339 protein-coding genes, 1 tRNA gene and 3 pseudogenes (1 of these 343 running past the window's edge) are annotated in these 430279 nt (G+C 42.6%); 172 read left to right on the forward strand and 171 right to left on the reverse strand.

Annotation, left to right across the window (positions count from 1 at the left end):
* Positions 1-453 precede the first annotated feature (453 nt).
* Complete coding sequence (locus PNC201_RS21465) at positions 454-1521, forward strand: ChuX/HutX family heme-like substrate-binding protein (protein ID WP_102058371.1); 1068 nt, start codon at positions 454-456, stop codon at positions 1519-1521.
* Positions 1522-1597: 76 nt separating this feature from the next.
* Here the strand turns inward: PNC201_RS21465 and PNC201_RS21470 are convergent, their stop codons facing one another.
* Positions 1598-2374 carry a 2OG-Fe dioxygenase family protein gene (locus PNC201_RS21470; protein ID WP_010603771.1) on the reverse strand — a complete coding sequence of 259 codons (777 nt, stop codon included), beginning with the start codon at positions 2372-2374 and terminating at the stop codon, positions 1598-1600.
* A 663-nt stretch (positions 2375-3037) separates the two neighbouring features.
* On the opposite strand from PNC201_RS21470, the gene PNC201_RS21475 reads away from it, so the two are divergent.
* The 9 genes from PNC201_RS21475 to PNC201_RS21515 all read left to right on the forward strand — a co-directional run bounded on the left by PNC201_RS21475 (position 3038) and on the right by PNC201_RS21515 (position 15959).
* A complete protein-coding gene (locus tag PNC201_RS21475; protein WP_102058372.1) occupies positions 3038-3466 on the forward strand; it encodes a hypothetical protein in 429 nt (142 codons plus the stop codon).
* 143 nt (positions 3467-3609) lie between these two features.
* Positions 3610-5811, forward strand: coding sequence for a hypothetical protein (locus PNC201_RS21480; protein WP_102058373.1), 2202 nt, complete (start codon positions 3610-3612; stop codon positions 5809-5811).
* On the forward strand, positions 5804-7939 hold the full coding sequence (locus PNC201_RS21485; RefSeq protein ID WP_102058374.1) for a hypothetical protein: 2136 nt from the start codon (positions 5804-5806) through the stop codon (positions 7937-7939). Before PNC201_RS21480 ends, PNC201_RS21485 begins: the two co-directional genes overlap by 8 nt.
* Positions 7929-8567, forward strand: coding sequence for a glycine zipper domain-containing protein (locus PNC201_RS21490; RefSeq protein ID WP_158299154.1), 639 nt, complete (start codon positions 7929-7931; stop codon positions 8565-8567). Before PNC201_RS21485 ends, PNC201_RS21490 begins: the two co-directional genes overlap by 11 nt.
* Complete coding sequence (locus PNC201_RS21495) at positions 8567-9055, forward strand: hypothetical protein (protein WP_010603766.1); 489 nt, start codon at positions 8567-8569, stop codon at positions 9053-9055. Before PNC201_RS21490 ends, PNC201_RS21495 begins: the two co-directional genes overlap by 1 nt.
* 9 nt (positions 9056-9064) lie before the next feature.
* Positions 9065-10051 carry a Calx-beta domain-containing protein gene (locus tag PNC201_RS21500; protein WP_102058375.1) on the forward strand — a complete coding sequence of 329 codons (987 nt, stop codon included), beginning with the start codon at positions 9065-9067 and terminating at the stop codon, positions 10049-10051.
* Between the two features lie 567 nt (positions 10052-10618).
* Positions 10619-11857: a class I SAM-dependent methyltransferase gene (locus PNC201_RS21505; protein WP_102058376.1), complete on the forward strand. Its 1239-nt coding sequence runs from the start codon at positions 10619-10621 to the stop codon at positions 11855-11857.
* A gap of 10 nt (positions 11858-11867) precedes the next feature.
* The gene (locus tag PNC201_RS21510; RefSeq protein ID WP_010603763.1) at positions 11868-12614 is read left to right on the forward strand and encodes an autoinducer binding domain-containing protein; all 747 of its coding nucleotides are present in this window, start codon (positions 11868-11870) and stop codon (positions 12612-12614) included.
* 399 nt (positions 12615-13013) lie between these two features.
* The gene (locus tag PNC201_RS21515) at positions 13014-15959 is read left to right on the forward strand and encodes an AAA family ATPase (RefSeq protein ID WP_102058377.1); all 2946 of its coding nucleotides are present in this window, start codon (positions 13014-13016) and stop codon (positions 15957-15959) included.
* 342 nt (positions 15960-16301) lie between these two features.
* Here the strand turns inward: PNC201_RS21515 and PNC201_RS21520 are convergent, their stop codons facing one another.
* Positions 16302-20402, reverse strand: coding sequence for a PKD domain-containing protein (locus tag PNC201_RS21520; RefSeq protein WP_158299155.1), 4101 nt, complete (start codon positions 20400-20402; stop codon positions 16302-16304).
* Between the two features lie 157 nt (positions 20403-20559).
* Here PNC201_RS21520 and PNC201_RS21525 point away from each other — a divergent pair, with 157 nt between their 5' ends.
* On the forward strand, positions 20560-21336 hold the full coding sequence (locus tag PNC201_RS21525; protein WP_099031941.1) for a complement resistance protein TraT: 777 nt from the start codon (positions 20560-20562) through the stop codon (positions 21334-21336).
* A 158-nt stretch (positions 21337-21494) separates the two neighbouring features.
* Here the strand turns inward: PNC201_RS21525 and PNC201_RS21530 are convergent, their stop codons facing one another.
* From PNC201_RS21530 to PNC201_RS21540, 3 genes are all read right to left on the reverse strand, one after another.
* Entirely contained in the window at positions 21495-21986 is a 492-nt protein-coding gene (locus PNC201_RS21530) for a hypothetical protein (protein ID WP_102058379.1), read from the reverse strand.
* 445 nt (positions 21987-22431) lie between these two features.
* Positions 22432-23352, reverse strand: a complete 921-nt coding sequence (locus tag PNC201_RS21535; protein WP_102058380.1) for a hypothetical protein — start codon at positions 23350-23352, stop codon at positions 22432-22434.
* A gap of 294 nt (positions 23353-23646) precedes the next feature.
* Positions 23647-24363 carry a type 1 glutamine amidotransferase gene (locus tag PNC201_RS21540; RefSeq protein WP_102058381.1) on the reverse strand — a complete coding sequence of 239 codons (717 nt, stop codon included), beginning with the start codon at positions 24361-24363 and terminating at the stop codon, positions 23647-23649.
* A 98-nt stretch (positions 24364-24461) separates the two neighbouring features.
* Here PNC201_RS21540 and PNC201_RS21545 point away from each other — a divergent pair, with 98 nt between their 5' ends.
* From PNC201_RS21545 to PNC201_RS21560, 4 genes are all read left to right on the forward strand, one after another.
* A complete protein-coding gene (locus PNC201_RS21545) occupies positions 24462-25253 on the forward strand; it encodes an AraC family transcriptional regulator (RefSeq protein WP_102058382.1) in 792 nt (263 codons plus the stop codon).
* A gap of 121 nt (positions 25254-25374) precedes the next feature.
* The gene (locus PNC201_RS21550) at positions 25375-27279 is read left to right on the forward strand and encodes a S9 family peptidase (RefSeq protein WP_102058383.1); all 1905 of its coding nucleotides are present in this window, start codon (positions 25375-25377) and stop codon (positions 27277-27279) included.
* Between the two features lie 144 nt (positions 27280-27423).
* Positions 27424-27825, forward strand: a complete 402-nt coding sequence (locus PNC201_RS21555) for a hypothetical protein (protein WP_102058384.1) — start codon at positions 27424-27426, stop codon at positions 27823-27825.
* Positions 27826-28028: 203 nt separating this feature from the next.
* Entirely contained in the window at positions 28029-29138 is a 1110-nt protein-coding gene (locus tag PNC201_RS21560; RefSeq protein ID WP_102058385.1) for an alpha/beta hydrolase-fold protein, read from the forward strand.
* 51 nt (positions 29139-29189) lie between these two features.
* Here the strand turns inward: PNC201_RS21560 and PNC201_RS21565 are convergent, their stop codons facing one another.
* From PNC201_RS21565 to PNC201_RS21585, 5 genes are all read right to left on the reverse strand, one after another.
* On the reverse strand, positions 29190-31136 hold the full coding sequence (locus tag PNC201_RS21565) for a winged helix-turn-helix domain-containing protein (RefSeq protein WP_102058386.1): 1947 nt from the start codon (positions 31134-31136) through the stop codon (positions 29190-29192).
* A 95-nt stretch (positions 31137-31231) separates the two neighbouring features.
* Positions 31232-32116, reverse strand: coding sequence for an HvfC/BufC N-terminal domain-containing protein (locus tag PNC201_RS21570; protein ID WP_102058387.1), 885 nt, complete (start codon positions 32114-32116; stop codon positions 31232-31234).
* Positions 32116-33066: an MNIO family bufferin maturase gene (bufB, locus tag PNC201_RS21575; RefSeq protein WP_102058388.1), complete on the reverse strand. Its 951-nt coding sequence runs from the start codon at positions 33064-33066 to the stop codon at positions 32116-32118. Before bufB (PNC201_RS21575) ends, PNC201_RS21570 begins: the two co-directional genes overlap by 1 nt.
* Before the next feature lie 13 nt (positions 33067-33079).
* Positions 33080-35407: a ferritin-like domain-containing protein gene (locus PNC201_RS21580; RefSeq protein ID WP_102058389.1), complete on the reverse strand. Its 2328-nt coding sequence runs from the start codon at positions 35405-35407 to the stop codon at positions 33080-33082.
* A gap of 269 nt (positions 35408-35676) precedes the next feature.
* A complete protein-coding gene (locus tag PNC201_RS21585; RefSeq protein ID WP_233525265.1) occupies positions 35677-36204 on the reverse strand; it encodes a hypothetical protein in 528 nt (175 codons plus the stop codon).
* A gap of 198 nt (positions 36205-36402) precedes the next feature.
* Here PNC201_RS21585 and PNC201_RS21590 point away from each other — a divergent pair, with 198 nt between their 5' ends.
* Positions 36403-37284 (forward strand): alpha/beta hydrolase, encoded by an 882-nt coding sequence (locus tag PNC201_RS21590; protein WP_158299156.1) that lies wholly within the window; start codon positions 36403-36405, stop codon positions 37282-37284.
* A 37-nt stretch (positions 37285-37321) separates the two neighbouring features.
* On the opposite strand, the gene PNC201_RS21595 is transcribed toward PNC201_RS21590, so the two are convergent.
* Positions 37322-40573: a S41 family peptidase gene (locus tag PNC201_RS21595; protein WP_199539710.1), complete on the reverse strand. Its 3252-nt coding sequence runs from the start codon at positions 40571-40573 to the stop codon at positions 37322-37324.
* 144 nt (positions 40574-40717) lie between these two features.
* A complete protein-coding gene (locus tag PNC201_RS21600; protein ID WP_102058392.1) occupies positions 40718-41515 on the reverse strand; it encodes a putative porin in 798 nt (265 codons plus the stop codon).
* Positions 41516-41685: 170 nt separating this feature from the next.
* Here PNC201_RS21600 and PNC201_RS21605 point away from each other — a divergent pair, with 170 nt between their 5' ends.
* From PNC201_RS21605 to PNC201_RS21645, 8 genes are all read left to right on the forward strand, one after another.
* A complete protein-coding gene (locus PNC201_RS21605; protein WP_102058393.1) occupies positions 41686-42072 on the forward strand; it encodes an STAS/SEC14 domain-containing protein in 387 nt (128 codons plus the stop codon).
* A gap of 142 nt (positions 42073-42214) precedes the next feature.
* Complete coding sequence (locus PNC201_RS21610; RefSeq protein ID WP_102058394.1) at positions 42215-42907, forward strand: SDR family oxidoreductase; 693 nt, start codon at positions 42215-42217, stop codon at positions 42905-42907.
* A gap of 108 nt (positions 42908-43015) precedes the next feature.
* Positions 43016-43672 (forward strand): ABC transporter ATP-binding protein, encoded by a 657-nt coding sequence (locus PNC201_RS21615; protein WP_102058395.1) that lies wholly within the window; start codon positions 43016-43018, stop codon positions 43670-43672.
* A gap of 4 nt (positions 43673-43676) precedes the next feature.
* Positions 43677-46130 carry an ABC transporter permease gene (locus PNC201_RS21620; RefSeq protein WP_233525266.1) on the forward strand — a complete coding sequence of 818 codons (2454 nt, stop codon included), beginning with the start codon at positions 43677-43679 and terminating at the stop codon, positions 46128-46130.
* Complete coding sequence (locus tag PNC201_RS21625; protein WP_102058397.1) at positions 46120-47187, forward strand: lipocalin-like domain-containing protein; 1068 nt, start codon at positions 46120-46122, stop codon at positions 47185-47187. Before PNC201_RS21620 ends, PNC201_RS21625 begins: the two co-directional genes overlap by 11 nt.
* A 179-nt stretch (positions 47188-47366) precedes the next feature.
* Positions 47367-47591, forward strand: a complete 225-nt coding sequence (locus tag PNC201_RS23700; protein WP_102058398.1) for a hypothetical protein — start codon at positions 47367-47369, stop codon at positions 47589-47591.
* Between the two features lie 39 nt (positions 47592-47630).
* Entirely contained in the window at positions 47631-50909 is a 3279-nt protein-coding gene (locus PNC201_RS21640; protein ID WP_102058399.1) for an MHYT domain-containing protein, read from the forward strand.
* A complete protein-coding gene (locus PNC201_RS21645) occupies positions 50909-51892 on the forward strand; it encodes an HD domain-containing phosphohydrolase (protein ID WP_017217673.1) in 984 nt (327 codons plus the stop codon). Before PNC201_RS21640 ends, PNC201_RS21645 begins: the two co-directional genes overlap by 1 nt.
* Here the strand turns inward: PNC201_RS21645 and PNC201_RS21650 are convergent.
* The 3 genes from PNC201_RS21650 to PNC201_RS21660 are packed head-to-tail and all read right to left on the reverse strand — an operon-like array spanning position 51873 to position 54284.
* The gene (locus PNC201_RS21650; protein ID WP_010603732.1) at positions 51873-52388 is read right to left on the reverse strand and encodes a GNAT family N-acetyltransferase; all 516 of its coding nucleotides are present in this window, start codon (positions 52386-52388) and stop codon (positions 51873-51875) included. The genes PNC201_RS21645 and PNC201_RS21650 overlap by 20 nt on opposite strands.
* Entirely contained in the window at positions 52388-53725 is a 1338-nt protein-coding gene (locus PNC201_RS21655; protein WP_102058400.1) for an NAD(P)/FAD-dependent oxidoreductase, read from the reverse strand. Before PNC201_RS21655 ends, PNC201_RS21650 begins: the two co-directional genes overlap by 1 nt.
* A 1-nt stretch (position 53726) precedes the next feature.
* Complete coding sequence (locus PNC201_RS21660) at positions 53727-54284, reverse strand: GNAT family N-acetyltransferase (protein WP_102058401.1); 558 nt, start codon at positions 54282-54284, stop codon at positions 53727-53729.
* A 272-nt stretch (positions 54285-54556) separates the two neighbouring features.
* Between PNC201_RS21660 and PNC201_RS21665 the strand changes: the two genes are divergently transcribed.
* Positions 54557-55939, forward strand: a complete 1383-nt coding sequence (locus PNC201_RS21665) for a chitinase (RefSeq protein ID WP_442793318.1) — start codon at positions 54557-54559, stop codon at positions 55937-55939.
* A gap of 508 nt (positions 55940-56447) precedes the next feature.
* On the opposite strand, the gene PNC201_RS23760 is transcribed toward PNC201_RS21665, so the two are convergent.
* Complete coding sequence (locus PNC201_RS23760; protein ID WP_158299157.1) at positions 56448-56720, reverse strand: ISAs1 family transposase; 273 nt, start codon at positions 56718-56720, stop codon at positions 56448-56450.
* A gap of 337 nt (positions 56721-57057) precedes the next feature.
* Here PNC201_RS23760 and PNC201_RS21675 point away from each other — a divergent pair, with 337 nt between their 5' ends.
* The 3 genes from PNC201_RS21675 to PNC201_RS21685 all read left to right on the forward strand — a co-directional run bounded on the left by PNC201_RS21675 (position 57058) and on the right by PNC201_RS21685 (position 60225).
* A complete protein-coding gene (locus PNC201_RS21675; RefSeq protein ID WP_102058404.1) occupies positions 57058-58611 on the forward strand; it encodes a hypothetical protein in 1554 nt (517 codons plus the stop codon).
* A 154-nt stretch (positions 58612-58765) separates the two neighbouring features.
* Complete coding sequence (locus PNC201_RS21680) at positions 58766-59965, forward strand: RsmB/NOP family class I SAM-dependent RNA methyltransferase (protein ID WP_102058405.1); 1200 nt, start codon at positions 58766-58768, stop codon at positions 59963-59965.
* Between the two features lie 8 nt (positions 59966-59973).
* Positions 59974-60225, forward strand: a complete 252-nt coding sequence (locus tag PNC201_RS21685; protein ID WP_010369956.1) for a DUF2999 family protein — start codon at positions 59974-59976, stop codon at positions 60223-60225.
* Between the two features lie 65 nt (positions 60226-60290).
* On the opposite strand, the gene PNC201_RS21690 is transcribed toward PNC201_RS21685, so the two are convergent.
* Complete coding sequence (locus PNC201_RS21690) at positions 60291-61049, reverse strand: DUF3667 domain-containing protein (RefSeq protein WP_233525267.1); 759 nt, start codon at positions 61047-61049, stop codon at positions 60291-60293.
* Between the two features lie 50 nt (positions 61050-61099).
* Entirely contained in the window at positions 61100-62089 is a 990-nt protein-coding gene (locus tag PNC201_RS21695) for a WD40 repeat domain-containing protein (protein ID WP_102058406.1), read from the reverse strand.
* Positions 62090-62229: 140 nt separating this feature from the next.
* Here PNC201_RS21695 and PNC201_RS21700 point away from each other — a divergent pair, with 140 nt between their 5' ends.
* Complete coding sequence (locus PNC201_RS21700; RefSeq protein ID WP_010603724.1) at positions 62230-63114, forward strand: DMT family transporter; 885 nt, start codon at positions 62230-62232, stop codon at positions 63112-63114.
* A gap of 171 nt (positions 63115-63285) precedes the next feature.
* Here PNC201_RS21700 and PNC201_RS21705 read toward each other — a convergent pair whose 3' ends face one another.
* Both PNC201_RS21705 and udk read right to left on the reverse strand, forming a co-directional pair.
* Positions 63286-64509: a NupC/NupG family nucleoside CNT transporter gene (locus PNC201_RS21705; RefSeq protein ID WP_010369948.1), complete on the reverse strand. Its 1224-nt coding sequence runs from the start codon at positions 64507-64509 to the stop codon at positions 63286-63288.
* 12 nt (positions 64510-64521) lie between these two features.
* On the reverse strand, positions 64522-65151 hold the full coding sequence (gene udk, locus PNC201_RS21710; RefSeq protein ID WP_010603723.1) for a uridine kinase: 630 nt from the start codon (positions 65149-65151) through the stop codon (positions 64522-64524).
* A 308-nt stretch (positions 65152-65459) separates the two neighbouring features.
* Here udk and PNC201_RS21715 point away from each other — a divergent pair, with 308 nt between their 5' ends.
* The 5 genes from PNC201_RS21715 (at position 65460) to PNC201_RS21735 (ending at position 70263) form a co-directional block, all read left to right on the forward strand.
* On the forward strand, positions 65460-66671 hold the full coding sequence (locus PNC201_RS21715; protein ID WP_010603722.1) for a phosphopentomutase: 1212 nt from the start codon (positions 65460-65462) through the stop codon (positions 66669-66671).
* Positions 66672-66685: 14 nt separating this feature from the next.
* Positions 66686-67387 (forward strand): purine-nucleoside phosphorylase, encoded by a 702-nt coding sequence (gene deoD, locus PNC201_RS21720; protein WP_102058407.1) that lies wholly within the window; start codon positions 66686-66688, stop codon positions 67385-67387.
* Positions 67388-67580: 193 nt separating this feature from the next.
* A complete protein-coding gene (locus PNC201_RS21725; protein WP_010603720.1) occupies positions 67581-68546 on the forward strand; it encodes a hypothetical protein in 966 nt (321 codons plus the stop codon).
* Between the two features lie 69 nt (positions 68547-68615).
* Positions 68616-69356 (forward strand): ferredoxin--NADP reductase, encoded by a 741-nt coding sequence (locus PNC201_RS21730; RefSeq protein WP_102058408.1) that lies wholly within the window; start codon positions 68616-68618, stop codon positions 69354-69356.
* A 4-nt stretch (positions 69357-69360) separates the two neighbouring features.
* A complete protein-coding gene (locus PNC201_RS21735) occupies positions 69361-70263 on the forward strand; it encodes a hypothetical protein (RefSeq protein WP_199539711.1) in 903 nt (300 codons plus the stop codon).
* Here the strand turns inward: PNC201_RS21735 and PNC201_RS21740 are convergent.
* A complete protein-coding gene (locus PNC201_RS21740) occupies positions 70241-71119 on the reverse strand; it encodes a TPR end-of-group domain-containing protein (RefSeq protein WP_102058410.1) in 879 nt (292 codons plus the stop codon). The genes PNC201_RS21735 and PNC201_RS21740 overlap by 23 nt on opposite strands.
* Positions 71120-71208: 89 nt before the next feature.
* Between PNC201_RS21740 and PNC201_RS21745 the strand changes: the two genes are divergently transcribed.
* Entirely contained in the window at positions 71209-71934 is a 726-nt protein-coding gene (locus tag PNC201_RS21745; RefSeq protein WP_102058411.1) for a substrate-binding periplasmic protein, read from the forward strand.
* Positions 71935-71985: 51 nt separating this feature from the next.
* On the opposite strand, the gene PNC201_RS21750 is transcribed toward PNC201_RS21745, so the two are convergent.
* The 4 genes from PNC201_RS21750 to PNC201_RS21765 form a co-directional block, all read right to left on the reverse strand.
* Positions 71986-72567, reverse strand: a complete 582-nt coding sequence (locus PNC201_RS21750; protein WP_102058412.1) for a hypothetical protein — start codon at positions 72565-72567, stop codon at positions 71986-71988.
* A 235-nt stretch (positions 72568-72802) separates the two neighbouring features.
* Complete coding sequence (locus PNC201_RS21755) at positions 72803-73708, reverse strand: histone deacetylase family protein (RefSeq protein WP_102058413.1); 906 nt, start codon at positions 73706-73708, stop codon at positions 72803-72805.
* A gap of 39 nt (positions 73709-73747) precedes the next feature.
* Entirely contained in the window at positions 73748-74374 is a 627-nt protein-coding gene (locus PNC201_RS21760; protein WP_102058414.1) for a response regulator, read from the reverse strand.
* Entirely contained in the window at positions 74367-75479 is a 1113-nt protein-coding gene (locus PNC201_RS21765; RefSeq protein WP_039496529.1) for a sensor histidine kinase, read from the reverse strand. The genes PNC201_RS21760 and PNC201_RS21765 overlap by 8 nt, the downstream gene beginning before the upstream one ends.
* A 229-nt stretch (positions 75480-75708) precedes the next feature.
* Between PNC201_RS21765 and PNC201_RS21770 the strand changes: the two genes are divergently transcribed.
* Both PNC201_RS21770 and PNC201_RS21775 read left to right on the forward strand, forming a co-directional pair.
* Positions 75709-78474, forward strand: coding sequence for a methyl-accepting chemotaxis protein (locus PNC201_RS21770; RefSeq protein ID WP_102058415.1), 2766 nt, complete (start codon positions 75709-75711; stop codon positions 78472-78474).
* 119 nt (positions 78475-78593) lie between these two features.
* Positions 78594-79076 (forward strand): DoxX family protein, encoded by a 483-nt coding sequence (locus PNC201_RS21775; RefSeq protein WP_102058416.1) that lies wholly within the window; start codon positions 78594-78596, stop codon positions 79074-79076.
* A 78-nt stretch (positions 79077-79154) separates the two neighbouring features.
* Here the strand turns inward: PNC201_RS21775 and PNC201_RS21780 are convergent, their stop codons facing one another.
* A complete protein-coding gene (locus PNC201_RS21780) occupies positions 79155-79898 on the reverse strand; it encodes an alpha/beta hydrolase (protein ID WP_102058417.1) in 744 nt (247 codons plus the stop codon).
* Positions 79899-79961: 63 nt separating this feature from the next.
* Entirely contained in the window at positions 79962-82550 is a 2589-nt protein-coding gene (locus PNC201_RS21785) for a M1 family metallopeptidase (RefSeq protein WP_102058418.1), read from the reverse strand.
* A gap of 521 nt (positions 82551-83071) precedes the next feature.
* Between PNC201_RS21785 and PNC201_RS21790 the strand changes: the two genes are divergently transcribed.
* The 3 genes from PNC201_RS21790 (at position 83072) to PNC201_RS21800 (ending at position 86245) form a co-directional block, all read left to right on the forward strand.
* Positions 83072-83974 carry a LysR substrate-binding domain-containing protein gene (locus PNC201_RS21790; RefSeq protein WP_102058419.1) on the forward strand — a complete coding sequence of 301 codons (903 nt, stop codon included), beginning with the start codon at positions 83072-83074 and terminating at the stop codon, positions 83972-83974.
* 168 nt (positions 83975-84142) lie between these two features.
* A complete protein-coding gene (locus tag PNC201_RS21795) occupies positions 84143-85849 on the forward strand; it encodes an alkaline phosphatase D family protein (protein WP_102058420.1) in 1707 nt (568 codons plus the stop codon).
* Between the two features lie 159 nt (positions 85850-86008).
* On the forward strand, positions 86009-86245 hold the full coding sequence (locus tag PNC201_RS21800) for a hypothetical protein (protein WP_010603705.1): 237 nt from the start codon (positions 86009-86011) through the stop codon (positions 86243-86245).
* Between the two features lie 2 nt (positions 86246-86247).
* Here the strand turns inward: PNC201_RS21800 and PNC201_RS21805 are convergent, their stop codons facing one another.
* On the reverse strand, positions 86248-86688 hold the full coding sequence (locus PNC201_RS21805; protein ID WP_010603704.1) for an MgtC/SapB family protein: 441 nt from the start codon (positions 86686-86688) through the stop codon (positions 86248-86250).
* A 102-nt stretch (positions 86689-86790) separates the two neighbouring features.
* On the opposite strand from PNC201_RS21805, the gene PNC201_RS21810 reads away from it, so the two are divergent.
* On the forward strand, positions 86791-86949 hold the full coding sequence (locus tag PNC201_RS21810) for a YqaE/Pmp3 family membrane protein (protein ID WP_010369885.1): 159 nt from the start codon (positions 86791-86793) through the stop codon (positions 86947-86949).
* A 45-nt stretch (positions 86950-86994) separates the two neighbouring features.
* Here PNC201_RS21810 and PNC201_RS21815 read toward each other — a convergent pair whose 3' ends face one another.
* Positions 86995-87600, reverse strand: a complete 606-nt coding sequence (locus PNC201_RS21815) for a LysE family translocator (RefSeq protein ID WP_102058421.1) — start codon at positions 87598-87600, stop codon at positions 86995-86997.
* A gap of 418 nt (positions 87601-88018) precedes the next feature.
* Here PNC201_RS21815 and PNC201_RS21820 point away from each other — a divergent pair, with 418 nt between their 5' ends.
* Together PNC201_RS21820 and PNC201_RS21825 are read left to right on the forward strand one after the other, a co-directional pair.
* Positions 88019-89332, forward strand: coding sequence for a YncE family protein (locus PNC201_RS21820; RefSeq protein WP_102058422.1), 1314 nt, complete (start codon positions 88019-88021; stop codon positions 89330-89332).
* Positions 89333-89735: 403 nt separating this feature from the next.
* Complete coding sequence (locus PNC201_RS21825) at positions 89736-90128, forward strand: GNAT family N-acetyltransferase (protein ID WP_233525268.1); 393 nt, start codon at positions 89736-89738, stop codon at positions 90126-90128.
* 12 nt (positions 90129-90140) lie between these two features.
* Here the strand turns inward: PNC201_RS21825 and corA are convergent, their stop codons facing one another.
* The 4 genes from corA to PNC201_RS21845 all read right to left on the reverse strand — a co-directional run bounded on the left by corA (position 90141) and on the right by PNC201_RS21845 (position 93158).
* A complete protein-coding gene (gene corA, locus PNC201_RS21830; protein WP_010603700.1) occupies positions 90141-91097 on the reverse strand; it encodes a magnesium/cobalt transporter CorA in 957 nt (318 codons plus the stop codon).
* A gap of 85 nt (positions 91098-91182) precedes the next feature.
* On the reverse strand, positions 91183-91674 hold the full coding sequence (locus tag PNC201_RS21835; protein ID WP_102058424.1) for a GNAT family N-acetyltransferase: 492 nt from the start codon (positions 91672-91674) through the stop codon (positions 91183-91185).
* Entirely contained in the window at positions 91671-92294 is a 624-nt protein-coding gene (locus PNC201_RS21840; protein WP_102058425.1) for a TetR/AcrR family transcriptional regulator, read from the reverse strand. Before PNC201_RS21840 ends, PNC201_RS21835 begins: the two co-directional genes overlap by 4 nt.
* A gap of 3 nt (positions 92295-92297) precedes the next feature.
* The gene (locus PNC201_RS21845) at positions 92298-93158 is read right to left on the reverse strand and encodes an alpha/beta fold hydrolase (RefSeq protein WP_102058426.1); all 861 of its coding nucleotides are present in this window, start codon (positions 93156-93158) and stop codon (positions 92298-92300) included.
* 625 nt (positions 93159-93783) lie between these two features.
* Here PNC201_RS21845 and PNC201_RS21850 point away from each other — a divergent pair.
* The 8 genes and pseudogenes from PNC201_RS21850 to PNC201_RS23585 all read left to right on the forward strand — a co-directional run bounded on the left by PNC201_RS21850 (position 93784) and on the right by PNC201_RS23585 (position 100692).
* A complete protein-coding gene (locus PNC201_RS21850) occupies positions 93784-94659 on the forward strand; it encodes a helix-turn-helix domain-containing protein (protein ID WP_102058427.1) in 876 nt (291 codons plus the stop codon).
* Between the two features lie 271 nt (positions 94660-94930).
* Positions 94931-95203, forward strand: a pseudogene (locus tag PNC201_RS21855) (helix-turn-helix domain-containing protein); the annotation flags it as partial.
* A 149-nt stretch (positions 95204-95352) separates the two neighbouring features.
* Positions 95353-95973 (forward strand): hypothetical protein, encoded by a 621-nt coding sequence (locus PNC201_RS21860; RefSeq protein WP_045988336.1) that lies wholly within the window; start codon positions 95353-95355, stop codon positions 95971-95973.
* 225 nt (positions 95974-96198) lie between these two features.
* Positions 96199-97062 (forward strand): helix-turn-helix domain-containing protein, encoded by an 864-nt coding sequence (locus PNC201_RS21865; RefSeq protein WP_102058429.1) that lies wholly within the window; start codon positions 96199-96201, stop codon positions 97060-97062.
* A 45-nt stretch (positions 97063-97107) separates the two neighbouring features.
* Complete coding sequence (locus PNC201_RS21870) at positions 97108-97971, forward strand: helix-turn-helix domain-containing protein (RefSeq protein ID WP_102058430.1); 864 nt, start codon at positions 97108-97110, stop codon at positions 97969-97971.
* A 44-nt stretch (positions 97972-98015) separates the two neighbouring features.
* Entirely contained in the window at positions 98016-98879 is an 864-nt protein-coding gene (locus tag PNC201_RS21875; RefSeq protein WP_102058431.1) for a helix-turn-helix domain-containing protein, read from the forward strand.
* Positions 98880-98920: 41 nt separating this feature from the next.
* Positions 98921-99787: a helix-turn-helix domain-containing protein gene (locus tag PNC201_RS21880; protein ID WP_102058432.1), complete on the forward strand. Its 867-nt coding sequence runs from the start codon at positions 98921-98923 to the stop codon at positions 99785-99787.
* A 527-nt stretch (positions 99788-100314) separates the two neighbouring features.
* On the forward strand, positions 100315-100692 hold the full coding sequence (locus PNC201_RS23585; RefSeq protein WP_095727780.1) for a hypothetical protein: 378 nt from the start codon (positions 100315-100317) through the stop codon (positions 100690-100692).
* Positions 100693-101173: 481 nt separating this feature from the next.
* Here PNC201_RS23585 and PNC201_RS21890 read toward each other — a convergent pair whose 3' ends face one another.
* Positions 101174-102205 (reverse strand): IS110 family transposase, encoded by a 1032-nt coding sequence (locus tag PNC201_RS21890; protein WP_102058433.1) that lies wholly within the window; start codon positions 102203-102205, stop codon positions 101174-101176.
* Positions 102206-102605: 400 nt separating this feature from the next.
* Between PNC201_RS21890 and PNC201_RS21895 the strand changes: the two genes are divergently transcribed.
* From PNC201_RS21895 to PNC201_RS21920, 6 genes and pseudogenes are all read left to right on the forward strand, one after another.
* The gene (locus PNC201_RS21895) at positions 102606-103847 is read left to right on the forward strand and encodes an AAA family ATPase (RefSeq protein ID WP_158299158.1); all 1242 of its coding nucleotides are present in this window, start codon (positions 102606-102608) and stop codon (positions 103845-103847) included.
* A 155-nt stretch (positions 103848-104002) separates the two neighbouring features.
* On the forward strand, positions 104003-104257 hold the full coding sequence (locus PNC201_RS21900) for a type II toxin-antitoxin system Phd/YefM family antitoxin (protein ID WP_005526636.1): 255 nt from the start codon (positions 104003-104005) through the stop codon (positions 104255-104257).
* The gene (locus PNC201_RS21905; RefSeq protein WP_102058435.1) at positions 104250-104519 is read left to right on the forward strand and encodes a Txe/YoeB family addiction module toxin; all 270 of its coding nucleotides are present in this window, start codon (positions 104250-104252) and stop codon (positions 104517-104519) included. The genes PNC201_RS21900 and PNC201_RS21905 overlap by 8 nt, the downstream gene beginning before the upstream one ends.
* 17 nt (positions 104520-104536) lie before the next feature.
* Positions 104537-104707: pseudogene (locus PNC201_RS23590) on the forward strand (transposase); the annotation flags it as partial.
* 185 nt (positions 104708-104892) lie between these two features.
* On the forward strand, positions 104893-105303 hold the full coding sequence (locus tag PNC201_RS21915; protein ID WP_095727777.1) for a WapI family immunity protein: 411 nt from the start codon (positions 104893-104895) through the stop codon (positions 105301-105303).
* A 250-nt stretch (positions 105304-105553) separates the two neighbouring features.
* Entirely contained in the window at positions 105554-106045 is a 492-nt protein-coding gene (locus PNC201_RS21920) for a DUF7000 family protein (RefSeq protein WP_010603675.1), read from the forward strand.
* 164 nt (positions 106046-106209) lie between these two features.
* On the opposite strand, the gene PNC201_RS21925 is transcribed toward PNC201_RS21920, so the two are convergent.
* Positions 106210-106443 carry a hypothetical protein gene (locus tag PNC201_RS21925; RefSeq protein ID WP_010369844.1) on the reverse strand — a complete coding sequence of 78 codons (234 nt, stop codon included), beginning with the start codon at positions 106441-106443 and terminating at the stop codon, positions 106210-106212.
* An 88-nt stretch (positions 106444-106531) separates the two neighbouring features.
* Entirely contained in the window at positions 106532-107431 is a 900-nt protein-coding gene (locus tag PNC201_RS21930) for a LysR family transcriptional regulator (protein WP_010603674.1), read from the reverse strand.
* Positions 107432-107541: 110 nt separating this feature from the next.
* Here PNC201_RS21930 and PNC201_RS21935 point away from each other — a divergent pair, with 110 nt between their 5' ends.
* The gene (locus PNC201_RS21935; protein WP_102058436.1) at positions 107542-108405 is read left to right on the forward strand and encodes a type 1 glutamine amidotransferase domain-containing protein; all 864 of its coding nucleotides are present in this window, start codon (positions 107542-107544) and stop codon (positions 108403-108405) included.
* A gap of 10 nt (positions 108406-108415) precedes the next feature.
* On the forward strand, positions 108416-109570 hold the full coding sequence (locus tag PNC201_RS21940; RefSeq protein WP_102058437.1) for an iron-containing alcohol dehydrogenase: 1155 nt from the start codon (positions 108416-108418) through the stop codon (positions 109568-109570).
* Between the two features lie 88 nt (positions 109571-109658).
* On the opposite strand, the gene PNC201_RS21945 is transcribed toward PNC201_RS21940, so the two are convergent.
* Positions 109659-110483: a hypothetical protein gene (locus tag PNC201_RS21945; RefSeq protein WP_010603671.1), complete on the reverse strand. Its 825-nt coding sequence runs from the start codon at positions 110481-110483 to the stop codon at positions 109659-109661.
* Positions 110484-111032: 549 nt separating this feature from the next.
* On the opposite strand from PNC201_RS21945, the gene rsgA reads away from it, so the two are divergent.
* Positions 111033-112076 (forward strand): ribosome small subunit-dependent GTPase A, encoded by a 1044-nt coding sequence (gene rsgA / locus PNC201_RS21950; protein WP_102058438.1) that lies wholly within the window; start codon positions 111033-111035, stop codon positions 112074-112076.
* Between the two features lie 174 nt (positions 112077-112250).
* On the opposite strand, the gene PNC201_RS21955 is transcribed toward rsgA, so the two are convergent.
* Positions 112251-113006 carry a hypothetical protein gene (locus PNC201_RS21955; protein WP_102058439.1) on the reverse strand — a complete coding sequence of 252 codons (756 nt, stop codon included), beginning with the start codon at positions 113004-113006 and terminating at the stop codon, positions 112251-112253.
* Between the two features lie 434 nt (positions 113007-113440).
* On the opposite strand from PNC201_RS21955, the gene PNC201_RS21965 reads away from it, so the two are divergent.
* Entirely contained in the window at positions 113441-114625 is a 1185-nt protein-coding gene (locus PNC201_RS21965) for a serine hydrolase domain-containing protein (protein ID WP_233525270.1), read from the forward strand.
* 67 nt (positions 114626-114692) lie between these two features.
* On the opposite strand, the gene PNC201_RS21970 is transcribed toward PNC201_RS21965, so the two are convergent.
* The 14 genes from PNC201_RS21970 to bufA2 form a co-directional block, all read right to left on the reverse strand.
* Entirely contained in the window at positions 114693-115664 is a 972-nt protein-coding gene (locus PNC201_RS21970; RefSeq protein WP_102058441.1) for a transposase, read from the reverse strand.
* A gap of 1103 nt (positions 115665-116767) precedes the next feature.
* Positions 116768-117799, reverse strand: coding sequence for an IS110 family transposase (locus PNC201_RS21975; RefSeq protein ID WP_102056325.1), 1032 nt, complete (start codon positions 117797-117799; stop codon positions 116768-116770).
* A 98-nt stretch (positions 117800-117897) separates the two neighbouring features.
* Positions 117898-118671, reverse strand: coding sequence for a M48 family metallopeptidase (locus PNC201_RS21980; protein ID WP_102058442.1), 774 nt, complete (start codon positions 118669-118671; stop codon positions 117898-117900).
* Complete coding sequence (locus PNC201_RS21985; RefSeq protein WP_010603666.1) at positions 118634-119020, reverse strand: membrane protein; 387 nt, start codon at positions 119018-119020, stop codon at positions 118634-118636. The genes PNC201_RS21980 and PNC201_RS21985 overlap by 38 nt, the downstream gene beginning before the upstream one ends.
* A gap of 18 nt (positions 119021-119038) precedes the next feature.
* Positions 119039-119263, reverse strand: coding sequence for a membrane protein insertion efficiency factor YidD (gene yidD / locus PNC201_RS21990; RefSeq protein WP_102058443.1), 225 nt, complete (start codon positions 119261-119263; stop codon positions 119039-119041).
* Positions 119256-119480: a DUF4177 domain-containing protein gene (locus PNC201_RS21995; protein WP_010603664.1), complete on the reverse strand. Its 225-nt coding sequence runs from the start codon at positions 119478-119480 to the stop codon at positions 119256-119258. Before PNC201_RS21995 ends, yidD begins: the two co-directional genes overlap by 8 nt.
* A gap of 110 nt (positions 119481-119590) precedes the next feature.
* On the reverse strand, positions 119591-120307 hold the full coding sequence (locus PNC201_RS22000; RefSeq protein ID WP_102058444.1) for an aspartate/glutamate racemase family protein: 717 nt from the start codon (positions 120305-120307) through the stop codon (positions 119591-119593).
* Between the two features lie 63 nt (positions 120308-120370).
* Positions 120371-121504: a PepSY-associated TM helix domain-containing protein gene (locus PNC201_RS22005; RefSeq protein ID WP_102058445.1), complete on the reverse strand. Its 1134-nt coding sequence runs from the start codon at positions 121502-121504 to the stop codon at positions 120371-120373.
* A 161-nt stretch (positions 121505-121665) separates the two neighbouring features.
* A complete protein-coding gene (locus tag PNC201_RS22010) occupies positions 121666-123771 on the reverse strand; it encodes a TonB-dependent siderophore receptor (RefSeq protein WP_102058446.1) in 2106 nt (701 codons plus the stop codon).
* Positions 123772-123836: 65 nt separating this feature from the next.
* Complete coding sequence (locus PNC201_RS22015) at positions 123837-124679, reverse strand: helix-turn-helix transcriptional regulator (RefSeq protein ID WP_102058447.1); 843 nt, start codon at positions 124677-124679, stop codon at positions 123837-123839.
* Positions 124680-124772: 93 nt separating this feature from the next.
* The gene (locus tag PNC201_RS22020; RefSeq protein ID WP_010603659.1) at positions 124773-126638 is read right to left on the reverse strand and encodes a S8 family serine peptidase; all 1866 of its coding nucleotides are present in this window, start codon (positions 126636-126638) and stop codon (positions 124773-124775) included.
* A 543-nt stretch (positions 126639-127181) separates the two neighbouring features.
* Positions 127182-127982: an HvfC/BufC N-terminal domain-containing protein gene (locus PNC201_RS22025; RefSeq protein WP_102058448.1), complete on the reverse strand. Its 801-nt coding sequence runs from the start codon at positions 127980-127982 to the stop codon at positions 127182-127184.
* Positions 127975-128805: an MNIO family bufferin maturase gene (gene bufB, locus PNC201_RS22030; protein ID WP_102058449.1), complete on the reverse strand. Its 831-nt coding sequence runs from the start codon at positions 128803-128805 to the stop codon at positions 127975-127977. Before bufB (PNC201_RS22030) ends, PNC201_RS22025 begins: the two co-directional genes overlap by 8 nt.
* 85 nt (positions 128806-128890) lie before the next feature.
* Positions 128891-129340 carry a BufA2 family periplasmic bufferin-type metallophore gene (gene bufA2 / locus PNC201_RS22035; protein WP_010603656.1) on the reverse strand — a complete coding sequence of 150 codons (450 nt, stop codon included), beginning with the start codon at positions 129338-129340 and terminating at the stop codon, positions 128891-128893.
* A 159-nt stretch (positions 129341-129499) separates the two neighbouring features.
* Here bufA2 and PNC201_RS23595 point away from each other — a divergent pair.
* Positions 129500-129715, forward strand: a pseudogene (locus tag PNC201_RS23595) (hypothetical protein).
* A gap of 21 nt (positions 129716-129736) precedes the next feature.
* Here the strand turns inward: PNC201_RS23595 and PNC201_RS22045 are convergent.
* Together PNC201_RS22045 and PNC201_RS22050 are read right to left on the reverse strand one after the other, a co-directional pair.
* Positions 129737-130729 carry a helix-turn-helix domain-containing protein gene (locus PNC201_RS22045; protein ID WP_102058450.1) on the reverse strand — a complete coding sequence of 331 codons (993 nt, stop codon included), beginning with the start codon at positions 130727-130729 and terminating at the stop codon, positions 129737-129739.
* On the reverse strand, positions 130729-131637 hold the full coding sequence (locus tag PNC201_RS22050; protein ID WP_010603654.1) for a GGDEF domain-containing protein: 909 nt from the start codon (positions 131635-131637) through the stop codon (positions 130729-130731). The genes PNC201_RS22045 and PNC201_RS22050 overlap by 1 nt, the downstream gene beginning before the upstream one ends.
* 352 nt (positions 131638-131989) lie before the next feature.
* Between PNC201_RS22050 and PNC201_RS22055 the strand changes: the two genes are divergently transcribed.
* From PNC201_RS22055 to PNC201_RS22065, 3 genes are all read left to right on the forward strand, one after another.
* The gene (locus PNC201_RS22055) at positions 131990-134779 is read left to right on the forward strand and encodes a TonB-dependent receptor (RefSeq protein WP_102058451.1); all 2790 of its coding nucleotides are present in this window, start codon (positions 131990-131992) and stop codon (positions 134777-134779) included.
* Positions 134780-134966: 187 nt separating this feature from the next.
* Positions 134967-136226, forward strand: a complete 1260-nt coding sequence (locus PNC201_RS22060; RefSeq protein WP_102058452.1) for a metallophosphoesterase — start codon at positions 134967-134969, stop codon at positions 136224-136226.
* A 139-nt stretch (positions 136227-136365) separates the two neighbouring features.
* Positions 136366-137772 (forward strand): hypothetical protein, encoded by a 1407-nt coding sequence (locus PNC201_RS22065; protein WP_102058453.1) that lies wholly within the window; start codon positions 136366-136368, stop codon positions 137770-137772.
* A 76-nt stretch (positions 137773-137848) separates the two neighbouring features.
* On the opposite strand, the gene PNC201_RS22070 is transcribed toward PNC201_RS22065, so the two are convergent.
* From PNC201_RS22070 to PNC201_RS22090, 5 genes are all read right to left on the reverse strand, one after another.
* Entirely contained in the window at positions 137849-138451 is a 603-nt protein-coding gene (locus tag PNC201_RS22070) for a hypothetical protein (protein WP_102058454.1), read from the reverse strand.
* Positions 138452-138484: 33 nt separating this feature from the next.
* Complete coding sequence (locus PNC201_RS22075; protein WP_010603649.1) at positions 138485-139426, reverse strand: hypothetical protein; 942 nt, start codon at positions 139424-139426, stop codon at positions 138485-138487.
* A 13-nt stretch (positions 139427-139439) separates the two neighbouring features.
* Positions 139440-143348, reverse strand: coding sequence for a hypothetical protein (locus tag PNC201_RS22080; protein WP_102058455.1), 3909 nt, complete (start codon positions 143346-143348; stop codon positions 139440-139442).
* Positions 143345-144370: a DUF4150 domain-containing protein gene (locus PNC201_RS22085; protein ID WP_102058456.1), complete on the reverse strand. Its 1026-nt coding sequence runs from the start codon at positions 144368-144370 to the stop codon at positions 143345-143347. The genes PNC201_RS22080 and PNC201_RS22085 overlap by 4 nt, the downstream gene beginning before the upstream one ends.
* Before the next feature lie 233 nt (positions 144371-144603).
* The gene (locus PNC201_RS22090; RefSeq protein WP_233525271.1) at positions 144604-144819 is read right to left on the reverse strand and encodes a heavy-metal-associated domain-containing protein; all 216 of its coding nucleotides are present in this window, start codon (positions 144817-144819) and stop codon (positions 144604-144606) included.
* Positions 144820-144991: 172 nt separating this feature from the next.
* Here PNC201_RS22090 and PNC201_RS22095 point away from each other — a divergent pair, with 172 nt between their 5' ends.
* Both PNC201_RS22095 and cueR read left to right on the forward strand, forming a co-directional pair.
* Positions 144992-147370: a heavy metal translocating P-type ATPase gene (locus PNC201_RS22095; protein ID WP_102058458.1), complete on the forward strand. Its 2379-nt coding sequence runs from the start codon at positions 144992-144994 to the stop codon at positions 147368-147370.
* A 5-nt stretch (positions 147371-147375) separates the two neighbouring features.
* The gene (cueR, locus tag PNC201_RS22100; protein ID WP_010369762.1) at positions 147376-147786 is read left to right on the forward strand and encodes a Cu(I)-responsive transcriptional regulator; all 411 of its coding nucleotides are present in this window, start codon (positions 147376-147378) and stop codon (positions 147784-147786) included.
* A gap of 78 nt (positions 147787-147864) precedes the next feature.
* On the opposite strand, the gene PNC201_RS22105 is transcribed toward cueR, so the two are convergent.
* The 3 genes from PNC201_RS22105 to PNC201_RS22115 are packed head-to-tail and all read right to left on the reverse strand — an operon-like array spanning position 147865 to position 151337.
* On the reverse strand, positions 147865-149160 hold the full coding sequence (locus PNC201_RS22105) for a pyridoxal phosphate-dependent aminotransferase (RefSeq protein WP_102058459.1): 1296 nt from the start codon (positions 149158-149160) through the stop codon (positions 147865-147867).
* 49 nt (positions 149161-149209) lie between these two features.
* Positions 149210-150418 (reverse strand): cysteine desulfurase family protein, encoded by a 1209-nt coding sequence (locus PNC201_RS22110; RefSeq protein ID WP_102058460.1) that lies wholly within the window; start codon positions 150416-150418, stop codon positions 149210-149212.
* Positions 150419-150476: 58 nt separating this feature from the next.
* A complete protein-coding gene (locus PNC201_RS22115; RefSeq protein WP_010369754.1) occupies positions 150477-151337 on the reverse strand; it encodes a hypothetical protein in 861 nt (286 codons plus the stop codon).
* 625 nt (positions 151338-151962) lie between these two features.
* Here PNC201_RS22115 and PNC201_RS22120 point away from each other — a divergent pair.
* Genes PNC201_RS22120 through PNC201_RS22130 form a run of 3 tightly spaced genes read left to right on the forward strand, consistent with a single transcriptional unit; the run spans position 151963 to position 157355 of the window.
* On the forward strand, positions 151963-153837 hold the full coding sequence (locus PNC201_RS22120) for a flavin monoamine oxidase family protein (protein ID WP_102058461.1): 1875 nt from the start codon (positions 151963-151965) through the stop codon (positions 153835-153837).
* Entirely contained in the window at positions 153824-155587 is a 1764-nt protein-coding gene (locus tag PNC201_RS22125) for an alpha-keto acid decarboxylase family protein (RefSeq protein WP_102058462.1), read from the forward strand. The genes PNC201_RS22120 and PNC201_RS22125 overlap by 14 nt, the downstream gene beginning before the upstream one ends.
* The gene (locus PNC201_RS22130; RefSeq protein ID WP_102058463.1) at positions 155580-157355 is read left to right on the forward strand and encodes an FAD-dependent oxidoreductase; all 1776 of its coding nucleotides are present in this window, start codon (positions 155580-155582) and stop codon (positions 157353-157355) included. Before PNC201_RS22125 ends, PNC201_RS22130 begins: the two co-directional genes overlap by 8 nt.
* 278 nt (positions 157356-157633) lie before the next feature.
* On the opposite strand, the gene PNC201_RS22135 is transcribed toward PNC201_RS22130, so the two are convergent.
* From PNC201_RS22135 to PNC201_RS22155, 5 genes are all read right to left on the reverse strand, one after another.
* Positions 157634-158191 carry a hypothetical protein gene (locus PNC201_RS22135; RefSeq protein WP_102058464.1) on the reverse strand — a complete coding sequence of 186 codons (558 nt, stop codon included), beginning with the start codon at positions 158189-158191 and terminating at the stop codon, positions 157634-157636.
* Positions 158192-158244: 53 nt separating this feature from the next.
* Entirely contained in the window at positions 158245-158688 is a 444-nt protein-coding gene (locus PNC201_RS22140; protein WP_102058465.1) for a DUF2000 domain-containing protein, read from the reverse strand.
* 99 nt (positions 158689-158787) lie between these two features.
* On the reverse strand, positions 158788-159801 hold the full coding sequence (locus tag PNC201_RS22145; RefSeq protein WP_010603640.1) for a DUF5924 family protein: 1014 nt from the start codon (positions 159799-159801) through the stop codon (positions 158788-158790).
* A 71-nt stretch (positions 159802-159872) separates the two neighbouring features.
* Positions 159873-160454, reverse strand: coding sequence for an FMN-binding negative transcriptional regulator (locus PNC201_RS22150; RefSeq protein WP_102058466.1), 582 nt, complete (start codon positions 160452-160454; stop codon positions 159873-159875).
* Positions 160451-161026: a GNAT family N-acetyltransferase gene (locus PNC201_RS22155; protein WP_010603638.1), complete on the reverse strand. Its 576-nt coding sequence runs from the start codon at positions 161024-161026 to the stop codon at positions 160451-160453. The genes PNC201_RS22150 and PNC201_RS22155 overlap by 4 nt, the downstream gene beginning before the upstream one ends.
* A gap of 96 nt (positions 161027-161122) precedes the next feature.
* On the opposite strand from PNC201_RS22155, the gene pdxR reads away from it, so the two are divergent.
* From pdxR to PNC201_RS22170, 3 genes are read left to right on the forward strand one after another with little or no spacing between them, the layout of a single operon-like run.
* Positions 161123-162580: a MocR-like pyridoxine biosynthesis transcription factor PdxR gene (pdxR, locus tag PNC201_RS22160; RefSeq protein ID WP_102058467.1), complete on the forward strand. Its 1458-nt coding sequence runs from the start codon at positions 161123-161125 to the stop codon at positions 162578-162580.
* Positions 162573-162890: a hypothetical protein gene (locus tag PNC201_RS22165; RefSeq protein WP_102058468.1), complete on the forward strand. Its 318-nt coding sequence runs from the start codon at positions 162573-162575 to the stop codon at positions 162888-162890. The genes pdxR and PNC201_RS22165 overlap by 8 nt, the downstream gene beginning before the upstream one ends.
* A 17-nt stretch (positions 162891-162907) precedes the next feature.
* Entirely contained in the window at positions 162908-163312 is a 405-nt protein-coding gene (locus tag PNC201_RS22170; RefSeq protein ID WP_102058469.1) for a lysozyme inhibitor LprI family protein, read from the forward strand.
* 66 nt (positions 163313-163378) lie between these two features.
* On the opposite strand, the gene PNC201_RS22175 is transcribed toward PNC201_RS22170, so the two are convergent.
* From PNC201_RS22175 to PNC201_RS22185, 3 genes are all read right to left on the reverse strand, one after another.
* Complete coding sequence (locus PNC201_RS22175) at positions 163379-164053, reverse strand: DUF4386 family protein (protein WP_102058470.1); 675 nt, start codon at positions 164051-164053, stop codon at positions 163379-163381.
* Between the two features lie 285 nt (positions 164054-164338).
* Entirely contained in the window at positions 164339-166624 is a 2286-nt protein-coding gene (locus tag PNC201_RS22180) for an InlB B-repeat-containing protein (protein ID WP_102058471.1), read from the reverse strand.
* Between the two features lie 168 nt (positions 166625-166792).
* A complete protein-coding gene (locus tag PNC201_RS22185) occupies positions 166793-167680 on the reverse strand; it encodes a LysR family transcriptional regulator (protein WP_010603632.1) in 888 nt (295 codons plus the stop codon).
* A gap of 134 nt (positions 167681-167814) precedes the next feature.
* Here PNC201_RS22185 and PNC201_RS22190 point away from each other — a divergent pair, with 134 nt between their 5' ends.
* The 3 genes from PNC201_RS22190 to PNC201_RS22200 all read left to right on the forward strand — a co-directional run bounded on the left by PNC201_RS22190 (position 167815) and on the right by PNC201_RS22200 (position 170109).
* Positions 167815-168948: an MFS transporter gene (locus PNC201_RS22190; RefSeq protein ID WP_233525272.1), complete on the forward strand. Its 1134-nt coding sequence runs from the start codon at positions 167815-167817 to the stop codon at positions 168946-168948.
* Positions 168949-169033: 85 nt separating this feature from the next.
* Complete coding sequence (locus PNC201_RS22195; protein ID WP_199539712.1) at positions 169034-169570, forward strand: GNAT family N-acetyltransferase; 537 nt, start codon at positions 169034-169036, stop codon at positions 169568-169570.
* 74 nt (positions 169571-169644) lie between these two features.
* Positions 169645-170109: a GNAT family N-acetyltransferase gene (locus PNC201_RS22200; RefSeq protein WP_102058472.1), complete on the forward strand. Its 465-nt coding sequence runs from the start codon at positions 169645-169647 to the stop codon at positions 170107-170109.
* A gap of 240 nt (positions 170110-170349) precedes the next feature.
* On the opposite strand, the gene PNC201_RS22205 is transcribed toward PNC201_RS22200, so the two are convergent.
* Genes PNC201_RS22205 through PNC201_RS22215 form a run of 3 tightly spaced genes read right to left on the reverse strand, consistent with a single transcriptional unit; the run spans position 170350 to position 171665 of the window.
* Positions 170350-170979, reverse strand: a complete 630-nt coding sequence (locus tag PNC201_RS22205) for a LysE family translocator (RefSeq protein ID WP_102058473.1) — start codon at positions 170977-170979, stop codon at positions 170350-170352.
* A 15-nt stretch (positions 170980-170994) separates the two neighbouring features.
* The gene (locus PNC201_RS22210; protein WP_102058474.1) at positions 170995-171312 is read right to left on the reverse strand and encodes an antibiotic biosynthesis monooxygenase family protein; all 318 of its coding nucleotides are present in this window, start codon (positions 171310-171312) and stop codon (positions 170995-170997) included.
* Positions 171300-171665 (reverse strand): NIPSNAP family protein, encoded by a 366-nt coding sequence (locus tag PNC201_RS22215; RefSeq protein WP_102058475.1) that lies wholly within the window; start codon positions 171663-171665, stop codon positions 171300-171302. The genes PNC201_RS22210 and PNC201_RS22215 overlap by 13 nt, the downstream gene beginning before the upstream one ends.
* Positions 171666-171738: 73 nt before the next feature.
* Here PNC201_RS22215 and PNC201_RS22220 point away from each other — a divergent pair, with 73 nt between their 5' ends.
* A complete protein-coding gene (locus PNC201_RS22220; RefSeq protein WP_102058476.1) occupies positions 171739-172413 on the forward strand; it encodes an ArsR/SmtB family transcription factor in 675 nt (224 codons plus the stop codon).
* Positions 172414-172728: 315 nt separating this feature from the next.
* Positions 172729-173760 carry an IS110 family transposase gene (locus PNC201_RS22225; RefSeq protein ID WP_102056325.1) on the forward strand — a complete coding sequence of 344 codons (1032 nt, stop codon included), beginning with the start codon at positions 172729-172731 and terminating at the stop codon, positions 173758-173760.
* A 412-nt stretch (positions 173761-174172) separates the two neighbouring features.
* Here the strand turns inward: PNC201_RS22225 and PNC201_RS22230 are convergent, their stop codons facing one another.
* A complete protein-coding gene (locus PNC201_RS22230) occupies positions 174173-174712 on the reverse strand; it encodes a hypothetical protein (protein ID WP_102058477.1) in 540 nt (179 codons plus the stop codon).
* 301 nt (positions 174713-175013) lie between these two features.
* Between PNC201_RS22230 and PNC201_RS22235 the strand changes: the two genes are divergently transcribed.
* Both PNC201_RS22235 and PNC201_RS22240 read left to right on the forward strand, forming a co-directional pair.
* Complete coding sequence (locus tag PNC201_RS22235) at positions 175014-175514, forward strand: GrpB family protein (protein WP_102058478.1); 501 nt, start codon at positions 175014-175016, stop codon at positions 175512-175514.
* A gap of 115 nt (positions 175515-175629) precedes the next feature.
* Positions 175630-176301: an SDR family oxidoreductase gene (locus tag PNC201_RS22240; protein WP_102058479.1), complete on the forward strand. Its 672-nt coding sequence runs from the start codon at positions 175630-175632 to the stop codon at positions 176299-176301.
* Between the two features lie 66 nt (positions 176302-176367).
* Here PNC201_RS22240 and PNC201_RS22245 read toward each other — a convergent pair whose 3' ends face one another.
* Positions 176368-178974, reverse strand: a complete 2607-nt coding sequence (locus tag PNC201_RS22245) for an ExeM/NucH family extracellular endonuclease (protein ID WP_102058480.1) — start codon at positions 178972-178974, stop codon at positions 176368-176370.
* Between the two features lie 297 nt (positions 178975-179271).
* Between PNC201_RS22245 and PNC201_RS22250 the strand changes: the two genes are divergently transcribed.
* Positions 179272-180006, forward strand: a complete 735-nt coding sequence (locus PNC201_RS22250; protein WP_199539713.1) for a substrate-binding periplasmic protein — start codon at positions 179272-179274, stop codon at positions 180004-180006.
* Positions 180007-180119: 113 nt separating this feature from the next.
* Here the strand turns inward: PNC201_RS22250 and PNC201_RS22255 are convergent, their stop codons facing one another.
* Positions 180120-187262, reverse strand: a complete 7143-nt coding sequence (locus tag PNC201_RS22255; protein ID WP_102058481.1) for an Ig-like domain-containing protein — start codon at positions 187260-187262, stop codon at positions 180120-180122.
* A 507-nt stretch (positions 187263-187769) separates the two neighbouring features.
* Between PNC201_RS22255 and PNC201_RS22260 the strand changes: the two genes are divergently transcribed.
* The 6 genes from PNC201_RS22260 (at position 187770) to PNC201_RS22285 (ending at position 194277) form a co-directional block, all read left to right on the forward strand.
* Entirely contained in the window at positions 187770-189773 is a 2004-nt protein-coding gene (locus tag PNC201_RS22260) for an alpha-amylase (RefSeq protein WP_102058482.1), read from the forward strand.
* Between the two features lie 179 nt (positions 189774-189952).
* Positions 189953-190507 (forward strand): type 1 glutamine amidotransferase domain-containing protein, encoded by a 555-nt coding sequence (locus PNC201_RS22265; RefSeq protein ID WP_102058483.1) that lies wholly within the window; start codon positions 189953-189955, stop codon positions 190505-190507.
* A 62-nt stretch (positions 190508-190569) separates the two neighbouring features.
* A complete protein-coding gene (locus PNC201_RS22270) occupies positions 190570-191034 on the forward strand; it encodes a pyridoxamine 5'-phosphate oxidase family protein (protein ID WP_010369644.1) in 465 nt (154 codons plus the stop codon).
* Between the two features lie 216 nt (positions 191035-191250).
* Entirely contained in the window at positions 191251-192108 is an 858-nt protein-coding gene (locus PNC201_RS22275; RefSeq protein ID WP_102058484.1) for a mechanosensitive ion channel family protein, read from the forward strand.
* A 9-nt stretch (positions 192109-192117) separates the two neighbouring features.
* On the forward strand, positions 192118-192939 hold the full coding sequence (locus PNC201_RS22280) for a magnesium transporter MgtE N-terminal domain-containing protein (RefSeq protein ID WP_102058485.1): 822 nt from the start codon (positions 192118-192120) through the stop codon (positions 192937-192939).
* 3 nt (positions 192940-192942) lie between these two features.
* Positions 192943-194277, forward strand: coding sequence for a magnesium transporter (locus tag PNC201_RS22285; RefSeq protein WP_102058486.1), 1335 nt, complete (start codon positions 192943-192945; stop codon positions 194275-194277).
* Between the two features lie 57 nt (positions 194278-194334).
* On the opposite strand, the gene cspE is transcribed toward PNC201_RS22285, so the two are convergent.
* The 6 genes from cspE to PNC201_RS22315 all read right to left on the reverse strand — a co-directional run bounded on the left by cspE (position 194335) and on the right by PNC201_RS22315 (position 197703).
* Positions 194335-194547 (reverse strand): transcription antiterminator/RNA stability regulator CspE, encoded by a 213-nt coding sequence (cspE, locus tag PNC201_RS22290; RefSeq protein ID WP_010369631.1) that lies wholly within the window; start codon positions 194545-194547, stop codon positions 194335-194337.
* A 415-nt stretch (positions 194548-194962) separates the two neighbouring features.
* Positions 194963-195544: a hypothetical protein gene (locus PNC201_RS22295; RefSeq protein ID WP_102058487.1), complete on the reverse strand. Its 582-nt coding sequence runs from the start codon at positions 195542-195544 to the stop codon at positions 194963-194965.
* A gap of 59 nt (positions 195545-195603) precedes the next feature.
* Positions 195604-195990, reverse strand: coding sequence for a hypothetical protein (locus PNC201_RS22300; protein ID WP_102058488.1), 387 nt, complete (start codon positions 195988-195990; stop codon positions 195604-195606).
* A gap of 34 nt (positions 195991-196024) precedes the next feature.
* Entirely contained in the window at positions 196025-196600 is a 576-nt protein-coding gene (locus PNC201_RS22305) for a hypothetical protein (protein WP_158299159.1), read from the reverse strand.
* 119 nt (positions 196601-196719) lie between these two features.
* Entirely contained in the window at positions 196720-197253 is a 534-nt protein-coding gene (locus PNC201_RS22310) for a hypothetical protein (protein ID WP_102058490.1), read from the reverse strand.
* Between the two features lie 141 nt (positions 197254-197394).
* Positions 197395-197703, reverse strand: a complete 309-nt coding sequence (locus PNC201_RS22315; RefSeq protein ID WP_010604283.1) for a helix-turn-helix domain-containing protein — start codon at positions 197701-197703, stop codon at positions 197395-197397.
* A 283-nt stretch (positions 197704-197986) separates the two neighbouring features.
* On the opposite strand from PNC201_RS22315, the gene PNC201_RS22320 reads away from it, so the two are divergent.
* Positions 197987-198220: a hypothetical protein gene (locus PNC201_RS22320; RefSeq protein ID WP_010604282.1), complete on the forward strand. Its 234-nt coding sequence runs from the start codon at positions 197987-197989 to the stop codon at positions 198218-198220.
* A 102-nt stretch (positions 198221-198322) separates the two neighbouring features.
* Here PNC201_RS22320 and PNC201_RS22325 read toward each other — a convergent pair whose 3' ends face one another.
* From PNC201_RS22325 to PNC201_RS22355, 7 genes are all read right to left on the reverse strand, one after another.
* Positions 198323-199198 (reverse strand): MBL fold metallo-hydrolase, encoded by an 876-nt coding sequence (locus PNC201_RS22325; protein ID WP_102058491.1) that lies wholly within the window; start codon positions 199196-199198, stop codon positions 198323-198325.
* Between the two features lie 76 nt (positions 199199-199274).
* The gene (locus tag PNC201_RS22330) at positions 199275-200072 is read right to left on the reverse strand and encodes a substrate-binding periplasmic protein (RefSeq protein ID WP_102058492.1); all 798 of its coding nucleotides are present in this window, start codon (positions 200070-200072) and stop codon (positions 199275-199277) included.
* Positions 200073-200349: 277 nt separating this feature from the next.
* Positions 200350-202518, reverse strand: a complete 2169-nt coding sequence (locus PNC201_RS22335; RefSeq protein WP_102058493.1) for a S9 family peptidase — start codon at positions 202516-202518, stop codon at positions 200350-200352.
* 129 nt (positions 202519-202647) lie between these two features.
* Positions 202648-204600, reverse strand: a complete 1953-nt coding sequence (locus tag PNC201_RS22340; protein WP_102058494.1) for a methyl-accepting chemotaxis protein — start codon at positions 204598-204600, stop codon at positions 202648-202650.
* Positions 204601-204783: 183 nt separating this feature from the next.
* The gene (locus tag PNC201_RS22345) at positions 204784-206112 is read right to left on the reverse strand and encodes a sigma-54-dependent transcriptional regulator (protein ID WP_102058495.1); all 1329 of its coding nucleotides are present in this window, start codon (positions 206110-206112) and stop codon (positions 204784-204786) included.
* The gene (locus PNC201_RS22350) at positions 206109-206645 is read right to left on the reverse strand and encodes a hypothetical protein (RefSeq protein WP_010604276.1); all 537 of its coding nucleotides are present in this window, start codon (positions 206643-206645) and stop codon (positions 206109-206111) included. Before PNC201_RS22350 ends, PNC201_RS22345 begins: the two co-directional genes overlap by 4 nt.
* Complete coding sequence (locus PNC201_RS22355) at positions 206642-208012, reverse strand: sensor histidine kinase (RefSeq protein ID WP_010604275.1); 1371 nt, start codon at positions 208010-208012, stop codon at positions 206642-206644. The genes PNC201_RS22350 and PNC201_RS22355 overlap by 4 nt, the downstream gene beginning before the upstream one ends.
* Positions 208013-208385: 373 nt before the next feature.
* Between PNC201_RS22355 and PNC201_RS22360 the strand changes: the two genes are divergently transcribed.
* From PNC201_RS22360 to PNC201_RS22385, 6 genes are all read left to right on the forward strand, one after another.
* A complete protein-coding gene (locus PNC201_RS22360; protein ID WP_010369619.1) occupies positions 208386-208607 on the forward strand; it encodes an EF-hand domain-containing protein in 222 nt (73 codons plus the stop codon).
* A 43-nt stretch (positions 208608-208650) separates the two neighbouring features.
* Complete coding sequence (locus tag PNC201_RS22365) at positions 208651-208872, forward strand: calmodulin (protein WP_010604274.1); 222 nt, start codon at positions 208651-208653, stop codon at positions 208870-208872.
* Between the two features lie 65 nt (positions 208873-208937).
* Positions 208938-209159 (forward strand): calmodulin, encoded by a 222-nt coding sequence (locus PNC201_RS22370; protein WP_102058496.1) that lies wholly within the window; start codon positions 208938-208940, stop codon positions 209157-209159.
* A 57-nt stretch (positions 209160-209216) separates the two neighbouring features.
* Positions 209217-209438 carry an EF-hand domain-containing protein gene (locus PNC201_RS22375; protein ID WP_102058497.1) on the forward strand — a complete coding sequence of 74 codons (222 nt, stop codon included), beginning with the start codon at positions 209217-209219 and terminating at the stop codon, positions 209436-209438.
* 57 nt (positions 209439-209495) lie between these two features.
* On the forward strand, positions 209496-209717 hold the full coding sequence (locus PNC201_RS22380) for an EF-hand domain-containing protein (protein WP_010604271.1): 222 nt from the start codon (positions 209496-209498) through the stop codon (positions 209715-209717).
* Positions 209718-209774: 57 nt separating this feature from the next.
* Complete coding sequence (locus PNC201_RS22385; RefSeq protein ID WP_017217565.1) at positions 209775-209996, forward strand: EF-hand domain-containing protein; 222 nt, start codon at positions 209775-209777, stop codon at positions 209994-209996.
* 1077 nt (positions 209997-211073) lie between these two features.
* On the opposite strand, the gene PNC201_RS22390 is transcribed toward PNC201_RS22385, so the two are convergent.
* From PNC201_RS22390 to PNC201_RS22405, 4 genes are all read right to left on the reverse strand, one after another.
* Positions 211074-211520, reverse strand: coding sequence for an Hsp20 family protein (locus PNC201_RS22390; RefSeq protein ID WP_010379331.1), 447 nt, complete (start codon positions 211518-211520; stop codon positions 211074-211076).
* Between the two features lie 256 nt (positions 211521-211776).
* On the reverse strand, positions 211777-211989 hold the full coding sequence (locus PNC201_RS22395) for a tautomerase family protein (RefSeq protein ID WP_095728319.1): 213 nt from the start codon (positions 211987-211989) through the stop codon (positions 211777-211779).
* 10 nt (positions 211990-211999) lie between these two features.
* Positions 212000-212368 (reverse strand): nuclear transport factor 2 family protein, encoded by a 369-nt coding sequence (locus PNC201_RS22400; RefSeq protein WP_010604269.1) that lies wholly within the window; start codon positions 212366-212368, stop codon positions 212000-212002.
* 7 nt (positions 212369-212375) lie between these two features.
* On the reverse strand, positions 212376-212990 hold the full coding sequence (locus PNC201_RS22405; protein WP_102058498.1) for a glutathione S-transferase family protein: 615 nt from the start codon (positions 212988-212990) through the stop codon (positions 212376-212378).
* A 124-nt stretch (positions 212991-213114) separates the two neighbouring features.
* On the opposite strand from PNC201_RS22405, the gene PNC201_RS22410 reads away from it, so the two are divergent.
* From PNC201_RS22410 to PNC201_RS22415, 3 genes are all read left to right on the forward strand, one after another.
* Entirely contained in the window at positions 213115-213996 is an 882-nt protein-coding gene (locus PNC201_RS22410; RefSeq protein ID WP_102058499.1) for a LysR family transcriptional regulator, read from the forward strand.
* A gap of 78 nt (positions 213997-214074) precedes the next feature.
* Positions 214075-214233 (forward strand): hypothetical protein, encoded by a 159-nt coding sequence (locus PNC201_RS23430; RefSeq protein WP_019647622.1) that lies wholly within the window; start codon positions 214075-214077, stop codon positions 214231-214233.
* 55 nt (positions 214234-214288) lie between these two features.
* Entirely contained in the window at positions 214289-214540 is a 252-nt protein-coding gene (locus tag PNC201_RS22415) for a TIGR03643 family protein (RefSeq protein ID WP_010604266.1), read from the forward strand.
* 35 nt (positions 214541-214575) lie between these two features.
* On the opposite strand, the gene PNC201_RS22420 is transcribed toward PNC201_RS22415, so the two are convergent.
* The 3 genes from PNC201_RS22420 to PNC201_RS22430 all read right to left on the reverse strand — a co-directional run bounded on the left by PNC201_RS22420 (position 214576) and on the right by PNC201_RS22430 (position 217677).
* Positions 214576-215121 carry a GNAT family N-acetyltransferase gene (locus tag PNC201_RS22420; protein ID WP_102058628.1) on the reverse strand — a complete coding sequence of 182 codons (546 nt, stop codon included), beginning with the start codon at positions 215119-215121 and terminating at the stop codon, positions 214576-214578.
* A 61-nt stretch (positions 215122-215182) separates the two neighbouring features.
* Positions 215183-217237, reverse strand: coding sequence for a S9 family peptidase (locus PNC201_RS22425; RefSeq protein WP_102058500.1), 2055 nt, complete (start codon positions 217235-217237; stop codon positions 215183-215185).
* 134 nt (positions 217238-217371) lie between these two features.
* Entirely contained in the window at positions 217372-217677 is a 306-nt protein-coding gene (locus tag PNC201_RS22430) for a hypothetical protein (RefSeq protein WP_010604263.1), read from the reverse strand.
* Positions 217678-217773: 96 nt separating this feature from the next.
* On the opposite strand from PNC201_RS22430, the gene PNC201_RS22435 reads away from it, so the two are divergent.
* Positions 217774-218679 (forward strand): LysR family transcriptional regulator, encoded by a 906-nt coding sequence (locus PNC201_RS22435; protein ID WP_102058501.1) that lies wholly within the window; start codon positions 217774-217776, stop codon positions 218677-218679.
* Here the strand turns inward: PNC201_RS22435 and PNC201_RS22440 are convergent.
* Entirely contained in the window at positions 218662-221262 is a 2601-nt protein-coding gene (locus PNC201_RS22440; RefSeq protein ID WP_102058502.1) for a TonB-dependent receptor, read from the reverse strand. The two genes, PNC201_RS22435 and PNC201_RS22440, sit on opposite strands and share 18 nt — an antisense overlap.
* Before the next feature lie 99 nt (positions 221263-221361).
* On the opposite strand from PNC201_RS22440, the gene PNC201_RS22445 reads away from it, so the two are divergent.
* Complete coding sequence (locus tag PNC201_RS22445) at positions 221362-223467, forward strand: winged helix-turn-helix domain-containing protein (protein WP_102058503.1); 2106 nt, start codon at positions 221362-221364, stop codon at positions 223465-223467.
* Between the two features lie 35 nt (positions 223468-223502).
* On the opposite strand, the gene PNC201_RS22450 is transcribed toward PNC201_RS22445, so the two are convergent.
* The 4 genes from PNC201_RS22450 to PNC201_RS22465 form a co-directional block, all read right to left on the reverse strand.
* Positions 223503-224831: a TonB family protein gene (locus PNC201_RS22450; RefSeq protein ID WP_102058504.1), complete on the reverse strand. Its 1329-nt coding sequence runs from the start codon at positions 224829-224831 to the stop codon at positions 223503-223505.
* Between the two features lie 258 nt (positions 224832-225089).
* The gene (locus PNC201_RS22455; protein WP_102058505.1) at positions 225090-227666 is read right to left on the reverse strand and encodes a TonB-dependent receptor; all 2577 of its coding nucleotides are present in this window, start codon (positions 227664-227666) and stop codon (positions 225090-225092) included.
* 435 nt (positions 227667-228101) lie between these two features.
* Complete coding sequence (locus tag PNC201_RS22460) at positions 228102-229328, reverse strand: threonine/serine ThrE exporter family protein (RefSeq protein WP_017217546.1); 1227 nt, start codon at positions 229326-229328, stop codon at positions 228102-228104.
* A 339-nt stretch (positions 229329-229667) separates the two neighbouring features.
* Positions 229668-230678 carry a LacI family DNA-binding transcriptional regulator gene (locus tag PNC201_RS22465; RefSeq protein WP_010379361.1) on the reverse strand — a complete coding sequence of 337 codons (1011 nt, stop codon included), beginning with the start codon at positions 230676-230678 and terminating at the stop codon, positions 229668-229670.
* A gap of 137 nt (positions 230679-230815) precedes the next feature.
* Between PNC201_RS22465 and PNC201_RS22470 the strand changes: the two genes are divergently transcribed.
* On the forward strand, positions 230816-233299 hold the full coding sequence (locus PNC201_RS22470; protein WP_102058506.1) for a S9 family peptidase: 2484 nt from the start codon (positions 230816-230818) through the stop codon (positions 233297-233299).
* 79 nt (positions 233300-233378) lie between these two features.
* Here PNC201_RS22470 and PNC201_RS22475 read toward each other — a convergent pair whose 3' ends face one another.
* From PNC201_RS22475 to PNC201_RS22505, 7 genes are all read right to left on the reverse strand, one after another.
* Positions 233379-234227 carry an EamA family transporter gene (locus tag PNC201_RS22475; RefSeq protein ID WP_102058507.1) on the reverse strand — a complete coding sequence of 283 codons (849 nt, stop codon included), beginning with the start codon at positions 234225-234227 and terminating at the stop codon, positions 233379-233381.
* Positions 234228-234413: 186 nt separating this feature from the next.
* The gene (locus PNC201_RS22480) at positions 234414-235196 is read right to left on the reverse strand and encodes a Rossmann-like fold-containing protein (protein WP_102058508.1); all 783 of its coding nucleotides are present in this window, start codon (positions 235194-235196) and stop codon (positions 234414-234416) included.
* Positions 235197-235242: 46 nt separating this feature from the next.
* Positions 235243-235698, reverse strand: a complete 456-nt coding sequence (locus tag PNC201_RS22485) for a hypothetical protein (protein ID WP_102058509.1) — start codon at positions 235696-235698, stop codon at positions 235243-235245.
* A 58-nt stretch (positions 235699-235756) separates the two neighbouring features.
* Entirely contained in the window at positions 235757-236335 is a 579-nt protein-coding gene (locus PNC201_RS22490; RefSeq protein ID WP_102058510.1) for a DUF7010 family protein, read from the reverse strand.
* A gap of 69 nt (positions 236336-236404) precedes the next feature.
* The gene (locus tag PNC201_RS22495; protein ID WP_102058511.1) at positions 236405-237487 is read right to left on the reverse strand and encodes a methyl-accepting chemotaxis protein; all 1083 of its coding nucleotides are present in this window, start codon (positions 237485-237487) and stop codon (positions 236405-236407) included.
* Positions 237488-237660: 173 nt separating this feature from the next.
* Positions 237661-238440: a GGDEF domain-containing protein gene (locus tag PNC201_RS22500; protein ID WP_102058512.1), complete on the reverse strand. Its 780-nt coding sequence runs from the start codon at positions 238438-238440 to the stop codon at positions 237661-237663.
* 130 nt (positions 238441-238570) lie between these two features.
* The gene (locus PNC201_RS22505) at positions 238571-238993 is read right to left on the reverse strand and encodes a DUF3429 domain-containing protein (RefSeq protein ID WP_102058513.1); all 423 of its coding nucleotides are present in this window, start codon (positions 238991-238993) and stop codon (positions 238571-238573) included.
* Between the two features lie 228 nt (positions 238994-239221).
* On the opposite strand from PNC201_RS22505, the gene ahpC reads away from it, so the two are divergent.
* Entirely contained in the window at positions 239222-239791 is a 570-nt protein-coding gene (gene ahpC / locus PNC201_RS22510) for an alkyl hydroperoxide reductase subunit C (RefSeq protein ID WP_010377859.1), read from the forward strand.
* A 105-nt stretch (positions 239792-239896) separates the two neighbouring features.
* Complete coding sequence (gene ahpF, locus PNC201_RS22515) at positions 239897-241465, forward strand: alkyl hydroperoxide reductase subunit F (RefSeq protein ID WP_102058514.1); 1569 nt, start codon at positions 239897-239899, stop codon at positions 241463-241465.
* Positions 241466-241829: 364 nt separating this feature from the next.
* On the opposite strand, the gene PNC201_RS22520 is transcribed toward ahpF, so the two are convergent.
* Positions 241830-242318 (reverse strand): DM13 domain-containing protein, encoded by a 489-nt coding sequence (locus PNC201_RS22520; RefSeq protein ID WP_102058515.1) that lies wholly within the window; start codon positions 242316-242318, stop codon positions 241830-241832.
* A gap of 640 nt (positions 242319-242958) precedes the next feature.
* Between PNC201_RS22520 and PNC201_RS22525 the strand changes: the two genes are divergently transcribed.
* On the forward strand, positions 242959-244533 hold the full coding sequence (locus tag PNC201_RS22525) for a lytic polysaccharide monooxygenase (RefSeq protein ID WP_102058516.1): 1575 nt from the start codon (positions 242959-242961) through the stop codon (positions 244531-244533).
* Positions 244534-244554: 21 nt separating this feature from the next.
* Positions 244555-247200: a glycosyl hydrolase family 18 protein gene (locus PNC201_RS22530; RefSeq protein ID WP_102058517.1), complete on the forward strand. Its 2646-nt coding sequence runs from the start codon at positions 244555-244557 to the stop codon at positions 247198-247200.
* A gap of 91 nt (positions 247201-247291) precedes the next feature.
* Here the strand turns inward: PNC201_RS22530 and PNC201_RS22535 are convergent, their stop codons facing one another.
* From PNC201_RS22535 to PNC201_RS22620, 17 genes are all read right to left on the reverse strand, one after another.
* The gene (locus PNC201_RS22535; RefSeq protein WP_010607423.1) at positions 247292-247828 is read right to left on the reverse strand and encodes a YaeQ family protein; all 537 of its coding nucleotides are present in this window, start codon (positions 247826-247828) and stop codon (positions 247292-247294) included.
* Between the two features lie 122 nt (positions 247829-247950).
* Entirely contained in the window at positions 247951-250641 is a 2691-nt protein-coding gene (locus PNC201_RS22540) for a leucine-rich repeat domain-containing protein (RefSeq protein WP_233525273.1), read from the reverse strand.
* A 278-nt stretch (positions 250642-250919) separates the two neighbouring features.
* A complete protein-coding gene (locus PNC201_RS22545; RefSeq protein WP_102058518.1) occupies positions 250920-252056 on the reverse strand; it encodes a hypothetical protein in 1137 nt (378 codons plus the stop codon).
* Positions 252057-252178: 122 nt separating this feature from the next.
* Positions 252179-253687: a hypothetical protein gene (locus PNC201_RS22550; protein ID WP_102058519.1), complete on the reverse strand. Its 1509-nt coding sequence runs from the start codon at positions 253685-253687 to the stop codon at positions 252179-252181.
* An 11-nt stretch (positions 253688-253698) separates the two neighbouring features.
* A complete protein-coding gene (locus tag PNC201_RS22555; RefSeq protein ID WP_102058520.1) occupies positions 253699-254538 on the reverse strand; it encodes a GEVED domain-containing protein in 840 nt (279 codons plus the stop codon).
* Between the two features lie 11 nt (positions 254539-254549).
* Positions 254550-255797 (reverse strand): internalin, encoded by a 1248-nt coding sequence (locus PNC201_RS22560; RefSeq protein WP_102058521.1) that lies wholly within the window; start codon positions 255795-255797, stop codon positions 254550-254552.
* A gap of 56 nt (positions 255798-255853) precedes the next feature.
* Positions 255854-257797, reverse strand: a complete 1944-nt coding sequence (locus PNC201_RS22565; RefSeq protein WP_102058522.1) for a Hint domain-containing protein — start codon at positions 257795-257797, stop codon at positions 255854-255856.
* A 10-nt stretch (positions 257798-257807) separates the two neighbouring features.
* A complete protein-coding gene (locus tag PNC201_RS22570) occupies positions 257808-261485 on the reverse strand; it encodes a PKD domain-containing protein (protein WP_102058523.1) in 3678 nt (1225 codons plus the stop codon).
* A gap of 508 nt (positions 261486-261993) precedes the next feature.
* A complete protein-coding gene (locus PNC201_RS22580; RefSeq protein WP_102058524.1) occupies positions 261994-262530 on the reverse strand; it encodes a hypothetical protein in 537 nt (178 codons plus the stop codon).
* A gap of 696 nt (positions 262531-263226) precedes the next feature.
* The gene (locus PNC201_RS22585; protein ID WP_102058525.1) at positions 263227-264462 is read right to left on the reverse strand and encodes an ABC transporter permease; all 1236 of its coding nucleotides are present in this window, start codon (positions 264460-264462) and stop codon (positions 263227-263229) included.
* Positions 264462-265652 carry an efflux RND transporter periplasmic adaptor subunit gene (locus PNC201_RS22590; RefSeq protein WP_102058526.1) on the reverse strand — a complete coding sequence of 397 codons (1191 nt, stop codon included), beginning with the start codon at positions 265650-265652 and terminating at the stop codon, positions 264462-264464. The genes PNC201_RS22585 and PNC201_RS22590 overlap by 1 nt, the downstream gene beginning before the upstream one ends.
* Complete coding sequence (locus tag PNC201_RS22595) at positions 265649-266803, reverse strand: efflux RND transporter periplasmic adaptor subunit (RefSeq protein ID WP_102058527.1); 1155 nt, start codon at positions 266801-266803, stop codon at positions 265649-265651. Before PNC201_RS22595 ends, PNC201_RS22590 begins: the two co-directional genes overlap by 4 nt.
* Positions 266793-267743 (reverse strand): HlyD family secretion protein, encoded by a 951-nt coding sequence (locus tag PNC201_RS22600; RefSeq protein WP_102058528.1) that lies wholly within the window; start codon positions 267741-267743, stop codon positions 266793-266795. The genes PNC201_RS22595 and PNC201_RS22600 overlap by 11 nt, the downstream gene beginning before the upstream one ends.
* Entirely contained in the window at positions 267725-268411 is a 687-nt protein-coding gene (locus PNC201_RS22605; RefSeq protein ID WP_102058529.1) for an ABC transporter ATP-binding protein, read from the reverse strand. The genes PNC201_RS22600 and PNC201_RS22605 overlap by 19 nt, the downstream gene beginning before the upstream one ends.
* A 227-nt stretch (positions 268412-268638) precedes the next feature.
* Positions 268639-269091: an NfeD family protein gene (locus PNC201_RS22610; protein WP_102058530.1), complete on the reverse strand. Its 453-nt coding sequence runs from the start codon at positions 269089-269091 to the stop codon at positions 268639-268641.
* A 5-nt stretch (positions 269092-269096) separates the two neighbouring features.
* Complete coding sequence (locus PNC201_RS22615) at positions 269097-270047, reverse strand: SPFH domain-containing protein (protein ID WP_095726733.1); 951 nt, start codon at positions 270045-270047, stop codon at positions 269097-269099.
* A 147-nt stretch (positions 270048-270194) separates the two neighbouring features.
* The gene (locus tag PNC201_RS22620) at positions 270195-271646 is read right to left on the reverse strand and encodes a collagenase (RefSeq protein ID WP_102058531.1); all 1452 of its coding nucleotides are present in this window, start codon (positions 271644-271646) and stop codon (positions 270195-270197) included.
* 189 nt (positions 271647-271835) lie between these two features.
* On the opposite strand from PNC201_RS22620, the gene PNC201_RS22625 reads away from it, so the two are divergent.
* On the forward strand, positions 271836-272714 hold the full coding sequence (locus tag PNC201_RS22625) for a hypothetical protein (RefSeq protein WP_102058532.1): 879 nt from the start codon (positions 271836-271838) through the stop codon (positions 272712-272714).
* A gap of 43 nt (positions 272715-272757) precedes the next feature.
* On the opposite strand, the gene PNC201_RS22630 is transcribed toward PNC201_RS22625, so the two are convergent.
* Positions 272758-273879 (reverse strand): alanine racemase, encoded by a 1122-nt coding sequence (locus PNC201_RS22630; protein ID WP_102058533.1) that lies wholly within the window; start codon positions 273877-273879, stop codon positions 272758-272760.
* Positions 273880-273886: 7 nt separating this feature from the next.
* The gene (nudB, locus tag PNC201_RS22635; RefSeq protein ID WP_010607440.1) at positions 273887-274327 is read right to left on the reverse strand and encodes a dihydroneopterin triphosphate diphosphatase; all 441 of its coding nucleotides are present in this window, start codon (positions 274325-274327) and stop codon (positions 273887-273889) included.
* Between the two features lie 501 nt (positions 274328-274828).
* On the opposite strand from nudB, the gene PNC201_RS22645 reads away from it, so the two are divergent.
* Together PNC201_RS22645 and PNC201_RS22650 are read left to right on the forward strand one after the other, a co-directional pair.
* Positions 274829-276736, forward strand: coding sequence for a M6 family metalloprotease domain-containing protein (locus tag PNC201_RS22645; protein WP_102058534.1), 1908 nt, complete (start codon positions 274829-274831; stop codon positions 276734-276736).
* A 202-nt stretch (positions 276737-276938) separates the two neighbouring features.
* A complete protein-coding gene (locus tag PNC201_RS22650) occupies positions 276939-278237 on the forward strand; it encodes a methyl-accepting chemotaxis protein (RefSeq protein WP_102058535.1) in 1299 nt (432 codons plus the stop codon).
* A 445-nt stretch (positions 278238-278682) separates the two neighbouring features.
* Here the strand turns inward: PNC201_RS22650 and PNC201_RS22655 are convergent, their stop codons facing one another.
* Positions 278683-280530, reverse strand: coding sequence for a choice-of-anchor I family protein (locus PNC201_RS22655; protein WP_102058536.1), 1848 nt, complete (start codon positions 280528-280530; stop codon positions 278683-278685).
* A gap of 318 nt (positions 280531-280848) precedes the next feature.
* On the opposite strand from PNC201_RS22655, the gene PNC201_RS22660 reads away from it, so the two are divergent.
* Positions 280849-283128 (forward strand): CHRD domain-containing protein, encoded by a 2280-nt coding sequence (locus PNC201_RS22660; protein WP_102058537.1) that lies wholly within the window; start codon positions 280849-280851, stop codon positions 283126-283128.
* Between the two features lie 399 nt (positions 283129-283527).
* A complete protein-coding gene (locus PNC201_RS22665; RefSeq protein WP_102058538.1) occupies positions 283528-284904 on the forward strand; it encodes a glycerophosphodiester phosphodiesterase family protein in 1377 nt (458 codons plus the stop codon).
* 54 nt (positions 284905-284958) lie between these two features.
* On the opposite strand, the gene PNC201_RS22670 is transcribed toward PNC201_RS22665, so the two are convergent.
* Positions 284959-286269 (reverse strand): hypothetical protein, encoded by a 1311-nt coding sequence (locus tag PNC201_RS22670; protein WP_102058539.1) that lies wholly within the window; start codon positions 286267-286269, stop codon positions 284959-284961.
* A 345-nt stretch (positions 286270-286614) separates the two neighbouring features.
* Between PNC201_RS22670 and PNC201_RS22675 the strand changes: the two genes are divergently transcribed.
* Complete coding sequence (locus PNC201_RS22675) at positions 286615-288360, forward strand: methyl-accepting chemotaxis protein (protein WP_102058540.1); 1746 nt, start codon at positions 286615-286617, stop codon at positions 288358-288360.
* Positions 288361-288795: 435 nt separating this feature from the next.
* Positions 288796-291177 carry a TonB-dependent receptor domain-containing protein gene (locus tag PNC201_RS22680; protein ID WP_102058541.1) on the forward strand — a complete coding sequence of 794 codons (2382 nt, stop codon included), beginning with the start codon at positions 288796-288798 and terminating at the stop codon, positions 291175-291177.
* A gap of 51 nt (positions 291178-291228) precedes the next feature.
* On the opposite strand, the gene PNC201_RS22685 is transcribed toward PNC201_RS22680, so the two are convergent.
* On the reverse strand, positions 291229-291927 hold the full coding sequence (locus tag PNC201_RS22685; protein ID WP_102058542.1) for a hypothetical protein: 699 nt from the start codon (positions 291925-291927) through the stop codon (positions 291229-291231).
* A 114-nt stretch (positions 291928-292041) separates the two neighbouring features.
* Positions 292042-293583: a dGTPase gene (dgt, locus tag PNC201_RS22690; RefSeq protein WP_102058543.1), complete on the reverse strand. Its 1542-nt coding sequence runs from the start codon at positions 293581-293583 to the stop codon at positions 292042-292044.
* Positions 293584-293894: 311 nt separating this feature from the next.
* Here dgt and PNC201_RS22695 point away from each other — a divergent pair, with 311 nt between their 5' ends.
* The 4 genes from PNC201_RS22695 (at position 293895) to PNC201_RS22710 (ending at position 297095) form a co-directional block, all read left to right on the forward strand.
* A complete protein-coding gene (locus PNC201_RS22695) occupies positions 293895-294191 on the forward strand; it encodes a hypothetical protein (protein ID WP_199539714.1) in 297 nt (98 codons plus the stop codon).
* Positions 294192-294446: 255 nt separating this feature from the next.
* On the forward strand, positions 294447-295217 hold the full coding sequence (locus PNC201_RS22700) for a hypothetical protein (protein WP_102058544.1): 771 nt from the start codon (positions 294447-294449) through the stop codon (positions 295215-295217).
* A 24-nt stretch (positions 295218-295241) separates the two neighbouring features.
* The gene (locus tag PNC201_RS22705; protein ID WP_102058545.1) at positions 295242-295595 is read left to right on the forward strand and encodes a hypothetical protein; all 354 of its coding nucleotides are present in this window, start codon (positions 295242-295244) and stop codon (positions 295593-295595) included.
* 258 nt (positions 295596-295853) lie between these two features.
* Complete coding sequence (locus PNC201_RS22710; protein ID WP_102058546.1) at positions 295854-297095, forward strand: hypothetical protein; 1242 nt, start codon at positions 295854-295856, stop codon at positions 297093-297095.
* Between the two features lie 131 nt (positions 297096-297226).
* Here PNC201_RS22710 and PNC201_RS22715 read toward each other — a convergent pair whose 3' ends face one another.
* A complete protein-coding gene (locus tag PNC201_RS22715) occupies positions 297227-299410 on the reverse strand; it encodes a TonB-dependent hemoglobin/transferrin/lactoferrin family receptor (RefSeq protein ID WP_010607455.1) in 2184 nt (727 codons plus the stop codon).
* 169 nt (positions 299411-299579) lie between these two features.
* Here PNC201_RS22715 and PNC201_RS22720 point away from each other — a divergent pair, with 169 nt between their 5' ends.
* The 7 genes from PNC201_RS22720 (at position 299580) to PNC201_RS22750 (ending at position 311299) form a co-directional block, all read left to right on the forward strand.
* Positions 299580-300107, forward strand: coding sequence for a MotA/TolQ/ExbB proton channel family protein (locus PNC201_RS22720; RefSeq protein WP_010607456.1), 528 nt, complete (start codon positions 299580-299582; stop codon positions 300105-300107).
* A 5-nt stretch (positions 300108-300112) separates the two neighbouring features.
* Positions 300113-300460: a DUF2149 domain-containing protein gene (locus PNC201_RS22725; protein ID WP_010607457.1), complete on the forward strand. Its 348-nt coding sequence runs from the start codon at positions 300113-300115 to the stop codon at positions 300458-300460.
* Complete coding sequence (gene cobN, locus PNC201_RS22730) at positions 300457-304380, forward strand: cobaltochelatase subunit CobN (protein ID WP_102058547.1); 3924 nt, start codon at positions 300457-300459, stop codon at positions 304378-304380. The genes PNC201_RS22725 and cobN overlap by 4 nt, the downstream gene beginning before the upstream one ends.
* A 346-nt stretch (positions 304381-304726) precedes the next feature.
* Positions 304727-306826 carry a TonB-dependent receptor domain-containing protein gene (locus PNC201_RS22735; RefSeq protein ID WP_102058548.1) on the forward strand — a complete coding sequence of 700 codons (2100 nt, stop codon included), beginning with the start codon at positions 304727-304729 and terminating at the stop codon, positions 306824-306826.
* 12 nt (positions 306827-306838) lie between these two features.
* The gene (locus tag PNC201_RS22740; protein WP_102058549.1) at positions 306839-309304 is read left to right on the forward strand and encodes a proprotein convertase P-domain-containing protein; all 2466 of its coding nucleotides are present in this window, start codon (positions 306839-306841) and stop codon (positions 309302-309304) included.
* Entirely contained in the window at positions 309294-310727 is a 1434-nt protein-coding gene (locus PNC201_RS22745; RefSeq protein WP_102058550.1) for an Lcl C-terminal domain-containing protein, read from the forward strand. Before PNC201_RS22740 ends, PNC201_RS22745 begins: the two co-directional genes overlap by 11 nt.
* Positions 310724-311299, forward strand: coding sequence for an Lcl C-terminal domain-containing protein (locus PNC201_RS22750; protein WP_010607462.1), 576 nt, complete (start codon positions 310724-310726; stop codon positions 311297-311299). The genes PNC201_RS22745 and PNC201_RS22750 overlap by 4 nt, the downstream gene beginning before the upstream one ends.
* 477 nt (positions 311300-311776) lie before the next feature.
* Here PNC201_RS22750 and PNC201_RS22755 read toward each other — a convergent pair whose 3' ends face one another.
* The gene (locus tag PNC201_RS22755) at positions 311777-313468 is read right to left on the reverse strand and encodes a hemolysin D (protein WP_102058551.1); all 1692 of its coding nucleotides are present in this window, start codon (positions 313466-313468) and stop codon (positions 311777-311779) included.
* A 385-nt stretch (positions 313469-313853) separates the two neighbouring features.
* Between PNC201_RS22755 and lodA the strand changes: the two genes are divergently transcribed.
* Positions 313854-315938 carry a CTQ-dependent lysine 6-oxidase LodA gene (gene lodA / locus PNC201_RS22760; protein WP_102058552.1) on the forward strand — a complete coding sequence of 695 codons (2085 nt, stop codon included), beginning with the start codon at positions 313854-313856 and terminating at the stop codon, positions 315936-315938.
* Positions 315939-315943: 5 nt separating this feature from the next.
* Positions 315944-317074 (forward strand): lysine-epsilon-oxidase maturase LodB, encoded by a 1131-nt coding sequence (lodB, locus tag PNC201_RS22765; protein WP_227387810.1) that lies wholly within the window; start codon positions 315944-315946, stop codon positions 317072-317074.
* Positions 317075-317142: 68 nt separating this feature from the next.
* On the opposite strand, the gene PNC201_RS22770 is transcribed toward lodB, so the two are convergent.
* Positions 317143-317448 carry a hypothetical protein gene (locus tag PNC201_RS22770; RefSeq protein ID WP_010607466.1) on the reverse strand — a complete coding sequence of 102 codons (306 nt, stop codon included), beginning with the start codon at positions 317446-317448 and terminating at the stop codon, positions 317143-317145.
* 112 nt (positions 317449-317560) lie between these two features.
* Here PNC201_RS22770 and PNC201_RS22775 point away from each other — a divergent pair, with 112 nt between their 5' ends.
* Complete coding sequence (locus tag PNC201_RS22775) at positions 317561-318442, forward strand: LysR substrate-binding domain-containing protein (RefSeq protein WP_010607467.1); 882 nt, start codon at positions 317561-317563, stop codon at positions 318440-318442.
* 143 nt (positions 318443-318585) lie between these two features.
* Here PNC201_RS22775 and katG read toward each other — a convergent pair whose 3' ends face one another.
* Complete coding sequence (katG, locus tag PNC201_RS22780) at positions 318586-320772, reverse strand: catalase/peroxidase HPI (RefSeq protein ID WP_102058553.1); 2187 nt, start codon at positions 320770-320772, stop codon at positions 318586-318588.
* 327 nt (positions 320773-321099) lie between these two features.
* Here katG and PNC201_RS22785 point away from each other — a divergent pair, with 327 nt between their 5' ends.
* Positions 321100-321315, forward strand: coding sequence for a hypothetical protein (locus PNC201_RS22785; RefSeq protein WP_102058554.1), 216 nt, complete (start codon positions 321100-321102; stop codon positions 321313-321315).
* 271 nt (positions 321316-321586) lie between these two features.
* A complete protein-coding gene (locus tag PNC201_RS22790; protein ID WP_102058555.1) occupies positions 321587-324412 on the forward strand; it encodes a TonB-dependent receptor plug domain-containing protein in 2826 nt (941 codons plus the stop codon).
* Positions 324413-324468: 56 nt separating this feature from the next.
* Here the strand turns inward: PNC201_RS22790 and PNC201_RS22795 are convergent, their stop codons facing one another.
* The 5 genes from PNC201_RS22795 to aroQ form a co-directional block, all read right to left on the reverse strand.
* Positions 324469-326064 (reverse strand): PepSY-associated TM helix domain-containing protein, encoded by a 1596-nt coding sequence (locus PNC201_RS22795; protein ID WP_102058556.1) that lies wholly within the window; start codon positions 326062-326064, stop codon positions 324469-324471.
* Between the two features lie 3 nt (positions 326065-326067).
* Positions 326068-326322 (reverse strand): hypothetical protein, encoded by a 255-nt coding sequence (locus PNC201_RS22800; protein ID WP_010607471.1) that lies wholly within the window; start codon positions 326320-326322, stop codon positions 326068-326070.
* Complete coding sequence (locus PNC201_RS23600) at positions 326312-326647, reverse strand: hypothetical protein (RefSeq protein WP_157782821.1); 336 nt, start codon at positions 326645-326647, stop codon at positions 326312-326314. The genes PNC201_RS22800 and PNC201_RS23600 overlap by 11 nt, the downstream gene beginning before the upstream one ends.
* A 153-nt stretch (positions 326648-326800) precedes the next feature.
* Positions 326801-327256 carry an azurin gene (azu, locus tag PNC201_RS22805; protein ID WP_102058557.1) on the reverse strand — a complete coding sequence of 152 codons (456 nt, stop codon included), beginning with the start codon at positions 327254-327256 and terminating at the stop codon, positions 326801-326803.
* 289 nt (positions 327257-327545) lie between these two features.
* Complete coding sequence (aroQ, locus tag PNC201_RS22810) at positions 327546-328751, reverse strand: gamma subclass chorismate mutase AroQ (protein WP_233525274.1); 1206 nt, start codon at positions 328749-328751, stop codon at positions 327546-327548.
* A 284-nt stretch (positions 328752-329035) separates the two neighbouring features.
* On the opposite strand from aroQ, the gene PNC201_RS22815 reads away from it, so the two are divergent.
* Together PNC201_RS22815 and PNC201_RS22820 are read left to right on the forward strand one after the other, a co-directional pair.
* Positions 329036-329710 carry a TorF family putative porin gene (locus PNC201_RS22815; protein ID WP_102058559.1) on the forward strand — a complete coding sequence of 225 codons (675 nt, stop codon included), beginning with the start codon at positions 329036-329038 and terminating at the stop codon, positions 329708-329710.
* Between the two features lie 137 nt (positions 329711-329847).
* On the forward strand, positions 329848-330297 hold the full coding sequence (locus tag PNC201_RS22820) for a DUF4920 domain-containing protein (RefSeq protein WP_102058560.1): 450 nt from the start codon (positions 329848-329850) through the stop codon (positions 330295-330297).
* Here the strand turns inward: PNC201_RS22820 and PNC201_RS22825 are convergent.
* From PNC201_RS22825 to PNC201_RS22840, 4 genes are all read right to left on the reverse strand, one after another.
* Positions 330271-330570, reverse strand: coding sequence for an AzlD domain-containing protein (locus PNC201_RS22825; RefSeq protein WP_010607476.1), 300 nt, complete (start codon positions 330568-330570; stop codon positions 330271-330273). The two genes, PNC201_RS22820 and PNC201_RS22825, sit on opposite strands and share 27 nt — an antisense overlap.
* Positions 330567-331250 carry an AzlC family ABC transporter permease gene (locus PNC201_RS22830; RefSeq protein WP_102058561.1) on the reverse strand — a complete coding sequence of 228 codons (684 nt, stop codon included), beginning with the start codon at positions 331248-331250 and terminating at the stop codon, positions 330567-330569. Before PNC201_RS22830 ends, PNC201_RS22825 begins: the two co-directional genes overlap by 4 nt.
* Before the next feature lies 1 nt (position 331251).
* Positions 331252-332052 carry an AraC family transcriptional regulator gene (locus tag PNC201_RS22835; RefSeq protein WP_102058562.1) on the reverse strand — a complete coding sequence of 267 codons (801 nt, stop codon included), beginning with the start codon at positions 332050-332052 and terminating at the stop codon, positions 331252-331254.
* Between the two features lie 98 nt (positions 332053-332150).
* Positions 332151-332624 (reverse strand): nuclear transport factor 2 family protein, encoded by a 474-nt coding sequence (locus tag PNC201_RS22840; RefSeq protein WP_102058563.1) that lies wholly within the window; start codon positions 332622-332624, stop codon positions 332151-332153.
* Between the two features lie 453 nt (positions 332625-333077).
* Between PNC201_RS22840 and PNC201_RS22845 the strand changes: the two genes are divergently transcribed.
* The 3 genes from PNC201_RS22845 (at position 333078) to PNC201_RS22855 (ending at position 339930) form a co-directional block, all read left to right on the forward strand.
* Positions 333078-335732, forward strand: coding sequence for a glycoside hydrolase family 16 protein (locus tag PNC201_RS22845; protein ID WP_102058564.1), 2655 nt, complete (start codon positions 333078-333080; stop codon positions 335730-335732).
* 70 nt (positions 335733-335802) lie between these two features.
* Positions 335803-338754 carry a TonB-dependent receptor gene (locus PNC201_RS22850; RefSeq protein ID WP_102058565.1) on the forward strand — a complete coding sequence of 984 codons (2952 nt, stop codon included), beginning with the start codon at positions 335803-335805 and terminating at the stop codon, positions 338752-338754.
* A 564-nt stretch (positions 338755-339318) separates the two neighbouring features.
* Positions 339319-339930 carry a LysE family translocator gene (locus tag PNC201_RS22855; RefSeq protein WP_199539715.1) on the forward strand — a complete coding sequence of 204 codons (612 nt, stop codon included), beginning with the start codon at positions 339319-339321 and terminating at the stop codon, positions 339928-339930.
* A 272-nt stretch (positions 339931-340202) separates the two neighbouring features.
* On the opposite strand, the gene PNC201_RS22860 is transcribed toward PNC201_RS22855, so the two are convergent.
* The 4 genes from PNC201_RS22860 to PNC201_RS22875 form a co-directional block, all read right to left on the reverse strand.
* The gene (locus PNC201_RS22860; protein ID WP_102058567.1) at positions 340203-340742 is read right to left on the reverse strand and encodes a YqcI/YcgG family protein; all 540 of its coding nucleotides are present in this window, start codon (positions 340740-340742) and stop codon (positions 340203-340205) included.
* Positions 340743-341015: 273 nt separating this feature from the next.
* Positions 341016-341420 carry a DUF1801 domain-containing protein gene (locus tag PNC201_RS22865; protein ID WP_102058568.1) on the reverse strand — a complete coding sequence of 135 codons (405 nt, stop codon included), beginning with the start codon at positions 341418-341420 and terminating at the stop codon, positions 341016-341018.
* A gap of 249 nt (positions 341421-341669) precedes the next feature.
* On the reverse strand, positions 341670-344210 hold the full coding sequence (locus tag PNC201_RS22870) for a glycoside hydrolase family 3 protein (protein ID WP_102058569.1): 2541 nt from the start codon (positions 344208-344210) through the stop codon (positions 341670-341672).
* 3 nt (positions 344211-344213) lie between these two features.
* Entirely contained in the window at positions 344214-345464 is a 1251-nt protein-coding gene (locus PNC201_RS22875) for a sugar MFS transporter (protein WP_102058570.1), read from the reverse strand.
* Between the two features lie 185 nt (positions 345465-345649).
* Here PNC201_RS22875 and PNC201_RS22880 point away from each other — a divergent pair, with 185 nt between their 5' ends.
* From PNC201_RS22880 to PNC201_RS22905, 6 genes are all read left to right on the forward strand, one after another.
* On the forward strand, positions 345650-346993 hold the full coding sequence (locus PNC201_RS22880) for a GH1 family beta-glucosidase (protein ID WP_102058571.1): 1344 nt from the start codon (positions 345650-345652) through the stop codon (positions 346991-346993).
* A gap of 69 nt (positions 346994-347062) precedes the next feature.
* Positions 347063-348070, forward strand: coding sequence for a LacI family DNA-binding transcriptional regulator (locus PNC201_RS22885; protein ID WP_010607488.1), 1008 nt, complete (start codon positions 347063-347065; stop codon positions 348068-348070).
* Positions 348071-348076: 6 nt separating this feature from the next.
* Positions 348077-349672 carry a sugar porter family MFS transporter gene (locus PNC201_RS22890; RefSeq protein WP_102058572.1) on the forward strand — a complete coding sequence of 532 codons (1596 nt, stop codon included), beginning with the start codon at positions 348077-348079 and terminating at the stop codon, positions 349670-349672.
* A gap of 268 nt (positions 349673-349940) precedes the next feature.
* Positions 349941-351689: a hemopexin repeat-containing protein gene (locus PNC201_RS22895; RefSeq protein ID WP_102058573.1), complete on the forward strand. Its 1749-nt coding sequence runs from the start codon at positions 349941-349943 to the stop codon at positions 351687-351689.
* 283 nt (positions 351690-351972) lie between these two features.
* Positions 351973-352983, forward strand: coding sequence for a low-specificity L-threonine aldolase (ltaE, locus tag PNC201_RS22900; RefSeq protein ID WP_102058574.1), 1011 nt, complete (start codon positions 351973-351975; stop codon positions 352981-352983).
* Positions 352984-353070: 87 nt separating this feature from the next.
* Positions 353071-353574 (forward strand): hypothetical protein, encoded by a 504-nt coding sequence (locus PNC201_RS22905; RefSeq protein WP_010607492.1) that lies wholly within the window; start codon positions 353071-353073, stop codon positions 353572-353574.
* A 61-nt stretch (positions 353575-353635) separates the two neighbouring features.
* Here the strand turns inward: PNC201_RS22905 and PNC201_RS22910 are convergent, their stop codons facing one another.
* From PNC201_RS22910 to PNC201_RS22925, 3 genes are all read right to left on the reverse strand, one after another.
* Positions 353636-355798, reverse strand: coding sequence for a TonB-dependent siderophore receptor (locus PNC201_RS22910; RefSeq protein ID WP_102058575.1), 2163 nt, complete (start codon positions 355796-355798; stop codon positions 353636-353638).
* 126 nt (positions 355799-355924) lie between these two features.
* Positions 355925-356083 carry a DUF2256 domain-containing protein gene (locus PNC201_RS22915; RefSeq protein ID WP_102058576.1) on the reverse strand — a complete coding sequence of 53 codons (159 nt, stop codon included), beginning with the start codon at positions 356081-356083 and terminating at the stop codon, positions 355925-355927.
* A gap of 563 nt (positions 356084-356646) precedes the next feature.
* A complete protein-coding gene (locus tag PNC201_RS22925; RefSeq protein ID WP_102058577.1) occupies positions 356647-358914 on the reverse strand; it encodes an aminotransferase class V-fold PLP-dependent enzyme in 2268 nt (755 codons plus the stop codon).
* 255 nt (positions 358915-359169) lie between these two features.
* Here PNC201_RS22925 and PNC201_RS22930 point away from each other — a divergent pair, with 255 nt between their 5' ends.
* Together PNC201_RS22930 and PNC201_RS22935 are read left to right on the forward strand one after the other, a co-directional pair.
* A complete protein-coding gene (locus PNC201_RS22930) occupies positions 359170-360072 on the forward strand; it encodes a sulfite exporter TauE/SafE family protein (RefSeq protein WP_102058578.1) in 903 nt (300 codons plus the stop codon).
* Between the two features lie 267 nt (positions 360073-360339).
* Positions 360340-362751: a TonB-dependent receptor gene (locus tag PNC201_RS22935; protein ID WP_102058579.1), complete on the forward strand. Its 2412-nt coding sequence runs from the start codon at positions 360340-360342 to the stop codon at positions 362749-362751.
* A 105-nt stretch (positions 362752-362856) separates the two neighbouring features.
* Here PNC201_RS22935 and PNC201_RS22940 read toward each other — a convergent pair whose 3' ends face one another.
* The 4 genes from PNC201_RS22940 to PNC201_RS22955 all read right to left on the reverse strand — a co-directional run bounded on the left by PNC201_RS22940 (position 362857) and on the right by PNC201_RS22955 (position 371080).
* Positions 362857-363735 (reverse strand): AraC family transcriptional regulator, encoded by an 879-nt coding sequence (locus PNC201_RS22940; protein ID WP_233525275.1) that lies wholly within the window; start codon positions 363733-363735, stop codon positions 362857-362859.
* 166 nt (positions 363736-363901) lie between these two features.
* The gene (locus PNC201_RS22945; RefSeq protein ID WP_010607500.1) at positions 363902-365104 is read right to left on the reverse strand and encodes a response regulator; all 1203 of its coding nucleotides are present in this window, start codon (positions 365102-365104) and stop codon (positions 363902-363904) included.
* Positions 365105-365150: 46 nt separating this feature from the next.
* Complete coding sequence (locus PNC201_RS22950) at positions 365151-366356, reverse strand: EAL domain-containing response regulator (protein ID WP_010607501.1); 1206 nt, start codon at positions 366354-366356, stop codon at positions 365151-365153.
* 29 nt (positions 366357-366385) lie between these two features.
* Positions 366386-371080, reverse strand: coding sequence for an ATP-binding protein (locus PNC201_RS22955; RefSeq protein ID WP_102058580.1), 4695 nt, complete (start codon positions 371078-371080; stop codon positions 366386-366388).
* A gap of 74 nt (positions 371081-371154) precedes the next feature.
* On the opposite strand from PNC201_RS22955, the gene PNC201_RS22960 reads away from it, so the two are divergent.
* From PNC201_RS22960 to PNC201_RS22970, 3 genes are all read left to right on the forward strand, one after another.
* Positions 371155-371640 (forward strand): GAF domain-containing protein, encoded by a 486-nt coding sequence (locus tag PNC201_RS22960; RefSeq protein WP_102058581.1) that lies wholly within the window; start codon positions 371155-371157, stop codon positions 371638-371640.
* A gap of 505 nt (positions 371641-372145) precedes the next feature.
* Entirely contained in the window at positions 372146-373036 is an 891-nt protein-coding gene (locus PNC201_RS22965) for a cation diffusion facilitator family transporter (protein ID WP_010375246.1), read from the forward strand.
* Between the two features lie 117 nt (positions 373037-373153).
* Positions 373154-375937 carry an ATP-binding protein gene (locus PNC201_RS22970; RefSeq protein WP_102058582.1) on the forward strand — a complete coding sequence of 928 codons (2784 nt, stop codon included), beginning with the start codon at positions 373154-373156 and terminating at the stop codon, positions 375935-375937.
* 28 nt (positions 375938-375965) lie between these two features.
* Here PNC201_RS22970 and PNC201_RS22975 read toward each other — a convergent pair whose 3' ends face one another.
* Entirely contained in the window at positions 375966-380453 is a 4488-nt protein-coding gene (locus PNC201_RS22975) for an EAL domain-containing protein (protein WP_102058583.1), read from the reverse strand.
* 481 nt (positions 380454-380934) lie between these two features.
* On the opposite strand from PNC201_RS22975, the gene PNC201_RS22980 reads away from it, so the two are divergent.
* Positions 380935-381129, forward strand: a complete 195-nt coding sequence (locus PNC201_RS22980; RefSeq protein ID WP_010607506.1) for a (2Fe-2S)-binding protein — start codon at positions 380935-380937, stop codon at positions 381127-381129.
* A 32-nt stretch (positions 381130-381161) separates the two neighbouring features.
* On the opposite strand, the gene bfr (PNC201_RS22985) is transcribed toward PNC201_RS22980, so the two are convergent.
* Together bfr (PNC201_RS22985) and bfr (PNC201_RS22990) are read right to left on the reverse strand one after the other, a co-directional pair.
* Positions 381162-381626, reverse strand: coding sequence for a bacterioferritin (gene bfr, locus PNC201_RS22985; RefSeq protein ID WP_102058584.1), 465 nt, complete (start codon positions 381624-381626; stop codon positions 381162-381164).
* A 17-nt stretch (positions 381627-381643) separates the two neighbouring features.
* A complete protein-coding gene (gene bfr, locus PNC201_RS22990; protein ID WP_010607507.1) occupies positions 381644-382111 on the reverse strand; it encodes a bacterioferritin in 468 nt (155 codons plus the stop codon).
* A gap of 272 nt (positions 382112-382383) precedes the next feature.
* Here bfr (PNC201_RS22990) and PNC201_RS22995 point away from each other — a divergent pair, with 272 nt between their 5' ends.
* The 11 genes from PNC201_RS22995 to PNC201_RS23045 all read left to right on the forward strand — a co-directional run bounded on the left by PNC201_RS22995 (position 382384) and on the right by PNC201_RS23045 (position 394781).
* Positions 382384-382710 carry a DUF2946 family protein gene (locus PNC201_RS22995; protein WP_010607508.1) on the forward strand — a complete coding sequence of 109 codons (327 nt, stop codon included), beginning with the start codon at positions 382384-382386 and terminating at the stop codon, positions 382708-382710.
* A gap of 383 nt (positions 382711-383093) precedes the next feature.
* Positions 383094-384203, forward strand: coding sequence for an efflux RND transporter periplasmic adaptor subunit (locus PNC201_RS23000; RefSeq protein WP_102058585.1), 1110 nt, complete (start codon positions 383094-383096; stop codon positions 384201-384203).
* 13 nt (positions 384204-384216) lie between these two features.
* On the forward strand, positions 384217-387345 hold the full coding sequence (locus PNC201_RS23005) for an efflux RND transporter permease subunit (protein ID WP_102058586.1): 3129 nt from the start codon (positions 384217-384219) through the stop codon (positions 387343-387345).
* A 57-nt stretch (positions 387346-387402) separates the two neighbouring features.
* Complete coding sequence (locus PNC201_RS23010; protein ID WP_010607511.1) at positions 387403-388287, forward strand: cation diffusion facilitator family transporter; 885 nt, start codon at positions 387403-387405, stop codon at positions 388285-388287.
* Positions 388288-388394: 107 nt separating this feature from the next.
* Positions 388395-388913 (forward strand): hypothetical protein, encoded by a 519-nt coding sequence (locus PNC201_RS23015; RefSeq protein WP_010607512.1) that lies wholly within the window; start codon positions 388395-388397, stop codon positions 388911-388913.
* 14 nt (positions 388914-388927) lie between these two features.
* Complete coding sequence (locus PNC201_RS23020) at positions 388928-389539, forward strand: superoxide dismutase (RefSeq protein ID WP_102058587.1); 612 nt, start codon at positions 388928-388930, stop codon at positions 389537-389539.
* Between the two features lie 381 nt (positions 389540-389920).
* Entirely contained in the window at positions 389921-391279 is a 1359-nt protein-coding gene (locus tag PNC201_RS23025; protein ID WP_102058588.1) for an AlkA N-terminal domain-containing protein, read from the forward strand.
* Entirely contained in the window at positions 391276-391737 is a 462-nt protein-coding gene (locus PNC201_RS23030; protein WP_102058589.1) for a methylated-DNA--[protein]-cysteine S-methyltransferase, read from the forward strand. Before PNC201_RS23025 ends, PNC201_RS23030 begins: the two co-directional genes overlap by 4 nt.
* 104 nt (positions 391738-391841) lie before the next feature.
* Complete coding sequence (locus PNC201_RS23035) at positions 391842-392567, forward strand: transporter substrate-binding domain-containing protein (protein WP_227387831.1); 726 nt, start codon at positions 391842-391844, stop codon at positions 392565-392567.
* Between the two features lie 56 nt (positions 392568-392623).
* A complete protein-coding gene (locus PNC201_RS23040) occupies positions 392624-393202 on the forward strand; it encodes a thymidine kinase (protein WP_010607517.1) in 579 nt (192 codons plus the stop codon).
* A 181-nt stretch (positions 393203-393383) separates the two neighbouring features.
* Complete coding sequence (locus PNC201_RS23045) at positions 393384-394781, forward strand: ATP-binding protein (RefSeq protein WP_010607518.1); 1398 nt, start codon at positions 393384-393386, stop codon at positions 394779-394781.
* Positions 394782-394896: 115 nt separating this feature from the next.
* On the opposite strand, the gene PNC201_RS23050 is transcribed toward PNC201_RS23045, so the two are convergent.
* On the reverse strand, positions 394897-397761 hold the full coding sequence (locus PNC201_RS23050; protein WP_102058590.1) for a M16 family metallopeptidase: 2865 nt from the start codon (positions 397759-397761) through the stop codon (positions 394897-394899).
* 343 nt (positions 397762-398104) lie between these two features.
* On the opposite strand from PNC201_RS23050, the gene PNC201_RS23055 reads away from it, so the two are divergent.
* From PNC201_RS23055 to PNC201_RS23080, 6 genes are all read left to right on the forward strand, one after another.
* A complete protein-coding gene (locus tag PNC201_RS23055; RefSeq protein WP_102058591.1) occupies positions 398105-399361 on the forward strand; it encodes an efflux RND transporter periplasmic adaptor subunit in 1257 nt (418 codons plus the stop codon).
* 14 nt (positions 399362-399375) lie between these two features.
* Positions 399376-400098, forward strand: a complete 723-nt coding sequence (locus PNC201_RS23060) for an ABC transporter ATP-binding protein (protein ID WP_010607521.1) — start codon at positions 399376-399378, stop codon at positions 400096-400098.
* Between the two features lie 3 nt (positions 400099-400101).
* Positions 400102-401415, forward strand: a complete 1314-nt coding sequence (locus tag PNC201_RS23065; protein ID WP_102058592.1) for an ABC transporter permease — start codon at positions 400102-400104, stop codon at positions 401413-401415.
* Positions 401416-401425: 10 nt separating this feature from the next.
* Positions 401426-402628 (forward strand): ABC transporter permease, encoded by a 1203-nt coding sequence (locus PNC201_RS23070; RefSeq protein ID WP_102058593.1) that lies wholly within the window; start codon positions 401426-401428, stop codon positions 402626-402628.
* 114 nt (positions 402629-402742) lie between these two features.
* Positions 402743-404083 (forward strand): sigma-54-dependent transcriptional regulator, encoded by a 1341-nt coding sequence (locus tag PNC201_RS23075; protein ID WP_102058594.1) that lies wholly within the window; start codon positions 402743-402745, stop codon positions 404081-404083.
* A gap of 8 nt (positions 404084-404091) precedes the next feature.
* A complete protein-coding gene (locus tag PNC201_RS23080) occupies positions 404092-405381 on the forward strand; it encodes a sensor histidine kinase (protein WP_102058595.1) in 1290 nt (429 codons plus the stop codon).
* A 49-nt stretch (positions 405382-405430) separates the two neighbouring features.
* Here the strand turns inward: PNC201_RS23080 and PNC201_RS23085 are convergent, their stop codons facing one another.
* From PNC201_RS23085 to PNC201_RS23100, 4 genes are all read right to left on the reverse strand, one after another.
* The gene (locus PNC201_RS23085) at positions 405431-406075 is read right to left on the reverse strand and encodes a 2OG-Fe(II) oxygenase (protein WP_102058629.1); all 645 of its coding nucleotides are present in this window, start codon (positions 406073-406075) and stop codon (positions 405431-405433) included.
* A gap of 63 nt (positions 406076-406138) precedes the next feature.
* The gene (locus PNC201_RS23090) at positions 406139-406612 is read right to left on the reverse strand and encodes a low molecular weight protein-tyrosine-phosphatase (RefSeq protein ID WP_102058596.1); all 474 of its coding nucleotides are present in this window, start codon (positions 406610-406612) and stop codon (positions 406139-406141) included.
* A 193-nt stretch (positions 406613-406805) separates the two neighbouring features.
* Positions 406806-407975: an NO-inducible flavohemoprotein gene (hmpA, locus tag PNC201_RS23095; RefSeq protein WP_102058597.1), complete on the reverse strand. Its 1170-nt coding sequence runs from the start codon at positions 407973-407975 to the stop codon at positions 406806-406808.
* Positions 407976-408000: 25 nt separating this feature from the next.
* The gene (locus tag PNC201_RS23100) at positions 408001-409218 is read right to left on the reverse strand and encodes an NnrS family protein (protein ID WP_102058598.1); all 1218 of its coding nucleotides are present in this window, start codon (positions 409216-409218) and stop codon (positions 408001-408003) included.
* Positions 409219-409604: 386 nt separating this feature from the next.
* Here PNC201_RS23100 and norR point away from each other — a divergent pair, with 386 nt between their 5' ends.
* The 8 genes from norR (at position 409605) to PNC201_RS23145 (ending at position 420260) form a co-directional block, all read left to right on the forward strand.
* On the forward strand, positions 409605-411167 hold the full coding sequence (gene norR, locus PNC201_RS23110; protein WP_102058599.1) for a nitric oxide reductase transcriptional regulator NorR: 1563 nt from the start codon (positions 409605-409607) through the stop codon (positions 411165-411167).
* Positions 411168-411408: 241 nt separating this feature from the next.
* On the forward strand, positions 411409-411879 hold the full coding sequence (gene bfr / locus PNC201_RS23115) for a bacterioferritin (RefSeq protein WP_010374801.1): 471 nt from the start codon (positions 411409-411411) through the stop codon (positions 411877-411879).
* 3 nt (positions 411880-411882) lie between these two features.
* Positions 411883-412365: a bacterioferritin gene (gene bfr, locus PNC201_RS23120; RefSeq protein WP_102058600.1), complete on the forward strand. Its 483-nt coding sequence runs from the start codon at positions 411883-411885 to the stop codon at positions 412363-412365.
* A gap of 152 nt (positions 412366-412517) precedes the next feature.
* Positions 412518-413747: an ABC transporter substrate-binding protein gene (locus tag PNC201_RS23125; RefSeq protein ID WP_102058601.1), complete on the forward strand. Its 1230-nt coding sequence runs from the start codon at positions 412518-412520 to the stop codon at positions 413745-413747.
* Positions 413744-417055 (forward strand): response regulator, encoded by a 3312-nt coding sequence (locus tag PNC201_RS23130; protein ID WP_102058602.1) that lies wholly within the window; start codon positions 413744-413746, stop codon positions 417053-417055. Before PNC201_RS23125 ends, PNC201_RS23130 begins: the two co-directional genes overlap by 4 nt.
* Before the next feature lie 78 nt (positions 417056-417133).
* Entirely contained in the window at positions 417134-419287 is a 2154-nt protein-coding gene (locus tag PNC201_RS23135; protein WP_102058603.1) for an exonuclease domain-containing protein, read from the forward strand.
* A 1-nt stretch (position 419288) separates the two neighbouring features.
* The gene (locus tag PNC201_RS23140) at positions 419289-419657 is read left to right on the forward strand and encodes a DUF1294 domain-containing protein (RefSeq protein WP_010607536.1); all 369 of its coding nucleotides are present in this window, start codon (positions 419289-419291) and stop codon (positions 419655-419657) included.
* Between the two features lie 90 nt (positions 419658-419747).
* On the forward strand, positions 419748-420260 hold the full coding sequence (locus PNC201_RS23145) for an Mpo1 family 2-hydroxy fatty acid dioxygenase (protein ID WP_102058604.1): 513 nt from the start codon (positions 419748-419750) through the stop codon (positions 420258-420260).
* Between the two features lie 48 nt (positions 420261-420308).
* On the opposite strand, the gene PNC201_RS23150 is transcribed toward PNC201_RS23145, so the two are convergent.
* Positions 420309-421265, reverse strand: a complete 957-nt coding sequence (locus PNC201_RS23150) for an FHA domain-containing protein (RefSeq protein ID WP_010374789.1) — start codon at positions 421263-421265, stop codon at positions 420309-420311.
* Between the two features lie 591 nt (positions 421266-421856).
* On the opposite strand from PNC201_RS23150, the gene PNC201_RS23155 reads away from it, so the two are divergent.
* Positions 421857-422444: a CBS domain-containing protein gene (locus PNC201_RS23155; protein WP_102058605.1), complete on the forward strand. Its 588-nt coding sequence runs from the start codon at positions 421857-421859 to the stop codon at positions 422442-422444.
* Between the two features lie 130 nt (positions 422445-422574).
* Here the strand turns inward: PNC201_RS23155 and PNC201_RS23160 are convergent, their stop codons facing one another.
* Both PNC201_RS23160 and PNC201_RS23165 read right to left on the reverse strand, forming a co-directional pair.
* Positions 422575-423492: a M14 family metallopeptidase gene (locus PNC201_RS23160; protein WP_102058606.1), complete on the reverse strand. Its 918-nt coding sequence runs from the start codon at positions 423490-423492 to the stop codon at positions 422575-422577.
* Positions 423493-423583: 91 nt separating this feature from the next.
* Positions 423584-423991, reverse strand: a complete 408-nt coding sequence (locus tag PNC201_RS23165) for a hypothetical protein (RefSeq protein WP_010607541.1) — start codon at positions 423989-423991, stop codon at positions 423584-423586.
* A gap of 425 nt (positions 423992-424416) precedes the next feature.
* Here PNC201_RS23165 and PNC201_RS23170 point away from each other — a divergent pair, with 425 nt between their 5' ends.
* Entirely contained in the window at positions 424417-424809 is a 393-nt protein-coding gene (locus tag PNC201_RS23170) for a hypothetical protein (protein WP_010607543.1), read from the forward strand.
* A gap of 130 nt (positions 424810-424939) precedes the next feature.
* Here the strand turns inward: PNC201_RS23170 and PNC201_RS23175 are convergent, their stop codons facing one another.
* Positions 424940-426472: a PAS domain-containing methyl-accepting chemotaxis protein gene (locus PNC201_RS23175; protein WP_102058607.1), complete on the reverse strand. Its 1533-nt coding sequence runs from the start codon at positions 426470-426472 to the stop codon at positions 424940-424942.
* A gap of 370 nt (positions 426473-426842) precedes the next feature.
* Between PNC201_RS23175 and PNC201_RS23180 the strand changes: the two genes are divergently transcribed.
* Positions 426843-427553: a MauE/DoxX family redox-associated membrane protein gene (locus PNC201_RS23180; protein ID WP_102058608.1), complete on the forward strand. Its 711-nt coding sequence runs from the start codon at positions 426843-426845 to the stop codon at positions 427551-427553.
* Between the two features lie 55 nt (positions 427554-427608).
* Here PNC201_RS23180 and PNC201_RS23185 read toward each other — a convergent pair whose 3' ends face one another.
* The 3 genes from PNC201_RS23185 to PNC201_RS23195 all read right to left on the reverse strand — a co-directional run.
* Positions 427609-428376, reverse strand: a complete 768-nt coding sequence (locus PNC201_RS23185) for a DNA/RNA non-specific endonuclease (RefSeq protein ID WP_010607546.1) — start codon at positions 428374-428376, stop codon at positions 427609-427611.
* A 684-nt stretch (positions 428377-429060) separates the two neighbouring features.
* Positions 429061-429137 (reverse strand) — tRNA-Pro (locus tag PNC201_RS23190).
* A 163-nt stretch (positions 429138-429300) separates the two neighbouring features.
* Positions 429301-430279, reverse strand: partial view of an alanine/glycine:cation symporter family protein gene (locus tag PNC201_RS23195; RefSeq protein ID WP_010607547.1) — the 3' portion only. 440 nt of this gene lie beyond the right edge of the window; only the last 979 of its 1419 coding nucleotides appear in the window; its start codon lies off the right edge, out of view; its stop codon occupies positions 429301-429303.

The following is a 430279-nucleotide window of genomic DNA, read 5'->3' on the forward strand; positions in this document are numbered from 1 at the left end:
AATACTTGCTCAATTTTAAGGAGCAAATCTGACGCTAACGGCGTTAAAAATTTCTCATTTAGAACAACTGAATAGCAAAATTTTCGCCCTGCCTACATGGATGTAGGTACCTTGGCGGTAGCGGTGTTATCGACAAGATTCTCTCGCCTCAAAATTGGAAGCTGAATTAAGCGAGTTGGTATGCCAGCCTGCATATTCAATTGAACACGAGTGCTTTTGATTGAGTAGAAATGTTTTAATCTGTGTGGACTTTCATTAGACGAAATAAATTGCTAGTATCATTTTTGATATTAATTCTCATTTTCATTTGCTTTGGGTTTCATGGTATTTGCAAAGTTGGTACATGGTTTGATCGGATGATGTTGCGTCTATATATGTGAGCACTGTAAATCAACAACTTGTTTTCTTTCTTTGCCAAATGGGTGGTTAAGCTAGGTTCCTTGTGGAGGAAATATGGAACAACTTATTCAAGATTATAAAATGCTACTAATCGGAGAGCCTAACATTAGGCCCATTGTTGCGGCTATGCAGCTAGGTGTGAGTGAAGCTGAGTTGCTAAACGCACAGCTGGATGAGCCTGTTACGTCTCGAGTTACCAGATTAGATGAGCATAAAATCGCGGATTTATTAAAAGGATTTAAAAAGCTTGGAAAAGTGATGGCTTTGACTAGAAATGGCTCTGTGGTGAGCGAGATAACTGGTTTGTATGAAAAGCTCTATGTTACAGGGCACAGTAACAAACTTAGTGCCGTGGCCATCAATCCAGGAGGGATTGATCTGCGGCTTTTCTTGCACAAATGGAAAAGTGTATTTCTTGTTGAAACGGATAAGCATACTAGTTTTCAATTTTTCGATGAAAATGGTCGCGCTGTACATAAGGTATATATGACTGCAGACGCCGACTTTAACGAGTTTGTGAACCTTAAAGCACGCTACCAGCTAACACATAGTCACAAGTTGGATGTAACGCCTTTTGAAGTCCTAGATACTAATATTAGGGACTTGAGTACTGCGCAACTAGATGATTTTAGGTCGCAGTGGGGCGAGTTAAATGATGTCCATCATTTTCCAAAGCTTTTAGAGACATATAACCTTGAACGCTTGCAGGCCCTTGAAATCGTTGGCTCACCATGGAGCTTTGAGCTACAAAGCTTTGACCTTGCAGATATATTTCAGCAAGCAAACATGTTTAAGCAAGAGATTATGGTATTCGTTGGCAATCCAGGTGCGGTACAGATCTTCTCTGGAAAGGTTGAAAACCTCAAACAAGTTGGCCCTTGGTTTAACGTATTAGATCCTGAGTTTAGCCTGCATATAAAAGCAGACGACCTAACCCGCGCGTTCGTGGTCAGAAAACCCACGGATAACGGCAATACTGTGGTTACCTCTATTGAGTTTTTTGATGCCAATCGCGAGACTGTATTAACGCTGTTTGGTCGCCGAATTGAAGGCAAAAAACAAACCGATGAGTGGCAGGCGCTATGTGAGCGATTGATCCATAAAGGACGGGTTGCGGCGTAATACTTGAGCTATAGAAAAGCTATCCTCTACAATCAGCTAAATTGAAAAGGGCTCTATAAAAGAGCCCTTTGGTTTTCTAGTGCCAAATAGGCGTGACTTCTGAGACCAAAATTATTCGTTTAGAGACGGTATTTTGCTGCACATTCTCCATTCTTGTCGCCATTGCACTATGGCAAAGTGGGCGGGAAGTACCACGTTGACACTCGTCCATAATCACGCCTGACCCCACTGGTAATTCAGCAAAGAGCCGAAGATCTTGGGTACTGACATTATCTATAGGGGTGTTTACCGCGACACCGTCAGCTATCACAAACTCCCCGCCTGATACATTCTCTCTGGCCAGCGTAAGGATTGAGGTAATCGTTTGATGACTTAACCCGTCGAAATGAAGCGTATTTGGGGTTACTAAGCAATCCGCATGAGGTGTCGGATAATAGCCAATAAACTGATGCTCAACATGGTACGACGGTGCTGGAATTGAATGTTGGATCAAAAATTCAGTCAGCGCTGCTATTACTGGGTGGTTGCAAATCAATGTACCGTCAGTGCAATGTGTTATTGCTTTGAACCATCTTTGTTTACCCCCTGCGTCCGGGTTTAGTTGTTGAGACAAGCCGTAAACATAGTATTGGCCTCCTTGTCTATTTTCGGGGCTGATAAGGTGAGTGTTAGCGTCCTTGACGGTATAGCGCACGATACCTCTTGCATTTTGGCCGGATGGAATATAGGTGTCTAAGCCTAATTCAGGTTCTACCTGCTTCAGTAACGACTCAATATCTTGTCGTGAACCAACGTTTAAATTTGGCAAAGAATATTGGCAGAAACCATTTCTTAACAATGTAGTTTTAGTCATCTTTGATTCTCCTATCTGTCTTTGTTGATTTGTTTTCTTAAAAATTTCAATAAGCTTTTTCATATTCACCCCATCTGATGTGTTTTGGTATTTATAGGTTTTCATTTAACTGTATGATTGTGAAGGAAAAATAAGGAATAAAAACGGAATGGGAACGGAAATTTATAGTGGTTTTATAAGTGAGTTATTTATTACGTTGCTAAGCTTTGATGTCTAGATAGGGGCAGTGAGCTTTGTGAACAGCCTTCAGTAAATTGCAAATTATAGAAGGTTGCCAATTCAAACCCGCATTGCATCCAGGAATGATATTTCTGCAATTTTGTGCCAAGCGATAGGGGTGGTTATTTCTACCTTGACAGACTTGTCCGGCAATGAATTTGCGTCTGGTTTCGCTGACAAAGTCCGATTGATAAATGTGCAGAACAGTTAGTTAGCTAGTATCGGTATGATTTTAAATAATTTTATTTCAGTGCCAAGTAATGGTCGTTGATATTCACAATGATGCAAGTTACCGAATGGTAGTTACCTTCATAATTTATATTTAAGTAACAAAGTGAAAATAGATTTGAAAATTGTGTTCTAATTGTATAGAAATGTAATCTAAATGTGGTTTTTAGATCTGTAAGTGAGATTTTTGATATGCCTAAGGGTAAGGAGCGCGAAATGGAACAAGTTTATAACTTTGCGGATGAGGTGCAATTAGAGTCCTTAAGGCAGCTGATTGTTGAGAAGATTAATCAAAACGGACTGTCCGAGCAGCAAGTTACAGACAGTGCTTACATGAGTGATAGAAGTCTTCGCAATTATAAGACGGAAGGCTACTTAGCCAGTTTAGCGCCACTCTCGTCATCGACGGTAAGTAAGCTAAAGAATCTATTGACTGCGCTTAATATTGAGCCTGAAGAAGCGCTGGAATACCACCAAAAGCGAATAGAAAATCAACAAAACAACCACCACTCAGACCCTACAAATCAAAATGGCCAGCAAAGCAATGCTCAGTTTCAAGGGTGTACCTTTAACGGCGGGGCGAATGCACCAAATGTTATCACTGGTAATAGGGATATTACGCTTAATTTTGGTGCTAAAGATTAAAGGTAATCTTAAATTCTGATAAGGGGTGGCTTAACCCTGAAAATGTAAGCTAGTTAGAAGCTTGTATCTCTATAACGAAGTGCTCGTTTTTAGAAGCTATTAAGGTTTAATTACTTCTTTTTTATATTTAAAAGTGATTTTATATGAGTGCGGATCCAAAGGAAGCGGAAGCTGGTTCAAGCATTGGCATCGAAACCAATGCATATGAGAATGATGTTCCTCAGCAACTGAGCCAGTTTGATAGTAGTACGTTTGAAGAGGCCGTGATCCAAGGGAACAGAGATGTTCAGGTCAATAACTATTTTTCAAACGCTGATAAGAAACCACTGAAGTATGAAGCACTTCAGTTAAGAACGTTTCCAAAAATTGCGAGTAATGAGGTCATTTTAGATGACATCAAGTTAGCCGAACTTAACAACTTCCTCGTTTGTCACAATTGGCTGATTATTGGAAAAAATAACGAGAATGCCTTTTATCTCTCAGAGGCTATCGCTGCTGCTTTACAGCACACCGACATATCATCTTACTACATACGTCACAATTCATGTCGAATGACTGAGTATTTAGAAGCAAGATTTCCTTACGTAGAAAGTCAACACGCTTATGTTATTAGGCAACCAATAGAAGACCTAGAAAGTTTCGAGCGCTTTATCGAAACCCGTGAAAATCTAAATGCACTGACGTCTAAACTAAAAGCACGTAAGGCAACGCTGCTTATGGTATTGGATAGTAAAGGCGATAGTGACTGTCCTAGAAGGATCCAGGAATACCTGCGTTTCAACTCTGTAAGTTCTATGCTTGGTTATTGGCAGCCTGCAGTTCACTTTACACATGACCCATTACCTGTGGCAGCACTAGATAACGACGACTGGTTGGACTGTTTAGTTATTACACTAACTTGTTGGTTTAACAATATGCCACTGGTGTTGTTTCAAAATGCAATTGCTAAGGCATTTGACCATAAATTAAAACAAGCTAAAGAAATAGGAGAAGGAGTCGAAGCGTTAACTCATGCTTATGCTCGTTGGCAGCAAGATCCTGATGCGTTTTTAAAATTAGCTGGGCTTGAGCTCACATCACCGTCGGGCTTAGGTATTTGTTGTATCAGGCTAAGTTCGATTAAGCAGGCAAGCGTATATCGAGAAAAGTTGCTTACAAACAATCCATTCCAACTAGCTGTACTCTCGCCAATTATTGAGGAAGTCATTTTTGATCAGGATATAACAAATGAACTCATTGACATAGATGCACTTTTTTCAGACCTCGCCTACTTCTACTTAAAGCTTTCTGAAGTCGGGGTAATTACTATTGACAGTGACTACCTATTAAAATTATTTGAACGTTATCGTCAGTGTCCAAATTCAAAAATAATTCATTTTATCTCATTTGTTAGGGCGCTCTCTTATCAAGATAGATTCAAAATAGCCATCGATGAATTTATTTATCAACTACTAGGGCAAGTGGAAAAGAAAGAGAAAGATTTAATATCTATTTCAGACTTAGAAATTCATATTGACAACTGGGTGCCAGTATTTAAATCAACCTATGAAAATAAGCTTAAAGAGATGGTGTGTGATTTCAAAAATCACCTCTATTTTTTGTTTAATACTCTAGCCTATTCAATTGAATTTGAAAGTGAGTCTGAAGTTTTGTCATTAGAGTATATATTTTCTAAAAGCTATGAGCTTGGGTTGGATAAGAGTAAGAAATGTCCTAGCTTTGCGCTGCTTCGCTACTATTTTTCAGGGTATTTATATAGCGACTCCTTTCACTTATTAAAAATACTAAAAAGTATACCTTCCGATAGTGAGAAGTGTGTTTTAACTTTAATGATTGTGAGACTTTTTGTTTTTAGTCTTATGCATCGTGTGTTAGAGGGAAATAACCAAGTTGATGATAAGGCTACCTCCTACTTGATTACGTTAATGTTTGAAGAGGGGGCGGAAGAGTTAATTTACCAATTGCTCGCGATGCCAAGTTTGAGCGAAAGTCTAAAGAAGAGAAACATCACAGCATTTTTAACCACATCAATTTATATAAAGCAAACGCTGCTCCAAGCGCAATATATCACCGATGAAAGCGAATATGAGCATTACGACATGATGCTTACGGAGTTAAATGAAAAATTCAAACGATTGAATCAATTGTTTGCCATTGCTTGCACCAGAAAACAGTACGAGCAAATTAAAGCAGATTTAAGAATTCAGCGAGATAAGGCGGTAGAGCAGTACAGAAATTGTAGATCAGATAAAGAGTTGAGGATGCTACTAAAGCTAAAAAAAGGCGTGTTAAGCGAAGCTATTAAACAATTTAAAAAACCTAGAAGAGAATCCTACCATGCATGAAAGCATCTCTAATTTGAGCAACTTAATCAGAAAAGTCGATACTAACTTTCACAATCCGAGAGTTCATGGAGAAGGATTTGTTGTCACTTGGAATAAGAAAACCAACCAAATCGTAACCAAGCAAGGTTTGCTATCTGATTTATTTAATAAGAAACATTATGAATATTTCTTTGTTAAATCTCATACAAAACCAATCGTCATTAGCAAAATTCCATTTGAATGGCATGAAGGTGCAAGTGAGATTGCACTAGAGTTTTACGCTACCTTTCAGCTTAAAATTACAGATCAAACTGAAGCACATAAGTTAGTCGAAATCTTGAGTATGTCAGGCACGCCGGAAAAAGGATTATTTAATTTAATAGATAAGCACCTGCATCACTGCATGTCGAAAATGTATAAGAAATGCTTGGACTCACAAAATAGCAACTTATTGGATGAGTTTTATCAGCAAGAGCTACAGCGTGGAGAAAGCAGTGAATTAAACACTTCGGTGTGCGAGCAAATGCAGCAAGAATTAAAAGGAATGGATTTTAATATTGGCTTTACGTTGCGTAATGCACCAGAGCGATATGCCGAATTTAAATATAGTACCAAGATAAAAGAAACGGGCTTAGAAGTAACGTCCGAATGTCAAATGACATTGAATAACTATCAAGCCTATCGCAAGTCTGAAATTAGCGATATCGAGGGGGTGGTAGCACACATGAAGGCGGGTATTGAGAGAGCAATCCGTCAGCATATTTTGGGCAAATCTGAAATGGATCTGCTGAGCAACTTCAAAACGGCAACGAGTCAAGACGTCTCTATCTCCGATCAGGTTAAAAATAGTGTTAAGCAACAAGCTACTGCGATTGGTTATGAACTTAATTCATTTCATACATTACCAAACATTGCTCCGCTGAGGTTATTAAATGGGTTGATGCTCACGTTTGATAAAGAAGATGGCGCATTTAAAACGGGGATGTTTGGTAGCCGTGTACGGTTAAATATTCGCATGGAAGTTAAGGCGAAAGAAGGAGAGTTTGAGAAATACCGTCACTTATTTGCAAGTAGTGAAAACGACAATCAGATTGATTTGTTAGCAATAACGCAAGCGCAAATTCTCGACAGAATAAAAGTATTAGTACACGACATTTGCAAAGAAGTGATGTTGAATGACAAGTTTAATCATTACAAAGCATTAAGTCAGTTTGAAGAATTAATCCGGCCTCAACTTGAAGATGAAATTGGCAAACGATTAAGTGAACAACATGGCTTGGTGGTAAGTATTAAGTCACTTATGGCAGTTGAATCTGAAGATGCCATGAGGCTTGAAGAGCTAAGAGGTAAAAAAATACCAATCCAATTTAAGCATTTTTTTGGTGGACAAGACGGGATTGGTGCCGAGTATTCATTCAGTGGTGCATTTGAAGTGCTCGGTCTAGTCGTCAGTGACGCCGGTGGTGAACATAGTTGGGAAACGTTTGAAAAATGGGATTTTGGTTACCGAATTGATTCTCCTGAGCGTCATACCAACACCGCCCTTAAAGGGAATGACGATAGAGTCTGTAAAAAATTGGCGATTGAGAATGAACTAGATGATATAAAACAGGAAGTTATTAGGCTTTTCAAGGCATCAACATTACTTATCCCTTCCATTACGCTTTGGGTGAATAAACGCGAGTATAACGCAAAGTTACAAGATGAATTGCTCAGTGAGGTATCGGCTCTGTTGAGGCGCAGCCGAGGAATGGATCTACTGATTGAAAGACTAGAAATTAAAGACGAAAGCCTGATCCAAGCGCAGCTTGATAGTCGAGATCGTAAGCTCAAATCAATTGCCGATGTCGATAGTATGCGTTTAGAGCAGCGTTTAGTTGATTTAAAACAAAGCAAAGACGAAAAGCAAAAGCTTGCGGACGAAGTTACAGAAAGAAGATTGAGTTTCCTGCGCGACAGCGATGATTTTGAGGACTTACTAGACGAAAAAGAGCGTATCGAAAATGATTACCGTCATTTAAATACTAAAGAGTCGACCATAGAAGAGCTACTGCCAGCCCCTAACAGCCATGCCTCGAGCGATATCGAAGAATTAGCTGATGTACTTACTAAATCCAATAACCAGTGGGAAACGAACGATGAAAAGTAGAAAAAACCTTGTTGCTGCTTCAATCATGACAGCTTTGCTATCCGGGTGTGCAATGACTGACGACACTAAAACTCGAGCTGAGGGAGCATCGACAGGTGCACTCATTGGTGGTGCGCTTGGTTTGGTATTAGGTGACAATAAGCAAGCCGCTATGATTGGTGCATTGATTGGTGCTGTTGCCGGTGATCTTTATGCCAAGAGTGTGGTTAAGAAGAAGCAGGATTACGCTAATACTGAGTTATATATGCAAGATGTGATTAAAGGGGCACAAGAGAAACTTATCGCAGCAAAAAATGAAAGAGAAAAAATTCATTTGGAAATAGAAGGTTATACCGCGCAGTTAGAAAGCATTGAGGCAGAGTCTCAAAAACGCAGTGCTGAGTATAGTAGCTTAGAAACGCAAAAAGATAGTCTGTCTAAAGCGGTTTCCAAGTCAGCTAAGTTAGTCGAGATATTGACTGAAGAAATTCAGTACCAAAAGGACGTGCTGGCACAAGAAAGAGAAACCGTTTCTGTGCAATTAGCCTCACATAGTGAAACGGTTATTCAACAACTTCTTGCTGAAAAGAACGAGCTAGAAGTCATGCAAGCCCAGCTAGCTTCATTAGATAGACGGAAATTATATTAATGCTGAAGCGGGTTATATATTGCTTGTTTTTGTCTTTGCTAGCAGGTTGTAAGACGACAGGTGATCCGACAACTGGTGGGTTGTATGGATGGAGCGAAGAAAAAGCAAAGCAACGACAGGCACAGCTAAACCGAAGAGTAGTGGATATCGAAGCTCAAATGAATGCGATTGAGGAAGAAAATCAAGAGCTTGAAAGTGACAAGGTACAACTAACACAGTTGATAGTAATACAAAGTGAGAAGTTAAACGCTTTAATTGCAAGCCATGATGCGTTGCTGGATAAGATAGAAACATACAAAGGTCTTGAACATATTAATCAGACAAAAATTAGCCAGCTGAAAACACGTTACCCATGGCTCGGCCTGAGTCGAGAGGAGGTATTGAGACAATTTCAGGAAGCGGCAAGCGAATCACGACAACAGCAAATGCTAAACCAGCTAGAGAGTGAGCTTGAATCACTAGCACAAGAAATAGATATGATACTTTGAGTAATGTAGATGTCGATTAAACCAATAAAAGCACAATATTATTGCAACAATATAGAACACTGCAGCAATGCTCGGGCGCATAAGTTATTTACTAAATCATATGCCAACAAGTGTGGTGTTTGTGCTCAGCCATTACTGTTTGCGCGTTGGCATTTTTCGTTTGTCACTTCCTTTAGTTGGGTACTTTGTTTATCAACATTGGCAGCGCTATCTTATCCATATTTTTTTCCTAAAGAATATGAAAATATTACTTTTTCTGGTGTGAAGACTGAAGTTCAAGAGTCTAATGCCGTTGTGGAAGTTACTATTCATCGAACAACAGGCATTGATTTAGTACAACAGATAGAGTTGATAACAGAAGATGGTACTGCAAAAGCAGCTGAGGACTATCGAGCCCTTGATATTGCTTTACAGTTCCAGCCTGGTGAAGTGCAAAAATCAATAAATATTCCTATTATTCCTGACTCCGATGTCTATGAAAACAATGAAATGTTTTACATTAAGCTGAAAAATGTGAAAGGGCAGCCGTCACATATCGTGATGATTGTCGAAGCTGGAGTAAACAAAGACTTAGTGGAAAAAAGCAGCCTTTTGGTAAGTAACCTTTCAGCTCTTGCAGCGGACCTTTCGAATGATTTGAAACAGCTTGAGATCCTTGGTAACTATCTGTCAACCAAAGAAAATCCAAAGGCGAACTTGGTCAAGAATTACCGTAATACTCAAGATAATATTCAAAGAGCGAGAGAAAAATACATCGTTCTTTTTAATGAAGCTTTAGATTTGGACCCTAATGTTTTGAGAAATGCATTGGATTCCCACCTTGAAGCGCTGAAAAAACAACAGTTTCATACTCAATATGAAGCAACAACTGTGATGAAAGCTCAGTTACTTGACTACTTGAGTTCCAGAGTTTCTAACTCGCCTAAGTGGCTCGAGGAGTTAGGTGAGGTAGTAAAGCTTGAAGTGAAAGCAAATAACAATGGTAGTGTTATCTAATCTGAGTTGCTTATTTATTGGGCTAACTTTCAACTAAGCCAATGGGCAGCGCACTCAGCGCTGCTGCATACTCCCCATCAACAGAAGTGAAAATCGAGAGAACTTTTGTTCATTATTCGATGAGTTAGCAATAGCTCATTGAAGCACCCTCAAATACTGCGAGCCTTTGGTTTACGGTGTTTAAGTTCAACCATTACATCGAACTACAATATTTACCTGTAAAACTTTCAAACAAAACGATTGCTGACTAAAGAGCTGGCAGAGGGTTGTCTGTAGCTGACGTTTGTAAAAATACAGAGCTAATTTGAGATCCTTTTATATCAAGTGCTACAAGTAGCACCTTGCTTTACTTCCAATCTATTTCCTATTTCTTTCCTAATCCATTAACTAATTGATATTAAATAGCTTATTGGTTTGTGAATTTTCCAAATATCGGCCTCTGGCATCTGCCATTATCGCCTTAACCTTATGTCTATCGGGCAAACAAGCAAACGCCTGATGTAAGGTGAACTCTGGCTGCAGACAGATTTTACCTCTCCTTTAAAAACAGAATGAGAGGAATTTACTATGTCTTTTAAAATAGAAGCATGTAATTTAAATAATATTGATGTCGCAGTTAAAACGTTGAAAGAAAACTATGTGGAAAACTTTCCAGCTATCAGAGTTACTAAAGATAAAATCTTAGGTAAAGGTATTTCTCTATACCTACTTAGTGATATAAGCCAAGTTCCACATAATCCAATAGCGACTTTTGGACTGAGCAGTGCGTATGACGATGAAGATGTTTGGAAAGAAGTAAGGGCATCATTAAGCGATGACTTTGACCCTAAAAAGGATGCAGTTGTAGGCCAGCTTAGTATATCGAGTAAAGATGTCGCAATTACCAGAGTCGTTTATGGTCTGTTATTAGATAAAGCACAACAGATGGGTTATGAGCGGTTGTTTTTTATCCTGAGAGGAAATGTTGATTTTTATAAAAAGTTATTTAACGCTATACTGATTAAAAGTGATTGCAACTATGATATTGGGGTTGATAGAAAAATATCTGCTCTAGTTGTTGAAACGAAAGAGATAAAGCAAAGGGGCCTTCGCTTCCTAAATCGAAACTTATCATCTTGCTTTAATAAGAGTGATAGTCTAATTAAAAGGGAAATTATGAATAAATCTCATTGGGATGAATATAGTAGTGCATTTGACTCTATTATTACTCCACCACAGGTTGAACTTTATAATACAATTGCTCCGCTGTTGTCAGGAGTTGTACTGGATGCTGGATGTGGAAATGGAAACTTAGCCGCTTTTGTTAATGGTGAGGTTTCTACTTATCACGGCGTCGATACATCTCTTGATATGGTGCAAAAAGCCAACGCCAATCTGCAGAGACTTAAAGAACCACAGCGATTTCAAGCATTTCATGTTCAACTCGAAGAATTTGTAAATACACATCAATACGACGTGATTACATTAATAAACAGTGTTTATGCGATGGATAATCCTTCTTTAGTTTTTAAACACTGCTATAACTTACTTGCTCCGGGTGGCCTGTTAATTATCGCAAACCCCAATGAAAACATGACAAAATCTCACATGGAAATGATGATTGAGCTGTATGAATCGCAATTTAGTGGCAATCCTGCTGTTGCAGACTTTAAGAGATTGAATTTACAATTTGTCACACAATACCAACATTCGTTTTATACTTTAGATAAAATTGAAGGTTGGCTAGAACAAGCTGGACTGTCTGTAACAAACCGAGACTGCACTCACTTTCATGGTGCAATGAATTTAATCGTAGCTAAAAAGTAGGAAAATAAAAATGCGCTATCAAGATCTAGTCGATTTGTTGAATGCTTCGAATCAAGCAGAATACACTGCAAGTTTTTATCGTGCCATATCACATATCGGATTTGATAGCGCAATTTATGGTTTTTTGCCAAGCCATGAATTTGTTAAACACTTGAACCAAATGCCTATCATACTAGCCACCGAAAACGCCCCTCTCGATTATTTAAAGTACTATCAGGAAAATGAAATTTTTAAGCCTGAGAAGGATATCTTCGTGGCTCAAATACTGTCAGGGCATCGAAAGCCAATCAATTGGTGGCGGGACTTACAGAGTTTTAACCCCACTGAGTTACAAGTTGCTACCTTAGCCCATGCAAAAAACGAATTTGGTCTCAATAACGGTTTTGTCGTCCCGCTCATGTGCGACCACAGAGGCTACGCTTGTGTTACTTTGTATAGCAATTTAAGTGATAAAGACTTTAATCATCTGGTACAGGAAAATGAAGAACAAATCGGGTTATTTTGCTCGGCGTTGAACAGCAAAATCTTCTCAGATCCAAACTTAGTTGCCGAGTTATACGACAATTATATAAAAATGAGCGATACAGAGCGTCAAGTGATGCGATACTTGGTTTCGGGGAAACCGATGAAGCAAATTGAAGATCATATTGGAATAACCTATCGCTACGCTGCAAAAGTAATTGATAAATTTAGAAAAAAGCACGGAAATGTGCCAAAAGACAAATTGCTCTATTCGTTAGGGCACTACTTTAGTTGATTTAACGCTAGTATTTCATATCTGATTTATCGTACTAACGGACGAGTTTGTCTTTAATGTGGCAGGTTACTCTGAGCGAGGAGTGGATATTAATGCTAACTTATTTTTGGACAAAAACGTGTTTAGGAGTTGGATGATTACTATTACTTTGACTAATGGCTTTGCATAATAATTTTTTGCGACGGAACAAATTATTGCAACGGCTTGTTGCAAAATTAGGTCGGTAGACTGTTAGACGAATCACCTCTGTCCTCCCCAATTTACACCAATAGAGCTTTTGGAAGAAGCTAAAGCTGGCTCTATTAATTATAAACTTATATTTTCAATAAAATAGCATTTCTATGTTACGATGTGCTTGTCAGTTAGGGACAATTACTAGGTTAGCGTGGAAGGTAATAAATGCTCAGTATCGATGAAGCAGAAACAAAGTTTAAAACAATCTATTCTGAAGTTATCAATAATCTTGGCTCTATCGCTAGCGAGGAAGACTCAAAAATTCAAATATTAAATAGAATTTTTACAGAGTGCTTAGGCTGGGGGTTTAGTGATATCAAAGCTGAGACTAAACATGAAAATGGGTTCTCCGACTACATCTTTCGTGCAAGTGATACCCCTCAGTTTGTTGTTGAAGCGAAGAGAGTAGGAAGGCTAGATGTAGAAGTTGCTAAAAGAGATGCCATAAAGTACCTCAAACTTAGCGGATCCGCCCTCAAAAAATGTAATGATGGGATTGATCAAGCATTTAGTTATGCTTCTCCGAATGGCCTACCTCTTGCCATTCTAACTGATGGTTTAATATGGGTTGTTTTTAAAACACATATTCCTGGAGAGAATTATAAGAATAAACAAGGTATTGTTTTCCCGTCGCTTGAAGCAATAAAAAATGATTTCAGCTCATTTTTTGAATTATTATCAAAATCTAATGTCGAGAATAGGGTATTTAACTCAATATTTGATGATGTTCATCATAACAGGATATTGATAAGCCATAACCTAAAAGCTCCTATAGATGATACAGAAATAAAACTAACAAAAAGGTCAGATATTGCTTATGATCTAGAAAAGGTTTTCGCGAATTTCTTTGAGAGATTATCAGGAGATGATGACGATGACATGATGGTAGAATGTTTTGTGGAGTCTCATGAAAGCCGTATCGCTGATTACTCTCTAGAAAAAATAACTACCAGTGTATTAGGAAACCTCTCTCGTGAAAAAAACAATGTGGATGGAGAACTGTCTAGAATAATATCCAATACCATTGAATCAGAAAATATAGGTGAGTCAGAACAATCTATTTTCATTGTTGGGCCTACAGGTTCTGGTAAAACGGCATTTTTAGAGCGGTTTTTTAGTAAAACTCTTTCGAAAACGATTAGAGATAAGTGTATTGTTCTAAATGTTAACTGCTTAGATGCATCAGGTGATGAGCAGACAATCGTAAATTGGATGATAGAAAGACTGATTGCTCAATTAGAATCTCAATTATATGCTGATGGAATACCAACTTGGGATGACTTACGAGGCTTATATCATGGTCAATATCTCAGGAGAGTTAGAGGAGTAGACAAAGAACTGTATGAAACAGATAAGTCAGCATTTAAAATTAAGTTTGGTGATTTTTTAGAGAATGAAGTAGAAAAAGACAGGGAAGGTTATTTAAATAGAATTTTAAAAGATGTCTTGAACAATAGACATATGCTGCCAATTATCGTCATAGATAATACAGATGAATTTTCTTTAGAATTTAAAACTAGAATATTCCAATTATCTAATTCGATAAAGAGAGAAATTAACCACTGTATGTTATTTTTCCCTGTTACGGATAAATCAGCCTGGATTTTTTCTAAAACTGATATATTTAGCATTCATCAATCTCGGTCTTTTTTCCTTCCAACTCCGTCGCCAAAAGAAGTTTTTAGAAAGAGAATCAACTATATAAATGGAAAGCTGTCTTCACCATCTTCAGAGGACGACAAGAAGCTCTACTTTTCTAAAAAAGGTATTGGTATATCGATTACAGATATTAATAGCTTTGCGAAAGTAATTGAAGATGTATTTGTCAATCATGATTATACATCTAAAACACTGGGTGAACTTACCAACTTTAATATACGAAGAACTCTCTTGCTATCTCAGAGGGTTATTACCTCCCCGATCATAAGGATCGAAGATTTAATAAAATCTTATATTTCTGGAAATATGGTTACCACCAATTTCACTAAGTTTATAGAAGCATTGATTTTGGGGGATTACACCGTATATAAGCAAGGTGATGCTCCTGAAATATGTCCTATATTCTGTGTTTCTGGTGGTTATATTCAATCGCCATTATTGAAATTAAGAGTTCTATCATTGCTAAAAGCTACACAGCAAGGGAATAGATCTATTGAAGACAAGCACTTAACAGTTCCTTCAATAATCAGCTATTTCGATACCATGGGTGTTCATGAAGCAACTATAGAGCATACGTTAATAGAGCTTTTCGAATTGGGTTTAATTGAGCCATATGATTTATCGATGAGTAGCTTGTCTAATAATCAAAGATTTACAATATCTTATAAAGGTAGTTCCCATCTGCAATTAGCATCTAGAAACAGTGTATATTTCTACCAGATGGCGCTAACAACACCGATCGATTGCTCTGATACTTCTGAAAAAATCAGGTCTACTTATAAGGCCAATATTAGGTTTATTGAAAAAGTAAATAGAATCAAAAATATATTTTCAGACTACTTAATAAAAGAGGATGTAAAATATATATCTGAACCTAATCATTCAGAAAAGTATGAGCATCAAGTGTTGATGATAAAAAATATAGCTGGTTTTGGCAGTCGAAAAGCTCCTGAAGATGAATTGGTATCGACTTTCGGTGATTACTATAAAAAAGGGACTATTTTACGAGGCGTAGATGCAGTAGTTGACGCATTTGATGTAAATGACAAGAGTGGTTTTGCGAATGTGGAAAGTTATGAGGAAAGCGTCTATTTTAATCTAATGCAGTTAAGAAGCTTAGGTGTTGAATTTGTACATGATGGTGATATTTTAAGATGTGACATTGCCAGAGGAGATAATGGAATATATATAGAGAGAGTTCATTATGTTCTTGATAACAAAGAAGATATAATTGTAGACGATTGCATTATAACCAAAGTGTTTTCTCATAGAGGGTATGGGTTTTGTAAGTTTGGTTCTTCTGAGCAGGACGCTTTCTTTCACAAAACAATATTTGATAAAACAACAAGGAAAATACTGTCTGAGGGATTTAAATTTAAAGCAGAAATTATACCTGGGCAGAAAGGAGACTATCAGGTAAGAATGGTGATACCTGATGCAGGTGCTAACTGAAAACATAATTAACAGCTTAGATAAGTAGCTAAAATTAAGGACCTTTTAGTTTGTATTTGCGTTACTTTTCCTGAACTATAGTACCTGAGCTAGACTGTTTTCTCTCGCTCACTTTTGTCCAAATACGAGTTAGGCGAACGTCCGCTATCGTAATTAGATTTAAGATATTAAGTTGCTGTTGAACCGCCGAGTTTGACACACATACAACAGCCAAGTTTAATTTAGCCCTGTTGTTCTGGTTTATTAACGTCTGGTGGTTTAGCTGTGGTCTCTAATTAAGTCAACTATGGCTAGGTTTTATGGCCCACTCATCAAATTGTGCATGAGTGGGCCTGCTTTATTTTAGTTTGTTGAGCGATCACTTACGATAGGTGATGGTGGGTTTTTGGGCTTATTACTCTGGTGTAGCATAAAGTAATATTGTTGGCGTTCATTGGATTGATTATTGATATCAATACGTGCAACTCCTGCTATTACGTCTAAACCATCGGCACTCTTCACCAAGGGGTAGTCGTTTGGACCGAGAGAGAGTAGGGATACTCTGTTGAATACCAAAGTTTCTACATTCTGAACTGTTTGATGTTGGTTATCTTCACCGACATCAAAATAATGGTTGCCGCCGTATACATCTTTTCCAATGTTACGCATAAATGCCCCCATACTGATAAGGAAGTTGTTTTCAACTTCAATGCCTTTTAGCCCATAGAACAGCTCGTGCTCACCGACAAATACAATTCTTCCCCCCTGTGCAGCAAATTGTTTTAAGCGACTGACTTCATCCGGAGAATATGAGTTAAGTGGAGTCCAGAGTACGATAAGTTTTATTTGTGGGTCATCAAGATCCCAATCTTCTAGAGACTGATATGTAATAACTTCAAAGCCTAAATCTTCCCAAGTACTGTACAGGTAATTAATAGATTGGCATGACCAACTGCAGCGAGAATCATGAGATCGATCTAGGACTATTTTAGAACCTTGGGCACGGAGGCTGTTTCCTGAAAAACTGGCTAGGTTTTTCGCAAATTGCGTGTTATCAGCTTTGTAAATCCGCTCATCATCTAGAATATTGACATCATTGAATACGATTAAATCTCCACCAGCTGCAGGTGCGACGTTACTGTCAAACGTAAAACCAATAATTGAATTTGCTCGGCTCCCCTGACTATCTGTCGCATAGAGTATAATGTTGTTTTCACCTTGAACAAAAGACTCCGCTGGTTGAGTGAGTGCGAAACTGCCACTATTAAGCGCAAAGCTAATGTCTCTTTTAGCCTCTCCATTTATAGAAATAAATAATTTGGCGATACTTGATTGAACTGTTTCAATCTTGCCTTCTATTAAGATGTTACTACTCAAAATTGCGCCAGGTGTTGGAGACAATATTGTGATTTGTGGTGGAACTTTTAATGTTAACTCAGATGTTGGCTCCGAAATTGCGCGATAAGCGCTTAAATCGCTTTCGTTTCCTGTTAAAGCAACATCTATGATACATGCTTCAAGCCTGCTTTTTATGCTTACATACTTTTGGCACAATTCTTTAACCCGTTGATATTCCGCACTACCAATTTGTGCCTCTAACCTCGCTTGAGTTAACAATGTTCGTGGAAAGTTAAGGTCAACGAAGCTTTCAGGGGTCTCATCATTGAAGTAGTCGAACAAAGAGGATTCGGATGTTACACGCCAACTATTGCCGTAAATATCATAAAGTTGATTGAAGTTACCTTGGTCTTCAATTTGATTGCCGTTAGCATCCGTTAAGTCATTGTCGACGTTGCCATCAAAGTATCCTAGTAACCCATTAACGCTGCCTGCACGAGAGTTTGGTAAAAGCACTTCTGTCTCGACAAACTCACCCCGCCGATACACTTTTAGTAATGAGGTGTCTGGCCAAGTTATTTCGTAATGACGATTATTTTGTTTAAAGATACTTGCTTGATTAGAAAGCTCACTAGCACCGTTATTCAATGTTTGTAATTGACCATCAATAAGCACGGCAAGGCCTTCATCATTGGGGTAAAAGGTGACTCTTGTTCCTGCGACATTTGCGGCGACAGCGGCATTGAAAGACACGTGTTGATTGCCAGGGACTGCGACATAACGGCCCTGAATCTCAAAAGTGTCGATATTGGACTTGGCTAAGATATACTCACCAACGCCATTAAATCCATAGTTTAAGCCGTCAAACGTACGTAAGTTTGGGTCTCCTGTGACACGAGCCTGCTTGCGCGGGTTGCCTAGGTTGTCGTCAATTGGGTTGCTACCATCTACGGGCTCACCACTGAGCAGAATTAATTGAACTGGTTGGTTGGTGTCCTCGGTAACAGTGATTGTAATGCGCTCTGGTTGAAAACCCGATTTAGAAGCGATCACATGATAATCACCAACTGCGAGTGGTGGAGAACTAAAGGCGCCACTGGTATCGGATGATAATTGTTGAGAAAACCCAGTGCTTACGCTTGTTAGTGACACATCAGCGTCTGATATGGGGCTACCGTCAACGTCGGAGATAGCACCTGTAAGCGTATTGAATTGAGTCTCAAATGGGCATACTTCAGAGCCCCAAATTGGTTGCTCCAAATCATAAAGAGGAATCTTTTTCTTCTTAGCTTTACTTGTCAGCCCAAGAATATCGCCTACAAAGCCGTAATCTAGGTTGGCATTAACTCCTAATCCTACTGAGAGTTCAAGTTTACAATTTGGCTCATGATCTGCGCTTTTGTAGTTTGCTTTAGCAGCATATTTTGCATATGGGCCCATTGCTAACCCTGCTCCAGGGCCATCTAACTCTATCTTATTCCCAAATGGTAATGGTACAGACAACTCGTAAGCAGAAAGCATAAACTGTAGCTCTGCTTTTACTTTTGCTGATGTTTCACCTGATAGTTCGTATTCAGGTCCAATTTGAGATATGACAGGCACAAAGCTGTGAACTGGGCTCAGTTTTTCGTTTTGATATTTGAATCCGGTTCTATAGTTTCCTGATGCACTAATACCCATCTTTAAATTTGCTTTATCAGCAACAATAACATTAGCGCCAAGTTGTGGGTGTAATTTGACGTTTAAAAATAAAGGAATAGGCCCCACGAATAGCTTAACATTTTTGTTAATAATGGGATTGAATACCTTGCTTTTGTTCAGGCCTCCTTTGTAACTGTAGTTCGCTTTTAGATAAGTATTAGTGAGGTAATCTGCTTGAGCAATTGTAGAAAAGTGAGTTACCTCACCACGAATAATTGAAAACTCTATTCCTATCTGGGCGCTTGAGTTCATCTTTAGTTCTACAACAGACGTGACTTCAGGGCTTAGTTTTTGTTGCAGTGTTCTTGAGAACGTTAAGATAGGAACATCTACACTCGACTGTACCGTATTATTAGCAGTTGAAATCGACTGATTAAGTGTCGCTGCTTGGTTCGTGATAACAAGGTCTAGTTTAACGTCTGCATCTGGAAAAGCTTTGTGTAATGGTGCTTGCGAGGTAGTTAAAATATTACCATTAATATCAAGAACCTCACGCATAAACCCGGTGTCGCCATCAGTGGTGACACCGACTATAATATCACCGACTTGTATGTCGCTTAACGCACCTGCGGTGAGTGTGAGCCTACCCATCTCTGGGGTAATTTCTACTCCCGATTGGCCATCAACGATAAAGGTTGTGTAACCGTCAACGGCTCTTGTTGCCGGTTTCAATTCGCTGCTCGGGTCTAATGTAGCGATGACTTCAGCATTTTCAAGCGGTTGCTCATCATGGTCACCTGTGTAGTCAACAAAATCTATTGCTTCAGCAACTTCTACATTGGCGCTTGCAGAGATAGAGTAGCCTGATTTATCTGAGACTGTGACCGTAAACTCAAGGTTATCTCCAGTGTAGTCTTCAGGGATTTTTAGTGAAGCAAAATCGGGTTTATCGTTATCAATGTTAAGCTCTATATCTGTTGATTCTTCCCATACAATGCTGTCAATTTCAACGGCACTCGATATATCTGCTTTTAATTGTGCCCACGACCCTTTCGCGATGCTCTGAGGTACTTGCAATTGAATCGTTATGTTGTTCAGGTTGTTTACGGTAACAACTACCTGATCAGTAGCACTTCCTCCTTCATCATCAATAACTGTTAATTCGAAGCTTAACTCCTCGTTTTCTGTGACATCTGGAGCCACAAATGAGGAAATTGCGTTGCTTTGGTCCGATAGCAAAACTGGTGGGCCTGAAAGTTGCTGCCACTGGTAGCTTTTAATCACCCCATCGTTATCTGTGCCACTACCGTGTAATGTGACGGTTGCCTTTTCATCGACCGTTTGATTTTCTCCTGCTTGAGCAATCGGTAGGCTGTTCGTTGGTTTATTTATATCGTTATCTGAGTCCCCACCACATGCGACTAAAACGCCTGTTAACAACGTAATTAGGGTTGTGCGTAGAGGAATGTATTTATGCAGATCCATAACCATCCTTATGTATTTGAGCGAGAGCAAGTTGCTTTGAAAAAATAAGAATGCGTGAAAAAAACAGCATGAGACAGGGTCGAAATTTCCACCTTGTTCAGTATCGGTTCATTGAATAAATTAACTAGGTGTTAATAAAATCAAAAGGGTTATGGACATGGAACACGGCACTATATCACAACAATCTACAGGAAAATCTATATCAGGCGTTTGGAATTTGCCTTTACTGCTTTGTTTGCTCTTTCTGTTAGTGCAGCTGGCTGGGTGTAATGCGATGCACACTGCGGTGAAAAAGCGAGATTTAAGAGTTGAAACTAAAATGAGCGACTCTATATTTCTAGATCCAGTCAGTCAGGACAAGCGCACAGTGTTTTTGCAACTCAGAAACACATCGGATAAGCAGGATTTAGTCATCGCTAACGAGATACAAACTGCATTATTGTCAAAAGGCTACAAGGTTGTTAATGACCCAGATGCAGCGCACTTTTGGATCCAAGCGAATATTCTCAAAGCTGGCAGAACAACCGCTGATGAAAATCGAGGAATTTTAGCCCAAGGCTATGGTGGGGCTGTAGCGGGTGCTATTGTTGGTGTTCAGTTTGGTAGTGGTCGAGGACAAGCTGCTGCAGGCTTGCTTGGCGCAGCTGCGGGCTTTGTTGCTGATGCAATGGTGGAAGACGTTTATTTTAATATTGTTACTGACTTACAGGTTTCTGAGCGCGCGAAATCGGGTGTCGAAGTACAAGAAGGTAATAGAGCTAAACTAAAGCAAGGTAACTCAGGCTATAAATCGGTGACTTCAAACGAGGTGACCGACCGTAAAAAGTATCAAACACGGATCGTTTCTACAGCGAATAAAGTAAATCTGGAATTCGTTGAGGCTCGACCCAAGCTAGTCCAAGGTTTAGTAAATTCTATTTCGGGCCTGTTGTAGCTAGGTGTGCGGTAATATTGGAAATATAGTATTAGCATGGAAGTAACGTGCCAATACTATATTTCCATTTATTTTTAACTGCTATAGCGAATAGCAGACACCCATCATAATATAGATGCGAATTGTGGTGGGGTCTGTGTTAGTGCTTTATTGGCTTGTTATACAACTTTTAACTCATGAGTCCAATCTTTCCATGAAATTGATTTGCCCGGCAGTACTATTTTTGAGAAAGGCCACACCGATTGAAGCCAGTTTAAGATAGTCTGATAAAGTATTTTTTCTAACGCAATACTATCATCTCGAATCCACAAGTAGACTTCGCAGTCATAATTTAGTGAACGGCTTGGATCTATATAAACAGAGCCTAGACATTTTTCTTTTGAATTGTTAAATACGGAATATGCAAAAGCATCCCTTGATTCAAATTCTTGTTTATGAACCCTTAAGCTTTCTATATTTTCTTCGAGGGTCATATTAACTTTAGGCCACTCAGTTTCAGGGCCAAATATTCCTTGTAGTCTTTTTTGACTGGACATTACAGCTTCAAAGTCTAACTCAGCAACTTCCTCTTCAAGCACTCTGAAATGAAAATTTTCACTATCAAAAAACGTCGGAGGCTGGAACGATTCAGGAATAAAAGGATTGGGCATACTCAGGGCTATCCGTAGTCGTATAACATTTAAGTATTTATGCGACACACAGTTTGTGTTGCATAATCGCTTGTTGGACTGAGCCGCTACCTGCTCGGTGTGACAGAGTTGGCGTTGCTTATGCTGTGGGCTTACTTAGAAAAAATAGACTTTTTAGAGGCTTTATCGCCCCTAGCTAGTTTGAGCAGCTAATCTATTATTAATTAAGCTTTCCCTGCATTGCTCAGCGTTTATTATGCATTCATTACACCTAAATTTGGCTGGATAAGCAATTATATTTTTATAAGTACAGATAGATAGCGGACACCCGCCATAACATAGGTGCAAATTGTGGTGGGTGTCCGCATTAGTCCTTATTATTTCTTCTGGCTCAGGGACTTACTGGAGTGGTAGTTTTTCCGTGCTATGCAAAGCATACAAAAATTACCAATGTGGCCAATTATTGCTAGTTCGCTTTTTTAACGAGCCCATTATTGTCGAATTCATATGCCCTAAGCCCATCGTCAGTTATTCCTGCGATTATACAACCTTTTGAATCAATAACTGTTAGCCTCAACTCTCTATCATCGGTAATTTTTGCTTCAAACCTGTCTGTTATGTATGGAACCTCAAATTCAATACCATGAACCGCTACTAACAAACCATGTACCTTAATGTATGCCCCTTCTAGAATGTAACAGCCGTGGGACATGCCTGTCACCTCATGTATATCACCATAGCCATTAGAAGTAAGTTCGAATAGGTTTAATAGCTCATTTCCTTGGCTATCATAAAAATACTGAAGCTGAGTACGATAACTAAAAGTGTTCTCACCTGCTTTTAGCAGTGAGCGCAGCTCTTTCTTTCCTTGCTCCGTAAAATGAGGGGTTATTTTGATATTAGCTCTATCAGGCCCGTAAATCATTCCTTCTATGATTAGGCTAGAAATAAAGTTATTTTCATCCAACTCAATACTTGGCCTTAGCTCATATAGCTCTATTGGTTTACCAACTATACCTTCCGAGTTATCGGCATATTTACGTGCTGGTAACGTATAACCAGTTGCAGAGAAGAACTTTCCAGAGTTAATTTCTTTAATATCTGGCAGTGCTCCGCCTAGCTTTTGAAGGTCTCCACGCCCCACTTTTTTACCTTGTACGGTATAGTCTTTCGCCTCTCCCATTGAAGCTTCTGCACCGCTACCGGAATAAACATCCATTTGATACAACGTATCTGACAAGGCACCTCTTAATCTCTCATCATGTTTTACATCTCCACCTTCAAGAATATGAAGTACAATAGCTGCTAGCCTTTCATATGCTTCGCCTTTCTTTACTGGGGAGTAACCAAATACCTCGTAAAAAAGCTTGTCTATAGAAGATGCCATGATTTCTCCAAGAGCTAACTGTAATTAGTGAAACCTTTCAAGGAAGGCTAACTCGTAAGGTAGGAGCTGACCTTTGTATAGACAAACTAATTAAGTTTTAAAAGATTATCGTAAACATACACTAGTCGAAATAAAGTTAATTCACAACAGCAGCATTAGGAAGGCACGTCAAAGATTAGGTGAAGGGCGGCTGTCTGCTCATAGTAGCCTGTCAACGCAGATTTACGCCACTACATTATAGATATACCAGCGCATGTCTTATCCAAGCCTCAGGTTAAATAATATAATTAACGCTCAGGACTGTGATTTATAAAAGCTTTCTAACTTATCTAAAAAACCATACAGTTTTTGGTTCATTTCGTCATAGTTATGGTTCAGTAAAACCTCTGGCTCATCTACAAATGGATGCTGCAACGCGTCACTGAGGTCGTCATTTTCAATCAGTAATGCGACGATATCTTTGGTAAATTCCATATGGCATTGAAAACCGTATACTAGGTCTCTATAGGCGACAATTTGCCTTGGGCACCCCGCGCTATATGCAATCACTTGTGCTCCATTGGTGAGCCCTGGCATATCATTATGCCAATGGCCAACATCCAACACTTTTCCAAAATGGCTAAATAGTGGGTGTGTCATCCCGGCTTCCGTCAAAGTTATCGGGTATTTTCCTATTTCACGCTCAGGGCTAGGTTCAAATGTTGCACCTAACGCTTCACCAATGAGTTGCGACCCTAAGCATATACCAAGCACAACCTTTCCGGCGGTAATCGAGTTCAAGATGACTTCTTGCTCACCTTTTGCATCGAAGTGTGGGCATTGCTCAATAGTTGTTGACGGATCTTGAGGTCCTCCCATGACAATCAAAAAATCTAAGTCTTCGATATTTTTTGGGAGCGCTTCTCCTTGATAAACTCGCGAGTAAGTAATGGTATGGCCGCGTTTATTTGCCCAAGATTCATAGGCGCCGGGCGCTTCAAAATGTTCATGAACGATAAAGTGAATATGCATCTTTGTGCCTTTTAATTTACGATAGGCTATAGATGGTATATTAAATTCGGATGGCGTAACTTATACTAACAGACGTTTAATGTTGATAAGTCGCCAAGATGCAAGCTAATGACCTTATTAAAGGTTCTCCTAATAAACAAATCATAACTAAAACGACGAATATGGCTTCTGGCTATGTTGATGACTTCCACTCGCATTCGTGGCATCAAATTGTGTTTCCTTTGCAGGGGCTGCTGCAATCAAGTATCGGCGATAAAAGCGGGATTGTTCCTCACAATGGCATGCTCTACATACCCGCAAATACAGTGCATAAATCCATAGCGATCACAAATACACAGTTTTTGGCGATTTACCTTAATCCCGACAAATATGTTCAGTATGGAGACAAACCAAAATCCTGTCTGGTAACGCCATTTATTAAAGCATTAATACTGCTTCTATTTGAAAACGAGACGCTCACTCAAGCAGAGTCCAATATCACACATTTGCTAACGGTATTGCGGGATCAAATCACGATCGCAAACCATTATGAAATACCCCTACTCATACCTACCGATAAACGCCTTTTATCCATTTTCTTACAGCTTAAAGAGCAACCGGATCTACCATTTACTTTAAAGGAATGGGCAACAAAAGTAGGCGCTTCTGAGCGCACTTTGTCGCGATTGTGCTCAAGAGAGTTTTCTCAATCATTTTCACGGTGGAGACAAAATGTGAGGTTAGTTTTATCTTTGCAATTGTTAGGGTCGCAAAAGAGCATACAGGAAATTGCTATTGAGTTGGGGTACGCTTCTGACTCTGCGTTTGTTCAAGCGTTTAAGAAATTGTTCAACCAAACACCGAGAAAGTACCGAATTGCCAACTTACAGCACAACGTAAATTTATTTTGATCAACTTCTGCTGCTTTCAGGTTACCTGTACTAGAGACGAAAGTATCTTATCGCGAATGCTTTTAAGTTCTTCTCGCTTTATGTAGTCTAGGCGGGATTTGATTATTGGAGGCATTTCGCGATGTTGCGAATTCTTTTATGTGCTAGCTTAGGATTAGCACCAAGTTTTGGGTTAGTTGCCAAAGAGGTAATGACCCCTGACAAGCTTTGGCAAGTAAAGCGCGTAAGTGCGCTTGGGTTATCTAAAGACAACACCCATGTAATTTATCGAGTTACAACGCCAAGCGTTGAAAACAATGACTTTGATAGCAAAGTTTATCAAGTGCCGTTAAAGGGTGGGGCGTCTCAGCTTTTAAGCGCGTATCAAGGAATATTGTCAGACGACAACATTTCACCAGATGGCAGCAAAAAACTATTTCATGACACCGTCAATGTTGAAGCTGTGTTAGCCACGGATAGACACAAAGCGCTTACGCAAGCAGATGCGTATGTATTTGATGATTTAAACTACCGCCATTGGGATACCTGGAAAGACGGCAGTGTTAAACATGTGCTCTATCAGGATCTAATCACAGAAGAAAAAGTCGACATCATGAAAGGGATGCCTTTTGATAGTCCGACCTCACCATTTGGTGGTTCAAGCGATTATGTTTGGGGTCCAAAAGGTGAAAATATTTACTATGTCAGTAAAAAGCTGACTGGCGCAGAATATGCGAGCAGCACCAACACAGATATTTATCGTTATAACTTAGCGAGCAAGAAAACCACCAATCTAACCGAGCAAAACTTGGGTTATGATAAAAGCCCTGAGTTCTCATCGACAGGGTTGCTGGCTTTCTTACGTATGGATGAAGCCGGTAACGAGGCGGATAAAAATGACATTATCGTTAAGTTGGGTGACAGAGAAGTCAACTTAACTGCGCACTGGGACGGCACGGTAAGCAGTTTTGAGTGGAGTCACGATGGTAAGCATATTTATTTTATTGCACCAGTTGACGGGACAATCCAGCTATTTCAAGTAGCGGTGAGCAGCAAAACCAAAGCCAATCCAAAAATTAAGCAGCTAACTAAGGGCATGTTTGATGTAAATAGCATTGTCGCTGCCCTAGACGATCAGTTAGTTGTTACTCGCAATAGCATGAATCGAGCAAAAGAGATCTTCCGCTTTGATCTGAATAGTAAAAAGCTTGTTGCGCTGACAAATGTGAATGAGGCGTTTTATGCTGATTTGGATTTACCGAACGTTGAAAAGCGAATGGTGAAGACAAAAGACGGCGAAGACATGCTAACTTGGGTTATCTACCCACCTAATTTTGATAAGCGTAAGCAATATCCAACGCTGTTATACCTTCAAGGTGGTCCACAGTCGCCGTTATCACAGTTTTATTCCTTCCGCTGGAACTTCCAAGTGATGGCATCACAAGGCTACATTGTGGTTGCGCCAAACCGTCGTGGTATGCCTGGACACGGCGTGAAATGGAATAAAGATATCAGCCAAGATTGGGGGGGTAAGGTAATGCAAGATTACCTTGACGCTATCGACGATGTTGCGAAAGAGTCATATGTTGACAACAAACGTATCGCGGCAGTTGGTGCAAGTTTTGGTGGTTACTCTGCGTTTTACTTAGCTGGCAATCATGATGGTCGTTTCAAAACCTTTATCGCGCACTGTGGCATTTTTGATTTGCGCAGTATGTACGGCACAACCGAAGAAATGTTCTTCGTGAACAACGAATTGGGTGGCGCGTACTGGGAGCAAAACAATGCAGCAATCAGCAAGGCATACAATCAGTTTAACCCAATCAGCTATGTGGATAAGTGGGATGCGCCGATGTTCGTGATCCATGGTGGTAAAGACTACCGTGTACCGCTGAGCCAAGGAATGCAAGCCTTTCAAGCTGCTAAACTACGTGGCTTGAAAAGCCGTTTTCTTTATTTCCCTGAAGAAAACCACTGGGTACTGACACCGCAAAACGGAATAGTCTGGCAGCGTGAATTCTTCAAGTGGTTAGAAGAAACTTTATAATTGATGTCACTACTAGTTAAGAAAATGCCAGATCGCACAGTGTGTAGTCTGGCATTTTTGTTTTGCAGTTTAACCTTGGTGCTGTGCTAGTATTGGTGTGCCCAAAAATTGAATTAGTCAACGGAAAATAGAAGGAAAAGTTAAATGATTAAAAGGATAATAAGTGGTTTTTGGTTACTTATGTTGGCTGTGAATACACAGGCAGCTGAAGAAGCGTTAACGATTGATAGTGTAGTGCCTAACAATATGGAACTGGCTTTTCCGAATGATGCCAATATTTACCCAGATATCAGTGACTTCAAGGTACTTAACGCGGTACTGATGAGTAACGAAAACGGTGAGCGCTGGGCAATGATCACGATTAAAAATCAATCGAGCGGGCGTCGGACATTAACACAAAAACACCTGCTGGCACTAACAGCTAACGGGCAAAGGATCGCGCCGATGAAGCTTTCTGAAAGCTTTGATGGCGGAGAAACGCTTTCACTCACACTGGCTTTCGGTGAGAACAAGTTTCCGTTGCTTAACGTGTATACGCGAAATTAATAAGCCTTAGTAGCATCACTTTTTACAACCATAGTCACTGTGCTAAACGTTGCGACTTAGGTAACCATGTTTGTTAGCACCTGATATTTAGCCTCTGACAAACTCCGATAGATCCACATCAGCAATTCATCAATTAAAAATAAGCAATGTATCAAGTTTTAAAAGTTTTTATTTCATAAGCTTACCCAAAAATGGAGAAAAGCATGAAAATACTTTTAAAAAGTTTGATGTGGTTAAATTGCGTGTTGTTTGCGTTAGTTACTCACGCTCAGATAGCCTCAAAATTACAGCATATCACTGTGAGTTCAAAGTTAGTGGGAGGGCCTGTTGATGTACAAATATATTTGCCTTTTGATTTTGATGTTAACCGAAAAGAGCCATACTCAACGCTTTATACAACTGCGGGAGAGAGCCGTTTTGATGTACTGAAAGCTGAAGTGGACTGGCTGAGTCACACTAGTTTTTCACCTATCCCGCAACTTGTGATCGTGCGAGTGCCCAAATTGAGTTTTGCTGGGGCTGACAAGTTATCTGACCAAGCGTATTTTGCCTTGCTAGCTCGCGTGTTAGCAAGTGAAGTTGAACCAACACTAATACGGCAATTTAATCTTTCGCCGTTTAAAGTCATTGAAGGGTACTCAAGCAGGGCGGCGATTGCCTTGAATTTATTAGGAGAAATGCCCGGGTATTTCCAAGGTGCAATATTGTCTGCGCCAGTTTGGAGTCACCTCCCCAAACTACTAAAAGAGGATATTAGTGACAGCATCACCAAGGGCAAGCTCACCAATAACCTATATATCAGCCTTGGCAGCTTTGATGAAAATAGACCGTTTTTTGCTGCGCTCGCCGTTTCAAAACGACACCAACACCTGATGCTAGAAGACTTAAGTCAATATCATTATCATGTAGGCGCACAGCTAGCGCTAAGACATGGATTACAACATATTCTTGGCGCAATAAAGCTTCAAGATTATGCTCAATTTGACAAGTCAGGCCTGAATGGGTTGCGAGAATATCACCAAAAACTAGAACAGCGCTATGGGTACTCGATTGATATTAATGCCAACCAGCTTGCTCTAGGGCAATATTTATTCGCGCAAGGCAATACAATACTTGGAAAAAACGCGTTCGATGAGCTACTTACAACTATGCCTAACTCTGTTATTTACAATTTACGTTATGGGCAGACTCTTTTGAATGCGGGCGATACAACACAAGCAACACTTCAGCTAAAGCGTGCCTTGCTGCTAGCAACAGAGCAAAAAAATGAAGAAGCCAAGCAGTATATTGAACAAGTATTGTCTCGGCTTTAGCGTTATTAAGAGTAATATAAAGGTGGCGCACATGTGTGAGCCACCTTTATATTAGCGGTTTTCTGGTTCTGTTATTTTTACTTTAACTTGGTTTGCGCTAAGTGTTTTTGGTGAGTCAGCTAAAACCTTAAAAGGATGTAGTTGAACATCTGTGATCAAGCGAGTCTGCTCGTCGGATTTGCCCAATGTATCCAAAACTTGCGTGTTGATGTTATAGCGCCAGATAGTCGCCTGTTTGTCGGGAATAATCAGCTCATTCCCACGTAGATAAAAACGCCAATGCAATGTGATTTTGTTTGTTATTGGCTGTGGTTTGAGCGAATTGTTGACGAGTACTTTTAAGTTTGGCTCATCTGGTGTGGCTATATAGACAGTACCGTTTTGCTGTATTTGTGCCCAGTGAACCTGCCCCTGATAAAGTGGCTGTTTATGGTTGGTTACAGGGTCGAAAAGTACTAGCTGTTCATCGCCAAGATCATTGATGAGAAGGTAGTTACTTCCTTTTATTTCAATTGATTGCATTATAATTTGCTTTTCAAATAAAGCCGGAAAAACTTCAACGCCAGTGACTAAATTGATTTTCAGTAAACTTTGTTTTGATGCTGCCCACAATTGTTTACCATCGGCTGTCCAAACAAAAGACGAAATATGTTTGTTATGGGTGAGCGGGATCTCTTGCTGTTCTTGCTTTAACCAAACTTCATTGGTGCCTGTACGATTAGAGAGAAATGCAATGGCATTTCCACTTGGTTGGAATTGCCCTGATAGCTCGTCGTAGTGGCTGATTGTAAGTCGGCTTGTAGAGAGGTTGTCTTGAATATTAATCTGCTTTTGTTCTCGAACTAGTGTCGCTAAATAGCTATTACCTTTAATGTATTCAGTGATGTAAAACGATTCTGAGCCGATTGCCGGAATGGCTTGTACAAGCTTGAGGTTTTGAAAAATATAGAGCGCAGATGCGGTTGAAAGTATGTGTGTTGTATCTGGCCCTTCTACTAACATCAACGAACGGTCTAATTCTACATCAGACAATTTTTCTTGTTGAAGAAGAAAAAGCTCGTTTTCTTTGCTAATCATATAACTAGAGAGATAAGCCTCTTCATCTGGATCTTGGGTGAGTAAAGTAAGTTGATCCTCATTAAATGAGGACGCTAAAATTGTTGCTGCTATAGGTAAAGAAGTAAATGTGACTGAGTCTGATTGCGGAGTAAAAAGGGCATACTCGTTATTGGCGATAAGTAACACTTGATGACCAACCCAGTAGGCTTGTCGCACTTCGTTATTTAAGCAAGGAGAGATCACTTTTCTGGCAGCAAATCTTGGTAACACGACGATAGCTTGATGACACTTAGCTTGTGATTTTGTTTTGCGTGTTTCAATGAGTACTGCTTTTTTACCCTCTTTGTTAAGCTGAGGTTTGCCAACAAAATCCAATGCACGGGTAACTAACTTGGTTGTTTGGAAATCCAAATCCTTTACTTTTAGTTCCGCTGCTTGCGGTGTTCTGGCCACATATAATAACCTTCTACCTGAGGTGAGTGTCGCAGTGCTTTCCAACTCCAATCCGTAACTTACAGGTGTAACCTCTGAAAGTTGGAAATTAGCTTTTGGCATAGTTGAATAGCTAAACAATATACCGAAGAGGATGATGAAACCTGCGAAATAGAGAGCACTGGTTCTCAGCTTTTGGCTTAAATTAGTATGCTGCTCCCCAACCTGTAAACGATAGCCCTTTTTATGAAAAGTCTGGATAATACGTTTATCACTATCTCCAAGTAGTTTTCTAAGCTGAGCGATGCATCGTTGAAGGGCATTTGGGGCGACGACGGTATTTTGCCATACAGAATTAAGTAGGTGCTCTTGCGTAACAAGCGTGCCGCGATGCTGATAAAGTATTTCAAGTACTGCCAGCACCTTAGCCTCTAATTTGATTGTCTCATCAAGGTAGGTAAGTTCACCCGTGGCTAAGTCTAGCTTACGGTTATTGATTGTTATCATTATTATTTGGGAGCAGCAGTCGATACAGCTAGTCTATCTTGTATTGGATATAAAAATAACCCATCAAGGTTTATTTCACTTTATTAACTGAGCCATTATTTAGAAAATTGGATCACTGGTTCATTTTGTAACGTAAACAGCCCCATATTACTAGCGCTTGGCAGCCAAACTGCTAACTGCGATTGCAGCGCTTGTTGATCCAAGTTTAGGTGGTTAGCGCTGTAGGTTACCGCTTCTTGATAGCGTAGCGGTTTGTTTCTCAGATGTAGTAATAAGTCTGCTTGCCAGTCATTCAATACACTCATTTTGATGCGATATTGTTGGCGCGATATTGCAATATGCGTTTGCTCAGGCGTTGGCAAGGTGTACGGCTTTGCTTGCTCAAGCTGGGTTATAAGCGGCAGCAAAGGGTAATCGGTTTGAATAAGCTGTACTGATTCAGGCACCGACATGACAAAATTTTCTGCGATACCGCAAAGGAGCTCAATCTCGTTTATTACTGCAGTTGATTGCTCGGTTTCCGGTCCTGGTTTTAACAGTGCAAGCGCTTTGGCTCTTTCAAACTTAGCCAGCTCTGAAGGCAAGCTAAACATAGCTTGCTGGTGGGCATTAAAATCACCGGTGGGTTTTGTGTGTGCTAAAAAATCAGCGAAGCGCGAGCCTAGTTGATGTAGTGTCCAAGATTCTGAGGGTAAGGTGACGATAAAGGCTTTGGCGAAGGTGTCGAATACTTCGTCGCCCATAAACTGGCGAAGTAGTGCAAACTCTCCCCGAAGACATTCGACTAAACGCATCACATAGCCTGCAGCATAGATGTCTACTCTTCTCATGGCTCCCAGTGTTTTACTACTTTTTACACAGTCATGCAGCGTTAAACCATGCGGATTTGCAGCGGTATTGAGTTTTTGTGGTAGGTCGCCTCGCACCATTAAAACGGTGCTAAGCCACTGCTGAGTTTGCGTTAAGTCTGGCGTTTTCATTATGTTAATTCTGCTCGCTCTTTGACGATTGGAGTTGACAGCGCGTTGGTGTTAGTAACTGTATCTTGCTTTGGAATATGCCCTGCCAGTACCAGTTTTGCTTTGCTTAACTCATCAACGAGTTCAGGAAAGCTGGGGATATTGGCATCCCATTCAAGTAAGGTAGACACGCCACCCGTTAACTGCTGCGCCAGTTGGTAAAGCTGCCAAACCTTGGCGGGCACTGGTTGGTCATGGGTGTCTATCAAACAATCACCGCAGTCGCTAGGACCGGCTAGATGGATTTGAACGATGTGCTCATGGGGGAGTTGACGAATAAACGCTTCAGCGTCAAAACCATGGTTAAAGCTACTAACAAAGACGTTGTTTACATCCAATAGCATGCCGCAGCCTGTTGCGGTGACTAACTCACTAAAGAACTCGCTTTCAGTGAGGGTTGAATGTTGAAATTCAAGGTATGTTGATGGGTTCTCAAGCACCAAAGGTCGCTCTAAAAAATCCTGTACTTGATCAACACGGTTGATAACGTGTTGTAGGCTTTCGTCAGTTAATGGCATAGGTAGGAGATCGTGACTATTCAAACCAGCAACGCCTGTCCAACACAAATGATCGGAAATAAGCTGTGGCTGAACGAATTCACTTAACTCCTTGAGCTTGCCTAAGTATTCAAAGTTAAGAGGGTCGCTGCTACCAATATTCATTGACACACCATGCATCACTAGCGGGTATTGTTCCTTTAACTGAGCGAGCACATGCCGACCATAGCCGTGATTATCTATATAGTTTTCACTGATGATTTCAAACCAGTCAACATCAAGCGATGCTCCGCGTTCCAATTGAGACATGATAAAGGGATAGTGCTGGCTTCTCAGGCCAACACCAAGCCCTAAGTCGGTTAGTTTTTCGATAGCGGACGCAGCAAGCTGCTGCGTCCGAATTGGATTTGTCATGCTATCTTTCCTATCAAGTTGATGGAGGAAGTGCTAGACGAATATCTGAAGGTTTTGGCTTCTCTTTAGGTTCGCCATCTTCGTTCAATAAACCATTGGCATTGCAGTATGCTTGCCAAGCAATATCGTATACGGCATCCCCTTGTTTATAAGGCATTAGCACATGATCTGCAGATTGACCGGTTGGAGCTTGTTGGTCTTTCGGGTAAGTGTAATCCATTGGAGAGAAAGTATTATCTTTTAAGTTAAACTTAAATAGTTGCATATCGTATTCTTGGTCTTCACCAGAAAGTTCAGGGAAGAGTTGAGAGGCTGAGATAGGCACTGCACACCCACCCAAGTTATTACACTTATTATCTGCAGGTGCACTTTTTGGCCCTGTTGATACGCTACCACCACAGCTACCGCCGGGCGTTGTGCTATGAACAAAGCCGCAACCACCTTGTGCTTTACAATCATTACTGCCTTTACAACTGTGATATACCTCAGGAGGTGGTAAGTCATTCGAACCTATATTGGTATAGCTCATTCCTTGGCAGGCATGATAAAGGGCGTTCGGATTTTGTGGGGCGATACCCGTTACTAAATCCGGCGCAATTCCCGTGGTTGCCCAGCAAATCGAGATCCTATCGCCAGAGCCACCCATCGCAGGGCCCGGAAATTCACTGGTTTTACCAGACCAATAACGATCAAGTGCAGTAGTTAGACCTTTAATTGTGCCTACCGCAGATTGACTGAATAATTGATGCGTATTGCCAATATTTGACGAGAGTTTAAGGTTGTTAAGCGCTTTTACTACACTGCTGACGCAAGGTAGATTTGGGTTTTGCTTAGCTGCTTCATCATCGCCGTTGGGGTCCAATAACGCCTCATTCCAGCTATTACCCTCAGCAAACCAAGTTGACCAAGTCATGTAACGTTCGTCTGGTTGACTTGAAGACTTCTCAAAGTCGACAATGAGCCTCATAGTATCGGTAAATATTTGAAAGTGATCTTTGTATTTATTAGTGATCCGGGCACACGCCGAACCGGAAATTGGACCCTCACCGCAGCTTGCGGGATAATCCGCCTTCAATGCTTCTGCACTAGGTTGAAACTTCTCTTCTACGGTGCTGAGGTGGGGATCATCCGCTTCATCCGCTTTCGCTGCTAGGAGGTTTTGTGCCCATTTCTCATCAGCCCAGCGTTTACAAATCATTTCTGCCACACCATCACCTTCTCCTTGATCAGTAATGGCATTTACATTATTCATTAACGCTTCTTTTAAAACAGTATGATCTTCTTTTACGTTGAGAGAGCCCTTAATACCTGGGAATTGTGGCTGATAATCTTTATTACCAGGGCGCTCATTAAAATAGTCGCGCTGAATGGTTGCATAGTCGAGCAAGCTTGTGCCATCGTCATACTGGATCTGGATATAATCCCAATAGCTGAGGTACATGTGTCCAATCGAGCCAAACAGCGGCAGGTTTTTCTCAGTGTAATCTGGTTTCCACCAGTCATAAGGTGCCTGCTCAAAATATTTTGGCCGTTTTGTGTCTTTGTTTGGTTCTAAATATTGCTCTTGGATAATTTTCTTTGCGTTTTCTTCCGTTTCTTCAATCAACATAAAGAGTAGTGTCTGCTCTTTGTTGAGTTCAGTGGCATTAACGCGTAGATCTTGTAACGTTTTACCTGGGAAAATTTGTTTGAAGTAAGCTTGAATCTCAGGGCTCAGTTGCGACAAGTCTTTGGTACAGTCTGCAAAGTCCAAAATATGTGGAATACCACTTTGGTTGTTGTAGCATTTCCAACCATAGTTTTCATCAATCAATGCCGGACTTGTAAAGCTTGGTGTGAGTCCCAACTTACTTGCCATATTGGAAGCAAGCTGTAAATGGAGCATTTCTTCAATGAAAACACTATATACGCCATTAAAAACTTGCTGATTGATAGTTAACCTAAACTTATCCGACAAATCGCTGGGTTTACTATCACTAACTAACGTATTTATATCGAATAACGGCGCGAGATCAACGTCATATTGACTACGGCGCTCTTCCGGGATATATCCAGCTGTTGGACCAAGTCCTGGCCAATAACGTCCTGGATAAAGGTTTGATGAATCAGCGATCGCATGGGTGCCTTGAATGGAATAAAGGCCTGTCATGTATAAAGGGATAGTGAATAATTCTACATTTATTGCGGCTTGTGCTATTGCCCTAAGGCAAGATAAATCAGCGTTCTTGTATTTGCTTGCGCGTGCTTTTATTTGCTTCTTTTGTGTACTGCTGAGGATGATGTTGGTGTTGAGCTCTTTGTTTATTTTTAAAGGCTGACTCTCTTTATTCTGCACATTCATAGCTTGCTCCTTGATGACGGTGGACTTGCTGCATTTTTTCGCCTAATAGCCTGTAGTATTGGATATATATGTCGAACTATTGCAATTAAGTTAATAAAGTTAAGTGATTGGTTCAGGTGAAAACACCACTCTCTTTAGAAAGTAGCTGTAAAAGTAAAAAAAGGCGATTACACAAGATTACGGGGTGGGGATTATATGTTGTGTCTAAACGTAGATCGTTATTAGAAGTGAGTAATCAATAATTACTCACTGAATTTAGCTAGCAAGTCTTACCGTTCGCAATAGTAACTAGGATCCGGTACTGGGAATTCAGGCAAACGTTCACAACCTTCAAACTGTACCTGTGGCGATTCGAAAAGAGGTGCGCTTCGATACTTACCTTTGACTGAAAAGCTACTCGGTGCCGTAATTATCCGAGGTTTTGGATCAAAGTTTATGTTGAAACCATCCGCCACCGCTTCATAGGTCATAGCCCAGTTTGAAAATAATTGAGGGCTATTCAACCTATACATCGAGTCAGCTTTATATACATCAAACCATTTACGAGCCAAAATACTTTGACCTGACTTCAAAATGATAAGAATACGGTTATCTTTAATGTGATTTATATTATATAAATTATTTATTTCAAACTCTAACTTGGATGCATCCATATTTAAAAGGTTAATTCGACCATATTGATCGAAAATTTCTGGTGCAAAAGTTTGAATAATTGAGTTGGATGAAGAGGAACCACCAATAATAACTTGGCATTGAATAGACACTCTGCCTTGAGCGTGCTCTGCATTCGCTGTCATTTTACATCCGGATTAGTGCAACTAATAAATTTGCAGCGATAATTGAGTTTCTAAATTTACAATTCATAAAATATCCTTTTTAATATGAAATTAGTACTGCAAGGAGGAGATTAGTTAATGTGTACAAAAAGATCAATTTTAATTGTTGTTTTATTTTTTCTTATTAGTTCTGGGTGCACTTCAATAGGTCGAAGTGTTATGAGTAAATCATTGAAATATGAGTTAAAACTAGTTATCGACACAGAGTTGATAAATGTCAAAAAAATTGAAAGGAAATTAAAAAAAGGTGAGTACACGTTGACTTATGACTTTTATCCAAGTGATATTTCAATCAAGGATGACATTGATATGAATGTTGAAATTAATGGTATCAGTGCCGGTTACAAAATAGTGAGAGAAGAGCAGGCTCGGGCTCTCGATTTGAGCGGGCAGCTAACTCTCTTGATCCCCGGTTTTGCCGTGGATAAATCACTACTGACTTCCTACGCGATTTGGTTTTCCTCATTGGGATCAGATGTCATTGTAATGGACTTGAAAAGCGTTGATGAAACTACATTTTCGTTTGGTAGTAAATTGGTCGCCTATTATCCTGAATTATCGTCTAATTATAAGTCAGTCAATGTTGTCGGATTTTCTATGGGCTTTCTACCGGCATTGCATATAGCTCAAAAGTATAACCCTAGTAATTTGATTGGTGTGGCACCATTTTTAATTAGGGAAGACTTAAATGTTGCTGCCTCAAAAACGGTTTCATATATTGAGTACTTGCCGCAAGGATTAATCGATAAGGTGATAGATTCATATTTAATTGAAAATGATTTGCAAAAGTACTTCTCAGATGGACTTGAAGTTGTTAATTATTATGAAAATCTATTAGTAATTAATTCAGGTAAAGATGATGTACTTCCTGAGTCAAGCAAGTTGGTATTAAAAAATCACTGTGCACAACAGTTTTTTATACCTAATTATCAGCATCATTTACTTGCATCAACGCCGACAAATGAAACAACAAAGCTACTCGTACAATTTTTGGGAGATTTATCGCGTAGAGATAGAAATAAAGATTGTTCGAAAATATAAAAGGCTGATTGCTCAGCCTTTTATATTTTTATAGTAATTAGAACTTAGACGGCGCAGGAGGCACTGTCAGTGTTTTCTTCGGGCTATCTTTTAACTCTTTCAACAGCTCCTTCACTGCACGCTCGACAGAAGGGTCTTTACCGGCATGAACAAGCTCTGGTCTATCGATCACTTCGATATCAGGGCTCACACCCTCGTTTTCGATGATCCAATTGCCTTCGTTATCTAGAATTCGGAAGGTTGCAGCGATAACCTGACCTCCGTCAACAAGACTTGGATTACCCGAGATACCGATAAGGCCACCCCAAGTGCGAGTACCAATCAGTTTGCCAAGACCTGCCTGACGGAAGTAGTAAGGTAGGGCATCACCACCCGAACTTGAATAACCATTGATAAGCATGGCTTTTGGACCATCGTGGGCAAATTGTGGAGTTTTTGTTGGCTCAACACCACGGCGTTTCCAATAGTTAAGTGGCTTACGAGCAAGCCAAGTGATCATGTGCTCAGGGATAAAGCCGCCGCCGTTATAACGGTCGTCGATGATCAGCGCATCTTTGCTCGTTTGTGGCATAAAGTTCTTAAATAATGAACGGTTACCATCATAATGAGTATTTGGTAGGTGAACGTAGCCAATCTTACCGTTTGATAATTTATCCACGTAGTCAGCACGTGATTGAACCCATGCCATGTAACGCAAGCCTTGTTCGCTGGCAACAGGTTTTACCGTGGTTTTCCAGCTATCATCAGCGCTTGGTGATTTACTCAATACCAACTCAACTTGCTCGCCTTGGGTGTTTTCAAGTAGTTCGTAAAAGTTAACCACGTCTTTTACCGAGCGACCATTGACCGAGATGATGTAATCACCCTCATCGGCATTCACGCCGGTTTCATTGAGTGGTGAACGGTAGTCTTCATGCCAGTTCTCACCTTTGTAGATACGCTCAATTTTAACGTAGCCAGACTGATGAGCACTTATTTCTGCACCAAGTAAACCATGCTTTTTGCGCTCGGCTGTTGGGGCATCACCAGATTGTACGTAGATGTGACCTGCGTTGATTTCACCCGCAATTTCACTAAGTACATAGTCTAAGTCGCTACGGTGTGCGACAGCGCTGGCAAGTGGTTGATACTTCTCCAAGATAGCATCCCAATCTTGACCATGGTGATGTTCGTCGTAGAACCAGTCGCGTAATGTGCGCCAGCCTTCTACATACATTTGTTGCCACTCAACTTTCGGGTCTATTTTCAGTGTCATCTTAGATAAATCAAGCTGACTGGCTTTTAAATCTTGCTTTGGCTTTGGTGCAATTACACTGAAGTTGTTACCAGCGCGAGCGATCAGGTGCTTACCACCAGCGGCAACTTTATAGCTGCTTACGCCTTCGGCGACGGTTTCTAGTTTGCTATCTGGTTCTGTGCCGAGGAGCTTTAACGCACCGCCTGTTAAAGTCAGTACGCCTCCTTCAACACCTGTAAGCGAACCGTAATTACCTGCTGGGGCTGAGAGTGATACAACCCGTGACATAAAGCCGTTGGCCTCAATGCGATTTGGTTGTTTGTCGCTGTCCTTTTTCGTTTCATCGTCTGATTGAATGCTTAACTCATCACTTTCAAAGGCATTAAGCGGCTTGATCTGACTATTCACCGCAACGCTATAAATGCGCGTGGCATTATTAAACATATAATCAAATTCATAGCTGCTAAAGGTGAGGTTATAGTCGCGCTCAGAAGTGAAATAAATGTAGTTACCGTCAGGAGAGAAAGTAGGGTTACGCTCACTGGTCATGTTGTCAGTCAGTCGAGTGACCTTTTTATCCTCAGTGTTATAGTGCCAAAGCGAGGCGTAGCGGTTTTCATTGTTTTTAACAAAAACAATATCTTCACTGTTTGGCGACCAAGTATATTCAGTTAGACCATCTTCGTCGTATTTGGCGGTGTCAATTTTATGCATATCGCCAGATTTCGCATCAACCCACCATAGCGTGTGGTTTTTATCTGCGAAGAGTAGTTTGCTGTTATCAGCGGACCAAATTGGTGTAAAGCGCCAGATGGTACCATTGTCAGTTAACTGGATGGTTTTGTTGTTATTTGCTCTATCTTTGAGATAGATCTCATATTCACCTGTTTTATCGCTCATGTAGGCAATATAACGGCCATTCGGTGACCAGCTTGCTTCAATTTCACGACCTTCTGGTGTGTAAGAGAGGTTACGAGTTGGACCCTGTTTTACTGGGACTGAGAATAACTCACCACGGGCAGTAAACAATGCACGCTTACCATCGTGTGATATATCCATAGAATCGATAAAGTCGCTAACGTTTTTACTATATGGCATGGCATATTGACGCACACCAGCAACATCGATTTTTAGCTTTTTAGTTGTCTTTGTCGCTTCGTCAAAGCGATATAAGTAACCGCCATTTTCGTAGACAATGGCATCTGGTCCGGCTGATGGCCACAGCACGTCAAAGTCTTTGTGGTCAGTCATTTTAACCGGTGACTTGCCATCGCGATATTTATAAAGGTTGAGCGTGTAGTCACGATCAGACACAAAGTAAATACTGTCATTCACCCAAGTTGGTTGTTGATCGGTGGCTTTGTCAGTGGTGAGTTGTTTAGACGTATTGTTTTCAAGGTCGTAAATCCATACATCCTGAGCTCGACCACCACGAGAGCGCTTCCAAGTTCTAAACTCTCTGTCGATTGGTGTGTAAACATACTTATTACCATCAGGGGAGAGCATACCACCACCCGTTTCTGGAATGGCCATCGGCTGCTCAAGTCCACCTTCTACTGGTACCATATACGGGCGACCCATACGTTTGCCCCATGGTGTGCGATTTGCTCTAAAAACGATATGTTTACCATCGGGTGTCCAGTCCATCACGCGATAGTCGAACCCACCGCGAGGAGGCATTTGACCAACATCGTTGTAGTAAGTGAGTTGCTTTAATCCTGAACCATCAGCATTGATCACATAGATTTGGCGGCTGCCATTATACTCGGCGGCAAAAGCGATTTTGCTGCCATCTGGAGAGAACTTAGGGAAGGTCTCAAAACCAATATGGTCTGTTAGACGCTGACTTTTACCTGTGTTGGTATCTGCAATATATATGTCGCCAGCATATACAAAAGTGACTTTATCTTTGTGGATATCTGGAAAGCGGAGTAGGCGAGTATCTTCGGTCTGATACGCCGAAACAAAAGGCGCGGCTGCCGCAGCAATGGCGAGCACGAGTGTTTTTATCTTCATCATAATATAGGCATTTCCGTTATTATTTTGATACATAATAACGATTGATAAGTGAAATGCACCCAATTTAGATGAGTAGCTTGTTTCAAAATGTGAAAAAACACCCCACCGCGGAGTGTGGTCGCGATGAGATGTTGAGTAGTTGGGGGAGGTACAGATGTACCTCAATCATGTGTTGATTTAGAACTGAGCAACAAAAGTTAGGTTGCTTGTTTCACCGCCGTCAGTGTCAACTACACTACCTTTAAGGTAGTAAGTGTCGTTGAAGAAGTATTTAGCTTCTACTGCTAAGTCTGAATCATATGAACCTAGGCCAAGCGCAAAGTTGCGAGTGAAGTAGTAGTTTGCAAGCACGTTTGTTACGTTGTCGTCAAAACCATCAGTATCAATACGGTTGTGCTCTAAGTCGATTGTGAAGTAGCTGTCACCACCAACGTGCATGAAGTAACGTGCACTTAGGTTTAGGTAATCAAATTCGTCTTCAGTTTCAACTGTGAAACCGATGTAATCTGTAGAATTTAGTTCGTGGTTGTACTCAGCTTTGAACCAAGTGGTATCACCGTTTTCAAACTCTTCTTGGCGAATGCTTAGCTTTAGGTTGTCGTTGTAAAGGTAACCAAAACCGAAAGAGTAATGGTCGTCAGCTTCGCCAAGATCTGCGATGCCAGCAGTTACAAACCATTCTTTAGTGATAAAGCCTTCACCACCAACAGAGAAAGCATTTGAATAATCATCGTTAAAGTAACTTACGCCTACATTGCTGTCCGTATCAAGGTAGCCAAAGTCATCCCATACGCCTACTGATTCTTGAGGTGCGAAGAAATAGCGAGAAGAAAGCATCAGTGCGCTGTTGTCAGAGCCATCATAATCTGTATAACTAGCGGTGTTGAACCACTCTTTTTGTACGTTACCAGTGTTAGCCTGAGCTGCTGCTGAAACAAGTAGTGAAACAGCTGCGATAGATAGTAGTTTTTTCATAGTCATCCCTTTAATTTCCATATATTGAGCTACATCGACTCAACGGCGCGCATGGTAGTATTAGAAATCTGAACGGAAGCTGACAATAATGAAAAAAGTTTGGATATTGGCAAAAAAGCTGAGACTTAATTATGCTTTTTGTTTATAAGATAAACATAAAGGAAGTGAAAATGAAAAATTCATTTCACGGTATATCAATAGGCACTGAGCGCTTTGGAGATGATATTTATCTCACACTTAAGCCTACAGGTAAACTCACTCATGAAGATTATGTTGTTATTACACCAATAATCGAGAGTGCACTGAAAGCAGTAACAACGCCTAAAATCTATGCATTTCTTGATGCGACTGATTTTGAAGGCTGGGAGCCAAGAGCCATGTGGGATGACTTCCGACTCGTCTTTGAGCATAGCACTGAATTTGCTAAAGTAGCAATATATGGCGGCAAAAACTGGCATCGACTTGCTGCAACAATAGGTAACTGGTTTGTTACTGGTAAAGTGAAGTATTTTGATGATAAAGGGGATGCATTGAATTGGCTTAATGAACGAGATTGATTAAAGTTGAATTAAATTCATGATTTATGCGTTGTGACTCGAGAAGCTTGTCACATCTGCAAAAAGTGGATTATTCAACCTATCATCAGTATAGTGAATTAACACCATTGGCTTTTGTCATAACGGCTTAGGAGCTTCGACTGTGAAAAAAATACTGATCACTGGTGCAAACCGCGGTATTGGACTTGCGTTAACTAAAACCTATCTGCAGGCTGGTTGGCACGTGTTAGCAACTTGTCGAGACCCGCTTATTGCTTCAGAACTAAATTCTCTTGCGCCAACTTTTCCTGAGCTCCAAGTGTTTGCCCTAGATGTGACCAATTACGACCAGATGGAAGAATTAAGCGAGAAGCTAGCCCCTGTTGCCATCGATATTGTTATTAACAATGCGGGTATTTATGGGCCGAAAGACTATGCATTTGGTGAAACAGATATAGAAGCGTGGCGAGAAGTGATGGAGGTTAATGTATTTTCCACCATGCGACTCGCAGAGCTATTTTACACCCATCTTTGCAACGGCAATGAAAAGATTTTTGCGGCCATTTCTTCTAAGGTAGGTAGTCACACCATGAATACTAAAGGCGGTGGCTATATCTATCGCAGTTCGAAGGCTGCGCTAAACTCAGTGGTAAAAAGCTTGTCTAATGATTTACTGAGTGAGGGGATCCGAACTGTTGCGCTTCATCCTGGTTGGGTTCAAACGGAAATGGGGGGCCCCAACGCGTTAATTACCCCGGACGAGTCTGCAAATGGGATCTACTCCGTGTTATCACATTTTGTGGATGCACAAAGCGGTGGCTTTTACGACTATAGCGGTGAAGCTATTCCTTGGTAATAAACTGACAACTAATCTGTGCTTACACGAGAAATAAAAAATTTTGGTTACTTAATGAGGAAGGTACGTTGCGTAGCGTCCACATAGTAGTAAAGGAATGTGCATACAGTGGTAGAAGTTCAAAGTTTAGTCTTCACGCGTCGTGATGGTGAAGTGAATCGAGCTGTATTAGATAAGCTTAGTCTCAGTATTGCTGCTAAAGAACAGGTCGCTATTGTTGGTGATAGCGGGTCGGGTAAAACGACACTTATCCATCTGATTGGTGGTTTGTTAAAGCCCGATAGCGGCAGTATTATTATTGATGGCCGGGATATTACTCAGTTTAATGATATTGAACAGGCGCTCTACCGTCGCAAGTTAGGGATGATATTTCAACACTATCAATTGCTTGCACCTTTATCCGTCTACGACAATATTGTTTTTCAAGCACAGCTCAATCAATTGAACCCAAAGCAAAGCGATGTTGGTGCGCTGGCAGAGCGTTTGGGGATTTTACATAAATTAACGGCCTTGCCTCAGCAATTGTCAGGTGGTGAGCAGCAGCGAGTTGGTATCGCACGTGCCATGATCAACAAGCCTAAGTTATTGCTGGCCGATGAGCCGACGGGAAACTTAGATGCTGCGAAAAGCGAAGAAGTGGTATTACTTCTGCGTGAGCTGTGTGAAGAGCAAGGCGTTAACTTGCTTATGGTTACACACAGCCAACACCTTGCTGACAGCCTAGATAGAAAAATCACCATTCAAAATAACCGTGCTTATGGCTAAAACGATGGAACGGCTGAGCGCGTTATCAGAAATTAGGCTGGTACTCACGGTGTTTATGCAGTTCTATAAAAGGCATCTTTGGTTGTTTTTGTTATTCGTTTTTGGCTTATCTTTGGGTAGTGCTTTACTTGGCTCAATTCAAGGACTAAATCAAGAAGCAACGGATCGTTACCAGCAAACCAGCGCACTTATAAATAATCCAATTAGTCACTTTGTTCGGCCAAGCGTAGGCCGCGAGATGTTGACTGGAGATGTATGGACGGCGCTGCGAAACGCAGGAGTCGTATCCGCTGAGCCAGTTTTGGAAGGTGTGCTGGTCGTGCCCAGTGAGAACAGGCTTCGCATTAAAGGGGTTAATACTTTGAAATGGCTTTCTCTACCTAAAGTGCAATCACAGGGAGATAAGTCAGGCAATCAAACTGCACCATTACAATTCGGATTTAATACAATTTACGTATCTGAGGAGATGGCCCAACATTTGTCGCTCAGAAGGCATGAAGTGCTCAAGCTTCTTGATACGGATGTGCATTTCGCTGTTTTATCGGAACTTACTGGCGATGTTGCAATAGCCGATATTGCATTAGTTGACCATTTACTGAATTCAGCAGGTCGAATTAGTTATATAGAGATCTCAAATGCAGTATTGGATGAGGCAAAAGTTAGGCAGATTTTAGGTGATAAAGCACAGCTGCAAAGTGCACAAGCGCAGTCTTTCGACTCGTTGTCGAAGGCGTTTTTCTTCAACCTGCAAGCGCTTGCATTCCTAGGCTACGTGGTTGGCGCTTTTTTAAGTTTTAACGCTATAAAGCTTTGTCTGCACGCAAGAAAGAAACTACATCAGCAACTCACACTACTTGGATGTATTCAAGCAAATGTAGTCGCAGCGGTAGTCATTGAGGTGCTCGTCTTAAGCTTGATTGCTGCATTGGTGGGCGCAGGTGTGGCTTTCCTAGGGGCGAACTTATTGGTGAGCGAGATCTCTATGGCGTTAGAGAGCCTATTTGCATTAGATAGGCGTTTACCGGTTAATTTCAGTTGGTTAGTCGTGCTGCAAGCATTTGTGTTAAACCTTTTGGTACTTGCAAGTGTGGCATATTGTCAAGTAAAGCCTCTTACTTTTTATAAATCTTGGCAGAGTAAAATAGTGAGTGGAAGTCTATTGGTTACGGCCGCTGGGTATTTTTATCTTGGTAGCGAAGCGCCATTTCATGCGCTTGGGTTGTGCGTTTGCTTACTGTTGCTCTTTTTTATGATAACACCAGTGGCACTGTGGGCTGCGTTTAAAGGTATTCCAACTCAGCATCCATTAGTCAAATGGATGAAAGCAGACAGTGTCGAGCAGATCAGAGTACTTGCAATCAGTGTTTATGCCGTGTTGCTTGCGGTTGGCACTTCCGTAGGGTTGCAAATTATGGTGAGTAGTTTTAGCTCAGCTTTGCAGATCCATTTAGATGGTCGCCTTAGCGCAGATCTATATGTGCGGCCTAGTGAAGTTACCGATGTGCAATATCAATGGCTCTTAAGCCAAAAGGATATTGAAAAGGCCGGTGTATTTTGGCGTGCAGAGATAAGTTATGGCCTGGGCTCACATCAACAAGGCACTCAATCAGCAAGTTTGATTAGCTTTGGTCGCTCTGGCGAACATCACTACAATCTTACGCTGCTTGCGGGAGCTGTACCTAATAACGAAGTGCTTTACTATGATGCGAATAAAAATGTGAGTGGGTGCCTTGCCAACGAGCCAAGCAAATTATTGTATGGCGTAAAGTTGGGTCAGCGTATTCGTTTGCAACAAGGCAAAAAGCATATTAACTGTGAGATAACGGGTTTTCATTACGATTATGGCGAACAGCGCGCGGTGTTCGTCGCTGTTAGTGACGCAATTGAAAACGCCGGGCTTAACTATGAAGCATATGGTTTTTCAATTGTTCTAAAGCCAGATATTGATACCGCTTTATTTAAGCAAAAGGTCATGCAGCAATTCCATTTAAACGACTCACAAGTGGTTCAAAATCAGCGCTTTAAACAATACGCTACGCGTTTGTTTGAACATACGTTTTACGCAACGCACGCGTTAAATTTAATGATAGTTGCTATCGCGCTATTTGGGTTGTGGGTATCATTACTGACTCTCGGCGCTAAGCAAATTCAACCTTTGGCCATCTTAAAAACATTAGGCGTTACCACTTGGCAAGCATTTGCTATTAAATTAGGGCAGAGCGCTGTTATTCTGCTTGTGAGTTTAGTGTTGGCGACGATACTCGGGGGAATGCTCGGGTGGATATTACTTAAATTTGTGATGCCAATTGGCTTCGGTTGGACGATCCCTTTTCTATTACCTTATCTTGAGATCGCGGTCTTTATCACCCTCATTTTTAGTTTAGCTTTGCTGGTTAGTGTACTACCTCTACTCAAACTGAGTCGTCACGATACTGCGGATCTGTTGTATGAAGACTAATTATCTTATCGTTTTATTACTGTTAATGGTGGGAGTCGGCTGCACTCCGGAGCTGTCAGAAGCACCTGCTTCAAAACGTGATTTTTTCAATCTTCAGTTGGGCGATCCGGTCTCTCCCGTATATCAGTTAAGTTTTCCGCGTGATCACGGTAGCCATCCTGATCAAGGCATTGAATGGTGGTATGTTACTGCAAACTTAAAAAGTGATTCAGGGCAAGAATTTGGTGTTCAATGGACGTTATTTAGAACCTCAGTTGTCAGCGTTCAATATGTCAGTCCATGGTGGGATGGTGAGTTATACTTTGCGCATTTTGCAATTCAAGACAATACCAGGCACCAAGCTTTTGAACGTTATGGCAGAAAAGGACAAGTAAAAATTCAAGCTGATCCATTTATCACGCAATTAGATAATTGGTATTTGCGCAGCGCGACGGAAACATTTTTTCCGTTAACGCTCCATGCTGAGGAAGAAAAAAACCGTGTTAATTTAACACTGAGAAAAAGCCCGATAGTGCTTCATGGGAACAATGGTTACAGTGAAAAAACGTCCGACGGCCACGCTTCCATGTACTACAGCTATCCTTTTTTAAGCGTCTCGGGTGAGCTTACTTTTCAAGGTGACACACATCAAGTCAGCGGTGACGCGTGGCTCGATAGGGAATGGTCTTCCTCGTTTATGAGTAAGGCACAAAGCGGCTGGGATTGGTTTAGTATTCGCGGTCAAGACAGATCGAACGGCGCACTAATGGTATTTTGCATTCGTGATAGCCAACAAGTCTACAGAGATTGCCGAGGCACTGAAATTACAGCTGAGGGTAGCACGACAGAAATAGCGCATAAGGATATTCAATTAAGTGTTTTGGAGCAGGTTTCGTTAGATGGAGTAAGCTATCCATTTAAATGGCAACTACGGCTAAAGCACAGTCCTGTTATTCTGATCGAAAGTATCAATCGTGATGCGAGAAACCAGCTGACTATCCCGTATTGGGAAGGAAGAGTAAAAGTGTCCGGTGGCTATATAGGTGAAGGGTACGCTGAGCTAGTCGGATACGAATAGCCCGCATTGGCTATACCGATTAACTTGTACCTATATTGTCTTTAAACTTCCTAGTGAGATAGTACTAGGGCCTGTTGATCTTTCAAGTTTGTTTTTGCAGCAGTTTGACTGGTATTTATACAAGGCAGAGCCTGCGTAGCATAGTTATTCTATGTAAGTCAGGTGATAACACAGTAGAAATGCCAGTCAAGCGCTGCCCTTTGGGTTCACCTGAGTGCGCTTTGTTCATTGTTGCTCAACTTTTGCCTAGATTACTAGGCGGCAAGTCGAGCGTCGCGACCAAAACACACTCAGAAGAACAAAAATCAAACAGCAAAGGTCAACAGGCCCTAGCCCACAATAAATATGAATTTATCCTGAAATCTTGTTTTAACAGCGATTTTTTCTGTCAAACTCAGTCCTAGAAAGCTAGACTCTAGGAATATCTTACTATCCGTGTTGCTATGTTAAATACGTTTTTTGTAACCGATCCCGCACCAGAGTTGCTACTCAACGGAACTTATGATGCTACGCTTGTAGCGTTATCTGTGCTTGTGGCTGTTATCGCCTCATTTTTTACGCTTATCCAGATTGACTTTGCTGAGCAAAATCAAAATAGTCGTATAAATCGGCTTGCAAAATTTGGCGGTGCTGTAGCCATGTCTGGTGGTATTTGGAGTATGCACTTCATTGGCATGTTAGCGTTCTCACTTTGTGTTGAAGTGGATTACGATCCTTGGCTTACTGCGGCGTCCATCTTCCCCGCTTTCTTAGGTTGTTGGGTTTCGTTTGATTTGATAACTCGACCAAATGTCACACTTGCAGTAAAGGGGCTCGCCGCGGTCATTTTAGGGGCGGGCATTGGCACCATGCACTATAGCGGTATGGAAGCCATGCAGCTTGGCCCTATGCTGGGTTACGACCCCGCACTTTTTGGTTTATCAATTGTCGTCGCTGTGTCACTTGCCTTCATCGCAATTCAAGCAAGAAGTAAACTGCGTGATTATGTCAGTGATAACAATATCAGTGTTGTAAGATGGCTAGGCGCTTTGGCACTTGGGGCATCGGTGTCAGGAATGCATTACACGGGCATGCAGGCGGCAAAATTTGTATCTGACTCACCAATTATCAGCCAAGAAATGCAAGAGCAGCATACTCAATCGCTTGCATTGTTTATTGCTGCTGTCAGTATGATCATTAGCGCTTTATCTGCGCTTATTCATACCGCGAGCAAGTACCGCTCAGTGGCTGCAGACAAAGCCGCTAATGAATCTAGGCTTGCGGCTATCCTAGAAACAGCCGTTGATGGGATCATCACTATCAATGGTGATGGTATCATTAAAAGCTGTAACCCGTTAGTTGAACGAATTTTAGGATGGTCTGAGCGAGAAACGCTTGGTCGCAATGTTGCTGTGTTTTTACCTAAAGAAGCGCAAACGAAAGTATCATTCGACAGCACTTACCTTGAACAATTTAAGGGGGTTGGCCGTGAAATCAAGGCGCTACACAAGCAAGGGCATCTGGTACCTATTCGGCTGGGAATAGGAGAGGTTGAGTTAAAAGACCAAAGCGCGTTTTATGTGGGTTTTATCACTGACTTAACAGCGCAAAAGCAAATGGAAGAAGCACTGATTGAGCAGGAAGCGCGTCATCGGACGCTGCTAAATAACATGCCTGGCGTGGCATTTCGTTGCCGGATTGATAGCAAATGGACGATATCGTTCGTAAGTCCCATTGTCGAGCAGCTTACAGGCTACCGAGCAGAAGAATTTATTTCTGGGCAAGTTCATTTTGCCAGCTTGATTATTGAAGATGACAAAAGCTTAACGCACGATGTGGTTGAACAAGCACTGCAATGCGGCAAAGCGAGTTACTCGCAGGAATATCGAATATTACACAAATCAGGCCATACCAAGTGGGTGCTGGATAAAGGTTCATTTGAATACGATCAAGCGGGTAAAGTTGAGGGCATTGCGGGCGTATTACTTGATATTAGCGAGCGCAAGAACATGGAAGACGAACTACGTGGCGCAAAAAGCATTGCTGAAAGCGCAGCAGCGTCCAAGCAAGCGTTTTTAGCGAACATGAGTCATGAAATTCGCACACCGATGAATGCCATTTTAGGATTTAGTGAAGTACTGAGAGAGTCTGAGCTGAAACCTGATCAAAGTAAGCATGTAAATACGATACTTACGAGTGCAAAGGCACTACTGCACTTGCTTAACGATATTTTAGACTCCGCTAAGCTGGACCAAGGCAAGCTCGACCTGATTGAGAATGATTTCTGTATTTCTGAGCTACTCGACAACGTGGTATCGACGTTTTGGTATCAAGCAAAGAAAAAGGGCTTAAAACTAGAGCTCACGATGAGTCACAGTTTGCATCAAACTTATCATGGTGCTTCCGACCGCTTACGGCAGGTATTGGTAAATTTATTGGGTAATGCCATTAAATTTACTGCACAGGGCCGTGTAGAGCTTAGCGTTGAGTCCTCTCATGACAATTATGTACTGTTTAAAATTGCGGACACAGGTATAGGGATTGCCAACGATAGACTAGATTCAATTTTCAATCCCTTTGAACAGGCCGATGAGAGCATGAGTCGCCGCTTTGGTGGTACAGGCCTTGGAACGACCATTAGTCGCCAGCTAGTCGAGTTAATGGGTGGAAAAATATGGGCTCACAGTGAGCTTGGAAAAGGGTCTACTTTCTACTTTACTGTGCCTCTTAAGAAAATCGCGGCATTCACAATAGCGCAAGATGTTCATGTCGAACTTCCCCCATTAAATATCTTGGTTGCCGATGATATTCAACAAAATACCGAATTGTTGAGCTTATTACTTGAAAAGCAAGGTCATAGTATAGAGGTCGCAGGGGATGGGCTTGAGGCCATCGAAAAAGCAAAAGCGCAACAATACGATCTTATTCTAATGGATATTCATATGCCGGGTTGTGATGGACTTGAGGCGACGCGCACTATCAAAGCATATGAACGAGAAAATAGGCAACAAGAGACACCGGTAATCGCCCTCACCGCGAGTGTGTTAGGCGAGGATAGAGCGGCTGCAAAAGCTGCAGGGATGGCTGCATTTGCCTCAAAACCAGTGGTGATAGAAGATTTAACTCGCACTATTGCTGAAACGCTCAATATCAATATTGCTCATACGGCGATTGGAGTAAGGCAAACCAGCAACAAGCAGCTTATAAATAGAGCTAGAGCGATAAATTTGTGGGGCAGTGAAGCTCGATTTTTAAAAGAATTGGCGCGTTTTTGGGATGGTAAAAGAGAAGAAGTGGTAGCGCTTTTTGCCCACGAAGGTCAGTTTACGAATGATGTACTACAGAATATTCACACCATCAAAGGCGTTGCTGGAAACTTGGCGTTGGAGACACTTTTTGCTCTGCTTGAGCAAATAGAGGGTAAGAAGGAAATTGACGAGCGCTTGAGAGCTAAAATGGCGCTCATTATTGAAAAACTAGACGACGTGGTTGGACTGAGTGATGAAGAAGTTGTAACCAACGCGTTGAGTGAGGGCGACGTTTTTTTGTTTAAGCAAAACTTGCCACAAGTAAAAGAGATGATAGATGAGGCGCAAGTCGAGGATGATGTGCTTGACGCATTGTTAGAGAGTGCGCCCCTTACGTACCGAAGCCAGGTAGAGGCGTTGAAACATGCATTGGATGATTTTGAATTTGAACGTGCGGAGGAAATTCTCGCACAATTAATGAGTACTGATGTGTAATGATAAATGACCACAAGCCTCTGATCCTAGCCGTTGACGATGAAGCAACGAATCTCCAAATTTTAAAGCAAACGCTGGGTAATCAGTATCGTATGAAGTTTGCAAAGTCTGGAAAATTGGCGCTGGAGCTAGTAGATAAGGAACTACCTAACTTAATTTTACTCGATGTTATGATGCCAGAAATGACAGGCTTTGAGGTTTGCTCCAAATTAAAAGAAGACCCTACCACAGCGAGGATCCCGGTGATTTTTGTGACTGCCTTGAGTGAAGAGTTTGACGAAGCTCGAGGCTTTGAGTTAGGTGGTGTTGATTACATTACAAAGCCTATCAGCCCTGCGATAACTAGAGCGCGAGTGAAGACGCACTTGTCTTTAGTCAGTGCTACTGAGCTTAAAAGTGCATACGTTGAACTGATGCAGCGGCTCGGTCAGGCGGCGGAATACAAAGACAATGAAACAGGCCAGCATATTGCGAGAATGAGCCGCTACTGCTTTGTGCTTGCTAAAGCTTGTGGTTTACCGGAAGCGTATGCAGAAGATTTGATGCTCGCCGCCCCGATGCACGATATTGGCAAGGTCGGTATTGCCGACAGCATTTTGCTGAAACCTGGACGTTTAGATGCCGAAGAATATGAGGTGATGAAACAACATGCTGAGCTGGGTGCAAACATACTTGCGGACTCTGATTCAAAACTCGTCAAGCTTGCATATTTAATGGCGATGGAGCACCACGAGAAATTTGATGGAAGCGGTTATCCAAAAGGATTAAAAGGGGAAGAAATCTCACTTGAAGGACGGATCTGTGCGCTTGCGGACGTGTTTGATGCGCTTACTTCAAAGCGCCCATATAAAGAGGCTTGGCCTATCGAAAAGGCATTGGCCTTCATTCATTCTGAAAGTGGTAAGCACTTTGACCCAAAATTAGTTGAATTGCTCGATGAAAACCTACCAGAAATCCTAAAGATTAAAGCGCAGTATGACTAATCCCCTGTGCGTGGTAGACATTATTCTCAATTTCCCATTGATGAAATTGAAAACGGTGTTTACCAATCAGCGCCAGTCCCAGTTTTTCGTAAAATCGATTTGATTCGTTCTCGACCCAAGTATAGAGCCAGTACCGCTCGCCAAGTTTGTCTACCATATGAGAAAGTAACCGCCGACCTATCCCACATCCTTGAAACCGGCCTAGCACATAGAGTCTCTCTACTTCAAAGCCAAGATCTTGCTGGTGGTATCTCGAGTGACGGTTAGCTTGAATATAACCTTGTATCGCACCTTGATGCGTTGCGATGTAAATGCTGATCTCTTCTTGCTGTAGCAAAGATATAAAGTAGGTTTCTGTAAAGGTAGAAAGCGCATATTCTGCGTATTCTTGTCGGAGTCCTTGGACTGCATAGGTATCGAGCCAAACCTGAATCGATAGCGCGGCAAGCTTTAATGCATCAGAGGGTACAGCTGGGCGAATTGTGGCGTTGGGCATTACGTTACCTTATCCATTATTTGCGCATATTGGTAATACGCTAGTTGGCCCAATCTTCTTAATTGTGGCATTGGAAATTTAGGCAGCGGCTTTGTATAGATGGGTAAATCAGGCACTTTATGACCCATTAATTTTTCAGCAAGACGAATGCTTGCCTGAGCACTAAATGCCACACCTGAGCCACAATATCCGAGCACATATCCAGTGTTATTTTCACTGTAGATATGGGGAAGATCATCAAGCGCAGCGGCAATATAACCACTCCAAAAATAATCAACTTTAACATCGAGTTTAGGAAAGCAATCGTTAAGCGCTGAACGCAAGTTGTGTTGGTATTTAGCGTTATCCTGATCGTGGCCAAACACCGCACCTCGTCCACCAAATAAAATGCGATTGTCGGGAAGGCGACGATAGTAGTATTTAAGCCGTCTGGTATCCATAACGACTTGCTCTGTCATTAAGCCATTGACAGCAAGTTGCTCATCGCTGAGTGGTTCAGTCACGATAATACTACTTAAAATAGGCAGGTAACGTCCTTGAGTTAATGGCGAAAAATGTCGTTGAGCGTATGCATTTGCTGCGATCACGACTTTGTTCGCCGAGACTCTGTGGCCATTCACTTCTAGCTGGTGGTTGCCATTTGGGTTCTGGTGGTGGGTGGTGACCAAACTATTTTCATAAAGTTGCACACCAGCTTGCTGTGCTAAAGCCTTGTAACCTAGTAACAGCTTCAAAGGGTGAACACCAAACGCGTTGTCAAATCGCAATGCGCCAAACCCTTGCTGGTTGTGCATATAGGTTTCGGTCAGTTGTTGCTGAGACAGTAACTGATGGCTCTTGCTACCCATGGTTGCAGTGAGAAATTCGGACTGCGCTTTTAGTAGCGAAAATGCTTGCTGATTGTGTGCAACTTTCAAATAGCCAGATGCTTGCACGTTGCAATCAATGTGATTGGCGTCGATATGTTCACGGACCAAAGCAACGGCGTTGTTGTACTCTTGATATATGGCTTTACTGACATCCAGACCATACTTTTTGGCCAGTTGCGCATAACCAAGCCGTCCCGTACTTGGTAGCACAAATCCCGCATTTCTCGCGCTCGCGCCAAAGCCAACTTGATTGGCTTCAAATAGGGCAACGCTTTGGTGATGAGTGGTTGCCAAATGGTAGGCGGTAAGTAAGCCCGTAAAACCACCACCGATCACAGCGATATCTACTTGTAATGATTTATCTAGCGAAGGGGTGGGGGTACCTATAGGGCAGGTTGCAGCCCAGTAGCTATTGGCAAAAGCTTGGCCTTGGCAATGTGGCTGAGTGAGTGGATCAAACCCTGACATCTTAAAACTCCAATACCATTTCTGCTGCTTGGCAATGGCATTCAGTACCACAAATAGTACAGACATAGCCGTGATAGATACAGTCGTCTAACCACTTATCATCATGGACTTTAATCAGTTTGCCACCGGCCTTAGTGAAGTATTTAACTGCACCGTTACCTGGGCTTTGTTTCCAAAGATGTGCAACGCCAGCTCTCGCGCCTTGTTGTGTTAATGCTGTTATTGCGTGTTTTAGTAATTGGGGTCCAATACCTTGGCCCTGTGCGTTCGGTGATACCGCGATACATTTAAAATATGCCATATCATTTTGATCAACAGGCCACAAAGACGGTGAACTCCACCTATCTATAGGCCATTGTCCGGCGCTATATGATGTTCTAAAACCGAGTAATTCGCCTTCATCGTTTAGGGCAACAAAGGAAGCATTAATACCGTTTTTACAGCCTTTTTGGTGCATTTGTTCAATGCTTGCGTCATCAAGATAATTATCACCATGAACGAGATTACCAAGTGCGATAACACGCTCGAAATGTTCTGGTTGTAAAGGAATAATTTTCATAGGCTGCTCTATTGTTGTTATTTACTGTGAGGCGTTTTGATTAGCATATCACGTTAGATTATGTACCAAAAACGCTAAGGTTCATCGATTTGAGTAAATGTTATTACATATGTTGTAAGAATAAAAAGTGAACAAAATTTGACAGCGATGTCATTTTGTTAATAATTGTTGAATTGATGAGTCTCATTATTAACAACAACATGTAAAGGAAAAGTATGAATACTCTAAAACTAGCGACTGCAGTTTCGCTTGCCATAACGGCAAGTCAAGTAATGGCCATGAGTCCGCTGCCCGATCCACAAAACCCGAATGGTTATATTGTTTCTCGAATAGAATTGAAGAATGCCGAGAGCGCGAAAACCAACAACCCTATGTATGCTATTTGGTCTAAAGCACTGGAAACAAGAGATAATACAGTTGTAGAGGCAATTTCGCCGGGCCTTGCCAGTAACCCTGATAATGTAAAAAGAGCTGAACGGGTATTTGGTCAAACCCAGTGGCAATTTCTTACGCAAATGGCGGCACCTGAATACACCTACACGCGTTTTTTACGTGCCATTGGTAAGTTTCCCGCATTTTGCGGCGACTATACTGATGGCCGAGATGCCGATGCAATTTGTAAACGCTCTATTGTGACTGCTTTTGCGCATTTTGCCCAAGAAACAGGGGGGCATATTGCCAAAGGCAACATTTCTGATAACCCTCTCGGGTTAGAAGAATGGCAACAAGCTTTGGTGCATGTGCGTGAAATGGGTTGGTCAGAAGGACAAGTTGGTTATACCACAGGGTGTGGACAAAATGACTGGCAAAACCGCCGTTGGCCATGTGGGGCGGGACAAGGATATTTTGGCCGAGGCGCTAAGCAGCTTTCATATCACTTCAACTACGGCGCGTTCAGTGAAGTCATGTTTAACGGTGATGCCACGGTGTTATTAAACAATCCGGGCTTAGTGGCTGACTCTTGGCTAAATTTAGCGTCTGCAATTTGGTTTTTCTTAACGCCGCAAGCGCCAAAACCTGCAATGTTACACGTTATTGATAGAACTTGGACGCCATCCTTGCGTGAAAGTGAGGCTGGGATTGGTTATGGCTTTGGTACCACGATTAATATTATCAATGGTGGTATTGAATGCGGCGCGCAAAATAAAGACAAAGGCCAGCCCGTTAACCGTATTCGTTATTGGGAAGGGCTTTCGCATTATTACAACATCACCATTGAAGCCGATGAAGAAAATACCTGTTGGCAGCAAACACCATACGGAAGCTTAAATCTTGACGGCGCAACTGATGTCCTCTACACCAACTGGGAAGGTGATTGGGCTTATTATGCAGATCGCCCCGGAGGATATTCATTTGAGTGTAAACTCGTAGGGTATCAGACGGCTTATTCAGCGCTTGTGCCAGGAGACTACGAAAAATGCGTGACAAATTTTTATCAATCACACGCAAGCTGGCCTGAAGTGCGAGTTGTCGATGATTTACCAACCAACCCGACTGAACCGCCTGTTGACGGTGTACCCGCTTGGGATGCCGACAAGGTTTACTTAAAAGGTGATAGAGCGAGCTACAATGGTGTGATCTACGAAGCCAAGTGGTGGACTAAAGGCAATATACCTGCTGCCGATGGCTCTGGCCCTTGGTTGGCTGTTAACTAGATAGTGTTGGCGGGTTTCCCGCCTCTATTCTTAATAGATTTATTTTTTCTAAAACTCACCTTGTATTACTTTTAGTTCTATTGATTTTTTCAAAATACCCCACCTTACTACAATTGTAATCTTATTTTATTGTTATTTATTTAATTTTTTGTTTTTATTAATTGTTTTTTGATCGTTTTTGGTTTTTTATATTTTTTAATATTTAAAAAACTGTATGTTGTGTTTTTCAAGTTTTTGAAAAAAATTCCCAAATTTGTTCTTTGTTTCGCTTAATTGAGTTTTTATTGATGTACATTTTGTTGTTTTTTATATGTAACTTCGTTGTGGCTAAGGTGCTAGGATGGGATTCCCTTTTGCTCACAGATTAACCAAAGAGTACTCCGTCCTAAAATCACCTTTCCAATCTGTTCTTCTTCGTTTCGCAGCTAAACGGTCTTTTTACCTTGATGTTGCGCAACTTGTTGAAATAAGGCTAGCCCATTATCAACATCAAATGCACTAACCACATTTAGCGCATTGTACACATTGTCTTTCCAGCATCCTCGAAGCATCTATCAATTGCTATGTGTGGCTTTTGAGGTGCTTCTCGACGAGAATTAATCCATTTTAACAGTGCCTCGAGTAAAGTATCTGCATCTAATGCTCTGATTATATTAGCAACACAATGACGTTTTGGAATGTCATTTTCAAAGGAACAATGATGCCTTAGCCAATCCAGTTGCAGCTCACCAAACTTTTGAATTGATTTCCATCCGTCAGCGCCACTAAATATGGCAATCAAAGTTAATATGTCGACAAGACCATTACATCAGGTTCTTTAATATTAACATCAGTTCTAGGGTCTTCAATCCAGCTTAAATGTGCAATGATGCTCATTGTAACGACCTAAAAAATTGCAATGCTCAATCAGATCATAAAAGCCCAATACTCGTCAATTTACAGTTCGCTCCCGTCCTGAGTAGCTAATTAGGACTTTGTACTAATTTGTTACGTTATAGTGCCTGTTTGACAATCCATGATATAGTCTCTAAGAAAATTTTTGTTAATTTGTTATGGTTGAATATTTTGCTTGGTAGGCAAAATATAATGTATCGAGCACCATTCTAAGGATAGGTTTTATGGTTAAAAGAACAGGTACTTTATTTGCCGTTTCGTCTTTGTTATTTGTTTTTGGTTGCGGTGGAGGGAGTGATTCAAATGATCCTATACCGGATCCAATTAAACCGCCACCAGATCCAGTTATAGTTGAGCCCGATCCCAGTGTGTTTATGGACGCAATTGAACAGCAGGGCAAACAGTACGTCTCTGATGCAATTGAGTTCATAACCTCGCAGGGTATAGACTGTACGGATACGACAGCGACCCATGAAATGTGCGATATCGTTAATGTAAAGTTTAATGATGGAGTGTTTGACCAATCTCGGACAAAGTCATCGCAAACATTGCTAGTTTTAGATTATGGAATGGACTTTCATACGGCGCTTAGATACCGCTCTCGAGTCAAGGCTGCGTTTAAATATGACCCTCAATCCAAAACTTTTATCGCGGATAACCCAGAGGTAAACCTTTCAAAGCTGGGAGTTAAACTTTTAACAGAGGTCAATCGGTTTACCTTTACGAATGAAAAATTTGACTCTCCGCAGCCTGCATTTCTACCCGCCGCGTGGTTATCTGATCTCGCTATTAAATATAGGGCAGTAGTGCCTGCAGATAAAGCAGATAGAGTCACGAAGCGTAATTTTAATAGTCATGGCACTAAGGTATTTGGTTATCTTGCTCAGCATAACCCTGAGGCAGAGTTTGTTGTTATTGATACCGAGTCTTTCTCACCTTTTATTCAGCATAAAAACGCGCTCTGTGCGCAAGATATTGGCGAGTTTTCCAGTTACATGGCAAGTGCCGCAAGCTCGCTGACGGCGGATATTATTGAAGCAAACGAAGTTGAATTTATTAACTATTCGGGTGGCTTTACGCTGCAAGATGTGTATATCGCATGGGAGCAGAATGCGTGTGCGGGAGAGCTGAATAGCGCAAAAGCTACTGAATTTTTATATGCTTTGAAGCCTGTTTATGAGGCAATATTTAGCTCTCCCAAAGCGCTTGCATTTCATGCTGGTAATACTGATGCTGTGACAAGCAAGGATGACTTGGATCTCATGCCGTTTAGCAATCGAGTTCGGGTATATCAGTATTCGACTTTAGCAAAAAACACGACTATCCAGCCATTTGGAAAGTCTGAGTGGCAACAGGTTTATATAGAGCAGCCAGACAGTTTTGTGGGCAATGAAAGCATAGATTTGTATATTAATGTCGGCTATGACCCATACGACAGCACGGCAAAAAATAGTACGCCTAAAATGGAACCTGATGTACTTGGTATGCGCTATGGTGTAGAGCAAGCCTTGTATGGCTCCTCTTGGACAACACCAGTTGCAACATCATACGCGATAAATGAGCAGGTAAAGCTTGCTACTGAAACGGGTGTGAGCACCTTTGACCCTCAGGAGCTAAAAACAAGACTACTACCAGACTCTTGTAATGATTCTGGTGGCTATCAAGGAAACGAGACGCTCGCTAAGTTTATTGAACAAGGGCAGGGGATGTGTCGTATTCAGGACCCATTGCGTCACCGAGCTGATGAGCTCAACCGTATTGGATATTTAAGCCGATAATCGACTGGCTGTAATAATGTAAAAATGAATCGAAGTCGCATATTGTTGTGTGCTTCGATTCATTACCTTAATTTTAGCTAATATCATAAACTCCAATTGAAGCCCCTTGGTATGCGCGCTAAAATAGTGTTTTAGCAATAATCGAGACCATATTGTGTCTGTAACTCGCTCGTTAGTTCAAACTCTGTCTGAGTGCATTGAACATGTACTAGATACTTCTCTTCATGCCGATAAAGCATTAACTCAACTGCTACAGAATAACCCTCAGTGGAGCCTTGATGAAAGGCAATATGTGGTAAGTAACTATTACCATATCTTTCGCTTTAAGCGGTTACTGGCTTACTTACTTGAGCATGAAGAAATGCCGCTAGATGGCTTTGGTTACTGGTTAACTTGCCAAGTTGTTACAGCGCAGCCGCTTCCAGAGTGGGTGGATACCGAGCGATATAATCTGGAAAAGCTGCAAAGCTTAATTGAGCAGGCGCCTCAAGCCGTTCGTTTATCTTTACCTGATTGGTTAAACGAGGTTGCGCATGAGCAACTGGGTGAGCAGTGGCCAGCGGTTGCATCCGCGCTAAATCAAAGTGCTCAACAATATTTGCGAGTCAATAGCCTAAAAAGTGATATTGCGACTGTGACAGAGTCCTTAGCAAAAGAAGGGATCAAGGTTTCACACGTGGCGCTTGACTCTCACGTTGCGCTAAAAGTTGAGTCCAATAGCCATCTGTTTCGCTCTCAAGCCTTTCAGGCGGGTTGGTTTGAAATGCAAGATGCTGGTTCTCAGCAAATCGTGCCTTTTTTAGAAATACAGCCTGGCCATAAAGTGGTTGATGCCTGTGCAGGCGCTGGTGGTAAGAGTTTGCATATAGCGGCGCTAATGGAGAATAAAGGTCGCTTGTTGTCTATGGATATCCATGAACATAAGCTTGAAACGCTGAAACAACGAGCGAAACGTGCTGGTGTGCATGTTGCTGAAACGCGCGTTATTCAAAACAATAAAACCATTAAGCGCCAAAAAGAGAAGTTTGATCGCGTGCTATTAGATGTGCCGTGTTCAGGTCTTGGTGTATTAAAGCGTAATCCAGATGCAAAGTGGCACTTGAATTCGCAAAATTTAGACACACTTATTGCTTTGCAAACCGATATTCTAGCGCGTTACAGTCAAATGTGTAAGGTGGGCGGCAAACTGGTGTATGCAACTTGTTCAATTCTTCCTTCTGAAAATGAGCAGCAGGTTGAACGCTTTTTGGCAAATAACCCCAATTGGCAGTTAGAAGACTCACTACGTTTACTTCCAGGAGTAAATTCAGAATTTGACGGTTTTTACGCCGCACGATTAGTAAAAAATAGTTAGGAAACAAGATGAACCCAATCATTGCATTACTTAAAGAGCACAATATTTCGGATGAACAGATCCAAGCGGTATTTACCCAGCTGACTGAAAATCCAATGATGGCGATGGCGACTATTCAGCAACTAGGAATTCCACCCGAAAAGCTTCAACAGTTGATGGGCTTGGTAATGCAAAATCCTGCATTGATCAAAGAAGCAGTTAACGAATTAGGTCTTGATTTTGAAAAGGTTGAGGCTGCAAAAGCACAGCTAAAACAGTAACATTAATGGCTAGGGCTAGACAAACTCAGGCTTGTCTAGCCCTAGCTAAATAACTCACATACAGGTCAAATCTTGTGAGTAAAACCACTGTATACCCCAAATAAAAATGTAAGAATTGCAGAAAATAGTGTCGAGCCTATCGCGTAGGCAAGTATTGCCTTACCCCAATTTTTCCACTTTATTAGCTCATTTTCCGCCATTTTATAGTTAAGTATTATGCTGTACAAACCAGAAAATAAGAGCGAAAAAATTGCGTAAAGCTGCTCGCCGAAGATACCAAGCATTAGTGGAATTGAGAATATCAGTATGCTTAGGGTTAGAATAAGCAGGTGTCCTATAGTGTACTCCAGCATTGTGTAGGGCACAGAGCGATACACTAGCTTAGAGGCTAATCCGAGTAAAAATGCCAGGATAAAGACGCGATAAATGTGCGTTGCTTCATATAGTGCGATTTCAGATTGCCATTTGAGCTGCTCTTTCGCTTCCAAAAGTTGACTGCTGGATATGAAGCTGATTTCAAGTAGATGCGAGGCAAGCACGATCACGGTGAGTAGAATAAAACTAAACTTGAAGGGATTACCAAAGCGACTTCTCTGTCCATTCAAGTATCCAAGAATGGTCTTAAAAGGTCGAAGTAATAATCCAAACAGTAATTTAAAAAAAGGGGATTCGAGTTCAAGCAGTGCGCTTTGAAGCAAAATGCGTAAGTGTTTAAAGGTCAGTCTCGATGCTTTTTTCTGTCCACAACCTGAGCAGTACTCGCCAACAAGTTGAGTGTGACAATTTAAACAGTGCGATTGATTGTCAAAATTTGCGTGATCCATAGATGTATTTATTATTTTTTAATATCGATGAATGCTACCTTTTTTTGTCTCTAATAATCAAACAATATAGGTGTTAAGGCCCACTTTTCCAGTACCCCATCAGAACTTATCGTCGTAAGCACATTACTATCGGAGATGTGTACATCATAAACGGTGCTGCCCAAATTCAGTTGTGCTATTGGCCAGCTTACAATTTCTTTTCCCGACGTTAATTCCCATAGCGAAATATATTCCTTGGAAGAGGTGGTTAGCAGAAACTTGTCGTCAGCGATGAATTGCGCACTTCGAAAAAACTTGAAGCGCTGAGGATAGGATAGAGATAACACTGCTTGACCTGTGCGCGTATCAATGAATTTTTGGTCCTGCAGGGCGTCAGATACGAACAGCCAGTTTTCATTTTGTGATAATGCCAAACTGGTAATACGATGAGGCAGCTTATAATCTACGGTGATTTCTTTACTCTGTAACTCAAGCCTTTTGGCGTGACCGTCTAAAGAGGCCGAGTAGAGCGAGGTTAAACTCCGGTTAAAAATCAAATGTGTAATGCTACTTTCATGAAGGTTTATTCTGGTGATAATCCGCTCGTCTAAACTCAAAAGTAGTACGCTGCCGTCATTGTAGCCAAGGACGATAAGCTGCTCGTTACTGGACCACAGGGCCTTGGTAACGCGAATGAACGAGTCAAACTCAGGTAATGGATAACTGGCAACTTCGTTTGAGTGCAATTGCCAGATGTTGAGTTGGGTGTCAGAAATACTCAGAATACTGCGCTTGCTCGGCGCTATTAAAGCGTTACGAAAAGTAAGTTGGTATTTACTTCCTTCAATTTCTTTAATGAGCTGTTGGCTTTGGTTATCCCATACTTGTAGTAAATGATCGTCAATGAGTAGTAAGGTTAGCGCCGCGTCACTTGAAAGTTGTGCGAGACTAACCGGCAACTGAGTTAATTGTATTTGCTCTGCTGGCGCTAAAGTTTGCCTTTTGCTGCACCCGGCGAGGAGAAGCAAAGCGACTATCATTGAGTAAAACGCGAGTCTCATTCTGTACCTTAAGTTTTAGCCTTTCCCTCTTTCTCAAAGAAAGTTAAACACATCCTAATGACAATACCAAAAATGGCTTGTGCTGTATTTATATATCGGCGTAAGGTAAAGCTCCATTAATATTAACCTTGGAGTATGGAGTGAAAGGGTTTCTTGGTTTAGTGTTACTTGCCGCAATTTGGGGTGGCTCATTTTTATTTATGAAGGTGGCTGCCGGTGTCCTTGGTCCTGCTGTACTCATTGAATTTCGAGTCTTATTTGGTGCGTTAACGCTCGCCGCGGTTGCTTTAGTACTAAAGCGTAATTTACATTTTTGGCAGTACAAAAAGCACTTTTTAATCCTCGGACTGTTTAACTCAGCGTTACCTTTTATGTTATTCGCTTATGCCGTGCAAACGCTTGATGCTTCTATGCTCTCAATTTTAAATTCAACCGCACCATTTTGGGGGGTGTTAATCAGTGTGTTTTGGTTAAAAGTGCCGACTCAAAAGTCGGTGTGGCTAGGATGTGGATTTGGGATTGCAGGTGTTATCACACTAGTCGGGTTGGATAGCACTGTATTGGACGAGGGTGCATGGTTACCTATTATTGCAACCCTGTGTGCGACTCTGAGCTATGCGGTGGCCTCTCATTACACCAAAACGGCACCAAAAATGAGCGCATTCAATCATGCCCATGGGAACTTATGGGGCTCTGCGCTATTGGTATTGCCTTTTATTTGGTTTATGCCAATGAGAGAAACGCCTGACTCTACAGTGATAAGTGCGGTAGTTGGACTTGGCATATTATGTACGGGCGTTGCCTATATTCTCTATTTTAAGTTAGTCGAAGATCTCGGCGCGGCGTCTGCTTTATCTGTTACCTTTTTAATTCCTGTGTTTGGGATTTTATGGGGGCATCTCTTTTTACAAGAGCAAATCGGTGCTAACACAATCCTTGGTAGTATTTTAGTTTTGCTTGGAGTCAGTTTAGTAACTGGGTTACAAGAAAAGATATTCCCACCAAAAGCGATGAAGGAGCTGTAGGTGAGAAGTGACGGCCCCTCAACATGGTGCTGTCAAAAAAGTGTTTCTCAGAAACGATAAAAGGGCCTAAAAGGCCCTTTGGTGAAGTATCGTTCAAGTTAGTGTGGTCACTTTAACCCCTTAAAGCAACCAACCAATTGTTTTGCAACTGCGGCTTATCTCAATAAGTTTCTAAGCTAGCGAGAGGAAGAAACCTGCAATTGCTGCACTCATGAGGTTAGCCATAGACCCTGCTAACACTGCTCTGAGCCCTAGGCGAGCGATATCCTTTCTACGACTTGGGGCCATACCACCAAGTCCGCCTAGTAAGATGGCAATCGACGATAAGTTAGCAAATCCACATAAAGCAAATGTGACAATCGCTTGAGTGTGCGTGCTCAACGTATCGCGATAATTCATATAATCTAGGTAGGCAACAAACTCGTTAACTACCAATTTTTGGCCGATAAAACTACCTGCCGTCACGGCTTCCGACCAAGGTACCCCAAGTAGCCAAGCAACAGGGGCAAAGACGTAGCCTAAAATTTCTTGTAGCGTCAGTGTTGGGTAATCAAAAATTCCACCAATACTGCCTAGTAAACCGTTTAGTAGCGCAATAAGTGCCACAAACGCAAGTAGCATTGCACCTACGTTCAGTGCCAAGTGCATACCGCTTGATGCACCAGATGCTGCCGCATCAATTACGTTTACTGGTTTATCATCACCACTATCTACATCAGATAGGTTTTCGTGTGGCTTCTCGGTTTCTGGTACAATCATTTTTGCCATTAAGAAACCACCAGGAGCTGCCATAAAGCTCGCGGCAATGAGGTATTTAAGCTCAACACCAATCGCCACATAGCCCGCCATAACAGAGCCTGCCACCGTCGCCAAACCGCCCACCATAACTGCAAACAACTCTGATTGCGTCATTTTTGGAATAAACGGTTTTACGATCAAAGGGGCTTCCGTTTGGCCGACAAAAATATTTGCCGTAGCTGAAAGCGACTCTGGTCGTGACGTTTGTAGTAACTTTTGCAAGCCACCACCCAAAATTTTAATGATCCAGTTCATAATACCAAGGTGATACAACACAGCAACGAGCGCTGAGAAGAACACGATCACTGGTAATACCTGAATCGCAAAGATAAACCCTAGCGAGTCTTGTTTGGCTAATGGCCCGAACAAGAAACCGATACCGTCATTAGCATAGCTAATCACTTTGGCAACCGCGCTAGACATTGAAGCTAATACATTTTTACCCGCTTCAATAAAGAGTACAAAGCCACCAATAAGGACTTGCAGTAAAAATGCAACGCCTACGGTACGCTTATTAATAGCACTGCGATTTGTCGAACACGCAAATGCTACGCCTAGGAGCATCATCATGCCCACTAAGCTCATAATTGTTGTCATGCCAATTTCCCGTTATTCTTGTAGCAAATATTTTATTTTACTTTTAATAATATCAATCGCAACGCGATTCATACCGCCACGGGTCACAACCAAGTCGGCATTATGCTTGGATGGCTCGATAAACTGATAAAACATCGGTCTTACCGTCGCCTGATATTGTTCTACCACAGATGACAGACTTCTTCCTCTGTGCTCTATATCTCTTTGCATGCGACGCAGCAAACAAATATCCAAAGGTGTATCAATGAACACCTTGATATCAAACTCTTCACTTAATGCAGGATCGCTCAGTAGTAATATACCCTCGACGATTAGTATCTTAGCAGGGTTTACTATTCGGGTTTTATCACTACGTGTATGCTGTCCGTAATCGTAGGTAGGAACCTCTACGGATTCACCTAGGCGAAGCTTAGTTAAATGCTCGCGTAACAACTCGTGTTCAAACGCATCAGGATGATCATAATTCGTTTGAGTACGATGCTCTATAGGTAAATGCGATTGATCTTTATAATAGGCGTCCTCTTCGATTACCGCGATAGTGCCTGAGGCAAGCTCATTCACTAATTCGTTGTAGATCGTTTGACTAAAAAGAGACTTACCAGACGCAGATGCGCCAGCTATGGCTATAATAGTTCGTGTCACTAAAGTTCACACCCAGCAGTTGTTTATGTTGGAAGATCACAATAGCAAAAAAGACACGATTAATCTCTTTTGCCTCGCTTAATGAGCAAATTTAACGGGTTTAGCGGACTCAAAACAGGACTTATGTCCGCTTAAGGGCGACAGAGCCAAATTAGCAAGATCGCAGCTTTTCGTGAATTTTGTGACTATTTTATGACAGCGGACTTATGTCCTGTACGATTTTTTTAACCAAACATAAAGTAACCAACGCTTAAGGTAACCATGTATTTAAGAATAAATAACAGCCTGAGCAGTATAGAGAGGTATCTATGGCAAGAGCAATCATTTTAATGGCGGATAGCCTAGGCATTGGCGCAGCACCGGACGCAGAAAAGTTTGGTGACGTAGGCGCGAATACTCTCGCTCATTTATTACAGGCGTATAAAGAAGAAAAAGGACAAGCGTTAGACTTACCTAATCTTTCTAAACTAGGCCTTATTGCAGCATGTGAAGCTGCAGGTAAAGAAACCTGCGCCGTGGCGCAAACCATAGAGCCAAGTGCTGCTTGGGGATATGCAAAAGAATTATCGAGTGGTAAAGACACGCCGTCTGGCCACTGGGAAATGGCTGGGGTGCCAGTATTGTTTGAGTGGGGTTACTTCCCAAATACTAACCCATGCTTCCCACAAGAATTTATAGATGAGTTGTGCAAACGTGCAGACATCCCTGGTATTTTGGGTAACTGTTACGCGTCGGGCACAACGATTTTAGAACAGCTGGGTGAAGAACACGTACAAAGCGGCAAGCCGATTTGCTACACCTCAGTTGATAGCGTCTTTCAAATAGCCGCTCATGAACAATCGTTCGGACTTGACAAGCTTTATCAAGTATGTGAAATCGCACGGGCACTGCTTGATGAAATGAATATAGGACGAGTGATTGCGCGGCCATTTATAGGCACTTCAAGTGCCGACTTTATTCGTACTGGTAACCGTCGAGACTATTCGGTATTACCGCCTTCGCCGACTGTGCTAGATAAGCTAGCCAATGACGGTGGCGAAGTAATTAGTATTGGTAAAATTGCAGATATTTATGCGCATCAAGGGATCACGCAAAAGCACAAAGCGCCTGGTCTTTTGAATCTGCTAGCAAAGACAAGCGAAGTGATGGACACAGCACCAGACCATAGTCTTATCTTCACCAACTTAGTCGACTTCGATGAAAAGTTTGGTCACCGCAGAAATGCAGTGGGATATGCAGAAGCACTTGCTGAGTTTGACGCATTTTTACCGGAAATTATTGCCAAACTAAAAGCTGATGACTTGCTTTTAGTGACTGCCGACCATGGTTGTGATCCAACCGCAGAAGGCACAGATCATACGCGAGAGTACGTGCCTGTATTGGCGTATACACCGGGTATGAACAATACTCCGTTAGGAGAAAGACAAAGTTTTGCTGACATAGGTCAAACGCTTGCCCAGTGGTTTGATTTAGATGCAACGCAGTACGGTGAAGGCTTTAAGGCCGAGATAAAAGCCTAACTAAAGGAAACAATATGAGCACTCCACACATTAGCGCAAAGCCAGGTGATTTTGCAGAAACGGTATTAATGCCGGGCGATCCACTAAGAGCAAAATACATTGCAGAAAACTTTTTGGAAGATGCTCGTCAGGTAACTGACGTTCGCAACATGTTTGGTTTTACTGGTACTTACAATGGTAAGCCAGTTAGCATCATGGGTTCAGGCATGGGTATTCCATCTATGTCAATCTACGCTCGTGAGCTTATTGTTAGCTTTGGTGTTAAGAACCTGATCCGCATCGGTACATGTGGTGGTATTAGTCAAGACATCAAGATCCGCGATGTGATCTTTGCACAAGGCGCAAGCACAGACTCAAATGTGAATCGTGCTCGTGTACGTGGCTATGACTTCGCTGCAATTGCTGATTTTGGTTTATTAGAAAATGGCGTAAACGCTGCTCGCCGTTTAGGTATTGAAGCAAAAGTTGGTAATGTTTTCACTACAGATACTTTCTATCAAGCCGATGGCGAATTTTATAGAGAATTAGACAAGCTAGGCGTAATGGCTGTTGATATGGAAACAGCTGGTTTATACGGTGTAGCGGCTGAATATGGTGCAAAAGCGATGGCACTATTCACAGTAAGTGATCATGTTATTACTGGTGAGGCAACGCCACCAGAAGAACGTCAAAGCACGTTCAATGAAATGGTTAAAATTGCGCTAGAGTCAATTTAATACGATTTGAAAAGTTCCTTGGTAACGTAATCGCAGAGTTTTGGAGACACGCCTAAAACAACGCGAATCACACCCAAAAAAGCCGCTTGAAGCGGCTTTTTTTTTGATCTTGGTCCATCCAAAATTCCCTCGACTAGTTTAAACTACACAAAGGTGGTAGAGTTTTCTAATGATAAGGTATTGGTGTTAGGTGATGACGATTCTTGCTCTGGGCTTTTTTGCGTTGATGGCGAATGCCGAAGTTGACTTAGATGCATTTGAATCTCTGGTTAAGAACGCGCCAGATGAAGCGCTTAAGGTATACCAAAACGCGATTGCTCGGGAGGATCTTCCAGTTCAAGATTTATATCAACTTCATTATCTTGCGATTAGAGCGAGTGCCAGTACATTTAATAATGCCATTTTTATTAAAGCGCTAGATACGCTTAAAGCACCACCCTTTAAGACTTTGGCGGACGAAGACAGGGCGAAGATTCTGACTAATATTGGTGTTGGCTATCGTCGCCGTAACCAGAATGAACAAGCTATCTGGCATTATCGATGTGCAATGAACGCTCCAGCCAGCTTCCAGCATAAGTCTGCACTTAAAGTGAACATCGCGATTGCGTACACGCGCCTTGAACAACCCGCGATTGGCTACAATCTCTTAAAAAGCGTGGATAGAGAAATGTTACCAAGCTTTATGCAAGCAGGGCTGTTAACTGCGCTTGGCAATGCAACATTTGCAATGGGCGAAACCGATGAGGCGCTGAGCTACTTTGTTGATGCGGCGATCCATTACGCAGAAGATGAAAACTATAGAGCTGTGAAGCAGGTATCAATCAATAGTCTTGGGATATACGTACTTAACTCAGACTTCTCCAGCTATCGCAAAGCGCTTGCTAATATTGCAGCAGAACCTGCCCTAATAGAAGATAATCAGCTTTACCTTGGTTGGTTGCGGGAGCTGGTACAACAGCTAGAGCAAAACAAACAAGCCTTAACCGTGTCGACAACAATGAAAGCCTATTCGCTAGGCGCTGCGAATGCAGGATATGCGTCCATGGTGAATGCGCATATCGACAAGTTTAATCTGTCGCTGCCGAAAGTCACTTCACAGGTCATCGTCAGAGATCCGCTTCCTGTTGAATTGGGAAAACACTGGTGCCCGAAACTTTGACAAAGCCAATTTTTTTGCCATGGTTATGTTATCGTTAAATAAATACGGCTTGTGAGTTTTGGAGAAATAATGTCGCAATGGGTAAAAGGAGAAATCGTCGAAATCACACATTGGACGCCCACATTATTTAGTATCAAATTTGAAGCGGATATCGCACCGTTTAAGGCTGGTCAATATACTAAATTGAGTTTGCAACAAGGGGAAAAGCGCATCGCGCGAGCATATTCTTTTGTAAACCCGCCGTCAGAACCAATTCATGAAGTATTGTTAGTCGAAGTACCCGACGGTAACCTCTCTGTGCCTTTACATCAGCTACAAGTCGGTGATGAGCTAGATGTAACTTACCAAGCAAACGGTTTTTTTACACTAGATGAGCTACCACCTTGCGATACGCTTTGGATGATAAGCACAGGTACAGCGGTTGGCCCATTTTTGTCTATGCTCAGAGAAGGTGACGTGTGGCAGAAGGTTAAGCGGGTGATCCTTATTCATGGTGTACGCCTAAATGCAGATTTGTGTTACCGTGAAGAGCTTGAGCAGTTGCAACAACAAAGAGACGGCTTTACTTATGTGCCGCTCGTCACACGGCAAAAACCAGAGCTCGGTTGTCAGGGCCGTGTCACCGAACTGATAGAAAATAAGCAATTATTAACTCACCTAGGCTATAAGCAGTTTCCTGATAGTAGCCATTTTATGCTCTGTGGTAACCCCGAAATGGTGAAACAATTAAGTGCTCAGTTGCAGAGTATGGGATATGAACGCCACAGGCGAGCCAAACCTGGACAGATCACCGTTGAGCAATATTGGTGAACCTATGCAAGTTCGTGTTATTTATCTCTTGTGCTTGTTGCTGCTGGTAACCGCGAACACTGTGTCTGCAGAGCCTAAGGTCATTAGGGTCGTGGACGCAGCAGAAGAAAATGGCACGCCGCAGAACCAATATTTTTTGTCAGTCTTGCGGTTAGCATTGGATAAGTCACGCGAACGTTATGGCGAGTATTGGATAGAGCCGATTGATTTACCAATTAATCAATCACGACAATTTAAAGAATTGCTAAAGCACAATGTCGATGTGTTTTGGACGGTTTCAACAGCCGCTAGAGACACTCAGGCAAAGCCTGTGGCCATTCCCATAGCGTTTGGCAGCTTTGGTATAAGAGTACTGGCTATGAATGTGGCTGACAGCGGCAAGCTTAATGTGCATTTATCGTTATCAGAGCTACAAAAGTTCAACGTTGTTTTAGGGCAGGATTGGCCTGATGTTCATATTTTTGAAAAGGCAGGCTTTACGGTAGAAAAATATGTTGATGGTTTGGCAAGTTATCGAGTGCTTGCAAATAGTGCCGGTAAGATCTTTCCTCGAGGTGTCATTGAAGTAGTACCTGAGCTCAAGGCGTTCGATAACAAGCAAGTGACTTATGGCGAAAAGAACCTGTTGCTCTATCCTTCAATGGTGTACTTCTACGTCCGCAAAGAAGATATTAAACTTTATAAACGCCTAGAGTATGGTTTAACACAGGTGCTTGAAGATGGCTCTTTGGCTGCCCTTTTTTACGACAGTACGATGATGACTGAGCTGAAAAAGCACTTTAATTTACAAGGTGCCGCCATCCATCAAATTGAAAATCCGTTGATTATCTCTAAAAAGCAGCTCGACGCGATTTCTCAATTACAAGTCGAGCTGCTAAAACAACTTAACTATTCACCAGCTCGTTAAAGCTTTGGTTGTCTGCAAGACTCGCAAACGCTGGCTCGTGTTGCAGCTCGTTCTTTAAGTTAGGCGCATATTCCAAAGCCATACGGATGTCGGCCATCGCATCTGCGTGCTTGTAAAGCATCGAGTAAGCACATGCTCGTTGCCAATAGGCATAACCATAGTCACTGTCTATTTCTAGCGCTTGATTACACAAAGCAATTGCCGTGTTGGTTTGACCAAGCTCTAATAAAGCATCAGCTTTGTAGGCAATCGCCTCGACATCTTCAGGTTTGCGATTTAGGATCTCATCGTAGATCTCAATTTTAGAGTTCATGTCACTCTCAAGATTTGCCCGCATCCACAGAGAGTGTACTTCATTCGTTATGGATATTTTCTTCTGGTTATTGAGGATTTCTTCAGAGCGTTCGCGTAATTTTTCTTCAATAACCTGAAGGCGCTTTTCATATTCATCGGTGATCGTGCCAACGCGCAGGCTAACGATATCTTCTACTTTACTCTTAATATCTCTAAAAGAAGTCCAACCAACAACCACTAAGATGGACGCGGCCGCTGTAATCAAAAAGAGCACATTGTTGATGGTATCTGTGGTGTAGGTAATCGCGCGATCTGCAGTATCTAGCTGAGAGTGACTGATTTTCTTTTCAATATCAGCTCTTAAGCGCATTTGATCTTCTCTAACAGCTCTTAATTCATCAAGAATATAACGCTCAATTAAGGGCCTATACATGGGCTCTTGTAATTGCGACAAAGCCTGTTGTTGTTGGTTTTCTGTCGGCTTTTTTGACGTTGTTTGTTCATTCGCCATGCTAGTAAAACTACAAGCGACGAGTAGGATAAATAGTACTATGCTTTTCATACTGATGTTCTAGAAACTTTATATTTTTAATATGGTGCATGAGTTAAGGTAGAATTGCAAAAAGCGGAGAAGAAATATTGGCTTATGTAATGAAATTAGCGATTTATAGCCTGATTATACTCTCTTTAACGAGTTTGAGTGCCTCTGCAAAAGAGCTACTGGTGGTGACCGAAGAGTGGAAGCCGTACAACTTCACCAATGACAAAGGTGAGGTTGTTGGGAGAGCAACAAAAAAGGTAAGGGAAGTGCTTGCTGCTGCTGAAGTTGACTACGAGATAAAAGTTTACCCTTGGGTACGGGCAATGAAAATTGCCAAAGAGCGCCCAAATACAATGATTTACTCTATTTATCGTACCGCTGAGCGTGAAACTGACTATGAATGGGCATGCCCTTTGATCCGCCCTGTGGGCGTGTATTTCTTCAAGCTTAATACGCGCAAAGATATTCAAGTGGCTTCATTGGAAGATGCTAAGCAATACACTTCTGCAGTAGTAAAAGGCAATATCTATTATGATTTTTTGATTCAACACGGATTTACTCAAGGAGATCATTTGATGGTCGCCGCCGACTCCAAAAGCTTTTACAAACTCTTTTTCAAAGGGCGGATAGATCTTGTAATGTCAACGGAATATATCATGAGTGAAGAACTTAAGGCGGCCGGGCTCAATTATGATGAGGTTGTACCTCTGATAGAAGTAACCAAAGCTACTCAACAGCGTGGCTGTATGGCATTTAGCAAGGATACAGAACCTATGTTAATAGAGAGAATTAGGCGTGCTCTGGCAAAGCACAATCAAGAGTTTGTTGGATCATAATGGGCAATCCTCAGGGAAAGATTGCCCAGAGTGTTAGGGTACTAATCAATGTTAGTAGCTAAGCTCAATTTGACCAACTGCCACGCTGCCTTTATCCCACGTTGTTCTGCACTTGAAATCCAAAACAGCGCTACTTTCGTAGTTATTGTCTAACATTGTGGTGTAGCTAACAAATTGCTCTTCTGCTACGTTTGGATCAGATATATCTGTCCAATAAAAAGCTTTACCAGTTTCAAACTTGAACCATTTATCGATACCGCCATCACTTACTTTACGTATTCTCGAAATCGAACAGAAGGCATTAGTACCAGTTAATCCTTTAGTTGTTCCATGAACGGTTAGCGTAAATTGGCCAATATTGGCATTTAGCGGCACGCTACAGTTGAAGTAACGATCAGTTCTTAAGTAGGCTGGATTGAAAATAAAGTAGCCATTTCCCGTGGCACCCGCTTGTTCGCTGTGTTTTTGTGTTAACGCCTCTAAGTTACCAACCGCATTTGCATGTTTAGTGAAAGCAGCAGCCTCTAGTTTAGTGTCTAAAGCACAGTTATTTGCACCTGAGTACAATTCCACATTAGCGTATGCTGAGTTCGCAGCGAATAATGAAACGATAATCGCAAGTTTGGTTTTCATACTAATTCCTTGTTTTAGTTAGCGAAGTGGGTACATTAACAGGGAGAGCTGTTCGTGTAAATTAAATGTTTTTTAAATATTAATGAATGTGTTTTTTAGGAGAGTAAGAAGAAAAGCGCACCACATGGTGCGCCTAATCAGTGCCATGGTGAAGGGGAAATTAACTAAAGGTGTTACACCAATCAAACCCTTCATAATGATAAACGAATGAGCAAAATAAAAAGATCATCATTTTTTAAAGTTTTGCAGCTTGTTGCACTACAATCGCGTGGCGCTTTGCTAATCTTTGGTGATCTTTATCGTATCCGCCACCAATCACGGTTGCGACAGGGACACCATGCTTTTGACATAACGTCAGCACCAGTGCATCTCGTTTCGCAATGCCAAGCCATGAGATATCTAATTTACCTAAGTTATCACCTTGCCAAACATCGACACCAGCGTCGTACAGCACGATATCTGGATTTAGGTCAATCAATAATGACTCAAGCGTATGTGCAACAATTTCGAGGTAGTGTGTGTCACTGATCCCTATTTCTAAGCCAATATCTAAATCGCTAGCATGTTTACGGAATGGGAAGTTTTTCTCACAGTGGATTGAGCAGGTATAAACATACGGGTTGTGCTTCAACATGGCAGCGGTGCCGTCACCTTGATGAACATCCAAGTCAAAGATTAAGGCATTGGTGATCTGATTATTGTCGAGCAGATGTGTGGCCGTAAAGGCGAGATCGTTTACCATGCAAAAACCAGAGCCAAAATCATAATGTGCGTGGTGCGTGCCACCGGCTAAATGGCATGCAATACCATGTTTAAGCGCCAGTTCTGCAGTTTTTAGCGTTCCAAGAGGCGCAGTAAAAGTACGTGCCATAAGCTGCTCTGACCAAGGTAGACCTATACGGCGCATCATTTTAGCGTCGAGTTGATTACGCCATAAGTCCCAAATATATTGCTCGCAGTGCACGCTTTCAAGTGGCGATGGGTCGCCGGGTTCAGGGCTATAAACATTGTTGTGAATGAGCCCTAATGCGTCTACTTCTTGGTATAGACGCGCAAATTTACTCATCACGAAGCGGTGCTTTGGGTCAAAATTGAATGAGTAATTAGCGTGATAAACTAGTGGTAAATTTGGGTTGTTCAAAAACGGCTCCGGAAATGGCGATATGGCAGTGTAGCAATATCAATCCCCGAAGCCGAGCGCTTTAGCTTTCAGTGTTGCTTGTGTTCTGTCTCGTACTTGTAGTTTTGCTAGCAAGCAAGAAACCGAGTTACGGATGGTACCTTCCGCTTTATATAATGTGTTGGCGATTTCCTTATTGGAATATCCTTTCGCGATTAGTTTTAAAATATCCTTTTCTCGTGTGGTGAGCTTATCTAAAGTGGGGTCAGGTTTTAGTAGGGTCTCAGCAAGCTCGTCTTGGATGATGAGTTCACCTTGATGGACTTGTCGAACGGCATCAATTAGCTCTTCTAAGTCCACGTCCTTAAGAAGGCAGCCTTTAGCACCAAGTTCTAGGGCTAATTTTAGCTTTGCAGTATCGTTGAAGGTAGTGAGGATAATGACTTTAAAGTTTATAGCCAAAGGCAAAAGCTCGGTGAGCACATCGACACCATCTAGCTCAGGCATCCGCATATCTAAAAGTACAATGTCAGCTGTAATTTGGTTTAATTGAACCTGTTGAATGAACTCACTGCCGCTGCCACAACTTCCAGAACAAATAATGTCACCACTCAGCGAAAGCAGTGCTTGCATACCTTGGCGCACAAGCGCCTGATCATCGACTAGGTAAACTGATATTTTAGCCATTTGTCGTCCCAAAATGGATAGTTAATGTTACGCCTTGATGAGTTGACACATCAAGACTGCCGCCGAGTTCTTGGATCCGCTCCTGCATACCAGCCAGACCATTTCCAAATCGAATACTATTTAAGGTAATGCCGTTATCGCTTATTTGTACTTTTAATCCTTGTTGACAATACACTCGTACTTGCATTTTATCCGCCTTGGCGTGCTTCAAGGTATTGGTGATGGCCTCTTGGCAGCATTTTAGAATGCAATTGGCATAACTTAGTTTCTCGAGTAATGGGTGATGTTCATAGTCGAGTTCAATGTTAAGACGAGGGATAGATTCAGTAAGCCTCAGCAAAGCATCATGGAGATCGATATGCTCGTTGCTACGCTTGTCGCTGACTAAATCGCGAATACATTTTAGGGTGTCTTTAGCTTGCAAATAGCAGCTATCTAATAGCTCGGTCAATGGTGCCGCTGCAGTTCGTCTTGCGACATCTAAATTTACAATCAGACTGGTTATTTGATGTCCAACGTCGTCATGTAACTCTCGTGCTAATTGAAGCCGCTCTTGTTTAGCAATACTTTGGCTTAGCAGAGACTGCGTTGCAGATAGCTGACTGTGGGCGAGTTGTAGCGCTTCTTTGGCTTCTTGTTCCTTTTGCATTCTTTTACACACCACGTACGCAAATAACTGAAAACAGGCAAATAACACTGCGTTGAGATATTCAAAGCCATGTCCCCAAAAAAAGTATTGCGACGCAACATACAAGCAAGAGGTAACTAGGATATATCCAAGCGCAAAGCTCAAAGGAACATAAAAAGCAAGGATCCCAACGAGTTTTACATTGTAAATGAGATGAATTGCGGCGGGGGAGGTAAGATTAATTGACTGGATCAAAAGCGCCAATACAAACAGCATCGAATATCTAACCTTGTAGCCATAGTATTTTTCGGATTCATTGATACATAAAAGCACGAGGATCAAAACACCGATATGCTGTACCCAAGGCAGCCATTGTGCTTTTTGCTGAGCATAAACCAAACTTGGTATTGCAACGGCTAACCAAGTGAAAATGGTTGTTACTAACCAAGCCGTCGGATAGCGAAAAAACGCCGACATCTACTTACTCCGCTAAAAACCTGCTCTGCAGGTATTATTCCTTTATTCTCTTGCGAACCTATCCTAGCAGATATTTGTGACTCTGTGATGATGACGAATGTCATAAGTTTTACATTGTAAATCAAAGTGCAATAACGGTTTTTCATCCTTAATAGTGCATTGATTTGTGGCACCACTATTCCTGTTCTATCTTTATGTAACAATCTTTTCATAATTAGGGATACTCAGAATGAAAAGTGTAAAGGCAAAACTTATTTCTGCGGTAACAGCGGGTTTAGTGGTAATGCTCATCGGGGCGATGGTTACTGTTTTGGTGATGAAACGCGTAGCGGAACAGTATGACAACATGATAGACAATGAATTGGCTGCTCGCGAGCAAATAAACATAGTGCTCGATGATTTCAAAACCCAAGTACAAGAGTGGAAAAATGTACTCATTAGAGGAAGAGATCCTGCCCAGCTAAATAAATATTGGTCAAGATTTGAAACCAAAGAAGCTGAGGTACAAAAACAACTCAGTTCAATTGTTTCAGCCTATACATTACCACCTACCCTAGAAAATAAGTTGCGTGAATATCAAAAAGAGCACCTCACCTTAGGACAAAAATATCGTGAAGCGGTGGATCTATTCAAAAGTTCAGGCTTTGATATTAACCTTGCTGATGCTTCTGTGAGTGGAATAGACCGCCAAGCAAGTGTGTACCTACTTGAAATTAATGAGCAAATTAACGCGTTAGTAGACACGAGAACGAGTGAAATTGTCGCAACAAAAAACCAACTTATCTTTTTTAGTACCCTAGGACTCATCGTTGTTGCGCTTGTGACTTTAGGATTACTGACTTGGTATATGCAGCATTTAATCACTCGTCCAATCCGCCGTGCATCTGATGTGGCAAAGGCAATTGCGAGTGGTCGATTAGACAACAAAGTCGTTGTACACAGTGACGATGAAATAGGTAACTTACTGACAAATCTACGGCAAATGCAAACTAGCTTACTTGATGCGACCCAAAAGCTAGAGCTACAAGCAAAAGAAAACTTACGGATCCGTTATGCGCTAAATAACGTGGCCGCGCCCGTGCTTTTATGTGATGACAGTAATCAAGTGATCTACGTAAACGCACAATGTGAGTCTTTGTTTGATCGTTACCGCACCGCGCTAAGCGTGCCTGCTGAAATTGTTAATCATCCAATTCCCGAAGCTTTACTTCACAGCTCTAAAGCACTACACCAAGCCTCGGGTCAATTAGTACGCCAGTTAGAGTGGGAGTGGTGCGTAGGTGACATAATCATTGCGGCAACCGCCAACCCGGTTTCCGATCAAAATGGTAGGGTGTTAGGTACGGTATTTGAATTTAAGGATTTAAGTCAGACAAGACGTGCGGAGCAACAGGTTGAACAGCTCATTCAATCAGCTTCCGATGGCAAACTAAGTGAACGTCTAAACCTTGAGGGATACGTTGGCTCCATGAAATTAATAGCCAGCGGACTTAACAAACTACTTGATGCTGTTGAGCAACCTATTAGTCAAACAAAACAATATCTTACTTCGCTTTCAAAAGGAGAAATTCCTGAGCAGATTAACGGTGAGTTTAAGGGCGAATTTGCGCAAATACATATGGCCTTACAACGTGCCACGTCTTCGCTTTCGTTACTTATTGAAGATACTTACAGTTTAGTTGCCGCTGCAGGAGAGGGGAGGCTTTCTACTCGGGCGGATGAGGCTAAACACCAAGGTGAATTTCGAAAAATCATTCGTGGTGTTAATGAAACACTTGACGCGGTCTCTAAACCCGTTGCACTTACAAGCGGATATCTAGAAAGTATCGCAAAAGGAGAGTTACCCGCCTTCACAAATGATGGTTATAAAGGAGAATTTGATAGCATCTATCAAAGCCTCTTCGCTTGTGTTGGTGCGATAAAATTGATGCTAATCGATGCCGAAAAGCTTGCTGAAGCGGCCAGTGAGGGAGACTTACAACATAGAGCTGATGCCAGTAAACACCACGGCGCATATGCCAGTATAATCACAGCCATGAATGAAACGCTGGACTCGATAGAAGCGCCGCTTAAGGAGTGCATGAATGTGATGGATGGGCTATCTCAAGGCAATTTAACTCGCCAAGTTGAAAAAAGCTATGCAGGTGATTTTGCGCTGTTGAAACAATCTGTGAATACCAGCGTTGGCAACTTAGCCAATATGATGCAAAAGCTGCTGGCCATGGCGGAATCCATCACTGTCTCGGTACAGCAGATCACCACAGGTATTGAAGAGTTAAGTGAACGGTCCTCTTCTCAAGCCGCATCTATTGAAGAAACACGAGTATCAGTCGGTGAAATCACCGAAACCGTGCACTCAAACGCCAATAATGCGCAATCTGCTAATCAGTTGGCTATAGAAGTTAACCAGCAAGCACAGCAAGGTGGAAAGGTTGTTGAGTCAACGATTGAGGCAATGACCGAGATTAGTAAGAGTGCCAAAGAAATACTCACAGTCATTGAGGTTATTGATTCCATTGCATTTCAAACTAACTTATTAGCACTGAACGCCTCTGTTGAAGCTGCACGAGCGGGAGAAAAAGGAAAAGGTTTTGCGGTCGTTGCCTCAGAAGTAAGAAATTTAGCGCTGCGTAGTGCAAGTGCCTCAAAGGATATCTCTGAGCTGTTGGGAAGCAGTAACGTCAAAGTGAAGCAAGGGTCTAAGCTGGCTTCAGAATCCGGTGAAACGCTAAAAACCATTGTGGAAAGTGTATATGGGCTTGCATCGCAAGTGCAAACGATCGCTGAGGCTTGCAATACGCAATCGAGTGGTATTGAGCAAATTAATCTAGCGATTAAACAAATTGATGGTATTACGCAGCAAAACAATACTTTGGTAGAGATGACGAATGCATCGGGGCTGTCGTTGTTGAGTAAAGCCAATGAATTGCGAGAGATGGTTGAGCAGTTTGATATCGGCAAGACTAAAGCGGAGTTGATGAAAGTGGTGAGCTAAAGGTCAGCAAAATCTAGGGCCTGCTGACCTTTATTGTTTTTAGGAACATCACGTGACATGATTGGAGTAATTAGATGGCTTTTTAGCCGCTAACAATGTTAAGGGATAAGGCATAAACCATGGTTACACCAATCATCATTATACTGTTACTTTGCGGCCCGTTATTGTTCGGTGTTATCTATTCAAAGATAAGAGACGTACAGGTAGAGATCACAACGCTTGCCTGTTGGGGTCTCGGTATCGCATTTATGTTCTTTTTTATTGGCCATATCGTAAAAGCACAAGGGATGGTAGAAATGTTACCTAGTTGGGTGCCGTATAGGCTTCCTTTGGTGTACTTCACTGGTGTCATCGAACTCGTAGTAGCGATTCTGTTATTTATACCAAAATACCAATTACCTGCAGCAAAAGCGGCAATTGCCATTTTTATGCTGTTTTTTCCCGCAAATGTGTATGCCGCGCTCAATAGCGTTGGCCTGGGAGGACATCAGTGGGGACCAGTTTATTTGCTAATTAGAGCACCACTGCAAATCATATTGATTGCTTGGGCATATTTTATGTGTGTAAAACCGCTATCAATGCCTGTGGCTGAAATTAAATAAAGCTCAGCTCAAGCAGAACACATAAACAGAAAGGGGTGTGAGATTTACCCGCTTCCCTTTCTGCATTTCGCGACTAGACTATTGGTCGTTTGCTTTTTCATTCTCTAAGCAAGGTATACCAGCCAAATGATCAGCCAAAATTTGTGCTATTTTGTCGGTTAGCCAGCTCGGACCTTCGTCAGTCATGTCATTGTGTTTTGCGCTCGCTATCGTGACAACACAATCCTGATATTTGTGCTTTTCAGTACGACTTGGCAACACCCCTTTGTCCGCTGGAAAGTCACTTGCACGTATCGACAATACCTTTACATCAAGGCTTCTCGGTAATGGCACTCTGCGATGATCTAGCGTAATGATTTGGTTTACAAATTTAGCCCCGTGATTGATTAACCATGCTGAAATGTCGCCGCCATTAGAATGGCCAATTAAGAGGATATGCTCAAAATCAAAGGTGGTGAGTTTTGGCTTAAAGTAATCGTGAATAAACACCAGCGTATCAGCGCCCCGTTGCCAGTTTTCTGCGCGTGTTTCGTATAAGTTCCCCTCGACGGAAAGAGGAGGATCAGTTGCAAGCTCATGGCCTACAGTAATAACCAAATATCCAGCTCGGTTTAGCGTCTTGACCAAAAATTGATAGTCAGTATGTGAGACACCATAGCCGGCGCTTAGCAGTGCAACAGGACAAGGTGCCGCTTTTGAACAGTGATTGATGTCGGTTGGCAAATGAGTTTCTACTGGAATTGCTCTATCACGAGCTGGATCAATTACGGTTTCAGCGGCCAAAACGAATGGCAGACATAATAATAAAAGTGGGCGTAACATATTTATCCTAAAAAATAGTGGCGCTCGGCAAAAGCCAAAAGCGCCACAACTGGTTGGAGTCTTTTACAGATTATTCAAAAATTGATTGACTGAAGCTAGCTCTCTTTGCTTTTGCATGATGCAGGTATTTGTTGCCAGTTCCAGCTGCTTAAGTGATTTACTTAAACCTTCTACTTCTTTTTGCATCGGTTCAAAAAACTGCTGAGCTTGTTTTAATGCATCCGCGTCACAATACGTAAATAGGTAAAAAGGTAGCTGTGGCTTTGCAAAAGGAGGGAAGCGCTCCTTTAAGCGCTCAAAGTGCTGATAAAACCACTTTTGATAAAGCGCTTTTCGCTCATCGCCTTTACCATTCCCGCTTAATATGTAATTAAAGTCGGAGGCCGTTACATGCTCGCTTAGCGCATAATCTAGTACTTGTTGTTGCAAGTCTTGTGGACCAAAATAACCCATTGCAAGCAATAGATTAGTACGTTGAGTTGGGTTATTGGTGGTTTCAAAGACTTTTTTGTATGACTTCAACAGCTCAGCATCACCGTAGTAAGCGGCAATTTGCAGGAAGCTTCTAGCCAAGTAGGGGTCGACTTTATCAGGTGACGTTAAATATAAACTCGCTTGCTTTTTTGCATGCTTAATAATGGTTTGATGCTTTGTCTCGAAAGCCAGTGCTCTAACCAATGCTGCACGTATTTCCGATGTGGCAGCTGGTTCATTTGCATTTGCCTCAAGTCCATATCGAGAAAACGCAGGCTCAACATAAGTGGTATAAAGTTTCTCCCAAAGTAACTTATTTGAATCGTCTTCATACTGTTTATGTTGTGATAGTAATTGAGTAAGAGCGGCCTTTGCTACTTTGGGATGAGTGTCGTTAATAAACTCACTGAGCGTTAACATCAACGCATTGGCGTTTATTTTTCCAGACTCCATTAGCGCGTCAACATTGCTTAGTAAGTCTAATCTCTCCCGCTCGTTTAGCTTGTTTGGGGCATGTGATATTAGGCTTGCGAGTTGAGACTCAGCAAGATCCCAGCGATAATAACCTGTCGCGTTGTCGTTTGGTAAGATCCACTCAGGCTCAAAGTCTAATTTAATCTGTTGCGCCTTGGAGTCTAAAAGTATTGTCTTAGTGGCTGTTTTATCACCTCTACCATAGCGCAGTGTGATGGGGATATGCCAAGTTTGTGCTGCTGCTTCTTGTCCTTTTATTACAAAACGTTGTTGCGATACTGTGGCATTCTGGCCATCTAACTTAATCGTCAAAAGTGGAAATGAAGCTTGTGATACAAATGAGTCTAGCACTGTCGCTACATCTTTATTAGATACTTTACCCAGCTCATTCCATAGATCTTTGGCTTCTGCATTCTTATAAGCAAATTTACGGATATAATTGCGCATGCCTTGCTTAAATACGGCTTCCCCAAGCCACTGCTCAACCATGTAAAGTACCGCGCTACCTTTGCTGTACGCAAGACCCAAGCCGTCTGTTACATCAGACTCTGTAATAACCGGTTTACGGATCGGTGAGGTGGTTGCTTGAGCATCATAGGGCATTGCATTGTGTTGAGATAGGGATAAATTTGTTTCTAGCTCAGGAAATAGCTGCTGGGTGATCTTTGCAGCCATCCAAGTGGCAAACGCCTCGTTTAACCACAGGTCATTCCACCATTTCATCGTAACTAGGTTGCCATACCATTGGTGTGCAAGTTCGTGAGCGATAACATTCACATGTGAGGTTTGAGCTTGTTGTGTTGACGTTGCAGGGTCAATAAGTAGTATATCCTCACGATAAGTCACCAGGCCTGCATTCTCCATTGCGCCGAACGGAAATTCAGGGACTGCAACTTGGTCTAGTTTTTTATAGACATAGGGTAAGTCAAAATAGTCTTCAAGTGCTTTGAGTATCTTTGGCGTGTTTTCGATGGAATAAGCGGCAAGATTTGATTTCTTTTGTGGGGTAATAATGTTACCCGGAACCGACATCCCTTTAACATCAAGTACTTCGAATGGACCAACGGATAAGGCGACTAAGTAAGAAGGAAGAGGCGGCGTCTTGTCGAAGTAATGGGTGGTCATACCATTCGACTTTTTGGTCTCTAAAACAGGCGTGTTGGCGAATACTTTTTGATCGTCAGGGGCTGTAATAGTGAGCTGAAATGGGATTTTATACTCAGGCTCATCAAATGTAGGCATTGCTCTTCTTGCATCACTCATCTGAAACTGTGTAAATAAGTAAGGCACGCCGTTGTCTATGGTTTTGTAGAGACCGACGCTATTACGGTTGAAAGGGGCGGTATAGTCGATAGTAAGCGTGTAGCGACCGGGTTGCAGTGTTTTTTCGCAACTCAATCTCACTTTACCGGTTTCGAGCATTTTATCTCTGAGCTCACACGACGTTTTTCCGACTAGTGCAGCGGTATCTATCGCATAGTCTAATCCGTTGAGCTCAATAAATTGGGTGGCTTTGAGCACCTCAAGTTTTATAGTCGTGTGTCCTGAAAAACGCTCTTTAGAAGGGTCTAAGTTAAATGTGACCGCTTGCTCTATAGGTTTAGCCACGGTGGCTAGACGATGAAGTTCAGCATTTGGTTGGGCCTGAGCTGAAGCGCTGATAGACAGCAAAATAGCACTGCATATTAAAGACCTAGATAGCATAAAAATCCTTTATTCATTTTGTTATTGTTGATTTATCTTGCGAATCAATGCTCTGTATGTTGTCACTTGGTGTGATAAAAGCATAGATAGTTAGTGCAATGTTCCTTTTACTTTAACAAAACTTGTTGCAAAAAGAGTGGGGGTAAAGGTTTACTATCGGGCTAATATTTTAAATATTAAGTAATATCAATAAATTGAAGAGGTGGATTAGCCGACTTTTTGTGTAACAAAAATTGTAACAGACTCCACCGTACTTAATTAACCTGAGGTTTGGATAAGGAATGTTCCCACATATTGAGACTACTTATGTTTCACTATGTGTTCTAACTTCAGATAGGCCCCGATTATAGTTAACCAGTGTAATAACTGTGACTTTGGCTTTGGTTTACAATAATTCATTGTTGCTCCTGTCGTAGTAGTGAATAAACTGCGTTTAGGTTAAGTAATTTATGACTGTATCTTGGGTCAAAATATGGCAGGATACCAACGATAGTTAATTACAATTAATATAAGTTGAGCTTATGGATAAGAGGTTAAGGCACTTAAGTGCACTACGCTGTTTTGAGAGTGCAGCTCGGCTCCAAAGTTACACTCAAGCTGCACTCGAATTGAACATTACGCAAGCGGCAGTAAGCCAACAAATGCGGCAATTAGAAAATGCACTTGCAGTTAAGCTTTTTGTAAGAAAAGGCCGCAATATGCACTTAACTGAAGCCGGCGAAGTGTTGTTAATGTCTACTCAAAGTGCGTTTAAGCGCATTATTGGGGGATTGAACCAAATTCAAACACAAGGATTGGCTGGTAGCTTGACTATCACGTCAACCCAGTCTTTTTGCTCTTTATGGCTAATGCCTAACCTGTGCTCGTTTTACGAGTCTCATGACGACATCCAAATTCGCGTGCTTGGCTCTAATCGCTTTGAAGATATTCGTTTAAATCATATTGATATCGCGATCCGGTTTTCTACCAAGCGAGAGTTAGCCTGCCCCGCCGGACTTGAGCAGTTATATCTTGGGGAAGATAGTAACTATCCTGTTTGTTCACCAAGCTACAAAGAATCGCTGCAAATTAAGTCTCCGAATGATTTAGCAAGGTGCAATCTTATTCACCACGACGATGATAAAGTAAGCTGGGAGCAATGGTTTGAGTCTCAGGGGATATGCGGTTCAAGTATTTGTGCCAAAGGCCCACACACTCGAGTCTCTTCTAATGACATGGCATTGAGTGCAGCGCTTAAAGGCCAAGGTGTTGCAATCGTCTCCAAAGAGCTATTTTTAGACTTTCAACAAGCTGGCCTTATTGTGCAGCTTTTTGATACCCCTCACCCTGTGGTATGGCAACGCTATGTGTTATTTGATCCCTATTCACCAAAAAGAGCTCGGATCCAAGTATTTATTGATTGGCTTATCAATCACTTGCCATAAGGCCTCGTTATGGCTCATTTATTGAGCCACTTTCGTATTATTTCATGAATGTGGAAGTAAATGTGAATTTGAAATAAATATTAAACTAAAATTTAACATTGCCGGATTAGACTCCGTTCCCGCAAGGAAAACTAGCAAGGATGCCAACATTCAAATACCGAGGAAACGATGAAAACTTATACTCTCACGCCAGCCGTGTTGATGCTCATGAGCAGCGTCGCCAGTGCAGAACCTGAAGTTCACTACGAGTCTTGTAAATCCACCTTTAACTATCTAGCCGCACAGTATCAAGGGACAACGGATAAAAATAATTCAGGTTCGCAGTGGTGCTATTTAAAACAAAGCATCGAAGGCGCAACATGGGGTCATGTCAGAACAGAAACCATCCCAGAATTCAAAACGGTAACCGGAAAAGCATGTAAAACGCCATCTGAGTATCAAGGTGAAAAATTTTATGGCTGTACAACCCGAAATCACACCGCTCCTTGGTGTTATGTCGAAGAGGGCGGTTGGGAAGAATGTCAACCAGAAGCGCCGCCAACGCTTTTAGCTCACACTCAACCCCTACAAAGTAAACGATTAGATAGAGTTGCGTTAGGTTCATGTTTCAAAACCAAAGGAGATATGCCAGAAGCGCTCGCTAAGTTAATTGGCCAACAACCGGATCTGTTTCTTTGGTTAGGGGACAATATCTACGCAGATACCACTGATATGGCGGTGATGCGCCAGAAGTATGATGATAAAAAGAATAATAGTGAATATCGCAAGTTTTTAGAGGCTAAGATCCCTGTGATGGCGACTTGGGATGACCATGATTTTGGTTGGAACAATGAAGGCAAACATTATCCAGAGAGAGTAAACGCACAAAAAGAATATTTGCGTCACTTTGATGTCGATAAAACAGATCCAAGACTAAATGGTCAAGCTGGTATTTATGAAGCAAAAATGTTGGGGAGCTCGGGCGAAACCACGCATGTGATCACATTAGATGCCCGTTACTTCCGCTCTCCAACCTTCTCAAGTTACGGAACGTGTGAGGGGGAAAGTAGCACTATATTGGGAGAGGCGCAGTGGCAATGGCTTGAGCAAGAGTTACAAAAGCCATCAGAAATCAAGCTCATTGCAAGCGGCATTCAAGTACTGCCTCCGCTGCATCAAGGCAGAAGTAAAACTAACTACTGTGCTTATGGAGACGGCAAAACATTTAATGCTGCCATCGCGTCATTAGAAGAAACAAATATGTCTGGTACTAGTTATGAATCTTGGGCTGAAATGCCAGCGCAAAGGGAACGTTTGCTTAGGTTAGTACAGAAATCAGTGAACGAAGGTAAGACTAAAGCCGTTGTGTTTTTGTCTGGCGATCAACATTGGGGAGAGCTTTTGCAAAAGACTATTCCCGCAAGCAGCACATATGGTCAAGCAGTTAACGTCTACGAAGTGACGGCATCGGGTTTTGGTCAAAACTGGCCTTATCATATTGAAAATCCATTAAGATTACCTATTTACGCAGACGACAAAGGGGATGGCAATTTTGCCAAAGCATGTCAGCTACCGTTCAAATATGCAGGCATTACCTATCAAGGTTGTATCACGCGAGACAATGATAAGCCTTGGTGTTATACCCAAGTGGATGATAACCAAAAAGGTATTGAGGGTGAATGGGGCAACTGTGCGCCAGCTGGTGCTAATATCCCAACTGGACGAGTTGGCGTAGTTAGCAAAGATATCGCAAAGTTGACAACATCTAACCGCCATTTGATTAATAAATCGGGAAGTAACTACGGCTTGATAGACATTGATTGGCAAAATCGTGAGCTGAAAATGTCTATTGAAACGGCAAACGAGGAAGCGGTTTCCACTATCATTAAATTTTGATATGTTCATATTAGCTGGGCGCTCGCTCAGCTAATATGGGGCTTACATAGTAACTCTTTGTAAATTATCGAAATAAATTGTATACTGCGTGCAATCTCTGAATAAATCAGTTAGACTTCATTATGGATTGTAGGTCACGCAAATTAAAAGGACATTAATTTGAAATTTATCATTTCTCTTTTACCCGCACTTTTTTTAACTAAATTAGTCTTTTACATCACTGATTTTGAATATTTACTTTTTGAAGAGCCTTTCGATTTTGGCAAATTGCTAATTGATATCAGTGTGTTCGGATTCTTCTATTTTACTTCAGTTATCGTTTACGAATACTTTTTTGGTGAAAAGCTAGAGCTCAAACGTCAAGTGACGAGCAAGCGGACTAAAGGTTCAATGTAAACTTATTGGGAGCTGGATGGCTTTTTATAAGGCTCAAGTAAGCGAAATACCATAAAGCCCACCGCGCTTAATACAATTGCGATTTCATATCGCTGATATGCACTAGAGATCCCTATTGCCCCGGTTAACCAGATACCTGCAGCGGTTGCTGTGCCATGTGTGGAATTATCGTTTTTCACAATTGAACCGCCACCAATAAAACCAATTCCAGTAATGACACCGTACATGACTCTCGCTTGTGCTTCATGTGACTCAAATACATCCATACTTGTTAAAATAAAAGCACAACAGGAAATAGCGACTAATGGGAATGTTCTAAGCCCCGCGCTATCAGAGCGACTTTCTCTATTAATAGCTAAAGGTAATGTAAGTAAAAACGCAAAAACAATTTGGTAAAAGTGATACCAAATGAGTGCTAAATCAAGATTAATCCAATCTGGCATTTTTTATCTCCTATACTGTTATTGGGTTAATGCAAAAGGCATTCCTTTGAGTTGGCATAACCCATGCAGGATGAAAGCGTCTATAACTTTTAGGAGAGAACAATGGATTTATTGAGGATCATCATTGCAATTCTGCTTCCACCACTTGGTGTATTTTTACAAGTCGGTCTTGGCGGGGCTTTTTGGTTAAATATTTTGCTGACATTGTTGGGTTATATACCAGGAATTGTGCATGCAGTGTGGGTGATCGCCCGTCGGTAAAAAGCGGACAACAAGTAACAATAACACGGTAATCTTTGCAGGGTATTATCCTGCAAAGATCTCCAGCACAATTGGCATTACTGAAAGTACAAGTAATGCAGCCATCACAAAATTAAACCATCTACGACTTTGCTCATTTTTTAATACATGTTTCAGCGACGAACCAAACACTAACCAGATCCCAACACAAGGAAATGACACCAACAGAAAGACAATGGTGATCATCAAGTTTTGACTCATAAAATCTGCGCCAGCGGAGGTATAAGTTGAAATAGCACCTATTGCCACAATCCATGCTTTTGCGTTTACCCACTGAAATAGCGCGCCTTTTAAAAACGAAAAAGGTTGAGGGGTTGAGTCTGCATCAGTCGTGGGTGAAGACATCGCGACAAGGTAGGCAAGATATAAAAGGTAAATGACGCCAATGCACTTTAAAATAAAGTGCAAACTAGGAAATAGCTCAAAAAGCTGCGCAAAACCCAAGCCGACCAGCAACAGCATGATCGAAAAGCCCACACAAATACCGCTTAACAGGGGGATGCTTCTCTGTAAGCCAAAATTAACGCCAGACGTCATTACCATAATATTGTTTGGCCCGGGCGTTACGGAAGACGCAATAGCAAATAAAGTGATAGCAACCAAATAGTCCATTAAGTAGTCCTTTTTATATAGCCGGAGTGTTACATCAAGGCATTTGTTATTTAACCTGAGGTTTGGATAAGGAATGTTCCAACTCATTGTTGCTAAAGCACAACTTAGTTTTTTCCTTGTCTAGCCAGCAAGTTTTAGGGAAAACAAGGCGAATTTACGCACCAATAGCTGGCTATTGGAAGTGAATTCAACGCAGTTAGCGCTAAAACTGGCTGCTAGAAAGGCATTAATTATCCGCAGCTCAGGTTATTTAGAGTGTGTCTTTTGTCTGGTAATGCCAAGTGGATTTCATACTTCACTATTGGGTTTGCGCGCAAAATAGTCAATAGGTGATTAGTCGAGGTGTTGTTTTTAGTTTTGTTATAAGATAACATATTTAAAGTTATGGTATAACATAAATAAAAATAGGATCTCTCTCATGGTATTAAAAGGTAAACTTTTGGCAGTTGCCATTTCCGCAATTCTTCTTTCTGCATGTGGTGGTACTGAGCACACAATTGTAAAAGTAGACCCGCCAGCACAAGATAATGGCAATGATGACGATGGTGATGATGATCATGGAGATGCGATCACAGACGCAAATGGTCGCCTGTTAGTCACTAGCGCAGAAAGTAACGTTGTGAATGTGTACTCAACGGCGGATAAATCACTTATCGACTCGATTGGCGTTACACACTATCCAAAATATGTATATAGCTCTGAAAATCACCGCTTTGCTGTCTTGGTACAACGTGACCAAGGTTTAGTGGAGTTTATTGACGGTGGTTTATATGAAGAGTCGCCTGCACTTGCTTCGTTCCATTTAGAATCAGTGAAGCCAACACACGTGACTGTCGGTGAGTCTGGTATTGCTGTGTTCTCAGATGGCGACAAAGACAGCCAACAAAATGCCAGTGCCGCGATGTTTAGTGAAGCGCATATTAGCGGCGAGCAAAGCGAAGTCGCTGCATTACATTACGACACTTACATGCACGGTGCGGCGCAAGCTCGAGGCGAATTTCTAATTAGCACGATCAGAGACCCTCAAACCGAAACTTCTCTACCCTCGCAAATTGGTTTGTATCATGCGCATGGTGACCATTTTCATCAAGAGCAGGTATTTAACGTAAGCTGTCCAGCACTTCACGGCAGCGCACAAAATGAAGAAGCAGTGGCATTTGGTTGTGGTGATGGTGTTGCGGTTATAACTCAGCAAGGCGAAAGCTTTAGTGCAGTAAAACTAGCTAATCCAGATTACTTTGCTGACGGGCAGCGAATTGGCACCCTTAAAGGTCACCATGATGCAGAGCAGTTTATCGCATCAGCAGGTAATGATGTGCTGATGGTTGACCCAGAGCATGGCCATATCGAGAAGCTTGAATGGCAAGTAAGTGATAACTATCGCATTGCTAGTTTTGGATTTAGCTTTGCGGGTGAGCATGTTGTGGTGATGGATACCGCAGGTAAACTCAGCATTTTTGCCGGTCATGAGCATGATGGTGAACACCATTTTGAAGCTGCAGGTGAAGTACAAGTAAGTGATGCTGATTTAACTACGATGCCAGAAGGTCACGGCTTCCAAATTACATTTTCTCATTCAGAGCAAGCGGTATATGTGAGCGACCCAATCGCAAAACAAATTAAAAAGTTTGATTTAGAAGAAGCCAAACTGGTAGACACATTTGAGCTAGATTACGTACCAGAAAAACTAGTATGGCTTGGTATTACTGCAGAGGAATCTCACGACCATTAATACTTAACCTCATGTAGTCCCTGACAATTTTTAACACTGTAGATAGTGGCTTTGCCACCTTAGTTAAGCTAAGGTGGCTTTTTTTAAGGGAAATATATGATAATTAGACCAGCCACCATCAACGACTTAACTAACCTAAGGTTTGGATAAGGAATGTTCCAACTCATTGTTGCTAAAGCACAACTTAGTTTTTTCCTTGTCTAGCCAGAGAGTTTTAGGGAAAACACCGCTTCCGCGTCCTGCTCTCGCTAAGGTACCTACATCCTGTAGGCAAGGCGAATTTACGCACCAATAGCTGGCTATTGGAATTGAATTCAACGCAGTTAGCGCTAAAACTTTCTGCTAGAAAGGCATTAATTATCCGCAGCTCAGGTTAACTACACTTCTAGGTTTAGAACAGCAAGTGATCGAAGCGGAGCGTCCGTATAACTCAACAATCAAATCACAAGACGCCAAATACTACGATTTTGAAAAATTACTCACTTGTTCAAATACGTTAGTGGTTGTTGGTGAAGTATCAGAGCAAATAGTGGCAACAGGGTATGTGCAGATAAGGGCATCTAAACAGCAGCTACAGCACACGCAGCATGGTTATCTTGGGTTTATGTATGTAGCACCTGAGCATCGTGGTAAAGGTTTGAATCAAGCGATCATGGAGCACTTAATCGCTTGGTGTAAAACCCAAAACGTCAACGACTTCTACCTTGATGTATACAGTAGTAATGCCGCAGCAATTCGCGCTTATGAAAAAGCGGGATTTACACCTTGCCTGCTTGAAATGAAACTACACCTCTAGATTAACCAAAGTTTACAGCCAACCTTTGTGTTTAAAGAATAAATAAGGCGCAAAACCAGAGAGCAGCATAATAGCAATGGCAAAAGGATAGCCCCATGCCCAGTTTAGCTCTGGCATATTATTAAAATTCATCCCATACACACTGGCAACCACAGTGGGCGGCAAAAATACGACAGAGGCAATGGAGAAGGTTTTAATAATTTGGTTCTGTTCTATATTGATAAAACCCTGCGTAGAGTCCATCAAAAAATTCACTTTATCGAAGAGAAAGGCGCAGTGCGACATTAGGGTTTCGATATCTCGTGTGACTTCCCGTAGCGTTTCTCGCTCCTCAGATTGCACCCCCACATGACGCATTAAAAACGAGATATTGCGCTGCGTATCCATCAAACATAAGCGCACTTTACCGTTGGCATCTTCTAGCCTTGAAATACGACTAACAGCTTCTTCTAGATCTGAGTCTTCTTCCTCAAGCACATAGGCACTGAGCTTTTCAAGCTGGTGGTGCATATCCTCAAGCATGTCCGCATGGTTTTCGACTTTTTGGTCGAACAAAGTCACTAACAGCTGTTTTGGGTTATCGCACGCCACTTGCCCTTTACGCGCACGCAGTCGCAGCAACCTAAAATCTGCAAGCTCGTCATCACGAATGGTTAATAAGCAGTTTTTTTGTAATAAGCAGGCCACGGTCACCGTATTAAAACGCCCGTCATTGGGAGACATAAATAAAGCGTGTACATGCAGACCTTCGCTGTCGATAAAACAGCGCGAAGAGGCTTCGATTTCTTCTACGTCATCCGCACCAGGAAGGGTAATATTTAGCGTGTTTGCCAGAGCAACTCGCTCCTCCTCAGTGGGATTAATAGTATCTATCCAATGGGCGTTTTTGATTGCTATTTCAATCGGGGTGTCGGCGCTTGGTTCCATTTCGGAAATTACACCGTGTTCAATCGAAAAAAACCTCAGCATCTCATTACTCTACACGACGACTCTTTGGCAAAGTATAAGAGTGAATGTATTAATCAACAATGACAATCCAGGGATTATCCGCAGATTATTCAGCTTGATAGGTGTAGATATTACGCGCCGCAACCGAGTTATTCATGATTGTTGTGTAATTAGCAACCAATTTAAAGCCATGGCGCTGAAATAAATGATTCACTGCTAAGGCATCTACTCGACAACGAGTGTGGATAGGTTGGCGAGTAGCGGCTAAGGTGTCTTGTAGTAATTGCTTGCCAATTCCTTTGCCGCGAATATTCGCATCAACCATAAAGTTCGAAATGTATAGGCCTGACGTAAGATCAAAGCGCGCTTTATCTTTAAAATGCGCGATTGGCACTAGCGACAAACTGCCTATAAGTTGCTTTGTTGAGTCATCAAAAATAACACGTACTTCGCCTTCTTCGATTTCCTTTTCCATAAGCAAGCGAATGGCTGCTTGGTCTATTTCTTCATTACGTGGCGGCGCTGAAAAGGTCGCGATGTATAGCTCAGTAAGCTGCTCAACAATATCGCGGGTTGGGGTAGAGATTATTTCAATCATGTAGATACGCTCCGTGTTTTTGGATCAGCTTGATAACTTTCAAGTAAGTGCTCAATATTACGTTTAAACAACTCGCTGGCATGTTCTGTTAGTACCGTATTTTTCGCTATCGCATGGCCTAGATACAAGTTGTATAGCTCGTACGCCGCGCACTGCGCATCAAGCTCAGGATGAAAAATACCGCTTTCTATCCCTTGCACAATTTTATGCTTAATATAGCTAAATAATCGGTTATGTTGCTCGGTAACTTTGGTATGAATCGGGCTGTCTGTATGGCAATTAAATTCAACCAACGCTTTGATAAATGGGCAAGTTGAATGTGGCTCATTAAATAGTTCACGAGTCCAGTCTGCCCAAATAGAAAAGAGCATTTTGAGTTGCACTAGGGGATCTTGGTGCCGTGCCGGTGCGACGACATGCAGCATAAATTGATCTTCACAGTAATCGAGGATCGCCAACTGCATATCTTCTTTACTGTCAAAATGCGAGATAAGCCCGCTGCGAGACAAGCCACAAAGCTTTGCCATAGAACCAATAGTGACTTCTATTAAGCCATATTGGCTACTAAAGCGCATACCTTGCTCTAAAATGGTTTGTCTCGTTCTCTCGCCTTTATTCATCACTTATGCAGTTATTTTTTGAGTAATACGTTGAATAACGCCAGTATCGCCTAAAATGCGGCGATGTCCAAGGCCTGAGGTTTGGATTAAACGCTCAGGAGTGGCAGCGATAAGCGACTCTACGTGTTCAAATGGCGCAAATCGGTCCTCGGTATCGTGAATAAATGTCGGCTTAAACTTAAGTACACCGTCGTGGAATTTATCTCGGATCAAATGCCAATGCGTGCCATATCTTGTGGTGATAGCGCCTAACACTTGGTGCAGCATTTTTTCAGAAATACCCGCTCGCGCAACGCGCTCAAACATCAGCTCAAAAAACTGCACGGGAGTTGCAACATTTATAACCACACGATTTTCTAGGCGATAATCCGGTAAGTTCATCAGCGCCACAGCGCCCATAGAATGCCCCACCAAAGCCACGATATCATGGCGATCGGCTTCTAGCTTCTCAATCAGGGTATCCAGTGCTTCAACAAAAGCCAGCAAATGGGCTTGCTTACCATGAGATTGTCCATGACCAACATGATCAATCGCCACAACGCAAAATCCCGCTGCTACGAGTTCAGGGATCAAAGTATCAAAGCAACTGCTGTTATCGGCCCAACCATGACTTAACACAACGGTCTTCGGACCAAGGCCAAACACGTTTACATGAACGCGACCTAGCGAGGTAAGAATATTGAACTCACCATTGGGTTTTTTATTTTTAAACTGATACTGACGCTTACCATGCGGACTCATCAGTAGTACCTGACCTAACCTCGAAGTAATAGGTGGCGCAAGCGTGCACATAAGCCCTGTGACACCCCGACTTATCTTGGTAATAAGTGAGCCGTCTTTGTCGTTAAAGTAGCTGAATTTCATCCTGACCTCTAAAAAAGAACACTTGTACTTTTATTAAAATAGAACAACTGTACTTTTTTGTAAAGCATAACAATCACCTTTTAATATTGCAGCTGGTTTACTCTGCGATACACCTCCATGTAGGAGCTGGTTCACCCAGCGATACACCCCGCGTAGGAGCTGGTTTACCCAGCGATACACCTCCGCGTAGGAGCAAGTTTACCCAACGATACACCTCCGCGTAGGAGCTGTTTTACCCAGCGATACACCCCGCGTAGGAGCTGGTTTACCCAGCGATACACCTCCGCGTAGGAGCTGGTTTACCCAGCGATACACCTCGCGTAGGAGCTGTTTTACCCAGCGATACACCTCCATGTAGGAGCTGGTTTACCCAGCGATCTTTTTAAAACGCCGGCTGCGGATTACTTAGGGCTATGAGGGGTGTACCCTCAATAAAGTTTGTCTTTAAAGAACGGTTAGGCGTGAAAAACGATGAAAATGTTTCAAATTACGTAAAGTTGGTGAAGTATTGAGTGTTTTATTGTTTTTTCATTGCAATTTATCGAGAGAAGCTTGTCTTTATATTTAACTAAATGTAATGTTTGGGTTAATTTCAAGGGAGCTAACGTAAAACAATGGTGGACAGATGCAAACGCCAGAGGAATATGAGGTAAGCCAGCGGATAGGTAGGTTAATACTTGGGTTAAAGTGTACCAGAGGTATGACCCGAGAAGATGTGTGTAAACGTTTAGGTATAGGCTCGCGCACGTTAGATAATTACCTAAACGGAGTGAGCTCATTTAAACTTGGGACATTGTTAAAGTTTGCGGATCTTTGCAAGGTAAAACTGGCTGATATCTTGGATGATACCGACGCGCTGAAGCGCTTGTATCCTGAGAATATTAAAGACAAAGGCAATATCTTTTTGCTATTTACAGGCTATTTTGTCGGCGTTATGGTGCTTGAATTTACCTTATTTGCTTTTCTTATTTTGTTATCGTTTTATGCGCGTAATGACAAGAATAGTCAGAGCATTGTTGCAATTTTTATATTTGCTTTTTCGTTGGAAATCGTTGTTGCATACTGGTTGAATTATGTCGTCTTCCCAGCTATTGAAAGCTATTACATTGAAAATATCTATGCTTTTGCAACTCAACTTTTACTGAGTTTACTGCTGGCGCTAATGATCAAATACAGAATGTTCTTAGGTGCATGGTTTACCAAAGGGAATTCAGCCAGTATTTTTGAGAAGAACCAAGTAGATGCGCCGCTTTATGCACTCGCATGTACGTTAGCTTTGATTGATTTTGCCGCATTGATGGAAAACTTTATCCGTAACCTAGAGCGTTTAGGTATAGATGAAGAAGTTGCCAAACCATTTTGGGAGCTGACCTTTATTTATGATTACTTTGCTTATATTAAGGCCGTGCCTTATCTGCTCTGTATGTTTGTTTTATACGCAGGAATAACAGCGCGCCGTAAGCAGGTTTTAGATAAAGCAAATGCTGCGCCTACACAATAATGTGAAGGTTTTCCCATAAAAATAGAGAAGTCTGTGTGTTTTTAATTATTGATTTTAATGGTCTGCAAAACAACAAATAAGCAGGTTTAGCGAGGGTTGCTTAAATCGATTGATACCAAAAATTCAAATATAATGATAAGTTTGTTTCTATTTTGGGTTGTTTTGCGAGTGTGCACCTAAAAATAGTACTGTCATCTACTTGTCTTTATATTTAACTGGATGTAAACTTTTGGTTAACTTGGTTGGGGTGATTGAGAGATATGGTGGGGCGATGCAGACGCCAGAAGAATACGAGGTGAGTCAGCGTATCAGCCGATTGATACGGGGGCTAAAGCGCAAAAAAGGGATGACCCGAGAAGAGGTTAGCCGGCGTTTAGGTGTGGGTGACAGGACCCTTGATAACTATTTAAATGGCTCTAGCTCCTTTAAGCTTGGGACATTGCTTCGGTTTGCTGAAATCTGTAAAGTAAAGTTATCAGATATTTTAGAAGATACAGATAAGCTCTCAGGCCTGTATGGAGAAAAACATGAGGAAAAGAACAATGAAGGCTGCACAGAAAAAGCCGATAAAAATAGCCCTTAGTCGCTCATTGTGCAAATTAATATCTGGAGCAGGTCTTGTAACTGGAAGCGGGCCTAAAAATCAGCAAGCGGAATCTACGCCGCCGGAAGAAAAAAGCCAAGGTTGAACGCATGAGAAGTCTGTTTAATTTATCGTTGTTAACTAGTGTCGCTGCGCTATTGCTAGCTTTTTTTGCAGGGTCAACAATATTTGAGCCAATTACTTGTGGGCTACTTTTTGCGCTTGTTTTCTTATCAAGGGAAGATGAAAATAGTCTACTGTTAACCCTAATTTTTGCTATAACTTTTGCCCTCGATACCGTGATGGTTTACTTTATAACGTATGTTATTATTCCAGCGGTAGAAAGCTACTATGTAGAGAACATTTACGCTTTTGGAATCCAGTTAACTTTAAGCCTATTATTGTTGTTCTTACTCAGGCATCGAATGACAATCGCTGTTTTGATTACTAGAGGCAAAAGTGCATCAGTATTTGAAAAAAATCATGTCGAAGGTCCTCTATATCTCTTAGTAATATTACTGGTATTTATCGATTTTATGGCTTTGATGGAAAACTTTCTTCGCAATTTAGAGCATTTAGGAGTGAATGAAGAGCTAGCGAAGACTTTTTGGGACGTTACTTTCTTTTTCGACTATTTTCCGTACCTGAAAGCAGTGCCTATGTTGTTGTGTGTAACAATGCTTTATGTAGGCTTGGTGGTACGAACCAAGAGACAACCAATCCAGAGTTAGTCAGAGGTTCAGGGGCGCGCAGTATGTTTCCGGTATTGCGCTCGCTTTTATGTTCCAATATGTTCCAAAGTATCCTTCTCTGATAACCATTATAGATACGTTATTATCATCTACTTGAAAGTGTACGCTTTTTCATAAGTTAGTGTTATTCCACTTGTCTTTATATTAAACAAAATGTAATGTTTGGGTTAATTTTGTGGTTTGATTAAAGGGGAATGTGGGGCGATGCAAACGCCAGAAGAGTACGAGGTAAGCCAGCGTATAGGACTACTAATAAAGGGCCTTAAGCATAAACGCGGGATGTCTCGAGAAGATATATGCCGCCACCTCGGGATTGGCATGCGAACGCTAGACAACTACCTCAATGGTGTTAGCTCTTTTAAGCTTGGCACGTTAATGAAGTTTGCTGACCTCTGTAGAGTCAAGCTTGCCGATATTTTAGATGATACCGAAGCGCTCTCACGACTATATCCAGACAATATGAAGGACAAGGGCAGTATTCTAACATTGCTTTTCGGCTCTCTTGCAACGGCAATGCTTTTTGAGTCAATCACTTTGTTTTTGCTAATTATGTTGCTTTGCTATTCACACAAAGACAAAAACAATCAATGTATGGTCGCAATTTTTGTAGTGATCTATGCATTAAGTAATGCATTTGGTTACTGGCTTAAATACTTTGTTTTCCCCACAGCTGCTAATAACTTCATTCAAAATGTATACGCTTTTTCAATAAACTTGGCACTAAGTTTATTTCTGCTCTTTTTAATTAAATATAGAATGAAATTTGCGGTGCTTATCACGCGAGGAAGGTCTTCCGAAGTATTTGAGAAGAGTCTTGTTGAAGCTCCACTTTACTTCCTTGCTCTGATCCTAGCAGTTGTTGATTTTTGTGCGCTAATAGAGAATTTTATTCGCAATTTAGATCGATTGGGAATGGATGAAGAGAAGGTAAAAATATTCTGGGAGTTGACCTTCTTCTATGATTATTATGAATACCTTAAAGCCCCGCTGATGTTGCTTAGTATAGCACTTCTCTATGCAGGGGTACTTGCACGGAAAAGCAATATGCAGCAGCCCCAAAGTGCGTAGTAATAAGTCGATAAATAAATCACGGAAATAGGAGATGGCGGGCTGATGCAAACGCCAGAAGAGTACGAAGTAAGCCAGCGCATAGGGCTACTAATAAAAGGTCTAAAGCATAAACGCGGGATGTCGCGAGAAGATATATGTCGCCACCTCGGGATTGGCATGCGAACGCTAGACAACTACCTTAATGGTGTTAGCTCTTTTAAGCTTGGTACGTTAATGAAGTTTGCTGACCTCTGTAGAGTTAAACTCGCTGATATTTTAGATGATACCGAAGCGCTCTCACGACTATATCCAGACAATATGAAGGACAAGGGCAGTATTCTAACATTGCTTTTGGGTTCTCTTGCTTCCGTTATGCTCTTTGAGTCTGTTTTCTTAGTTTTACTAATTTTACTGCTTTGCTACTCACATAAAGATAAAAATAATCAATGCATAGTTGCTATTTTTGTTGTGGTCTACGTGCTAACTAATATTGGTGGCTACTGGCTAAACTATGTCGCTTTTCCAGCAGCTGAAAACTATTATATGCAGAACGTATACGCATATTCGCTACACCTATCATTAAGTCTGTTACTATTCCTTCTGCTCAAGTACAGGTTGATGTTCTCGGTATTGGTTACTCGCGGAAAATCGGCAGCTGTTTTCGAAAAAAGCCTTATTGAAGCTCCTCTCTACTTTTTGTCTATGATGCTAGTCACTATAGACTTTTTGGCGTTAATGGAGAACTTTATTCGTAATCTGGAACGATTAGGAATCGACGAGGAGAAAGCTAAAATATTCTGGGAGTTAACCTTTTTTTACGATTACTTTAGGTATCTTAAGGCCGTACCATTATTACTCAGTTTAGTACTCCTCTATGCAGGAATACTCGCACGGAAAAGAAATACGCAGCAGCCCCAAAGCGCGTAATAATAAGTCGATAAGTAAATCACGGAATAAGGAGATGGCGGGCGATGCAAACGCCACAAGAGTACGAAGTAAGCCAGCGTATAGGACTATTAATAAAGGGTCTTAAGCATAAACGCGGGATGTCACGAGAAGATATATGTCGCCACCTCGGGATTGGCATGCGAACGTTAGACAACTACCTTAATGGCGTTAGCTCCTTCAAGCTTGGTACGTTAATGAAGTTTGCTGACTTATGTAGAGTCAAACTCGCCGATATTTTGGATGATACCGAAGCGCTCTCGCGACTATATCCAGACAATATGAAGGACAAGGGCAGTATTCTAGCCTTGCTAATGACTACGGTAGTAAGTGCTACAGTTTTTGAGCCGATCACCTGTATTTTACTTTTTGTCTTAGTTTATTTATGTAAAGAAGATCAAAATAGCTTATCGCTAACTTTGATTTTTGCAGTTGTGCTTTCACTAGATGCAGTAATGGTATTTTACTTAAAAAATATTGTTTTCCCTGTGGTTGAAAGCTATTACATCGAGAATATTTATGCTTACGGTGGACAGTTAATCTCAAGCCTACTGCTGTTATTTCTGCTCAAGTACCGAATGGCACTTTCAGTTTTTTTCACACGTGGTAAATCAGCCTCGGTATTCGAGAAAAATTACGTGGAAGGACCATTGTATTTCTTGGCTTTAACGTTAGTGCTTATAGACTTCTTTGCATTGATGGAAAACTTTCTTCGTAATTTAGATCGCCTAGGTATGGATGAGGAAGCGTCTAAAATATTCTGGGAAGTTACGTTCTTTTTTGACCACTTTGCGTATCTAAAAGCTTTTCCGACACTATTGTGCATTACTCTGTTATATATTGGATTGCTTGCACGTAAGAAGAGCCGCCAGCAGCTATCACACTTTTAATAACAATAGATTAATTATTAGATTCAGGAAACGGTAGGTCGATGCAAACGCCAGAAGAGTATGAAGTAAGCCAGCGCATAGGACTGCTAATAAAAGGTCTAAAGCATAAACGCGGGATGTCTCGAGAAGATATATGTCGCCACCTCGGGATTGGCATGCGAACGCTAGACAACTATCTCAATGGTGTTAGCTCTTTTAAGCTTGGTACGTTAATGAAGTTTGCTGACTTATGTAGAGTTAAACTCGCTGATATTTTGGATGATACCGAAGCGCTCTCACGACTGTATCCAGACAATATGAAGGACAAGGGCAGTATTCTTACGCTTATCTTGGGATCGGCTTTTGGCGTAATTATTTTTGAGTCCATTTTATTTATCTTATTGTTGGTTTTGTTCTTTTACTCTTACAAAGACAAAAATAGTCAGCTGTTGACGTTATGTTTTGCAGTGCCTTACTTTCTTGCAATTGTAGCGATATACATGCTTCGCATCGCGATCTTCCCTGTTGTGGAAAGCTACTTTATAGAAAATATATTTGCGTTTTCAATTCAGTTTTCTCTCAGCCTACTGTTGCTCTTTTTACTCAAGCATCGTATCGAGATAGCTATTATTTTAACTCGGGGAAAGTCGGCTTCTGTCTTTGAAAAAAACTATGCTGAAGGGCCATTATATTTCCTAGCAATTGTTTTAGCTTTCGTAGACTTTCTGGCATTGATGGAAAACTTTCTCCGTAACCTAGATAGAATGGGTATAAACGAAGAAACCGCAAAGGTGTTCTGGGAAGTAACCTTTTTTTATGACTATTTTGCTTACTTAAAATCAGTGCCTATGTTGCTGTGTGTCGCGGTACTTTATATCGGTTATATCGCACGTAATCAAGTATCAAGATCGGCTGAACATGTTGAGTAATAATGGTAGTATCTGATGTCGATTATACAGATTTTTCGTTTATGAGTTGCTGCTATAGTTTGGTCTCCTCAACCCTTTGAGGATAGCGTTAAATCATAGATTACTTTGCAAAAGCACACAAAATCTTCTGCGGTGGGTGTCAGTGATTTTTCGGCTCAATTTTTAGGAGTTAAATTGAAGCGTAGTTTACAGTTTAAGATTCATTTGGCTCTACTCGTAGCCTGCATTATAGGTTTTCAATTTTATAGGGGTACGATTGATAACTTCTTTACTAACCCTTTTTATATCGGTTCAATGCTTGTTGGTGTTTTACTTGTGTTAAAAGCTATTTTTTACTCGTGCCAAAAGTGCCGAAGAAATCAAGTAATACTGGGGTGGTATAGGTATAGGTTGCCTAAAGAAAGGTGTTATAATTGCGGTCATAACATTGACAATAGTCGCTCCTAATAAATTAACGAAATAGGGGCGCAACAGTAGGTTTGTGCTTTTTTAGTATAAAATCAGAAAAACTGGATAAGTTTAGCTTTATGGAAAAGTTTTGTATCTCAATTATTTCACTGTGTCTTGCTCTTGGTGGTGTCACCCATATTTTTGACAATGTGTACTTTGGACTTCTACCATATAAGTTTGCACCAAATTGGGTGAATTTATACTGGACATCCCTTGGTGTTATTGATTTTTTAGCTATTTATATTCTGCTAAAGAATAGAAATCTGGGGATAATTTTAACTTTGATAATAATGATAAGTGACGTAGTTATTAATTCAGCGGCTTACTATTCTATGCAAGTTATTAAAGACCCTATAGCATTGCAGCTACAAACACTTTTTCTCGGCTTTTGTCTTGGCGCGTGCATGTGGTTATGGAAAAGCAATAGCAGTAACTCTGTTTCGCCTGTTACTTAACATATATGTTCTTTTTAAAGAACAGCAAAAAAACAAAAATAAGAACACAAAATAAGAAGAAAATAAGGAAAGAAGAAAATAAGTGACATATATGGACGCTCAGCTGCTGTCAAGTAATACTCATCCAACAAGGTTGTTTTAACAGCCTTGTTGCTTCTTTTATTTATCTCTCATTTACTATTTGTATGTATTGATAAACAGTCACTTTGAGTCACCCTAAATAAGGTGCTGCTCTGACATATATTCGGGCTTAACTGACTTTCAGCGCCCCTAATGAGTTTCGAACCTAGCCACCCAAAAAGTAGAATACACCCACGCGGCATTGAATGCCTTGCCTATAACGGGTTTAACTAGGTAGGTTTGACCTTTTGTTCATCGTTATGTTTACAGCAATGAGAATATGGCTATCAAGGGCTCATAAACACCCACTCGGGCTCGAGGCCCTTGTCACGACCGGGCTCCTTAATAGCCATAATTTGAGTCATGATTGCGCCTCACTTTGTGTATATTGGGCTTTATAAGGTTCATTTCTTTGTAGCAATATCCACATTAAGCGAGCCAATCGGTGGGCCGTGGCCACCACCGCTTTATTTTTACCGCGACGTTCTACCAATGCGTTGATCCATTTGTTTAAATCATCCTGCTTTTTGTGCGCATGATTGACCACTGTACGGGCACCATGAATGAGTTGTTTTCTTAGATAACGATCACCTCGTTTGGTGATCCCTCCCATCTTATTGGTTTCACCCGAAGCATATTGACGTGGTGTGATCCCAAGCCACACAGCCAACTCCTTTTTATTAGAAAATGCTTGCCCTTTATCTATTGTGGCACTCAATGCCGATGCGTTGATAATCCCAATTCCGGGGATGGATTGGATAATTTGAGCAGCTTGGCTCTGTTCATTAAACTGCTTAAATTGTGCCTCTACATTTTTAATATTGGCGTCTAACTTTTGCATTTCTTCATAAACGTCTCTGAGGAGTAGATTTAAAGCTCCATGTAAATTACGGTTGAGCAGATCAGCAATGGTTGCACGAAAAGACTTTAAGCTCTTTTTGATGACGATGCCAAATTCAAGTAACAAACCACATGTTTGGTTGATGCAGGCGGTTCGATTATGTATGAGCCGCTCCCGATAGCGATGTAGTGCTAGGATTGCTTGTTGATGCTCTGTTGTTACAGGAACAAAGCGAATGTTAGGTCGAAGGCTCGCTTCATAAATCGCCATACAATCATTTTTATCGTTTTTATTGCCACGGACAAAAGGGGTAACATGTTGCGCAGGGATAAGCTGAACTTGGTGCCCAGCTTGTAAGCAGTACCGCCCCCAATAATGAGACGTTGAGCATGATTCCATAACAACATTACAAGCAGGTAATTGGGTCAATGTTTGCAAGAGCTTTGCTCTATCTAACCTTCTGGAAAAACATTTATTACCTTGCTTATCAAACGATAAAAGTTGGAATACATTTTTTGCTAGATCAATTGAAAGCGTGCTAACGTTATTCATGATGGACTCTCCTAATAACTGTGTTTGCAACTATCAGTTTGGCGCATTGACGCCGATTTGGGAGCGTCCATCTCATCACCCATTACTATTAACGTCAAAGCTGAGGAAGCAGAACTAACGTGGGCACCCACCATAACTAACACTACAGAACGAAGGGTATCAGCTTAAGGTTATGACACCCAGCCATATTTGAAATTTGTGGGTGTCAGTAATTTTTCTCGCAGATAAGTTATAACTCGTTTTTTCAGGTAATTCGTATGTTGAATGACAATGTTTGACTGGTAATTTGCTAAAATTATTAAATAAAGTTTCTTGAATATTGCGATTTTTCTCTTGTGGATAAGTGAGATATTAAAGAATTTATACTAATTAGCTGTTAAATTTCTAAAGGAGCATCAAGTTGGCAAATGGAAGTTTTGGTCTCGATAACGAGGCTTTAATTATTAAAAGTGGTATAAGAAATGTTTTTACGCCTCATATTCCGATTGACGAAATATCTCATTTTTTTGGGCGTGAAGATGAAGCAACAAGATTAGTCAGCGTTATTAATTCTCCCGGCCAGCATATCCTTCTTTACGGTGATCGCGGTGTTGGGAAAACATCTCTTGCGAAAACTACTTGTAAACTAATTTTACATAAACTTCAGCGCGGGCATTTTTTTGAGAAACGTTGTGATTCTGGAGATAGTTTCTCTTCTATTTTTGTTGAAGCACTTGAAAAATGTGGGATTGATTTGTCGTTCAGAGAAGCAACTCAAACGCATAATCAAGGTGGTGGCGCAGTATTAAATGCAGTTTTCGCAAAGGCTGACCTGTCCACTAAAAGGGAAACAAAAACTACAATAGTAACCACATTTAAACCTGACTCTCCATCTTGGGTTGCGAAGCACTTAAAGTCCCTTTCAGGAATTATGCTTATTGACGAAGCTGACGCACTTCAAGATGAATCCGATAAGAAAAAAATTGCAGAACTTATTAAATTGCTTAGCGATCATAAGTCCAATTTCAAATTGGTGGTGGTAGGTATAGCGGCTACTGGGGAAGAGTTAACAGCTGGTCATCCTTCAGTAGAAAGATGCTTAAAAGAAGTTTCATTGCAACGAATGTGCGACGAAGACCTTAAGAAGATAATTCTTAATGGCATGAATTCTTTAAATCTTCGCCCTGATGATAGCGTTGTCGAAAAAATAGTAGATATAAGTGCTGGATACCCCCACTTCACTCATTTAATTAGCTTAAAATGTGGTGAGGCTGCAATCGTTAGAGGCAATAAGCATATAACAAAAGATGTACTCAAAAGTGCACTCAATGAAGCGGTGAAGGATTCTGAGGGAGCATTACAAAGAATGCTTGAGTCTACACTTCGCGTATTAAACACTCCACAGGAGTATAAGTTCCTGCTTCTTACAGCTTCTTATTGTAATACACCTGAATTTCGTAGCTCTGAGTTAAGAGAAAAATTAAAAAGTAAATTTGGTGTCATCGTTGATTCGCAGACTTTAAGCCGAAGACTAACAAAATTAACCAAAGGGAGTGAAAAGACAATTCTGTATAAGCCCGCGAGGGGGTGCTTTCAATTCACAGATCCAAGAATGCCTAGCTTCTTAAAGATGGCTTTGAATGCAGATGATGACGTAATGTAACAAGCCACCACACTCGGAAATTTCACTTACTCCGCTCCCAAAATTCCGGTGAGCGGAGTGTTGGTTACCTTATCAATATTACATGCTCAATTTACTGTACAAGTAGAATGGTGAAGACTATACTTGTTCCATTAAATGTACATGTAGAGGTTCTTATGAGAATTGTATCTTTTACTGAAGCTAGAAATGGTCTTAAAGCTGTTCTAGACGGTGTAGTTAATGACGCAGATACAACAGTCATTACACGTCGTGACTCTGAGGATGCTGTGGTTATGTCTTTAGATTACTACAATAGCCTTATGGAGACTGTCCACTTACTACGCTCTCCTCAAAACGCTGAACACTTAAATCGTTCGATTGCACAGTACCGTGCTGGTAAAACAACAGCACGAGAGTTAATTGATGAGTAGTAGTCAACGTTTACTATCGTGGACTGATGACGCTTGGGATGACTATCTGTATTGGCAAACTCAAGACAAGAAAACACTCAAGCGCATCAACAAACTCATCAATGATGTTAAGTGCTCCCCATTTGAGGGCATCGGTAAACCAGAGCCGTTGAAAGAGAGTTTATCTGGTTTTTGGTCTCGTCGTATTGATGACACTAACAGGCTTGTTTATGCAGTTGATGATCAAGCGATAACGATAATTTCGTGTCGTTACCACTACTAAATTAGAGGCGGCGATAATACAGCAAGCGAATTAGGTGTATCGAACCTGTGTTCGGCAACATCATAGTGAATAAAGGAATGAATAAACTCACATTACGAGGGCAAGGGAAAGTGAATGCGCAATGGAAGTTGTATTGCTTGGTGCATAATCTAGAAAAGTTGCAAAAAATAATACACAAAGAAGTGTAGCTCATTTTAAACCTCAAAAAGCCACAGAGACCAGCCTTATAGCCTCATAAAACACAGTAAAAAAATGACAGTGACGTTTAGAGTAAACGATTGAATCAAATAAAGAACTCGGCTAAGGTTGATACCACTATGCAAAATGTATTAAAAATGAGCAATTCTACAGGCTTGTTAGGCATTCCTAAAGTATGAAGATAAATTTAAGTGATAGCCATAAATTAGAAATCGTTGTATTGAGCCGAGGAGCGGATGAGTACGACTATGATTACAATCTTCGGCTAACTTTGAGCTCTAGCGGGTTCACTTTTACAAAGGACGTATGGGCTGATGGAAGTGAAGTACAGGAATTCATAAAAAATATTGAATCATTAAAAAGTACATTAAAGGGCGAAGCTAAACTAACTTCTGAAAGCCCTGATGAATTGGAGTTGCTAATAAAACCAGTTGATGCCCTTGGCCATTTTGTTCTAAAAATCGAACTTGGAAACCAGTTTATGATAGGGAAAGAGTGGTTTTGGTCGAAGTACATCGATGCATTTTCTCTAGAGGCTGCAGCATTAGAATTGGTTTGTGATGAGCTCTTAGAAAATTTGGTATAAGAATGCCTAAGGATGGATTGGTGATACCCATCACTAATTGCATTGACGTTAGGAAAATGAAGGCTTGAAATTTGTGGTGGGTGTCATTGATTTTTGCTTCTTGATTTTTGAGCTTGGGATATATGAAGCGTCATTCGACTTTGATTGTTTGATATGATATTGGCAATCTAATGATGACTCAGGCTCCTTGCAATGCTAGCTTCGTGTGTGGATCACTTTGTCTATGTGCCTGAAAAACTCAGAGGACAACATGTCTAATAAAAGTCTTCGTGCTCGAATTCCAGCCTATAAAATGGCATTTGCAAGTGGCGAACTGCAGAGAACCTATAAGGATCTCGTCTCTATTGTTCAAAGTCTCAGAGCTGAATTCAGTAAGCAGTATAAAGGCCAGTTTACAGTCGCAAACGTGTTACACGGATATATTGACTTTACATACTTTTATCTGCAAAACGATTACCTTAAAAAACACAAGCTCAAATTGGCAGTTGTGTTGAACCATCAAGAGGTGCAATTCGAACTTTGGCTCCTTGGGCAAACAAAGGATGTTCAGATTGATTATTGGGCAAAGTTACAGGGGGTTAGGTGGGTGGATCAAGATGTTATGCCTGAGTGGTCAATCTTTGAAATTTTAATGCTTGCTGACCCTGATTTCGATAATGTAAAAGCGCTATCTGAGCGGATCCACGGTGTGTTTGCAGAACTGTCCGAGGAAATCTTTACTACATTGAAGGTGTACCAATAGTACACCTAACACATAAATTTTCGCAGGTTATCCGCGTCGTAAAGTATGTGCAGCTAATTTCTTTTCAAACTTTAAATCTGTTTAACTCTATTTCTAGCGAAAAAAAGAGTGCTAGTAGTAGCACTCTTGTTAATGCAAAACTCAACAGCAATAACCCGTAGTTGCTAGTCCATGCTTGGGGCGCTGGAATATACCAACTCAATTAGGTTATTCATCGTTCTTGATTTTTGCATATAAGCCTTTTCCATATGGGCAAGCTCTTGTAATTCAAATAAGGTCGTTTCTACGAGTGCCAGCCATTTTTCTGTGGTGTCTGGTACCGCTTCACTTTGCTTTGTTGCTTTTTTTAGTGCGTCGTAATAAATAGTTAAGTCACGATATTGGCTTTGATAGTCCATTGATGCTCCAACCCGTCTCTTTTAATTTACAGCAAGGTAACAGGAATTCTCAGCAGAAATCTGCGGAAAATAATTTTTTTACAACTTTTTAATTCGAAAGATAATTAATATTAGCAAAGGCGGAGATCACATCTTTTGCAAAAGCAATGCGTGGGTGTTTTAACGCGCCCTTTTTCCATACTAGATAGATATTGTTTTCAGGGCCTACAGGGCCAAGTTGGATCAGTTCACCTGCTTTTATGAGATCTCGGCAGAGATAATCGGGGAGGACGGAGTAACCTATTCCAGAGCGAATGATGTTAGCGATTGCTCTAATGTCTGGGCAAATAGCGATGACATTAGAGTTGCAGCCCGCATTAAATACACGGTCAAAGTATTGTCTAACCAAAGGTAAGTCTTGATCGTACGTGACGACATTATAGCTTGAGAGTAAGTCGGCGGTAATATCGCTGTCTTGAATTTCTCTGCCCTCTAAACGGTTCATCACTAGCCACAATTGCTCTTTGTCTAGAACTAAATAGTCAAAGCTTGTGGGATCTGGCGCAGAGGCGGCAATGGCGATGTCGGCGGTGTCGTTTATTAGTGCGTCGAAAATGTTAATTTTATTGCCAATATGAAGTACCACGTTAATGTTGCCCGCTTGCAATAAGTTGGCGATTTGTGGACCGGAGACAAAGCTTAAATACTCCGCGGGGCCAGCAATATTTAGTGTGCCAAACACCGCGTTGGAGCGCGCTCGAATTGAGGTGATCTTCTGCTCTAAAATATCGATATGACCAGACACCTGCAGCGCTAAGTCATGTGCTGTTGGCGTTGGCTTTACCCCTCTTGCTTGGCGTTCAAACAGGGCTTTTCCTACTACCGCTTCCATGGTTTGAATATGTGCCGTGACAGCTGGCTGCGACATCCCCAAGTTGGCCGCTGCCTTGGTGATATTTTTGCAGCGGTATACTTCCACAAAGGTTTTTAGTTGGGTGAGATGAGACATAAATTACTTGAGCCATAAATATTCTGATTGCTCCTACCAATTTATCCGAATTCACCTGTGTCCGCAAATCGCCTAAACTCGTCGATATTGAACTGGTATGAGGAGCCGGGATGAAAAAGAGTATAGTGAATACGATGGTGTGGGTGTCATCGTTATTGGGTGCAACACATGTGCTTAGCGCTCATGCAAGTGAAGGTGAAGTATTAGTGTTACTTTCGAGCGAAACCTCTATGGAACTTGCCAGTGGTGAGACAATAGAAACAGGTTATTACCTCAACGAGTTTGGGATACCTGCAAAGGCTTTAGTGGATGCTGGATATAAACTGATATTAGCAACACCAAAAGGCAATGCCCCTGCTGTTGATCAAAAATCAGTGTCGGTTAATTACTTCGGCGGTGATGAGACTAAATTACAAAGCATCAAGAAATTTATTGCTAACCTGCCAGATATTAATGATACCGCAAGTTTTAGCGAGATCCTTGCTGCGGGGCTAGACGAATTTGATGCGGTATTTATTCCAGGCGGACACGCACCGTTAATTGATTTGGCGAATAATCCGCAGGTGGGTGAAATTTTGCGCCATTTTAACCGCGAGAATAAACCAACAGCTGCGATTTGCCACGGCCCAATTACGTTGCTTTCGGCACAAAGTGAACCAAAAGCGTATTATCAGAGTTTAACAACACAGTCACCTGTTCAAGCGAAAAACTGGATTTATGACGGATATCAAATGACGATATTTTCGAACCCAGAAGAACAAGTATTTGAAAGCACGTTAAATGGCGAAAAACTCAACTTTTACCCAGCAGCCGCGATGTCTCAGGCTGGAGGAAAAATGCAGTTTGCAAATGCATGGCAGCCAAAAGTGGTTGTTGATAGAGAGCTAATTACGGGGCAAAACCCGTTTTCAGACTCATTACTAGCAGAAAAGCTGCTAGAAATGTTAGCGAAAGAACCGAATATTAAACAGTAAGGAATTGAGTATGCTTAATTTTGTATTTAAAAATCAAACCGAAATTCTTTTTGGTAAAGGCCAAATGCGTGAAATCACCTCACGATTACCGGAGGCTGCAAAGGTGCTGCTACTGTACGGTGGCGGCTCGATTAAAAATAATGGTGTATACGACCAAGCAATGAATGCATTGACAGGTGTTGAGGTTGTGGAATTTGGTGGTGTGGAGCCAAACCCAACATATGAAACGCTAATGCAAGCGGTCGCGACGACAAAGCAAAATAATGTGAATTTTATTCTTGCGGTTGGCGGCGGCAGCGTTATCGACGGCGCAAAGTTTGTGGCGGCAGCCGTGAATTTTGACGGTGAGCCTTGGGACATTTTGGTAAAGGGCGCAAGCTTTAGCAATCCATTACCGATTGGTGCTGTGCTCACTTTACCTGCTACAGGCTCTGAGAGTAACGGCAACTCAGTGGTTACAAAAAAGGCAACTTCGCAAAAGCGTGCGTTTTCGTCACCAACTGTGCAGCCGCAGTTTGCGGTACTTGACCCAGAATACACCTATTCACTGCCGCCTCGCCAAGTGAGTAATGGGGTAGTGGATGCGTTTGTTCACGTGATTGAGCAGTATTTAACTTATTCAGTAAATGCACCACTGCAAGACAGATTTGCAGAAGGTATTTTACAAACGCTTATCAGCGAAGGGCCAAAGGCGTTAAGCGAGCCTAACAATTATGATGTAAGAGCAAACGTTATGTGGTCTGCAACTATGGCGCTAAATGGCCTTATTGGTCAAGGCGTGCCACAGGATTGGTCAACCCATATGATTGGTCACGAGCTAACGGCATTGTATAACCTTGACCACGCGCAAACGCTTGCGATTGTATTACCTGCGGTGATGTATGTGCAACGAGACAAAAAAGCCGAGAAAATCAAGCAACTTGGTGAGCGTGTATTTGGTATTACAGCCGCAGACGAAGCGCAGCAAATTGACCAAACAATAAAAGCAGTTCAAGACTTTTTTGAGTCGATGGCGGTGCAAACCCGTTTAGCTGATTATCAATTAGACGAAAAAGCAGTACAAGAAGTTATCGCTAATCTAGAAAAGAACGGCATGACGGCACTAGGTGAGCACGGCGATATTGATTTAGCGAAGGCGAAAGAGATTTTAATGCTGGCGTTGTAAAGCAAGTAATCAGTGGCAATGTGTTACCCTTTGATAACAAAAGTAAGATGGTTTAGAGGTAACTAAACCATCTTACTCCATCGGCTTTTTATAGGCTTCTTAGTTGATCAATAACAGCCTGAATTTTGTTAAATTTGGTTTGCCTGTATTCTGTTTCAGCTTGGGATTTTTTGCGATTCCAGTATTCAACATCATCTGGATATTGTGGCTCTACCACGTACGATGCTAAATAGTTACCATACGGGTCTTTAAGCCAGCATTTATATTCAACGATTTGAGAATAAGGGTCAGGTGCTTCACAGCCGCTTCTAAGTGGCAAGTCCGCCTGCTTTTTCTGTGCCAGCATTATGCTTAACTGATCCGCTAGATTTTTAGCTGCGGTAACGACGGTTGTTTTTGGCACCATGCCAGCCAAATAACGCTCAGTATACACTGCCACTACAACCGATGCTGCTAAGGCATAGGTGTCTGCAAGGTAGAAAAAGTCATCATTGTAGCTACTATTTAAAGCTCGGTGATTTATCAGATCGTTAGCTTTTAGTAATAATCCACCAAGTAATACAGGGTCTTCTCCATTGTATTTTACGGTATCGCCATAGTGTTTTAAGCTTGCTTCAACGCTTCTAAACTCAGAAAGAAAGTCGAACTCCGCATCACGTACAATTTCTTCTCTAACGCGCTCTTGTATTGCCTGCAGGCTCTCTTCGCTCAGCATAACGTATTGTGGTCCACCAGAACCAAATACAGCATCAGCTAAAAGTGAACCAAACCCCGATAGTAATTTACTTTTTACTTTATCTAAAATCTGCTCACCGATTGTCGCGGTTTTTTCTTCTTGTTCAGTAGCACCAACAGTAAATGTTGCACTACATAACGCTAAGCTTACTACTGCGGCGATTGAATGAAATTTCATAGAAATAATCCTTTTATATTAGAAAGTATGTTTTTATAGACCTTAGCACCCACAACCCACATCAAATACAGGCTTTTTACCTAGCTTTAGAATTGTTATGCTTACTGCTTTTGGATTGGTTTGATTTATAAACTTAGTTCCAAAGGCTGGGTCTTACCTATGTTAGGTGAGTTGTGTTAAAAAAAGATTAAATAAACGATGTTTTCTTTTACGATGTGGCTAAATTGGAAGGTGTTATTAGTTTGAAAACATTTTTCATACTGCAAATGGCTTAGTCCGGATATCGCAAAATACGTAGTTTACCTAGCTTATCTTCAGTGCTACTCTACGGTGGTATTCAAAAAAAGTTTAAGGAGAATTTGATGATTGTTTTATTGAGCCACCCGGTAAAAGTTGTAGCTAGGTGTGATTAGTAGACGCTAACTTTCGTCTCTTCTAAATTTTTACTCCTTTTACCCGGTGTGATGCCTAACAGGCTTCTCCGGGGTCAATGATATTCATTAACCCTGCTTGATTTTTGCAGTCTTTCTGCATTTTTGAGATTTTATAATGAATACATCTTATTCGCCAACACAGCTTGGTTGGCAAGCATTTTTTCAACAGCAACTGACACTAACAGAACTAGAATCATCAAATCTTGGCCGCGTGATAGCGCACCACAGAAGTAATTATTTAATCCAGTTGCAATCACGACAAATTTCTTTAGCTACTCATGTTTCACTGCCTAGTATGACGGTTGGTGATTGGGTTTTGTTGGATGAAAATTATCAATTTATTAGGCTATTATCCCGCAAATCGGTTATTTCAAGGAAAGCTGCGGGCAGTAAAGTCGCGGAGCAATTGATAGCTGCAAATATCGATAGCCTGTTTATTGTTTGCTCGCTAAATCAGGATTTTAATCTAAACCGGATCGAACGTTACTTAGCACTGGCTAACGAAGCTCAAGTGGAGCCAATTGTTGTTTTGACCAAGAAGGATTTGGTCGATTGTTGGCAACAGCAAGTACAACTCGTTCAGGAGTTGGATCCATTTTTGACAGTCGAAGTGATAAATGCGTTGGAGCCGAGCTCCGTTGAGTGCCTAAAAGCTTGGTGTAGCGCGGGCAAAACGTTGTCATTTGTAGGCTCATCAGGTGTGGGTAAGTCCAGCTTGGTGAACACGCTGTTAGAGTGTAAAGAGCAGCTCACCGGTTCAATCCGTGAAGATGATGCAAAAGGGCGGCACACGACAACCTCTCGCTCGTTACATTTTATGGACAATGGCTCAGTGTTGCTCGATACACCAGGAATGAGGGAGATCCAACTAGCCGATTGCCAACAAGGGATCAGTAAAACATTTGCAGAAATTGAAGTGTTAGAAAGCGCTTGCCGCTTCAGTGATTGCTCACATCAAAATGAGCCCGGATGTGCTGTTCAGCAAGCGATAGAGAGTGGCGAACTTGAAGTTAGGCGCTTCAACAACTTCATAAAACTAAGAAGTGAACATCAAAGAAACAACGCCAGCCTAAAAGATAAGAGAGACAAGGAAAGAGCACTTGCAAAGAAATATCGTTTTGTACAAAGCGATACTAGAAGACTAAAAAAGGGCTACTGAGCAGTAATTGCTAGTTCTGTTTATCTTAAACCAAAGTGGACTCGCTCCACTTTGGTTTTTGCTTTTCTACGCTAAAGTACGGCTAAAGCGAAAGCGGCTAAAAAGACACCCATTTAAATTTAGAAGAAACAGGGTGAGGCATTTAACGCTGTGACTACTCAAAAGCTATGTAAACTAAAAAGTAAACTCTAGACCTTTAATAACCCTTGATTGGATACCCCTAATTAAACTATTGTCTTTAAGTGCACCAGAAAAGCTGCCTGTTCTAACCCTCTGAACTTCCATGTCAAATTCACATGGTTTTGAAGTTGCAATCTGCTCTAGATCTATGAGGCTAGCGCTTTTTGCATTGAATGTATTGCTTGTCGAGTTTCCAAACTGTGTTGAGAAAGAGCCTGTCACTAACCCGCCCGTATTATTCGGGCATGCATAGTTAACGATAAGAGATGTCTCACTCGCTAAGTCTATTCCATCAATATGAATTTCAATATCTTCATCATATCGAAAAGTTTTCTCTGCTTCGGGGGTAAGTATCAGGAAGCCTAAGGGAAGCTCAACTGACGCTGAAGCATTTTCTTCCTTCTTCCGATTTAACTGGATAGTATATAGGCTGTTACCAGTTACAACAGAGGATCTGCCCTCGTAATCAATATCTAGAATGTCAGTATCTTTAATCAATTGGATCATCTGACCATTTACGATCGCTCTTAGTGTATCGCCTTCGCTTAAATTTACATTAGAGCCGAACGAGTCCCCAACATTTAACTCGGCCACAATTCGGGCTCTTTCTCCATTTGAATTTATTGATATATCCGCACTAATTGCGTTTGTTTTCAACAGATCAGATTCTGTTTCAGATGTGCAGGCCGTGAGAAATGTGCTGATACTGGCTACTGTTATAGGTAGTAGATAAAGTTTGGATGGTTTCATTTTTTACCCGTGATTCATTTAAAAACAGATTCTCCAATTTAGAAACATAGATTGCAAGTTAAAAAATGTAATGGGATTGTACGGTATAAGGAAACAGTCAGTGTTAATAGCTGGAGTTATTTAACAACTTTTCAGTGCATTAATGCTATTCCTGTTTATGATTCACGGCTTTTGCCATAGCTGCTCAATGCGCTGTTCAAAACTTGGGTATGTGTTTATCCAACTATGTTGCTCGTCGCTTTCCTCGGAGAGAGAACGTTAAAAAGACACCCATTTTTAAACTGTGACGATAAAGTGGGTGTCTGCATATGCCAACAATACAGGCGCTACAGTTAGTTTGATGTTTGAAACTTAATTGTCGTCAAAGCAAACTTTTTACGGCCTCAATACGACAATAATATTTTAGTGTTTGAATAGGCCGATATATGAGAGTCATGAAAATCACACTGCTGGCAGCTCTGGTTACTGTGGCGAGCTGTGCAGAACAAAAGTTGAAAGCTGTAGCACCAGATTATGTAAATAAACAACGAGTATTCGAGCAGAGTATTCGCGAAATTAATGATAACGGGGTGAGTAGTGAAACAGCGAGTACACTTCAATCCAGAATGAGCACATACCGCGTCCCTGCTGTTAGCATTACTGTTTTTGATAATAATCATATTCTTTGGTCGAAAGGTTACGGCGTTACAGATGAGTACTCAAAAGTGAATGTAACGCCGGATACGCTGTTTCAGGCTGCTTCCATTTCTAAAGCTGTAACGAGCTTTGGTGCTTTTAAGATGATAGAGCTAGGTCGTTTTGGACTACATGAAGATGTAAACAGTAAGCTTACACGCTGGCAGGTCCCCAATAATAAATTTACTAAAGAAAATAAAGTGACACCCAGTCGAATTATGAGTCACACCTCAGGGCTCAATGTACAAGGGTTCGCTGGTTATGGCAGAAACCAAAAAACTCCTTCGCTCGTACAGGTTTTACAAGGGAGTGAGTTGAGTAATTCCCCATCAGTTAGAGTGTTTCAAACACCTGGGAAGTCTGAATTTTATTCAGGTGGTGGCATGACAGTTTTGCAACTGTTGATGGAAGATAGTAGTGGGCTGTCATTCTCTGAGTTAATGGAAAAGCAGGTATTAAAGCCCCTAAACATGAATAACAGCTCTTTTAAGTTAGCGTCGCTGAATCTGCCTCAATATAGAGTTGCTAAAGGTCATGATTTACAAGCAAATATGATCGCTGGAGGTTATCGGCTATATCCTGAAAAGGCAGCTGCGGGGTTATGGAGTACTCCTTCTGATTTAGCATTATTTATGATTGCTCTAGGTAAGTCCTATCGTGGTGATGAAGAAAGCTTATTATCTCCACATCTTGCGAAAGTCATGCTTACTAGAGTTCCCGGTGCTGGTGGTACAGGAATAGGACTCGATGGAGAAGGTAACGCTTATAGATTTAGACATAGTGGTGGGAATGCCGGGTATACTTGCTATGCTGTGTCTTTTGCTAGTGTTGGCCGAGGTTTTGTGGTTATGACAAACTCAGACAATGGCTTTCAATTAATCCATGAAATCTCTAGAGCCATTTCTGAAGTTTATGATTGGCCTGCATTATGGATGCATGAATAAGCAAGCTATATTGCTTCTCGCTAAGGTGCAATTGGTCTAGGCTCTCAATTATTAATTAATTTGATGATTAACCAAAAAGTGCTACACAATTGGAGATATTCGAACGCCGTTGAATTGAGAGTGAATCACAATATTTTTGCTTTGCTGCTGAGCTACCTGCAGCTCCATGGATCACAGTACTAAATTGTGTTGTCAGGGTTATCCAGTTCTTAGAGGTTAGATTTAACCTGTCTAAAATCGGTTGTTTGTTTATAATGCAACCTATTTTGTCACTTCTTATGCAACGCCCTGTGAGTTCGACCAGTTCGAGATATGATGACAGCTCAAGCGGTATACCTTTAGGCATATGCTTTCTCGGATTGCCAGCAAATCGGAATAGTGAGCGAGGTTGCTTACCTTGTTTGGCTAATTCAATACGCTTTTTTACACTCGTGTATTTAGATTCTTCAGGTAGCTTAGCTAGGTTAGCGCGAATGGGATTTAGATCAACATAAGCCATGCACGCAGCAAGTGCAGCTTCATCAAGTAGTGCTTGTGATTTGAAGCGCCCTTCCCAAAACCGACCTGTGCATTGGTCTTCTCGATTTGCTCGTCGTGCAATATACTCATTAAGAGTTCTCATAAACCAGCTTATACAGGTTATGCGTGATCGATATATATTGATAGTGTTATCAAGTATTGATCTTTCCGCATCTGATAATGGCTCATTACGAATAAACTTATGTGTGAGCCAATTGCCTTTAAACTGCTTGTGCCAGCGAATGATAATAGCTTTGTCAGTTAGACGTTTGGCTTTTTGAATATCAACGTGCAGAACTACATGAGTGTGGTTATTCATAACCGCATATGCACAGACATCAATGCAAAACGTTTTTTTAAGGGCGAGTAGCTTTTCTTCGACCCAATCTCTGCGATGCTCGTAAGAACGCCCAGTGGCTATATCCTGACCGCAAAGGTAGGCTTGCCTAACACAGCGAGAAATACAGTGATAATATTTGGTTTCTGATAGACAAATTTGTCGGCAGCGTGCAGTGGCCATATTAGATACCTTCAATCCTTTGAATGTATCTTAAGAGTAGATTGCCTTAGCCAATTTAACAAATGAAATACTAAATAACCTGAGCTGTGGATAATTAATGCCTTTCTAGCAGCCAGTTTTAGTGCTAACTGCGTTGAATTCACTTCCAATAGCCAGCTATTGGCGCGTAAATTCGCCTTGCCTACAGGATGTAGGTACCTTAGCGAGAGCAGGACGCGGAAGCGGTGTTTTCCCTAAAACTCTCTGGCTAGACAAGGAAAAAACTAAGTTGTGCTTTAGCAACAATGAGTTGGAACATTCCTTATCCAAACCTCAGGTTAAATAGGTGGGTGTCTTTTTAAAAGCTAGAGTAGATTGCCTTAGCCAATTTAACAAATGAAATACTAAATAACCTGAGCTGTGGATAATTAATGCCTTTCTAGCAGCCAGTTTTAGTGCTAACTGCGTTGAATTCACTTCCAATAGCCAGCTATTGGCGCGTAAATTCGCCTTGCCTACAGGATGTAGGTACCTTAGCGAGAGCAGGACGCGGAAGCGGTGTTTTCCCTAAAACTCTCTGGCTAGACAAGGAAAAAACTAAGTTGTGCTTTAGCAACAATGAGTTGGAACATTCCTTATCCAAACCTCAGGTTAAATAGGTGGGTGTCTTTTTAAAAGCTTCTTTTTAAAAGCTGTTTTTAAAGTTTCTACTGAGCAGAATTTAATAGACATATATGGACGCTCAGCTGCTGTCAAGTAATACTCATCCAACAAGGTTGTTTTAACAGCCTTGTTGCTTCTTTTATTTATCTCTCATTTACTATTTGTATGTATTGATAAACAGTCACTTTGAGTCACCCTAAATAAGGTGCTGCTCTGACATATATTCGGGCTTAACTGACTTTCAGCGCCCCTAATGAGTTTCGAACCTAGCCACCCAAAAAGTAGAATACACCCACGCGGCATTGAATGCCTTGCCTATAACGGGTTTAACTAGGTAGGTTTGACCTTTTGTTCATCGTTATGTTTACAGCAATGAGAATATGGCTATCAAGGGCTCATAAACACCCACTCGGGCTCGAGGCCCTTGTCACGACCGGGCTCCTTAATAGCCATAATTTGAGTCATGATTGCGCCTCACTTTGTGTATATTGGGCTTTATAAGGTTCATTTCTTTGTAGCAATATCCACATTAAGCGAGCCAATCGGTGGGCCGTGGCCACCACCGCTTTATTTTTACCGCGACGTTCTACCAATGCGTTGATCCATTTGTTTAAATCATCCTGCTTTTTGTGCGCATGATTGACCACTGTACGGGCACCATGAATGAGTTGTTTTCTTAGATAACGATCACCTCGTTTGGTGATCCCTCCCATCTTATTGGTTTCACCCGAAGCATATTGACGTGGTGTGATCCCAAGCCACACAGCCAACTCCTTTTTATTAGAAAATGCTTGCCCTTTATCTATTGTGGCACTCAATGCCGATGCGTTGATAATCCCAATTCCGGGGATGGATTGGATAATTTGAGCAGCTTGGCTCTGTTCATTAAACTGCTTAAATTGTGCCTCTACATTTTTAATATTGGCGTCTAACTTTTGCATTTCTTCATAAACGTCTCTGAGGAGTAGATTTAAAGCTCCATGTAAATTACGGTTGAGCAGATCAGCAATGGTTGCACGAAAAGACTTTAAGCTCTTTTTGATGACGATGCCAAATTCAAGTAACAAACCACATGTTTGGTTGATGCAGGCGGTTCGATTATGTATGAGCCGCTCCCGATAGCGATGTAGTGCTAGGATTGCTTGTTGATGCTCTGTTTTTACAGGAACAAAGCGAATGTTAGGTCGAAGGCTCGCTTCATAAATCGCCATACAATCATTTTTATCGTTTTTATTGCCACGGACAAAAGGGGTAACATGTTGCGCAGGGATAAGCTGAACTTGGTGCCCAGCTTGTAAGCAGTACCGCCCCCAATAATGAGACGTTGAGCATGATTCCATAACAACATTACAAGCAGGTAATTGGGTCAATGTTTGCAAGAGCTTTGCTCTATCTAACCTTCTGGAAAAACATTTATTACCTTGCTTATCAAACGATAAAAGTTGGAATACATTTTTTGCTAGATCAATTGAAAGCGTGCTAACGTTATTCATGATGGACTCTCCTAATAACTGTGTTTGCAACTATCAGTTTGGCGCATTGACGCCGATTTGGGAGCGTCCATCTCATCACCCATTTTAACCTTTAAGGATCACGGGTTTTGTTTGAGCTGCTCAATGCGTTGCTCAAAGCTTGGGTGTGTGCTTAACCAACTATGCTGTTCATCGCTTTCCTTGGCGAGTTTTTCGAATATAGAGATCATTGCGTCACTATTACCATACAGCGCCATTAGCTTGTTATGCGCGTACAAATCAGCCTCGAGTTCAGCTTGCTGAGAGTAATTTTGGTTGATACCTAACATTGCGCCCTGCATCATAAGATCTGAGAGCGCAGAGATGTCACCCAATACGACACTCAAACTGACAAATACGATAGACGAGCTAACAAGAGATTCCATGACGTGATTATGCTCGACATGACCAATCTCGTGGAGTAATACTGCGCTAAGCTCTTGCTGAGTAGATGCCAGTTCGACCATGTTATCGGTGATCACAATGCTACCATTGGCCAATGCCATGGCGTTGGCTTTATCTTTCCACTGCCTAAATTCAAGTTTAAATTCACGTTCACTCGATGCATTGGTGCCAAGCAGTGAGACAAATAAAGCGCGAGTCTCTTGCTGTTTGATTTCACTTAGCTTTGACTCCGAGAATTCCGAGTTATCTAGCTCGTTTAGGCTTCCTTCGTCGATGATTTGGTAGATTTGTTTGGGCAATGAGGCTGAGATCTCTTCAGCGAAGTACGGCACGCCTTTGGTATAAAACTGATAACCACTAAATAAAACGACCACTACTGTGGCCGCTATAATCCAAAGCCACTGCGTTTCTTTAGACTGTTTGACTCTGTTGTGTATCTTTGAGCTCATCTAGTACTTCTCGCATTACATCGATGTTGTATTTTCTCACTATTTTTTGGCTGTTAAATAACTGAGGTAGCTCAATTAAACACACTAAAATTAGCAGAACCCAGCCATAAAAGAGAATAAATACAAGCCCCAATAGCATCAAGGTGAGGTTAATTACACCTCGTGCTGTTTTACCCAGATAAAAGTGATGTAAACCTGCGGCAAAAAAGTAATTGAGTACGGCGTAAGTATCAGGATCTTTTACTAGCTGTTCTTCAAGTTGGTAGTATTGCTTGCGCGCTTCAGGACTTAGCTGAGCAACTTGGTTTCTTAACGATTCTTCTTGTTCTCTTAATGCTATTTCGTCCATGCAAACTCCTAGGATTGGTCACGGTAGGGGGTCTGACTTTACTTCAATACAATCTGGGTCATTACAGCGCTTGATACGACAAAAGCCGATACGCACGCCTTTAAAGAAGCCGTATTTTTCGATTGCTTGATAGGTATATTCAGAGCATGACGGCGTAAAGTTACAACTTATATTGAAGTGGGCTTTTGCTCCACCATTCGCTTGATAGCGGCGAATGGCAGACAGAGCAAAGCGTTTAAGCACGTTTACGACCAAGTGTTAAGATCACGGCTTCACGGCTCCAAAATAGCAGAAAACGTTTGTTTTCGATAACTTGGAAAACAAGCTGCCAGCCATCTTGCGCTTCCATGTTTAAAGTTGCTTCAAGTTTTTTTAACGGTAATCCACTTGAGCCGAGTAACAGTGTGCCGCAGCCACCTTCAACTACATGGATAACTTTATATTCGTCGTATTGGGTCATAATACATCCCTGATTTAATTAGAATAAGTGAGATTTAATTCTATAGTAGCCAAGTAATCGCGACAATAGCGATTTCGTTGTTATTTTTTTAATTACAACAAAATTTGATATTACTCATGAATAAAGCAAGATGTTGCTCCAAGTGACCACTCTACAACGGCTTCAGCATGAAGTTTGGTCGTGTCATAAAGAGGAACTTGAGTATGCGCTTGCTGAACGAGCAAACCGATTTCTGTGCAACCTAAAATAACCCCTTCAGCCCCTTGTTGATAGAGTGCATCGATGATGTCTAGATAAGTTTGCCTTGAGCTTGCGTTGACTTTACCACGACATAATTCGTCATAAATTATGTTGTGAACTAAAGCTTGTTGGTCCCCATCAGGTGTTATGACCTCAATGCCGTGAAGATCTTGTAATCGTGCTTTATAAAAGTCTTGCTGCATCGTAAATCTCGTACCTAACAGCGCGATGCGTTTTATGCCGTCATTTTTAAGTCGCTTCGCGGTTGCGTCGGCAATATGCAGTACAGGCAATCCTGACGCTGCGCTAATTTCATCTGAAATTTTATGCATGGTGTTGGTACAGATCACAATGGCATCTGAGCCGGCAAGCTTCAACGACGTAGCAGCGCCTGCCAAAATGGTGGTCATTTTCTGCCAATCACCAGCTGCTTGAAGCTCTGCAATTTCGGCAAAGTCGACGCTATACAAGCAAAGCTTGGCACTGTGTAGTCCGCCAAGCTTTGCTTTAACGGTTTGATTGATAAGCTGGTAGTAGCTTTGTGTTGACTCCCAACTCATACCGCCAATTAGCCCAAGTTGTTTCATAGTGATTGCTCGTTATTTGCTGATAATAACGACAATAACGGATCTGGATTGAAACTTGAACCGTCAGCTTAAGGCGAGTTGACGGTTTTTCTTACTCTTGTGTTTTTTACGCTTTCTTTGCCACCATAAATATAACCCAGTAAAACCAAGCAATACGGGGGCGAGTCCCATAATGCACCAAATTATTTTACTGGTAAGCCCTGCAAAGTGGCCAAAGTGAAGTTTTCTAAAACTGTCGATTACCCTGTCTACAGTAGACGCCGTTCGAATATCGTAGGCAAAGGTTTGTATACCAGACTGCGCGTCAAAACTAACCGTTGCAGCATAGTTACTAATGAACGGGTTGGCATCGGCGACGCTACCAAAAATGGTAATGTTGGTTTGCTCTGGCCCAAATGGAAATAGCCAGTAGGTTGGTTTAAGTCCGTTAACCGCACGATGGCTTTGGGTCATCATGGCATCAAAATCTAATGAGTGATTAAACATTGCGTGGCTGACAATATGGTGCTCATCTTCTTGGTGTTCAAAAGCCTCGTGATAATACTCCACTGCATTAAAGTAAACGCCAGTAATACCTAGCGCGAGCAATACTGGCGAACTCCAAATGCCAATTACCTTATGCAGGTCGCTCATCATGATGAGCCGAGGAGCTTGTCGCCTAAAGCTAAAGAATCGCCGCCAAAAGCGCCGATATATCACTAAACCGGAAACACCGAGCAAGGTAAAAAGTATAGCCACAGCTAAACCGATAACGACACCCATGTGTGGAAAGGTTTTACTCACATCATCGAGTAGTAAGGTGTAATGTAGGTGAAGAATAAAATCAGTAAAGTCGCTGTGAATACCCACAGGCTCGCTTAGCATTTTGCCTACGTACGGATCTAGATACGTTTTAAACCACGTGTCTGTGCCATGCTTTAATAAATAGACTCTATCAGCTTCGTAGCCATCATCAAATATTTCCCAGCTACCAATTTCATAATTTGGATGGGTGTCTGCGACATAATTAACGAGCACCTTCATGGGCTGACGTTGGACGCCTTGGTCCTGATAAGTCAATGTTGCTTGCTTTGGAAGTAATAGGCTGTCTATCTCGAATTTAAACACCAACATGCTACCCGTGATTGACATAACGGCGAGCGGCAGTATCGCGATTAATGCCATTGCACTGTGCCATTTAAATAGTGTTTTACGCATTGTTTTCCTTTGAGTTAAAGCTAAATGAGAATGAATAAAGGGATGAATAAACAGGCTGAATTAACAAGGACACCCACCTTAATGCTTGCAGTCGCGTTAAGGTGGGTGTCCGTTTAAATCTTTCAGTCTATGTCCTTCCGTAAATTCTCCTAGATGAGTGACTAAAAGCGGTAGTGAAGACCAACATCGGCTTTGCGCTCTGCCCCCATCCAGCAGTTACTTTCGTCATAGCATGCGCCAACGTAACGCTTGTCACTGAGGTTACTAATGCTAAAGGTGAGCCTGGCTTGCTCGCTGAGTTCATAATCAAAGGCGATGTCAAATAAGGTATAGGATGGCACAGTATCAGAGTTGTATTTGCCAACATAACTCTCGCCAACATACCGAGCACCAACACTGACTTTAAGTGCACTCAACAGGCTTGGGTAATAGTTTAACCAAAGCGATGCGGTGTTATCTGCAACCCACACTAAGCGTTTCCCCACCAAATCTTGATCTAATTCGTTTTTAGTGACTTTCTGGTCTAGATGCGTGGCATTGAACTGCACATCAACTTGTTCGTTAAAGGTGTGAGAAGCCTCAAGCTCAATACCTTTGGACTGGATTTCACCGGCTTGAGTTTTCGTGACAAAGTCTTTGCTGTTAATGATTTCGTTCTGCTTGGTGAGATCGAATAGCGCAAATGTTAGCTGTGTATCGCGAGATTGATATTTAACGCCAAGTTCCCATTGTTCTGCTTCAGTTGGTTTGAAGGCTTGTTGAGTTACGCTATTTTCTCCTGCAACGGGCTCAAATGACTGACTATAGCTTACGTAAGGTCGCCAACCAGAGTCCAGCTGATAAAGTGCGGCAATCCTCCCGGTGAGTTGGGTGTCATCAATAGTTGATTCCGTTTGCCACTCGGTGCCAGCGTAGTTTTTATCAGCAGTAACATCACTGGTGAAACTGTCGTATCTAAGACCTGCCAAGAGGGTTAGCGCTGATATTGTCACTTCGTCTTGGACGTAAAACGCACGGTTACTCTGTTCAATATCGTGCGCTTCGGTATAGAAGTTAAGTGGCAAAGCGCCTACATCAAAGGCTGCATAATTGGGCGCTGCTAGATTAATGTTTGGTGTGCCTGTCCCGAGTGTATCCCAATACCCTACGGTTGAGCTTAAGGTTTTGTATTCAAAACCCAAGAGTAAGTGATGTGATGAGTTGCCAACCGTAAAGTGAGTAGACAATTGGTTGTCTAAAACATAGCCATGTTGCGTTTCATCGGTTTTATATGCTGCACGGGCAAGTATGGTATCGCTATCTGCAATTAAGTTTTGGTTGTAGGTATTTTGCTGTAGGCCTTCTGCATCGGTGTAACGCCAGTTGGCAAATAAAGCCCAATTGTCGGACAAATTGTGTTCCAACTTTAGCCCTGCCATTAGCGTTGTTCTATCAAAATTAGACCAATTGATATCGCCTGCAAATGCATCGGCATCTAGATAACCGTAACTTGCACGCGTGAGCGTACCAACGCTATGTAAGGGAGTGGACGGTATAGCTTTGGGATCGTCTTGGTAATAAAGCTGTGCAGTTAAAGCCGTATCATGGCTCGGTTGCCAGCGCAGTGATGGTGCAAATACAGTGCGTTCTTCTTCAGTTGTTTTTTGCTGGCCATCACTTGTTCTTGATAGCGCAATGGCACGATAGCTCAGTTCATCGGTGATCACACCTCCATGATCAACGCCAATTTCTTTGAGCGCTCTGCTACCGACTCTCAGGCGAACCTGTGTTTGCTCAGTGCCATTGGCAAGCTTTGCGATTTGATTCACCATGCCACCTGGCGGGGCTGAGCCGTAAAGTACTGACGCTGGGCCTTTTAGCACCTCAATGGTGTCGGTGGCAAAGGCATCAACTTGAGGATATAAATTCCAAAGGTTATTGGATTGCAGTTCTAGGCCATCGTAATAGTTTCGATAAGATTCAAAACCGCGAATAGTGTATTGGTCAAAAATGGTGACCGTGCTGCGGCTTTCTGGTGTGATACCAGAAACATAGCGTAACGCAGCATTGACCGAGTCAGCTTGGCGTAGTTGCAGGGTATCTTGATCTATATGAGAAATAGAAAAGGGCGCGTTGATAGGTGCCAAAGACGACTTTGTTCCGGTACTTTTATATTGACTGCCCTGAACTTCTATTCTTTCTAACTCATCTTTTTGGTTTTCATTGGCACTTGTGGTTTGAGAAAGCAGTGAGAGGCACACTGCAGCATAGAGCGTGTTAATTTTCATTGTTCGACTACTATGGATAATGAGAGTGATTCTTATTATATATATTTTGCACGGTTCAGTTTTGTCTAAGAGTGCACTCGTTGTGAAATTTGTTTGGGAGAAAGAGAAAATAATTGCTTAAAACGACGGCTGAAGTGCGCCTGATTTTTAAATCCGCTATCAATAGCAATTTGATTTAAGGATGCAGAGCTATTAAGTAACTCAAAATAAGCATGAGTGAGCCTAGTGCGGATAAGATATTCACTGGCACTCAGATCAGATGCGGCAAAGAGTTTGTGAATATAACGTTTTGACCAGCCTGAATGGTCACATAGCATGTCGATACAAAATGCTTCATCATTTGCATGTGTAGAGATGAGCTGTTTTAACTCCGCTAGCGGCGACGTTGGTAATTGGGTCGGCTGGCAAGCACTTAGGTGCAGTACAATTTCATCTTCAAGCCATTTTGTCGCTGTTAAATTTAACGTTGTGGCGGTTAAGGCGCTTTTGAATAATGTTGCTAGGCCAAAGGGAATGGTCAGCGCTTGACCATGCTGAAGTCGTTTGCCGGTTCGAGAGGCTAGCCAATTGATTGGAAAGTTGAAGCTAACAGCGAGGTATTGTGTCGGAAGGTGAAACACATGTTTTTGATTTGCTTCAAGATAGATTAGCTGCGTTAGATCAGCACGCTGTAAAGACTGTTCAGTCAACCACCAACCACTTCCTTCAGTGATAAGGATTAAACTACCATAGTTTTCAGGCATCATCGCCGCAGTTTGCGCAGTGCGATGGTAAATAATGCCATCGAGCTTTACTTGCGAGATGCTACTGGAGATGAGTGGTACTTCGTTGTGTAATTCACCGTCAGATACATGGTCATAAAATCCTTGATGTAATAATTGGCTGTAGAGGTCTAGTACAATACTCATTAAAAACAAAAGTGGCGGCTCAAACGAACCACCACTGTACTTGTTTTTTCAATAAACCCCAAACGAAATGAGATTTATTTGTAATAAAGCCAATTAGTAGCTTGCAACAAGCGTTACGCCAGAGAAGCTAGAGTAGCCACGCAATTTGATGTAATAGGTTGCACCTTGACCTGAACTTAAACTACAAGACTCGTTATTACCATTTAAGAACGGACGACAGTCATAGGTTGATGTCGTAGGTGCTGCACCTTTACGAACATACAAGTCTGCATCGCCAGAGCCGCCAGAGCTCGCAACTGTCAAGGTTACATTTGCTGGAACATCAATGGTGTATAGTAACTCTTGGCCAGATGAACCGGCAAGACCACTTACTGGAATGCCATTTTCTAAGCAGTTGCTACCACAGCCACCAGGATCTGATGAGTAAGTGCCAGTGAGCGTTGCATTTGCATACGCAGAGTACCCATTTAGCATCACATACCAATCACCAGCAGTCGGATTAGTGAAATCGCATGATTCATTGTTACCGTTTTTGTAAGGGCGACAAGCGTAACTATTCAGCGTTGGCTGTGTGCCTTGCTGTACATACAGGTCGGCATCACCAGTGCCACCAGCAAGTGAGAAGTTCAGCGCGCTAGCGCCTGCTGGAACAACCAACTTATAGAAAGTTTGCTGACCAGATGCACCAGATGCACTGACGCCTTGGCCGTTAACTAGCTCTGTGATTGGATCTGGGTCCGGATCCGGATCAGTGCCATCAGCTAGCGTATAAAGTAGCTCGTTAGGTGAACCGCTTTGTGGGTTAGACACTTTACCTTTTGATGAGCGTTGGCTCAGCAAGCTATCAATTTGTGACGGGCTTAGACTTGGGTTTTCATCCAAATATAGCGCAACAGCACCCGCAACGTGCGGCGCGGCCATCGAAGTACCACTGATGGTGTTGGTTGATGTATCTGAGTTATACCAAGCTGAGGTGATGCTTGAACCCGGTGCATAAATATCTAGACAGTTCCCATAGTTTGAGAAGCTAGAGCGGGCATCGCTGCTTGTGGTTGAACCCACAGTGATTGCATCGGCTGCACGTGCAGGTGAGTAATTACAGGCATTGCTATTGTCATTACCTGCCGCAACAACAAAGCTAACGCCTGAGGCAACTGCGTTATTTACTGCGTCATCAACCGCTTGAGAAACGCCACCACCCAAACTCATGTTAGCAACGGATGGGCCTGATGCATTGTTTTTAACCCAATCGATACCAGAGATAACGCCTGAATATGAACCCGAGCCGTTACAACCCAATACTCTTACCCCAACAATGTTGACGTTTTTTGCTACCCCATATTCACCGCCACCAATTGTGCCCGCAACATGGGTACCATGGCCATTACAGTCTGTTGCATCATTGTCATTATCAACAAAGTCATAACCATGTGATGCACGGTTACCAAATTCATTGTGACTAATGCGAACACCGGTATCGATAACATAGGCCGTTACGCCAGTACCATCAAAATCATAATGGTAGTTTGAGTTTAGCGGTAGATTACGTTGATCGACACGATCTAGACCCCAAGTAGGGTTAGCTTGGTCGCCGCTTGCTGTGATAGCGGGGGTCACTGTAACCATTTGGTCTTGTTCGATATAGTCAATATTAGGGTTATTAAGAAGCCCTTTTAGTTGTTTTGCAGATGCATTAATGACCACACCATTTAGTACACCACCAAATTCTTTTGTAATGCTTACGTTATGTTTGTTTTCTAACGCTTTTGCCTGCTTATTAGCGAAGGCCGCAATTGCTTTGCTGTTTTGAACGTTAAGGACTGAAGGGGTGCTAAATACAACGATGTATTGATCTTTAATTGCTTTGTTTGATTCTACGCTAAGTATTTTAGCGGCTTGTGCGTTGACTGAAGTCAAACCCGCTAATACTGCAAAACTAATAGCACTTAATTTACGCATTTTGTTGTTCCTTGCATGTTGTTTTGTTTAATTGTGTTTACCAATCTCAAGGTTATGAACTTATCTAGCTGCTGTAGACGCGTTATTCACTAAATTTCAACGCTTGGTTGCGTTTGTTTTGTGATAGTGAACAACGCCAACTAAATTAAAATTGCACATAATTTCGACTGGTTACACTAGGATAGAAGTAAAGCTTAAAAAATAAACAAAAAATACAAAAAAAATTTACAATGCGTATTTTAATGCATAGATTAGCTGACCAGATAAGCGAGAGGTTTTCTCCTGCTTTTTATATTTTACCAATAAATACATGTGGTTAATTTTTATTTTAGGGAGAGGTAACACTACAAGGAAAGGGGAATAAATAGGCTGTAAAAATTCCAAATGAGTATAGGGTATGTGATTTTTGTTAATTTATCTTTACATTTAGGTTCGGTTTTTGACTTTTGAATTGTTAACAAGGACAAAACCAACCAAGGTGAAAACCATGCTTATTATTAAACCTGGTTGATACAGCTTTAGCTTCTCTTTGATCCTCATTTTCTATGCCGATTTGTTGAATATCGCAACTTTAAAGCCACTAAACCATCCCAAGTTAAGCCCTTTTTGCAGTAACTGCATCACCATTGCTGTGCCTTGTGCTAAATCATCACTTTGCTCGGCCGCGTATTCACAAACAAAACTAAACGGCAGTGCATTCTTCATGCTTTGTAGACAAGCAAATTCTGCTTCCGTTAACGAGTGATACCCAGTGCGCATATCGCGCTCTCTGGCGAGTATCCAGTAGTTTGGTTTTGTGGATACTTCAGGGACAGGTGTACTGTTCTTTAACGCTTGCCAGCTGTCGACCGCATTATGTGTAAATCCCAATAAGTGAACGCTGGGGTGAAAAGTAAACTGCAAGTTTGGAAATTGTGCTGCTGCAATTTTTTGTAGGTGCACAAGTCCCAATTGAGGCGCATCTTCTGCGTCAAATGCACTGAGTAATGTACGTTCAAATTGTGCGATTTCAGTGAGAATAGGGTAGAGCTTAAATGGCTCAAATTGACTTAAATATTCAGGAAGCGCGTCGCCAAACTGGCGCAATGAGGTCGAACGTGAAGGAAAGTGCTGTAGATAGCCCGAGAACATCTCATCAAACAGGGCATCACCCAAATAAAAGCCAAGCATTTCGTGATCTTGTTCTAACACTTTTTTTAATCTGATGTGGTAAGCGTTAGTGTATATTTGCGCACGTTGCGCGACATTCAGGCCACTTTGATATTCAATTTCAGCCATTAATTGGCTGTCATCGCCTTTTAGCATTGCAATAAAGGCGTGTTGCAGCGCGGCGAGATCAGCCATATGTTCTCCAACTGCTAGGGGCTATTCCTTTGGCCAAGTTCAGCTCTTGTAACAATCCCGCGAGCTCAGGAAAGTTATCATCACGCTCAATCATGGTGTTAATGGGAGATCTGTTCTGAGTATATTGTCGATATAAACTCCATACCTCTTCGCAAATTGGTTGGTCGTGCGTATCAACAATATGGGTCCCAAAATCGCTATGGCCGGCCAAGTGGATTTGCGCGATTGCTTGTGTTGGTATGGCGTTTAGGTAAGTCATTGGGTCGAATTGATGATTGCGCGAGCTTACATATACATTATTGATGTCGAGTAATAACTGGCACCCGGTACGCTGGTGTAATTCGCTCAAAAACGCCCACTCTGTCAGCTCAGATTGTTTGTAGTTTAAATAACTTGAGACATTTTCAAAAATCATTGGACGCTCAAGGTAATCTTGTACTTGATTGATTCTTGCGGTGAGATGTATCAGCGCTTCTTCAGTGTAGGGAAGTGGCAATAAATCATGGCTATTAAATTCGCCTAAGCTGCTAAAGCAGAGGTGATCTGACACCCATTCGGGTTCAACCCGTGCGATGGTGCGTTTAAGTTGCGCAAGGTAATTCATATCTAGGGGCGAAGTACTGCCTATCGACATCGATACTCCGTGCATCACAATGGGGTAGTGCTCTTTAATCTGCGAGAGGTAATACCAAGGCTTGCCGCCGTCGACAAAGTAATTCTCAGAGATAATCTCAAACCAATCTACTTGTGGCTGAGTGTCGATAATAGCGTCAAAATAACACGTGCGTAGGCCAAGACCAAAGCCCAGAAAGGGTACTGACATAATTGCGCTCTTTTAATGCATTGTGCGTGTTTATCTATTGCAATAATAAGCTTGATAGATAAACACGCGCCGAGGTTAAAGCTTATTAGCTTTCTGCTTTGCCACCAATGTCAGCACAGGCCTTTGCTGGCATGCTGACAAATCCAGTCCCTTTGCAAGAAGCGTGTCCCGCACAAGCATTACTTGCGGTTTTACAATCGTTATGGCCTCCGCAAACGTTGACATCGTGGCAGTGCACAAGGTCGGCCTTTGCGACACTGCCAACCCAAGTGTCTTTTTGATTGCCACCGACATCACTACACGCTTTGCTCGGCATGGCAACAAAGCCAGTGCCTTTGCAAGAAGCTTGTCCTGAGCAGGCATTACTCGCTGTTTTACAATCGTTATGTCCACCACAAACATTGACATCATAACAATGCACTAAATCTGTTTCAGCTGTCGCAGCTTGTGCGCTTGTAGAATTGTTCTCTGTGCTATTACAACCGACCAAACCCGCTACCATCATCGCCATTGCAGCGCCCGTTAATGCTTTCATGTTTTTAATCCTCTTTGTTATCTATTAACGTGCTTAGCTTCGGCCAAGGGGCTGCTTATCTTTCAAGTTTGTTTTTGCAGCAGTTTGATTGCCATTTATACAAGGCAGAGCCAGCGTAGCATAGTTGTTCTATGTAAGTCTGGCGATAACACAGTAGAAATGCCAATCAAGCGCTGCCCTTCGGGTTCACCTGAGTGTGCTTCGTTCTTTGTTGCTCAACTTTAGCTTAGCCCACTATGCGGCAAGTCGAGCGCCGCGATCAAAACTCACTCAGGAGAACAAAAATCAAACAGCAAAGGTAAGCAGCCCCTGGGATTATCGAAACGCAGTCACGTTATAAAAGACCTAGTAACCGCAAGATCCATTTCAGTGTAGAAGAAAAAATGGGGGATAAAGTTAAATCTTACGAAAATAGGAAGGCGTTAATCCCGTCCATCGCTTAAATGCACGGCGAAAATTAGTGATGTCGCTAAACTGTAAAGCGGTTGCAATTTGTTCATTGGAATAGCCTTGCTCAGTCACATAAAACATGGCTTGTTGACGATGCAGTCTGTCTTTTTCGTTAATAAAAGTAGTCTGATGCCGCTTGAGTTTGCGTTTAAAAGTTGCAGCGCTCATGCCCATCATTTCGGCGATTTGCTCACTATGATATTTAGGATATTTTAACTGTAAGCGGTGCAGCTGGGCGAGAAATCCACGCTGTGGTGAGGGCAAGGCTTTTAACTGCCGAGCCACTAAATAAGGAAAAGTGCCAATTTGTTGCTGAGCTAAAGCTTGGTTACTCATTACAACGGCAAAATCACTGTGATCAAAGCTGTAAGCTAGGTGTATATGGCTCAGGTATTGCGCGACTTGTTTTGGCTTTGTATACGGAAACTGCAATGTTAATGTGGTTTCTGGGCTGCGCCACTTAAGGTAGCCACAACAAAGGCTTGCCATTGTTTCACATAAAAATCGCGTGACCGCAGGCTTACCTTCAGCAATGGCGGGTGAAAACAGTAAATGGCAGCTTGTTTCTGTCTGGAGTTTTCTAATGTGGTAAAAAGGCAGTATATCCAAACCTTTAAGCAGTAGAACTTTGAGCAATTGTTGTATGTTGTGGCAATTAAATAACAGCTCGGCATGGTGACTGATTAGCGTATTAAGTAGGTATTGGCCGTAAATAAAACTGACTTCCTGACAGCTCGCCTGACTGACAAGGTTGCTTACTATTGTTTCAAACTGCTCATAACTAATGAAGGTTGGGTTAGCGTGCAGATCGGTATAAAACAACTTACTGCCTTTCAAAATGACGTCTGCATGTACACCGCGCTGGGAAGCCAACTCCACTAAAGGGAGTGCAAAATAGCGACTCGCAAGCTGTTTTGTTTGGCACTCAAAGTAGGACATTAAGCCGCAGCTACCTTGGCCTGATTCAGCTCGTTCACAAGCGCTGCTATCAGAGATTCAAATTCACAGTGTTTGTCATTAACTTCGATACAGCTCCATCTCACTGCACTATATTGCGGCTGGTTTTCACCATCATCATAGTTGGCATGGCGAGCGATAAATTCGGCCGCACGATTGGCAAAAGCTTGGGCCTGGACATGGTTGCTGTGTGGGTGAACGACCACAAATTTATCCGCTGCAAAGCGACATAGCAGATCACTCTCTCGCATGCTTAAAGAGAGCATATCGGCAATATCGCGTAGTAACTGATTACTTTTTTGCATACCATGCTGGCGAGCGTAAGCGGCAAAATCACATATATCGAATAGCGTTAAGCAAAATGGGCTATTGCCATTGGCAAGGCGAGATTGTTCGTGGCGAACTTGATTTTGCATATACTCTACGCTGTAGAGGCCGGTGACAAAGTCGGTCATGCTGTGGTCACGATAAAAACGCTCTTTTTTCATCAAGGTTTGATTGAATATGCTTTGTTCTTTATACCAGTAATAGGCTGAAATACTCATCAGCACCATGCCAAAGCAAGCAGGGATCGCTTCAAAACTGGTTAAATAATGGGGCGTGAACACCACCATCTCATCTAAAAAATCCCACAGCATAGAAACATACATGGCACTCAACCCTGCAAACAGTAGGTTAGTGACGAGTCCTTTTGGTCGAGTGAGCAAGGTCACCGCTATCCAAATCAGTGTCATCAGCGTGAGGCCACCTTCACCAACGCTATCGAGCCAATTGACGTCCGACAGTGGTCGCAATACAGAGGTATAGGCTGTGATGGTAATGGCAACCAGTGTAAGTACCACCAGTAGCAACCACCGCGATTGATGCAGTAAAAAAGGCTGAAGTTTCATGTTTGTCGTCTAGTCAAAATTTAAAGCGATATAGTAAAAACTTGCGCTTGGTGCTGATAGGGTCAATTTAGCTCAGTAAAGGCGATGTTTTTATGACAAAAACCGCAACATTTTTGCATAACAGCAGCTAGCAAACCGATTGTTATTCAGAGTTCAGGTTAAATATCGTTGCCAAAATTCTAAGGGCTGGGGGGGGTCATATCGGCTCAAATTTACGCGTTCGGCTGGCATAAACGCCCTGTTATAGGCTGCAGCGCACTCAAGTGAAATAAAAGCGTCACGTTTTCGCACTAGGGTAGCCGCGACGTTTTAGCGGGGCGCTAAAATTCTACTCAACCTGTGCGAGCAAATAATGAAAAAAAATCTACCGACTAGCTTTACACTTTCTGCCGTTGCGATGATCTGCGCTGGACTGACGTTAAGCTCAGCTGCAAATGCTAACACCCTAACAGGGCAAGTCAGTTCCGTATCGAAAAAGAGCCACTTTCAAGGGGCTAAAGTGGTGATCAAAGAATTAGACAGAACCCTTATCTCTGAGCGAGATGGTCGCTTTACCGCAACGAATGTCCCAGCGGGTAATTATACGCTTGAGATAAGTTATCTTGGCGCTGAAACCGTGACTAAAAGCATCACAATTACTGATAACCAAGTCACCGATGTTCAAGTACAGCTTGGTTCTCAAACGGGCCAAATGGACGATATTATTGTTGTAGGGCAAAGAGCTGGACAAGCAGGTGCATTAAACCGACAAAAAAATGCTCTGTCACTTAAGTCGATCGTCAGCGCGGATTCCATCGGTCAGTTGCCGGATCAAAACGCAGCAGAAGCACTGCAACGTCTGCCTGGACTTTCTATTCAACGAGATCAAGGTGAAGGCCGTTTTGTGGCAATTCGTGGGATCGACCCAAATCTAAACAACGTCACCATCAATGGTGCAAATGTACCTTCTCCTGAAGCCGGCGTGCGCTCGGTGGCGATGGATGTCATCCCAAGTGAGTTAGTGCAAAGCCTAGAGGTGAGCAAAACGGTCACACCGGATATGGACGCATCAGCGGTGGGTGGTAGCATCGAAGTAAAAAGCCTCAGTGCTTTTGACCGAGAAGGGCAGAGCTACAGCGTGACGTTACAAGCGTCACACAATGAACAGGTGAGCGAGACCAGTCCAAAAGCGTCGTTTAGCTTCACCGATATTTATGCCGCAGGCAAAGAGTTGGAAGTTGGGGTTGCAACGGCGGTATCTTGGTTTGAGCGTGAGTTTGGTTCTCATAATATGGAAACCGATGGCGGCTGGATGGAACTAGAAATGGACGATGTGAACTCAGAAGAAGAAGTGAGCTTTTTTGGTGCGGAGGAAATGGAGCAGCGCCACTATCGTATTACGCGAGAGCGTTTAGGGGCGGCACTGAATCTTGATGTGCATCACAAAGGGTTTAACAAATACTACTTACGCACGCTCTACAGCAAGTTTTCTGACGATGAATTTCGTCAACGCAATGAGTACAAGTTTGACAAAGGCGATGTATTTGCCGATGAGCTAAGCCAAAATGCGGCCTATTTCTCAGGTGCAGAAATGGATAGAGATACCAAAGACAGATATGAAGAGCAAAGCATTTTATCTGTGGTTTTGGGCGGCGAAAACTTAGTGCAGGATTGGTTTATTGAATACAGTATTGGCTACTCGAAATCAGATGAAAGCGAGCCAAATCGCTTGGATACCTCATTTGCTGGAGAAGACTTTGCGCTAGGGTATGTACTGGATGGTAAGACACCCACGCTTGCAGCGGATGAAGCTTCTCAGCAACTTAGCAATTTTGAAATCGATGAAATTGTCTGGGAGAACAACCTAAGTGAAGATGAAAATACTAGCTTTAGACTGGATTTAACTAAAGACTTCACTTTACTTGGTCGCAATGCGCAAATTAAATTTGGTGGTAAATATGCCGACCGTGAAAAGTTTAACCGCGTTGACGCCAAGCTATATGACGGCGGCTTTGATGATCTAACGGCGAAAGACTTTGCCGCCAATGAGCCTGAGTATGAGCTTGGGGCCTTTGGTCCGGGTTTAAGTCGCGGCCAGATCCGCGACTACTTCTACAGTAATCGCAGTGCCCTTGAGCTAAACCAGCTTGAAACTGACATTGAAACACAAGGTCGCTCATACACCAGTGAAGAAACCGTCACCGCGCTCTACGCCATGCTGACGGTCGACATTGATAAACTCAATGTTATTGCAGGCTTTAGATACGAAGACACAGATTATGCAACGAGTGGTAATCGTGTTGAACTCATTAATGATGAAGTGAATGACGTTGAGCGCGTCGAGATCAACCAATGGCAAGTTGAAGATAGCTACGACCATTTATTACCAAATTTAACATTACGCTATGAAATCAGCGATAAGCTGATCACCCGTTTTGCCTATACACAAACTCTTGCGCGTCCAAGCTTTGAAGATGCAGCAGCATTTCAAATCATAGAAACAGAGACCACAGAAGATGATGGCGAAATTGAAATTGAGCGTAAAGCCGAAGTCGGAAACCCAGACTTAGACCCATACAAGTCAACAAACTATGACTTCTCGGTAGAATATTACCCCGGTGCGATTGGCGTGTTATCTGCGGGCGTTTTTCACAAAAACATCGATAATTTTATTGCCAAAGCCGAGGTGCAAGATAACGGTCAGTGGCAAGGCTATAAAGAAGTTATTCAAAGTGTTAATGGCGGCGCCGCTGAACTAACAGGGGTAGAACTTGCGTACACGAAGAACTTTAAAAATGGTTTGATGCTCTCAGCTAATGGTACATTTATTGATGCTGATGACAATCTACCAAACCAATCCGACACCGTGGGCAACCTAATGTTTGGTTATGAAAATAGCCAAATAAGCGCAAGGTTGAGTGCGTCGTACAAGAGCAAAAGCTTTTTGTTTGAAGAGAACAAGCAGCGCGTTTTCCAAGACGACCATCTGCAACTCGATTTAAGCATGAAGTACTTTTATACCGAGCAAACTCAGCTTTATTTCAACGCGATCAATTTAACCGACGAGCCGATGAGCATTTATCAAGGCGACACTCGTTACAACTACCAATACGAAACCTATGGGCGTTCATTTGAGCTTGGAGTAACGGTAACGTCTTTCTAAGAGAGAAGTAGAGGTGGGTGTCCTTGTAAAAGCAAAAGGATTATTAAAAGGACAGCCACCGTATCGATCTAGGGTCTTAGGTATAGGATGTATTAAAAGGATATTAAAAGATATTAAAAGGACACCCACCTTATTTCCACCTTATTTATATGCAGGAGGATGCAGTGGTAACACTGTGTCGGTAACAATGAAAATAACATCAATAGCATTACTATTCGCGCTTAGTAGCACAGCGCAAGCCGCAGAAAATATTAACTTTCTGGCCTTTGGAGATGGTGGCTATCACCCAGATTATCCAAAAACGAAGCACATTAAATCGCCTAAAAATAAGGCCGAGTTTATTGCTGCTGAAAAGGCGGATTGGTTAGAAGAGCATCGCCCGCTCGAAGAGTTTAATCATGCGCCTATCTATGTTTATCCGGGAACCGAAACCGCAACGGAGGAAACCGGTGCGTTGGTGGTTGGGCAGGCAATGGCCTCTTTGTGTGAGAAAAAGCCATGCGACTTTGCTATTCAGCTTGGTGATAATATCTATCCTGATGGAGCGGCGGCTAACGATGGCAAGGACGACCAAAAGCGTATGGATGACTTGATTTTAGGGCCGCTAAAGCCGCTCCTTATTCAAAACCCAGAGTTGGTCGTGTACTCAGCATTAGGCAACCACGATTGGAAGACGTCTCGTCGCGGCGTGAAATTACAGACCGAGTGGATGGCTAAGCAAGCTAATTTTCACATGGATGGCAAAGGTTATTACAGCTACACCTTTGGTGAGACAGGCAATAATGTCGAGTTTTTTGTACTTGATACCAATATGTTGCTCTCTGGCCAGCATTATTACGAAATTCCACTAAAACCGGACGGTAGTGAACAGGGACTGGCGAGTGCACTGGCAAGCGGACAAGCTGAAGTAGAAGACATTGAGAAGCACGAGCAACCTGTAAATGGGGAAGATCACAGGCAATTGGCTTGGCTTGCAAATGGGCTTAAAAACTCAACCGCAAAATGGAAAATTGTATATGGACACCATGTACTTTGGTCTATTGGTGGCACCAAATATGACGAAGCTCATGTATTACGCCGCTTAATCTTACCCGAACTATGTGAGTATGCAGATGCATATATCGCAGGCCATGAGCATGATTTGGAACTGTTAACGGACGACTGCTCACGTGTACTCCCAGGAAACACAAAGCCTAATTTACCACTTATTATCAGCGGCGCCGCATCAAAAATGCGCGGCACGCATACACCGCTTGCTAACTATCAAGAAAAGCGTTACCCAGAGTACGAGCTAGTCTGGAATAAAGCTTTTACTTGGGGCTTTGCGCATATCGAATTAGACAACCAAAAAGACATGTTAAATGTGTCGTTTTACTCAACGCCAAACGATTTAAGCGGTCAGCTGGTGCCAGAGCAAAGCTTTAGCTTCGCTCACCGCAGTAAGTAACGGATCAGCAGGCGATAAACATGCGGTTTTAAGCATTTAAAAAGGGTGAAATACAGATTAAATGTAATGCTGTGTAATTGATAACTTCCGTTTTGATGAACTAGATTTAACAGGAGTTTTACATCTTAAGGAAAGCATCATGCTACCGTCATCAATTACACGCACTAAACTTCAACTACTTGGAATATCATTATTGCTTGCTACAAGTACATTGGCTGCGCCAAGTGCGCTTGCTTACTCGAATGATACTTCTTGTAAACCGAATAACGATTGGTTTGGCAGCCCTGTGCCAAATCCTCCTGAAGGTGCAAATAGTCCGTTTGCATTTAAAGATGGTAAAGATCTTTCGACAAACTGCGATTTTCATCAGTGGTCGTGGAATAAGTTTCTCTATTTAACGCAGCCTGACAAGCGTGCTCCTGGTGGCTTGTTGATGTTTGGTTCTGGGTTTTGGCAGGTTGATAATGCGCTAAAACCTTATTTTGCCCCTTGGAATGATTTATTAAATCCAACCGGACTTCGCCCCGCAAATGTGTTGATCCTTGAAGATATAAATCAAGCTGGATCAGATGGCGTTATTTACAGCAAGTTTGGTGGGACGCCCGTACATTATTCGATCCACGTTAACGATACTTATATGAAGTCAGCAACCTCCCACCCTAAAGCAGATAGCAAAGCTGAATTTGCTGTGGGGTCGGTTGAGTTAAAGGTTGCTTGGATGGATGTCAAAGCGCTGCAGCAAGTCTATCCAAAGCTTGATTTAGCTGAGCATTTTTATATTCGTAAAGCGGTTTACCAAAAAGACAATAAATATAGCGGTACGGGAGAAGTGGCGCTCGTTGGCATGCATGTTGTCGGTGTGGTTGAAAATCACCCAGAGTTTATTTGGGCGACGTTCGAGCATAAATTGAGTGCACCAGATTACTACAGCTCTGAGGGAAAGTTTAAGAAAAGCACGGCTTACTTACAGCAAGATAAAGTAGTGAGTAATAGTCACGATCTGCTATTTTATCGGGGCGGCACAGAAGTGCAAAATGCACATTTAACGTATCCAGCTTCTGAAACTACGACCAACACGTTTCGGTTATATCAATACGGCGTGCCAAACGGCAATCCATATATAGCGGGTAATAACCCTGAGCTGGTGGGGAGTCAGACACAACAAGCTCAAGATGAAACTAACTTCAATAATATTACTGAACTAAATAGCTTAGTGAATGTAAAACTGGAACAAAAGAATCCCGTTTGGAGTAACTACTTTTACGCCGGATCAATCTGGCTGAGCACGCAAGATTACGATTTTGCAAATGGCATTAGTGGCGATATTGTGGGTAAGGGAGCCAACGAGGCGTTACGCGGCTCATTGGCGGTTGCCAATATTACTATGGAAACTTATACCCAAACTTTCAGCGATGTCACTGGCACCGAGCCACAAATTAAACCAGCTAACTGCTTTAGCTGCCATGGTATTAGTGCAGGTAAATCAACGATGCAAGTAAGCCATATTTACAACAACTATTTAAAGTTAATGCAAAAGAGTCAGTAAATCAGGGTTCCTGAATGCGCACAGGCTCAAAATAATAAGCCACCGATTTTAGCGGTGGCTTATTACTTCAAGGAGTTTAATCAATTTGCTTTGTGGGTTGCTTTATCTTTTGCATTAGAAAGAACAAAAGTCCTATAAAAACGATATTGATGAACGCCATGATAAGGGCTACTTGATCCTCTGAGTGCCCGCGAAAGTCAGACAGCAAATCAGCAAAGATAAATAGGCTATAAAACGTACCTGCTACATTTAAGCCCCATCCTACAAAACGGGATGTCTTTACAAGCTGAGTGTAATCGCTAAGCTTTGCCATAATAAAGTGATACCCATACATCACACCAACGGCTGCCATCATTAAGCCGACAGCTGCATTGTCGCCTCGTTTATTTAAATAATATGCATCGAAACATAAAGCACCAACTGCAAAGATGCCTATCAAAATAACAACGGCTTTAATCAAAAATTCAGCGACTGGGTTGGGCTCTCGCTTTGTTGAAACTTGAGATCTTGTCATCGTAACTTGCTGACCATTCCGTATTACTTGTTGCGGCTGTTGTTGATAAGCTTGACCATATTTGGGTTGTTGATTTTGCACACTCACATCACTGATTGCACGAGTGGGCGTTCCTTCATCTAGAATATGCTCAACGCATTTCTTAATTAACTTATTTATTGTCACAAAAACTCCTTGTCATAGAGATTAATTCGAGTATTACCAAAACTCTTTATCTAGTGGGCGGTTATTTTTTAGGTCATAAAAGGGGGCTTGTTTTACTAAATCTTCGCCTAATATTTGAATATGGTCTTGGTGGTCAAGATAGGGGCTTTCTATCGTTTCTTGCCAACCTTTATAAAACGAACTTGGTATGGGCTGAGTGGTATCCATAAAACGGTGGATTTCACTCCACAACTGCACGCTGCTGTCCATATCCTTTGGCTCCCAATCGGTTGAATAAAGTGTCTGGCGCTTAAGTGTTTTTGGGTATCGCTGTGGGGCTAAAAACGCCAAGTTATGCCTCACACCTTTACCCGAGGAGACCTTTACAATATACAGTTCAACTTCATCAAGTGTTAACGAGAAGCTCCCTTCGTTATTGCCAATGGGAAAAGTGACAAGGCCAGTATTTCGGAAGAAGTCTACCCGTAGTATCTCAGATGTATGGTGTTTAATTCTGTGAACTCGATAAAAAACGAAGCTTGCAAACGCCACTAACCCAATCATAAGGTAAAGGATATGAGGCTCAGACTCTTTCAGATATACGGGGAGACAAACAAGCGCAAATATTGAGGCCATATAAGCAAAAACGATATTCGCAAGTTTCCCTGCTCGCGCAAAGTCAGCTCCGCCTAATGCGATACGTAGGTTCGATGAGAGCACGTTATTATCTTGCAAGACAAAGTCTGCTTTACTATTTACAGCCACTTTTTGCATGCCTTTACTAATGTTAAAGTCTCGTGGTATCGAGTCCTCTATTTTTAGTAGCGGTGTTTCTTCTATTGGCCGATCATGCACTACCTTATCTACAGGTGCCGAGGGAGTTAACGTTTGCGTCTCCTTTTTACCCTCAGTTTCCATCACCTTTTCAACAATTGTTTTTACCAAAATAGCTATAAAAGCGAGAACTGATTGATTGGATTTTAACTTGTCTCTCATGGGTAGCCTTTAGTTAATTTAGGAGTCGCTGCAACACACCAGCAGGGCTCATGCCATAATCTTCGATTTCGACGTTAATGACTTGCTCAGCCCAAAGATCTGGCTTATCTATCTTTCCTTCTTCGTCTCTTTCTGACGCAGGTAACTTTAACTCTTGAGATGAACCTGAGTATATTGTTGCTCCTTTACCTCTAGGATATTTTCGACACCGCATTCTAATTTGAATTTTAGAATGATTGAATTTATCAAAATAGGGATAAAGAGCACTTTCTTCAAATTCAATAATTAAACCCGTTAAACTAGAATTAACGAAGATATTGGTATTTTGCCAAAAGTAATCCAACGCCGTTTGAGCTTGTCCTGTGGGTGCGACAGCAATTAATGAGCTCCAAGGTTTTCCAGCTAATAGTGGGCGAATGTCCAGCTGAATGTCTAAGTAACCAAGCTCTGATTCTGGAATATGACCTGGTATTTGCACATTAAACTTTGCAACTTGGAACTTGCCTTTGGAGGTTACCTTGTCATATATCCGAGAAGGTGTGTGTAATTGTACAACAGATACGTCGCTAACTATTTTTGGAGAAAATAACTGATCATAGAGACTATGAAGTGCATATTCAGGGTTTGTCTTCCAGCAGTAATAGGGGTTGTCACCAAACCAATCACGCTCGCCACCACCATATGCGTCACTGCCCCAAGGGCACGCTTTAATCCAAGCTTCTAGTGGTTCATCGCGTAATAGATAATAAATACCATACCCAAGTAATACCAGAATGAGTCCTACATAGCCCAGTTTACTCATGGGGTTTAAAATAACGCCTCTGGTGATCGTGGCAAGTATGGTTGGCGCGGTTTCAACTGCTAGCGCGACAAAGCCTGCTGTTGCAATACTGAGGCCTGCAGCGCCACCAGAGTCACCGCGTTTAAACGCGTAATAGGCATCAAAGCCTGACAACCCGGCACTATATGCAGATGCTAAGAGGTTTAATCTAGCTGTCCATGTAATGATGTTTGCTTTTTTTGCAAACTCAGGACCAAACTTACGAACGGCGCTGAGATTTCCTTTCGCCATTTTGTACTGTTGAAATTCTTGATATTGGCGCAGGCTAGGTAACCCAACTTTCATCTCTGTGACCATTGAGAGAGTAGAGAAATGAATCGCTGCTAGATCAGCAATACTACCCATGAAGTCAACGAGTTTTCTATCTCCGCTCATATCCCAATTCAAAAAGGCTTGTCGAAAGTTAGCGACTTCAAAGATATATACAATACCGAGTATACCCGCCATTCCTCCCTTTAATGACTGCCCAGATACAGACTCGGTCACAGCCGCATTTTGCCATTTTTGTAAGTTTGCGAGCCTATCAGATAACTTTTTAAGTGTTGCATGTTGATTATCTAACTCTGTTGCATATTGTTTTGCCTCTTCTACAGCCGTATCATATATTGCTTGGGCTGTTGATTCTGCTGACTTGGCAGAGACATCAGCACCAGTAATTTTTATCAAATATGCAATGGATTTGTTTTTGCTTTCAATCGTTGTGATGGTTTCCGCTTGATTGAGAGACTGGGTTAGAAACTCAAGTCGTTTGTTTAAATTTAGTACGTCTTCTAACGATAGTTTGAGCTTAGAGCCTCTATATCCAACGTCTATTTTGCGTTTATTACTGCCGCGAATAATTTGGTTGAGTTCTTTAATTTGCTTTTCTGCAGCCAATTTTCGAGACTGAGGATCAAGTGGCATATACCCTTCAGGAAAGTTTCCGTTGAGGTAATCTTGCACTCTCATTTCCACTTCAACTAAATACCCAGGTGCTGAGATATCGACCAAGCGCATCAAAGGTTGCAGCACATCTGCTTTTGCATCAATGAGTTTTGCAAACGGATATTTCTTCCAAGCATTGTTTACCTTCACAAAAGAGTTGACCTGTTTTCTAGAACGACTGACGGCAACTTTTGCTTTAGCAAATTTAGCCTCTAACTCTCGTAGACGCGCACGTTCCAGTTCTAATTGTTGATCAAGCTGCGCTCTGCTCATTCCATGTTCTTGCTCTGTTAAGTTTTCAAGTACACTCTTCTTATACTCATATTCAGCACGCTTTTCTTGTAACTCTTTAAATGCTTTTGCTTTTTCTCTTTCAGCGTTGATAAGGGCTTGTTCTGACTGCGCTATCTCATGTTGTGTTGCATCCATTGCCTCACGAGTTTGGGCCTTTTGTTCCCCAAGCGTTCCCGGATGTGTAGAGAGGTTATAAGCGGCCTCTGGAATTTCGAATAAACTGCCTGCTAAACCCATAATCACTTGGGAGAGGCGGCGCCCCATTTGCTCACTCTCTTCTTGTGGCAAAATGGCTTCTTGAGCATGGATCTTTTGTATTTTGGCGCTAGTTAAAGGCAATGCAAAGCGATCATATTCCGCCTTTTCGTAGTCGTGTAGTTTGTCGCCTGTGGGCTTTGGAAACAAAAATTGGGTGATTTGCTTAGCTGGTTTTGTCGGGTGTTGACCCAGACATTGCAGGATAAAATCTTGCCCCTGATAGCCTGAACTTAACTCATGCCAAAACTCTTTGTCTGTATTAAGGTGTGCAAGCGGTGCGGCTGGGTGAGGCTTTAACGCGAGAAATACATCGGTGACTAAGTCGTATGCTTCAAAGAACCTCAGATCTGATTGGTAGGCATAGTCTTTAAAGCACTCAGTAAAGCCTGCACTAAGAGATTCTTGATTTAAGAACTCGACTAGCTCGTCAGAGATTTCTGCAATGCGACGAGCAAGTTTTTGGAAGGCCTTTTCTTCCAAAAACTTAAAGAACTTATCTTCCTCTAAATGAGAAGTGCGCCAGTCCTTTAATTTATTGGCAAAGTCGACCGCATCTTCATCAGATTCTACAAGAGTCTCTCCACTGCCTTGAATTTCAATGTCTTTATCTAAAATCGAATCGGCTTGATGGTAAAAAACCTGCACCATAAAGCTGGCGAGTTCATACTTAGCTTGTTGTTGCAGATCAATTTCACCGGTTGCACTATCTAACCCTGATAATTTGTTGAGTAAATGCTGAATATCCGTGGTGAGATCTTGAATTTGTGAGATGAAATATCGAGCCACATGGATCCCGTCAAAAATCGGCACTTGGGCGATTTTATCGCGCTCTGGAAGGTGCAGCTTTTGATGAAGTGTCGGGGTGTTAACTACTTTGCCTTGGTCGTTATAGCCTGTGGCAAATTGCCCTAAGTTATCCAGCTTCGTCATGCGCTGTGCTCTGAGCGCTGTTGCATCTCCTGGGGCGGGGCAATGTCTTTCTTCGTCAGCGAGTGGTGTGCCGGTATTTAAGCGTGGATCCTGCTCATTAAAACCGCCAAACAACAAGATTTGTTCCCACGACCACTGCACTTCGGACCACGCGATTTCTACGCTTACTTCGTTACCATTTAGTTTATGCGGAACGAGAATACTGCTGGTTGGCTTACAGGTTGCTGCACGCGTGCCTTGCGGTCGAGTGTTTGGCTTATTGGCCGACTTTTTCCAACTTAAAAAGCCTTTTTGCCAATACAAATTCACATCTGAGAATAGCGCCGGAGCGTCAAAGTCTTCAGGTTCGATAACTTGTAGTTCACGCCATAAATAGCCATCGACATAAATATAGATAAATCCGCTGGTTACCGGAGAGGCCGATTGTAGTTGTTGTTCTGGCGTGTCGTATAAAAATGGATAAATGTGAACCAGCTCAATGTCGGCATCGCTGCTTTGTTGATCTACCGTGTTTGAAGTGTAAAGGGGGACCTTATAATAGCCTTCTTTTGTGCCATCAACCGAGGTGTCTTTGAGCATCAAAGAGACCACTTCTTTGTCGCTTGCATAACCCTCAAAAACAAGTTCTCTAAAATTACCGTTAGCATTGGTTTTGGTTGGTAAAGTGTGGCTCATCCTATCTTCACCTCTTCATCGCTTGGTTTACTACTGCCCGACACTTTTATATTGATCTTATTCGTACCGTCTTGGCTTAGTGGTTCTGCGCCAATTACTACATCAAGGCCTGCAGGAGTGGCACCACCGGGTTGGTTTAATGGTGCGGGGGGCGTATTTTTATTATTAGATACCATTAAATCTCCCTGTCTAACCGCCGGTTTTCCCTCGATGTAAACATCAAAGCTGCCTTGCAGAAACTCTGCTTTTTTACCCAATGTTCGACTAGCGATACCTTTTTTATTACCGGGCTGGTCTCCCGTACTTTTTGAAAAGTTAGACTTGATATTGGCTGCACCGTTACCTTGAATTTTTACTGAGCTGGCAACGCTTGCGGCGTCTGATGAGCGGGCGATGTTGCTATAAGGAATAGGCACAACCACTTTGCCTATCTTAGTCAAACATACGTCTACTGTGCTTAACACACCGCCGCTGCCACTATGCACAGCGGTTCTACCGTTAATGAGAACATTGGTATTTGAAACGATAGCTGCTTGTCTGGCTTCGGCTTCAAAATCTCTGGCAACATCACTCTCAGTTCCTACTTGCCAACCCAGTTTAAGGGTTACCAAGTCTAAGAATGCTTGTGGATCGCTAATAGGCAGATTGACATCCATTCCCGTTATTGGCTCAATATGGGGTAGAACAGCCGTTTGGTTTTGTTCATCCCATTGTGGTGGGTCGATGATGTAGTCAGGAATAAACGCATTGACCATTTGGCCTAAGGTAAAATCGCCGTATTTGGCTCTTTCGATTTCTTCTAAAAAGGCTTGCTCTCCCGCAGCACGGTCGGGAAATATCGCAATACGGTAGGCTTGTCCCAGCGCTTGATTTCGCTTTGCACTAATATTCAATGGCAGTAAGGCTGGATTGTTGTGTCGCCAAGAAGCTGAACCTGAGGTTCGTAATTTGGCAGTTTGCGCGTCGACATTGTATTGCACGCTCTGGGCTTCGCTGCCTGCACCGGCGCCGATAAAGCTCATTGTGTTGTCCTTAAATTATTCCTTTAGTCGCAGTTGTATTGATTTCACCTAATACAAATGGCGTAATTTTTCCGCGTTGTCTGCGCTTTGTCAAAGTGTGAATTATTGTGAGCGTTTATTAACGTGAGCTGTATAAAACAGGTGCGAGTGGCAATGAAGGTGGAAGTGAGTGGATAAACCACCTTACTAATGCAAAGTGGTTTGGGTCGACTTGGATTGATAAGTTCTGGGAGTTAGGCAAAGCTTTCGTTGATGAGTTCTGCGTTATAGCCTGCATTACGAATAATAGCGATAACCTCGTCTTCTCCTTTGGTGCTTGAAATTTCAACGATTTTATCGTCTAGGCGGACATTCACTTGCGCTTGGCTATCAGCCGCTTGCATTGCTTCTGTGATTGCTTTTACACAGTGACCACAGACCATTTTTTCTACTCTTAGTCTTAACATCATTATTTCCTTTGTGGATTAAAGTGCTTGCACTGTGAAGCTTCCCTTGATGGTAAGGTCAACTACTATTTAACAATAAGCTTCTGTTAGATGAATGAACAATTTTATTTGACCTTACCATGAGGGTAAGGGTTAGTGTCCAAAAATGAGAGTTAACGCGTTTGCGGAGATAGAAATGGACAAGGTAATAAAATTTAATGTATCGGGCATGACATGCGCCTCGTGCGTTGGCCGAGTTGAGAAAGCCTTAGAGAAAGTGTCTGGCGTTGTCAGCGCCAGTGTTAACTTAGCCTTGGAAGCGGTGTCTGTTGAAGGCAGTGCGGAAGTATCGGCGTTGGTGAGTGCGGTTAAAGATGCTGGCTACAAGGTCAATACCAGTGAAGTGCAATATCAAGTTAAAGGCATGACTTGCGCGTCTTGTGTGAGCCGAGTGGAAAAGGCGGCGCAAGCATTACCGCAGGTAATTAAAGCCGAGGTCAATTTAGCGACTGAAAAGCTAACCTTAACTTTAGTGGCAGAATTACCGTTCGCTGAAATAGAAGCCAAGCTTAACGACGCCGGTTACACTGTGGTACAGCCACAAGCTGACTCGGATGAGTTAAGCGAACAAGTGGCCACAACTCCCTTTTATCGCGCTGATTGGTTCCCAGCAGTGGCGTCACTGACGCTCACCTTACCTATGGTGCTACCCATGTTTGCCATGTTGTTTAACCAAAACTGGATGCTCCCGGCGTGGATGCAATGGGCACTGGCAACACCTGTTCAGTTTTATTTTGGTGCGCGTTTTTATCGTGCCGGGTGGGGAGCAATAAAAGCGGGGACGGGGAATATGGATTTGCTGGTGGCCATCGGTACCAGTGCAGCGTATGGCCTATCGCTGTATTTGTGGTGGACATTCAGCGGTGAGCATGGCGCTCCACATTTATACTTCGAAAGCAGCAGTGCCGTGTTGAGTTTGGTGCTGTTAGGTAAGTATCTTGAACACCGAGCCAAGCGGCGTACAACCAGCGCCCTTAAAGCGCTTGAAAGCTTAAGGCCAACATCGGCTATGGTCTGGCGTGATAACAGTTGGCAAGAAGTCCCAGCTGCGGCAGTAAAAAGCGGCGAACGACTACTGATCAAACCTGGTGAGCGTATACCGGTTGACGGCGTTGTAGTTGAAGGTCACTCACAGGTAGATGAAGCGCTTATCAGCGGTGAAAGCGTACCTGTTTATAAAGCACAAACAGATAAAGTTACTGGTGGTTCGGTGAATCTTGATGGCGTGCTTGAAGTGGATGCAACCAGTGTTGGCGCGGAATCGACACTAGCCAAAATTATTCGTTTGGTAGAGCAAGCACAAGGCGCGAAAGCACCAGTGCAAGCGTTGGTGGATAAAGTGAGTGCGGTATTTGTACCAGCGGTATTGGTGATTGCGCTCATTACATTTTTTGCATGGGGGCTCAGCACAGGAGATTGGCCAACGGGTATTCTGAATGCGGTGGCTGTTCTTGTTATTGCTTGCCCGTGTGCGCTTGGTTTAGCAACACCTGCCGCGATTATGGCAGGTACTGGCACTGCCGCGCGTTATGGGATCTTAGTAAAGGATGCAGGTGCATTGGAGCAAGCAACTGCCATCGATATGGTAATTTTTGATAAAACGGGCACGCTTACGGTGGGCAAACCAGAGCTTAGCAATATGCACACTTTTACGTATCATCAAGACGATGTGTTACAGCTGGCGGCATCGTTACAGCAATACAGCGAACACCCGCTTGCCAAGGCGGTGGTAAACAAAGCACAAGAAAAGCAATTGTCATTACTCCCTGTAAGCGACTTTAAAGTGGTAGCGGGTAGAGGCGTTAAAGCACAATACCAAGATAAAACAGTCTATTTGGGGAGCGGTTTTTGGATGCAAGAGTTAGGCTTAACTTTGCCTGCGCTACCAGAAGAAATACCCGGTGCTTCCTTATCTTGGTTAGTAAGCCAAAATAGTGAACTGAGCTGCGAGTTTTTGGCGCTATTTTACTTTACTGACGAGCTTAAAGCTCATGCCTTTACAGCGGTCAAACAGCTTAAGCAGCAAGGGATCAAAGTTGCAATGTTGACCGGAGACAGCCAAAGTAGTGCACAGTACAATGCTAAATTGCTAGAACTGGACGATTATAAAGCGCAAGTACTGCCAGAGCACAAAGCTGAGTATATTGCTAATGCCCAACAGCAAGGTTACTGTGTGGCAATGGTCGGCGATGGGATCAATGACGCCCCAGCGCTGGCACAGGCTGATCTTGGTATCGCAATGGCTACCGGTACGGAAGTGGCGGTAAGCGCGTCGGCAATGACGCTGATGCGTGGCGAGCCAAGCTTAGTGGCATCTGCTTTAGCGATGGCAAAATTAACCTATCGCAAAATCAAGCAAAATCTATTTTGGGCATTTATCTTTAATGTCATTGGCATTCCATTGGCAGCACTGGGTTACCTTAACCCTATTTTTGCAGGTGCGGCGATGGCGGCCAGTAGTTTACTAGTCATTAGCAATGCGTTGTTATTGCAACGTTGGCAACCAAAGGAGTAAACGTCATGGAAAAACTGATCACAATCGGCGAAGCCGCGCAGCGTACTGGGCTCTCGGCAAAGATGATCCGCCATTATGAAGCAAGCGGGTTACTAAAGTGCAGCAAACGAAGTGAAGCGGGTTACCGGCTGTACGACTCGCAACAATTACAATTGCTAGGTGTGATAAAGCAAGCACGAAAATTGGGGTTTCCTATTGCGCAGATCCAATCTTTACTCGATTTATTACAAAACCCAGACCGTACTAGCCGTGAAGTCAAATCGATAGCGCAGCATCATTTGAATGAGATTGAGCATAAAATCAATGAACTTCAGCAAATGCGCGAGACCTTGAAACAGCTGTCGGACAACTGTAGTGGTGACGAAAATGCAAACTGTCCAATTTTAGATGGGCTTTGCCAAAATAGCCTAAAGTAGCCGAAGGTTAGAATAGCCAAACGTTAAAAAGCCAGTCTTTAATGATGAAGACTGGCTTTTTTGTTGTGTAGAATAGCGCTAAGCTTCGAGTAATAGTTTTGACTCGGTTAGTGCGAGCAGTGCAGTTTGTAACCTTGGCAGCGCCGCTTCAATTTCACTCGGTGAAATCGTACAAACGGCAGCGCGATACCAAAGCTGTGACGCTTTAGAACGACAGCCGAAACTGGCAAATGGCACCAGTGCTAATCCTGCGCTATCAATTAAATACCGACTGACTTGATCTGCATTTTCGAGTACGTTTCCATCGGGGGTTTCCATATTGATGGCGTCGATCTTCAAGGTCATATAAATGCCGGCATTTGGTATAAATGAATCGATTGCTATGCCTGCGCCTTTCATATCCTGAACACCCTGATGCAGTACCGCCATTGAGGTTAGTATTTTTTCTTTAAAGCCGGCTAAATAGCTTTGTAGATAGGCTTCATTTTGAAATAACACCGCGGTGGCAAGTTGCTCTGCCGTTGGAGCCATTGCACCTATATGTTCTTGGATCACCTGCATTTTTGCTATCACTTCGTGTGGGCCTGTCGCCCACCCAACTCGAATGCCTGTTGCGGCAAAAGCTTTGGTGCCAGCATCAACCACAATTAAGTAAGGCTTGATATCTGGGCAAAGCGACGCCGGATGATAATGCTCAACCTCTTGCATTGTCAGCATCCAGTACACTTGGTCGTAGATAACGTAGAGTGGTTTGGCGTTTATCGCTCTGCGGCGCGCGTTTTCTGCCACAACCATGTCGCAGATTTCACTGAGCTGTTGCTTTGAAAACATGGAGCCATTAGGGTTTTGTGGTGAGCATAAGGTGATAAGGCGCGCATCAGATATATGCGCTTGAAGCTGTTCCGCTGTAGGTAAAAACTGATTTGCTTCGCTGGTTTCAATTGGCACGTGCTTGCCACCACACATGGTGGTGTAAAACATGTTATTCCAAGAAGGCACAGGGTAGATCACCTTGTCTTCTGCGCTCACTGTGGCGAGCATCGCAGAATACAGCAAAGGTCTTGCACCGCCAGAGATCAGCATCTCCGTATCTGGGTTGTAGCTGACGTTAAAGCGCTTTTTAGTTTGTTTTGCTACCTCATCGCGAAGTGATAACACCCCCTCAAGCGGGGGATAATCGTTATGCTTGTTCTCGTAGGCTTGCTGGATCTGTGCGGTAAGGTAGTCGGGCATCGGAAATTGTTGCGTGTCAAAATCTCCAATGATCAAATCACAAATTTCTTTCCCCTTTGCAAGCTGCTCCTGCACGTAAAACTCAAGGTGAATAATGTCCGAGTAATCAAGTGCATTGGCTAAATTTGATAGGTTTTCCATTGTTATATTTTTCTCCTTAAGTATTTGTTCTGGAATAATTTAGTACTATTTAAACGAGTAAAGTTAGCGCTGCGACTTCTCTAACTTTGTTGAGTGCGAAGTCAATTTCGGCTTCTGTAGTATGCCTGCCTAGGCTAAAGCGGATGGTTGCCTGTGCCAGTTCATCCGATAGCCCAAGAGCGGTTAATACGTGGCTTGGCGATAGGTTGCTTGACGAACAAGCTGAGCCGGTACTGACTGAAATGCTTTTCTTTAATAGGCTCAGCATTTTTTTACCGTCGGTGTCATGGAAAGAGACGTTACAAACATGGGGGAGTCTTTCTTCGCTCATGCCATTGACTTGCACCTGTTGTAGCTCCAATAAACCATCTTCTAGCTTGTCTCTTAGCTGCTCAACTTTGTCAATTGCGCCATTGCTCAGTTCTCGCTGGGCAAGTTCTACAGCCTTGGCAAAACCAACAATGCCAGGCACATTTAACGTGCCACCGCGTAGTCCTTGCTCGCTTCCACCACCGGTGATCTGCGGTATAATATCAACCACTCTATTGCCATGCTGATGTCTTAAATACAGGCCGCCAACCCCTTTAGGGCCATAAATTTTGTGTGCCGAGCAAGTTAAAATATCAATAGGGCAAGTGGTCAGATTAATATCGACCTTGCCTAGCGCTTGTGTGGCGTCAGACATAAATAGAATGCCATGTTGCTTTGCAATAAAGGCAATGTCGTCGATTGGATTAATGGTGCCGATTTCGTTATTTGCGTACATCACGGTGATTAAAATCGTTTCAGGCGTGATTGCGGCCTTCATTGCGTCAATATCAAAGCTGCCATCTGGTAGCGGCTCAAGATAAGAAACGCGAGCGCCTTCCTGTTCTAGATCTCTATGTGTTGCAAGCGTTGCTGGGTGCTCAATCGACGAAGTAATAATGTGCTTGCCTTTGTGATTACAAGCACGAAACACGCCGCGGATCCCTAAGTTGTTGCTTTCAGTCGCGCCAGAAGTAAAGATAAAATTTTCAGGTTGTGCACCAAGGGCATCTGCAATTTTTTCACGCGCTTGTTCGACCGCTTTATGGGCGTTCCAGCCATGTAAACCATACATGCTCGCAGCATTACCAAAGTCGTTACAAAAGTAAGGTAGCATGGCTTGTAACACAGCTTCGTCGCACGGTGTTGTGGCGTTATGGTCTAAATAGATAGGAAAGCGTAGCGACGCTTCCGTGGTGGACTTACTCTCTAGTGCTGTAATGAGTGACATAAAAAATCTCCGTATAAAATTGGGGCAACAGTCAAATTGAAGCGGATAAATGCGTGCATTACGCTTCGCAAGCTTCGGCTAGGGTGCTGGTTTGGGTGTTAATGGAATAATCTTCCATATCAAAGTCAGACAAGAAGATATTGGAGATCTTAACGATATTGTCGCCAAGGCTTTCGTCTTGTAGGAAAAGTCCTAATGCTACTTCAGTACCGTTCACGACTTTGTGAAAGTCATCCATTTCAGAGAAGTCCATAATGTGGAATACCCCTGCTTGAGGGTTCATTTTCAGCGCTTTTTGGTATGTGTCTTTATAGTGCTGCGCCATGATAAGCGGGCATTTTGCAGTCCATATATCCTTATCTTTTGATTCAGCTAAAACGATGTCTACTCCCTTACTGTTTTCGAATAGAATTTTAGTTACACCGTTGCTCGTTGCGAGTGACAATTGTGGGAAACTTGCTAAATCTTGCGAGATGATTTTACGTAAAGATTGGATCCCACGGTTTTTACAATTGCGCTCACCCTGAAGTACTAAGCGGTCGCGTTTTACAATGCTGTAATCACTTAATACGGCTTCTAGCTCGTCAGGTAATGGCGCAAGCCCTTGGCTGTCGGTGGTCATTGCTGGGGATGCAGAAATATCACAAGACTCACTACCGCACTGTAAGCCCAGATCGTCTATCAACACGCCAAGCACCACTTTAAGTTTTTTCTTGTGCTCTAGAATCGCGTTGTTAGCAACATTTAACACCTTTACCATTGAATCTATTGAGAATTCGGTAGCGGAATAACGCGGATCAAAATGCCCACCTTCTAGATAAAAGGCGGAGACAGTCGGGTAGTGTTCAGCGACATCCATACGGATCATCTCTAGGAGTTTTTGCTCTACTTTTCCAACCATTTTTTCTTTTAATTTCATTTCGTTAGTCTCTATCTGTAGTTGTGTTAAAGGTGTTTAATACCTTTGAGTAACGGCCTAATTAGTTTGTTTACCGACAAGCATGTGCCAAAGCGGTAACGCACGAAGTAATTAATTTCCATGCCCTACTAACAAAGTGAGGTTAATAAAAAGTCAACTTCACCTTAAGGATGAATCTTCCAAGTTAAATAACTGTAAAGATTGCCACGGTGGTAAGGTCAATGTTTGTTTGCGTAAAAATTGAGTTTTTTAGAAGTTTTTTTGTGAAACTTTCATTTCAATTGTTTTAATCGAGTCAGCGCTAATTGGTGAAAAAGAAAACCAAAATCATGCTAAGTGACTTGTTTAATTAATAAACATCTTTTAGGCGGAATAAGAAGTAAGTAGGACTATGCGGATTTCTTCACCGAGTTGAGTCATTGCCGTTTGCACGGCATTTGCGTTAATCAAAATAAATGCGATTAGCTAAGCTAAAACATTGGGTTACATATCTATGTTGATTTAGTGAAAAGTGGTTTTTGTAGTTGCTGTAATGTCTCTGTAATCTGTTGTAACTCGGTGTAATAGATAAAATCACTACCCTTAAATATGCTTTTAAAGTAATAGCTTAAAGGAGCATATTAAAATGAATAAAGAACTAGATATTGCCATTGTGGGTGGCGGTGTATCGGGTGTATATAGTGCATGGCGTCTGCAACAAGAGCTTGGTGATACACATCGCATAGGCTTATTTGAATATAGCGATCGTATCGGTGGTCGTTTGTACAGTCGCACGCTTCCGGGGTTGCCCAACGTTGTGGCTGAGCTTGGTGGAATGCGCTTTATTCCTGAGGATCATGTGATGGTGAGTACGCTGGTGGATGAGCTAAAACTCCAAACCAAAGACTTCCCAATGGGCTCAAAGCTGCCGTTATACCCTTCAAATGCAGAAAGCTCCCCTGAAGCAGGTAGTGAAAACAACCTCTTTTACCTGCGAGGGCAATATTTTAGATATCGTGATTTCGCCGAGTGTCCAGATAAAATCCCATACCAGCTTGAAGAAACAGAGCGAGGCTATGGACCGGAAGATCTTCAAGTTAAAGTCATGAACCTCATCTGCCCGGGATTTGCCGACATGTCTCTTGCAGAGCAGATGAAAGTCAAAGTGTTTGGCAAGGAAATTTGGCGCTTTGGCTTTTGGAATTTGCTTGAGCATGTGTTGAGTAACGAAGCATACCTTTTTATGAAAGAAGCGGGGGGCTACGATGCTAATGTGGCGAATGCCAGTGCGGTTACTCAGTTGCCTGCCACTGAATATAGCGATGATACGGTATTTAAGACCCTAAAAGATGGTTTTCAGGCGTTACCGCTGAAGTTATGTGAAGAGTTTGCAGCGGCACCGGGCTGCCTTGACCGCTGTAAGCGCGTTAATATGTTGCATCGACTTGCAAAAATTGAGCTGCATGATTGTGGCGAGTATCGTTATGAACTCACCTTTCAACCAACACAATTGAATAGCAGTGGGAAAGTGGTTGATAAAGATGCTCCAGCGTACAGCGTTAAAGTGAAGCGGCTTATTTTGGCTATGCCAAGGCGCTCGCTTGAGCTGATTGAATCGCCGTTCTTTGATGACCCTTGGTTGAAAGAAAACATTCCGTCTGTACTTATCCAAAAAGCGATTAAGATGTTTATGGCATACGAGCAACCTTGGTGGCGCAGTTTAGGCCTTGTTGCTGGTCGCTCTGTCACTGACTTACCAATCCGTCAAACTTATTACATGGGCACGGAATGCGATCAAAAAGAATGCCTTGAATACGAGACCAATGAAAAAGGCGAACAGGTATGTAAAGTAGAGCACTCCTATGGTGAGCCCAATACCAACTCGCTGCTAATGGCTTCTTACAATGATATTGGCACTATTCCTTACTGGAAAGGTTTAGAAAAGGGTGAGCATTACCAAGGCTATATGCCAGCCTATGGTGCACAAGGTTATACCGAAAATGAGATAGTACCTAAAAACCAGTATCAAATTACCACCGGGATGGTTGAAGCGGCACATCGCCAAATTCAAGCGTTACATAATCAAAAAGCGCTCCCAATGCCATATTCTGCAATCTACCAAGAGTGGGGGGATGACCCCTATGGCGGTGGCTGGCATGAGTGGAAAGCCAATTATCGTCTCGATGAGATCATGTGCAGAATGCGGCACCCGGTTGCGAGTGAAGAAATCTATATTGTTGGCGAAGCATACTCCTATGAACAAGGCTGGGTAGAAGGAGCATTAAATACGGCTGAATCAACATTGGCTGAGTTCTTTGCTTTACCAACACCGAAGTGGTTATCCAAAGACAAAGCCCAGTATGAACAGTGGCTTGAGTCACACCACAATTACTTACCAGTAGATTGCCGTAAAGGTGGCTGCTCGTGTCAGCATTCAGCGCAACAGCCAAATGCCAGTTCGGACACGCTGGACGAAGTCACTGAATTCGCTTATCGAGGTATTAATCATGAGTACCGCTAATTTTACGGTTGCCGACCATTTACTGTGGCGGTTAAAGCAGTTGGGCCTAGATAAGGTATTTCAAGTGCCTGGTGACTATGTGCAAGAGTTTATGACCGCACTGGACAACTTTCCAGGTATTGACGCTGTAGGCGATGTAACCGAACTAGGGGCAGGCTACGCGGCGGATGGATATGCAAGATACCGAGGTATTGGCGCGGTGTCTGTGCAATACGGCGTTGGCACGTTCAGCGTATTAAACGCCATCGCCGGCGCTTATGTCGAGCGTAATCCTGTTGTCGTTATATCGGCAAGCCCATCGGCTGAAAACCGTGTAGATATTGAAGAAACAGGCGTGTTATTTCATCACTCTACCGGCGACTATAGCGCTGATAAAAAGGTGTTTGAAAATGTCACTGTCGCCAGTGAAATTCTTTCGGATCCTGCTTCTGCTCCTGAGATTATTGATAATGCGTTACGCCTTGCCATGAGTGAAAAACGGCCTATTTATCTAGAAGCATGGCAAAACGTGTGGGGCGCAGCTTGTGATAAACCAGATGGCCATTTAGTGATCCCAAGACCTGCATCTAATCCTACGATGATGGCAAATTTACTCGATAAAGTAATCAACCGACTCAAAGAAGCTGAGAAGCCATTGGTATTATTAGGCATAGAGATCACGAGGCTCGGCATACAAAGGGAAGTCGAGAACTTGCTCTGTAACCTCAATATTCCGTATACCACGACCACGCTAGCCAAATCAGTATTAAGTGAGGCGCAAGGGCTCGGGAAGGAGCTGTTTGTTGGCACCTATGCGGGTGAAGCGTCATGGCCTGAAACGTTTGACTTTGTTAGCAAACGAGATTGCATTTTAGCGTTGGGGGCAATATTCACTGATGACTACCTGACCATGTTAAAAACGCAAGACAACGAATTGATCCGCGTGAATATGGGCGAAGCAAGAATTGGTAACTGCGAACGTTTTGGTGGTATCGATTTAGCACAGTTTATTGATGATTTAACGGTGTATGTTGAGCATTACCCGATGCAGCATCATGCGCTTTGCTCGTTGCCGGAAAACCCCTACTTGAAAAGTCCCGTACGAGATTGCGATACCATCAGCTACGAAAACTTCTTTTGCACATACCAAAAGCAGTTAGCCCAATGCCAAAAGGTGCGTGACTTCAACCTTATTTTAGGTGAAAGCTCTTCGCTTTATATGGCGGCTCGTTTAACTGGTATTGAAGAAAGTCGCTTTATTAGTGACACGGCTTGGGGGTCGTTAGGTCATGAAACCGGTTGTTCACTCGGCACAGCCTTGGCTGACAATCGACGTAGTGTTGTGGTTGCCGGCGACGGTGGGTTTATGATGATGTGCCAAACACTGTCTACCATTAGCCATAACAAACTCAATACTGCAGTGTTTGTAATGAGTAACCAAGTGTATGCAATTGAGCAGTCGTTCGTTGATATCTGTGCGTTTACTCCTGCGGGCGCATTTGCACCATTTGATGATCTGCATCGTTGGGACTATAAATCATTAGCGAATGCGTATTCTGTTGAATATTTGCATGTAGAGACCGTCGCAGATCTAAATGGGGTTTTTGCTGCGCTTCATGAAAACTCATGTAAGCCGTACCTCATTAAAGTCAATATTGATAAAAAAGATCTCGCACCGGCGATACAAGATCTCGCCGAAGCCATTACGGGTAACAAAGTGGACGACTGTCCATGTGGAAATAGCACAGCGCAAGGAAACAACAATGCCTAAACAATCCAATAAACCAATCCCTGAATATCAGTTAGAAGAAGCACAAAAGCGTATCGACCGCTATTGGCGCGCGACACAAGGATTTATACTCGCGTTAGAAAGCAAGCATGGCTTTTCTGCAAAGCAGTTGCTTACTTTATTGCCAACGGGGGATACTTCGATGGAGCGCTTTAGAGAATATCAAGCTAAAGCGCTTATCTTTAACACACGATTTCAGTTTTCGCCCTCGGTAATTGTGATGTGTAATAACACTGATGATGTAATGCGCGCCTATCAAGAGGCGATAGCGTTTAACTTACCCATTCGGGTGCGCTCTGGCGGCCATGATCACGAAGGGGAGTGTAGTGGCACAGATGTGGTGCTACTGGATTTAAGCGGTTTAAAAGACTTCTCCATTGAGAAAGAAGGCGATGATTATATTGCCCATATTGGTTCGGGCTATCGCTTTTATCAATTAGTCCCAAAGCTTGCGGAATCTGGTTACAAGGATATTCCACCGTTAACCATTCCACATGGCACTTGCGCCACGGTTGGGTTAGCTGGGTATATTCAAGGCGGTGGTTGGGGCCCGTGGACGCGAGCAAAAGGGATGTGCTGTGAGTCACTCGTTGGTGCGACTGTTATTTTGCAAGATGGTTCGAGAGTTGAGGTATCTGAAACTGAAAATGAAGATCTCTTATGGGCACTACGCGGAGGCGGGGCGTTAAGTTATGGAATAGTGACAGAGTTTAGAGTCAAAGCTTTTGAGCTACCTGACGAAATCCACCGCTTTGAAATTAACTGGAATAATGAGGCGGTTGGCTCTACAGACTTAGCAACTTGGCAGCTGCTCAGCCAGTGGGAAGATGCGATTAACGATACGGGAAAGGATACCGAGAACTTAGTTGGTACTAACCTAAAAATCAACGCGATCCCAGATGTTAGCGAGTGTGAAAAGTCATCTGGCTACGAAAAAACGTTAAAGCACCCAAGCACCATGTATGGTTATTGGCAAGGCTCCGAAAAAGCGCTGATTCAGTTTGCTAAGCAGTATTTTCCCACTGCTAAAGTGCAGGTGACGGGCACGGATACCAAGCAGAATTATAGCGAAGCATTGATGTCTGACTGGTCGCGAAACTCTTTGGCTAATCTCAAAAAACTGGGGTTAAAAGGGACGCTTGCCGCAAGCCTTGATGGCGAACCATTTACACCAGACTTCGACGCCCCAGCGCCACACAAGATCACCTCGAAGCTAGTGCGTGAGTCTGGTCTTACCGAACAAGGCAAGTTGGCGCTATTGCGTTCACTCACATCGCCTTTACTGTTTGCACAAAATGCCCCACTTGGACTATTTAGTTATGTCACTCTAGGTGCCATTGCGGGTAAGTTTTATGCCAATGATACTTGTGATGATGCTAAGGAGCGTGTTGCCTTTCCTTATACTACTGCGCAGTACACCATTCAATACCAAACTTGGTGGAATACCGAGTTAAAATACGACGGCAGTTACGACAGCAAACGCCTTGGTCAAGCAAATCCAGTATACCGTTATGTAAACCGTGCACTTGATTGGATTGAAGTTAGCCGCGACACCATCATAGAAGGGGCATACGGCGCGTTTATCAGCTTTAAAGACGCATCCATCCCGACGCAAACCTACTTCCAAGAGAATTATGAAAAACTCATTGAAATCAAAGAGGAGTATTCGGGTTTCACAGTTAAATTAGACTGTGGTAAAGAGGTTTACGTCAACTTTAATCGCCTAAGAACCCGTAAGACAATTATTTAACAGTGTTAAATGTGAAGAGCAAAAAGCCAGTATCGGCTTTTTGCTTGGTTTCACCTTGAGGTAGGAGATGTTTTACACAGCGACTTTGTTGTTTTTATATTGAATTTTTGGGTGGTGAGATGAGGGGGATTTTTCATCAAAAATTCGTTAGAAAACATAAACTGCTCGGCGAGTGAATCGCCTCCTACAAGCATGACTTCACTACAGGGTAGGAGCTGTTTTACACAGCGATTTTGTCGCTTTTATCATGTGCTTTACGCTGCGGCCTTGAAAGCATTTTAAATATCTAACACCACCACTTCCATTTGGTCTTGCGTATCATAAGGCTGGATCTGCATTTTTATTTGGCTCTCAGAAAGCAACTCCAGCTGACCTTCTGCGGCTTTGTATTTGCTGTGAACGACCTTTACTGCATGAATACCAAATCCGATTTCTCGCTCTAAGCGTAAAACTAAACCATATGAGGTGGTGGCTCCGCGGTCGGTTCGGTAAAGCACATAGTTATCGTCATTGACATTCAGTCGATTAAGTTCGGCAAAGGAGTTGTCAACGCCGCTTTGTTTGATCTCGGAATAATCACCAGCGGCAAAGATGAATACGATGAAACTCGGCACTGCTGCTGCCAAAGCGACTAATAAGCCAGACATTTTGAGCAACTTGGTGCGTCGACATAACGACCACAACAACACTGAAGCGGGTAAGATGATGGCCAGTATCATAACGAAAAGGTAATTATGCTGAGGCGCTGCAAATCTTAACTCCCAAGGCAAATTACTCATATTAAGGATGACCAGTAATACAACAATGACCAACGCAATACTTGAAAATCGTTTCATAAATTAAACCTAAACTACAACCAAAGTAAGTGATACCAAAAATAAACCTCAGGTTATTTAAACAAGCTGAATTTCCCTGTAAATTCTTTAAGCTCCGCGCTATCGCCAAACATGCAAATGCCAAAGTACTCTAAGTCTTGCTCTGGTGTTTCAGCGGTGGCGCTTACTTGCTGTTCGGATGTGCCAACAATCATGGTATTTGTAAAGTCGGTAAAGGGGATGTTACGAGCCACAAGCTCTGCTCGCACTTTTCTGATTTTATTACTGTTATCTGCTTTAAGCACAATAAAAGGGTAGTGCGAAATCGAAGGGTGAATGCCGCCATCTTTGTCTTGATACGGTAAAAAGCAGAGCTCATCAGTATTACCAATTTGGTCAATGAGCCCAGCGGTCATATGGCCAAGCGCATTAAAAAGTCGACCAAGTTCAACTTTTTTATTGAGCACAGCAACAAATCGCTTCGAGTTTTCGTCCGGTAAAACGGAAAAATCAGTCATAGACTTCCTTGAATAAGAAAAGAGACGCTTAACCATATCATAATAACACTATCACCGCGCCTAGATTTCGATAATTGATTGTAATTCCTTAAAAATTTCCTAAGGAGATACAGTAAATTTTGTTAGGCCAATCAGTTGTCCTGAACTGGTGACAACGTGCACCTCCCACTTACCTGTTGAGTCGGCGGGAAAGTTGCTCTTATGGCTCCAAGCTCGATAGCCTTCCTCGCGTCCACCGCTAATATTTAAGGGGATTCGGTCAACCACTTGCTTGTTGTGTACCCACACGTGAAAGATCTTTTCGTTTAGTCCCCGTGGTGCTTTTACCGCGCTCCAACTATACAAGCCTTGTTCGTGAAGCGAATGGGTATCGAGGTGTTGGATACTGTTCATTGGCTTTCGTTGCTGCCTATCAACTTCATAAGCCAGCGTAATGTCGGTGAGTCGTAAGGCCGCCGGGGGAACCCAGCTACGTAACTGCCACAAACCGGCGCTAAGTGCACTTAGCAGCAGAGCCAATAAGGGAAAACGCCACCATCTTGCATGTGGCATGACATTACCAAGACTCGGTAGGGTAAGAATAATGGCGGTGACTAGCGCTATTTGTATACTTTGGTCGGTTGTCAGGTGAAGCAAAATAGGTAGCGTAACTGAAATCACAACAAACAAAGCAAAATTGTGGAATACCATAAACAGCACATTGTGCCGGGCTAGCTTTTTGTAATATATCGGGTCCACAACGGAGATAAACGCGCAGAGTGCAATTAAGCAGGTAAACGCGGCCTGTGGATGATTCCATGTTGTGGCAGCCAAGAAAAAAGGCAGTGCGAAGAATAGACTTTCCTGTTGCACCATTTGTAGGGCAAAGCGCATAAAGTTGGGTGACAACACAATACCAAAACGTTGCTCCACTTGGTCGCGAAGCCAGTTATCAATAATAAGCCACAGCCAACTGGTGAGTAAAAGCAGAGCGATGATCTGTGAAAACGACTCTTTACGTTCAACTAAAATAAAGCTCGCTATACCACTGCAAAAAGCCAACAGCGCCATTAGGCCGGGCCACTTCTGCATCATCAAAATAAATTTTGTTATTAGGTTTTTGAAATAACGCATTGAAATAAAAATTGCTTGCTGGTCTTTAAGATTCAAGCACTTCAACCATGAATGCAGTATGAGTTTAGTAATTAACACACATAACTTGCTAACATTGTTTTGGATGACGTTAAATGTGTTCTGATTTTTTCGCGAATGTCACTCGACTGGTTTTGGCTTAACTTAAAAGCGCCATGCATCGTATTGATTTTAATCTTGAAAAAGTTAATGGCGTTAAACAGCGATTGGCGTTGATTAGCAGGCACGCTATCAAGCTGCCAATCACTATTTGAAAACTGCTCAAAATGCGTTATTTGCGCTTGTATTGACGCGTATTTTTCATCGTCAGTAGCAATAAGTGCGAGCTCACCTTCAACGATCACATTTGCGTACAACCACGTGGGGAGCTTAATGGCAGGGATAACCGTGGGTGAGAGGTAATGATCTTCACAGTGGAAAACTGCTTGAATAACACCACCTGTGTGAAAAATCGGGTTGTCTTTTGTAGCGTGTCCGAGCAAATAAGCATGGTCATCACTTAATGTTAGCGGTACAAAAACCGTCTTTATCTTGCCTTCCTGGATCACCGTCAGCGTGGCCAGCGGGTGTTTTGTGATCACAGAGCTGAGTATGTTTGGGTTGCTTTCAATGTAGTAGTTTCTTGGGTAGCTCATAACTTTTCCTCCAACCTCGCTTTCACTTCAGGCCACATCTCGTCAGTGATGGCAAATCGTGCTGTATTACGGTAACTTCCGTCGGGCAGGCGTCTATCTTTTAACGACAAGCCTTCAAAATGGGCACCGAGTCGAGCGATGGCATTACGAGACTTATGATTACATTCATGCGTTTGAAATTGCACACGCACCAGTCCAATCGCTTCAAAGGCATATTTGAGCAACAGGTATTTGGCGTGGGTATTAACATGCGTGCGTTGAAATTCAGTACCAATAAAAGTATGGCCGATTTCGGCACTTAGGTTGAGTTTATCAAGTCTAAACAAGCGGCTATTACCAGCCAGTTTACCTGAGTCTTTATCTATGATTGCAACAACAAGTTGTTCGCTTTCGTCAAACTGCGCAGAGCCGTAAAACCATTGCTCTATGGTTTTTTGATCGCGACAATAATTATTAAATACCCATTTCCAGATCTCGGTTTTTTTGCCTCGAGCCAATAACTCAGGTAAATGCGCGGCTTCAAGCGGAGTGAGCTTAACGCGATTGGATTCTAGCGTTTGTTTTGAAAGCATCAATTTTCCATTCATTCTGTGTTTTTAATGCTTGCATATTGCGCTGATTTTGGTTGATATAAAACAACCAGATTTAATAATTTAATTAGACCAGACTTGATTTCTATTAGCCCAAAAACACAGTCTCAAGATGCTAAACATAAACGCTTAGCAGATGTTTTACGCAGTGCCATTACTGAAGGTAAGCTCACACCCGGTGACAAACTTCCTTCTGCCCGAAAGCTGGCTGAGTTACATGGTATGAATCGGCACACGGTGATGAATGCGCTACAAAACTTGGTAGCTGAAGGCTGGCTGGTGGTTAAAGAGCGCAGCGGCTATCGAGTCAATACTGAACTACCTATTTTCAGTAGCCAACAGATAGACACAAAAGTGCCTGCTACACCACAAATCGTACCGCAATTTGCTAAAATACTGACCCCAGTAAGCAGCACTAAGCGTACGGCCTACCGCTATAGTTTTGCAGGGGGCTTACCGGATCTTCATGCTTTTCCCTATGATGAGTTTAAGCGGTTTTTGGTAAAGGCGTGCCGCAAAACCAATGTCAGTCATTTTCACTATTCAGACATTGCGGGGTGCGAGTTACTGAAATCCCAAATTCAGGCGTATTTGCGCAGAGCGAGGGGACTGGTATGTGATGATTTACTGATTTGTAATGGCTCCCAAGAAGCGCTCTCATTGGTGGCAAATGCATTTATTAATCCAGGTGATGGTGTTGCCATCGAAATGCTTGGTTATCCGCCTGCGCGACATGCCTTTACCAATGCAGGCGCTGAAGTTTTTGCATTAGCACAAGATGCAGAAGGCATTAAAGTGGAGGCTTTGGCGCGCTGCCTTGAACAAAACAAGGTGAAGCTGTTGTATTTAACTCCTCTACATCAATACCCCACGACAGTGACTTTATCTGTACCGAGGCGCATGGCGATTTATCAGCTGTGCCAGCAGTATGGCGTGTTTATTATTGAAGACGATTACGACCATGAGTTTCATTATCTCTGCCCGCCGTTACAGCCAATGGCGGCAAGTGACCCAAGTGGTATTGTGATTTATATTTCTACCTTCTCAAAAATCATGTTTGCCGGTGCTCGTGTGGGTTATATGAGTGCGCGGGCCGATGTGCTCGCGCAATTGGTGGCACGTAAGCAGCTACTTAATCACAAAAATGATGCCCTTACCCAGTTGGCTGTGGCTTACTGGATGGAAGAGGGCGGGTTTGAGCGCCATTTACGCCGCATGACCAAAGCCTATCAAGTACGCCATCACGTGATGGGGCAGCACCTAAGCGAGCTTAAAGCCAAGTTAGATATTGACTTTGAAGTGCCACAAGGCGGAATGGCGTATTGGGTAAACAGCAAACGCGACGTCTCGAGATTATCTGAAAAAGCACTTGAAAAAGGGATTTACGTACAATGTGAGCCTGAATTTACTCTCGATAAGGCTAGTAGTTTAAGTCATATTCGCTTAGGCTTTGCGGCGCAAGAAATCGAGCAACAGCAAGCTGGGCTGAGTGAGTTATTTGCTTTGATCGCAGAGCTGGAGAAAAATCATGAATAAGCAACAAGCACTGGTCGAATTCGTTACATTCGGTCCACACAAAGCGCAGGCGTTAAATATATTATTGAGCGATAACAGTGCAGTATCGCTCGCTATCAGCAAGGCGATGTTAAGCGTGGTATTAGCAAAATATCTCAGCGGTGAAATTGACGAAGATGACCTCGAAAATTGGGCTGGGTTTGTTGAACTGCGTGACGAGATTGATTGCACCTTGATAGAAGATTACCTCTATGCGTTGAATAATCCAGAGCTGATGGGTGGAATTAACCTCGATTCCATCGGTAATATGTTGAAACTCATTAAAGGTTAAATACAAAAGGAAATACCATGAGATTGATAGCGGCTGCATTGTTTTTATTAAATTGCCAAATCGCGTTGGCGGGAGGAGATGTGTGTGAAAACCCTATCTCAACCATAGACATCAACGAGTGTGCAATGAGCGAGCTTAACGCGAGAACTGAAATACTTGAACGTTACTACCAAAAAAGCCTTGAGCATAATGCCTTTGATGAGCAACTGGTAGAAGCGATTAAAGCCTCGCAGTTGGCGTGGCAAAGCTATCTCGATGCCCACTGCGGCGCGGTATATACCCAATGGCGAGAAGGCACTATTCGTGGCGTGATGGCACTCGAATGTCGTAAGGAATTAGTAAAAACCAGAACTCATACACTTTGGGTTAACTTTTTAACTTATATGGATAGCACTCCACCAGTATTACCAGAACCAGAGTAAACGCGTGATTCTGGCAATAATTTTGCAATTGCCCCTTGGAGATATTATCCAGCTGTGGTTATGCGCCTATGCTGGTGTTTCATCTCTCAATAACATCACACCTAATACGATAAACCATAGGATTTGCCCCAACCCGAAGATAGCAGTGGTCACGTCAAAAAATGGGTTTGCTGAGAAAGAAGAAAGACCAGAAAACAATGTAAGGATTCCTGCAATACTGACCAACAACCCCCAATAATGCAACAGTGGACTAAAAACGTTATGTTTAATGCCAACATAGCTAACCGTTAGTACCCATATTGCACCGACCAACTCGATACCACCGCCAAGCGCATCTACCACTATCGAGATGGTGCGATTAACCGTTAGTGCAAGCGCTGGATCGATCTCATAAAATTTTGCAATTGCTGCAATGCTGGTTAAAAAAACCATGGTACTTGCAAGTACAATTGCGGCCCATATATAACCCACTATGCTAGCAAATTTCATCAGCTCAGGAGAGGCTTTACTCAAGCGCTGCTGCATGGCTTGTACCAACACGATAAGCGTGAAGCTGAAAATAATCCCAATGACAATATAGCCGAGGAAAAAGGTGTCGCGATTTTGGATGAAAAAATCTAGGTAAAGCGCTGGGGTATTATGTCCACTGGAGTCCAATACTCCAAAAAATAATACAAAGCCAAACAAATAAGTTGCCGCTTCTGTGAGTGCAGCGACTCCTCCCCATTTTTGTAATGACATGGCTACTCCAAAAACTTGATTATTATTGTTGTGCTCAGTTTAGCAACATATGGAGAGTCAGCGCCAAAACAGGGGGGATTATTTGTAACAATAGTTTATCGATGTGGGTGTTTTAGGAATAATATTGAATATGAACAATGCTATCCGCATTACTATTTCGCATCATAATCACAGTACAGGCTGCAGGTGGAGCCATTGAGATGCCAGACATGGGTTCTCATGCAATCTGGTGAAGGTAAACAGCATAGCGAAGCGTCGCTATGCTGTTGAAATGAGGTTTGCAGGTTATGCAGGTGTTCTGCGTCTAACAAAAGCCAACAGCGTGCTTAGCATCGCTAGTAAAAAGCCGAACGCACCACCGGAACTACCTTTATCTTCCTTATCGGTAGTCGTTGGATTAGAACTCGCTTTATACTGCGCTTTAACAACTAGTTCACTGGTGACGTTGTCAAAAGTCGTATCCCACCCAGTAAATGCGTAGCCATTTCGTTTTGGCTCTAGAGGCGGTGTTGCTGCTTGCCCATGAGAGATTTCCACGGCCTTGATGACTGTACCATTCCAATCTACGAACTTAACTTGATACATATTAATTTCAAATTGTGCAGTAATGATAAGGTCTTGCTCCACTTTGCTAAAATCTCCATTCCATCCAGAGAATGTGAAACCTTCTCTGGGCGGAACTTGAGGAGCATTCGCGGAAGTACTTTCTTCAATAGTTTGAGTAGCAAGCACGCCACCGTCCCAATTCTTAAACACGACATTAAACAGTTTTGGTTCGTAGCTTGTTACTTGAAACGCGGTTTTGTTGTCTGTGTAGTCTAATTCAGGGAATTCTGACGAGAAGCGGACGGTTGGCGTAAATACGCCTACTTCGCTGGGCGTTACATTAAACGAGACTTGAACTGATTTAATGTCAGCGCCATTGCTAAAACTACATATGTGACGGTTACTTAACGCTTCACAGCTAGTAGTATATTCGTTATCTACTGACTCGAAATCAAGCTTTAATGCGGCTTCAGAATCTAGGTAAAGATGAAATTGACTAGGTAAACTGGGTAGTGTGTTTTCAGTTATTTCTAACGTAACTGGGATGCTAGACCCCATTTTTACCTGCTTGGCTCCCGTTATATCCCGAACAGAAATTTTATTGATCTGTTCTTCATCAACAAAGATATAAGGCGTAGCGCCTAACGTTGTTAACTCTCGCGCTTTAGCACCTTGGCTATATATTCCCGCAGAGTCTATTTGAGTACTAGCGTCTAATTGCCAAACACCTTGACCTTGTTGCAAGTCATCGTTGCTGAAACTCAAACCTTTAGTACCAACAAACTCATTTTGACTATTGCCTTGTTGCCATTGCTCTATAGTGAAAAGCTTATCTTCCGCGTCAGAACCTTCTGGTGCTCTGAGAGCATAATAACCTTTGGCCATCCCCGATAGATCCGACGCTGTGACTGTTAACGTTATGTTTTGCTCACCATTCGCTGATGCCAGTTGATTAGATGAAAAAGCGATATGGTTGATTCTGGGTGGTACTAGATCTAGTTCCGTTTCATTTTTTACAGTGATGACAGAAGGTAAGCCTAGTGTATTAAAGTGTCCTCGGTTGTAAACTCCCATATTTCCGTTGCTGTCAGTGAGCATAGCTGTGGCAACAAACCACTCACCAGGTAGGTCTTTATCAGTAAAGGTGAAAGAATAATTCGAACGATAAATTCCTTCGACATCTGTTTCTTGCCAATCAGATGACTCAGCCTGTTTTATAGCAAGTGATTTATACTGGCTAGGTGGTGAAACCCTAATTACGCCTTTAGACATAGTCGACTGGTCGTAAGCTTCTACGGTTACGTTAATCGTCTTATCGCCTGTATTTACATCAACTTCAGTGCCTGAAATCACAATAGATTTGATCTCAGGATTAACTCCTTCAGAGACCTTATCATTTGAGACGACGATGTATGGGTTAAAGCCGGCGGCTTCAATTTCACTCTCGCGAAGCCAAAAACGAACCGCGTTATTTACGTCAGTTACGTGGCCTAAGGTTAAAAACCATTTACCATTGATGTCGGCATCAGTGAAAGTAAAACTGACTTTACTTTCATACACACCAGTCTCATCGGTTTTCTGCCAATTAGAAGCTACTGCTGATTTGTTGCCACCCCAACTAAAGCCTGTTGGTGGTGATAAATAAACACGTGCGGATTTTACACCGCTTTCATCGTAAAATCTCAAGGTAATATCTACGGTTTTGTCACCGTCGTTGACATTAACTGAGTTTGAGGTCAAGTGGATTGCTCTTAGCTCAGGTGGGGTTCGTTCAGTTTCATTTGTAGTTTGTTGGTGTTGCTGGCAATGGGTATTGAGCACTTCTAACATAGTCTCAGCGGGCAATAAATTGTCACTTACGCCACTGGCAGCATTTGCCATCAGTAATTCAATTTTTGTATCACAACCTATTTGTGGATCGGTGATGGTATCTAAACTGAGCGGTTGGCTTGCTTGTGCATTCATTGCAGCTAGCCCAGAGACTAGTGTTGCCAGTGTGGTTTTCGTGAAGAGATTAAAACTCATTGTTAGTCCTTTAAAGTTATAGTATGTGGCTCTATTTTTAGCGAAATACTCTGTTAGCACGGTTTAGTACTACAAAGTTGAGTAAATATCCTAAATTAGCATGTGGCTCTAAATCTTTAGAGAATTTTTTGTACTTGAATTGTGAACAAATGTGAAAGTCATTCTTCTCTACTCTGTTGCTTTAAGGTGCTTTTTAAGGTGATCAATAAAAAGTTGAGTTTTATAGGGGGTGTAGTTTGCCTTCGGATAATACGCCCACAATTGTTTTGTTTCTGATTTCACTTCAGGTAAAACAGGTGTGAGCAAACCTTGGTCAAGCTCTCTTTTCACATAGCTAGGAGAAATAAACACCAGCCCCAAACCTTGCACGGCCGCAGTCAGCATTGCGTCTAACTGATCAGAGACGAAGTTGTAATTGTCAAATTGGAAGGTGTCTCCATTTTCAAGAATAATCCCACCTAGCTTATGGTAGTAACTGCTTAACAACATTTTATGTTGGCGGAGATCATCCAGAGATTCGATAGGGTTATGCTGTTTGAGATAGTGAGGAGCACCAAAGATTTGCATTTGGTAGTCAATGAGCCGGCTGCCTTTGTGAGAGGCTGAGTCAAAAGCTTCATAGTAGCGTGTGATCACTAAATCGTGATTAAGATCTGGGTGTGCGCCAGGGGCGATGACATTAAGATGAATTTTTAGCTTGGGATATTTAGCTAAAAATGAGGCGATATTTGGCATCAAGATGGTGCTGCCTACCGCGAGAGTTGATGCGATTTTCAAGCTACCTGATGGCGTTTGATTCAGCGTTTGTCCGTGATCAGTTAAACATTCAAACTGCGCAAGCCATATTGAAGCTTTCGGCAAAAAGTGCTCCCCAGCCTCAGTGAGATTGACTTGGCGAGTGGTACGAATAAATAGGGTTAGGCCTAGTTGTTGTTCTAACCAGTCAATTCGTTTGCTCACTGCAGACGCTGAAACACCTTCTTCATCTGCGGCCCGGGTAAAACTGCCAAACTCTACAACTTTGCTAAAGCTCCGTACTCCGGTTAACCAATCCATTAATTTTTTCCTGATGGGAATAAGTGTTTTTATTATTACCTTGTTTTTTGGATATTAAAAGCTCGGTAAAATTACCCTCTATTAAGTTAAGAGGAGCTGACGTGTTTCAAGTGGTGTTTTTAGCTGTTTTGCTGATGTCTTGCTCTCAGATCGCAAGCCAAATCTACATCCCTGTTTTACCTACTATCACGGATTCCTTACAGCTTACGCCTAGTCAAGGACAAGCAGCAGTAATTAGCTATTTCACTACACTAGGAGCTGCGCAACTGCTGGTTGGGCCGCTACGAGATAAGTTTGGCGATAGGCCTTTATTTTTTAGTGGGCTGGGTATTTTACTGTTAGGTACGGTTTTTTGCTCAATAGCATCTAGCGCCGAGGTATTTTTTATCGGTCGAGTGTTGCAAGGCATTGGTGCTGCATCGCCGGTGTTAATTGGCAGAACGCTTCTTGCTGCAAGATTATCAGGTGCAGAACTTAAAAGCGCGATGGCGACACTGGCAATGTCGGTGAGTGTGACTGCTATTTGTAGTCCATTCTTGGCTGGGGTGTTATCTGGCTGGGTAGGGTGGCAGGGGATGTCATGGTTTGCATTCGCATACTATGTTTTGATTTTGGTGTATGGCTATAGAATTATGCAGCAGAGCAGTAAAACTACTTTGTCGTTACGGCCAAACGCGCTCTTTTATGAATATCAAAGTCTATTGCTAAATCGATCATTTATTTCCCTCGCGTCGCTCAAATGGTTACCTACTTTTTTGTATCTTACCATTCAGTTGTATCTGCCGTTTTTACTGGCAAGGCAGTTTGGCTTGGAATCCAAAGCAATAGGTCAGGCGATGATGATCCCCATGTTTGGCTTACTCATAGGGTCAATATTAACTAAGGTATTGCAACGTAAGCGCTCCTATTTAGATATTGTAATTTGGACTTGGCCTGCATTAGTTGTCAGCGTGTTATTGCTGCTATTTGCAAGTGGTAGTGCGCTTGCTGTTCTGCTCGCTTATGCTGCGATTATGTTTGTATTTGGCGCGTATTTTCCAAGTTATATGCATCTCATTGGGGTTTTACATCCAGAAAAGGCAGGAACAGCGAATGCGCTGGTAGGGGCGGTTGAGCTGCTATTTTTTTCTTGCGTGGCATGGGTAGTCAATAAGTGGTTACTGAGTGGTGTAGAGTCTCTTGCGGTACTCGTTTTTGGCTGTGCATTGTTACTGTTTTTAACCTGGCGGCATTTATGCACTGTTTTTATGCCGGTTTGTAAAGAGTAATAAAATGCAGGGCTGCTTGCTATTACGGGGCGTTTATTTATGAGACTGGTGATTATGTGTGGTCTGCGAGTGAGGAAAAATACCAATGCAGTTTGAAACCGAACGTTTGTCCATGAGACGTATGACAATGGACGACCTTGATGCAGTTTATAGCCATCGGAAAAATCCAAATACGTCAAAATATATTGGTGCGCCTGCCACGTTCGAGTCGGCAAAAGAGCGGCTAGTTCAAGCATGCCAGCCTTGGAAAGGAGAACAAGACGAGCGCTTGATCTTGGCTATAGTGAGCAAACAAAAAGGAAAACTGATTGGCGAGCTAGTTTTTAAATATGTCGACGAAGAGAAAAAGGTCGGTGAAATTGGATTTCGATTAGCGGAGGATGAAATTGGTTTTGGCTACGGCTATGAGGCTGCTGCGGCGCTGATAAAGGCGGCTTTTCAACAGTGTTCTGTCGATACCATTCAGGCAATGTGCGCTGTTGGCAATCAACAGTCGCAGCGGTTGATGCTGAAGCTAGGGATGAAACGCAAAAACCGTCTAAATGCCTTTTTGGATATAGGCGATGAAAAGCACGATATCTATATCTATCAATTAACGAGACCCCGCTATTTGACCTTGTAATAGGAACGAATTGCGGTTAATTTAAGCGCTACGAGTAGACCTGCGTAGGTACTGTTTTTATTTGAGGGATTAAAATGGAATTTAAACTTTTAGCGCATCACAAAGCATTCATCCCAATCATTGCCAAGTGGTATTTTGATGAGTGGGGAAGTATTGTTGAGGAAGCCTCTGTAGAGCGTTTTGAGCAAAAGCTTTTAGACTACCTTAGCGACTCTAGTATTCCTTGTGTAATCGTCGCGCTGGATGGCGACACAATCGCAGGAGTCGTGCAGCTTAAATTTCATGAAATGAGTATCTACACAGATAAAGAGCACTGGATTGGTGGCGTTTATGTGGATAAGCCCTATCGTGGAAATAAACTAGCGTCACGCTTAGTCAAAGAAGCAGAGCGATTAGCCTCAATATTTGGTGTTACCACGTTATATTTACAAACAGAGCATCCAGAAGGTGGACTCTATCGAAAACTCGGCTGGCAACCGCTCGAAAACGTCAATTACCGAGGCGTTGATGTCGTGGTGATGAGTAAAACAGTAGTTTAGTTAAACAAGCTAGATTGTACGCTCAGGTATAAGGCTTAATAAAATCCGATAGTCTCATATATGCCAAACTAGACCGTTTAACAGCAACTTATCGCCTTAAATCCAACTGCTATAACGGACGTTCATCCAACTTGTGTTCGGACAGAAACAATTTAGAGCCGAATGTCGGCTCTATGTTGTAAGTTCAATTAGTGGGTATAATGTTATCCTTTTAATTATTTAGGAAAGGCTAACAGGCATTTAAGTAATGGAACCAGATAGTCCTAAAACTATACCAAATATTAAAAATGTTACGCCACTCACTTTATTGAATCGGCCTCGGCCTTTTTCGCCTACTAGCAGCTTTACCTTTTCAGCAAGTGCTGCATAACCAAAATAAATTGTGAAATGAATCAATGCACTGATAATACACAGCATCACAACTTGTGGCATTAATGAAACGGTTGGATTAATAAATTGAGGTAGTAATGCCGATACAAAAATTAATGCTTTTGGATTCAAAGATGTAACCAAAAATGCTTGCTTAAAAATCAGCCATGGTTGATAGTGTAAAGAGGGCTGAGAGCTGTCAGTATCAAGCTGAGGCACTGACGAACTATATACCTTAATACCTAAATAGCATAAATAACCAGCACCAATTACTTTTATAAAAGTTAATAGTTCACTAAATGTTAGAATGACTGCTCCCAGACCTGTCGCACTCAGAATCAACAAGAGTTGAAATGCAGCGACATTGCCTAAAACGCCAAGCGCAGCTAGCTTCTTCCCATGGTTCAACCCATTATTAATAGAAAGTAACACAGAGGGTCCTGGCGACACCAAAAGTACCGTAATTATCACAGTATACGTAACGTATTGTTCTATATTCATTTTAATTCCTGACAATTACTTAGTTACTTGGTTTTCACTGCCGTAATCGCGAATAACATTGCCCACTCTTATTCTGAAGTGGCTAAAAAGCTCTTCCTTTCCTTTTTTCTGAGCGACTTGGTGTTCAAAATGCTCTTTCCACTGTTTTAGCGCTGTTTCGTTTTGCCAAAATGATAAGGATAAAAATTTATCCTGATTAGAAAGGCTTTGAAAACGCTCAACAGAGATAAAGCCATCAACCTCGTTGAGTGTACTTTTCAACGCCTGCGCTATTTCAAAATAGAGCGCTTTTCCCTGCTCTTTCGGAGTTACTTCAAAAATCACTGCGAGCATGTATTTTCTCCTTCAAGATCTCGCTTGTAAGTTGAGGGTACAACCTGCAAAAACGTACGTTTCTCATTAACAATAAACTTTTCCCTTTGGGCAAAGCGAAAGTTGCTTTTACCAAGTTCTGACAGGCGTAACTTGCTTCTATAGCGTTCATAATCAGCCAAAGAATCAAAACTGATTAAGCCGTAAGCTATATTATTTGAACCCTCATGAGGTAAAAAATACCCTAATAACTTTCCTCCACATACGGGAATGATTTTGCTCCAGTTTTCAGCGTATTGTTCAAACATATCCAATTTGAAGGGATCAAGCTGGTATTCAATAAAACAGGTAATTTTCAAAGTGGTTGTCTCCATTTTCGTTTTTTGGCAGTCTACTCGTCATTAAATTTTGATACTTCGATGGCGATCGAACTGTGAAGGAAAAAGAGTGGAACCTAATATTGCCTATATTGGAAATTTAATCGGAGATACAGCTCGTTCTAAAATGCTTACAGCCTTGATGAGTGGTAAAGCGCTAACGGCAACAGAGCTATCACTTGAAGCAGATATTACCCCTCAAACAGCGAGCAGCCATTTAATGAAATTAGTTGAAGGCGAGCTTTTAGTCGTCAGGAAGCAAGGTCGCCATAAGTATTTTCAGCTAAGAAATATCCAAGTCGCTGAACTTATTGAGCAAATGCTTAATATTAGCGTATCTGTATCAAGTCCAAAGATATCAACTGGGCCTAGAAACGAGAGATTGAGAAAATCCCGTATTTGCTATGACCACCTAGCAGGAGAGTTAGGCGTAAAGCTGTTCGATGCTTTGGTGGACAAAGGTTGGCTAATTGAAAACTCTACTGAGATTATATTGACGAAAACAGGGCAAAAGTTTTTTAGCAGCATAGGCGTTGATTTCAGCTCTTTTAAAAACCGAAGCAGACCAATATGTAAGGCATGTTTAGATTGGAGCGAAAGAAGAAGCCATCTGGCTGGCAGTTTAGGTAAGTGGGTACTAGACGATGCTATGAATCGCAACTGGGCAACACAAGATTTGGATTCAAGGGTAATTCAGTTTACTCCTCAAGGACTTAGTGCCTTTACGAAAAGGTATGGTATTTAAGTGTTAATACATATTGTTGATGTATGCCGTTCAATGTTAACTCCTCGCTTAAAGGCGGTCTTAATGCCAACTCGCTAAAAGTAATAAATAGAGCCAATGCGTTGCTCAGAGGCTCTTTTAAAGTTACTACGTTAACAAGCTTTAGGGCAGGAATGAGTTGGCTGAACGACCGCTAGGTATGTACAAATAGTGCAAATAGCAGACACCCACCATAACATAAATGCAAATTATGGTGGGTGATGAGATGGACGCTCCCAAATCGGCGTCAATGCGCCAAACTGATAGTTGCAAACACAGTTATTAGAAGAGTCCATCATGAATAACGTTAGCACGCTTTCAATTGATCTAGCAAAAAATGTATTCCAACTTTTATCGTTTGATAAGCAAGGTAATAAATGTTTTTCCAGAAGGTTAGATAGAGCAAAGCTCTTGCAAACATTGACCCAATTACCTGCTTGTAATGTTGTTATGGAATCATGCTCAACGTCTCATTATTGGGGGCGGTACTGCTTACAAGCTGGGCACCAAGTTCAGCTTATCCCTGCGCAACATGTTACCCCTTTTGTCCGTGGCAATAAAAACGATAAAAATGATTGTATGGCGATTTATGAAGCGAGCCTTCGACCTAACATTCGCTTTGTTCCTGTAAAAACAGAGCATCAACAAGCAATCCTAGCACTACATCGCTATCGGGAACGGCTCATACATAATCGAACCGCCTGCATCAACCAAACATGTGGTTTGTTACTTGAATTTGGCATCGTCATCAAGAAGAGCTTAAAGTCTTTTCGTGCAACCATTGCTGATCTGCTCAACCGTAATTTACATGGAGCTTTAAATCTACTCCTCAGAGACGTTTATGAAGAAATGCAAAAGTTAGACGCCAATATTAAAAATGTAGAGGCACAATTTAAGCAGTTTAATGAACAGAGCCAAGCTGCTCAAATTATCCAATCCATCCCCGGAATTGGGATTATCAACGCATCGGCATTGAGTGCCACAATAGATAAAGGGCAAGCATTTTCTAATAAAAAGGAGTTGGCTGTGTGGCTTGGGATCACACCACGTCAATATGCTTCGGGTGAAACCAATAAGATGGGAGGGATCACCAAACGAGGTGATCGTTATCTAAGAAAACAACTCATTCATGGTGCCCGTACAGTGGTCAATCATGCGCACAAAAAGCAGGATGATTTAAACAAATGGATCAACGCATTGGTAGAACGTCGCGGTAAAAATAAAGCGGTGGTGGCCACGGCCCACCGATTGGCTCGCTTAATGTGGATATTGCTACAAAGAAATGAACCTTATAAAGCCCAATATACACAAAGTGAGGCGCAATCATGACTCAAATTATGGCTATCAAGGAGTCCGGTCGTGACAAGGGCCTCGAGCCCGAGTGGGTGTTTATGAGCCCTTGATAGCCATATTCTCATTGCTGTAAACATAACGATGAACAAAAGGTCAAACCTACCTAGTTAAACCCGTTATAGGCAAGGCATTCAATGCCGCGTGGGTGTATTCTACTTTTTGGGTGGCTAGGTTCGAAACTCATTAGGGGCGCTGAAAGTCAGTTAAGCCCGAATATATGTCAGAGCAGCACCTTATTTAGGGTGACTCAAAGTGACTGTTTATCAATACATACAAATAGTAAATGAGAGATAAATAAAAGAAGCAACAAGGCTGTTAACACAACCTTGTTGGATGAGTATTACTTGACAGCAGCTGAGCGTCCATATATGTCAGTGTTAGCCTAGTATTATTCATCTTGCTTACATGAAAATGGGCCAACCACGTCGCTTTTGATGGCAAATTTGGTATCAATTTCCGGATGCCGTGTTTTTATCTCCTCAAGCGCTTGCTCGAAGTTCTCTTTAACCAGCACTCTCCAAGGATGCGATGAAAATAAAATATAGTTATCGTAGTCATTCACATGAAAGTGGATATCCCCGATATAGGTGAGGCTATTTTCTGCTATATCAAAAGTGCCAAGGCAGTTTAAGTCGGGATCAACTAATTTGGATCCTTGCATATATAACACTTGGTCAATTTCGTGCGTCCCCACTGGCAGTGGCAGAACAATCAACTTTTCCCGGGTGTCTTTTAGAACGAAGCTGTAGTTGTCTAGCATTTTTTGTGTATTTCGGGTAATGAATTGAGCATTACCAATATCGCCAGAGGTACTAAAACGGGCTAAAGCTAAGCCATGTCCTTCAGGCAAAGGCTTTTTAGCATCATATGCCAGTTGCGCGCAGCCAGACAGAAAAAGAGAACAAACAACAACCATAGTTTTAAACATATTTACTTCTCACTACATAAAGATGCGGCATTACAAGCACCTGTCAAATTCTAATCGCAAGCATTAAACCCAAAAAAAGCAAACATTACAACTACAAGAAATACACAAACAATCAAGACCTTAGAATGCAAATAGCAGACACCCGCCATAACATAAATACAAATTATGGTGGATGTCAGTGTTAGCCCGTACTTCAATAGTGCATTGATCGCGCGGGTATGTGGTAGTGATGAGCAAAGCTTTGCTTTAGCTGTATACTGTCCCAAACCAAACTTAGAGCAACTACAGGACTTTCCTTTCAATGGCAGACCAAGCTATTTCACTTTCTAAATATAATCAAGATTGGCCACGAATGTTCCAAGTGGAAAAGCTAAGGTTAGCGCCTTTGCTTTGCCCTTGGATTGAAGGTGGTATTGAGCATGTGGGTAGTACAGCGGTGGTTGGTATGGTTGCTAAGCCTGTGATAGATATTATGGTGGGTGTTAAGTCGCTAATAGCGTCAAAAGAAGCCATCCAAGTGCTCACTCAACACGGTTATTGTTATTACCCCTATAAAGCTGACGTAATGCACTGGTTTTGCAAACCAACGCCTGAGTTTAGAACCCATCACTTACACCTTGTTCCTTTCAACAGCCTACTTTGGCAAGAGCGTATTTCTTTTAGGGAAAAATTAAGAGCATCATCAGTTTTAAGAGCTGAGTATTGCGCGTTGAAGCAGGCGTTAGTACAAGAATACCAAGATGACCGTGAGCAATATACTCAACAAAAATGGCCGTTCATTAAACGGGTGTTGGGTTGTTAATTTAATGTTGATATTTTGGTTCTAAGCCCAATATAACGTAAAGCAGTAGTCAAGTACTAAATAATGGGGCTTGGCTCTGCTGTGATTTTTACGTTAGAGGAGTTGAAGAAAAGGAATGAAAGGAAAAAAGGTATTAATTGTTGGTGGGAGTACAGGTATTGGTCTCGCATTGGCAAAACGAGTAAGTGAAGATGGAGGTGAGGTATTAATAGCCTCGAGATCTGCATTTGACAAACAAGCTAGCATTAGAAGTCAGCCATATCTTGAAAGTTGTACTTGTTATTCGGTTGATATTACGGTTGAAAGTGAGATTAAAAACCTACTTGAGAAAATAGGAAAAATTGATCATCTTATTTTTACTGTTAAGTCTCCACTCATTGTTTCTCCATTTTTAGAACTCGACCTCAAAGAGGTTCGTCATGCTTTCGATACTAAGTTTTGGGGGCAGTATAGCTTTGCTAAATTGGCTCACCAATATATTAACGATGGCGGGAGTATTGTGTTTTCGTCGGGAACATTAGGTAAACGGCCTTACAATGGGTACTCAACATTAAGTACGATAAGCGGTGCAGTTGAGTCACTTGGGAAGGCTTTGGCAATTGAGCTTGCTCCTATTCGGGTCAATACCGTTTCACCAGGATTTAAAACATTGAAAGAGTTGGAGGAAAAAATTCCTCTAGGTCTTGGAAGTGATTCTCAAATTTCCAACGCATATTTGTTTTTGATGAATGACAGTTATATAACGGGCGCATCGATAGTGAGTGATGGTGGGGCTATGCTCGTTTAGGAGTGACCTACAATGCCAAGAAAAACCCAAGAGCCTTGGCTCTTGGGTTTTAGATCAAAGCAGCAATTAATTCGCTTTTGTCGCTTTATATTTGATAGTTACATTGTAGTAAGGGAATAGGCCACGTAGGCGGAAATTCCATTTACCTTCTGCAGGCTCGTCAAATACACAGCTTTCTTCACTCCCCCAAAGGTATGGACGACAGTCGTACTTGAAGAAGTTTGGCATTTTCTTATGGCGCACATATAGGTCTGCTTCGCCTTGACCTGTGATTGACACTTCTAGTTTATCAAAGCCTGCTGGTAGCTCAATTGAGCGATGTTGCCACCAGAACCAACCTGCAAGGCCTGTAAACTCGCCTTCAATAATCGTCGGCTCTTTAGCAAGGTTAAGGTCGATAACCACTGGGTCATGATCCGATGCGCGATAAGCGTGTGCTGCATAAAGACTTGCTTTGTGAGTATCTGATTTGTACTCAGTGTTGTAATCTAGCGCGACGGGTTCATCCGCATTGATATGCCAATCCGTCACTGACTTTACTTTTTCCATCATCGTGTTTGAAGCAAAGGCGTGATCTAGGCTACCGATACGCCCTTGATACACGTATGAATAATCTAAGCTATTGCCATGAAGCGTTTGCTTAATGTTAGCATAACCATTCTCGACATAGGTGTTGATTGGATCTTCCTGAGCGTACGCATTCATGTCACCTAGAATAATCACATCATTTTCTGCAACTCCTGTCGGATTTGTGCCAAGCCAAGTCGCTAGGGTATTAACCGCTGTGACTCGAGTTTGGTTCCAACAACCTTGACCATCATTTTGGTCTTGATCTAAGCCCTCAGCTTTTGAACAACTGCCTTTAGAGCGTAAGTGAGCCATTACCACAGTGAAGACTTCGTCGCCGTTTGCCTCTTTGAAAGTTTGTACGACAGGAGGGCGGTTACCGTAATCAAATGGTACTGTTTCGGTAAATGCTGGCGTGCCTACTTCAGCTACTTTGTTACTACGATAGATGATACCGGATGTGATTGCGTCCCCACCTACTTGATCAACATTTAGGTTTACAAATGCGTAAGTGTTAGCAGAATCTGCCGCATTTAAAGCGTTAACGAGATCGGCAATCGCACTAAACTCACCAAAGCCATCATTTTCTACTTCAAGTAGACCGATGATATCGGCATCGAGCGCCGAAATTGCAGCAACCGTTTTTGCTTTTTGGCGTTCAAACTCTTCTAGATTGTCAGCGCCTCGTGACGTTGGGAAACCTGCACCTTGACCGTCACCATTGAAGTAGTTTAATACGTTGAAGCTAGCAATACGTAAATCTCCACGCACTTCTACCTGAGGTGCTTCTGTACGTAGATTAGTATGAACAAAGTTTGGTGTTGATGTTGGGTGAATACGGTATTGGCTATAACCATATCCCATTACACCCTCAAGGCCCGTCACAGAATCGCCCAGTCGTAAGGTGTTATAGGCATCAAGTGTGGGTGATGGGTAAGGAATAACCTCAGGGTTTTGTACTGATGAACCATCATCAAGTAAAATTTCTTTGCGCTTGTTCTCTGCTTCTAACTGGTTTGCTGCATCTCCAGGAGTTGCTACTTGAGTGCTTTGATACAAACGTTCAGTACCTAGGCGTACTTCGCCGTAACGTGCAAGTCCGTATGTATCGTTAACGACCAACTCATTTGAAATCGAAACCAACATGCCCTCGTAGGCTTCAAGGCCATTCTCTGCAGGTAAAGTAACGGTAGTCGCTGAAGCCGTTGCAGAACCGCATAGCTCAATTGCGTCGACGTTAATAAGTTGAGTTTGACCATACTTCTCTTCAACTTTACCACGTAATTTAACCACATCTCCTGTGCTTACTGGAGTTGCGGTATATACGACAAAAATACCTTCGGAAGTATTATTATCAGCATCATAGTCAGTGCTTTCTTCTTGAAGGAAGAAGCCGCCAAGCCCTGCATCTGATTGTAGGCTTGCAGTGACAACAGCTTGAACTTCAACCGTTTCTCCAGCCAATGGACTTGCATCGCCTGCGCCCTGAATGGCACTTATCAAGGTATTATTTTCGCCACAAATAACTGGCTCTGGCTCAGGTACGTCACCGCCATTAATGTGGATACCTAGGTTGCTAAAATCGTCCTTCGCAAGTGCAAGCCATTGTCCAGTGCCAACAAATGCAGAAGTTGCATCGGTGCGGCCAGTTGTTATTGCAGGATCTCTGACAAGCGTTTTATCTTTTGTTCTAATATCGCCATCAATCCATTCACTACCTGGGTCGACACCAACCTGACCTAGGCTATCAACAACTGCACCATTGAGCGTAAGCGTAACGGCATCATCACCATTAAACCAGCTACTTGTGTTTGTTAACTGTGCTTTTGCAATGATCTCTGCTGCTGAGTCAGCATGAGCAATAACATAAGTTGATTTAGCCGCAAGTTCACCACTTAGTTCTATATTCGTGCGAGCTTCTGTTGCGCCATTAAAGAAAAAGTTGACTGAGTAACCAGTTAGATTGACAGCTGCATCACTACCATTGTAGAGCTCAATGGCTTTGTTATAACTGCTACCTTCAACATACTCAGAGATAATCACTTCTGCTTGTGCATTTAGGCAAGCTAATGCAATAGCTGAAGCTAGGATAGATTTTTTAATCATTTTTTATTTTCCCGTGTATTAGAATTATCCGAATTTTTATTCGGACGCAGTATTTTAAGCGCTATTGATGACAATTCAATTAAACTTCACGGTTTGTTTACATTGGTTTACACTAAATTGTGTGTTGAAGGACAAAAGTCGTTGAATTTTATGCCATATTTAAACGTTGCCAGTGAGCAAGTATGTGTATATTTCGTGATGCAACGGTTGCGCTATACTCAATTAGGGTCGGAGCAAACATTTATGGCAAAGTTGTCAGCCAACTTAGTTTGAAGGTAAAAGTGGGAGAGAGTGGACATGGCGATAAAAAGTTTAAGACAGTCATGCCTCCTGCTTATTGCCCTGTCGTGCACATCATCTGCAAATGATGCCATAGTGGGGGCGCATAATGTTTGGCCTCCCTATGTCATTGATGAAGATTCTGGTTTTACTGTAGATTTAGTTCGTGCGGCATTTAAGGCAGAGAATCAAGATTTTGAAATGCTTATTACGCCTTTCAGTCGTGCCATGCGAATGGTAGAGAAAGGGCAGGTCGATATTATCCCCGCATTATGGCGTTCGGACAGTCGCGATGAACGTTTTGTTTTTAGCAAAGCTTATTACAGTAACCGGCTTGTACTTATTTCACGTACAGAATCTGAGATTAACTTTGAGCACTTGGAAGATCTAAAGGGGTTGAGTGTATGCGCTATTCGGGGTTTTCGTTCTGAAATTGCGCTCGCGCAGATTTCGCAAATTCGTTTAGAAAAGCTCACAAATTTGACCTCTTGTTTATCACTCCTTAATAAGCAGCGAGTAGAAGCCGTAGTAAGCGATGAGCTTGCCTTTGCCTATTTACGGAGTCAACACACTGAATTTCATCATTTTAAAGTACATCAATCGACCATTGCACAATGGCCTCTTCATATCGGTATTAGCAAATCCCATCCAAAAGCAACGGAAGTTATTGAATTGTTCGATAAAGGCCTTTTACTACTACAGACTAATGGTATTTATAAAGCGACACTTAAAAAGTATCAATTAGATGAGTGAGTAACCGAGCATGCTCGGCTCTATCGCCACAGTGCTTTATCGCAAAAAGAAAGGGGTAATGAAGTGAAACTTCATTACCCCTTTCTAGTGTGGTTTTTAACCTGTTCAGGTCGCTAACGTGTTATAGCTTGCCACCGGCGAATTACTACAAATGCAAGGCTGAGCCAAATCAACCATACCGGCATACTACCACTATCACTCTTGTTCGTGACGGTATCAGTAGGTGCTTTGTTGACTGTAATATTCACACTACCTTGAACACTCGCTTCACCATCTGTGATTGTGTAGGTAACGGTTTCACTGCCAACAAACCCAGAATTTGACTGATAGGTTAAGCTGTAGTCAGCATTAACTGCGACACTACCGTGCTGTGCCGTTGCCTCAGTTACTTGCAGCGTATCGCCATCGCTATCACTGTCGTTTGCTAGAACATTAATGGTAATTGGCTTTCCAGAAACAACTGTTGCAACATCGGAAACCGTTATGGGAGCCGTATTGGCAACTACAGTAATTACTACGCTCGCTCCTGCGGTTCCTCCATTACCATCGGTTATGGCGTAACTCAGCGTATCTACTCCGACATACCCCGTGTTTGGTGTATAGTACAGAGTATTATCTGGATTAATTTGTACATCGCCAAAGCTTGCAGAAGCATTTGCTACGGTGAGCATATCTCCATCAGCATCAGTGTCATTCGCTAAAACATCGATAGTAATATTAGTGTTCCACTTCATACTAATTGTATCGTCTAGCGCTACAGGCATCTGATTATTAGATAGCAGTACACCGACACCACCTGGATCCACAATACTACCGTTTGCTTCACCATCGTCATCATTGATACCACCATCTTCTATCTGAAGTTGCACACACCAATGTCCTTCTGTCAGGCCCTCAGACCAGCTTTCATCTCCTGGAGGAGGACAAATGCCAGGCTCACCTTCCGCACTAAAGACGAGGTTATTTGCGTCTTCCACAAAGTTCACCCAAAGACCTGAGGACGCTTTAAACTTACGATATACAGCATCTCTTGGGATAGGTAGGCGCTGTGGCATCACTAGCTGATATACTTGACCTGCTTTCGGTAGCCCGTAAGCAATAAAGTCAAACAAGCCGCCAGTGATTTGTGCATCATCATCGTCACCTAGTTGTGAATTACCCTCGTCATCTGTCATCAGTAGGCCACCGGTTTCACCACTAGCAGTAAACTCGCCCTTACGTAAACAGACTCCAGGGTTACCTTCGACTAAGAAGCCGTCCTGCGTCACTACTTCCTGAGGCATAACGTTACACTCGGTGATAGCGTCTTGGAAATCAGGGATCCCGTCTCCATCATCATCGGCGTAACCCTCTTGACTATCAGGGATAAGATCGCCATCCGTATCTTCCGTATCAGATAACTGTTGCAATGACTGGGTCACTTGAATAAATACGCTCTCACTATCTTGCGCACTACTAGAGTCAGTTGCTGTATGCGTGATCTTGTATGTCCCCGCTTGCAGTTCTTGAGGGTTAAAGCTTAGTTGCAGTGTGTCCTCCGTATATTGATCGGAAGTCATACCTGTTACTTTCCATGCGTTCGTCACTGTGTCGCCAGCATTTGGATCGGCCACCGTTGCAACGACAGATACAATTCCTTCATCTTGGCTAACGGTTAGCCGGTTTTGGTCATTCTGAGTCACAACTAGTGAGACATCCGGCGCAATATTTTGCTCGCTCACTGTAATAGTGGTTTCCCGTTTTGCACCAAGGTTAATACCGTTATTTAAGCTGACCGTGATCGTCTCATCGCCCTCAAACTCACCATCTGCAACTGTTTGAATTGAAATGTTGGCTTTCGTGCCCGAGCTTATCGTCACCGAGCCGCTACTCAAGTCATGATCAACACCTGATATTGCACTACCTGTTACGGTATAATCGACAGTTACAGGATATTGCGGAGCAGGGCCATTTAGTAGCACTTGAATATCTACCTTACTGCCTTCAGCAATGGTTTTATCTTTACTCAACGACACTAGCGGATTCACTCTCAACAACTGTTGATCTGTTCCTAAGTTACCGTCTGCGTCTGTTGCTTGCCAGTAGACGTTATGCTCTCCTGGTGCAAATATGGTTTTACCTTCTGTAAGCGTAACGGGTAAAGGTTCACCGCTGCTATTAAGTGCTGTCGCAGTACCCAGGTTTACCTTGGTAAATAGCCCTGTCGCATTAATCTCTAGATCTGCTGGGGCGGTGACAACAGGAGGTTCACCATTGACTGCACCACTTATTTCTAATAGTGCATTTGCTTTAGCTCGACCACCATGACCATCACGAATGGCGTAGTTCAGAGTAACAGAGCCCGCGAAGTTACTTGGCGCAGTGTACTGCAGAGCATTGCCGACTACGCTGGCGTTGCCTAAACTTGCCTTGACACCTTCAATAACGAGGGTATCACCATCTACATCGGTATCATTCGCTAGCACATCAAGGGTGAATGTATTATTGGCTGAACCATCAAGCTGGAAGCTATCACTATTCGCAATAGGTAAATCATTTACAGGTGTGATAGTCAATGTAACGGTATAGTTATCACTTTGCAGCTCTCCATCGCTCACTGAATAGGTAAAACTATCGTCCCCATTGAAGTCAGCTTCTGGTTGATATACCCAGCCTGCACCGCTGTTGGTTAATGACCCATTTGCTGGCTGACTACCAATTGTCAGCGTTAAGGTATCATCTTCGGCATCTTGTAATGTCGGCAGAATAGTCAAAGAGGTATCTTCTTTTACAGTGAGCGAGAGGTTTTCACCTTCTGGTGCCGTATTCTCTGCAACCACTTCAAGGTTAAATGCTGGTAAACTCGCATTGTCAGTACCGTCACTAACGCTGATTTGAATACCGCTAGTCGTACCAATATCTGTCTCTGACGGAGTACCAGATAGCTCACCGGTTGATGCTGAGAATAGAGCCCAGCTTGGCTTATTAGTGATCGTAAAGCTTAATGTGTCCTCATCTTCATCCGTTGCAGCAGGTACAAAGCTATAGTTTTCCCCCACTGTGACTTTTACGCCAGGAGTACCACTTATCGTCGGTAAACGATTGATGTTGACTACGCTTAGCGTGAAGTTAAGGTTTGCGCTTTCATTACCATCACTAACACTGATTGTGATGTTGTATTGCTCACCACCATCATTAAAGGTAGGAGTACCTGTTAGCGTACCCGTTGTACTACTGAATGTAGCCCAATCAGGCGCGTTGGTAATGCTAAAGGAAAGGTTATCATTATCCTCATCGGAAGCACTAGGGGTGAAGCTATAAATTACTCCCTCATTCACAGTGGTTGCTGGCGTACCCGTAATGGTAGGTGCGCGATTTACATCTGTTACAGCGATTGAGAAGGTCAGATTTTGAGAGGCGCTACCGTCACTAACTGTAATGACTATGCCACTGTAAGTACCTGCCTGATTGAAGTTAGGAGTTCCAGTTAATGCTCCAGTAGTTGAACTAAATGATGCCCAGATCGGCTTATTGGCAATAGAGAAGCTTAGGTTGTCATTATCAGGGTCACTTGCGGTTGGTGTGAAATTATAAGTACCGCCTTCAAGCACTGAAGTGGATGGAGAGCCACTAATTGAGGGGGAACGGTTCACATTTACAACATTAATATTAAAGTTCAGCGTTTGTGTTGCGGTACCATCGCTGACTGTTACTACAATACCGTTGTAGTCGCCAGCATCAGTAAAGCTTGGCGTGCCGCTCAAGGCTCCTGTACTGGTACTGAAAGTGGCCCAACTTGGTTTATTGGTGATACTGAAAGTAAGCGTATCTCCATCAGGATCAGAGGCTGTTGGAGTAAAGCTATAACTGCTATTTTCATCAACACTAGTCGCAGGTGTCCCACTAATACTTGGTGTGCGGTTCACGTTGGCGACAGTAATATCAAAATTTAAGGTATCACTGGCTGTGCCATCACTCACTGTAATAACAATACCATTGTATGCACCTGCATCGGTATAACTAGGTGTTCCCGTTAAACTACCGGTTGAGGTGCTAAAGGTTGCCCAGCTTGGTTTATTGGTGATGCTAAATGTTAAGGTGTCGTTATCTTCGTCAGTTGCGGTAGGCGTAAAACTATATGCAACGTTTTCGTTGACGGTCGCCGCTGGAGTACCGCTGATAACCGGTGCTTTATTTAACTCAACAACAAAGCTAAATGTTTGATTGGTAATTGCGGTAACACCGTCTTCCAAGCCATCCTCTAGTGAAAAGACAAAACTGTCACTCGCATTTTGAGAGTCGTCGTGGGCATAAAATAAGTTGCCATTTTCAATATCAGCTTGTGTGAACGTACCATTGCTGCCGAGCGCTTCACCACTGTCTAAGCTGTCATTACTGTTGGCATCAACAAAGAGGTTTCCGTGACTTGGCAAGGTAGTTACTGTGTACGTTAAACCTGTACCACTGTCATCAACATCGCTTGCAGACAGAGCTGAACTCGTGATGTTTATTGTTGTACCACCATCTAAGGTTAAACCCGTGTTAGTTGCGACAACGGGCGCATCATTGACGTTTGTAACCGTAATGGTAAAGCATTGCTCGCTGGTTTCAGTACCGTCGGAAACAATTAAACAAATATAGTGATCGCCAACATCGTCATTGCTAGGCGTACCCGTCAACGTCGTCTCTGCCGGTGATATTTTTCGAATTCGATGGTTGCCGGTATCTGCAACATAAACGATGCCATTGCTGTCTACTGCAATACCAAAGGGTTGGCTGAAGCGTGCCACACTCGCTAAACCATCTGTACTTCCTGAGACTCCGGCACTTCCTGCAAAAGTGGTTACTACGCCTGCACTGGTTATCTTGCGAATAGTGTGGCCCGTTTGCTCGGATACATAAAGGTTATCGGCGCTGTCTAGTGCGATATCGTATGGCTTATTAAAGCTTGCTTGCGTTCCTGTACCATTAGCCGAACCCGCCGATCCCGTTCCTGCAAAAGTGGTTACAACGCTTGCCGAGGTGACTTTACGAATAGCGTGATTGTTGCGGTCCGCTATAAATAGGTCGTTGTTGCTACTACTACCGCCATTATAGGGGAAGTTGAATTTTGCCGATGTTCCTGTTGCATCAGTAAACCCAGAAGACCCTTTACTACCCGCAAACGTGGTTACGACGCCTGCAGGGGTTATTTTACGAACGATATGAGGGTTCGTTTCTACGACAAATAGATTTCCGTTGCTGTCAATCGTGATACCTGTTGGTGCAGCAAAAGTGGCTGCTGTGCCAGTTCCGTCCGTGCTGCCAGGAGAACCACTGCCTGCAAAGGTAGTTACTACTCCTGCCGGGGTGATCTTACGGATTTTATTGTTTGAAGAATCTGCAACATAAACATTGCCAGAAGCGTCAACCGTTACGGCTTTGGGAAAGTTAAATGAAGCAGCACTACCAGTGCCTTCATCAGAGCCTGCGGTTCCAGAACCTGCAAGTGTAGTGACAACTCCCTTAGGTGTAATTTTACGGATCACATGGTTACTGTAATCGGCAACATACACATTGTTGTTACTGTCGGTTGCAACGTCATAAGGAGATTTAAATGAGGCGGCAGTCCCAGTTCCATCGGCATAACCAGAGCTTTGACCTGCAAGTGTAGACACCGTTGCTTCTGTGCTTGTATTTAAGCTTAGCCAACTTGGAAGCGGGGTGCTAGCCGAGACAGAAACGGTGACATCATCTTTGTCAGGGTCGCTGGTGGCTATTGAATATTTGTACACTGAATCCTCAGTTGATGCAGTGACCGCTGTGGAAGTAAAGGTTGGCTTATCGTTGACTGCCGTGACGTTCACGGTGCTGGTTGCTGCATCACCATCAACGGTACCGTCATTCGGCGTAACCGTGAGCGTCATTGCCGCTGTGTTGTCGGTTTCCGTGGTGATATTTAGCTTAGTCGTCACATCGAGATAGGTATTAAGCGCAGCCGCTGACCCACTTAATGTCATACTTGCAGTGCCACTTCCCGCCACTGTGACGCTGCTCACTGTGCCATTACCATCGGTGCTTGCGATGGTGCCACTGTCCAGAGCCAAGGTAACCGTTAAGCTGTCATCTTCGTTATCAGCTAAGACGACCGCTGATAGATCAACCGTAGTTGCGACATCTTCTGTCACAGTAAAGCTTGCTGGTAAGTTACTAATTGTAGGTGCGGTATTGGAAATATTGGCATCTAAATAGGCTGATTCATGCCATGCGACACAAATTAAATTCAGTGCGTTGTTACAGGGCACACTACCTATTAAGGTATACCAACTGCCATTTTGGTTGGCAACACCTTTGACAGTATTAGAAGGTGAGGTTCCGCCCGAACAGTTATTCGCAGCGTTAAAAGTGCCTCCCGAATCGGAGAAACTCCAAAAATACTTAACGTTGCCCGAATTTTCTAGCATGTCGGACGCATTACTATTAAGGGCGCTAAGTGTGCCGTTGACAAAGTCATCCCAATTGGCGTCAGCAAGCTTAGTGCCTCCGCTATTAAAAACATTAACACTAGGTAGGCTGTAATTAGTGTCAAGGCTGGCGATGTCATCGGATGCAGAGAATGAAATTACAGCATGTGCTCTAACCGGTCCATTACTTACTGCTGTTGAAGCAGAACTATCAATAATATTGTTTAGTCGGTTATGCTTGCGTAGAAATTTACTTTTGCATAGGGCATCTGCTGTGGTTCTTGCTTCTGCGGCAGTTGCTCCAAAGTAGCCATTGCCCAGCTCGCTGGTCTGATCTGCGTAATCAAATACAATGAGTTTATCAGAGGCTGGGAGCTCAGTGCCGTTACTAACGTAGTAGGCTTCGAACACTTCAGGTCTTATCGAGTTACTCGCAGGCAATAACGCAACGACGCCGTTGTAGCTGGCAAGGTCACCTCCAGAGAGCGTAACATGGTAAATTGAGCTGTTACCTGAGTCGACGGTGACTTGTGTGATTGATGCGGTTGTTTTACTGCCTGTATCAATAGTTGTGTCGTTATTGGTGTCTTTTTCATCGCCCAGAATCGTAAAGTCACTGGCGGTTGGCGCAACGGTATGTGCGTTAACAAAGGTGACTTTAAAGACTAATTCATCTGCATTGGTAGTTTCGTCAGTTGGTGTGAGCCTTTCGACTTTTTGCCAATTTTCGAGTGCAAATGCGGATGAGGTTAAGGCGAAAAATATACTGCCAGCTATGCAGCTGTTAGAGACAATCTTACGAACACGGCTTAAAAGTGAGCGCTGTGTAATCATAATGACCCCTGAGTGGTTCAGTTACTAGGTTGATAACATTAATAGAACTGCTTCGGATGACATCTCTGTGGGTTTTTTATACAAAGATGTCATTTGAGTGTAGTTGATGTTTTGAAGCTTGGAATGACTCTTCTAAAAATTCGTAACCTAAAACAGAAACTTAGGAAAAATTCTTGTTTTATTTATAACAACAGCTTTATGTCTATCAAAATAAAAAATAAGAAAAAAATATTATCTAATGTTGGTTTTTTGTATTTCAAAGCATGTGTTTATGTAATTGTTTAATGGTTATTGATTTGTTAATTGCAATTTTCATGTTCTCGCATATGGCGAGCAAGGATTCAGTTGCTAGAGGAGTTCATTCATTGCTGAAGCTGAAATACTACTCGGTGTTTATGCTATTTCTTAGTAAGGCTACTTGTTAGTAAAACTAATGCATACGTATTCAGTAGATTGTTTAGCTAGGAATTCTATATTGTTAATCTTGTGTGAATAAGAGGCGCAATAATGAAAAATATAAAACTAAATCAAATTGCAGCGGGTGTGTTGTTAACATCCAGTTGCGTTACACCTGCACATGCAGCTGAAGGCGACCCAACAACATTCGTTCATTTATTCGAGTGGTCTTGGGCAGATGTTGCGACGGAGTGTGAAACATTTTTGGGGCCAAAAGGCTACGCGGCTGTGCAAGTATCGCCACCCAATGAGCATATCACAGGTGATCAATGGTGGACTCGTTATCAGCCAGTCAGTTATGAGATAGCGAGTCGTAGTGGTAGTCGAGCCGAATTTGCCGATATGGTCGCAAGGTGTAAATCTGCCGGAGTAGACATCTATGTTGATGCCGTTATAAACCACATGGCCCATGGCAGCGGCATCGGAGTTGCGGGTAACGCTTTTGGCAACAAACAATATCCTATCTATAGTCCACAAGATTTTCATAACACCTGTGCAATAAACCCTGAAGACTACGGTAATAATGCATGGCGAGTACAGCACTGCGAACTCGTAGGGCTTCATGATTTAGACACCGATGCGAGCTACGTACAAAATACCCTAGCGGGCTTTTTGAACGATTTACAGTCTCTGGGCGTGGCAGGGTTTAGGTTAGATGCAAGCAAGCACATGCCTGCAAGTGATATTGGCGATGTGTTAGCCAAGTTAAATCAACCAGCGGTCGTTTTCCAAGAGGTGATTGATCAAGGAAGTGAGGCGGTTTCTGCTTCTGAATATCATCAAAATGGCTTAGTCACCGAGTTTAAATACAGCATTAAACTGAGTGAGACATTTGAGCAAGGCAAGTTGGCTTGGTTAAAAAGCTTTGGCGAAGCTTGGGGTATGATGCCAAGTTATAAAGCCGTGGTATTTACAGATAATCATGACAACCAACGCGGGCACGGTGGTGCAGGCTCTATCGTTACCTTTCATGATGGTAAACTGTATGATTTAGCAAATGTATTTATGCTGGCATATCCTTATGGTTATCCTAAAGTGATGTCGAGTTACGAGTTTAATGGCGACACCGATGCTGGTGGCCCTTCAGTGCCTGTTCATCAAAACGCTAACCTCAACTGTACTAGTCAACTATGGCAGTGTGAGCATCGTCGCCCAATGATTGCAGGTGCGATGCAGTTTAGAAATCATACTAATGGCAATTGGACGGTGGCAAATTGGTGGGACAATGGTAATAACCAAATTGCATTTTCCCGAGGTGATTTAGGCTTTGTTGCCATTAACCGAGAATCTTCTAGTATGGTTCAAAGCCTGCAAACGGGGCTTGCAGCGGGAACCTATTGTGATGTGCTAAGTGGAGGTATCGGCCAAGGAAACTGCGCGGGTAGAAGCATCGAAGTTGATACCAATGGTTACGCACAAATTAATTTAGCTGCTATGGATGCCTTAGCCATTCATCATCAAAGTAAACTGGCAACACCACCAGAGATTGGTGATTGGCAACGCACATTAGTCTTTATTAAAGCAGAAACGCAATCTGGTCAGGATATGTTCGTCCGAGGTGGCCTTGATCATGCCGCAGCATTGCAGCGCGGGATTGATTGTAGCGCTGACCCTACGCTTTGCTCTTTACCTGTCAAACATTTGAACATGCGAAACATGACAACTGCGTCTTGGAAAGTGGCTGATACCAGATTGGATTGGCTAGCGGCTGAAGCTGGGCAGTCTAGTGACGCCCAAGGGAGTCCGCTGGATTGGACAACCAATATTTGGCCTGCTAGCTGGGGCGCGGAAAAGCGTTACGATAGCGATGGTTTTGGCGTCATGTCACTCAATCAATGGGGAGCACATTACTGGTTGCTGGAAGTAGAAATGGACTGTAGCAAAACATTCAACGGTTGGTTTGAAGTAAAAGCATTCGTGAAAAATGGTCAAGGCTGGGAAGGGGATATTAACCAACAAGACACGCCATACACGAGCAATAATCACTTTGCTCAATGCGGAAAATTGAACGTGTTTGAGTTTGGCACAAACTCAGCCTCTATCTCTTCATTATAATAAAGATGGACTAGGGCTAACCTAGTCCAGATTTACATTCCTCTGTTCTGTAAAGATTACATCCAATCAATACACTAATCTTTAATGTTTATATATTTCATAAGGTTATATGATGGTATTGATTCTGCATAAGTATCCGCATCTACCTCTACACCAGCAACGTATTGAAGGAGAGAATGATGACGGAGTCAGACAATATTTCAGTCGCGATCTTAGCCACTGACGGGTTCGAACAAAGTGAGCTGATTAAACCTAAGCAGGCGCTTGAAAGCGCTGGATTTAATGTTGATATCATTTCATTAAAAAAGGGAGATATTACCGCTTGGGATGAAGACAATTGGGGTGAGAAAGTCGCCGTTGATTTAACCTTGGATGAAGCCATACCCAGTAAATATGCGGGGCTCGTTTTACCAGGCGGGTTATTCAACCCAGACAGACTAAGGCAGGAAAAATCTGCGGTTAAATTTATTCAGGCCTTTTCACAGTTTGGAAATAAGCGTCCAATTGCGGCGATATGCCACGGCCCTTGGCTGTTAATCGAAGCCCAGTTGGTAGAGGGAAAAACGCTTACCTCTTTCCCAAGTATCAAAACCGATCTTAAAAATGCAGGCGCAGACTGGATTGACCTTAAAGTTGCGGTAGACGACAACTTGATCACAAGTCGCAATCCAAATGATCTTGATGCTTTTAATGAAGCAATTATTGAGGCTCTGCAACAAGATACTATCAATTAATCGAAAGAGTGGGTTTGTGCCGTTTCAAGCAGACGCTAATTGATATAAATAAGGAGAAGATAATGTCAGACATAAAGAAAACTTTTTGGGAAGCGCTAGACAGCAGCCCCAATGTGATGATTGGTTTGAGTGATGACAATAATCACCATGAGCCAATGCGAGCACAGTTGGATAAAGACGCCAACGGCGAGTTTTGGTTTTTTACCAGCAAAACAAATCGTATTGCTAAGTGTGGCAAAGCAACCGCACAATTTTCCAGTAAAGGGCATAATGTATTCGCTTGTATTCGCGGACACTTAATCGAAGAAACAAGACAAGACGTACTTGATGCCCATTGGTCAAGGCAGGCAGAGAGTTGGTTTGAAAAGGGTAAAGATGACCCAGAGCTTATCATGCTCCGTTTTGAACTGGACGATGCTGAAATTTGGCATGTTAGCCCTGACTTGAGCGGCTTATTAAAACTAGCCGTGGGCAAAAATGTGGAACCGGAAGAAATGGGTGAGCGAGAAACCATCCGCTTTAGGTAGCTATATCACCCAATGTAAAGAAACAACTAGGGCGCAAAGACGGTACTTGTTTTTGCGCCTTAATTGCTTCCATTCTCTCAAAAATGTTCCCAAACGTATTGTTAGTAGTTTAAATATTTAGGACTTAGGGGAATTCTCTGGACAACGGCTAACACTGTGATAACAATGAATGTATTGATTTAAAAGTAAGCTGTTTTAGCGAATTCAGGAGTTTACATGGCCACCGAGGGTACCTTTGATAATTGGCAACACGCCTTATCTGCCAGTTACGAGCAATTAATCAATCAACTTGTGACTCATACGCCGCAACTATTGGGCGCGGCACTCATGCTGTTTGTCGGTTGGATAGTGGCCTGGCTATTGAGCAAGCTGACTATTTCGTTATTTAAGCTTTGCAATCGTGCATTGGCGGGTTTAAGTCAACGAGTGCAAACCGAACAAACGCTTCAGCTAAATCTAAAACACGCTCGATTAATAGGGAAAACCGTGTTTTGGGTCACGATGATGTTTTTTATCGCAGCGGCCACATCCAGCCTTGGCTTAAACTTCTTCAGTGATTGGATCTCCTCGCTACTCAGTTACTTACCAAATCTACTCGCTGGGATATTTATTATTGTTGGTGGTTATCTGCTTGGCAATTTGGCCAGTGCCATGGCAAGAGCCGGAGCGCAGTCCGTTGGGTTTGCGCGAGTTGAAGTCGCGGGTAACATAGCCAAGCTCGCGATTCTATTTACCGCAACGGTAATAGGTATTGAGCAATTAGGGATCAATATTCAATTTGTGACCAATATGGTGGTGGTGCTGACAGGCGTATTGTGTGCAGGAGTTGCGTTGGCCTTTGGTCTTGGGAGTAGAGAGCTAATCGCAAATACCGTCGCGGCAAAACAAGCGCTGCGTCACTGTCGGATTAACGATCAAATTGAAATTGCAGGCGTTTCAGGTACGCTCACCGAAATCACAGCAACGATGCTAGTGATTGAAACCCAAAAAGGGAGAACCCTAATACCGGCAAGGCAATTTTTAAAAGAATCGGCACATATTACCGCGACACACAGCCATTCAAGTAAGCAGTAGGGAGGCTCTATGTCAGCGTTAAACCTCAAAATTGCGCAACACTTTTTACAAGAAGAGCCAGCTGGCGCCGCGCGCTTACTTTCTTTGCAAACGCCAGATGTCGCTGCCAAGTTACTAAAAACGTTATCAAATGAAGTTGCTTTAAACGTGCTTAAAGTCATGCAGCCCCGCAGTGCAGCGGAAATTCTGATAACGCAAACGGATGTGGATATTGCTAGGTGGCTTGGCAAAATGAAGTTGGCTGATATTGCAGCTATCTTTAGGCATTTACAGGATGAAGAACTTGCCCGTTTTCTTAACCTCATCTCAGTAAGACGACAAACACTCTGTAAGATGTTGATTAGCTACCCTGATTATACTGTGGGTGCATGGGTTGAAACGGACGTATTAATTCTTGAAGAAACAATGACAGTTGAGGAGTCACTGCTGCGCTTAAAAAAACGTGACTATATCGGGTTTACGCTAGTTTATGTGGTAAATCAGCATCGCCATGTGGTGGGTCAGCTATCACTAACTCATTTGCTTCGCAAAGCGCCGCAACAGAAAATTGCAGATTTAATGGATACTCACGTTGTTTCTCTAAGTGGTTATACCGAGTTGCATAGTGCATTGAAATCGCCCGTTTGGGCGCAACAAGATCAGGTTGCGGTTGCTAATCGAAGTGGTGATTTTATTGGGGTATTGCCACATCACAGGGTGAGAAGTGCACTGGGTCGAATGGATGAAACAAAAGACAAGCCAAGCGAATCTTTAGATTTGTTAGATGCCTACACCAGTTCGTTTGCCAGTATGTTAGATACATTGGTGCCAGTTAAGGTCAAGGGGAAATAAGCGATGAGCGTAGCAAAAGATACATTAGAGTCAGCGGTAGAGCAGCTCAGTGATGAGTTTTTAAATAAGTTTCCGCTCAAAAGTGCGCAGCTCCTTGGCACTTTACCTCCAGACGAAGCCGCTGAATTATTACAACAGCAGGCACAACATATCATTTATCGTTTATGGAAATATTTGCCGCCGGGAGCCGCTGAACAAATTTTCCAGCAATTCCCTGTGGAATATCAAGCACAATTTATCGCGAGCCTAGATAGCCATATTGCGGTCGGGCTTTTGAACAAGCAGTCGCAGGAAGCGCAGCAGGTGCTACTCGCTAAATTAAAGGAGCAGCATTCAACCATAGCGAATGAACTTAGCGAGTTGCTGGTTTTTCCTGAAAATACCGCTGCGAGAATGATGAACAAAAAGGTGCAAGCGTTTTACTCAGATACAACACTACGTGAAGTGCTCGCGCAACTGAAACGATTAGACGGTAAAGTGCCAGACGTCATCTACGTATTAAATGAGCAGCAGGATTTAGTGGGCGAGACTACACTCAATGTTTTAGTGGGAAGCTCCTCAAGTAAAACGCTAACGCAGGTTGCGACGCCGATCCGAGTCACGCTAAATGTGATGGATCATAAAGATCAGGTCGTGGAAGCGTTTGAAGGGCACAAAGTGCGAGCAATTCCAGTACTTGATGCGCAGCAACAGCTAGTTGGGCAGATCCGATTTTTTGATGCCTATCAGTCAACCAAAGAAGATTTAGCGAGTGATATGCAGACCATGGTAGGTGCAAGTAAAGACGAAAAAGCCCTATCAAGTAGTTGGTTTGCAGTAAAGAAACGGCTTCCGTGGTTACAAATTAACTTGTTAACCGCATTTGCAGCCGCTGCCGTAGTGGGGGCATTTGAGGGATTGATTGCTCAAGTTACCGCTTTAGCTATTTTGCTGCCAGTAGCAGCTGGGCAGTCGGGTAACGCAGGGGCTCAAGCTTTGGCTGTAACGATGCGAGGCTTAACACTACGAGAAATTTCAACGCGACACTGGTATCAGGTGATGCTAAAAGAAATGATGGTTGGGCTGTTAAATGGCATAGCAATAGCGGTTACTTGTGGCATTGGCGTATATTTGTGGAGTCAATCACTCGGCCTTGCACTTGTTATTGCGCTGGCGATGATATCGTCTCTTGTCATTGCGGGAAGCTCAGGCGCCATTGTACCAATAGCATTGAAAAAATTTGGACTTGACCCTGCGCAATCTTCATCAATTGTACTTACGACAATTACAGATATAGCGGGTTTTATGTCATTTTTGGGGATTGCGTTGTTACTGTCAGATATGTTGCCGAAAGGCTAAGTGAGGAGTGGGGGAGTTCGTAGAGCTAGTGCAGGCACTAGCTCTGAGCAATACGTATTAGTTAACTACTACGTTGCTTGCTTGAGGACCTTTCTGGCCTTCTTCAACTGTGAAAGACACTGATTGGCCTTCAGTTAAAGTTTTGAAACCGTCAGAAACGATAGCACGGAAATGTACGAATACATCTTTACCGCCGTTTTCTTGAGTGATGAAACCAAAACCTTTCTCTTCGTTGAACCACTTAACTGTGCCGTTTACTGTGTTAGACATAATTGAAACCTTTTTCAAAAAATTAAATATGTGGTGAAAATCACCGATAAAGCGATAGATAAAACTTAGCTAGTAACGCATTGGTATATCTATAAACGACTTTTTAAAAAAAAGAGTATCAAGAAAAAACAGTGCAGCAGTAGTAAGTGCTCTAAGTATCTAAAGCCTGCATATAGTATAGCGTTCTGACGGCGCTGTCCAATGAAGTTTGCAACTTTTTGTTTAAAAAGTGAGCGTAAATGAATTTTGAGCGGATTTATTGGTGTAACTTTGATTGGAATGGACGAATTTGAAAGATGTGTTTTCTAGTCTTGTGTGTTTAAAAGCTACTGTTGTATAAGGCTTCACTTAGCGGTATTTGAGTGAATACCTATTTGCTCGGAAGCGCTAAGATATAACGCTTCCAAACTTTTAACTACTTGTATCTATTGATCTCGACTCGGATCACCCCATCTTCGGGCGTTGAATTAAAATAGAAGGGGTGATCTTGCCAGCGTTCATCACTCCCAAATATTTCACCAACAGCCGCTGCGGTTTCGATTGGTTCGTCTTTATTGATATATATATCCACTCTACAGGCCGTTTCACGGCAATCAATATTAGTTACGCGCAGCTTGTTTAGGATTTCGTTTTCCATGAAAAAATAATGAATTTGATCGGAAAATTCGAATGCCCAGGTTTCGTCTACAGATTGCTCGTTAAACCCTTTATCTTTTGAAGGCGTGATTGTTCTTTCGTCACTTTCTTTAGGTGTTTTAATTTCAGTATATTGGTTAGTGCTATTCTCATCTGCAAACTTACCAGTAGGCTTTGGCTTGCTGATAGCTACTTCTTCGAGGTGTGGCTTTACATTGTCGGAAGCCTCAATGTTGCTGGAGAGAGCAGCGAAACGCTCCTCCAAATTATCTCGCTCAAGCTCTAAGTCTGAGATTACCGTATTCAGATAGATAGAGTAAGCAGCTAATAAAATAGTCCCTATTGCTGTAAGGTATCGCATAGTAAATCCTTGTTTATTTTGTAATTATTGTATTTTTAATAGTTTTTTATATCATTCAGTCATGGTAAACGGAACTGAGCTAATAGTGTTTTAGTTTCTAAACTATCAAATTGCCCACCAATATGCAGTATGTGTTGGCTAGATTTGTTAAAGATAAAAAGCTCATCAAAACTACGAGTGTTGTTGGTCAGCGATACGGCCAGCCAGTCTCCAGTGTTAAATATGGCAATGTCGTTAGGTGATAGAAGCTCATGGACTTGATAGGCAATATTGTAATCAATGGCTGGCTTATCTTTGTTTTTCAATGCGATAAAATAAGGCGCAAGATCAAGTTCATACTTGCTATGTAGACCACCGGTAATATTCTCAGCCGTTTGTAACTGAAAAATGAGTTCGCCATGCTCCGTTGTAACGGTGAGTGAGGGGTTTGGGCTTAACGCTGGCAATAGATGATAACTAGATACCTAACAACAAAAGCCATTACGGCTTTTGTTGTTGATCTGTTTTATGTATTACCTCATCGCTATCATCTTCATCATCGTCTTCCTGTTCTGGCCGTTGATTTTCTACAAAAATGGTGGCGAGTAAGATAGTTACAACACAAGAAAGTAGAATACTTTTTGCGTAGGGGTAACTTTTGTAAACCCAATTCCAGCTCCAGAAGGGCTTAGCCGTTGCCTCTGAGACGCCAAAGATATAATCCATATTTCTCAGTAAGTGCTCACCTAAAACAAGTAAATCCACCACGATAAAAGCTAAGTAGACACCATATAAAAGGATATCTGCATGAGTGGTGTAAATGTATTGCCATTTCTTTGGTTGAAAACGTTTAACAAATTGAAGCGAAAATCGAACTCGGTATTTAAGAATGTAAAAAACGATAAGATCTAGAATGAGAGCTGATAGATATATTAGGCTATTTACCTGATATGGTTGTTCGCCTGTTTCCAGAGTCGCGGAAAAAGTCGAGAATGTGTAATATTCAATAAGGAGAGTTGTCGAAATTAGTGCAACCAAATGCTTCATGTTTTCTTGATACTTAATGAGCAATGTCACAAGCAGCAAAACTCCAATGATTGCAAAGTGAATATGGTCGACAAACTTAATGTGAACGTATGATAGAAGAATTGAAAATACGACCAAAAAAAGTAAAAAATAGTTTGAGATATTCATCATTAAACCTGTGTTGTGAGAGCTGTTGGCGTAGTGCGATACGAGTTATACATTTCAACATTTTCCCCCTCTGCTCTAGGATCTTTTACTTGCGCGCCAGTACTCCCACCTACAATTTTTACCAGTTGTGTGGCATTTAAAGTATGTTGAGTCAATGCTGGAGCTGTTTTGCTGCGGATTAGTTCCCCGTTTTTGTCGACTCCGCGTGGATCATCATTGTGATGCCCACCAGAGCCACCACTAACCTTATGCAGCTCTTGTGCACTAAGATTTAACGTTGCCGTATTGTTAATCTGTTTACCTCGTGGATCTTTATAATGGTCTAAACCCGAACCACCCACTATTCGGTACAGTTGTGACTCCGCCATAGTATTACCGTTGCGATGGCACTGAGTTGCTACAGCGCTTTGTTTGTTTCGACTAGCGCCATTTACTAAGCGCACGCGAGTGCCTTGTTTTATTTTACTCACAAGCTGTTTTATCGTGATAAAGCAAAAGGTTAGTATGCCTGCTGTCACATTTTTGAATAGCTGCATGTTGATTTCCCTTCAGGATTATTTTCGGTGTTTTGGTTAGCACTACTCTATCGCGAAACGTCAAAAATGAGAATAACTTGTTGCTTATTTTGTAAACAAGTGAAACTAAAGATGTTGTATTAAAAGGTGGATGTTAACACACTAATCTTCCTGACCTTTTTGGTTTTTGCGCTTTTTTGCAGGAGAAGGGCTTTCTCGCCAGAGCTTTACATCTTGCATCTTTGTGCGTAGGTCCATAAAGTAGTCTGTAATTGGATTAACATCCATACCACAGTATGTACTCCATTCTAAAAAGTACTCGAATGAAAATTTCCGAATACCTTTTTCATACTCTTCATAGGTTTGTCGCCGGATCCCTACTAAGTCAGCCATCTGCTGGGTGGTTTTATCAGCCGACATGCGCAGTCTTCGAAGATCATCACCTGTACACTTAAATCGGGTTCTGCCCACTCACTTAATCCTTTTTCACTCGGGCTCGCGGATATGCGAAAGTTAAATTTTAACGCCGTTACTGTTTCTATTTTGTAAAATTTGGATTGTAACCGCATGTACCAAATTTGCAAGCTTGTTTTGTTTTTATGTTGCTAAAATGATTTTATTAAAGTGTAACTTATTGAATTGTGGTGTTTATTTAAATTTTTGTTGTGAATTTTTTTGTTCGACAGAATTTTCAGGCGAAGTTTTTGATAAGCTCAGCTTTATAGAATATCGGTTGGTGACAAAGGATTATTATATGGATTACTTACGTCAGTATAACGATCTTAATATTTATTATGAGGCGTTAAAAAAAGCAAGTAAGCAAGGCTCAGATGTGCCAGAGTCCACGGCTAAATGGTTAGCGTTAGTGGAGACCACACTATTTGAGCTACAAGAGCTTGCCTATATGGAGAAAGCATATATGCAAAAGTCTAAAACAATGAGTAATTTAGTCGACCTTGTTTATGCCAGTGCACCAACGATGGAGTAGTGTTTTTAAGCCAAGTATTTTCGGTGGAGGGGATGTGCATTACTGGCATCCCCTTTTTTTAAACATTACTGGCATCCCCTTTTTTTAAAATAGGTTAGCAGTTTATTTTACTGGGGGCGATTTCAAACTGCGATAAAATAACGTGGTAACGCGCTCTTCTGGTAGCCAATTAGCATAATTAAGATTAAGTATTTGTAGCGGACGCGCGGCTACAACTTCTTCCAAGCTTGTATTATTTTTCATTGCATCTAGCATAATCGTTTTCGCTTTTTGTAATAGTGCCAGATAATCTTGTAAATTTTGTTTATCTGTTACAGGGCCATGGCCTGGTATGACGGTGGTCTTGTCGCCTATTTTCTCTATCACATCTTGTACTGCTGCAATGACTCCGTCTAAGGAGCCGCCGCTGTCGACATCGACAAAAGGTAAGCTGCCTAAATTAAAATAGATATCGCCCATATGTACGGCATTTGCTCGGTCAAAAAAGATCACTGCATCGCCATCGGTATGGGCGTGATGATAATGCCACAAGTGAGCATGCTCTTGGTTAAAGTGGAGCTTCATATCACTGCCAAATGTCAAGGTTGGCAAGTAGTCAGAACCGTCACCATGTTTTTGTTCTAACCGCTTGTATACATTGTGATGCGCGATAACATGGCTGCCCGCTTGTGCGAAATTTTCGTTGCCTCCTGTATGGTCGCCATGATGATGGGTATTAATAACAAACTCAGGTGCATTGGGTTGGATTGTTTTGATTTTTGCTTTAATTTGTTCACTGAGTTTAGCGAACTGATCATCGACGATATAAACGCCATCTGAGCCCGAACTTATGGCAATATTACCGCCTTGCCCAAATAGCACATGAAGGCCTCTTGCAACCTCTTGCAACTTAAACTCAACGTCATCAGCTTGTGCGTTTGAAATGTTTATCAATCCAAGCGCGATCGCAGTGAATGAATTTCTTACTAATTTAATCATGATCCATCCTTTTTGTTCTATTTTTTGTTTATTTCTATAAAGCAGTGGCTTAAGGTGTTTTATCATGCGTGCAGATTCATTCGTCTGCCGCTGCTGCGTTGTCTATTACCTGCCTCAATGCAGCATCCATCTTTAGGATAAAATCTTGTTTAAATGGATATTTTTCTTCAAACCCTTTCAAGTACCCAATGTGGGCAGTGCGACGCATTACTATTTTATCTTCAACAATATTACTGGTGTTTAAACTTGGTGTTATCTGCGACATTTTATTAATACCAAGTAAAGTGGAAAGCCGATCATTGACGTAACAATCAACGCGCCCACGTGCGAGCTTTTCGATATTTGAACGTGTGCTTTTGTTTTCCCAAAGTTGAATAAGTCCTTGTTTTTGCGCTTCCATTAGGCTTTCATCTAAGATGATATAACCGGCATTAATGCCAATATTAAGTACTCTTTCTGGTTTTACATGAGGCAAGTGCTTTAAGGTGATCCCTTGATTGCAAAAGGCAACCACCACCTCTTCTTGAAGGGGAATGGAATACGGCCAGATATAGGGGCGTTTTTTGATATGAATATAAGGTGGCATTAATGCCATTGCTTCGCCGGATGCCATTGAGGAAACGCCTCGCTTCCATGGTACCGCTTGCAAGTTAACTTGATATTCATGACTCAGCAAACGCGCTGCTTGCTTTACAATATCGACATAGATGCCATAAAGCTCGCCGTTAATTTGATAACTATAAGGCGGATAAGCATCGTCGACCAAAATGGTTACCTTGATAGGTGCTGAGTATTCAGGTTTATGGGGAACGGCGTTAGATAAGAGCGGCAGAAAAATACAGCAGCAAATAAAAACCAAGCGAAATAAATTCATTTTTCACTTATGTACGTAGTAGTCATTTTTTAAATATAGCCAACAAATAGCGAGTTTGTTAGGTGAGGGTACTAAACTTGTGTTATGGAGAGCTTAGGCTATAAATTCACAGTATTTACGTATTTGATATGCTTCACCAATGCTTAGATTGAAGCACTTAGGTATTGACACTGCTAAAGTATATTTAGATCGATGTGTACTAAAGAAAGTTAGTTGAATAGTTTGGCAAGAGGTAGTCAAAGGAGGCCGAAGCCTCCTTGTATGATACGACCGATGGCTACAGTTTATTTTCAGCGAGTGCGATAAAGAAACTATAACTTAATGCGACATCGTGGATACGCTTAAAGCGACCAGACGCACCACCGTGGCCGGCTTCCATATCAGTTTTTAGAAGCAGTAGATTATCATCTGTTTTGTATTCGCGTAGCTTAGCGACCCATTTCGCAGGCTCGAAGTATTGCACCTGAGAATCATGCAAACCCGTGGTTACAAGCAGGTTTGGATATGCTTGGGCTTTAACTTGATCGTAAGGTGAGTAAGACAGCATGTAGTCAAAATACGTCTTCTCATTTGGGTTGCCCCATTCGTCGTACTCATTTGTGGTCAGCGGTAGCGTTTCGTCCAGCATGGTATTGATCACGTCAACAAATGGTACAGCTGCGTGTACACCATCATATAGTTCCGGCGCTTGGTTAATGACTGCACCCATTAATAGGCCACCTGCGCTGCCACCTCTGGCATAAATACGTGAAGCATCACCATATTTTTGCTCAACGAGTGCTTTTGTGACATCAACAAAGTCGTTAAAGGTGTTCTTTTTATTTAATTTTTTGCCGTTATCGTACCAAGGACGGCCAAGCGTTTCTGAACCACGAATATGCGCAATAGCATAGACAAAACCACGATCTAAAAGGCTTAAACGGCTTATAGAGAAAGTTGGCTCAACATTAGAACCGTATGAACCATAACCGTATTGTAGTAGCGGGTTAGAACCATCTTGCTTAAACTTATCTTTACGATAAACAATTGAAACTGGTACTTTTATGCCGTCACGTGCGGTGACAAAAATACGTTCAGATTGGTAGTTTTCAGGTGCAAAGTCACCCAATACTTTGTCTTGCTTTAATAGTGTTTTGTCTAAACTAGCAAGGTCGACATCATACACAGAAGCCGGGGTCGTCATACTCTGATAACCAATTCTTACTGCGCCTGCGTCTAAATTTGCATTACCAGTTAAATACACTGCGTAAGCCGGGTCGTTAAAGGTTAAACGCTTGCTTTCGTTATTATCTAAATTTAATACGGTGATTTGGCTAAGGCCATTTTCACGCGTTTCGTAAACAAGGTGCTGATTAAATAGCTCAAAGCTATCTAGTTTTGCATCGGCATTGTGCGGTACAACGGTTTGCCATTTTGAAATATCACTTGCATCACTGGCTTTAACGCGCATCAGCTTAAAGTTTACGGCATCTTTATTGGTGTGGATGTAATACCAGTCGCCAAGTTTAGCAATGCTATATTCATGACCACTTTCTCTTGGAATAAAGCGCTCAGGAGTTGCTTTTGCATTATCTGCATCTAGTAAAGAAACACCTGATGCCTCGGTGCTGGAATGGTGAATGTATATTTTGCTCTTGTCTTTACTCTTTGAGATATAGGTGTAATAGCTGTTATCTTTTTCTTCGTAAATCAGTTCATCTGTGCTTTGCGCTGTGCCTAGAGTATGACGGAATACTTGATAACCGAGCAAAGTAACCGGATCTTTTTTGATGTAATAGATGGTCTTGTTATCGTTCGCCCAAACGATAGGGCCTGACGCACCTTCGATTGTATCGTCCAGTAACTTACCTGTTGTTAAATCTTTGATTCGGATAGTATAAATTCGACGACTTACTGTATCTTCAGCAAAAGCTAATAGATTTTCGTTGGTTGAAACGGAAATACCACCGACACCGTAGTAGTTTTGACCTTCAGCGCGGATATTCGCATCAAAGATAGCTTCCGCATTTTTACCATCTTTGTGTTCACTGCGGTAATAAGTGAAGTATTCTTTGTCACCCTCAGTGGCACTAAAATAATAATAACTGCCGTTTAGTACCGGCACGCTGCGGTCATCTTTAACCACTTTGTTCTTTATTTCTTCAAATAAGGTTTGTTGTAGTTGCTCTGTGTTTACGAGCTTGCTGTCGGTATAGGCATTTTCTTTGGTTAAGTGTGACAGCACCTTTTCATTGCTTCTAGTATCGTCACGTAGCCAGTGATAATTATCGACAAGTTCTTGACCGTGAATGGTCGTCTTGTGTGGGATCTTTTCTGCAACTGGCGCCACAACGGCTGCGGACTGTTCTGCTTTAACGTCAGATGTTGCGTTTTGAGATGGCGCTTCTTGACAACCAAGTACAGCAACCAAAGATGCTGCTACTAATGTAAATTTAAATTTCTTCATTTTTATTCTTCTGTAATAAATCAATCCATCCATCGAGTCTATCTAGTTCTTATTATAAGGACAACTAATTGAGACGATATTTTATAACAATTGTAGAGACTGGGTTTAGCCATTCGAAACGTAAGCGACTTAATTAATATCAAAGCGGCCAACCAAACGCTCTAAGTCTTTGGCTAAGCTAACTAATTGGTCAGCACCTGCGTTTAATGCTGCCGTTTCTTCTCCGACTTGTCGTACGGAAACATCCACCGAGTCAATCAAACGTCTAGTGTGGCCTGCATTTTCTCCTTGTAATGAGGCTTGTGACGCTATATTTGAAACCGAAGTTTTAATTCTTGACACTGCCTGAGCGATATCAGTAAACGCTTGCTGAGCGCTTTGTGATTGTTTGATAGCCGTCTCAGACTCGCCTACGCTCGACGTCATTTGGGCCGATACCGTCCTCGTTTGTGCGATGAGGTTGGTTAACACTTGCTCTATTTCCTGTGTGGCATCATGTGAGCGCTGCGCAAGCGTTCTTACCTCATCAGCAACCACTGCAAAGCCCCGACCTTGTTCACCTGCACGGGCTGCCTCAATCGCTGCATTTAATGCCAAAAGATTAGTTTGCTCTGCGATAGAACGGATCACCCCTAAAATATTAGTGATATCTTGGCTTTCACTTTCGAGTTGGTTCATGGCGCTGGCGGACTCAGCCAACGAATGATTAAGCCTCGCAACCTGCGATACGGTACTTTCTATTGTGCTGTTACCACGCTGAGCGTGATCGTCCGCAGTGACGACATCCTCCAAAGTATGACTGCAGCTTTCACTAATTTCGGTGGCAAGCTGCTCCACGGTTTCGGTAGTCGTAGTCGCGCTGGCGGAGTCTTCAGCCTGCGTATGGCATTGATTACGGATATCGTTGATACTTTTTTGTGATCCTAACGCGGCATCATTCAATGTCGAGGCATTGCTTTGAATATCTTTTACGAGCGAATTAATTGAGTCCAAAAATTTATTAAACCACGCGGCCAGTTCCCCAATTTCATCGTGGGTGACGACTTTTAAACGTTTAGAAAGATTGCCTTCACCTTGTGCTATCTCTTTTAAGCCTTCAGACACCATTTCAATAGGTTCAACTATCTTATTGGCAAGCGTTATTGCAATGATAATAAACAGAATTACCATGATGAACGCGATAATAGTGATACTAATCGTCATATCGTAAGCTGAAGCCAAGATTTCATCTTCATCAATCACCGCGATAAATTGCCAGCCAAGAGTGTCGGAGCGATAAATCTTAGCGTCATAGGTTTTGTTATCAGTTTCAATGGTAAGGTAGGGTTCGTTTGTGGCATTTCGTATAGCCTCGTAGAGTGGGCTAGTGAGATCTTTAATGTGTTTAAAGTTGTTATTTTTATTTTTAGGATCGGCAAGTACAGTGCCGTCGGCATCAAGGAGGATTAAATACCCAGACTCCCCAAGACGAATATTGCTAACAATATCGGTCAGTGTAGCGAGTGTTACATCTAATGATTGCACGCCAATCACTTTGCCATCATGCTTTATACCTGTGGCAACCGAGACCATGGCTTGCCCCGTTACCCCTTGATAAGGCTCGGTAAGGATAACTTTGCTTGGATCTTTTGAAGCATTTTGATACCAAGGGCGTTTTCTTGGATCGTAATCGCCAAGGGGCTCTGCAGGATACTGAATAAAACCACCGGATCCAGTGCCAAGATACACAAACAGTAATTCTTCATGGGTTTGCCCAAATGCGCGGTAAAGCTCAAAAATATTGGCTTCTGTTTGACCGTTTTGTAGCGGGGTCATGGGCTTCTCTGCACCAAAATAAGTAGTGGTATCTTGGCTTACTTGCTGCACGGCCTTAGACTCGGCGAGGAAGCGCGCATTTTTCTTCATCTGCTCAAAAAACAGTACAAAAGACTGTTCGGCTTGCCGTATCTCATTGCCGGATGCATCAAGAAATTTATCGAGAGAGTCACTTTTGGTCTGAGAAATGCTGACCACAGAAATCGCTAAAATAGGAATGATCACAGTGAGAACAAAGCTAATAATGAGCTTTTTGCGCATTTTCATACAGACAACCCTTAAATATCCGAGTGTTTTTATTATGCTCCTAGGAGGAGCGCATATTCTCAGGGCAAAATCTGAGCCACGGGTGTGGCTCGTTCAAATCCGTATTATAAACACTTTGCAGTTGTAAATTTGACCAATCAACGCGCTTCAGAAATTAAAACTAATTTTACCCCTCTAATAGGTTTAGCATTGGATCTCATGTTTTTTAAGTAATTTGTAAAAATCAGAGCGATTACGTTGCGCAAGTTTTGCAGCTTCCGATACATTCCCTTCGCAAAGCGCCAGTACTTTTTGGATGTAGTCATACTCAAATTGGCGTTTTGCTTCATTTAATCCCGTAAACGCATTCTGCTCTTTATCCTTAGGCAGGGCTTTTTGTACGATATCTTCAGTGATCATTTTACCCGGAGTAATAGCAACACAGTGCTCTACGATATTATGGAGCTGACGGATGTTACCCGGCCAATGATAATTCAACAAATGCGTAATACTTTGTTGGTTAAATTGCTTTTCGCCATCGCTAAGTGCACTTAGGAAGCGTGATGCAAGTAGTGGAATATCTTCCAATCGCTCTCTTAGACTTGGTATTTCAACAGATACCACGTTTAAGCGATAGTATAAATCTTCACGAAATTGCTTTTCCGCAACGGCGCTTTGAATGTTCTTGTGGCTTGCAGAGACAAAACGAACATTGACCTTATGCTCGGTTTGGCCGCCCACAGGACGAACGGTTCGTTCTTGTAAAACACGCAGTAGCTTAACTTGCAAATCAAGCGGCATATCACCAATTTCGTCGAGGAATAGGGTGCCACCATCTGCTGCTTGTACTAAGCCTTCTTTGTCGCTCACCGCGCCGGTAAACGCGCCTTTTTTATGGCCGAATAGTTCAGACTCCAACAGGTGAGCGGGCATTGCGCCACAGTTAATTGCAATAAATGGGCCTTGCGCTTGGTTACTGGCCAAATGGATTGCTTTTGCTGTCACTTCTTTACCGGTACCGCTCTCGCCTTGGATAAGAATGTTTGCGTTGCTGCTGGCAAGCGCCTGAATTTGCTGTACCAATTGACGCATTGCGGCACTTTGGAATAACAATCCATGGAAGTTATTTGGATCTGAGGTTTGTGCGGTTCTTACTTTTCCTGCAAGCGCCTCATTGATGACATCGAGCATTTGCTGAGAGTCAATGGGTTTGGTTAAAAAGCTCACAAAGCCTTGCTGCATGGCGTCAACAGCGTCAGGAATCGAGCCGTGAGCGGTCATCATGACAACGGGCATGCCGGTATAATACTTCTTTATTTGCTCATTAAGTTCAAAGCCATTCATGTGCGCCATTTTCAAGTCGGTGATGACCAAGTCGATAGGCATTTGCTTGAGGATATTTAACGCTTGCGTACCGCGATGAGCTACTTCAACGTCGTAGCCGTGGCTTTCTAAACGCATCGCCAGTAGCTCGGTTAAAGATGTATCGTCATCCACTAAAAGTAACTTTGCGCCCTGTTGTGTTTGACTCATAGTGAATCCTCCTCAAGTGATGGGTTTTCAGAAAGATCGGTTTCTAAACGTTGTTTTTCTATGTCGGCAAGCTTTTGTTTCAGCTCGGCAAGCTGCTTTTGGGTTTGTAACAATTGCTCTTGGTGCTGTTGCGCCTTATTGTCAGAGTAATAATTACTGATTTTTTGCTCACGAAGGCTTTGGGTATGCCAAGCTAACGACTCAAACCAAATGTTGTAATCTTCTGGCCAGTAATCTTGTAGTTTTACTTCTTCAATGGCTTTAAGTTGCTTGGTTGTTGAGTCTGTACCGCAATAGGTGTGAATAAAGCCTTGTAAGTGCAGCGCACCTTTATAGTAATCGTTAAATGTCACGTTATGTTTTTTAGCGCACTGGCTGACTAAGGCTTTGATCACCTCAGCTAAAGGCACAAACTTAGCGCTGGTTTCTGTTTTTACAGGACCAATAAACTGCTTTGTCTGCTCGACCTTTTGCTCTGTTGTGGCACAACCACTGAGCAAAAATAGCGTGATACTTAATGCGATGTATTTCATTTTGGATCCCTTTTTGGAAAGGCGACTTGAATACTGGCGCCAGATTCTACTGATAGCCATTTCACATCGCCTTTTAATTGCTTCACACATTCAGAGACAATGGCTAAACCTAAGCCACTACCATTATTATTTTTATTTTTCTCACCACGAACAAACGGTTGGAATAATGAATCGGCCTCATTGACGTCGATGCCATCACCATCGTCACGGACTATCAGCAATACATCACCATTTCGCTCTTCAATTGAAATAGTGACATTGCTTTTAGCATGATCGATGGCATTGCTCACTAACTGAGTTAACACTAATTTGCACGGAAGATAAGGCACTTTTAGCTCATCATGATTTTGCCAGTTCACTATCACATCAGTCTTTCCTAGCTTATCGCTAAGATGCTTAGAGACTTCCTCTTGGATAAGATTCATTTCGGCGTCGTGATGTAGGCTATCGGGGTGACTGGCTGCACTATAGCTGAGCAAATCATCGATCAATGAGCCAAGCTTTGCAACAGAGTTTTCCATAATGATGAGAATACGTTGTTGTTTTGGATTAACATCTCCTAGCAATCCACTATTTAATAAGCTGCTTCCTTCGTTTAGCGATGCTAAAGGGGTTTTAAGCTCATGAGTAACATGGCGCAAGAAGGTTTCTTTTTGTTGTTGAATACGCTTAAGTTCGAGCCTTAACCAATTTAGCCTGTCACCCAATTGCTGCAATTCATGACTGCCAGAGAGTTCAACCGACTTATCAAAATTACCTTTACCTACCTCAGATACCGCAGATTCTACCTGATTAAGTTGCTGACAAATCCGGTTGATCAAAAAGATGCTGATCACGATAAGGGTGGGTAGCAAGATAACGAGACCAAACATAAACCATGTTTGCAGCTGCACGAAATGGGATTCTTGATCTGATAAGCGCTTATTAAGTGTTTGTTGAAAGCTTTCCTCGAATTGATTAAGCACCTTAACCAATTGTTGGAACTCTTCAGCTTTTGAAGTGGCATTGATTTCATCTGGCGCGAATTGTCGCCATTTAGCAACAAACAGCGAGTCGGGTAGATTTATTTTTAATAATTGAATGCGTTTTTTGGTATTTTGCCACTTCTGCTCGATGCTTTCTTGCAGTGTTTCACTTTGCAGCAGCTGATTATTTTGCAGTGCTTTTTCAAGCGCACTGATATCTGCTTTCACAAAATTGTATTCAAGAATAAGTTTTTGATTTTTATTATAAATATCCTGTGTTTTTTGTTGGTTTTTGGACAGTGCCTGGGCGTACCACAAAGTCAATGTGAGTATTGGAAGCACACCAATAAACATGGCAATAAGTGCCTGTTTTTGTAATGACTGAGAAAAAATTTTTTTCACGATGCTAAATCCTTAAAAAGGGTGCACAAATTTCAATCAAATGGTGTTGCGAGATTTGCAAAATTTTCTACCCAAAAATTTACCTGTTGCAAAGCTGCGACAATCTAACTTTAAGAAAAATAAAGACTTTTTATTTTTCGCTTTTTTAACTGTTGCCATTTAGCAACAGCCAGCCTTAATCCAACCTTAATCTTTTTAAGTGATTTAACTTAACTCATTGATAAATGGTATTTTTTCAATGTTGGCATCAAAGTTGGAATAGTTATCTCGAAAGCGAAAAACGAAACGCAAAAACAAATGCAAAATCAGTTTTAGCTTTAACAGCAAAATGTTTAACACAGAATTTAGTTTTTAATCTTACGAGGAAAGCACGATGAAAAATTTAGCAATCGCAGTATCAGCAGCAGTAATGACTTTGGCATCAGTAGGTGCACACGCAAACACGGATTTCGACAAATTAGACATGAATGGTGACGGTTACATCTCTATTGAAGAAGCAAAAGCAGATGAAGGCCTGCTTGCTCAATTCAACGAGCTAGACGCTGACCAAGACGGTCAACTAAGCCAAGCAGAATTTGATAACTACGAAGGTTAATTCGCCCAGTTATCACATCACTTTAATCGTTTAGGAGAAGATCATGAAAAATTTACTAGCAGCACTTTCAATTACAGGTATGACATTAGTTTCAGCATCGGCAATGGCGATGGATGACTTCGAAAAGTACGACACAGATGGCAGCGGCACGATCAGCATGAGTGAGGCGCAGGTTAACCCTAAGTTAGCTGAGCAATTCAAGACACTTGATGTTGACGGTAATGGCGAGCTAAGCGAGTCAGAGTACGAGCACTTTGAAGGCTAATTTGAAAGTTTGGTATCGGTGAGTCTTCGGACTCTCCGCCAAGACTAAATTTTAAGGAGAATATGATGAAAAATCTACTAGTAGCAGTTTCCCTAGCGGGTCTATCAATGGCCTCAGTTAATGCGATAGCTGGTGACGACTTTGCCAAATACGATGCCGATGGTAGTGGCACAATCAGCATGAGCGAAGCGAAAGTAAATCCCAATCTTGTTGAGCAATTTACTCAGCTAGACGGTAACGCTGACGGCGAGTTAAGTGAATCAGAATTCGCAAATTTTGAAGGCTAATCAATAGCCCTCCAATTTTATAAAACGAACAGTATTTAAATTTTTGAGGAATAAATGATGAAAAACATACTAATTGCACTTTCAATCACAGGTTTATCTTTTGCTTCTGTTAATGCAATGGCGGGTGAAGACTTCGCAGCGCTAGATACAGATCAAAGCGGCACAATCAGCATGAGTGAAGCACAAGCGCATACAGCACTTGCAGAGCAATTTAAAGCGCTAGACGCTGATGCAAATGGCGAGCTAAGCGAAACAGAATTCGCAAACTTTAAAGGCTAAACAGTAGCCCTCCAATTTTATAAAACGAACAGTATTTAAATTTTTGAGGAATAAATGATGAAAAACGTACTAATTGCACTTTCAATCACAGGTTTATCTTTCGCTTCTGTTAATGCAATGGCGGGTGAAGACTTCGCAGCGCTAGATACAGATCAAAGCGGCACAATCAGCATGAGTGAAGCACAAGCGCATACTGCACTTGCAGAGCAATTTAAAGAACTAGACGTTGATGCAAACGGCGAGCTAAGCGAAACAGAATTCGCAAACTTTAAAGGCTAAACAGTAGCCCTCCAATTTTATAAAACGAACAGTATTTAAATTTTTGAGGAATAAATGATGAAAAACGTACTAATTGCACTTTCAATCACAGGTTTATCTTTCGCTTCTGTTAATGCAATGGCGGGTGAAGACTTCGCTGCGCTAGATACAGATCAAAGCGGCACAATCAGCATGAGTGAAGCACAAGCGCATACTGCACTTGCAGAGCAATTTAAAGCGCTAGACGTTGATGCAAACGGCGAGCTAAGCGAAACAGAATTTGCAAACTTTAAAGGCTAATTAGAGCTGGAGAAGCAGATTTACCTGCGCAAGGGAGTGACAGAGGAAAAGGAACTGATGTCAGGGAGCAGGGAATAGAGTTCAAAGATTATGATTATTGTTGAGTTATTTGGCATCATTACTGATTTGTTCAACTAAGCGCCTTTTTTCGGGCAAGTTTAAACAAACTGGTATAAAGGAATACTTACAGCGAGGCATCGCTATCAGAATCTTTGAGCTCCAAATTGAGAGTTTGGATGTCATTAGGGAAGTAAAGTGAAGGATCATAGTCGGTAAGAGTAAGGCGGTTATTCGCACCGCACCCAAAGCTTGGCTTAATAGCCAAGCTTTTTTTGTTTTTTGTTTTTTGTTTTTCGTTATTTTTTTATGCTCAGCGAGCCGCAAACGCCCATTAAGACGGCGAGTATTAATATAGAGTGAAACTTGATTGAATAGATAAACATTAAGTCACGCTTAGATATTCTTTTTCCCCTAATCGAAAGTCTGATAAACCTGCTTTAGCCATGTAAAAGTTAGCTTCTAGCTTTATTTAACGTTACAGTCGATCTAAACAACGACTCCAATTCAGTTGTACTAGCATCATAAGCGTAACTTTATTACGCAAAGAAGAGTAACATTGGCTAGACGAGGAAGCGGTTTAAGAACTGCAATAAAGGTTGTTAAAGCAATCGACTGAGCTAGTAATCAAGCTGCTCGTGAAGCTCAACGTAGAGAGAAAGCTAGGCGACACTCCTCTTCCGGTTGCTGTCAGTATAAATGGTGCTCTACATAAAAATCACACCTCAATCTACCCAGCAAGTCGCTTTTACTTATCGAAACTCCATGCCAATTAAAGTGCTACCTTTAAAAATCTAGCACTGCGAAGTAGGAGATGCTTTACGCAGCGATCTTTGTGTTTTTATGTTTGATGGTTAGTCCTAAGTCGCCAATTAGGTGGTATAGATATATACGCTGCTAACTCAAAACGTATTCAGCGCTATAAAATGGGTAAACTAGCAACTCAAAACAAAAAAGTCGCCCGAGGGCGACTTGGAAACGTGACATCATGTAAAAACAGGGAGAAGAGACCTCAATCGATTATTTATTTTCGATGAGATTGCCTTTGCCAATTTCAATCTTTCTCGGCTTGAGTGCTTCTGGAATTTCGCGCTCAAGGTCGATGACTAACAGGCCGTTTTCAAGTCCTGCGCCAATCACTTTGACGTGATCGCCAAGTTGAAATTTACGCTCAAAGTTACGCTCTGCGATACCTTGATGGATAAATTTACGCTCAGCTTTGTCTTCTTTGTTTTGCTTTTCGCCTTTCACTGTCAGGGTATTGTTTTCTGACTCAAGGCTAAGCTCTTGCTCGGTAAACCCGGCAACAGCCATGGTAATTTGGTATTTGTCTTCACCGGTGGCTTCGATGTTATATGGCGGAAAGCTTGGTTGCTTTTCGTTGCGTGATGCTGCATCCATTAACTGTGCTAAATGGTCAAAACCGATGAATGAACGATAAAGTGGAGATAGGTCTACTGTACGCATAATTTGTATCCTCATAAAGCGATAATTAAGCTATTTATTGCTCGTATTAAAGCCAATAAATAGCATATAAAACATTTACTTAGTTTGGGTTGGGACCCTGTCGGCGTCCTCACAATACTATCTATGGACGAGGCAAATATTTTTCAAGAAACTTTTTTAAAAAAGTTTTTATTTACCTGAATTTTATAAGATTCTTTTTCAAGAAAATTGTCTTTGCAGGTAAAGAAGCACCATCTGATGCCTCTTTTTTATTGCGTCATTTAGGACTTAAGTTTTGCTGTCTCAACATAGAGACTTGATCAAACCCTATTCCCCAGTCGTCAGTTTCAACTTCTTCTATAACGACAAAAGTAACATGTGGCGCTTTATCAAGGACATCCACCATAAGCTGAGTTGCACCTTTTATTAAGGCTTGCTTCTGAGCAGGTGTAACGCCTTCCTTCGTGATTTTAATATTGATGATTGGCATTGGTTATCTCCTACAGATCATCATACATTTTGTTGACGATACGCCATTGTCCATCTTCTTTAAGTAAACCAATAAAGTCGATATAGTGATGTTCAAACAGTGGGCAATACAGCTTGACCATTGCTTGATGGTTTACAACATCCACCGACAAAATACGGTAATTAAAAGCAGCGCTTTGGCTTTCGGGCGTTTGTCGAGATGAAACCAAATCTAGCCACTGTGATTTGGTGCGCCTCATTCCAGGAGCTTTGAGCACCGCGTCAACGTGGAAAACTGCATCCAACTTTTTAATATCTCCTTGGTGTAGCCCTTCAAAATATTGTTGAATAACCGCAGTTACTTTGTCTAAATCCTGTAGTTTGAAAATAGGCTTAGTCATATTAAGCTCATGCGTCTGTACTGTGTGCTTGTTCAGCTGCTATCGAGGCGATAAAGCTGGGCCTTGCCTCAACTGCAGCTAACATTTTGCTGACTTTTTCTGGAATGATAATGTCGACTGGAAAATAGGTGCCCCAACGCGCATATACAGCCAGCATGATATCCGCAGTGGAAACCTGATCGCCGCCTAAAAATGATTGCTGCGCTAACTTTTTCTCGACTAACACCCATAATTCGTTGATGGCAACCGCTGCCGCTTCTAAAAATGGCTGGCGTGCATGCTCATCAGCGATTGCGCCTGTGGCAAAAAACAGACGATTGTAAGCCGGGTGCATAGTAGCATTGGCAAACAGAATGTTTTCTATCGCTTGTTGCTTTTGAAGAACATCAGCTTGAGGAAGAAGGTTATTTTCGTGTTTATTGAGTAGATAAAGTAGGATTGCAGCGCCTTCTACTAAGCAGTTTTCGCCATCGTTAAGAACCGGGATTTTACCTGTTGGGTTAATGGCTAAAAAGTTATCAACACCGCGTTTGTCAACCAGTTCGAAGGGTTGTTTTAATTCTCTTAATATGACTTGCGTTGCTAGCGCACAAGCACCTGGTAAGTAATATAACGTATACATAATGGTTTTCCTCATTTGCTTCTTGGCTAAAAGACAAGCTCAGTGTATAAACTAGATGTTGTTTGATATATAGCTACAATGAGAACCAAGAGTTCACATAGTGGAAACAATAATCAAGGAAAGTATGAATAAGCTACGAGCGATAGAAATGTTTGTAAAACTGGCTGAGGTACGCAGTTTTACTCGTGTTGCAGAGCAATATAATACATCCAAATCCATGATCAGTAAGGAGATCAGCCGACTAGAAGCTGAGCTTGGTGCGCGGCTTATACATCGCACCACGCGCAATTTGCAGCTCACGCATGTGGGAGAAGGCTATTTACAACGTGCTAAGGATATTCTCAATAAGTTAGAGGATGCAGACACCTTCATACAAGAGTCGCAGCAAGCACCAAAAGGTAAGCTAAAGGTGAATGTGCCAATGGTGCTTGGGATCACTGACTTGGCAGCAATGTTCGCCGATTTTATGCAAGCGTATCCCGATGTCGACCTTGAAATACATTTAGGAGATGAGGATATCGACTTAGTAGAACAGGGATTCGATTTAGGTTTTCGGGCTTCCAGTCGCCCGTTTGACTCAAGTTATATAGGAAAAGAAATTACTCAATTTAGTTATCATGTATGCGCCTCACCACAATATTTAGCGAGTCACCCTGCAATCGAATCAGCACAAGATTTAATTCATCATAATTGTTTTGAATACAGCTATTCAAAACGCAAGAACTTATGGCCATTAGACGAAGGTGTGCGAATAAAAGGCTCCCTTAAAGTGAACAATGTCCTTTTTATGTTGCAGGCAATTAAAAGCCATTTGGGAATAGGGGTTTTACCTGAATTTGCCTGTAGAGAAGCACTTGAAAAGGGTGAGATAGTCAGTATTTTGCAGCACGCTGACAAGCCAACGCTAGCCTTATATGCACTGTATCCCGCACGCCAATTTGTGCCAGCCGCGGTACTTCAATGTATCGAGTTTTTACAGGCTTGGTTTAAGCGTGACGGGCACTGATTGTTAAGCAAATAAGGTGGTTTACATTTCTTCATTACTTTGCCACATTAACTACTGGTTTAGATGATGGAACAATCAATGAAATGTGATAAACAAAATGCCAATCGAAAAATAGGTCTGGGGCTGGCTATCGGCGCAGGAATTGGCACAGCCGTGGGCGTTGCATCTGGGCAAATCATGTACACCTTACCTATCGGCATTGCGATGGGAATATTGATTGGACGTAAGTATTTTTAATCTAATGAGCTACTCGCTACGTATCTTTGCTTTTAATTAGGGGAAGGTTAAGCAAGTGCAATTTAGTGACTCAGAAATTTCCAGGATCATTGAAATGGCGTGGGAGGATAGGACGCCATTTGAAGCTATTGAGCGACAGTTTGAGCTTAGTGAACCTGAAGTGATAAAATTGATGCGTTGTAGCCTAAAACCCAGCAGTTTTAGGCTATGGCGGCAACGAGTAAATGGCCGTAACACTAAGCATATTAAACTTAGAAGCAAAGCGGTCAATCGCGGATATTGCAAAACCCAATACAAACAAAGGTAACGCGTTATCTAAACCTTTGGGTATTAGTCTTTGCTTTATTGAAGGTCGCTTGCAAGTAAGCCGAATAGTGCAGAGTCTGAGACTTCACCAGCAATTTCCCAGCGAGCACGTAAGTGACCTTCTTTAGTAAATCCAAGTTTTGTTAGCACTTTGGCTGAGCCGATATTAGCGGGATCAATTTCAGCTTCAATACGCCTCAACTGTAGTGTTGAAAAAGCATAGTTAATGAGTGCAGAGCCCGCTTCTTGAATGACACCTTGCCCCCAGTGAGATTTGGCAATACCAAAGCCAATTTCGGCGCGACGTGACTCTTTATCCCAGCTAAAAAGTAAACATTTACCAATTAATGTTTCATCACTTTTCGAAACAATGGCCAGTGTGATCGCTTGTTGCGTAGTCAAATCTTCATGTGATTGCTTGATAAATTGCGTTGCATCGTCAAGGCATTCCCAAGGTGGCGTGTTCCAATAGCGCATGACGTCTGCGTCTGAGAATATGGCAAATAGCGCTTCGGCGTCTTGTGAGGTTAGGGATCTAAGTGTGAATCGCTCGGTGTCGAGTTGGATTGTAGTTAATAGCAATATCTTTTTCCCTGATAAAAAAGGGCGCCAATTAGCGCCCTTAAACATTAAGCTGGCTTACTTATTTATTCGCGCCTTTAACGGCTTTTAGCTTCGCCGCGTGGTCAATTTCATAATCTGGCATGTCTTTTTTGCCTTCGACTAGGTAGTTGTCCATCCAGCGCATCAAGCGCAAGCTGTAATCGTATTGAGCCGCAGCTTTGCGGTTACCGTGGCCTTCGCCTGGATAGTAAACTAGACGTACGTCTTTACCTTGCACTTTCATATAGCGATATAGCTCCATAGACTGTGCTGGGTGTACTCGCGGGTCATCTTTACCATGCATAATGAGTAATGGCGTCTTTGATTGACCAGCCCAGTAAATCGGACTGCGCTCTAGGTACCACTGCCACTTATCCCAAGGGTAAGAGCGAGCGTGCACTAAGTACATTTCGTTTGAGATATCGGTAGTACCAAACTTAGATAGTTGGTTCGTTACCCCAACAAACATCACGCTTGCTGCAAAGTGTTCGGTTAGTTTTGTAGCACCCCAAGCTGAGGCATAACCGCCGTAAGAGCCACCAGTAATACCAACACGCTTAGTGTCTACTAAACCGGTATTGACTAGGTATTCTTTCATATCTACTAAGTCGTCAAACTCTTTACCTGCGTAGTCACCTTGGCCAAGTTTTGAGTAATCAACGCCTTTACCTGTCGAACCACGGTAGTTTGGATAGAATACCGCATAGCCGCGTGCTGCGCCCATTTGACCCGGATCTGAATAGCTCGTGAGCCAGCCATTCTTATCGTGGCTTTCAGGGCCACCGTGCACCGACATGATCAGTGGATAACGTGTACCTTCTTGGTAATCAAGTGGATAAATTAATACGCCACCAATTTCAACGCCATCGCGGGCTTTGAAGTTAATAGCCTCTTGTTTTGCAAACCGTTTGTTGTCTAACCACGGGTTTGAGTTTGATAGACGAGTTGCCTTGCTTGAGCGGATCACAAACACTTCATTTGGGTGCTTAGCGGTATTTGCACGTAGGGCAATGGTTTTGTCTGAGTCAGAGATAGATAGATTCGATGCGATAAACTTACCTTCTTTGATAAGTTTCTTGTATTTGTTTGAGCCAACTTTAATTTGGCCAACAAAACTCTCAGCGCCGACGTTTGCGACAAAAGTCAGCTGGTTTTTGCGGTTTGACCACTCAAAATCACCGATGTGACCCATAAAGTTTGGGATCCACTCTTCTACTTTGCCGCTTTGTGCATCAGCAAGGTATAAACGACCAGTTGCCGGGTCATGCTTGTCTTCAGCGCCTAAAATCGCGATGTATTTACCATCGTGAGAAAACTCTGCGGTACCAAGCTTACCTTCTGTTTTGAACGAAGTGGTAATTTGTTGTGTTTTTGCATCAAGTACATGCCATTGTGATTTCATGTACTTGTCATCAATAAGCGCTGTTGGCTGGGTTTTTACCAGTAATTTAGAGGCATCGTCAGCCCAGTTTATTTCACTAACATAACCTTCGATGTTTAGTGCCGCTGGGGTCAATGGTTTTTCTGACGCTGCAAGATCAATGATATGAAGCTGTTTGTTTTTTAAACCCAGTTCATACACTTCAGCCATAAAACCAAGCTTTTTCAGCTCTTTTTCTGACTTATCGGCAGCTGGCATTGCAAGGATTGCAACCTGTTTGCCATCAGGGCTTAGACTATAGGCCGAGATCCCAGTTCCTTTTAGTGAAAGCACTTTCTGTGCTTCCCCACCGTTTACCGCGATGCGATAAAGGGCGCGTTGCTTGTCTTCTTTTTTCTTGGTTAGGAAATAAATGAACTGACCGTCGGCCGACCAAGAGATGCTTGAGATGCTCACTTTACCGGTGATAAATGGGCGCTCTACACCTTCGTCGTCAACCACATAAAGTTCACTGTAATTAGAACCATTTTGGTCAACGTAAAGCTCGCGCGGTACCGAGCGAGTAAAAGCAACGAGTTCGCCGTCAGGACTCACCGACGTTGAGCTTACCGATTGGATCTTTGGGATGTCTTCAATAGTGATAGTATCGCTTGCGAGGCTTGCAGCACTGGTGAAGCCCATTGCTAAAGCCAAAGCAGACTTAAGTAGTTTCATTATTTATCCTAAATTTTCATTCACTTGTTGTAACTTCAAGATGAAGTTTTTAGGCATTCTACTTGTCACCAGAATAAAAACCAATGTTTGCGATTAATTGTCGGTTAAGTCTGATAAAGCAAAACCGTTATCTTTTATAGGCCAAAATTCAGCGCGCCTGAATAATCAGCCTGAAACGGCATTAGATGATTAAGTGCATACGAAATGTTGCCTTTGTCATCCATGATGTAGATAGAAGCACCACAGTGTTTGCAAAAACCATGCTCCTGGATGGTTTGAGCTTTCGAATGCGGCACCACAAATCGTTCGAGAGATTTACAAGGATTTTCGATCAGACCGTGAGCCTGAATAAACTGCACACCAGTGCATATTTCGTTGGCTGTTGTCGTGGTGAAAATACGATAGTGGATCTGGCCGCAGTGGCACGACGTGGTGATCATGTTGATGTCCTTTGTTTTCTTTTGAGTTAAGTTTACTTTTTATTTTTAGTTAATATATATTCATTTGGTGTAAAGACTTTTTCCTAAGAGGAAATAATGAGAAAGGAATACGATAAACTTCACTTACTTAAAATATTATGTTGTGTCGCTGAGCAACACTCCTTCAGTCGAGCTGCAGAGCAGCTCGGTACCACGACTTCAGCGGTGAGTAAATCGATAGCGCAGCTAGAGTCGTCTTATGGACAAGTACTTTTAAATAGAACAACCCGTAAACTCGCCTTGTCTGATGCCGGTAAGTTGGTTTATGAAAAAGGGAAAAAGATCCTTCGCGCGCTACGCGATTTGGAAGAGGAAGTTGAACAAGTTGGTGTGCATCAATCCGGGCATCTAAAAATAACCTTTCCAAATACGATAGGGCGTATGCTACTGAGCCAAATTTGTATCGATTTTCAAAAGCGCTATCCGCAAATAAAGTTAGAGCTGATGTTTACCGCAGCAAATCAGGATTTAATCGAAGATGAGATTGATGTGGCGTTTAGGCTCTCAGCTGCGCTCAAAGACAGTCAATTTTATGTCTTGAAATTAATCAATATAAACTCAACTTTTGTTGCCACGCCCAGCTATTTAGCGGCTCACGGGAAGCCTGAGCAATTAGATGAACTGAGTAGGCACAATATGTTGTTATCTAAACTTAACCATGTTGAAGATAGTTGGCATGACGGAACTCGAAGTTATGCTTTGCAAGGTAATTTGATAGCGAACAGTCGCTTTCACATTCGAGAGGCGGTGTTGGCAGGGTTGGGGATTGCCATGCTACCGTCTTATTTCTGCCAACGGGATATTGATTCGGGCGCTTTGGTTGAGCTGTTTCCCGAGCAAAATAGGCCCCAAGTTACTTTGCATGCCATATATAAAGTGAAACGAGAGCACTCTGCAAAGCTAGATTTATTCTTAGGGTTTGTACAGGCGCAATTATCATGCAAATCAGAATTGGTACCTTAGCCCCGCGTAGTAGCGCCGACCATTCACATATACCCCTGTTGGTGCGTACTCATTGCGATCATAGGTATAGATTTGTTCGTCGGTTAAATTAATAAACTCAAATTGTGCATCAAGGTTATCACTTAATTTCACCGTGAGGCTGCCGTCTAACTGACCGTAGTTATCCATCATGGTCTCGCCTACACCGGTGGCAAACTGGGTTCGATAATTATAGCTAAGCCGTGCGCTAAATTGGTGGTTCTCGTAGTAAGCGGTGAGGTTAGCGCTGTGTTTTGAGGTGCCTGGCACTTTGTTCTGTAAGCCAACGTCAGCGTTGTCACGTTCTCCATCAACATAGGTGTAATTGGCGATTAACCCAAATCCGTACGCAAGTGTCTGCTGGTAGCTTAGTTCAACGCCACGGATACTGCCGCCAGCGCCATTACTGGGCCTATCGATAGACATCAAAATACCTTCATGACGCTCAAGCTTTCGCTCAAACTCAATAAAAGACTCCACATCTTTGTTAAATAAGGCGATTGAGGCGAGTCCTGCATCGTCAAAGTACCACTCAAGGCTGGCATCAAACTGCGCCGCTCTATATGGATCTAGGCTGGCGTTACCACCTTGTCCTTGAGCTTGGGTCACGTTGTAATTGGTTGAGGGCATAAGGTGGTGAAATTGCGCTCGTGACATGACGCGCGCAACGGAAAAACGGCCAACCAGACTTTCGCTTAAATCAAACTTGATATTGGCGCTGGGTAGAATATCGATGTAATCCCGAGATTCTTCATGCCAAACATAGCTGTCGGGTGCTTCGATGGGGGAGGCGACACGTTTAAATGCGGCAGAGTCTTGAAAGGTTTTGACCACCCGTACCCCAATGTTGGCTGCATAGGATTCACCAGCGAGTTGCATTTGACCGTAAGCGGCGGCGGTTTTTTCTGTAATATGAAATCGACTGGCTTTTTCTATCTCTTGTTCAAAATTGAGCGTATCGAAGTCTTTGGCGAGCAGTGTAATATCGGCATAACTGTAGTTTTTTAAGGTGTTTGCACTACCTACGCCGCGCAAATAATCATCCACAAAAGTGCCCGGATAGGCGGCCAGTGTAGTGCCAAGCTCGCCGGCTAGACCATCAAGCCCTCCATCTTTTGAGCGATAGCGCAAAAAGTCCCGTTGATGGTCCTTGAGTTTAATGCCAAACTTAATCGCGTCGACCTGTTTAAAGTCGATATCGTACGCAAAATCGGCTTGCGCGAAGTATGATTTATCTTTGCCATCTTGGCTGTCATTTCGAGCTTCGGTGATAAACCAACTCGCCGCATCTAACGGAGAAGCCCCATAACTTGCGATGATGTTTTTTCGCATTGACGTATCAACATGAAAACGGGTGTTAGCAGAAAACTGTGACGTGACGTCTTCTTTGGTGCCACCTGAGCCGTGGCTTAGACCCACTTGAAACTGGCTTGACCAATAAATGCCATCATAGACCAAGTCTAGATGAGCACTTTTAGTGCTGATCAGCGAGTCTCGCCAAATGGCTTCCATGCTGGTATTGAACGGCGCAGCTGTGGGTAAATAGTGGGCGCTCACCAAAGTACCATCTTGTACATGTAAATCGGTTACCCCGCCGCCTAGGTCAATAGACTTTGCACTTTGCCAGAGAAAGTTTTGATTGTTGTTGTCTGCGTTTAGATGAGAATAAAGTAAGTGGCTATTTAACCTAAGCCGTGGGGAAAGCTGGAATGCGGCATTGACTGTATAAGCTTGCAACTCTCTTTGCTGCTGAAAAATCGCGGAACCCCCACCTCCTGGAAACCATAACGTCTGGCTTTTGTCTTGTGGGGTCTGCTGGGTGGCATACCAAGTATCATCATCACCTTGGTATAATGTTCTATCGTGCCACCCCCACGATTCTAGGCCGTCGCGTCTGAGGCTGCGATCTCGTCGTGTTGCGGTAAAAAGCACAGCATAGTCGCCACTTTCGCTATGGTAGTTATAAATTGCAGATAATTGTGGGTCGAGTTTATCGCTCAAGTCACTGTATTGGAACTGGGCTGTAATAACGCCATAGCCTGAAGGCGTAAGCAGAGGGTCGCGGGTTTTTATATTGATTGCACCACCTAATGAACCTTCATCCTGCATAGCTTGTGGTGTTTTGAATACCTCGAGGCTAGAGACGATTTCACTGGGTAATAAGGTAAAATTAAAGCCTCGGCTTGGCTGACTTGAGATCCACCAATCAGCGGAGGCGAGATATTGACCATTCAAATAAGTTCTATTTTGCTCAGGGGTTGTGCCTCGCACGCCGATCCGCTCACCTTCACCTTGTGCTCGAGAGAGTGAGATACCGGTGATCCGTTGTAGCGCCTCTGCGACGTTTTTATCTGGAAACTTACCTATGTCTTCAGCACTGATCGTATCTGAAACTTGTTGATTGTGACGTTTATTACTGAGAGACTTGACAACGCTGTCATGGAAGGCACGGATTTCGATGCGTTCTATGGTATTTTCAGCTGTCTGATTTTGCTCAACGGCATAACTTGCAGCTGTGATAAAGAATGCGCTACAAGAAACTGTTCGGATGAGAAATTCTGACATTGTGCTCAACTTATAATACGAGTAAGTTACCTTTAGTTGATACTCATAATACGCTTTTATTACGAGCCTAACCATAGTTTTACAAATTTTTAGTAGTTGATGGTTGAAAACCTAGAAAAACGTTTTTTAATCAATGAGATACTTGTCGACCTGAGCAATTTATCTGTGTGTGTTGACGGTTCTTGGAGAAGCATCGAAGCGAAGCATGCGGCATTATTGCGTCTATTGATTGCTAACAAGGGAGAGGTTGTTACCAGAGATGCCATCTTAGATATCGTATGGCCCGGTACTATCGTCAGTGATAATTCTGTTAGTCAACTGGTGGTACAACTACGTAAGCTGCTTGGTGATAGTTCAAACGAGCCAAAAATAATTAAAACGGTACCGCGCCTAGGTTATCAATGTATTGCACAAATCAAAAAAGCCCCGACGCTACTTGAGCAAGTAGAGGAGCTGTCTCGTGGGCGTGGTGCGCAATTTGCGCTGCTCGGGTTTTTTATGGGTCTTGTGGTATCTTTGCTTGGCGTTTTTATTACCAAGCAGTGGCAAAGTGACTTGCAACAGCAGCCCGTCACAGCAACTCGGATCACGTCCTCACCGGGTGCTGAAGTCTTTGTGCGCTTTTCTCCAAATGGTAACTATTTAGCCTACAGTTATTTAGCTGAGGGAGCCGATCAATTTGATTTGGCGGTCTATGATCTTGAGACTAAAACAACCCATACGATAAAAAGCAGCGGTTATAGTGAAGAGTCAGCAAGTTGGTCTTTAGATGGTAACTGGCTGATTTATTCGCGCTCGGATCCGGTTTCCTGTGAAGTACGGGCGTTACACGTTAAAGGTCCAATAGAAATGTGGCGACTAGCGCGCGATAGCGTGCTTGGCAGCTGTAATAGTGCACAAGACTCAGCGCCTTGGCTAGAATATCGAGCGGGCCATTTTATCACTAAGTCTTGGGATAAAGCTGGGACCTATTTGCAGTCTGTAGCGGTCACTTTTGCGGATAATCAACCTAAAGTGCTCAACACCACGGCGTTGCCTATTCGCGATGTAACACATTATCAAGTTAACCAACAAACGCTGTTGTATCAGGTAAAAGAGCAGGGCGTTTATCGGCTTAATCTGGGGCAACTTGGGGACCTTGAAAGCCAAACCACCACACTCTCCAAGCAGTCTTTTTCGGCATTGAGTCATGGTTATGAGGACGATACGGTTATTATCGCCAAACAAAACTTGAGTGTACTTAAAGGTCGTGAGCAACAGTTATTATACTCCGGATTTGGTGCGATATCTGAGATTGATGTCAATGCGAACTTGCGTGCTTCGGCGCACACTGAGGGCGTGGCTGAAATTAACTTTTATCAGCTTGCTGTAGACGTACAAAGCGAAGCACAGCAAAAGCAGTTGACGTCGCCCGCTCGAATGGACCTACTTGCCGCATTGTCTGATGATGGCGCACATTTTGTGTATGCCTCGGTGACAACCAAAAATAATGATGCGCCACAATTTGAGCTGTGGCATAAACATGCTTTTCGGCCAACGTCGAGTTTGCTTGGTACGATGCCGCTGGGAGAAGTGCCTATTTTGCTATTGCTGTCGCCTAATAACGAATATCTCGCCGTATTATCAAAGTCGCACAAAGTGTATTTAATAAGCTCTTTTACTAAAGAGGTGAAAAAAGTAGTTGATAACTTTGCCGAAATTGCCGACTTGCATTGGTCACAGGATGGTAGAAACCTGTATTATCGAGCGAAGCTCTCGGCGGAAGCAAAATGGCAGGCATGGCAATTTACCGTATCTCAAGGGCGCAGTGAGCAACAGCCTCTGGTAACGCACTCACCTGATTTACCTCTTACTCAAAAGAACCCTAGCTTTGTGGGGTATAAAGAACAAGTTAGGGAATACCTAATTACTGCGCTCACTGAGACATTTGATGTAGAGCAGTTACGTGGGTCTTTATCTCTTTATCAGCCTGCAGTATATCGAGATGGGGTTTACTTTGTACTGAAAAGAGGCCACCAATTGGTGCTTTATCGTTATTTAAGTAGTGAAAACAAGGTCGAAGAAATTCAACCAATTGGGTTGCACCTTTACGCGGGGTTTACCGAGTTACAGGTATTATCAAGCTTTGATGGCAGTCAGGTAGTATTCAATCGGATCAACAACTATGAAAGTGACATAGTATTACTGGAGTACGGTGACCGATGAAGACATCAATGTTACGAAGCCCAGGTTGGGTACAGTTAGTTAGCTAGCTTTTGCTGGAATAAGCGTATTGCTTTACTACTCCAATTGCGCTGTGATGCCGACTTCAATGCTTGTGAGGCAAGCTTCTTGGCCTCTGCCTGATTATCTGTAAGCTTGGCAGATAGTAGCAGCAGTTCAGGGTGTTCGGGATCGATGGTGAGACCATGACGCAGCCAAGCCTTTGCCTGAGTTTTGTCGTTGAGACGAGTTAAATAAGTGTTTGCTAATAGAAGTGTGGAGCGCAAATGGCCGTTGTTCGAAGCTTCGGTAAGTACTTGTAGCGCACGTTGAGTATCTTGCAGCTCTGTGTTTGTAAGTAGTGATCGTGCTAAGCGATATTTTGCGATATCCATGGTTTGTGCTGCGTGTTCAAGCCAAAGTACACTAAGTCGATGCTCTCCCACATTGATAAGTTGAGTTGCTAAACGATATTGTGCCAAGTCCAAGCCATTTTTGGCTGCAGCTAAATATAATTCATTTTCTGGTTCTTCAGCGCGCCAGTGATAGCGCAGCAGCTGATACGCGTTGTAATCTTTCATACTCAACCAGTTAGCAATATAGTATTGTACTTGCGCCACACCACGTTCTGCAGCGTCGATATTCTGCTTTAGCTGTTTTTCGTAGGCCTTCTTTTGAATGGCTAAGGTTTCGCGATATTGCTCGCCTTTATATGTCGCAAAATGGTAAATCAGCGTGTGTGCTTGCTTTGGTCCACTATATCGCCACTTCTCTACAGCATTTAACAGGCTAGCGGTGAATATATGCTTGGGGTAGCTATCTACGACCTCAATATTGGTTGCCTTACCGCTTTGGTCGATATCAAACTCTAACCAAACCCAGCCCTCAACCCCTTGTCGTACGGCCTCATCAGGATAGTCAGGTAATACATCGTGAGTTTTACTCGGCGTAGAAACGATATTGGGTTGTTTGAGCCGAGCAAGTGTTGAATCAAGTAAGTAGGTGTCTGCCAAACGATTTTTTTGAAGTGTTACGAAATCTTTTAGGCCACTTTGGTCGTCGGACTGCTGCAAAACGAGTTGCGCAGTTTGAAAGGCTTCAGCAATACCGAACTCTTTAGCCAATGAAAACCAAGCAAAGGCATTTGCGGCACTTTGTTCGGTTCCTTGACCGTACAAATACATCACCCCAAGATTATACATGGCGTCTGCATTACCTAACTGAGCTAGGCGATTGAATTCAGAAAATGCAAGAGTGAATTCTTCATTCTGATAGGCGAGGGTAGCATCATAAAGATCGGCTTTTGTCTGCCAACTTATACTCAGAAAAAATGAAAAAATAAGCCCAGAAATGAGATTGTTGCGCATTTTATTGATTACTCATCCTCGGACTGCTCTTTGGGGTTGCTGTGGCCATTTTTAATAGGCTATATAACCACAATATAAGGGAAATTTAAATAATAAAAGCTGATAGCAAACGCTACCAGCTTTTTGGAACTCCGGGCAGGGAGTTTACTAAGTCGAACCTGTGTTAGCTTGGAAGCGACTTAATTCGAGTCATGAAACTATTTCTTTACGACTAATAAGACCAGATTTAGCGGTAAAAGTTTCATTCGCTATTCGGTGTTAGAAGTTAAATCTAACCCCCGCGCTAAAACGCCTTCCATCGGCATAGACACCCGTTAGTGCTTGCTCAACTCCCTTTTCCTGATAGCTAAATGTATGTTCATCCGTCAAGTTGATGGCCTCAAGAATAAATGCCACATTCTCATTGTAGTTATAGGTAAGGTTGGCATCTACTTGACCATAATCGTCAATGTATCCTGGCCAGTCGCGACCTGTATCATACCCTGTTCTGAAGTTGTATGAGATACGGGCACTAATGAATTCGTTTTCATAATAAGAACTCAAGTTAACAGTATGCTCAGAGTTGCCTGGGATGGTAATGTCGTTACCTTCATCATCTTTGGCTTCACCATCTACATAGGTATAGTTAGCTGCAACGCCAAAACCTTCGTATAGCTCTTGTTGATAACCCACTTCTAGGCCTTGAATGCGGCCTGCTTTCCCATTAACAGGGCGGCTGATCAGCACTTCTTTACCTTCGTGAGTTTCAAGTGCTGGTTGGCTCTCGATAAACGACTGAATATCTTTGTAGAAAAATACCGCAGAAAAAAGACCTGCATCGCTAAAGTACCACTCGATTCCGGTATCAAACTGCGTCGCTCTATATGGGTCGATGTCAGGATTACCGCCAGTGCCGGTTTGTGTTTCTAGGTTGTATGAGGTTGATGCTGTCATATCGGCGTAATCTGGGCGAGACATAACTCGTGCCGCAGAAAAACGCATTAATAAATCGTCATCTAAGTCAATTGCCAAGTTAATGCTCGGAAGAATGTCGAAGTAGTCCTTTTCTTCCGTTGTCCATACCTCTGCACCGGACTCACCTGCAAACGCGGATGAGGTTTGTTTGGTATTTACAAGCCTTACGCCTAAATTACCGCGTAGACCATCTGCATCCAGATTCGCTTTAATGTAGCCTGCGGTAATTTTTTCATTGATATCGAAAGTACTGGCCTTCAATACTCGGTAATTCCAACCCAGCGCATCACCTTCTTGGCGTATTTTATCTGAATCAGTGATTGCATAGCTGCGCGTTGTGCCTGCTGAGCCTATGCCTGAAAGGTAATCAGAAGGCATGGCTTTAGAGTAATCAGCTAGACTCCAGTTTAAGTCGGTACGATTATCCGTAGTGTGTTTGGTATTAAAACGACTGTGATCACGATATTTAAAGCCTACTTTGATCTGGTTAAAGATAGCGACATCAATTGGGCGTTTAAAATCGGCTTGAAAGTAAGTTTCATCATCTTTCGCATCATTGCTGTCATAGCGTAAAAAGCCTAAATTCCATTTATCACCATCGTTTGGATCGGCAGCATAACTGGTCTTTACGTCTTCCTCTTGTGACGCATCAAAGCTGTGAACATAGTTGCCTTCCCAACCAACGGAGCGATCCGCTTGTGAACCACCCGAACCTTCTGTGTAACCTAAGTGAAATGAAGATTCCCAAAGTTGCCCTTGATGTTCAACTTTTAAGTCGTACGATTTGGTTTTGAGCTCAGAGTTACGTACTTTGGTCTCATCCAGAATGTTATTACCATCTGGTGATAAGCCAAGCGTCCCGCCGACGGCCATCTTTCCAACTACGGGGTGGTCGATAACGGTAATGTCAGTATATTGTGAGCCGCCGTAACCGGGTAACCACAGGAAGTTTTGGTTTTCATTGTCGGCTTCAAGTGTAGAGTCTAACGCATTGAATATAATGTCCATATTTTCATTTGGACGATATTGCAAGGCGAGGTTTATACCCGTGCGCACGCGCTGCTGTGAGAACATTGCTGAGCCGCCACCGCCAGGGCTGTAGACATTGTCGACGACGGTACCGTCTTCAAGTGTGATATCACGATAGGTCCAAGACCACGCTTCAATACCATCACGACGTAAGTTGCGCTCTTGGCGCACGACAGAAATTAAGGCGCCAAAAGATTCATCATCGGTCTTAAAGTTGTACATAGCGGAAAGTTGCGGGTCGGTTTCACCTGACACTTCGCTGTGCTGTGCGATAATTGAACCTGCAATTTTATTTGCTTCTAAATCAAGCGGCTTACGTGTTCTAACAATCACGGTTCCACCAATAGAGCCTTCGTCAATATCGGCTTCTGGTGATTTGTAAACTTCAAGCCCAGAAATGATTTCAGAGGGTAACATTGTGTAGTTAAATCCACGGCTCGCCGCTGAGTTAGTCCACCAGTCCGCTGAGCCAACGGCTTGACCATTTAATAAGGTCCGGTTTTGGCTTTCACCTGTGCCTCGAATGCTAACGCGTTCACCTTCACCAAAACTACGCGTGATTGAAACTCCGGTAATTCGTTGTAGCGATTCGGCAACGTTTTGATCTGGAAATTTGCCAATGTCCTCGGCGGTTACTGCATCAACAATGGCGTCAGAGTATCTTTTTGTATTGAGTGATTGAACAACGCTGCCACGGATCCCTCTGACTTGAATAACTTCAACTTCACCATTTTTAGCTGCTTCTTGATTGTTGTTTTCTTCAGCGAGAGCTAGACCCGGTGCAAAAAGTACCGAGCCGAGCAAAGATTGGCTGATTAATACAGCCAGTTTTTTCTTGTTATTGCGAAACATAAATTCCCCTTGAGTACATATACCAATTAGCCTTAATACTTGCTCAGTTTGAAGGAGTAAATCTGACGCTAACTGCGTTAAAAATTTCTTATTTAGAGCAACTAAATAGCAAAATTTTTGCCTTGTTATCGACAAGGTTTTCTCGCCTCAAAATAGACCACTTAATTAAGATAATTGGTATTACTTGTGATTGACCACGAGAAAGATTAAACACCAGCGGGGTTTGTTAAATCTTGAATTGAAATGAATAGTTATGAATTTAGTGGTTTTTTGCTTTGATTTTTCTTATTTTATTGAAATATATGGTTATAAAATAATTTTTGCTGGATTTTTTGCTGTTTAAGTTAAGTTTACTAGAGTGATTTCGCTTTGTTTTTTGTTAACATTCATAACTACAAAGAACTGGAAAGTCGCCTTTCCAGTTCTTTTTGCGCGTTATAAGCTCTTTTTAGGTGGCAGTACAACGTTTGAGAAGATAAGGCCAGCGATAAGAGACATAAATATTAAAAAGGTTTGTTGGCCAATATGGTCCGCATGAACAAAGCTTTGGCCTTCAATTAAAGAATTAAGTCCAATATAGGTTTTAGAACCAGGGACCAACACAATCAAACCTTGCATTGCAACAATGGACGCAGGGGCATTTACCACACGGTTAAAGATATTACTAAAGACACCCACTGCAAATGCACCTACAAAAGTACCAAGTGCATAATCAAAGTAAACCGCAGAGCTGATACTGGCTGCGTAGGCGATAAAGCCTGATGCGAGTGACCAACTTGCATGGCGTAACTTTGTTCTAAAGATAATAACTAGGCTGCTACAAAGTAATAGCACTGCAAGCCAAGCCGTCCAACGTGGTAATGGTGATGGTTGTATAAAATCAACTTGTCCAAAAAACGCAAACCCTAAACTGATCCCCAAAAATGCACCGAAGTAGAGCTTAAAGAGCAACATAATAGAGTCCATGACTCTAGCGGTGCCTGACACTAGATGACGAGCCGATAATTCCGCAAACCCAAGCGCCAGCGCCAAGCCAGGTATAAACACGATAATGGCCGAAAGTACCACCAAACGGATGTTGACCTGCGGGTCAATGTACACAGACACAGCGCAGGCAGCAACCGCTGATACGATGGCGACCAAAGGCTCGAGCATATGTGTTACGCGTTTGGAAATACTTGCCCAAAGCACGAATATGTAGACCACAAGCGATATTAGCGCCGACCACCAAACGTCATTCCAGCTAGTTCCCATCAGCATCGCAAATGCGCCACTTGAGGTTGCAAATGCAAGACCCGTCATTAACTTATTATAAGGGGGCTTAGCGTGCAAAATGGCTTCAAGGCATTGTTCAGCTTCTTGGATTGAAAGCTCACCAGATAACACGCGTGTTGCGACGTCATCCGTATCTGCCAATGAACCTAAATCATGATCGCCGGGATCAACTCGCGCCACATGGGTATATTCTTCTTCATGACCTTCGGTCCAAATTACAAAAGTGACAGATGTCGGAGACATGACAAAGGAAGACTTTAGCCCTAGGTGAGTGGCTATTTCCATTAAATGTGCTTCGAGTCGATAGGCAGGGGTACCGTATTTGTGAAGCATTTTGCCTAACTTCACAATAAAGCGGCGTTTCTCTGTAAAGGTTGCGTTATTCAACGAAAGAGAACCTTAAATATGTAATGCCAATTCTACTGAATGAAGCGAATTGGCGAAAATGTTAAAAAAGTATGGTGTTTGAAATTAAAAAAATCAAACTGAGCTCATCATGGGTACGCGCTGCTAGTAAGGTACATATCATTGCTTTTACTAGATTTTAGTTATGTTTTTGCACACGAATTTGATATTCGCAACAGACTATTTGCATAGGTAAATTTGGCGGCCAAGATTGCTGCGAATTCTATCCAGATTCTCAGTAATGTCTATAGTTTTGGCCGCAAATATTTGCATTTTTTATAAACAGGTATCAGCGCTACATTTATTGCTAAGCGCTAAGAGTTACGATGATTCTCTGATCTGCAATGACACATCCACTAGGGTTCTAACGGCAGGTTGCGATTTGTTTAAAATTTCGGATAACGTATGGCATGTCCGCTTACCGATGTCGTCGGCATCAATTCTAACGCTCGTTAATGCGGGTTTCATCAGCTGGGAGTCTTGCAAGTCATCAAAACCGACAACTTTGATGTCTTCACCAGGTACCAGTCCATGTTCGCGCATGGCTTCAATTGCACCGTATGCAATGACGTCACTAAAGCAAACGATAGCTTTTATCTCTTTGTGGTCAGCGATGAGGGTGTTAAACGCTTCTCGGCCCCCTTGGCGATTGGTTGGAGCAGCGATCGCAGGTTGCGCTTCATTTAATCCATTGAGCTTTAGAGCGCTTTGGAAACCAGACAGTCGCTCATGGTAATCTGAAATTTCGGGAGTACCACCCAGAAAAGCAATGTCTTTTATGCCTTGCTCAATGAGGTGAGTCGTTGCTAGGTGAGTCCCTTTTTTATTGTCAGGTAGAATACAGGGGGCTTTCGCGAAGGCCACTTCACGCATAATGGTAATAACTGGAAATCCAGAGTCAGCCAATTGGTCCAGCCACTCTCGTGGAGTACTTGGTGCAGGCACCATAACAAAAGCACAAACGTTGTATTCTTTAAGTGTGTTAACCACTTGGCGTTGGCGATTAAAGTCTTCGCCTGTATTTACCAGCATAGGCACCATACCTAATGCGTAAATATGCTTTTCTAATCCGACAGCAAGCTGAGCAGAGTACGGGTTAGTTAAGTCGTTGATAACAACCGCAACAAGATTAGACTTTTTACTACGTAGCGCTGCTGCGTCGCGATTATAAACATACCCCAGCTTTTCGATGGCTTTTAGTACTTTCTCTTTGCTTTTATCGCTGACTTTATCGCTATGCGTTAGGACAAGGGATACTGTTGATTTAGAAACTTGTGCCTCTTCGGCAACATCAAAAATGGTAACCTTAGCGAGTTTTTTATCGTTGTTCATGCTAATTCGTATCAATTATGGCTGGTTAAGTGACTAAGTGTACATCAAGTTTTCATCGCATTAAATCGCAAATCTCTGCACATTTCCCGATAATCGTTATATGATCACCTGCTAAACGCCGAAGATAGGTAAATACAGTGAAATTATTAAAACAAATCACATTTATCATATTAATGACTACCGTATCATATACGGTATGTGCACAAGAGCAAGGCTACATGACACCTTCTCCAGAGCTGGCAAAGCTTGTTGATGCACCATTGATCCCAACCTCTAAATTGAGTGCAAATGGTAATTGGTTGGCATTGTTACAGCGCAATAGGGTACTCACGCTCGAAGAGCTTAGACAGCCAGAACAAGCGCTTGCGGGGATAAAGTTCAATCCGCAAACCTTTATGCGGACCTCCAGCCGCCAATATAGCTCTATTGAGTTTAAACATGTCGCAACCGGTGCCTTAATTAAGGTGACAGGTCTACCTAAAGGCAAGATCAAGTCTCCAAGCTGGAGTGCAGATAGCCGCTATCTTGCGTTTATTCTTGAACAAGAAAATAGTGCTACGCTTTGGGCTTACGATATTGAGCAGCGCAATCTTAAACAGCTTACTCAATCAACATTAAATGGCGTGGTGACTTCAACGCCATATCAGTGGTTGCCAGACAGTACTGCAATTATCGCGAATATTGCTATTAATCATGGCAAACAGCCAAGCGCAAAAGATAAATCCAGCCTAACGCCAATAATACAAACCACATCTGGCAAAAAAGCATCAACACGCACTTATCAGAATTTATTGTCTAGTCCCTATGATATTCAGCTATTTAAGTTTTATTCTGAGGGGCAGTTAATTAAGCTAAATCTGAATGCCAGCGCGCAGCAAATTGGTAATCCAACGTATCTTAAACATTTCTCTGTTTCGCCAGACTCTACCAATCTAGTGGTTGGTATGATGGCAGATCCCTTCTCATTCCAAGTGCCTTACAGCCGTTTTCCAGCGGTATGGCAAGTGTGGGGAATGCGTGGCTATCCATTATTTGAAGTTGCAAGACAACCGCTAGCCGACGCACTGCCTGCGGGCTTTGATAGCGTGAGAGAAGGGCCTCGAAAGATCCAATGGCGTGACGACCATGGCGCGACACTGATATGGGCCGAAGCGCAAGATGGTGGGGATATGAGTGTGGAGGTTGACTATCATGACCACCTTTATACGATTAGTTCGCCATTCAAAAAGGAACCTGAACTTTTCGCAAAAGTAGAGCGTCGTTTTTCAAGTATTGAATGGGCTGATAACAATGTTGCGATTTTGAATGAATGGCGCTTTGCCGATCGCAGTATTCGTTCTTCTGTATTTTCTCCGCGTAATCCAGAGCAAAATCGCATGGTGTTTTCAGAGCGCAGTTATAATGATGCATACAAAGATCCTGGCAACTTTGTATATGAAAATAGTGATTTAGGTTCAAGAGTATTGAAGTTAGTTGGAGGCAGGTATTTGTTTTTAACGGGCAACGGTGCATCTGAGAAAGGCAACATTCCTTTTTTAGATCGTTTTGACGTAAAAACCAATACTTCAACTCGTATTTGGCAGTCGAGCGAACCTTATTACGAAAGAGTGCGTGCAATGTTAGATGACGAAGGTATGCGCTTTATTACCGTGCGTGAGTCACGCCAAGAACAACCCAACTTTTTTGTCCGTGACTTACAGTTTGATACTTTGGAGCAGCTAACTAAGTTTGCGCACCCTTATCCTGCATTTAAAGGTGTTGTAAAAGAGCAAATCAAGTACAAACGTGATGATGGCGTTGAGCTATCCGGTAATCTTTATCTTCCTACAGATTATGACCCATCAAAAGGCCGTATACCTGTGTTGATGTGGGCTTATCCGCTCGAGTTTAAAGATAAAGCCGTTGCTTCGCAGGTGCGTGAATCGCCTTATCAATTCCCATATATTGGCTATTGGGGGCCAATGCCGTATTTAGCAAAAGGTATTGCTGTTTTTGATGATCCGACGATGCCGATTGTCGGGGCTGGCGACACACAACCAAATGATACATTTAGGCAGCAATTGGTTGCGAGTGCGAAAGCTGCTGTTGATACCTTAGTAGAAAAAGGTATAGCAGATCCTAAGCGCATTGCGATTGCAGGGCATTCTTATGGAGCATTTATGGTGGCTAACTTACTCGCCCATAGTGACTTGTTTGCCACTGGCATTGCACGAAGCGGAGCTTATAATCGCACCTTGACGCCATTTGGTTTCCAAGGTGAGCCGCGTAACTTCTGGGAAGCGCAAAACGTCTATGCCAGCATGTCGCCTTTCTTCCACGCGGAAAAAATCAATGAACCTATGTTGATGATCCATGGAGAGGAAGATCCAAACTCAGGTACTTTTCCTATGCAGTCTAAACGTATGTTTGCTGCAATGAATGGTTTAGGTGCCAATGCAAGGCTGGTGATGTTGCCAGAAGAAGGCCATGGGTATAAAGCACGAGAAAGTATTTTACATGTACTTTGGGAGCAAGAGCAGTGGCTCGACAAGTATCTGTTTTCTGAGAAGGAAGACGCTGTTCTTGAAGGCGCATCAACAGATGAAATGATCTCGGTCGCAACGGAAGCGACAGTTAACTAACAATAATCGATACAATAGAGGGAGTAGTAGATCTTCTCCCTCTATTTACCCTATTTCAGTTATACGAAAATTAAGCTACCTACTCTTTACTAGACACCGAACTGCCGACGGAAGCGGTAATTACCATAAAAATAGCAAGCCATTGCCAAACAGTCAGTAACTCTCCAAGAATTAAAAAGCCAGCCAACGCCGCAACCGCAGGTTCAACGCTCATTAAAATACTAAACCCTTGTGCGGGCATTTTTCGAAGCGCTACCATTTCTAGGCTATAAGGCAGGGCGCTGGATAACAAACCAATTGCGATACCCAATGGAATAAGTGACCAATTAAGGAGGGCTACACCTTGAGACATCACGCCAAACGGTACGATAGTAAGCGCGGCAACCGTCATGCCGATTGCCACAGTCACCCCGCCGGAGCTTTCGTTGCCTGAGCGCTTACCATAGAGAATATATCCTGCCCAACAAGCGCCAGCAACCAAGGCTAAAGCAACACCTACTGGGTCTAAACCATTGACATCGCCAAGATCTGGTAACAACAGCAAAATTCCTAAAATAGCAAATGCAACCCACAAATAATCACGTTTCCGTTTAGATGAAAATAGCGCTACGGCGAGTGGCCCGGTAAACTCTAAGGCCACACCAATGCCAATAGGGATACGTTCAATGGCATAGTAAAAGGTGATATTCATGCCGCCCAAACATAGGCCATAGACGATGAGTGGTCGCCAGTTTGTCGGTAAATGACGCCAAGGCTTGAACACCAAGCACAAAATAAGAGCTGAAAATCCTAGGCGATATGCTGTGGTGCCCTCAGGCCCAACAAATGGAAATAACTGCTTGGCAATAGAGGCTCCAGATTGGATGGTGACCATAGCGCAAAGCAGGCATAAAATCGCAATGACAAAGTCGCGGCTAAGTAGTGACATTGAGACCCCAACAAGATAAATAACAAGCTTAAAAGATGGCGATATAAGGCTAGTCTAATCGTGTCTAAATAATGGCTCAATTACTTTTGTATATTTTATGCCTTTATTGGTTTTTGAAATGGTTATTTGTTGATTTATTTACTTTTAATTTTCAGTATTTTCTTTTTGTTATCGTTCCAATTGTGCTTACGTATTCAGGTAGTTAAGCCAAGCACTTTCATGTTTTTGCATATTTTTATGCTTTTTCGAGTCTAAGTGCGCGAGCTTATCGCTGTCATTGATAAAAGGGCCTGCTCTACAAATGGTACAGTAATTATCACCCAAGTAGTCAGGCACTTTGAGTTTTTCTTTTATGGCGTGAGCTGGGTTAACAGACCAGTAATAGCTAATACCACTGGTGTCTTTTACGTGCTTATCACGGTCGACATTGCGAATTTGATATTCTGGGAACTGTGAAATCTCAAATCGAGATTGGCCGAGGTAATATTGTTCAAGTCCGTTGACAAGGCTGCCTTCTAGATCCCACTCAATATAGGGCTTTACGTCCTTTGAGGTAATGATCCCGAGTTGAGCGCCATTTGGGTCAAGTGCATAAGCCGCCGCGTTTATTAAGAATTCTCGCAGCAATTTCCGATTGAGGCTGTTAACGCTCAAAGTCTGGTTTTGGAAGCTTTCAAGCGAGTCAAACGCAGGAATGAGAGGAAACTGAAAAATTACCGCATCAAAGGCATGCGACGGCACTTTTTGCCAACAATGTGCCTCAGTGACATCAAATTGAGTCACTACATCAATCCCTAGAGTATGTAGTTTATCAAATGCATTATCTTGATATTTATGCTTAAGTTCACCTTCACTGTCGTAAACACTGGCAGTAAGATGGGCTGGAGCAAAGTACTTTGCTAATGAATATGAGAAGCTTAAATCGCCGTCACCAACGGTAAGAATACGCCAGTTTTTATCGAGTATCATGGAACTGTCTAAATCAGTAAAACGAGGAGTTTATCAAACTAGGCAGTTATCTTGTAGCAATTGGCTCTTTTATTAGTTTAAAACCAACTAGACAAAATACACCCGCCAAAAACCAAATGCTCCCAGCCAAAATTGCAAAACTGGTGGTTTTTTCAGGGAAAACTATAGCTAGCGGCAGTGTAATTGCTCCCCTTACTAAACATAACGTTGAAATAGTAAAGATGGCAGGGCTAAGCATAGGTAATGGTTTGATCCACTTGAGGGCCGAAAGTGCGTAGGCGGCAGTGGTTAGAAATAATGCGGAGATAAAAACGGTTGCAGTAGGCGCATACCAAGTGCCTGCGATGGCGGAGTCGATAATATCTGCTGGAGCAAGTTGCGCGCGATAGCAACTAGCACCCAAATAAATACATGAAAGATGTGCAACTGCAGTAAAGATAGCAATACCCGCAAATGTTGAAAGGAAAATACAGCCTATTATCCTTTTAGTCTGGTATTGCATTGATTTCCTTTATTTATATCGGAACGGTGTAGGACCATTATTTGTCTATTATAAGCGTTTATAACTCAGCATACCTAAATGAAGAGTTCTCTTTAAGAAGTAGTTTACACGTAAAAAAATACAGAGGAATAAGTGCCCAAAATGTATACGAATAGGAAAACTCGCTGCCAAAAGCCGTCATTACACACCCAACTAAAGGCATTGCAATGCCCAGAAAGTAATAAGCTCTGCTTTTATAAAGCCAACCAAATGGAATGAAGTGAGAGCCAAAAAGAATGGCGAAGGCAAAAGGGAACCAATTTGGGACTAATTGAAATACTAAGATTAATACTGGCCAATATAAAAATTGGGCGCATGCTAACACCGTCCCTAAGTTTGATAACGGGGGGTGTTTAGCAAATGGATTGACTTTGAACATTTTTGAGATTAGGAAGGCTATTGGGAATGTACTTCCGGTTGCAAAAATCACCATGACCAAAGCTTGTCTTTGCGGCATAAAATGAATGGCTAAAGTACAAAAGCAAATTACCATTAAACCTGCAAATGGGAATCCTATCCCTTTTTTAGTTAGGTTTATTAATTCATCTCGGTTGTCCATAATATCTCCCTGAGTCAGCCTTTTGCTCTCTCTAGCCATTGGGTATTAACCTTATCGTACCTCTGAAATTCGCTTTCGGTTGCTATGTGTCTGTAAAGAACTTGCTTATCAATGCCCTAGTTGATCGAGTAAGTCCATTACTTCAACGCTGGCATGTTCCATTTGGTTAAGCTGTTTTACTGCGCCTTGAGAATCGCCTGCTTTAAACTTTTTCATTGCTTCTACACCAGCTCTATGGACTTCTTTATGCGGAGCTTCTAGGCGTTTAAACGCGTTGTGACCGCCAAACTTTTGGGCGCCATCGCCACTAAACCACTTGCCTAAGCGGCACATCGTATGATCGGCAAAGTCGCTGATATTTTTATGGCTATTGCCAATAATAACGTTGTATACGTCTCCTTTCCAAACGACATGATCGAGCTTTACTGTCTGGATAAAAGTTTGAGTGGTAGAAACCAAAATGGTGTCTTTCATTGAATCACAACAACTTACAATCCCTTCGTATTCATCGTTTAAGTGTCCAATACTGTCAGATAGCGTGATATTAGACGCTTGAATTTCTTCTACAGCACTCACGGTTGTGTGAGTTGTATCGATGATTTTTTTGACTAAATCGGAGACTTCGTTAGCGGATTCATTGGTATTGGTTGCCAGTGCGCGTACCTCATCGGCGACAACCGAAAAGCCACGGCCAGCTTCACCCGCTCGGGCTGCTTCAATAGCAGCATTAAGCGCTAGCAGATTCGTTTGATCTGAAATTTTTGAAATCGTCGTAACAAAGGTATTAATGCTATCTGCCATCTGCGATAGGCCAGAAATATTGGTGGTCATTCTGTCCATATTACCGCCGAGCTGCTCCATTCCCGTGAGTATTTTACGCAATGCGGTTTCAGATTTAGAAAAGGCGGAGTTTACTTGCTCAATTGAATGGCTTTCTTCTTCAATACTCATAAAGCTCGCAAGAACGGTTTCGCGGATCCCTTGCACTTGGCTTAACCCAGTCAATGCACACTGCAGTAGTTGATTGTCAGTATTATCATTGAGCGCAGCTTGTGAGCTTACAACTTCTTGTTTTAACAACTCATTTTCAGCAACTAATTGCGCATTCGCATGTTTTAAACTGGCAATCTCTTGTTGCGCGGCTAATAAGGCTTGTTGGGTTTCATTGTTTGTAAATAGTTTTGCAAACACGTTATTTTCCCTTGTAACTTGATATTAACGCAAGCTTAGCAATCATTGGAAAATAGTGCTACTTCTTTAGCTTTTAAAAAAGCTATAAATTTAGAGAAGTTAGCGTAGAATTGTAATTGGATTTTGGTGCGCTGAGCGTCATTGAAATTTAACCAATAAAACAGTGCTAAGTGTTATCCTCGAGCACTAGAACTGAGTGATTTACCGCGCTTATCGCCATACATATGCTCATCGGCTTCGTGGATGATGAGATCAGCTTGTTTAGCTGGGTCAACTTTGACCATTCCAATACTGACGTTAATTTTGTAATCGTGTAATCCCTTTAATAATGCCGCTCTTACTTCGTCTGTATCCGGAAGCACTGCATTAATATAGGCAATAAATTCGTCTCCCCCGATACGAAAGCTGTAATCTAAGCCAAAGTAATCTTTCATATTCTGCGTAAACTTAATCAAAACCTCGTCGCCAATATGATGGCCATAGTTGTCATTCACTTGCTTAAAATTATCTAAATCGAGGTAGAGTAGCCATTGATCATCAAAGCGATGTGTTTGCAAGCCTTCAAAACATGCGCGACGACTACCCACGCCTGTCATCGCATCATGGTCAGCTTCATACCGCATCCGCTCCTCTAACAATCTTCTTCTCTCTACTTCTTTTTTTAGCTCTGTAATGCTGGCTCTTTTATTGGTGATCATGCAGTAAAAACCAAAGCTGATGAGTGAAAAACCGATATTTTTCAAAGAAGTGTCAAAGTTAAGTAAGGGAATGGAAAAACCGTCGGTGAAATTATCAATAATATCAAGGAGTAGGCCCGCACAATACACAAGTAGGGCAATGCGTAAGAACGAATTTGCGATTTCTCTGGTGATCAAATTGAATAAAGTGAAAGAAATGCCGAACCAGAACAACTCTTCGTAGCTCTCGTATTCGTAGTGACCAATATAGTACATGTAGCCACCAAAAAAGATGATGGCTATCCATATTACTAAGGGAGGTAACGCGCGTTTGATCAAATTACTTTGGCTTCTGGTGCTTCAGTTATCTTTAGTTATAGTTAATTGAACTTCAGAAGCAAGCCACTTATGTGTTTAATTCAAGAGCTTGAGCAATCATAAATAGATGACTAACAAAAACGAGAGAAGTTAGTACTGTTCGCATTTTTTGATAGTCTTTATGATAGTCACCCCAGCGAGCCGAATTGCGTTCTATAAAATATACGAGCCAATATGCGATAGCGAGATAGAGAAGCAACCATTGTGGTGCTGCAATACTAAGTAAGGGGTAAGGGATCACGACAATCACGGCCAGTATCGCTTGTTTGTAGGTTTGCTCACCTGCACGCCATAAACTTCCGGCCATAAAAGCAAGAATCCCCAGACTGTAAAACTGAAAAGCATGAAGCACGTCACTCGATGCACCAGCCATTAGCGTCCACGCGATACAAGCCAAAAAGGGAATAAAGCCAAAGTAACCAAGTTGAATATGATTGAAGTACGGGTGCATAGTCACGCTCTGCTGTAGTTAATTGCTGGGATCATACCGTAATTATCTTATTTTTATACTCTTATGCTGAATTAGTTGATCACCTATAAGAGAGCTATCAGTTTTTCCGATTACAGCGATTCAAACAATCCATTTTATTTAATCAGCATTTCCCCTTATCTTTGTACTCAAGCCAAGGCGAACAGTAATCGCCAACATTATTTAAACTAAACAACAGTGAGGAAAGCGATGAGCACTTCATTAATCAATACTAAAATTCAACCATTCAACGCAACTGCATACCATGGTGGCGACTTCGTAGAAGTTTCTGAGCAAGACCTACTAGGTAAATGGTCAATCGTATTCTTTTACCCTGCGGATTTCACATTTGTATGTCCAACGGAGCTTGGTGACTTAGCTGACTACTACGCACAGCTACAAGAAATGGGTGTAGAAGTTTACTCTGTATCGACAGACACGCACTTCACGCATAAAGCATGGCACGATGCGTCAGACACTATTAAGAAAATCCAATTCCCAATGATTGGTGACCCGACAGGCCGTATTACTCGTAACTTTGGTGTAATGATCGAGGAAGAAGGTCTTGCACTTCGTGGTACTTTTGTTATCAACCCAGAGGGTGAAATCAAAGTTATCGAAACGCATGACCTAGGTATTGGTCGCAGTGCTAAAGAGCTAGTACGTAAAGTACAAGCTGCTCAATACATCGCATCTCACGATGGTGAAGTATGTCCAGCTTCTTGGCAGCCAGGTGAAGAAACACTAGCACCTTCACTAGACCTAGTTGGCAAAATCTAATTTGTCTGGGGAGTGCGGCATGCACTCCCATCTCAACCATCTAGATGAATCAAATTCATCGTTTTTGCGAATTTTTACTGTAGTTTCTGCAGAGGGTTACCTTATATGTTAGACAACCAAATTAAAACTCAACTACAAAGCCATTTTAGCTCTCTACAACGTCCGATTGAACTCGTCATTACCGTTGATGACAGTAAAAAATCGCAAGAGCTAAAAGGGTTAGCACAAGACTTAGCGTCATTGAGCGACAAAATTACTTTATCTGAATCAATTGAAGGTGAACGTATCCCACAAATGGTGGTGCGTGGTGTTGAAACAAAGAGCGAAATTACGTTTGCTGGTGTTCCTATGGGACATGAGTTTACCAGTTTGGTACTTGCATTATTGCATTCAGGCGGTCATGCAACTAAAGCATCGGCAGACGATCTCGAACTGATCACAAATATAGATAACGCATTGAACTTTGAGGTTTACATCTCACTGAGTTGCCAAACTTGTCCGCAAGTAGTGCAGGCTTTGAATCTCATGGCGGCTGTTAACCCAAATATTACCACCACCATGATTGATGGTGCTTTGTTCCAAGAAGAAGTGGAGTCACGCAACATCATGGCCGTGCCAACCGTGTACTTAAATGGTGAGCAATTTAGCCAAGGCGCAGTGAGCTTAAGCGATATTTTATTAAAACTTGATAGTAAAGCTGGTGAAAAACAAGCAGCCTTACTTAACGAGAAAGACGTGTTTGATGTGCTCGTTGTAGGTGGCGGCCCTGCTGGTGCTTCAGCTGCAATCTATGCTGCTCGTAAAGGGTTAAATACAGGGGTAGTTGCGGAGCGTTTTGGCGGCCAAGTTGCCGATACTTTGGGTATTGAGAACTTTATTTCAGTGCAAAAAACTGAAGGTCCTAAGCTGGTTGCACAGTTAGAAGAGCATGTTAACCAGTATGGCGTTGATGTGATGAAGAACCAGCGTGCAGCGGCAATTAACAAAGGCGAAACCATTGATATCACGCTTGAAAGCGGTGCGGTATTAAGGGCCAAATCTTTAGTATTGGCTACAGGTGCACGATGGAGAAGCATGAATGTACCCGGCGAAACCGAGTACAAGGGTAGAGGCGTAGCATATTGTCCACATTGCGATGGTCCGTTATTTAAGGGGAAACCTGTCGCGGTTATTGGTGGCGGTAACTCGGGTATTGAAGCAGCTATCGACTTGGCAAATATTGTTGAACACGTCACGGTATTAGAATTTGCCGATACGCTTAGAGCTGACGAAGTGCTGATCAAAAAGGCGAAAAGCCTTGCCAACATCACCATTATTAAAAACGCACAAACCACAGAAGTAGTTGGAGATGGTAGTAAAGTAACGGGTCTTAATTACATAGACAGGGTCAGCGGTGACGCTCATTCGTTGGCACTGGCTGGCATTTTTGTACAAATTGGACTTGTACCAAATACTGAATGGTTAAAGTCGAGTGAAGTTGCACTTAGCCGCTTTGGTGAAATCGAAATTGACAGCAAAGGTGCGACAAGTCTAGCTGGTGTTTACGCCGCAGGCGATGCAACCACCACACCGTTTAAGCAAATTATTATTGCGATGGGTGGAGGAGCGACAGCAAGCTTAGGCGCTTTTGATTATCTAATTCGGTTAGGGCAAGACGACGAGCAAGCTGCTTAATTACTCGCATTACTGGAAAGAATCATTGCAACAATACACCCATGCAATGCTCCCAAGCCACACTCTAGCAGTGTGGCTTTTTTTGCTTTGATTTCGAAGATTCATCGCTGCGTAAAGCAGCTCCTACTCTAACGTGTAGAATGCACTGTGGGAGGAGGCTTATCCGCCGAGCAGTTACTAGCTTAGCTAATAGGATTTTGGCTGAATAAGAAACACAAGATCGCTGCGTAAAGCAGCTCCTACTCTAACGTATAGAATGCGCTGTGGGAGACGATTTACCCGGCGAGAGGTTACTAGCCTAGCTGAGTGGATTATCTTCCGGTGAAGAAACACAAGATCGTTGCGTAAAACAGTTCCTTCAGTCCTACTCGCTACCAACGCGTTGTAATGGCGCTGCCGATATAAACTGCTCAAAATGTTCACACCAAATAATAGCGCTCTGAAACTGGGTCAGATCGACTTGGCGATATTTACGCTGCACGAACTGCGAAAATTGGTTTATGTTAGCAATTTCCACCACGGTGTGTTTTTGTGCTTTAAAGTCGGCTTCTGTCTCAATAAATGTTTTGGCGAGGTAAAGCCGATAATCAGGCCCTGGGGCTATCTCCCCCACAAATGCAATATGATTATCCGTAAAATAAATTTCACCAGTGGCGTAGTGTAATGCGTCTGAATCTTTAAGCTCCTTCTTGAATTGGCCTTTGTATGTTGCGGCTTTACTGATCGCCAGTATTTCTGTGTGGCTAGCCGCCGGAGGTTGCGTCATTATCGGTAAAGTGTACACACCCATAATAAACCCTGTGATAAACACCACAATGAGCAACAGTAACGTAAATAGCGTTCGCAAAATCATTTCCAAGTAAGCAGTAAAGTCTAAGTATAGCCAAATTATAAGGCTATAGTACAAAACGTGACTGAGTAAAAAGGATTGTTTTTAATATTTTTGATAAGAACAAAGTGTTTTTATTAAATGTAATTTAGTACCCAATGTAGATAAAACTTTACACAGAGTAGCGCCTTCTGATTGTTAATTATTAGAGAATAAAGTATTTCAATTGTTTTGATTATTGTAATAGTCAAAGTAAACAGGTGTTTAGGCCAGAGTTATGGCGTAAAGGCGTTTTCTAATCTGGTTATAAAGTACTGAATGTAATTAATAATCTCAGCTATTGTTATTGATTTGTGCTTGAGTAAAATGCCTCGAATTCGAGTTGATTCTTACAATAAAATTAACTTGGATACGTTTCTATTACAAAAAATGAAAGCGAGCATGCCATGGACGTGCAAGAACTTATCAGTTGTTAAAAAATGACAGCGTTGTTTTTACTGTCGAAACACAGTAGCGCGACCAAGATAAGTTGTGTTTATCAACGTGCGAAACCTAGGTGCACAGAACAAGGTTGAATTTCGTGTGGCAAGCATCGATAGACTCTCGCTCATTCTAATCTTAATCGAAGTGGCGGCGGCTACTTCTCTAAAACGAGTAGAAGAAAATGAAAAACTCAATGTTAACAGTCAGTATTGGCATGGCACTTGGCATGGCAGCATCGAACGCATTTGCACATGGTTATATGGATAGTCCAAAGGCAAGACAAGCAATTTGTGAAGAACAGGGGGGATTTTGGTGGCCAAAAGATGGAAGCAATATCCCGAACGCGGCATGTCGAGCAGCTTACCTAGCGTCTGAACATGTGCAGTTTGTTCAAAAGCATGAGTTTGCAGCGAATGTTCCCGATTATTTTAATTTGCAAGCTGTACAGGCTGCTGTTCCTGACGGACAACTTTGTGCGGGTGGCGATAGAAATAAAGCGGGCATGAATATCGCGTCGAGTGAGTGGCAAAGGACCGCGATAACGCCAAATGCTCAAAACCAAATTAAAGTGAGATTTCGTGCAACAACGCCTCACAACCCTAGCTTTTGGCAGTTTTATCTCACCAAACCGGAGGCGGATATTCAGTCAACGCCCCTAGCGTGGCAAGATTTAGAGCTAGTGCAAGAGTATGGCAATGTTGACTTCTTCGTTGCGCCAGATGGTAAACGCTATTATGAAATGCAGGTCGCGGTGCCGAGTAAATTTAGCGGAGATGCTATCTTGTATACGCGTTGGCAGCGTGATGATGTTGTAGGTGAAGGCTTTTACAATTGTAGCGACGTCACTATAGTGCGTGATACTACACCGACTGAGCCGGTAAGTTGGACGCCTGCTGGATTTTTAATTAAACCTGGCCAACAAGCCAATGTAGGCGATACGGTATGGCTACGTGTGTTTGATGGTGATGGCCAAGAATTGGTACAAGAAAAACTGTCGATAACACAAAGCAATATCAATCATTGGACTGCGCAATTTGCTAGCACACTAAATAATAATCATGCGAATACGCTGCAAATTGGCGTACAACAAAGTGACGGCAATATTGTATTTGATGCTGCGCAACTCGCTGCTAATCAGCTGTTTGTAAGTTTTCCCCAGTACACTTTTAACCTTTCAATTCTAGCTAAGCCACAAAACCGCGCCCCTGTGGTTCATACCCCCGCCGATATCACGCTAAAAGAAGGCTCAAGCTCATCACTTCATGTTCATGCGTTTGATGATGACAAAGATCCACTCACCTTTGCATGGCAGATCCCTGTGCCACTGAGTTATAGCGGTAGCGGTGCAACTATCACGTTGGCTGCGCCTGAGGTTCAGCAAAATACCGACTATCAGGGGCAAGTCACCGTTTCTGATGGCACGTTTGAAAAAACCGTTAGCTTTACCATCACAGTGACTAACCAAACCGCACCACCAAGTGGTGACACATGGCGTGCCGATCAAGTTTATACCGCTGGCGATACCACAGTGTATCAGGGCAAAAACTATCGTGCTAAATGGTGGGTAAAAGGCCAAAAGCCCGATCAAAGTGATGCGTGGGAGCTGGTAGATAAGTCTGATGGCAGTAACTCATGGAGTGCTAATAAGGCATATACCGGCGGCGACAGAGTGAGTTATCAAGGCGTTGAATATCAAGCGCGCTGGTGGACCAAAGGTCAACAACCAGACAAGCACTCAGTGTGGAAAAAGTTATAACAAACCGAGGAAGTATCAATAATGTTTAAATTACTCTCATCATCTCTTGCTGTCGCGGCAGCAATAACGTCAAGCGCCGTACAAGCTGCGCCGTCAACACCGAGCATCACTTGGAAGCCACAAAGCTATTCATTTGTTGATGTGAATATCTATGGCCGCGGTTCATACAAACAGTTAATTCAGGCTAAAGAAGTGGTTGATATTGAGATTGAATGGAACGCTTGGTCTGGCAAGGGCGGCGACCACTACAAGGTGTTTTTCGATGATAACTTGGTTAATGAAGGGGCGCTTGCCGCAGGCACTAAATCGGGCGTGATCCGCTTCCCTTACACGCGCTCAGGCCGTCATCAGTTAACTATCCAGCTTTGTGACGCGACAGGATGTGCCACATCAGCGGCAAAGCCGATTGTAATCGCGGATACCGATGGTGGGCATTTAGCGCCACTGAAACTCAATGTAAACCCCAATAACAAGCAGTTTAATACCGATCCAAACAAGGTGGTTGGTGCTTACTTTGTGGAGTGGGGTATTTATGGTCGTCAATTCGATGTGACCCAAATCCCAGCAGATAACCTGACACATTTACTGTATGGTTTTATTCCAATTTGTGGGCCGAATGAGTCTCTCGGTGAAATAGAAAATGGTAATAGCCTACGCGCGCTGAAGTTAGCCTGTGGTGGCTCTAATGATTATGAAGTGGTGATCCACGACCCATGGGCAGCGGTACAGAAGGCGCTACCGGGAGTTGATAGCAAAGATCCTATCCGTGGTACCTATGCGCAATTAATGGCATTGAAACAGCGTAACCCAGACTTGAAAATCTTACCGTCAGTGGGTGGCTGGACGCTATCTGATCCTTTCTTTGATTTTGATAGCAAAGCCAACCGCGACACCTTTGTCAATTCAATGCGTGAATTCCTCACTACTTGGAAGTTCTATGACGGTATTGACATTGACTGGGAGTTCCCTGGTGGAGATGGTGCGAATCCAAACCTTGGCTCAGCCAACGATGGTGAAGTGTATATCACCTTAATGAAAGAACTTCGCGCCATGCTAGATGAGCTTGAAGCGCAAACAGGCCGAGAATACGAATTGACCTCAGCAATTGGTACGGGTTGGGACAAAATCGAAGACGTAGATTACCAACGTGCTGCTGAGTACATGGATTATATCTTTGCCATGACGTATGACTTCCATGGTGGTTGGAACAATGTCACGGGTCACCAAACTGGGATCTATTGTGGTTCGCATTTAAGCAATGAAGCCTGTAATGGCAGTGGTGTCGATGAAAATGGCAAGCCACGTAAAGGCCCTGCTTATACGATGGATAATGCTATCCAGCTGTTACTGGCTCAAGGCGTACCTAGTGAAAAGCTAGTTGTTGGCGCGGCCATGTATGGTCGTGGCTGGGAAGGGGTGTATCCACAAAACGCAGCCGTTGCAGGCAACCCAATGACTGCCCCTGCGAATGGCAAGTTGAAAGGGACAACCGCACAGGGTGTCTGGGAAGCTGGCGTTATTGATTATAAAGGCTTGAAAAAGTACATGATTGGTGACAACGAGCAAGGCGTGAATGGATTTGAAGTGGGTTACGATGAACAAGCACAGGCCGCGTACGTTTGGAATAAGAGTAAAGGCACATTGGTAACCTACGATAGCCCACGCTCAGTTCGTGCCAAAGGCCAATATATTCTTCAGCATAACCTTGGCGGTATATTTGCGTGGGAAATTGATGCAGACAACGGTGACATTCTCAATGCGATGCATGAAGGTTTAGCGGGAGATATGCCTCCGCCGCCTGTTAATAAAGCGCCAACGGTGACACTTGCGAGCAAAGTAAACGTAGTGGCAGGGGGATCAGTGCAAGTGGAGGCAACAGCCACTGACCCTGAAGGTAAAGCGCTTTCTTATACTTGGTCAGGTGATGCGGCGTTAACGTTAACGCCAGAGCAAAACCGCGTTACCATTGCGACGCCTAGCGTAACGCAAGACGCTGTGTACACGGTAACGCTTGCAGTAACGGACGGCAAACATATGGTCAATCGTCAGCTCAAAGTAAATGTGAAAGCTACGGTTGCCGAGAATAAAGCCCCAGAAGTTACAGGTATTAACGATGTGGTACTTGACGAAGGTCAGCAGGTAACGCTACGCGTGACTGCTAGTGATCCTGAAGGTAAGCCGCTTAGTTATACTTGGAATGTTCCCGGCCATACTGTGGTTGGCAATGGTGCTAGTGTAACACTTACCGCATCTCAGGTAGAAAAGACGCAACACAGTACAGGTAAAGTGACGGTGAGCGATGGCGTAAATGAAGTAACACGCATATTTAACATCACAGTGAACGATACCACCTCGACGGACCCAGTTGAGCCACCGACTGAGCCGGGTAAAACTACGTGGGATGTAAATGCCGTCTACGTTGGTGGTGATGTGGTTTGGTACCAAGGGGTGCAATACAAAGCTAGTTGGTGGACGCGCGGAGCCTTGCCAAGTAAAGGCGGTGTGTGGCAAGAAATCATTCCTGATGACGGTACAGTTCGAGCGTGGCGTAGCGACTTAGTATACACAGGTGGCGATAAAGTCACTTTCTCGGGCGAGACATATCAGGCGCGCTGGTGGACGCGCGGTCAGCAACCAGACACTAACTCTGTGTGGCGTAAGCTTTAATGTAAAGCACCTCTAACAAAGCACTGGCAGATATCGCTGCCAGTGAGATCAAGTTTTCAATGAGTTACATCATCTAACACTGAGCAAAATGTTACATCAGCTGTTGTGGTTTGATTTCAATATTAGCACTATCAGAGCTTACCCATACTTCGCCATCTTGAATGGTAATAGTGAGCTTGATACTACGATCTGCTAACTGAGCTAAAGCCTGAGTCGCGCTATAGTCCAAGCTGAAAATGCTCAGATTCTTAAAGTCGTATAATTTAGGCTGGTGTTTTTGCCACCAAATCGCCTGATTATTTTCGCCATAAGTATAGAGGACCACTTGCTTTGATTTATTACACGCTTTCTTAAGGCGCTTTTCGTCAGGCAGTCCTAGTTCAATCCAAAGCTCAATCTCTTCGCTGTAATTCTTAACCCATAGTTCAGGTTCATCATCAGCGCATAAGCCTTTAGTAAACTCAAGTCCCTCACACGCATTCAGTGCATAGGCAAGTAAACGGATCATTAACCGTTGTTCGTTTTCAGAAGGGTGTTGAGCTAGCGTTAAATTAAAGTCTTGGTAAACATGTCTGTCCATATCACTGAGTGATAGTTGGGCTTTAATGATGGTGGATTTGAGCGCCATAAATTTGCTTAAAAAATTTTTGCGCTAGTATAGCGGGTTGAAATAACAATTTACAGAAGGCTATTGTGGAAATGAAACACAGCCTCGCAATGAGACTGTGCTTATTTGAATTGCTTAACGCCCTAGCAGCTAATTGCAGTTATTTGAGATATCCAAATATTGGGCAAAGACTCTTTTAGTTTGCTTACTTGAGCACAGTCGATATTTGGGTTTCCATATATACTTAAATACTTCAGATTGGTCAAATTGAATAGCGGCGACAGATCTGAAATGTTGGTATAGTTCAACTTTAAGCGGGTAAGTTCGGTGTAATCTTTAAGTGAACCATAGTTTGTCAGCTTGGTATTATCCAAGTCCAAATAAGTTAAGGTAGTAGGCAAGCCAAAAAGCGCGAAGTCATATACGGTTTGGCTATTTGTATTTAACTCAAAGGAGGTCAATGATTGAGGCAGTGTAGCTTTAGCCGTTAGTTCACCCGTGAGGCTATAGATATCTAGACTCTGTAAGGTGTGGAGCTGAGCTAAGCTAGGATCACGTAACAACGAACTGTCAACTGAGCCACTTAGTGTTAAAGCCTTAATTGCTTCAAACTGTGTAATCCCATTTAATGATTCAATTGCTGAGCCATCGCAAGAGAGTGAGGTATTACGGACAGCATCTTGATACCTCTGATCTACAATACACTGTTTAAGTGCCGCATCTGTAATTAAGCTCAAATCGACCGGCTTCATAATACAGTTAGAGTTAGAAAGATTTGTTGTGACACCATCGAGAGATTTTAATAGCTCCTGATCATTACAATAAATGGCACTACTTTTTATTTCAAGTCTTTCCAGAGTGTTTAAACTGGCAAGCATGTCAGCTCTAAAAAACTCGGAAAAGTTGCCTAATGTTAATGACTTAAGTTTAGTTAATGATGCTACCTCTGAGATATCAGTCGCCTGAGAATAGTCAATAAAGAGAGTTTCTAAGTTTTCAAATTGAGATACATGGGTGATATCTTCTAGTTCTGTAAAGCCGCCGAGCTTTAACGATTTTAGGCTCGTGTTTATACCTAAAGAGTCAAGAGTTGTGATTTTTGTTTCATTACTATAATGGTATTCTTTTAATAACTCAGCTGATTCGAGCGCAGGAAAGTTAGCCAAGTTGACCATGTTTGAATATCGGTTACTTTTTACGTTTAATGTCTTTAAGTTCGGTAACGTTGCCTCATTTGAAGCCTCAAATAAACTAACTTCTAGGTTAAGTGTTTCTAATGCTTGCATTTTACTTAACGTATCTAGTGCAAAGTTTGAGTAATCGCTGTAGACGGTGAGGTTGCGCATATTTTCAAGCTCAGATAATGCGCTAAAATCCGCGCTACTATCCAATTCATGAATGTACAATTCGGTTAGGCTTGGTGTGAAACTTAGCCAGCCTAGATCATTAACGTTACGTAACTGATCGAGCTTCAATGATGTTAACTTCTGCATCGCTTGTAAAAAGCTAAGAGAAGAAAGGTTTAACCTCTCCAAAGACAAGGATTGAAGTTCCGTAAAAGTTGATAGCTCGCCGGCGTTATCAACGCTTAAATTGTTCAATGACAAAGATGTCAGCTTCGTATTACCACTGATGTCCGCGATATCAAACTCAGCATCACTATAATAACGACTAAGGCCTAGTTTTTCCAACTCACTAAACTTTTCTAAGAATGAGAAATCTTCAATCTGCGTTCTGTTGAGTACGAGTGTTGTCAGATTTGTTTTAGTTTCTATTGCCGTTGAGTCAGCGGCTTCAATATTATCAAGTGTTAATGCTGTGAGGTTAGGTATAGAGTTTAAAAATGACAGTGAGTCCAGATCGTATATATATGTCAAAGATAAACTTTGCAAGTTACTAAAGCGTTTTAGAGTATTTTTATCATCAATGTTTAGAGTACGTAAAGCCAAACGAGTGAGCTTATCACTTGGAAGTTGACTAAGCTTTATAGTTTCATATTGGTTACTTTCGTTGTCTATTTCAAGCGTATGAAGCTGTGCAAAGCCTGATAAATCTAACAAAGAAAAATCTAGGCGCTTACTATAATTATTACTTTCTTGGGCTTCAACAATAGACAACGACTCAAGTGTATTGAGCTTACTAATTTGTTCTAAATGTGCATCATTATTTGAGCTGTTCTGGACTGCGGCAAACGCGTTATCGAGCTTTAACGCGGTGAGCGTAGAAATTTGAGCTAATTCTTCGAGATTATCCAATTCTGCGTTTTTAATAGATACCGTAGATAAACCACTAATACCAGAGAGCCCTGCTAATGTTGCAATTGGGTAGTCTTTACAGTCAACAACTGAAATACCTACGTCTTGATGTGTATCTGATAAACATTGCGCTAGCGCTGCGTCTGAAATCGTTAAGCTTGAAAGTGGAGCGTAAGCATTTAGGTTGACAGTTAATTCTTGTGAGCTTGCGCTTCCTTTATCGTCTGTCGCAGTTAACTTAAAAGTTAACGTGGTCGCTTCATTGATGTCAGGTGCACGAAATTCGAGCGTTTCGTTATTATCGTTGATCAGCTCGACAGTTGTTCCTGCCGTTTGCTCCCACAGCAAAGTTTCAATCGCACCATCTTCATCTGTTAAGGTGGCAACGGCTGTGATTGAGTCTCTTTCCATTGCTGTAATTGGTGCCATGCTTGCAATTACAGGGGCTTTGTTAGTAGGTGTGATTGGTTTGTCACTTCCAGTATCATTGCTGTCGCTGCCACTTCCACCGCCACATGCGACTAAAGTTGATGCAAGCAATGAAGTTACGATTCCTTTGTATATAGCGCTTTTGATCATCTTGATATCTTGTTTTATTGAATAGTCAGAAAGCGCAGAAGTGTACTTTATTTAGATACTAGTTTCCAATAATTACACATGGTTTCTAGCAATGGTATAGCTCTGTGCTCTAGATATGGACTTTAAAAACGAAAAATCAATAGACTAAAAGGAAGCAGTACATTTTGCTAGAGCCATTATAACTCATTGATAATTAAAACGAGAAGCGAGGCTATATAGCCTCATTGGTTGGAGAACAAAATAATAAGGACGAGTGAATAACGGAATAAGCGTGTTGTTTAATCAACGTTTGCGATTGCCGATTCAATGCGGTTCTCGCATAGAGTCGTGCCAGGCAGAGTCGCACAGTATTCGCCAGCTTGCTCGAGCCCAATGCGCTGAGAATTGCGAGCTGTAATACGAGCTGTAAGCTGTTCGATTTCAAGCGGGTCTTCAGACACAGCTTTAAATGCACTCAACCTTTCTATTTCGTCATACACTAAATCTTGATAACTTCTGAGTCTGGCGGACAGTGCAATATAGCGGTTAGGTATTGCTGTTTGACCAGCATAGGCGAGATCATAATGGCCAGAATCCTCATAGCTTTCGACTTCGTACTTTAAAACGTTTAAATGTTCGTCTTTAAGGTCGTCGACATAATCACCACCGTCTAGTAAGTAGCTAAATAGATTGTCGGCATATGTAATACAGGGAGTTAGGTTATCTGTTTTGCAGTGCATGGTGCCATTTTTACTGAGTCTAGCGAGTTCCGGCGTCATACCTCCATCGGTATTCACCTGAATCGTATAGACGGCATCTTTGGTTGCCTCTTGAAATACTTTGGTTTTAGTAAAAGTTTTACTGAAAAATAGAAACTTCACTTTGATTTTGGTCTGAAACCATTCGTATTTTGTGCGATCTTTAAAATGGAGCTTTGCGGTAATATAGATACGAGAACCAAGTTTGATATTGTGAATAAAGCTATCACCACAGCGGTTTCTTACCTGAGTTGGATCTGTACTGAGCAGCTCGACAAAAGCGGGTTTGGTGGTTCGATTTTCAAAGTTATAACTTCCTTTTTCATAGGTTAACTCGACCGCTGAGGCAGCTGAATTTCTATTTTTGGTTACTTTCCTGCGCATGGAAAACTTGGCTGAGCCACCAAAAATAACTAAGTTGATACCAGCCTTTACACTACCTGTAATAGTATTGATCATGGTGTCGGAGTCAAAATCGCCACGATAAGCCAAGTCGCCCATGCTACCACCTTGAAATTGCCACTGACCATCGAGGCACGATTCAAGCGGTATGCCTAATTCCTGTTCAAATCCCTGTCCGAGTTGTTCATGCTCAGTATTTAAAGAGTAATAGGTATGTGCATTTGTATAGAAGCTTAACAGGCCACAGAGCACTATTAATATGGTTCTTAAGTGCATACATAAATTCCTGTAGATGGTTTACTGTGGAAAAGACGTGGAAGTAATAATTCAATATTCTACTGTTTATTACTTGCCACGCCTCAATTGGACTAATTGAGTCTTAGTGTTTTTACGACACACTAATTTTCAAAAGCGGTTCCATAAGTTGGCAGGGCTGATTTACATGGTAGCCAAACCATCACGCCCGCAGCAGGGTCATTTGCATCAACAAAAGAAGGCGCCCAGCCCAACTGTCTAAACCCAAGTGATACATGATTTTCTTCAACCCCAAAGTTTGCTGTTGCTTCTCGGGCATTTTCACATTTGAAGTATTGCGTCATGTTATCAGCTGGTATATTCAGATCGGCAAGCGTGTAGTTTTGTATGCAGCCGACGCCACTACCACTACAGGTATTTAGGTAATCGTTCCACGCATCTGTACAAGCTGTACCATAAGGATTATCGCGACAAACTCGAGCATATTGCTCATAAATCCATGCATTGTTGTAAGCCGCTTCTTGTACACCTTCTGCTTTTTGACGTTGTACATCCGTCATCCAACTAGCGTATTGCGCAAGTACACCACGCGCACGGTGTTCATGATTAACCGACTTTTTGAATTGATCTTCAAGCCATAAAGTACGGTAAGTGGTTTCAAAGCGAATATCTTTATTACCTGAATCTAAACGACGTACATCTTGTGAGCTGATCTCGTAAGGCGTAGCCTTGTAACGCACTACGTTGTAATCAGATAATGCATTAAACTGATTACCAAAATCGTTCTTCGCATAGTTCACTGCTTGCTCAAATAAAGTAAAGCAAGGCTCGTAGTTATCGAGCGAACAAGTGATAATATTGTTAGGGATTATGCTGAGAAGCTGTTTAGGATCACCGCCTTTTTGTAAGGCTCTGACGGTAATGCGCACACTTTTCTTAAGGTCTTCGTCGATATAATTAAGCTTACCATCGACGCTAATACCAATATTACCAGCACCGTAACTTACCCCTAAGTAACCACCAATCTCACTTTTGTGCTGCTCACTTAAGTATTCAATTTTCATGTTAATGAGTAGCTGTGCACCGTATTCAATCTCACTGATAAATCCATCGCCAGCCATGCTCATTAGCTTACTTTGGTACTCATTTGCTAGCGTATTACCTGACGGAGTCAAGGTGTAACCAATGTTGGCATCCGCTGGCATAAGTACACGTTTTTTCGGTGTTAATGATGCTTGGAAAGTATAAGTATTAGAAAATTCAGTCGAGGACATCTCTTTGGCTAAGTGACCGCCAGCTTTCACACGAATGACTGGAAAGCCAACATCAACATCAACATTACCATTGAGTTGACGGAGCACTTCGTCATAGCTGCCATTGTTTACTAGTTCAAATTGCACACGGGTATTACCGAGAGTTTCAACAGTTTCCCCTGCGACAGTTTGAACATTCAAAAAGCGCTTTTGGTCACTGTTATAAGCCGTACCTAGTACAATGTGATCGTTCATCAATCCAGGGATTTCGCTCTGAAAAGTATTTACATTCTGTGCTTTTTGCATTAATTCCGCTTCTTTCACAAAATTGGAATCTGCGAATGCGAAAGATGTAGTGCCGGCAATAAGTGCCGCGATAGTCTGTTTGTATAAGTTCATGTTGCCACCTATTACTTCACGTAAAGGAGGTAATCTTCTACCTCTCCGGAGTCTACTTCTTTACATGCGTCATTGCTGCCACCCAAGTAATCCATAGTGACGCGCATTTTCGTCATGCCCTTTTTGGCGCCCGTTGGCGGTGTAATTTCTACCTGAACTGCTTGCTCAGAAACACCAGCAAATAAGGTTTCTTTTGTATCGTTAAAATCACCATCTTGGTTCCAGTCAATAAACACATGCCAAGTCTCTGGATATGTTTCTGCACTACTAAATCCTGGAGTTAACGTTAACTGGTAGCTTTTATCTGCATATATTTTCGCGGTATCGCCGACATAGTTACTGTAAAAGGTGTTGCTACTGGTATTTTCAATATTTGAAAATTTAACCGATTTGATAAACTCATAAGCACGTTCACGAGACTTCGTGGTGCAATAATTCGGTATTGCAGGTGTGATCATTACAGCACTGATCCGGTAATCAGACGGGATTTGCAAACAAGATGTCGTTGGCGATTTCCCCGCAAACCAATTCTTTGGATTCGCATTGTCTTCATCTCCAAAGGTAAGGTATTTCGCATCAGTCCTGAGGGTACTATTCTTGTATAGCATTACTTTTTTAAGATTTGCTATTTTCTCATCATTTGGAATGGGAGTAGTGGGATCAAAGATATTATCAGAGACTTCAACCAATAGTCCTGGGTAGCACTTTTCCAACCATTGAAAGCGTCCTAGCGCTTGTTGTGGCGTAAGTACATCTCGAGATTCAAATAAAGTCGTATTTGCCTGCGCTGATGGTGTAATTGTGGCAGCAAAGGAGGCAATTAATGTGCTGGTTAGCATGACTTTTAACATAGTCTTATTCCTTATAATTCTAGCCATTTACGGTCATACTGATGAACGCGGCCACGAGTCTGTAACTCTCTATCGCGGCAGTAATTACCAATTGGATTACGCTTACAGTAGTCAACGGCGTCCGCCAGAATAAATGAGTTAAAGAGTGCATTATCGCGAATAGTTTCTAATGCAGTTCGATGTGAGTTATTCAACTCACTGGCATAGTAATTGAGTAGGTTATCGGCACGACGATTGTCGAGAATTGCTTGCACCCAATCATCGCTCATGTTTTTGAGCGCCAATTTAGTTAGGATGCTTTTGGCAGGATAGACATCATCAGGTACTAACGGGGATAGACTTGGCCCTGAGTCAGTATAACTTTGTGTCAAGACTCGACCGACATTGTATTTATCTAAGGTATCAAACTGAGTTACGTAGTTAGTTTTGATGTAATCGATACTGTTTTTAAATACATCAAAGCATGGTGTTGGGTTTTCCATCGTACAGTTGACGAGTTGATTAGGGATCACCTTCAAAAGTTCAGTCGGATCACCACCAAGTTGTAGCGCAGAAACGGTAATTTTGATGTTACGCTTCACATCTTCGTCTACTTTTTGCAGTTTACCACTGACACTGACTTTACCCGCCCAGTCTACACCAAGCTGACCACCCCATTTGACTTTGTCTTCGTCATTTTTATATTGAAACTTGAGATTGATCATAACTTGAGAGCCGTACTCAATCGCAGATATAAACTCATTACCAATATTATTGAATTTATCTCCAGGGTTAGCATTGACCAAATCAAGCGCAGCTTGTGTAGGTTTAAACCCGGTTTGAGGATCCGCAACTAACAGCCGTTTTTTTGGTTTTAAGGAGAGAAATAGGGTGTAAGTGCCGGTGTAGTTATCTGCGGCGTTTTGTTTTGCGTAGCTTGCGCCAACCCCAACTTTTATGACAGGAACATCAAGTGCAGCGCCTAAGTTACCATCTAGCATGCTAGATAGTTGGCTATAGCTCATATCTACACCGACTACAAAATCCATTTCGGTATTACCATAGGTTTCATCAACTCGACCAAGTACACTTTGCAGTGCATAAAAGCCTTCTTTTTCGCTATGGTAAGCAGTACCGAGTGTCACTGAGTCTAAATCAGAATTATTTGCTTGGGTAGTGAACTCTGGATTAGCAACTTGACCCGCAGTAGCTGAAAAACTGCAGGCAAAAAGTCCCACTACCCCCATGGCACGTGCCAATGGAGAATATATAAATTTCATGTTGAATTCCTTACTGAGAAGTATGGCCCCTCAATAGGAGAGGCCAGATGCAGCGATTAGTTCAGGCTGTTGATGTAGTCTGTTTTCCACTTTTCAGGAAGACGTTGAAGAATCTCTTCTTCTGACATGCGTAAGTCCTGATCTTTGTAGTTGAACTCATCTTGTGTAGCAAGATCGCCTACCGCCATACCATTGGCAAACATGGCAAAATTACGAGACTCAGCTAGTTTAGAATCTGCTGTTGGAGCAAGTTTTAGGTTATAAATCTTGTCGCGATACTTCTCTTTGGTCACGCTAGTAACCAGCACTGACCCATCCTCAGTTAAGATACGGTCACCAACTTTTAGTTCTTTCGCCCAAATAATTCCTTTATTTGACGTTGAAATTGGGTGAGTTTCAGTAGTTAAGATATCAGAGCCATCGGCGCCTTTTACGCGATACATCTTGATAGCTTCAATCCCAACCGACACATCAATAACTTGCATTGGTTCTTTAACTTGGGTATTCGAAGCAAGTGCACCTAATACCAAATCGCCTTTCGCAATGTCTTCAATAGCAAGTTGTTTTCCATCGGCCATGGTGATCATTGTGCCCGTTGCTAGACAGCTGTACCCTAGCTTCATCATAGGCAATACTTCACTATAGAAGTTACCAAAACGTGTTGATGTTTCTGAGGTTAGTGAAACTTGGAATGCAACGGCGCCACCACGTCCTTTCTTAAAGTACGGATAACCTTTCACAGCAAAGGTCATATACCAGTTTGCTTCAGCGATATTAGAGAACAGTTTAGCATTACCAAAACGTCCTTCTGAACGTGGAATATTCCAGCGAATAATCGACTCTTGGTTTACTGTATCAACTTCAAACTCCAAGTAATCTGAAAATTGCTTAACGGCGTTTTCGAGTCCTTTGTAGCTTTGCTTTGTCGCGCCGCCATAGATACCTTCTTGTAGATAGATATTCGTTGGTTCATCTATACCGTTTGGTAAATCGCCCACAGTTGGATAGATTTCAGTGATCTCGTGAGGAACGCGTAATTCGCCATTGAATGGAATATTTACATCGGTAATTTCATTCGGTTCACGGTATTGATCTGCTGCGTAGTCACAGTCAGTGTGACTACGGTTTAAACAGATCTTAATAACAGCGTCGTTGTTCTTATCGATAGGCGCAGTCGCATTGTATTTCGGACGTGTATCCAATGATGAGCTGATCCCTACGCTAAGTGCAGAAGCCTCACCTTTTGCAACTGGTGAAGTAGAGCCATACAGCGCTTCAAAGTGTTCCCATGAGAATGGGTATTCAGTGTACTTCATCGTCGTGCTGATAGTGCCATCTTCTTGCTCAAGTTCAACGTATGAACTGGCGTAAATGGTATCTAGGTCGGGAAAGTTTGCTTTCAATGACTTTAGTGAAATAGTCGAAGTTGCAAGCGTGTCTTTACCATCTAATACATTAAATGTAGAACCTAAAGGCGCAAGCTGATTGCCGTTTGCATCTTCTAGTAATAAGTCGATGTAGGTCGCTTTTGTGCCGCCAAAACGAGAGCTTTTCGCACGTACAATCAGGTATGGTTCATTAGTATCTGATGAAATGGCTAGGTTCATATCTAAGAAGAAATGCGCTTCTTTAATGATATCCACATCCGTTTCGCTAACAGGTGGTACTGCGGACGTTGTGATGTTCATTTTTGCTGATAAGTGCTGTCCTTTTGCTACGTCTAGTGTTTTGTGTAGCTGTGGGAATTCACTCTCAATACGATTTGCCTTCATTAATCGAGACTTTGCTAATTGATAGTGCTGCGGGTTGGACATATCGAGTTTACGGATCCCGAATTGATCCGGTTGAGTTACCGCGGTGCCTTGTATCGCTGCTGGTTCAGACTTTTGCTTCGATGCAGAGGTGGCTTGTTGATCAACACTGTTGCTAGCAGCTACTGCGTTACTGACTGCTAACGCGATTGCAAGCGGCATGAGCACCTTTTTGTTTAGTTTTTTCATGTTATTTTCCTTAATTCTTATAGATTTCTACAAGGTAGTCTTCAATTTCTCCGCTCCCCGAGGTTGCGGCACTGCTATAGTCAGAGCAAGGATCGATACTGTTTACTCTGCTAAATCCGTAATACTGCAAAATTCTCATACGAGTCGTCGTGACAGGTTGTGACAACTTATTACTTGGAATGCTAAATTCACCTTCAACATAACCTTTGCCGTAGTCTTGGTTAGTTTGGTCGAAGTCCATTACTAAAAGTTCTGATTTGTTGTTTCTCCAGTCACCATCACCAAATTGACCATCATTGTTTAAATCAATCCAAATATGATAATTTTCAGCGAATGTTTCTGTGCCAGCATAGCCAGCTTCAATACGATAGGTATTATTCTGTGTGGCATAGAGTTTGATTGGATTGTTAGGATTAACAACACCAGACTGCTGCGCATTGCTAAACGGACCATCTTGATTGAAAGTCACACTGCTGATGTGTTCATAATCAGTGATACCTACAGCTGTGCAGTATTCAACGGGCTGAGTGGCCTTTAGTTCTAACACCATATTCTTGGTACCAGTGACTCGTTCTCCTCGATCATGCCACCAAGGTTTGTCATAACTGATAGTCAAGCTTGCGGTATAGGTTCCAGCTGCTTGATAGGTATGAACTGTATCTTGGCCGAAACTATCATTCTGATTGTGCGTTGATCCGTCTCCGAAATCCCATACTAAAGTGACATTAGGATTCCAAGCGGCATTGTCAGGTTTTGCGGTGGTGTTATTAAAGCTGACCTTAAACGTACCGTCTGCTTGCTCGGCTACCGTGTAGCTCACTTCAGGAATAAAGCTTGTCTCGCCAATTTTTACCGTTTCACTGGCCGATTGTGTACCATCAACATGGTTAACTGTGAGTGTAATAGTGTATTCACCATCAGCTTGGTAGGTGTGCTGAGTGTCTCTTACCGAGGACGTGGCACCATCACCAAATTGCCACTGTATGGTGCTACCTTGAGGGATAACACTTTGGTTTGTGTCTACATAAACAGTGCTACCGGATTTACGAGGTGTGAATCTTGCGGTGATAGTTGTGTTAAACTGAACCTGTTTGTTCCAATTTCCTATGACTTTGTTGAATCTGTCATATGCTTTTAGCTCGACCGTATAGCTTCCAGCTTGCGCATATTGATGAGTAGGTGATTTTTTACTACTGGTTGAGCCATCTCCAAATTCCCATTTCCAACGTTTAACACGTGCATCAACCGTGTTGTTATCAAAACTCATTTGATTAACACCTTGGTTGGCGGTGATTCTCAAATCAACAGGGTCATTGTTTTCAGTGAGTTTAACTGTGTAGTCTTCGACTTCGCCCCAGGACATATCTCCGCATGCAGACTTCACTAAACCAAATGACACCATAGTACGAAGGCGATAGCTTTGATTTAACTCACCACTCAATGAGATGTCGCCAGCCAATTGCGTCTTACTGCTTCCAAAGAGTACAAGTTCCTCAGTCTTATGGAATAAGCCATCGTTGTCTTTATCTAACCAGACATAAAAATTCTTTGTTTTGTCTTGAGTATCTGGGTGTGGCGCTGCGGTCAGCGTTACATTGAGTGCTTTACCGTCTTTTACTTCGACGACATCATATGAGTAATCACTGTAATTGCTTGAGGTGGAATCATTTTTGTAACTATTTAACGAAACTGATGATAGGTAATATTTACTGTGATTGATGCCTTGTGCCGGACAATAGTCATCAAATACTTCAATGGGTAGTACAAATGTATCGGACTGGCCAGAAGGTGCGATGGCAGTCAGCTCAACGTTGTATTTGCCTGCGGTAGTGAAATTATGTTTGGGCTCAAAGGCGCTGTTTTGTGCACTTCCATCACCAAAGTTCCACTGCCATTGCCAGCCTTCGCTATTACTTGCCGAGACTTGCTGGCCATCACTACGGGTTAAGTTTTTAAAGTCAAAAGCTAAGAATTGGCGATCAAAACCAAGTTCGCTCTCAAGTCCACGGTCTACCTTTAAACTTATACCGACTTGTGCAAATGCCTTACGTACGTGGTTTTGTAATTCAGTGGCTTGCCAGTTACTACCATCTTGCTTTGTAACCCCATCTTGAGTCAGCTGATCAGTCACTGTGTGGGTTTGTCGCATTACACAATCTGCACCAGTAAGATAAGTACTATTGCTGGTCCAGCAATTTTTATTTGCGTTAGCAAATAGAATGAAGGAATATTTTGTATTCCAAGGAGAGGGGTCACTATCTAAGTCAGCAGTAGTAAGATAGTAAAAAGCTTTGTTAAACACCCCTGCGCCATGGTGGGAAGTGACTGAGTCGTCATAGTCATCAACATGATCGATTGAGTTTCCATCTAGCGTCGGAGTTTCAAAATAACGTAGAGCATCATCTAGGCGGAATGTTTCGTGATTGCTTTTCCAGTCATTCGATCCAGAGTAAAAAAATTCAGCTGCCTCACCAGCCATATCGGAAAACGCTTCGTTGATAGCACGAGCCTGACCTGTCAACATTGACTTTGGTGTACTTGAGCCATACTCCTCAGTAAAACCATGGGCGATTTCATGAGCGACAACATCTAAGGAAACCATAGGGTAAAAGAGGTAGTCCCCATCACCAAAATAGACCTCGCCGTTTTCATAAAATGCCTGATCCATATTCAGACCATAATGGACATTCTGAATTATCTTTTTATTATAGTAGGGCTTATGTCCCAGATATGCTTCGAACATTAAACTCGTTGTTTGTCCGTGATGATGGGCATCATTCAAAGCAGAGCGAGCTCCGTGATATTCTTTATAATCATTACGAGTTGAATCTGAGCAGTTATAGCTATAAGGCGTATTAACTTGCGCTGTGCCGTGATTGTAGTTTCTGGTCTCAACGTTCTTTGCATCAAATAAGCAGCTAGTTTGCTGAGCATCGGTTTCCATTGCGACGACAAAGGTCTTTGGTGGGTAGGAAACATAATCAGCTTGTTGGTAATCTGGACGTGCAATCTTGTCATTGCCAGATGGACCGCTTCCACCTTCATACACAACCCGCTGCAATACATCGGATTGGTTGATAAGCTCGTTTGTTGTTAAATCGACAAAGGAGATGATCCTTTGAGGCTTAAAAGGAGCAGAGTTAAAATCGGTGAAAAAGGTAAGTTTAGCTGCATGTCGAGCTTTACCGCGATCATCTATATAAATAACTTCTTCTGTTGATTTACGTCGAAAAACTCTAGGGCGTTCACTGGCAAATTGCGAGATGATTGAATCTAATGCTGCGTTAAGTTGGTCATCAGACGCTGGAGTTAGTGCAGGTAAATCTTTAGCAACGTCTACAATGAGATCGCCATAAACTTGCTCAACTACGCCATTTTCGTCCGTAAGCACAACAAGGTCGTGATTCCAGATAGGTATATTTTGGTATTTTTGAGTTATGGTATGGCTTTGCCTAGTTTGATCTACTTGGCTTTGATGAAATGTAAGTGTGTGACCTGTGTATTGCGCAGCAAATGTTTTAAGCGCGAGTAGATAGTTTTGATTAGAATCATCACCAAATGTGGATTGTTTTTGTTGTAAAGTAGACGCAATTTTCTGCGTGTCATTGAATAAAGAGACGCGTTCAGCGCCGTGACAATACATACTTATCGCAGATGCTAAAACGCACAGAGACTTTAACCCTTGCATGTTAACTCCATAATTATTTTGAAGATTCCTTCCCACTAAAACGCAACTACTCAGTACATGAGATAAAAGAGCGAATGAGTGCGGCTGATTATTAGTGCTATTACTTTGAGCACAAACTCTAAGGTAATAAAGAATTTCAAATAAATAAATAACAAAAAATAAACAAAATTATAACTTTATGTTTTCGCAGGGAATTTAGGGAGCGATTTTGTTTTTTGTTATTTTTATCTAACTAATTATTATTATTGAATAAATCTAAATTCTTTGGGGCCTGAGAAAAACGTAAGAAAAGCTCACACGCTAGAGGAAGTAATCATCATTTTGTAATTTAAAGTAAATTTAAATGCTGGTGGGGTTACTGGGTGTTTCTTTATTGGGAATTTTTGCGCACTATTGATGAAATAAAAAGGATAAGAAGTGTTGTTTTAGGTTGCTTGATTAAAGAGGAAATTGCTCTGGTAAAAAGTACCTAGTGACTTTGCAAAAGCTAGGTACTTTTTGTGATTTTTTATTGGACGGTTACATTGATGTAGTTAGTTACAAAGGGCACTATTTCTATGGTTCCGGTCGCATAGACTTTTTTACCCACATCTTCACCTTTTATCTTTATATAGTATTGGCCGGCTGGAATAACAATGTCAGCGTAATGGCGTGTGCCAAAGTGAATAGTATCGCCTTTGACCAACCAGCCCTCTGGTGAAACTTCGTATAGATAGCCTTCGCACCTTATTTTGCCAATTCGCGGATGTTTGCATTCATTAAACTTAAGTCTAGTTTTACCACTTGGGTTTTTTGCCGTTTTTACAAACGCCAATGAGCCATAGTCTCGAGCCGTTTTCGTTGCTTGATGAGGCCATATGTCTTCTTTTTCGACTGAGTAATCGTTACTAGAGCCACTACCGGTTGCTGAAACAACGGTACCTGAACTGCCAAAAATACCATTAATAGCACCGTCTACACCGTCATTCACGACACGGTTGATATCATTACTTTTACAAGCAGTGAGTGAGGCGAGAGAAAGCGCGATAAGCGTTACTTTTTTCATTATTTGTCCTTGAAGTTCCATTCTCAGCAGCATTTTAACTGTGTTAGCTATTTTTCAAAGCTTAATTAAATATTTAATGATTTATTAAGCAGTAAAACAACACAAGTCATACGAGCATTCTTTGCTCAAATAATGCTTCCTGTTATTTTTGAGTTAAATCGGATAAAAGTTTACCTTGTGGCGAAAAAAAGTCCAATAAAAAGCGTGCTAGTTAACCTGAATTCGGGATAAGAAGTAAGTTAAACCACTAAAACCACTAAGTTCAAAAGCGTAATATCACTCTAGCCAGAAGTTATTTCTTAATACAAGGCAAATTTGTGCGTCAATAGCTGGCCTATTGCAAGCAAATTTAACGCAGTAGTAAGGGATAACGTCTGCTAGAGAACAAGTTGTTATCCCGAGTTCTGGTTAGTTAATGACTTTGGTCACTGAGCTGTATGCGAAAAAGTATTTTAACCTGAGGTTTGGATAAGGAATGTTCCAACTCATTGTTGCTAAAGCACAACTTAGCTTTTTCCTTGTCTAGCCAGAGAGTTTTAGGGAAAACAAGGCGAATTTACGCACCAATAGCTGGCTATTGGAAGTGAATTCAACGCAGTTAGCGCTAAAACTGGCTGCTAGAAAGGCATTAGTTATCCGCAGCTCAGGTTATTTTAGTCTCAAAATAAAGGATGGCGTTAGTGCCTTCCTAATTGGTTAATCACTTTGTAAGGCTTCGATCGGGTCTAGCTTTGAAGCCTTGATTGCAGGATATACACCAAATGTTAAGCCAACTAAGGCACAAATACTAAAAGAAAGAATAATAGCACTCAGAGACCAAGAAACCGCCCAGTTTGAATAAAATGCAATTATCTCTGAAAGTAAAATACCAAACACCACGCCTAATAGCCCTCCGAGTATCGAGATGGTAAAACTCTCTGTAATAAACTGAACTTGAATATTTTTCCGAGTCGCACCGATTGCGCGTAATAAGCCAATTTCTTTGGTTCGTTCAAGTACGGTTGCGAGCATGATATTCATAATACCAATACCACCAACAAGGAGTGATATACCCGCAACGCAAGACATCACCATATTAAAAATAGCCTGTGTTTGTTTTTGCTGAGCAAGCAAAGCTGCGGGAATGGTTAGCCTATAGTCATCAATATCGCTATGGCGATTGGTTAATATGTTGGTGATAGCTTGAGATGCCAAAATTGGACTCTGAGATTTGTCGATAGCGAGTTTTAGTTCGGTAACCTCTGGTTCAAGTAATCCTTTATTAAAGCGATGAATGGCGGTCGTTAGCGGAACAAAAATACGGCTTTGTTCACCACCTAGGGCAACGCCTTGAAACTCCTTTTTGTTCAGGTGCGGTGCTTGCAAAATGCCAACAACCTCAAGCCATAAATGGTTAATTTTTACTTGTTGACCAACAGCACTCCCGAGGGGAAACAGAGTTTTTGCGGTATTTGCGCCGAGTAATGCAACCTGCCTATATTCCTTACTATCTTCAGTATTTAGCAGGCGACCCGTCGCGAGTTCATAATGTGCAAGGCTAAAATAGTTTGCTGTGACGCCCGCGGCTTCTCCTTCAAAGCTGCCGAATTCGCTAAATATTTGGTAGGTATCCACCAGTCGCTCAGCCGAAAAGTCACTAACAAAGGGCAGGGCGTCGACAATCACTTGGCCGTCTAATAGATTAAGACCTTGCGAGTGTTTTCGTTGTTCTTTTAGGTCATTCTCTTCAATGTCTTTAGCGCTGACAATAACATTATTGATCCCCATAGAATCGATCATTTTAAGCGCTTCTCGTTCAGCACCTTCACCGATGTTTAACATAGCAATAACGGCACCCACACCAAAAATCATGCCGAGCAAGGTCAATAGGGTTCTGAGCTTATGCTGCTTTAATTGCACAATAGCGTCGGTAAATAAATCCAAATATTTCATTACAGTTCCTTATTCGCGACGAGTGCAATTTGTTGTTTGGGAGATAACCCTGCCAATACTTCAGTATGGCTTAGGTTGCTTTGGCCTAATTCCACTTTTACGCGTTTAAACTGGCTGCCGTCTTTAACTTGAACAAAAAATGCGTTGTTATCATTGATCACGCTATGTTTAGGCACGAGTAACGCTTGTTTATTTTCTTGGACAAATACCGTAGCGAGTACTTTATTGCCCGGCTTGATGTGGGCTGGAGTCTCATCAAGGCTCGCAATGATCTCATAGTATTTTTGTGGATCTCCACGACGAATAGATTGTGGGTAAGGTGATACTTTTGTGATTTTACCATCAAAGCGCTCATCGCTATTGGAGAGCAGGGTAAACGCAACCTTTTGGCCAATCGCAAGGCCAAGCGCTTCTTTTTCATGAACGAAAAGCTTAGCTTGCAGGGATGAAATATCTGGTAACCCCCCGATCTTTTGCCCAGGCCATAGTGCTTGACCTGATTTGGGCTTCTCTCCACGCCAATCGGCACTGAGGGTAAGTAAGCCATCATGTGGCGCGATGACCTCAAGACCTTCTAAGTTTGCGTTGTACATCGCAATTTTGCTTTCATGCTGCTTTGACTGCAATTTTAACAGTTCCATTTCTCCAAGAGCTGAAGATGAAAACTGCTCTGTCTGCCAGCCAAAATAAGCCTCTTTTGCATTGAGATACTCAACATTTTGCATTTGATCTAAAATGTCGAGCTTTGAGCGGATCCGTTCATCGTCAACTGAAAAGGTTTCGGCAAAGTGTTTCTCTTCACTAACGATAACCTTGTCGCTATCCAAATGGGACTTTCTCGTGGTTAAATCACTATCGGTGACCGTAATATCTTGCGCGACTTTGCCTTTGTCGAACTCACTAAAGCGTTTTCGTCTTTCTAATTGGCTGCCATCGAATCGTGCGATAACATCGCCTTTTTTCACCTGAGTGTACTCTGGCATGATCCATGCGAGCGTCTGAGCCCCTCTTGCTGAGGTTGGGGCGGATATGACGGTTTCACTTGCGGCTTCCAATTCGCCTTCTGCATCCACAGTAATCGAAAATGGCTTCGACTCTACGGTATATAGTAGTTGCGCTGGCTGCTCAGGTGCTTCTTGGCAGCCAAGTAACCATAGTGGGACAATGACTGCGAGTAATGTTTTTTTCATAGCTTTACCTCCGCGCCTTGACTAATACCAGAAGAAATCACGGCAAGCGTCGGTGTGGTATAAGAGACAGTGACCTCTTTCTCTCCGCTATTTGTGCTTACATGTACTTTACCCGCGCTTTGTTTTAACGCGTTTAATGGCACGGTCAAGGCGTTATCGAGTTGTGCTGTCACTATCTCTATACGAGCACTCAAGCCTGGCCGCAGCTTTTCGGGATCGACTTTGTCCAGCTCTATAATAGCATCAACAATGCGGCTTTTATCTTGATACGACTTTTCCCTAAAGGCCTTTCCTATTTCAATGAGTGTCCCACCGATAACATAGCCGTCGGCACTGTCTATGGTAACTTTTACTGCTTGCCCCAATTTTATCCGTCCAAAATCGGCTTCTTTAATTTGTGCTTTTACCTGCATTTGTTCAATAACCGATAGCTCAACAACTGGTTGACCAAACTGTATGGACTCACCCACACTGGGTTTTTCTCCTTCCCTGTTTGCGCGATATGCAACTAACCCATCCATTGGCGCTTTTACTTGTAAACGCTCTATGTCACGTTTTAGTTCTTTTACTTCAGCATCCATTCGTGCAACCTTGCTTCTTGCCATTTGGATACTCAGTTCTTTGTTGTTTAGATGAAAAGCGAGTTTGCCGCGGGCAAGTTCTAAATCATTGGTTGCAATGGTGAAATCGATTTGCGCCTTTTTTCGGTCGTTGTCTGAGCGTGAGTTATCTATGATCTCTGCGCGGCGTTTTGCCTTATCGAAGTTCATTTGCGCTTCAGCGAGTGCGAGTTTGTATTCTTCTTCTTGCTTCTCGACTTGAGCTTGTTTATTTTCTAGCTCTTTTTGCGCTTGACTTAGCTTCGAATTATATTCCATCAAGCGATCTCTAACGGTTTGATCGTCAAAAGAAACAACGGTTTGGCCTTTTTGAACCGTGGTATTCTCTGGCATTAACTGCTTTATCTTGTACTGCCACATACGCTTGATTGAAGGAGGGGCTATCAACGCTCGGCTTTTTGATTCTAATTCACCATTTGCTTCTACAGTGATAGTGATTGGCTGTGCCTTAACGATATGTATATCGCTGGGGGCCTGACTGCAGCCAAGTAAATAGAGTGGAATAATTATTGCCAGCAAATTAACTTTCATTTTTCTCTCCTGGCAAAGTTATGCTTCCGCTCATGCCTGGCAGCAGTGGCAAATCGGTGTTGAATGTGAATTTAGCCCGAAAATACATGCCTTGGCCCCAGTCTTGGCGCTTTTCAGGTTGTGTTGATAGCTCAGTGAGCGTACCTAGCGTTGGTGATGAGCGAAAGGCGTCAAATTTTAAATCGGCGGTTTGACCTTCCTTAATACCAAGAGCATCTACTTCATGGATCCAGGCTTCTAAATACAGACCTGCTGTAGAAGGTATTTCTGCTACTTTCCAACCTGTTTGTACAGTTGCGCCAGCAAACAACTTGTTGCCGTGCCAAGGATTGTCCGCATACAAAATGGGCCCGCTATTATTGGCCGTTAGACTCATTTTTTCCAGTTGTTCTTGGTTGTGCGTAAGGCTCGCTTCTAACCGCCTTATCTCTAGCTGCTGTTTCCGAGTATTTGCCTTTGCTTCAGTTTCTGCCTTGCTTAAGCTGATTTCGGCTTTATGATTTTCGATAATCGCTTTTTCTAACGTCAGCTGGTGTTGCTCGTAGTCGTAGGTGCTGATATTGGCTTTTGGCACGCTAGCATCTATCTTGGCTCTTTCGACGAGCAAAATGGTTTTTTTCAACTGAAACTGAGCTTCGAGTATCTTTTGGGCGCCGTCTTGCTCAATTCGTTTGTACTCATCTTTTGCAGCATCAAGCGCCACTTTATCTTGGTCGATTGAGGTCGCGATAGAGCCAGAATCGTAGACGACAACAATATCCCCCTCGTTGGCAACTTCCCCTTCGGGCAGCATCCACTGAATTTGCGTTTTCCAAGAGTCGCTCATCGGTGCGTGAAAGACCTGAGTTTCACCTGCTTTAATAAGGCCTGAGACGATGATTGGTTTGGCAAAAGCCGGCAAAGAGGTGAGCAGGGCGATGCTTATAATGTAGTTGTGCATTGGCTATCCTCGACTTTTTCGCCATCTTTCATTTTGATGATACGCTCGGCATATGCTGCAATATCGTCCTCGTGTGTTACCATCACAATGGTATGGCCTTGCTGGTGTAGCTGGCATAGTAACTCCATGATTTCATGTGAGGTTTTACTATCTAAGTTACCAGTTGGTTCATCGGCAAAAATGACTTTTGGCTCATTAATGAGTGCCCGTGCAATGGCAACACGTTGGCGTTGTCCGCCAGACATTTCGAAGGGTTTATGATGTGCTCTGCTATCAAGACCTACTTTTTTTAGCATGGCAAGTCCACGACTTTTTGCCTCTGATGGGGAAGTCTCGGTGTACCTTAGCGGTAAGATGACATTTTCCAGTGCGGTTAGGCGAGTAAGTAGATGGAATGTTTGAAAGATAAAGCCAATTTTTTGATTTCTAATTTGTGATAAGGCTTCATCTTCCACGGCCTGAATTTCTTGATTAGCAAGATAGTAAGAGCCGGAGGTCGGAGAGTCCAAGCAGCCAAGTATATTCATTAAAGTAGACTTCCCAGAGCCAGAAGACCCCATCACTGCGACAAATTCACCTTCCATTACTTCTAGAGAAACTGATTTTAGTGCATGCACTTGTGTCTCTCCGCTTCCGTATACTCGGCTTAAGTTTTCGACCCGAATCATTGTAGGTTATAATCCCTTGTTTTTTATTATATTTTATTCATGGTTCAGAGGTGTTTAACCTTGTACCTAAATTTGAGTGTAACTGTTGTGCAGGATAGAGTAAACCGAGAAGGTACTAGACGAAAAGAGAATAAGGTAAAAAGTTGTTTCTGAACACAGAGAGTTGTTGAAAATGCCTAACAACATTTGCTGCTAGGCACTTTGTTCGCAAGGCTATACCAATTGGCTTAATTTGGCTCTACCCAAAACGCTCCAACCTCTTTTTTAACCACTTTGACTTGTGTTCCTGCAGTAATAGGTTGTTTACTTTTTAGTTGCCATGCAATACCAGAATAAGTATGAAAAATACGACTATCTGGATTTAAGTCCTTTTCTAGCGTAAAGCTAAGCTCAGCAAAATCACTCGTTACTTCTTTGTCGTCAGTGACATCTTGCATACGTCTTAGTGGTTTCCATAAAAACACCGCCAGTAATGTCGTGACTAGCGCATTAAACCAAAGTGCAGTTAGCCAAGTTTGGTCAAGCATACCTGCGTACATTAGGCCGCCGCTTATCACCAACGATAGACCTAAAAAGAACAATACAAAGGTCGCAAAACCAAGCACAGCAACCTCAACAATTAGGCAAGCAATTCCTAGTACTACTAAGGTTTGTGCTAAGTGCTCAAGTAAAAAGGCCATAGGCGTTACCCTTGCTTTTTATTCAATGTGTTAATAATAGACATGCCTTGTGCGACAAGCGAGCTTGCATCAGTGCCACTTTCTGGCAGCAATACCACAGAAGATTCTTTGGCTATTGCTTCTTTTGCTGCAATGGCTTTTGTTGCCAAGTCAAGCTGTATGGCCTTTTGACCTTCTTCGGTATTTGCGGCTTCACCGACTTTACGCAGGGCTTCAGCTTGTGCGTCTGCAACGGCAATGATCGCCTTTGCTTCACCTTCGGCGCTTAAGATCTGCTCTGCTTTTTCGGCTTCAGCTGCAAGTACTTGTGCTTGCTTCTTACCTTCTGCGACATTGATTGCAGCTTGACGGTCACCCTCAGATTCTAATATTTGAGCACGTTTCACACGCTCAGCCTTCATTTGTGCTTCCATTGCTTCCATTACAGAGTTTGGTGGCACAATATCTTTAATCTCGTAGCGCAGTACTTGAATGCCCCACGGATCAGAAGCTGAGTTGATGGCGGCGACGATGTTGGTGTTAAGCAAATCTCGTTCTTCAAAGGTTTTATCCAACTCCATTTTGCCCAATTCACTACGCATGGTGGTTTGCGCAAGCTGAGTTACCGCGAAGATATAATCGTCAACACCGTAAGTCGCTTTATACGGATCTAAAACCCTAAAATAGAGTACACCATCGACAATCAATGAAATATTGTCTTTGGTTATGGCTGATTGAGACGGTACATCAACTGCTTGCTCTTTTAAGCTTCTATCGGCGGCTACACGATCGATAAATGGCAGAATAAAGTTAAGGCCGGCTTCTTTAGTGGATTGATACTTGCCGAAACGTTCAATAATCCACGCACGGTTCTGCGGGACAAATTTGATACTACCTTTTAGTACCACGATAACGAAAATCAATAAAAACGCTTGAATGGTAAAAAGGTAATCAAAAATAAGTGTGACTGGATCCATGTTAGCTCTCCTACTACATAAGAATTGTTCGCATCAAATGCATGTTCCCAATATAGATGAACCATTAGTGAATTACTATAAATAAATTCACTCAGAGGTATAGCGATGGCAATCATCCTCAAACGATAGCCATCGTTACTTACTCTATTAAAGTAGTTCTACTTTTATTTCTATCCATGCGGTAGCGCTATTTTCTGCTCCGCCCTTTGATGTCGGGGTGATTTTGAATCCTCCCCAGTGATCGGTATATGAATTTCCGATTGTTAGCTCCGAATCGGTTTGGTCGTCACCCCACCAGCCTGGTGTTTTTGACCCTGGGGTCATATCTAAGAGGTAAGAGGTCGTTTTCCAAAAGCGTGGGTCTTGCTCATTTTCGAAGTAGCCCTCTAAATTGATGAGTATGCCGTTTTTGGTATTTGGATATCGCGCATTTGTAGTTCTGTACTCTAACCAATACGTATATAAGCCGTTACCCGATTTTAGCTTTAATCCGATATATCCTTGATCATTGCGCCCGTGGTCAAATGCATAAATGCGATATGTTCCCGATGAGGTAATGAGTGGGACTTCTGATCCGCTTACCCAACCGAAATACTTTTTGTACAGTAAGTTATATTCTTCTAAAGAATGAGCGCCCATTCCCATCATGCTATATACGTTACCATAGTTTAAGCTTTCCTTTGCATAATCATGATCGCCAATTACTCTACCAGGGCCAGCTTCTAGCGCTTTAGCATGACGTAGCCCTAGTGCATGTCCTAACTCATGTGCCACCACGCCTGATTTGTGGTGATATAAACTGATTGAAGGAGGAGCAGCGCTGGAATTGAAGTTACCAACTTGAGGGGCAACCATCATTACCACATTACCAGTTCCAGGGTTTTCGGGGTCAACGCCGTTGGCTTTAACATGCTTCTTCCATTCAGCTGTCCAACCGTGAAAGTCATTGTCAAAGTCACTTTTGGGTCGAGCAATATTAATTATTGGCACCGATGTATCATATGTGAGGTTAAATTTACCGTAAGATTGGTCCGTGTAATATGCTGCAGCATCAGCTAAATCACGCTGCATTGAATTCCAGTTAAGTTGCGCATCGCTAAATTGAAATCTAAAAACCTTGATGTTGGCATAATTTAAAGGATAACCATCATTATTTCCAGGTGGTGGAGTAGAACCTAAGTTACGGCATGAGGTTGCACCTAAATCAACGACTAATGAGGCCCCTTGACTGGCCCCATCTAACGTAATGTAAGTCCAATATTGGTTTAAGTTCTTAAGCACGATACATTCGCTATTACCGTTTCTTTTTGAATTTGGATCGCTACCGTCCAGTTTTGGCCACCCCCCATTTTTTGAATATAAATTAAGATTTCCTGAGCCATGTCCAGTGGTAATTGCCAAACTATTTGCACCTGGAATACTTAAGTAAGTTCGAGCACCACTCGGAAGGCAAATAGGTTGCTTATTTTCAATTTCTCTTCCAGTAAATGGGGCTGAGGATTTACAGGTGTCAGTGAGTTGAGCTGCACTTGCCGGACCTGCCGTTAATAGTAATAGAAGCGCATAACAGCGCGCTCTTCTCAAATATATCTTTTTCACAGTTGTATCCTTATTAAATAAGCTTGCTAATTTACAAGCCTATTTAACATAGGATTAAAGTATACAATATTCAATATAATATTCTTGTGAATTTGCTAAAGGTATGGATTTTACAATCGTAAAATCCTCAACTAAATTTAGAGAGGGAGGTATTAGGTTCAGGAATCCTTTTGTTTACCAGGTAATTGAATGATGTATATGAATTTTCTGGGGTACCTATTTGTCGTTTTTTGCTTAGCAGTCACTGCTAATGTTGATGCAACAACGATTCAGATATTTTTGGATGATGAAGAAGACCTCGCTATTTTGACGCAAAAAGCTAAACCTGAAAATATTGCTGGCGCAACCAACAAAATACTATTTGAACAGTTAAACCTCTCAAACATTGAGTTTCTCGGCGCAAGTTATAAACGGACGTTACGCTCAATGCTAAAGCAAGATAAATCAGCTATTTGCACTCTTAACAAAGTAAAAACTACTTATCGCGAAAAAAACTTTCTATTCAGCTTGCCAGTAAATTTTTATATCAGTAGACGTCTATATCAACATGCTGATTCACCTCCGCTATCTAAAGAAGTGCTTGATGAAGAAGGTAATGTAGTCTCTCTTATGCAACTTTTTAACGTATACAGAAATAAGCTGATAGTAACTGCTGACGATCTGTCATATGGGCCTTTTTTAGATAAGCAATTAGCACAGGTGGATAGCGCTAATAAAGTGGTGAGAGGTGGAAGTAATCATTATGAAACTGTACATCGGATGTTCGAATTGAAACGTGTGGATTTTTTGCTTGGTTACCCTGTTGAAGTGATGCGATATGCCAAGAGCAACCAAGATAAATATGAGTCCTATCTAATCGCGGATTCACCTCGGTTTATTTTAGGTCATGTGATGTGTAATAAGACTCAAGTAAGCAGGCTGGTGTTAGAGAGAGTAAATCAGGTACTACTCAGTAATTATGGTACCAAAGAGTTTTTATTGGCCCATATAAATTATTTACCCGTTCAGGAGCATCGATCTATTCAGGAAGTTATAGAGCGCTACATAGATCAACTCGGCTCAAACTAATCCACTAAGCATGCTCCTGATCCTGTGTCGGGCGGTACAGCTATCACCACCCCCCAAATCTTGGCCAAAACTCGATGTCATCATGACTTAACACATGATAGCCCGAGTGCTGAGCAGCTGTTGCACATGCATGATTTGGTAAAATACGTAGTAGGTCACCATGTTTCACGTCTGGTAAGGTGAAGCCGGGTTCACATTCAATAACGCCATGTTCTTGATTTGCTGAGGTTACTTTGAGCCCAGGCAGCAAATTACCCGCTTGGTCACAGACGAGGCCATAGCCGCAATCAAACGCTTGACTCGCGGTACCCCTGTCTCTTGAAAGCGCCATCCAACCTGCATCTATAAAGAGTTTATTTTCACTACGCTTGATACCAGTGACACGTGTTAGCACGCTTAGTGCAATATCTTCGATATCACATATGCCGATACCAGCCATAACAAGGTCGAAGAATGTGTAGACCCCAGCTCGCACTTCAGTGATCCCATCTAGGTTTTGCGTTGACAGCGCTGTTGGTGTAGAGCCAATACTCAGCACTGTTGTGGCAATTTGGGCTTCTTCTAACATCGAGGCGGCAGCCACAACCGCTGAGCGCTCTTTCTCTGCAAACTGTATTAGCTGCTCTAGGGTGTTACAGGCGTATGAGCCGCCTGCATGTGTAAGCAAGCCCTGATATAAACCACCGCTTTCCAGTATGGTTGCGATTGTCACGATCTCTTTGTTTTTAGGACTAAGTCCTGCCCGATGTCCGTCACAGTCGATTTCTATCAGACAACTAATTTTACAGCCATTTTCCGCGCAAAATTGAGAGACAAACATAGCTTGTTCCATGCTGTCTAGTAGTATGGTTAAATTGACACCTTGATTGATAAGGACAAGAACGCGTTGTAACTTATCCTCTGTTATCCCCACCGCATAAGTGATATTGGTGTAACCTTCCGCTGCAAACGTTTCTGCTTCTTTTAGGGTGGAAACCGTACATCCCGCTTGCTTGTCGGCCAAAATATAGTTTGCGGCTGCAGTAGATTTTACCGTTTTCAAATGTGGGCGAAGAGCCACATTAAAAGCATCAAGATGCTTTTCCATGCGCGAAAGGTTATGTAAAAAAGCAATTTTATCAACAACTAAACATGGTGTTTGTAAAGATCCTAATGATGTAAACATAGCTCAATCATACTCCTATAAGTTCTATTGCCTGTCGATTGCTTGGGGACCAGACGCGTTCACAAGCGTGTGTTTTGTTTAGCCAGATAAAGTCCGTGTGTTCATCTTCAGCAAGTACCACGCTGATCCCTGACGGTACTTGGACACTAAAAACATGCTCAGTGTTCATGGTAACACCCGGCTCATAGCGATGGCGCCACTGTGGTCTTATCGTGTATTGATTCGTTTTATTATGCGAGTGGATGGTGATCCCAAGCGCCGCGGCGTCAATGCTGGTTTCTTCTTTTAACTCTCTATAAGCGGTAGCCATTGGAGTTTCACCGGGATCAACTCCCCCAGTTACCGATTGCCAAAAGTGTTTGTCGTCTGCCCTTTGTAATAGCAAAAACTCATTATGCTCGTTGTATATTACGACTAACACCGAAATGGGTTTACGTAGTGCCGACATGGTTTACATCAAATCAGGAACATGTACTTTGAGTTTAACTAGTTGAATCGCACTCGGCAATTGGTCCAAAGCGAATTTTGGACAAAAAAAAGCAGGCCATACTGGCCTGCATAAAAACTCCAATAGCAACAAGCTGTGCCAAGGAAATCCCAATAATGCCAACATCCTAGTCGGCAAGCTCTACTTCTCGGGAGTTCAATTGTGACTTTAGGCACGCCTAGTTACGCAGGTAAAAAGGTGCAGCCCCAAAGGAACGAGACCAATGCTAATGTAATGTTTAGTACTTGTAAACTATAAATTGAAAAAAATAGTTTAAATGGGCTTTTTTTGCTCACTTTGAAATGTAAAAGCTTCTAAAATGATGAAATTGTAATCGTTGTAACTATTTGTTATTTATCTAATTGATAAATTTTGTACCTTTAATGGGCTGGTGGTTGTTGCAATTTTGTATCCTTTCTGTATGTTAACGAGTTGTACAACATGTAACCTAGGAAAGGAAAAATGAAATTAACATCAGCAATTATCGCAACGTCATTATTGGCAACCAGTGTCGCAGTAAACGCGGCTATACCTTATAAAAATGAACAGTACCAATTTACCCAACCAAGTGGTGAGGTGATCACACTTATCCTTAATGGTAATACGTACTTTGCTCAGCAGCGTACACTTGACGGCGAGCTTGTAGTGTATGACGCCTCGCTTAAAGGCATGGCTTACGCTCAGGTTTCGGCCGATGGTGAGCGACTTATATCAACAGGTAAGTTAGTTACTGAACAAGAAAAACTGGGAATAAAAAGTCGCTCAGTTTCAACTGAGCGGCAAGGATTATCATCTGCTGCTATTGCAAAAAAAGTAAAAGCGGCACAACAAGTAATGTTAGGTCAAAACCAAACACCTGTCGACTTGGTACATACGCATCAGTTTGAACGCAATAACAATGAAACGGCGTTGAATGCTGAGATCAGTGGTCAAGTAAAAGGGTTAACCATCATCATTGATTTCCCTGATGAGCGCGGCACTATCACAAAAGCGCAAGTTGAGCGTTTTTTAAATGACCAAAATTACAATGAATTTGGTAACGCGCAGTCAGTAAGAGGGTATTTTTCGTCGGTCTCTGGAGGCAAGCTCGATTATACCAATACGGTAACGGCTTATTACACCGCAAAGAAAAACAAAGCGTATTACGCGGATAGCGCATTAAGCTCAACAGTACGCTCGCAAGAACTCATAAAAGAAGCGCTAAATTGGCTTGAATTTCAACAGGGATTTGATTTTAGTTCGCTGACTACAAATGGTAGCGGGCAGATCCGTGGGTTAAATATTTTTTATGCTGGCAACTCTGATAGTGCATGGTCTAAAGGCTTATGGCCACATATGGCAAGGCTCAGTCCACGTTTTTGTGCTGATGGCGTGTGTACCGATCGCTATCAAATCACTGATATGGGGAATAGCCTTGCAATTGGCACCTTTGTCCATGAATCTGGTCACTTGATCACAAATTGGCCCGATCTTTATGATTATGATGGCAGCTCAGAGGGCTCTGTCGCAAGTTTTGGTGTTATGGGGTTTGGCGCGATTGGCGCTTCCAACCGTTTTAAGCCGACGCCACCTGTTGCACACTTTAGAGCCATAGCTGGTTGGGATACGGTAACTGAACTTAACCCAGCCGTAAATGCCAATGCCCCAACAGGAAGGCTCAGCCATATTTCAGGCGCTAATAGCTCATATAAATGGACCAACCCAAGTAACGCGAATGAAGCTTTTTACATTGAGGCTATTCATCAATCGGGACAAAACTCAGAGCAACTCGATTCAGGTTTGGCTATTTGGCACGTTGATTCCGCGGGCAATAACTCGAATGAATGGTATCCGTATATCCAAATGGAGCATGGTGATGCCAAGCGAGATCCTGAAAATGGCCGAAACCGTGGGGATAATGGCGATTTATTTGATGTGGCCGGAGAGTTTAGTGCCACACTGCCGAATGCGTTGAGTAGCAAAGGGACGAATGCGCTATGGTGGAATGGAAGCGACTCGGGCTTGTCCATCAGCAATATTTCTGATCCCGCTGCAGAGATCCAATTTACCGTAAGCGGTAGTACAACCCCACCACCAGCGGGAGATGTTTACACTGGATACTTAACGGACAAGCAACAAGCCATACAACCTGACGGCAGTTGGTTTCAGTACAGCGGTGGCACAATCGCACTTACGTTAGAGGGACCGGCGAACGCAGACTTCGATTTGAAACTCGAAGCTTGGCAAGGTGGTGCATGGCAACAAGTTGCCATTTCGGAGACGCCGACCTCACAAGAGTCAATTAACTATACGGCAAATTCAGGTTACTACCGCATCTTGGTTTATTCATACAGCGGTGCGGGTGATTACCGTCTGACGGTACAGAAGTAGTTAACCAAAGCGCTGCACTGGTTAGTCAATACAATTGATATAATGCCAAGTCGCGTTGCTTGTGTGGTAAGCGCGCGGCTTGTTTTTACTTTGGTGGATACTCTAGTGCACCAAATTCCACTTTCTTATCTATAATTCATACTTTATTACCAAAATTATGATAATAATGCGGTCATGCATATTGTTTGTTATGGAATAGCTTATGAATTTTTTTCGAAAGCCAAATCAAGAAGTTGAAAATTTGACCGCTGAACTCAAGCGTGCTCGGGCATTACTTTCTGCGATTGATGAAGCGGTCGCAAAGATTGAATTTACACCCGATGGTCAAATAGCAGCAGTCAACCAACATTTTCTTGCTGTCGTGGGTTACACTGAGACTGAAGTGATAGGGCGGCACCATCGTATTTTTTGCCATAAAGACTATGTAAGTTCTTCGGAATATCGCAGTTTTTGGGCAAGCCTTCAACATGGCCAGGCTCAGTATGGTAATTTTGAACGCTTTACCAAAAAAGGTGATGTAGTTTGGCTTGATGCTACCTATTTCCCAGTTGAAGAGAATGGCAAAGTCACCCGTATTGTTAAAATTGCGAATGACATCACAGCAGAAAAACTCACCATCAAAGCACAAGAAGCGATAGCTAAAGCGCTAAACAAATCCATGGCAACCATAGAGTTTACACCCGAGGGCGTTATTTTAGATGCGAATCCAAATTTCACGGCAACAGTGGGTTATAAACTCAGTGAGATTAAAGGTCAGCATCATCGAATGTTCTGTGACGACAGCTTTTATAAAGAGCAGCCAAATTTTTGGCAAGAGCTAGCAAAAGGACAGCATAAAAGTGGTCGCTTTCATCGCTTAGGTAAACATGGCGAAGATATTTGGATTGAAGCAACGTACAACCCTATTTTTGATGAACACGGCAAAGTCATTAAAGTGATAAAGTTTGCGACGAATATCACGGCGCGGGTGCAAAAAGCGCATCGAGTCGCACAAGCTGCCGAAGTTGCGCAGGTGACATCTGAGCAAACCGAGCAAATAGCGGCCCGTGCGAGTTTGCTGCTGCAAGAGTCTGTCAGTACCTCTGGACTTATTTCTAATCAAGTGCGAAGTGCAATGGCCGCAATAGCACAGCTTAATGAACAGTCAAAAGGGATTTCGGCAATTGTGTCCACCATCAGCGCGATTGCGGAGCAAACCAATTTGTTAGCTCTCAATGCAGCGATAGAAGCCGCCAGAGCGGGCGAGCAGGGAAGAGGATTTGCGGTGGTAGCCGATGAAGTAAGAAGTTTAGCAGCACGTACTTCGCAGTCGACCAACGAAATCAATGATGTAGTAAATCAGAATGAAGTGTTAACTAAAGAAGCCACGGCACTGATGAATACGGTGTCCGAAAGTACTGAGCTTGGTCTTGCACAAATCGATGAAGTGAACAAAGTGATGAATGAAATAAAGCAAGGTGCAGAAAACCTCACAAATACGGTTAAAGGATTGTCAGAATAACCTAAAGATCGCCGCGTAAAGCGGCTCCCACCAAGGGTTTAAGTATGTTGTAGGAGCGGATTCACCCCGCGCTCTTTTCCCAAATGATCGCCGCGTAAAGCACCTCCCACCAAGGGCTCGAATATGTTGTGGGAGCGGGTTCACCCCGCGCTCTTTTCCCAAATGATCGCCGCGTAAAGCACCTCCCACCAAGGGCTCGAATATGTTGTGGGAACGGGTTCACCCCGCACTCTTTTCCTCAATGATCGCCGCGTAAAGCACCTCCCACTAAGGGCTCGAATATGTTGTGGGAACGGGTTCACCCCGCACTCTTTTCCCCAATGATCGCCGCGTAAAGCACCTCCCACCAAGGGCTCGAATATGTTGTGGGAGCGGGTTCACCCCGCGATCTTTTCATCAAGATCGGCGCATAGAGCGCCTTCCACAGCGACAGAATGTGAATGGTTTATTTTTCAGCGATTTGCCATACCGCAACTGAGCCGGAAATTTCATTACCGATCACCAATAAAGCTTCGCCAGTTGCACTTTTGTCGGCAGGAATAAATGCCATGCCCTCAGGGGCTAAGTCGCCACTGATTTCGGCATCGTCAACTAATCCGCGGTTGTAAAAATAATCTTCAAACTTAACATCGTAAGGGTTGGTGATATCGTAAACCATGATACTACCCATACGCTCTAAGCCAACGAATGCAAAGGTGCGTTCACCAATTTGACCAAGCGCTAGTGCTTCCGGCTCTGGGCCTTTTGCATCAGATCGCGTATCGCCTTCATTGGTGTCTTCATCATTGTTAAATTGTGCACCATGCACGGAGGCTGTGATCCGCTCGATTTGATCGCCAGAGTCGAACACCACAAGGCCGTTGCTATCCCAAATGGTGAATGAACGTGCACCATAGGTGTACAGCGCTTCATATTGGCCGTCATTATTTTCATCGCCTTTCACCGTTGTGACTTTAAGGCGACCAATGTCGTCATCGTCATTATTGAGATAAGCAAAGTTGCTTGCTAAGGTAAGATCTTCGGCACGGCTCTCATCAATGTACGCTAAACAACCATCGTCTTTATCGTAATCTAGGCCACCTTTCGCGGTACAGTCGGCTTCATCAGCAGCATCAAAAAAGTATTCTCTACCATCACCTTCATTGGCAGAGACAATAAAGTTCGCGCCTTTCCATGTGTAGCTAGAGATAGTGTCTGGCTGATACATGCCATAAAGACCGGGGTACTTTTTAAAATTGATCTTTTTATCTTTATCCGAGGCATCCATGGTGTAATTTGACCAGTCTTTGAATCCCAAACCGACTAAATTAAGGCTATTGTCACTTAGATCTACGATAGCGAGTGCGTTGTTTTCTTGAATTGAAACATAGGCGAAGCGGTTGTCTTTAGAGATGGTGACATATTCCGGTTCTAAATCCATCGCAACTGTCGTATTAATAAGTTTGCCATTGATAGTGCGACCAGTTGGATTGGCGAAGACAATGCCTTGTGCTTCTAGCTCAGCTTGCTTTGTGTTAAATGCGCTAAAGTCTAATTGTGTTGCTGTATTTGCAACTACGCCGTTTGTAATGTTGATAATGCTGATGCTACCTTCAGGATCAACGCTGTAGTCACCTGCGGGTTCCCCTTCATTTGCGACCACGACCTTGTTGCCATCATGAGTAAAGGTAACCATATCAGGTAGTGCACCTGCCGTTACATTTTTAACAAAGGCCGGAGTTGCGCCTGAGATATCATAAAAAGCGATTTGTCCTGAGTCACCCGTAGTCTTGGCAGCCATTGCAACTGCCAATAGTTGGTTGTTTTCGTCAACTGCAATACTGTTTGCGTCGCCGGGTGTATTGTCGTTTAAGTTGATTGTCATGGCTGATGTTAAATTTGTAGCGGTAATAACACCTTCATTATTTTTGACCAGAGCGGCCGTATCAAAGCTGGTTGCTGGAATAACTTCAACCACAGCGGCACTGCCTGAACTATTAATGGCATATATCCATTTTTTGGATGCTTGGTAAGCGACAATTTCAGCGGCGCCTTCAGGGCTTTCTGCATTAAGCACTGCGCGTCCCACAAGACTTATTTCAAGCATGCTATTGGCGTTAGTGCCATCGGTTCCGTCTTGTCCGTTTGCCCCATCTTGGCCGTCGGAGCCATTTGAACCATTTTGTCCATCGTTACCATCTTGTCCGGCAACGCCTTGTTGCCCTTGCGAGCCTGTGGCGCCATCGTCACCATCAAGTGAACAGCCAGTGAGAAGAGAAAGCAAAGAGAGCGCGATAAGTGAGTGCTTAAACATAAAATATCCTGATTATTATTGTTAAAGCAGCTACTTAATCACAAAAATATGACTCTTATATGGCAATGAGGTTTCACAATTATTGTGAGAAATTCATTGATATCACTGAGCTGGAAGTAATGCCATTCAAGCGTTTGTACCATCGGCATCAAAGGATGATCAGGCAAAAGTTGGTATTGCGGTTGGTGCAATTAGGTACAGGCAAAAAATATACAATAATTTTGCAAATTTGATGAACTTTTATTCAATCCTGTTCGTAAGGGTTAGCTATGGGTGACAAAAGTCATTCTTTTTAACCGAGTCTACAGGATGAGTATAATGAAAAAGCTTATAGTAAGTGCCAGCTTCATGCTTCTTATGGCATGCAGCGATAATGACGATAACGATACTGTTACACCTCCGCCACCGCCGCCAGCCCAAGAGTTTTCAGCGACTAAGACCTTTGAATTGATGTTATCAGGAAAGCAAGAAGTGCCGATGAATACGTCAATGCAAACCGCTTCCGCAACAGTTGAGCTTGATGAAAATCTGATGCAACTCAGAGCAACACTCGACTACAGCAACGTCGAAGGTTTTAGTGCTGCACATATTCACGATGGTGATTTGGGGGCGAATGGCGATGTGGCATTCGCCTTTGAAGCATCAGATGACAATAAAGTGAGTATTCCGATCACAGATCTGTCTGAGGATCTAATTGAGGATATGTTGGATGGTGATTGGTATATTAATCTACACACCGAAGCCTTTCCAAACGGCGAGTTACGCGCTCAGATTGTGCCTGACACGGTAAGCGTGATCACGTTTAAATTAGATGGCTCACAACAGGTGCCAATGAATGAAAGTAGTGCCATGGGGTATGGTTATGCGTCATACGACAGCACCGATGGCGAGCTTTACCTTCGCGCGGTGACTATGGGCGTTGATGATGCCACAGCTGCACATATTCACACGGGCCGCATTGGTATGAACGGCGATGTACTTGTGGTGTTAGAGCAGGACGACGAAGTAATGACAGACTGGGTAACGCCAGATGACACGATGATCGACGAAGCGACGTTGAATGTTTTGCTCTCGGGTGGACACTACGTCAATGTTCATACGCCAGAGATGCCAAACGGTGAGATCCGCGGCCAAATCCTGACGGACAATTACACAGTTGCGACATTTGACTTATCCGGCAAACAGGAAGTTCCAGCAGTAGCAACAATGGCGTCAGGGGATGGCTACGCATTGGTTAACATGAACGATTATGAAGTTGAACTTCGTGTAGTGACAATGGGTGTTGAGGATGCAACGGCGGCACATATTCATACCGGCCGGATCGGCATGAATGGTGATGTTTTAGTGGGCCTTGAGCAAAGCACCGATGATATGAATGTATGGATGACGCCAGACAACACTATGATAAATGCTGAGATTTTTGCGGTGCTCGCATCGGGTGGTCACTATGTTAATGTCCATACTCCTAGCAATCCCAGTGGTGAGCTACGTGGCCAAATTCTTACCAGCAATTATGCGCTCGCTACATTTGCGCTATCAGGACAGCAAGAGGTTCCTGCGGTATCGACCATGGCGTCAGGGGACGGCTACGCACTGGTTAACACAAACGATTATGAAGTTGAACTTCGTGTAGTGACAATGGGTGTTGAAGATGCAACGGCGGCACATATTCATACCGGCCGGATCGGCATGAATGGTGATGTTTTAGTGGGCCTTGAGCAAAGCACCGATGATATGAATGTATGGATGACGCCAGACAACACTATGATCAATGCTGAGATTTTTGCGGTGCTCGCATCAGGTGGTCACTATGTTAATGTCCATACCCCTAGCAATCCCAGTGGTGAGCTACGTGGCCAAATTCTTACCAGCAATTATGCGCTCGCTACATTTGCGCTATCAGGACAGCAAGAGGTTCCTGCGGTATCGACCATGGCGTCAGGGGACGGCTACGCACTGGTTAACACAAACGATTATGAAGTTGAACTTCGTGTAGTGACAATGGGTGTTGAGGATGCAACGGCGGCACATATTCATACCGGCCGGATCGGCATGAATGGTGATGTTTTAGTTGGCCTTGAGCAAAGCACCGATGATATGAATGTATGGATGACGCCAGACAACACCATGATCAATGCCGAGATTTTTGCAGTGCTCGCATCGGGTGGTCACTATGTTAATGTGCATACACCAGCAAATGCGAGTGGTGAGCTACGTGGCCAGATCCTCACTGACAACTACACTTTGGTAGCGTTTCCATTGAGTGGCGAGCAAGAAGTCCCAGTCGTTACAACCACAGCCACAGGTAGTGGATATGCTTTGGTAAATCGAAACGGCTTCGACCTTGAATTACAAGTCCTCACCTCAGGTGTTGCCGATGCAACGGCTGCGCATATACATACTGGTATTGCTGGTGAAAACGGCCCTGTTTTACTAACGTTAATGCAAGATAGTAGTGATGCCAATCGCTGGATGGCTCCGGCCAATGCAGCATTGACAGCGGAAATATTTGCGATTCTGGCTGGCGGTGGTCACTACGTGAATGTGCATACACCAGCAAATCCAAGTGGTGAGTTAAGAGGCCAAATAGTTAATTAACCTGAGGTTTGGATAAGGAATGTTCCAACTCATTGTTTCTAAAGAACAGCTTAGTTTTTTCCTTCTCTAGCCAGAGAGTTTTAGGGAAAACAAGGCGAATTTACGCACCAATAGCTGGCTATTGGAAGTGAATTCAACGCAGTTAGCGCTAAAACTGGCTGCTAGAAAGGCATTAATTATCCGCAGCTCAGGTTAATTAATGGCTTAGATAATTATCTCGCATCTAAGAGTCTGTTAACTGCAGGCTCTTTTTCTTTATATTCAAATTACACAACCATTATCCAGTCAAGGGAGTTATATTTAGTTAAAAATATGTAACTAAAAAATCATGATTTGTTCCCGTAATCGTAATACAAAGCGTCTAGCGTAAGCCTTCTTTAAAATAATAATGGTATTACAATGAATAAGATAAGCGTTTGTTCTGCGATCGTAGCTGCATTATTACTGAGTGCATGTGATGATGATTCTGTGGAGGTTGTGCAGGTTGAAAAGCCGGTGATCACAACGGAGACTGAAATAAAAGTCGTTGAAGTTCCGGTAATTGTGGAAGTGCCAGCAGGTAGCGCAAGTGCCATGCAAGTGGGCACACGGCCTGATTTCTTGATTCAAGATATGGAAGACAGTGCACTCAAAACTAAGCTTGAGCAGTGTGCTAACGGACCTTTTTATAAAACAGACTTTTCAATTGGGCACCGTGGTGCGCCAATGCAGTTTCCTGAACACACCAAAGAATCTTATATTGCGGCAGCTAAAATGGGTGCTGGGATTTTAGAGTGTGACGTTGCTTTTACCAAAGACAAAGAGCTGGTTTGTCGCCATTCACAATGTGATTTACACACTACAACAAATATTTTAGCAACGGATTTAGGCCAAAAATGTACAACACCATTTGTACCAGGCGATCCTGAAAATGGAATTGCAGCCCAAGCTATGTGTTGTACCAGCGACATTACTTTGGCTGAGTTTAAGACATTAAAAGGTAAAATGGATGCCGCGAACTCAATGGCTACAACTGTAGCGGAATATATGGATGGCACGGCAAATTGGCGCACCGATTTATATTCGAGCCGTGGCACTTTAATGACCCATGCCCAGAGTATTGAGTTATTTAAAAGTTTAGGCGTGAAAATGACGCCAGAGCTGAAGACTCCGTCTGTCGCCATGCCTTTTGACGGTTTTACACAAGAAGCCTACGCACAAAAAATGATTGACGAATATAAAGCCGCAAATGTAGATCCAAAAAATGTCTGGGCGCAGTCATTTAATCGTGACGATGTCGTCTATTGGATAAAAGAAAATCCAGAGTTTGGTGCACAGGCAGTGTATTTGGACGACAGATACGAAGCGCAAGCAGTAGACAATGAAACCATGGTATCAGCAGAGCAAATCGTGCATAACCCAGAGCTACTTTCACCAACGATGGAAGAGCTTGCAGCGGATGGTGTTAACATTATCGCACCGCCACTTTGGATGTTATTAACCGAAGAAGGGGGGAAAATCGTTCCCTCACCATATGCCAAAGCTGCAAAAGCAGCAGGGCTTGGGATCATCACTTGGACACTAGAGCGCTCTGGTCACTTAGCCAGCGGTGGTGGTTGGTATTATCAAAGCATCAACGGCAGTCTGTCAGGTGAGGCGATGATAGATAACGATGGTGATACCTTTAAAGTACTAGATGTATTGGCCAAAGAGGTTGGCGTAATCGGCGTATTCTCTGATTGGCCAGCAACGACCACTTACTACGCAAGCTGCATGGGCATGCCTGCCAGTATTTAATATTATGTAAAAAAGGAGGGGAGCACTTCCTCCTTTAATCTATTTTTTGATAAATTATGGAAAGGTTGGTAAAAAGTCAAAAAGATACTGATAAGTAGGCGCTAGAGATTTGGTATTGGTTGTAACGCTATCAAGAGCGGTATTAAATGCTTCTAGTTGGTGTAAAACGAGCTTTTGTTGGGCGAGTAATTGTGTTTCTAGCGCCTTTAGTCTTAACTGAGATGCTAATATGTCTTGTTCATCAGTATAGCTGTTGAGATTGTCTAATTCTTCTGTGTACGCATTTTGAATTTTGTTCAAGTAATCAACGTATTTCTCGTTGATAGCTTCAATCCATTTCTTGCTTGCAGCTGTCTTTTCGTCTTTGAGCGTTAAAAGTAAAGCTTTCAGATGTGGTCGTTCTTCAGCTTTAGCATAAAATGCTTGGACTAAATTGCTTCCTAAAGTGGCGAGTTTTGTGTCAAATTGTAGCGCCAATGTCTTTTCTGGTTGAGTCGATTTGGATTCGGAAAAGCTTTGGAACTTAAACTGCTCAGGTGTTTTTCCCTGTAAAATCTCTTCTACATGGCGACTTTTATAGAGCGACTTAGTCATTAAATCTAAGCTAGGATTCTCTACTCTCTCGATGGCTGATTCAGCAGCTTCCAAACCCGTTAAAATATTGCAAGCACCATGATAGTGTATGGCATCAGCGATAGCTGCTTGCAGCGTATATTGTGTTGTATTTTCACTTCGCCTAGCGTTCAACTTTGTTCGTAACTCATTTCGTCTAGCTGTTATCCCCTTAGTGATCACTTGAGCTGCCTGACTTGCCAGATAAGCTTGGTTAAACTCAGCCCTAACACCACTCGTTATTCCTGCTAGGCCAGAAAGAATGCGGTTGCCTACTTGGTTCGTAAAAAGCGCCCCAGCACCGCCTAACACTGTTGTTAAGGTACCTAGCATAAAATTATTGCGTGACTCAGTGCGTTTTAAGTACATCCTATAGACATTACATCTTTGTTCAGATGCCGCGATGATCCGATCTTGTAGTTCATTTCTTATTTGTTGCTGAGTGTGTTGGTCATTTTTACTGTATAGGTCAAAAGCGTAGTCTAGTCGAGCCCTAGCTAGAATACAGGGTTTGCTCCCGGGGTCACTGTTTTGCTCACAATGCAAATTTTTATCAGTTAATATGGGTTTATAGTTGACAGCTTTCTCTACTTTTCTACCTCTTTGATGTTCCGCCGTCTCTACAGTGTATCCATAGAGATAAAATCCATTATCATGTTCCCATTTTTGTAATTTTTTGTCGTCCGCGATTTGTCTAGCTAAATCGATCGTAACAAACTCCGCATGCGGAAAAAGTTGGGAAGCTCCAGCCATATTGATGCGGCTATCTCCAATATACGAATATTCGGGTTGCCACTACAACCAACAAGCAGTACAGAGAGCGCAACAATGGTATATTTCATAGCATATTCCTTATAATTATCATTTGATATACGATCCTTAGACTGCAGGATTAAAGAGGTAAGCTTAATTTGTGCTTTTGTAACTATAGTGAATTAAATGTAATTTTAAAGTTTTGAATGAGTGTTGGTTGCCTTTAAAGGATGCCGTGTTTTGCTGAGCACTTTCTCAGCTTTGATCTGTTCCCAATTTCAAACTAGAAGAATCTCACCCTCTGCACTAGTCTTTATTGTGAACGCTTTAATAAAGGCTAGAATCATGAAGTTAAACTCTATCCGTATCCTCATGACCACTATATTCGGTGGCATTATTGTTTTTGTCGTCATCGTTACCTTATTGGTTGTTAACATGTACAACGCCTTGCTTGATTTTGAGCAAATGGCGGACAACCGATATAAAGCTTATCAACTGGCCGACGAATTAAGACAAAGCTCCGACGATTTAACGCGATTGGGCAGAACTTATGCGGTAACTGGGAACGATAAATACGAAAAGATGTATATGGATGTATTAGCGATCCGTAATGGTGAAAAGCCAAGGCCTGAAGGCTACCATAAAATTTATTGGGATTTGGTGCTTAACTATGGTGAGAAACCAAAACCAGACGGTCAGCGAGAAGTATTACTCGATGCCATGAAAGCGGCGGGCTTTAGCCAAAAAGAGCTCAACTACTTAAGTGAGGCACAAGCCAATTCCGATGGCCTTGTTGCATTAGAAGTTGAAGCCATGAACGCCGTAAAAGGTAAGTTTAAAGATAGTGCCGGTAATTACACCATTCAAGGCGAGCCCAATTTGAACGAAGCGGTTAAGCTTACCCACAGTGATGATTATCATCGCTATAAAGCCAACATCATGAAGCCAGTTGAATCGTTTTTTACTGAACTTGAAAGCCGCACCAAACAAAATGTTGTGCAAGCTCACAGTGCTGTAGAGTCTTATGTTTTGTGGGCTATGATGATGTTAGTGATAACCGTATGCTTCAGTTTATTTGGCGTGTACTTAGTTCGTCGTCGTATCGTGAAACCGATAGAGTTACTTGGTAGGACTTTTGAAGAGATAGGCAGTTCAAACGATCTTAGAAAAACGGTAGACGAAAGCGGTGCAACTGAGATTAAAGCGGTGGCCAATATCGTAAATCGTATGCTCAGTAGCTTTAAAAATACAGTAACGAACATCGGCTCAGCGGGTGGCGCGATGTCGCAATCTTCCAAAGAAGTGGCGCACTTTATTCGCAGTAACAAAGAGATAAGCGAAGAACAAAACGCCCGTCTTGAAACCATTGCTACGGCTGCGGAAGAAATGACCGCGACACTCAATGAGGTCACGTCCAGTACCGTGAGTACCGCAGATTATGCGAATCAGGTTGAACTTGAAGCACAGCGGGGGATGGAAGTGATGTCGCAAACCAGCCAGCAATTTAGTGAGTTGTCAGTGCGCTTTGACGAAACTGCTAATATTATCTCTGAGTTGACTGAGCAAAGTGACCAAGTGTCAAATGTAGTGAGCGTTATCCAGGCTATTGCGGAGCAAACTAACCTGCTTGCATTAAATGCTGCTATCGAAGCGGCAAGGGCGGGAGAGCAAGGCCGCGGTTTTGCTGTTGTTGCAGATGAAGTAAGAACCCTTGCACAAAGAACCCAAAAATCCACAGAAGAAATTCGTGATATCATCAACCAGCTGCAAACCAAAGCGGGGAGTGCGAATACCGCTATTCAGCAAAGTCAGCACCAAGTGCAAGCGACGGAAGAGCAGGTGATGGTATCTTCCGAAGTGCTCGACAGCATCTTTGAAGCTGTAAGCAAAATCAAAGATTTGACTCAGGGGGTTGCTACCGCCTCACAGGAGCAGTTATCGGTAACCGAAGACATTAATACCAATATCAATGGCCTGAGTGATATTTCTAAAGAAGCGATTAAGCGGATGAATGAGTTTATGGCCATTGTTGAGCAGTTAGAGCAAACCAGCCACCGTCTCAACGATAATGCGAGGGAGTTTACTGTTTAGCACGTAGGAAGCACTTTACACGGTGGTCTCTTCTTTACTGATCGCCGCCTACAGCGCCTCCCACTAAGGGGTTAAGTATTTTGTATGAACGGATTCACCCCGCGATCTTGTCTTTACTGATCGCCGCCTAAAGCGCCTCCCACTAAGGGGTTAAGTATTTTGTATGAACGGTTTCACCCCGCGATCTTGTCTCTAATGAACACGCATAAAGCATTTCCCACTAAGGGTTTAAATATGTGATAGGGGCCTTTTTATGCGGCGCTCTCTTCATGAGCAAGACTAAGAAAAATCAATAAACCTACAACGTCCCTTAAATGTGATCTAAATCAAAAATGCAAATGAGATTAATTATCAATATTTTTGACTTTTGTTCAGTTTCCATTTAGAGTACTCGCCAAAATTTACTTTAATGCAATAAATTTTGGGATATTAACAATGACAAACACGCCTTTTAAACGTGGTGTACTCTCTGCTTTGGTACTTTCTGCCCTTAGTCCTGTTGCTTTTGCAGATTCAGTAAAAGCGCAGCCAGATATGGAACGCATCGTGGTAACTGCAACCGGCTTTGAGCAAAAAATACCAGAAGCACCAGCGAGTATTTCAGTGATCACGGCTGAGGATATTCAAGCTCAGTCCTATACGACTTTGCTTGATGCCGTGAAGTACCAAGAAGGCGTGGACATTGGCACAACTCGAGATAAAACCGGCCAAGGCAGCGTGAGTATGCGCGGTTTAACAGGTGAATATACGCTACTACTTATTGATGGTAAGCGTCAAAACAACCACGGTGATATCTACCCAAATAACTTTGGTGGTAACGCGTTTAACCATATTCCACCTAAAAGTGCCATTGAGCGAATTGAAGTCATTAGGGGACCTGCCTCTACACTTTACGGCGCAGATGCGATGGGCGGCGTAATCAACATTATTACTAAAAAGTCAGTAGATGAATGGACTGGCAGCATCGATTTTGGCCGAAGCCTACAAACAAACGACCAGTTTGGTGATGACATTACCACAGATTTCAGTATCTATGGGCCTCTGGTTAAAGGTTTACTCAACTTTTCTGCTCGCGGTAGTATTTATGAGCGTCAAGCATCAAACCCTGAGTTTGCACCTGCAACCGATCCAAATGGTGAGTTGCATCATCGTGAACTCGGTTTTGGTAGTGGTGGTAGAACGGTTGACAACACCAATACACAACTTGGTGCGACGTTTGTGTTCACACCAAACGACAACCACACTGTTACTTTTGACTACGATATCTCAAATCAAGAGTACGACAATACACCAAACTACGACGTTGAGTCGGGCAAAATTACCTATCCGCTTGGCACCAAAGACAACATCGAATCAATCTGGCAAGACCGTCGCGGGGTGGTAAATCCACGTGCAGGTTATGCAGCGGATCAAGAATTTGACAGAAGCTGGTGGTCACTAACGCATCAAGGTACTTTTGGTGATATTGAAACCTTTGTGTCATTGGCGTTTGTTGATACCGATAACAATGGCCGTACTATGCCGCTTTCTGTTGCAGAGCGTAAACTACTACAAGCCATGTACGATGGCAGTGGTAAATATGCCGATATGGAAGAAGCAGAACGTAAAGCGCTTGCTGAAAGCACATTCTTACCACGTCCAAAGCGTACACTGAACAGTAACCAATATACGTTAGACGCGCGAGTGGATATTCCAGTTGACAACTTACTTGGCGACCACGTGTTTGTTGTGGGCGGTCAGTGGGTTGATGGTGAATTACAAGATGGCGTATTTGGCATGGAGTCTGGCGTTGCTCAAGGCGTTCAGGAACACCAAATGTACTCGCTATTTGTAGAAGATAACTGGAGCCTGAGCGATCCTCTAACAGTTACAGTGGGTGTCCGTCATGATAACCACGATGTATTCGGTAGCCAACTTTCTCCGCGTCTATACGGTGTGTATGAGCTGTCTGACGATTGGACAGTAAAAGGCGGGATCAGCACCGGTTATAAAACGCCACAAACGACTGACCTATACAATGGTATTACCGGCTTTGGTGGTCAAGGTACGTCGCCGTTTGCTGGTAACCCAGATCTTGAACCAGAAACTAGTGTAAACAACGAAGTAGCATTGTATTGGACGCACCCAACAGAGAACCACAATTTTAATATCACTTACTTCTCAACAGAGTTTGACGATAAAATCGCCCGTGGTGACACCATCAAGAGCTGCTCTGCAACCAATGGTGTAAAACCATGCGTGAATTTGGGCGTATACGACGAGCTTGGTTACGATACTTACAGCCAAAAAATCAATATCGACAAAGTTGAGATCCAAGGTATTGAGCTTGCAGGTCGTTACCAGTTCACAGATGCAGTTTCACTTTACGCGAACTACACTTGGACTGACAGCGAGCAGAAGAGCGGCCCTCAAGAAGGTCAACCACTAACCAATACCGCTGAGCACATGGCAAATGCCACAGTAAACTGGCAAGTAACAGACGAGTTTTCACTGACGCTAAATGCTGAAATGCGCTCTGATCGTTACCGTGGCTGGGACAATAACCTAGACAAAGCCATGTACTACAAAAACTACAACCTACTGCACTTAGGTGCTAAATACACCTTTAACGATAATGTCACTGTGTTTGCGCGTATCAATAACTTATTGGATGAAGACTTTACGTCTTATAGCACAGATTACAGCGACTTAAACGGCGATGGTAAATACGAATACCTAAGCGGCCGTGGTGTGGTAAGCGAAGTGGTATTTAGTGATGACTACAATGTAAAAGACAAAGCCCGCAATATTTGGTTTGGTGTCAACGTGACGTTTTAATACCCATGTAAAGCATTAAAAAGTCAAAGGAGGCGCAATTTGCACCTCCTTTTACACTCTAAGTGCTATGACAAGCATACCTACCGTATATTCACCTTTATCTTTACTCGATGTACGATTTATTTGGTGTCTTAGCTTGTATAGGAGTGATGCACGCAGTGCGTAGGGATAACTTTCCTTGACTTTGCTTAGAAGTTGCTCAAGTGCAAACCGATTATTGTATTCAGTAGTCTCTTCGGGGGTCATCAAATTTAAAGATACAATCGCTGTTTTTTCTAGTCGAAGAGCCGTTTCCTTTGCTAATTTTTTTACGTTAATGCTATTAAGTTGTTCCTTCGCGGAGTTGAGTTTGCTCTCAATCTTTTTAATCACATTCGAAGCTGGGCCATGCAACTTTACTCGAGCTCCTTTTAACTCACATAACTCAATGTATTTTTTATTTATAAGTGCTAAATCCAGTCGTCCAAATCCGTTTGCTCTAGGCACTTGTACTTCCGCGCTTGGTGTATAAGAGACTTGTTTATCTTTGTAAGCTTCAAATGCAGCATGATAAAAAACGGGTGTGAGAGTAATTTCTTTACCTGAGGATGGGAGCATAAAGCAGGGGATATTGTGATTGTCTATATAGGTTTCATTGATGGTTTGTAGAGCATTGAGAATAATGGGGCGTAAATGAGTAAGTTCAGAGTAGTTTGGTGCAGTAATTTTGATCTCTGAACTGGGGTCATTAGGTGTTGTTATCGTTTGCATCGGAATTATCCTTTCCTGATTTTTGTAACTTTTGTTGTAAATACATAACGGTAAATTGTTTTTGTTAATATTGAAAGCTTTACTAATAAAATTTAGAGAGCAATAAGTGCGAATTTATAGGCTAGCTGACGTGGTTCCAAGGGCGGTCAACGCACGATACGTATCATAAGCAAACTGGTCGGTCATACCGCTAATAAAATCTTGAATGAGACGGCAGCGATAATAAAACTCAAAAATCGGCTCGTCTTGCTCTGCGTCACTAAGCTTCGCCAAGGTCTCGCGGTATACCGCAACATACTTTTTGGAAATCCGATTAATCAATCGCGACTCTATCGCAAAGTCATGGTCGCCATTTAATGCTGCGTTAAATTCATCAGCGTCTAAGTCAAGCACTCGCTGATATTCGTTCAATATGCTGCTGGTGATCTTATAACCTTGAAGCTCCAACTGCTCGACTTCTTTATTCGAAAATACCTTGTTGGCCGCCACCGTTTTCAATGACTTTACAATGGCATGAAGATGGCTATTATCTTCCAGTAACGAAGCGTTAAAACTCCCTTCGTAGATCGCATCAATATTATCGATAAAACGCGTTTTGGCATGTTCAGCAAGCGGGTGTAGCAACCCCACGCGGAGCCAAATAAAAAATTCATTATCAAAATTCGCCATATGCTTGCTGGCTTTGTCATTGGCATAGTGCAGCTTTTTACTCATAAGCTCTAACAGCTTGTCATCGGTGATCCCAAATCCTGCGGCGATATTTTGATATTCCTCTATTAAACAGCCCGTTAACTCATCTACGCTAATAATGCCTTTTTCTACAGCGTCTTCCATATCAGCAAGGCAATAAGCAATATCGTCAGCCGCTTCCATGATATAAGTCACCGGGTGGCGATTACCCACTTGGATCTGCAATTTGTCGCACAGTTCACTGACAAAACCACTTTCACTAAAATAGTATCCTGCTTTCTTTTGCAGATAAGATTTATCAATGGCTACGGTTGATTTAGGTGTGGTTGCGCAGCGGGTATATTTCATCACAGTGGCACACTGTGAATAGGTAAGATTAAGGCGAGAAAGCGTATGAATAACGCGAATAGCTTGGGCGTTACCCTCAAAACTACAAATATCGAGCAGTAACTCCATTTCTTGATTCAGCACCGCCAGATCAGACGCTTTGCTCTCCTTTGAGCCATACCTAAGCGCCGCCCGAGCACTTTTTGCAAACTGTTGATGCTGGCTCAAATAGCGCTTAAACCAATCATTGATAGCGGCCTCGCCAAAGTGACCAAACGCAGGGTTACCAATATCGTGCATCAAACAGGCCATTTCTGACAGGGTGACCAAACACTCAGACAAATCCACCTGCTGGCCGTTTTTATCTTCATATTGCAGTAAATCTTGCCTACCTTGTTGCACTAGTGCATCAACAATTTTTTTAGCAATGTAACGGCCGTTTTGCTGCACCTCCAGCGAGTGCGTTAAACGCGAACGCACCGCTGCATTACGCTCAAGCGGAAACACTTGAGTTTTTTGTTGCAGCCGCCTAAGCGCAGCACTGTTGATAATACGCCCGCGGTCACTTTCAAGACTACTTGCCTCACTGCCACCGGTATTATAAGAACGCTCGTTTGTTATTTTATTTTTAAAGTGCATGCGACTTTCCTGTTGAAACCCAAGCTACATTCCCAATGTAGGTGAATGTGGAAAAGTTGTAAACCGAATCGGCACCTCGCATAGCCAGCCTACAAGCAAACCTTCATATAAGGTAAGGTAGCGCAGGATCTCTACACCGAAGTAACAACAGGCAAAACACCGACTAAGCCAGTAAAGTAATAAAAAGAGACTGTAATGCTTTGTAACAGGCTAGCTTATCTATAGTTGTTATTTCTACGGGCTTGGTTTAACCCTAGTTTTAATGGTCTGGCAAAAGATATCTACACTTTGTTGGTAACCACTACAGCTTTTTGAACAAGTCTTATGCACTTTTTGATACACACTCTCCTAGAGACTTAGTTGCTAAGTTAAATAGAGATAACCAAGTAGTACAGCTGCCACATTTTCCTAATTTAAAAATTGCCTGCGGCCACTTTAAAACTGGTGAAAGTAGCGAAATGTCCTTCATGCCAGCTCCACCGGGATGTGGAAAAGTTGACCTTGAAAAACACTTCTTAGCTCATGCTCGTGGTCACTCTATGAACGGTGGTAAATACCACGATCGCCTTAGAACGATACCTATTAGTGGCAAGAAATCCAGAGTATGAAGTAATGAGAGCCAATGAGGAGTTTGTGACGTTTGCGTGATTGAGAGAGGTGTAGGGACTCTCTGAGAACTAGCGCAGCGTAGATATGAGCTGTCAGCGTCAAAGAGGAGCTGGTTAACAGCCAGAGAGGCTTCTCTATCAACATAACGGGTGATAGGTTATAGGTTGAACTCTATGTAGATGGATTGTAAATTGATTTATTGATAAAAGCTTTGATTGTATTTCACAACTTTAGTAACTAGGACACGCAAACAAATGGATGGCTCAGCGTCACAACAACGCAACACAGTAAAAAAAGCTGCTTTATTTTCATTTAATAAGTTTGTTGCTTTTACTGTTTTTATAACCAGTATCGTTATTGGTGCTTATGCAACTGATCTTGTTGAGATAGTGAAGGCCTACGTGCTTTATTCTGGTAGTAGCTTGATTCGCTTTATACCAATTTTGGTGCTTAGTGTGGTGATGCTAAGTTATTTGTATTATCAATTTGAGCGAGCTGGACTAAGCACTTTTAGGAGATTCATAAAGTCAATTTCAACTGTGTTTGTATGCGCAACATTTTTTTCAGCAGGGATGTTTCTAAAAGATCCTTGGATATCACTTTCCATGTTCAACGATGAGTACGATGGCCCCGTCAAAACTTTTCAACACTACGCGGGGTTTGAAGTAAAGAAGGATAAATGTGAAAAGCGCGGTAAAAATCTTACTTGCTCCTTTTACGCTATTAATCTGCTTCCTCGTGATAATGCTTTTAGGATTAGAAATAAAAGTTATGCGATTGACCACAAAGATAGTCAAGCTAGATTACTTGCATACTATGTAGGTGAAAAGCGATATGGTAGTTATAACTCTGATTACTTTACTGTGCCTGTAGGAAGTAAGCGAATGTTTAAAATGGAGTTTGAGCTCTCATCGGATGAAAAAATGGTATTTGCTCCGTACTTGTCAGTAGTACTGGATGCAGAACATCATGAAGAAAAGCATCTCAACTTTAGATCTATGGATGTTGTGGACTATGTTCATTAGTCTGTGGTTTTGCAAAGGTGAATTATGAACCAAACCCTTAAATTTTTACTGTCTATCATAATCGTCGTCGTGACTTTTGTCGTGTCAGCAACCTTAGCTGGGATGTTGGCGGAGTATGTGGGCTGGTGGAAGAAGCCAGTGATTGGTGGTGTAGCAGCGGCTTGTGTGGTGTTGTCGGGTTATATAAGTGCGCCGGTGTATAAGCTGTATTCTGCGGCGGTATGGCTGTTGATTGGTGCAGTTGCAGCTTGGGTGATGTCGAGTGTGTTTATGTATGCTGAGGATGCCGACACCTCAGTGCCTTTGTATGTGACCTACGCAAGTGGTGTGTTTGCTTTGGCGCTTTGCTGGGTTTGGGAGCGTCGAAAGGTTGTGTGAGGGATTGGTTCTCTGGAATAGGATGCAAGAGATCGCCGCGTAAAGCGGCTCCCACCAGCGGGTCTAGTGTGGTGGGAGCGGATTTATTCCGCGATATTTTCTGTAAAGCTCGCCGCGTAAAGCGGCTCCTACGTGAAGTGGTTTTTACCAGTGGGATCTAGTATGGTGGGAGCGGATTTATTCCGCGATGTTTTGTGTAGAGATCCCCGAATAAAGCGGCTCCTACCTACTTATTCAATTGTTAAAGGAATATTCAATATGACTCCAAGTGCGTTACGCAAAGCAGTTAATGCCTTTTCTCAAGATACTCAGCATCAACCGGATTATTATTTTGTTGAAGGCTATGTGATAGGCAAAGTTGCCATTAATGATATTGCTGAAATACACGAGTGGTTGCCTGAGCTCTTTGGTGATTACACGGCTATTTACCGTGCTCAGTTAGAGGCCTTAATGGATTTGCATGAGCAGTGCGTTTCAAGCTTGGATGGAAAAACTTATAAGTTGCCAAAAGAGTGTGCGCTCTCTAAGCAAGACTTTGCTGCATCATTAGCAAAGGGGGCTCCGTTACCGAGCTTTTGTCTTGGTCTGCTTAAGGCGTTGGATAAAGTATCTTTTGAGAACTTGTCACTAGAGCAGAAAGGTGCGGTAAGTGAATTACAACAACAGCTCACCGGATTTACAAGCTTAGATGCAGCAAAGGCGGCATTTTCAAACGCTGAGCCTACGATGCCTTTTGAGCGAGAGGCTCATGACGTAAAGCGTTATTTGGCTGGCGCGATTATGGAGTTAGGGGATACTTTAATTTGGGATCCTGAGTTAGACAACGAGCTCGGAGCATTTGAATTTGAAGAAGATTTTGATGAAGAACAAGAAGAAATAAGAAACTCACTGATTGAGAACTTACTCAAATTGACTCACATTGATTCAATCCCTTTACTTGACCAGTTTATCCTTAATAAAGAACAAGACTTTATTACGCCTGATTATATTGAGGAAAATCAAGGCAATTTTTGGCTTATCCACGAAACCAGACCTTATATGTTTATTCGTTACCATAAAGCATGGATTTACTTTTGGGCAGACAGAGTACAAGAGGCGGTTGATGAGCTAGACGTGCTGCTGCGACTTAATCCAAACGATAATCAAGCCTGTCGATACCTGTATGTGAACGGTTTAGTCATCTTAAAACAGTGGGATAAACTACAAGCTTGCCTTGATGAATATGAAGAAGAGAGTATTTTTATGCTATCTGCAGAGGCGCTGATGCATTTTGCGCAGGGTGGCGAGAGCAAAGCTTTGAATGAGCTAAAAGCGACAATCAAAGGGTACAATAAGCACTTTATCAAGATGCTTACAGGTCAAGAAAAGACTAAGCAAAAAGAGATATATGGCTACACATTGGGTTCAAAAGAAGAAGTCTTAAGTTATATAGATTGTGGTGGCAAAAAAGCCTGGTTAAGCGTTGAAGGAAGCCTCTTTTGGCTGCGTAAAAAATCATAGCGGACTTTGGATAAATTAAGCAAGTTGAGATGCAAAGCTAAGAGCTGTTCACCGGTGAAGTTGACCTTCACCGGGGTTATCGACAAGATTTTCTCGCCTCAAAATAGTTCACTTAATTAAGCGAATTAGTATTAGAAGTCATATCGGATAGAGGCTGCAAAGCTTCGTCCCGCACTTTCAAGTCCATCTAAGCTTTCTGTTATACCGTGGCCTGCAAGATTGCCGTGTTGGTAGTAAGTTTTATCAAATAGATTACGAATAGCTAAATTTACGGCAGTATTATCACCCAATTTAACTTGTGCTAACCAGTCAATCGTGCCGTATCCAGGAGTTTGGTATTTACCTGTGTTCACTTTGGTCATTTTTTTAGCAAAATTAAGGATAAGATCTGAACTCACCATATCATTTTGATACTTGAAGCCTAGGTTCCCTGACAGCGGATTAATGGAACTGATATATTCATCTGTCTCATCATTTTTACCATCTTGATATGTTGCGCTAAATGAAACAGACAATGTATCGGTAGCATAGTAAGTGGTGGAGAACTCAGCTCCTTTGATCGTAACTGAATCAATGTTCTGGTATTGGAATTTGTCATGGTTATAGGCAAAGTTTCCTTCATCATCCAATATGGTTTCACGGCTTATAAGTTCTGTGGACAAGAAGTTATCAAACTTATTGTGGAACAGTGCAGTTGAAATAGTGAAGTCACCAATATGGCCACGTAATCCAAGTTCTAAGGTGTCACTTTCTTCTGGACTTAAGTCCTCTGCTGGTAAGATTTCATATAAATATTCTGCAGAAGCCTGATTGTAGTGTTCAATATAGGCTAGATCATAAGGCGGTACTTTGAACCCTTGGCCGTACTGAGCAAAAACAGAAAGCATGTTGTTTAGATAATACAAACCACCTAAATTAAACGATAAATGTTGATCGTCTATTTTCGCAAATTCTGTACCATCGGTCTTTAAGGTACCGCTTGGGTCCATGCTGTAATAATCGAAACGTAGGCCTGGCGTAACTATAAGTTTGTCATCTAGTAGCTTTATTTCGTCATTGATGAATAGGCCAGCGCGAAGTGTATCATTTTTCGGGAATTTATTGGTAATGTCATCTTTGATGACTTCGCCTTCCACTTCTCGGTATTCACGTACTGTGCGTAGGCTCTCAGTGGTTTCTATATCAACACCGTAACCAAGAGTATGTTGCTTATCGAGTGCTTTACTCGCGTGAGAAATAAAACCATACGTAGTTTGCTCATAAGTACCGGTTTTCCACATGTCGCGTTTTTCGATAACACCAAACATAGGCGCGTTAATATCGAGTAAAGCATACTCTTGATCGTCTTGAACACTGTTTGTGTAATACAAATTAAACTGTGCTGTGTCCCAAACGCTATTGCCCGTATCGTTGTGATAACTCAGGCGGAACGAATCTGTGTGCTTTTCGGTCTCTGTACTTTCCGTCGCGATGTTGTAGCCATATTTAGCTAGACCACGGAAATATGCCAATAGACCATCGGCAAGGTCGCCACTTACATCTTGGCGCCACAGATCAGCAGAAACATTGACATAATCTTTGTCGTTGAAGTTGTATTTTAATTTGTAAAGTAAGCTTTGAGAGTCTATATCAAAGGGAGCGCGGGTGTTGTGCTTATTTTGTTCCTCTTTACCATCTCTGGCTGTTAGGCTCAGTAAGTGGTCAAAATTGCCATGCTGGCCTGCTAGCGTTGCACTTAGATTAGTTTGTTCACTGAGGTCGCTATAGCCTATCCTTACACGTGCGCCAAGATGCTCATTGTCGTTAAGATAATCACTGGCATCTTTGGTGGTAAATACCACAATACCCCCCAACGCATCGGAACCATAGAGAGATGAGCTGGCTCCTTTCGCAACTTCAACTTGTTTTATCGTATCAGTATCAATAAAACCTCGGCCCACTATATCGTTGAGTCCATCCGCGCCATAGCCTTCATTCATGCGCATACCGTCTTTTATGATCAATACTCTATCGCCGCCCATTGCTCGAACCTGAATATTTTGTGCACCACCTATACGCCCCGTAATCTTTATACTTGGATCATACTGAAAAAGCTGATTTACATCGGTGATTACTTGTTCTTCGATGTCTTGGCTAGACATTACGGAGATACTAGCTGCTACGTCTTTAAGTGGCTTCTCACTACGAGATCCACTAACAACGATAACTTCTAAATCATCTGCGGAAACCGCGTTATCGGCTAACGCAACCGTTGATCCAGAAGCAATAATTGAGGCGATAAGTAGTCGCAAATAGTGTGTTTTTGCAAAGCGCATGATGAGATTCCTATGAATATTTTATTGCTGAGCTGCTACTAAAATTTGCGAAGATCATACCTCTATTATTAAAAAGATCAATCTAAATAATAATAATTTCCATTTGTGTTGTTGTAAGTTATTACATTTTCAAGTACATTGTCGCGATAATTTATAGAGGGGAATTATTGTGAATATACAAGCAATAGAAATGCTAATGGCCAATGTATCTGAGCTGCTAATGACGCCAGTTATTATTGTAATATCAGTACTTTTTGTTTACGCATTTTTTGCACTTGGACGCTTTGTATCCGAATTTTTAATTCGTAGGAAAAGTCGTTTGTCATACCAACGTGGAATAGATAATAAGTCGTTACAAAGCCACAACGGCTTTCATGTTCATAACTATTTTATTGCGAATCCAAGCGCATCTGAAGATGAGTTAGAGGTGTTTGCATTAAAGCAGCTCGAAACGCTTCGAATTGTTACGCGGGTTGCTCCAATGCTAGGTCTTATCGCGACAATGATCCCAATGGGGCCGGCGTTAAAGGCGCTCGCAGACGGTAACATTCAGGGGATCAGCGAAAACTTAATTATTGCGTTTGCTGCGGTAATATGGGGACTTGTTATTTCTACACTTACTTTTTGGCCCGCTTCGGTTAAGAAACGTTGGTGTGCTCAGGAGTTGATCAACATTCGAAAACTGAGAGGGGAATAATTTCCATGCGCTTTTTAGATGAAGACGAAGAATTAAACCCTATTGTGAGTGCCGTAAATTTGGTTGATGTTTTTTTGGTGATTATCGCGGCGTTACTGATTTCTATTGCGCAAAATCCACTCAGTCCATTTACATCAGAAAATGTCACTGTGGTAAAAAACGCCGGTGAACCCAACATGGAAGTGATCGTGAAAGAAGGCAAGGAAATTAAGCAATATAAATCTAATGGAGAAATAGGCTCTGGAGAAGGCATGAGAGCCGGGGTCGCATATAAAATGGCAGACGGTAGTTTTGTCTATATTCCAGAGAATGAAAAGAAAACTGAAAACAATGCGAAGGAGACAAACAGATGACCCGACTATTCGCGCTGCTCATTTTAGCTTTGTCTTCTTTCCAAAGTTTTGCACAGCAACAGCCTGAAGTGTTGATTATGATGTCAGGACATGCTTCTAAATCAAAAGGAGAGTTATTGCTCTCGCTGGCCGAAGATCAGCCTTTTAAACTGACTAACTTTAGCACTCGTGGCAAATCAGAAGATGAGATCCGAGCCGCTTGGCAAAGTGCTAAGTTGATTTTACTGGATGGTATTAATCCTATGCTGTCACAGTATATGTTTGCAGATTACACATCATATTTGACAGATTATCCAGAGGTTCCTGTGATCTCTTTAGGGGATCTTGAAAACATGAAAATGAATCAAGGGTTATCCCCGTCGCAGCATACAACATTGGGCGCATACTACAATAATGCAGGTAGCCAAAACTACCGTAACATGATGTTGTACATATCGACTAAGGTATTTGGGTTATCGAGTGAAGCGCCAGAGCCGGTAAAGGTAGTGCCAAATGTAGGTCTATATCATCCTGATTTTAAATCTAGCGTTACAGCTAATCAAAGCGAATTCTTTAACTGGTTGGATGTTGAAGACAATCAGCCGGTTATCGCGATTGCTATTCACCGCTCTGTAATTGACTACGAGCAACAGCAAGTCGTGGATACCTTAATCCATGGATTACAAAAGAAAGGAGCAAAGGCGCTCGCCTTTTTCTTTGAAGGTAATGACGAGTCATTGACTTACCCTGAGCTATTAACGGATGAGAATGGGGCGAGAGTTGATTTGCTCATTAATTACCGCTCACTTCACTACGTAGAAAAGCGTCGTGCTGAGTTTGCTCAAATTGGGGTGCCAGTTATTCATGCAATGAATTACACCGAAGGTGATGAAGCTGCTTTTAACCAAGATCATGCTGGCATTTCTCCTTCGTTAACGCCATTTTTCTTAGTAATGCCTGAGGATACAGGGAGTGTAGATCCGAGCATCATCGCTGCGAATGATAAAGGTGTGAAGGTGGTAATGCAGGCGCAGCTTGATGCGCTGGTTGAGCGGGCATTTAATCACGCGAATTTAGCGCATATTAAAAATCGTGAGAAAAAAATCGCTACATTTATCTGGAATTACCCTCCCGGAGAAAAAAATATAGGTGCTGCATTTTTAGATGTTCCAAGCTCAATTGTGAATATTGCCGATGCAATGAAAGCCAAGGGTTACGATGTGAAGCAAGCTCATCCAGAGCAAATTATTGAGCAAGCTGGCAAACTTTTACGTCCTTATTATCGTGGAGAAGATGCTGAAGCACTGGTTGATGTTGGTCTTGCTGATTATATGCCTTTATCCACTTATCAGCGTTGGTTTGACTCTTTGCCACAACACGTTACAGCGCCAATTGTGGAAAAATTTGGCAAGCCAAGCGAAAGTACCATGGTGCGTGAACACAATGGTGAACCTATGTTTGTTATTCCACGGATGGACTTAGGCAACATGATAATTTTGCCTCAAGGGGTTCGCGGCAGTAACGCAAAAGAGCATTCAGCAGCCTATCACAGCACAAAGTCTGTTATTAACCATGGTTATTTGGCAATGTATTTGTATGCTAGAGAGACGTTTGGTGCGGACGCGGTAATTCACTTAGGCACGCACGGCTCACAAGAGTGGTTAAGTGGTAAAGAGCGCGGATTATCTGTATATGACGCGCCGAATTTGGCAATTGGGAACATTCCGGTGTTCTATCCATATATTATTGATAATGTTGGTGAAGCGATGCAAGCTAAGCGTCGAGGCCGAGCGACTATGATAAGTCATCTTACTCCAGGGTTTGCCAAAGCAGGGCTTTATACGGATGTTGCTGAACTTAGTGAGCTTATTACAAATTATCTGATGCTTGCTGAAGGCTTGACGCGTGAGAATACACGGGCAGAAATCATTACCCTCGCAACTAAGTTGAATATGCTGAAAGACTTAGGACTTGACGAAAAGGCTTTATCTCAAGCGTTCGATGCACATATTAGTAAGTTGCAAGATCATCTTAATACCTTAGCGCAGATGAGCCAACCTTTAGGGATCCATATTTTTGGCGAACTACCGGAAGAGGCACATCTATACAGCACAATCTTACAAATGCTTGGGGACGACTTTACTCACCTTGCGGGTGAGTATGAACGTGAGCATGGTTTAGCTTTCGCAAAAGAGCAACAAATTGATGAACGTAACGTTGTAAAGCTTGAAGCGCTTGAGGGTTTTCAGTTATTGCAGAGCGTGTTGGGTGGGCAACAACAACTAGAGTTACCTGACACCCTTAAAGGACCAATTGACTTAGCAAAGACCTATTGGGATAACTTCCATCAAATCGCTGAACTAGAGGGCTTACTGAATGGACTATCTGGACAATACATACCTGTAAGTCACGGTGGTGATCCTATTCGCAATCCTGCAGCTGTGCCCACAGGTCGGAATCTGCTTGGTTTTAATCCCGCAAAAGTACCATCAAAAGAAGCCTATGAAGCGGGAGTTAACATGCTAGAGCAAACTGTTGCTGATTATCAGGCAAAACATGGGCGATATCCTCAAAAGCTCGCATTTTCTCTTTGGTCCCTAGAGACTATGCGCCATCAAGGGGCGTTAGAGGCACAAATTTTACACGCGATGGGTATAAAGCCTAAATGGAACCCGCAGGGTAATATTGTTGGTACGGAAGTGATCCCATATTCTGAATTGGGGCGTCCGAGAATTGATGTGGTGATATCGGCAACAGGTCTTTATCGCGACGCATTTCCTAACGTAATGCTGTGGTTGGCCGAAGCCATTGATAAAGTGGCGAAGATGAAAGAAGAAAACAACTTTGTTTATCGCCACGCTAGCAATTTAAAACAGCAGCTTATAGAGGAAGGAAAATCTGAGGATGATGCTGATTACCTTTCATCGGTACGGATCTTTTCGAATGAAACAGGTGCTTACGGTACTGGCTTGGCGGGAATGAGCCTTGCTTCAGATACGTGGGATGATGACAGTAAGCTTGCGAATCTTTACTTAGACCGGATGGGGTTCGGTTATGGCAAAGATGAATCTCGCTGGAGTGAGAATCTTTCAGAAACAGGACTCTATGCCAAGGTGTTATCGGGTACAGATGGCGTTGTATTTTCTCGTTCGACTAATCTATATGCTTTGATGACTAATGATGATCCATTTCAATATTTTGGTGGAATTGGTTTAGCTGTTCGCAGTCTGGACGGTAAAACTCCAAAGATGTATGTAGCGAACTTACGTCGAAAAGGACATGAGAAAACCCAAACATTAGAACAGTTTGTGAGCAATGAAATGCGCAGTCGGTATTTCCATCCTCGCTGGATACAGGCAATGCAAGACGCGGGGTATGCTGGGGCAACGGCAATACTTGATCGAATGAACAACATGTGGGGTTGGGAAGTGATGACTCCCGAAGCGGTCAGGGACGATCAATGGCAAGAGTTCTTTGACGTGTATGTTGATGATAAGTATGACATGAAGATGCGAGAGTTCTTTGAGCAGCATAATGCCGAAGCATTAGCACAGATCCTTGAGCGTATGCTTGAAGCGGTTAGAAAAGGGTATTGGAAAGCCTCTCCTGAGACATTGAAAAAGATGCTAGATACTTACACCGAAATTGCAAATCAACATGATGTAGTGACCGATAATAAAAAGTTCACTGAGTATGTTGAACAACAAAATGCGGGGTTTGGTTTAGTACCCTTGATGCCTGGGCAAGCTGTGCCTAACGTTGATATGACAGCAAGTAAAGCCAATATGGAGCAAGTGACTGGTCAAAAGTTAGAACAAGTCGCTCAAGGCAAAGAAGTTGAAACTGATTATACCTTGTGGTGGCTACTGGCAGGAATTTTCTTTGCGGGTATGCTGCAGCCCTTGGTTCGACCTATGTTGACTTCTAAAACATACACTTGATAGCGCTACAAATAAGGCAATATTTGTAAACACCAGTAGAAACACAGCAAGTCGAGATAGGCTTGTTGTGTTCTCACTGTACTTTACCTATTTGCAATAAACTTACCTGTTTTGATTGGCCTTGTGGGCTAATAAATGTGAGTTATTTTCGAATGTAAAAAACTGTAAAAACAAAATATATTTTAAATTCCATTAAAAACAATATGTTGTAAATGCTATTCCTCGCTCTTACATTCTATTCCGAAAGTTTATTACTAGAGCTATAAAAATTAGTTATATTTTATAGTTGATAAAATAATAAAAATCATTATCATTCGCAATCTCGTTATTTTGGGTATAAGTAAAAATGATTCGCTTTATTGTTCCTTTTGTTTCTTCAGTAATTATCTTCCCCGGTTATGCAGCCAACGCGGACTCTAAATCCATTGAAGTGATAGAAATTGTTGCAAACAAAGCTGAAAAATCTTTGTTAGAGCTTTCCGGTAGTGCGGCTGTACTAAGTGATGATGATATTGAGCAGCTTGTAGCAACACAGTTGAGCGATTTGTTTAAAACGGAGCCAGGTGTGGCGATCACAGGTTATAGCGGTCGTCCTCAAAATATTACCATTCGCGGTATGTCAGGTAATCGCGTACTGGTGTTGCAAAATGGTAGTAGAGCTGCGGATGGTTATGGCGCAAGTGACATCAACGATCTGGTTGGGCGATTTAATTTTGATTTGGAAGACGTCAAATCTATTGAAGTGGCAAAGGGACCAGCCTCAACATTTTTTGGGGCTGGTGCACTAGCTGGTGTGGTTAAAGTGAATACCAAACAAGCAAGTGATTATCTAAGAAGTGAAGATAACTATTTAGCAATTAAGAGCTTGTACAACGGTACCAACTCGGAAGTTAAAAACACACTCACTGGTGCAACTGGATTTTTTGGGTTACCTGTTTTACTAAAAGTCAGTGACTGGCGTGCTGAAGAGCAGCAAAACTTTCCCGAGTCACGCGCTCCGCTAGACGTTAAAGGTCAAAGCGCAAAATTTAGTAGTCAGTACGAATCAGGTTTGGGCCTTTTTACATATGATTTTAGCTGGTTGACACAGCAGACAGAAAACAAAATCAAACCGGAAACCGTGCCCCAACATGACGGTGCGTGGCTGGTTGAGTCTCAAAAACAACGTGAACTCCAACAAACTCATAGCCACAGCGTTAAATGGCAATCTGTGAATTCATCTCTCATCTTTGATGATGCGCTTGGACAAATGTTCTGGCGCAAAACACAGCACGAAAACGATACTGAGCAACTAATCAGCCGTCAATTTTTTGAGGTTCAGACTCGATATAGGCAGCTGCTTTCGGAAGACCGTTTTTCTCAGACCAGTTTTGGTGGCGTATTAGATTTTGCTAAGTCTTTTGGCAATCATGAACTGATGTATGGCATTAGTGCAGAACAGGTTGAGCATGAGCGTCCTAAAATCGATACCGTGATTGAGAATGGTACGCGGAAAGTGACGATTGACGCACCGTTTAATGCAGCTAAAACAGTGATACTTGGTGCTTATGTTGGTGACGATTGGCAGATTAATAGTAATTTTAGGGCGTTAATTGGTTTGCGTTACGACCATAATGCATTATCTGCTGAAGGTGACGAAGGCACGAGCTCAAATGAAGTCACAGCTAGCGCACAAATCAGATATGAAAATAGTTATGGTTTTAATGCTTACGGAGCATATGCACAGGGCTACCGAGCTGCACCATACGATAAAGTATATGGCAATATTCCTCATTTATTTGCCTTTCCTCCGTTTGAAATTGTTGCCAATACTCAGTTGAGAGCAGAAACCAGTGATAGCTTGGAACTAGGGTTTTCGCAAACAATTGATAAATTGCATTTTGCCAGCAGTATTTATTACACCCGCTACGACGATTTTATCGATTGGGTGAACATCCGTTTAAGATTAAACGATGGAGTAATGGAGCGCCAGTTTGTCAATATCGATGAAGCGTATACGTTCGGTGCAGAAGCAGAGGTAACTTATCAATTAGAGTCACTAATGTTTGGCGCAAATATTGGCTGGATGAACGGAAAGAATAAAGACAAGCAAGAATACCTAAGAAATCTTATTCCGCTCGAATATACATTTTATGCCAATTATGAGTTCAGTGACTTTGTAATCAACCTGCAATGGTATGGACAAAGCCAGATGACTGACTTACCTACGTGCCAAGACCCATTTTTAAATGTAGAAATACCTTGTCAGTCAACAGGAAGTTGGCACAGCCTAGACTTATCCGTAAGTTACACACTATCAAAAAATTGGAAATTCAATACCGCGATAAACAATATGCTAGATAAGCATTATACCCGATATCAAGATGTTGCTGGTCAATCCAATTCCGACTTCGACTATTCACAACCAGGTAGAAACTTTAGAGCATCTATCCAGTATAAATTTTAAAGGGTGACCGTCTTGAAAAAACCATTATTACTATTGCTACTGTGGCACCTAGGTGCGACCGCGGCAGAGCTTCAGTTTGTTACTGGTCGTGCTATTAATTCACAACAAGCTGAACAGTTACTTGAAACCAAGTTAGCAAGAAAATATCAATTTTCTTACCGTCGTAAAGGTCAGTTTGGTAATTATTATAGCTTTATGCCTACTTATGACGCTTTGCCAATATTTAATATCGTGGATAGTGTTGCAACGGATCAACAAGGACTAGCATTTCGATTGTATGTTTCTCGTTTTTCGACGTTAAACGTGGATGAAGGCACGGTTTCTGTTGCTCCGTCTATTGAGCAGGTTGGTGCATTAATTGATAAACAAGTTGACCATTTTTCGATAGAAGAAATTAAGCGAGGGTGGTGGCTTGAGCAGCAAGGTTTAAGATTTGTTTGGAACGTATTAGTAAGTGAAACCTTGCAAGGTGAAGTCGTTACTCAGCATTATTTTATTGATGCTGATGCCACTAAAATCCTTGGTCAACGCGGCGCTATTCCTGCCTACCAAAGTGAAGTTGAGCCTGAATATTCAGGTCGAATCAAGCAGTCATGGTTATTTGATCCAGACCCAAAAACTAGCTTAATGAGTGAAGACATTGAGCAACAGTTTACACCGCAGACTGAATTTGCGGATGCAGCATTTAGACTTGTTGAGCTTAAAGATTTAACGCTAATTGGCAACCAGTTAGCACTGACGGGGCCTTATGCTCGAGTAACTGACTTTGCAGAACCACATGAAGTTGTGGAAATGTTACCTGTAGCTGGTGTAGCAAAAAATCATCATAGCTCTGCCAGCTTTTTACAACAAATGGCCTATTTTCACGTCGATTCTGCTCAGCGTCATTTGCAGGAATTGGGTTTTACTGGCGATAAGTTGATCCACTATGCGCCGATCACCATAGATGCACAAGGTTCTTATAATGACCAGTCGGCATATTCATTTCACCAAAAACGGATTTTATTAGGAGTTGGGGGGCATGCTGACGCGCAGGATGCTGATGTAATATGGCATGAATATGGACACAGTGTTACTAACTTCATCAATCCCTATGACGACGGTGCGGATAGCGGTGCAATTGGGGAAGGGTATGCCGATTTTCTCGCCGCAAGTCATAGTTACCGAGATCCGCAAGGCTACGAGTTTGAGCCGGATGTTATGTTTAACTGGGATGCTCGTTTTGGACAACGTAGACCAAGAACGTTAAATGATAGTAAAGCTAGGTATAATCCAAATTATCACTACCCAGCCCATATTCATGTTGCAGGTTCCCTAGGTGATCAGCTTTGGTCCACACCATTATTTCAATCCTTCAAAGAAGCTGAAGCGCATTATGGTGTGAAAGGCATGAATGACATGGAGAAGATTGTTATTGAAGCTATGTTTGGCCTAGGGGCGGGGATCACTATGCCCAATTTAGCGCTGTCTACACTCGACATGGCAAAGCGCCTGTACCCCAATGAACACTATGCCGACATTTTACAACGGCATTTTAGTCATCATAACTTGTTGCCAAAATTATTGGTAATTGAACAAGCCAAGGTCATTGATACTCTCACCTCAGATCCCTCTGTGGTCGTGAATATCAAAAATATCAGCCCTTACTCGCTTAAAGATATCCAGTTCGCGTCAACTGAGGACTCAACAATAAAAATCGCAACTCAACAGGTTGGCGATATTAAGGCTGGAGATTCGATAACACACACTTTTTCCATCACCTTCGATGATGCGTTTGAATTGAGTTGTGGGATGAGTGCTTTTGTTCCGGTATTGGAGAAGTATTCGACAGGGATCCCAGTATTGAATCAAAGCCTACAGCAACTAGAAGTTACCTTAGGCCAGCCAAATCTATTTGTTGTAAAAGGTGAGGGAGGCATACTTAAAGACGCAACCGGAGAACCTAGTGGAGTTGTGCACAGTAAGGGGATCACCAACTTTTACCTTGATGTAGAGCAGCAATCTCTGCAGGTTAGCGATGACCTTAAATTTGAATTACAGCTTGAACACAATGACTTGAGCCAAGTAAGTATAAAGTTAATTAGCCCTGCGGGTGTTGCCGTAGTCATTTGGGATCAAAGCTACTACCCACATTCAAAATTTGAATTTAGTCTGCCTTCTGATGTTGCAAACGTAGATTTCTCGCCACTTGAAGGCCAGTCATTCAACGGCCAGTGGCAGCTTCAGGTTGTAGACCACAAGCCTGATTTCTCCGAACTAATTAATACGCCTACGCTTAAAGCTTGGCAGCTTTCACAAGTTACCGATTATCACTGTCATTCTGCATCCGACGATAAAGAACATACAGATGACCAAGATAATCATCTAGAAAAAATAAATGACAACACGAGTGGCAGCCTGTATTGGCTAAATATTGGTTTAATTTTAATTGGGCTTAGGCGACTCAAAATACACACTAGGAGTAAACATGACATTTAAATTGAAACCGCTTGCGCTTGCGCTTTCGGTTGTAGGTCTCAGTGCCTGCGGTGGGGGGAGTGGTGACACTAAAACAAATACTGAAAATGAGACAACGGTAGACCCAATTAGTTATTCGGTTTCGATCAGCGTTGATAACGCAGTAACCGGTACTTTATGCGCAGATAGCAACGAAAACTTAGTGTGTGACAGTGTCGAGGTGCAAACTTCAATTACAGATGGAACCGCAACATTAACAAGTGAAGATGTTGCAATTCTTAACCAGAGCTACATTGTGACAGAAGGCAATGTGATGATACTCAGTGCGCCAGCCGCAGTTGCGAATGACGCTAGTATCGTAATGACACCTGCAACGACTCTGGTTTACGCGAATATGATACAAGGCATAAGTAGAGAGCGAGCAATTGAGGCTGTTGTTTCTACACTTAACGATGGCTTATCACTGTCTTTGTCAGCGGATACTTTATTGACAGCGCAAAGCGCAGACTTAGCAAACTTCAATACTGAATTTGTAAAATTGTGGCAGGCTGCGCAACAGCAAAGTGAAAATAAGGGGGCTATTCTTGCGGGCTTTGCGATTCAACTTGCAGATATTATTACCGCGATAAAAAACAATAGTCATTTTAATCAGCTAGATAGTTTTGTTGCGAATGCATTAAACTGGTCCGTAGGGTTCCCTATGACTGACACTGGGGTCACTGCATTCGCTAACCTAGATGGCTTTTACAATACCGCTTCTGTTGCGGACTTTCCAGGTCAAGACGCAGATTATGGCCTTGATCTTACACAAAATAATGATGCGGATGGTGCTGCGGGTTTCAGTTATGTAAAACTCAGTAGTACAGGTGAAATGCTTGCAGCTGATGCTGAACAATGGAGCTGTGTAAAAGACTTACAAACAGGGCTAATTTGGGAAGTAAAAGATGCAAACGCAGGTATTCGCCACAAAGACACGTTGTTTGCATTTAAACCTAGCGACCGCGAATCGATTTTTCCTGCTGAAGTGGCTGAAGCCAGTTGTGATAATGCAGAAGGTGTATGCACAGTATCGCAATATGAAAGTTACATAAACAATCTAAACAACGGTGTCGGGTTGTGTGGATACTCTGGCTGGAAGTTACCTAAATTCAACGAGTTGTATAGCTTAGTGCACTTTGCGAGCACAGATAAGAATGACGGCGATGTTTTACTTGGAGTAGACGTTAATTACTTCCCAGAAACACATGCCGGAGACATATGGACAGCAACGCCATCGATAGAATGGCACACTTCTATGTACTATGCCCCCCACATGTGGGCGCTTGGGTTTAACGGTGGTTATATTGGTGCAACGACTTCTTATGAATACTGTGATAGTGCACAAGAATGTGAATATCCAAGTGTATTACCTGTGAGGCTTGTAACTTTAGGAGCAGAAAAATGAGATATTTATTAGTCACTTTGTCTTTATCAATGTGCTTTACTGTACAGGCTATTGAGCAAGCGTGTTCACAAACTATCGAGCGCTCTTCACCTAGCGTAGGTTTTATCGATAATAAAGATGGTACAGTAACTGATAGAGCAACACAGCTTACTTGGATGCGCTGTAGTATTGGGCAAACTTTTAATGCACAAACTTCAAGTTGTGATGGAATGCCAACCGCTATGTACTGGCAAGATGCCCTTAAAACAGCAGAAAAGATCCGGACTTCTCCAGGTCATGCAATTTATCAATACGCGGGTATTAAGAATTGGCGTTTGCCTAATATCAAGGAGCTTAACTCAATCCGTGAAGTTGCCTGTGTTAACCCTGCGGTAAACCAAACGGTTTTTCCTAATATTTTTGCTATCGCTGAAGCAGAAGGCGGGTATGCATACGTTTGGTCAGCTACGCCTTTAGCGTCTGAAGCTGGGGTAATGTATATGGACTTAAATGGTGGAAGTTTAGCGTCTACCTTTGGCTTGGAAGACTATGAGAGACAAATTTTACTCGTAGCCGACAAAGTGACAGAGTAGGCTTCAGTACTTGTCGTTCGGTGTTGTTTGGTTTTTGTTCTTGGAATGTCCTAGTCTCGGTGCTTGACTTGCTGCGAGTAGGCTAGATGCAAAGGTTGAGCAGCAAAGAGCGACAAGGTGAACTCTTTATTTTCAATATGTTACCGTCATGCTGATATAGATTAACGAGGCGCAACAACTAAGTAAACTGGTGCAAAAAGCTTGAAAGAGCAACAGAGCTCAATATGATAAGCCAATGCGTCAAGAGTACTTATACCTAGGTTGAATAAGACTATTGATGCATTGGTATCAAGCTTAGTGTAGGTTAATACCAATTGAATTAATTCTCTAATCAATTTGAAGGGTGAAATAGCATATTAGCTTCGTTAAAAATTTCTCATTTAGAACAACTAAATAGCAAAATTTTTGCCTTGCTACTAAAGCTATTTCCCCGCTTCAAGATAGATCATTTACTTAATACAACTGGTATAAATCGTTTTAAAACGGTTCAATCATCCACTTTGCGGATAACTGGTCCGGTTCGCCATGGCGATTTAACTCAGGTTGGTTTTGCGCTTGGTTAAACCAAATATATTGCTGCCAAAATTGATTTTTGATATTCCAAACACCACCTTGATAAATCAATGCGTAGAGTGCTTGCTTAGGAGAGTCTACGAGTTTGAGATAGCCGGCGCTTTTGCTGCTGTAACTTAAAAACAGTGAAGGGGCCTGAGTGGCTCTAAAATAGTGCTGACCCTCAGCATTGGTTACCTGAATTAAATCGAGAGGCTCAGTTGGACTAAAGGTAATTCGGGTGTCATTGTTCAGGGGTTGTGCTGCTAAATACTGATTATTTACGGGCGACTTTATCGTGATTTGTGTGCCCGTGTCTGCACTTAACTGCGGATATGTCCAGCCGCTTGGTGGCGTTTGCCAGGTTAGAGATTTCCAGCGCCAGTTGTAGGGAATATCTAAGTGTGGGTCGTTAAGATCTTCAAAACCAGGTTCGGCTTCGATATTAAAAAGACATTGGTTTCGCTCTGCATCTAGCTGTGCAACACGCTCTGTTTGGCTAGTTGTGCCTACATTTAGCTCCGTCATACAGGCTTCAAGTGACTTCCCTTTTCCTGACTCATTAGGGGCCAGTACATAAGTATGGTCACGTTTACTTTCGTCCTCATACCAAGCCAGCATTGCGGCCTCGTCAAACGACAACCAGTTTTGTACTAGTCGCTGTGCTTCTTGCTCGGCTACGCTACGTCTTTGTGCTTTTGGTATTGCCATTGTGCGAATAAACGCAGCCCAGAGATCTTTACTGGCCTCCAGCGCGACAATTGCAACCGGTTTCATGCTACTAATACGATAAGACTGCCAACCAGATTCTAAGCGTGTATTCGCTCGCCAAATTACATCGCCACTGGCGAAGTTGAGCACATCTTTGGTGTCGTGCGAATGCTGCTCGGCACCTTCAGAACAAAGGTAAGCTTTTACTTGCCAAACCTTTTCGTAGTTATCTTGTGGGAGCCTTACCGTATGTTCTGGACTAAATGAGTCTTGAAATAGGTGAACGGCACGGCCAAACAAAAAGTAATTATGATCTACTTCCGCGAGAGCTGCGTGACCACCACCATCCCACACTTTGAGGCGCTTCTCCTCAGCCATGGCCGCATCAATAAAATGTTGAACAAAACGTTTTTGCGCGCGATAAGCTGCATCTACACCACCTTGGCCTGCAATATCATCATAGCGGCGCATAAAGTGATCTAGCTGAATGTCAGCCGGTTCTTGCGATACTGCGCTAAAACAGTTTGGGCCGGTAGGATCGGTACTGGCGTTGGTGACGTTAAATCCAGCAATATCAACCCAACGCTCACCGACAATGGCGGAATTCACACTGTCGTATCTTGGTTCATAGAGTGGGTTATTGTTTAACTGGGACTGAAGTCGAGTAATTTCATCTTGTGCGGTATGTAGCGCGATGTTTTTTGCCAGACCATAGCGCCAAGCGTGTCTGGGGTCGTTGGGATCTGGTTCGATAATATGTTCGGCATCCAGCACCTCTAGTGCTGCGGTGCGGGTTAACCATTCATGTCCCATGGGCATGATCCCTTGTCCACCAAATTGGGTGAATGCTTGAACTGTGCTGCTTAATGCAAGTCCTAGTGAAATTGTAAGAGGCTTTATTTTCATATCTACTCCTTGAAAACCAAAAGCAAAAATAGAGTTTTTACTCAATGTAGGGGCAAAGATTATAGTTTGTGAAATAAATGTTTCAATTGATTTTTGTTTGTAACTAATAGGTTTTTTATCACCTGATTTGTTTGGTGAGTGTTTGCCTCTTACATGGCTTAAAAAAGATAAAAGTAATTTTTATTTAATATCAGATTGTTACAGTTTATTTTGTTCGTGTTTTATGTTCTGTAATGACGTGAAATATGCACATTTTCTTGCTGGTGCTACAGTTACTCTACTTAGCTGGGAATCAATTTAAGCGAAAGTTAGCGCACACTTGAGTATCTTTTGTTAACAAGTGTGTTGTTTTGTGCCGTGGTTACTATATCTAAAGGATATAAATATGAACTATTCACTTCACCCCTCTGTCGGTGTCGCAAGACTCGGTAATAGCGATGGTCAGTTTTATTTAGCACCAGACAAAATAGGTGGTTTACCGTTTGAATCCGATGAATGGGGCAATAAGATAGACAGCCCTGTCAGTCAGTTTAAAGATGCAGAAGGCCGGATCCGCAGACAGGGCCAACCCTTTAAAATCATTGACGAAAATAACAATGAGCTTACGTTATCGAGCGATAACGTTAAATCCATTAGTTGGACTGTACACGTCGCTAATAAAAAGGCGGCATGGTATGAGTTTAATGAATTACAAGGCAACTTACTCTATGGTCAAGATAATAGTTATAGCAATCGCAACACGCCTTGGCGTAATGCGGATGCAACGGATCGCCGAAGCTTAATTATTGACCCAGGTCCAAGAACGATATCTGGCGCAAATGCAAAGGCTGAATTTGACGCCGCCAGTGCGCCTGCAGGATATCCGGTTAGTTTCCCTCCCAAACCGTGCCAAGGCACTGAAATAAAGTCTCTCGGAGACATTTTAACCGATAACGAAGGCCGCTTAGTGGTACTTGGCGGTAAAGGGAATGCGGGTGGTAACCAGCCTCTTGAATCTTACGGTGGTGCGGACACATGGCATGATGATATTGCGGATGGAACTGTGTATTGCACGGTTACGTTTGACGATGGTAAAACCTTGCAACTCTCTGCTTGGGTAATTGTTGGCTCTCCGGATTTTGCACCGGAAATCGTTAATATCTCCAACCTCAGTGATACTATGTTTGACGTTGCGGTGCGCGAACAAAACTTATGTCCTGAGCTATACAGCGATGGTGAGTATCAGTCTTCTTATCAGGCAAATTATTACCAAGATATTGAGCCGATTATCCAGCGTATTAGCCGTTATCAGTGGGTATCAAATGTCCAATCTATGTCGGCATTTGTTTCCAATATTTTTGATTTTAAAGACAACTCTGAAGATAATAAAGCCAATCGTCAGGCTTACTTTAAGTACTTTAGACAGCCAGTTGACCCAGCCACAGTGCAGCAAACTCCGCCAAACGAGCAAACCAATCAGCAACTATTCGAGTATGGTATTGAGGGTAATTTACCACTGATGCCAATGAACTCTGGTAGTAACTCTGTGAGCAACGCTGAAGACAATATTGTCGATAAGTTTCTGACGTTAACGCAGACTCAATACTTCTTACTGAGTCAGTGGGCCGCTGGTAACTTTTCAAGTGCTAAACCTTCAGCGCCACAGAGCGCAGTCGATGAGTTTGGCGTATTTTATGCGGATCAAGGTAGCGTGGGTAATTGCGTTGGCTTACCTATGTGTCCAGGGATTGAGGTAACGTGGAGTTTACAAAATCCAGCAGTGTACGCGGCGCCTTATATCATCAAAGATCAAAGCATGGGTAATGGCTTTCCGAGCGGTTTGGATGCTGAGCGTGATGAGTGCGAAGGCGGTGGATGTCAGCCTGGAGATTTAACCAAGCGCATGGCATGCCCGTGGCAAGCAGACTTTTTCAACTGTACTATTCAAAATGTGAACTTTACCGAGCCAACGGTGAATAAAGTGAACGTTGGCACGGAAGACGATCCGCAAATGGTGCCAGCTGCCCCAACTTACTATAGTTACTGGTGGCCACCACAAAGCCCTTGGGATGTATTGACGAATCAATTTGATGATCAATCACTTACCCATCTGCCTGCAGGCCAGCAAGTCAACTATGCACGTGGTATCAATAGTTTTGTGCAAATGGTTGAGCATTGGTCGGCACTTGGTTTTATCCGCAATCAAAATAGTGATGAACCGAATTTCCCCTACTTTACGGAAATCGAACGTAATCACCAACTGTTTGCGTATAAGGATGTGCCTGTCTCTGATATTACTGGGAATTGCCAAGACGACGGAACCGATATTCCGGTGTTTTATATTCCTGATGACCTTAAAGATCACTTGTCGTGCGGGTGCTCTAAGGCCAAAGCAATATTAAAAGGACTTGAAGAAAAAATGGCTAAGCCAATTACGCAAAAACGAGCTGCGAAAAAAGTGCCTCGCAGCGGTACTCGAACAAGACGGTAATGGATATGAATGGTACTCACGAATGTGATGTGCTAGTAATTGGTGCTGGCCCTGCTGGGGCTAGCACCGCATTAAACTTGCTCAATCACACAGACCTATCAGTCATTTTAATCGAGCAGTCTGATTTACAAAAATTAAGAATTGGCGAAAGTGTATCTGCAAGTGTGTTTTCGGTATTGGACTATTTGCAGATAGATAGAGCGGATTTCGGTCCGCACTGTTTTACTCCAACTCAAGGTAATAGTGCATTTTGGGGAAGTGAGAAATCTGCTAATCGTCACGCGATTTTTGCACCAGACAGAGCAACCTATCAAATTAATCGCGAGATATTTGATCTAACCTTGCTCGAAAGCACAATCCAGCGCGGTGGAACGGTGTTCCCGCGCACTAAAAGCAAAGCAATTACTCAGTTACAAGACGGTCGTTACTCAGTGGTGGTGAGTCATCCTGACTATGGTCAGTTCACCATTGTTTGCAAGTATCTAGTTGATGCGTCAGGGCGTAATTCGTCTATTGGCAAATCTCTAGGAGCGGCTGTTCAGCAATATGACAGACTTACTGGGGTTGGTGCCTTCTTTAAAGTAAAGCGGGGGGCGCTTGAGCAACTTCAACTAATTGAAAGTGATGAATGTGGCTGGTGGTACAGTGCGGCGCTTTCTAACGATATGTTAGTTGTAACGTATTTTAGTGATTTTGAATTGCTCTCAAAGCAGCGCTTAAATCGTTTGGCACAGTGGCAAGCGCACTTAGGTAGCAGTAAATATATGTCAAGGCGTGTTGAGGGGGCAAAGATGGTCGACGAAAACCTATGGGTCCGACCTGCCGGGAGCCATTTTAACAGTTTTGCTCATCTCAAAAATTATCTACCAGTGGGGGATGCGGCTTGTGCGTTTGACCCTATTTCCTCTATGGGATTAGGGTTTGCCATGACATCGGGATGCCAAGCGGCAGCCATTATCGGCAATACCAAAACATCTCAAGCGTTTATGCACAGTAGCAAGATGTATCAACAAGACTTAGCGCGTCAGTTTGATCAGTACTTAGCGCTAAAGCAGCAGTTTTATAATAAGGAAAAACGTTGGTGTGATGCGCCTTTTTGGTTCAAGCGGCAGCAACTTATTAATCAGGTTGCTTAACTGAAACTAACCGAAGAATAACAACTGCTTGCGCATAAGTTGTTATTCTGATTTCGGGTTAGCTCATATTAAAGCAAGCTTAAAATGTGTTTGGCGTTTTGTCGGGCAAGACAGCCCTTGACGGGATCGGTTGAAAACGTTTTAGCCGATATCTCCATAGGCTTCCCTTCATGAAGTACATCACCGCTATAGACCTTAACTCGACAGGTCGTTTTGTTTTGCTCTTCGGAATAAACAAGCTCCACTTTTTCGGCCTTCATGATTAAGTTTTTGTAGGGGTATCCCGCATCAGTAAATACTTTTTCAGTTTGTACCTGCTCGGATGTTGATGCGAGTGCTGCTAGAGGAAATGCAAGAATAATTGCGTATTTCATGATAAAGACTCCTTCCGTCTCTGATTTCACTGCTAAGTATTGTGTGCATTCATAAAACTGACAAACTAGAAATTCTGACCTATAGTTAAGTTTTAATTAAGTAAGATGGCGAATGAAATCACCTCCACTCAAAGGACTTTGGTATTTTAAAACGGCGGCGGAATTAGGCAGTTTTAAGCAGGCGGCGGAAGCCTTATTTGTGACTCAAGCCGCTGTGAGTCAACAGATAAGAACCCTTGAGCAACAGCTTGGTTGTATGTTATTTGAACGACAAACAAGAAAGGTATTGCTAACTCAGCAAGGACAAGACTTGTTGCCTTACTTACACAAGGCCTTTGGGCAAATGGAAATGGGCTTGTCGACGTTAAAATCAGATCCTAACCCAAACACCATTAACCTGTCGGTTTTGCCTTCATTTGCTACTTGTTGGCTGTTGCCAAGGTTGGCGAGCTTCAACAAAGCATTACCAGACTACCAGCTACGTATTGATCCAACCGAGCAACTCGCCGATTTTAACCACGACGATATTGATATTGGGATCCGCTTTGGATTTGGTAACTATCCGGGACTGAAAAGCGAGCTCATCGCGGAGGATGAGTTAGTCCTTGCCTACCGTCCTGGATTAATTGACCCAAATAAACCGTTGCGAGAACAGCTATCTAAACTCAATTTTATCTATGATGAAGGCCGGGATAATGAGCATGCGTGGCTTGAACTAAACAAACAACTGGATTTGAGTGGTCATACATTCAGTAATCTCAAAATTGATAATGCGGCGTTGGTACAGCAAGCAACGGTGGCAGGGCAGGGGTTTTCTTTGTTACGTCGACGTTTAGTGAATCAATCTTTAGAGCTAGGCCAATTAGAAATCTATCCCGACTTTGCATGGTTATGTGAATATCGGTATTACTTGGTCGCACCAGAGCGCCATTTTGAGTGGCCTAAATTAAAGGCGTTTCGAGATTGGATTGTGGCTGAGCTTAGCGCATGTTGAAATAGCGATTTTATATGTTCTTGGTTAACTTTAGCTTGGCCCATAAGGCGGCGAGTTGAGTACTGCAAAAAATAAAGCGGATAGGATAAACAGGCCAAGCCACTGTTATATACGCACCAGTGGCTAGGCTGAGTGATAAGCAGCTATTTTAGGTCAAATCGGTCTGCATTCATTACTTTGGTCCATACCTCAACAAAGTCGCGGACAAACTTCTCTTTGCTATCATCTTGTGCGTACACTTCAGCGTAAGCGCGCAAAATAGAATTAGAACCAAAGACAAGATCAACGCGAGTCGCGGTCCATTTTACCGTGTCCGTGTCGCGTGTTTTTATCTCATATAGGTTCTCACCGCTAGGCTCCCAGCGATATGCCATATCGGTCAAGTTGACGAAAAAGTCATTACTCAAAGTGCCAACGTTATCGGTAAATACGCCATGCGATGTTTGCCCGTGATTGGTGCCTAGCACGCGCATTCCGCCGATCAGTACGGTCATTTCCTTGGCTGTGAGGCCCAACAGTTGAGCTTTATCAAGTAGCATTTCTTCTGGTTTTACGCTGTAGTGCTGTTTTTGCCAATTGCGAAAACCGTCATGTACAGGCTCTAATACATCAAATGACTCAATGTCGGTTTGCTCGTCTGTGGCATCGCCTCGCCCAGCGGCAAAAGGCACTTGGATTGATACACCGGCATTTTTAGCCGCTTGTTCAACGGCAGCGCAGCCACCCAATACGATTAGATCGGCCATGCTTACGGTAGGCGTAAAATTACTTTGCACGGTTTCTAATGCCGCAAGTACTTTCGCTAGACGCTCCGGCTCATTTCCAAGCCAATCTTTTTGCGGGGCTAGGCGGATCCTCGCACCATTTGCACCCCCTCTAAAATCGGAATATCTAAACGTTCTAGCACTATCCCACGCGGTGGCTACTAATTCTGAAAGCGTCACATTGGTTGCTAGAATTTGTTGCTTGAGTGCGCTAATTTCACTGTCGTTTAGAGTGTAGTTAACGCTGGGGACGGGGTCTTGCCATAGCAGGTCTTCGTTAGGGACTTCTGGGCCTAGATAACGGCTTTTTGGGCCAAGGTCGCGATGGGTAAGCTTAAACCACGCTCTTGCAAAAACATCGTTAAAATAGTCGGGATCGGCATAGAACTTCTCTGAAATTTTACGATAAGCAGGGTCCATTTTCAGCGCCATATCGGCATCTGTCATCATCGGCATGCAGCGTTTGGATGCGTCTTCAGCATCAACCGGCTTATCTTCTTCCTTTATATTAATAGGCTGCCATTGCCATGCACCCGCAGGGCTTTTGGTCTGCTCCCACTCGTACGTTAACAGCAAGTAGAAGTAGCCATTGTCCCATTGAGTTGGGTTCGTCGTCCAAGCGCCTTCAATACCACTGGTTACTGCATCAGAGCCAATGCCACGCGAGCTATGATTCATCCAACCAAAACCTTGTTCATGCAAGTCCGCGCCTTCTGGTGCCGGGCCTAATTCATCGGCATTGCCATTTCCGTGCGCTTTTCCCACAGTGTGTCCGCCAGCGGTTAGGGCAACGGTTTCTTCATCGTTCATTGCCATTCGAGCGAAGGTAACACGCATATCTTCAGCTGTTTTTAACGGATCGGGATTACCATCTACGCCCTCAGGATTAACGTAGATAAGACCCATCATCACAGCGGCAAGCGGGTTTTCTAAATCGCGTTCACCGCTATAGCGGCTGTTTGAATTATTGGAGGGAGCCAGCCACTCTTTTTCGCTGCCCCAGTAGGTGTCTTTTTCTGGATGCCAGATATCTTCTCGGCCACCGGCAAAACCAAAGGTTTTGAATCCCATCGACTCATAAGCAACGTTGCCCGCCAGCACGATTAAATCGGCCCAAGAAATACGATTGCCATACTTTCTTTTAATCGGCCAAAGTAAACGCCGGGCTTTATCTAAGTTTCCGTTGTCCGGCCAGCTGTTTAGCGGAGCAAAGCGCTGATTACCCGTGTTTGCACCACCGCGACCATCCGCAACACGATAACTGCCCGCAGCGTGCCATGCCATTCTGATCATTAATCCTCCATAGTGTCCCCAATCTGCGGGCCACCATGGCTGCGAGTCTGTCATAAGTTGCTCGAGATCTTTCTTCAGGGCGGGGTAATCGAGGCTGTTAAATGCGCTTTTGTAATCAAAATCGGCATCCATCGGATCGGTTTTCGTATCGTGCTGATGCAATATGTCTAAGTTCAGGCTATTTGGCCACCACTGGTGCTCGCTATGCTCTGACGACGTATTTGCACCATGTGCAAAAGGACAAATCGATGGTGTGTTTTGCTTCTTATCCATGGGAGATCCTTGTTTGTTCGATGACGGAAGATTGCTAGGGCCTGTTTATCTTTCAAGTTTGTTTCTGCAGCAGTTTGATTGATGTATACATAGGGCAAGTTGTACGCCGCGAGCAAAATACGCTCAGAGGAACAAAAATCAAATCGTAAAGACCAATAAACCCTAGGGCCTGTTGATCTTTCAAGTTTGTTTTTGCAGCAGTTTGATTGGTATTTATACAAGGCAGAGCCAGCGTAGCATAGTCACTCTATGTAAGTCTGGCGATAAAGACTTTGTGCTCCTGCAAAGTCACCTTACCCCACATCCTTGTGGGGCAACACAGTAGAAATGCTAATCAAGCGCTGCCCTTTGGGTTCATCTGAGTGCGCTTTGTTCATTGTTGCTCAACTTTTGCCTAGATTACTAGGCGGCAAGTCGAGCGTCGCGACCAAAACACACTCAGAAGAACAAAAATCAAACAGCAAAGGTCAACAGGCCCTAGATAAAGGTAGTCCCGATAAGTGCTTTTTACCAGATTTAGGTGGCCTTAAAGGCCAATATTGAATACCAAGAGAGTGGCGACATTTGTGACTCTCTGGGTAGTGAACACGCCAAATCTGACTGATTACATGATTTTTAATTAGACGCTTGAATATTCAATAAAAGTAAATAAATATTGCGCAAATCGTCTAGAATTGTTTGTTGGAACGATTTAATTGTGTTATCAGTATAAAAAGGCGCAATAAATAACCTATTTCATTTCCTATAGTGATAATAAGAAACTTTCTATCGTCAGCGTCTAACTATAATTTGGAACGTTACAAAGGAAACCGTTATGACAATAACAAAACAAAAAACGACTTTGGCGTTGGCAATCGCCAGCTTGTGTGGTTCGGGCGCTATGGTGTGGACGGCCCCTGTGTTTGCCGAGGAAGCAGCGTCGGAACCCGTTGAAAAGATTATGGTAACGGGGTCGCGTATCGCGCGGGCAAACCTAAGTAAACCCGGCGCGGTAGCCACAATATCTAGATCGGATATTGAGCAAACCGGGTTTAAAAATATTGGTGATATGCTGCAAAATCTAACGGTTTCCGCCAGTGCTCCTAATGCTTCTCAAAATGAAAATACGTCGGGCGTGACAAACTTCGACTTACGCGGTCTAGGTGCACAGCGCACGTTGGTCTTGCTAAATGGCCGCCGCTTACCAAACGGGGGAAATGGCGCGGATGCTGCGGTTGACCTAAGTGCTATACCTACAGCGATTATTGAACGTGTTGAAATTCTATTGGACGGTGCCTCTTCTATTTACGGCTCTGATGCGGTGTCTGGTGTCGTAAACATTATTACTCGCCAAACGGGCGATATTTTTGAGGTCAGTGGCTCAATTGGCCAATCCGCTGAAGGCGATGCTGATACGACTTCTTTGGAACTTGTAACAGGGATTGTTGGCGATAAAGGGCGTTTTATGGTGAGTGCCAGCTACGATGAAAAACAAGAAGTGTATGCTGGCGACAGAGACTTTAGCCGCTATGATTTAACACTTAATCCGGATGGCAGTTACGGCCAAGGCGGTAGTTCCGCAATGCCATGGAGTAACCTAAAAGTCACGGATGAAAACGGTAAGGAAATATTTGTTACCCGAGGCCCAGAATATGGCGAGTGGCGTGAAACTATCTCCGATGCATCACTTGCACAAAATGATTTATACAACTACCAAGAGCCTAGCTTGCTACAAACGCCTTTTGAACGCTATAGCATGAGTGCGTTTGGCGAGTATGATCTTGGCAATTTGAAGTTTTCGGATGACGTGGTATTCAATTTCGAGGCGCTTTATTCACATCGAAAATCCACTACCAATGGTGCGCCTCAGCCACTAGTTCCAGTTTGGGGTGGGTATTTAGATTTCACTTACTCTCCTGATAACTATTACAACCAACAATTTGGTCCGAAAGACAAAGATGGTAATCCTTATGCCATCAATGACTGGCGTCGCAGAATGGTAGAAACCAATGGCCGCATGAACCATGTGGAAAACAGCCAATACCGTATCGTGATGGCGCTTTCTGGTGATTTTAATGCAGATTGGAGCTGGGAGTTGGCCTACAATTTTGGTCGCAACTCAAACAAACGACTAAAAACCGGCATATTCAATTGGCCAGCGGCTAAAAATGCGGTCGGTCCTACCCATTTTGATGATCAAGGCGTGCTGCGCTGTGGTGCTACACCGGATGCGCTAATTGCGGGTTGTGTGCCGCTTAATATCTTTGGCCAACCCGGTACCGACTCCGAAATTTCCGAGGACATGCTAAATTATCTCTCTGGTGATTGGCCGGGGATCCAACAAGGTCATAACCAGATTAAAATCGCCAGCGCGAACCTAAGTGGCGTAGTGGCGAGTTTGCCTGCGGGCGACCTAGGTGTGTCTTTTGGCATCGAAAATCAAAAAGTTGAGGCGCGTAATCAAACAGATGCCGTTTCTATTAATATTTTAGTCACGGATGGATTAGGTAGACCAACTGGCGGCGAATATTCGCTCAATGAAGCCTACCTAGAAGCTGTCGTACCACTACTATCAGACCACGATTGGGCGCAGAGCCTAGAGTTAAATCTCGCGACTCGATATTCAGACTTTGATACGTTTGGTTCGACCACCAATTCAAAAGTGGGCGTATTTTGGGCGTTGAATGAGCAGTTGAGTTTTAGAGGGACTTGGTCACAAGCATTTAGAGCGCCTAATGTGGTGGAACTTTATAAAGGAAGGTTACCTGGTTTTGAAAATGGCGACGATCCTTGTGCCGTAGCAAATCCAAACCAAAACTGTGTCAGCACAGGCGTTCCCGCTGATGGCAGTTACCGAGAAACGATCGGACAGATCAGAACTAATACTGGCGGTAACACCGAACTTGAACCAGAAACCGCGACGAGCAAAACACTTGGGGTGATTTATCAGCCGAGCTGGCTTACTAACGGTTCAATCACCTTAGATTTTTATGACATCCAATTAAAAGATGCCATTGGTAACATTAGCGCGGTGACTAAATTGAGTGAATGTATGAATAATGGTTTGTACTGCGACTCTGTACATCGTGTTCAATCTGGTGAGTTTCAGGGGGTGATCACCGGTGTTGATGTGTTTAATGAAAACCTCAATGCGTTAAACCGTCAAGGGGTGGACGCGGAAGTTCGTTTTGACATCGGGCAGTTTTCATTTGGTGATTTGAGTACCGCACTAAACTGGTCATTTGTGAGTAAACATGAAGTCATTGAACCAGGCCTTGCAACCAAAGACAGAGCCGGACAGCGCGTTAATGGCCAGATGGCGGTGCCTGAGCACAGAGTTAACTTTGCACTTAATTGGCAGCATGACGACTTTAGCGCAAGTTGGCAAAGTTACTACATCGATTCAATGTTAGAAGAAGTATCGGTTAAACAAGGCGACCAAATCGTTAACTTTACCAATACCGTTGATAGCACGCTGACACATAATGCTCAAGTAACCTACCATTTAGACTCTGTTGATACTCAAATTACGCTGGGCGTTAACAATCTACTGGATGAAGCGCCGCCTTTTGCGACGGGTAATGGAAATAACGCAGATCCCATTCATTCATCTTTATATTTGGGTCGTGAGTACTACCTAAGATTTAAGACAGAGTTTTAACTTCACATTGTTTCCCTGTGAGAGTAAGACAAAGCGGGCTATGTAAGCCCGCTTTTTTAGTTCGCAGTTTGGTGCGAAGTTCGTTCTGACGAAGTTGCGCTTGTGGTTTGCGCTGCGGCGTTGATCCGTGACACTGCCTTCCAACAGATCAAGGCCATTAGTGCTATTAGTCCAATTACAATCGCGAAGTCTACTTTAGTTTGTAGCGGTAATAAGTTGTATTGGTTACCGAAGTAGGCCAAATTCATCACTAAACTTAAACAATAGCAAATCCCACTTAGTCCTAATAACACCTTGCTAAAGGACAAAACATCTTTGGCAAATTGGCTACTTATCAGGGCGAAGAAAAAGGCTATAAACATAGAGGACTTGACGGTTTCTAATTTGTCGGCATGCGTCGCAGGAAGTAAAGTGGTTAATGTAAAGCCAACAGCAACCGCTAAAATCACCCCAATAAAACTGCCGCTGGTCAGTCTTTTGACAAACATTAGGCTTTTAGGACTTTGCTTTTTCTGCTTTGCTCGTTTGTCAATCCACATCAAATTGCCAGTAACAATTAAGTAGGCGGTTGCAAGACCAAGGCATAAAAACGCCAGTCGCATGCCATATCCAGCAAAATCACCAAAGTGGAGGCTTGCAATGGTAGAGAGTCCCGCTCGTACCGCATTATCATAGTTGTTTTCTGTGAGGTAAACTTGCGAATTGTCACTGAGCTTATACTGAATTTCTTTAATATTAGAGAAAGCATCATTGCTTTTTGCTGTAAAGCCCACCACCGCATTCTTGTCACCAAAGTGGCTAATTTCAACCATAGTAAAGGTAACATCCCCAAGCTTAGCCTGTGCTTGAGCTCTTAGTTGATCGATGCCTTGCATGGGTTGTATTTGGTTTATGGCCTCAATTTTTGGCTCGTTAAATCCAGCTGCTTGCAGTAATGCAGTTTGGTTGCCACCATAGAGCAGCACGGCGTATGAAATCTGGTAGATAATCACGAGGTTGAAAACAAGCCCTGTGAAGGCGTACATAATGTGAAAAGGTAGGCCCATCGTGCCAATCAGGTTATGAGCATCCAGCCATTTGTCTTTTTTACCTTCGGCGCGATATTGAAAGAAGTTTTTAGCAATTTTACGCCAATGGATCACAACGCCACTTAGTATAGCAACGAAGAAAAATAACGTAATCACTCCAACAAAATAGAGTCCAGGCCTACCTAACCCCAAATCGAAATGGAGTTCAAAAAGCAACGTAGAAAACTCAAACTTATCGGCGTCAGCAAGTACCTCACCAGATTGCGGTGATATCAATAGGTGTTGATCCTGATGATCCTCCCCCGTGATCGGGTGGGGCTGATCTAAATGGGTTGCAAAATATACTTCAATAAACGGATTATGCGGCGTAGGCTCTCGCATAAAAAAGCCATGATCGGTATCAACATCGTATTGTTGTTGAATAGAGTTTATGGCGTTGTCATAAGAAATTGTGGTTATTGACTCGTTTGATTGTACAGCCAGAGGTGCACGCTCCCAACCCCGAATATTATCTCTAAATAGGCTAAGTGAGCCTGTGATAAAAACGATGAATAATACCGTTGAAATAATGAGTCCAATCCAGGCGTGCGCTTCGGTTAATGATTTTAGTGTTTGGTTTTTCATTGTTTATCTCATTAACAATAATGCTGTATTTAGTAGCAGCGAAGGGATAAAAATAGCAAATAACGGCTTGCAGGCTGCTTTTGCACTTGGAAATGCGTAGCTCCATACGATAAAACCCGCCCAGATAGGAAATGCTAAGATCAGACCCAGCATGAGTTTTGCCGATTCAGAAAATGGTAGTAACAAGTTGAGGTTTAGCACCAAAGAAATAGACAGTAATAATCCCAATGAAAATCCAAGTAAGGTTTTAGGCCACATAACTTATTCCCCCTACAAATAGAGATAACAAGAAGACTAATGCTGAACTGAGATAGAAACGTCTTATTGAATACCCACTTAACAAAGTTACTGAAACTAAACTAAACATCAAGATAACAAGTGCTGCTAACATCGCAGAGATAACAGGATATTGCACAGTTAAAATACCAAGTCCGGACAAAATTAGTAGAGTGGCTAAAGGATATGCTGCGAGTCTACTAATAGATGAAGCCAAAAATCGTTGTTTAGGGCTTGCCAAGTAGAGTAACACTGCGGCAAACCAAAATGGTATAATTGAGAAAAAGCTCATGATGGTGATAATCATTATTGTTTGCAATTGATTGTAATGATTATAGGTATGTTCTTCAAGGCTTGAGTAATAATTGTCACAAATTAGATAAATTAATGATATGGCAAAAGCAGGGCTGCACTGTGAGGCTTCAGGAAGTCACGGTTTGATCCCTGCTCTGTAGCACTTTTAGCTAAGTGTAAAAATGCCTTGCATAATGGCGAAATGGCCCGGGAAAGAACAGAAGAACTTGTAGCTGTCACCTTGCTTTAACTGCTCAGTAGAGAAGGTCACTGTGGTTTGCTCGCCACCGCCAATCACCTTTGATACGGCTAAAACGCGACTGTCGTTTGGCTTTACATAGCTATTATTTGCACCTGCCGACATACCATCGGTTGCAACGGCTTGAACATCTGCTGCTTTGCTCAACACCCAGTTGTGGCCCATGGTGGTGGCTGGCAGTTTGCCCGTATGCTTTAACGTGACTGAAATTTCTTTACAGCTAGATGGCGCACTGAGTGATTTTTTAGAAAACTGCATCATGTCGTTGGCTTCGATGCTGAGTTCACATTCGTTTGCCGATGCAGTATGAGAAAACAGAAAGACACCTAGGCTAAGCAAAGTGATGGAAAGAGAGGTTTTCATATTTAACTCCTTAATTAAAAATCATTCTCATTATTATCTTTGCCGGGATGAATGTAAATGGATGCAGATCAATAAAACGGTTCTTTGCGTGAAGTGACTGAAATTAAAGAGTGAAAAGCAAAATGAAAGCTTAACAGGCCCAGATATTCAGGGCATCAATGCAATGGAAAGCCGTCAAGCAGCCAAAACAAGAGGGTAGTTCTTTTAAAACCATTGTCTTATGGCTGATGTCGTTGGTGTAATCATGATCAGTCAAGACATCAGCTAATCCGACTTATTGCTAATTTGTTTATGAAGCAGTGATAGTGCAGTTATCCACCCTGCGTACCTTTTGCAGTGCCGAAAAGAGTCTAGTTTTGTCGTTTGCAAAGAGCTGTTCGGTGTTTATTATTTGGTTAAACAAGCCTGCCAGTTCATCCGTGAGGTTACCGTGCTTGGCAAGATGCTGGGTCAGTGTTTCAAGAATGGCTGCACCAAGCTGATTTAATGTGCTTCTTAGCTGATCCAAATTGGCATCTTCGTTTGGTACGCCTTCAGCCAGCCATTGTGCCCGGTATCTGTATTGAATAGCTTTTGCAGCATCCATTTGTGCTTGGAAAAACGCCTCAACGCTTGCACTATCCAGACATTGCTGGCGGGCTTGCTCTAGCGCTTTTGAGAGCACAGTGGCTTCACGGGATAAGTCTTCAATTGGCCTGTGTTGTTGTGCTTTAAACAGTGCTACAGGCTGCATCTGAGCAAGACGTTGGTTGATATGTGAGAATAGCACCTCAGCAGAGTCTGTTCGCGTTTTGACCAATGTATTTGCCTTTTCAACGACCTGCGCCAGCGCGCTGCGAGCTTCATCTTCGCTTATCGGCTGAGACCGTTTCTCCACTTTCATCAGACCAAACAGCGTATGGTTATCCGCGTTATCCTGAATGCTTACTTCGCGCAGTATCAGCTCTGGGTAAACCACTTTAAGTGTGCAGCTACCTACGGCAACGGTGTTTTGGTCAAATTGTCCATTTGCAAGTAAGCGAGCCGCTTCGTTGGTGCCTTTGGGCACGGGCTTGGTTTGTACCTGATGAGCATTGAGCCAATGACCAATTTGGTTCAGGGCTGCCGGGTGGGATGCTGCATGCGTAATTTTAGTTGTCTTTTTCAATCCAAAAACACACATTTCGATAGGGATATACACAGCAGCACTCAGCTCCGTTACCTTGTAGTTACGCATCGCATTGACAATGGCTGGGACCAGTTGTCCTTCAATAGTGGAGTTGGCCAGCGCGCTAAAGGCCCTGCTCTGCGCTTGTGCGGCATTGGCATAAGTATGCTCCGGGGTGCCCGAGTAAAAACGCTCATACTCCTGCGACTGGCGGTTGGCGAGTAGGTCAAGTGCGGCATGATTAAAACTCCCCGGCCCGGCTTGTATATAAACAGACTCGGCCTGAGTTGTCAGCGTAAACAGCAGCGCGGATAACACCAGTAAGCGAAACATAAATGACAATTTCAAGGGCTTTTCCAAAGGTTCTACAGGCAAAAAACGCATCCTAACAGAACCTCTACGCGCTGTCCTGCAAGTGGAGTGATTTATTGATAACTCACAGCGCACTTTATGTACCTGCTTACTCGCCTTTTAGCATCAATAAGTACTTTTTTATTACCGCCAGCCAAACGCTTATAAAACGGAAAATAATCATGCCAAGCACGTTAACAAGCGTATAAAACTGTATCAGTGACAGGGTGGGAACGGCGGTCTATGCTTGAAATGACTGCAATTAAAGGGTGATTTTAAAGATGAAAAAATACTGGCTGCTGCCATTGTTGTTTACTCCACTATTTGTCAATGCGGCGACATCTTCTACCGTAACATTGGCTTCCGATTATTTATTTAACGGCGTAAGTCAAACTAAGGAAGACGAAGCGCTTCAAGTTAGTCTCGATTGGTTTGGAAAAAGTGGTTGGTATGCTGGAGGCTGGGTGTCTCAAGTAGATTTTGGTGATGGTACGGATTTAGAAGGAGATCTGTATGGTGGCTACAAATTTACGCTAACTGAAAAATTAAAGCTTGATGTTGGCCTCTCCCAATATACCTATCATGGTGATGATGTGAGTGCTGATTACAACTATGCAGAAGCCTTTGCAAAGTTTAATTACGGCCAGACAAATTTAGACTTTTGGTATGCATGGGATTACTTTGGAACAGGGGCTGCTCACGGGATAGTGATGCTCACGCATAGTATCCCAATCACAGAACGGTGGTCACTGACGCTCGGGGTTGATCATTCAATGAGCTTTGATAGTGATAAATACGAATGGGAGTCGGGTGATGATGACTATACCCACTGGCATCTAACTGGAACTTACTCGATTAGTACTTGGTCTTTTTCATTGGGTTATGAAAGCAATGACATTGATTCTTATGCAGATTCTACATTTGTGGCGTCAATTTCAAAAACATTTAACTTCTAAATTTACCTTTTATTAACTTTTGTGTTGATTTTAGTTGCGAATTGTACTTTTATATAGCTATATGATTGATGCTCCATAACTTTTTATAGGAGTAAGCAATTGATGAGGTAAATAGTGATAAAAGCTATGGAGTCGCAATGATGAAGGATACGATAAAACTAACAGCACTCTCTTTGGCGGTATTTTCTCGGTTTAGCTTTTCAAGCCCGCTAGAATTTGCCGGTGGTGCAGACATGTCTAAGTTAGTCGAGGCAGAGCACATATTGCCAAATCTCAATGACTACACAACAAACCTTGTGACCGTAAAAGGAGTGGTCACTCATGTTTGCAGAAAGTTAGGTTGCTGGATGACGCTGCGAGTAGCAAATGGCCTAGACGTAAATATCGAAGTTGAGCAAGGCGATATGGTATTTCCACTTGCTGCGATTGGCCGTGAAGCCCATGTGACGGGGCGCTTCGAAGCGCTAAACCAGCGCGCTTTGGCTTGCGTGAGTAAAGCAGACGATGAAGCTGCACTTATGCGTTTGGGATTTAATCCAACGGCCGTAACCATTTCGCATTTAGTACAGCAGATAAAACACAGCTAGACTCCCAAACGTGGTGACATAGAGGTTTTTAAAGCGAAACGCCAGTATTACCGCAACCGTTGCGGCGACCAAATAGGGGTTGCTTGGCGTGATGGCAAGTTGCTTGTTCTGAATGAATACAATGGGTACCCAAATGGCAGTCAGTACGCAAGGGGCGCTAAAACTTAAAAAGCGTTGTAGTTTAGGGCCGATAGTAAAAGGCAGTTGTTTTGCCAAAAATAAATATCGAGTTGCAAACGTGACGCAAGCCATGGCTAAAATAGTGGTGATCATACACGCTCCTTTTTACTTTGTAGCACATATCCTACCGACATTCCGAGCAGCGCTGAGGCGATTAAACCAAATTCAAAATGGATCAGTTTGAACACTAAGATAGTTACGGCCGACGTTAAACAGGCGCATAACACGGGTAATGCGTTAATACTCGGGACCACTAAAGCAATAAATATTGCCGCAATCGCGAAGTCTAAGCCAAGGTTGGTCAAGTCAGGTAAAAACTGACCTGCGACAATACCAATGAGCGTCCACAGATTCCATGCAACATAAAAGCTACCACCAGCGATGAGCGCATACATGAGCCGAAGTTTGCCTTGATAGGCACGGTGGTGATGGGAAAACGCAAATAATTCGTCAGTGAGAAAAAACGCAATGGGGCCACGCCATTTAAGGGGTTTATCTATCATTTTATTGCGGATCGCAAGGCCATAGAGTAAATGTCTCGCGCTAATAATAAAGGTAGTCGCAAGCAAGGTGATAAGCGCGGTGTCTTTGGCAATAAGCTCTATTGCCACTAACTGCGCCGAGCCTGCAAAAACTAATAACGACATTAACTGTGCTTCGAGCGGCGTAAAGCCATTTTGCACGGCAAGGGAGCCACACAATATTCCCCAAGGAAGCACGGCGAGATTTAATGGCAACATATCCCAAAAGCCTTTACATACTGCGACTTTCATATTAACAAGCCTTGCTATATTGACTGGGAGTGATCCCCATATTCTTTTTAAAATGACGGTTGAAATGGCTTTGGTCATAAAAGCCTACACTTAATGCTGCATGGGAAACACTTTTGCCACTGCGCAGTAATGCCTTAGCATGATTAAGCCGGTGTTGTATTTGAAAGGCATGGGGAGTGAGGCCGGTGTGGGCCTTAAACACACGAATAAAGTAAAAGGGACTCATGCCGACAAGGCTCGCTAAGGAGTCGAGTGATACATCTTCAAATAAATTATCCAAAAGAAAATGGCGTGCAGTGGTAATTCGTTGCTTCACCGAAGGGATCTTTGTATCGAATGTGACTTTGCCTTGCTTATTGCTTAAATAAGATAGCAGAGTAATAAGCTGAGACTGCTTTTCAAGCACGCTGGTATCACATTCTAAGACGTTAAAAGTGGTGTCCATGAGTGCCGCAAGCGCTCGGTCGTGTACCACTGCATCATGGAAAAAAGGAGCTATTGCCTTGCCATCACCAAGAAACTGATTAAATAGTTCAGGCGTTGGGTAGAGTGAACGGTACGAAGACTTATCTTTTGACGCCTTTCTGCAATCGTGCACCTGCTCTGCATTAATCAAAATGACACTATGCTGACTAGCTAAGTGTTCACCGCCACTGCGGTAGAATCGCTGCGCACCACTATCCACTAGGGCAAGCGTATAGCCGCTGTGGCTATGTCTACCAAAGTCTTCCTGCTTATCAATGTTGTGTAGTACTTCTAGGCCACCGAGTTCACGATGAAAACTAAACTTTGAGTGTTGCATAATTCTCTCCCCCATTGATGAAAAGCGTATCTGTCTTCACTCAAAAAGTCTTGTACAAAATTGCACAATGCCACAAACAATAACCGGGTTAACAACGCCTAATGCCAAGTTTCTTTTTTAAGCACGTTAACAAGGCGGTGATTGATTAAGCATTGGCCATCGATTACTTTAAGCTCGTCTTCATACACACCGTTAAATACGGTGATTGGGGTATCTGATTGAGATTTTGGCTGCTGATAAAGAACAAAGTAGCTTTTAGCACTAAACTTATTTGCCTCGATAGGTTGAATATCGGCACTGGTTATCATGTGCATACTTTTTGTTGTTTTTATGGCTTGTTGCTGCCTTATTGTTATTTCTTCAGCACCAGTAATATTGATACTGAGTGCTGGGATACTAAATGTTGCATCCTGTGTAAAAACACTTTGGTATGCTTGTGCTGAACCCGAATCTCGATATTTTATGTAATTGTGCAGTGTCGTTTCACAGAGGCGCTGGTTACTGCTTGGCTTGGTGGTCATGCAACCACTCATAACACCTGCCGCTGCAACTAAAAGGAAATATGATTTCATAACGTAACCCTAATTTTTTGCTAATAATCTCAGTGAATTTAACCGTATTGTCAACCAAGCTAAAGCGTATGATTTATCTTGACGTAACGATTGCGTAAACATGTAAAGCCCCTTTACGGCTTTTTCTGCTACGGTTTTATTAGATGCTACTGATCTGTTAAGTGTGTATTTATATCATGCAGATTTTCACCTTATGACAATTTAATATTGACGAATAAATTAACTTAGTTTACTTTTGTGAAAGCGCTTACATTTTGCGTTTGTTTTTTTGACTTCATTTGTAAGCGCTTACATTTGTTGCTAGGAACGCGCTGAGTAGTCTTCCAGCGTATAGCTAAATAATCTGCTCTGAGAAACGATGAGTTAATCGACGGCTTATCTAAGCCTCAGGTTAAATAATAAAGTTCTTAGCATTCAACCATTTGACAACGACGTTTTGCATCGGGGTAACTGATGAAAATTGCAGCAAGAAAATTAACAAGGCTATGTACCGCAATCTCTGTGGCTATCATAGCGGGATGTGGCGGAAGCGCCGAGACAGAAACTAATTATAAATCCGTTGATACCACAGCGCCGGTTTCAGACTGGACGCTAGTGTGGAGCGATGAATTTGATAGCGATGCGATAGACACATCTAAGTGGACGCACGAGGTAAATTGCGACGGCGGTGGCAACAATGAAAAACAGTGTTACACCGACAATGAACAGAACGCGTTTATTGCCGATGGCATGCTGAATATTGTCGCTACCCCTGCGCAAGCAGGCGCACAACTGCCGTATACCTCGGCAAGATTGAACACCAAATATAAAGCTGACTTTAAGTATGGCAGATTCGAAATGCGGGCCAAGCTACCAAGCGGGCAAGGCAGTTGGCCCGCGTTTTGGATGTTGCCTACGGATGAGGTTTACGGTGGCTGGCCCAAGTCTGGTGAAATAGACATCATGGAAGCGGTAAATCTCAAGGTCGCTAATGAAGACGGCTCGGTTGAATCTAACGTGCATGGCACGCTTCATTACGGCCGTGATTGGCCTAATAATGTTCACACCGGTAAAGCATACGCCATACCTGATGGTGTAAATCCAGCCGATGACTTCCATACCTATGCTGTGGAGTGGCAAGAGGGTGAGATCCGTTGGTACGTTGATGGTTATCTCTACGCCACGCAACGTCAATCGGAAGTTCGTTACAACTCAAAGCAAGAAGCGGTTGGTTTAAAACACCGTGGATGGTTTGCTGAATACTACGAGCAAGGCTCAGGCGAGCTGGTTACTCATTGGGATAGTGCGCCTTTTGATCAACAGTTTCACCTTATCTTAAACCTTGCCGTTGGCGGTGATTGGCCTGAAAACGTTAATAATAAAGGTATCGACTCGGACGCCTTTGTGAACGGACAATCGTTTGTGGTTGACTATGTCAGAGTGTATGAATGCGGCTCTAACCCTGAAACGGGCAAAGGATGTGAAACGGTGCGTCCAGGCTACGACGACCTTGAGGATGCGTTAGTCGAAGGCGAAGCACCTATTCCGTCGCCACCTTCTTCGGGTACCGCTAAAAACCTAACCATCTTTGATGATAATTTTAATGTTAACTGGCCAGCTTGGGATTGTTGTGGTGGCTCTACGCCTGCATTGGTTGCAGACGAAAGCCGTGGCAATGTTGTTGAGTTTATGGTCGGTGAGACGCCAACCGTAAATGGCTTTACCAGCCGTGCCGAATTTATCACAGATCCAAGCGGTAAAGCCTCGCCATTTGATGCAACGAGTATGCTAGAAGCGGGCTATATTCGGTTCGATATGCAAGTGACACAAATGCCTTCAGACCCGAGCGCAGCATGGAAATTTAAAGTCGAAAGCCAAGGTGCTTCTAGCGCTGCTGAACTCGATCTTTTTGCAAGCGTTGAAGGACAATCACCAGCCGCAGGCTCGTGGCAAACTTATACCTTCCCACTACAGCAGTTGGCTGATGCAGGACTTGATGTGTCAGCCATTGATGTTGTGATGATCTTCCCAGCATGGGGGGCTGGTAATGGTGCTATCTATCGTGTTGATAAGGTTGAGATTGCACAGGATACAAACTTACCTTCGTTGACCTTATTTGAAAATGCCATTAACGCGCAGTGGCCGCTTTGGGATTGTTGTGGTGGCTCGACACCGGCTGAAGTCTCTGACGATGCGACGCATGGTATTGTTGCTGAATTCACGATTGGTGACACACCAACTGTAATGGGGTTTTCGTCTCGAACAGAAGTGGGCGGAGCTGGAAAGCCGTTTGATGCAACCGCAATTTTAGCAGGTGGCGTAGTACAGTTTGAGATGAAAGTCATGAGCTTACCGTCAACGCCTGATGCCCCTTGGCTACTTAAAATTGAGTCTGACAATGCCGCGAGTGCGGTTGAGCTACCACTATCTGAATCACAAGAAGGTTTAGCACCACAGGCCGGTGAATGGCAAACCTATACTTTCTCAATTGAAGCTTTGGCTCAGGCAGGACTTGATCCAAGTGCAATTGATGTGGTGATGATTTTCCCAGCTTGGGGCTCAGGTAGCGGTGCGGTTTATCGTGTTGATAACGCAAAAATCTTTCATCCTGACGGTGACAAGGCGAGTGGTGGTCTAAGCTTATTCAAAGATCAAGCTGCTGAGCAGTGGTCAATTTGGGATTGCTGTGGTGGCTCTACACCCACAATCGAAGTGGACGAAGATGCAGCCCATGGTCAAGTTGCGCAATTTGTTATTGGTGCAACCCCAACTGTGATGGGATTCTTAGCGGATGACGATGTCTATTATGATGCTTCCCATTTACTAGAAACTGGCGTAGTTAAGTTTGATATGAAAGTGACTTCAGCACCTGCAAATATCGACGCTCAATGGCTGTTTAAAATTGAGTCAAATGATGCCAGTGCGGCGGTAGAGCTTGCTCTGAACCAAAGCGCTGAAGGTCAAGTTCCAGAAGTTGGCAAATGGCAAACGTATACGTTTCCACTTCAAGCTTTGTACGATGCTGGACTCGATATTAGTGCCATTGATGTCTTGATGGTATTCCCCAGCTGGGGAATGGGCGAGGGCGCCGTTTACCGCATAGACAATGTTGAAATCGTCAGTCAATAAGCCAGTGTGGATCGCCAATAGTGCTTTGAACTCGGTGATCCAGCAGCAAGAATAGAATCGCAGGGCAGTCATGAATAACAAACAATTCAATAAAAGTAAGCTTGCCGTTCAGTTGTCGCTAGCAATAGCGATGAATGCGGGAATGGTCAGCATAGCTCAAGCAGAAGAGCAACAAGCAGCCGAAAAAGTCGAAGTGATCGAAGTGAAAGGGATCCGCGGAAGTTTGATCCGTTCAATGGATTTAAAGCGCTCCGCATCGGGGGTTATGGATGCCATTTCGGCAGAGGAAATGGGGAAATTTCCAGACACCAACTTAGCCGAGTCTTTACAGCGGATCACCGGTGTTTCGGTCAGCCGCGCCAACGGTGAAGGCAGTCAAATTACCGTACGTGGTTTTGGGCCTGATTTTAACTTGGTGACATTAAATGGTCGTCAAATGCCGGGCACAGGTAATACTCGCTCGTATAACTTGGAAAACCTAGCCGCTGAAGGCGTGAGTGCGCTTGAGGTATATAAAACCGGGCGTGCTGATGTACCAAGTGGCGGTTTAGGGGCTTTGGTCAACATTGTCACGGCTAAGCCACTACAACGCCCTGGGCAACACTTTAGCGCAACAGCAAAGGCGATTGTTGATACCTCTAACGAAGCGGGAGATGATGTTACACCTGAGGTTTCCGCGGTTTATAGTAATACCTTTGCCGATGAAACCTTTGGTTTTGGATTTTCCTTCTCCCATCAGCAACGTGATTTTCAAAAGCAGCAAGCCAATATTCAGGGCTGGCAGGCCAATGTTGATCTACCTGATTTAGACCCGTCTAAAATCATTGATGGCCGTGCTGAAGATGCCGAGGGTAATAAAGTCGGAAATTACTTTTTTCCAAAAGACATGAACTACGGCATCGAAGATCTAGAGCGAGAAAGAACGAACGGTCAAGTTACCTTTCAATATGCACCGACTAACGGTTTTGTTGCCACCTTAGACTACACGGCAAGCCTTGCCGTAACTGGCTCTAATACGGTGGGGTGGGGTATTTGGAATGAGTTTGGCGGTAACATTAACGCCTATGAGTTAGATGCCAATGGCACCGCGGTTTATGCCGATATTGGCGGTAATGATGCGTCGTTCACTGCAAATAGAAATACGACGGAAGTCGAGGCGCGTTCACTTGGATTAAATCTGGACTGGCAAATTAACGATAATTGGCATGTAGAGCTTGATTATCACGACTCAAAAAACGAAACCGATAATGGCGCAGATAAAGGCTTGGGTAGTGATGGTCAAATCATCTTAGGCTCAGATCAGTTGCTCACTAAGATTTATGATTATCGGCAGGGCGAAGTACCACATGCGAATGTGCTTTGGAAAAATGGCACGAATGAACTCATGGCAAGTGAAATTGATTCTAACTTTAGCCAATTTATCCATTCTCCCGGAGAGGCGACGGTCGAGCAGTTGCAACTTGATACCACTTGGTTTAACGACAGTTTTGATATTGGCCTAGTGAGTGTGCAGTTTGGTGCAGCTCGCACTGAACAGTCAACTGGGGGATATGAAGCGTGGAGTGGTCTACGAGGAGGACCGGGCTTTAATCCTTCGTTTAAAGAAATTTTCCCAGATAGCATGTTTACGCGCCATGAAACTGGCGATTTGCTAGACCAATTCGCTGGTGGTGGCAGTGACCTACAGCCGGGGTATTACTATACTTATGACTTTGATGAAGCTATTGCAAGGCAGCTTGCGTATCTTACAGAAGATGTGATCGGTGCTGACTACTACTCGGCGGATGCCTATTTTGATGGCATAGATAGCCAAAGTCGAGTTGATGAAACCACTGACAGCATCTACTTGCAATCCAAATGGGAGTTTGAATTTTCTGACTACTTTGTGCAGATCAACGCAGGCCTACGCTATGAACAAACGGATGTGACAAGTGTGGTGCGTCAGCGTGTGGAAACGCAAGTGAATTGGGACAGTCCATCTGAATGGATTATGCAATACGCTGCGGGCGGTGATGACAACTTCTTAACGCAGCAAGGGGATTACGACATTCTATTGCCGATGATCGATGTGCGTTTTGATCTCACCGAAGATTTAATTGCACGAGCGTCTTGGGGCAAAACAATGTCGCGTGCGCCACTTAGTAATCTCGCTGGTGGCAGAAGTTTGTCAGGCAGCCCAAAACCGGGAGCGAGAACTGGTTCTCGAGGCAATACAAATCTACTACCGTTTGAGTCGACCAACCTAGATTTTTCACTTGAATATTATTACAACGAAGGAAGTTACGCGTCACTTGGCTACTTCAAAAAAGAGGTCGATAACTTTATTCAAACCACAATCACGCAAACCACCATTGAAGGTCTTTACGATATTTACAATGGTCCAAGGTATAAACAAGCGATTGCAGATATTGAAGCCCGTGGAGAGCAGGCAACCAGTGATGCCATTTTTGCGCAAATGCTCGCCAATGGTCACGGTAATGCCGATGGTAAAATTGAACCAAGCAGTGACGATCCATTGATGGTATGGAACATCAGCCAGCCACAAAATACCGATAGTAAATCGGTTGATGGTTTTGAAGTGGCGGTACAGCACTTATTTGGTGAAACGGGTTTTGGCCTTGGTGTTAACGCAACTTTTGTTGATGGCGATGTTGAGTTTGATAGTGAAAGCCTAGTGCAGCAAGCACCGCTGACGGGGTTGAGTGACTCGGCTAACTTCCAAGCATTTTACGAAAAAGACGGGTTATCGGTGAAGTTAACCTACGCATGGCGTGACGCTTATCTTATCGGGGTAGGTCAAGCGCAAGGCTCGGCAGATGCACCACCGCAATATGCCAAGTCTTACGGTCAATGGGACGTTAGTGTGAACTACGATATTGATGAGCAGTTTACGGTGTTCTTTGAAGGTATAAACTTAAACAATGAAACCGAGCAAGGATATGGTCGTTATGAAGAGCAATTCTTATTTGCTCGTCAGTACGGTCCAAGATACTCGGTTGGTGTGAGGTATACTTTTGAGTGATCTTTTTCGCATCAGTTCACTAGGGCCTGTTGACCTTTGCTGTTTGATTTTTGTTCTCCTGAGTGTGTTTTGATCGCGACGCTCGACTTGCCGCCTAGTAATCTAAGCAAAAGTTGAGCAACAATGAACAAAGCGCACTCAGGGGAACCCAAAGGGCAGCGCTTGATTGGCATTTCTACTGTGTTATCGCCTAACTTACATAGAATAACTATGCTACGCAGGCTCTGCCTTGTATAAATACCAATCAAACTGCTGCAAAAACAAACTTGAAAGATCAACAGGCCCTAATACCAATTTCACTTAATTAAGCAAATTGGCATAAAAATGCAGACCGATGAGTCTGCATTTTTTTGGCTCTAAACTACTTACTTTAGTAGGGGCGACTTTATGTCGCGCTCATTCAAGCGCATATTGCATAGGGAAATGATAAGGCTGAGTTCGAAGATGAATATCATTGATAAACTCAGTACGTAGCTCCCACCTATCGCATATTACTTTGTAACTTCATGATTTAGTGTGATGATGCAGTGAGTGTGAATCGGACATGTTTGCGGGGTTGATGTTTTGGACAATTATTTGCTGTTTGTAGGTGTCGCTTTGGCGACAATTTTATTACCAGGGCCTGCGGTGATGCTGACTATCAATAACTCAATTCAAAGAGGCTTTGCCAAGTCTTTAGCTGGTATTTGTGGTGTCGCGCTCGGGATTTTGATTGTCGCCGCGATATCGGCATCAAGTTTAGGTGTGATCTTAGCCAGTTCGGTGTTGGCATTTACGGTCGTTAAATTTATTGGCGCTGCATATCTTTTCTATTTAGGCTACAAAATGTGGCGAACTAAAGGTGAAAGTAAAATAGGCAAATCTATTGCTGCAAGTACGATGAAAAAGTGCTTTTTAGAAGGCTTTTTTGTTTCGATCACCAATCCTAAGGCTGTTATTTTCTTTATGTCTATCTTTCCGCAATTTATCAATGTGGAAAATGCCTTTATGCCGCAATTTATGTTGCTGGTTTTGACCTTTAGCCTGCTGGTGTTTATGGTGCATATTTCTTATGCGGTGTTTTCTGGCCTTGCTAAGACTAAATTGTCGTCACCGAAGAGTATGACGATGATGAACAAAGTGAGCGGTGGCGTGTTTTTTGGGTTTGGCGCCGGTTTAGTTGCCGCCGGTAAGTAATTTGAGTGGCTTAAAAATGTAAGCATACTCCCTTTTCTCGCGAGTAGTTAAAGGGAGCAAAGCTTGAGTTCGGCATCGCTTAGCTCCGCACTGTAGCTGGCTTACTAGCCTTAGTGCGAGTGGTTGGGCTACTTAGATTTGAATAAGCGCTTGAAGCACTCATTAAGCCAAAACAACCCAAAGTTGTTAATATGCCAATGACGACGTAAATAATAAAATCGATTACCATGATGTTGCTCATATCTAGTTCCTCTCCGTTGGTACAATGTGCATTAAATTCTGTGGGTTTCTACGTGTGATTCGACGACACGGAAACTCTGTGGGACCTCAAACTGAGGCATTAAGTTAAAAACAATCGCTGGGTACTTAAACTTTCTGTTTCTCGATGCGCTTGTAGGGCTTAAACAAGTGATATAAAGCGGCTCGCCATCCAAATTAAAATGAAAATTATTGCTGCAATCTGACGATTGAGAATGCGGCCCTCTGGGCGTGCTCTGCGAAACTAGGTTTTGCAATTCCTGCAGTTTACGCCAAACAGACTTATTAAAGTCGCTGTCATCTAAGTGTTGGCTCTGCTCAAAAACCGCCACAAACGCGGCACTTTTCATGCTGTTAAACTCTACCTTTTCGACAAAAGAATAGAGGCTCGTTATCAAACTAAAGTTGTTGTGTCTTGAGGTGAGATCGCCAAAACCTAAAACCTCAACATGGTTAAATGCTAATTCGGCTCTATTACCACCACAAATGCATGGAAATTGCTGCTTGTTCACGAAATCAATAAAACTATCTTGCAGCTCGGGTTGTGGTGTCATGTTTTATGCTCCTAATGTTGTTATTTGCGCTAGTTGGTTTTGGTGGTTTCCAATGCTGAATGGCGAAATGCATCTACATTGTTTATCTATCACTATGTAAGCAAGGCTCGAACCACAAATTCAAATGTTTAAGTTATTGAATTTAAATGGTTTTTGATCTTCGTGTTTTAATGGGGTAAATTTTTCACGTTTTATTCAGGTAAGAAGTACACGGTTGTAAAAATTGGTAACGGTGGGTTTTTCGCTCCGGGCAAGGTTTACCCAGATTGGTTGTTATTGTCCGAGTAAAGGTAAGTTTTTGAGGTTTTTATAGTCCATTGCAATGGCGATACAGCGGTAGAGTAGCGCGGCTGGCATGTCTTCTTCTAATTTAAGGACTATTGCTCGGTTTCCTTCAAACTGTAGCTCGTCGGAAAATAGTACCCTAAATGTATCAACTAGCTTCGTTTGACAGTGAAAATAAAGGTGATAGTTGGTAGGCGTTTTGGCTTTCCAAGCCATACGGAAAGGACTACCCGATTTAACACTAATGCTTAACTCTCCCCACTTTATTGCCTCAATCACTGCGCCAAAGTTTTGCTCACTGGCAACCTGCATAACGAGGCTACGCAGTGCCCTGATTTTTGTTTGTGCAGCAGGTGGATAGGTACTAATCACTTGTTCGGCTATGTTTGACACTCTGGCTCTTCCTTGGTGTTAGCTCATTTAGCTCATAAAGTAGAGTATTAAATTGAGCAGGTGAGGGCAAGTGTGCTCTTGGTGTGACTTTTTAAATCGCTTGTTTGTGCCCTGTAAAAAGAATAAACGAGCGCTTCAGACAATTGGCTTACCTTAGATCTCTTAAATTCTAGTCCACATTAAAGTTGCTTCATTAGACACTAAAAAACGATGTGAACACAGCCTCGTGCCCACATCGTGTTAAGGGGACTAATTGCAGCTTAGTGTCGGTGATGCTTCTGAAGAGATCTGTATCTCAGACAGCGTTACCTCTAGTATTCCAGCGGTTGAAAGCTCGAAAGGGACAACGGTTTTAGTGAAGTCCATGCCTTGGGTTTTAAAGCAATTGAGGTCAATGCTTAGTGATTGCCACTTGGCTAAAGGCATCGCTTGAAGTTGCGTAGCAATATCGACTTTTGCGGTGCACGAGCCGTTTGCATCCGCTTCGCCTTCACAGCTCATCGCTACCCAAACCGATTTATCTGGCGCTGCATCAACTTGTACTTTAAAAGTAAGGGCGCTGTCGGTTGGAATACTTGGGCTTATGTCTTCTCTAAAGTAGCTTTCACTGGCGAGTCTAAAGCCGCTGCGTCGACTACCGTCAAAAAGTAGCTGAATGGCATCTTCTTGTACTTCTTTGTCCGTTGTGCGGTAGCTAATACCACCGAGCGTATGGGTGTTGGCATTTATCAGTTGATTTTCGGCACTGCTGTATAAATGGCCTTGCCAAGGTTTATTGATTGATCTTACCAGTAAGTCTACACCGCTGGCGAGATTTGCCTGAGTTTGTATTTGCTCTGGTAAATTATCTGCTAGTACATTTTGGTCTGAATAACGTAAGCCAAAACCATAAGGTAAAAGCGGGTCGTAATTTTTATCTTGGTAATTTACGATTTGTGTCGGCGTTTTTGGCCAAGAGTAGCTAAGCTTGCCAGTAAAATCATACTTAACTTGGCCGTTTTTGTCGGCAAGTAATACGTCACTGATCCCAATTCCTTCAGACCCCGGTAACCATGCCGCCACAAATGCATCTGATGCGTTGAGTTCAGGGTTTACCCACATTGGGCGACCACTGATAAACACCGCCACCGTAGGAATTCCTGCTTGTTTAAAGCGTTTGAGTAATGCGTGATCAGATTTATCAGACGGCTTGTATTCAAGTGTTGCTCTGTCACCGTGGCCCTCTGCATAGGGATCTTCGCCAAAGACCACAATAGCAACGTCAGGCTTATCTTCGAAATCACCGCTAGTACTTAATGTGACTGTGCCACCAGCCGCTTCTGCTTGCTGCTTTATACCATCATAAATAGAAGTACCGCCCGGGAAGTCGGCATTGGTGTTGTTGGTACCTTGCCAAGTAATACTCCATCCGCCCGACTGTTTGCCGATATTGTCGGCACCATCGCCTGCTAACAAAATATGTTGGTTCGGTTTAAGTGGTAATAGCTGATCTTTGTTTTTGAGTAAAACCAGTGACTCACGTACGGCTTGGCGCGCGACTTTACGGTGCGACTCTGCGCCAATGATTTCTGAGTTGCCAGCCAATGGACGATTTGCAGGACTTGGTTTTTCAAAAAGTCCCGCACGGAGTTTAACTCTTAAAATACGACTTACTGCATCATCAATGCGAGACTGCGCGATAGCGCCACTTTTTGCTTGCGCTAGCGTATTGTTGTACAAGGCTTTCCAGTCGTTCGGGGCCATGACGATATCAATGCCGGCATTAATGGCCTCTGCGCAGCTGTCGTTCGTACAGCCTTTTATTTGGCCGTGACCATTCCAATCGCTCACCACAAAACCATCAAAATTCATTCGCTCTTTGAGCACTTGGGTAAGCAAATAATGACTGCCATGCACTTTTTCGCCATGCCAACTGTTAAACGACGCCATCACCGATTGTGCTCCGGCTTCAAGTCCGCCTACGTAGCCTTGAGCGTGAAGTGCAATTAATGCTTTTTCAGAGGCGATGTTGTCGCCTTGGTCGTCACCATCAACTGTGCCACCATCGCCGACAAAATGCTTTACCGTGCTGATCACGCGGTTCTTACCAAGAAAGTCCGCCTTAGGACCGCCCTGTAAGCCTTTAACAATAGCGCTGGAATACGCTTTTACGATGTCGGGATGCTCCGAGTATCCTTCATAGGTGCGTCCCCAGCGATCATCACGCACCACCGCGACCGTCGGGGCAAAGATCCAATCAATTCCGGTGGCTAACACTTCTTTTGCGGTAATGTGGGCGATTTTCTCAATAAGATCTGGGTTATTTGCTGCGCCAAGGCCAATGTTATGTGGAAATAGCGTAGCGCCAATGACATTATTGTGGCCATGAACCGCATCCGTTCCCCACATGGTTGGAATAGTGCTGCCATCTAGGCTATCGTCAATCGATGCCTGATAGAGCGCTTCGGCAAGTTTAACCCAATCTGCAGGCGTTGCATGTTTGTTGTTGTAAGGAAATGCGCCACCGCCATTGAGATATGAGCCGAATCCGTACTCTCGCATTTCTGCGACGGTAATATTTCGAATCTCAGGTTGGATCATCTGCGCAACTTTTTGCTCCGGGGTCATCTTAGCGAGTATCGACCGAATTCTTTCTTCTAGATTGCTATCGGTTTGAATCGCAGGAGTCAGCGCTGGCCAGTTTTCTACTTGGCGAGCTGCATCAACACTGGTTTTATTTGGGCTTTCGCTACATCCTGTTAAGGTTGCGATAGCCATTGCAAGACTTAGCATGGTTATTTTCGTTTTCATGTTTTAATTACTCTTGAAACGCTGAGGAGTTGCGCCTTTTAATCCAAAGTAGGCGATGTAGATATAGCATAAAGCAGGCAGTAAGAATGATAGCTGCAGATTGATTCCGTCTGCTAGCATCCCTTGAAATAGCGGGATAACTGCACCGCCGACAATAGCAAGACAGAGAATACCTGAGCCTTGTGCCGTTTGTTTTCCAAGCCCATTCAACGATAAGCTAAAGATAGTCGGGAACATCACTGAGTTACAAAGCCCGACCGCCAAAATGCTCCAAAGGGCGAGCTGACCGCTGCTAAATACTGCGATAAGTACTAATGCAAATGCACAGGCTGCATTAAAGACAAGCACGGTTCGACCCGATATTTTCTGCATGACTAACGCGCCAATAAAGCGTCCGACCATGGCTCCACCCCAATAATATGCGATGAGCTTTGCGGCTTGGGCTTCGGTCATGTTGCCAATGTCCGGTTGATGTAAGAAGCTAACGAGTGTTGAGCCAATCGCCACTTCAGCCCCAACATAAACGAAAATACCGATTGCACCAAGCACCAAATGTTTATGCTGCCATGCTTTGATTTCACCTGTGGTGACTTCCTCAGTAGTACTACTTAGCTGGGGAAGTTTGATAAAGGCAAAGATCAAAGCCAATGACGCGAGCATGGCTGCCAACATTAAGTAAGGCAGTTGGGTTGCGCTGGCATTGCCCACCTCAACTGTGCTTCCCTCACTGAAGATGAGCATGGCGCCAAAAAATGGGGCGACAGTCGTACCAAGAGAGTTAAAGGCTTGGGTCATGGTGAGTCGTGCAGGGGCAGTTTCGGGAGAGCCAAGTACACTAACAAACGGGTTAGCAGCAACTTGTAGCACTGTGATCCCTGCCGCTAGTACAAATAGCGCGAATAAAAACACGCCGTAGATACCACTTTCAGCCGCTGGGTAAAAAAGCACACAACCAACGCCTGCGGTAAGTAATCCAGTTACAATGCCTTTTTGATAGCCGATTTTTCCAACCAATTTGCCAGCTGGCACCGAAACAACAAAATAGGCACTAAAAAAGCAAAATTGGATGAGCATCGCTTGAGTGTAATTAAGCTCAAACGCGCCTTTGAGGTACGGAATTAAAATATCATTCAAGCAAGTAATGAAACCCCACATAAAAAATAGTGAGGTGAGGGCCCCCAAAGCAAATCGGTACTGACCAGTATGGCCCGTGGCGATTGCTGCTGAAACCTGTGGTTGAGACGGTACGCTCACGACAAACTCCTAGTTGATTTTTTTTGGTAAAGCGCTTACATTTACAAAAATGAAAGCGCTTACATTTTTAATGATGATTGCAGAAAGCGAACACGAATTCAAATAAAAAATGTTTTTGCCTTGCACTGTGACTAACACAACACGCTCGTACCTTGGCGTGAACACATAACTTGGAACGATTAACCATGAATAAAATTATCCTGCCAACACACTCGGCCATGTTGAAGGCAGACTATATTTTCGGCGTTGCGACTTCGTCATTTCAAATCGAAGGTGAGCGGCGTGGGCGTTGTGAGTCAATTTGGGATAGGTTTTGTGAACATGATGGCGCGATAAAGGATAGTAGTAACGGTGATATTGCCTGTGAGCATATATCTAGGTGGCAGCAAGATGTTGAACTCATAACCAGTTTGGGGGTTGACGCCTATCGCCTTTCTATTTCTTGGCCAAGAGTAATGAATGATGATGGCACGGTTAACGATGCAGGACTTTCATTTTACCAACAATTGGTCGATGCGTTGGTTGCTAAAGGCTTAAAAGTGTTTGTCACGCTATATCACTGGGACTTACCACAAGCGCTTGAGGATAAGGGCGGGTGGCTGAATCGAGAAACGGCTGTGGCGTTTGCACGGTATACCGAGGTGGTATGTAAAGCGCTTGGCGATAAAGTGTATGCGTACACCACGTTAAATGAACCATTTTGTAGTGCACATTTGGGGTATGAATTAGGTATTCATGCACCGGGCTTGCGCTCCCAAGCGGCGGGACGACAAGCAGCTCATCACCTGCTTCTTGCCCATGGTTTAGCGATGCAAGTGTTAAGAGCGCATTGCCCAAATAGCCTCCATGGAGTCGTGTTGAATTTTGCCAATGCGGATCCTGTGTCTACAGCGCATTGTGACGTGGAAGCGGCAAAAATCGCGGATGATTACTGTAATCACTGGTATATCAAGCCAATTCTTGAAGGGCAGTACCCAGATTTACTTGCCCAGCTCCCCAAAGACGTACAACCAGATATGCTAGCTGGAGATTTAGAGATTATTGCTGCCCCCATTGATTATCTTGGCGTGAACTATTACACCCGAAATATTTATCAATCTGATGGTAATGGATGGTATGAACAAGTTGAGCCTAGTGCCGAAACGCTCACTACAATGGGCTGGGAAGTCGTGCCAGACTCATTTTGTGCATTGCTTCGGGAGTTACATGCTGAGTACCAGTTGCCACCACTTTATATCACAGAAAATGGTGCTGCCTTTGACGACAAAATGGAAAATGGCGAAGTATTAGACGTGCAAAGGCTGGCTTACTTCCAATCTCACCTGCTCGCGGTTAATCAAGCAATGGAGCAGGGCGTTGATATTCGTGGCTACTTTGCATGGAGTTTAATGGATAATTTCGAATGGGCAGAGGGGTATACGCAACGCTTTGGTATTGTGCACGTTGATTATCATACTCAGCAAAGAACCTTAAAGGCGAGTGCAAAAGCCTACCAAACGATGCTGTTTGAGCGTAAATCAAGTGTCTAAAACTATGCGCATTTTTAGCCAAAATTGGTATAGTGCGCAGATACAACTGATGGAATAAAAGTAATAGATATGGCAACGATTTACGAAGTCTCAAAAGCTGCAGGGGTATCATTAGCCACGGTGTCACGGGTGATGAATGGTAATGCAAAGGTGAGTGACAAAACCAAAGAGAAGGTGCTCGCGGCAATGTCAGAGTTAGGTTATAAACCTAACGCCATCGCGCAATCTTTGGCTTCTAACCGCAGTAACAGTGTGGGGCTTATGGTATCTGAGCTACACGGCTCTTTCTTTGGTGACATGATGAGTACCATAGAGAGTACGCTAAGAACGGCGGGTAAACATGCCATTATTGCTGCGGGCCACAGTGATGAAGAAAAGGAACAACAAGCCATCGAATTTTTATTGGATAGGCGCTGCGATGCCTTAATTGTGCATGCAGAAGCAGTCAGTGATGAATATCTCATTGAGCTTGCGGGACGAGATGTAGAACTGGTGCTAGTGAACCGCCACATTCCAGAGTTGGCAGAGCGCTGCTTTTATACTGATAACGAACTGGGTGGATACTTAGCGACTGAGGCGCTATTGCAGCGCGGACATCGAGATATCGCGTATATCAGTGGACCGTTATTTAAGCTTGACGCCAAAGCGCGTTTGGCTGGTCATCAAAAAGCCTTAGCTGAATACAATGTGTCATTTGATCCTAAGCTCTCATTTGAAGGCGGTTATCATGAAACCGATGGCATCGCGGGATTTAATCACTTAATGCAAACAGGGCAGCGCTTTAGTGCCTTGGTTTGCGCAAACGATGAGATGGCATCAGGTGCGATGACTGCGGCCAGAGAAGCTGGACTTGATGTCCCATCAGCGCTTTCCGTTGTAGGCTTTGACGATGTGTTATTTACCAAATATCTTTATCCAAAACTCACCACCATAGATAACCCTATTCGTAAAATGGGCAATGCGGCGGCGCGTTGGGTACTTAAGTATGTGTATAAAGAGAAGCACCAACCCGATGTAGAAAATCTCTACCCACCAACTTTAATCTTGCGCGATTCTATCGCCGTAAAAGCAGAGTAATAAGCGATGACCAGCTTGTCGATATCCAATGCATTAAAGTACACCTTAATTGTATCGTTAGGCGGGTTTATTTTTGGCTTTGATGCGTCGGTGATTTCGGGTGCAATTGGCTTTATCAGTGAGGCCTTTAAGCTCACCCCATGGCAGCAAGGGATAGTCGTGAGTGCACCTACCTTAGGAGGGTTGGTCGCAACACTTATTGCAGGACCGGTGGCAGACGCTATTGGCCGTAAGCAAACATTGCTGATGACCGCGTGTTTGTATTTTGTCTCCGCGATTGGCTCGGCTTTCGCAACTTCGTTTGAAGCATTGGTGATTGCGCGTTTCATTGGTGGAATGGCATTTTGTTCTTTGATGGTGGCGCCCATGTATATTGCTGAGATCAGCTTAGCGGATCAGCGCGGGCGTTTAGTATCGGTTAATCAGCTCAATATAGTCGTTGGCCTATTTATCTCCTATTTCACTAACTATTTCTTACTTCAGCTCAGTCATAGCGAAGCAATGTGGGTGTCTGGTTGGCAAATAGATACTCAAACATGGCGTTGGATGCTTGGTGTTGAGGCGCTGCCAGCACTGGCGTGGATTTTGTTGTTACTGTTATTGCCACGAAGCCCTCGGTGGTTATTGATGAAAGATCAGCAGCTAGAGGCTAAACGCACATTAACGCGATTATTTGGTAGCAACAATGCACAACAGCAACTTGATGCTATTCAAGCGGCGTTACCTAAACTGCAACTGAGTAGTTTGTCGCTTGCGCGCAAAATGGGCAGTTTGTTTAGTAAGCGACTTCGTGTCCCTTTGATGGTAGGGGTTGTGCTTGCCATCGCGCAGCAAGTCACCGGGATTAATGTGGTGTTTTTTTATGCCCCGACCATTTTTGAGCAAAGCGGTATTGGTACTGATGCTGCATTTATGCAAGCGATTTGGATTGGTCTGATCAATGTGGTTTTTACCATCGTTGCGCTATTGACCATAGATAAACTCGGACGGCGGCCATTGTTACTCATCGGGTTAACGGGCATCTGCTTTAGTATGGCGCTGTGTAGCTGGGGCTTTAAACAAGCAACTTATCAGCTAAATACAGCACATATTGCTGAAATTAAGACAGAAGTTGCCGATTTTCCTGTGCATGCATTAGCACCAATATTAGGCCAGGCTTTCACCTCCGACGTTGCATTTAATGACGCGATAAAACAGCGTTTAACTGCAGATGAGTACCGGCAATACAAGTCAGTGATTTTCGCACACAGTATTAATATGCCAGCAAAACTGGTTCTGCTTGGGATTTCCCTTTTTGTCGCGTCGTTCGCGATGTCGCTGGGGCCAGTCATGTGGGTAATGTTTTCGGAGATATTTCCAAATGCAATTCGAGCCGTTGCGATTTCCGTTGTCGGTGTGATTAATAATGCCGCCAGTTTTACTGTACAACTAGTGTTTCCGTGGGAGCTTGAGTATTTAGGGGCAAGCACCACCTTTTTATTGTACAGCCTGTTTTCATTGCTTTCGTTTGCGCTGGTATTTTTGTTTGTGGAAGAAACCAAAGGTAAGAGCTTGGAGCAGCTAAGCGAAAGTTTGGAACCGAAACCTGACTATACCAATTAGTCTTAATACTTGCTCAATTTGAAGGAGTAAATCTGACGCTAACTGTGTTAAAAATTTCTCATTTAGAACAACTAAATAGCAAAATTTTCGCCTTGTTATCGACAAGATTTTTTCGCCTCAAAATAGATCACTTAATTAAGTAAATTGGTATTAGCAAAACCCGCGATAAAATATTTTTCCATGTAATTTTTTTGTAAACGATTTTTCATGTTTGGGATTTATTATCTTTCTTGGACTAGTCCAGAAATTCACATTTAAAGGAAAGATAATGAAATTACCCGTGCTTAGCAGTGCATTACTTGCACTTTCATTTACCGCAAGTGCAGATGCATTTGAAAACAAAGTATTGCTTATTGGTATCGATGGCCTGCAATACGAAAAAATTGGTGCCAATAATACACCGAACTTTGATCGCCTATATCTAACTCAAGCTTACACTGGCGGGATCGCAAAAACACAAACACAGCAAAAAACCAAAAGTGGCCCAGGTTGGGCGACAATTTTAACTGGGGTTTGGGTGAATAAGCATCAAGTGCCGAGCAACGACTCAGGCCTAGCAAACAAAGCCTATCCCAGTCTTTATCGTTACATCGCAGAACATGATGCTAACGCCGATATCTCAAGTTTTAGTACTTGGGGACCTATTCATACACAATTCTTCAGTGACGATGTTGCCTTGATGGACAGGAGATCGGAGGGAGGCAGCGACGACGATAATTTAAATAAAGCGCTGGCTACCTTAAACAGCGGCTCACCAGATTTTGTCTTTTTACATTTAGATGAACCGGACGCTGTGGGCCACAGCTTATGCTTTGGTTCTGCCTACAATAAATCGGTAGAAGATGCAGACAAGCGACTGGGTAAATTGCTCGACGCGGTTGAAGCAAGAGAGCAAAGCGGTGAGAACTGGTTGGTGATGGTCACCACTGATCATGGCCGTACACCGGTTGTTGGCTGTCATCATGGTGAGCAAACCGAGCCGGAAAAAACCATCTTTATCGCCACTAACAAAGTGTTGAATAAAGAATTTAGCTCAAAAGATGTTAATCCTGCTAATACCGATTTCTCTGGTTTATATGGCTATCCGGCACAAACAGCGATTGTACCGACCATTTTATCTTACATGGGCATTGAAACAAATGTGCAAGCGGGTTTTGAAAGCACGCCGATGTACGGTGACTTAGGGGTTCGTAAACTCAATTATGGTAATAAACTATTTACGTGGCTAAATGGTGCGAATGTACAAACGCGTGTTTATCGAAATGATCAACTGATTGAAACTTTGCCTGCGGGTGTTGCCCAGTGGCAAGACCCGCAGCCCGTATCTGGCATCAATAACTATAGCTTTGAGCAACAGGGTGTGCATGTTGGTTATCGAGTTACCGAGCTGAAACTCAGTGCGGCGCATCAGTGGCACAATACTAAAAGCTACTTTTTCTCTGAAGATGCACGCTACTGGCGTTACGATACTGTGTTAGATAAAACGGATGATGGCTATCCGGTATCGGTGACTAATGGCAACTGGCCGGGACTTGGTGATTATGCAGAACAAATTCGTGCAAGTTTTTATAAAGACAGTGGTACGGTGTACTACTTCCTATCGGATGGTCAATACCTAAGCTATGACGTACAGAGCGATAAGGTACGAGCAGGTTACCCTAAAACAATTGATAACAATACTTGGCCGGGACTTGCTGCCTACGCAAATAAAATAACCGCAACCCTTCGTTGGACGTCCGATAAGGTGTATTTCTTCCTAGATGATGGTCAATACTTACGCTATGACTTGGGAGATGACCGAGTGGACAGTGGGTATCCCAAAGCTGTCAACGATAATACTTGGCCGGGACTTGGTGCCTATGCGACAAAGATAAGTGCAGCATTAAAGTGGAACGACACGCGTGCTTATTTCTTCTTAACTGACGGTCGCTATCTAAGATATAGCATTACTTTTGACAAAGTGGATGCGGGTTATCCTAAAGCCATTGATAACGGTACTTGGCCCGGGTTGCAGTAAACACTGCAAAAGTAACGGATCTTGAAGGGAGTGAACAACTCCCTTTTTCATCTTGTTTTTTACTTCAATCCGCGTTCTTCAGTTATACCAGTTGTATTAAGTAAATGATCTATCTTGAAGCGGGGAAATAGCTTTAGTAGCAAGGCAAAAATTTTGATATTTAGTTGTTCTAAATGAGAAATTTTTAACGAAGCTAATATGCTATTTCACCCTTCAAATTGATTAGAGAATTAATTCAATTGGTATTATGCTGTGTGCTCCTCTTTTGACAAGGATAATATTGATGGATTTTAGATCTGATACGGTTACGCAACCGACCCCCGCCATGAAACAAAGCATGTTTGACGCGCCGCTTGGTGACGATGTTTATGGTGATGATCCGACAGTGAATGCACTTGAACAGTTTGCGGCTGAGCGTCATGGTTTTGAAGCTGCGCTGTTTACCAGCTCAGGCACGCAAGCAAACCTGCTTGCACTGATGAGCCATTGTGAAAGAGGGGATGAATATCTTTGTGGCCAACAGGCGCATAATTATAAATTTGAGGCGGGTGGAGCGGCTGTGCTTGGCTCTATTCAGCCGCAACCATTGGAAAACGAGGCCGATGGCAGTATTTGCTTAGAAAGAATTAAGCAAGCGATTAAACCTGATGATTTTCATTTTGCGAAAACTAAGCTGCTTAGTTTAGAAAACACCATTGGTGGCAAGGTTTTAAGTCTAGAATATATCGCACAAGCCAGAGCGCTGTGTGACGAGCATAGCTTAAAGCTCCATCTTGACGGTGCAAGAGTCTATAACGCTGCAGTCGCGTTAAAGGTTGATATCACAGAAATTGTAAAGCATTTTGATTCATTTACTATTTGCTTATCTAAAGGACTTGGCGCGCCGATTGGCTCTTTATTGCTTGGTGATAAAGCATTGATAGAAAAGGCGAGAAGGCTTAGAAAAATGCTTGGAGGTGGTATGCGTCAGGCGGGCATGCTCGCGGCGGCTGGTCTTTATGCTTTGCAACATAATGTAGAGCGTCTCGAGGAAGATCATCAAAACGCGCAATATTTAGCTGATAAACTTGAGCAACTGCCTGGGTTTAAGCCATGCAAGCACTTAGTACAGACGAATATTATCTTCGCTGAAGTGGAAGCTGGCATTGATCTTTTTACTATAGCAAAGCAGTTAAAGGCAAAGGGCATCAATATCACTCCAGGATATCAAGGCATGCGATTTGTGACGCATATGGGAGTGAGCCGCGCCGATGTGGATGAGCTAATAACAGAACTCACCAATTTGTTGATGTGATAGGTATTATATTTCGTTACATTTAACGTATTCTATTTGGGAACGTTTACTGCTAGTTTTGTGCGAAAGTTATATAAGGAAAATTCAATGCTCTTTTCGTTGATAAAGGCTACGTTTGGTATTTCTGCTTTGCTAATCAGCACCGCAAGCATTGCCAATTCGGTCGATTTTTCTGTTGGTACTGGCTATCCATTTTTTGGTCAAATCGAACTTTCTCTTCCACAAGCCGATAGTAATAGTCGGTGGTACGGAAATTACCTTATCGGTTTAGATGATGGATTTTCTATAGGCTATGAGAAAGCGGTGTCTGATAATAACAAACATGCAATAGGCGTGGTGTTAGGGGCTTTGGGGGCACGAGATGCTGGCCCTGCATGTGAAGATGATGATATTACATGTGGTATTTTTGAGCCAATTATCGATTTACTTGATGATGAAACCACCAATGGCGCAGGTTTAAGTTATAGCTATCACTTCTCGGGTATAAATCAGTCTGGATGGAGTGTGAAGCTGGTGGCTGGTTATGGCGAAAGCGGCGAGTCTCATAAAAAGCGTGCTGATGGTAGTTTTATTGTTAGCTATCAGTTTTAAGTCATCGCCCTATGAACATTGGTCTCGGTTCTAGGGCGATTTAGTTCTTATAATTTAGCCGTTAAAACTTGTATTTCACGTTAGCGCTGATAGTTCTACGTTGTCCATAGAAACAATCGCCACGGAACAAACAGCTGGTAATAACCGTTTTATCGGTGACATTATCGACTTGTAAACTGAATTGATATTGTTCAATGTCATAGCCAATCATCATATCAATAAGGTTAAAGTTATTAGTCACTAATTGCTGATGTAGTGTTTGGCCGTTTAATTCAACTGTGCGACTGCCATCATAGGTTTTTCCTACATGTCGAATACCCGCTCCAAATTTTAGCCCTGGAAGCCATTCATCTGCGCGGTACGTCGCCCAAATTGAAGCTAAGTGCTTAGGTGTTGCTGAGAGCTGAGTATCATCTGTGATGAGCGTAACCAAATCTTGTGCTACATAGAGCTCTGTAGGTGACAGCGGAGAAACGTCTTGTTCCGTATCTAAATAAGAATATGCTGCATAGATATCAAGGTGCTGCCACTCAAGTTGGGCCTCAAGCTCTAACCCTTTGACCGCGATTTCACCGTCTTGTACTTCAAATTCGGGGGAAACTTTCCGTATTTGATTTTTGTCTTTAATTTCAAATATAGATGCAGTGATAAGGTGTTCGGTACCCGTTGGTTGATATTTTAAGCCGAGTTCAATTTGTTCACCCTCTAGCGGTTTATATGCGCCACCTTGTGGTTTTTGTCCAAATACAGCCTTAAACGATTCTGAATAGCTAGCATAGGGCGCTATGCCATTCTCAAATTGGTAAAGCAAACCGATCCGACCTGTTGTGGCATTCTGACTATTTTTGATTGCACCTGCCGTTTGCACCTGATTTGAAACATCATCATAGCGAAGTGCCGCATTGAGTACCCAGCTATTCACTTCAGCAGTAACTTGAGCATAAGCACCAAGCTGTTTATTGTTTAACGTGTTTTCAGGGTTATCGACAACTGCTGTTGGTAACGCTGTACTTTGTCCATACACTGGGTTATACAAGTCGAGTGGAGCTGCAACGCCACGGCCGCGATCAGAATCTGTATCCGCATTTTGGTAATCAACACCTGATACCATAGTGAGTTTAACCGCATCCAGTTCCAAATATTTATGGAATTGAAGATCCATCGTCACACTACGTGCACTTGAGTCGGTGAGGCTGGCAATACGCTTAACAGTGCGTTTGTCTGCTTCAAATTTTGGTGGCCAAGAATAAATGGTACGGTACTCGGATGAACTATCGCTGTAGCGACCAGAAAACTTAACATGCGTGTCTAAATCAAAGCTGTGCTCAACAATAGCGGTGATCGCTTGTTGCTCAGTATCATATTTATCCCAGCCAGGCTCGCTGACGAAACGCTCACTGGGAATTTGGCCGTATTTTGCAGGTAGAATAGTGCCTTCATGCGGGAAGAATTGCGTTGAAGAGCCTGATTCATTTCTCTGAAGGTTGGCAAGCAAGGTAATTTTAGTTTCATCTGAAGCAAGCCAGCTAAAGCTTGGTGCAAGCATCAGGGTGTTGTCATCAACATAATCGGTCTGTGTGCCGCTGTCTCGATACATGGCAACAGCACGTGCTTGATACTCTTGCTGCTCACCAAATGTGGTGTTGTAATCAAGTGCTAGTTGCTTACGGTCGTAGTTGCCCACTTGTGCCCAGATCTCACCTTCAGTGTCTGCTTTTGGTAATTTTGATACTGCGTTGACGATACCACCTGTAGACCCCTGTCCGTAAAGCACGGATGAAGGACCTTTTAAGATCTCTACGCTTTCAAGTGCATAAGGGTTAGTACGGGTATTGTTGTAATTGCCAAACAATTTTTGCAGGCCGTCAACATAGAGTAAGGGGTCGACGCCACGAATTTTAGACCAGTCGCCTCGAGTATCAACACCATATGGCCCATTATAAACACCTGCAACATACCCAATCGCATCTTGCAGCGTTTCTGCGCCTAAATCAGAAATACGTTGTGCTGTTAATACAGAAACCGAAACAGGTGTTTTGACGATTGGAACTGCTGTTTTTGATGCAGTAGCGCTAACGTATGAAATTAGTCCTCTTGGGCTAACTTCGATGATTTCAATGTCGTCTTTATCTTGTTTTGTTTGCTCTTGTGCAATCGCAGAGCAAGACAATGCCAGTGCAACGCTGGCAATAAGGCTTGGATATTTGTATTTAAATGAGCGCATGATTAATCCCTATGATCTAAGTTTGCGCAAATGATATTGTAGATGAGAGTGATTATCAATATTATTGTTCTGTAATTTGCAAATATTACAAAGCATTATTCTAGTTACAACATTCGCCACGTTTTGTTAATTGTTGTGCCCTATACTTAAGCGGCGCTCAGCAGCACAGCGCTTTGAGCAGTATTTAACGTTTTCCCAATCTCTTTGCCATTTTTTCCGCCAATAAAACGGGCGTTTGCAAATAGGGCATACTTTATAAGGTAGGTTTACTTTCTTATGAGCCATTTAGGGTTGATACCAATTAGTCTTAATACTTGCTCAATTTGAAGGAGCCAATCTGACGCTAACTGAGTTAAAAATTTCTCATTTAGAACAACTAAATAACCTGAGCTGCGGATAATTAATGCCTTTCTAGCAGCCAGTTTTAGCGCTAACTGCGTTGAATTCACTTCCAATAGCCAGCTATTGGTGCGTAAATTCGCCTTGCTTACAGGATGTAGGTACCTTAGCGAGAGCAGGACGCGGAAGCGGTGTTTTCCCTAAAACTCTCTGGATAGACAAGGAAAAAACTAAGTTGTGCTTTAGCAACAATGAGTTGGAACATTCCTTATCCAAACCTCAGGTTAAATAGCAAAATTTTCGTCTTGCCTACACGGATGTAGGTACCTTGGCGATAGCAGGACGCGGTAGCGGGGTTATCGACAAGATTTTCTCGCCTCAAAATAGATCACTTAATTAAGCCAATTGGTATTAGTCATTTTTAGTATTCATACGGTAGTGATGAAAAGTGAGATCAAAAAAGCCCCATAGCGAGCGCTGTAGGGGCTTTAGAAAGGAAACAGTGAAGGTTATGCTGATGGGATGAGTGCATACCCTCCTTTTAAATGTCCGATATTATTAAAGCCGAGTCGTGCTAGCGCCTGTGCTGCAACTTGTGATCTACTGCCGCTGCGACACACCAACACCAACTCTTTCGTCTTGTCTTGGCTTTGTTTGCAAATAAAGTCAGTAAGGCGGGTTAGTGGCACATTTTGATCAAACGCTCTGTTGTGATTTAGAGCATATTCATGCGGTTCACGTATATCAATTAACAGCACACCTTCGTTGTTAGCGATGTGAGCATTGAGCTCTGTTGTGTTGTACTCGTGCAATTCAAATTGGTTTTTATTGCAAACCGTTGCGCCACACATGATCTCACTGCCAGCCTCATCAACAATGTTTTTGTCTATTTGCGCCTTTTTCTCAACAAATACATCAACCGCAATGTCATGTTGAAGCACACTATTTAATAGTAAATTACGACTACACTCTGCCGCTAGGGTAGTTGCAAACTCATTGTTGTAGTCGTGACTTGGGCATAACAAGGTATCTGTGTCGATGAGCTGAGCAAGTAACTGAATGCTATTCAGCATCGCTTTTGGTGAGCTGGTGGAGAAGTTGCTTCTACCTAATGCCCCCATCAGGATTAGGTCACCACAAAAAACGTATCTGATGGCGTACTTATCTTGTTGTTGCTCCAATAGCATAAAGGTGACGCTATCTTCCGTATGCCCTGGGGTGGTTAGTTTTGCAAGACGGAAATGACCAATAGCTAGCGCTTCAAGTGACTGGCCTTTATAGTCAATTTGTGTAGTTTGAGTTGGCCAGCCTAAATGGTCGCATGTTTGTTTTGGTAAATTCAGTGTGGTTCGACTCGATTCGTGATCGGCGTGCCCATGTGTATCAAGCGCAGCGAGCAGTGTTAGCTGCTGGCATTCTAATATCGTATTAAGACGTTCTACCAGCTCAGGAAGTGGATCGATAATAATCGCCGTTTTTGACTGCTTATCAGCAAACAACCAACAGCATGCACCACCCACTTTAAATTGTACTAGGCCGTCAAGCGCTTCTTTATTGTTAACGCCATTCGCCGCTTGCATGAGACAACTGTGACCGAGTGCCTGAGCACAATGGAGAATGCGCTCACACGCCGCGTCTATTTCAGTTTGGGTTGTGGCAGGACCAAAAGACAGTCGAATAGCCGATTCGCTTTGCCATGCAGGGAGTCCCATGGCATCTAGCACAAAACTGCGCGTTACCTTTGAACTGCACGCTGAGCCCGAGCTGACACGGATGTTTGCTGCGTCAAACAAATCCATGATTTCTTTTGAGCTAAATCCCGGAATTGCAAAGTTTAGTGTAGTCGGAACGCTATTACTGAAGTGATTATTAAATACAATAGTCGGGAACGCATCTTTGAGCGTTTGTGCTAGTTGATTTCGAAAATCGTGTAGTTTATCTACGCTTGCAAATTGGCTGTCATTTTCTTTTAGCAGTTCATCAAAAATCACATTCAGCGCGGCAAGGCCAGGTAAGTTTTCTGTCCCTGAGCGTAAACCGCTCTCTTGACCACCGCCAGCAATAAATGGCGTAAACGGCGCGGTTTCTCGAATATAAACAAAACCGATGCCTTTTGGTGCATAGAGCTTATGACCGCTAAAAGGTGCGTAGTCAATAGTTGTTCTCGCTAGGTTTAAATTGCGTTTACCCAGCGCCTGAACACAGTCAACCATCCAAAAAATATTTGAATTATGCTTTCTTATTACGTTTTCTAATTGGTTCAGGTCTTGATATACACCGGTTTCATTATTGACAGCCATAGTGCAAATCATTAGCGCATTAGGTACTTCATTTGCGATAAACGCTAAATCCAGATTACCTGCACCATCAACCGGAATGGCTTTGACATCGGCATTAATTTCTAAAATTTGATTCCAATGTTTAAGTGACTCTGGTACTGCTTTGTGTTCAGTTGCCCCGTAAAGTAGTGTATATTTTTTGTTTGGCTGTATCTTCTTTTTTGCTTCACAAAGGGCTGATAGTATGCCGGTTTGGATGCCCTCGGTTGCGCCACTGGTGAAAATCACTCGACCATGACCAGAACCCAGCACCGCACGTGCTTTTTGGCGAGTTTGTTCCATCAGTTGCTTAGCCTGTAGGCCTGTAATGTGGCTGCTGCTCGGGTTACCAAACATGGTTTTCATGGTAACCAATGCTGCGTCTGCTGCTTGCTCTAATACAGGGGTTGTTGCATTAGCATCTAGATATATTTGAGGTAACACCGATTCTACTGTCATGATTGTGCCTTTAGGTATAAGCAAATTACCGATATAACAAAAAGTAATAAGTAATTATTTATAGTTATAATAAGGGAGATAGGCGTGCGTTTCAACTATTGAGGATGTGTTTATTGCATTCAGGTGTATTCACTTTTAATGTAAATTTAATTTGAAAAAAGTGTATTCATCATGTTTAATTGCGTTCGCTCAAATACTAGATGAGTATGGTAACGGGTATTAATAAGGAAAGGCTCTTTGAGTAATGGATGAATAATGTTGCAACGAATAACAAAACCGACGATGTGGCCCTTATTTTTTACACTGGGTGTGTACGCTACGTTGATCTGGGTACAAGGCTTTTATCAAGCACTTGGTCAAATTATCAGTGAATCCCATATTGCGCTGACCATGGCGTTGGGATCGTTTGTGGCAGGTGGAACGGCATTAGGCGGTGGCGCCGTCGCCTTTCCTGTGATGACTAAATTATTAGACATAGATCCCGCTACGGCCAAGGTATTTTCTCTCGCGATACAAAGTTTTGGTATGACAGCGGCGACCATTACTATTTTCTGTCGCCGTATTCCGGTATATAAAAACGTTATTTTAATGGCGTTGCCAATGGCTGCGCTTGGTGTAACGCTCAGTCTATTGTATATCGCGCCTCTGGCACCAAGGCTCCTAGTTAAGTCTATTTTTAGTTTTTTGTTGCTCTGCTTTGCACTAACACTGATTTTGAGATGGTGGCGTAAGGCACATCATCAACCTAGCAGTGAGTTTATCCAACCTAAAATGCTACGCTTTATGGCCGTAGCGTTAATCGGAGGTATAGCTAGTGGATTAGTAGGGTCGGGTGCAGATATTGCACTCTTTGCCTTGTTGGTGATTGCTTATAATGCAGATGTGAAAAAGGCGACTGCAACCTCCGTCGTGGTGATGACGTTTACCTCATTGATTGGAAGTAGCATTAATGCGTGGCACCTCAATACGATCAGCAGTGAAATAAATGGCTATTTGCTAGCGGCAATACCGATTGTGGTCGTTGGTGCTCCATTAGGCGCTTATGTTTGTTCAAAAGTAAAAGTGGGGCATCTGGTCAGTTTTCTTTTAGTCTTGATTGGGCTTGAAGTGAGCTTTACCTGTTATGAGTTATATCCGACGCTGCTAGGATTGTTCTAATCTAACGCGGTTTACAAAATTGGGTAAGCCGCGAAGCGAGCAAATAACGAAGTTAGATTACGCTCGCTAAATAAAAATATCCATCTGTTACACTTTATTATCATCTTTTCGTGTATTGCAAAAAACATTACATTTTTAAAATGTAAATGATAGTTGTTATCATTACTATTGTTTTGCTAAACTTCGCCCCCTCTCTGATAAATTATTTTCTGAAATAGGTATTTGGCTTATTTCACCACTATCCAATTGCGTAGTTTGGAGTTAAAAATGCAATACTCTCGCTCTTCTGTTCTTTCCGCCTCATGCGTTGCGGTTAAGTTGGCTTTACTAGGTGCAAGCACAACGGCTTTTGCTTCTGAAGACACAGAAAAAATCAGTGTTTATGGCAAACATAATAAAATTATTTTGCAATCTGGAACTGCAACTAAGTCCAATATGGATCTTATGCAGACCCCCGCCGCGGTTGTTGTTGTTGACAAAGAGCTACTAGATTCGCAAAGCGCAGCGACTTTACAAGAAGCACTACGCAACGTAAGTGGTTTGTCTCAGGCCGGTAATAACTACGGCATTGGTGATTCACTAATGGTTCGTGGCCTAGGCGTAAACTATACCTACGATGGTATGTATGGTGGTGCTGACTTAGGGAACAGCTTTAACCCAACACGCTCCTTAACCAATATCGAAAGTATTGAAGTGTTAAAAGGTCCTGCTACAGGCCTTTATGGTATTGGTGCTGCAGGTGGTGTAGTTAACTTAGTTGAGAAAAAGCCACAGTTTGAACAAGCGCTCTCAATTAACGGTAAAGTGGGCGCATGGAATACTTATGGTTTGGGCGTTGATTTTACAGATGCAATTACTGACAAGCTTGCCTACCGTGTTGTTGCAAACCATGAGCGTAGCGACGGCTATCGAGATCTAGAATCTAATAGAGACGAAATCTATGCAAGCTTACGTTTCGACCCAAGCAGCGAGCACTCATTTTTACTTTCAGCGGCCTATATTGATGATTCGCAACAAGTAGATTCAATTGGCGATCCGGTACGGATTATTAACTGGGATAGCATTACTGGGCAACCAGGACTGGTTACAGCTGATCGCTTGCCAAATGACCCACAATATGATGCTGAGAAAGGTAAGTGGTTAGGTGTACAGCTGAATGATGAACAGCGCGCGCAACTTGCTGAGTCAATTCGTATTGGCGATGGCCTAAAGCCTTTTAATCTTGGCGATGGGAATCTGATTTCTCCTTTATCTCGTCCTAATGAAGGTGAAGAGTTACGGATAAAGCTTCGTCACGATTGGTACTTAAATCGCAACTCGAAGCTAACCCAGCAGGTATTATGGCGTAGCTATGATTCTGATTTTGTTCGCCAAACTGGTGCTTACAATTATGTTTATTGGGAGCGCAATGGTGTGATCAATGCAAACCCAAGAGCTCCGCTTGTGATTGATGATGTGCTATATCCTTATGCGGCTCGCCGTCAAGAGTATCGCCGTCAAGTTGCCAGCGAAAAAACTTGGCAGTACTTTGCTGATTTACAGTTAACTTGGGATATGGCTTCTTTGAGCGGTGAGCATTTAGTCAGCGTTAACTATGAAAATCGTGATATGCGCTTAAAAAGTTGGTCTGCATATGATGCCGATGGTAAAGGTTCAATTCCATATATCTTAGACATTCGCAGTCCAAACTGGCCAACAGGCGAATTCGAGGATTATGACCCATCGCTACGTAGTAATTACGATAAAACGCTTACGGCGTATGGCATTAGTGCACAAGAAGTGGTGTATATCACTGATGCACTAACTGCTCGTGCTGGTCTTGCATATACTAGCGTTGAACAAAAATATCAGCATTTAGGTACTGATCGTTCACCAGAAGAGAGTGAAGAGCTGGACACGGATGATGCAGGTATGACGTATAATATTGGCTTGAATTATCAAGTGACCTCTCAGCTTTCTGCTTTTGTAAATATGGCAAAAGGTCGTACTGCATACAGTGTACTGGGTAGTCTAGAAAATGAAGCTGATGCAAATCGTAAAAACAGACCTGACTCTGAATCTGAAACGTTAGATATTGGTGTGCGTTTTACTGCCTTTGATGAAGATTTATTGGGCTCATTAGTGTGGTTCGAAACTAAACGCACAAACCTAATGTATAACAATCCTGAGTATAACGAGCAGCCAGGTGACGACTACAATGTCAGCGTTCCACGCTATTTCTTCGATGATGAAGATGAGTCAAAAGGTGTAGAGCTTGACTTAAATTTAGCATTGAACGACCAAATCAGTGTGAATATGAACGCGACTTATCAAGATGCTGTTGAGATCCGTTCGAATGAACGCTCAGGTCAAATGAAAGGGGTACCGAAAAAGTTTGCCAGCACGTGGGTGAAGTATACCCAGCCAGCTAATTGGTTTGGAGGGACTCTAGAGTACAGTCTTGGAATTAACTATGAGAGTGAACGAACAATTAATTCTGTTTCTTTCGGCCTGCCTACGGCAACTATTGATGGTTATACTCGCTGGGATGCTGCAATTAAGTTCGATGCTGAGCAGTTCGATATTCAGCTAAACCTTGAAAACCTAACTGACGAGCGTTATTACAGTAAAGCATTGTTCTTAGGTGGCACGCCTGGCAACGAGCGAAATGCTAAATTGAGCTTTAACTATAGGTTCTAATTGGTTCGCAAATAAATAAGGAGGGAAGTCCCTCCTTATTATTTCTAAGCAGTCGATGCTTAGTCGCGTTTAGATTAGTTAACCCCTGAACAGGATAAAAATCAGTTATTTAATGTAACAAGTGATACGAGTGAGAAGCTCGTGTGGTGGTGTATCTCTAACATCGTTTAAGTATTCTTCGATAACAGGCACATCGGCAGGTTCGAACTCACTGTTAGGTAACCATTGTCCAAACAGGTACTCGTAAGGCGTTTCAAGAGAAGCATAGTCACCTTGGTAAAGTAGGCTAGCTGTTTTGCCGGATGGAATGGCGAATTCACAAAGCCCCTCTGGGAGAGATGCGGTTGTCTTTGGCACTAAAATTGTTGCCATTGATTTTAGTTTGCTTTCCTCGACGGTTTTTGGGTCGTCAAAATATACACCAAAGAAACGCGTATCCGCACCTAATAAGCCTTGTTGCTGCGCCAGTACGTTTAATTTTTCAAATGCTTGACCGATTTGCATGTAATCGCCATGGTGCTCAAGTCCGATTAACGTCATTTGCTCATTACTGCCTATTTCTACATTAAACATATTCGAATCCTCTTCTACCTTAATGATATAAAACTCGGCCGCACAGCCTTTTGCCTTGGCCTGTTCATGTTGGCGAAATAGGCTAGGTGGTTGCTTATATCGTTGAGAAAATGCTCGGCTAAACGCTTCAATACTTGCATAACCGGTCTGCTCAGCCACCTTTGCAATGGAGTCTTGGGTGCGAATTAACATACCTGCAGCAACATGTAGTCGCATTCTTCTTACGGTTGCATTGATGGTTTCCCCAGCGATTGAGCGATAAACACGGTGAAAGTGATAAGTCGACATATGGCATTGATCAGCAAGCGTGATCACATCAAGTTCGCGATTAATATTGTTATAGATGTAATCAATAACAATATTTAAGCGAGTAGTGTATTGGCTCAGGGTTGTTGCTTTTCTAGTCATCATTCACTTCATTGTTGGTTTATGCGGCCACTTTTACCAATTCACCTCAAAATAGATCACTTAATTAGGCGAATTGGTATTACAACTCCGAAACTTACGTCAGAGTTGATATGGCTTATCATGGCAGAACTCGATTTGATAATGTTTGCTGATTTGTACTTTACGCAACTTATTGGTTTTCCGTAAGTGCTTTTTCCACAGCTTTTAAAATAGATGATTTGGTAGACGGTTTGGTGATGTACCCAGTGAGCCCCAAAGACGCCCACTTTCTGATTATATCTTTGTTTTTATTGCTAGTTAGCGCAATGATAGGAAGTTTTTTACAATGTGGAATATTGCGAATATTTTTGGTTGTATTGTAGCCATCAAGCTCTGGCATAAATAAGTCCATAAATACCATGGTGAATTTATGTTTTCTCAATGTTTTTATAGCGCCTAACCCGCTGGTTTCACAGTCTACTTTATACCCCTCATCACGTAGGATCTTGGCTATCATCTCTCGATAAATTTCGTTGTCTTCCACTACCATTATTTTTACTTCTTCTTGCTTGGTTTCAAGCGCTTTTGGTTCGCTAACATCAACCTCACCGGTATCACCTACTGGCAATACATTTTGCGCTAATTGCGCGCACTTAGAGTTGTCTTTTTCGCTCAGCAATGCTGTAAGCTCAGCGATAGAGAATTGTTTATCTTTCAATCTTTTTGTTAATTCATGAACGCTATCTGCCAATTGGTGTTCTAGTTCATCCAGCAGTGGCGATAAGTGTTTTTGTTTTAATTCATTTAGCAAGTCATCTTGAACTTTATTAATCCCTTTTTCATTGTCGAGATTACGTCTTACCGTTTGTAGCGTTTCATCCGCTTTTTGATGATACAAAGCTGCATCATCAATCAATTGCTTTAGCTTGTCATCTATGCGACCAAAATGCTCCTCTCTGATTTTAGCAACCTCAGACGTGCCTTCCGTACGAACCAAAGCATTATGTAAGATCATACGAAATCGGTAGTTCTCATACATCGGTTTGTAGACAAAATAATCGGTAAAAATACCTTTCATACAACACCGAAAGGCCACGCCTGACTCTTTGTTTTCACACAGTAAAATATTTTCATGAGCATAGTTAAGTAAGCCATGCTTGGCGAGCAAACTATAGATTTCGACGCTTTTTGCGACTGTCTTTCGAGCAATAACAATGACATCTGGTGGAGACTCAGTTAGCACTTCAGCTACTTCTTTATGACTAGTGAGAGTACGGTATTCATTGACTTGAGAAGCAACAATATCAACAACGCCTGTCATTTCTGCAGGATCGTCGCAAATAATAATCACTTTTGGATGTCGTTGTGCGTGTTCAACGTCTTTTTTATGCATAGATTCCCTCTAACTATGAGAGTATATCAAAGCCTATTAAATTTAATTATTTACTAGAATGAGACTTTTGCAATGCGGATTCAGAGACAGTTTGCAAAAACTCCGACGGGGTACAAGGTGGGTAGTAATAATAGCCTTGAACCGATTCTACTTCGTAACTTTGTACAACGACTAGGTCCTCAATCTCTTCGACACCCTCAGCGACGACCTCTAGTCCAAGTTGGTGAGCCATCTCACAGGTGCTCGCGATAATGACGCGTTTGTTTGGTTGCGTTGAACAGCCATCAACAAAGCATCTATCGATTTTGAGTTCATCAAACGGTAACTCGTTGAGCTGCTTAATAGAAGAATACCCTGTACCAAAGTCGTCAATAGACAGCTTAAAGCCTTTAAGTTTTAAACGCAGCAACACATCAAGCGCACGCTTGATGTTATCTAACAAGTGACTCTCAGTTAACTCTAGAGTGATTTGAGAGGTGGGGGTGCAATACTCTTCGCAAATAGACTCGAGTTTTTCTGGGAGTTTTATGTCTTCTAGCTCTTTCACGCTCAAATTAATGCTGAATTGAAGCGCTTTAAGAATATCTCGATTATAGCTAAGCAAGGACAAGGTTTGTTTCAACAGGCTATAGGATAGCAGGTGAATTAATTCGTTCTCTTCCATTGTCGCGATAAACTGTGAAGGAGGCACAGTGCCATCGGTACTATGATGCCATCTTGCAAGCACTTCTGCGCCAATGATTGCACCGGATGAACTTGCGACTTTAGGTTGAAAATACGCACAAAACTCTTCTCGCAATAATCCCTCATAGATCTCATCTTTACTATAGTTTTGTAGAGCGTGTTGGGACTTTGTGGATGTATTTTGAGACTGAAGCTGACTGTAAAGTTCTTTTAGCTTAGTTGCAGAAAGTGGCTTTTCTAAACTAGATATAATGGTGAGGCCATGAAGCTCTGCTAGTGCAGCGGTATTTTTGATAAATAGACCTTTTTCACCACTTAGCAAAGCGATAGGTGCTTGGATACTTAGTTCGGCAAATTTCCGTAATATCTCTACGCCATCCATTTGCGGCATGTTGATATCAAGTAAAATAAGGGAAGCTTGATGGAGTTCTTGACTTTCTAATGCAGACAGCCCGCTGTTAAACCCTTTAAAGGCGCACGGTGTCTGGTTAGAAATCAACAATTGCAATTGTGTGAGAATAAGCTCGCTATCATCAATCGCAATAATAAGGTGCTTTTCATTTATCATACATACTAGACCTGAATTTTTAGCACGTGTTACGTGAGATCTTCCACATTAAGTATAGAAGCGATTTCAGCTTGTGCATTATCAAAAAGCATCAAACATTGATTCAATAAATTTTCAATTTTTATCTGCTTACCTTCACCTGCTGCATGTTCAAGTTCTGCCATTTTTTCAGAGAGTTGTGTTGCGCCGACAGCCTTCGCCGAGGTTTTCCCTTGATGTGCAATATTCTTGACACTTTCAGGATGTTCTAGGTCTACCCCTTGTAACAGTTTTTTCGTGTCGTCGACAAAGCTTCTTAAGAAAATACTCTGTAACTCTTTATCTGTACCTACATATTCACTGAGTATCACCAAGTCGATATGTCTGGTTGGCGCATCTAGTTCCTCCATCAATGAGGAAGCATTCTCCGCTCCTTGGCTGTTTGTTGGAATGTTGCTCGAAAACCATTTTTTTAGCTTTTTGTTTAATTTCTGCAAGACAATGGGCTTTGCAATGTAATCGTCCATCCCGGCGTTAAAGCAAATATCTTTCTCACCGTCTAACGCATTAGCCGTTGCCGCAATGATAGGAATGTGCTCTAGATTGCGTTCACGTTCATGCTCGCGACGTTGTTTTGCGAATTCATAGCCATCCATCACAGGCATATGGCAGTCCGAAATAATAAGCGAAAAGTGATACTGTTCGAGTAGCTGCAAGGCAACTTTACCATTGTCGGCAATAATGCATTGATAGCCTAGCAGAGCTAGCTGTCTTTTGAATAAATCCTGATTATAAACATTGTCCTCGACGACTAAGATAAGCTTGTTAAGTGCTTGGGCATCATTAATTGTGGGTAGTGCCTTAGATTTAGTCTCGCTGTCGTCACTTGTTGATTCACTGTCAATTAGCCCTTCTAAGGTGGCGATGTGTGAAACGACTTTATAAGCGTAATAAGGATATAGCGCGAGGTTTGAGACGTTGATATTGTTTGCATGCGGAAGCTTGTCCTGATTATTGTCTAGTAAAATATACTTGCACTCGCTTTCCGCGATGAAAACTTCTTTTCCTTCTGTAGTGAGTTGTTGGAAGGCTTCTGCAGTGATAACGAGATAATCAAATTGTTGACTATCAATCAGTTGCGCGTTAAACAGTTCTCGAGGGAATATTTCACATTGGGCTTCATAGATGCGCAGTTGATTTTGCAGGTCTTTTTCAAATTTGTCCTCGTCGCCCACCACAGCAATTTTTAGTCTGTCTAAGGTTAAGCTAATATCACGGGTTTGTTTTGGCACTTCACAGTATGGCAGAGTAACAATAAAGTTACTGCCAAAACCCTCGAGGCTTCTACAGTCAATTTCCCCTTCCATCATGGCTACAAGTTTGTGGGTAATGGAAAGGCCCAGCCCGGTACCGCCATATTGGCGTTGAATACTACTATCTGCTTGAACAAATGGTTTAAAAAGGTTTTCTACTTGTTCTTCGGACATACCTTTACCATTGTCTTTCACGCTAATTTCCATATAACCATCATCGGGAGAGCGCCCAATAGTCACTTCTACAAAGCCAGCGGCGGTTGCAGTAGTTTTGGTGAATTTTAACGCGTTACCGATTAGGTTTAATAAAATTTGGCGCAGTCTAACTGGATCTCCTAATTGCCAGTTAGGTAACTGTGGCGAAAGATAAAAGGCAAGCTTGAGCTTTTTAGAGTCCGCTTGATATGCAAGGAGCTCCGCGAGTTCTCTAATAATTTCTTGCCAGCTAAATGGCGTAGATTCAAGTTGCATTTTCCCAGCTTCGATTTTTGAAAAGTCTAATATGTCGTTAATTATTCGAAGTAGTACTAATGCTGAGCTTTTTGCGACTTTGGTGAGGTGAGATTGCTCGTGATCAAGGTTAGACTGGGCGAGAATGTCCAGCATGCCCACCACGCCATTCATCGGCGTTCTTATCTCGTGACTCATTGTTGCGAGGAAGCGAGACTTTGCTTCACTTGCTTGCTCTGCTTTTATGCGAGCTTGCTCAAGCTCTGCAGAAAAGTTGATGCTTTTAGTAATATCATTCTGATAGATGAGGGTGTATTTCCCAGAATCTGTGGTGATATTTTTCACTAACACGTTGAACCAGTACAGGGTATCTTCACTAACATACTGGCACGTCGTTAGTGCTTGATACTGCTCTTTGTCTTTTGCCTCTTCTAACATGGACAGTAATTCGCTGTTGTCTGTCATTGGCAGTTGGGTAATAAATGCTATAACGTCAGAACCTTTGTTGAGAGAGCTTCCCATGAATTGGTATTCGTTGTGATTAGTTCTTTTAATGTGTTCGTTAAACTGATTTAGCATAGCTATATGCTGGTTTTCATCAATTAGCAGGATAAATGCTGGAAATGAATCAATGGCTTCTTGAAGCAGCTTTTCTGTAGATTTTTGGACTTTGAGTAAATGCTGAGCTGACATTCTTTCCACATCCGCTTCATGCATTTTTTCTAGGGCCGCTTTTCTCGCGGCAACGAGTTCTTTTTGTATTCTCTTTTGGCGATTGTTTTCATTAACTTGATTCGTTACATCTTTTACAACCCCGACAACAAACTGCGAATTTTCACTTGAGTAGTATTTTAAATTGAGAATGACATTTAGGTATCTAGTTGAAGATTCGTCTCTTATTGTCAATTGAAGTTCACTAGATTGATCGTGAGTTATGGAACGTAAGTTTGATTGCAACTTCTTCCTATTGTCACTATCGAGTAATTTTATAATTGGTTTTAAATTATGGTACTCAAGTTCGGGAGTTAAGTTAAACAGCGTCCTAAAGCCTTCAGAGGTATGTGCTACGTGTTGTCCAACAGGCACCTCAAAACTACCGATAGCGGCAAGCTTCTCAGATGAGTTCAATAAAGTTTGACGCTTTTGAATCGCGTCTTTTGCAGCTTGCTTGTCTAATTTTGCTTTTTGTTGGGCGCGATAGCTAATTGCTAAACCAAATAAGCAAAATGCAACTAATGACAACACCTGCCAGATAAACTTAATTTCTATGGTGTAGAAGAGATCTTGATTAAACGCTTCACGTGAATAAGCATAAGCACCCACTTGAAGTTCTTGATCCCAGATTTTTGCACTTAGAAAGTCGGTTTGGTCAATATTATTAGTAAGCAGTAATTGACTTAGTGGAGTATGCGTGCCGCTAATTTTAATCGCCTCGACTTCCTGCATAGTGTAGTAACCCGATGCGTTTTCTAGGCGGGTATCAAGGCTGAGTTCTAGGCTGCCAAGTAAGACATCCAGCTGAACTTCGTACCAATACAGTGTTTCCGTCAGCCCCTTATCGGACAGCCCAAGACCCGCCATAATCAATATTCGATGGCCATCATTACCCTTTATAATTTGTGTAATTACCCCTCCACGGTGCAAACTTTCTTGATATTGAGAATAAAACGACGCGATCTGGCTTTTGTCTACATACTGAGTGTTATTAAGATTATTAACGGCTAGCGTTTGCAACTGAGACGGTTTAGCGAGATCGGCATTGGTGCTAATACTGGCATACCTAAGGCTTTCAACATGTGGCTTGTACCATAGCGTTTTAAGGTGGTTTATACGCTCCAATGAGTGGTTGTTCAGCTGCCTAAGAGTTTGTACTTCAGAGAGGTATAATAGCTGCTTTTGACTTGCAAAATGTTCCACAAATAGCACGGCAAGTACTGACGAAAATATCACAATGAGCTGTGCGGTTTGTGTTCTAAGTGGTGCCGTTTTATATATTTTTAATTCGGTAAACGCTCTAATCAATAGGCAAATTAAAATGATATAAAGCAGCGCAATGATCAAAGAGATAATGAGTGAGGTTTGAGCTCGCTCTTGTGAATTTTGCATAGATGCGTCAGCAGAGTCCTTCATATATTCAAGTAAATTCAGGCTGCCACTAGCGAGCAAGTTCAAATAGGCAGTACTGTTATCCCACCACACATAGTGTGGTAAGTTGATTTCAGCTCCACGGCTAAAGCGGTTTAGGGCTGAGGTGACATAGTCATACTCTCTAGACGCCGTAGCGGCATTGTATAGCTGTACGGTATTTTGATTATCTTTGAGGCTGTCCATCAGTGTGACATGAGTGGCGTAGTATTGTAGCGCGCTTCTCATTGCACTTAATCTAGTGGCCTCTTCATCTGCCGTTAAGTATCGGCTGATCTTAGCTCTGAGTCTGCCCCCTAACTCAATTGCTCTGATAAGTGTGTGAATATTCTGGTACTGTGTTTTATCCTCATTGCTACCAAAATTATGGATGAAGGACTGCTCAGTTTGTATGGTTCGGACTGTATCGATTAAGTGATTAATCAAAATTGTGTAGCGAAGAAATAGTTGCTCGTGGTTGATATTTGCCTGTCTATTGAGCTTTCTCAGTGTTTGTATATCGTCTTTTATGGTCAATTGAAACTGATCGAAGTTATTAATGCTCGTGAGTTTTTCAGCAGTGAGTCTTATTATTTTTTCGTCCGTTTCCTGATAATATGCAAGTAGTCGCGCGTCGTGTTCTTCTTCGGACTTAAACCCCGTGGACATGCCGCGTTCACGTTGCAGACTAAAGATCACTTCAATCGCTTTATCTAGGGCGGAAAGGTTGTTGTAGTATAAAGTCAGACTCTGGTGAACCACACGATTTTTATTAAACTCGTTAATTTCGAGGTAAAAACCACTTAAGCAGACTAGGGAAAAAAGGGTTAGGGAGATTATTTTAAAATACTTGCTCACATTTGCCACCTGCGTTATCTCACAAAACAAACTATAGTAGAAATATAAACACTGTCTAATTAAGTAAGTAGATTATGAAAACCCCTGAGGTACCTAAAAACGAACCAGCTAGGTTACATGCGCTTAGGGAGCTTGCGATACTCGATACAAAACCAACACTTGAATTGGACCGAATTACTCAATTTACTGCCCATGTTTTTGATGCTCCAATTGCATTGGTAAGTCTTGTTGACAAGGACAGACAATGGTTTAAATCTCGCTTTGGATTGGATGCTGAGCAAACGTCTCGCGATGTTTCATTTTGTGGTCATGCAATATTAGAAGACACGGTATTTGTGGTTCATGATACGCTCGAAGATCCTCGCTTTATGGATAACCCTTTGGTGTTAAATGCCCCTCATATTCGATTTTATGCTGGTGCTCCTATCATATTGTCCAGCGGTTTTCGCGTTGGGACCGTATGTGTTATCGATATAGAACCCCGAGAGTTGAGTGAAGCTGATTGTGAAATATTAAAGCAAATCGCAACCGACGTTGTGACTCAGTTGGAAAAAATCTAATTGTACTTTACCGCAAGTAAAAGCGATGGGTGTCAAAATTTTCTATAAAGTCGGCCGTTACAGCCGCAAATGTTAGTGCATTTAGCTCGTGGAAACGTTACAATTGAGACTGTATATCATTGCCATTTAGGGCAATGTTTAAACGATAACTAACCTGAGGTTTAGATAAGGAATGAGGTAACTCATTGTTTCTAAAGTAATATTAAATTACTACCTTATCTAGCCAGAGAGTTTTGATGATAACTAGGCGAATTTGCGCACCAATAGCTGGCTTTTGGAAGTGAGTTCAACGTAGTTAGCGCTAAAATTGGCTGCTAGAAAGGCATTAATTATCCTAAGCTCAGGTTAACTACGTATATTTCTAAATTTATTTCTGTATTTTTGAATCACGGCTTTTTCCTACACGGTATAAAAGATAAGGTGAGGTGCATTTAGTCAAATGGCTCCATCTTATGCTGTGGTTGTACGTAGCATCTTATATTAAATTAGGTACACGACTCATTTCATGACAGATATCACTACGCATCAAGCTTCTCGCCGAAGATTATTGATTGCGCTTGCAATCACTTGCTCTTTTATGATCATTCAAGTTATTGGTGCTTATTACGCTAATTCTCTCGCTGTGTTAGCTGATGCTGGACACTTGTTTGTGCACAATAGTTCTTTATTTATCGCGTTGATAGCGTCAAGTGTGGCAGTTTATCTTGCTAAAACATATAACGATGGTTACAAGCGTGCTGAATATACCGGTGGACTTATCAATGGCATTCTCTACCTTTCAATTGCGGTAATTATCTTGCTCGAAGGGAGTGAGCGATTGTCTCATCATGCGGGCGGTCATGACCTAGAGGTGAATAGCTATTTAATGTCTATGATTGCTGCAATTGGGTTTTTGTTTCATGGGGCCTCCGCTTGGGTGCTGTACAAAGGCCGTAAAGACAGTATTAACGTCTATGCTGTTTTCTTGCACTCATTTTTTGATTTACTGTCCACCATATCGACATTTATCGCAGGTGTGATTATACACCTCACAGGCTGGGAGGTGGTTGATATTCTCTCGAGCATGCTGATTTCTGTCTTTGTATTGTTCACAGGAATTAAGGTGATAATTGCTTGTCTTAAAGGACTTGCTACACCCCCAGAAGTTTTGCCCACGGTTCAAGAAGTAGAGAGAACGATTGTGTCTACGGAGCATGTTGAAAGCGCCCATAATATTACGGTTAGCAAAATTGATGGGGCGGTTGTCGTTGGTGCACATGTGGTATTAAAGCATCACTGTACTATCGAATCTCATGATTCAGCGTGTCGCGTGGAAGTGGAAGAAGCGTTGAAAAAGTCCTTTAATGTGCTGAGTAGTGTGCTACAAATAGAGAGCCATGACTGCCCTCATCATTAGGGAAAATAAACCCAATGTGTGATATATTTTTTAGTTATTTGTTGCACTACCTTGGCAGGTTTTAAAATATTTTTTATTGTTATACATAGGCAGTATCAAAAACCGGTGGTGTAACATTTGAATCAAAAGCAAGCGCTCATCATAACTTTAGTCTTAGGTGTACTTGGCGGGCTGGCCAATCTGTTGCCAATTTGGTTTTTGGATAGTTCTGAATTCCTTTTTGGCCAGCTGTTTGTATTATTTATCCTGCTGCTATGCGGATGGCGCTATGCCATCATCGCTGTGATTATAGGTGCCGGTTTTATTTGGTATCGATGGGAGCATGCTTGGCCTTCTGTGGTTTTTTTCTTCGAAGTGTTGTGGCTTCACTTTGTCTGCGTCCGTTTCGCCAAGCCATTTTTTGTTCGGGGTATCGTTTATTGGATTTTGTTGGGGTTACCTGCATTATTTATTTTTGGCTATTTTGCCCTCGAATTGCCTTTACTCGTTATATTCACTGCACTGGCTAAGTACCTAATCAATGCAGGTATTTGTCTCGCTGTGGTCGACTTGCTGAGCTTTTTCTTTACTCGCAGCAAGTGGCAAGGGATGCCGCTCAATCAAATTTTTAATTCTACCGTCAACCTTGTTATCGTTTTGGTTGTATTGATGACAACCGTTGTATTGACAAACAATTACTATAAAAGAATTGAAGCTGAGATAAAAACACAGCTTGAAGAAGCCTCTGGTTCTATTGTCGCTCAAATTGATGACTACCTTGATGCATATCGTCGCGCGATGGTGATATCCGCAACAGATGTATCCTTAGGGATTGATGCCGACTATGTTATCGAGCGTTTGCTAAAAACTCATGCAAACTTTAGAACCGCGATTGTCGCGGACAAAGATGCTAATGTTACTCACCTTTATCCGCAGCATTTTGCTGATACGATGAAGGGAACAAATGCCAATGTGTCAGATAGAGACTACTTTATTAAAGCTCCCGAATACCCAGAAGGATTTGTTTCAGGCATATTTCAAGGACGTGGTTTTGATGAAGCGCCTATTGTCGCAATTTCAGCACCAATCTTTATCGCTGAAGAGTTTAGGGGGATTGTGGAAGGGTCTTTAATATTTGGTTCATTTGAACGCTTTATTCCAAAAATTCTTGCTGAAGATGCCAATTTGATTGTGTTGGATAAACATAAAAGGGTTGTCTATAGCTCGTTAAAGACCGAATTTAAAACCCTAGATATGCCAAGTGATGTGGTGTTGCAAGCCCTATTTGATAAGGAATCCTCAACTTTTGAAGACTCGACTGAGCAGATCTTATTTAAACAAACTGCGGTATCTAAACAATATGAATGGTCAGTTATCACTATGCTCGACCGTAAATATCTTAATTTAGTTGCTGCTGAAGCTTGGTCAGATGCATTGGGACTTGCGCTTGCGATTATTGTATTGAGTTCTATTTTTGTCCGTCAGCTCACTCGATTGTTGGTGCGTCCAATTGTGGCGCTCAGTCATGATATTCGTGCTTACGAACCTTCAACTTTAATCGAAAATTCGGCGAATGCAGATAGCAGCTTTTTAGAAATAATTGAGTTGCAGCAGCAGTTCAATCAGCTGGCTTTTAAGCTAACACTGAGTTTTACAAAACAAAATCAAGCCAGCCTAGAAAACGAAAGACTTAACCGTAAGCTTACCGACTTCAATCGTGAGTTAGAGCAACAAGTTGCTGAGAAAACGGAAGAGCTAACCAAAGCCGTAGAAGCCGCTAACGCTGCTAATCATTCCAAGAGCCGGTTCCTCGCCAATATGAGTCATGAAATTAGAACGCCGTTAAATGGAATTATCGGTATGTCGGATAGCTTGATCAGAGAGCAAAGTCTTAGCAATGAGATGGCAGACCAAATAACAATTATACGGCAGTCGGCAAAGAACCTGATGCTTATCCTCAATGATATTTTGGATTATTCTAAAATTGAGGCGGGGGCTTTGAAAATAGAACGCCGGGCAGTGAATTTACAAGAAATGCTCGACAGTCTGGTCAGCATTTTCAAAATTTCTAACGTCAGATATGGTGTTGAGTTTAAGTACGAGAAGGGGGCTGAACTCCCTACGTACCTTGAGTTAGATGAACTACGCGTGTCACAAGTGGTAAATAATTTACTCAGCAATGCTGGAAAGTTTACCAACAAAGGCCACATAACACTTTCCGTCCATTATGAGAGTGGGATGTTAAAGTTTACTGTTGCTGACACTGGAATTGGCATTTCAAAAGCGCAACAGGAAACGTTGTTCCATGAGTTTACTCAGGCAGACCTTTCAACCACAAGAAAGTTTGGTGGTACCGGACTTGGCTTAGCTATTTCTAAAAAACTAGTCGAAGCGATGCATGGCGAGATAAGCATTCACAGTGAACTTGGGCTCGGTAGTAAATTCTATGTAGATATTCCAGCTTCAAAAGGGCAGGGGGTTAAGAGAGAGCAACAAGAAGTAGGGGCTCCTGATTTTAATGGCCTCGATGTTCTATTGGTAGAAGACAATAAAATTAACCAAGTGGTTGTTGGTAAGTTGCTAGAGAAAACGCACTGCTTGTTAGATAAAGTGGACGACGGAGTCGAAGCTTTAGTTGCAATGAAGGCGAAAAACTATGCCTTGGTTTTAATGGATTGCCAAATGCCGAATATGGACGGCTTTGCTTGTACCAAAGCAATCAGAAACGAGCCAAATATATACGGCAATCCACATATTATTGCGATAACAGCGAACGCCTACGAAGAAGATAAACAAAAATGTATCCAGGCAGGCATGGATGATTTTATTGCTAAACCCATTGATATTAACGAACTTTATCAAAAGCTTAGTGAATGGCAGCGCTCAGAACTGCCTGATAGTGAAACGCAAGATAAGGGCTAACGCTTAGGCTAGCCCACTCAACCCGCGATCAAGCTCGTGAGCGTTCATGCTGTTCGTAAAATGCGAGCAAATCGTCAATCGCCATAGGCTTTGCGAAGTGGTAGCCTTGCATATATTCACAGCCTACGTCTCTTAGATAATTAAGCTGAGATTCTGTCTCGACACCTTCTGCAATACACTTCATGTTTAAGCTTTGCGCCAATAAATAAATGGTTCTAATGATAGATTTATTCGCGGGTTTTGCGCTCATATTGCGTACAAACCCTTGGTCAATCTTTATAATATCAAGAGGGAACTCATTCAGATACGTGAGTGAAGAAAAGCCAGTGCCGAAGTCGTCGAGTAGCAATATAAAATCAGCCCGCTTCATTTCGTTGATAGTTGCTCGTGCCTTAACCATATCAGACATAAAAATTGACTCGGTGATTTCAAGTCTTAAGCAACGATTAGTAAGACCATGCGCTTTTAAAATCTCAGTGAACTGGTGTGCGATATCTGAGCGTAAAATATGTACCGCGCTTAAATTAAGAGATAAATAAAAGTCTGGTTCTTGTGTAAACAATGGACGCAATTCTATTAAGGCTCTGATAAGCGCTTGCTCAGTCAAGGTTTCGATCAAGCCGCTTTCTTCAGCGATTGGAATAAAATCGCATGGAGGAATTAGCATGTCATTATTGCGCCAACGCATGAGTAACTCAACGCCTGCAAGCTGACCCGTTGTGGTATTGATGATAGGCTGATAGTGATTGAAAAACTCACCGTCTTTAACTGCCGTTTTCATTGCGGTTTCTAACCGAAGCTTTTTACTGATCTCTTCATTCATTGTCTCAGTAAAGAACTTGAATGCATTTCTTCCCGATTGCTTTGCATGGATCATGGCGATATCCGCGTTACGGATTAAGGATTCTGAGTCCGGTGCATCAAACGGGTAAACTGCAACGCCAATACTGGCAGATACACTCATGGTGATCCCATCAATTTCGATACGTTCGGGTATGTGCTTCACTAAGCGGGAGACTACCTCGCTCACATATTCGATGCTAGGGAAGGACTTAATTAGCACAAGAAACTCATCGCCACTCTGCCTTGCTAAGATACAATTATTGTTAATTTGCTCTTTGATCCGCTTAGTTATCGCGACCAGTAGTTTATCGCCAATATGATGTCCATAGGCATCATTAATTGGTTTAAATTTATCTAAGTCAATAAAGAGTAGGGCACAGCTTTGCTGTGTGTTGTTTGCGTTAAACAGCGCAAATTCAATGTGCTGTAGCATTAAGCTGCGATTCGGTAGCTCCGTCAAAGCGTCGAAATTGGCGAGATATCTAAGTTCATTCTCGGCTTTTTTCTGCTCAGTCAAATCGGTAACAACGACCACGAAGTATTGGAGATTCACATTGTCCTTGGAAACCGCGCTAATGCTTAGTTGAACTGGATGCACTTTATCCCAGCCGTCTGTAACTTGAACTTCCTGTCTTAGATATTGATTTGGTCCAAGAGATTTTAAATTTGCAATTAAACCGTGGAACTTCTTTTGCCCGATGGCATTAACAAAACGCTCAGTCGTTAAGTCGTTTAACGCTTCGTTTTCCTGCAGTTGAAATGCTCTACAGAAGCTACTATTGACCGAAATGGGCTGTAAGTTAGGGTCTAAGATCACAATCCAATCGTTCACTTGGCTGAAGGCCTCACCCAGCATATTTGCGCGCATCTGGTTCGCTTTTTGCGTGGTTACATTGGTATAAATACCGTGTAGTTCAGTGGCTTTGCCTTGTGCGTCAAACTCTGCGACTTGGCCAAAGTCGTGAAACCAGTGCCAATTATTGTCAGTGCAGCGCAGTCGATAAGATAGAGAAAGCTGCTCTTTGGTCGGGTTAGAAATAAATTTCTTCCAAGCACGCTCGACAACTTCTCTATCATCTGGATGAATGGCGTTATAGTGTTCTTGCAACGTCATAGTATCACTCTTAAAGCCAAGCGCTTCGGCGCGCTGCTGTGTGATTTGGCGTGCAACGACATCTGCTGACCAAACGCCGCTTTTGGTTGATTTCAACGCCAGCTTCGTTTGCCTTCCTGCATGCGTAACGGCTTTAAGTGCAGTTTCAAGCTGACGTTGTTTCTGTTTGTGCTTAATAACGACGAGCGATATTAGCGCGAATGCACTTAGACTGTATAAGATTAATGCAACAGGCGAGCGCCATGGAGAGTGAGCAACATGAAAGCGCAAGTTGAGTGCATTGCTCAGGTCATCACCGTCAAGCGAATGCGGTGCAACGATTAACTGATAATCACCAGGGAGTAATTGATTTAGAAATACTTTGTTTCGTTTTAAGTTTGAAAACGTAAGTGCACTTGGACCATGCAAAGAAGCTTGGTATTGAATATGATGATTGGCATTGAAGTCAAAATCAGAAAACAGTAGCTCAATGCCCATGTCATCAAACTTAAAATCAAATGCTTGCAATATTGCATCAGGTGCTAAGTAGGTTTGGTCCCTGCTTAAAATATCCATTTGAGTGACCAGTAGTGGGCGGCGCTTAACCGCGCCATCTGAAAACTGTTCCGGATCGAAAGTGATAGAGCCGTTGACTGTACCGAACATCAGCTTGCCAGATTCAAGTGCTGCTGCTGCCCCTCCGTTAAACTCAAGCGTCGGCAGGCCTTGATTCGTTCCAAAGGTTTCCAATACTTTATTTATTGGATCAAATTTAAACATGCCGCGTTGACTGCTGGCCCAAATCATTCCATCTCTATCTAACTGGAGATTGTAGATAGCATTACTCATCAAACCTTGTTCAGTCGTTAGCTTGTATTCTTCGGCGTAAGTATCTTTATTGAGCCCGACTAGACCTTCGGTTGAGGTCGCCAACCATAGTGTTCCAGCTCTATCTACTACCCAACTATTAACGGCGGAGACCAAGTGCTTATCCGATTTGTTGTAAATTGTTGTTAGGGTATCTGTTGACTCATTATATTTGACCAAACTGATGTCCGTACTTATCCAATATTCATCGTTAGTCGTATCCAAAGGCGGTAGGATCAAAAAGCTCTGTGCCGCTGCCAGCTGCTTTGACAGTCCTTCTAATGCCCGCACTGTACTAGTGGCAGCATCATATTCATAAAACCCGTTGCTATTGATAAATGGAAACTTACTTTCTGAGTACTTCGCAATACCCCAGCTATATGGTTCAAGTTTGTCACCATTTTCAAGCGTAATTGGGTTTAGCTGTTTGGTGTCGGTGTTAAATAGTGCGGTCTCTTGAGTTGTTTGTATAAGAAATGTATTTTTGTCGAAATATGAAGAATTAAAAATAGAGAATACAGCATCTGCTCCGTACAGCGCTTTTGGGTCTCTATTTTGCAGGTAACTGGATTTCAATTGCTGGGTGCTCAAATCAAACTCATTAATGCCGTTATCCGTACCGAGGAGTACCGTGTTATTGTTGGTAGGGTGAATCGACCAGATATTGTTATTGGCAAACCTGTCTTGGGTGTTTATAAATGTTGTAAAGCGCAGCGAGCTTGAAGGCCATAAATATGCACCATCATTATACGTGCCCATCCATAGGTTATTGTTTCTATCTGCGTAAAGGTTAGTGATACTGGGGTTGGTGAGACGATATTGCCCTTCGGTTAAGGAAAGCACCTTTGAACTGGTTTTTTTTCTTCTATCAATAAGCAACAATCCATGTTCGGTAGCAATAAACTCGCCATAGGGAGTGATTTGATGTCCCCAAATATTTTTCTCAGGAACGAGCTCATAGCTTTTTGAAGCAACAAGTGTTTGATTACTGACTGGAATTACAAATAAGCCTTCTACAGTACCAACGAGTAACCCCAACGATGGGTCGCGTTTGAGTAATTTAACATCATGACTGAGTTCTGACTTTGAATCTGTGTAATTTATTTGCTCTACATTGCCGGTCGCAAGAGAATAGGTGAATAGACCTTCCGTTGTACCAATAATCACAAAATTACCGATAACGTTTATGGCGCGAATGTAGCTACTTGGTGCGAAGTGAGTGAGTAATTCTGACTTTAACGTATCGCGATCTAATGTGTAGAGGTCACTTTCAATGGAGAAGATGATATTTTCTCGATGAGCAATGGCTGTAGCGATGGGTTTTGGAGCTGCGTTGTTGTCTTGACGTTTACCGTCGTAGATTTGTTGAACTGTGTAGTCATCAACATTCAGTAAAAACGCACCGCTGATACCAGTAGAGATCAGTAACTCGTCATTCGAGATATTGAATAGCCCAACTATTTCTTGCTCATCAAGACCCTGAGAGGCTGCAATACTAACGATTTGATTGCCGTCATAGCGGTTTAAGCCTTGAAGAGTACCGATCCAAATAAAGCCATGTTTATCTTGTGTGATGGCGGTGATTGCTGATTGACTTAACCCCTCCTCAACAGAGAAACGAGAAGTATATTGACCGAAGTTATGGGCGTGGCTAGGCGCGACTATGCAACACAAAGATAATAATATAAAAAAACACAATAGCGCTTGCTTCATTAAAAGACCTTTCTCTATCCAATCTCATTTAGTCCTTTAACAACATGTTACCAAATCAAACTAAGCTGATCCGCGCTAATAAAACTGTTAGCGGTGACGCGAAGTCTAGCGGAAATGCTAGATTGAAATCAACTTAAACCTTGGTTTTTATGCAATATATTTAACAATTTATACATGTTTAAGGTTTGTCATTTGTAGCAAACAAAACAATCTTCTTGGGTGAAAGTGCACCCAAACTCTCATGTTTAAAGTGAAACTCATCTGGTTAAGTTAAGCGTAGCAGTTTTACTGGATTTTTCTTAATTTTATAGAAATAAACGTCGGCTTGAGTACGACGTTTTACGAAGTGTGAATAACGAAGTCTTTGCTGCAGCTTACAAAGAAAAATAATTCGCATTTATAGCTAAGGTATGTGTTGATAATTGTTATCGTTTAGATTAGACTTGTTTTCAGTTAATGAGTTTGAGATTGGTTTTCATTTATGTACGTGTGCATTTGCCATGGTGTTACAGATAAAAAGATTGCAGAGACGATAGACGATGGTGCTCGTTCAATGCGTGATCTTAGCCAGACATTATCTGTTGGTAAGCAGTGTGGAAAGTGCTGTAACTGTGCGAAGAAAATTCTAAATGAAAAGCTGATTGCGATTGTTGATGTCACTGATCAGGTTGCGTAACAGTACATTATCACGCAACCTCAATTAAATACTTATAGTTGAGACTGTAAGTAGTTTTCTATTCCCATCACCTTAATTAGATGTTGCTGAGTTTCAAGCCAGTCAATTTGCTCTTCTTGCTCGTTTTGGATTTTATCTAACGCTTCACGGCTGATGTAATCTTGCTTTTCTTCACACAATTTAATTGCTGCTTGGAGGTCGACCAAAGACGCTTGCTCAAATGCCATATTGCAATCAATCATCTCAGCGCTGTTTTCACCAATTTTTAAACGACCTAAATCTTGTAAGTTAGGAAGGCCTTCCAAGAACAAAATTCGCTCGATAAGGCGGTCAGCGTTTTTCATTTTTTGTATTGAGACTTTATAATCCGCTTTGTCTAACTGGCTAAAACCGAAGTCTTTAAACATACGTGCGTGCAAAAAGTATTGGTTGATACCTACCAACTCATTGGCCAAAACTTTATTAAGCGCTCCGATTACTTCTCTATCACCTTTCATTTGTCGAGTCCTTAATATTAAAGCTGAGATTGGATATAATTCGGAGCACCGATAAGATCAATCAGGCGAATTTGCTGCTCTAGCCAGTAAACATGATCTTCTTCTGTATCAAACAACAGCTTTTCAAGCGTTTCTCGAGATTGGTAATCTTGCTCTTCTTCACAGATTTTGATTGCTTCTTTAACGCATTCGACAACTTCAAGCTCTAGTTTTAGGTCGTTTTCCATCATGGACTTAACATCTTGGCCGATGAGTAGATCACGACGTTTTGTCATGTTAGGTACCCCTTCCAAGAAAAGAATGCGTTTGATCAACCAATCTGCATGCGTGGTTTCTTCTTCACGTTCGTGCTCAAGGCGTTGGTATAGTTTGCTCAACCCCCAATCTTCGTACATACGTGAATGGATGAAATATTGATCGATAGCTGCAAGCTCATTGGCTAATAGCTTATTGAATGCGTCGATGACTTTTTGTTTACCTTGCATGCTGTTACCTCAAACTGTGAATATGCGGCTAGTCTAACGGATTTATGTGATGTGTCAATGAAAAATCTTTATAAAACATAGTGTTATATATTGATTATAATTCGCATTTAAGTTGATGTTTTGGCCTAACAATGCAAATTATTGTTATTTCATTTTGAGTAGGATCAGTAATGACAGCAAAAAATAAGACTTAAAGCTTAGCGCTACTATTGACAGAACAAGTGCAGGTGGTAAATTGACAACGATCTTTTGTTTTAAAGAGAAATGTAGATTTGAATAAGCTAGTTTTGATTTTTGTGATGCTTCTACTTGCGGTGCAATCTGTGAGTGTATTCGCGTCTGAATCTAGCTTCCATCAAATCGAAGTGTCTCACCTCCAACATACTCACGATCATGCTGAAGATGTGCAAGCAGACCCCAGCGACCATCATACAAAAGATTGCCACCACTGTGGCCATTGCAGTGGGACGCATTTGAATTTAGTGATTTTAAAATCTTTTATCCCCTTTGAAATGCGACCAAATAGCGAAATTTATCCTCAATCAGATACTAAAGTGCGTGCTTTTGTAGAGCAAGCACATCGTCCACCGATCGCTTAAGTCGCGGTTATCATTGAAGGCGTGAACTCAATTTAACTTCACTAACCTGTGTTTAGGTTAATGCGTAAATTGATAAACCCAACTTAGCGCAAATTCGTGTTTGTGAGCAAACAACTAGACCTGTTTTCTATGCTTATGTGTTTTGCTTTCAGTGATATTGCCCACTCCGTTTATACCAATTGTATTAAGTACATGAGCTACTTTAACCCTGATTGGTATTACTCCTTCTTAGCTGATGACGTTGATTACAGATAAATCACGTCTGCTTGAGAAGCGCATTCTTGTTTACGAATTGGCACTGTAACAGCAATGCTTGGTGCAATTCGTTAAACAAGCTAACGGTTTTGAACGTCAACTTACGTTCTTGAGTAAAAGAGTATCGAATGACAAATTTTAAAATTTTCTCCATCTATTTCGCGGTGAACGCGCTTTTTAGCTCGCTGGCATATGCCGGCGACGGTCATGAAGAACATGAAGAGGAAGAAAATGCCATCGTACTAACGCAACAGCAGATGCGTTTTGCTGGAATTCAGACCAAAGAAGTCAAGCTGGAAAGCCATGAGCGCTTTTATTTTGCACCTGGAGAAGTAAAAGCCAATGGTTATACCAGCTATTTAGTATCGCCAAGAGCCGATTCAATCGTGTTAAAGCGACACACTACACTTGGCTCTATGGTTAATGTTAACGACCCACTTATCACCTTATTCTCAGAGGCAATGGCGCAGGCCCAAGCGCAGTATTTGGTCGCTTCAACAGAGTGGGATAGAGTTAAACGCTTAAGCAAAGAAACCATCAGTGAGCGTGAACGCGTTCAAGCAAGTGCCGGTTTTAGTTCGGCTTATTCAAAGTTGTTGGCACTTGGAGTAACAGAAAAGGAGATCAAAGAAATAGCCACTAAGCCTGCCAGTGAACTTGGCCAATATACGCTCGTTGCTGAGCGCGAGGGGGTGGTAACTCAAGATGCCTTTACTCAGGGCCAGCATGTTGCTTCTGGCACAACTTTAATGGCAATCACTGATGAAAGCGAGCTATGGGTGGAAGCCCGTTTACAACCGAACTCTCAACTTTCGTTAGCGGTTAACTCTAAAGCATTGATTGGCATAGAAGATCAGCAATATGCGGCTCGAGTTATCCAAGAAGCGCATACAATCGACCCCATTACTCGAACCAGACAGATCCGCCTATTGGTTGAAAATAGTGACGACAAGCTACACGCAGGGATGTTTGTTAACGTCAACTTTATCATACCGTCAAAAGAGCCAACCATTGCGTTACCTGCAGACGCGCTAAGTCGTGGGCCTGACGGCGATTGGGTGGTGTACATCGAAGAAGCACCCGGCGAGTTCTATCCCAAAGAAGTGACTTTAGGTGAAGACTTTGGCGCTCAGGTTGAAGTTATCGGTTTGGCTGTGGGTGAGCGCGTGGCCGTAACCGGGGCGTTCTTTATTGCCTCAGAGCAAGCCAAATCAGGCTTCGATCCGCATAACCATTAAGGGGAGCCTCATCATGTTTAATCGAATTATCGATTGGTCTGTAAACAATCGGCTTCTAATTATTCTTTTTTTACTCGTTATCACGGCAACTGCTAGCGTGACTATTCCAAAACTCAACTTAGATGCGTTTCCCGATGTAACGAATGTGCAGGTTGCGGTGAATACTGAGGCGCCGGGACTGGCAGCGGAAGAAGTTGAGCAGTTAATCACCTATCCCATTGAGGCTGTGATGTATGCCTTGCCTGATGTGCAGCAAGTGCGTTCAATTTCTAAAACTGGTCTATCTGGCGTTACGGTAGTATTTAAGGAAGGCACCGATATCTATTTTGCCAGACAGTTGGTATTTGAGCGCCTCCAAGCTGCAAAGGAGTTGATCCCAAGTGGTGTGGGTACGCCGGAAATGGGGCCAAATACCTCAGGGCTTGGTCAAGTATTTCAATATATGCTGATGAGCGAGCCGAACTCTGAATATGATGCAATGGCCTTACGTAGTCTCAATGACTGGGTGGTCAAGCTGCTAATAATGCCAATTGACGGAGTAACTGATGTATTGGCCTTTGGCGGCGATGTGCGCCAGTATCAAGTCAATATCGACCCAAATAAGCTATTGGCTTATGCGCTCACTCAGCAAGATGTGGTGAGTGCCATCGAGCGTAATAACCAAAATGTCGGCGGCTGGTATTTAGAGCGCGGTCAAGAGCAGTTGGTGATCCGCGGAACTGGCTGGTTTCAAAGTGGGGAGAAGGGGATCCAGGAGATTGCCAACGTGCCCGTCAAAACCATTGATGGCACGGTCGTGACTGTGGCTCAGGTTGCTACTGTATCGATTGATGGAGAAATCCGTCAAGGCGCTGTCACGATGTCTAGAAAAAGCGCCTCTGGTGGAGTGGAACAGCTCGGTGAAGTCGTAACAGGCATAGTGCTAAAGCGAATGGGAGCAAACACCAAAGCAACTATTGATAGCATTAACAACCGCGTGGAACTTATTAATAAAGCGCTACCCGAAGGGGTAAGGTTTGAGCCGTTTTACGATCAGTCTGATTTGATCAGCAAAGCAGTACAAACTGTCGTTGAAGCCTTGGCACTGGCATTTATTTTTATCGTTGTGGTGCTCGCGCTGTTTTTAATGAATCTGAGAGCGACTTTCCTGGTGCTCATTTCAATTCCTATTTCAATTGCCATTGCACTTGTGGTTATGGCGTGGCTTGGCGTATCGGCCAACTTAATGTCGCTAGGTGGTATCGCAGTCGCGATAGGGATGTTAGTCGACGGCTCAGTGGTGATGGTAGAAAACATCTTTAAACACCTAACAAGGCAAAAGGAAAGTGATGACTTCTCTGTAGGACTCATTGTTGAGCTCGCAGGAAAGGAAGTGGCAAGGCCAATCTTTTTTGCTGCCAGTATTATCTTAGTAGTGTTCACCCCGTTATTTAGTTTTGAAGGGGTTGAAGCTAAGTTATTTCAACCCATGGCAATCAGTATTATTTTGGCTGTTGTTGCGGCGATATTTGTTGCCCTTATCATTGTCCCAGCGCTTGCGACCTACTTATTTAAACATGGCGTTAAAGCGCGAGAGAGTATAATTCTCGTCGCGCTAGAAAAAGGCTACCGCTGGACGTTAAATCGAGTGTTGCATAGGCAAAAGTTGTTGATGGCAATCGTCATATTATTGATGGCGGCGGCCGGTTTTACGTTCACTAAAATTGGTACCGAGTTTGTCCCAGAGCTTGAAGAAGGCACCATCAACCTAAGGGTAACGCTAGCGCCTTCCGCCAGTCTTGAAACCGCGCTTAATGTTGCGCCTGAGCTGGAAAAAATGCTGCTCACTTTTCCTGAAGTAAACTACGCGCTAAGCAGAATTGGTCGAGCGGAGATAGGGGGCGATCCTGAACCGGTAAATAACATTGAAATCTATATTGGCCTTGCGCCAGTAGCACAGTGGCAAAGCGCAAATAATCGCTACGAATTACAAGCTTTGATGGAACAAAAACTATCGGCTTATCCCGGCTTACTGTTTAATTTTTCACAGCCTATTGCGACGCGTGTCGATGAATTACTCTCAGGTGTTAAAGCGCAGTTGGCGATTAAGTTGTTTGGCCCTGACTTAGCTGTGCTTGCAAAAAAAGGCAAGGAAATTGAAGCGGCCGTGGTGCAAGTTGAAGGGACTGAAGGTGTACAACTTGAGCAAATAGCAGGTGAGTCACAGCTGATCATCACCCCAAAACGTCAAGCGTTATCGCGCTACGGTTTAGCTGTCGGAGACGTAATGGCATTAGTGCAAGATGGCATTGGTGGCAGTAAAGCGGGGCAGGTCATCAACGGTAACGAACGCTATGATATTTATGTCCGCTTGGCACCCAAGTACCGTCAAAGCAAACAGACTATTGAAGAAATACGTTTACAATCAAGTTCAGGGGCGTGGATCCGGTTGGCTGATGTTGCGAATGTTGAATATCAATCTGGTCCTCCGCAAGTAAGACGAGATGACGTTCAACGTCGAGTGGTGATCCAAGCTAATGTGCAAGGCCGGGATATGGGCAGTGTAGTAAGTGATATTCGCGCGGCTATTGATAGTAAAGTTGACTTACCAACAGGTTATGGTGTTGAAATCGGTGGTCAATTTGAAAACCAGCAACGAGCACAAAAACGCTTGGCAATCGTGGTGCCGTTATCTTTGGCGCTAATAGCACTCTTGCTTTACTTTGCATTTGGTTCAATGGCTCAGGCTGCGCTTATTTTAGTGAATGTGCCGCTTGCGGTCATTGGTGGGGTATTTTCTTTATATATCTCAGGACAATATCTCTCGGTCCCAAGCTCGGTTGGGTTTATCACCTTATTCGGTGTCGCGGTACTCAATGGTGTGGTCATGGTTGAGAGCATAAACCAGCGATTGGCTGCGGGAGAATCGCTTCATTCGGGTGTCTTTGAGGGAGCAATTTCAAGGCTTAGACCCGTGCTTATGACTGCGATAACCTCAGCGCTGGGACTTATTCCCATGCTGCTATCGACAGGAGTGGGCGCTGAAATTCAAAGGCCGCTTGCCAGTGTAATTGTTGGTGGATTATTAACGTCAACCTTGCTGACGTTGTTTGTATTGCCAGCACTTTATCCACTATTCTCAAAGCAAATTAAAAATTCGTAATGCCCGTGGGGGCCATTGAAAGTGGCCCCTTATTCGGATCAATAAATAGGATTTAGTATGTCTCACGCACATCATCACCATCATGGAAATAAGCTCGGTTGGGCCGTATTTGTTAATATTCTACTGAGTGTCGCGCAGGTCGTTGGTGGCATTCTTTCTGGTAGTCTCTCTTTGGTTGCTGATGCGCTACATAATTTAAGTGACGCCGGTGCGCTTATTATCGCGTTAGTCGCGCAAAAAGTTGCAAGAAAGCCGGCCTCACTTGAACTCACTTATGGCTATCAACGTGCTGAAATAATTGGGGCGTTAATTAATAGTGCGACACTCATCGTTGTTGGGGTTTATCTGTTATTCGAGGCGATTTCTCGATTTTTAAATCCAGAGCCAATTGATGGCTGGATAGTGGTGTGGCTCGCGGCCTTGGCGTTAGTTATCGATGTTATCACAGCACTTATTACTTATTCTGCAGGTGCAAAAACCAGCCTAAATATTCGTGCGGCATTTATTCACAATGTTTCTGATGCTGCGGCTTCCGTTGCAGTGATCGTGGCTGGAACATTAATCATCTTATATCAATGGTATGTGGTGGATCTTATCGCCACTGTATTGATCTCCGCATACGTGATTTACCATGGCGTTGAACTGAGCAAAAGTAGTATTAGAATTCTCATGCAGGCGACGCCAGATAATGTGAATATTCAAGAGGTTAAGGAATACCTTGAGACTCAAGAGAATGTTAAGACAGTAAGCCATATTCATGTTTGGCAGCTCAATGAGCATGAATATATTTTAGAGGCGCAAGTTGTCATTACGTCCTTGAGCGACCAAAGCACGCTAGCGCGGTTAAAAGAGAGTTTACAGTCGCGGTTTGGATTGTCGCATACCACACTTGAATTAACCGAGGACTCTTTGGTAACACATCAGTGTGTAGAAATTAAATAAACACAAATGAAAATAGTTTGCATTAATGTTTGTGTGATCATATAGTGCCCCAATAGCTCATACTGGTTTGCTTGCACAAGTAAGCTAGTTCGGTATAAGGGTAAAATATGAAAAATCGCATGGACCTTAGTGCAAATCGCTTAGCAAGCGGAGCTTGCGCGTTATCTTCAGTGTTGTCACCTTGGCAAGCTAAAATACTCTCTGGTAATCAAGCATATCAAGCGCAAATATTTCTGCGTGCCCGTGATGAATATCAGGTTGCATTGACACTCGCGACAGGTATTTTAGATGAGTTTTTATTATGCCAAAAGGACAGCGTCGTGATGAGTGCCATAGAGCACAGTTTACCAGCCGTCGTAGTATCCGCACATAATCTAGCTGATACCTTTATTGCGCTTGACCAACCAAATAGAGCGTGCCAGCAACTTATCTCAATCCATCTGAAGATACATGCAACCTACCTCGAATATAACAATGAACTTGCGCCTACCGTCTTACATCATTTGCATAAAACTCGACAAGAGCTGATCCATTTTGCAACACGCTATCCTCATTTACCTGAGCTTATTCATCAAATTAACGAAGCGATGCTGGTAACGCACCAGCATTCTCGCGTTTTACATTAACATTTGGAGGTCGAATGGCTTATACCTTACCTGAATTACCGTACGCATATGATGCACTGGAACCACATATCGACGCGAAAACGATGGAGATCCATCATACTTTGCATCATCAGACATATATAAATAAAGCAAACGCAGCATTAGAGGGGACGGAGTTCGAGGGTAAAGACACCGAAACGTTGCTGAGAAACATTAAAACGTTACCTGAAACCTTACAAAAAGCAGTGCAAGAACATGTCGGCGGGCACAATAACCATAGTTTGTTCTGGCAAATTATGACTCCGAATTCTGCGCCTTTGTGTGATGGGCCGTTAAAACAAGCGATAGAAAGTGAATTCGGCGGTTTTGATAGCTTTAAAACTGAATTTACAAACGCTGCTGTCAGCCGATTTGGCAGTGGCTGGGCATGGTTAGTTGTAGATGAGAGTGGCAAATTAGCGGTGACGAGTAGTCTTAACCAAGATAGTCCCTACATGGAGCAGCACACCCCAATATTGGGTTTAGATGTGTGGGAACATGCTTATTACCTCAAATATCAGAATCGTCGACCAGAATACATCGCGGCTTTTTACAACGTCATTAATTGGTCTGAAGTCGAGCGCAGATATAATCAAGCAATAGGTTAGTACTTTTTCCTCAGTTATTTAACCTGAGGTTTGGGTAAGTAATGAGCTAACATATAGTTTTAAAATTTATCTTGAATGACTTTCTGTCTAGCCAGAGAGTTTTAGGGAAAACACCGCTTCCGCGTCCTGCTCTCGCTAAGGTACCTACTTCCTGTAGGCAAGGCGAATTTACGCATTAATAGCGGGCTATTGGAAGTGAATTCAACGCAGTTAGCGCTAAAACTGGCTGCTAGAAAGGCATTAGTTATCCGAAGCTCAGGTTAGAAAGCCCCTAGCGGGCTTTTTTCATGAATACTCCAAATATGGTTGAGTACCAAAAATGGCTAGTTTGCTATAGTGATAGCTATTAGACTGAGTGAAAACGAAGTACGAGCGAAAGTCATGTATACACCAGAAGTTTGTTCTCAAGCTAGAAATAGTCGCGATGCTAGATTTGATGGGTTGTTTTTTGTTGCGGTAAAGAGCACCGGCATTTATTGTCGGCCAATATGTCCAGCACCTGCTGCAAAAGAAAAAAATGTTGAGTATTTTCAATTTGCCCACAATGCAGCGCAAGCTGGCTTTAGACCTTGTATTCGCTGCCGCCCTGACAGCGCACCGGGTAGTTATGCATGGCTTGGCACGGAAACAACCGCAGTCAGAGCCAAAAAGTTAATCGACGAGGGGGCCTTGATACGTCATTCGACAGAAGACTTAGCCGATAGGTTAGGCATTTCGGTCCGTTATTTAAATAAAGTATTCAATCAATATTTTGGCACCAGCCCCAAACAATATGCACTTTATAAGCAATGTGACTTAGCTAAGCAGCTATTACAGCAAAGTGACCTTCCTGTCACGCAAGTCGCGTTTGCCGCCGGGTTTAATTCATTGCGACGCTTTAATGATGCATTCCAGAAACTGTATCAGTTATCACCAAGTCAACTCAGAAGAGACGCAGGTAGTGGCTCAGCCATTGCGATTTACTTGTCTTATCGACCACCGTACAACTGGGATAAAATGCAGCAGTTTTTAGCAATGAGAATTGTGCCAGGTATCGAGTGGTTAACAGAAAACGGTTATGGGCGAACCGTGATGATAGAAGGGGAAACAGGGCGCTTCACCGCGACTATCGAGCCTGAAAAACATCGCTTTAAAGTGGTTATCGCGCTCTGTGATTTATCCTTGTTAGTTCCGATGATTGCGCAGATCAGGCGTGTGTTAGATTTGGATGCGGATACCTGTTTTATTGAGTCTCACCTTCATGAAGCCGCACCTGATTTGCCGCTACAAGAGGGACTCAGATTACCTGGGATCTGGAGTGAGTTTGAAGCGGGAATGAGAGCTATTTTAGGTCAACAAATCAGTGTTCAAGCGGCGAGAAACTTACTTGCTTTATTGGTTGAAACACTTGGTGAGGTAGCTGAAGATGGCATGCGTTACTTCCCTAAGCCTAAGGCCGTATTTGATAGTGATCTCGCCTTTTTCAAAATGCCTGAGCGGAGAAAAGCGGCTATTAAAGCTTTCGCTGAGCAATATGTTGGTTCGGAACATGTTGAACTTGATGACTGGTTAAATATTAAAGGGATAGGCCCTTGGACTGTCGACTATGCAAAAATGCGCGGATTGAGTCACCCAGACATTTACTTGGGTGGTGATTTGGGTGTCAAAAAGGCAATGGAAAAATCCTTAAAAACAATAGATATCGAAAAGTGTGCTCCTTTTCGTTCTTATTTAACTTTTCAACTATGGCAACAATTATGATTGAAACTACATTAGCCTCGCCCACTGGAGAGTGGATAATACAAGCATCCAATAATGGTTTACGATATGTTGGTTTTTTTCCAAAGATGCGTTATGAGCAAGGGGAAAATCGGCATACAGAAATGGCAAAAAAACAGTTAACAGAATACTTTGCTGGCAAACGCCAACGCTTTGATGTGGTACTTGATGTGGATGGTACGCACTTTCAAAAGCAAGTCTGGCAGGTGTTGGCACAAGTACCATTTGGTGAAACGCATAGCTATGGTTGGATAGCGGAGCGCTTAGGGAACAAAAATGCCGTCCGTGCTGTTGGCGCTGCCAACGGCAAAAATCCAATTAGTATCATAGTGCCTTGTCATCGCATTATTGGTGCAAATGGCAAACTAACAGGATATGCTGGTGGACTTGAAGCGAAAGAGTGGTTGTTGCAACACGAGGGAGTAAGCTTTAAAAAATAGAGTATACTAGTGGTTAATCGTTGTTATTTCGATTTACTACATGTTTGGAGTGAATGTTGAGACTGCTATTTATTGCTTTTTGCGTTTTTACTTCGTGGACCTGTATGGCAACAGAGGTTCGCTTTTGTTATGAAGATAAACATGCTCCACCCTTTATCCATGGTGCAGGGCAAACTGTGCCATCGGCAAATCCAGGCGTCACGATCCAGATAGTGCAACAGCTTGACGAGCACGTAAAAGAGGTGAACTTCACTTACACTCGAAAGCCATGGAGCCGTTGCTTGCATGAGCTGGAAAATGGCAAAGTTGATGCTGTGGTGGCAAGTCACCGAGCATCCAGAGAAGAGCAAATGGCGTATCCAAAGAATCCCGATGGCACTATTGCACAGCAATATGCAATTAATCGGATCAGCACTTGTTTACTCAAAAGCAAAACTAACAAAGCAACATTAAATCTGAGCAAAGAAATAGAACTCGCAGTACCTCGTGGGTATGCTATTCGAGAAAGTATGCCCAAGCATTTTTCCATATTCGAAACCGACTCGTTGGAGCATGCTATTGCACTGGTTGAAAATGAATTACTAGATGCGACCATTGGCCTTTGCCAAATCGGTAATATGCCAATCACATTATCGCCTCCCTTTAACCACTTGGAAGCGGTTTTTCCACCGATAGAAACGTCGTTTGGTTTTATGGCATTTTCTGAGCAGTTTTATCAGCAGCACCCTGAATTAAGCTGGAAAGTGTGGCGTGCAAGTCAGCTTATTAACCTCGACACCTTATATAGTGAGTATTTGCGTTCACAACCCAGCCAAATGGATAAGCAATAGATCTTTTAATCGTTAGCCAGTAAACTAGCGCGAATTTTTATTTCGAAATATCTATTATGGCCCAGCTTTATTTTTACTATTCGGCAATGAATGCCGGTAAATCTACAACTTTATTGCAGTCGGCATTTAACTACCGAGAGCGAGGCATGCGCCCGTTTATTATCACTGCTGCAATTGATAACCGTGCTGGCGTGGGCAAAGTAGCGTCGCGTATCGGCTTAGAAGCTGAGGCGCAAGTTTTTGAAAGCCAAACAGATGTGAAAGCACTGCTGATGTCTGCCCACACCGAGAGTAAAATTGACTGCGTATTGGTAGATGAGTGCCAGTTTCTAACAAAAGCTCAAGTCGCAGAGCTGACGGATATCGTCGATGAGCTGCGGATCCCGGTATTATGCTATGGTCTGAGAACTGACTTTCGTGGTGAGCTGTTTGAGGGCTCACAATATTTACTGGCGTGGGCAGATAAATTGATTGAGCTAAAAACCATCTGTCACTGTGGTCGTAAAGCAAACCGAGTGCTTCGCACCGATGAGCATGGCAAGGCCATTGCGGATGGCGATCAAGTTGTGATTGGTGGTAACGATAGATATGTTTCTCTTTGTAGAAAACACTATAAGGATGCGCTAAACGCATAAGTATATTTAAACCTGATGTACTGCGAAGAGTGGCTTCTTAACAGTACAGATCCCGTTCTATCGTCACTCAGTATTTTTTCCTACCATAACGCTAAATTTATACTATTTTCTGGTTCGAATAATTTGGTAAACCTGTGGATTTGTACCATCCTTAAGAAATAGGAGTAAGGGTGTCATTTTAATGAGTCAGCAGCAGCCATTATCATTCTTAAACGTTTCAGAGCCTGATGAACAAAACCTAGACGAGTCTGCATCTCCTTGGGTGGTGTTGATTGTCGATGATGAACCTGAAGTTCACGATGTGACTAAACTTGTGTTAACGGCTTATCGGTTTGAATTAAAACCGCTCGAGTTGCTTCATGCCTATAGCAAAAAAGAAGCGATTGATATCTTAAGCAATCGAGATGACGTTGCATTAATTTTACTCGACGTCATCATGGAAAGTGAAGAAGCGGGCTTAGAATGTGCGCAATACATACGTGAAGAACTTGGCTATCATAACGTAAGAATAGTACTGCGCACTGGCCAGCCCGGCAGTGTGCCGGAACATGAAGTCATGCTACGCTATGATATTAATGACTATAAAAATAAAACTGACCTCACAAAATCTCGTCTTTTCACTATGTTAACCAGCTCGCTACGCTCTTACCGAGATTTAAATCGACTTGAGTTGTTGACCGATGAACTAACCAAACTTAACGAAGGATTGGAAGAAAAGGTCAAGCAGCGCACTCATGAACTTGAATCGTCAAATGATGCCTTAAGAGAGGCATATAACCGTATTGCTGAGCAGCAGCAAGCCTTGATCCAATCAGAAAAGCTCGCATCGGTAGGGCAGTTTGCTGCAGGTGTCGCCCATGAAATTAATAATCCGCTTGCGTACTTAAAAAGTAACTTAGAGTTTGTACAAAGTTCGTTGGTTAAGTTGTATCGAGCTTGGCAATTTTTGGCAAATAATTCGCAACTCTCTCCTGAATGTGCAAAATCGCTGAGTGAATTGGAAAAAGAGTATCAACTAAACTGGGCTTTGAGTGAAAGTGATGATGTGATGGCTGAAATGCACTCAGGACTCGACAGAATTCAACTGATTGTTAAAGAGCTGAGTGTGTTTTTTGAGAGCAATCAAACTCAGTTTCAGCAAGTAGAATTCTATTCTCAAATTATGGATTCTGTGATGATTAATTTGGAGTTGGATGGTACAAACTTGAGCCTAATTGAATTTGAAAAAGGAGAGCGGTTTGAGTTGCACTGTGCCCCAGCACTTCTAGAACACGGTATTTATTGCCTCATAAAGAACGCCTTAGAAAGTACCGGTAGAATGCGCAAGGCCATTAAAATCACCACGAAAGTTGAGAGTAAAACGCTCTCTATCGATATCTTCGATTGTGGTGAAGGGATTGCGGATAAGCTGGTGCATAAAGTATTTGATCCGTTTTATACCACTAAAGCCTCAGAAAAACACGTAGGACTTGGGTTAACGATTGCATCTAATATCATTAAATCTCACGGTGGTGAACTATCTTTAACGTCAGTGATTGGTAAAGGTACCAAAGCAGCCATCACTTTACCCTTAATCTGATTGCTAGTGTACTCTCTACTTTACCTTCGATGCTAAAGTTAGCATGATAAGTGCTATCAGCGCTTCCTCTGCGCTCACACTTATCATGCTTTATTACTTTGTTATTTTACCAAAGTTAATTGAGTCTTATCACTTCGCCAAGTCCTAGCGCCGTTAGGCGATTAGCTTGCGTTTTTGCATCTCCAACCACGATATATATTAGTTTATTCGGATGAATATACTGCTTGGCAAGTCCCTTCATGTCATCAACTCCCAGGCTTTCGGTTTGTTCGTTGCGCTGCTGCATAAAGTTGTTTGCCAAATTCAGAGACCCAATTTGCTCAAGTACTTTAACTTTTGCTGTTAAGGTTTCAAAGCGTCTGGCATTACTTTTTAAATAGTAATTTTTTGTCGTTGTTAAATCGGCTAAAGTATACGTGTTCCCGTACTCTTCGACGATTTGTTTTACTAACTCCAGAGACTCCAAAGTGACATTGCTTCGGACGTTAGATTTTATTTCAAACATTGAAGAGACTGGTGTAGCGTCAAATTTTGAGCGTATATGATAGGTATAACCTTTGTCTGCTCTTAGATCCTGAACAAGGCGAGAAGAAAACCCACCACCGCCAAGGATGTAATTCATCGCTGTTGCGTTAAAGTAGTCAGTGTGATTTGCTTTAAGTGACGGATGAGCAATTAGTAGTGTCGATTGCTTTGCCTGCGGAATATCATAAAAATATATTGCTGCAGAATTAAGTGCATTTGGCTCAGGTAAAAGAGGAAGTGTTGCTTTTGATGCGGGCCAGTGGTCAATTAGCTGCTCAAGAGACTTTTGAATATCTGCATGTTTGACAGCGCCGGCTACATATAATTTTGCCAATTGTGGGGCTATATTTTTTTGATGGTAGGCTTTTAGGTCATCAATTGTTATCTTCGAGATACTTTCTTCTGTGCCCAGTGTATTATTTGCTAACGGGTGATGTCTTGGATATGTAAGCTTGTATAGCTCTTTTTGGGCGATGGCTTCGGGATCTGCTGATGATTGTTGTAGTTGTCCGGTAACCGTTTGTTTAGCAAGTTCAAATTCAGTTAAATCCCACCTCGGTTGAGTCAGTATTTCACCAATTAATGCCATTGTGGCTTCATAATTACGTGCCAGAGTACTTGCTTTTAGCACTATTTGCTCGCGCTCTGCTGTTACTGTGATAGTTGAGCCTAGCTGTCTAATCTCATTGTTTAACTCTTCAGCTGATTTTGTCGCTGTCCCCCGGGTCAGCATATTTGCAACTAAGTTAGCGGTACCATTTTTATCTGGCGACTCGAGTAACAATGCACCATCAATAGTAAGTTTTATTTCAACCAATGGCACTTCGTCACTGTATAACGAAAAAACCTCTAGTCCATTTTTTAACTGAGCTGTTTTTACATCTGGCGTTGGTATTACCGGAGTTTTTCCAAACTCGGGTTCAATGGAACGATCAAAGCTGGATGGTGTTTTGCTAATCTGGAGTGGCTTGGCCGTATCGAGTTCGCTGATGTCTTCAAGGTTGATCTGCTCTTCTTTAATCACTGCCTTTTGGGCGGTGTCAACAGCGAGTTTTTTACTACCTTTAGGTACAAAACTAGTTGAAACAAAAGGCTTATTCTTTAGGTATGTGTTATAAACACGCCAGATATCGTCTGCGCTGACTGCACGCATCAAGTCAATTTCTTTATTAATGTATCCAGGATCATTTAGCAGCAAATTGTAATCGGCAAGCGCGACGCCTTTATTTACAACACTTGATAGATTCCGATAATACTCAGTTTCTATACCCACTTTTACACGATGAAGATCGTCTTGTGAAAATGCTTCTGTTTCGAAGCGCTTTAGCCCAATTTCAATCGCTTGCTCAACTTGATCTAAATCGACACCGTCATAGGCGGTTATCATCATGAGTAACTCGCCAGCTAATTCAGAGCGGATATCAAGTAGCATTAAACCAGAGCTTAATTTCTGCTTCTCAACGAGCTCATTGGTTACAGGCGCTTGGTTGCCATCAGTTAACAGCTTAATTAGCACATCCATCGCATAGCTATCTCGGTGAAAACGCGGCATAGAAGGCCAAGCTTGTGTTAACTGAGGAACTTGCGCAAAACTATCTTCATGATAGCGTTTTTTGCTGCTCGTCAACACGATGGGTTGCTTCGGTTGGGGTGAAACTTCCGGTCCTCTTGGAATATAGTTAAAATATTTCTCGACCCAAGCTTTTGCCTGGTTACTATCAAAGTCTCCAGAAATAACTAACGTAACATTATTCGGTCCATACCACCGTTTATAGAAGTCTTTGACGTCTTCGACCGTAGCGCTAGCTAGGTCTTCAAGGGAGCCTAATGGCAGCCAGTTGTATGGGTGATCGACTGGATACAAATTTTTTGTAATTACATCAAATACATGACCGTAAGGTTGGTTAGTGACGCGCTGACGCTTTTCGTTCTTTACTACTTCTTTTTCTTGTTGAAGAACGGGGATTGTTACGGTGTTGATGAAATAGCCCAGTTTATCGGCCTCAGCCCAAATCATCTTTTCCAGTGCATCATTGGGTACCGTTTGCATGTAATTCGTGATATCTCGGTTAGTTGAGCCGTTTGCACCAGAGCCTCCCACTCGAGCACTTAGCTTGTCTAGCCCACCTTTACCTAAATTTTCAGACTCTAAAAATAATAAATGCTCGAATAAGTGAGCAAATCCAGTTTTGCCTACCTTTTCACGTGCAGAGCCAACATGTGCAGCAAGGGTGACGGCAACGACGGGATCGGATTTATCAATATGAAAAACAACATCTAAGCCGTTATCTAAAGTGAACTTCTCAAAATCCACGTGAAAAGACGAGTTGGCATGATCAGGGACATCGGTTGCTGGCTGAACTGTAATATCTTGTTTTTGGAGATTAGAAGTAGAACATCCTGAAAGAGTGAACAAACTTGCCGTGATAGCAAGAGCAAGTGGCTTAACGTTCATTAACTTACCTTATAATTATAATTTCCTGTTAATTTAAACAGTTGCGAAACTATTGTCCATAAATAAGGGAATATTCCCTCGTAACGGTTTCAGATTTCTTATTGTGTCCGCTGCGGACACTTTTTCCGTCCGCGGACACATTTCATCCTCTTCTAAAATGAAATAAATAAATATAATCAACAACTTAAGTTTTGGCACAAAGTTAGCCTCTTTTACTGCATACAAACTAATAAAGAAGATACGTTATGTGGTTAAGTACTGCTTTTTTAATTTCACCCTTGATGATGTTGGCTGTAGCAACGGTCGTGGCGGTATTTGACTCGTTAATTCGAGGAGAATCATTATGATTAAAGACACAAGCGGACAAGATGAAGTGCTCCAAACTAGTAAATCCAAAAAGAAGCTTGGTCTTGTAATAGCGGGTGTTGTAATTATTGCAGCACTTACCGCACAGGTCGTGTTTGGTGGGCCAAATGCTAGTAGCTCCGTGGCCAAAGATAGAGTGCAAATTGCAGCCGTGACTTTCGGTGAGTTTACCCGCGATATTGCCGCCACAGGTTTTGTCGTTGCTGCAAATGCACCACAAATTTATAGTCCGGAGCAGGGTTATGTCTCTTTACAGGTCAAAGCGGGTGATAGCGTGACTCAAGGTGAAGTACTAGCCACGGTTAAAAGTCCAACTTTAACCAACCAGCTCCAACAAGAAGAAGCGGAGCTGCAAAGACTGAGGGGTGAGCTTGAAGGGAAAAAGTTAGATGTTAGACGTCAAAACTTGGCGTTAAATCGCTCCTTAGATCTCGCTCGCGTCGAACTATTAGCGGCAGATAGAGAAGACCAACGTGCTCAGTTGTCTATCCAAAAAAACCTCATCAGCCAAATTGATTTAGAAGAAGCGCAAGACGACCTAGCGCGGGCAAAATTAAACTTCAATCATGCAGAGCAAGAAGTTGCACTAGGCAAAGATACCTTGGCCTTTGAACTTAAATCTGTTGAGAATCAGCTTGAGCGGCAACGTTTAATCGTTGAAGAATTAAAACGTCAAGTTGCAAGCTTAGATGTGATTGCGCCGGTTTCAGGCATAGTCGGTAATTTATTAGTCGATCAAAATGCGCTGGTTAATGCCAATCAGGGGTTGATGAAACTCGTTGACTTAAGTGCTTATGAAGCGGAGCTTCAGGTTCCTGAAAGTTATGCGGCAGAGCTTGGGCTCGGGATGGCCGTCGAGCTCAGGATTGGCAACCAAAATATTTCTGGCGTGTTATCTGCGATTTCTCCAGAAGTAAATAACCGTGAAGTCACCACTCGAGTACGCTTTTCGGACGAAAACATTGATGGCATTAGACAAAACCAACGTTTGTCTGCTCGGATTTTACTAGAGCACAAAGAAAATACCTTAATGGTCAAACGTGGCGCTTTTATGAGTGAAGGTGGGCACATCGCTTACAAACTAAGTGGTGATATCGCTGAGCGAATTGAGATCACCACCGGTACCTCAAGCATCAGTGAAGTTGAAGTGCTTAATGGCTTAAAGCAAGGCGATCAAATCATCATCAGTAGTTACGACGCATTCGAACGTGCGCCCAGCATCTTATTAAGATAAGAAGGAAAATAATAATGTTAATTATGAATAATATCGGCAAAGTATACCAAACTGATATGGTGCAAACACACGCACTCAGAGATTTTAACCTGCAAGTAAATGAAGGAGAGTTTATCGCGGTAACAGGCCCTTCAGGCTCAGGTAAAACAACCTTCTTAAATATTGCTGGGATGCTAGAAGGGTACTCTAGTGGTCAATATATGCTAGATGGAATTGATGTTGGTAAGCTTAATGACAACCAAAGAGCTGATCTGCGAAACCAAAAAATCGGCTTTATTTTTCAAGGTTTTAACCTTATCCCAGATTTAAACTTGTACGAAAATGTTGAAGTGCCACTACGTTATCGTGGTATCAAGGCGGCTGAGCGCAAGCGCAGAATTGAAAACTGTCTAGAGCAAGTTGGCCTTGCTGGCCGTGCAAAACATTTGCCACAACAGTTGTCCGGTGGACAGCAGCAGCGTGTGGCGATTGCAAGAGCGCTTGCTGGTGAGCCACGCTTTTTACTCGCCGATGAACCAACGGGGAATTTAGATAGTTTAATGGCGCGTCAGGTGATGGAGTTACTAGAACAAATTAACCGTGACGGCGCAACGATAGTAATGGTTACCCACGACCCGGAGCTCGCAAGGCGTACACCAAGAAACATCCAAATTGTAGATGGACAGGTTGCGGATTTTACTTTGTATCAAGGTAAAGGTGCGGCTTCACAAGCGTTGAAATCTCAGGTGGGAGCTTAAGTTATGTTTGCGCATTACCTTGATTTAGCTTGGCGTAGCCTAAAAGCCACGCCGCTTGCGACTAGTCTAATGACGCTGGCTATCGCCATTGGTATTGGCGTCACTATGGTGAGTTTATCCGTGTATCACATGATGTCCGCCGATCCAATTCCAAGCAAAAGTGGCAAACTCTATGCTGTACAGCTACAAGTGATGGATGAGGGGCAAACCTATCATTCAGCTGATGATATTCCCTTTCAGTTGACATTTTTAGATGCGAAAAACCTGTATCAAACGCTAAACGTCGACAAAAAAGTCGCGATGTTTAAATCCGGTTTTGCGGTTCATGTAAGCAACCCCGAAGTGAGGCCCATGCTACAAACGACACGGCTAATCACCCGAGAGTTTTTTGCCATGTTTGAGTTGAGTTTTTTGTATGGTGGAGTGTGGAGCCAAAGCCAAGCCGACAATGCTGCACCAGTGGTTGTAATTGACGAAACTATCGCACAAAAGTTATTTGGCCGCAGCGATGTGGTTGGAGAAAGTATTTATTTGGCGCAGCGAAGATATCAAGTAGTAGGGGTAACTAAGGAGTGGCAGCCAAACGTCAAAATGTATGACTTAAACAATGGCGCGTTTGCTGATGCCGAGCGTATCTTCATTCCCTTCAGTCATGCTGCAGCTTATGAGATTGACACTTGGGGTAATACGAATGGCTGGAAGAGGGAAGAGATTAACAACTTCACGGACAAAATGAATTCAGAAATGCTTTGGACTCAGTTTTGGGTTGAATTAGAGAACGAAAAAGAACAACAAGCGTTAGCAACACAACTGGATAATTACATCCAAACCCAACAAGATTTGGGAAGATTTAACCGTAAAACACGAGAGTTTTCACTTCGAAATGTCACTGAATGGCTTGAGTACAATAATGTGGTTAGTGAAGATAACAAAGTCATGATTGGTTTAAGTTTTATGTTCCTTGCCGTTTGCTTAGCCAATATTCTCGGATTGTTACTAGCGAAATTTCTTAAACGTGCCCCTGATGTTGGCGTAAGAAGAGCGCTTGGTGCAAGTAAAACGCAAGTGTTTTACCAACACTTAGTTGAAGTGGCGTTGCTTGGTTTTATGGGGGGAGTGATAGGGATAGTTTTTGCTCAGCTTGGCTTATGGGGGATCCGCAGAACTAGCCATGTATACGAAAGTCTTGCAACGATGGATGTCTCTATGCTGTTAGCAGCGCCGAGCATCGCTATTGTGACTTGTATTCTTGCAGGGCTTTACCCAGCTTGGATAGTGTGTAAAACATCACCTGCTACTTATCTAAAAGTGCAATAAGGAGAGTCCCATGTTGGAATTAAAACCAATTATCAATGCGTTATTGCGCTCTAAAGTTGGTGCCGTACTTGCCATCCTACAACTTGCCTTGACGTTGGCAATTGTCAGCAATTCGCTGTCCATTATTAGTGAGCGCGTCAGCTATCTCAACAAGCCAACTGGCTACCCAGAAGAGTCGATAATCACCTTCAGTGTCATGTCGTTTGACGACAAGGTAGATGCAAACCAACAGCTTATCGTTGATGAGAGAATACTAAAAAGTATCCCAGGTGTTATAGAAGCCGTAGGAGTGAGTTCAGTTCCGCTTTCAGGAGGAGGTAGCAATTCGGGATTCAGCTTAACCCCAGAAGACGATGGTAAACATACAAACTCGGGGCATTTATACGCCAATGAACAAGTGATCCGTACCTTGGGCGTAAAATTGATAGAAGGCCGTGATTTCACATCTGGTGATGTCCTGATCTCAAGTGAATACGCTAAGCAACCAGATGTTGTTATTGCCAGTAAGGCGTTTACGGACGAGATATTTGGTGAGGGTAAAGGATTGGGCGAAACGATTTATTATGGTGGCGGCCCGTTAAAAGTCGTGGGGATTGTTGAGCGTATGACTAATGCTTGGCCGCGTTTTAGAAATGCTGATCGCTTAATTATTTTTCCCATGGTCAATGCGAATGGATTTCAAGATTTCTTAGTTCGCACAGATCCGAGTTTGCGTGGCGAAGTAATGAAAAAAATAGAGTCGGTGCTGCTTCAAGAAAATCCAAATAGAGTGATCACCAATATGAAAGGACTTGATGAAGTAAAGGAAAGGTACAACTCTAAAGACATATTGATGCTAAGAATGTTGCTAGTGCTAATCACAGCATTAGTCGTCGTGACGGCGCTGGGAATATTTGGTCTTACTCAGTTTAATATCAGTAAACGTACTAAACAGATTGGTACTCGCAGAGCTTTGGGGGCGCGTAAGTCTGCAATTGTTCGTTACTTTGTGGTAGAAAACCTCATTGTTTGTGCAATTGGCTTAATACTTGGCACAGTGGCTACGGTTTTCCTAGGACAAAAGCTAATGTCTTTGTATTCAGTGCCACCGCTAGAAGTAAGCTATATTTTGATAACGGCGCTTGGGCTTATCGTGCTCTGTATCGCGTCAGTTATTTTTCCTGCTAAAAAGGCGGCGAACATTTCACCGAGTATCGCTACAAGAAGTGTATAACCCTTATACCAACTAGGTTGTGTGAGCAACCTAGTTGGTATTACTTTAACTTACCTTGTATTAGTTGTGCTAGTATAGGTAAGTGGCAATATGTAATAACAAGAATAAAATCATATGGATAAAATCTTAATTGTGGATGATAACCCTGCGGTGCTTGATGCACTGTCATTGTTACTAGAGCTGCATGATTATCAAGTAGTTACCGCGTGCTCACCGTTAGAAGCAATTAAAGTGGTATCGTTTCAGCAAATTGCACTAGTTATCCAAGATATGAACTTTAGTGCAGACACCACCTCAGGAGAGGAGGGGGCTGCGCTTTTTCACCAATTAAAAGCACTAAATGCAAAACTCCCTATTATCTTATTAACGGCTTGGACTGAGCTCACCATGGCGGTTGAGTTGGTAAAAGCTGGAGCGGCAGACTATCTAGCCAAGCCGTGGGACGACCAAAAGTTACTCACCACAATTGCAAATCTCGTCGCGCTTGGTGAGGCACATAAGCAAGTTGCAAACTTTGAACGGGCTGAACAAGAACGCCAACAGTTTAATCAAGGCGCGGATTTATGCGGGTTTGTGTATAAATCGGTGGCCATGCAGCGAGTCATAGATATGGCGCTGCAAGTCGCCAAATCTGATGTATCAGTGTTAATAACCGGTCCAAATGGTAGCGGTAAAGAAAAAATCGCGGAGATCATTCAAGCGAACTCACCACTAAAAAATCAACCGTTTGTCAAAGTGAATGCAGGCGCGCTCCCAAGTGACTTAATCGAAGCTGAGTTATTTGGTGCTGAGAGTGGTGCTTATACCGGTGCGAATAAGCAGCGTATTGGTCGCTTTGAAGCTGCTGATAAAGGCACGTTATTTTTGGATGAGATTGGTAATTTACCTCTTCCAGGGCAAACAAAATTGCTACGTGTTTTGCAAAGTGGCGAGTTTGAGAGGTTGGGTTCAGTCGAGACAAAAAAAGTCTCGGTTCGTGTCATCTCAGCAACGAACGCGGATCTGCTAGCGGATATTCGAGGGGGGAAATTCCGTGAGGATCTATATTATCGCTTAAATGTCATTGAGCTAAACTTACCCGCGTTGTCACAGCGAGTGGATGATATTATACCTTTGGTCGCGCATTTTTTACCTGCAAGGGGGCTTACTTCGGATGCCCAGCAAGCATTATGTGAACACCCTTGGCCTGGAAACGTACGAGAGCTTGAAAATGCCTGTAAACGGGCGGCAGTATTGAATCCAGATGGTGAGCTCAGTGCCAAGGATTTTGGTCTTGATGTGCAGGCAAATACAGCACAAGTTAGCGCCTCGCATACCATACGAGAACCCAGTAAAGAAGAATTGGAGCAGGCGCTCAAGACTCACCTTGGCGTGATTGCGAAAGTGGCGCGACATTTCAACATGAGTAGACAAGCGCTTTATCGTCGCTTGCAAAAGTTTGGCATTGAATATTAAGGACAATAATGACGACCTCGCTGCAACATGCATTGATCATAGCCATCAGTATTATTATTGGCCTTATTCCTTTATGGTTCTTACTCGATGATCACAGTGGTTTCATTGTAATAGTAGTGGGCTCCGTCAGTGTAGCACTAGTGCTACATAGACTATTAATGCGTGAAAACAAAGCGGGGTGGGAGGCGCTAGAAGTCGGCTTGATGAACTTTAAGGATGGCGAATTTTCTACGTCAATCACCTATAACGCTAACAATGAGCTCGGTAGGTTGTGTCAATTATTCAATGAAACGGCAAAACAGTTAAGAGATGAAAAACAATGGATTTATCAGCGTGAGTTGATGCTAGATAAAGTGCTTGAGTCGTCACCTCAGGTACTTGTCCTTGTCGACTCACAAGATGTGGTGGTATTTGCTAACAATAGTGCAAAAACGTTTTTTAACTGTGAGCACCGCCTTGAGGGTGAGCGTTTTAGTAAATTGTTATCCGAAGTCCCCGATGAACTTCAGCAAGCAGCAAGCAACCAACTTGATGGCTTGTTCTCAATACAAAGTAGCATTGGAGAGTCGCAAATGTGGCATCTCGCCAACGGTGAGTTATTACTCAACAACCACTTTCACAAATTATATATTTTTAAGCAATTCACTCGAGAGTTGAGCCGCCAAGAAGTGCAAGTTTGGAAGAAAGTGATCCGCATCATTAGTCATGAGTTAAACAACTCGTTAGGGCCTATTTCATCTATGCTGCACAGCGGACAGATCTTGGCTGAACGCGTGGATGAACCTAGGCTAAGTCGAGTATTTGCGACGATAGAAGAGCGCATTGTGCACCTTAGCGAGTTTGTTCAGGGTTATGGTAAGTTCGCCAAACTTCCTCTGCCAAACATTGAACCTGTGAATTTGCAGGTTTTGTGTGCGCGACTGCAAAGCCATTGGTCATTCCAGTATCAGCTTAATCAAATGCAATTACAGGCAGACACGACACAGTTAGAACAGTTACTCATTAATTTGATAAAGAATGCGACCGAGTCTGGCTCAAAGATAGAGGAAATCCGCGTCCAATCTGAGCAGCGTAACGACGAGGTTTATATATGGGTGCTCGATAGAGGCGAAGGCATGAGTGACACTGTGATGGCCAACGCCTTAATTCCATTTTACTCTACCAAAGCGTCAGGAACCGGGCTTGGTTTAGCGCTGTGCAGAGAAATTGTTGAAGCACACAACGGTAAGATCAGCCTCTATAATCGCGAAGGTAAAGGTTTGTGCGTCGAAATTCGGTTACCGAACAAATTATCCTGAATTTAGTTAGCAAAACTCAGGGTAATAAACTCAAGGCTGAACTCATCAATTATTTCGGTGGATCAATCGAATGATTAATGCTGGCGTTAACCCTAAACCACCCTGCAATTGAATAGCGCTTTTCGTTGGCAACCAGTACTTCATGAGGGAATTCATCACTTAAAAAGGTAACTAGCGTGCCATAACTGGGCAGCACCGTATTGAGTATTTCGTCGTGATTATCGGGATTGAAAACGACTAGTTCGCCGCCATTGTCTGGTGCCCAAGACTGATTTAAGTACAATACCGTGGTCAAAATTCGGTTGGTCTTTCCCTTAAAGGCGTCCAAATGCTTTTTGTAAAACGCCCCTGGAGGATAAATGGCAAAGTGGCTTTCATAACTAAAGAGTCCCATAAACAGCCGTCTGTTTAAATAGGCTTTTAGCTCGCCCATGTAGTTGAGCCAAACAGATTCCAACTCATTGCTGCTATCTAGCCAGTGAATTTTATCTCTGCGAATTTTCTTATTTTGCTCGTGAGAGGCTAAACGACCAATTCCAGCTTGCTTAAAATCATCACTGCTTAGCTCTGCTATTCTCAATTCCAACTTGGATAAAATGTCGGGACTGACGAAATTTGGCAAAATACTAATGCCTGTGGTTTGTAAGTCCTGAGCTAATTTCTCGAACGGAAATTCTAAGTCTAAATCTAACAATAGCGGTGCCTCTAAAAAAGGTCTTTTTACCCCTTTGTTTGGTACCAATCCAGCGAGTTAATTTTACCTTGTCGATAAGCGAATTTTGTTAATGATGTTTTCGCTGGCGGCTTCGATTAAATCAAGCACATGTTCAAAACCTTGTTCACCACCATAATAAGGATCAGGCACTTCATGCTCACTCATGTCACCAAACGCTAAAAACAGCTGAACTTTATGCGCCAAGCCGGTAGGACAAATAGAGAGTAGATCGCGGTAATTTGAGTTGTCTGCGCACAAAAGTAAGTCGTAATCTTCAAAATCGCTGGGTTTTACTTGCTGCGCTGATATGCCTGAAAAGTCATACCCTCTTGCGCTGCCTGCCGTGACACTGCGTGGATCTGGAGGGTTACCTTGATGATAGCCAATGGTGCCAGCGGAATCGATACGGGTTGTTAACTCTGTTGCTGCGAGTTTGTGCTTTAATACCGCCTCCATAGTTGGAGAGCGGCAGATATTACCCATGCAGACGACTAAGATACTAGAAATTGCGCTCATATTGTTGTCCTTCAAGTACGCTTTTATACCAATAGTATTTATTCTCCAAGTCTACCGATTTTTTAATTCAGAGCAAAATATAAGATTCCGGCTAATACCAGTAGTATTCATTCACCCAGTCTAGCGATTTTTTTAGAGCAAAATATAAGGCGTCAGCTAATACCAACTTTATTAGGACGCCAAATTTAACTCGTTAGTTTGGAAGGTTTTCGTGAGGACCAAATACCTCATAGAATATTTGCTCGGTTTGTACACCGGCATTCATCAGTTGGGTTTTGATAAAGCGCATAAAGGCAACCGGGCCGCATAGGTAGAACTCTCCGTCTGTTAGCGGCAAAGTATCTTTGATTGCGTTGATATCCATCAGTCCGGAATGCGTATCGTCGGCTTCTGACTCCAACCAAGTAACCACATTAAAATTTCGGATATTGCTACCAAGCTCATTGATTTCTTGGTTGAAACCTAAGTCACTGTGAGTTTTATTCGCGTGTAAAAAGTGTGCTTCGACTTCAGGTGAATGTTGGCTATGAACACCAAGCATGCAAAGCATAGGGGTTATTCCAACCCCAGCGCTAATGTATACCTTTGGACTGGCTGTGTGTTGTCTGACAAAGTCTCCAGCTGGTGGAGTGAGCTTGAGGGGGTCGCCCGCCTTAAGTGTATGAAGATATTGCGATACTGCACCGTCGTGTTTAGTAGAGATCCTAAGGTACGAACCATTGGGCGCAGCAGACAAAGAGTATTGGCGGATCTGCTGAAACCCTACCACTTCTTTTGGTACAAAGACAGAAACAAATTGTCCAGCTTGGTAATGAGGCAAGGCTTTACCGTCGACAGGCTTGAGATAAAAGCTTTTAATATTTTCAGTATTGCTTATCACCTTTTCAATTGTAAATTCACGCGTTCCTTGCCACCCACCTTGCTGCTCAAGCGCGGTTTGGTACAGGCCATGCTCTACGGTGATAAATAAATCGGCTAAAAACTGGTAGGCACTAAGCCAAGCTTGTTCTATTTCATCTGTGAATTGATCGCTGAACTCGGCTTTGAGCGTTGCAATTAAATGCCGGCCAACAATAGCGTATTGCTCAGGTAAAATCCCAAGGCTAACGTGCTTATGGTTGATACGTAAAATGGCGTCACTGAGCACTTCTGGTTGATCAATGTAATTGGCATAGGCCGCTAATGCTGCAAATAGTGCCAACGGCTGTTTTCCCGAAGCCTGATGGGATTGGTTGAATACCCCTTTTAACTCTGGGTGTTGATTGAACATGCTATGATAAAACTTGGTGGTGATCTCGGGACCGACCTGAGCCAATAGCGGTGCACTTTGTTTTACCAACTCAATCGTATTTTGGGTAAGCATTAATATCTCCTGTTTGAGAGTAGAGTTAACCTATTCGCCCATCGACGCGTTTTTGTATCAGCATGGGCGCGAAGGTAATGGAAAAAAGCATAAAACCAAAAAACCAAGCCACGGCACTTAACAGCCATGCATTGTGCGGGTTTATAAAATGAATAAGGAATGCGCGGATAAGACCTGATACCGCGATACAGATAAATGCCAGTGTAGTTGTCGTGCCTACCTGTAATAGCCGGCCTGTGTGGCCCAAGGTAACGCGAGTCATCATGGCTAAGATCATTAATCCCATGCCATTAATTGCCACTAAGTGAAGATGGCTGCGCAAATGCTCTGGTGCAAAGGTGTTGTTGTATGCGCTAAGTATTAAACCCACTGCGATTGCACAATATGACAGGTACAGTGACCAAAGCAGTGGTACGTTAAATAATTTACCGTTAAACCAATAAATTGCTCTTATCGAATGCAGTAGCCCAAGGAGCAGAAGTGCAGCACTTAAATAGTGAGTATTTTGCATCGTAAACTGCAGGATATAGGTGAAAACGCAGATGATGGCGAGGTAAAAGATCGCCCTGTCTAACCTTGGAGTATGTGGCTTTTGTGCTTGCTGCAATCCTCGGGCAATAAAAAACGGAATAACGCGGCCACCCACTACACCAATCAATAACATGTAAGCAATTAGCGTTGCTTGGCTTGTAGCGCTTAGCAATAAGAAGTGTTGGTTGTGAAGTAAAATCAAAAATACGATGTTGCAGCCACACAACATACTTACAGCAAAAATAAAAACACGATTGTTTCTGGATTTTGCATCAACAATTACGGTCGTTAAATTGATTAGTACAATGAGCCAAAAACTCAGTTGTAGTAGCAAGGTGATGATGATTGATGAATTTGCCACAAAAAAGCTCAGCCTAGCGGCACACCAAATAATACAGAGTGACAGCAGTGCGCCACCATGTAATGTCTGTCTTTGTGTCCAATTTTTTGCAGCGGTTAGCAAAAATCCGGCGACGACAGCACCGCCAAAGCCAAATAGCATCTCGTGGGCGTGCCAATAGGTCGCTGGGTAATCATTACGCCAAACAACATTGCCATTGAGCAATAAAGCCCACACAGAAATACTCACGACAGCGAATAAGCCCGCGAGTAAAAATAGCGCTCTAAAGCCGAGCATCAACACGGGCCAAGTAGATGGTAAATACCAACACACTGCTTTTGGACTGGGCTCTTCTAGCTGGATTAAGCTCATTTACTTAACCTCCAAACCTAGGTGGTATAGACAGACAAGGCGGATGACGTAGGCAAGCTTAATCAAGGCGGCTAATACTATAGTACTAATATGTGCTGCAATTTGTGAGAAGAGGCTGAAGCTTTCAACGCTAAAAAAACTCACTTGCAGTGACAGCATAAACGCTGCGAGTGAAGTGAAAATGGCGATGTTGCTATATCTTAAAAGTTGGTATGCACGGCTCATCGTTAACTCTGCGAATGTTGATATATAGACTGCACATTGCAGGTGTCACGCCAACTTTAAAATGCTATATAAATCATTGTATTAGTATTCTATTATTGATGTTTGAGTCAAATTGACCTATCTTAATTAGTGTTTATTTGAATAGATTGAGTCTTTTTGACATGAATTCGTTAGCGCTCTCCAAATTGCTTGAGCTTAGTATGTCGTTATCACGACTTTCATTAGCGCAAGAGGGTCGCGAGGTTAAGCAATACGCTAAGTCCTTGCTTTCAGCATTGAGTCAATCTGTTACCGCTGATGCCATCGCCATTCTTTATGGCGATCAGCATGCATTAACTATCCTAGCTTGCAATGGGTTGAGTGCGGACGCTGTTGGGCGGCAATTTTTGCTTACAGAGCAACCTAGATTGATGTCCATTTTCGAGTCTGACGAACTAGTTAATTTTCCTGCCAATAGCGACTTACCTGACCCTTACGATGGTCTGTTGCTCGCCGAAGAAAGTCGCTTACCAGTGCATGCCTGCATGGGATTTAAGGTCGCGCTGCAAAGTAGCATCTTATTGGTGACGTTTGATTGTCTTAAACCGGATAGCTTTGAGCACTTGTCTGAGGTTTATATGAAAACCCTACAAGCAATTGTCTCAAGTAGTGCATTACGTATGTTTGAGGCTGAGCGCCTCTATGAGCAAGCACGTGCATCTACACTTACCCAATCTCAAAAGTCCGTTAAAAAGCAAATTTTAGTAGGAGAGAGTGCGGTGATGCACTCGCTTAAATCAGAAATTGAACTGGTTGCTGGTTCTGAATTTAATGTGCTTATTCAAGGTGATACGGGAACGGGTAAAGAGTTGGTAGCAAAACACGTACATTTTAATTCCCAACGAAATGACAAACCGTTTATACAAATTAACTGTGCGGCGCTTCCTGACTCGATAGCAGAAAGTGAACTCTTTGGTCACAAAAAAGGGGCGTTTACTGGGGCCGATAAAGACCGGTTAGGCAAGTTTGCAGCCGCGGACGGCGGCACGCTGTTTTTGGATGAAGTTGGCGAACTGAGTTTGACTTTACAGAGCAAACTATTACGTGTGCTGCAAAGCGGTGAGGTGCAAGCGGTAGGTGCTGACCGCATTCATATTGTGGATGTTAGAGTGGTTGCTGCGACTAATCGTGATTTAAAAGAAGAGGTGAGACGCGGAAAATTTAGGGCTGATCTTTATCATCGCTTGAGTGTGTATCCTTTATTTGTTCCTCCACTGCTCGAAAGGCTAGATGACATCCCGCTGCTGGTTGGGTTCTTTTTAGAGCAGCTAAGAGGCACGCTCAACGCAAAACAAGTGGTGATGGATAGGCAAGCACTCAGCCGATTAATGCATTACGACTGGCCGGGTAATGTCAGAGAGCTTGAACATTGTGTCAGTCGTGCAGCGTTAAAAGCTAAGCATCAACAGTGGCAGGCTAATATCATTGAGATCCATGACATAGACATCGCGCCAAAACACCATCAACAAATTCAGCAGGCTGAGTGCATTACCACGCAAGAGAAAACACCTCCTGTCGCCATGAAATTCGCCGTCGAGCTACTACAAAAAGACATGATCGTTAACGCGATGGAACGTCATGGGTTTAATTGGTCGGCAGCTGCGAGAGAGCTGGAAATGGATAGAGCAAATTTAGTTCGACTAGCAAAGCGTTTAGGGTTAGATGTTAAAAAGCAGATGAGTTAAGCAGCCGGAGCTGCTTTTATAAATCTCAATAACTTAGCAAGTTTTTTATTCTGAGTTTTGATTGAATACAAGCCGTTCAAAAAATGAAACCCTAAATGTAATGAAAATTGTTATTAATACTCTTATAAGTTGTTTATTTTAAAAGGGTATATTAAGAAAACTGTTATTTTTATTTGATCTTGCGAAGAATAAATATTGAACTAGGGTTATAGGGCGTCACTCGACATTATTAGGGGGCCCTATGCAGGGTAATAAGCAAGTCATAACAGCGCTAAACCAAGTGCTTACGCTAGAGCTAACATCGATAAACCAGTTCTTTCTACACGCAAGAATGTACAAAAATTGGGGGCTTGAAGAGCTAAACGAGAAAGCGTATAAAAAATCAATCAAGGACATGAAGCAAGCAGATGACCTTATCGAGCGCATATTATTCCTTGAAGGGTTACCAAACCTTCAGCATTTAGAAAAGCTACGAATAGGTGAGCATACCGAAGAAATGATGGCGTGCGACTTAGCATTTCAACTCGATCAGCTTCCGACATTACGCGATGCAATTGCGCTGTGTGAACACGAACAGGATTATGTTAGTCGAGAGCTACTAGAAGATATTCTTGAATATGAAGAGGGCTATGTGGATTGGCTCGAAACGCAGCATTTCTTAATCAAAAATACCGGCATTGAAAACTATCTGCAATCGCAGATTGAGGGGTAAGTTATGCAAGGCCATTCTACCGTTATCGACTTACTCAACAAACAACTTACGCTTGAGCTTTCTTCGATGGATCAATATTTGGCGCATGCCAAAATGTATGAAGATTGGGGACTGGAGAAGCTACACCATAAGTTATCTCACGAATACGAAGAAGAGCTCGATCACGCTAAGCGGATCACGGAGCGCATTTTGTTTTTGGAAGGCACGCCAGATACCGCTTCTCGTGCGCCGATCCACGTCGGTACTGACGTGAAAGAAATGCTAGAAAATGATTTGGCTGCGGAAATTCTGGTAAAAGATCACTTGAAAAAGGTGATAGCAGTGTGTGAGCAAGCGCAAGATTATGTTACCCGTGAAATGCTCGAAACCCTGTTAGATGACACCGAAATGGATCACATTTATTGGCTTGAACAGCATATCAATTTAATCAAACTAATTGGTTTACCAAACTACATTCAGAGCCAACTTGCTAATAGCCCTGAATGATCCCAACCACCGCGCCTATCTTTGGGTGCGGTTTCTTTGTGTGCCATGCATTGTCTTGCTAATTTATAACGAGCAAGGTATTCGCTATAAAATTAAGCAATCACAATGATTTGAACTAAAGTTTAGTTATGTATTGAGTGATTAGTAATACGATGAAAATATTATTACTGTTTTTCTGCCTCCTGAGCTCGGTTTGTCTTTCAGCAAACTCCAAGCAAGTGTTTCGTATTTATCATGACGCTGATTATTCTAATTTAAATGAGTCAGCCGAAGCGATAAAAATGGGATTTCTAACCGCATTAGATGAAGTAGATAATCAAATCCAAGGTTATAAGGTTGAATTGGTGGCCAAAGACCATCGTGGTAATAGTAATCGTAGTTTGCTTCACTTTAAGCAATTTTTAAAAGACCCGAATGCCTTACTCGTGCTTGGTGGTGTTCATTCTCCTCCTTATATTAAATTTCGTAAATTCATCAATGAGGGGGAAGCGCTGCTGTTAGTTCCTTGGGCCGCTGGTGGGCCAATTACAAGATACCCGAGTAAGGATAATTGGATTTTTAGGCTTTCTGTAGATGACACCAAAGCGGGTAAAGTACTCATCAATTATGCAAAGCAACAAGGCTGTGTTGCACCTCATTTACTCCTTGAGGATACCGCATGGGGGCGCTCCAATTACGACACATTGCTAGCGGAATATAAAACGGCCAAGCCTAACAACGCGTTGCCTGTATCTTGGTTTAACTGGGCGACACAAGAAAATGAGGCTCGGATCATGATCCATAATATTATTGAAAGTGAGCCGCAATGTATCATTTTTGTTGGCAATGCGATTGAGGGCGCAGAGTTCGTAAAAGCCATGGCGAGTATTGACGAGGCGCAGCGCCTGCCCATTATTAGTCATTGGGGGGTAACTGCGGGTAACTTTTTTAAAGTGGTTGGGGATAAGCTATCTGCTGACGTCTCATTGGCGGTCCTACAAAGCTGTTTTTCTTTTGAGAATAAACCATTAAGTATGTTTTCGGCACGGGTATTTAGTCGTGCAAAACAGCTGTTCCCAACCCGGTTTGCAACGCATGGATTTGTTCAAGCAGCTCCCGGATTTATCCATGGCTATGACATTGCCAAGCTTCTTATTGCAGCAGCGGAGCAGATAAAACTGACAGATTCAGTCGCCACCAACAGAGCCTTATTAAAAAGCGCATTTGAGGATTTGCAATCGCCGGTCAGCGGCCTAGTAAAAACGTATCAACGGCCTTTTAGTGTCTGGAGTGATAAAAATGATTCAGCCCATGAAGCGCTAACCGTGCAAGACTTGTGTATGGGGCAATACCAGTCTAATGGCAGCATTAAACTAGTTTATAGTTACCCGGGGTCGCATTGAAAACTAAATTCACCTTAACGAGTAATCGCGCTTTTTACACCTTTTTAGGGTTAACGGCTATCGTTTCACTTTTGCTCAGTGCACTTTTTGTTGGGCTGAGATCAAATGTCATTGTCGAAGACTTAGTAAGAGAAACAAATGAAACCCAAGCTCAACTCGCAGTTAACAACTTAACTCAGTATCTTGAGAGCCGTAAGCAGATACTCTCTGATCTTTCTCTACATCCTATTATCGTAAATGGTGCGATGGGTACAGGGCTCTCCGCTGCTAAGCTACGAGACTTTATGCGCAGTTTTCAAATTATAGGTAGAGAAGAAAAGTTAATGGTGATCAATGTATTGGGCGATGTTGTTTACGCAAACTTTGATTCTCATGAAGTGTTAGACCAAAAACCAAAGTGGCTCGATAAAGTGATCAATGCAGAGTTGGTCAGTGCGATAGATCTCACTCAGGTTGGCAACCTGCACTATTTCACAATAGCAGTACCGATTTACTATAACGGCTTTGCTGAGGGAGCACTTATTGGCGAATTTTCTACGAGTTTAGAGAGTCTGCTTAGCTCCTCATCATCCACATCTTTTCATAGCATTGGTTTAAAAGGCAGGTGGATTAACTTTTCTAACACCCAAAAAGTTGAAACTTACTTTAGTGTAAGCAGTCTTGATGTTGGCTCCACCGATTTAGTATTAGACTATCGAGTAGAGAAAAGTCAGGTCACTGACGAAGTGAAAATATTTGTGTGGGATCTTATTGGTGCTATTGCTTTTGGGCTATTCCTATCATTTGGCTTGCTCTATTTGTTTGGTAAGCAACTTCTGTTAAATCCATTCAAAAAACTAGAAGAATCGAGGACAACACTCAAACGCAGTGAAGAGCGATTTAAACTTGCAATATTTGGTAGCGATGATGGCCTTTGGGATTGGGATCTTGAGCGGAATGCGGTGTTTTATTCAGATAGATTTAAATCTTTACTAGGCTTTTCGCAAGAGACACAAGCTTTATTCTCTGCGCATATTTCTAGTTTATTTGACCGAGTCCACCCTGCAGATCTCCCCAATTTAGAAAACTCAATTAAGTTTCATATGACGGAAGAAGAGCCTTTTGGTGTCGAGTGTAGAATAAAAACGAGGCAAAACAGCTATCGCTATTTTTGGCTAAAAGGTGCCGCGGCGCTTAAAGATGGACAAGCGAAGCGGATAGTTGGCTCACTTTCGGATATTACCGATCAAAAGCTTCATCAAGAAGCGCTGAAAAAGGCCAAGGAACAAAATGATTTACTCGCTCAAGCAATAGAGTGCGCAAATGTCGGCATAACGATTGTTGACGCGACTAAGCCTGAATTGCCAATCGTATTTGCGAATAAAACATTTCAACAAATCACCGAATATGGTGATGAGGTACTGGGTGAAAACTGTCGTTTTTTGCAAGGTGAACATACCCAACAGCAAGCGTTAGAGGAAATCAGGGAAGCAATAATAGCTCACGAATTCGTCAAAGTTGAATTGATCAATTACACCAAATCTGGAAAGGCATTTTGGAATAGTTTACAGATCTCTCCGGTGTTCAACGAACAAAATCAATTAACTGCATTCGTTGGCATCCAACAGGATATTACCGCTGCTGTTGAAGCGAAAAAAGAGCTAGAACAAGCGAAGCAAGCGGCGGAACAGGGCGCGCAAGCTAAAAGCGAGTTTTTAGCGTCAATGAGCCATGAGATCCGCACACCAATGAATGGTGTAATAGGCATGTTAAGTCTGCTAGAAGATGAGCACCTTACTCAAACTCAACTACATAAAGTGAGTCTAGCAATGGGCAGTGCCAAGTCGTTATTAAATCTCATCAACGATATTTTAGATTTTTCTAAAATTGAGGCGGGTAAGCTTGAACTTGAGTCACTAGATTTCGATGTTAGGGCATTACTTGGCGAATTGATTGAATCCGTTGCGTTGCAAGCACAGAAAAAGGGACTTGAACTTATTCTAGATGTAACCCAACTTGAAAAGCCATTGGTGCAGGGGGACCCGAGCCGCATTCGACAAATAATCACCAACCTAATTAGTAATGCAATCAAGTTTACCGAGCAAGGCGAGATCATCATCCGAGCTTGGTTTAGTGAAGTGGATAATAAACTGAGATTTCATTGCTCAGTTGAAGATACCGGCATAGGGATACCAGAGGACAAAGCGGATAGGCTTTTTGCTAAATTCTCTCAAGTTGATGCCTCTACGACTAGAAAGTATGGAGGGACTGGACTGGGGCTTGCCATTGTCAGACAACTCTGTGAATTAATGGATGGCGATATCGCCGTTAGTAGTCGGTTTGGACATGGTAGCCAATTTGAATTTTTCGTGACTTTGATCCATGGCGATAATACTCAATTCGAAGCTGCAAAAATTGATTTACAAGGGATAAAAATACTCCTAGTTGACGATAACCTCTCAGCCTTGACGAGTTTGGAATCTCAATTGAGGCACTGGGGGGCGGATGTGTATAAAGCCAGCTCTGGAATACAAGCACTCTCGCTGTGTGAAGCTGAATACCAACGTGATAAAAATGTGTTTGATATCGCCTTACTGGATATGACGCTTAGAGGCATGTCGGGTGAGCAGCTCGGCGCTGCACTAAAAAATGATAAGCGATTCAAAGCGATAAAACTTATCATGATGACGCAAATGGGTACTAAGGGGGATGGCCAGTTTTACGCAGAGCGTGGCTATTCAGGCTATTTTCCAAAGCCCGTGACAACCAAAGACCTTTTTGATGCGTTAACCATTTTAGCTGAAGATGGCAAGGCGCTGGCGAATGCGAAACCACTGGTTACGAGTCACTATCTGAAACTGGTAAGAAAGGCGAACGAAACCGAATTTACGTGGCCAAAACCTTGTCGTATTCTACTGGTTGAGGATAACAAGGTGAACCAAGTTGTCGCATTAAGTATGCTCAAAAAATTGGGGATAACCCATATTGAAGTTGCCGAAAACGGACTGCTTGCCATTGAACTGCTCAAGTCACATCAAGATGAATGTCAATTTGAGCTAATCTTAATGGATTGTCAGATGCCTGAAATGGATGGCTATCGGACTACCGAGTTAATCCGAGACGGAGCCGCAGGTGAGAGTTATCAGGGAGTAAAAATATTAGCCATGACAGCCAATGCAATGTCCGGTGATAGAGAGAAGTGTTTAAATGCAGGCATGAACGATTACCTCACAAAGCCCATTTCGGAAGAGCCATTGAGCGAGAAACTACAATATTGGCTATACAAAAGCGAATATGCTTCCACAGACGATACAGAAGAAACGACTTAAGGGGGTAACTGAAGCAAATTGGCAATATTTCCTATCTATGATAATCTTTACTGTATATAAAAACAGTTGTCTGAATTTGTGTTGAGAAAAGAATTACCCGCCAAATATTACTTAAGCCACTTTAGTGAGCTTAGCGATTATTTACTTAAAGTATGTCAACCGCTATTAAGTATTGCTCAGCGTGAGCTGCTGGCTGAGCTACACCGCTTGCCTGAAGATGAATTGTGTTTGTTAGTGCGGTTTATTTCCCGCAAAACTCCTTTTCTGGATATCAATTCACTGCGCTACGAAGAGATCAGTAATATTTGTGAAGTCGCGTTTTCATTAAAAGCAAAGGGATTACTTCGTCAGGTACAACAAGACGACTTTCAAGCGCTGCTGCATTGCTTAACTAAACCATGTTTAATTGAACTTGCCGAGCGAGAGAATTTAACTGCACTGCCAAGTAAATCGGCAAAAAAATCGCTATGGGTAGCGCATATCAATCAATCTGTCTGCGTTGAACATCTAAATGCACAAGAATACCTATCCCAGTATCTCACACTCTCATTTCAAGCCGATATCGACTACTTTCTATTTTTGTACTTTGGCAAGGTAGGCTTTAGCTTAGCGCAATTTTCGATGCGAGATCTTGGTGTAATGAATACCAGGAGCGCTGACGCCGCTTACCACGCACATTTTGAGCAAAAAGCAGAAGCCGTGAGCGCGTTTTATTATGCAAATGCACTCAGTGAGCTCAAAAATGCCCCTGAAGATGAATTAGTGTGGCGTGCTAGACAGGCCGCAGCGCAACAATTGCCTAAGGTTGATGGGCAATATGCAGTGGCTGCACATGCAAAGTACCTGTTAACGCTTGCCAGAAAGTTAGGTCCTGAATTTTCCCATTTTAAAACCTTACTAGGTATGACTGAGCACCCTCAAGCTTGTGAGATGTTGATACGACATAATTATAAGCAAGGTGAAGTTGAGCTGGTGCGAGAGCAATTAGAGCGCATTTTGCAGGGGGAAAGCGATGAAACATTGATGATCTTCGCGGAAGACTTTTATCAGCGTAAATTTAACCAAAAACGCACTTCTGTACTTACGGATATGCTAAGAAAAAGTCAACCAGCGATCCAAATTGATGAGGCTTTTAAGGGACAAACAGAAGCTGGCGTCATTGCTTATTATAAACGGCATGGCATCGAGGCCTATCATGTTGAAAATGAAATTTGGCTGGCCTTATTTGGATTGACCTTTTGGCAAGAACTGTTTTATCACCCAAAAAGTATCGTTGCTAATGGGTTTTCTAGAACTCCGCTGGCGTTAAAAGAAAATCGCTTTTACAGCGAATTTGAGGAGGAGATTGAATGTCGCTTAGCGAGTTTTACAGATACTTCTGCTTGGATGAACTGGCTTCTACGCCAGATGAGCGAACATTACGGAGAGCCCAATCGGTTGTTTAATTGGCATGATAAGATGCTCGACTCAATAAAAATATTATTGTCTTACTTGTCAATTGAGGATGTCAAATCTGTTTTAAGGCTAATGTGTAGTGATTTTCATCTGATGAAATCTGGCTTTCCCGACCTGATGATAGTCGACGAAAAAGCGGGCTTAAGGTTTGAAGAAATCAAGGCACCTGGAGATAGTCTTAGCCGAAGTCAGCTAGTTAACATTTCTAAACTCTTGCAATACAATATTCCCACGCGACTGCAAACCGTTGAATGGCATATTTGCAAAGAGCAACCTTATGTCGTTGTCGATATTGAAACCACCGGTGGCAACAAAGAGTTTGATCGCATTACCGAGGTAGCCATGGTAAAAGTGGTTAACGGCGAGGTCGTTGCTAAATGGCAATCACTTGTTAATCCGATGCGTCGTATCCCACAAAAAATCACTGAACTGACAGGGATCACTCAAGCAATGGTGAGTGATGCTCCAAGTTTTTTTGAAATTTTGGAGCAAGTTGAGCGGTTTAGCCAAGGTGCTATTTTTGTCGCGCATAATGTGAACTTTGATTATGGCTTTATTCGGCAGGAGTTTGCTCGAGTCGGCCGAGAGTTTACTCGTGCGAAGTTATGTACTGTGCAGTTAGGCCGAAAGTTTGTGCCGGGCCTGCGCTCATATGCGCTAGGGGCATTTTGCCAAGCGATGAATGTACCTTTGGTTAATCATCACCGGGCGATGGATGATGCTTATGCTACAGCTGAAATTTTCATTGAAATCAACACCATAAGACAGGAAAAGTAGCATGTCAGCGGTTCGTTTAATGCATCAGCAGATGGGCCTCTTTTGGGGCGCAGGCGTGTGGTTAGGGGCGCTTTGCGTATCTAAGCTACCTTGGCAAGCGGTTATTTCTGCAGCGGTGTTGTTGGTTATTAATTTATTTATATTTGCACTTTTTTGGTGGGATAAGCGCGCTTCAACGCTTGCTCAATCACGCATTCCTGAGCGTAATTTACTACTGTGTGGGTTACTTGGGCTCAATATTATCACACCAGTGGCAATGTATATGCTCAGACATAAAACCATCAAACCTAGTTTTAATTTTAAGTTGTTGATGGTGCTCATAATGCAGACTATTGTATTCGGTATGCTGTTTATTTGGTTATTTATATAGGCCCTAATAAGCTAATAGAATTTTTTATTGATAAATTTTCTTTATTGACTAATTATCAGTAGGATAATTGGTATCAATGAGAGAACAATAATGAACAAACTAGAGACGTTATTAAGTCAGTATGCCATGTATCATCGCAGCAAAAGAAACATTCTGACTCACTTTTTTGGGATCCCGTTAATTGTCATTGCTGTTGTGGGTATGACTTTTATCCCGCTATTCAGTGTATCAGGAGTGACCATCACCCTTGCCGCGCTGATAGGGGTCGTTTTATGTGGCTATTACCTGATGCTATCCCCCATTTTTGGGCTCATGATGAGCGCCATCATACTGGCTTTTTATTTTCTTGTTCAAACGTTGAGTCCGCTCATCGTTAATGCAGGAATAATGACGGTATTGTTTTGGGCTGGTGTTTTCTTTGTAGGTTGGGTGTTACAGTTTATAGGGCATTATTTTGAGGGAAAAAAGCCTGCGTTTGTCGATGATTTGATTGGTTTAGCAATTGGACCACTGTTTGTACTTGTAGAGCTTTTATTCGTATTGGGGCTATGTAAAGAGCTCGAAAGCAAAATAGTGAATAATGCTGGAGAGTATAAGGCATAGGTAAATAGTTGGGCAGAAATGCTATTTCTGCCCAACTAACAATATCGCTTAAGTTGTCATGCGAGTTTCTAATTTAGAGCCTTTTATTATCGTGATATCTTGGCAATTCAATCTTACTCGACCACAGCGAGTTTCTAATAAAAAGGTTGCTTCTGGGTAATCTTCGCCACCAGAATCGACAAATTGCTTGCGTGCGCGGTGAACCATAATGTTCATATGGTTTGTTTGTACGCCGAGTGCTTTTGCTAAGTCATCGCGGTAAACCCAACCTTGAACATCCGATTCAAGGCCAGCATCTTTATCTTGGATCCGAGTTCTGGCAAGCAGCAACAGTAAGTAGTGATGACTTCTGACACCTAAATCTAGGTGTTTATCGTCAACACTTAGTGTTAATTGGGTATCTTCTTCGTCTTGACTTACATTGAACTCTAGCGCCATTGGCTTGGCAGCTTTTTGGCATTCAAGGTGCTTAGTTACAGCGATTGTCGTGGCAGAAAAAAACATCCATTGGTCGTTCATCAGCGATACAATACTGCCATCTATTAAGGCTTGTCGATCTGAGGTATTGAGATCTTCTAAAAACCAATAGTTGAGCAATTTATCATAGTAAATGATGTGTTTAGGATCATCTTCACTAGGAAGTAGAAGTTGATTCGTTACTTCTACTACTTTTTGGTTGTTTGACTGAGAAACTAGATATTGACACTCTGTTTGCAAGTTCGCCGCCACAAACGAGTTTTGACCAGGTGCTGCAAAATCAATCTTATCATTTTCGAATAGCTGATACGGCAGGTTCTTGTCGAGCTTTTTATCGTTTATCCAGATGCCGTTTGTACTCACATCTCTGATAAACCATTTGTTTTCATTGAGTTCGATAATGGCGTGATGTCGCGATACTCCCGGCTTGTCTATCAAGGTATCTACACTATATTTATAGCGGCCTACCGTATGATAGCTTTTAAGATAGACTCGTTCGAGTTTCTGTTCGTCGATTAAATAAGCCATAGTTAGTTCCGTATAACTTTGATGAAAATTACATGCTTATACAAAATAGATATCACAATTCAGCAAGGCGTAAATTTCATCTATATCAATGTATAAGTGCCGTGAAGCATACAATTTTATTTCCTTCTACTCAATGATAAAGACCCACGAGGTGGGTCTCGTTGAGGGAAGAATTCACCAGTACTTATCGTACCGGCTTGGTCTAATTTGGAATTACAGTTTTTCTAGTTTGACGCGGAATTCCAATGCCTAAACCAATTGTTTGATATTAGGGTGATAAATCCTAGCAAACATCTTCAGTCTAATTCGTTTGCTTAAATTTAGCTATTACACGGCATTACACTGAGATTACAGGAGTTTTAGACTTCATTGACTTGAATATATTCACTGAATAAACCATATTTTAATTAGAGAGGGGTGAGGTTAGCTCTCATGTGCTCGAGTTTTCGTAATCTCTCTTACTTTTCCAGTTACCTAAAATAATTTCTTACTGCCTTTGCACTGGTTGCTCTTTTTATTTTTAGCTGTGGATTGTTCACAGCAACATAAAAACCAGACTTTCGAAGAGCTTTATAGAAGCAGGAGTATAAAATGGGCCAATACAAAGCGTTAAAAACCGTTAAGTTGGAAGGAGGATTTCAGCTTTGTGATCACTTCGATTCAGAACCTTTAAATATGGACAGTAGTGCGATTAAGGTGGTGACTGACTTTACTCGCAGGCAGCCTCAGGTGATAGCAAAAGATGTCGATATTGATCATGCTTTATACATGATGAAAAATGGCCATGTGCGCTCAAAGCTCGTTGTCGACGAAGATGATAATTTCTTGGGAGTGGTAAACTGTCGCGACCTTACGGGTAGAAAGGTCTTAAGTGTTGCACAGCGAAAGCAGGTGTCGAGAGAAGATGTGTGCGTTGAAGATGTGATGGTGAGTAAAGAAGAGCTCTACGCTGTTCCCTATGAAATGGTTGCTAAAAGTACAATAGGAGATGTGCTTGAAACCTTACAAAGTTTAGGATTGCAGCACGTTTTATTGGTTGGTTCGGAAGGGCTCAGAGGTATGATCTCAGCTAGTGACATCGCAAGAGCATTGCATATTCCAGTGAGTATTTTGCAAAAACCGACCTCATTCAAAGAAATCTTTGGGGTTGTTAGCGGTAAGGAAGACTTAGCGAATTAGGTTTTATTATAACAGGTCGTGTTGTTTTCACCGGAAAAGTTTAGCGCTTAACAATATGACAACTTGGTAGATCCTGTTCATTCTCCTAGCTCCTAGGTGTGGTTTTTAACAAACCACACCTTCTGAAACCTTATAGGCTTTCGTTTTGTAGGTATTTAATGGCCCCTCTAATTGCTGCCACTTGACCCGCGATACAGTTTTCTGGTGTTGCGTTTTGACCATCAGGGTAAACTTCTGTTGTTGTTACAAAAGCGGCATTTGTCATACCCATACATAAACCTAGCGCAGTACCGTCATAATTAATCACACCGTGCTGTTCTAAATCAACACCGATTAACTGCCCATGGTCATCTGCATCAGCAATCTGTGTTACCGCAGCCACTTCTTCGATAATACGTTTTTGAAATTTAGCTTCCGGTTTTTGTGTATGTCCGACTAAATAGAAACCGTCAGGAATGTTCCAATTGTGATTCTCTTTACCATCTCTTGCTGCCAATGCTGGGCGGAATTCTGAGTTGTCGGAATCTGTGGTTTCGTGTAAATCAACATGACACAGAATATCCGCTGCTTTCTCATTGACAAAGTCTATTGCTGATCGAGACTCAAGCGCTGGACTATCCGCATAAAAAGAGCGATTAGGGTCAATGGCTTCTGGGTTCCAGCGGTTTATCGTTTCATAGCCCCAAGGACTCAAGCAAGGCAAGATAATGAAATTATAAGCCTGTTCATATTGTTGTGCTTCTGATTTGGCAAAAGCAAGAGCGCCATGTACACCGCTTGTTTCATAGCCATGCACGCCACCGGTAACCAGTATGGTCGGTTTGTTTTGCTGCCAGTTTTTTGTTGTTAATGCATATAGAGAATAAGTTTGGTTGGGGTAGTCAAGCTGACCATACTCGGTGACGTCAAAAGTGTGCTTGAGCGCTTCTATTTGAGTTACGACTTCTTCAGAATATGAGCGCTTTATCGATTGGTTTTCTAACCACAATGTTTTTTCTTTGGAAGTCCAAGGTACGCCGAGCGTACCTATAGCATATTGTCTTTGCATAATAACCTCGTTATAAGTTTAGGTTATCTTACTCAATGCCTCGTTTTGAAAGCAACTTTATGAGACTTACTACACGCGAATAAGGATAGGATTAAATGTACCCGAGTAGTTTAAGGCTATGTTGTTGCGCAAGATTGGGTTTGAAAGACCAGATCCTTAGTTCTCCGGTTGTAAGATAAAGTTTGGTGTAACTAAACCATAGTAATCCTTCTACGGAAATTTTTTCCACTTCTTCTGCTGGAATATAGTGCTTTTGACCTAACAAGCTGTGATAAACCACACCTTGATTGCAGATGATTACTCGGCTTTGACCACTGAATATTGCCCATAGCCCTGTAGCAATATAAAACATGATTGCCGCAGATAGCGTTAATTGGACAAACGAAATCATGCTAATTCTTTCAGATACTATTAAAGTATCTAAGATAAGCAAGCTAAGCGCGATAATAGAAAGGGAAATGAAAAATGATAAGTTCATTCCTAATTTTAACTCTTTCATTGTTGTTCCTATTTTTCTTTGATTGATTTTGAGAGTGTGCAAATTATTTCAACAAAATGAATCAATTGTGGAGGTCTAGAACTTTTCTTACTAATTCAAACTTTAAGATTGATGCTTTTTGGGGAGGCTGGTTCTTTATTCGTATGTATTGGTGCTTGTGACCAGCATACGTAACCCATTTTAGCGATACAGACCGTAATGTTGAAGGAGTTTGGATGCTTCTTATATTGTGAAAAATAAAATGTAATAAGTTGGACTCGATAGTCCTTTGACCTTTAACAAGCTTTGGAATGAGGTGTAAATGAACTTGCACTTTTTTAATATGACAAATGGAAAAAGTTAGCATATGTTTAAACATTAGCGTTTTTTGTTCCGTCTTGAAATATCTGTGATCTTAATTTGCAGAAAAGGGTTAAGGAAGAATTATGAAATTTGAACAGCTATTAAACCACTTTGATACTGGTGTTTGCGTCGATCAGATGCAAAAAGAAGCTCTAATTGATATCGCACTATTGTTTATTGGTGTTGACGGTGTCATCAGCGAAAGTGAAAAGCATGTTGTGCGAAAGTGGGCAAAAAGCCTACATTGGAACTCTGCAATCGCATTAGACGATTATATTGAAGACAGCCTGTCAAAGTCTGTTGTTGCGATAAAAAATAATGATATTGAAGCTTATGTGCAACACCGCATGAATAACATTATTGATGAACCGATGCGTAAACTTGCGAAAGATCTAGCCGTGCGTGTTATTGAAGCCGATGGCAATGTGAAACAGGCAGAAAAGGAGGCACTCGCCATTCTTGAGGCGGAACTATAACATTGTTTTATTTGCGAACTAAGTGGACCTAATTTGTCTAGTAAAATGCTTAGGTCCACTGATATTTAAGAGTAGTTACTGATTAGGCTTTAATGTACGCATACATTAAGTCTTGTTTCACTTTGATTTTTCATGTTTGAGAAAATTGCTGTATTAGGCGCGTTTGCTGCTCGATTTGAGTCAGCAATTCTTGACTTAAAATAAAAGATTTCTCGCCGTGCTCCGTGCCTTTCTCTGCGAGCGTAGTCACGCTGTCAACGTTTATGCTTATCTGTTTTACCACACAACTTTGTTGTTCAATGGCGGCGGCAACACTGCGATTTAAGTCGGCTAGATGCATCACATGGTTTTGAATGGTATCAAGGCTTGAACCGTTATTTTTTGCAAGATCAACACTTTGATTTGATAAGCTATTACTTTTTTGCACTGACTCAACAGCGGAGCTGGAAATATCATTTAGCTCTTTAAGTAATTGCGTGATTTCTTCTGTGGAAGTTTGTGTGCGTTGTGCAAGTGTGCGAACTTCATCTGCTACAACTGAGAATCCTCGCCCATGTTCGCCCGCTCGGGCGGCTTCAATTGCGGCATTTAACGCAAGCAAGTTGGTTTGATCGGCAATAGAGTTGATAACACTAAGGATATTTTGAATTCGATCATTACCGGAGACTAAGCGGTTCACGGCATTGTTCACTTCCATTAAATGCTCATCAAGGTAGTGAATCGAGTCGATGACATCCTTTACTGCGGCTTTACCACGCCCAGCCTGTTGTTCTGAGTTATTAGCCGCATCAGCAGCGTGGTTTACGTTTTCTGAGAGCTCGTCAATCGTTTGTGAAAATTCATCCATGCAAACGACCATTTCTTTTGCCTCGCTTGTTTGCTGCTTTAGTAGTTCAGCAACAAATTGGCCGCTTTGTGTAGTAAGTTTTGCATTTTCACTTACTCGAACGGACACGTCGTTTACTCTGCCCACCACCGCAGAAATTTTTGCCTTCTGCATTTCAAATGCTAGTGTAATATCAGCAACCCGATCGCGAGATTGACCGTATATCACAGACATTAAATCATTATCAAAAATCGTTTTGGCTTGTGTGAGCAAAGCTTTATATTTAGAGCGAAAACGTGCGGTTAACGCAATTGTGATGAATAGTAGAGTCAAAGGTAGCAGCGTAAACCAATGGTTGTTTAATAGCGATGCTAGAGGCAAAGTTATCGCGATGAAAAGCAATAACATAAATGAGAGGCGAGTGCTGTCATAGCGACTCGTTTTTTGTTGGCTATCAAGAGTGCGATAAGCATTTTCTGCGCGTTTAATTACCTCGGGAGAAGGACAAGTTCTTACAGATTGGTATTCAACTATGTTGCCTCGCTCGTCTTTAATGGGAGTAACAAAAGCGTTTACCCAATAGTAATCCCCATTTTTTGTTGAGTTTTTAACAGGTCCCATCCAAGATTGGCCATTTTGAATGGTAGACCACATATTTCTAAAAGCCGCTTTTGGCATATCCTGATTACGAACTAAGTTGTGGGGCTGACCAAGCATTTCTTCAATGCTAAAGCCTGATATGTCACAAAAAGATTGATTTGCGTATGTAATTCGACTGTCCAGATCCGTTGTTGAAAGCAATACACTGTGCTTGCCTAACTTTATTTCCCTACCCATTATTTTTGACATTTGTTTTTTATCTCGGTAGCTAAAGACAAGGCGAAATATAAATCTAAGACTTTATAGTCAGAAGGTTTTTTTACCCGAATTGCGCTTTAATAACGTGTTTTCTGACCAAGATCAGGTTTATCTTTGGTTACCTCATTCGAGGTTAATTTGATTGTGATGCATCAATAAATTCAACCAGCTTTCATGTTATTGAGTGTAATTAAAGGTGGTATGGAATTCGCTTTAGTTACAATCATTAAGCTGAAATTGCGCTAATGTCGGCAGATTTTTCTTAGCTGATTTACTCGGTCGGTAATTTCTACTTATGTTTGTAATAAAATAGGGGGAGCCACCAGTGAAAAATGCGACACTTTACCGAATGCATACCTCATCGCACATTTGCCCTTTTGGTCTCAGAGCTAAGGATTTGCTTTCACGAGAGGGTTTTTATGTAGACGACAGAGTGCTCAAGTCAAGGGAACAGACGGATGAATTTAAAGCCACTCATAACGTTGACACTACACCACAAATATTTATTAACGATGAACGTATTGGTGGCTATGAGGCGCTGCGTCGATATCTAGGTAAGCCGTCACATAAGGAAAAGAAAAACGTATACTGGCCAGTACTTTCGATATTTTTAGTCGCGCTGCTGGTCACATTCGCGATACAATTTCCTGTCAATAATCTTGTGGAATGGGTAATGCCCTTTATTGGGTTTTCCATGCTGTTACTCGCGGTACAAAAGATACGCGATGTTCATAGCTTTACAAACTCCTTTATCACTTACGATTTGTTAGCGATGCGTCACCTAAAATACGCGTATGCTTACCCCTACTTAGAGTTATATGCCGGCGTTTGCATGCTAACAACTTTGCCAGCCATTTATTATGCACCAGTGGCAATATTCATAGGGTTTATAGGCGCAATCTCAGTGTTTAAGGCCGTAAATATTGATAAAAGAGTGCTCAAATGTGCATGTGTTGGTGGTGACACTGATGTGCCTTTAGGTTTTATATCATTAACCGAAAATGTGGTTATGTTTGGTGCAGGGTGGCTTATGTTGCTCAGCTATTTTAAGCTAACCTAAAGTTCGAATAAGACCTGCTAGGCACTAAAGGGCTACCAACTGGTAGCCGTCACAACTAGCAACCTAGTGGTGCGCTAAGACCGCCGACTCGACCCTCAATGTCGGTGGCTTTATAGCTTGGCAGGCTGGGTAGGATATTCAGGCCTGCTCTTTGTTCTACTTCGTCAATGGTTACTTCTGTTTTGCAGTAATCAAGGTATCTTCCAGAAGTTTGCTCCATGATAAAAGCAGAAGCCTTCACATTTGAGCCAGCTATTGTGACGACGACCTTAAAATAGCCTGACGGAATAGTGTGAGATTCATCAGCACCAGGCAAGGTAGCAAAGTAATATTCATACAAGGGACCCGTGAACACATAGGCATTTTCGCCCGTTCGCACTAAACTTCTCACTGCATTCTCTAATTTAACCCATGGACCCTGATTAAGGTTTGATGATTGTGGGGTAATGTTCGAGAGATAGTTAGTATCGCTCCAATTGGATGTATTGGAAAACGACGCCAAAGGCACTTGATGACCTCTATCTGTATGGATAGTTGCCCACGCATCGCTGTAGTCACTTGGCTCTAGCGTGTATCTACTTGCAATTTTAGGGTCTGATTTCCAAGTTCTAGAACGGCTTGGTCCGTCAATTGTGCTTGGTGTGACTTTGTATGCTACCCAGTCCGCAAACTTTGTTGCGCGATTATTGCTAAGCACATATATAGGTCGCTCAACGATATCATTACTTGATGGTGTGCCAGTTGGGCAACCGTAGTTGCTACATATGTTGGTGTTTGCATTTGCAGTCGCACTGACTGCAAGCATGAGTATTGCGAATTTCATTTTAATCTCCGTGCTTAATTGAAAGTCACGCAATACTAGGTTGGTTATTTGTCAGTATTATTACCTTAATGTAAATATATTGTGTTTTGTGATTACTGCTGTTAGTTGAAAACTACTGTGAAAGAACCGATTTATAAGGCGTTATAGCTATAAATTATGTTAAGAATCCCTCATTTTCATTTTACTAATTAACTGGAAAATAGAGGTTAGGAGCAGAGCCGACATAATGGAATAGGCACAAATAATCTAAGCCTGAGTAATGCATGCCTTTTGGTCTTGTCACGTAGAGTACTGGAAGTAGAAACTACACTGTTTGAAGTTTAAAGTGAGAGGTTGTGTCGGGAGAAAGCATTTAATAGCCGACATCAGCGATATGTTTTGGTGTTCTTATTTCGGCAAATCAATCTATTCAAGCTGAATTAGCCATCAGAGTTATTCGTTTTTGAAGGCTTTGCCTCTGGCGGGAAATTTTTCTTACATTGTTTTAAGGCGCTGACATTGAAAGGAGTCGCTAGCGATGCTCATTGAGGTGAGCTTCTAGTACGTAAAAGAAAACAAAGTTCATAAGTCAGAACAGGAATAGCGAACGAAAATTGGAAAAGTTATATTACTAAGATACTAATACAGCGTATTTTACGAACGGAAATGAATGAAGTTAACTTATTGAATAGAGTGTAGAAAAGCTGGTCGGCATAGCAGGATTTGAACCTGCGACCCCTGACACCCCATGACAGTGCGCTACCAAGCTGCGCTATATGCCGACTTGTGCTTTACTATACGGATTTTTTTTTGAAAGGCAATAAGTGGTTGGTTTGTTTGGACATTAAATGAACTCAAGGGCGTATTTTTGTGTTCTTCGTCATTAATCCTGAATTTTATAAGAAGAAAGCGCACTAAAAATAAACTCTAGTGCGCTGTATTGGTCTATTTAGTCCAAATGCCTTTTGGTAGTGTTTTTTCTACTTCAGGGTTGGTACTAGGATCAAACTCTGGGGTTACGCCAGCTTTAAGCTGCTTTTTATAATCGTTGGCAAGCCATAGCACGACTTTGCGAAGCATAAAGAGTGCAACCACGTTTACTACAGCCATTAAGCCCATTGAAATATCAGCGAGTGTCCAAACCAGTCCAAGTTCGCTTACCGCACCAAACATTACCATACCTAATACACAAGCTCTAAATACCATCATGCCTTTCTTTGAATGGTGATCTAAAAACAGTAGGTTGGTTTCTGCATAACTATAGTTGGCAACAATGGAAGTAAAAGCAAAAAATAGAATAGCTACTGCAACGAAAATTGCGCCCCATTCTCCTACATGATGAACCAATGCAGATTGTGTTAATTCAATGCCAGTTAAACCTGAGTTTGGCTCGAGCTGACCAGATAAAAGAATAAGCGAAGCGGTCGCGGTACAGATCACTATGGTATCTACAAATACACCTAGCATTTGTACATAACCCTGTGATGCTGGATGGTTTGGATTTGGTGTTGCACTAGCAGCAGCGTTTGCAGCGCTACCCATACCCGCTTCATTTGAGAATAAGCCGCGCTTGATCCCTTGAAGCATCGCTTGCATTACGGCGTAGCCAATAGCACCAGCACCCGCTTGTTCAATACCCATTGCACTTTTTACTATTAACATAAATATATCTGGCAGCTGCGCAAAGTTCACAGCACAGACGTAAAGTGCAAGTATAAGATAAGCAACGGCCATAAAAGGCACGACAAGTTCGGCAAAGCGTGCAATAGTTTTTAAACCACCGAAGATGATAATCCCTGAAGCTGCTACTAACGCAATACCCATCACATATTTAGGCACATCAAAGGCAACGTTAAATGCTGCAGCAATGGAGTTGGCTTGCACCGCATTAAAGACGAAACCAAATGCAAGGATAAGGCAAAGT

The organism is Pseudoalteromonas sp. NC201, assembly GCF_002850255.1.
GTDB lineage: Bacteria > Pseudomonadota > Gammaproteobacteria > Enterobacterales > Alteromonadaceae > Pseudoalteromonas.

What these genes read in the sequence shown, in the direction of transcription:
- PNC201_RS22250 (WP_199539713.1), top strand. Translation starts at nt 179,272, where the DNA reads ATGGCGATAAAAAGTTTAAGACAGTCATGCCTCCTGCTTATTGCCCTG.
- PNC201_RS22120 (WP_102058461.1), top strand. Translation starts at nt 151,963, where the DNA reads ATGAATAAAGAACTAGATATTGCCATTGTGGGTGGCGGTGTATCGGGT.
- PNC201_RS23055 (WP_102058591.1), top strand. Translation starts at nt 398,105, where the DNA reads ATGATTAAAGACACAAGCGGACAAGATGAAGTGCTCCAAACTAGTAAA.
- PNC201_RS22090 (WP_233525271.1), bottom strand. Translation starts at nt 144,819, where the DNA reads ATGATGTTAAGACTAAGAGTAGAAAAAATGGTCTGTGGTCACTGTGTA.
- PNC201_RS22370 (WP_102058496.1), top strand. Translation starts at nt 208,938, where the DNA reads ATGAAAAATCTACTAGTAGCAGTTTCCCTAGCGGGTCTATCAATGGCC.
- cobN (WP_102058547.1), top strand. Translation starts at nt 300,457, where the DNA reads ATGACCCGACTATTCGCGCTGCTCATTTTAGCTTTGTCTTCTTTCCAA.
- PNC201_RS21525 (WP_099031941.1), top strand. Translation starts at nt 20,560, where the DNA reads ATGGAACACGGCACTATATCACAACAATCTACAGGAAAATCTATATCA.
- PNC201_RS21860 (WP_045988336.1), top strand. Translation starts at nt 95,353, where the DNA reads ATGAGAAGTCTGTTTAATTTATCGTTGTTAACTAGTGTCGCTGCGCTA.
- PNC201_RS22715 (WP_010607455.1), bottom strand. Translation starts at nt 299,410, where the DNA reads ATGCGCTTTGCAAAAACACACTATTTGCGACTACTTATCGCCTCAATT.
- bufA2 (WP_010603656.1), bottom strand. Translation starts at nt 129,340, where the DNA reads ATGAAAGCATTAACGGGCGCTGCAATGGCGATGATGGTAGCGGGTTTG.
- PNC201_RS23035 (WP_227387831.1), top strand. Translation starts at nt 391,842, where the DNA reads ATGGCAACAGAGGTTCGCTTTTGTTATGAAGATAAACATGCTCCACCC.
- PNC201_RS22050 (WP_010603654.1), bottom strand. Translation starts at nt 131,637, where the DNA reads ATGAAACTTCAGCCTTTTTTACTGCATCAATCGCGGTGGTTGCTACTG.
- PNC201_RS21685 (WP_010369956.1), top strand. Translation starts at nt 59,974, where the DNA reads ATGAACCCAATCATTGCATTACTTAAAGAGCACAATATTTCGGATGAA.
- PNC201_RS22570 (WP_102058523.1), bottom strand. Translation starts at nt 261,485, where the DNA reads ATGCAAGGGTTAAAGTCTCTGTGCGTTTTAGCATCTGCGATAAGTATG.
- PNC201_RS22060 (WP_102058452.1), top strand. Translation starts at nt 134,967, where the DNA reads ATGAAAATAACATCAATAGCATTACTATTCGCGCTTAGTAGCACAGCG.
- PNC201_RS22325 (WP_102058491.1), bottom strand. Translation starts at nt 199,198, where the DNA reads ATGATTAAATTAGTAAGAAATTCATTCACTGCGATCGCGCTTGGATTG.
- PNC201_RS22405 (WP_102058498.1), bottom strand. Translation starts at nt 212,990, where the DNA reads ATGTATACGTTATATTACTTACCAGGTGCTTGTGCGCTAGCAACGCAA.
- PNC201_RS21640 (WP_102058399.1), top strand. Translation starts at nt 47,631, where the DNA reads ATGTTAAATACGTTTTTTGTAACCGATCCCGCACCAGAGTTGCTACTC.
- PNC201_RS22135 (WP_102058464.1), bottom strand. Translation starts at nt 158,191, where the DNA reads ATGAAACGATTTTCAAGTATTGCGTTGGTCATTGTTGTATTACTGGTC.
- PNC201_RS22610 (WP_102058530.1), bottom strand. Translation starts at nt 269,091, where the DNA reads ATGGCCTTTTTACTTGAGCACTTAGCACAAACCTTAGTAGTACTAGGA.
- PNC201_RS22860 (WP_102058567.1), bottom strand. Translation starts at nt 340,742, where the DNA reads ATGACACCACAACCCGAGCTGCAAGATAGTTTTATTGATTTCGTGAAC.
- bufB (WP_102058449.1), bottom strand. Translation starts at nt 128,805, where the DNA reads ATGTCAGTACCCTTTCTGGGCTTTGGTCTTGGCCTACGCACGTGTTAT.
- PNC201_RS22915 (WP_102058576.1), bottom strand. Translation starts at nt 356,083, where the DNA reads ATGGCTCATAAGAAAGTAAACCTACCTTATAAAGTATGCCCTATTTGC.
- PNC201_RS22330 (WP_102058492.1), bottom strand. Translation starts at nt 200,072, where the DNA reads ATGAATTTATTTCGCTTGGTTTTTATTTGCTGCTGTATTTTTCTGCCG.
- PNC201_RS22785 (WP_102058554.1), top strand. Translation starts at nt 321,100, where the DNA reads ATGCTAATCAAGCGCTGCCCTTTGGGTTCATCTGAGTGCGCTTTGTTC.
- PNC201_RS21745 (WP_102058411.1), top strand. Translation starts at nt 71,209, where the DNA reads ATGAAATTAGCGATTTATAGCCTGATTATACTCTCTTTAACGAGTTTG.
- PNC201_RS23065 (WP_102058592.1), top strand. Translation starts at nt 400,102, where the DNA reads ATGTTTGCGCATTACCTTGATTTAGCTTGGCGTAGCCTAAAAGCCACG.
- PNC201_RS22175 (WP_102058470.1), bottom strand. Translation starts at nt 164,053, where the DNA reads ATGTCATTACAAAAATGGGGAGGAGTCGCTGCACTCACAGAAGCGGCA.
- PNC201_RS21805 (WP_010603704.1), bottom strand. Translation starts at nt 86,688, where the DNA reads ATGCCAGATTGGATTAATCTTGATTTAGCACTCATTTGGTATCACTTT.
- PNC201_RS22385 (WP_017217565.1), top strand. Translation starts at nt 209,775, where the DNA reads ATGAAAAACGTACTAATTGCACTTTCAATCACAGGTTTATCTTTCGCT.
- PNC201_RS22795 (WP_102058556.1), bottom strand. Translation starts at nt 326,064, where the DNA reads ATGAAAAACCAAACACTAAAATCATTAACCGAAGCGCACGCCTGGATT.
- PNC201_RS22365 (WP_010604274.1), top strand. Translation starts at nt 208,651, where the DNA reads ATGAAAAATTTACTAGCAGCACTTTCAATTACAGGTATGACATTAGTT.
- PNC201_RS22770 (WP_010607466.1), bottom strand. Translation starts at nt 317,448, where the DNA reads ATGAAATACGCAATTATTCTTGCATTTCCTCTAGCAGCACTCGCATCA.
- PNC201_RS23140 (WP_010607536.1), top strand. Translation starts at nt 419,289, where the DNA reads ATGTCAGCGGTTCGTTTAATGCATCAGCAGATGGGCCTCTTTTGGGGC.
- PNC201_RS22180 (WP_102058471.1), bottom strand. Translation starts at nt 166,624, where the DNA reads ATGAGTTTTAATCTCTTCACGAAAACCACACTGGCAACACTAGTCTCT.
- PNC201_RS22200 (WP_102058472.1), top strand. Translation starts at nt 169,645, where the DNA reads ATGGAATTTAAACTTTTAGCGCATCACAAAGCATTCATCCCAATCATT.
- PNC201_RS21865 (WP_102058429.1), top strand. Translation starts at nt 96,199, where the DNA reads ATGCAAACGCCAGAAGAGTACGAGGTAAGCCAGCGTATAGGACTACTA.
- PNC201_RS21465 (WP_102058371.1), top strand. Translation starts at nt 454, where the DNA reads ATGGAACAACTTATTCAAGATTATAAAATGCTACTAATCGGAGAGCCT.
- PNC201_RS22115 (WP_010369754.1), bottom strand. Translation starts at nt 151,337, where the DNA reads ATGAAATTAAAAGAAAAAATGGTTGGAAAAGTAGAGCAAAAACTCCTA.
- PNC201_RS21705 (WP_010369948.1), bottom strand. Translation starts at nt 64,509, where the DNA reads ATGACAACAATTATGAGCTTAGTGGGCATGATGATGCTCCTAGGCGTA.
- PNC201_RS22410 (WP_102058499.1), top strand. Translation starts at nt 213,115, where the DNA reads ATGAATAAGCTACGAGCGATAGAAATGTTTGTAAAACTGGCTGAGGTA.
- PNC201_RS21665 (WP_442793318.1), top strand. Translation starts at nt 54,557, where the DNA reads ATGGCCATGAGTCCGCTGCCCGATCCACAAAACCCGAATGGTTATATT.
- PNC201_RS21820 (WP_102058422.1), top strand. Translation starts at nt 88,019, where the DNA reads ATGGTATTAAAAGGTAAACTTTTGGCAGTTGCCATTTCCGCAATTCTT.
- bfr (WP_102058600.1), top strand. Translation starts at nt 411,883, where the DNA reads ATGCAAGGCCATTCTACCGTTATCGACTTACTCAACAAACAACTTACG.
- PNC201_RS22045 (WP_102058450.1), bottom strand. Translation starts at nt 130,729, where the DNA reads ATGTCCTACTTTGAGTGCCAAACAAAACAGCTTGCGAGTCGCTATTTT.
- PNC201_RS23180 (WP_102058608.1), top strand. Translation starts at nt 426,843, where the DNA reads ATGCATACCTCATCGCACATTTGCCCTTTTGGTCTCAGAGCTAAGGAT.
- PNC201_RS22665 (WP_102058538.1), top strand. Translation starts at nt 283,528, where the DNA reads ATGAATAAGATAAGCGTTTGTTCTGCGATCGTAGCTGCATTATTACTG.
- PNC201_RS23600 (WP_157782821.1), bottom strand. Translation starts at nt 326,647, where the DNA reads ATGATTATCACCATCATGAGCTTTTTCTCAATTATACCATTTTGGTTT.
- PNC201_RS22015 (WP_102058447.1), bottom strand. Translation starts at nt 124,679, where the DNA reads ATGAGTATTGTACTAGACCTCTACAGCCAATTATTACATCAAGGATTT.
- PNC201_RS21490 (WP_158299154.1), top strand. Translation starts at nt 7,929, where the DNA reads ATGAAAAGTAGAAAAAACCTTGTTGCTGCTTCAATCATGACAGCTTTG.
- rsgA (WP_102058438.1), top strand. Translation starts at nt 111,033, where the DNA reads ATGAATACATCTTATTCGCCAACACAGCTTGGTTGGCAAGCATTTTTT.
- PNC201_RS21930 (WP_010603674.1), bottom strand. Translation starts at nt 107,431, where the DNA reads ATGTCTCATCTCACCCAACTAAAAACCTTTGTGGAAGTATACCGCTGC.
- PNC201_RS22530 (WP_102058517.1), top strand. Translation starts at nt 244,555, where the DNA reads ATGTTTAAATTACTCTCATCATCTCTTGCTGTCGCGGCAGCAATAACG.
- lodB (WP_227387810.1), top strand. Translation starts at nt 315,944, where the DNA reads ATGAATGGTACTCACGAATGTGATGTGCTAGTAATTGGTGCTGGCCCT.
- PNC201_RS22395 (WP_095728319.1), bottom strand. Translation starts at nt 211,989, where the DNA reads ATGCCAATCATCAATATTAAAATCACGAAGGAAGGCGTTACACCTGCT.
- PNC201_RS22870 (WP_102058569.1), bottom strand. Translation starts at nt 344,210, where the DNA reads ATGAAAACGAAAATAACCATGCTAAGTCTTGCAATGGCTATCGCAACC.
- PNC201_RS22735 (WP_102058548.1), top strand. Translation starts at nt 304,727, where the DNA reads ATGATTCGCTTTATTGTTCCTTTTGTTTCTTCAGTAATTATCTTCCCC.
- PNC201_RS22155 (WP_010603638.1), bottom strand. Translation starts at nt 161,026, where the DNA reads ATGCTTTCAAAACAAACGCTAGAATCCAATCGCGTTAAGCTCACTCCG.
- PNC201_RS21550 (WP_102058383.1), top strand. Translation starts at nt 25,375, where the DNA reads ATGTTGCGAATTCTTTTATGTGCTAGCTTAGGATTAGCACCAAGTTTT.
- PNC201_RS22475 (WP_102058507.1), bottom strand. Translation starts at nt 234,227, where the DNA reads ATGTCACTACTTAGCCGCGACTTTGTCATTGCGATTTTATGCCTGCTT.
- PNC201_RS23430 (WP_019647622.1), top strand. Translation starts at nt 214,075, where the DNA reads ATGAAATGTGATAAACAAAATGCCAATCGAAAAATAGGTCTGGGGCTG.
- cueR (WP_010369762.1), top strand. Translation starts at nt 147,376, where the DNA reads ATGGAAAAACTGATCACAATCGGCGAAGCCGCGCAGCGTACTGGGCTC.
- PNC201_RS21845 (WP_102058426.1), bottom strand. Translation starts at nt 93,158, where the DNA reads ATGAAATTCAGCTACTTTAACGACAAAGACGGCTCACTTATTACCAAG.
- PNC201_RS22840 (WP_102058563.1), bottom strand. Translation starts at nt 332,624, where the DNA reads ATGAAATCATATTTCCTTTTAGTTGCAGCGGCAGGTGTTATGAGTGGT.
- PNC201_RS23100 (WP_102058598.1), bottom strand. Translation starts at nt 409,218, where the DNA reads ATGAGCTTAATCCAGCTAGAAGAGCCCAGTCCAAAAGCAGTGTGTTGG.
- PNC201_RS21875 (WP_102058431.1), top strand. Translation starts at nt 98,016, where the DNA reads ATGCAAACGCCACAAGAGTACGAAGTAAGCCAGCGTATAGGACTATTA.
- PNC201_RS21590 (WP_158299156.1), top strand. Translation starts at nt 36,403, where the DNA reads ATGAGTAAATCATTGAAATATGAGTTAAAACTAGTTATCGACACAGAG.
- PNC201_RS21725 (WP_010603720.1), top strand. Translation starts at nt 67,581, where the DNA reads ATGACGATTCTTGCTCTGGGCTTTTTTGCGTTGATGGCGAATGCCGAA.
- PNC201_RS22275 (WP_102058484.1), top strand. Translation starts at nt 191,251, where the DNA reads ATGGCCACCGAGGGTACCTTTGATAATTGGCAACACGCCTTATCTGCC.
- PNC201_RS21780 (WP_102058417.1), bottom strand. Translation starts at nt 79,898, where the DNA reads ATGTTACGCCCACTTTTATTATTATGTCTGCCATTCGTTTTGGCCGCT.
- PNC201_RS22280 (WP_102058485.1), top strand. Translation starts at nt 192,118, where the DNA reads ATGTCAGCGTTAAACCTCAAAATTGCGCAACACTTTTTACAAGAAGAG.
- PNC201_RS21475 (WP_102058372.1), top strand. Translation starts at nt 3,038, where the DNA reads ATGGAACAAGTTTATAACTTTGCGGATGAGGTGCAATTAGAGTCCTTA.
- PNC201_RS22685 (WP_102058542.1), bottom strand. Translation starts at nt 291,927, where the DNA reads ATGCAAACGATAACAACACCTAATGACCCCAGTTCAGAGATCAAAATT.
- PNC201_RS21505 (WP_102058376.1), top strand. Translation starts at nt 10,619, where the DNA reads ATGTCTTTTAAAATAGAAGCATGTAATTTAAATAATATTGATGTCGCA.
- PNC201_RS22010 (WP_102058446.1), bottom strand. Translation starts at nt 123,771, where the DNA reads ATGAAAATTAACACGCTCTATGCTGCAGTGTGCCTCTCACTGCTTTCT.
- PNC201_RS21735 (WP_199539711.1), top strand. Translation starts at nt 69,361, where the DNA reads ATGCAAGTTCGTGTTATTTATCTCTTGTGCTTGTTGCTGCTGGTAACC.
- PNC201_RS21900 (WP_005526636.1), top strand. Translation starts at nt 104,003, where the DNA reads ATGAGAATTGTATCTTTTACTGAAGCTAGAAATGGTCTTAAAGCTGTT.
- PNC201_RS22655 (WP_102058536.1), bottom strand. Translation starts at nt 280,530, where the DNA reads ATGTTTAAGCACTCACTTATCGCGCTCTCTTTGCTTTCTCTTCTCACT.
- PNC201_RS21790 (WP_102058419.1), top strand. Translation starts at nt 83,072, where the DNA reads ATGGATAAGAGGTTAAGGCACTTAAGTGCACTACGCTGTTTTGAGAGT.
- PNC201_RS22945 (WP_010607500.1), bottom strand. Translation starts at nt 365,104, where the DNA reads ATGCATAAAAAAGACGTTGAACACGCACAACGACATCCAAAAGTGATT.
- PNC201_RS22255 (WP_102058481.1), bottom strand. Translation starts at nt 187,262, where the DNA reads ATGATTACACAGCGCTCACTTTTAAGCCGTGTTCGTAAGATTGTCTCT.
- PNC201_RS22440 (WP_102058502.1), bottom strand. Translation starts at nt 221,262, where the DNA reads ATGTCAGAATTTCTCATCCGAACAGTTTCTTGTAGCGCATTCTTTATC.
- PNC201_RS23010 (WP_010607511.1), top strand. Translation starts at nt 387,403, where the DNA reads ATGTCTCACGCACATCATCACCATCATGGAAATAAGCTCGGTTGGGCC.
- PNC201_RS23020 (WP_102058587.1), top strand. Translation starts at nt 388,928, where the DNA reads ATGGCTTATACCTTACCTGAATTACCGTACGCATATGATGCACTGGAA.
- PNC201_RS21530 (WP_102058379.1), bottom strand. Translation starts at nt 21,986, where the DNA reads ATGCCCAATCCTTTTATTCCTGAATCGTTCCAGCCTCCGACGTTTTTT.
- PNC201_RS22400 (WP_010604269.1), bottom strand. Translation starts at nt 212,368, where the DNA reads ATGACTAAGCCTATTTTCAAACTACAGGATTTAGACAAAGTAACTGCG.
- PNC201_RS22520 (WP_102058515.1), bottom strand. Translation starts at nt 242,318, where the DNA reads ATGATTTTGCGAACGCTATTTACGTTACTGTTGCTCATTGTGGTGTTT.
- PNC201_RS22820 (WP_102058560.1), top strand. Translation starts at nt 329,848, where the DNA reads ATGATGAAGGATACGATAAAACTAACAGCACTCTCTTTGGCGGTATTT.
- PNC201_RS21965 (WP_233525270.1), top strand. Translation starts at nt 113,441, where the DNA reads ATGAAAATCACACTGCTGGCAGCTCTGGTTACTGTGGCGAGCTGTGCA.
- PNC201_RS21920 (WP_010603675.1), top strand. Translation starts at nt 105,554, where the DNA reads ATGTCTAATAAAAGTCTTCGTGCTCGAATTCCAGCCTATAAAATGGCA.
- nudB (WP_010607440.1), bottom strand. Translation starts at nt 274,327, where the DNA reads ATGTCGGCACTACGTAAACCCATTTCGGTGTTAGTCGTAATATACAAC.
- PNC201_RS21760 (WP_102058414.1), bottom strand. Translation starts at nt 74,374, where the DNA reads ATGGCTAAAATATCAGTTTACCTAGTCGATGATCAGGCGCTTGTGCGC.
- PNC201_RS22085 (WP_102058456.1), bottom strand. Translation starts at nt 144,370, where the DNA reads ATGAGCTTTATCGGCGCCGGTGCAGGCAGCGAAGCCCAGAGCGTGCAA.
- PNC201_RS23005 (WP_102058586.1), top strand. Translation starts at nt 384,217, where the DNA reads ATGTTTAATCGAATTATCGATTGGTCTGTAAACAATCGGCTTCTAATT.
- PNC201_RS23080 (WP_102058595.1), top strand. Translation starts at nt 404,092, where the DNA reads ATGACGACCTCGCTGCAACATGCATTGATCATAGCCATCAGTATTATT.
- PNC201_RS22585 (WP_102058525.1), bottom strand. Translation starts at nt 264,462, where the DNA reads ATGAAATATTTGGATTTATTTACCGACGCTATTGTGCAATTAAAGCAG.
- PNC201_RS22210 (WP_102058474.1), bottom strand. Translation starts at nt 171,312, where the DNA reads ATGCTCGCAGTGATTTTTGAAGTAACTCCGAAAGAGCAGGGAAAAGCG.
- PNC201_RS22895 (WP_102058573.1), top strand. Translation starts at nt 349,941, where the DNA reads ATGAAATTACCCGTGCTTAGCAGTGCATTACTTGCACTTTCATTTACC.
- PNC201_RS22925 (WP_102058577.1), bottom strand. Translation starts at nt 358,914, where the DNA reads ATGACAGTAGAATCGGTGTTACCTCAAATATATCTAGATGCTAATGCA.
- PNC201_RS21545 (WP_102058382.1), top strand. Translation starts at nt 24,462, where the DNA reads ATGCAAGCTAATGACCTTATTAAAGGTTCTCCTAATAAACAAATCATA.
- katG (WP_102058553.1), bottom strand. Translation starts at nt 320,772, where the DNA reads ATGGATAAGAAGCAAAACACACCATCGATTTGTCCTTTTGCACATGGT.
- cspE (WP_010369631.1), bottom strand. Translation starts at nt 194,547, where the DNA reads ATGTCTAACACAGTAAACGGCACAGTTAAGTGGTTCAACGAAGAGAAA.
- PNC201_RS23155 (WP_102058605.1), top strand. Translation starts at nt 421,857, where the DNA reads ATGGGCCAATACAAAGCGTTAAAAACCGTTAAGTTGGAAGGAGGATTT.
- PNC201_RS22240 (WP_102058479.1), top strand. Translation starts at nt 175,630, where the DNA reads ATGAAAGGAAAAAAGGTATTAATTGTTGGTGGGAGTACAGGTATTGGT.
- PNC201_RS23050 (WP_102058590.1), bottom strand. Translation starts at nt 397,761, where the DNA reads ATGAACGTTAAGCCACTTGCTCTTGCTATCACGGCAAGTTTGTTCACT.
- PNC201_RS21880 (WP_102058432.1), top strand. Translation starts at nt 98,921, where the DNA reads ATGCAAACGCCAGAAGAGTATGAAGTAAGCCAGCGCATAGGACTGCTA.
- PNC201_RS22745 (WP_102058550.1), top strand. Translation starts at nt 309,294, where the DNA reads ATGACATTTAAATTGAAACCGCTTGCGCTTGCGCTTTCGGTTGTAGGT.
- PNC201_RS22910 (WP_102058575.1), bottom strand. Translation starts at nt 355,798, where the DNA reads ATGCGCTCATTTAAATACAAATATCCAAGCCTTATTGCCAGCGTTGCA.
- PNC201_RS22435 (WP_102058501.1), top strand. Translation starts at nt 217,774, where the DNA reads ATGAGAAAGGAATACGATAAACTTCACTTACTTAAAATATTATGTTGT.
- PNC201_RS21975 (WP_102056325.1), bottom strand. Translation starts at nt 117,799, where the DNA reads ATGAATAACGTTAGCACGCTTTCAATTGATCTAGCAAAAAATGTATTC.
- PNC201_RS21655 (WP_102058400.1), bottom strand. Translation starts at nt 53,725, where the DNA reads ATGTCAGGGTTTGATCCACTCACTCAGCCACATTGCCAAGGCCAAGCT.
- PNC201_RS21945 (WP_010603671.1), bottom strand. Translation starts at nt 110,483, where the DNA reads ATGAAATTTCATTCAATCGCCGCAGTAGTAAGCTTAGCGTTATGTAGT.
- PNC201_RS22650 (WP_102058535.1), top strand. Translation starts at nt 276,939, where the DNA reads ATGAATTTTTTTCGAAAGCCAAATCAAGAAGTTGAAAATTTGACCGCT.
- PNC201_RS21870 (WP_102058430.1), top strand. Translation starts at nt 97,108, where the DNA reads ATGCAAACGCCAGAAGAGTACGAAGTAAGCCAGCGCATAGGGCTACTA.
- PNC201_RS21810 (WP_010369885.1), top strand. Translation starts at nt 86,791, where the DNA reads ATGGATTTATTGAGGATCATCATTGCAATTCTGCTTCCACCACTTGGT.
- PNC201_RS22005 (WP_102058445.1), bottom strand. Translation starts at nt 121,504, where the DNA reads ATGCGTAAAACACTATTTAAATGGCACAGTGCAATGGCATTAATCGCG.
- PNC201_RS22080 (WP_102058455.1), bottom strand. Translation starts at nt 143,348, where the DNA reads ATGAGCCACACTTTACCAACCAAAACCAATGCTAACGGTAATTTTAGA.
- PNC201_RS22230 (WP_102058477.1), bottom strand. Translation starts at nt 174,712, where the DNA reads ATGTTTAAAACTATGGTTGTTGTTTGTTCTCTTTTTCTGTCTGGCTGC.
- PNC201_RS21770 (WP_102058415.1), top strand. Translation starts at nt 75,709, where the DNA reads ATGAAAAGTGTAAAGGCAAAACTTATTTCTGCGGTAACAGCGGGTTTA.
- PNC201_RS22125 (WP_102058462.1), top strand. Translation starts at nt 153,824, where the DNA reads ATGAGTACCGCTAATTTTACGGTTGCCGACCATTTACTGTGGCGGTTA.
- PNC201_RS22625 (WP_102058532.1), top strand. Translation starts at nt 271,836, where the DNA reads ATGATGTATATGAATTTTCTGGGGTACCTATTTGTCGTTTTTTGCTTA.
- PNC201_RS22465 (WP_010379361.1), bottom strand. Translation starts at nt 230,678, where the DNA reads ATGAACAACGATAAAAAACTCGCTAAGGTTACCATTTTTGATGTTGCC.
- PNC201_RS21485 (WP_102058374.1), top strand. Translation starts at nt 5,804, where the DNA reads ATGCATGAAAGCATCTCTAATTTGAGCAACTTAATCAGAAAAGTCGAT.
- PNC201_RS22105 (WP_102058459.1), bottom strand. Translation starts at nt 149,160, where the DNA reads ATGGAAAACCTATCAAATTTAGCCAATGCACTTGATTACTCGGACATT.
- PNC201_RS22980 (WP_010607506.1), top strand. Translation starts at nt 380,935, where the DNA reads ATGTACGTGTGCATTTGCCATGGTGTTACAGATAAAAAGATTGCAGAG.
- PNC201_RS22110 (WP_102058460.1), bottom strand. Translation starts at nt 150,418, where the DNA reads ATGTCACTCATTACAGCACTAGAGAGTAAGTCCACCACGGAAGCGTCG.
- deoD (WP_102058407.1), top strand. Translation starts at nt 66,686, where the DNA reads ATGAGCACTCCACACATTAGCGCAAAGCCAGGTGATTTTGCAGAAACG.
- PNC201_RS22165 (WP_102058468.1), top strand. Translation starts at nt 162,573, where the DNA reads ATGAATAAGCAACAAGCACTGGTCGAATTCGTTACATTCGGTCCACAC.
- PNC201_RS22360 (WP_010369619.1), top strand. Translation starts at nt 208,386, where the DNA reads ATGAAAAATTTAGCAATCGCAGTATCAGCAGCAGTAATGACTTTGGCA.
- PNC201_RS22310 (WP_102058490.1), bottom strand. Translation starts at nt 197,253, where the DNA reads ATGCAGCTATTCAAAAATGTGACAGCAGGCATACTAACCTTTTGCTTT.
- PNC201_RS21520 (WP_158299155.1), bottom strand. Translation starts at nt 20,402, where the DNA reads ATGGATCTGCATAAATACATTCCTCTACGCACAACCCTAATTACGTTG.
- PNC201_RS21905 (WP_102058435.1), top strand. Translation starts at nt 104,250, where the DNA reads ATGAGTAGTAGTCAACGTTTACTATCGTGGACTGATGACGCTTGGGAT.
- PNC201_RS22595 (WP_102058527.1), bottom strand. Translation starts at nt 266,803, where the DNA reads ATGAAAGTTAATTTGCTGGCAATAATTATTCCACTCTATTTACTTGGC.
- PNC201_RS21650 (WP_010603732.1), bottom strand. Translation starts at nt 52,388, where the DNA reads ATGCCCAACGCCACAATTCGCCCAGCTGTACCCTCTGATGCATTAAAG.
- PNC201_RS22935 (WP_102058579.1), top strand. Translation starts at nt 360,340, where the DNA reads ATGCAATACTCTCGCTCTTCTGTTCTTTCCGCCTCATGCGTTGCGGTT.
- bfr (WP_102058584.1), bottom strand. Translation starts at nt 381,626, where the DNA reads ATGAAAGGTGATAGAGAAGTAATCGGAGCGCTTAATAAAGTTTTGGCC.
- PNC201_RS22815 (WP_102058559.1), top strand. Translation starts at nt 329,036, where the DNA reads ATGAAAAAATACTGGCTGCTGCCATTGTTGTTTACTCCACTATTTGTC.
- PNC201_RS22535 (WP_010607423.1), bottom strand. Translation starts at nt 247,828, where the DNA reads ATGGCGCTCAAATCCACCATCATTAAAGCCCAACTATCACTCAGTGAT.
- PNC201_RS21560 (WP_102058385.1), top strand. Translation starts at nt 28,029, where the DNA reads ATGAAAATACTTTTAAAAAGTTTGATGTGGTTAAATTGCGTGTTGTTT.
- PNC201_RS23025 (WP_102058588.1), top strand. Translation starts at nt 389,921, where the DNA reads ATGTATACACCAGAAGTTTGTTCTCAAGCTAGAAATAGTCGCGATGCT.
- PNC201_RS21580 (WP_102058389.1), bottom strand. Translation starts at nt 35,407, where the DNA reads ATGAATGTGCAGAATAAAGAGAGTCAGCCTTTAAAAATAAACAAAGAG.
- PNC201_RS21515 (WP_102058377.1), top strand. Translation starts at nt 13,014, where the DNA reads ATGCTCAGTATCGATGAAGCAGAAACAAAGTTTAAAACAATCTATTCT.
- PNC201_RS23150 (WP_010374789.1), bottom strand. Translation starts at nt 421,265, where the DNA reads ATGGCTTATTTAATCGACGAACAGAAACTCGAACGAGTCTATCTTAAA.
- bfr (WP_010607507.1), bottom strand. Translation starts at nt 382,111, where the DNA reads ATGCAAGGTAAACAAAAAGTCATCGACGCATTCAATAAGCTATTAGCC.
- PNC201_RS22930 (WP_102058578.1), top strand. Translation starts at nt 359,170, where the DNA reads ATGTTGCAACGAATAACAAAACCGACGATGTGGCCCTTATTTTTTACA.
- PNC201_RS22140 (WP_102058465.1), bottom strand. Translation starts at nt 158,688, where the DNA reads ATGACTGATTTTTCCGTTTTACCGGACGAAAACTCGAAGCGATTTGTT.
- PNC201_RS21620 (WP_233525266.1), top strand. Translation starts at nt 43,677, where the DNA reads ATGGAACGGCTGAGCGCGTTATCAGAAATTAGGCTGGTACTCACGGTG.
- PNC201_RS22960 (WP_102058581.1), top strand. Translation starts at nt 371,155, where the DNA reads ATGAAAACCCCTGAGGTACCTAAAAACGAACCAGCTAGGTTACATGCG.
- PNC201_RS23075 (WP_102058594.1), top strand. Translation starts at nt 402,743, where the DNA reads ATGGATAAAATCTTAATTGTGGATGATAACCCTGCGGTGCTTGATGCA.
- PNC201_RS23015 (WP_010607512.1), top strand. Translation starts at nt 388,395, where the DNA reads ATGAAAAATCGCATGGACCTTAGTGCAAATCGCTTAGCAAGCGGAGCT.
- PNC201_RS22500 (WP_102058512.1), bottom strand. Translation starts at nt 238,440, where the DNA reads ATGTACTATATTGGTCACTACGAATACGAGAGCTACGAAGAGTTGTTC.
- PNC201_RS22205 (WP_102058473.1), bottom strand. Translation starts at nt 170,979, where the DNA reads ATGAATATAGAACAATACGTTACGTATACTGTGATAATTACGGTACTT.
- PNC201_RS21795 (WP_102058420.1), top strand. Translation starts at nt 84,143, where the DNA reads ATGAAAACTTATACTCTCACGCCAGCCGTGTTGATGCTCATGAGCAGC.
- PNC201_RS21695 (WP_102058406.1), bottom strand. Translation starts at nt 62,089, where the DNA reads ATGAGACTCGCGTTTTACTCAATGATAGTCGCTTTGCTTCTCCTCGCC.
- PNC201_RS21660 (WP_102058401.1), bottom strand. Translation starts at nt 54,284, where the DNA reads ATGAAAATTATTCCTTTACAACCAGAACATTTCGAGCGTGTTATCGCA.
- PNC201_RS22550 (WP_102058519.1), bottom strand. Translation starts at nt 253,687, where the DNA reads ATGAACTTATACAAACAGACTATCGCGGCACTTATTGCCGGCACTACA.
- PNC201_RS21605 (WP_102058393.1), top strand. Translation starts at nt 41,686, where the DNA reads ATGAAAAATTCATTTCACGGTATATCAATAGGCACTGAGCGCTTTGGA.
- PNC201_RS22725 (WP_010607457.1), top strand. Translation starts at nt 300,113, where the DNA reads ATGCGCTTTTTAGATGAAGACGAAGAATTAAACCCTATTGTGAGTGCC.
- azu (WP_102058557.1), bottom strand. Translation starts at nt 327,256, where the DNA reads ATGAAAACCTCTCTTTCCATCACTTTGCTTAGCCTAGGTGTCTTTCTG.
- PNC201_RS22580 (WP_102058524.1), bottom strand. Translation starts at nt 262,530, where the DNA reads ATGAAAAAAGTAACGCTTATCGCGCTTTCTCTCGCCTCACTCACTGCT.
- PNC201_RS22195 (WP_199539712.1), top strand. Translation starts at nt 169,034, where the DNA reads ATGCAGTTTGAAACCGAACGTTTGTCCATGAGACGTATGACAATGGAC.
- PNC201_RS23030 (WP_102058589.1), top strand. Translation starts at nt 391,276, where the DNA reads ATGATTGAAACTACATTAGCCTCGCCCACTGGAGAGTGGATAATACAA.
- PNC201_RS22660 (WP_102058537.1), top strand. Translation starts at nt 280,849, where the DNA reads ATGAAAAAGCTTATAGTAAGTGCCAGCTTCATGCTTCTTATGGCATGC.
- PNC201_RS22830 (WP_102058561.1), bottom strand. Translation starts at nt 331,250, where the DNA reads ATGAAAGTCGCAGTATGTAAAGGCTTTTGGGATATGTTGCCATTAAAT.
- hmpA (WP_102058597.1), bottom strand. Translation starts at nt 407,975, where the DNA reads ATGCTTACCCAAAATACGATTGAGTTGGTAAAACAAAGTGCACCGCTA.
- PNC201_RS22525 (WP_102058516.1), top strand. Translation starts at nt 242,959, where the DNA reads ATGAAAAACTCAATGTTAACAGTCAGTATTGGCATGGCACTTGGCATG.
- PNC201_RS22940 (WP_233525275.1), bottom strand. Translation starts at nt 363,735, where the DNA reads ATGATGACTAGAAAAGCAACAACCCTGAGCCAATACACTACTCGCTTA.
- PNC201_RS21955 (WP_102058439.1), bottom strand. Translation starts at nt 113,006, where the DNA reads ATGAAACCATCCAAACTTTATCTACTACCTATAACAGTAGCCAGTATC.
- PNC201_RS21595 (WP_199539710.1), bottom strand. Translation starts at nt 40,573, where the DNA reads ATGTATCAAAATAATAACGGAAATGCCTATATTATGATGAAGATAAAA.
- PNC201_RS23090 (WP_102058596.1), bottom strand. Translation starts at nt 406,612, where the DNA reads ATGAGCGCAATTTCTAGTATCTTAGTCGTCTGCATGGGTAATATCTGC.
- PNC201_RS22590 (WP_102058526.1), bottom strand. Translation starts at nt 265,652, where the DNA reads ATGAAAAAAACATTACTCGCAGTCATTGTCCCACTATGGTTACTTGGC.
- PNC201_RS22845 (WP_102058564.1), top strand. Translation starts at nt 333,078, where the DNA reads ATGAAAATTGCAGCAAGAAAATTAACAAGGCTATGTACCGCAATCTCT.
- PNC201_RS22340 (WP_102058494.1), bottom strand. Translation starts at nt 204,600, where the DNA reads ATGAAAATGCGCAAAAAGCTCATTATTAGCTTTGTTCTCACTGTGATC.
- PNC201_RS23125 (WP_102058601.1), top strand. Translation starts at nt 412,518, where the DNA reads ATGAAAATATTATTACTGTTTTTCTGCCTCCTGAGCTCGGTTTGTCTT.
- PNC201_RS22445 (WP_102058503.1), top strand. Translation starts at nt 221,362, where the DNA reads ATGGTTGAAAACCTAGAAAAACGTTTTTTAATCAATGAGATACTTGTC.
- PNC201_RS22430 (WP_010604263.1), bottom strand. Translation starts at nt 217,677, where the DNA reads ATGATCACCACGTCGTGCCACTGCGGCCAGATCCACTATCGTATTTTC.
- PNC201_RS22480 (WP_102058508.1), bottom strand. Translation starts at nt 235,196, where the DNA reads ATGATACTCGATAAAAACTGGCGTATTCTTACCGTTGGTGACGGCGAT.
- PNC201_RS22145 (WP_010603640.1), bottom strand. Translation starts at nt 159,801, where the DNA reads ATGCGTTATTTCAAAAACCTAATAACAAAATTTATTTTGATGATGCAG.
- PNC201_RS22485 (WP_102058509.1), bottom strand. Translation starts at nt 235,698, where the DNA reads ATGCAATACCAGACTAAAAGGATAATAGGCTGTATTTTCCTTTCAACA.
- PNC201_RS22095 (WP_102058458.1), top strand. Translation starts at nt 144,992, where the DNA reads ATGGACAAGGTAATAAAATTTAATGTATCGGGCATGACATGCGCCTCG.
- PNC201_RS22225 (WP_102056325.1), top strand. Translation starts at nt 172,729, where the DNA reads ATGAATAACGTTAGCACGCTTTCAATTGATCTAGCAAAAAATGTATTC.
- PNC201_RS22885 (WP_010607488.1), top strand. Translation starts at nt 347,063, where the DNA reads ATGGCAACGATTTACGAAGTCTCAAAAGCTGCAGGGGTATCATTAGCC.
- PNC201_RS21510 (WP_010603763.1), top strand. Translation starts at nt 11,868, where the DNA reads ATGCGCTATCAAGATCTAGTCGATTTGTTGAATGCTTCGAATCAAGCA.
- PNC201_RS21565 (WP_102058386.1), bottom strand. Translation starts at nt 31,136, where the DNA reads ATGATAACAATCAATAACCGTAAGCTAGACTTAGCCACGGGTGAACTT.
- PNC201_RS22265 (WP_102058483.1), top strand. Translation starts at nt 189,953, where the DNA reads ATGACGGAGTCAGACAATATTTCAGTCGCGATCTTAGCCACTGACGGG.
- PNC201_RS22965 (WP_010375246.1), top strand. Translation starts at nt 372,146, where the DNA reads ATGACAGATATCACTACGCATCAAGCTTCTCGCCGAAGATTATTGATT.
- PNC201_RS22450 (WP_102058504.1), bottom strand. Translation starts at nt 224,831, where the DNA reads ATGCGCAACAATCTCATTTCTGGGCTTATTTTTTCATTTTTTCTGAGT.
- PNC201_RS22130 (WP_102058463.1), top strand. Translation starts at nt 155,580, where the DNA reads ATGCCTAAACAATCCAATAAACCAATCCCTGAATATCAGTTAGAAGAA.
- PNC201_RS22600 (WP_102058528.1), bottom strand. Translation starts at nt 267,743, where the DNA reads ATGCACAACTACATTATAAGCATCGCCCTGCTCACCTCTTTGCCGGCT.
- PNC201_RS21730 (WP_102058408.1), top strand. Translation starts at nt 68,616, where the DNA reads ATGTCGCAATGGGTAAAAGGAGAAATCGTCGAAATCACACATTGGACG.
- PNC201_RS21645 (WP_017217673.1), top strand. Translation starts at nt 50,909, where the DNA reads ATGATAAATGACCACAAGCCTCTGATCCTAGCCGTTGACGATGAAGCA.
- PNC201_RS23170 (WP_010607543.1), top strand. Translation starts at nt 424,417, where the DNA reads ATGAAATTTGAACAGCTATTAAACCACTTTGATACTGGTGTTTGCGTC.
- PNC201_RS21740 (WP_102058410.1), bottom strand. Translation starts at nt 71,119, where the DNA reads ATGAAAAGCATAGTACTATTTATCCTACTCGTCGCTTGTAGTTTTACT.
- PNC201_RS21555 (WP_102058384.1), top strand. Translation starts at nt 27,424, where the DNA reads ATGATTAAAAGGATAATAAGTGGTTTTTGGTTACTTATGTTGGCTGTG.
- PNC201_RS22335 (WP_102058493.1), bottom strand. Translation starts at nt 202,518, where the DNA reads ATGAAGAAATTTAAATTTACATTAGTAGCAGCATCTTTGGTTGCTGTA.
- PNC201_RS21915 (WP_095727777.1), top strand. Translation starts at nt 104,893, where the DNA reads ATGAAGATAAATTTAAGTGATAGCCATAAATTAGAAATCGTTGTATTG.
- bfr (WP_010374801.1), top strand. Translation starts at nt 411,409, where the DNA reads ATGCAGGGTAATAAGCAAGTCATAACAGCGCTAAACCAAGTGCTTACG.
- PNC201_RS22150 (WP_102058466.1), bottom strand. Translation starts at nt 160,454, where the DNA reads ATGAGCTACCCAAGAAACTACTACATTGAAAGCAACCCAAACATACTC.
- PNC201_RS21585 (WP_233525265.1), bottom strand. Translation starts at nt 36,204, where the DNA reads ATGACAGCGAATGCAGAGCACGCTCAAGGCAGAGTGTCTATTCAATGC.
- PNC201_RS23070 (WP_102058593.1), top strand. Translation starts at nt 401,426, where the DNA reads ATGTTGGAATTAAAACCAATTATCAATGCGTTATTGCGCTCTAAAGTT.
- PNC201_RS23145 (WP_102058604.1), top strand. Translation starts at nt 419,748, where the DNA reads ATGAACAAACTAGAGACGTTATTAAGTCAGTATGCCATGTATCATCGC.
- PNC201_RS22215 (WP_102058475.1), bottom strand. Translation starts at nt 171,665, where the DNA reads ATGGAGACAACCACTTTGAAAATTACCTGTTTTATTGAATACCAGCTT.
- PNC201_RS21970 (WP_102058441.1), bottom strand. Translation starts at nt 115,664, where the DNA reads ATGGCCACTGCACGCTGCCGACAAATTTGTCTATCAGAAACCAAATAT.
- PNC201_RS21980 (WP_102058442.1), bottom strand. Translation starts at nt 118,671, where the DNA reads ATGAGCTCAAAGATACACAACAGAGTCAAACAGTCTAAAGAAACGCAG.
- PNC201_RS21625 (WP_102058397.1), top strand. Translation starts at nt 46,120, where the DNA reads ATGAAGACTAATTATCTTATCGTTTTATTACTGTTAATGGTGGGAGTC.
- PNC201_RS22675 (WP_102058540.1), top strand. Translation starts at nt 286,615, where the DNA reads ATGAAGTTAAACTCTATCCGTATCCTCATGACCACTATATTCGGTGGC.
- PNC201_RS22850 (WP_102058565.1), top strand. Translation starts at nt 335,803, where the DNA reads ATGAATAACAAACAATTCAATAAAAGTAAGCTTGCCGTTCAGTTGTCG.
- PNC201_RS22000 (WP_102058444.1), bottom strand. Translation starts at nt 120,307, where the DNA reads ATGAAACAACTTGGGCTAATTGGCGGTATGAGTTGGGAGTCAACACAA.
- PNC201_RS23700 (WP_102058398.1), top strand. Translation starts at nt 47,367, where the DNA reads ATGCCAGTCAAGCGCTGCCCTTTGGGTTCACCTGAGTGCGCTTTGTTC.
- PNC201_RS22260 (WP_102058482.1), top strand. Translation starts at nt 187,770, where the DNA reads ATGAAAAATATAAAACTAAATCAAATTGCAGCGGGTGTGTTGTTAACA.
- ahpF (WP_102058514.1), top strand. Translation starts at nt 239,897, where the DNA reads ATGTTAGACAACCAAATTAAAACTCAACTACAAAGCCATTTTAGCTCT.
- PNC201_RS22065 (WP_102058453.1), top strand. Translation starts at nt 136,366, where the DNA reads ATGCTACCGTCATCAATTACACGCACTAAACTTCAACTACTTGGAATA.
- PNC201_RS23000 (WP_102058585.1), top strand. Translation starts at nt 383,094, where the DNA reads ATGACAAATTTTAAAATTTTCTCCATCTATTTCGCGGTGAACGCGCTT.
- PNC201_RS21840 (WP_102058425.1), bottom strand. Translation starts at nt 92,294, where the DNA reads ATGAATAAAGGCGAGAGAACGAGACAAACCATTTTAGAGCAAGGTATG.
- PNC201_RS21470 (WP_010603771.1), bottom strand. Translation starts at nt 2,374, where the DNA reads ATGACTAAAACTACATTGTTAAGAAATGGTTTCTGCCAATATTCTTTG.
- PNC201_RS22505 (WP_102058513.1), bottom strand. Translation starts at nt 238,993, where the DNA reads ATGCACCCGTACTTCAATCATATTCAACTTGGTTACTTTGGCTTTATT.
- PNC201_RS21940 (WP_102058437.1), top strand. Translation starts at nt 108,416, where the DNA reads ATGCTTAATTTTGTATTTAAAAATCAAACCGAAATTCTTTTTGGTAAA.
- PNC201_RS21815 (WP_102058421.1), bottom strand. Translation starts at nt 87,600, where the DNA reads ATGGACTATTTGGTTGCTATCACTTTATTTGCTATTGCGTCTTCCGTA.
- PNC201_RS22800 (WP_010607471.1), bottom strand. Translation starts at nt 326,322, where the DNA reads ATGTGGCCTAAAACCTTACTTGGATTTTCATTGGGATTATTACTGTCT.
- PNC201_RS22680 (WP_102058541.1), top strand. Translation starts at nt 288,796, where the DNA reads ATGACAAACACGCCTTTTAAACGTGGTGTACTCTCTGCTTTGGTACTT.
- PNC201_RS22320 (WP_010604282.1), top strand. Translation starts at nt 197,987, where the DNA reads ATGGATTACTTACGTCAGTATAACGATCTTAATATTTATTATGAGGCG.
- PNC201_RS22285 (WP_102058486.1), top strand. Translation starts at nt 192,943, where the DNA reads ATGAGCGTAGCAAAAGATACATTAGAGTCAGCGGTAGAGCAGCTCAGT.
- ahpC (WP_010377859.1), top strand. Translation starts at nt 239,222, where the DNA reads ATGAGCACTTCATTAATCAATACTAAAATTCAACCATTCAACGCAACT.
- PNC201_RS21750 (WP_102058412.1), bottom strand. Translation starts at nt 72,567, where the DNA reads ATGAAAACCAAACTTGCGATTATCGTTTCATTATTCGCTGCGAACTCA.
- corA (WP_010603700.1), bottom strand. Translation starts at nt 91,097, where the DNA reads ATGCTGAGGTTTTTTTCGATTGAACACGGTGTAATTTCCGAAATGGAA.
- PNC201_RS21995 (WP_010603664.1), bottom strand. Translation starts at nt 119,480, where the DNA reads ATGACCCAATACGACGAATATAAAGTTATCCATGTAGTTGAAGGTGGC.
- PNC201_RS22605 (WP_102058529.1), bottom strand. Translation starts at nt 268,411, where the DNA reads ATGATTCGGGTCGAAAACTTAAGCCGAGTATACGGAAGCGGAGAGACA.
- PNC201_RS22245 (WP_102058480.1), bottom strand. Translation starts at nt 178,974, where the DNA reads ATGATTAAAAAATCTATCCTAGCTTCAGCTATTGCATTAGCTTGCCTA.
- PNC201_RS21675 (WP_102058404.1), top strand. Translation starts at nt 57,058, where the DNA reads ATGGTTAAAAGAACAGGTACTTTATTTGCCGTTTCGTCTTTGTTATTT.
- PNC201_RS21495 (WP_010603766.1), top strand. Translation starts at nt 8,567, where the DNA reads ATGCTGAAGCGGGTTATATATTGCTTGTTTTTGTCTTTGCTAGCAGGT.
- PNC201_RS23060 (WP_010607521.1), top strand. Translation starts at nt 399,376, where the DNA reads ATGTTAATTATGAATAATATCGGCAAAGTATACCAAACTGATATGGTG.
- PNC201_RS23160 (WP_102058606.1), bottom strand. Translation starts at nt 423,492, where the DNA reads ATGCAAAGACAATATGCTATAGGTACGCTCGGCGTACCTTGGACTTCC.
- PNC201_RS22390 (WP_010379331.1), bottom strand. Translation starts at nt 211,520, where the DNA reads ATGCGTACAGTAGACCTATCTCCACTTTATCGTTCATTCATCGGTTTT.
- PNC201_RS21775 (WP_102058416.1), top strand. Translation starts at nt 78,594, where the DNA reads ATGGTTACACCAATCATCATTATACTGTTACTTTGCGGCCCGTTATTG.
- PNC201_RS22270 (WP_010369644.1), top strand. Translation starts at nt 190,570, where the DNA reads ATGTCAGACATAAAGAAAACTTTTTGGGAAGCGCTAGACAGCAGCCCC.
- PNC201_RS21500 (WP_102058375.1), top strand. Translation starts at nt 9,065, where the DNA reads ATGTCGATTAAACCAATAAAAGCACAATATTATTGCAACAATATAGAA.
- PNC201_RS22055 (WP_102058451.1), top strand. Translation starts at nt 131,990, where the DNA reads ATGAAAAAAAATCTACCGACTAGCTTTACACTTTCTGCCGTTGCGATG.
- PNC201_RS22170 (WP_102058469.1), top strand. Translation starts at nt 162,908, where the DNA reads ATGAGATTGATAGCGGCTGCATTGTTTTTATTAAATTGCCAAATCGCG.
- PNC201_RS22425 (WP_102058500.1), bottom strand. Translation starts at nt 217,237, where the DNA reads ATGAAACTACTTAAGTCTGCTTTGGCTTTAGCAATGGGCTTCACCAGT.
- bufB (WP_102058388.1), bottom strand. Translation starts at nt 33,066, where the DNA reads ATGACAAATCCAATTCGGACGCAGCAGCTTGCTGCGTCCGCTATCGAA.
- PNC201_RS22615 (WP_095726733.1), bottom strand. Translation starts at nt 270,047, where the DNA reads ATGGATCCAGTCACACTTATTTTTGATTACCTTTTTACCATTCAAGCG.
- PNC201_RS22540 (WP_233525273.1), bottom strand. Translation starts at nt 250,641, where the DNA reads ATGATCAAAAGCGCTATATACAAAGGAATCGTAACTTCATTGCTTGCA.
- PNC201_RS22790 (WP_102058555.1), top strand. Translation starts at nt 321,587, where the DNA reads ATGACAATAACAAAACAAAAAACGACTTTGGCGTTGGCAATCGCCAGC.
- PNC201_RS22630 (WP_102058533.1), bottom strand. Translation starts at nt 273,879, where the DNA reads ATGTTTACATCATTAGGATCTTTACAAACACCATGTTTAGTTGTTGAT.
- PNC201_RS22975 (WP_102058583.1), bottom strand. Translation starts at nt 380,453, where the DNA reads ATGAAGCAAGCGCTATTGTGTTTTTTTATATTATTATCTTTGTGTTGC.
- PNC201_RS22555 (WP_102058520.1), bottom strand. Translation starts at nt 254,538, where the DNA reads ATGTTAAAAGTCATGCTAACCAGCACATTAATTGCCTCCTTTGCTGCC.
- PNC201_RS22835 (WP_102058562.1), bottom strand. Translation starts at nt 332,052, where the DNA reads ATGCAACACTCAAAGTTTAGTTTTCATCGTGAACTCGGTGGCCTAGAA.
- PNC201_RS21540 (WP_102058381.1), bottom strand. Translation starts at nt 24,363, where the DNA reads ATGCATATTCACTTTATCGTTCATGAACATTTTGAAGCGCCCGGCGCC.
- PNC201_RS21785 (WP_102058418.1), bottom strand. Translation starts at nt 82,550, where the DNA reads ATGCTATCTAGGTCTTTAATATGCAGTGCTATTTTGCTGTCTATCAGC.
- PNC201_RS21850 (WP_102058427.1), top strand. Translation starts at nt 93,784, where the DNA reads ATGCAAACGCCAGAGGAATATGAGGTAAGCCAGCGGATAGGTAGGTTA.
- PNC201_RS22825 (WP_010607476.1), bottom strand. Translation starts at nt 330,570, where the DNA reads ATGATCACCACTATTTTAGCCATGGCTTGCGTCACGTTTGCAACTCGA.
- PNC201_RS22190 (WP_233525272.1), top strand. Translation starts at nt 167,815, where the DNA reads ATGTCTTGCTCTCAGATCGCAAGCCAAATCTACATCCCTGTTTTACCT.
- PNC201_RS22020 (WP_010603659.1), bottom strand. Translation starts at nt 126,638, where the DNA reads ATGCGTAAATTAAGTGCTATTAGTTTTGCAGTATTAGCGGGTTTGACT.
- PNC201_RS22775 (WP_010607467.1), top strand. Translation starts at nt 317,561, where the DNA reads ATGAAATCACCTCCACTCAAAGGACTTTGGTATTTTAAAACGGCGGCG.
- PNC201_RS23185 (WP_010607546.1), bottom strand. Translation starts at nt 428,376, where the DNA reads ATGAAATTCGCAATACTCATGCTTGCAGTCAGTGCGACTGCAAATGCA.
- PNC201_RS23585 (WP_095727780.1), top strand. Translation starts at nt 100,315, where the DNA reads ATGGAAAAGTTTTGTATCTCAATTATTTCACTGTGTCTTGCTCTTGGT.
- PNC201_RS22235 (WP_102058478.1), top strand. Translation starts at nt 175,014, where the DNA reads ATGGCAGACCAAGCTATTTCACTTTCTAAATATAATCAAGATTGGCCA.
- PNC201_RS22295 (WP_102058487.1), bottom strand. Translation starts at nt 195,544, where the DNA reads ATGCGATACCTTACAGCAATAGGGACTATTTTATTAGCTGCTTACTCT.
- PNC201_RS21985 (WP_010603666.1), bottom strand. Translation starts at nt 119,020, where the DNA reads ATGGACGAAATAGCATTAAGAGAACAAGAAGAATCGTTAAGAAACCAA.
- PNC201_RS21535 (WP_102058380.1), bottom strand. Translation starts at nt 23,352, where the DNA reads ATGGCATCTTCTATAGACAAGCTTTTTTACGAGGTATTTGGTTACTCC.
- PNC201_RS21935 (WP_102058436.1), top strand. Translation starts at nt 107,542, where the DNA reads ATGAAAAAGAGTATAGTGAATACGATGGTGTGGGTGTCATCGTTATTG.
- PNC201_RS22560 (WP_102058521.1), bottom strand. Translation starts at nt 255,797, where the DNA reads ATGAAATTTATATATTCTCCATTGGCACGTGCCATGGGGGTAGTGGGA.
- PNC201_RS22565 (WP_102058522.1), bottom strand. Translation starts at nt 257,797, where the DNA reads ATGAAAAAACTAAACAAAAAGGTGCTCATGCCGCTTGCAATCGCGTTA.
- PNC201_RS21600 (WP_102058392.1), bottom strand. Translation starts at nt 41,515, where the DNA reads ATGAAAAAACTACTATCTATCGCAGCTGTTTCACTACTTGTTTCAGCA.
- PNC201_RS23040 (WP_010607517.1), top strand. Translation starts at nt 392,624, where the DNA reads ATGGCCCAGCTTTATTTTTACTATTCGGCAATGAATGCCGGTAAATCT.
- lodA (WP_102058552.1), top strand. Translation starts at nt 313,854, where the DNA reads ATGAACTATTCACTTCACCCCTCTGTCGGTGTCGCAAGACTCGGTAAT.
- PNC201_RS23045 (WP_010607518.1), top strand. Translation starts at nt 393,384, where the DNA reads ATGAGTCAGCAGCAGCCATTATCATTCTTAAACGTTTCAGAGCCTGAT.
- PNC201_RS21925 (WP_010369844.1), bottom strand. Translation starts at nt 106,443, where the DNA reads ATGGACTATCAAAGCCAATATCGTGACTTAACTATTTATTACGACGCA.
- PNC201_RS22950 (WP_010607501.1), bottom strand. Translation starts at nt 366,356, where the DNA reads ATGATAAATGAAAAGCACCTTATTATTGCGATTGATGATAGCGAGCTT.
- dgt (WP_102058543.1), bottom strand. Translation starts at nt 293,583, where the DNA reads ATGCACTTTAAAAATAAAATAACAAACGAGCGTTCTTATAATACCGGT.
- PNC201_RS22350 (WP_010604276.1), bottom strand. Translation starts at nt 206,645, where the DNA reads ATGAAATACATCGCATTAAGTATCACGCTATTTTTGCTCAGTGGTTGT.
- norR (WP_102058599.1), top strand. Translation starts at nt 409,605, where the DNA reads ATGAATTCGTTAGCGCTCTCCAAATTGCTTGAGCTTAGTATGTCGTTA.
- PNC201_RS22375 (WP_102058497.1), top strand. Translation starts at nt 209,217, where the DNA reads ATGAAAAACATACTAATTGCACTTTCAATCACAGGTTTATCTTTTGCT.
- PNC201_RS21890 (WP_102058433.1), bottom strand. Translation starts at nt 102,205, where the DNA reads ATGAATAACGTTAGCACGCTTTCAATTGATCTAGCAAAAAATGTATTC.
- PNC201_RS22905 (WP_010607492.1), top strand. Translation starts at nt 353,071, where the DNA reads ATGCTCTTTTCGTTGATAAAGGCTACGTTTGGTATTTCTGCTTTGCTA.
- PNC201_RS22750 (WP_010607462.1), top strand. Translation starts at nt 310,724, where the DNA reads ATGAGATATTTATTAGTCACTTTGTCTTTATCAATGTGCTTTACTGTA.
- PNC201_RS22705 (WP_102058545.1), top strand. Translation starts at nt 295,242, where the DNA reads ATGAACCAAACCCTTAAATTTTTACTGTCTATCATAATCGTCGTCGTG.
- PNC201_RS22710 (WP_102058546.1), top strand. Translation starts at nt 295,854, where the DNA reads ATGACTCCAAGTGCGTTACGCAAAGCAGTTAATGCCTTTTCTCAAGAT.
- PNC201_RS21765 (WP_039496529.1), bottom strand. Translation starts at nt 75,479, where the DNA reads ATGTCGGCGTTTTTTCGCTATCCGACGGCTTGGTTAGTAACAACCATT.
- PNC201_RS22025 (WP_102058448.1), bottom strand. Translation starts at nt 127,982, where the DNA reads ATGGCTGATCTCGCCGCGCTGCAACACGCCTTTATTGCAATGCTAAAA.
- PNC201_RS21480 (WP_102058373.1), top strand. Translation starts at nt 3,610, where the DNA reads ATGAGTGCGGATCCAAAGGAAGCGGAAGCTGGTTCAAGCATTGGCATC.
- PNC201_RS22185 (WP_010603632.1), bottom strand. Translation starts at nt 167,680, where the DNA reads ATGGATTGGTTAACCGGAGTACGGAGCTTTAGCAAAGTTGTAGAGTTT.
- PNC201_RS22490 (WP_102058510.1), bottom strand. Translation starts at nt 236,335, where the DNA reads ATGGCTAGAGAGAGCAAAAGGCTGACTCAGGGAGATATTATGGACAAC.
- PNC201_RS21570 (WP_102058387.1), bottom strand. Translation starts at nt 32,116, where the DNA reads ATGAAAACGCCAGACTTAACGCAAACTCAGCAGTGGCTTAGCACCGTT.
- PNC201_RS22755 (WP_102058551.1), bottom strand. Translation starts at nt 313,468, where the DNA reads ATGAAAATAAAGCCTCTTACAATTTCACTAGGACTTGCATTAAGCAGC.
- PNC201_RS21690 (WP_233525267.1), bottom strand. Translation starts at nt 61,049, where the DNA reads ATGGATCACGCAAATTTTGACAATCAATCGCACTGTTTAAATTGTCAC.
- PNC201_RS21715 (WP_010603722.1), top strand. Translation starts at nt 65,460, where the DNA reads ATGGCAAGAGCAATCATTTTAATGGCGGATAGCCTAGGCATTGGCGCA.
- PNC201_RS21835 (WP_102058424.1), bottom strand. Translation starts at nt 91,674, where the DNA reads ATGATTGAAATAATCTCTACCCCAACCCGCGATATTGTTGAGCAGCTT.
- PNC201_RS22880 (WP_102058571.1), top strand. Translation starts at nt 345,650, where the DNA reads ATGAATAAAATTATCCTGCCAACACACTCGGCCATGTTGAAGGCAGAC.
- PNC201_RS22345 (WP_102058495.1), bottom strand. Translation starts at nt 206,112, where the DNA reads ATGAGTCAAACACAACAGGGCGCAAAGTTACTTTTAGTGGATGACGAT.
- PNC201_RS22645 (WP_102058534.1), top strand. Translation starts at nt 274,829, where the DNA reads ATGAAATTAACATCAGCAATTATCGCAACGTCATTATTGGCAACCAGT.
- ltaE (WP_102058574.1), top strand. Translation starts at nt 351,973, where the DNA reads ATGGATTTTAGATCTGATACGGTTACGCAACCGACCCCCGCCATGAAA.
- PNC201_RS22380 (WP_010604271.1), top strand. Translation starts at nt 209,496, where the DNA reads ATGAAAAACGTACTAATTGCACTTTCAATCACAGGTTTATCTTTCGCT.
- PNC201_RS22545 (WP_102058518.1), bottom strand. Translation starts at nt 252,056, where the DNA reads ATGCACTTAAGAACCATATTAATAGTGCTCTGTGGCCTGTTAAGCTTC.
- PNC201_RS22700 (WP_102058544.1), top strand. Translation starts at nt 294,447, where the DNA reads ATGGATGGCTCAGCGTCACAACAACGCAACACAGTAAAAAAAGCTGCT.
- PNC201_RS23165 (WP_010607541.1), bottom strand. Translation starts at nt 423,991, where the DNA reads ATGAAAGAGTTAAAATTAGGAATGAACTTATCATTTTTCATTTCCCTT.
- PNC201_RS22075 (WP_010603649.1), bottom strand. Translation starts at nt 139,426, where the DNA reads ATGAGAGACAAGTTAAAATCCAATCAATCAGTTCTCGCTTTTATAGCT.
- PNC201_RS23175 (WP_102058607.1), bottom strand. Translation starts at nt 426,472, where the DNA reads ATGGGTAGGGAAATAAAGTTAGGCAAGCACAGTGTATTGCTTTCAACA.
- PNC201_RS22455 (WP_102058505.1), bottom strand. Translation starts at nt 227,666, where the DNA reads ATGTTTCGCAATAACAAGAAAAAACTGGCTGTATTAATCAGCCAATCT.
- PNC201_RS22670 (WP_102058539.1), bottom strand. Translation starts at nt 286,269, where the DNA reads ATGGCTGGAGCTTCCCAACTTTTTCCGCATGCGGAGTTTGTTACGATC.
- PNC201_RS22890 (WP_102058572.1), top strand. Translation starts at nt 348,077, where the DNA reads ATGACCAGCTTGTCGATATCCAATGCATTAAAGTACACCTTAATTGTA.